General features: G+C 60.0%; 414 protein-coding genes, 2 tRNA genes and 1 riboswitch (1 of these 417 cut by a window edge). Of the genes, 183 read left to right on the top strand and 233 right to left on the bottom strand.

Annotated features, from left to right (window positions below; all coding sequences use genetic code 11):
• Positions 1–142: 142 nt before the first annotated feature.
• Both glnK and BMZ67_RS05080 read left to right on the top strand, forming a co-directional pair.
• Positions 143–481 carry a P-II family nitrogen regulator gene (glnK, locus tag BMZ67_RS05085; RefSeq protein ID WP_092020784.1) on the top strand — a complete coding sequence of 113 codons (339 nt, stop codon included), beginning with the start codon at positions 143–145 and terminating at the stop codon, positions 479–481.
• Between the two features lie 75 nt (positions 482–556).
• Positions 557–1,825: an ammonium transporter gene (locus tag BMZ67_RS05080; protein WP_092020783.1), complete on the top strand. Its 1,269-nt coding sequence runs from the start codon at positions 557–559 to the stop codon at positions 1,823–1,825.
• A gap of 59 nt (positions 1,826–1,884) precedes the next feature.
• Here BMZ67_RS05080 and BMZ67_RS18560 read toward each other — a convergent pair whose 3' ends face one another.
• Together BMZ67_RS18560 and speE are read right to left on the bottom strand one after the other, a co-directional pair.
• Positions 1,885–2,073, bottom strand: coding sequence for a DUF6316 family protein (locus BMZ67_RS18560; RefSeq protein WP_281246586.1), 189 nt, complete (start codon positions 2,071–2,073; stop codon positions 1,885–1,887).
• 229 nt (positions 2,074–2,302) lie between these two features.
• Positions 2,303–3,163 carry a polyamine aminopropyltransferase gene (gene speE, locus BMZ67_RS05070; RefSeq protein WP_092020781.1) on the bottom strand — a complete coding sequence of 287 codons (861 nt, stop codon included), beginning with the start codon at positions 3,161–3,163 and terminating at the stop codon, positions 2,303–2,305.
• Positions 3,164–3,371: 208 nt separating this feature from the next.
• On the opposite strand from speE, the gene speA reads away from it, so the two are divergent.
• The gene (gene speA / locus BMZ67_RS05065) at positions 3,372–5,279 is read left to right on the top strand and encodes a biosynthetic arginine decarboxylase (protein WP_092020952.1); all 1,908 of its coding nucleotides are present in this window, start codon (positions 3,372–3,374) and stop codon (positions 5,277–5,279) included.
• A gap of 30 nt (positions 5,280–5,309) precedes the next feature.
• Here speA and BMZ67_RS05060 read toward each other — a convergent pair whose 3' ends face one another.
• Positions 5,310–6,353, bottom strand: coding sequence for an AraC family transcriptional regulator (locus BMZ67_RS05060; protein WP_092020780.1), 1,044 nt, complete (start codon positions 6,351–6,353; stop codon positions 5,310–5,312).
• A 357-nt stretch (positions 6,354–6,710) separates the two neighbouring features.
• On the opposite strand from BMZ67_RS05060, the gene tcdA reads away from it, so the two are divergent.
• Positions 6,711–7,511, top strand: a complete 801-nt coding sequence (gene tcdA, locus BMZ67_RS05055; RefSeq protein ID WP_175481830.1) for a tRNA cyclic N6-threonylcarbamoyladenosine(37) synthase TcdA — start codon at positions 6,711–6,713, stop codon at positions 7,509–7,511.
• A 44-nt stretch (positions 7,512–7,555) separates the two neighbouring features.
• Positions 7,556–9,418, top strand: coding sequence for a cation:proton antiporter (locus BMZ67_RS05050; protein ID WP_092020778.1), 1,863 nt, complete (start codon positions 7,556–7,558; stop codon positions 9,416–9,418).
• Between the two features lie 9 nt (positions 9,419–9,427).
• Here the strand turns inward: BMZ67_RS05050 and BMZ67_RS05045 are convergent, their stop codons facing one another.
• The 3 genes from BMZ67_RS05045 to BMZ67_RS05035 form a co-directional block, all read right to left on the bottom strand.
• Positions 9,428–10,417 carry an NADP-dependent oxidoreductase gene (locus tag BMZ67_RS05045; protein ID WP_092020951.1) on the bottom strand — a complete coding sequence of 330 codons (990 nt, stop codon included), beginning with the start codon at positions 10,415–10,417 and terminating at the stop codon, positions 9,428–9,430.
• A 64-nt stretch (positions 10,418–10,481) separates the two neighbouring features.
• Positions 10,482–10,961: an acyl-CoA thioesterase gene (locus BMZ67_RS05040; protein ID WP_092020777.1), complete on the bottom strand. Its 480-nt coding sequence runs from the start codon at positions 10,959–10,961 to the stop codon at positions 10,482–10,484.
• Positions 10,958–12,046 carry an SMP-30/gluconolactonase/LRE family protein gene (locus BMZ67_RS05035; protein ID WP_092020776.1) on the bottom strand — a complete coding sequence of 363 codons (1,089 nt, stop codon included), beginning with the start codon at positions 12,044–12,046 and terminating at the stop codon, positions 10,958–10,960. Before BMZ67_RS05035 ends, BMZ67_RS05040 begins: the two co-directional genes overlap by 4 nt.
• Positions 12,047–12,244: 198 nt before the next feature.
• Here BMZ67_RS05035 and BMZ67_RS18555 point away from each other — a divergent pair, with 198 nt between their 5' ends.
• The gene (locus BMZ67_RS18555) at positions 12,245–12,388 is read left to right on the top strand and encodes a hypothetical protein (RefSeq protein ID WP_175481829.1); all 144 of its coding nucleotides are present in this window, start codon (positions 12,245–12,247) and stop codon (positions 12,386–12,388) included.
• 13 nt (positions 12,389–12,401) lie between these two features.
• Here BMZ67_RS18555 and BMZ67_RS05025 read toward each other — a convergent pair whose 3' ends face one another.
• Positions 12,402–13,175: an alpha/beta fold hydrolase gene (locus tag BMZ67_RS05025; protein WP_092020774.1), complete on the bottom strand. Its 774-nt coding sequence runs from the start codon at positions 13,173–13,175 to the stop codon at positions 12,402–12,404.
• A gap of 179 nt (positions 13,176–13,354) precedes the next feature.
• On the opposite strand from BMZ67_RS05025, the gene BMZ67_RS05020 reads away from it, so the two are divergent.
• The 5 genes from BMZ67_RS05020 to BMZ67_RS05000 all read left to right on the top strand — a co-directional run bounded on the left by BMZ67_RS05020 (position 13,355) and on the right by BMZ67_RS05000 (position 17,811).
• Positions 13,355–13,792, top strand: a complete 438-nt coding sequence (locus BMZ67_RS05020) for a hypothetical protein (protein WP_092020773.1) — start codon at positions 13,355–13,357, stop codon at positions 13,790–13,792.
• Between the two features lie 316 nt (positions 13,793–14,108).
• Positions 14,109–15,161 carry an AraC family transcriptional regulator gene (locus BMZ67_RS05015; protein WP_245749875.1) on the top strand — a complete coding sequence of 351 codons (1,053 nt, stop codon included), beginning with the start codon at positions 14,109–14,111 and terminating at the stop codon, positions 15,159–15,161.
• On the top strand, positions 15,158–16,594 hold the full coding sequence (gene cls / locus BMZ67_RS05010; RefSeq protein WP_092020772.1) for a cardiolipin synthase: 1,437 nt from the start codon (positions 15,158–15,160) through the stop codon (positions 16,592–16,594). Before BMZ67_RS05015 ends, cls begins: the two co-directional genes overlap by 4 nt.
• A gap of 154 nt (positions 16,595–16,748) precedes the next feature.
• Positions 16,749–17,432 (top strand): GntR family transcriptional regulator, encoded by a 684-nt coding sequence (locus tag BMZ67_RS05005; protein WP_092020949.1) that lies wholly within the window; start codon positions 16,749–16,751, stop codon positions 17,430–17,432.
• Entirely contained in the window at positions 17,419–17,811 is a 393-nt protein-coding gene (locus tag BMZ67_RS05000) for a hypothetical protein (RefSeq protein ID WP_092020771.1), read from the top strand. Before BMZ67_RS05005 ends, BMZ67_RS05000 begins: the two co-directional genes overlap by 14 nt.
• 22 nt (positions 17,812–17,833) lie before the next feature.
• On the opposite strand, the gene BMZ67_RS04995 is transcribed toward BMZ67_RS05000, so the two are convergent.
• Both BMZ67_RS04995 and BMZ67_RS04990 read right to left on the bottom strand, forming a co-directional pair.
• Entirely contained in the window at positions 17,834–20,065 is a 2,232-nt protein-coding gene (locus BMZ67_RS04995) for a patatin-like phospholipase family protein (RefSeq protein WP_245749874.1), read from the bottom strand.
• Between the two features lie 10 nt (positions 20,066–20,075).
• Positions 20,076–20,669 carry a hypothetical protein gene (locus tag BMZ67_RS04990; protein WP_092020769.1) on the bottom strand — a complete coding sequence of 198 codons (594 nt, stop codon included), beginning with the start codon at positions 20,667–20,669 and terminating at the stop codon, positions 20,076–20,078.
• A 203-nt stretch (positions 20,670–20,872) separates the two neighbouring features.
• On the opposite strand from BMZ67_RS04990, the gene BMZ67_RS04985 reads away from it, so the two are divergent.
• Positions 20,873–21,250, top strand: a complete 378-nt coding sequence (locus BMZ67_RS04985) for a hypothetical protein (protein ID WP_092020768.1) — start codon at positions 20,873–20,875, stop codon at positions 21,248–21,250.
• A gap of 10 nt (positions 21,251–21,260) precedes the next feature.
• Here the strand turns inward: BMZ67_RS04985 and BMZ67_RS04980 are convergent, their stop codons facing one another.
• Positions 21,261–24,026 (bottom strand): transporter substrate-binding domain-containing protein, encoded by a 2,766-nt coding sequence (locus tag BMZ67_RS04980; protein WP_092020948.1) that lies wholly within the window; start codon positions 24,024–24,026, stop codon positions 21,261–21,263.
• An 87-nt stretch (positions 24,027–24,113) separates the two neighbouring features.
• Here BMZ67_RS04980 and BMZ67_RS04975 point away from each other — a divergent pair, with 87 nt between their 5' ends.
• Positions 24,114–24,347, top strand: coding sequence for a DUF2789 domain-containing protein (locus BMZ67_RS04975; RefSeq protein ID WP_092020767.1), 234 nt, complete (start codon positions 24,114–24,116; stop codon positions 24,345–24,347).
• Here BMZ67_RS04975 and BMZ67_RS04970 read toward each other — a convergent pair.
• The 7 genes from BMZ67_RS04970 to BMZ67_RS04945 form a co-directional block, all read right to left on the bottom strand.
• Positions 24,344–26,017: a GGDEF domain-containing protein gene (locus BMZ67_RS04970; protein WP_245749873.1), complete on the bottom strand. Its 1,674-nt coding sequence runs from the start codon at positions 26,015–26,017 to the stop codon at positions 24,344–24,346. The genes BMZ67_RS04975 and BMZ67_RS04970 overlap by 4 nt on opposite strands.
• A gap of 69 nt (positions 26,018–26,086) precedes the next feature.
• Positions 26,087–27,085 (bottom strand): tyrosine recombinase XerC, encoded by a 999-nt coding sequence (gene xerC / locus BMZ67_RS04965; protein WP_092020946.1) that lies wholly within the window; start codon positions 27,083–27,085, stop codon positions 26,087–26,089.
• A 17-nt stretch (positions 27,086–27,102) separates the two neighbouring features.
• Complete coding sequence (locus tag BMZ67_RS04960; protein WP_092020766.1) at positions 27,103–27,849, bottom strand: DUF484 family protein; 747 nt, start codon at positions 27,847–27,849, stop codon at positions 27,103–27,105.
• Between the two features lie 18 nt (positions 27,850–27,867).
• Positions 27,868–28,800 (bottom strand): diaminopimelate epimerase, encoded by a 933-nt coding sequence (gene dapF / locus BMZ67_RS04955; RefSeq protein ID WP_092020765.1) that lies wholly within the window; start codon positions 28,798–28,800, stop codon positions 27,868–27,870.
• 8 nt (positions 28,801–28,808) lie between these two features.
• Positions 28,809–30,059 (bottom strand): diaminopimelate decarboxylase, encoded by a 1,251-nt coding sequence (gene lysA, locus BMZ67_RS04950; protein WP_092020764.1) that lies wholly within the window; start codon positions 30,057–30,059, stop codon positions 28,809–28,811.
• A 44-nt stretch (positions 30,060–30,103) separates the two neighbouring features.
• Positions 30,104–30,295 (bottom strand): LPS translocon maturation chaperone LptM, encoded by a 192-nt coding sequence (gene lptM, locus BMZ67_RS18465; RefSeq protein ID WP_139214328.1) that lies wholly within the window; start codon positions 30,293–30,295, stop codon positions 30,104–30,106.
• Between the two features lie 64 nt (positions 30,296–30,359).
• Complete coding sequence (locus tag BMZ67_RS04945) at positions 30,360–33,215, bottom strand: class I adenylate cyclase (RefSeq protein WP_092020763.1); 2,856 nt, start codon at positions 33,213–33,215, stop codon at positions 30,360–30,362.
• A gap of 142 nt (positions 33,216–33,357) precedes the next feature.
• Here BMZ67_RS04945 and BMZ67_RS04940 point away from each other — a divergent pair, with 142 nt between their 5' ends.
• Positions 33,358–35,790 carry an EAL domain-containing protein gene (locus BMZ67_RS04940; RefSeq protein WP_092020762.1) on the top strand — a complete coding sequence of 811 codons (2,433 nt, stop codon included), beginning with the start codon at positions 33,358–33,360 and terminating at the stop codon, positions 35,788–35,790.
• Here BMZ67_RS04940 and argH read toward each other — a convergent pair.
• Positions 35,787–37,184: an argininosuccinate lyase gene (gene argH, locus BMZ67_RS04935; protein WP_092020761.1), complete on the bottom strand. Its 1,398-nt coding sequence runs from the start codon at positions 37,182–37,184 to the stop codon at positions 35,787–35,789. The genes BMZ67_RS04940 and argH overlap by 4 nt on opposite strands.
• 163 nt (positions 37,185–37,347) lie before the next feature.
• Here argH and BMZ67_RS04930 point away from each other — a divergent pair, with 163 nt between their 5' ends.
• The 6 genes from BMZ67_RS04930 (at position 37,348) to BMZ67_RS04905 (ending at position 43,442) form a co-directional block, all read left to right on the top strand.
• Positions 37,348–38,436 (top strand): sensor histidine kinase, encoded by a 1,089-nt coding sequence (locus tag BMZ67_RS04930; RefSeq protein WP_092020760.1) that lies wholly within the window; start codon positions 37,348–37,350, stop codon positions 38,434–38,436.
• A gap of 23 nt (positions 38,437–38,459) precedes the next feature.
• A complete protein-coding gene (locus BMZ67_RS04925) occupies positions 38,460–39,206 on the top strand; it encodes a LytR/AlgR family response regulator transcription factor (RefSeq protein WP_092020759.1) in 747 nt (248 codons plus the stop codon).
• Between the two features lie 112 nt (positions 39,207–39,318).
• Entirely contained in the window at positions 39,319–40,275 is a 957-nt protein-coding gene (gene hemC, locus BMZ67_RS04920) for a hydroxymethylbilane synthase (protein WP_092020758.1), read from the top strand.
• Positions 40,256–41,086, top strand: coding sequence for a uroporphyrinogen-III synthase (locus BMZ67_RS04915; protein ID WP_092020757.1), 831 nt, complete (start codon positions 40,256–40,258; stop codon positions 41,084–41,086). The genes hemC and BMZ67_RS04915 overlap by 20 nt, the downstream gene beginning before the upstream one ends.
• Before the next feature lie 8 nt (positions 41,087–41,094).
• Positions 41,095–42,207, top strand: a complete 1,113-nt coding sequence (locus BMZ67_RS04910) for a uroporphyrinogen-III C-methyltransferase (protein ID WP_245749872.1) — start codon at positions 41,095–41,097, stop codon at positions 42,205–42,207.
• Positions 42,204–43,442, top strand: a complete 1,239-nt coding sequence (locus BMZ67_RS04905; protein WP_092020756.1) for a heme biosynthesis HemY N-terminal domain-containing protein — start codon at positions 42,204–42,206, stop codon at positions 43,440–43,442. The genes BMZ67_RS04910 and BMZ67_RS04905 overlap by 4 nt, the downstream gene beginning before the upstream one ends.
• Positions 43,443–43,468: 26 nt before the next feature.
• Here BMZ67_RS04905 and BMZ67_RS04900 read toward each other — a convergent pair whose 3' ends face one another.
• From BMZ67_RS04900 to rho, 3 genes are all read right to left on the bottom strand, one after another.
• Positions 43,469–44,479, bottom strand: a complete 1,011-nt coding sequence (locus BMZ67_RS04900) for a 2Fe-2S iron-sulfur cluster-binding protein (protein ID WP_175481828.1) — start codon at positions 44,477–44,479, stop codon at positions 43,469–43,471.
• Positions 44,472–45,998 (bottom strand): 4-hydroxy-3-polyprenylbenzoate decarboxylase, encoded by a 1,527-nt coding sequence (gene ubiD, locus BMZ67_RS04895; RefSeq protein ID WP_092020755.1) that lies wholly within the window; start codon positions 45,996–45,998, stop codon positions 44,472–44,474. The genes BMZ67_RS04900 and ubiD overlap by 8 nt, the downstream gene beginning before the upstream one ends.
• A 295-nt stretch (positions 45,999–46,293) precedes the next feature.
• A complete protein-coding gene (rho, locus tag BMZ67_RS04890; RefSeq protein ID WP_092020754.1) occupies positions 46,294–47,556 on the bottom strand; it encodes a transcription termination factor Rho in 1,263 nt (420 codons plus the stop codon).
• A gap of 373 nt (positions 47,557–47,929) precedes the next feature.
• Between rho and moaB the strand changes: the two genes are divergently transcribed.
• Genes moaB through moaE form a run of 4 tightly spaced genes read left to right on the top strand, consistent with a single transcriptional unit; the run spans position 47,930 to position 50,453 of the window.
• Positions 47,930–48,502, top strand: coding sequence for a molybdenum cofactor biosynthesis protein B (gene moaB / locus BMZ67_RS04885; RefSeq protein ID WP_092020753.1), 573 nt, complete (start codon positions 47,930–47,932; stop codon positions 48,500–48,502).
• Entirely contained in the window at positions 48,502–49,719 is a 1,218-nt protein-coding gene (locus tag BMZ67_RS04880) for a molybdopterin molybdotransferase MoeA (protein ID WP_092020752.1), read from the top strand. Before moaB ends, BMZ67_RS04880 begins: the two co-directional genes overlap by 1 nt.
• A 4-nt stretch (positions 49,720–49,723) precedes the next feature.
• Positions 49,724–49,993 carry a molybdopterin converting factor subunit 1 gene (gene moaD, locus BMZ67_RS04875; RefSeq protein WP_092020751.1) on the top strand — a complete coding sequence of 90 codons (270 nt, stop codon included), beginning with the start codon at positions 49,724–49,726 and terminating at the stop codon, positions 49,991–49,993.
• Position 49,994: 1 nt separating this feature from the next.
• Complete coding sequence (moaE, locus tag BMZ67_RS04870; protein ID WP_092020750.1) at positions 49,995–50,453, top strand: molybdopterin synthase catalytic subunit MoaE; 459 nt, start codon at positions 49,995–49,997, stop codon at positions 50,451–50,453.
• A gap of 4 nt (positions 50,454–50,457) precedes the next feature.
• Here the strand turns inward: moaE and mobA are convergent, their stop codons facing one another.
• Positions 50,458–51,030, bottom strand: coding sequence for a molybdenum cofactor guanylyltransferase (mobA, locus tag BMZ67_RS04865; RefSeq protein ID WP_092020749.1), 573 nt, complete (start codon positions 51,028–51,030; stop codon positions 50,458–50,460).
• Between the two features lie 76 nt (positions 51,031–51,106).
• Entirely contained in the window at positions 51,107–51,433 is a 327-nt protein-coding gene (gene trxA / locus BMZ67_RS04860) for a thioredoxin TrxA (RefSeq protein ID WP_091812847.1), read from the bottom strand.
• Positions 51,434–51,803: 370 nt separating this feature from the next.
• Between trxA and ppx the strand changes: the two genes are divergently transcribed.
• Positions 51,804–53,312: an exopolyphosphatase gene (gene ppx, locus BMZ67_RS04855; RefSeq protein WP_281246583.1), complete on the top strand. Its 1,509-nt coding sequence runs from the start codon at positions 51,804–51,806 to the stop codon at positions 53,310–53,312.
• A gap of 22 nt (positions 53,313–53,334) precedes the next feature.
• On the opposite strand, the gene BMZ67_RS04850 is transcribed toward ppx, so the two are convergent.
• Entirely contained in the window at positions 53,335–55,302 is a 1,968-nt protein-coding gene (locus BMZ67_RS04850) for an ATP-binding cassette domain-containing protein (RefSeq protein WP_092020748.1), read from the bottom strand.
• 121 nt (positions 55,303–55,423) lie between these two features.
• Here BMZ67_RS04850 and BMZ67_RS04845 point away from each other — a divergent pair, with 121 nt between their 5' ends.
• The 3 genes from BMZ67_RS04845 (at position 55,424) to bamJ (ending at position 57,177) form a co-directional block, all read left to right on the top strand.
• A complete protein-coding gene (locus BMZ67_RS04845) occupies positions 55,424–55,951 on the top strand; it encodes a TIGR02444 family protein (RefSeq protein WP_092020747.1) in 528 nt (175 codons plus the stop codon).
• Complete coding sequence (locus tag BMZ67_RS04840) at positions 55,948–56,322, top strand: DUF4124 domain-containing protein (RefSeq protein ID WP_092020746.1); 375 nt, start codon at positions 55,948–55,950, stop codon at positions 56,320–56,322. The genes BMZ67_RS04845 and BMZ67_RS04840 overlap by 4 nt, the downstream gene beginning before the upstream one ends.
• A 147-nt stretch (positions 56,323–56,469) precedes the next feature.
• Positions 56,470–57,177, top strand: coding sequence for a BamJ family beta-barrel-assembly machinery protein (gene bamJ / locus BMZ67_RS04835; RefSeq protein ID WP_092020745.1), 708 nt, complete (start codon positions 56,470–56,472; stop codon positions 57,175–57,177).
• Positions 57,178–57,261: 84 nt separating this feature from the next.
• Here the strand turns inward: bamJ and rsd are convergent, their stop codons facing one another.
• On the bottom strand, positions 57,262–57,744 hold the full coding sequence (gene rsd, locus BMZ67_RS04830; protein ID WP_092020744.1) for a sigma D regulator: 483 nt from the start codon (positions 57,742–57,744) through the stop codon (positions 57,262–57,264).
• 92 nt (positions 57,745–57,836) lie between these two features.
• Positions 57,837–58,331, bottom strand: a complete 495-nt coding sequence (locus BMZ67_RS04825) for a disulfide bond formation protein B (protein WP_092020743.1) — start codon at positions 58,329–58,331, stop codon at positions 57,837–57,839.
• Positions 58,332–58,491: 160 nt separating this feature from the next.
• Between BMZ67_RS04825 and BMZ67_RS04820 the strand changes: the two genes are divergently transcribed.
• Positions 58,492–58,932 (top strand): flagellar basal body-associated FliL family protein, encoded by a 441-nt coding sequence (locus tag BMZ67_RS04820; protein ID WP_092020942.1) that lies wholly within the window; start codon positions 58,492–58,494, stop codon positions 58,930–58,932.
• 41 nt (positions 58,933–58,973) lie between these two features.
• Here BMZ67_RS04820 and rmf read toward each other — a convergent pair whose 3' ends face one another.
• From rmf to BMZ67_RS04800, 4 genes are all read right to left on the bottom strand, one after another.
• A complete protein-coding gene (rmf, locus tag BMZ67_RS04815; protein ID WP_092020742.1) occupies positions 58,974–59,183 on the bottom strand; it encodes a ribosome modulation factor in 210 nt (69 codons plus the stop codon).
• Between the two features lie 152 nt (positions 59,184–59,335).
• A complete protein-coding gene (gene gshA / locus BMZ67_RS04810; protein ID WP_092020741.1) occupies positions 59,336–60,892 on the bottom strand; it encodes a glutamate--cysteine ligase in 1,557 nt (518 codons plus the stop codon).
• A 66-nt stretch (positions 60,893–60,958) separates the two neighbouring features.
• Positions 60,959–63,292, bottom strand: a complete 2,334-nt coding sequence (locus tag BMZ67_RS04805; RefSeq protein ID WP_092020740.1) for a Tex family protein — start codon at positions 63,290–63,292, stop codon at positions 60,959–60,961.
• Positions 63,293–63,390: 98 nt separating this feature from the next.
• The gene (locus tag BMZ67_RS04800) at positions 63,391–65,124 is read right to left on the bottom strand and encodes an EAL domain-containing response regulator (RefSeq protein WP_092020739.1); all 1,734 of its coding nucleotides are present in this window, start codon (positions 65,122–65,124) and stop codon (positions 63,391–63,393) included.
• 129 nt (positions 65,125–65,253) lie between these two features.
• On the opposite strand from BMZ67_RS04800, the gene rep reads away from it, so the two are divergent.
• Positions 65,254–67,272, top strand: coding sequence for a DNA helicase Rep (gene rep, locus BMZ67_RS04795; protein WP_092020738.1), 2,019 nt, complete (start codon positions 65,254–65,256; stop codon positions 67,270–67,272).
• Between the two features lie 59 nt (positions 67,273–67,331).
• On the opposite strand, the gene BMZ67_RS04790 is transcribed toward rep, so the two are convergent.
• Positions 67,332–67,748: a c-type cytochrome gene (locus tag BMZ67_RS04790; RefSeq protein WP_092020737.1), complete on the bottom strand. Its 417-nt coding sequence runs from the start codon at positions 67,746–67,748 to the stop codon at positions 67,332–67,334.
• Positions 67,749–67,848: 100 nt separating this feature from the next.
• On the opposite strand from BMZ67_RS04790, the gene BMZ67_RS04785 reads away from it, so the two are divergent.
• Positions 67,849–68,193: a hypothetical protein gene (locus BMZ67_RS04785; RefSeq protein WP_092020736.1), complete on the top strand. Its 345-nt coding sequence runs from the start codon at positions 67,849–67,851 to the stop codon at positions 68,191–68,193.
• 44 nt (positions 68,194–68,237) lie between these two features.
• On the opposite strand, the gene BMZ67_RS04780 is transcribed toward BMZ67_RS04785, so the two are convergent.
• From BMZ67_RS04780 to pepQ, 4 genes are all read right to left on the bottom strand, one after another.
• A complete protein-coding gene (locus BMZ67_RS04780; RefSeq protein ID WP_092020735.1) occupies positions 68,238–69,590 on the bottom strand; it encodes a phosphohexomutase domain-containing protein in 1,353 nt (450 codons plus the stop codon).
• Positions 69,591–69,763: 173 nt separating this feature from the next.
• The gene (bfr, locus tag BMZ67_RS04775) at positions 69,764–70,240 is read right to left on the bottom strand and encodes a bacterioferritin (RefSeq protein WP_092020734.1); all 477 of its coding nucleotides are present in this window, start codon (positions 70,238–70,240) and stop codon (positions 69,764–69,766) included.
• A 118-nt stretch (positions 70,241–70,358) separates the two neighbouring features.
• The gene (locus BMZ67_RS04770; protein ID WP_092020733.1) at positions 70,359–70,565 is read right to left on the bottom strand and encodes a bacterioferritin-associated ferredoxin; all 207 of its coding nucleotides are present in this window, start codon (positions 70,563–70,565) and stop codon (positions 70,359–70,361) included.
• Between the two features lie 117 nt (positions 70,566–70,682).
• Positions 70,683–71,975 carry a Xaa-Pro dipeptidase gene (pepQ, locus tag BMZ67_RS04765; protein ID WP_092020732.1) on the bottom strand — a complete coding sequence of 431 codons (1,293 nt, stop codon included), beginning with the start codon at positions 71,973–71,975 and terminating at the stop codon, positions 70,683–70,685.
• Between the two features lie 158 nt (positions 71,976–72,133).
• On the opposite strand from pepQ, the gene BMZ67_RS04760 reads away from it, so the two are divergent.
• The 4 genes from BMZ67_RS04760 to BMZ67_RS04745 all read left to right on the top strand — a co-directional run bounded on the left by BMZ67_RS04760 (position 72,134) and on the right by BMZ67_RS04745 (position 78,588).
• Positions 72,134–72,676: a YaeQ family protein gene (locus BMZ67_RS04760; protein WP_092020731.1), complete on the top strand. Its 543-nt coding sequence runs from the start codon at positions 72,134–72,136 to the stop codon at positions 72,674–72,676.
• Positions 72,677–72,758: 82 nt separating this feature from the next.
• Positions 72,759–72,835 (top strand) — tRNA-Arg (locus BMZ67_RS04755).
• Between the two features lie 201 nt (positions 72,836–73,036).
• Positions 73,037–75,679 (top strand): winged helix-turn-helix domain-containing protein, encoded by a 2,643-nt coding sequence (locus tag BMZ67_RS04750; protein WP_092020730.1) that lies wholly within the window; start codon positions 73,037–73,039, stop codon positions 75,677–75,679.
• 155 nt (positions 75,680–75,834) lie between these two features.
• Complete coding sequence (locus BMZ67_RS04745; RefSeq protein ID WP_092020729.1) at positions 75,835–78,588, top strand: peroxidase family protein; 2,754 nt, start codon at positions 75,835–75,837, stop codon at positions 78,586–78,588.
• 56 nt (positions 78,589–78,644) lie between these two features.
• On the opposite strand, the gene BMZ67_RS04740 is transcribed toward BMZ67_RS04745, so the two are convergent.
• Together BMZ67_RS04740 and BMZ67_RS04735 are read right to left on the bottom strand one after the other, a co-directional pair.
• Entirely contained in the window at positions 78,645–79,991 is a 1,347-nt protein-coding gene (locus BMZ67_RS04740) for a wax ester/triacylglycerol synthase family O-acyltransferase (RefSeq protein WP_092020728.1), read from the bottom strand.
• The gene (locus tag BMZ67_RS04735) at positions 79,988–81,376 is read right to left on the bottom strand and encodes a WS/DGAT/MGAT family O-acyltransferase (RefSeq protein ID WP_092020727.1); all 1,389 of its coding nucleotides are present in this window, start codon (positions 81,374–81,376) and stop codon (positions 79,988–79,990) included. The genes BMZ67_RS04740 and BMZ67_RS04735 overlap by 4 nt, the downstream gene beginning before the upstream one ends.
• 255 nt (positions 81,377–81,631) lie before the next feature.
• On the opposite strand from BMZ67_RS04735, the gene BMZ67_RS04730 reads away from it, so the two are divergent.
• The gene (locus BMZ67_RS04730) at positions 81,632–82,693 is read left to right on the top strand and encodes an AraC family transcriptional regulator (protein ID WP_092020726.1); all 1,062 of its coding nucleotides are present in this window, start codon (positions 81,632–81,634) and stop codon (positions 82,691–82,693) included.
• 57 nt (positions 82,694–82,750) lie between these two features.
• On the opposite strand, the gene BMZ67_RS04725 is transcribed toward BMZ67_RS04730, so the two are convergent.
• Positions 82,751–84,451, bottom strand: a complete 1,701-nt coding sequence (locus BMZ67_RS04725) for a carboxypeptidase regulatory-like domain-containing protein (protein WP_092020725.1) — start codon at positions 84,449–84,451, stop codon at positions 82,751–82,753.
• A 272-nt stretch (positions 84,452–84,723) separates the two neighbouring features.
• Between BMZ67_RS04725 and BMZ67_RS04720 the strand changes: the two genes are divergently transcribed.
• The 5 genes from BMZ67_RS04720 (at position 84,724) to BMZ67_RS04700 (ending at position 90,400) form a co-directional block, all read left to right on the top strand.
• A complete protein-coding gene (locus BMZ67_RS04720; RefSeq protein ID WP_092020724.1) occupies positions 84,724–85,743 on the top strand; it encodes an AraC family transcriptional regulator in 1,020 nt (339 codons plus the stop codon).
• Positions 85,744–85,881: 138 nt separating this feature from the next.
• Entirely contained in the window at positions 85,882–86,397 is a 516-nt protein-coding gene (locus BMZ67_RS04715) for a 2,4'-dihydroxyacetophenone dioxygenase family protein (RefSeq protein WP_092020723.1), read from the top strand.
• 98 nt (positions 86,398–86,495) lie between these two features.
• Positions 86,496–88,127 (top strand): AMP-binding protein, encoded by a 1,632-nt coding sequence (locus BMZ67_RS04710; protein ID WP_092020722.1) that lies wholly within the window; start codon positions 86,496–86,498, stop codon positions 88,125–88,127.
• An 84-nt stretch (positions 88,128–88,211) separates the two neighbouring features.
• Entirely contained in the window at positions 88,212–89,234 is a 1,023-nt protein-coding gene (locus tag BMZ67_RS04705) for an NAD-dependent epimerase/dehydratase family protein (RefSeq protein WP_092020721.1), read from the top strand.
• A gap of 83 nt (positions 89,235–89,317) precedes the next feature.
• The gene (locus BMZ67_RS04700) at positions 89,318–90,400 is read left to right on the top strand and encodes a zinc-binding dehydrogenase (protein WP_092020720.1); all 1,083 of its coding nucleotides are present in this window, start codon (positions 89,318–89,320) and stop codon (positions 90,398–90,400) included.
• Between the two features lie 59 nt (positions 90,401–90,459).
• Here BMZ67_RS04700 and BMZ67_RS04695 read toward each other — a convergent pair whose 3' ends face one another.
• A complete protein-coding gene (locus tag BMZ67_RS04695; RefSeq protein ID WP_245749871.1) occupies positions 90,460–91,299 on the bottom strand; it encodes a hypothetical protein in 840 nt (279 codons plus the stop codon).
• A gap of 166 nt (positions 91,300–91,465) precedes the next feature.
• Here BMZ67_RS04695 and BMZ67_RS04690 point away from each other — a divergent pair, with 166 nt between their 5' ends.
• Complete coding sequence (locus BMZ67_RS04690; RefSeq protein WP_092020940.1) at positions 91,466–92,107, top strand: metallophosphatase domain-containing protein; 642 nt, start codon at positions 91,466–91,468, stop codon at positions 92,105–92,107.
• 7 nt (positions 92,108–92,114) lie between these two features.
• On the opposite strand, the gene BMZ67_RS04685 is transcribed toward BMZ67_RS04690, so the two are convergent.
• A complete protein-coding gene (locus BMZ67_RS04685; RefSeq protein WP_092020719.1) occupies positions 92,115–93,014 on the bottom strand; it encodes a DMT family transporter in 900 nt (299 codons plus the stop codon).
• A gap of 133 nt (positions 93,015–93,147) precedes the next feature.
• Between BMZ67_RS04685 and BMZ67_RS04680 the strand changes: the two genes are divergently transcribed.
• Entirely contained in the window at positions 93,148–94,056 is a 909-nt protein-coding gene (locus BMZ67_RS04680) for a LysR family transcriptional regulator (protein ID WP_092020718.1), read from the top strand.
• 91 nt (positions 94,057–94,147) lie between these two features.
• Entirely contained in the window at positions 94,148–94,789 is a 642-nt protein-coding gene (locus tag BMZ67_RS04675) for an NAD(P)H-dependent oxidoreductase (protein ID WP_092020717.1), read from the top strand.
• 6 nt (positions 94,790–94,795) lie between these two features.
• Here the strand turns inward: BMZ67_RS04675 and BMZ67_RS04670 are convergent, their stop codons facing one another.
• From BMZ67_RS04670 to BMZ67_RS04625, 10 genes are all read right to left on the bottom strand, one after another.
• Entirely contained in the window at positions 94,796–95,443 is a 648-nt protein-coding gene (locus BMZ67_RS04670; protein ID WP_092020716.1) for a phosphoribosyltransferase, read from the bottom strand.
• Between the two features lie 78 nt (positions 95,444–95,521).
• Positions 95,522–96,694 (bottom strand): metallophosphoesterase, encoded by a 1,173-nt coding sequence (locus BMZ67_RS04665; protein ID WP_092020715.1) that lies wholly within the window; start codon positions 96,692–96,694, stop codon positions 95,522–95,524.
• A complete protein-coding gene (locus tag BMZ67_RS04660) occupies positions 96,691–98,436 on the bottom strand; it encodes an alkaline phosphatase D family protein (protein ID WP_092020714.1) in 1,746 nt (581 codons plus the stop codon). Before BMZ67_RS04660 ends, BMZ67_RS04665 begins: the two co-directional genes overlap by 4 nt.
• Before the next feature lie 391 nt (positions 98,437–98,827).
• Positions 98,828–100,201 (bottom strand): tetratricopeptide repeat protein, encoded by a 1,374-nt coding sequence (locus BMZ67_RS04655; RefSeq protein ID WP_092020713.1) that lies wholly within the window; start codon positions 100,199–100,201, stop codon positions 98,828–98,830.
• 120 nt (positions 100,202–100,321) lie between these two features.
• A complete protein-coding gene (locus tag BMZ67_RS04650) occupies positions 100,322–100,831 on the bottom strand; it encodes a hypothetical protein (RefSeq protein ID WP_092020712.1) in 510 nt (169 codons plus the stop codon).
• Positions 100,828–101,481, bottom strand: coding sequence for an anti-sigma factor family protein (locus BMZ67_RS04645; RefSeq protein ID WP_139214326.1), 654 nt, complete (start codon positions 101,479–101,481; stop codon positions 100,828–100,830). The genes BMZ67_RS04650 and BMZ67_RS04645 overlap by 4 nt, the downstream gene beginning before the upstream one ends.
• 10 nt (positions 101,482–101,491) lie before the next feature.
• The gene (locus BMZ67_RS04640; RefSeq protein ID WP_245749870.1) at positions 101,492–102,079 is read right to left on the bottom strand and encodes an RNA polymerase sigma factor; all 588 of its coding nucleotides are present in this window, start codon (positions 102,077–102,079) and stop codon (positions 101,492–101,494) included.
• Positions 102,080–102,243: 164 nt separating this feature from the next.
• Positions 102,244–102,486: an HP1242/YdcH family protein gene (locus BMZ67_RS04635; protein ID WP_092020710.1), complete on the bottom strand. Its 243-nt coding sequence runs from the start codon at positions 102,484–102,486 to the stop codon at positions 102,244–102,246.
• Positions 102,487–102,584: 98 nt separating this feature from the next.
• Positions 102,585–103,595 carry a lipase secretion chaperone gene (locus tag BMZ67_RS04630; protein WP_092020709.1) on the bottom strand — a complete coding sequence of 337 codons (1,011 nt, stop codon included), beginning with the start codon at positions 103,593–103,595 and terminating at the stop codon, positions 102,585–102,587.
• On the bottom strand, positions 103,595–104,926 hold the full coding sequence (locus tag BMZ67_RS04625; RefSeq protein ID WP_092020708.1) for a sphingomyelin phosphodiesterase: 1,332 nt from the start codon (positions 104,924–104,926) through the stop codon (positions 103,595–103,597). Before BMZ67_RS04625 ends, BMZ67_RS04630 begins: the two co-directional genes overlap by 1 nt.
• A 335-nt stretch (positions 104,927–105,261) precedes the next feature.
• Here BMZ67_RS04625 and BMZ67_RS04620 point away from each other — a divergent pair, with 335 nt between their 5' ends.
• Complete coding sequence (locus tag BMZ67_RS04620; protein WP_092020707.1) at positions 105,262–107,739, top strand: ExeM/NucH family extracellular endonuclease; 2,478 nt, start codon at positions 105,262–105,264, stop codon at positions 107,737–107,739.
• Between the two features lie 62 nt (positions 107,740–107,801).
• On the opposite strand, the gene BMZ67_RS04615 is transcribed toward BMZ67_RS04620, so the two are convergent.
• On the bottom strand, positions 107,802–109,382 hold the full coding sequence (locus BMZ67_RS04615; protein WP_092020706.1) for a mucoidy inhibitor MuiA family protein: 1,581 nt from the start codon (positions 109,380–109,382) through the stop codon (positions 107,802–107,804).
• A gap of 289 nt (positions 109,383–109,671) precedes the next feature.
• Between BMZ67_RS04615 and nadN the strand changes: the two genes are divergently transcribed.
• Positions 109,672–111,510: an NAD nucleotidase gene (gene nadN, locus BMZ67_RS04610; protein WP_092020705.1), complete on the top strand. Its 1,839-nt coding sequence runs from the start codon at positions 109,672–109,674 to the stop codon at positions 111,508–111,510.
• Positions 111,511–111,532: 22 nt separating this feature from the next.
• Here nadN and BMZ67_RS04605 read toward each other — a convergent pair whose 3' ends face one another.
• The 9 genes from BMZ67_RS04605 to BMZ67_RS04565 all read right to left on the bottom strand — a co-directional run bounded on the left by BMZ67_RS04605 (position 111,533) and on the right by BMZ67_RS04565 (position 124,500).
• Entirely contained in the window at positions 111,533–113,764 is a 2,232-nt protein-coding gene (locus tag BMZ67_RS04605) for a diguanylate cyclase (RefSeq protein ID WP_092020704.1), read from the bottom strand.
• 118 nt (positions 113,765–113,882) lie between these two features.
• A complete protein-coding gene (locus BMZ67_RS04600) occupies positions 113,883–115,235 on the bottom strand; it encodes a sigma-54-dependent transcriptional regulator (protein ID WP_092020703.1) in 1,353 nt (450 codons plus the stop codon).
• Positions 115,232–117,049 (bottom strand): sensor histidine kinase, encoded by a 1,818-nt coding sequence (locus tag BMZ67_RS04595; protein WP_092020702.1) that lies wholly within the window; start codon positions 117,047–117,049, stop codon positions 115,232–115,234. The genes BMZ67_RS04600 and BMZ67_RS04595 overlap by 4 nt, the downstream gene beginning before the upstream one ends.
• Before the next feature lie 105 nt (positions 117,050–117,154).
• A complete protein-coding gene (locus BMZ67_RS04590) occupies positions 117,155–119,326 on the bottom strand; it encodes a TRAP transporter permease (RefSeq protein ID WP_092020701.1) in 2,172 nt (723 codons plus the stop codon).
• Positions 119,327–119,356: 30 nt separating this feature from the next.
• Positions 119,357–120,340: a TAXI family TRAP transporter solute-binding subunit gene (locus BMZ67_RS04585; RefSeq protein WP_092020700.1), complete on the bottom strand. Its 984-nt coding sequence runs from the start codon at positions 120,338–120,340 to the stop codon at positions 119,357–119,359.
• 316 nt (positions 120,341–120,656) lie between these two features.
• A complete protein-coding gene (locus BMZ67_RS04580) occupies positions 120,657–121,514 on the bottom strand; it encodes an ABC transporter permease (RefSeq protein WP_092020699.1) in 858 nt (285 codons plus the stop codon).
• Positions 121,515–121,518: 4 nt separating this feature from the next.
• Positions 121,519–122,379, bottom strand: coding sequence for an ABC transporter permease (locus BMZ67_RS04575; RefSeq protein WP_092020698.1), 861 nt, complete (start codon positions 122,377–122,379; stop codon positions 121,519–121,521).
• Positions 122,376–123,470, bottom strand: coding sequence for an ABC transporter ATP-binding protein (locus BMZ67_RS04570; protein ID WP_092020697.1), 1,095 nt, complete (start codon positions 123,468–123,470; stop codon positions 122,376–122,378). The genes BMZ67_RS04575 and BMZ67_RS04570 overlap by 4 nt, the downstream gene beginning before the upstream one ends.
• A 19-nt stretch (positions 123,471–123,489) precedes the next feature.
• Complete coding sequence (locus BMZ67_RS04565) at positions 123,490–124,500, bottom strand: extracellular solute-binding protein (RefSeq protein ID WP_425434227.1); 1,011 nt, start codon at positions 124,498–124,500, stop codon at positions 123,490–123,492.
• 290 nt (positions 124,501–124,790) lie between these two features.
• Between BMZ67_RS04565 and BMZ67_RS04560 the strand changes: the two genes are divergently transcribed.
• Complete coding sequence (locus tag BMZ67_RS04560) at positions 124,791–125,522, top strand: type 2 periplasmic-binding domain-containing protein (protein ID WP_092020695.1); 732 nt, start codon at positions 124,791–124,793, stop codon at positions 125,520–125,522.
• Here the strand turns inward: BMZ67_RS04560 and BMZ67_RS04555 are convergent.
• From BMZ67_RS04555 to potA, 4 genes are read right to left on the bottom strand one after another with little or no spacing between them, the layout of a single operon-like run.
• Entirely contained in the window at positions 125,519–126,556 is a 1,038-nt protein-coding gene (locus BMZ67_RS04555; RefSeq protein ID WP_092020694.1) for an extracellular solute-binding protein, read from the bottom strand. The two genes, BMZ67_RS04560 and BMZ67_RS04555, sit on opposite strands and share 4 nt — an antisense overlap.
• Positions 126,553–127,323 carry a spermidine/putrescine ABC transporter permease PotC gene (gene potC, locus BMZ67_RS04550; protein ID WP_092020938.1) on the bottom strand — a complete coding sequence of 257 codons (771 nt, stop codon included), beginning with the start codon at positions 127,321–127,323 and terminating at the stop codon, positions 126,553–126,555. The genes BMZ67_RS04555 and potC overlap by 4 nt, the downstream gene beginning before the upstream one ends.
• A gap of 11 nt (positions 127,324–127,334) precedes the next feature.
• Positions 127,335–128,192 (bottom strand): spermidine/putrescine ABC transporter permease PotB, encoded by an 858-nt coding sequence (gene potB, locus BMZ67_RS04545; RefSeq protein ID WP_092020693.1) that lies wholly within the window; start codon positions 128,190–128,192, stop codon positions 127,335–127,337.
• On the bottom strand, positions 128,185–129,327 hold the full coding sequence (gene potA, locus BMZ67_RS04540; RefSeq protein ID WP_092020692.1) for a spermidine/putrescine ABC transporter ATP-binding protein PotA: 1,143 nt from the start codon (positions 129,325–129,327) through the stop codon (positions 128,185–128,187). The genes potB and potA overlap by 8 nt, the downstream gene beginning before the upstream one ends.
• Positions 129,328–129,551: 224 nt before the next feature.
• On the opposite strand from potA, the gene BMZ67_RS04535 reads away from it, so the two are divergent.
• Complete coding sequence (locus BMZ67_RS04535; protein WP_092020691.1) at positions 129,552–132,413, top strand: ATP-binding protein; 2,862 nt, start codon at positions 129,552–129,554, stop codon at positions 132,411–132,413.
• 8 nt (positions 132,414–132,421) lie between these two features.
• On the opposite strand, the gene BMZ67_RS04530 is transcribed toward BMZ67_RS04535, so the two are convergent.
• The 3 genes from BMZ67_RS04530 to BMZ67_RS04520 form a co-directional block, all read right to left on the bottom strand.
• Positions 132,422–133,489, bottom strand: a complete 1,068-nt coding sequence (locus BMZ67_RS04530; RefSeq protein ID WP_092020690.1) for a TRAP transporter substrate-binding protein — start codon at positions 133,487–133,489, stop codon at positions 132,422–132,424.
• 94 nt (positions 133,490–133,583) lie between these two features.
• Positions 133,584–135,500: an ATP-binding protein gene (locus BMZ67_RS04525; RefSeq protein ID WP_092020689.1), complete on the bottom strand. Its 1,917-nt coding sequence runs from the start codon at positions 135,498–135,500 to the stop codon at positions 133,584–133,586.
• 138 nt (positions 135,501–135,638) lie between these two features.
• On the bottom strand, positions 135,639–135,845 hold the full coding sequence (locus BMZ67_RS04520; protein WP_092020688.1) for a DUF3565 domain-containing protein: 207 nt from the start codon (positions 135,843–135,845) through the stop codon (positions 135,639–135,641).
• A 197-nt stretch (positions 135,846–136,042) separates the two neighbouring features.
• Here BMZ67_RS04520 and BMZ67_RS04515 point away from each other — a divergent pair, with 197 nt between their 5' ends.
• The 4 genes from BMZ67_RS04515 to BMZ67_RS04500 are packed head-to-tail and all read left to right on the top strand — an operon-like array spanning position 136,043 to position 141,889.
• Positions 136,043–137,434 (top strand): TackOD1 domain-containing metal-binding protein, encoded by a 1,392-nt coding sequence (locus BMZ67_RS04515; RefSeq protein ID WP_092020687.1) that lies wholly within the window; start codon positions 136,043–136,045, stop codon positions 137,432–137,434.
• Positions 137,434–138,762, top strand: coding sequence for a glycosyltransferase family 2 protein (locus tag BMZ67_RS04510; RefSeq protein WP_092020686.1), 1,329 nt, complete (start codon positions 137,434–137,436; stop codon positions 138,760–138,762). The genes BMZ67_RS04515 and BMZ67_RS04510 overlap by 1 nt, the downstream gene beginning before the upstream one ends.
• Positions 138,762–140,849: a TolC family protein gene (locus BMZ67_RS04505; RefSeq protein WP_092020685.1), complete on the top strand. Its 2,088-nt coding sequence runs from the start codon at positions 138,762–138,764 to the stop codon at positions 140,847–140,849. The genes BMZ67_RS04510 and BMZ67_RS04505 overlap by 1 nt, the downstream gene beginning before the upstream one ends.
• On the top strand, positions 140,846–141,889 hold the full coding sequence (locus tag BMZ67_RS04500) for an HlyD family secretion protein (protein ID WP_139214325.1): 1,044 nt from the start codon (positions 140,846–140,848) through the stop codon (positions 141,887–141,889). The genes BMZ67_RS04505 and BMZ67_RS04500 overlap by 4 nt, the downstream gene beginning before the upstream one ends.
• Before the next feature lie 6 nt (positions 141,890–141,895).
• On the opposite strand, the gene BMZ67_RS04495 is transcribed toward BMZ67_RS04500, so the two are convergent.
• Together BMZ67_RS04495 and BMZ67_RS04490 are read right to left on the bottom strand one after the other, a co-directional pair.
• Positions 141,896–144,100 carry a YgiQ family radical SAM protein gene (locus BMZ67_RS04495; protein ID WP_092020683.1) on the bottom strand — a complete coding sequence of 735 codons (2,205 nt, stop codon included), beginning with the start codon at positions 144,098–144,100 and terminating at the stop codon, positions 141,896–141,898.
• Between the two features lie 151 nt (positions 144,101–144,251).
• Complete coding sequence (locus BMZ67_RS04490) at positions 144,252–144,740, bottom strand: YchJ family protein (protein ID WP_092020682.1); 489 nt, start codon at positions 144,738–144,740, stop codon at positions 144,252–144,254.
• Positions 144,741–144,881: 141 nt separating this feature from the next.
• Here BMZ67_RS04490 and BMZ67_RS04485 point away from each other — a divergent pair, with 141 nt between their 5' ends.
• On the top strand, positions 144,882–146,804 hold the full coding sequence (locus BMZ67_RS04485) for a hypothetical protein (protein WP_092020681.1): 1,923 nt from the start codon (positions 144,882–144,884) through the stop codon (positions 146,802–146,804).
• A 96-nt stretch (positions 146,805–146,900) separates the two neighbouring features.
• Here BMZ67_RS04485 and BMZ67_RS04480 read toward each other — a convergent pair whose 3' ends face one another.
• The 13 genes from BMZ67_RS04480 to BMZ67_RS04420 form a co-directional block, all read right to left on the bottom strand.
• Positions 146,901–147,635 (bottom strand): substrate-binding periplasmic protein, encoded by a 735-nt coding sequence (locus BMZ67_RS04480; RefSeq protein WP_245749868.1) that lies wholly within the window; start codon positions 147,633–147,635, stop codon positions 146,901–146,903.
• Between the two features lie 106 nt (positions 147,636–147,741).
• Positions 147,742–149,796, bottom strand: coding sequence for a diguanylate cyclase (locus tag BMZ67_RS04475; RefSeq protein WP_175481827.1), 2,055 nt, complete (start codon positions 149,794–149,796; stop codon positions 147,742–147,744).
• A gap of 32 nt (positions 149,797–149,828) precedes the next feature.
• Positions 149,829–151,613, bottom strand: coding sequence for a pilus assembly protein TadG-related protein (locus BMZ67_RS04470; protein ID WP_092020679.1), 1,785 nt, complete (start codon positions 151,611–151,613; stop codon positions 149,829–149,831).
• Between the two features lie 13 nt (positions 151,614–151,626).
• Positions 151,627–151,893 (bottom strand): hypothetical protein, encoded by a 267-nt coding sequence (locus tag BMZ67_RS04465; RefSeq protein ID WP_092020678.1) that lies wholly within the window; start codon positions 151,891–151,893, stop codon positions 151,627–151,629.
• Positions 151,894–151,895: 2 nt separating this feature from the next.
• Positions 151,896–152,576, bottom strand: coding sequence for a tetratricopeptide repeat protein (locus BMZ67_RS04460; RefSeq protein ID WP_092020677.1), 681 nt, complete (start codon positions 152,574–152,576; stop codon positions 151,896–151,898).
• 16 nt (positions 152,577–152,592) lie between these two features.
• Positions 152,593–153,462: a type II secretion system F family protein gene (locus BMZ67_RS04455; protein ID WP_092020676.1), complete on the bottom strand. Its 870-nt coding sequence runs from the start codon at positions 153,460–153,462 to the stop codon at positions 152,593–152,595.
• The gene (locus tag BMZ67_RS04450; protein WP_092020675.1) at positions 153,455–154,372 is read right to left on the bottom strand and encodes a type II secretion system F family protein; all 918 of its coding nucleotides are present in this window, start codon (positions 154,370–154,372) and stop codon (positions 153,455–153,457) included. The genes BMZ67_RS04455 and BMZ67_RS04450 overlap by 8 nt, the downstream gene beginning before the upstream one ends.
• Complete coding sequence (locus BMZ67_RS04445; protein WP_217642449.1) at positions 154,350–155,528, bottom strand: TadA family conjugal transfer-associated ATPase; 1,179 nt, start codon at positions 155,526–155,528, stop codon at positions 154,350–154,352. The genes BMZ67_RS04450 and BMZ67_RS04445 overlap by 23 nt, the downstream gene beginning before the upstream one ends.
• Positions 155,529–155,542: 14 nt before the next feature.
• Positions 155,543–156,745, bottom strand: coding sequence for a CpaE/TadZ family protein (locus tag BMZ67_RS04440; protein ID WP_092020674.1), 1,203 nt, complete (start codon positions 156,743–156,745; stop codon positions 155,543–155,545).
• Between the two features lie 3 nt (positions 156,746–156,748).
• Positions 156,749–157,918: a type II and III secretion system protein family protein gene (locus BMZ67_RS04435; protein ID WP_092020673.1), complete on the bottom strand. Its 1,170-nt coding sequence runs from the start codon at positions 157,916–157,918 to the stop codon at positions 156,749–156,751.
• Entirely contained in the window at positions 157,908–158,783 is an 876-nt protein-coding gene (cpaB, locus tag BMZ67_RS04430) for a Flp pilus assembly protein CpaB (protein ID WP_092020672.1), read from the bottom strand. Before cpaB ends, BMZ67_RS04435 begins: the two co-directional genes overlap by 11 nt.
• Positions 158,784–158,840: 57 nt before the next feature.
• Positions 158,841–159,317, bottom strand: coding sequence for a TadE/TadG family type IV pilus assembly protein (locus tag BMZ67_RS04425; protein ID WP_175481826.1), 477 nt, complete (start codon positions 159,315–159,317; stop codon positions 158,841–158,843).
• Between the two features lie 29 nt (positions 159,318–159,346).
• A complete protein-coding gene (locus BMZ67_RS04420; RefSeq protein ID WP_092020670.1) occupies positions 159,347–159,577 on the bottom strand; it encodes a Flp family type IVb pilin in 231 nt (76 codons plus the stop codon).
• 587 nt (positions 159,578–160,164) lie between these two features.
• On the opposite strand from BMZ67_RS04420, the gene BMZ67_RS04415 reads away from it, so the two are divergent.
• On the top strand, positions 160,165–160,788 hold the full coding sequence (locus tag BMZ67_RS04415) for an Npun_F0296 family exosortase-dependent surface protein (protein WP_092020669.1): 624 nt from the start codon (positions 160,165–160,167) through the stop codon (positions 160,786–160,788).
• A 59-nt stretch (positions 160,789–160,847) separates the two neighbouring features.
• Here BMZ67_RS04415 and BMZ67_RS04410 read toward each other — a convergent pair whose 3' ends face one another.
• On the bottom strand, positions 160,848–161,603 hold the full coding sequence (locus BMZ67_RS04410) for a fructosamine kinase family protein (RefSeq protein WP_092020668.1): 756 nt from the start codon (positions 161,601–161,603) through the stop codon (positions 160,848–160,850).
• A 44-nt stretch (positions 161,604–161,647) separates the two neighbouring features.
• Between BMZ67_RS04410 and BMZ67_RS04405 the strand changes: the two genes are divergently transcribed.
• From BMZ67_RS04405 to BMZ67_RS04390, 4 genes are all read left to right on the top strand, one after another.
• Complete coding sequence (locus tag BMZ67_RS04405; RefSeq protein WP_092020667.1) at positions 161,648–162,049, top strand: YkvA family protein; 402 nt, start codon at positions 161,648–161,650, stop codon at positions 162,047–162,049.
• Between the two features lie 65 nt (positions 162,050–162,114).
• Complete coding sequence (pomA, locus tag BMZ67_RS04400) at positions 162,115–162,891, top strand: flagellar motor protein PomA (RefSeq protein WP_092020666.1); 777 nt, start codon at positions 162,115–162,117, stop codon at positions 162,889–162,891.
• 8 nt (positions 162,892–162,899) lie between these two features.
• On the top strand, positions 162,900–163,814 hold the full coding sequence (locus BMZ67_RS04395) for a MotB family protein (protein ID WP_092020665.1): 915 nt from the start codon (positions 162,900–162,902) through the stop codon (positions 163,812–163,814).
• 252 nt (positions 163,815–164,066) lie between these two features.
• Complete coding sequence (locus tag BMZ67_RS04390; RefSeq protein WP_092020664.1) at positions 164,067–165,275, top strand: ammonium transporter; 1,209 nt, start codon at positions 164,067–164,069, stop codon at positions 165,273–165,275.
• Positions 165,276–165,350: 75 nt separating this feature from the next.
• On the opposite strand, the gene BMZ67_RS04385 is transcribed toward BMZ67_RS04390, so the two are convergent.
• A complete protein-coding gene (locus BMZ67_RS04385; RefSeq protein WP_092020663.1) occupies positions 165,351–168,512 on the bottom strand; it encodes an efflux RND transporter permease subunit in 3,162 nt (1,053 codons plus the stop codon).
• Positions 168,505–169,737 carry an efflux RND transporter periplasmic adaptor subunit gene (locus BMZ67_RS04380; protein WP_092020662.1) on the bottom strand — a complete coding sequence of 411 codons (1,233 nt, stop codon included), beginning with the start codon at positions 169,735–169,737 and terminating at the stop codon, positions 168,505–168,507. The genes BMZ67_RS04385 and BMZ67_RS04380 overlap by 8 nt, the downstream gene beginning before the upstream one ends.
• A 108-nt stretch (positions 169,738–169,845) precedes the next feature.
• Here BMZ67_RS04380 and BMZ67_RS04375 point away from each other — a divergent pair, with 108 nt between their 5' ends.
• Together BMZ67_RS04375 and BMZ67_RS04370 are read left to right on the top strand one after the other, a co-directional pair.
• Positions 169,846–170,274 carry a potassium channel family protein gene (locus tag BMZ67_RS04375; protein ID WP_175481825.1) on the top strand — a complete coding sequence of 143 codons (429 nt, stop codon included), beginning with the start codon at positions 169,846–169,848 and terminating at the stop codon, positions 170,272–170,274.
• Positions 170,275–170,411: 137 nt separating this feature from the next.
• Positions 170,412–172,598, top strand: coding sequence for a putative bifunctional diguanylate cyclase/phosphodiesterase (locus tag BMZ67_RS04370; RefSeq protein ID WP_092020661.1), 2,187 nt, complete (start codon positions 170,412–170,414; stop codon positions 172,596–172,598).
• Here the strand turns inward: BMZ67_RS04370 and BMZ67_RS04365 are convergent.
• From BMZ67_RS04365 to BMZ67_RS04345, 5 genes are all read right to left on the bottom strand, one after another.
• Positions 172,543–173,202, bottom strand: a complete 660-nt coding sequence (locus tag BMZ67_RS04365; protein WP_092020660.1) for an energy-coupling factor ABC transporter permease — start codon at positions 173,200–173,202, stop codon at positions 172,543–172,545. The genes BMZ67_RS04370 and BMZ67_RS04365 overlap by 56 nt on opposite strands.
• 95 nt (positions 173,203–173,297) lie before the next feature.
• The gene (locus BMZ67_RS04360) at positions 173,298–173,924 is read right to left on the bottom strand and encodes a tetratricopeptide repeat protein (protein WP_139214324.1); all 627 of its coding nucleotides are present in this window, start codon (positions 173,922–173,924) and stop codon (positions 173,298–173,300) included.
• Positions 173,921–174,697: an SDR family oxidoreductase gene (locus BMZ67_RS04355; protein ID WP_092020659.1), complete on the bottom strand. Its 777-nt coding sequence runs from the start codon at positions 174,695–174,697 to the stop codon at positions 173,921–173,923. Before BMZ67_RS04355 ends, BMZ67_RS04360 begins: the two co-directional genes overlap by 4 nt.
• Positions 174,684–176,915 carry an AMP-binding protein gene (locus tag BMZ67_RS04350; protein WP_092020658.1) on the bottom strand — a complete coding sequence of 744 codons (2,232 nt, stop codon included), beginning with the start codon at positions 176,913–176,915 and terminating at the stop codon, positions 174,684–174,686. The genes BMZ67_RS04355 and BMZ67_RS04350 overlap by 14 nt, the downstream gene beginning before the upstream one ends.
• On the bottom strand, positions 176,899–177,600 hold the full coding sequence (locus tag BMZ67_RS04345; protein WP_092020657.1) for a thermostable hemolysin: 702 nt from the start codon (positions 177,598–177,600) through the stop codon (positions 176,899–176,901). Before BMZ67_RS04345 ends, BMZ67_RS04350 begins: the two co-directional genes overlap by 17 nt.
• A 157-nt stretch (positions 177,601–177,757) precedes the next feature.
• Between BMZ67_RS04345 and BMZ67_RS04340 the strand changes: the two genes are divergently transcribed.
• The 9 genes from BMZ67_RS04340 (at position 177,758) to BMZ67_RS04300 (ending at position 185,565) form a co-directional block, all read left to right on the top strand.
• Positions 177,758–178,441, top strand: coding sequence for a response regulator (locus BMZ67_RS04340; protein WP_092020656.1), 684 nt, complete (start codon positions 177,758–177,760; stop codon positions 178,439–178,441).
• On the top strand, positions 178,441–179,850 hold the full coding sequence (locus tag BMZ67_RS04335) for an ATP-binding protein (protein WP_092020655.1): 1,410 nt from the start codon (positions 178,441–178,443) through the stop codon (positions 179,848–179,850). Before BMZ67_RS04340 ends, BMZ67_RS04335 begins: the two co-directional genes overlap by 1 nt.
• Before the next feature lie 109 nt (positions 179,851–179,959).
• Positions 179,960–180,706 (top strand): glycosyltransferase family 2 protein, encoded by a 747-nt coding sequence (locus BMZ67_RS04330; protein ID WP_092020654.1) that lies wholly within the window; start codon positions 179,960–179,962, stop codon positions 180,704–180,706.
• A 1-nt stretch (position 180,707) separates the two neighbouring features.
• Positions 180,708–181,376, top strand: a complete 669-nt coding sequence (locus tag BMZ67_RS04325) for a TVP38/TMEM64 family protein (protein WP_092020653.1) — start codon at positions 180,708–180,710, stop codon at positions 181,374–181,376.
• 5 nt (positions 181,377–181,381) lie between these two features.
• Entirely contained in the window at positions 181,382–183,139 is a 1,758-nt protein-coding gene (locus tag BMZ67_RS04320) for an ArnT family glycosyltransferase (protein ID WP_092020652.1), read from the top strand.
• Between the two features lie 54 nt (positions 183,140–183,193).
• Positions 183,194–183,967: an adenosylcobinamide-GDP ribazoletransferase gene (cobS, locus tag BMZ67_RS04315; RefSeq protein WP_092020651.1), complete on the top strand. Its 774-nt coding sequence runs from the start codon at positions 183,194–183,196 to the stop codon at positions 183,965–183,967.
• A gap of 106 nt (positions 183,968–184,073) precedes the next feature.
• Positions 184,074–184,652 (top strand): MarR family transcriptional regulator, encoded by a 579-nt coding sequence (locus tag BMZ67_RS04310; protein ID WP_092020650.1) that lies wholly within the window; start codon positions 184,074–184,076, stop codon positions 184,650–184,652.
• 11 nt (positions 184,653–184,663) lie between these two features.
• Positions 184,664–185,083, top strand: coding sequence for a hypothetical protein (locus BMZ67_RS04305; protein ID WP_092020649.1), 420 nt, complete (start codon positions 184,664–184,666; stop codon positions 185,081–185,083).
• 236 nt (positions 185,084–185,319) lie between these two features.
• The gene (locus BMZ67_RS04300) at positions 185,320–185,565 is read left to right on the top strand and encodes a type II toxin-antitoxin system CcdA family antitoxin (protein ID WP_092020648.1); all 246 of its coding nucleotides are present in this window, start codon (positions 185,320–185,322) and stop codon (positions 185,563–185,565) included.
• Between the two features lie 895 nt (positions 185,566–186,460).
• On the opposite strand, the gene BMZ67_RS04295 is transcribed toward BMZ67_RS04300, so the two are convergent.
• The 12 genes from BMZ67_RS04295 to cbiB form a co-directional block, all read right to left on the bottom strand.
• Complete coding sequence (locus tag BMZ67_RS04295; RefSeq protein WP_092020647.1) at positions 186,461–187,096, bottom strand: glutathione S-transferase family protein; 636 nt, start codon at positions 187,094–187,096, stop codon at positions 186,461–186,463.
• A gap of 1 nt (position 187,097) precedes the next feature.
• Entirely contained in the window at positions 187,098–187,340 is a 243-nt protein-coding gene (locus BMZ67_RS04290) for a rhodanese-like domain-containing protein (RefSeq protein WP_092020646.1), read from the bottom strand.
• Between the two features lie 236 nt (positions 187,341–187,576).
• Positions 187,577–189,037: a cobyric acid synthase gene (locus BMZ67_RS04285; protein ID WP_092020645.1), complete on the bottom strand. Its 1,461-nt coding sequence runs from the start codon at positions 189,035–189,037 to the stop codon at positions 187,577–187,579.
• 4 nt (positions 189,038–189,041) lie between these two features.
• Positions 189,042–189,653 carry a cob(I)yrinic acid a,c-diamide adenosyltransferase gene (gene cobO / locus BMZ67_RS04280; RefSeq protein WP_092020644.1) on the bottom strand — a complete coding sequence of 204 codons (612 nt, stop codon included), beginning with the start codon at positions 189,651–189,653 and terminating at the stop codon, positions 189,042–189,044.
• Between the two features lie 38 nt (positions 189,654–189,691).
• Positions 189,692–190,999 carry a cobyrinic acid a,c-diamide synthase CobB gene (locus BMZ67_RS04275; RefSeq protein ID WP_092020643.1) on the bottom strand — a complete coding sequence of 436 codons (1,308 nt, stop codon included), beginning with the start codon at positions 190,997–190,999 and terminating at the stop codon, positions 189,692–189,694.
• A gap of 18 nt (positions 191,000–191,017) precedes the next feature.
• Positions 191,018–191,785, bottom strand: a complete 768-nt coding sequence (locus BMZ67_RS04270) for an ABC transporter ATP-binding protein (RefSeq protein ID WP_092020642.1) — start codon at positions 191,783–191,785, stop codon at positions 191,018–191,020.
• Positions 191,785–192,753: a FecCD family ABC transporter permease gene (locus BMZ67_RS04265; RefSeq protein WP_092020641.1), complete on the bottom strand. Its 969-nt coding sequence runs from the start codon at positions 192,751–192,753 to the stop codon at positions 191,785–191,787. Before BMZ67_RS04265 ends, BMZ67_RS04270 begins: the two co-directional genes overlap by 1 nt.
• A 33-nt stretch (positions 192,754–192,786) precedes the next feature.
• Positions 192,787–193,674: a cobalamin-binding protein gene (locus BMZ67_RS04260; protein ID WP_092020640.1), complete on the bottom strand. Its 888-nt coding sequence runs from the start codon at positions 193,672–193,674 to the stop codon at positions 192,787–192,789.
• Entirely contained in the window at positions 193,659–197,864 is a 4,206-nt protein-coding gene (locus tag BMZ67_RS04255; protein WP_245749867.1) for a cobaltochelatase subunit CobN, read from the bottom strand. Before BMZ67_RS04255 ends, BMZ67_RS04260 begins: the two co-directional genes overlap by 16 nt.
• Positions 197,865–197,870: 6 nt before the next feature.
• Positions 197,871–199,883 carry a TonB-dependent receptor domain-containing protein gene (locus tag BMZ67_RS04250; protein ID WP_245749866.1) on the bottom strand — a complete coding sequence of 671 codons (2,013 nt, stop codon included), beginning with the start codon at positions 199,881–199,883 and terminating at the stop codon, positions 197,871–197,873.
• Positions 199,869–200,078: riboswitch (cobalamin riboswitch) on the bottom strand. Its footprint overlaps the gene before it by 15 nt.
• A gap of 22 nt (positions 200,079–200,100) precedes the next feature.
• Entirely contained in the window at positions 200,101–201,132 is a 1,032-nt protein-coding gene (gene cobD / locus BMZ67_RS04245; protein WP_245749865.1) for a threonine-phosphate decarboxylase CobD, read from the bottom strand.
• Positions 201,129–202,073: an adenosylcobinamide-phosphate synthase CbiB gene (gene cbiB, locus BMZ67_RS04240; RefSeq protein WP_092020931.1), complete on the bottom strand. Its 945-nt coding sequence runs from the start codon at positions 202,071–202,073 to the stop codon at positions 201,129–201,131. Before cbiB ends, cobD begins: the two co-directional genes overlap by 4 nt.
• A 105-nt stretch (positions 202,074–202,178) precedes the next feature.
• Here cbiB and cobT point away from each other — a divergent pair, with 105 nt between their 5' ends.
• Both cobT and BMZ67_RS04230 read left to right on the top strand, forming a co-directional pair.
• Positions 202,179–203,234, top strand: a complete 1,056-nt coding sequence (gene cobT, locus BMZ67_RS04235) for a nicotinate-nucleotide--dimethylbenzimidazole phosphoribosyltransferase (RefSeq protein ID WP_092020638.1) — start codon at positions 202,179–202,181, stop codon at positions 203,232–203,234.
• A gap of 1 nt (position 203,235) precedes the next feature.
• A complete protein-coding gene (locus tag BMZ67_RS04230; protein WP_092020637.1) occupies positions 203,236–203,838 on the top strand; it encodes a histidine phosphatase family protein in 603 nt (200 codons plus the stop codon).
• Between the two features lie 395 nt (positions 203,839–204,233).
• Here the strand turns inward: BMZ67_RS04230 and BMZ67_RS04225 are convergent, their stop codons facing one another.
• Complete coding sequence (locus BMZ67_RS04225) at positions 204,234–206,285, bottom strand: alkyl/aryl-sulfatase (RefSeq protein ID WP_245749864.1); 2,052 nt, start codon at positions 206,283–206,285, stop codon at positions 204,234–204,236.
• A gap of 236 nt (positions 206,286–206,521) precedes the next feature.
• Here BMZ67_RS04225 and BMZ67_RS04220 point away from each other — a divergent pair, with 236 nt between their 5' ends.
• Positions 206,522–207,313: a hypothetical protein gene (locus BMZ67_RS04220; RefSeq protein WP_092020636.1), complete on the top strand. Its 792-nt coding sequence runs from the start codon at positions 206,522–206,524 to the stop codon at positions 207,311–207,313.
• Between the two features lie 31 nt (positions 207,314–207,344).
• Here the strand turns inward: BMZ67_RS04220 and cobU are convergent, their stop codons facing one another.
• Positions 207,345–207,866, bottom strand: a complete 522-nt coding sequence (gene cobU, locus BMZ67_RS04215) for a bifunctional adenosylcobinamide kinase/adenosylcobinamide-phosphate guanylyltransferase (protein ID WP_092020635.1) — start codon at positions 207,864–207,866, stop codon at positions 207,345–207,347.
• A 253-nt stretch (positions 207,867–208,119) separates the two neighbouring features.
• Here cobU and BMZ67_RS04210 point away from each other — a divergent pair, with 253 nt between their 5' ends.
• The 3 genes from BMZ67_RS04210 (at position 208,120) to BMZ67_RS04200 (ending at position 213,327) form a co-directional block, all read left to right on the top strand.
• Positions 208,120–210,603: a membrane dipeptidase gene (locus BMZ67_RS04210; protein WP_092020634.1), complete on the top strand. Its 2,484-nt coding sequence runs from the start codon at positions 208,120–208,122 to the stop codon at positions 210,601–210,603.
• A gap of 110 nt (positions 210,604–210,713) precedes the next feature.
• Entirely contained in the window at positions 210,714–212,606 is a 1,893-nt protein-coding gene (locus BMZ67_RS04205; protein WP_092020633.1) for a putative nucleotidyltransferase substrate binding domain-containing protein, read from the top strand.
• A 1-nt stretch (position 212,607) separates the two neighbouring features.
• Positions 212,608–213,327 (top strand): 3'-5' exonuclease, encoded by a 720-nt coding sequence (locus tag BMZ67_RS04200; RefSeq protein WP_092020632.1) that lies wholly within the window; start codon positions 212,608–212,610, stop codon positions 213,325–213,327.
• Between the two features lie 48 nt (positions 213,328–213,375).
• Here the strand turns inward: BMZ67_RS04200 and BMZ67_RS04195 are convergent, their stop codons facing one another.
• From BMZ67_RS04195 to BMZ67_RS04155, 9 genes are all read right to left on the bottom strand, one after another.
• Positions 213,376–213,828 carry a hypothetical protein gene (locus tag BMZ67_RS04195; protein ID WP_092020631.1) on the bottom strand — a complete coding sequence of 151 codons (453 nt, stop codon included), beginning with the start codon at positions 213,826–213,828 and terminating at the stop codon, positions 213,376–213,378.
• Entirely contained in the window at positions 213,818–214,219 is a 402-nt protein-coding gene (locus BMZ67_RS04190) for a hypothetical protein (RefSeq protein ID WP_092020630.1), read from the bottom strand. The genes BMZ67_RS04195 and BMZ67_RS04190 overlap by 11 nt, the downstream gene beginning before the upstream one ends.
• A 151-nt stretch (positions 214,220–214,370) precedes the next feature.
• Positions 214,371–215,114, bottom strand: a complete 744-nt coding sequence (locus BMZ67_RS04185; RefSeq protein ID WP_175481824.1) for a DUF2071 domain-containing protein — start codon at positions 215,112–215,114, stop codon at positions 214,371–214,373.
• A 101-nt stretch (positions 215,115–215,215) separates the two neighbouring features.
• Entirely contained in the window at positions 215,216–215,452 is a 237-nt protein-coding gene (locus BMZ67_RS04180) for a hypothetical protein (RefSeq protein WP_092020628.1), read from the bottom strand.
• A 12-nt stretch (positions 215,453–215,464) separates the two neighbouring features.
• A complete protein-coding gene (locus BMZ67_RS04175; RefSeq protein ID WP_092020627.1) occupies positions 215,465–215,938 on the bottom strand; it encodes a hypothetical protein in 474 nt (157 codons plus the stop codon).
• A 128-nt stretch (positions 215,939–216,066) separates the two neighbouring features.
• Positions 216,067–217,224 (bottom strand): peptide-methionine (R)-S-oxide reductase MsrB, encoded by a 1,158-nt coding sequence (gene msrB, locus BMZ67_RS04170; RefSeq protein WP_092020626.1) that lies wholly within the window; start codon positions 217,222–217,224, stop codon positions 216,067–216,069.
• Positions 217,225–217,364: 140 nt separating this feature from the next.
• Positions 217,365–218,837: a sensor histidine kinase gene (locus tag BMZ67_RS04165; RefSeq protein ID WP_092020625.1), complete on the bottom strand. Its 1,473-nt coding sequence runs from the start codon at positions 218,835–218,837 to the stop codon at positions 217,365–217,367.
• Positions 218,838–218,839: 2 nt separating this feature from the next.
• Complete coding sequence (locus BMZ67_RS04160) at positions 218,840–219,541, bottom strand: response regulator transcription factor (protein WP_092020624.1); 702 nt, start codon at positions 219,539–219,541, stop codon at positions 218,840–218,842.
• Positions 219,538–219,894: a hypothetical protein gene (locus BMZ67_RS04155; protein WP_139214323.1), complete on the bottom strand. Its 357-nt coding sequence runs from the start codon at positions 219,892–219,894 to the stop codon at positions 219,538–219,540. The genes BMZ67_RS04160 and BMZ67_RS04155 overlap by 4 nt, the downstream gene beginning before the upstream one ends.
• A gap of 243 nt (positions 219,895–220,137) precedes the next feature.
• Here BMZ67_RS04155 and BMZ67_RS04150 point away from each other — a divergent pair, with 243 nt between their 5' ends.
• The gene (locus BMZ67_RS04150; RefSeq protein WP_092020622.1) at positions 220,138–220,722 is read left to right on the top strand and encodes a QsdR family transcriptional regulator; all 585 of its coding nucleotides are present in this window, start codon (positions 220,138–220,140) and stop codon (positions 220,720–220,722) included.
• Between the two features lie 36 nt (positions 220,723–220,758).
• Here the strand turns inward: BMZ67_RS04150 and BMZ67_RS04145 are convergent, their stop codons facing one another.
• From BMZ67_RS04145 to BMZ67_RS04130, 4 genes are all read right to left on the bottom strand, one after another.
• Positions 220,759–222,561, bottom strand: a complete 1,803-nt coding sequence (locus BMZ67_RS04145; protein ID WP_092020621.1) for an acyl-CoA dehydrogenase — start codon at positions 222,559–222,561, stop codon at positions 220,759–220,761.
• 91 nt (positions 222,562–222,652) lie between these two features.
• Entirely contained in the window at positions 222,653–223,837 is a 1,185-nt protein-coding gene (locus BMZ67_RS04140) for an acetyl-CoA C-acyltransferase (protein WP_092020620.1), read from the bottom strand.
• Positions 223,838–223,962: 125 nt separating this feature from the next.
• Positions 223,963–226,056 carry a 3-hydroxyacyl-CoA dehydrogenase NAD-binding domain-containing protein gene (locus BMZ67_RS04135; protein WP_092020619.1) on the bottom strand — a complete coding sequence of 698 codons (2,094 nt, stop codon included), beginning with the start codon at positions 226,054–226,056 and terminating at the stop codon, positions 223,963–223,965.
• 200 nt (positions 226,057–226,256) lie between these two features.
• Positions 226,257–227,090: an IclR family transcriptional regulator gene (locus BMZ67_RS04130; protein ID WP_245749863.1), complete on the bottom strand. Its 834-nt coding sequence runs from the start codon at positions 227,088–227,090 to the stop codon at positions 226,257–226,259.
• Positions 227,091–227,400: 310 nt separating this feature from the next.
• Between BMZ67_RS04130 and BMZ67_RS04125 the strand changes: the two genes are divergently transcribed.
• Positions 227,401–228,330: a 2-hydroxyacid dehydrogenase gene (locus BMZ67_RS04125; RefSeq protein WP_092020618.1), complete on the top strand. Its 930-nt coding sequence runs from the start codon at positions 227,401–227,403 to the stop codon at positions 228,328–228,330.
• A gap of 45 nt (positions 228,331–228,375) precedes the next feature.
• On the opposite strand, the gene BMZ67_RS04120 is transcribed toward BMZ67_RS04125, so the two are convergent.
• Positions 228,376–229,716 carry a hypothetical protein gene (locus BMZ67_RS04120; protein WP_092020617.1) on the bottom strand — a complete coding sequence of 447 codons (1,341 nt, stop codon included), beginning with the start codon at positions 229,714–229,716 and terminating at the stop codon, positions 228,376–228,378.
• A gap of 180 nt (positions 229,717–229,896) precedes the next feature.
• On the opposite strand from BMZ67_RS04120, the gene BMZ67_RS04115 reads away from it, so the two are divergent.
• Positions 229,897–231,102 (top strand): 3-oxoadipyl-CoA thiolase, encoded by a 1,206-nt coding sequence (locus tag BMZ67_RS04115; protein WP_092020616.1) that lies wholly within the window; start codon positions 229,897–229,899, stop codon positions 231,100–231,102.
• A gap of 80 nt (positions 231,103–231,182) precedes the next feature.
• A complete protein-coding gene (locus BMZ67_RS04110; protein WP_092020615.1) occupies positions 231,183–232,352 on the top strand; it encodes an acyl-CoA dehydrogenase in 1,170 nt (389 codons plus the stop codon).
• A 211-nt stretch (positions 232,353–232,563) separates the two neighbouring features.
• Here the strand turns inward: BMZ67_RS04110 and BMZ67_RS04105 are convergent, their stop codons facing one another.
• Complete coding sequence (locus BMZ67_RS04105; RefSeq protein WP_245749862.1) at positions 232,564–233,889, bottom strand: DcaP family trimeric outer membrane transporter; 1,326 nt, start codon at positions 233,887–233,889, stop codon at positions 232,564–232,566.
• Positions 233,890–234,162: 273 nt separating this feature from the next.
• On the opposite strand from BMZ67_RS04105, the gene BMZ67_RS04100 reads away from it, so the two are divergent.
• The 7 genes from BMZ67_RS04100 to cysQ all read left to right on the top strand — a co-directional run bounded on the left by BMZ67_RS04100 (position 234,163) and on the right by cysQ (position 240,049).
• Positions 234,163–235,359, top strand: coding sequence for an acyl-CoA dehydrogenase family protein (locus tag BMZ67_RS04100; RefSeq protein ID WP_092020613.1), 1,197 nt, complete (start codon positions 234,163–234,165; stop codon positions 235,357–235,359).
• A gap of 10 nt (positions 235,360–235,369) precedes the next feature.
• Positions 235,370–236,512 (top strand): acyl-CoA dehydrogenase family protein, encoded by a 1,143-nt coding sequence (locus BMZ67_RS04095; RefSeq protein ID WP_092020612.1) that lies wholly within the window; start codon positions 235,370–235,372, stop codon positions 236,510–236,512.
• 159 nt (positions 236,513–236,671) lie between these two features.
• The gene (locus tag BMZ67_RS04090) at positions 236,672–237,430 is read left to right on the top strand and encodes a class II aldolase/adducin family protein (protein ID WP_092020611.1); all 759 of its coding nucleotides are present in this window, start codon (positions 236,672–236,674) and stop codon (positions 237,428–237,430) included.
• A gap of 33 nt (positions 237,431–237,463) precedes the next feature.
• Positions 237,464–237,925 (top strand): MaoC family dehydratase, encoded by a 462-nt coding sequence (locus tag BMZ67_RS04085; protein ID WP_092020610.1) that lies wholly within the window; start codon positions 237,464–237,466, stop codon positions 237,923–237,925.
• Between the two features lie 53 nt (positions 237,926–237,978).
• Complete coding sequence (locus tag BMZ67_RS04080) at positions 237,979–238,458, top strand: hypothetical protein (RefSeq protein ID WP_092020609.1); 480 nt, start codon at positions 237,979–237,981, stop codon at positions 238,456–238,458.
• A complete protein-coding gene (locus tag BMZ67_RS04075; protein ID WP_245749861.1) occupies positions 238,455–239,213 on the top strand; it encodes a ZIP family metal transporter in 759 nt (252 codons plus the stop codon). The genes BMZ67_RS04080 and BMZ67_RS04075 overlap by 4 nt, the downstream gene beginning before the upstream one ends.
• A 77-nt stretch (positions 239,214–239,290) precedes the next feature.
• Positions 239,291–240,049, top strand: coding sequence for a 3'(2'),5'-bisphosphate nucleotidase CysQ (gene cysQ, locus BMZ67_RS04070; protein WP_092020608.1), 759 nt, complete (start codon positions 239,291–239,293; stop codon positions 240,047–240,049).
• Positions 240,050–240,133: 84 nt separating this feature from the next.
• Here cysQ and BMZ67_RS04065 read toward each other — a convergent pair whose 3' ends face one another.
• From BMZ67_RS04065 to BMZ67_RS04010, 12 genes are all read right to left on the bottom strand, one after another.
• On the bottom strand, positions 240,134–241,279 hold the full coding sequence (locus tag BMZ67_RS04065) for an ABC transporter substrate-binding protein (protein WP_092020607.1): 1,146 nt from the start codon (positions 241,277–241,279) through the stop codon (positions 240,134–240,136).
• 47 nt (positions 241,280–241,326) lie between these two features.
• A complete protein-coding gene (locus tag BMZ67_RS04060; protein ID WP_092020606.1) occupies positions 241,327–242,034 on the bottom strand; it encodes an ABC transporter ATP-binding protein in 708 nt (235 codons plus the stop codon).
• Entirely contained in the window at positions 242,021–242,788 is a 768-nt protein-coding gene (locus BMZ67_RS04055) for an ABC transporter ATP-binding protein (RefSeq protein WP_092020605.1), read from the bottom strand. Before BMZ67_RS04055 ends, BMZ67_RS04060 begins: the two co-directional genes overlap by 14 nt.
• A complete protein-coding gene (locus BMZ67_RS04050; RefSeq protein ID WP_092020604.1) occupies positions 242,781–243,806 on the bottom strand; it encodes a branched-chain amino acid ABC transporter permease in 1,026 nt (341 codons plus the stop codon). Before BMZ67_RS04050 ends, BMZ67_RS04055 begins: the two co-directional genes overlap by 8 nt.
• A 1-nt stretch (position 243,807) precedes the next feature.
• Positions 243,808–244,671 (bottom strand): branched-chain amino acid ABC transporter permease, encoded by an 864-nt coding sequence (locus BMZ67_RS04045; protein ID WP_092020603.1) that lies wholly within the window; start codon positions 244,669–244,671, stop codon positions 243,808–243,810.
• 225 nt (positions 244,672–244,896) lie between these two features.
• Positions 244,897–246,561 carry a long-chain fatty acid--CoA ligase gene (locus BMZ67_RS04040; protein WP_092020602.1) on the bottom strand — a complete coding sequence of 555 codons (1,665 nt, stop codon included), beginning with the start codon at positions 246,559–246,561 and terminating at the stop codon, positions 244,897–244,899.
• 29 nt (positions 246,562–246,590) lie between these two features.
• Positions 246,591–247,382 (bottom strand): 5'/3'-nucleotidase SurE, encoded by a 792-nt coding sequence (gene surE / locus BMZ67_RS04035; RefSeq protein ID WP_092020601.1) that lies wholly within the window; start codon positions 247,380–247,382, stop codon positions 246,591–246,593.
• Positions 247,379–248,449, bottom strand: coding sequence for a phosphotransferase (locus BMZ67_RS04030; protein ID WP_092020927.1), 1,071 nt, complete (start codon positions 248,447–248,449; stop codon positions 247,379–247,381). The genes surE and BMZ67_RS04030 overlap by 4 nt, the downstream gene beginning before the upstream one ends.
• A gap of 7 nt (positions 248,450–248,456) precedes the next feature.
• Complete coding sequence (locus BMZ67_RS04025) at positions 248,457–249,230, bottom strand: SDR family NAD(P)-dependent oxidoreductase (protein WP_092020600.1); 774 nt, start codon at positions 249,228–249,230, stop codon at positions 248,457–248,459.
• A 12-nt stretch (positions 249,231–249,242) separates the two neighbouring features.
• The gene (locus BMZ67_RS04020; protein ID WP_092020599.1) at positions 249,243–250,451 is read right to left on the bottom strand and encodes an acyl-CoA dehydrogenase family protein; all 1,209 of its coding nucleotides are present in this window, start codon (positions 250,449–250,451) and stop codon (positions 249,243–249,245) included.
• A 36-nt stretch (positions 250,452–250,487) separates the two neighbouring features.
• Complete coding sequence (locus BMZ67_RS04015) at positions 250,488–250,934, bottom strand: PaaI family thioesterase (protein ID WP_092020598.1); 447 nt, start codon at positions 250,932–250,934, stop codon at positions 250,488–250,490.
• A complete protein-coding gene (locus tag BMZ67_RS04010; protein ID WP_092020597.1) occupies positions 250,934–251,719 on the bottom strand; it encodes an SDR family NAD(P)-dependent oxidoreductase in 786 nt (261 codons plus the stop codon). The genes BMZ67_RS04015 and BMZ67_RS04010 overlap by 1 nt, the downstream gene beginning before the upstream one ends.
• 146 nt (positions 251,720–251,865) lie before the next feature.
• Here BMZ67_RS04010 and BMZ67_RS04005 point away from each other — a divergent pair, with 146 nt between their 5' ends.
• On the top strand, positions 251,866–253,455 hold the full coding sequence (locus BMZ67_RS04005; protein ID WP_092020596.1) for a class I adenylate-forming enzyme family protein: 1,590 nt from the start codon (positions 251,866–251,868) through the stop codon (positions 253,453–253,455).
• Between the two features lie 9 nt (positions 253,456–253,464).
• Here the strand turns inward: BMZ67_RS04005 and BMZ67_RS04000 are convergent, their stop codons facing one another.
• Entirely contained in the window at positions 253,465–254,202 is a 738-nt protein-coding gene (locus BMZ67_RS04000) for an enoyl-CoA hydratase/isomerase family protein (RefSeq protein WP_092020595.1), read from the bottom strand.
• A 192-nt stretch (positions 254,203–254,394) separates the two neighbouring features.
• Here BMZ67_RS04000 and dctP (BMZ67_RS03995) point away from each other — a divergent pair, with 192 nt between their 5' ends.
• The 5 genes from dctP (BMZ67_RS03995) to BMZ67_RS03975 all read left to right on the top strand — a co-directional run bounded on the left by dctP (BMZ67_RS03995) (position 254,395) and on the right by BMZ67_RS03975 (position 261,975).
• On the top strand, positions 254,395–255,438 hold the full coding sequence (gene dctP, locus BMZ67_RS03995) for a TRAP transporter substrate-binding protein DctP (protein WP_092020594.1): 1,044 nt from the start codon (positions 254,395–254,397) through the stop codon (positions 255,436–255,438).
• Positions 255,439–255,531: 93 nt separating this feature from the next.
• On the top strand, positions 255,532–256,077 hold the full coding sequence (locus BMZ67_RS03990) for a TRAP transporter small permease subunit (protein WP_092020593.1): 546 nt from the start codon (positions 255,532–255,534) through the stop codon (positions 256,075–256,077).
• Positions 256,074–257,384, top strand: a complete 1,311-nt coding sequence (locus tag BMZ67_RS03985; protein WP_092020592.1) for a TRAP transporter large permease — start codon at positions 256,074–256,076, stop codon at positions 257,382–257,384. The genes BMZ67_RS03990 and BMZ67_RS03985 overlap by 4 nt, the downstream gene beginning before the upstream one ends.
• 332 nt (positions 257,385–257,716) lie before the next feature.
• Complete coding sequence (locus tag BMZ67_RS03980) at positions 257,717–259,156, top strand: amidohydrolase family protein (RefSeq protein ID WP_092020591.1); 1,440 nt, start codon at positions 257,717–257,719, stop codon at positions 259,154–259,156.
• A gap of 131 nt (positions 259,157–259,287) precedes the next feature.
• Positions 259,288–261,975, top strand: a complete 2,688-nt coding sequence (locus BMZ67_RS03975) for a site-2 protease family protein (RefSeq protein WP_092020590.1) — start codon at positions 259,288–259,290, stop codon at positions 261,973–261,975.
• A 33-nt stretch (positions 261,976–262,008) separates the two neighbouring features.
• Here the strand turns inward: BMZ67_RS03975 and BMZ67_RS03970 are convergent, their stop codons facing one another.
• On the bottom strand, positions 262,009–262,551 hold the full coding sequence (locus BMZ67_RS03970; RefSeq protein WP_092020589.1) for a hypothetical protein: 543 nt from the start codon (positions 262,549–262,551) through the stop codon (positions 262,009–262,011).
• 237 nt (positions 262,552–262,788) lie between these two features.
• Here BMZ67_RS03970 and BMZ67_RS03965 point away from each other — a divergent pair, with 237 nt between their 5' ends.
• From BMZ67_RS03965 to BMZ67_RS03955, 3 genes are all read left to right on the top strand, one after another.
• Entirely contained in the window at positions 262,789–263,196 is a 408-nt protein-coding gene (locus BMZ67_RS03965) for a VanZ family protein (protein ID WP_092020588.1), read from the top strand.
• Between the two features lie 10 nt (positions 263,197–263,206).
• Complete coding sequence (locus BMZ67_RS03960; RefSeq protein WP_092020587.1) at positions 263,207–263,800, top strand: GNAT family N-acetyltransferase; 594 nt, start codon at positions 263,207–263,209, stop codon at positions 263,798–263,800.
• Positions 263,801–264,366: 566 nt separating this feature from the next.
• Positions 264,367–264,942, top strand: a complete 576-nt coding sequence (locus BMZ67_RS03955) for a hypothetical protein (RefSeq protein ID WP_092020586.1) — start codon at positions 264,367–264,369, stop codon at positions 264,940–264,942.
• A 76-nt stretch (positions 264,943–265,018) separates the two neighbouring features.
• On the opposite strand, the gene BMZ67_RS03950 is transcribed toward BMZ67_RS03955, so the two are convergent.
• The 4 genes from BMZ67_RS03950 to folE all read right to left on the bottom strand — a co-directional run bounded on the left by BMZ67_RS03950 (position 265,019) and on the right by folE (position 269,731).
• Complete coding sequence (locus tag BMZ67_RS03950; RefSeq protein ID WP_092020585.1) at positions 265,019–266,416, bottom strand: sodium-dependent transporter; 1,398 nt, start codon at positions 266,414–266,416, stop codon at positions 265,019–265,021.
• A 33-nt stretch (positions 266,417–266,449) separates the two neighbouring features.
• Positions 266,450–268,027, bottom strand: coding sequence for a methyl-accepting chemotaxis protein (locus BMZ67_RS03945; protein ID WP_092020584.1), 1,578 nt, complete (start codon positions 268,025–268,027; stop codon positions 266,450–266,452).
• A gap of 146 nt (positions 268,028–268,173) precedes the next feature.
• Positions 268,174–269,031, bottom strand: a complete 858-nt coding sequence (locus tag BMZ67_RS03940) for a carboxylate/amino acid/amine transporter (RefSeq protein ID WP_092020583.1) — start codon at positions 269,029–269,031, stop codon at positions 268,174–268,176.
• A gap of 58 nt (positions 269,032–269,089) precedes the next feature.
• Complete coding sequence (gene folE, locus BMZ67_RS03935; RefSeq protein ID WP_092020582.1) at positions 269,090–269,731, bottom strand: GTP cyclohydrolase I FolE; 642 nt, start codon at positions 269,729–269,731, stop codon at positions 269,090–269,092.
• Positions 269,732–269,934: 203 nt separating this feature from the next.
• On the opposite strand from folE, the gene BMZ67_RS03930 reads away from it, so the two are divergent.
• Positions 269,935–271,344 (top strand): MATE family efflux transporter, encoded by a 1,410-nt coding sequence (locus tag BMZ67_RS03930; protein ID WP_092020926.1) that lies wholly within the window; start codon positions 269,935–269,937, stop codon positions 271,342–271,344.
• On the opposite strand, the gene BMZ67_RS03925 is transcribed toward BMZ67_RS03930, so the two are convergent.
• Positions 271,311–272,309, bottom strand: a complete 999-nt coding sequence (locus BMZ67_RS03925) for a GGDEF domain-containing protein (RefSeq protein WP_092020581.1) — start codon at positions 272,307–272,309, stop codon at positions 271,311–271,313. The genes BMZ67_RS03930 and BMZ67_RS03925 overlap by 34 nt on opposite strands.
• Positions 272,310–272,544: 235 nt before the next feature.
• Between BMZ67_RS03925 and BMZ67_RS03920 the strand changes: the two genes are divergently transcribed.
• Positions 272,545–273,678: an HD-GYP domain-containing protein gene (locus tag BMZ67_RS03920; RefSeq protein ID WP_092020580.1), complete on the top strand. Its 1,134-nt coding sequence runs from the start codon at positions 272,545–272,547 to the stop codon at positions 273,676–273,678.
• Here the strand turns inward: BMZ67_RS03920 and BMZ67_RS03915 are convergent.
• The 3 genes from BMZ67_RS03915 to BMZ67_RS03905 form a co-directional block, all read right to left on the bottom strand.
• Complete coding sequence (locus BMZ67_RS03915; protein ID WP_092020579.1) at positions 273,658–273,942, bottom strand: DUF2798 domain-containing protein; 285 nt, start codon at positions 273,940–273,942, stop codon at positions 273,658–273,660. The genes BMZ67_RS03920 and BMZ67_RS03915 overlap by 21 nt on opposite strands.
• A gap of 90 nt (positions 273,943–274,032) precedes the next feature.
• Entirely contained in the window at positions 274,033–274,461 is a 429-nt protein-coding gene (locus tag BMZ67_RS03910; protein WP_092020578.1) for a CBS domain-containing protein, read from the bottom strand.
• Positions 274,462–274,541: 80 nt separating this feature from the next.
• A complete protein-coding gene (locus tag BMZ67_RS03905) occupies positions 274,542–275,456 on the bottom strand; it encodes an alpha/beta fold hydrolase (RefSeq protein ID WP_245749860.1) in 915 nt (304 codons plus the stop codon).
• Positions 275,457–275,654: 198 nt separating this feature from the next.
• On the opposite strand from BMZ67_RS03905, the gene BMZ67_RS03900 reads away from it, so the two are divergent.
• On the top strand, positions 275,655–277,010 hold the full coding sequence (locus BMZ67_RS03900; RefSeq protein WP_092020576.1) for an alanine/glycine:cation symporter family protein: 1,356 nt from the start codon (positions 275,655–275,657) through the stop codon (positions 277,008–277,010).
• 105 nt (positions 277,011–277,115) lie between these two features.
• On the opposite strand, the gene BMZ67_RS03895 is transcribed toward BMZ67_RS03900, so the two are convergent.
• The 3 genes from BMZ67_RS03895 to BMZ67_RS03885 are packed head-to-tail and all read right to left on the bottom strand — an operon-like array spanning position 277,116 to position 279,610.
• Positions 277,116–277,892: a MetQ/NlpA family ABC transporter substrate-binding protein gene (locus BMZ67_RS03895; protein WP_175481843.1), complete on the bottom strand. Its 777-nt coding sequence runs from the start codon at positions 277,890–277,892 to the stop codon at positions 277,116–277,118.
• 45 nt (positions 277,893–277,937) lie between these two features.
• Positions 277,938–278,603: a methionine ABC transporter permease gene (locus tag BMZ67_RS03890; RefSeq protein ID WP_092020574.1), complete on the bottom strand. Its 666-nt coding sequence runs from the start codon at positions 278,601–278,603 to the stop codon at positions 277,938–277,940.
• Complete coding sequence (locus BMZ67_RS03885; protein ID WP_092020573.1) at positions 278,603–279,610, bottom strand: methionine ABC transporter ATP-binding protein; 1,008 nt, start codon at positions 279,608–279,610, stop codon at positions 278,603–278,605. The genes BMZ67_RS03890 and BMZ67_RS03885 overlap by 1 nt, the downstream gene beginning before the upstream one ends.
• A 130-nt stretch (positions 279,611–279,740) precedes the next feature.
• Between BMZ67_RS03885 and BMZ67_RS18550 the strand changes: the two genes are divergently transcribed.
• A complete protein-coding gene (locus BMZ67_RS18550) occupies positions 279,741–279,902 on the top strand; it encodes a hypothetical protein (RefSeq protein ID WP_175481822.1) in 162 nt (53 codons plus the stop codon).
• On the opposite strand, the gene BMZ67_RS03880 is transcribed toward BMZ67_RS18550, so the two are convergent.
• Entirely contained in the window at positions 279,899–280,498 is a 600-nt protein-coding gene (locus tag BMZ67_RS03880) for a hypothetical protein (protein WP_092020572.1), read from the bottom strand. The genes BMZ67_RS18550 and BMZ67_RS03880 overlap by 4 nt on opposite strands.
• Positions 280,499–280,632: 134 nt before the next feature.
• Positions 280,633–282,120, bottom strand: coding sequence for an amidase (locus BMZ67_RS03875; RefSeq protein WP_092020571.1), 1,488 nt, complete (start codon positions 282,118–282,120; stop codon positions 280,633–280,635).
• Positions 282,121–282,282: 162 nt separating this feature from the next.
• On the opposite strand from BMZ67_RS03875, the gene BMZ67_RS03870 reads away from it, so the two are divergent.
• The 8 genes from BMZ67_RS03870 (at position 282,283) to BMZ67_RS03835 (ending at position 288,112) form a co-directional block, all read left to right on the top strand.
• Positions 282,283–283,395 carry a hypothetical protein gene (locus tag BMZ67_RS03870; RefSeq protein ID WP_175481821.1) on the top strand — a complete coding sequence of 371 codons (1,113 nt, stop codon included), beginning with the start codon at positions 282,283–282,285 and terminating at the stop codon, positions 283,393–283,395.
• Positions 283,396–283,413: 18 nt separating this feature from the next.
• Positions 283,414–284,181, top strand: coding sequence for a sulfite exporter TauE/SafE family protein (locus tag BMZ67_RS03865; protein WP_092020570.1), 768 nt, complete (start codon positions 283,414–283,416; stop codon positions 284,179–284,181).
• A 105-nt stretch (positions 284,182–284,286) separates the two neighbouring features.
• Positions 284,287–285,072 carry a MotA/TolQ/ExbB proton channel family protein gene (locus tag BMZ67_RS03860; protein ID WP_092020924.1) on the top strand — a complete coding sequence of 262 codons (786 nt, stop codon included), beginning with the start codon at positions 284,287–284,289 and terminating at the stop codon, positions 285,070–285,072.
• Positions 285,059–285,463: an ExbD/TolR family protein gene (locus BMZ67_RS03855; RefSeq protein WP_092020569.1), complete on the top strand. Its 405-nt coding sequence runs from the start codon at positions 285,059–285,061 to the stop codon at positions 285,461–285,463. Before BMZ67_RS03860 ends, BMZ67_RS03855 begins: the two co-directional genes overlap by 14 nt.
• Positions 285,460–285,870, top strand: a complete 411-nt coding sequence (locus BMZ67_RS03850; protein WP_092020568.1) for an ExbD/TolR family protein — start codon at positions 285,460–285,462, stop codon at positions 285,868–285,870. Before BMZ67_RS03855 ends, BMZ67_RS03850 begins: the two co-directional genes overlap by 4 nt.
• Positions 285,867–286,583: a TonB family protein gene (locus tag BMZ67_RS03845; protein WP_092020567.1), complete on the top strand. Its 717-nt coding sequence runs from the start codon at positions 285,867–285,869 to the stop codon at positions 286,581–286,583. Before BMZ67_RS03850 ends, BMZ67_RS03845 begins: the two co-directional genes overlap by 4 nt.
• A gap of 208 nt (positions 286,584–286,791) precedes the next feature.
• Positions 286,792–287,310 (top strand): Hcp family type VI secretion system effector, encoded by a 519-nt coding sequence (locus tag BMZ67_RS03840; protein ID WP_092020566.1) that lies wholly within the window; start codon positions 286,792–286,794, stop codon positions 287,308–287,310.
• A gap of 106 nt (positions 287,311–287,416) precedes the next feature.
• Positions 287,417–288,112 carry a hypothetical protein gene (locus tag BMZ67_RS03835; RefSeq protein ID WP_092020565.1) on the top strand — a complete coding sequence of 232 codons (696 nt, stop codon included), beginning with the start codon at positions 287,417–287,419 and terminating at the stop codon, positions 288,110–288,112.
• Here the strand turns inward: BMZ67_RS03835 and BMZ67_RS03830 are convergent.
• On the bottom strand, positions 288,109–290,775 hold the full coding sequence (locus tag BMZ67_RS03830) for a nitrate reductase (RefSeq protein ID WP_245749859.1): 2,667 nt from the start codon (positions 290,773–290,775) through the stop codon (positions 288,109–288,111). The genes BMZ67_RS03835 and BMZ67_RS03830 overlap by 4 nt on opposite strands.
• A 406-nt stretch (positions 290,776–291,181) precedes the next feature.
• On the opposite strand from BMZ67_RS03830, the gene BMZ67_RS03825 reads away from it, so the two are divergent.
• The 9 genes from BMZ67_RS03825 (at position 291,182) to BMZ67_RS03785 (ending at position 302,625) form a co-directional block, all read left to right on the top strand.
• Positions 291,182–291,817 carry an ANTAR domain-containing response regulator gene (locus BMZ67_RS03825; RefSeq protein WP_092020563.1) on the top strand — a complete coding sequence of 212 codons (636 nt, stop codon included), beginning with the start codon at positions 291,182–291,184 and terminating at the stop codon, positions 291,815–291,817.
• Positions 291,818–291,832: 15 nt separating this feature from the next.
• Positions 291,833–293,014, top strand: a complete 1,182-nt coding sequence (locus BMZ67_RS03820; protein ID WP_092020562.1) for a CmpA/NrtA family ABC transporter substrate-binding protein — start codon at positions 291,833–291,835, stop codon at positions 293,012–293,014.
• A gap of 271 nt (positions 293,015–293,285) precedes the next feature.
• Complete coding sequence (locus BMZ67_RS03815; RefSeq protein WP_092020561.1) at positions 293,286–294,647, top strand: CmpA/NrtA family ABC transporter substrate-binding protein; 1,362 nt, start codon at positions 293,286–293,288, stop codon at positions 294,645–294,647.
• A gap of 25 nt (positions 294,648–294,672) precedes the next feature.
• The gene (locus BMZ67_RS03810; RefSeq protein ID WP_092020560.1) at positions 294,673–295,668 is read left to right on the top strand and encodes an ABC transporter permease; all 996 of its coding nucleotides are present in this window, start codon (positions 294,673–294,675) and stop codon (positions 295,666–295,668) included.
• A 33-nt stretch (positions 295,669–295,701) separates the two neighbouring features.
• Positions 295,702–296,616 (top strand): ABC transporter ATP-binding protein, encoded by a 915-nt coding sequence (locus BMZ67_RS03805; RefSeq protein WP_092020559.1) that lies wholly within the window; start codon positions 295,702–295,704, stop codon positions 296,614–296,616.
• Positions 296,617–296,914: 298 nt separating this feature from the next.
• The gene (locus tag BMZ67_RS03800) at positions 296,915–298,135 is read left to right on the top strand and encodes an NAD(P)/FAD-dependent oxidoreductase (protein WP_092020558.1); all 1,221 of its coding nucleotides are present in this window, start codon (positions 296,915–296,917) and stop codon (positions 298,133–298,135) included.
• A gap of 31 nt (positions 298,136–298,166) precedes the next feature.
• Positions 298,167–300,671, top strand: coding sequence for a nitrite reductase large subunit NirB (nirB, locus tag BMZ67_RS03795; protein ID WP_092020557.1), 2,505 nt, complete (start codon positions 298,167–298,169; stop codon positions 300,669–300,671).
• Positions 300,672–300,684: 13 nt separating this feature from the next.
• Positions 300,685–301,053, top strand: a complete 369-nt coding sequence (gene nirD / locus BMZ67_RS03790; protein ID WP_092020556.1) for a nitrite reductase small subunit NirD — start codon at positions 300,685–300,687, stop codon at positions 301,051–301,053.
• 201 nt (positions 301,054–301,254) lie between these two features.
• Positions 301,255–302,625, top strand: a complete 1,371-nt coding sequence (locus BMZ67_RS03785) for a WS/DGAT/MGAT family O-acyltransferase (RefSeq protein WP_092020555.1) — start codon at positions 301,255–301,257, stop codon at positions 302,623–302,625.
• Between the two features lie 34 nt (positions 302,626–302,659).
• Here the strand turns inward: BMZ67_RS03785 and BMZ67_RS03780 are convergent, their stop codons facing one another.
• Both BMZ67_RS03780 and BMZ67_RS03775 read right to left on the bottom strand, forming a co-directional pair.
• The gene (locus BMZ67_RS03780) at positions 302,660–303,061 is read right to left on the bottom strand and encodes an NINE protein (RefSeq protein WP_092020554.1); all 402 of its coding nucleotides are present in this window, start codon (positions 303,059–303,061) and stop codon (positions 302,660–302,662) included.
• Positions 303,062–303,127: 66 nt separating this feature from the next.
• Positions 303,128–304,234 (bottom strand): helix-turn-helix domain-containing protein, encoded by a 1,107-nt coding sequence (locus tag BMZ67_RS03775; RefSeq protein WP_092020553.1) that lies wholly within the window; start codon positions 304,232–304,234, stop codon positions 303,128–303,130.
• A gap of 302 nt (positions 304,235–304,536) precedes the next feature.
• Here BMZ67_RS03775 and BMZ67_RS03770 point away from each other — a divergent pair, with 302 nt between their 5' ends.
• On the top strand, positions 304,537–305,424 hold the full coding sequence (locus BMZ67_RS03770) for a metal-dependent hydrolase (RefSeq protein WP_092020552.1): 888 nt from the start codon (positions 304,537–304,539) through the stop codon (positions 305,422–305,424).
• 162 nt (positions 305,425–305,586) lie between these two features.
• Positions 305,587–306,057 (top strand): CZB domain-containing protein, encoded by a 471-nt coding sequence (locus BMZ67_RS03765; RefSeq protein WP_092020551.1) that lies wholly within the window; start codon positions 305,587–305,589, stop codon positions 306,055–306,057.
• Here BMZ67_RS03765 and BMZ67_RS03760 read toward each other — a convergent pair.
• The 3 genes from BMZ67_RS03760 to BMZ67_RS03750 form a co-directional block, all read right to left on the bottom strand.
• Positions 306,042–306,839, bottom strand: coding sequence for a class II glutamine amidotransferase (locus BMZ67_RS03760; protein ID WP_092020550.1), 798 nt, complete (start codon positions 306,837–306,839; stop codon positions 306,042–306,044). The genes BMZ67_RS03765 and BMZ67_RS03760 overlap by 16 nt on opposite strands.
• Positions 306,832–307,950: a GGDEF domain-containing protein gene (locus BMZ67_RS03755; protein ID WP_092020549.1), complete on the bottom strand. Its 1,119-nt coding sequence runs from the start codon at positions 307,948–307,950 to the stop codon at positions 306,832–306,834. Before BMZ67_RS03755 ends, BMZ67_RS03760 begins: the two co-directional genes overlap by 8 nt.
• A gap of 161 nt (positions 307,951–308,111) precedes the next feature.
• Positions 308,112–308,927 (bottom strand): SDR family NAD(P)-dependent oxidoreductase, encoded by an 816-nt coding sequence (locus tag BMZ67_RS03750; protein ID WP_092020548.1) that lies wholly within the window; start codon positions 308,925–308,927, stop codon positions 308,112–308,114.
• Between the two features lie 259 nt (positions 308,928–309,186).
• On the opposite strand from BMZ67_RS03750, the gene BMZ67_RS03745 reads away from it, so the two are divergent.
• On the top strand, positions 309,187–309,648 hold the full coding sequence (locus BMZ67_RS03745) for an NfeD family protein (protein WP_092020547.1): 462 nt from the start codon (positions 309,187–309,189) through the stop codon (positions 309,646–309,648).
• Positions 309,649–309,651: 3 nt separating this feature from the next.
• Positions 309,652–310,689: an SPFH domain-containing protein gene (locus tag BMZ67_RS03740; protein WP_092020546.1), complete on the top strand. Its 1,038-nt coding sequence runs from the start codon at positions 309,652–309,654 to the stop codon at positions 310,687–310,689.
• Positions 310,690–310,718: 29 nt separating this feature from the next.
• On the opposite strand, the gene yfbR is transcribed toward BMZ67_RS03740, so the two are convergent.
• Both yfbR and BMZ67_RS03730 read right to left on the bottom strand, forming a co-directional pair.
• Entirely contained in the window at positions 310,719–311,324 is a 606-nt protein-coding gene (yfbR, locus tag BMZ67_RS03735; RefSeq protein WP_092020545.1) for a 5'-deoxynucleotidase, read from the bottom strand.
• A 14-nt stretch (positions 311,325–311,338) separates the two neighbouring features.
• A complete protein-coding gene (locus BMZ67_RS03730; protein WP_245749858.1) occupies positions 311,339–314,245 on the bottom strand; it encodes a DUF748 domain-containing protein in 2,907 nt (968 codons plus the stop codon).
• A gap of 183 nt (positions 314,246–314,428) precedes the next feature.
• On the opposite strand from BMZ67_RS03730, the gene pdxH reads away from it, so the two are divergent.
• Genes pdxH through BMZ67_RS03715 form a run of 3 tightly spaced genes read left to right on the top strand, consistent with a single transcriptional unit; the run spans position 314,429 to position 316,402 of the window.
• Entirely contained in the window at positions 314,429–315,064 is a 636-nt protein-coding gene (gene pdxH / locus BMZ67_RS03725) for a pyridoxamine 5'-phosphate oxidase (protein WP_092020543.1), read from the top strand.
• Positions 315,033–315,818 carry a 4'-phosphopantetheinyl transferase family protein gene (locus tag BMZ67_RS03720; RefSeq protein ID WP_245749857.1) on the top strand — a complete coding sequence of 262 codons (786 nt, stop codon included), beginning with the start codon at positions 315,033–315,035 and terminating at the stop codon, positions 315,816–315,818. The genes pdxH and BMZ67_RS03720 overlap by 32 nt, the downstream gene beginning before the upstream one ends.
• Complete coding sequence (locus BMZ67_RS03715; RefSeq protein WP_092020542.1) at positions 315,815–316,402, top strand: DNA-3-methyladenine glycosylase I; 588 nt, start codon at positions 315,815–315,817, stop codon at positions 316,400–316,402. The genes BMZ67_RS03720 and BMZ67_RS03715 overlap by 4 nt, the downstream gene beginning before the upstream one ends.
• An 8-nt stretch (positions 316,403–316,410) precedes the next feature.
• On the opposite strand, the gene BMZ67_RS03710 is transcribed toward BMZ67_RS03715, so the two are convergent.
• Positions 316,411–317,424 (bottom strand): PNPOx family protein, encoded by a 1,014-nt coding sequence (locus BMZ67_RS03710; protein WP_092020541.1) that lies wholly within the window; start codon positions 317,422–317,424, stop codon positions 316,411–316,413.
• 111 nt (positions 317,425–317,535) lie between these two features.
• Here BMZ67_RS03710 and BMZ67_RS03705 point away from each other — a divergent pair, with 111 nt between their 5' ends.
• Both BMZ67_RS03705 and BMZ67_RS03700 read left to right on the top strand, forming a co-directional pair.
• Positions 317,536–318,555, top strand: a complete 1,020-nt coding sequence (locus tag BMZ67_RS03705; protein WP_092020540.1) for a helix-turn-helix domain-containing protein — start codon at positions 317,536–317,538, stop codon at positions 318,553–318,555.
• Positions 318,556–318,653: 98 nt separating this feature from the next.
• Positions 318,654–318,851, top strand: a complete 198-nt coding sequence (locus BMZ67_RS03700) for a hypothetical protein (protein ID WP_092020539.1) — start codon at positions 318,654–318,656, stop codon at positions 318,849–318,851.
• Positions 318,852–318,975: 124 nt separating this feature from the next.
• On the opposite strand, the gene BMZ67_RS03695 is transcribed toward BMZ67_RS03700, so the two are convergent.
• From BMZ67_RS03695 to BMZ67_RS03665, 7 genes are all read right to left on the bottom strand, one after another.
• Complete coding sequence (locus tag BMZ67_RS03695; RefSeq protein ID WP_092020538.1) at positions 318,976–320,418, bottom strand: aspartate kinase; 1,443 nt, start codon at positions 320,416–320,418, stop codon at positions 318,976–318,978.
• A 19-nt stretch (positions 320,419–320,437) separates the two neighbouring features.
• Positions 320,438–321,706, bottom strand: a complete 1,269-nt coding sequence (ectB, locus tag BMZ67_RS03690) for a diaminobutyrate--2-oxoglutarate transaminase (RefSeq protein WP_092020537.1) — start codon at positions 321,704–321,706, stop codon at positions 320,438–320,440.
• 82 nt (positions 321,707–321,788) lie between these two features.
• Positions 321,789–322,307: a diaminobutyrate acetyltransferase gene (ectA, locus tag BMZ67_RS03685; RefSeq protein WP_092020536.1), complete on the bottom strand. Its 519-nt coding sequence runs from the start codon at positions 322,305–322,307 to the stop codon at positions 321,789–321,791.
• A gap of 141 nt (positions 322,308–322,448) precedes the next feature.
• Positions 322,449–323,393, bottom strand: coding sequence for a hypothetical protein (locus BMZ67_RS03680; protein ID WP_092020535.1), 945 nt, complete (start codon positions 323,391–323,393; stop codon positions 322,449–322,451).
• A gap of 2 nt (positions 323,394–323,395) precedes the next feature.
• Complete coding sequence (locus BMZ67_RS03675; RefSeq protein ID WP_092020534.1) at positions 323,396–324,805, bottom strand: sodium:solute symporter family transporter; 1,410 nt, start codon at positions 324,803–324,805, stop codon at positions 323,396–323,398.
• A 25-nt stretch (positions 324,806–324,830) separates the two neighbouring features.
• The gene (locus BMZ67_RS03670; RefSeq protein WP_092020533.1) at positions 324,831–325,793 is read right to left on the bottom strand and encodes a radical SAM protein; all 963 of its coding nucleotides are present in this window, start codon (positions 325,791–325,793) and stop codon (positions 324,831–324,833) included.
• Positions 325,794–325,837: 44 nt separating this feature from the next.
• Entirely contained in the window at positions 325,838–328,048 is a 2,211-nt protein-coding gene (locus BMZ67_RS03665; RefSeq protein ID WP_092020532.1) for an FAD-dependent oxidoreductase, read from the bottom strand.
• A gap of 173 nt (positions 328,049–328,221) precedes the next feature.
• On the opposite strand from BMZ67_RS03665, the gene BMZ67_RS03660 reads away from it, so the two are divergent.
• Together BMZ67_RS03660 and BMZ67_RS03655 are read left to right on the top strand one after the other, a co-directional pair.
• Positions 328,222–328,842, top strand: coding sequence for an RNA polymerase sigma factor (locus BMZ67_RS03660; protein ID WP_092020531.1), 621 nt, complete (start codon positions 328,222–328,224; stop codon positions 328,840–328,842).
• Positions 328,836–329,093, top strand: a complete 258-nt coding sequence (locus tag BMZ67_RS03655) for an anti-sigma factor family protein (protein WP_092020530.1) — start codon at positions 328,836–328,838, stop codon at positions 329,091–329,093. The genes BMZ67_RS03660 and BMZ67_RS03655 overlap by 7 nt, the downstream gene beginning before the upstream one ends.
• Positions 329,094–329,104: 11 nt before the next feature.
• Here BMZ67_RS03655 and BMZ67_RS03650 read toward each other — a convergent pair whose 3' ends face one another.
• Together BMZ67_RS03650 and BMZ67_RS03645 are read right to left on the bottom strand one after the other, a co-directional pair.
• Positions 329,105–330,172, bottom strand: coding sequence for a methyltransferase domain-containing protein (locus BMZ67_RS03650; RefSeq protein ID WP_245749856.1), 1,068 nt, complete (start codon positions 330,170–330,172; stop codon positions 329,105–329,107).
• Positions 330,173–330,263: 91 nt separating this feature from the next.
• Complete coding sequence (locus tag BMZ67_RS03645) at positions 330,264–330,887, bottom strand: YbhB/YbcL family Raf kinase inhibitor-like protein (RefSeq protein WP_092020529.1); 624 nt, start codon at positions 330,885–330,887, stop codon at positions 330,264–330,266.
• Positions 330,888–331,150: 263 nt separating this feature from the next.
• Between BMZ67_RS03645 and BMZ67_RS03640 the strand changes: the two genes are divergently transcribed.
• Positions 331,151–332,458, top strand: a complete 1,308-nt coding sequence (locus BMZ67_RS03640) for an NAD(P)/FAD-dependent oxidoreductase (protein ID WP_092020528.1) — start codon at positions 331,151–331,153, stop codon at positions 332,456–332,458.
• A gap of 59 nt (positions 332,459–332,517) precedes the next feature.
• Here the strand turns inward: BMZ67_RS03640 and BMZ67_RS03635 are convergent.
• Positions 332,518–332,591 (bottom strand) — tRNA-Gly (locus tag BMZ67_RS03635).
• A gap of 213 nt (positions 332,592–332,804) precedes the next feature.
• On the opposite strand from BMZ67_RS03635, the gene BMZ67_RS03630 reads away from it, so the two are divergent.
• The 4 genes from BMZ67_RS03630 to BMZ67_RS03615 all read left to right on the top strand — a co-directional run bounded on the left by BMZ67_RS03630 (position 332,805) and on the right by BMZ67_RS03615 (position 338,043).
• A complete protein-coding gene (locus BMZ67_RS03630) occupies positions 332,805–335,189 on the top strand; it encodes a sensor domain-containing diguanylate cyclase (protein ID WP_139214322.1) in 2,385 nt (794 codons plus the stop codon).
• Positions 335,190–336,911, top strand: coding sequence for a potassium/proton antiporter (locus BMZ67_RS03625; RefSeq protein ID WP_092020526.1), 1,722 nt, complete (start codon positions 335,190–335,192; stop codon positions 336,909–336,911).
• 137 nt (positions 336,912–337,048) lie between these two features.
• Positions 337,049–337,528, top strand: a complete 480-nt coding sequence (locus tag BMZ67_RS03620; RefSeq protein WP_245749886.1) for a L,D-transpeptidase family protein — start codon at positions 337,049–337,051, stop codon at positions 337,526–337,528.
• Positions 337,529–337,764: 236 nt separating this feature from the next.
• Positions 337,765–338,043 (top strand): Lpp/OprI family alanine-zipper lipoprotein, encoded by a 279-nt coding sequence (locus BMZ67_RS03615; RefSeq protein ID WP_092020525.1) that lies wholly within the window; start codon positions 337,765–337,767, stop codon positions 338,041–338,043.
• Positions 338,044–338,092: 49 nt separating this feature from the next.
• On the opposite strand, the gene BMZ67_RS03610 is transcribed toward BMZ67_RS03615, so the two are convergent.
• The 7 genes from BMZ67_RS03610 to BMZ67_RS03580 form a co-directional block, all read right to left on the bottom strand.
• Positions 338,093–338,896 carry a slipin family protein gene (locus tag BMZ67_RS03610; protein WP_092020524.1) on the bottom strand — a complete coding sequence of 268 codons (804 nt, stop codon included), beginning with the start codon at positions 338,894–338,896 and terminating at the stop codon, positions 338,093–338,095.
• A gap of 66 nt (positions 338,897–338,962) precedes the next feature.
• A complete protein-coding gene (locus BMZ67_RS03605; RefSeq protein WP_092020523.1) occupies positions 338,963–340,429 on the bottom strand; it encodes an NfeD family protein in 1,467 nt (488 codons plus the stop codon).
• A gap of 56 nt (positions 340,430–340,485) precedes the next feature.
• Complete coding sequence (locus BMZ67_RS03600) at positions 340,486–341,238, bottom strand: SDR family oxidoreductase (protein ID WP_092020522.1); 753 nt, start codon at positions 341,236–341,238, stop codon at positions 340,486–340,488.
• 25 nt (positions 341,239–341,263) lie between these two features.
• A complete protein-coding gene (locus BMZ67_RS03595; protein ID WP_245749885.1) occupies positions 341,264–342,262 on the bottom strand; it encodes a L,D-transpeptidase family protein in 999 nt (332 codons plus the stop codon).
• A 128-nt stretch (positions 342,263–342,390) separates the two neighbouring features.
• On the bottom strand, positions 342,391–342,960 hold the full coding sequence (locus BMZ67_RS03590) for a TMEM165/GDT1 family protein (protein ID WP_092020521.1): 570 nt from the start codon (positions 342,958–342,960) through the stop codon (positions 342,391–342,393).
• Positions 342,961–343,181: 221 nt separating this feature from the next.
• A complete protein-coding gene (locus tag BMZ67_RS03585; RefSeq protein ID WP_092020520.1) occupies positions 343,182–344,573 on the bottom strand; it encodes a DHA2 family efflux MFS transporter permease subunit in 1,392 nt (463 codons plus the stop codon).
• A 33-nt stretch (positions 344,574–344,606) separates the two neighbouring features.
• Entirely contained in the window at positions 344,607–345,032 is a 426-nt protein-coding gene (locus BMZ67_RS03580) for a MarR family transcriptional regulator (protein ID WP_092020519.1), read from the bottom strand.
• A 332-nt stretch (positions 345,033–345,364) separates the two neighbouring features.
• Between BMZ67_RS03580 and BMZ67_RS03575 the strand changes: the two genes are divergently transcribed.
• Positions 345,365–346,264 carry a BrxR family helix-turn-helix transcriptional regulator gene (locus tag BMZ67_RS03575; RefSeq protein WP_092020518.1) on the top strand — a complete coding sequence of 300 codons (900 nt, stop codon included), beginning with the start codon at positions 345,365–345,367 and terminating at the stop codon, positions 346,262–346,264.
• A gap of 16 nt (positions 346,265–346,280) precedes the next feature.
• Here BMZ67_RS03575 and BMZ67_RS03570 read toward each other — a convergent pair whose 3' ends face one another.
• Positions 346,281–346,679: a hypothetical protein gene (locus tag BMZ67_RS03570; RefSeq protein ID WP_092020517.1), complete on the bottom strand. Its 399-nt coding sequence runs from the start codon at positions 346,677–346,679 to the stop codon at positions 346,281–346,283.
• Positions 346,680–346,734: 55 nt separating this feature from the next.
• On the opposite strand from BMZ67_RS03570, the gene BMZ67_RS03565 reads away from it, so the two are divergent.
• The 3 genes from BMZ67_RS03565 to BMZ67_RS03555 all read left to right on the top strand — a co-directional run bounded on the left by BMZ67_RS03565 (position 346,735) and on the right by BMZ67_RS03555 (position 350,702).
• Positions 346,735–348,474 (top strand): ExeM/NucH family extracellular endonuclease, encoded by a 1,740-nt coding sequence (locus BMZ67_RS03565; RefSeq protein ID WP_092020516.1) that lies wholly within the window; start codon positions 346,735–346,737, stop codon positions 348,472–348,474.
• A gap of 110 nt (positions 348,475–348,584) precedes the next feature.
• A complete protein-coding gene (locus BMZ67_RS03560) occupies positions 348,585–349,472 on the top strand; it encodes an alpha/beta fold hydrolase (RefSeq protein WP_092020515.1) in 888 nt (295 codons plus the stop codon).
• Positions 349,473–349,622: 150 nt separating this feature from the next.
• Positions 349,623–350,702: an AraC family transcriptional regulator gene (locus BMZ67_RS03555; RefSeq protein ID WP_092020514.1), complete on the top strand. Its 1,080-nt coding sequence runs from the start codon at positions 349,623–349,625 to the stop codon at positions 350,700–350,702.
• Between the two features lie 7 nt (positions 350,703–350,709).
• On the opposite strand, the gene queE is transcribed toward BMZ67_RS03555, so the two are convergent.
• Positions 350,710–351,366: a 7-carboxy-7-deazaguanine synthase gene (gene queE / locus BMZ67_RS03550; RefSeq protein ID WP_092020513.1), complete on the bottom strand. Its 657-nt coding sequence runs from the start codon at positions 351,364–351,366 to the stop codon at positions 350,710–350,712.
• A complete protein-coding gene (queC, locus tag BMZ67_RS03545; protein ID WP_092020512.1) occupies positions 351,366–352,034 on the bottom strand; it encodes a 7-cyano-7-deazaguanine synthase QueC in 669 nt (222 codons plus the stop codon). Before queC ends, queE begins: the two co-directional genes overlap by 1 nt.
• A 185-nt stretch (positions 352,035–352,219) precedes the next feature.
• Between queC and BMZ67_RS03540 the strand changes: the two genes are divergently transcribed.
• Positions 352,220–352,756, top strand: coding sequence for a 3'-5' exonuclease (locus tag BMZ67_RS03540; protein WP_092020511.1), 537 nt, complete (start codon positions 352,220–352,222; stop codon positions 352,754–352,756).
• Here BMZ67_RS03540 and BMZ67_RS03535 read toward each other — a convergent pair.
• Entirely contained in the window at positions 352,753–353,013 is a 261-nt protein-coding gene (locus tag BMZ67_RS03535; RefSeq protein WP_245749855.1) for a hypothetical protein, read from the bottom strand. The two genes, BMZ67_RS03540 and BMZ67_RS03535, sit on opposite strands and share 4 nt — an antisense overlap.
• Positions 353,014–353,575: 562 nt before the next feature.
• Here BMZ67_RS03535 and BMZ67_RS03530 point away from each other — a divergent pair.
• Positions 353,576–353,848, top strand: a complete 273-nt coding sequence (locus tag BMZ67_RS03530) for a hypothetical protein (protein WP_092020509.1) — start codon at positions 353,576–353,578, stop codon at positions 353,846–353,848.
• Between the two features lie 4 nt (positions 353,849–353,852).
• On the opposite strand, the gene BMZ67_RS03525 is transcribed toward BMZ67_RS03530, so the two are convergent.
• Genes BMZ67_RS03525 through BMZ67_RS03515 form a run of 3 tightly spaced genes read right to left on the bottom strand, consistent with a single transcriptional unit; the run spans position 353,853 to position 358,402 of the window.
• Complete coding sequence (locus BMZ67_RS03525) at positions 353,853–354,272, bottom strand: response regulator (RefSeq protein ID WP_092020508.1); 420 nt, start codon at positions 354,270–354,272, stop codon at positions 353,853–353,855.
• A gap of 40 nt (positions 354,273–354,312) precedes the next feature.
• A complete protein-coding gene (locus BMZ67_RS03520; RefSeq protein WP_245749854.1) occupies positions 354,313–354,858 on the bottom strand; it encodes a hypothetical protein in 546 nt (181 codons plus the stop codon).
• 37 nt (positions 354,859–354,895) lie between these two features.
• Positions 354,896–358,402, bottom strand: coding sequence for a response regulator (locus tag BMZ67_RS03515; RefSeq protein WP_342712914.1), 3,507 nt, complete (start codon positions 358,400–358,402; stop codon positions 354,896–354,898).
• A 140-nt stretch (positions 358,403–358,542) separates the two neighbouring features.
• Here BMZ67_RS03515 and BMZ67_RS03510 point away from each other — a divergent pair, with 140 nt between their 5' ends.
• Positions 358,543–359,583 (top strand): hypothetical protein, encoded by a 1,041-nt coding sequence (locus BMZ67_RS03510; protein ID WP_245749853.1) that lies wholly within the window; start codon positions 358,543–358,545, stop codon positions 359,581–359,583.
• Here the strand turns inward: BMZ67_RS03510 and BMZ67_RS03505 are convergent, their stop codons facing one another.
• Positions 359,584–359,835 carry a hypothetical protein gene (locus BMZ67_RS03505; RefSeq protein ID WP_092020506.1) on the bottom strand — a complete coding sequence of 84 codons (252 nt, stop codon included), beginning with the start codon at positions 359,833–359,835 and terminating at the stop codon, positions 359,584–359,586. It lies immediately after the preceding gene.
• Positions 359,836–360,145: 310 nt separating this feature from the next.
• Between BMZ67_RS03505 and BMZ67_RS03500 the strand changes: the two genes are divergently transcribed.
• Entirely contained in the window at positions 360,146–360,490 is a 345-nt protein-coding gene (locus BMZ67_RS03500; protein WP_092020505.1) for a hypothetical protein, read from the top strand.
• Positions 360,491–360,519: 29 nt separating this feature from the next.
• Here the strand turns inward: BMZ67_RS03500 and BMZ67_RS03495 are convergent, their stop codons facing one another.
• Positions 360,520–361,806 (bottom strand): serine hydrolase domain-containing protein, encoded by a 1,287-nt coding sequence (locus BMZ67_RS03495; protein WP_092020504.1) that lies wholly within the window; start codon positions 361,804–361,806, stop codon positions 360,520–360,522.
• Between the two features lie 154 nt (positions 361,807–361,960).
• Between BMZ67_RS03495 and BMZ67_RS03490 the strand changes: the two genes are divergently transcribed.
• The 5 genes from BMZ67_RS03490 to BMZ67_RS03470 all read left to right on the top strand — a co-directional run bounded on the left by BMZ67_RS03490 (position 361,961) and on the right by BMZ67_RS03470 (position 367,205).
• Positions 361,961–362,788 (top strand): M90 family metallopeptidase, encoded by an 828-nt coding sequence (locus tag BMZ67_RS03490; protein ID WP_092020503.1) that lies wholly within the window; start codon positions 361,961–361,963, stop codon positions 362,786–362,788.
• An 83-nt stretch (positions 362,789–362,871) separates the two neighbouring features.
• Complete coding sequence (locus BMZ67_RS03485) at positions 362,872–363,246, top strand: c-type cytochrome (protein ID WP_245749852.1); 375 nt, start codon at positions 362,872–362,874, stop codon at positions 363,244–363,246.
• Positions 363,247–363,266: 20 nt separating this feature from the next.
• Positions 363,267–364,649, top strand: coding sequence for a D-arabinono-1,4-lactone oxidase (locus tag BMZ67_RS03480; protein ID WP_092020502.1), 1,383 nt, complete (start codon positions 363,267–363,269; stop codon positions 364,647–364,649).
• The gene (locus BMZ67_RS03475; protein ID WP_092020501.1) at positions 364,646–365,962 is read left to right on the top strand and encodes a DSD1 family PLP-dependent enzyme; all 1,317 of its coding nucleotides are present in this window, start codon (positions 364,646–364,648) and stop codon (positions 365,960–365,962) included. Before BMZ67_RS03480 ends, BMZ67_RS03475 begins: the two co-directional genes overlap by 4 nt.
• A gap of 106 nt (positions 365,963–366,068) precedes the next feature.
• Complete coding sequence (locus BMZ67_RS03470; RefSeq protein ID WP_245749851.1) at positions 366,069–367,205, top strand: phospholipase A; 1,137 nt, start codon at positions 366,069–366,071, stop codon at positions 367,203–367,205.
• A gap of 8 nt (positions 367,206–367,213) precedes the next feature.
• Here BMZ67_RS03470 and BMZ67_RS03465 read toward each other — a convergent pair whose 3' ends face one another.
• Complete coding sequence (locus BMZ67_RS03465) at positions 367,214–367,543, bottom strand: potassium channel family protein (RefSeq protein ID WP_092020500.1); 330 nt, start codon at positions 367,541–367,543, stop codon at positions 367,214–367,216.
• A gap of 174 nt (positions 367,544–367,717) precedes the next feature.
• On the opposite strand from BMZ67_RS03465, the gene BMZ67_RS03460 reads away from it, so the two are divergent.
• Positions 367,718–368,524 (top strand): DODA-type extradiol aromatic ring-opening family dioxygenase, encoded by an 807-nt coding sequence (locus BMZ67_RS03460; RefSeq protein ID WP_092020499.1) that lies wholly within the window; start codon positions 367,718–367,720, stop codon positions 368,522–368,524.
• Position 368,525: 1 nt separating this feature from the next.
• Here the strand turns inward: BMZ67_RS03460 and ada are convergent, their stop codons facing one another.
• Positions 368,526–369,371, bottom strand: coding sequence for a bifunctional DNA-binding transcriptional regulator/O6-methylguanine-DNA methyltransferase Ada (ada, locus tag BMZ67_RS03455; RefSeq protein WP_092020498.1), 846 nt, complete (start codon positions 369,369–369,371; stop codon positions 368,526–368,528).
• Positions 369,372–369,521: 150 nt separating this feature from the next.
• Between ada and ybaK the strand changes: the two genes are divergently transcribed.
• Positions 369,522–369,995, top strand: a complete 474-nt coding sequence (gene ybaK, locus BMZ67_RS03450; protein WP_092020497.1) for a Cys-tRNA(Pro) deacylase — start codon at positions 369,522–369,524, stop codon at positions 369,993–369,995.
• A gap of 6 nt (positions 369,996–370,001) precedes the next feature.
• Here the strand turns inward: ybaK and BMZ67_RS03445 are convergent, their stop codons facing one another.
• Entirely contained in the window at positions 370,002–370,460 is a 459-nt protein-coding gene (locus BMZ67_RS03445; RefSeq protein ID WP_175481820.1) for a TIGR02594 family protein, read from the bottom strand.
• Positions 370,461–370,634: 174 nt separating this feature from the next.
• Between BMZ67_RS03445 and BMZ67_RS03440 the strand changes: the two genes are divergently transcribed.
• A complete protein-coding gene (locus BMZ67_RS03440; protein WP_092020495.1) occupies positions 370,635–371,519 on the top strand; it encodes a hypothetical protein in 885 nt (294 codons plus the stop codon).
• Between the two features lie 20 nt (positions 371,520–371,539).
• On the opposite strand, the gene BMZ67_RS03435 is transcribed toward BMZ67_RS03440, so the two are convergent.
• Positions 371,540–372,100 (bottom strand): TetR/AcrR family transcriptional regulator, encoded by a 561-nt coding sequence (locus BMZ67_RS03435; protein ID WP_092020494.1) that lies wholly within the window; start codon positions 372,098–372,100, stop codon positions 371,540–371,542.
• A 125-nt stretch (positions 372,101–372,225) separates the two neighbouring features.
• On the opposite strand from BMZ67_RS03435, the gene BMZ67_RS03430 reads away from it, so the two are divergent.
• Positions 372,226–373,470 (top strand): serine hydrolase domain-containing protein, encoded by a 1,245-nt coding sequence (locus BMZ67_RS03430; protein WP_092020493.1) that lies wholly within the window; start codon positions 372,226–372,228, stop codon positions 373,468–373,470.
• A gap of 68 nt (positions 373,471–373,538) precedes the next feature.
• On the opposite strand, the gene BMZ67_RS03425 is transcribed toward BMZ67_RS03430, so the two are convergent.
• From BMZ67_RS03425 to BMZ67_RS03415, 3 genes are all read right to left on the bottom strand, one after another.
• On the bottom strand, positions 373,539–373,817 hold the full coding sequence (locus BMZ67_RS03425; RefSeq protein ID WP_092020492.1) for a DUF3303 domain-containing protein: 279 nt from the start codon (positions 373,815–373,817) through the stop codon (positions 373,539–373,541).
• 78 nt (positions 373,818–373,895) lie between these two features.
• On the bottom strand, positions 373,896–374,603 hold the full coding sequence (locus BMZ67_RS03420) for a glutathione S-transferase family protein (RefSeq protein ID WP_092020491.1): 708 nt from the start codon (positions 374,601–374,603) through the stop codon (positions 373,896–373,898).
• A gap of 20 nt (positions 374,604–374,623) precedes the next feature.
• Positions 374,624–375,874 carry an ABC transporter substrate-binding protein gene (locus BMZ67_RS03415; protein ID WP_092020490.1) on the bottom strand — a complete coding sequence of 417 codons (1,251 nt, stop codon included), beginning with the start codon at positions 375,872–375,874 and terminating at the stop codon, positions 374,624–374,626.
• Positions 375,875–376,217: 343 nt separating this feature from the next.
• Here BMZ67_RS03415 and BMZ67_RS03410 point away from each other — a divergent pair, with 343 nt between their 5' ends.
• The 4 genes from BMZ67_RS03410 (at position 376,218) to trpB (ending at position 380,062) form a co-directional block, all read left to right on the top strand.
• Positions 376,218–377,036 (top strand): RluA family pseudouridine synthase, encoded by an 819-nt coding sequence (locus BMZ67_RS03410; RefSeq protein ID WP_092020489.1) that lies wholly within the window; start codon positions 376,218–376,220, stop codon positions 377,034–377,036.
• 157 nt (positions 377,037–377,193) lie between these two features.
• On the top strand, positions 377,194–377,829 hold the full coding sequence (locus BMZ67_RS03405; protein ID WP_092020488.1) for a hypothetical protein: 636 nt from the start codon (positions 377,194–377,196) through the stop codon (positions 377,827–377,829).
• Positions 377,820–378,662: a hypothetical protein gene (locus BMZ67_RS03400; RefSeq protein ID WP_092020487.1), complete on the top strand. Its 843-nt coding sequence runs from the start codon at positions 377,820–377,822 to the stop codon at positions 378,660–378,662. The genes BMZ67_RS03405 and BMZ67_RS03400 overlap by 10 nt, the downstream gene beginning before the upstream one ends.
• A gap of 164 nt (positions 378,663–378,826) precedes the next feature.
• The gene (trpB, locus tag BMZ67_RS03395; protein ID WP_217642447.1) at positions 378,827–380,062 is read left to right on the top strand and encodes a tryptophan synthase subunit beta; all 1,236 of its coding nucleotides are present in this window, start codon (positions 378,827–378,829) and stop codon (positions 380,060–380,062) included.
• Here trpB and metE read toward each other — a convergent pair.
• The gene (gene metE, locus BMZ67_RS03390) at positions 380,059–382,338 is read right to left on the bottom strand and encodes a 5-methyltetrahydropteroyltriglutamate--homocysteine S-methyltransferase (protein WP_092020486.1); all 2,280 of its coding nucleotides are present in this window, start codon (positions 382,336–382,338) and stop codon (positions 380,059–380,061) included. The genes trpB and metE overlap by 4 nt on opposite strands.
• 131 nt (positions 382,339–382,469) lie before the next feature.
• Here metE and BMZ67_RS03385 point away from each other — a divergent pair, with 131 nt between their 5' ends.
• Positions 382,470–383,366, top strand: a complete 897-nt coding sequence (locus BMZ67_RS03385; RefSeq protein WP_092020915.1) for a LysR family transcriptional regulator — start codon at positions 382,470–382,472, stop codon at positions 383,364–383,366.
• 15 nt (positions 383,367–383,381) lie between these two features.
• Here BMZ67_RS03385 and BMZ67_RS03380 read toward each other — a convergent pair whose 3' ends face one another.
• A complete protein-coding gene (locus BMZ67_RS03380; protein ID WP_092020485.1) occupies positions 383,382–384,275 on the bottom strand; it encodes an aminotransferase class IV in 894 nt (297 codons plus the stop codon).
• Between the two features lie 193 nt (positions 384,276–384,468).
• On the opposite strand from BMZ67_RS03380, the gene BMZ67_RS03375 reads away from it, so the two are divergent.
• Positions 384,469–385,341 carry a LysR substrate-binding domain-containing protein gene (locus BMZ67_RS03375; protein ID WP_092020484.1) on the top strand — a complete coding sequence of 291 codons (873 nt, stop codon included), beginning with the start codon at positions 384,469–384,471 and terminating at the stop codon, positions 385,339–385,341.
• An 11-nt stretch (positions 385,342–385,352) separates the two neighbouring features.
• Here the strand turns inward: BMZ67_RS03375 and BMZ67_RS03370 are convergent, their stop codons facing one another.
• Positions 385,353–386,411 carry an AraC family transcriptional regulator gene (locus tag BMZ67_RS03370; RefSeq protein WP_217642446.1) on the bottom strand — a complete coding sequence of 353 codons (1,059 nt, stop codon included), beginning with the start codon at positions 386,409–386,411 and terminating at the stop codon, positions 385,353–385,355.
• Between the two features lie 113 nt (positions 386,412–386,524).
• Between BMZ67_RS03370 and BMZ67_RS03365 the strand changes: the two genes are divergently transcribed.
• Positions 386,525–387,394 carry a metal-dependent hydrolase gene (locus tag BMZ67_RS03365; protein ID WP_092020483.1) on the top strand — a complete coding sequence of 290 codons (870 nt, stop codon included), beginning with the start codon at positions 386,525–386,527 and terminating at the stop codon, positions 387,392–387,394.
• 1 nt (position 387,395) lies between these two features.
• Here the strand turns inward: BMZ67_RS03365 and BMZ67_RS03360 are convergent, their stop codons facing one another.
• Entirely contained in the window at positions 387,396–388,004 is a 609-nt protein-coding gene (locus BMZ67_RS03360) for a pyridoxamine 5'-phosphate oxidase family protein (protein WP_092020482.1), read from the bottom strand.
• A gap of 107 nt (positions 388,005–388,111) precedes the next feature.
• On the opposite strand from BMZ67_RS03360, the gene pdxR reads away from it, so the two are divergent.
• Entirely contained in the window at positions 388,112–389,560 is a 1,449-nt protein-coding gene (gene pdxR, locus BMZ67_RS03355; protein WP_092020481.1) for a MocR-like pyridoxine biosynthesis transcription factor PdxR, read from the top strand.
• Positions 389,561–389,600: 40 nt separating this feature from the next.
• On the opposite strand, the gene BMZ67_RS03350 is transcribed toward pdxR, so the two are convergent.
• Positions 389,601–391,124: an arylsulfatase gene (locus BMZ67_RS03350; RefSeq protein WP_092020480.1), complete on the bottom strand. Its 1,524-nt coding sequence runs from the start codon at positions 391,122–391,124 to the stop codon at positions 389,601–389,603.
• A 108-nt stretch (positions 391,125–391,232) separates the two neighbouring features.
• On the bottom strand, positions 391,233–391,967 hold the full coding sequence (locus BMZ67_RS03345; protein WP_092020479.1) for a crotonase/enoyl-CoA hydratase family protein: 735 nt from the start codon (positions 391,965–391,967) through the stop codon (positions 391,233–391,235).
• A gap of 231 nt (positions 391,968–392,198) precedes the next feature.
• Between BMZ67_RS03345 and BMZ67_RS03340 the strand changes: the two genes are divergently transcribed.
• The 3 genes from BMZ67_RS03340 (at position 392,199) to BMZ67_RS03330 (ending at position 398,387) form a co-directional block, all read left to right on the top strand.
• Positions 392,199–395,747 carry a hypothetical protein gene (locus BMZ67_RS03340; RefSeq protein WP_092020478.1) on the top strand — a complete coding sequence of 1,183 codons (3,549 nt, stop codon included), beginning with the start codon at positions 392,199–392,201 and terminating at the stop codon, positions 395,745–395,747.
• A 165-nt stretch (positions 395,748–395,912) separates the two neighbouring features.
• Entirely contained in the window at positions 395,913–397,043 is a 1,131-nt protein-coding gene (locus BMZ67_RS03335; RefSeq protein ID WP_092020477.1) for a sterol desaturase family protein, read from the top strand.
• Positions 397,044–397,130: 87 nt separating this feature from the next.
• Positions 397,131–398,387 (top strand): OmpP1/FadL family transporter, encoded by a 1,257-nt coding sequence (locus BMZ67_RS03330; RefSeq protein WP_092020476.1) that lies wholly within the window; start codon positions 397,131–397,133, stop codon positions 398,385–398,387.
• Positions 398,388–398,469: 82 nt separating this feature from the next.
• Here BMZ67_RS03330 and BMZ67_RS03325 read toward each other — a convergent pair whose 3' ends face one another.
• On the bottom strand, positions 398,470–398,688 hold the full coding sequence (locus BMZ67_RS03325; RefSeq protein ID WP_092020475.1) for a hypothetical protein: 219 nt from the start codon (positions 398,686–398,688) through the stop codon (positions 398,470–398,472).
• Positions 398,689–398,859: 171 nt separating this feature from the next.
• Between BMZ67_RS03325 and BMZ67_RS03320 the strand changes: the two genes are divergently transcribed.
• From BMZ67_RS03320 to BMZ67_RS18810, 3 genes are all read left to right on the top strand, one after another.
• On the top strand, positions 398,860–399,306 hold the full coding sequence (locus BMZ67_RS03320; protein WP_092020474.1) for a hypothetical protein: 447 nt from the start codon (positions 398,860–398,862) through the stop codon (positions 399,304–399,306).
• A gap of 130 nt (positions 399,307–399,436) precedes the next feature.
• Positions 399,437–400,303 (top strand): cupin-like domain-containing protein, encoded by an 867-nt coding sequence (locus BMZ67_RS03315; RefSeq protein WP_092020473.1) that lies wholly within the window; start codon positions 399,437–399,439, stop codon positions 400,301–400,303.
• A 135-nt stretch (positions 400,304–400,438) separates the two neighbouring features.
• A complete protein-coding gene (locus tag BMZ67_RS18810) occupies positions 400,439–400,732 on the top strand; it encodes a DUF6316 family protein (RefSeq protein WP_092020472.1) in 294 nt (97 codons plus the stop codon).
• 43 nt (positions 400,733–400,775) lie between these two features.
• Here the strand turns inward: BMZ67_RS18810 and BMZ67_RS03305 are convergent, their stop codons facing one another.
• From BMZ67_RS03305 to dctP (BMZ67_RS03275), 7 genes are all read right to left on the bottom strand, one after another.
• Positions 400,776–401,234, bottom strand: a complete 459-nt coding sequence (locus BMZ67_RS03305; protein ID WP_175481819.1) for an SRPBCC family protein — start codon at positions 401,232–401,234, stop codon at positions 400,776–400,778.
• Between the two features lie 111 nt (positions 401,235–401,345).
• Complete coding sequence (locus tag BMZ67_RS03300; protein ID WP_092020470.1) at positions 401,346–403,589, bottom strand: NADP-dependent isocitrate dehydrogenase; 2,244 nt, start codon at positions 403,587–403,589, stop codon at positions 401,346–401,348.
• Between the two features lie 349 nt (positions 403,590–403,938).
• Complete coding sequence (locus BMZ67_RS03295; RefSeq protein WP_092020469.1) at positions 403,939–404,847, bottom strand: hydroxymethylglutaryl-CoA lyase; 909 nt, start codon at positions 404,845–404,847, stop codon at positions 403,939–403,941.
• Between the two features lie 7 nt (positions 404,848–404,854).
• A complete protein-coding gene (locus tag BMZ67_RS03290; RefSeq protein ID WP_092020468.1) occupies positions 404,855–406,147 on the bottom strand; it encodes a hydroxymethylglutaryl-CoA reductase, degradative in 1,293 nt (430 codons plus the stop codon).
• The gene (locus BMZ67_RS03285) at positions 406,147–407,469 is read right to left on the bottom strand and encodes a TRAP transporter large permease (protein WP_092020467.1); all 1,323 of its coding nucleotides are present in this window, start codon (positions 407,467–407,469) and stop codon (positions 406,147–406,149) included. Before BMZ67_RS03285 ends, BMZ67_RS03290 begins: the two co-directional genes overlap by 1 nt.
• Positions 407,466–407,996, bottom strand: a complete 531-nt coding sequence (locus tag BMZ67_RS03280; RefSeq protein ID WP_092020466.1) for a TRAP transporter small permease subunit — start codon at positions 407,994–407,996, stop codon at positions 407,466–407,468. Before BMZ67_RS03280 ends, BMZ67_RS03285 begins: the two co-directional genes overlap by 4 nt.
• A gap of 70 nt (positions 407,997–408,066) precedes the next feature.
• Complete coding sequence (dctP, locus tag BMZ67_RS03275) at positions 408,067–409,122, bottom strand: TRAP transporter substrate-binding protein DctP (RefSeq protein ID WP_092020465.1); 1,056 nt, start codon at positions 409,120–409,122, stop codon at positions 408,067–408,069.
• A 224-nt stretch (positions 409,123–409,346) separates the two neighbouring features.
• Here dctP (BMZ67_RS03275) and BMZ67_RS03270 point away from each other — a divergent pair, with 224 nt between their 5' ends.
• Positions 409,347–410,735, top strand: a complete 1,389-nt coding sequence (locus tag BMZ67_RS03270; RefSeq protein ID WP_092020464.1) for an aminotransferase-like domain-containing protein — start codon at positions 409,347–409,349, stop codon at positions 410,733–410,735.
• A 34-nt stretch (positions 410,736–410,769) separates the two neighbouring features.
• On the opposite strand, the gene BMZ67_RS03265 is transcribed toward BMZ67_RS03270, so the two are convergent.
• The 8 genes from BMZ67_RS03265 to BMZ67_RS03230 all read right to left on the bottom strand — a co-directional run bounded on the left by BMZ67_RS03265 (position 410,770) and on the right by BMZ67_RS03230 (position 422,073).
• Complete coding sequence (locus tag BMZ67_RS03265) at positions 410,770–412,761, bottom strand: acetoacetate--CoA ligase (RefSeq protein WP_092020463.1); 1,992 nt, start codon at positions 412,759–412,761, stop codon at positions 410,770–410,772.
• Positions 412,762–412,814: 53 nt separating this feature from the next.
• Positions 412,815–413,594, bottom strand: a complete 780-nt coding sequence (locus tag BMZ67_RS03260; RefSeq protein ID WP_092020462.1) for a 3-hydroxybutyrate dehydrogenase — start codon at positions 413,592–413,594, stop codon at positions 412,815–412,817.
• Between the two features lie 13 nt (positions 413,595–413,607).
• Positions 413,608–414,972 carry a TRAP transporter large permease gene (locus tag BMZ67_RS03255; RefSeq protein ID WP_092020461.1) on the bottom strand — a complete coding sequence of 455 codons (1,365 nt, stop codon included), beginning with the start codon at positions 414,970–414,972 and terminating at the stop codon, positions 413,608–413,610.
• Entirely contained in the window at positions 414,972–415,589 is a 618-nt protein-coding gene (locus BMZ67_RS03250) for a TRAP transporter small permease subunit (protein ID WP_092020460.1), read from the bottom strand. Before BMZ67_RS03250 ends, BMZ67_RS03255 begins: the two co-directional genes overlap by 1 nt.
• A gap of 142 nt (positions 415,590–415,731) precedes the next feature.
• The gene (locus BMZ67_RS03245; protein WP_092020459.1) at positions 415,732–416,784 is read right to left on the bottom strand and encodes a TRAP transporter substrate-binding protein; all 1,053 of its coding nucleotides are present in this window, start codon (positions 416,782–416,784) and stop codon (positions 415,732–415,734) included.
• 329 nt (positions 416,785–417,113) lie between these two features.
• Entirely contained in the window at positions 417,114–418,526 is a 1,413-nt protein-coding gene (locus BMZ67_RS03240) for a sigma-54 interaction domain-containing protein (protein ID WP_092020913.1), read from the bottom strand.
• Between the two features lie 166 nt (positions 418,527–418,692).
• Positions 418,693–419,823, bottom strand: coding sequence for a DcaP family trimeric outer membrane transporter (locus BMZ67_RS03235; protein ID WP_092020458.1), 1,131 nt, complete (start codon positions 419,821–419,823; stop codon positions 418,693–418,695).
• A 123-nt stretch (positions 419,824–419,946) separates the two neighbouring features.
• On the bottom strand, positions 419,947–422,073 hold the full coding sequence (locus BMZ67_RS03230; RefSeq protein WP_245749850.1) for a D-(-)-3-hydroxybutyrate oligomer hydrolase: 2,127 nt from the start codon (positions 422,071–422,073) through the stop codon (positions 419,947–419,949).
• Between the two features lie 470 nt (positions 422,074–422,543).
• Here BMZ67_RS03230 and BMZ67_RS03225 point away from each other — a divergent pair, with 470 nt between their 5' ends.
• Complete coding sequence (locus BMZ67_RS03225) at positions 422,544–423,248, top strand: Crp/Fnr family transcriptional regulator (RefSeq protein WP_092020456.1); 705 nt, start codon at positions 422,544–422,546, stop codon at positions 423,246–423,248.
• On the opposite strand, the gene BMZ67_RS03220 is transcribed toward BMZ67_RS03225, so the two are convergent.
• Positions 423,229–423,852 carry an HPP family protein gene (locus BMZ67_RS03220; RefSeq protein WP_092020455.1) on the bottom strand — a complete coding sequence of 208 codons (624 nt, stop codon included), beginning with the start codon at positions 423,850–423,852 and terminating at the stop codon, positions 423,229–423,231. The genes BMZ67_RS03225 and BMZ67_RS03220 overlap by 20 nt on opposite strands.
• Before the next feature lie 144 nt (positions 423,853–423,996).
• Positions 423,997–424,356 carry a DUF6164 family protein gene (locus BMZ67_RS03215; RefSeq protein WP_092020454.1) on the bottom strand — a complete coding sequence of 120 codons (360 nt, stop codon included), beginning with the start codon at positions 424,354–424,356 and terminating at the stop codon, positions 423,997–423,999.
• Between the two features lie 88 nt (positions 424,357–424,444).
• Between BMZ67_RS03215 and BMZ67_RS03210 the strand changes: the two genes are divergently transcribed.
• From BMZ67_RS03210 to BMZ67_RS03190, 5 genes are all read left to right on the top strand, one after another.
• The gene (locus BMZ67_RS03210) at positions 424,445–425,845 is read left to right on the top strand and encodes a DUF2868 domain-containing protein (RefSeq protein ID WP_092020453.1); all 1,401 of its coding nucleotides are present in this window, start codon (positions 424,445–424,447) and stop codon (positions 425,843–425,845) included.
• Positions 425,842–427,284, top strand: a complete 1,443-nt coding sequence (locus BMZ67_RS03205; protein WP_092020452.1) for a GTPase/DUF3482 domain-containing protein — start codon at positions 425,842–425,844, stop codon at positions 427,282–427,284. The genes BMZ67_RS03210 and BMZ67_RS03205 overlap by 4 nt, the downstream gene beginning before the upstream one ends.
• A gap of 59 nt (positions 427,285–427,343) precedes the next feature.
• The gene (locus BMZ67_RS03200) at positions 427,344–427,730 is read left to right on the top strand and encodes an ectoine synthase (protein ID WP_092020451.1); all 387 of its coding nucleotides are present in this window, start codon (positions 427,344–427,346) and stop codon (positions 427,728–427,730) included.
• 157 nt (positions 427,731–427,887) lie between these two features.
• On the top strand, positions 427,888–428,088 hold the full coding sequence (locus BMZ67_RS03195; protein ID WP_092020450.1) for a putative motility protein: 201 nt from the start codon (positions 427,888–427,890) through the stop codon (positions 428,086–428,088).
• Between the two features lie 81 nt (positions 428,089–428,169).
• Positions 428,170–428,538: a DUF6746 family protein gene (locus BMZ67_RS03190; RefSeq protein ID WP_092020449.1), complete on the top strand. Its 369-nt coding sequence runs from the start codon at positions 428,170–428,172 to the stop codon at positions 428,536–428,538.
• A 24-nt stretch (positions 428,539–428,562) separates the two neighbouring features.
• On the opposite strand, the gene hrpB is transcribed toward BMZ67_RS03190, so the two are convergent.
• The 7 genes from hrpB to BMZ67_RS03155 all read right to left on the bottom strand — a co-directional run bounded on the left by hrpB (position 428,563) and on the right by BMZ67_RS03155 (position 436,418).
• Positions 428,563–431,031: an ATP-dependent helicase HrpB gene (hrpB, locus tag BMZ67_RS03185; protein ID WP_092020448.1), complete on the bottom strand. Its 2,469-nt coding sequence runs from the start codon at positions 431,029–431,031 to the stop codon at positions 428,563–428,565.
• Between the two features lie 20 nt (positions 431,032–431,051).
• Entirely contained in the window at positions 431,052–432,266 is a 1,215-nt protein-coding gene (locus tag BMZ67_RS03180) for a YbfB/YjiJ family MFS transporter (RefSeq protein ID WP_092020447.1), read from the bottom strand.
• A 65-nt stretch (positions 432,267–432,331) separates the two neighbouring features.
• The gene (locus BMZ67_RS03175; RefSeq protein ID WP_092020446.1) at positions 432,332–433,000 is read right to left on the bottom strand and encodes an SCO family protein; all 669 of its coding nucleotides are present in this window, start codon (positions 432,998–433,000) and stop codon (positions 432,332–432,334) included.
• A 33-nt stretch (positions 433,001–433,033) separates the two neighbouring features.
• Positions 433,034–433,936: a heme o synthase gene (cyoE, locus tag BMZ67_RS03170; protein ID WP_092020445.1), complete on the bottom strand. Its 903-nt coding sequence runs from the start codon at positions 433,934–433,936 to the stop codon at positions 433,034–433,036.
• On the bottom strand, positions 433,933–435,027 hold the full coding sequence (locus tag BMZ67_RS03165; protein ID WP_092020444.1) for a COX15/CtaA family protein: 1,095 nt from the start codon (positions 435,025–435,027) through the stop codon (positions 433,933–433,935). Before BMZ67_RS03165 ends, cyoE begins: the two co-directional genes overlap by 4 nt.
• A 4-nt stretch (positions 435,028–435,031) precedes the next feature.
• The gene (locus BMZ67_RS03160; RefSeq protein ID WP_245749849.1) at positions 435,032–435,676 is read right to left on the bottom strand and encodes a hypothetical protein; all 645 of its coding nucleotides are present in this window, start codon (positions 435,674–435,676) and stop codon (positions 435,032–435,034) included.
• Positions 435,657–436,418, bottom strand: coding sequence for an SURF1 family protein (locus BMZ67_RS03155; protein WP_092020442.1), 762 nt, complete (start codon positions 436,416–436,418; stop codon positions 435,657–435,659). Before BMZ67_RS03155 ends, BMZ67_RS03160 begins: the two co-directional genes overlap by 20 nt.
• A gap of 60 nt (positions 436,419–436,478) precedes the next feature.
• Between BMZ67_RS03155 and BMZ67_RS03150 the strand changes: the two genes are divergently transcribed.
• A complete protein-coding gene (locus tag BMZ67_RS03150) occupies positions 436,479–436,688 on the top strand; it encodes a twin transmembrane helix small protein (protein WP_092020441.1) in 210 nt (69 codons plus the stop codon).
• A 21-nt stretch (positions 436,689–436,709) separates the two neighbouring features.
• On the opposite strand, the gene BMZ67_RS03145 is transcribed toward BMZ67_RS03150, so the two are convergent.
• From BMZ67_RS03145 to coxB, 4 genes are read right to left on the bottom strand one after another with little or no spacing between them, the layout of a single operon-like run.
• A complete protein-coding gene (locus BMZ67_RS03145) occupies positions 436,710–437,597 on the bottom strand; it encodes a cytochrome c oxidase subunit 3 (RefSeq protein ID WP_092020440.1) in 888 nt (295 codons plus the stop codon).
• 15 nt (positions 437,598–437,612) lie between these two features.
• Entirely contained in the window at positions 437,613–438,221 is a 609-nt protein-coding gene (locus tag BMZ67_RS03140; RefSeq protein ID WP_092020439.1) for a cytochrome c oxidase assembly protein, read from the bottom strand.
• 12 nt (positions 438,222–438,233) lie between these two features.
• Entirely contained in the window at positions 438,234–439,817 is a 1,584-nt protein-coding gene (gene ctaD, locus BMZ67_RS03135; RefSeq protein ID WP_092020438.1) for a cytochrome c oxidase subunit I, read from the bottom strand.
• Between the two features lie 54 nt (positions 439,818–439,871).
• Positions 439,872–440,996, bottom strand: a complete 1,125-nt coding sequence (gene coxB / locus BMZ67_RS03130; protein ID WP_092020437.1) for a cytochrome c oxidase subunit II — start codon at positions 440,994–440,996, stop codon at positions 439,872–439,874.
• Positions 440,997–441,249: 253 nt separating this feature from the next.
• Between coxB and BMZ67_RS03125 the strand changes: the two genes are divergently transcribed.
• From BMZ67_RS03125 to BMZ67_RS03105, 5 genes are all read left to right on the top strand, one after another.
• Positions 441,250–442,590 (top strand): MATE family efflux transporter, encoded by a 1,341-nt coding sequence (locus tag BMZ67_RS03125; RefSeq protein ID WP_245749848.1) that lies wholly within the window; start codon positions 441,250–441,252, stop codon positions 442,588–442,590.
• 147 nt (positions 442,591–442,737) lie between these two features.
• A complete protein-coding gene (locus BMZ67_RS03120; protein WP_092020435.1) occupies positions 442,738–443,385 on the top strand; it encodes a hypothetical protein in 648 nt (215 codons plus the stop codon).
• Between the two features lie 90 nt (positions 443,386–443,475).
• Positions 443,476–443,862, top strand: a complete 387-nt coding sequence (locus BMZ67_RS03115; protein ID WP_092020434.1) for a DoxX family protein — start codon at positions 443,476–443,478, stop codon at positions 443,860–443,862.
• A 19-nt stretch (positions 443,863–443,881) separates the two neighbouring features.
• Complete coding sequence (locus BMZ67_RS03110; RefSeq protein WP_092020433.1) at positions 443,882–444,109, top strand: DUF1653 domain-containing protein; 228 nt, start codon at positions 443,882–443,884, stop codon at positions 444,107–444,109.
• Positions 444,110–444,217: 108 nt separating this feature from the next.
• Positions 444,218–445,540, top strand: a complete 1,323-nt coding sequence (locus tag BMZ67_RS03105; RefSeq protein WP_092020432.1) for a Na+/H+ antiporter family protein — start codon at positions 444,218–444,220, stop codon at positions 445,538–445,540.
• Between the two features lie 285 nt (positions 445,541–445,825).
• Here the strand turns inward: BMZ67_RS03105 and BMZ67_RS03100 are convergent, their stop codons facing one another.
• Both BMZ67_RS03100 and prlC read right to left on the bottom strand, forming a co-directional pair.
• Positions 445,826–446,071 (bottom strand): YheV family putative zinc ribbon protein, encoded by a 246-nt coding sequence (locus BMZ67_RS03100; RefSeq protein ID WP_092020431.1) that lies wholly within the window; start codon positions 446,069–446,071, stop codon positions 445,826–445,828.
• Positions 446,072–446,145: 74 nt separating this feature from the next.
• The gene (prlC, locus tag BMZ67_RS03095) at positions 446,146–448,191 is read right to left on the bottom strand and encodes an oligopeptidase A (protein WP_092020430.1); all 2,046 of its coding nucleotides are present in this window, start codon (positions 448,189–448,191) and stop codon (positions 446,146–446,148) included.
• Between the two features lie 97 nt (positions 448,192–448,288).
• Here prlC and BMZ67_RS03090 point away from each other — a divergent pair, with 97 nt between their 5' ends.
• On the top strand, positions 448,289–448,825 hold the full coding sequence (locus BMZ67_RS03090) for a gamma carbonic anhydrase family protein (protein WP_092020429.1): 537 nt from the start codon (positions 448,289–448,291) through the stop codon (positions 448,823–448,825).
• A gap of 191 nt (positions 448,826–449,016) precedes the next feature.
• Positions 449,017–449,466, top strand: coding sequence for an Hsp20/alpha crystallin family protein (locus BMZ67_RS03085; protein ID WP_092020428.1), 450 nt, complete (start codon positions 449,017–449,019; stop codon positions 449,464–449,466).
• Positions 449,467–449,507: 41 nt separating this feature from the next.
• On the opposite strand, the gene BMZ67_RS03080 is transcribed toward BMZ67_RS03085, so the two are convergent.
• The 8 genes from BMZ67_RS03080 to BMZ67_RS03045 form a co-directional block, all read right to left on the bottom strand.
• Positions 449,508–449,825, bottom strand: a complete 318-nt coding sequence (locus BMZ67_RS03080) for a PA4642 family protein (protein WP_092020427.1) — start codon at positions 449,823–449,825, stop codon at positions 449,508–449,510.
• A 144-nt stretch (positions 449,826–449,969) separates the two neighbouring features.
• Entirely contained in the window at positions 449,970–450,797 is an 828-nt protein-coding gene (locus BMZ67_RS03075; protein WP_092020426.1) for a flagellar motor protein MotB, read from the bottom strand.
• A 5-nt stretch (positions 450,798–450,802) separates the two neighbouring features.
• Complete coding sequence (locus BMZ67_RS03070) at positions 450,803–451,576, bottom strand: motility protein A (RefSeq protein WP_092020425.1); 774 nt, start codon at positions 451,574–451,576, stop codon at positions 450,803–450,805.
• 80 nt (positions 451,577–451,656) lie between these two features.
• Positions 451,657–452,481 (bottom strand): shikimate dehydrogenase, encoded by an 825-nt coding sequence (aroE, locus tag BMZ67_RS03065; RefSeq protein WP_092020424.1) that lies wholly within the window; start codon positions 452,479–452,481, stop codon positions 451,657–451,659.
• Positions 452,474–453,406 carry an oxygen-dependent coproporphyrinogen oxidase gene (gene hemF, locus BMZ67_RS03060; protein ID WP_092020423.1) on the bottom strand — a complete coding sequence of 311 codons (933 nt, stop codon included), beginning with the start codon at positions 453,404–453,406 and terminating at the stop codon, positions 452,474–452,476. The genes aroE and hemF overlap by 8 nt, the downstream gene beginning before the upstream one ends.
• Before the next feature lie 9 nt (positions 453,407–453,415).
• Positions 453,416–453,994, bottom strand: a complete 579-nt coding sequence (tsaC, locus tag BMZ67_RS03055) for an L-threonylcarbamoyladenylate synthase type 1 TsaC (protein WP_425434225.1) — start codon at positions 453,992–453,994, stop codon at positions 453,416–453,418.
• Positions 453,995–454,018: 24 nt separating this feature from the next.
• On the bottom strand, positions 454,019–455,257 hold the full coding sequence (gene dprA / locus BMZ67_RS03050) for a DNA-processing protein DprA (RefSeq protein WP_175481818.1): 1,239 nt from the start codon (positions 455,255–455,257) through the stop codon (positions 454,019–454,021).
• 159 nt (positions 455,258–455,416) lie between these two features.
• Positions 455,417–456,433, bottom strand: coding sequence for a LysM peptidoglycan-binding domain-containing protein (locus BMZ67_RS03045; protein WP_092020421.1), 1,017 nt, complete (start codon positions 456,431–456,433; stop codon positions 455,417–455,419).
• Positions 456,434–456,824: 391 nt separating this feature from the next.
• Between BMZ67_RS03045 and def the strand changes: the two genes are divergently transcribed.
• From def to glyQ, 5 genes are all read left to right on the top strand, one after another.
• Entirely contained in the window at positions 456,825–457,328 is a 504-nt protein-coding gene (def, locus tag BMZ67_RS03040; protein WP_092020420.1) for a peptide deformylase, read from the top strand.
• A gap of 86 nt (positions 457,329–457,414) precedes the next feature.
• Entirely contained in the window at positions 457,415–458,356 is a 942-nt protein-coding gene (gene fmt, locus BMZ67_RS03035) for a methionyl-tRNA formyltransferase (protein ID WP_092020419.1), read from the top strand.
• A gap of 1 nt (position 458,357) precedes the next feature.
• On the top strand, positions 458,358–459,659 hold the full coding sequence (gene rsmB, locus BMZ67_RS03030) for a 16S rRNA (cytosine(967)-C(5))-methyltransferase RsmB (RefSeq protein WP_092020418.1): 1,302 nt from the start codon (positions 458,358–458,360) through the stop codon (positions 459,657–459,659).
• Between the two features lie 37 nt (positions 459,660–459,696).
• A complete protein-coding gene (gene trkA, locus BMZ67_RS03025; protein WP_092020417.1) occupies positions 459,697–461,070 on the top strand; it encodes a Trk system potassium transporter TrkA in 1,374 nt (457 codons plus the stop codon).
• Positions 461,071–461,228: 158 nt separating this feature from the next.
• Positions 461,229–461,373: the 5' end (the start) of a glycine--tRNA ligase subunit alpha gene (gene glyQ, locus BMZ67_RS03020; protein WP_092020416.1), read on the top strand. Its footprint extends 845 nt past the window's final position; only the first 145 of its 990 coding nucleotides appear in the window; its start codon is at positions 461,229–461,231; the stop codon falls past the right edge of the window.

The following is a 461,373-nucleotide window of genomic DNA, read 5'->3' as shown; positions in this document are numbered from 1 at the left end:
ATGTCTTTTTTGCGTTGGCACACACGATGCTAATAGCCTCGTACGCAATCCGCACAATTGGTGTGCGAGGTAGCAGCATCCCGAGTTCAACACCGACCAGTCAGGGTCCAGTTGTTGAAGCGGCATTACCAAGGAGAAACCCATGAAACTTGTGACAGCAATCATCAAGCCTTTCAAGCTGGATGATGTCCGTGAGGCACTATCCGAGATTGGCGTTCAAGGCGTAACCGTCACTGAAGTCAAAGGCTTCGGACGGCAAAAAGGCCATACCGAGCTGTATCGCGGCGCGGAGTATGTGGTCGACTTTCTGCCCAAAGTAAAAGTCGAAGTGGCCATTGGCGACAGTCTGCTGGACCAGGTCATCGAATCCATCACCAAGGCAGCCAACACCGGCAAGATCGGTGACGGCAAGATCTTCGTGACCGAACTCGAGCAGGCGATTCGTATCCGGACCGGCGAGACCGGAGAAGAAGCGGTCTGAACCGCTCCCCGGATTGATTTCCAGCCAACGCAAAAAATCTTAAATACCTGAAAAGCCTCGTGCGGAGGGCTTCATATGGAAAGCAATATCTTTCACCTGCAGTACGCTATAGATACCTTTTATTTTCTTGTCTGCGGTGCATTAGTCATGTGGATGGCGGCTGGCTTTGCCATGCTCGAATCCGGACTGGTACGCGCCAAGAACACCACCGAAATCCTGACCAAGAACGTCGCGCTGTTTGCGATTGCCTGCACCATGTACCTGGTGTGCGGATACGCCATCATGTACGGCGGCAATGTCTTCCTGTCCGGCATGGGCGAGGTTGATGTCGCAGGCGTTCTGAGTGAATTTCCTGGCCGTGAAGATGGCTTTGAAGGCGGCTCTATCTACTCGGGTGCGTCTGACTTCTTCTTCCAGGTTGTGTTTGTGGCAACCGCCATGTCCATCGTCTCCGGTGCCGTGGCAGAACGCATGAAGCTTTGGGCGTTCCTGCTGTTTGCCGTGGTCATGACCGGCGTTATCTACCCACTGGAAGGTTCCTGGACTTGGGGCAGCGCCTCTGTCTTCGGCATGTACACCCTCGGTGACCTCGGTTTCAGTGACTTTGCCGGCTCCGGTATTGTTCACATGGCCGGTGCCGCTGCGGCCCTCGCAGGTGTCCTGTTGCTGGGTGCCCGTAAAGGCAAGTACGGCCCGAATGGCGAAATCCGCGCCATCCCGGGTGCCAACCTGCCACTGGCCACTCTGGGCACCTTCATCCTGTGGATGGGCTGGTTCGGCTTCAACGGCGGTTCCGTGCTGAAACTGGGCGATATCGCCAGCGCTCACTCCGTCGCCATGGTCTTCCTGAACACCAACGCGGCGGCAGCCGGCGGCGCCATCGCGGCACTGATCACTGCCCGCATCATGTTCGGCAAAGCGGACCTGACCATGCTGCTGAACGGTGCCCTCGCTGGCCTGGTGGTCATCACCGCCGAGCCATCTACCCCGAGCGCCCTGGTTGCAACTCTGTTCGGCGCCCTGGGCGGTGTATTGGTTGTGCTGAGCATCGTGACCATGGACAAGCTGCGGATCGATGATCCGGTCGGTGCCATCTCGGTTCACGGTGTATGCGGTCTGCTGGGCCTGTTGCTGGTACCGGTCACCAATGGTGACTCCAGCTTCTCCGGCCAGATCATCGGGGCCATCACCATCTTCATCTGGGTCTTCGTGGCCAGCCTGGTAACCTGGGGCATTATCAAGGCCGTCATTGGTCTGCGCGTCAGCGAAGAAGATGAGTATGAAGGCGTCGACCTGTCCGAATGCGGCATGGAAGCCTACCCGGAGTTTGTCAGCAGCAAGTAAGACAAACCCAAAACAAAAAAAGCGCCCCTCCGGGCGCTTTTTTTCGTCTGCGGTCAGCGCTAAGCCACGCCGCGAAAAACCGTATCCTCGACATGCCGAAGGTAAAGCAGCAGGTCCATCGCCGCCTCATTCTGGGAATCAAACGGCCCCTCCGTTGTTCCTTCCCGGGTCTGGTAGAAGAATTGACCATTTACGCTCACAAACCGACTGCTCCGGAACCAGCTTTTTGGTTCCTCCCCTTGCCGCATGTCCATACTGCACCTCTCTCATACACCCAATGACTGGCCAACCAGCGCCTGTAGAAAGAGTCTAGGTAACAATTTGAAACATAGCAGGCAAACTCAGATACATTTCACTATGTTTCACAAAACTTACACCCGGGAGGAATAACAAACGCCTGTTTATTCCTGATCCCTAAAAAAGATGCAAAAAAAGCCCGCACCCAAGGGTGCGGGCTTTGATTCGGCTAACCGACGATCAGTCCTCCAGCGCATCCTTCATGAACTGGGGCTGCGCCAATGCGCCACGGTGAATGGCCTCATTGTAGTAGCGAGTCACAAACGGTCGCTCCGCCGCATCCTCTTCGCGGAAATAGTGCAGCGGATTACTCTTGCTGCCCATGGTGCAGCTCCACCACCCGGTGGGGTAAACCGGCTGCGGGAATGGCAACGTGACCACGTGGGCCAACCCGGCTTTTTTCATGTCCTGGTGGATGTCGCGAATGATAGTTTCGGCGTGCAGCAGGGGCGACTCGCTCTGCTGAACCACGATGCCGCCTTCCTTCAGCGCCAGCATGCAGTCACGGTAAAAGTCGAGAGCGAAAAGCCCTTCGGCAGGCCCCACCGGATCGGTGCTGTCGATGATAATCAGATCGACACTGTTAGGCTCAATGTCACGCATCCACTGGACGCCATCACCAAAGAAGAAGTTCGCCCGCGGGTCGCCGTTGGACTCGCACAGCTCCGGGAAGTACTTCTCGGACAACCGGGTCACCCGCTCATCGATCTCGACCTGCCAGGCTTCTTCAACACCCGGATGCTTGAGAACTTCCTTGAGGGTGCCGCAGTCGCCACCGCCAATGATCACCACCTTGCGCGGGTCCTTGTGGGTAAACAGCGCAGGATGCGTCATCATCTCGTGGTAGAGGAAATTGTCCCGGGTGGTCAGCATCACACAGCCATCCAGCACCATCAGGTTACCGAAGGTCTCAGTGTCGTAGATTTCCAGCTTCTGGAACTCGCTCTGTTCTTCATGCAGTTTGCTGCGCACCTTGAGGGAAAATGCCGTTCCCTCATTCTGAAACACTTCCGTAAACCAACCATCGTTCAGCGTGGTCATGCCAGTCTCCAATTCCCAGTGTACGCCCGCCAAACCGGGCCGATAGTTCGCTATTGTATGTGCCTGCCCCGCTTAGCTGAAGCGTTATGTCACCCGATTGACCATGAACTTTTCCGCCACCATCTTTTAGCCATCCCCGGGAAGCCATACAATGGCGCAATCACGCTGGCACCGGGCCAGCCGCTTTCCGATTTGGGTACCACGTACGATGACCGACGCTGCTTCCAGCAATGCCACATTGACCTACAACATCCCCCACTGGAGCGATGGCTATATTGCCGTCAATGGCCAGGGCAATGTCCAGATTCAACCCGACCGCGGTGTCAGTTCCGGCGCCATCGACCTGCCTCACCTGGCGTCTTCGCTGGCAGACCGAGGAGTCCAGCTACCCGTGCTGGTGCGTTTTACCGACATTCTGCATGATCGGGTCAACCGCCTTTGCAGCGCCTTTAACGACGTCGCCACCAAGCAGGGCTACCAGGGCCGTTACACCGCGGTTTACCCCATCAAAGTCAACCAGCAGCGGCGGGTGGTTGAGGAACTGATCCGAACAGAACCTGCCGCCAGCCAGCATCAGATTGGCCTCGAAGCCGGCAGCAAGCCGGAGCTGATGGCGGTGCTGGCGCTGTGCCAACCCGGCTCGGTGATCGTCTGCAACGGTTACAAGGATCGTGAGTACATCCGCCTCGCGCTGATCGGCCAGGCCGTGGGCCACCGGGTCTTCATTGTGGTGGAAAAAAAGTCGGAACTGCCGCTGATCCTGGAGGAGTCCCGCAACCTTAACGTCAAGCCGTTGATTGGTGTGCGTGCTCGCCTAGCCACCATCGGCAAAGGCAACTGGCAGAATACCGGTGGTGAGAAGTCAAAATTCGGTCTGTCCGCCAGCCAGGTGCTGGATCTGACCGACACCCTGGCCAAGGCCGGTGCCCTGGACTCGCTGCAACTGCTGCATTTCCACCTGGGTTCCCAGATCGCCAACATCCGCGACATTCAGACAGGCCTGCGGGAATGCGCCCGTTTCTACAGTGAGCTGCGTCAATTGGGCGCCCCGGTCTCCACTGTGGACATTGGCGGCGGCCTGGGTGTGGACTATGAAGGCACCCGTACCCGCAGTAGCTGTTCGATGAACTACAGTGTGGAAGAGTATGCCTATAACGTCATTCACACCCTGCAGGCAGAGTGCGATCGGGCCGGCATTCCCCACCCGGACCTGATCAGCGAATCCGGCCGGGCATTGACGGCCCACCATGCTGTGCTGATCACCAACGTCATCGACCGGGAACAACCCGAGTCCGGCGAAGTATCACAACCGGATGAGCAAGCCCCATCGCCGCTTCTCGACCTCTGGCGCGACCTCGAAAGCCTTGAGGACCCAACGTCGTCGCGCTCGCGGGTGGAGATTTTCCACGACGTGGTCCATGCCATTACCGATGTCCACGCCCAGTTTGCCCACGGTCTGGTCTCCCTGAAACACCGGGCCGATGCGGAGAAGCTCTACACGGCCTGCTGCCGTTTGCTGCAACAGCAGCTGAACAGCAACAACCGTGGCCACCGGGAAATCCAGGATGAGCTCAACGAGAAGCTGGCGGACAAACTGTTCGTCAATTTCTCGCTGTTCCAGTCACTGCCCGATGTCTGGGGTATCGACCAGATTTTCCCGGTACTGCCCCTCAGCGGCCTCGACCAGCCGCTGACCCGACGGGCCGTGATCCAGGACATCACGTGCGACTCCGATGGCCGTATCGACCTGTATGTGGATGGCCAGGGTGTGGAAAGCACCTTGCCCATTCCGGACTGGACCCGTGACGAGCCCCAGCTGATCGGATTCTTCATGACCGGCGCCTATCAGGAAATCCTCGGGGATATGCACAATCTGTTCGGCGACACCCACTCCGTCGATGTCCGCCGCTCCGGCGACGGCAGCTACGAGATCAGCGAAACCATCGAGGGGGACACCGTGGCCAAGGTACTTCGCTACGTTAATTTCGAGCCCAATGACCTGCTCCAGGCCTACCGCCACAAGTTTGCCCACAGCACACTGTCAGCAGACGCTCAGGAGGCGCTGCTGGCCGAACTGGAAAGCGGTCTTTACGGTTATACCTATTTCGAAGACTAAGACGGCCACAGGGCCGGCCGGTGAACGCCGTTACTCACTGCCGGCCTTGGCGGCCACACGATAGCTGGAAGGTGAAACCCCTTCCCACTTGCGGAAGGCACGCCCGAAGTTCGACGGGTCACTGTAGCCGAGGCGGTCGGCAATTTCGTCAATGCTTAGTGGCGAGGCTTGCAGCAACTGCGCGGCCTTGGCGTGGCGAACCTGGTCGAGGATGGCCTGAAATTTGGTGCCCTCGGCACTGAGCTGGCGGCGCAGTGTCCTGGACGATACCCCCAGGCTGTCGGCAATGGTTTCGAGGTCAGGCAACCGCCCCCAGCGCACCGACTCAAGCTGCCGCTGAACCCGGCTCGTGACGGTCAGGTTAGCCTCAAGGTGGCGCAACTCTTCTTCACACTGCTGCTCGGCAACTCGGCGCGCCACCGGGTTGGACAAGGCAATGGGCAAATCCAGATATTTTTTGCGGAACCGCAGCTGGTTGGTGCCGGAAGAAAAGCTGACCGACGCCCCAAACATGGACGCATAGGCTTTGTCGTGGCCGGGGTTGGGATAGTTGAGACGGCAGGAACCACCTTCCAGCAAGCGGGTGCCAAACAGCAGCAGGTTGACATCCATCAACGAGGCCAGCACCACCTCCACATTGAAAATGTAGAGGTCTTCCAGATTGTGCTGGACCGTCAACTGGATGACCGCATCGTCACCATCGACGAAGAAGTCCAGCTCCATATAGACAAAGCGCACACGAAAATACTTGATCAGCACCTTCAGCGCTTCTTCAATGGTGTCACTGCTGATGGCGGCCTGGGACAACGCACCATGGGTGGTGAATTTGAGCCTGCGACCGTACTCCAGCCCCAGGGCAGGGTCACCACTGTGGCCCAGTGCCGCACGATTCAGGGCCACAAACTGGCTGACCGTGATCAGGTTGTCGGGATGGCTCAGGACCGAAGGGCGGATATCCGCCTCTGCCAGCACGGCACGGCGAGACCCGCCTTTTTCCTCCACCAGCTGGCACAGGATATCGGCGTAGTGTGCCTTGATCACTGGCAAATCCACTGCAAATTCAGACGACACCATCAGCTACCCTGTCCCAAAATCACCAAACCAAGAGTAGCTGCCGAAGCGCCAGTGGGCAATTACCCCATTGCCACAGACGGGCGACATCGCAGTCAGTCCGGACCTGTCCGAAAATGACCGAAACCTGTCAGCTTCTGACCTTCCTAAGATTGACCGCTTCTCAGACAATGAAGCCGTTGATTAGTGTCTCTGAACTAGTCCGGCTCAGCTCTCAGCGAGTTGAGCAATCTTGCTTTTAGCCACGCCTTTGCGTGGCTTTTTTATGTCCGCGCTCCAGCCAGCCCCGTTCATGGATAGTGGCTGCCCGCCCGCTACGTTACAATGCCCCCATCATTCAGACTCACTTTGGGGATCAGCATGACCGCTGATGACTACAGTCACCGCTTTGGCGGTATCGAACGGCTCTACGGCCGCCGTGCGCAAGCTGCCTTTCGTCAGACTCATATTGTGGTTGTCGGGCTCGGCGGTGTTGGTTCCTGGGCGGCCGAAGCCATCGCCCGCACCGGTATCGGCACCATCACTCTGGTGGATATGGATGACATTTGTGTGTCGAACACCAATCGCCAGTCCCACGCGCTGGCGGGCCAGTATGGCCGTACCAAGACCGATGCCCTGGCGGAACGACTGCGGGCCATCAATCCCCATGCCGATATTCGCCCACACTTCGGCTTCCTGACCCCCAACAACGTTGCCGACCTGCTTGGCGATGACGTGACTGGCGTCATTGACGCCATCGACAGCGTCAAATCCAAGGCGGCCCTGATAGCCCACTGTCAGCGCCGAAAGATTCCGCTGGTCTGCGCGGGGGGCGCCGGTGGCCAGATGGACCCGACCCAGATTCAGGTCGCCGACCTTAGCCGAACTACCCAGGACCCACTGCTCGCCAAGGTACGTAACCTGTTGCGTCGGGAGTACGGGTTCTCCCGCAACCCGAAGCGGCGCTTTGGAATCGAGGCGGTGTATTCACTGGAACAATTGACCTACCCCGCAGGCGACGGCGAAGTTTGCCTGCAAAAACCGGATACCGCAGGCCCGGTCCGGCTGGACTGCGCCACCGGATTTGGAGCCGCCAGCCCGGTGACCGCCACATTCGGCTTTGTCGCTGCGTCCCGGTTGATCAACCGCATTGCACGGAAAGCACGCCTTGGCGATAGTTAAGGTGCGTCTATTAATTTTGCCACTTCAACGGATCTGATTCCCCTATGCCCGTAAGCATCGTTATGCTCCTCGCCAGCATTGGCGTAATGTCCCTGTTCTGCCAATGGCTTGCCTGGCGCGTACGAATGCCCGCCATTCTCTTCCTTTTGGCCGGCGGTATCGTTGTCGGCCCACTTCTGGGCTGGCTTGATCCACAACCGCTGTTCGGGGAACTGCTGTTCCCGATGATCTCGCTGGCGGTCGCCATCATTCTGTTCGAAGGCAGCCTGACCCTGCGCTACGATGAGATCAAGGACCATGGCAAGATGGTTCGCAACCTGATTCCCATCGGCTCTATTGTCACCTGCGCCATCGGTACGCTGGCGGCCCACTGGGCACTGGACCTGGCCTGGGAGGTCGCGTTGCTGTTCGGCGCCATCGCCGTCGTTACCGGCCCCACAGTGATTGTGCCCTTGCTGCGGTCGGTGCGCCCCACCTCCAAACTGGCCAATATCCTGCGCTGGGAAGGCATCATCATCGACCCGGTGGGGGCCCTGCTGGCGGTTCTGGTGTTCGAAGGAATTGTGTCCTGGGGCCAGGGCAATGTGTTCAGTCACTCCCTGTTCATTTTCGCCAAGACCCTGCTGGTAGGTTTCCTGATCGGTGCCGTTGCCGGCTGGCTCAATGGGGTTGCCCTGCGCAAGCATTTGCTGCCCCAGTATCTGCACAATGCCGGCACCCTGACCTTCATGCTGGGCGTCTATGCCCTCTCCAACGAGCTGGCCCACGAGTCCGGCCTGCTGACCGTCACCGTGATGGGCATCTGGATGGCCAACATGAAACAGGTCCCCATCGACAACGTCCTGGAGTTCAAGGAGTCACTCAGCGTCCTGCTGATTTCCGGCCTGTTTATTATCCTGGCCGCCCGAATTGAATTTGCCTCCATCGCCGACCTGGGCTGGGGGCTGTTGCTGGTTCTGGGCGCGCTGATCCTGATCGCCCGCCCGTTGAGCATTTTCCTGGCGGCCATTGGCACCAATCTGGACTGGCGGGAAAAGCTGTTCCTCAGCTGGGTCGCACCAAGGGGCATTGTAGCGGCGGCGGTGTCTGCCCTGTTTGCCTTCCAGCTGCAAAAGGTGGGTTACGAAAGCGCCGGTGCGCTGGTGCCGCTGGTGTTCATCCTGATCATCGCCACCGTTACGATTCAGAGCCTGACGGCACGGCCGCTGGCCCGCTTGCTCAAGGTCGCAGAGCCAGCCGATTACGGTTACCTGATCCTTGGCGCCAACCAGGTGGCACGTCAGGTGGCACTGGCGCTGCGTAAATACGATGTGCCGGTCACACTCACCGACACCAACTGGGAAAATATCCGTCTGGCGAGAATGGACAACCTTCAGACCTACTTCGGCAACCCGGTGTCCGAACACGCCACGACACACCTCGATTTCACCGGTCTCGGCAACCTGCTGGTGATGTCCCCGTACAAACAGCTCAATACCCTGGCGACCTACCACTTCCTCGACTGGTTCGGCAAAAACCACGTATTCAGTCTGTCAGAAGGCGACCAGGACCAGCTGGCAAGGCACCAGACGGCAGAGAAAATTCAACGTACCCGGGGGCTGTTCGGCGATGCCAGCTACGCCAAGCTGGCCAGTATGGTGAGCAAGGGCTACACGGTTAAGACGCCGCAGCTAAGCGATGCCTTCACCTTTGACGCATTCCAGACGCAATACGAAGGCCAGGCCCTGGTGCTGTTCACCATCGACAGCCGTGGCCGCATCCAGCCTGTTACCAACGACTCTACCCTGAAGCCGGAAAAAGACTGGACACTGATCTGCCTGGTGCCACCGCAACCCCCCAAAGAGCGGAAAGAGAAAGAGGTCACCAACGAGCCCCAAGGTGCCCCCAAGGGCCAGAAAACCCAGTAAGACGGGACGTTACGGCGCGAGGCAGTCCAGCACCAACTTGCCTCGCACATGCCCCTGCTCCAACAACCGGTGGGCATCCGCGGCCTGGGCCAGGGTGAACACCCGGTCAATGTGTACGCGGACATCACCGTCTTCAATGAGTTCGGCGATTTCCTCCAGGTGGAAAACTTCAGGCCGGACCGTCATGCCATGGGCGCGAAGAGACATGGCTTCGGCCGCTGAAATGATTTCGTCGGCGGTCACGGTGGGTATGGTCACCAGCACGCCATGCTCGCTCAGGGTGTGAAGGGAGCGCTTGCCGACATTGCCCCCCAGCAGATCCAGCACCACATCCAGGCCGTAACACTCATCGACAAAGTCGGTGGTGGTGTAATCGATGACTTCATGCACCCCAAGACCATCCAGGAAATCCTTGTTGCTGGCGGATGCCGTCGCGATGACGTGAGCACCGCGGACCAGCGCGAACTGGATGGCAAAGTGTCCGACCCCGCCAGCTCCGGCGTGGATAAGCACTTTCTGCTCCGGCTCCAGCTTGGCCACTTCGAACAATGCTTGCCAGGCCGTCAGTGCCGCCAGAGGCACCGCCCCGGCACTGACCAGGTCCAGTTCCTCAGGTACGATGGCAAGCTCATCCGCCCTCGCCAGGGCATACTCCGCATAGGCGCCGCCATCTGCCGGAAACCCGACCATCCCCATGACCCGGTCGCCCGGCGCCAGGGTGCGGACATCCGTGGCCACCGAGACCACTTCGCCCGACAGGTCATAGCCGGGAGTCCAGGGCAGTTTTGTTTCGATTTGCTGGGCGGCGAAACCAAGCCCTTTGCGGGTTTTCCAGTCGATGGGGTTGAGGCCGGCGCCGGCAACGCGAATGCAGACCTGCCCGTCACCCGGTTGTGGCACGGCCGCAGGCTCCAGCCTTAGCTGGTCCGCGTCACCAAACCGATCGTACACGATACGGCGCATTTCTCTGGATTCAGGGGGCACGGTCAGGTTCTCCATGGCGATCTCCAGCGCAAACAGGGAAGGCTTCATTCCAGCCTAGCAGATAATTTCCGCTCCGCGCTCAGCCCTGGGGTGGCAGCCCCTGTCCGCCAGCCACCATGGCCGCCGAGAGAATGTCGCCATACTCCGCCGGCACCCGAGAGGGACGCTGGGTTTTCAGATCCACACAGGCATGGGTGGAGCGGGCCCGAACCAGCGTCTTACCATCGGCGGGGCGCACCAGCTGGAACTGTCGGGCAGAACGGAATCGGCCGTCAAACTCCGTGAGCCAAGTGCCCAGGAGCAGCCGGTCTCCGGCGTTGGCCGGCATCAGGTAATCGATTTCGGTACGGGTGATCGCCATTGCCTTTCCGGTGGCTTCATGACGCTCCCAGGTCATGCCCAGGCTTTCAATATGCGCCCAGCTGATGTCCTCCAGCCAGCGCACATAAACCACATTATTGGCATGTCCCAGACGGTCGGTGTCCGCATCGACAACGTCGATCTCCAGGATAAACGGGTTGGGCAGATCCCACGCAATCTGCTCGGCAGTCCGAGTCATCGTCCACTCTCTCCAAGGCCGGGAACAGCCTGCAACGCTAGCCGACCAATACGATCGTTGTGAAGTGAACCAAAGTATAGGTGGCCCCCGCTTGGATTGACCGATGTGATCTCTTGCAGGTGCTGTCCCTGGGTGTCGTGGAGACTGACCAGGGCCCGGCCACGTTCGTCAAACGCGACCACCATGCCATAGGGGCGAGGTTTGGGCTGGAGCCACGCTGGCAGTTTGGCCACCAGCTCCTTAAGCCACGGGTAACGGTGCATGAAGTCGATCTTGTCGTCCCGCAACGACGGAAACGCTACCCAGTATCGTCCCTGGTCGTCGACCGCCAGATTGTCCGGGAACCCGGGCAGGTTGTCGGCAAACACCTCGACCTGCCCCACTTTCGGCCCGCTCAGCCAGTACTTTAATATGCGGTACTTCCAGGTTTCATTCACCAGCAGGTAGTTGCCACCCGGCGATACGGCAACGCCATTGGCGAAGTACAGCCGGTCCAGCAGCGTCTCGGTTCGCCCATTGGCCGGGTTGTATCGCAACAGCCGGCCATGGGGCCGCATCTCCAACAGGTCGAGTTTGTAGTCTGGTTGCTGGAAACGGGAGCTGGCATCGGTAAAGTAGATCCGTCCGTCCGGAGCGATATCCACATCATCGGTAAAATGGAACGGCACGCCGCCGGACTCCCGCGACAATACCCGCAGGTCGCCCTGCGGCGAGATACTCAACAATCCTTTCCAGGCATCGGCAACAATCAGGTTACCCTGACGATCAAAGACCATGCCCAATGGCCGGCCACCGGTGACCACCCACTCCTCCACCCGGCCATCGGGCCAGACCCTGACCACTTTGCCATCCTGGGTGCCGGCGTAGAGACGGCCCTGACTGTCTTCAATGGTGTCTTCCGGACCATAGACCTCGCCAAGTGCCAACAACTCGGCCTGCTGCAATGCCTCATTGGCGGCCAGGACACCGGAAAGCTCCGGTGGTACCGGCGCGCGCCAGGCCTGGCTGTCGATCGGTGTGGGAGCCAGCAAAAAGCCCCCCAAAATCAAGAACACAGCCAGTAAAACCAGCAGAAGCCAACGCATGCAAAGGTTCCTTTTTATTTATGGTTATCAACTACTTGATCAGGCGAATCCTACCTTAACAAAACCTTTCTTCAACAGCCTCAAGCAGGCCAGAACCGTCGACGCTTCGGCGCTTGAAGCTCGGGCAGGGCTCGGGTATAGTCGCTGCTCATTTTTTGAGCGATTCGTCGCAAAACCCACGTTTCCCCGGAGCTAACCATGCTTTATGAACTCACCTCAACCGCGTTCACCTTCGCCGCATTGCTGGTGCTTGGCGGCGTAGTTTACAGCGCCAAGAGCTTCTTTGACCGCAAGATGGCCGACCTCAGCAAGCCAGATTCTTCCTGCGAAGCCGAAGCCTGAGCGAATCTCGCATTCAGTCCAGCAGGAACTGGCGACAGAGCGCAGCCACCGTGTCCGGCTTCTCGGCATGCAACCAGTGGTCGGTGCCGGACACGATTCGCAAAGTGGCATTCGGGAATAGCCGTTCCACGTCGGGCCGGTGTTTTTCCTGGATGTAGGCCGAGTGTTCGCCTTTCAGGAACAGGACCGGTCCTGCAAAGCTGCCCTCCGCCACGGGTGCCGCAGCCAGGTTACTGTAGCAAGCCTCGATGACTGGCAGGTTCAGCCGCCACCGAAAGTTCTCCGCGCCAGGAACCCGCTGAAGATTCTTAAGCAGAAACTGACGGATTTCCGGAGTCTCCACATACTCGGCAAGTGCCCGGTCAGCCTCCTGGCGATTGTCGATGGTTTCCGGCGACAGCGCCGACAAACCTTCCAGAATCGCATCATGCCGCGGCTTGTAGGTGACCGGCGCGATATCCAGCACAATCAACTTGCTCACTCGCTGAGGTGCCGACAACGCCACCTGCATGGCGATTTTCCCGCCCATCGAGTGCCCTAGCAGACAGGCCGTTTCCAAACCCTGCTGATCCATGTAGGCCAGGACGTCAGCCGCCATCGACGGATAATCCATAGTGTCGGCATGGGGCGAACGGCCATGGTTACGATGATCCAGGGCATGGATCTCAAACTGGTCCTGCAGACGCTGGGCAATACCCCCGAGATTTTCCAGCGAACCAAACAGGCCGTGCAGCAGAATCAGGGGTTGCCCACTGCCGCTGATACGATGATTGAGGCTGACCGTCATGCTAACTCCTAACTCTCCCTCCAGGACTGTGACGTAGGTCCCTGTCCTGGCAGCATTTTGTGGATTTCGTCCCGCTAGCGGAAACATTCGCACGATACATTACCACCGAACCGAAGCCATCGACCATTCCACTGGCGCAAGGTTCTCATGCGCCAAACTCAACAAGGAACCCTTGATACATGTATGAAACACAACGGCCGGAACGCCGCAGACTTCGTCGCATGCCCGCTGCAAAACTGGCTCTGGCCTGGCGCCCACGCAAAGGACTGTTCAACCGTTACCAACCTGCCGCTGGCAAGGACTTCAGCCGCAACGGCGTATCGCTGATCGACACCGATAACGCCAGTATCCTCGAAGGCGACAGCATAGAATTGCGCGCCGAGCTGTCAATGGAAGCCGGAAATCTCAGCATCGACAACCTCATTGCTACCGTACGGAACATCCGTGATGTCGAAAACGGCCAACAGGTTCTTGGACTGGAGTTCGACTTTAGCGCCAGCCGGACCATGAAATCCGAGCAAACCCTTGCCCAACTGGAACGTATCGAAAGCATCCTGACCCGCAGCGAAAACCTGCGCCAGCGGATCCAGCCCCAAGACACGCCTGAACCCCACTAGCCCGGCCACCGGACAAAAAAAAGGGCCGGAATCTCCGGCCCCAAGAAGGGTTATGTCTGAAGCGAGTCCTCAGCAGAAATACATGCAGCTCAGATACTCAGCTAATGCCTTACAGTTTTCGCGTTCCACTTCGTTATGAGGGACGAAAATTGTGCTTTCCATACAAACCACCTCCCGCAGATGAATTCAAAACGTCTCTAACCGTATAAGTAATGGTATCGTTATTGGTGTGACAAACCCTTGACAGGCTGTCCCATACGCTTGACATTTCGTAACAACATTTCGGGTATGATCCATCATCCATAGGGCACCAACCGTGGCTACCGGCGATTCAGAAATCAACGACATACCACCACAGGTTGCCGCCTCCAGCACGTTGGCACTGCTCTCGTACCTTCAGCGCAAGGGCCTTGGCGAACGCCAGGTCATCGAGGAAATTCTCGGTACATCACCAGACCAGCTCCAGGGCCCTGACCGGCACATTGATGCAGACCGCTACTACGCGCTCTGGCACTATGCCGAAAGTGTCAGTGACGACCCTGCCATCGGCCTTCATGCAGGTGAGGCGGTCGACCCGGAAAGCATGGGACTGGTCGGTCACGTGTTTTTCAACTGCGACACCCTGGGGGACGCCGTCACCCAGTATGTCCGGTTGCACCGGCTGATCAACGAGTCCGTCCTGCTAGGCCTGGAGCAGACCGAAGAGCAAACCATACTGAGCTGGCTCCCCGACAGCCGACAGCATTATTGCCGCCAGGACATGGACCGGACCCTGGCATCCGCTATGACCCGGACCCGCCATTTCATCCACCCGGACTTTCACGCCGACTGGATCGAAATGGCCCACCCTGAGCCAGACTACGCCAGCGAATACCGCCGCCTGCTGGGCGGGGATATTCGCTTCGATGCCACCGTCACCCGTGTCGCATTCGACAACCGTCACCTGAGCCACCCCATTCCACGGCGTAACCCCTATATCTATTCGGCGGTCCTCCGCCAGGTCAACAGCGTGCTGTCGCGCTGGCAACCGCAAAAGAGTTTCAGCCGCAAAGTCCGGCGTATGATTTCCAGGCAGATGTCCACCGATCGAATCAACGCCGACACCCTCGCCCAGCAGTGCCATATGAGCCGCCAGACCCTCTACCGGCGCCTCAAGAAAGAGGGCATCAGCTTTCACGACATGGTTGAAAGCGTACGCAAGGACAAGGCGTTGAGGTATGTTGCCGGCAACCAGTTTGCGCTGGGGGAAATTGCCTTTTTGCTGGGGTTCTCGGAACTGAGCGCGTTCAGCCGGGCCTTCAAACGCTGGACCGGCATGGCACCGGCCCACTATCGGGCCCAACACCAGCACCAGGAGCCGCCGCCATGACGCAGGATCTGTCATCGCTGATTGCCCTTGGTCTGTTCCTGCTTTACGCACTGGCACTATCGTGCGTCTACCGGGTGCTGCTGACCTACCGTACCGCGCCCGGCGCCATCGCCTGGATCATGGGCCTGATAGGCGCCCCTTACGTTGCCGTGCCACTGTTCCTGCTGTTCGGGCGCAATCGTTTTACCGGCTATGTCCGCGCCCGCCGTACCGGCGACCAGTCACTGCAGCCGCTGTTTGACCGGTTCGAAAGCCAGCCCAACACAGTGCTCTCTCCCGGCGACGGCGAGTTCAGCGATGACCTCAAAGTGTTCAGCAGGCTCGCCCGCCAACCCTTCACCGCGGGCAATCACTGCACCGTGCTCAAGGACGGCGAGGCAACCTTCCAGGCGCTGTTTGACGCCATGGAGAAGGCCAGCCACTACATACTGCTGGAGTTCTATATCATCCGTTCCGACCGGGTCGGTCAGCGCATCAAGAGCATCCTGAAACGAAAGCTGGCCGATGGGGTTAAGGTCTGGTTCCTGTACGATGACATTGGCAGCTTTTCGCTCTCATCCAAGTACCTGAAAGAGCTGGTCGCCGCTGGTGCTCAGGTAGCCTCATTCGGGGACGGCAACGTGCGCCGGCGGCGTTTCCAGATCAATTTCCGCAACCATCGCAAGCTGCTGATCTGCGACGGCACCGTCGGTTTCGTAGGTGGCATCAACCTGGGTGACGAATACCTGGGTACGGCGATGGGCCAGGAACCATGGCGTGATACTCATTGCCAGATTCAGGGGCCCGCCGTGCTCGGCCTCCAGCTGGCCTGGCTGGAAGACTGGAACTGGGCCAGCAATGAACTCCCGCAACTGGACTGGCCCCTGGACGCCCACCCTGCCGGTGACCAGGAGGCACTGATTCTGCCGACTGGACCTGCAGACCCCCATGAAACCTGCACCCTGTTCTTTCTGAACTGCATCAACAACGCCCGTGAGCGAGTCTGGATTGCGTCCCCTTACTTTGTTCCGGACCTGCAGATTATCAACGCGCTTGAACTGGCGGCGTTGCGGGGTGTGGATGTCCGTATTCTTATCCCGGAAAAATCCGACAACCAGCTTATTCGGATGGCAGCTTACTCTTACCTGGTTCAGGCCAGCCGGGCCGGCATTGGTATCTATCAATACCAGCAGGGTTTCATGCACCAGAAAGTCGTGCTGGTGGATGACCGCTACGCAGCCATTGGTACCGCCAACCTGGACAATCGCTCAATGCGGCTGAATTTCGAGATCACCGCCCTGTCCACGGCAGCCGCCTTTGTCCAGGATGTCGATACCATGCTGACCAACGATTTGCAGGAGTGTCGGCTGATGACCGCCAGAGACTATCGTGACCGTTCATTGCTCTTCCGGATCAGTTGCCGTGCGGTGCGGCTGCTGGCACCGTTGCTGTGACCCGCTGCCTTGCCTGCGGCCTCGAGAGCGGCTCTTTGCACGCCCACCAATGAGCAGTGAGAGCCCCGCCGTTTTCCGGGGCTTATGATTGTGAGACCATGGTTGCCCGGCCAGTGCCGCCGAGGTGTATTCCAAATCCGACAAAAGCCCGTTCATGACAGCCTTCAAACCACGAGAAACCCTAACCGAGCAAGTTGCCCGCCATATCGAGTCCCTGATTGTGTTCGGCCAACTGAAATCCGGCGAGCGGATCTATGAAGGCACCATGGCAAAGAAACTGGATGTCAGCCACGGTTCCATCCGGGAAGGGTTGTTGCTGCTGGAAAAGCGCCATATGGTCAGGAACGTGCCGAGAAAAGGCGCTTTCGTTACCGACCTCGACCGTTTTTTCATTCACAGCCTCTACGACACTCTGGCACTCTACCTGAGCCATACAGGACGAAAGCTTGCGCGGGAGTGGCAACCGGCCGATATGGAACGCCTGGAGTCGCTCTACGGCAACATGCAGACCTGCTACCAGAACAACGACTTACTAACGTTTCTGGACCTCGGCATTCAGTACACCCAGGCATCACTGGCCTATGCGGATAACTACTTTATTGTCTCTGCCATTGAAGATCTGTGGCCGTCCGCCAAACGCTGTGCCTTTGCGGCCTTCAAGCACGGTGGCCCCGAGACTCTCAATGGCAACCTGATTTATATGCGCCAATCACTGGACGCGATTGGCCGACACGATGAAGAAGGACTCTGTGACATTATCCAACGCTATGCCACTCATCAGTGTGAAAACGTCATCGCCTGCATCGACGCCAACAAGGCCAACCATGAATCACCCTGAGTTCACCGGTTTCCCAGCGATCCTGCTAACAGCGACACTGCTGAGCGCCTGTGCCACCAGCCCCCAACCGGCGACCCCGTTGCCCAGTGCCACCGAGGCAGGTACTCACCAGACCTCTCCCGAGCCCACGCGCCCTCAGCCACTGTGCGCCTGGAGCCAGATCAGAGGCATTGCAACCTTGCTGTCGACGACAAGCGCCCTGACAGACCCGACCTTCGCCACCTGGCAATTTTTCCCCGGCGACGACATTGTCTTCCATCGCCTGCCACAAGGCGCAAATACCGGGGATGAATATAAGGCACTTTTGCGGCGACCTATGACTGGCCCCTGTCAGCCGGAACTCTATCTGGTTGCCCCCCTGCTCGACACTGAATACTGAGCGCTGGCCTGCAACCAGACGATCAGTCGAACAGGCGCCCCAGGTAGTAGCCTACATTGAGGGTGACGGTCCAATCCTCCTGAGTGCTGTGAGACGTTGACAGCTGAACCGGCCCCAAAAAGCTGTCAATTCCGGCAAACAGGGTCCAGGACTTGAGGGTATTTCCCCAACGGGCGTCGCTGATCGAATCCCAGCCATTGCCAGCTTCAAAGGCGCCACCGGCAAAGAAAGGCACAAAGGGCCCTCCAAACTTTCGGTAGCCCACCAGCGAAACCAGCGCCGCGTCCTGGCCGCTGACCTCACCGTAACTGAAGCCGGTCAGACGGCGGAAGCCGCCTAACAAGATATAATCTTCGTAGCCGGCTTCGCCCTGAGTGACCACGTCCGCATAGATCGATCCAATCAGGTAGTAGTTTTTCCAGCCACCCGCTTTGGAGAGCATCATCGAGACTCGATCATAGTCCCGGTCTGCTCCCAGGCCAGGCCGCTCGAAGCGCCCTTTCAATCCGGCAAAGCTCCCCAGAGACGGTAAAAACGGGTCATCCATGGAGTCATACACCAAGCGCAGCTCCACACTGCCCTGGTCCACCCGTTCGTCCTGGAACACCAAGGCACCCAACAGGTCCTCGGTCTTGGTATAGCCCCGGGCATAGCGAAGCCTGACCTCACCATTGACCCCCAGTTCCAACCCTGCCGACAGATCCACCTGGCGCCGACTGATATCGGCCTCAGACACCCTCTGCCCACCGGGCTCGAACAGGTTGAAACTTTCCCGCTCGTACTGGGCCCCCAGGGTAATAAAACGATTAAAGCCGTAATCCAGAGGCTGAAACCATTCGGAACGGACGTAGGGGTCGGTGCCCAGTTGAACACCGGTCAGCCACTCACCACCGCGACTGTTAAGCCCGGTCATACGCAGTTCTGCCGATGCATTGAAGTGGGTGTCATAACGGAAGTTGTCTTCAAACCCCAACCCAAAACTGAGGTAGTTGGGGCCCCAGCTTTTTTCCTGGGCATCCAGATCGAGCACTGAGCCCATGTCCGAAGACGACAGTCGGTAGCCGACGGTTTCGTGATAGCCAAGGCCGTAGATACGCTTCAGGTCTTCCTCCAGACGGGCCACATCCAGAGGTTCACCGATGGGCTGGCTGATGCGCGCCTCAATGAATTCAGAGGATACCCGTCCACTCCCTTCGGCGACCTCGATCCCCACAATGGGGCCGGACTGGAAATCCCGGACCGACCGCCGCTCCACGTAGCGTTGCCATTCGTTTTCATCGACAGCCAGGGCATGCAGCTCACTGGCATGGGCCCGCGCTGTCGTCGCGCCAATCTCGATCAGCAACGGCGCTTTATAGAAATCCGCCGAGCTCAGGCCTTCCAGGTCCGGCTGCAACAGAACATCCTGATCCCCCAGCAACTGCAACTGGGCCAGGGCATTGGTCCGGGTCAACATTGTGGTGAGCTGGCCGACCACCGAGAACGCTTCTCTCAGGCTCTGGCCATGGGCCAGTGAGTCGGAGATATCCACCGCAATAATGATGTCCGCGCCCATGCCCCGAACTACGCTGATCGGGATGTTATTGGCAATACCGCCATCCACCAGCAGCTTGCCATCCAGCTCCACGGGCGCGTAAACACCGGGAATACTCATGCTGGCACGAATCGCTTTTGCCAGGTCGCCCTGCCCGATCACCACTTCCTCGCCAGTGCCCAGATCTGTCGCTACCGCCCGGAAGGGGATGGGCAACTGGTCAAAATCGCGAACCGTCGCGGCTTCCGCCGTGATGCCGTTGAGGATAAAGCCGAGGTTCTGACCGGAGATCAGGCCTCGCCCCAGGTGAAAGCCATCGGAGCGGACCCCCAGGCCCGGTGACAGCGGATAGCGCCAGGCCTGATCCTTACGGTGAATCGGCTGGTAATGCCGCCCCGGCGTGTCCTGGAAACTGGATTTCCAGTTCATATTGATGAAGCGCTGTTCGATCTCGTCCACCGGCATGCCGAGCGCGTACATCGCAGCAACGGCCGACCCCGCACTGGTACCGGCGATGTAGTCGACCGGCACCCGGATCTCCTCCAGCACCCGAAGCACCCCCACATGCGCCAGGCCTTTGGCACCACCGCCACTCAGCACCAGGCCAATTCTGGGTCGCTGGGGTTCCAGGCCATCCCCCGGTTCCGATTCATTGGCATTGGCCGACGTCCAGGCCAACAACGGGCACAACAGGAGTAAGGGAATAAGTGCGCGGGTCACGGTAATGGAATCAGTCCTTGTGGTTATCGTCTTCTGCCAGGGACAGGTGCGACGTATCCGGCACCAGCGGTGGAGGTAAGTCCCGCTCCACACCGATATCACTGCCGGCGGGTGCCACTGTCCACTCATCCAGGTGTTCAAACATCGGCACTTCAACCTCTTCCGCTTCCGCCAGGGTCACCCCGACCGGATCCAGGGTGAGACCTGAGCCAGAGAGAATACTGTCCACCTTGTCCCCGGCCACCTGCAACCGGTCGCCCGGCTCCACCGCCACCGGATCTGCGGCCGGTGCACTCGCTTGCGGCGCGGCCGGTGCCGGTCGTGGCTCTGGGGCCGACTCAGGGGTTGACGTCGGTGCTGGCGCAGGTGTTGGGGCCGCTGCGACCATAGGCTCGACATGGGCAATCATCCCGTGCTTCTGCAACACCTGGCGGTACTTTTCAGCCTGGGCCTCATCCAGCTTGTTACGAATGACCACCCGCTGGCCACTGAACATCTTGTCGACCTGATCCAGAGAAGCCTTGAACAGTGCCCGGGCATTATTACGGGCCGTATTCAGATCCGTGTTTGGCGTACATTCACCTTTGAAAACAAGCTGAAACATCGGTTGTTCACTCCCTGTTCGACGGTACATTCATCATAGTTGATCCCCCGTTGCCCAGAAAGCGCCAGAGAAACCTGGTTGGTTTTTAACCAAATCGCAAACAATTGAAAAATCCTTCCAAAAATTCAGGAAAGATAACCTGTGATCTGCAACAATCTTTGTAACGATATATTTCCGTTCGTTACACAACGTAGGGTCAGACGATGCGACACTTTCCACGATTCCAGCGCCACCTGCAGTTCGCTCTGCTTCTGGCGGGTCTGTCGGTTTCCATGTCCAGCCAGGCTGAGAATATCGACCTGCTGATGAGTGAAGTTTTCGCCACCGACGAAGCAACCTACATTGGCTTCCAGAGCGTCGAACGGACTGACATTCCCGTCACCGCTGCTGTTGACCGGAAATACCTCATCGTCGACTTCCGCATCGGCCCGGCTACCGGGCAGGAACAACTCCAGGCCAGTGTTCATAAAGCCTGCATGACCCTGCTACACGACCGCGAACTGATCCGCTCGTTATCCGATGCCGGTTACGACATGGTCTCGGTCGCGTTTGACCGCCAAAGCCAGTACGACTGCCTCTGATCACGTCGTTCTAGTCCTCACCCAGTAACCGGGGGAAGCCCTCCAGCTCCGCATTGATGGCATCCAGGTTAAACGCCTCAACGTCGGCCAGCAGTTTCTCCCCGTAGAGGGTCACCGTACGGGAACGGAAACGCTGGCCCCAGGACAGTACGCGGCTGGCAAAGTAACGCATTTGCTCCGGATCCCCGCTTTCCCGCACGGACTTCCACTCGTCGCCGAAATCCTCGGCAAGCTGGTGGCGAAGCCAGCCCCGTTCCTGCATGTTCAATGTTTCCACCAGCGGCTGCTCGGTCGCCTCCGGTACATCTTCACTTTCCACCAGCTCTTCGGATACTTCAACATCTGGCAGCGACACCGTAAAGGTCGAGCCCTGCCCCGGCTCGCTGGTTACGGTCAGCTCCCCGCCCATCATCACGACCAGCTTTCGGCTGATGGCCAAACCGAGACCGGTGCCGCCGTACCTACGGCTGCTCTGGCCTTCCTGCTGCTCGAAGGCATCGAATATCCGCTCCTGCTGGTCTTGCGAAATCCCGATACCGCTGTCGCTGACAGTAATCATCAGGCGGCAGCTCAACGACTCGCCGTCGGCGTGGCACAGGTCAACACCCGCGTTGACGGTTACGCCGCCCTGGTGAGTAAACTTGATGGCATTCCCCACCAGGTTGAACAACACCTGCCGCAAACGGGTCTCATCCAGCATCATCACGGCCGGCATGGCGGGGTCAACCGACACATCGAGACTGATTCCCTGCTCCCGGGCCCGCAGATCGAAAATGTAGCGAACATCATCCAGCAAACGGCGAACCGCCAGTGGGCCAATCTCCAGTCGCATCTTGCCCGCTTCGATGCGGGAGAGGTCAAGGATGTCGTTGATCAGCATCAGCAGGCTGCGACTGCCCGCCCGGATCGCCTCCAGATAGCTGCGCTGGCGGGGGTCGGATACGCTCTTGTCGAGCAGATCGCTGTAACCGATCACCGCGTTCATCGGGGTCCGGATTTCGTGGGACATGTTCGCCAGGAACTCGCTCTTGGCACGGTTGGCGCTCTCGGCTTCCCGGGCCAGGCGTTCGGCTTCCTGCTTGGCCGCCCGCAGCTCATCTTCACTCCGGCGTAACGCCTCCTCGGAACGGATGCGTTCATCCACCTCCCGGGACAGCTTGCGGTTCCAGTACAGGAAGATCAGCACCACAACCAGGGCGATCAGGATGACCCGGCGCACGACGGTGTAGTCCGTTTCCTGTTCGATATCCAGATGAATCCAGCGATTGTAGATTTCTTCGGTTTCAACGCTGCCCAGGCTGCCGAGCGTCTTGTTGATGATCCTTAGCAGCTCTGGCCGGCTTTTATTGACGGCGAAACGCAGCTCATACTGGTAAGGCGTGATACTGGTAATACGAAGGTTAGACAGCCCAAGTCGAGCCACGGTGTAGCTGACCGCCGGAATCTGCGTCACCATAACATCCAGGTCGCCGTTGGAGAGCGCCAGCAAGCCTTCCTCAACGTTGGTAACCGGATACAAGTCCAGATCCGGGTGGTTGATCAGCAGATAATCGAAACCGGCCTGACCTCGGACCACCCCCACCCGTTCCGTGCGAAGTTCCCGCAAGTCGCCGATAAAGCGGCCGTCATCACGAATCACCAGGGAAATGGGGAGTGTCAGGTAAGGGCGGCTAAACAGGAACTTCCCTTCCCGCTGTGGCGTCAGGGACAACGCCGGCAGGATATCCAGTTCACCATTGGCGAGCTGCTGCTCGGCACTGGTGAGGCTTTCGACCTGTTGCTGGGCAAACTTGACCCCCAGCTGCCCTTCAATCCGGCCGACCAGATCAGGTACCAAACCGCGAATCTTGTCGTCCTCCATGAACTCAAACGGCGGCCAGTGATCACGGTAGGCGATCCGCAGATTGGGATTACGCTTGAGCCAGGCCAGCTCAACCTCGGTCAGGTTTACTTCCAGTTGTTCGCCGGCATGGGGAATCGTCAGCGGCAGCCAGGCCTGCCGAATTTCCCGGTGTTCGTTGTGACTGATGGACTCCACAGCACTGTTCAGGACCCGGAACAACTGCTCCTGATCGCTCCGGACTTCCAGCACCACGTCCACCGGAAGGCTATCGAGCAGAACGGCGAGGCCAATCCCGTTGATCATCGCGGACTGGAGGAAATCGGAGACCACCGGAACCGGGCCAATAAACGCATCCGCCTGCCCGGACAACACCGTGCTCACCGCTTCACTGATGTTGGCAACATGAACGGGGTGAAAGCTCTCTACCGGTTCCAGCAACTGAAACTGGTTGCTGTCACTTTCCACCAGGGCGATGCGTCTCCGCTCAAGGTCAGCAAGGGTACGGATGCTGGCATCACCGGCATCCACAAACAGACCATAAGTCAGCGACATCAACGGCGCGGTCACCACCCGCCCCTGCGGCGGCAACTCGCCAAACGGGCGCGTGGCCACCACGGCATCAAGCTCACCCGCGTCAAGCAGACGCTCCAACTCCGGGAGTGAACCATCGACCTGAACCAGAGGCACATCCAGCTTGCGGGCAATGCGATCGAGGTAATCAATGTAGGTCCCGGCCATCTGGCCTTCAGAGGCACGAAAGGCCAAGGGCACCTGGCCACTGCTCACGCCAATGCTCAGGTCATCGAGCTGATCCAGCCAGCGCAGGTCTTCAATACCCAGAACCGGCTGCGGTGACACCAGTGGAGGCTCGGCCGCCACTGGCCAGGACAGCACCGCTGCCAGCCCCACCAGAAATCTAACGATGACACGCACAATCACTGGATATCCCCATCACTTCCACTACATTGAAAAACAGAAAGGCACTCAGAAAAAAGCACCATCGAGACGAAGGACTCCACCATGGATATCAGCAAGCGTTCTTTGGGCACCCTGTTTGAGCAGTTGGGCCTGGCCTCGGATGACGCCAGCATCACTCAGTTTGTCACCCGGTACGGACCGCTTCCCAGGGAGCTCACCCTGGCCGATGCACCTTTCTGGAGCGAGAGCCAGGCCAACTTCCTCCGCGAAGGGTTGGCTGACGACTCGGATTGGGCCGAGCTAATCGACGAACTGGACGCCATGCTGCGCCATTAGGCGCCAGCGTCCACCACGTCAGCACACACCCGGTTGCGCCCTCCGCTCTTGGCGTCATAAAGCACCTTGTCCGCCCGGTCGAAGACCGAGTCCTGGTCATCGCCAGTGCGGAGGTCCGTCAAACCGGCGGAAAAGGTGATCGTAACGGGCTCTCCGCGAAAATGAAATGGCAACTCGGCAACCTGGCCGCGTAGGTCATCCAACACCGCCTTTGCCGTATCAGTCGTGGTTTCAGGCATCATAAGGACAAACTCCTCACCGCCATATCGAGCAATAAAGTCGGTGGCCCGCAATCGCCCCTCCAGGGTTTTCGCCACCAGCTGGATAACCCGGTCCCCCGCCTTGTGGCCGTAAGAGTCATTGATGCGCTTGAAGTGATCAATGTCGAGCACGCCGATGGTCACCGGGTGGCCATAGCGTTCCCAACGCGCCATTTCAAACGACATGCGCTGCTGCCAGGCTTCTCGGTTTGGCAGCTGGGTCAGCACGTCCGTCAACGCCCGGTTTCGCTCTTCCTTCAGGCGTACCTTGATCTGTTCCGAGTGGGCTTCCAGCGCGATCACCTTTTCTTTCATTGCCTGAAGCTGCTCCGACAGGCGCCGCTCCCGTTGGCACTCCTCTTCCCGATAACGGAATACAGCGTCAGAAATAGATTCCAGGTGCTGGCTCACTGAACGTTTCAGTTCGCTCACATCGTTACTGGCATCGACCTCTTCGCCCAGCGCCCGAAGCTCACTGCGCAGGCCCTCATCAAATGCCCGGGCGGCACATTCTGCCCCGGCCAGAATATCGGTCTGGTCGACAAAGTGATCCTGCAAGGCCAGCAACCGCTCATCCAGCCGCTTGAGGAACGCCTCGAACTCCTGTTGCCCCCGTTTGATCGCCAGGATCAACAAATCAGCAACCTCGTTGAGCGATTCCCGCAGCTCCTGCCAGTCATTGCTCTCAGCCAGATGGTTACGCAGGATCTCGGCACGGGCGTGGGCGGAAACATCAAGAGTGAGCTGCGACAGCATCTGCCCGAGCAATTCGGATATTCGCCGGGCAATCTGGATTCGCTGTTCCAGATCCTCAGCGCACGCCCCCGGCCGAGTCTCCGCTCGTTCAGTGGCAGCTGCAGGCCCGGGTTTGCCGTCATTCGACTCATCACGCCCGCTACGAAACAGCCGCCCCAAAAGGCCGGAGCGCTCCGTGACGCCGTTGCCCTCACTCGCCAGGGCCCGGACCATCAGTTCGGCCAGCTCCGTGAACCAAGGAGCCCACTGACTGGACTGGGTCACCGGCTGATGCCAGCGCATCTCAAGCGCCTTCAGACGATCTTTCTCCTCGGCAAACATGGGGTTTGCCTGGGCCACGCCAATCAACTGCTCTACCCGCTCGGCCAGCTTGCCGCGTTGGGCAGCTTGCTCGTCATCAAGCTCGGTTAACTGCAGGTCAATGGCCTCCTGCAGTTTCCGCAAACCGCCCAGGTCAGAAGAACTCTGCCTCAAACCATCCCGCAACTGCGTCAACAGCAAATCCAGCGTCTGACTCTGGCCTTGTGATGCCAGGCTCGTCCGAACCAGCAACCGACCGAGCAGATGGCGCTCCGACTCCCAGGCCTGCTCGCTGATTTCCCGATATTCCTGTTCCTGCAGGTACTTGGCTTTCCAGGAATCTTCTGACGACATGCAACTCCCCTGTGCAGTTGAACTTCCGTTATCTAAAAAGTGATCTTGGCCCGGAGCGTATGCTTATGGTTACGAACTATAGTCGTTTCCCGGTGCTTCATCGAACGGCGTGGACACATCGCGGCTATCGGCCTGGCGTCGTTTGGCCCGGGGGTGGCTTTGATCGTAGATGTGTGCAAGGTGCTGGAAATCCAGGTGCGTATAGACCTGGGTGGTGGAAATATCCGCGTGGCCAAGCAGCTCCTGCACCGCGCGTAAATCGCCACTGGATTCCAGCATGTGACTGGCAAAGGAGTGCCTCAGTAGATGAGGGTAAAGGCGTTGGTCAGCCCCCTTGGCCAGCCCCCAGCGTTTGAGCCTGGCCTGAATGTTACGCACACTGATCCTTTGACCTCTCTGGCTCACAAACAGGGCCGCCTCACGGTCGTCCACCAGGCCCTGGCGAACCGGCAACCACGCCTGAATCGCGGCCAGAGCTTTACGCCCCACTGGCAGCACCCGTTCCTTGTCGCCTTTACCCACCACCCGCAGCTCGCCACTCTGCCGATCCAGATCGTCCATATCGATACCGGCCAGCTCCGACAGTCGCAACCCCGATGAGTAAAACAGCTCGAACATGGCCCGGTCACGAACTTCCAGGGGATCGTCAGGGGCGGCGTCCAGCAAGCCGTTGAGCTGATCAACGTCCACCACCTGGGGCAGTTTTTTCGGTGATTTCGGCGCCCGCACGTCCAACGCCGGATTGTCCGTAGCCAGCCGTTCCCGGATCAGGTAATCAAAAAACCGGCGAGTGGCGGACAGGTGGCGGGCGATGCTGCGCCCGGACAGCCCCTCGTGGCTCAGCACCGCAACATAGCGGCGCAAGCCATGGCCATCAAGGTCTGTCCAGTGGAGGGTATGGCGGGCAAGATAACCCGCCAGGCGCATCAGGTCGCGGCGGTAGTTCAGGCAGGTATGACGGGCCTGACGCCGCTCCGACGCCAGGTGCTGAAGAAAACTCTCAAGGGGACCAACAAGTTCCGCGGTCGGTTCACCGCTTACCGATGCCGGCTCCGCGTCTCTGGGCACACGGCCTCTCGCCACTGTCAGGAGTTCTCCGCCACCACATCCATGACCAGTGGAGGCTCACAGTACCGTTGCATCATCGACGGCAACAGGCGGCTCAGGGTGTCACTGATGTAGGTCAGGAACAGCGACCCCATGTTTTCATCAAAATAGCCGGGCTGACAGCTGCCAATGGCAAACACGCCCCGGACTTCGTTGTCACGCAATGGCACCAGGGCAACCGACGCGATCGGCTCGTCCCGGTCCGGGAACAGGAAGGCCCGCTCACTTTCACGGAACTGCCCACACACAGCACGGTCACCGGCGAGCAGGTCTCCCAGACGCTCATCCGCCTCTTGCGGGCTGACCACCTGCAGCGCACCTTCCGGGCTTTCCGCCAACGGCTGGTCCGTAAACACAATGACCGAGGCGGCATCCAGGCCAAAATCGCCACGGATGCTGTCATCAATGGCAGCCGCCATGTCGTTCAGGTTGTCGGCCTCAATCACATGCAGCAACAACCGTTTGCTCTTTTCGAACAGGCGGTCGTTGTGACGGGCAATGGACACCAGCTCAACCAGCTCCCGCCGCAGCGTATCCCGTTGCTCGCGGAACAAATGAACCTGGCGTTCCACCAGCGAAATGGCCCGGCCGCTGTCATGGGGAAGGGTCAGGCTACGCAACAGTTCGTCCTGACCGAGAAAGAAATCCGGATGCTCCCGCAGGTACTCGGCAACCGCTTCGTGGGTCAGTGTTTCGGCCGTCTCTCGGGCCGTTTGCTCAGTCATCGACTTCTCCTTACCTGTTCAGCCACCGTGCCCTTTCTTTTTGCGCTCGCTGGGCTTTTTGTTTTTCCGGGGACGGGGGGAAGCCCCCTCCGAAGGCAGCCGCAGCTGCCCCTCAAACACCGTTGTAGCAGGGCCTTCCATCATAACAGGGGCCCCTTCCCCCGACCATTCTATGATCAGCCGGCCGCCGGGCAACACCACCTCCACCCGCTCGTCGAGCAGGCCACGCAGGCGTCCCGCCACAACCGCCGCGCAGGCGCCGGTGCCACAGGCCAGAGTCTCCCCAACGCCACGTTCAAACACCCTCAGGCGAGCATGACGACGGTCGACCACTTGAAGAAAACCGATGTTGGCCCGCGCCGGGAATGCCGGGTGGCTTTCCAGCAGCGGCCCAACCGTCTCAACCGGGGCGTCGTCAACGTTGTCCACCACCAGCACCCCGTGCGGATTCCCCATGGAGACTGCACTGAGCTCAAACGACTGATCACCGGCTGCAATCGTATAGGTGGTCTGAGCCGCGTCTGCGTCGAAGGGAATCGCCGCTGGCTCCAACTCCGGAACCCCCATATTCACGGTTACCAGACCTTCACGGCCGATTCTCAGTTCAATCACACCCTTGGCGGTCTGAACCCGGATCACCTTCTTGTTGGTCAGCCGGTTGTCGCGGACAAAACGGGCAAAACAACGGGCTCCGTTGCCACACTGTTCAACCTCGGAGCCATCGGCGTTGAAGATCCGATAACGGAAGTCCACATCCGGCATCCCCGGCGGCTCCACCACCAGCAGTTGATCGAAGCCAATACCGAAGTTCCGGTCCGCCAGCTTGCGGATCAACTCGGGCTGCAACCGGAACGGCTGGCTGATGGCATCGATAACCATGAAATCGTTGCCCAACCCGTGCATCTTGGTAAAGGTCAGCAGTGGCCCCTGGCCACGACGGTTCTGATTCATCGCAACCGTCACTCCGGCAGGCAACTTTCAGGGGCCAGCTGGTCGTCGAGGGTTTCCCGGCGACGAACCACATGGACCTGGTCGCCGTCCACCATCAGTTCCGGCGGGCGGTTGCGGGTGTTGTAGTTGGACGCCATCACAAACCCGTAGGCGCCCGCCGAGCGAACCGCCAGCAAGTCGCCCGGCGCCAGGCTGAGCGCTCTGTCCTTGCCGAGGAAATCACCGGTTTCACACACCGGCCCCACCAGGTCCCAGGCTTTTTCTTCCACATCATCCCGCTGCACCACCGGAACAATTTCCTGCCACGCGCTGTACAGCGCCGGACGAATCAGGTCATTCATAGCAGCATCAATGATGGCAAAATTGCGCTGATCAGTGCACTTCAGGAACTCCACCTTGGTAACCAGGATACCGGCATTGGCTGCAATCGAGCGGCCCGGCTCCAGCACCAGTTTGAGATCCCGGTCACCCAGGCGTTCCGCCAGCTTCGCCACATATTCGGCCGGCTCCGGTGGCTGTTCCTGGTTGTAGCGGACACCCAGCCCGCCGCCCATGTCCAGATGGCGAATACGGATACCCTGTTCGGCCAGCTGGTCAATCAACGCCAGCACCCGGTCCAGAGCATCCAGAAACGGCTCGACCGTGGTCAGCTGGGAGCCGATATGACAGTCAACGCCAATCACCTCAAGGTTGGGCATGGCGTTTGCGCGGGCATAGATGTCCGGCGCCTGACCAATGTCCACGCCAAACTTGTTTTCTTTAAGACCCGTGGAAATGTAAGGGTGGGTACCCGCATCGACGTCCGGGTTGACCCGCAGGGACACCGGCGCCCGCACACCCAGCTCACCGGCAACTTCATTGAGCCGGTCCAGTTCGGTGTCAGACTCCACGTTGAAACAGTGAACGCCCGCTTCCAGCGCCTTACGCATTTCCCAAGGCTGTTTGCCAACACCGGAGAACACTACTTTGGCGGGATCGCCCCCCGCCCGGATCACCCGCTCCAGCTCACCGGCAGACACGATATCAAAGCCCGCACCCAAGCGAGCCAAGACGTTCAGTACCGCCAGGTTGCTGTTGGCCTTGACCGCATAGCAGATCAGCCGGGAGCGGCCAGACAGGGCCTCGTCATAGGCCCGGTAGTGACGCTCCAGGGTCGCCCGGGAATACACATAGGCCGGGGTGCCAAAACGAGCGGCAATATCAGCAACAGGTACGTCTTCGGCAAACAGCTCGCCGCTGCGGTAATTGAAGTAGTCCATTCGTAATCCTGAAATAAATGTGAGAGGGCTAGCGCGTTTGCGGATCAGTGACCGCTGGGGGGCACTCCGGCTCCGGCATTGTCGTTGTCGTCGTCCTCAACCGCAGTCGCCGGCGACACCTCCGACACTGGCACCGCCAGCCCGGCGTCCCGATATAACGGTCCTTTCTGGCCACAGCCGGCCAACAGTACCTGGACGACCATCAGTAAGGTCACACATACCCTGCGATGTGCCATGGACAACTACCCTCTGGTTGCAATAACCGTCGAGTATACCTGACTGCAACGCCAGGGGGCGAGGTCAGCCTTGTTGTCTGAGTGCCCGATTCAGCGCCTGCTCCAACTGCTCGCAATGATGCAAGTACTGCGTTGTCTGCAGGATAGGCTGGTAGGCCTCCGGGTCCAGGTCATGGGGCAGGTGCAAATCTGTCAGGTACACCGGATAGAACTCGCTGGATGTCCGCCGGGCATGAATGTAATGGGCCACCGCCGGGATCAACCGGTCACCGTATTCCTCGGCGCAAAACTCCTGTTCGTCGCAGTAAATATCAAAACAGACCTTGCCCTCGCCATCCCGGACACCCACTGCCTGAACCTGCAATCCGTGCAAGGGAATATCGTCCGCCGAAAAATCACGCCGCTCGGCATACCAGCGGCCGTTTCTGGCCACCAGCTCACAGCATCGAACTTCCGTCGTCGCCAGTGGCCCGTTGAGCGCCTGCCGCAGCTGACGCCGCTCAAGCAGGTTATCCAGAAAGCGAAGCAACGGTGTCAGCAGATAACGACGACCGCTGTACTCCCGCTGCCAGCAATACAGTGACCCGGTCTCATCCAGCACCCACAAATGCGCACGCTTGCCCACCACCTGATAGAACACCTGAACGCAGCCCGGCTCTCCGTTATCAAACACACACCGTAACGGACCATGATCAACCAGGGCATAGCGATCCACCACCACCGGCGCGTACTCTGCCTGGGGCCGGCGCAGGTGATCGAGCAGGCCAGCCACCCCATCCACGACGGTAAATCCGGGATCCTTGCCGACAAACTGGAGAACAAAGTAACGACGATCGACCTCAATCACATAACGCAGGGGGTGAGGCCCGCGGCCGCCCGCAAAGAACTGCCGTACCAGGTCGCCAAACAGTTCCTGCAGACGACGGGCGATACCCTGGCCATGCCCGGGGCTATGGCTGTGCACCACCACTTTCGGCGGAAAGCGTGGGTCTTCGGCCACCGCCGCCAGTACATGTTTCAGGCTCTGGATCAGGGTGTCACCAGCGGCATAGTGCTGCAGACTCACCTCACACCAGGAGTTGAACGTGACCTGATCAATCGTCCGCACAAGGTTCTCGCGACCACCACTGAACCCCAGCGAGTCGTTCCGGCTACTGAGCTTTTGCAAACCTCGCTCGGTGAACCGAGCCTGAGGATCCAGACCGACATTCACCAGCAACAGGATGCGTAGCGGTCGAACCGGCTGTTCCAACGCCTCCCGGCCAGGAGGGCCGATCGGTGACGGCAGGTTGGTGTCGAGCACCTCCAGCAGCTCCCGGGCTTCCGCGACGCTGGCAGCGGTGGTTCCGGAACGGACATTGAGCCGGGTAGAACGATTGAGCAAACCGTTGCACTGGCACCACAACACCAGTTCCGCCAGGCTGCTGGAACGACGGATGACCGGCTGCCAGTAGGCGTCGCCTGGATTCTCCAGATCCCGGTAGAGCAACCAGGCATCGCCGTTCCCACCCTGCTCGGACTGGTGATAGAACGACAGGTTTTCCTCCGCCAGCGACGGCGCCAGGTTGGGGTTGATCAGTTCGACCTTGCCGGCCTTGCGTTGGAACACCGCATACAGTTTGCGCCCCAGCAGGTTCAGGTCACCACGGCTGATTGCGCTGTCCTGGTCGTCGCCCCGGGCGAGACGGGACAACAGCCGGTAACTGTGGGTCAGTTCGCCAACCACGTTGCGCCGCAAGGTGATTACGTCTTCGACCCGCCACCCCTGGCGGTTGTCCAGAAAGCCCAGCGCTGCGCCATCCCAGCCCCAGCCATCCACCAATGCCCGCAACAATCGTCCGCGCCACAATTCACCGGTAAACCCGGCCCGGCTCAGCGGGAAGCCGGCCTTGAGGTAGAGACTTCGTCGTACCAACTCCAGCCGTTCGGGTTCCTCCTGAAGCCAGGTTTCCAAACGGCGGTAAAGTTGCACATAGGGGTCCAGCACGTCGGGGTCGGTTTCCCCGCGGTACACTGCAGCCTTGAAGGTAAGCGCCAACGGCTCCTGGTCCGGGCTTCGGGCATAGCACTCGATCAGCAGCAGCTTCAGGATGGATTTCCAGGGCGAATCAATGCCCTTGTACAACTGCCACACACCCGCCCCGAGAAATTCCGCCGGCGGAATGGCGGGTACCGCTCCGAAGTCAATGTACTCACTGGCCCGGATAAACCGGCACTCCACCAACTGTTTGACACAGTGGTCATAGCGATACTCATCCTCCACCGGCACCAACCACCACAAGGGATAGCTGCCCCCGAGGTGGATGCCGGTGCGGTAGAATTCATCCAGCAGCAGGTAGTGCTGGGCACTGCCACAATTTTCACCCGTGACCTCCGCCCGCTGCCGCCCCTGACGCCAATCGTCCGCGGAAAATACGAAGATATTGAGTTCGACACCAAGCACTGCGGCCCACTCCGACACTTTGTCGGCTTTTCGCTCCAGGAGCCGTACCGCACGGTCCGGCAAATCTGGCCTGTGGCAGAGCCAGACATCCAGATCACTGGCCACTGAATGCCCCAACGACCCGGGACTCCCCATCAGGAACAGCGCCGTCAGGTCCGGTGGGCGTTTGCCCGAGTCCCGGTGGCGGAACGTGCGCGCCAGCCGCTGCGCAGCGCCGAGGGTCTCATCGCAAGGTTGATAGTGGTTGAGGCCAAAGGGGCAGTCGCGCTCGAAATACCCCGGCAGGGACGGATGATTGACGTGGAAAACCAGAGGCAGAATATCCAGCACCACCTGCTGACGGTACGCCAACGCCGAGCGGGCCCGCTCCCAGCGGCAGCGGTTGACCGCCACAAAGCGGTCGCGCAAACGGCGGAGGGTCTTGCGGTCAATGCCGTCATCGAAATCAAAGGCAATGGCAGGGGAATGACGACTCAAGACGACTCCGTGGGAAAGGTTCTTTCTGGGTTGAATATCAGTATGATATCCGGGCAGGGCCTGCCGTTTCTATGAGCCCAGAGTAGCAAAGATAGCACTGTAACACTGGACAGGCTTTACAACCCAGCAGGGACAACAACACGTGAAAGAGTTCTTCATCCGGCGTTACCGTTCTGAAGCGGGCCAGGGCGAAGGCCGGCGTACCCTGGTGCGCGTCGATGACCGAGGCGCGATTACCTACGCCGACAGCAATGCCGAGGCGGTTCTGGGCGTTGATGCCCCACACCTGGTCGACCACCCGATCGCACGCATCCTCGCCACCCGCCAGGACGACCCGTTTGCCAGCAGCCAGCGCCATCGGTTCAAGAGCGGTGAACCGGTACTGATTACGCTTCGCCACAAGGACGGCTATTTCTTTACCGCCGAAGTCACCCTCCGCCTTGAAGAGAAGGACTCAGACCAGCCGGCCAGCGCCCAGATCCTGTTGCGGGACCAACCTTCCCTGGACCCCCGCTTGCTGCAACTGGTGGAGGCCACTGGCGAACTGGGCATCTGGGAACTGGATCTCCAGACCAACCAGGTGAGCTGGACCGAAGGCGTGTACAACCTGATGGAGCTTCGAAGCGGTGCCGATATCACCCCGGAACAGGCCTTGTTCTACTGCCAGACCAAACAGAGCCGGATTCGCGCCCTGTTCCGCCGCTGCATTTCCCGCGGGCAGCCTTTCACCATTACCTTCGAACTGCTGACCACCCGCCAGCGCACCCGGCGAGTACAACTGACCGGGCGTGCGATCAAGTCGGGCAACCGGATCGTCAAACTGGGGGGCACCCTGGTGGATCTGACCCGGGAAATGGAACAGGAAAAGGCCGCCCACAATGCCCGCACCCTGCTGTCAGCCATCGTCGGCGCAACCCCTGACCTGGTGGCTGCTGTAGACACCGACCTCAACCTGCTCTGTTACAACGAGGCCTACAGCCGCCATTTCCAACAGGCGTTTGGCCGCGAGCCCCTCGAAGGCCAAAGCCTCAGTACACAACTTCGCGACTTCCCCAACGAACGTCGGTTGCTGGAGCGACTCTGGCACCGGGCGTTTGAAAGAGACAGTTTCGCGGTTGAGATGCCGCTGACCAGCCAGCAGGACAACGCCCAGGTTTACGAAGTTCACTATCAGAAACTGAACGGCGCCGATGGTGAGCTGATTGGAGCCGTGCACGTGGCCCGGGATATAACGGAGCGCATCCGCACCAGTGGCAGTCGCAATTACCTCAACACCCACGACCCCATCACCGGCTTGCTCAACCGACGCGAACTGATCAAACGGATGGGACGCCTGCTGGATCAGCCAGAGCACCCGGCCAGCGCCCTGCTCTACATCGACCTGGACCACTTTGCGAAGTTCAACGACAACTTTGGCAACGGCACCTGTGACCGTTATCTGCGCGAACTGGCCAGCGCCCTGGGCCTCAAGGTCCGGCAACGGGATGCCCTGGCCCGCCTGGCCGGTGACACCTTCGTGCTGCTATTGGAAAACTGCTCCGAGAGCGAAGCCCGTAAAGTCTCTCAAAACCTGCTCGATCTGGTTCAGGACTTCTCGTTTGAATGGAAAGGCGAAGTACTGAACACCACCGCCAGCGCTGGCCTGTTGGTATTGGAGGAGCGACTCCCTGAAGACCCGGAGCAGCTGCTGGCGCAGGCCGCTGACCTCTGCCACACCGCAAAGGTAGCTGGTCGCAACCGCCTGCACACTGCCAGCGCCGACTCCAAGGCCCTGCAGGAAAGCGAAGCCCGTAAGCTCTTTATTCACATCCAGAACTGTCTCGACAAGGGTGAACTGAAACTTGCGTATCAGGCCCTGAGGCCCGTGGCCAGTGCCACCTGGGGCGACCACATCGAAATTCTGGCGCGCTTTCGCGGCCTCAATGAAGGCGACGAATGGTTAAAACCAGAACGGTTCCTGCCGATCGCCGAACGCTTCGACCTCGCCAGGCGCATCGACCGGGAAGTTATTCGCCAGACTCTGGCCTGGTTAGGCGAACACAAGCTGCTGGAGCCTCGACTGAAGTACTGCGGATTTAACCTGTCGCTGGCCAGCGTCCTGGATGACAGTTTTGGCGATTTCCTTCAGGAATTGCTCGCCGCCAGCAATTTCAGCAACGACAGTTTCTGCATGGAAATTAGTGAAAGCCACGCCAGCCAGTATCCGGATGAGGTGGCGGTACTCTGCGACACCCTCCATGACCTGGGGTGCCAGGTAGCTCTGGATGGAGCTGGCGCCTCGGTGGGCAGCTACACCCTGGCGTCGCGACTACCGGTGGACATTATCAAACTGGATCGCAGCATGATGACCCAGCTGCACCAAGACCCGGTGCAACAGGTGATGGTGGAAGCGATGCACAAGATCGCCGCTTCGGCAGGCAAGCTGACGGTCGCAACGTTCATTGAGAACGACGACACACTGCGCAAAGCCAGAACCCTGGGCCTGCACTTTGGCCAGGGCTACCGCCTGCACAAGCCCCAGCCACTGGAAGCGCTGGCGCCTGTGCAATGGGACGTACCCCAGGCGGGCGCTTAGCCCGCCAGCGCGGCCCGGGCCCGGGCTACAGCAGCACGAACCTGCGCGGGCGCGGTTCCACCCAGGTGGTCACGGGCCTGGACAGACCCTTCCAGGGTCAGCACTCCGAACACGTCATCAGCGATGATGTCCGAGAACTGTTGCAACTCGGCCAGAGTCATCTCTGACAGGTCACGGCGCTCGGCCACCCCAAAAGCAACGGCCTTGCCAACCACTTCATGGGCATCACGGAACGGCATGCCCTTCTTGACCAGGTAGTCCGCGAGGTCGGTGGCTGTGGAGAAACCACGCTTGGCCGCTTCACGCATGTTGTCCACCTTGGCGGTAATGGCCGGCACCATATCGGCATAGGCCTTGAGGCAGCCTTTGACGGTGTCGATGGTATCGAACAGCGGTTCCTTGTCTTCCTGGTTGTCCTTGTTATAGGCCAGCGGCTGACTTTTCATCAGGGTCAGCAGGCTGACCAGATGGCCATTCACACGGCCGGTTTTGCCACGCACCAGCTCAGGCACATCGGGGTTCTTCTTCTGCGGCATGATTGATGAACCCGTGCAGAAGCGATCCGGCAAGTCAATGAAATCGAACTGAGCCGACGTCCACAGCACCAGCTCTTCACTGAAGCGGGACATGTGAGTCATCAACAGCGCGGCAAAGCTGCAGAATTCGATGGCGAAGTCACGGTCACTGACCGAGTCCAGAGAGTTCTCGCTGGGGCGGTCAAAGCCCAGCAGGCGGGCGGTGATGGTTCGGTCGATCGGATAGGTGGTACCGGCCAGGGCCGCGGCACCCAGAGGCATCACGTTGACTCGCTTGCGGCAGTCCTGCAGACGGTCAGCATCACGGACCAGCATCTCGTACCAGGCCAGCAGGTGATGACCAAAGGTCACCGGCTGGGCCGTCTGCAAATGGGTGAAGCCCGGCATGATGGTGTCAGCCTCACGCTCAGCCAGGTCCAGCAGGCCCGCGCGCAGGCGGGTCAGCTCTTCGGCAATCACATCAATTTCGTCACGCAGGTACAGGCGGATATCGGTAGCAACCTGGTCGTTACGGCTGCGCCCGGTGTGCAGTTTCTTACCGGTGATGCCAATACGATCGGTCAGACGGGCCTCAACGTTCATGTGCACGTCTTCCAGGCTGACCGACCACTCAAACTTACCCGCTTCGATATCGGCCTTGACCGCTTCCAGGCCCTCAATGATCTGCAGCTTCTCCTCATCCGTCAGCACACCGACTTCCGCCAGCATAGTGGCATGGGCAATGGAACCGGTGATGTCGTGATGGTACAGGCGCTGGTCAAAGCCTACCGAGGCGGTAAAACGCTCGACAAAAGCGTCCGTGGGTTCGCTGAAGCGGCCACCCCAGGGTTTTTCGGAGGTCTTGCTTGAATCCGTCATGATCTACTCTTTCCTGCTGACAGCCCGGCATCCAGGAGATTGGCTGAGTCTCCCAATTTACGGACATGGGTTTGCGGATATGGGTCAAATCGGGGGATTATAGCACCCTCAGGGGTGGCCACGGCCAGCGGTCACCCAGAGCACAAGGACGACAACCACAACCATGTCAAAACGACCCACGGCTTCCAGACCCGCCGAAGCCCTGAGCAACGACTTTTTTGTGCCGGACCTTTGCCGGGTGCGCGCGGTATTCATGCTCCTGGTGACCAGCGAACTGATGGTTCTGCTGCTGGCCGTCGTCCACTCCCAAAACCAGTGGATCGACTGGAATTACTTCGGCCTGCTGTCGTTGTTCGTGCAGTGGACCGTACTGACCAGCGCGGCACTGATCTGCATCCTGCGCCCCTGGTTCAGCCGCCTGTCGACCGCCCGGGCCACGATCCTGATAACACTGCTGGTGCTGGCCGATGTTTTTGCCTTCAGCCTGTTCGCCGACAACGTACTGAACCCGGAACCGGGCATCACCGGCTGGCTGGCGATCGGCAAGAAACTGCTGGCCGCACTCATCATTACCCTGATGGTATTGCGATATTTCTACCTGCAGTTCCAGTGGCAGCAGCAACGGCAGTCGGAAATGCAGGCACGACTGGCCGCCCTCCAGGCCCGCATCCATCCGCATTTCCTGTTCAACAGCATGAACACCATCGCCAGCCTGATCAGCACTCGCCCGGAACAGGCTGAAGATGCCGTACTGGATCTGTCCGAACTGTTCCGTGCCAGCCTGCGCACCCAGGATCGCCTGATCAGCCTGGATGAAGAGCTGGCCTTGTGCCGCCGTTATCTGATGATTGAGGGATTGCGTCTTGGCGATCGCCTGGAGGTGGACTGGCAGGTCGAAGCGGGCCTCGAACGGCAGGCTATTCCGCCACTGACCCTGCAACCGCTGGTGGAGAATGCGATTTACCACGGCATCCAACCCAACCCCAAAGGCGGAACCGTCCGCATTGTTGGCTATCGGCGGGGTGACTCGGTCTATGTACTGGTGCAGAATCCAAAGCCAACAGACGACCAGCGACGGCATAACGGCAACCGTATGGCCCTGGACAACATCCAGTCACGCCTGTTAGCCCTGTTTGGCGAAACCGCGGTGCTTAAGCAGAGCCACCAGAACGACATCTACACCGTGACCCTGCGATTGCCAAAGCACACAGTGCCCAGCCAGGGCCGGCAAACCCGGCTCAGCCCGCACTAACCGTAACCCAGACAAGTGGCGACATGACCAACAAAAAAGTCCTCATAGCCGATGACGAACCCCTGGCCCGTGAACGAATCCACCGGCTCGTCGATGCGCTGCCGGAGTTTACCGTCTGCGCTGAAGCCAGCGATGGCCACGAGGCGCTGTCACTCACTGCAGAACATGGCCCTGACGTCGTGCTGCTCGACATTCGCATGCCCGGCATGGACGGTCTGGAAGCCGCGGAACGGCTAAGCGCCCTCGAGCAGCCGCCGGCCATCATTTTCTGTACCGCCTACGACCATTACGCCATAACCGCGTTTGAGGTCCAGGCGGTAGCCTACCTGCTCAAACCGGTCCGCCGCGAGGCCTTGGCCGACGCCCTGACCAAAGCGGGCCGGGTCAACCGCCTGCAGCTGCAGTCAATCCAGAGCCGGGATCAGGAAAGCGGCGCCCAACTGGCCATTCGCACCCACCGAGGCACAGAGCTGATCGACCTCGCCCAGGTGTTCTACTGCGAAGCGGATCAGAAGTACGTCACCATCCACCACCACCATGGCGAAAGCGTCACCGATCACACCCTGAAGGAACTCGAAGGTCGCTTTCCCGACGAGCTGCTGCGCATCCACCGACACACTCTGGTGGGGGTACGCCACATCCAGGGCCTGACCCGTAACAACGACGGCCACTGGTTCCTCAACCTGAGTGATCGCAGCACCGCGCTGCCGGTCAGCCGCCGCCATGCCGGCTCGGTCCGGGAGTGGCTGGAAAAGCACCGTCCCCTATAGTGGACAACGCCCAGATCAGGGCGCGCCCGGCAGCGGCCACAACGGGACTTTTTCGCGCTAACGGGTTAACCTTGTCCCTTCAAATTTGAACAACCAGGCCATACGAACGAGCATGTCACAACAGACCCCTTCCCAACGAACACTTCGCATCGCCACACGCAACAGTGCCCTGGCATTGTGGCAGGCGGAATTCATCAAGGCCGAGCTGGAGCGCCTGCACAGCCACATCCGCGTTGAGCTGATTGGCTTCAAGACTCAGGGCGACAAGATCCTTGATGTCCCGCTCGCCAAGATCGGGGGCAAGGGCCTGTTTGTGAAAGAACTCGAAGAAGCCATGCTCGACGGCCGGGCTGACCTCGCTGTGCACTCCATGAAGGATGTCCCGATGGAGTTTCCCGAAGGCCTGGGGCTCGTCGCCATCTGCGAACGGGAAGACCCCACCGACGCCTTCGTCAGCAACCAGTACAGTAATCTCGACGAGCTGCCTCAAGGCGCGGTGGTTGGCACCGCCAGTATGCGCCGGGAAGCCCAGCTTCGGGCCAATCGCCCTGACCTTCAGATCCGTTCGCTACGGGGCAACGTCAACACTCGCCTGGCCAAGCTCGACGCAGGTGAATACGATGCCATCATCCTGGCCAGCTCCGGCCTGAAACGTCTTGGCTTTAACGATCGTATTCGCAGTCAGCTCCCCGACACCCTTTCCCTGCCAGCCGTGGGCCAGGGCGCACTGGGGCTTGAGTGCCGGCTGGACGATCAGGAACTGATTGACCTGCTTGCCCCTCTCAACCACGCCGATTCCTGGGACCGGGTGCGCGCCGAACGCGCCCTGAATCGCCGCCTGGAAGGGGGATGCCAGGTACCTATCGCCGCCTACGCCCTGCTTGAGGATGACAACACCCTGTGGCTCCGAGGCCTGGTTGGTTCGGTGGACGGCAAAGAAATCCTGCGGGTGGAAGGCCGCGCTCCCCGGGCGGAAGGCGAACGCCTTGGCCGAGAGTTGGCTGAAGATCTGCTCGCCTTGGGCGCCGACCGAATTCTCGCCGACATCTATGGCCGCAACGCAGAATAAGCACGGCCCGCTAAGTGGGCGTCGCATCCTCGTGTGCCGCCCCGAGCCCGAAGCCAGCCGCCTGACTGCCAGCCTGGAAGCCGCTGGCGCAGAGGCTCGGGCGCTGCCCCTGCTGGAACGGGCGGCCCTGCCGGACTCCCCGGAACAGCGAACCCTCATCCAGAGCCTCGATCAGTTTCACCACATCATCGCCGTTAGCCCCTACGCCGCCCGTCTGTTGCTAGAGCTGCTGGATACCTGGTGGCCCCAGCCCCCGATGGGCATTCACTGGTATGGCGTGGGTGCCGGTACCGCCTCGGTTCTGTCAGAGGCAGGCCTGGCAACTTCCTGGCCGGAAGGGGGTGTCGACAGCGAAGCGCTGCTGGCCATGCCCTCGCTGAACCAGGTAGACGGAGAGCGAGTGTTACTGGTTCGAGGCGAGACCGGCCGCGAGCTGATACACGACACTCTGCGCCAGCGCGGCGCCGACGTATCCATCCTTCCCCTCTATCGGAGGCAGTGCCCGCCTCAGGCCAAACAACAGCTGCCACGACTACTGGCCAGTTTTGAACCCGACGCGGTGGTGGTACTCTCAGGGGAAACATTGAACAATTTCATCGCACTGGGTCAGAATAGTGACCATACTCTAAACCAACGGTTGATGGTGGTACCGGCGTTACGCATTGCAGAGCAAGCTGCCAACCAGGGCTTCCGGAACACCTGCGTTCCCGACACCCTGACCGATCAGGGCATCATCGCAGCCGTCGCAGAGTATTTCGCAGCTAACCCAGGGGAACTGCCACCCCATGGCCCAGACAAGCCTAGCAAGTAAGGACGCCTGTGACTGAATCTAATGCCCAACTGCCTGCCCCAGTGGCACCGACGACCCCGGCTCCACGCGCCCGGCTCTGGCCACTGTGGCTGCTGGTCATCCTTTCCCTGATTCTTGGCGCAGGCATGGCGCTGTGGAGCTGGCAACAGTGGCAATACCAACAACGCCTTGAGCTGGCATTGACCCACCTGCAAGACGCCAACGAGCAGCTCCAAAGCTCCACCTCCCAAACCGTCAACGAACGTACCGAACGCTTACGCAGTCTGGAACAAAGCCTGTCAGCCCAGCAGGGACGACTAGCCACCCAGCAGCGACAGATCGACCACAATGCCAGGGAACTGCTCGCCGCAGGCAACCGCACCCGGACCGACTGGTTGCTCGCCGAGGCTGAATACCTGATCCGTATTGCCAACCAGCGCCTGCAGATCGAGAAGGATATCATTGGCGCCCTATCGGCCTTGAAAGCCGCCGATGAGGTACTGAAGGACTCCGATGACGTCGGTGTCTACCCGGTTCGCCAGCAGCTGGCCCGGGAAATCCTCAGCCTGAAGGCCATTGAAGGTGTCGACCGGACCGGGCTTTACCTCACCCTGGAAGCAACCATCGAACGCATTCAGCAGCTAACGGACGACAGCCTGAACCAGGCAGCACCACCACAAGCAGAAACACCGGCGACTGATGCCGCACTGGTCCGCGAAGGAGAGCCAAGCCTGTTCCGGGTAGCCTGGGACAAAGTCCTGACCACGCTCAAGGGTGTGGTTGTGGTTCGGCGCCTTGATCAGCCGGTGCAACCGCTGATGTCCCCCGAACAGAGCGCCTATGCCCGCCTCAACATGCAACTCATGCTGGAAGAGGCAGAGATGGCAGTACTGCGTGGTAATCAGACCCTCTACAACCGCGCCCTCGCCAAGGCCGAGAGCGCACTGGCCCAATGGTACGACGGCAGTGACCAGCGGGTGAAAGCTTTGCTTGAGACCCTCACCGAACTGTCCCAGCGACAGGTTGACCCGGAATTGCCCGACATCAGCGAATCCCTCACTCTGCTCAAGGCACGGGTTAACGGCCGCCTGAACACCGAAAGCACGCCGGCTGAGGCGCAAAGCGGAGGCGCCGACGCATGATCCGCCTGCTGCTGATCGTCCTGGTTGCCCTATCTCTCGGCGTCGCCCTGGCCATGGGGGTCCAGTACGACCTCGGCTATATCCGTATTAGCCTCGGCCACTATCTGGTCGAGACCAATTTTTGGGTCGGAGCCGCCTTAATTACCTTGCTGGTTGCTGGCCTCCTGTTTCTGGCAGCAATGGCCCGTCGCCTGACTCGCCGAAGTGGCCTGCTCACCGGCTGGCTGGCCCAGGGCAATCAACGCCGCGCCCGTCGCCGCACCACCCAGGGCCTGCTGGCCCTGGCCGAAGGTAATTGGCCCCGGGCACACAAGCTCCTCGAGGCTTCCGCCAGCAGCGCCGATACGCCGCTGATTAACTACCTGGCGGCCGCACAGGCTGCATTTGAGTGTGGCGAGCACGATCAGGTTGATGAGCTGTTGCGCAAGGCTTACGAAAGCACCCCGGGTTCAGACATGGCGGTGGGCATCACACAGGCCCAGCTGCAGCTGGCGGGAAACCGCTTGGAACAGGCCCTCGCCACGTTGCTTCGGCTGCGCAAGCAGGCACCGCACCACCCGTTTGTCCTCAAGCTGCTTAAAACCACCTACGTAAAGCTGGAAGACTGGCGCGAGCTGTCGCGGCTGCTGCCGGAGCTACGCAAACGCGGCCTGGTCAGCGAGGAAGAACGTACTGAACTGGAACGCACCATCTGGCACAACCTGATGCAAAAGGCCGCTGCGGAGTGCCGACGTCAGTCCGACAGCCCAACGGCCAACCTGGAACCACTGACGCGGTTGTGGGATGAGCTTCCGGGAGTGGTTCGTCGGGATGAGCAAAGCATTCGCGAATATGGCCAGCTATTGGCGGAACTCGGCGACGAGGCTCAGGCAGAAACCTTGCTGCGCAAGGTGCTGCGCAATCACTGGAGCGACGAGCTGGTCAACCTCTATGGTCGCATCAAGGGTAGTCAGCCTGATGAGCAGCTGCTGGCGGCAGAACGCTGGCTGCAGGACCGCCCCAACAATGCCGAGCTGTTGCTGGCACTGGGGCGCTTGAGCTTGCGCAATGAATTGTGGGGAAAAGCGAGGGAGTACTTTGAGACCAGCCTGAAGATGCGCCGCAGTCAGGAAACCCTGGCCGAGCTGAGCCGCCTCAATGCCCACATGGGAGAAGACCAGTCCAGCGTGAAGCTGCTGATGCAGGGGCTGGTTCAGGACAATGGTCTGCCCGACCTGCCCATGCCCAAGGCCTGACCGGGCCTGTCCCGGGTGCTGAGGAATCAGCCCCGGGGTGCGTATTCCAACACGTCAGAAAAGAACGCAGGCTGCGGTAGCCCCGCAGCCAACAACTCATCCATCAGCGTGTAGACCATCGCGGGTGAACCGCTGGCATGGACTTCCACGTTCTGCCAGTCCGCCCCTGAATTCAACACCGCCTGCACCAGCTGTTCGTGGTGCCCGGCCCAGTCATTGTCCTCATCATCGCCCACCACCGGAACAAACCGAAAACCCAACCATTGCTGTTGCCACTGCTCCGCCAGAGAGCGCAGGTACATATCGGCCTGACGCCGAACGCCCCAGAACAGAGTGGTTGGCTGGTCGAAGCGGGTTTCCCGAAGGTAGTCCACCATCCCCTTCATTTGCGCGAAACCGGTGCCTGCGGCCACCATCAGCACTGGCCGATCTGGCGCCGCTGCCAGGCAGGCCTTGCCGTGGGGCAGTTCCAGTTTGATGCTGCTTTCCGTTCTCAGGGCATCGATGATCCGCTGGGCAGACTCCCACTCTGGCGACGCCTGGACGTGAAGCTCGATGTTTTCTGCAAGCGGGCTACTGGCGATGGAGAAGTAACTCGGCTCACTCTCCGGTAGCAGGATGGCCAGGTACTGGCCGGCATGAAACTTCAGCTCCCGCCGTCGCGGCAGGCTGAGTTCCACCCGGTGTACATCGTGGCTGATCGCCTCAATCGCAACGACCCGGGCTTCAAAAATTTTTGCTGGGTTCTGTCCTGGGGACATAACGGCTGGAATCTCCAGTTCGAGGGTGGCCCTGGCCTGGCTTCGACACATCATCAGCCGGGCACCCGGGGCAACCTCCTGTTGGTTTCGGGTATTCACCGCCCGGCCAACAACTAGCCGGGCTTCACAGATTTCGCAGACTCCGTTGCGACAGGCGGCGGGAACAGCAATACCTGCCGCTGCCGCCGCCGAGAGCAAATCCTCATCAGGCCCGCTGGTGAATGACACGTCGGCAGGAGACAGCGTCACCCGGTATGGCACGACGGTATCACTCAACGCCGGGATCGCCGCTGCCGGGGCAATCGGCAACGAGGGGCTTGGGCTGGGGAATATCAATCCCCAACTGATCCCAAAGCTCGTCCACCCGGGTCCGGACCTCGTCGGTCATGGTAATCGGGGTACCCCATTCGCGAGTGGTTTCACCGGGCCATTTGTTGGTAGCATCCAAGCCCATCTTGGACCCCAGCCCCGCCACCGGCGAGGCGAAATCCAGGTAGTCAATCGGGGTATTGTCGACCATCACGGTATCCCGTGACGGGTCCATCCGGGTGGTGATCGCCCAGATCACATCGTTCCAGTCCCGGGCATTCACATCGTCGTCCGTCACGATCACGAACTTGGTGTACATGAACTGCCGCAGGAACGACCATACCCCCATCATCACCCGTTTGGCATGACCCGGGTACTGCTTCTTCATGGTCACCACCGCCAGCCGGTAGGAACACCCTTCCGGCGGCAGGTAGAAATCCACAATCTCCGGGAACTGCTTCTGCAGGATCGGGATAAACACTTCGTTCAGGGCCACCCCAAGAATAGCTGGCTCATCCGGTGGGCGACCGGTGTAGGTGCTGTGGTATATGGGGTTCCTGCGGTGGGTCACACGTTCCACGGTGAAGACCGGGAACTGCTCCACTTCGTTGTAGTAACCAGTGTGATCACCAAAGGGTCCTTCCGGAGCCATGTCCTCTGGATAGATAAACCCTTCCAGTACAATTTCCGCGCTGGCCGGGACCTGAAGATCGCTCAGTCCGGCTTTGACCACCTCGGTACGCCCACCACGCAAAAGGCCAGCGAAGGCATACTCCGACAGGGTATCCGGAACCGGGGTGACCGCACCCAGAATGGTGGCAGGATCAGCACCCAGGGCAACCGCGACCGGGAATGGCTCGCCGGGGTGGGCCTGCTGCCACTCCTGAAAGTCCAGCGCGCCGCCACGATGGCTGAGCCAACGCATGATCAGCCGGTTACGACCAATCAGCTGCTGGCGATAGATACCCAGGTTCTGCCGTTCCTTGTGGGGCCCACGGGTGATCACCAGCGGCCAGGTCACCAACGGTGCGGCGTCGCCTGGCCAGCAGTGTTGGATGGGAATCTGATACAGGTCGACCTGGTCTTTCTCGATGATCACTTCCTGGCAGGGCGCCGAACGCAGCACCTTGGGACTCATCTTCAGTACCTGGCGAAACACCGGCAGCTTTTCGAGGGCGTCACGGAAGCCTTTTGGGGGATCAGGTTCTTTCAGAAATGCCAACAGCTTGCCGACCTCGCGCAGGGCGGTGACGTTGTCCTGCCCCATCCCCATAGCCACCCGCTTCGGGGTTCCGAACAGGTTAGCCAGGACCGGCATGGAGTGCCCCTTGGGGTTCTCGAACAACAACGCCGGGCCGCCAGCCCGCAGGGTGCGGTCACAGATCTCGGTCATTTCAAGGTAGGGATCGACTTCCACGCTGATGCGTTTCAGCTCACCCTGCTTCTCGAGTTGCTCGATAAAGTCACGCAGGTCGCGGTATTTCATGGGAGTTTACGGCCTTGTTCCTGTTCAGGGTGCTGCCGAATACAGGCTTATTAATGACGGAGAAGGACGAGCTGGGATAGTGCTCCCCCACCCCGTTGTATGCTTGGGAGAAGCCCTCGGCAGGCCAACGCATAGTGAGAAGGCACTGCCGGGGAGAACTTCTCCGGACCTTCTGTTGCCAGGGATGGCAACAGAGAGCCTACATGGATGTATTCACGGCGTGTCCGGGGAAGTTCTCCCCGGCAGTGCCAGCCTCCAGACCTGAAGGCCAAAGAGGCTGACAAGGAACAACCAATTAACGACGCTTCATCGACAGGAAGAACTCGTCGTTGGTCTTGGTTTCCCGCAGTTTGTCGAGCAGGAATTCCAGCGCCGCGGTGTCGTCGTCCATGGAGTGGAGCAGCTTGCGCAGAATCCACACCCGCTGGATATCGGCCTCAGCCATCAGCAGGTCTTCACGACGGGTACCGGAGCGACGGATGTTGATCGCCGGGTAGACACGTTTTTCGGCAATACGGCGATCCAGGTGAACCTCCATGTTACCGGTGCCCTTGAACTCCTCGTAGATAACCTCGTCCATCTTGGAACCGGTATCCACCAGAGCCGTAGCCAGGATGGTCAGACTGCCGCCTTCCTCAACGTTACGGGCCGCACCAAAGAAGCGCTTGGGTTTTTCCAGGGCATGGGCATCCACACCACCGGTCAGAACCTTACCGGACGACGGAATCACCGTGTTGTAGGCACGTGCCAGACGGGTAATGGAGTCCAGCAGGATCACCACATCCTTCTTGTGCTCAACCAGGCGCTTGGCCTTCTCGATAACCATCTCGGCAACCTGAACGTGACGGGCAGGCGGCTCATCAAAGGTAGAAGCGATGACTTCACCACGAACCGTACGCTGCATCTCGGTCACTTCTTCCGGACGCTCATCGATCAACAGCACGATCACGTAGCATTCCGGGTTGTTCCGGGTGATCGACTGGGCAATATTCTGCATCAACAGGGTCTTACCGGCCTTCGGCGGAGAAACGATCAGGCCACGCTGGCCCTTACCGATCGGTGCCACCAGGTCCAGAACCCGTGAAGACAGATCCTCGGTACTGCCGTTACCCGCTTCCAGCGCCAGGCGCTCGTCCGGGAACAGCGGTGTCAGGTTCTCAAACAGAATTTTGTTGCGGGCGTTGTCCGGCTTGTCGAAGTTGATTTCGTTGACCTTCAACAGCGCAAAGTAACGCTCGCCGTCCTTCGGAGGACGGATCTTGCCCGAGATGGTATCACCGGTACGGAGGTTAAACCGGCGGATCTGGCTCGGAGACACGTAGATGTCGTCCGGACCGGCCAGGTAGGAGGCATCCGCTGAACGGAGAAAACCGAAACCGTCCTGCAGGATCTCCAGCACACCGTCGCCGTAAATGTCTTCACCGCTCTTGGCATGTTTCTTCAGGATGGAAAAGATAACATCCTGCTTGCGGGAACGAGCCAGGTTGTCGAGCCCCATTTCCTGCGCGATTTCGAGCAGTTCGGGCACGGATTTCTGCTTGAGTTCAGTAAGATTCATAAGTTGTTTGGCATTCAAGAATGGAAATAATCAGGGTTAGATAGGACAGGGGAAAACCTGACAGGCCAACCCGGCCATGTATCAGGGGCCACTATATAAAGTATAGAAAAAGTGAAGCTGGGCCAGAGGCCGAATAGAGTCATCAGCCCGTCAGACAGACTGATCTTTCACCAGTTCATTGTGTAATGTCAAGTACCGGCGACTGAAATTCGCTGATCATTATAGCAACACAGGGGGACAATACCACCCCTTCCAATCCCGCGTCGAGACCGGGATACTTGGAAATTACACCTAAAACAGGTACTAACAAGGGGCAACGCGGCCCCCTGAGCAGAACGCCTACCGCCACCCAACTTTTGGAGCACGACAACGGATGACTACCCACAGCCAGTCTGAATCCCGCTCACTCAATGTGGCCCTGCTGACGGTCTCTGACAGCCGCGGGGAAGACCAGGACACCTCCGGCCAGTACCTTGAGGACCGCATCCTTGAAGCCGACCACCGGCTGATCGCCCGCCGTATTCTGCCAGACGATGTCTATCTGGTGCGTGCGCTGATGTCCGAATGGATCGCTGCACCGGACGTCCACGCCATCATCATAACCGGGGGCACCGGATTCCACGAACGCGACAGCACCCCCGAAGCGGTCATGCCGCTGCTGGACAAGACCATCGACGGTTTTGGCGAAGAATTCCGCCGCCTGTCCCAGGTAGACATCGGCAGCTCCACCGTCCAGTCCCGGGCCTTTGGCGGGCTCGCGAACCATACCGCCATTTTCTGTCTGCCGGGCTCCACCGGCGCTTGCCGCACCGGCTGGGAGGGCATCCTCAGCCACCAACTCAACAGCACCTGCAAGCCCTGCAACTTCAACGCACTGCTGCTGCGTAAGCCAGGCCGCCAGGTCGAGCGCCTGCAGCAGCGCATCGGCAACAAGGCTGAGCGCTGATGAGCCACCACGCCGACCTCACCTCCGTCGATGACGCCCTCACCCACCTGCTGGCCCAGGCAACGCCGCTGGCGCAGATTGAAACCGTTGCCCTGACCGGCGCACTAGGGCGGATACTGGCGGAGGACATTACCGTCCCGCTGGATGTTCCGCCTGCGGACAACAGCGCCGTTGACGGTTACGCCCTGCGTTTCGAAGACCTGACCCCGGGCGCGACCATCCCGGTGTCCGAGCGCATTCCGGCAGGCCATGCGCCGCAGCCACTGACACCCGGCACTGCTGCACGAATCTTTACCGGTTCGGAAGTCCCTGCCGGCGCCGACTTGGTGGTCATGCAGGAGCGGGTCGAGGTTGCCCCCGACGGTATCCGTATCAGTGGTGAGCACACCCCCGGCCAGAACATTCGCCGGCGCGGCCAGGACCTTGCAAAAGGCGGCCTGGCGCTGGCTCGCGGTGCCCGCCTGCGGCCCCAGGAACTGGGACTGCTGGCGTCCATAGGCATCGCTGAAGTCCCGGTCCTGCGGCGCTTCCGGGTGGCGGTCCTGACCACTGGTGATGAACTGGTAGACCCAGGCCAGCCTCTCGCGGCAGGGCAGATCTACAACTCCAACCGGTTTACGCTGCTTGGCCTGCTGGAGCGAGCCGGCTGCGAAGTGGTGCTTTGCGAGAACCTCCGCGACGAACGCTCCGCGACCATCGAGACGCTCCACTCAGCCGCCGATGTGGCCGACCTGGTCATCACCAGCGGAGGCGTGTCCGTCGGCGAGGAAGACCACGTCCGTGCCGTCCTGGAAAGCCAGGGCAAACTGTCCTTGTGGCGACTGGCCATCAAACCGGGCAAACCGCTGGCCTTTGGCCACCTGGGAAAAACCCCGGTGATCGGACTGCCTGGCAACCCGGCAGCTGTGCTGGTGACGTTCCTGGTAGTGGCCCTGCCCTTCATCCGCCGCTGCCAGGGTCAGGATGGTCGTAGCCCTCAAGGGCAACGATTAGCGGCCGCGTTTGCCATCGACAAACCGTCCATCCGCCGTGAGTTTGTCCGGGCACGGAAGGAAATTGTCGACGGTGAAGCACGAGTCACCGCCTACCCGAATCAGAGTTCCGGCATGCTCAGTTCCGCCTGCTGGGCGGATGGCTTGGCAATCATCCCGGAACATGCCGTGGTCAGCCCAGGTGATACCATTACCTATTATTCCTTTAACGACCTGATGGGGTAATGCGATGACTGCAGACACTTCCGCCACCGTGACCGTCCGCTTCTTCGCCCGGCTGCGTGAACACTTGGGCACAGACTCCCTGACCGTCGCCATTCAGCCGCAGACCACCGTTGCCGATTTGCTCGCCACCCTCGCCACTCGCGGTGAGGCCTGGCAGGAACTGACGGGAGACCGCCCGGTGATGGTTGCGATCAACCAGGCCATGGCGAAACCCGGCACCCGCCTGAACCCGGACGACGAGATCGCCTTCTTCCCTCCGGTGACCGGAGGCTGACATGGTTATCATCCAGCAACAGGATTTCGACCTGGCCGAGGAGTACCGAAAGTTACGGGACAGCGGTGACAGCACCGGCGCCATCGCCACCTTTACCGGACTGGTACGTGACTACGGCGACCTCAACGACGTGACCGGACTGTTCCTGGAACACTACCCGGGCATGACGGAACACGTCATTGAGGGGCTGATTGCAGAGGCTGGAAAGCGCTGGGACGTGCGTGCTGCACGGGTCATCCACCGGGTCGGCACCCTGGCCCTGGGCGACCAGATCGTGTTCGTTGGTGTCTGCAGCGCCCACCGGGGGGACGCCTTCGCGGCCTGCCAATTCATCATGGATGCCCTCAAGACCTCAGCGCCGTTCTGGAAGAAGGAGCTGAGCAGGCAGGGCGACCACTGGGTGGAGCAGAAAGACTCCGACCGTGAACAGGCCGAGCAGTGGCGGGAATCGTCGGACTGAGCGGCTAGCGCAGGTCGTCCAACCGGTTGCAGTTGGTGAAGTCTTCCTGGAACGGGTGACAGTCCAGCAGGTGGGCGCCGCAGGCCAGGGCGAACTGGTAGACCCGCCGGTTGCCGGCCAGGAGCTGGCGCTCCAGGGGGGCAGCCAAGGTGACCGGATAAACGCCGTGCAACGGATGCACACGGCCATCAACATCGGCAATGACCGGCCGCCCATCTCCTGCGGCGTAACCATCCAACAGGTGCTGCAACAACCCCGCACTCACCCTCGGTGTATCGCAGGGACACACGAGCACTTCACTGTACCCCAGCTCCCCCGCCCGCCTCATCGCCGTCAACAGGCCCGCCAAGGGGCCCTGCCCACGAAAATGAGGGTCATCAGTGACCAGCTGCGTGGCCAGCTCTGCGTAGTAGGTATCCGGCTTTGCCGTACTGACGATCAGCTCCGGCAACACCGCGCGGAAGGTCGCAGCAATCGAGTCAGCCATCGGCGCCCCCTGCCACAGCTGGCGTCCCTTATCGACACCGCCCATCCGCCGGGCCTCACCGCCGGCCAACAGAATGCCTATCGCATTCATAACACCTCCGCAAAAACAAACAGGCCGCCCGTGAATCGCTTCAGGGGCGGCCTGGGATCAGCCAGCTAAGGCTGGATCAGAGATTGCTGTCCAGGAATGCCGCCAGCTGGGACTTGGACAGGGCGCCAACTTTGGTGGCGTCAACGTTGCCGTTCTTGAACAGCATCAGTGTCGGAATACCGCGGATGTTGAACTTCGGTGGGGTCTGCTCGTTCTCATCGATGTTGAGCTTGCAGACTTTCAGTTTGCCTTCGTACTCTTCGGCAATCTCTTCCAGCACCGGCGCGATCATCTTGCACGGACCACACCACTCAGCCCAGTAATCAACCAGCACGGGGGTGTCAGCCTGCAGCACGTCCTGCTCGAACGACGCATCAGTTACGTTTACGATATTTCCGCTCATTGCCTTTTCCTGATTCCTGCACACCGGCGGTACGAATTACCCATAACCCGTTGCCTGGCGCGCGATTGACTCTGTAGGCGTCAGCCCAATACCGCAGTCTGACGCCACCACATAACGCGATACTTTACGCGATTGCTCCAGCGAATGTGAAGAGGGCTGATCAAGGATTGCCTGCATCCACCCCCTTTCAGGTCCGGGGAAACCGTTACCACTACTGACAGTCTGCCAATAATTCGCTTATAGTTAGCCCATGCCACTGGGGCCGGCATTATCTTCCTGCCTGCGCCTCCCAACAGAAAGGCCAGACTCGTCCCCCTTACCTCAGGACTACTGAGTCAAGATAAGGCCACGCAAGAGGAATTCAAGACTCGTGACGGCCCGAAACACCGCCACTCAGCCCGATGTACTTGCAGCCATCGATATGGGCTCCAACAGCTTTCACATGGTTGTTGCCCGACTGGTCCACGGAGAAATCCGTACGCTGGAAAAAATGGGCGAAAAGGTCCAACTCGGCGCAGGCCTGGATGCCAACAACAACCTGACAGAAGAGGCTCAGCAACGCGCTCTCGACTGCCTGGGCCGCTTTGCCCAGCGCCTCGGCGACATGCCCCCTTCAGCGGTGCAGATCGTCGGCACCAACGCTCTTAGGGTCGCCCGTAATACCAATGATTTCATTCGCCGCGCCGAAGCCGTGCTGGGCTACCCGGTGGAAATCATCGCCGGCAGGGAAGAAGCCCGTCTGATCTACCTCGGCGTCTCTCACACCCTGTCTGATGACAAGGGGCGTCGACTGGTGATTGACATTGGCGGCGGCAGTACTGAATTCATCATCGGCGAACGGTTCGAAGCCCAGGAACTGGAAAGCCTCCACATGGGCTGCGTGTCCTTCCGTAACCGCTATTTCGCTGACGGCCGCATCACCCGCCGCCAGATGGACCGAGCCGTGACCCATGCCAATCAGGAAATTCTGCACATCCGCAACCGGTACCGTCAGCTGGGTTGGAAAGACGCTGTTGGCTCCTCCGGTTCGATCAAGGCCATCTCCAACGTTCTGGCGGCCCTGAAAATCACCGATGGCACCCTCACCTATCAGGGCATGAAGGAGTTACGCCGGCGCCTGGTGGACATGGGCAACATCGACCGGCTCTCGGAAATCGGTGTGCGCACGGAGCGCCACACCATCTTCACCGCTGGCTTCGCCATTCTGATGGGTGCGTTCGAGTCACTGGAAATTGACGAGATGCGCTTTGCCGACGGCGCCCTGCGGGAAGGTCTGCTCTACGACATTGTCGGGCGCATTCAACATGAGGATGTGCGGGAGCGCACCATTCACGCTCTGCAGGAGCGCTATCACGTTGACCAGGCCCATGGCAGGGCTGTTGAGGAAACCGCGATTTCTGCCTGGCAGCAGGTGGCGGACGACTGGGGAATCAACACCGAGTACGACGAAGACATTCTCCGCTGGGCCTGTCGCCTGCATGAGATCGGCCTGACCATTTCCCACAGTCAGTACCACAAACATGGCGCTTATCTGTTGCGCTATTCGGATCTGGCTGGTTTCAGCCAACAGTTCCAACGCGATCTGGCCACCTTGGTTCGCGGTCACCGGCGCAAGTTCTCTGCCGCGGTCTTCGAAGACACCGACCCCAATGACCTCCAGCGCCTTCGCTACCTGTGCACCCTGATCCGGCTGGCAGTCCTGTTGCATCATCCCCGCAACAACGAGCCCCTGCCCGAGTTCCGCCTGACCGCAGGCCCGGACAGGCTGACGCTGGCGTTCCCGGACCAATGGCTGGAAAGCCGCCCGCTGACACTGGCCGACCTGAACAACGAGCAGGAGTACCTGTCCAAGCAGGGGCTGACCCTTTCCATCGAATGACGATGAAGGTCTGGGCGGCGCCTTAGCCCAGACCTGCTTCCATCGTTTCAACGGTTTCGCTGACATCCAGCCATTCGGCTTCGGTCGAATCCAGCTCGCCGCGCTGCTGCGCCTGATGGCCCAGCAGTTCCTTGAGCCGATCTTTACTCGCAGCGTCGTACAGGCTTGGCTCGCCAAGCGCCTGCTCCAGCTCAGCCAGCGACTGCTGCAACTGTTCCATACGCTGTTCCAGTGCCGCCAGCCGCTTGCGAAACGGACTGATCTGCTGCCTCAGGGCGGCTTCCGCTCGTTTGCGAGCCTTACGCTCCTCAGCGCTTTCCCGGGCAACATCCCCGCCAGCAGACCCGTTGCCCTGGCTGCCATCCGCACTCGCCGCAGCCGCACCAGGCTCGACCCGCTGGGGCGCTTCCGCCTCATCACGCCGCCGATCCGCCAGCCAGCGTTCATAGTCTTCCAGGTCGCCGTCGTAGACATCGACAAGGCCACCATGAACCAGCCAGAAGTCATCCACCGTGTTGCGTAGCAGGTGACGGTCGTGGGATACCACCACGATGGCCCCTTCAAAGTTCTGCAAGGCCATGGTCAGAGCCTGGCGCATTTCCAGGTCCAGATGGTTGGTGGGCTCGTCGAGCAGCAGCAGGTTCGGGCGCTGCCAGGCAATGGTTGCCAGGGCGACACGAGCCTTTTCACCACCCGAGAACGACCGCACCGGCGCCAGTGCTTCATCGCCGTGAAAATCAAACCCGCCCAGGAAGTTCCGGATGCTTTGTTCGGAGGCTTTCGGGGCCAGCCGCTGCAGATGCAGGAACGGGCTGGCATCGAGATCAAGTGCCTCCAGCTGATGCTGGGCAAAGTACCCTACGGCGAGGTTTTCTCCGGCTACCCGCTCGCCGTCCATTAACGGCGACGAGCCCCGCAGCGCATCCATCAGGGTGGACTTACCGGCACCGTTCGGACCCAGCAGGCCAATCCGGCTGCCCGGCAACAGGCTCAGATTCAGCCCTCTCAATACAACCTTGTCACCGTAACCCACCGCGCCGTGCCGGATGGATAGCAGTGGGCTGGAGACCTTGTCTGCCACGGGGAATTCAAAGCTGAATGGCGAATCAATGTGCGCCGGCGCAATCTTTTCCATCCGCTCCAGCGCTTTGACCCGGCTTTGAGCCTGGCGAGCTTTACTGGCCTTGGCTTTGAATCGGCTGATAAAGCGCTGAATTTCCTCAATTCTTGCCTGCTGACGCTCGTAACCAGCCTGTTGTTGTGCCAACCGTTCACTGCGCTGGTTTTCAAACGACGAGTAGTTACCGGTGTAGCAATCCAACTTCTTGCTGTAGAAGTGCACCACGTGGGTGGCCACCCGGTCCATAAAGTCACGGTCGTGGGAGATAAACAGCAGGGTTCCCGGGTAACGTCGCAGCCAGTTCTCCAGCCACAGGCAGGCATCCAGGTCCAAGTGGTTGGTGGGCTCGTCCAGCAGCAACAGGTCCGACGGCTGCATCAGTGCCTGGGCGAGATTCAGCCGGATGCGCCAGCCCCCGCTGAACGCAGAGACCGGGCGATCGACATCTGCATCCGCAAAACCCAGCCCCCGGATCAGCGCTTCGGCACGGCGCGGTGCCGACCACGCCTCGTGGAGATCGAGCTCGCCATGAAGCCGTGCCTGGGCATTGTCATCACCGGCTGCTTCAGCCTCTGCCAGCTCCGCCTCAAGCCGGCGCAGCACCTTGTCGCCATCGAGGACGAAATCCCGAGCCGAGCGCTGGGACGCTTCCACCTCCTGAGCCATATGAGCAACACGGCACCCGCCGGGCAGACTGACGTCACCCTGCTCTTGCCCAAGCTCTCCCAACAGGAGTTTGAAAAGGCTGGATTTTCCCGCGCCATTGGCGCCAACAATCGCCACCCTTTCACCACTTTGGATGGTTAGATTGGCGTTTTCTAGCAACCAGACGCCGCCACGTTGTAAACTGAGATCCGATATCGTAAGCATGGCGGCATTCTATCAGGGAACCTTTGTTCACAGTGAGAGTCCCTAGAGCGTGATTGGCTACTTTTTTATGCCACCGATGTAGCTTACAGCTGCAGACACAGGAGCCCAGGTTGGGGGCGCAATGACAGACAACTGGGACAACCTGCCAGCGCCGCTGGAGCTCGACAACCCGCTCTGGCGCTATGCACTGATTGCCTGGAGCTGCCCCAAGGTTGAACAGGCCTGCCTTGAACTTCAGGCCCGGAACTGGAGCGTTACCCGCATCCTGGCGGCTGGCTGGCTCGCGGTCGAGGGGCGTGATTACGAAACGGAAGCGGCCATTGTCCAGCGCTGGCGTGAACAGATGACCAACGCCCTGCGCATGACCAGAAAACAGATTCCCCGGCACCAACCGGCGTTATCATCATTAAGGAAACAGCTGGCCAATGCCGAGCTGGAAGCAGAACGGGTAGAGCTTGCCCTGGCATATGAGTCGCTCAGGCGGCCAGGCAAGGCAGACACTGGCAAACTGACGCAGGCTGAACGGATTCGAGCCAACCTGCGGGCGGTGTCGCCTACCCACAACTTTGACCAGGAAACCGGTCGGCTGCTGGATGCCTTGGTGCACCACCTGCCACAGGATTCTTCATATGGAGCAGACAAGCCATGATAACGCGGTGGCTAATCAGACTTGCCTTTCCCGCCCTCGGCGTACTACTGCTATTGATCTCATTTGGCATCAGCGAACCCGAACCGGTTGCCAGCGCCCCGGAAAGTAAACCGGAAGGCGGCGACATGCCGGCCTTTGAAGGCATGGTACCGAACCCCATCCCTCTTGAAGGCCCTGAGATTGTCTTCAAATGGCAGGACAGCGACGGCGGCTGGCACTATGCCGACCGCCCACCGACGCAAGGCGCCTGGAACGCCCTTGCTATTGAGCCTTCCCGCCCAGGCAGTGGCGCATCGGACAGCCCCTCCGCTCAGGACTGGCGCTCGCCCTACCACGCACCGTTTGCACTCTCTCCGGAAAAAGACAGCTAACGCTTATGCCCAGCCACCCGGGCATTCCGCTCCCAGTCTCTCAACTATCAAACAATTAACGCATGTTCAGTGGCATCTCGCCGCTGAACCAGTTACCTTTTGCTGACCATTATCCAACACCCGCTCAACAAGACTAAGGATGATTCAATGAAGAAGACACTGATCGCCCTGGCGACTGCCGGCATCATTGGAGGCTGTACCTCAACCAACCAGGCAGCCCCAGAACCTGAACTGACCGAAAACAGTCAGAAAGTCAGCTACGGCATGGGCCTGGTCCTCGGCGAGCGGATGCGCAACGACCTGCCAGACCTGCAAATGGATCAGTTTCTCCAAGGCATTGAGCATGGTCACGCCGGCGATGACGCCGCCAAGCGCATGACGCGGGAAGAGATCCAGACGGCATTGATGGAGTACCAGCAGAAGCTGCAGGAAGAGCAGGTTGCCCAGATGGAAAAGCTGGCGGAAGACAACAAAACCGCTGGTGAGACGTTCCTGGCTGAAAACGGTCAGCGCGACGGCGTGGTAACCACCGAGTCCGGACTGCAGTATGAAGTACTGGAAGAAGGCACGGGCGAGAAGCCGACGGCTGACGACGTCGTTAAGGTGCATTACACCGGCGAACTGCTCTCTGGCGAAGTGTTTGACAGCTCCCGCGATCGCGGTGAGCCGGTCACGTTTGGCCTGAACCAGGTCATCGCTGGCTGGACTGAAGGCCTGCAGCTGATGAACGAAGGCAGCCGCGTCAAACTGTTCATTCCTTCTGAGCTGGCTTACGGCCCCGGCGGCAATCGCGGCATCGGCCCCAATGAGACCCTGGTCTTTGACGTAGAACTGCTGGAAATCAACCCAGAGTAATACGCCCTTATCTTCCGGCGTAGAACGCAGTTCTCGCCGGAAGCCACCTGTTCCGGTGGCCCTTGTCGTGCAATACCCCTGCGCTCAAGCCGACGACATGACCTTGTCAGCATGCACGTTGTGCAGATGCTCGATCAGGAAGTCTTCCATTTCAAAGCGGCTCTCCAGGGTTTCACCCAGTTTAGACAGTTCAGCAAACAGCGTACGAATATCCCCGCCCGTTAACTGACCACCGTCCAGGCGGTCATTGAAATTGAGGGCAACCTCCGTGGTTTCCTCAAGCCGAGGGTAAACCTTGGCAGCCAGTTCGACCCCTCCGTCATTAAACTCCTTGGCTTCACGGATCAGTTGCTCAAAGACTTCAAAGTGACCCGCGGACACATAGTCCACCAGGATTTCGCAGAGTCTAACGAATTTGCCCGCCAGCACCTCGGTACTGATGGCGGCATCGGTTCCCGTAAGATCGCAATAGTGAACAATCAGCTCCTGGCGTTCCTTGAGCCAGCGATCGATCAGGTCACTGACCCCACCCCAGCGTTCCTTGGCATTGTGGCAATTTTCAAGCATGACGCCTCCTGACTGACGCGATCTGGTTTATTGTTATCAGTTGCAACCAAATTACCCCAAGGCGGCGCCAACCCGCAACCGGAAACTCCGGGTTATTTGTCGGATGCCGGCGCCCGAAGCAGCAGCACCAAACCGGTGACCACCAGCAGGCTGAAGAACACCGCCGTCCAGCCAGGAATACTCAGCCCCAGGAAGCGCCAGACCACTGCGGCGCAATCGCCGGTGCCGCGAATAGCCGTTGCCAATACCTCGGTCAGCGGGAACACTTCCAGCATGTACTCCACCGATGGGCCGCAGGCGGGCACCTGGTCCGCAGGCAGGCTCTGTAGCCATAACTGCCGCCCGGCCAGCCCCAGACCCAGACCGGAAAACAACGCCAGCAAGAAGCCATAGATCCGCGCACCAACACCCGCGGGATTATGCAGGACGGCCAACAGGCTGACGACAGCCACGGCCATGAAGGCATAACGCTGCAACCAGCATAACGGGCAAGGCTCCAGCCCTTTCACATGCTCCATATAGAACGCAGTGGCCAGCAATGCCACACACACGCCCAGGACAACTCCAAACACCCCTCTTCGATTCAACGGCTTGCTCCCTTGTGTTAACGTCTTCGCATGGCCAACAAACTCACAGGCCCCGCCTTGCCGCTGCAAGGGCGCGCCGGGCCTGCTATCCTGATGGCGTCCGCCAGCATTGACTGGCAATAAACCCTAAACGTTCCCGAACATCAAGCTTATGAACTTTATGTCACTTTTCCGCGTACTCGCCTTGCTCTGTCTGCTCCCGCTGACCACCTCACCCGCCCTGGCCGAGTCACCTGATGACAGCGAGGAGAACAGTACAGCGGAGGAAGCCAGGGTTACCGACTATATCGAGATGGAACCGGACTTTGTCACCAACGTGGGTGCGCCGGACCAGAAGCTCAAATACCTGAAAGCTGCGGTGACACTGCGCGCCTCCAGCCCAACCACCCGGGCGGCGGTAGAGGCTCACATGCCCAGACTCCGCCACGAACTGGTGCTGCTCTTCGGTGAACAAACCGACCTGCACAGGCTGACCAGCAATGAAGGAAAAGAAGCACTGAAGGATGAGGCGGTTCGACGGATCAACGCCGTCTTGGAAGAGCAACAAACCGGGGAACAAATCGATGACGTGGTCTTTACCACGTTTGTGGTACAGCGCTAAGCAAGCCCTGCCTCAGCAGGGCTGCCAGCCTTGAGAAAAGATCAGGCAATACGCGAGAACAGGTCGTCGGCGGCATTTTCCACGGCAACGGCTGCGGCGTCTTCCCAGCCAGCCTCCCAGGCCGCGATGACCACATCCCCGCGATAGGGGCAGCGTTCCCGTGCCATCCCCATCTCTGCAGCCATGTAGCCCTGACGGTAAGCCTTGTTGAGGGCTTCCACATCCCAGCCCAGCTTTACATCCCTAGCCATACCCCCTCCTTGTTACGCTCGTCACGGCATACCGTGTACAGGCAAACGACCTGAACATAATGTAACAAAAGCTAACAGTGGCCAGCCAATATAACAACGAGGCTGTTTATTTTTTGTGCGACAGGTCCGCTTTAATCAGTGTCATGGTGCACTTACTCATCGGCCAGGTAGGCCGCCAGGAACTCGGCAAACGGTTGCGTGTCTCCCGCCTCCATCGCTTCCTGCTCAGCCAACGATTCGGCACTTTGTCGCTCAAATTCAGCCTGAACCTGCGGGGACAAACCTTCCTTACGGAATGCCTGCTGGTGCTCCCGAGACTTGGCCAGCACCCAGTCCCGGTGACCCTGGCCGGCACCGTTCATGGCGTCGATCACCCTGGCCGACGGCAGCAATGAGGGGTCTTCCAGCTTTTGCCGCTGTTGCAGCAACGCCTGACGGTAACGGTCTCCGTCCGACAACCCGTCCAGCTTTGCCGCCAGTGGTTCCAAGCGTTCCAGCAATGCACGGGCAGCGTCCTGAACGTTGGTTGATCCCCCGCCGTCCACCAGACTGAGTTCATGCGACCGGCCACGGTTAACCACATCCTTGAAGTTGTCATCGAGATGGCTGCACTCCTGATCGTCTATCTTTGGGCTGTCTGAAAGCAGGCAGTCGAGCAGGAACAGGTCGAGGAAATCAATCTGGGGTGCAGACATGCCGACCGGTGAGAACGGGTCCAGGTCCAGGCAGCGAACTTCAACATACTCGACCCCACGGGCATCCAGCGCCTGAATGGGTTTCTCGCCGCGGTGGGTGGTCCGCTTGGGACGAATCGCGCTGTAATACTCGTTTTCAATCTGCAGGATGCTGGTGTTGATCTGGATAAACCGGTCGCCCCGGCGGGTTCCGATACGCTCATACTCCGGCCAGGGCGTGTGGATCGCCTGGGCCAGGGTTGAGGTGTAGGTCGACAGTTCGTTGAAGCAGATATTCAGCGATGCCTGGGCATTGTTGTGGTAGCCGAGGTCGCCCATGCGCAATGACGTCGCCTCGGGACCATACCAGGTCGAGCTATCGAGAGGGCTAAGCGTGTGCCGAACGTTGGCAACAAAGCTCCGGTCCAGCGCTGGCGACGCACCGAACAACAGCATCAACAACCAGCTACGACGGCGGAAATTGCGCACCAGCCAGAAATACTGCTGGGACTTGAAGGCCTGCAGCGGCTGCTCATCGGCCAGCGCTGACTGCCACTGGGCCCAGAAGCTGTCGGGCAGCGAAAGGTTGTAGTGGGCACCGGCAATGCTCTGCATCATCCGCCCGTAACGAACCGCCAGTCCCTGCCGATACACGTGCTTGAGTTGGCCAATGTTCGAGCTGCCATATTCTGCAATGGGAATGCTGTCATCGCCATCAAGGCCACAGGGCATGCTGGCCGCCCAGAAAACTTCATCGCCCAGATGCTGGTGCACGAAGTGATGAATGTCGTACAACGACGCCAACACCGCGTCGGTACTGTCGCACACCGGGGTAATCAGCTCCAGCAGCGATTCAGAATAGTCCGTGGTGATGCGAGGATGGGTCAGTGTTGAACCCAGGGCTCGCGGGTGCGGCGTCTGGGCAATGAACCCGTTGCCGTCCACCCGCAGACCTTCCTTTTCGATCCCCTTATGGAAGCCTGCCCATTGGTCGCGGGCAAACTGTTGGAAAAGCTGGTGCCGGGAATCTCCCATGAGCCACTCCTGCTGCGCCGAGGGTACGGCACTGCCCGCCCCTCGCCGGAAATTGGGTAAAGGCCGTTAACGGCCTCCTTTGCGAGCCGATGCCAGGGCCTGAGCCAAGGCTCCGGCCATGGCACCTTGCTGGGCAGGTTGCCCTTGCCCCTGACGGCCCTGACGCTGACCACCGCGAGGTGCGCCCCGGCCCGAACCACGGGAATCGGTCTTGGCTTTCTCTCCGGGCTGGTCATCCATACGCATGGACAGGGCAATACGCTTACGGGGGATATCCACTTCCATCACCTTCACCTTGACGATGTCTCCGGCCTTGACCACTTCCCGCGGATCCTTGACGAACTCATGGGACAACGCGGAGATGTGCACCAGGCCATCCTGATGAACGCCGATATCCACAAAGGCACCAAAATTGGTGACGTTGGTGACGGTGCCTTCGAGAACCATGCCATCTTTAAGGTCGCTCAGGGTTTCCACGCCTTCTTCGAAGGTGGCAAAGCGGAACTCCGGACGCGGGTCCCGGCCCGGCTTTTCGAGCTCGGCAATAATGTCCTTGACCGTTGGCAGACCAAACTGTTCCGTTACGTAGTCTTCCGCCTTAACACTGCGGAGGAACGAACTGTCGCCAATGATGTTGGCCACGTCCCGGCCACTCTTCGCGGCAATTGCCTCGACAACCCCATAGGCTTCGGGGTGAACCGAGGAACGGTCGAGGGGGTTATCCCCGCCCGCAATACGCAGGAAGCCGGCCGCTTGCTCGAAGGTCCGCCCACCAAGGCGTGACACATCCAGCAACTGCTTGCGGTTACGGAATACGCCATTGCGATTGCGGTGGTCGACAATGTTCTGAGCGATCGACTGATTGAGCCCGGACACCCGAGCCAGCAGAGGCACCGATGCGGTGTTGAGGTCCACACCGACACCGTTTACGCAGTCTTCCACCACGGCATCCAGGCTGCGGGCAAGCTGAACCTGGGAGACGTCGTGCTGGTACTGGCCGACACCAATGGACTTGGGCTCAATCTTGACCAGTTCCGCCAACGGGTCCTGCAAACGACGGGCAATGGAAACCGCGCCACGAATTGTCACGTCCAGATCCGGCAGTTCACGGGAGGCAAACTCCGACGCGGAGTAAATGGATGCGCCGGATTCGTTGACCACGATACGGGCCAGGTTCAGCTCCGGGTAACGCTTGATCAGGTCAGACACCAACTTCTCGGTTTCCCGCGACGCTGTGCCGTTACCAATGGCCACCAGCTCAATTTTGTATTCCCGGCACCAGGCCGCGAGCTGTTCGATGGAGATGTCCCACTTGTTCTGGGGCGCGTGGGGAAAGATGGCGCCATGACCAACTACCCCACCGGTACCATCAATTACCGCCACCTTGACGCCGGTTCTCAGGCCGGGGTCGAGGCCAAGGGTCGCCCGGGGGCCGGCCGGAGCCAGCAGCAGCAGGTCCTTGAGGTTGGCAGCAAAGACGTTGATCGCCTCGGATTCGGCTGCTTCCCGCACCTGAGCCATCAGGTCGGTTTCAATCTGGGTGGATAGTTTTACCCGCCAGGTCCAGCGCACCACGTCAGACAGCCATTTGTCCGCCGCCCGGCCCTGGTCACGGATGTTCCAGCGCGCGGCAATGCGCAGCTCGGCCGGATGAGGCTGGCGACGGTCATCCTCGCCATCACCCACCACGATCGCGTAACTCAGCACGCCCTCGTTCCGGCCCCGCAGAATGGCCAGAGCCCGGTGGGACGGTACTTTGTTCAGCGCTTCGACATGGTCGAAGTAATCCCGGAATTTGGCGCCTTCATTCTCCTTGCCTTCAACCACGGTGACCTTGAGCTGACCTTCGCTCCAGATGAAATCACGGAGCTGGCCCAGCAGCTCGGCGTCTTCGGCAAAGCGCTCCATCAAGATGTAGCGAGCGCCATCCAGGGCCGCCTTGCTATCCGCCACACCGGCTTCGGCATTGAGGTAACCTTCGGCAAGGGCTTCCGGATCCAGGGTCGGATCGTTGTAGAGTGCGTCCGCCAACGGCTCCAGGCCTGCCTCACGGGCAATCTGGGCCTTGGTCCGGCGCTTGGGTTTGTAGGGCAGGTAGAGGTCTTCAAGCCGGTTCTTGGTATCGGCGGCATCAATGGCGGTTTTTAGCTCGTCACTGAGTTTGCCCTGCTCATCAATGCTCTTGAGGATGGCCGTACGGCGCTCTTCCAGTTCGCGCAGGTAGCGCAGGCGCTCCTCCAGGGTTCGGAGCTGGCTGTCATCCAGGGATCCGGTGACTTCTTTCCGGTAACGAGCGATAAAGGGAACCGTTGCCCCTTCATCCAACAACGCGACCGTCGCGTCAACCTGTTGCTCACGGACTCCGAGTTCATCGGCAATGCGCCTGGAAATACTGTTCATGCCACCTCTACGATGTTGCGCTCACGGCGCTCCCGACCACTGTCAAAACGGCCCGGGAGCCACCTGGATAGGAACCAAAGCGCAAAAGGTACCGCGCGTCATTGCTCCAGGCAAGCCGCCTGGCTCTGGTTTTCCAGGAAAGTAACCAGGTCGCTCCAGCACATCGGACGGGCAAAGTAGTAGCCCTGGATCTCGTCGCAGTGTTCCTGGCGTAGGAATTCCAGCTGGCTTTCGGTTTCCACACCCTCCGCCACAACGCTGATCTGAAGGCTATGGGCGAGGCTGATGATGGCACGGATGATGTGCTCGGCATCGGCGCTTTGGCCGAGCTCCTGCACAAAGGATTTGTCGATCTTCAGGAGGGAGATGGGCAGGTTCTGCAGGTTGCTGAGAGATGAAAAGCCGGTTCCGAAATCATCCAGGGCAAAGCTGACCCCCAGCTGATTCAGCTCCCGCAGGCACCGGCGAGCATAGTTGAGGTCGTGCATCATGGCACTTTCAGTCAATTCCAGCTCCAGCAGGCTAGTATCGACATTGGCATTGTAGATGATACGGAAGATGGTCTCCGTCATCTTGCGGTCGTGGAACTGGCGGAACGACAGGTTGACGGCAAACACCAGCCCCGGATAACCCAGCTCGGCCGCCTCACGTAAGCGGCTGCAGGCCTGCTCGATCACCCAGTAGCCAATGGGAACGATCAAGCCACTGCGCTCAGCGGCAGGAATGAAATCGTCCGGATTAACCAGTCCCCGCTCGGGGTGGTTCCAGCGAATCAGGCACTCCACGCCCCGAACTTCACCGGTCGCCAGGTCAATACGCGGCTGATAATACAGTTCCAGCTCCTGGCCCCGCAGCGCATTGCGCAGATCGGCTTCCAGGCGTAACTGGTAACCGGCACTGATATGCAGCTGTTGGTCGTAGAATCGGTAGCTGGTTCCGGGATCACGCTTGGCTTCGAACATGGCCCGATTGGCCCGGCGTAACAGGTTCTCCGGCGTGTCCCCGGCTTCCGGATAGGTCGCCACGCCAAGGCTGGCGCTGATCGCCACCCGCTCACCGGAAATGGTCACCGGCTCATCAAGGGCACTGACCACCTTGCGAATAATCTGCGTAATATCGAGGGAATCTTCTACCTTTTCGACGATGATCGCGAATTCATCACCACCAATCCGCATCAACGAGTCGACCCGACGCAAGCGCTCCCGCAGTCGCTCTGCCAGCTTAAGGATAAGCTGGTCCCCGTTCTGGTACCCGATGGATTCATTGATGGTGCGGAAGTCATCGAGGTTGATGTGCAGCAATGCCAGGCGGTGTTTGCCTCGCTCAGCCCGCAGCAGTGCCTGCTGCAGGCGGTCAAAAAACAGGTCACGGTTGATGAAACCACTGGCGACTTCCCGCCGCAACTGACCCTGTTCAACCTCACCCAGCTGTTGGCGATACCAGAGGCAACGTACCGCCCGGCTCAACGACCAGCGATCCAGCTGAGCCTTGCACAGGTAGTCGGCCGCGCCGAGCTCTTTCAGGCCCTGGCCACGCTCATCTGCAGACTCAGAACTCAAAGCCAGGACCGGGCAATCGTGGCCGGAGACTGCAAGATAGCTCAGGAAATCCTGTTCGGAACCGCCATGGAACACGCAGTCCCACACCAATACATCGAAAAGGGCGTTGTTCAGCAGATCGTCGCAATCCACCAGGTCCGGGCACCAGGTCGCATCAACCTTGATTTCGTCATCGGCTTCCAGGAACGCGCGATACCATAGGAAATCAGCATATTCAGGGCTAAGAACCAATACACGGATGTGTTCGCCGGCAGTTTCATGCACTGGATTCATAATGGATTTTCCATTCCCAAGGGCATTTATTCTCCTTTCCTCACTAGGATAGCCGATTGAACAACAAGGTACAGGGTCGTCGGGTAGTGTAGAATAGCCGGTCCCTGATTTCCCCTTGGCAGGTTTCCCGTGTCCAACCTCAACCCCCGCCAGCGCGAAGCCGTGCACTACGTTGACGGCCCCTTGCTGGTGCTTGCCGGTGCCGGCAGTGGCAAAACCAGCGTTATTACCCGCAAAATGGCCTACTTGATTGAACAAGTAGGCATACCGGGTCGCAACATAGCGGCACTGACCTTCACAAACAAGGCCGCCCGCGAAATGAAGGAGCGGGTATCCCGGCTGGTGGACCGCAAATTGGCTCGGGGCCTGACGGTCTCCACGTTCCACAACCTGGGGCTGAACATGATCCGCCAGGAACATGCCCACCTCGGCTACCACCCAGGCTTCTCGCTGTTTGATGCCGAAGATGCCAAAGCCCTGCTGCAGGATCTGATGCTGACCGATGGCAGTGCCGATGCCGGCGATGAGCTGTCAGACATCCAGATGACCATCTCAAACTGGAAAAATGCCATGCGCAGCCCGGGCGAGGCACTCAGCAAGGCCGCCGACGAACGGGAACAGCGGATCGCCATAATTTACAACAAATACAATCAGTACCTGAAGGCCTACAACGCCGTCGACTTTGACGACCTGATCCTGCTGCCGGTGCAGCTGTTTCGTGAGTGCCCCGATATCCTGACCAAATGGCGCCGAAAGATCCGTTACCTGCTGGTGGACGAATATCAGGACACCAACGTCTGTCAGTACGAACTGGTTAAATTGCTGGTAGCCGACCGCGCGGCCTTTACCGTGGTTGGTGATGATGACCAATCGATTTACGCCTGGCGGGGCGCACGCCCGGAGAACCTGGCCCAGCTCAAAGAAGACTTCCCCAGCCTGAAGATCACCAAGCTGGAGCAGAACTACCGCTCCACCAGCCGCATCCTGCGCTGCGCGAACACCGTCATCGCCAACAACCCTCACGTGTTCGAGAAGGCACTGTGGAGTGAGCATACCATCGGCGATGAAATCCGCATTATCCGCTGCCGCAACGAAGATGCCGAATGTGAGCGGGTGGCCTCCGAGATCATCGACCAGAAGCTCAAACAAGGGCTTGAGTTCCGGGACTTCGCCGTGCTTTACCGGGGCAACCACCAGGCCCGGCTGCTGGAAATGAAACTGCAGGCCTACCAGATTCCCTACCGCCTCTCCGGCGGCCAGTCGTTTTTCTCCAAGACCGAGATCAAGGACGCCATGTCCTACCTTCGCCTGCTGATCAACCCGGATGACGATGCCGCCTTCCTGCGGGTGGTCAACGTGCCACGGCGGGAGATTGGCCCACGCACGCTGGAACAGCTCAGTCACTATGCCCGCTCCCGTAACGTCAGCATGTTCCGTGCCCTCAGCGACCTTGGCGCGGAATCTCACGTGACTGAAAAAGGACTGGACCGGTTACGCCGGTTTGCCCATTGGGTAGACAACACCTGCCGGCGGCTACACGAAGAAGACCCCATTCCGGTGATCAAGCAACTGTTCACCGATATCGAATACGAAGAATGGCTGCATCAGCATTCGGGCACGCCAAAGCAGGCGGAACGACGGATGGCCAACATCTGGTACCTGGTGGACTCCGTCCAGCGCATGCTCGACGATGGCAAGGGCACCGCCGATGAGATCGGTATTGAGGACGCCATCAGCAAGCTGATCTTGCGGGATATGATGGAACAGCGGGAAGAAGAGGACGACAGCGACAAGGTTCAGCTGCTGACCCTCCACGCCTCCAAGGGCCTGGAGTTCCCGCACGTGTTCATCATGGGGCTGGAAGAGGAAATCCTGCCCCACCGCACCAGCATTGAGGAAGGCAACATCGAGGAAGAGCGGCGCCTAATGTACGTCGGCATTACCCGCGCCCGGGAAACCCTGAGCCTGACCTACGCCGCCCAGCGCAAGCAGTACGGTGAAAAGATCGAGACCATTCCCAGTCGCTTCCTGGATGAGTTGCCGGAGGAAGACATCCGCTGGGAGGGCCAGGGCGATCTGGATGTCGAAGCCAACCAGAAAAAAGGCAAGGCCACCCTGAGCGCGCTACTGGGTGATCTCGGAGTCTGAATAACAGGCACAAAAAAGGCAGAACCTCGGTTCTGCCTTTTTATCACACAGCGGCAGGCTTACTTGCTCTGCTCGACCATGTGTTCAACAGCGGACTGGATTTCTTCATCCGCACAGCTGGCACAGCCACCCTTGGCAGGCATGGCGTTGAAGCCGTTGAGGGCGTGGTTCATCAGAGTGTCCAGACCCTGGCCAATGCGAGGTGCCCAAGCCGCTGCGTCACCCACTTTCGGGGCGCCAGCGATGCCCATGCCGTGGCAGGCGGCACAAACAGCGTTGTATACTTCCTCACCGGAGCGGGGGCCGGCATTCGCCGCAGCAGCCGGGGCTGCAGCCGCACCACAGGAGTCATCACCCTGCAGGCAAACCTCGCCAACCGGAGCAATCCGATCGCGAATTTCATCTTCTACACTTGCCACCGCGGCACCGGCAAAAAGACCGAAACCGAGCAGTGCAACAGCCAGGACTCTCTTCATCTTCAATGCACCTCGCATTAGAGCGTTTTATAATCTGCGCGCATTATAGCCGCTGCAGCCGGTCAAAAAAACCAACCCAAATCAAATCATGGAGTCAGCAATGCCGATCGACCCTTCCAAGACTGGTCAGAACCCCCACCCCTGGCGCAAACGGCTGCTTGCCGTGGAGTTCATCGCCCTTGCCGTACTGGTGTCGTCCATGGCCATGCTGGGCAACACCAACTCAGCGGAAAACCCGATTAACCCGGGCTGGCTGCTGATTCCAGCCGCCGCCAGTCTGGCGGTGTTCGCCAGCTTTATCGGCCTGATGTACCTGCGCTGGGTTGCGTCCGCCAGCCCGGAACGCCAGGGCCGCCATCGCCTGATCTTTGCGCTCCTTGCCATCACTCTGCTGTCGGTCTGGGGCTACGGCATCGTCAACACCTGGAACAGTCTGGGCAGCTGAATAGTTTAAAAGGCAGGCCCCGCTTCCGGACCTGCCTCGCCGCTTCAGCCGTTCAGGCGTTCCATCTCTGCCAGCAATTCCGCGGTGCGGGCCTCCATCAGGGCCCGGTCACCGCGGGACTCGACGTTCAGGCGCACCACCGGCTCGGTGTTGGACATTCGCAAGTTGAAGCGCCAGTCTTCGAACTCCACACTCAAGCCATCAACATGGCTGACCAATTTGGCGTCGGCACCATAACGCTGCTCAATCGCCGCAATCACTTCCGGCGGGTTGGCAATGGTGCGATTGATCTCACCACTGGCGGGGTACGCCTCGATACGGGCATCAATCAGTGACGACAGGCTCTGCCCGGACTGGCACAGGCGCTCAGCCACCAGCAGCCACGGAATCATACCGCTGTCACAGTAGGCAAAATCGCGGAAATAGTGGTGGGCACTCATTTCACCACCGTAGATGGCATCCTCATCCCGCATCCGCTGCTTGATAAAGGCATGGCCGGTTTTGCTCTCCACAGCTTCACCACCGGCAGCCGCCACCAGATCCAGGGTATTCCAGGTCAGGCGCGGGTCGTGAATGACCTTGCCACCCCCGGCCTTACGCAGGAACTGGTCGGCCAGCAGTCCGACCACGTAATAGCCTTCAATAAAGCGGCCATTCTCATCGAAGAAGAAGCAACGGTCGTAGTCGCCGTCCCAGGCAATACCCATGGCTGCCTGGTGCGCGATCACGGCATCGGCGGTCGCCGCTCGGTTTTCCTCAAGGATCGGGTTGGGGACGCCATTGGGGAAGCTGCCATCAGGCGTGTGATGCACCTTGATGAACTCAAACGGCAGCTGGTCTTCCAACGCGTCCACCACCAGGCCAGCGCCACCGTTACCGGCGTTGACCACGATTTTCATCGGCGTCAGCGTCGCCAGGTCGACGTAGCCCAACAGGTGTTCAATGTAGGCGGGTTGCGCGGATAGGGGCTCACGGCGACCCGCTACCGGTGCATCTTCAAAAGGCTCCAGGACCCGGTCACGGATGTCGTTGAGGCCGTTGTCGGAGCTGATGGGGCGAGACTCCGGCCCCACCATTTTCATGCCATTGTGGTCTTTCGGGTTATGGCTCGCGGTCACCATGATGCCGCCGTCCATGCCAAAATGACTCGTGGCGAAATAAACCTGTTCGGTGCCACACAGGCCAATATCAAACACATCAGCCCCTGCCGCCATCAGGCCCGCAGTCAAGGCTTCGGCAATGTCGGGGCTGGACAGCCGGATGTCGTACCCCACCACCACTTTACGGGCACCAGTCACAGCCACGTAGGCCCGACCGATCAGCTCCGCCAGTTCTGGGTTGAGTTGTTCCGGCACACGGCCGCGCAGGTCATAGGCTTTAAAGCAGGACAAATCCATAGTGGGACACTTCTCCAGGTTAAACATTCCGGGCAACGACGAGCAGCCGCCGGTCACCGTGAGCGGGCATTATACCCACGAGCCGTGACAAGTTCAGGTAGGACGAGAGGACTAAACGGGAAGGTAACAGGAAAACAACGGGGGTCGCGCTGCGGCCACCCCCAACAGCGACATCAGTCGGCGGCGCTGGATTGCAGCTGAACGTAATTCTGGATACCCATCTGTTTGATCAGTTCCATTTGGGTTTCAAGCCAGTCGATGTGCTCTTCCTCGCTATCGAGAATGCTGCGGAACAGCTGACGGCTGGTGTAGTCCTTCACTTCTTCGCAGTAGGTGATGGCTTCAATCAGGTCCTTGTGCGCAACCTGTTCCAGCTTGAGGTCACACGCCAGCATCTCTTCGACGTTCTCACCAATCAGCAGCTTATTGAGGTCTTGCAGGTTCGGCAGTCCTTCCAGGAACAGGACCCGTTCGATAAGCGCATCCGCGTGCTTCATCTCATCGATGGATTCTTCGTATTCCTTGGCCGCCAGCTTGGTAATGCCCCAGTCCTTGTACATCCGTGAGTGGAGGAAGTACTGGTTGATTGCAGTCAGCTCATTGGCCAACACCTTGTTCAGGTACTGGATAACTTTCTTGTCACCTTTCATCAGGGTCTCCTATCTCTGGGGCATGAGAATTAAGCATAGACCGAAAGCATGACGAGAAAAAAGCGCGAAGGAAAACTTCTGTTCTTCAGGAGGTTAGAAAATCTGGTGGTGCGGGAACTCAGGCCGGTTGAGCCAGCATATTGGCCATCGCCATATAATCGCTGGTGCGGACTTCACGAAGAATTTCCCGGGCGGTACAGGCACAACGCCCACACTGGCGACCGACACCCAGCTCCTTGCCCAGCTGACGCATGGAATCAATGCCACTTTCTGCGGCAGCACGGATATCGCGGTCGGTCACTCCATGGCAAAGGCATACGTACATAGGGAAAAGCTCTCGGCGTCACAAAAGTTAGTGATAATTATTGTTATTTGCATCACCGAATGCAAGTCCTTTTTGCACAAAAAACGCCCAGCTTTTCAGCCCCCATCCTTACCGCCCTTACGGCAGGCAGGCACGGGTCAGGTTGTGGCCACCTTCGGCGGTCACCACCACGTTATCTTCAATACGGATTCCACCACAGCCAGAGAGGATATCGATCAGGCCCTGGTTCAGGTGATGCCTCAGTGGCCCGGCCAGCACAGGCGCCAGCAGCGAAGGAATGAAATACAGCCCCGGCTCGATCGTCACCACCATCCCCGGCTCCAGGGTGCGGGTCAGCCGCAGGAAGGGAGCATCTGCGGGAGACGGAACCGGCTTGCCGCCAACGTCATGGACCTGAACCCCCAACAGGTGCCCCAGACCATGGGGGAAAAAGGCACGGGTGATGCCTTCAGCCACCATCGCCTCCTCATCCATGCCCTTGACCACACCGGCAGATGACAGCAACGCTGCCAGTCCCAGATGGGTCTTCCGGTGCAGCGCCACAAAGTCCACCCCCGGCGCCACCGCCTGACACAACCGTTTTTGCAGGGCCTCCAACCCCACCAGCAGTGCCTGGAACTCCCCCTGGCCTGGGCCAGCCCAGGTCCGGGTAATGTCAGAGCCGTAGCCACGGTAACGATAGCCCGCATCAATCAACAGACTCCGAGAGACCTCAGGCGCGACCACATCGTAGAACTGGTAATGCAGGATGCCCGCATGGTCATTAAGCCCGATGATGCTGTGGTACGGGGCTTCGGATTCCCGCTGCTGCGTCGCCTGCTGGTAAGCCAGGCTGATGCCGAACTCACTCTCTCCCGCCAGGAAAGCCGCGCGTGCCGCACGGTGCCCCTCAGCGGCACGGCTGTTGGCCTCGGCCAGACAGGCAATCTCATACTCGGTCTTGTGTATGCGGGTCGCCTCCACCGCAGTCACCAGAGCCGGTGGATTGTGGTCACCGGGTACGCCCGCCAGCGTCAGGGGGTCACCCAGAACCGCCAATTGCGTGCTTAGCACCGGTAAGGGTGGAGCGGTCTCCACCGAGCCCTCAACCGCCAGGTCCCGTGCCCACGCCTCATCCGGCAACGCCGCACTGGCGTGCCAGAAGTCGTCCGGGGTGTGGACCTGCAACCGCGCGCCCTGCCCGGGCTGGATCAGCAACCAACTGTTTTCCAATCCCGTCAGACCGGTCCAGTGCAGGAATGGGCCATAGCCCTGGAAGGGGTAGCCGTGGTCGTCGGCGTAGCGCATGGGCGCGGCACCGGAGCTGATCAACAGGGCGTCGTAGCCAGTCTCCACAAGGGCCTTCGAATAGCGCTGCTGGAGCGTTTCAATATGCTGGCGTTGCAGTTGCTCAAGATCAGGTTCAGGCACGATGTTGCTCCGGTTGGTTCCACAGTTCCGATTCACTGCCCTGAGTCTGATCGGCACACCCGGCAGATTCAAGCGGCGACCGGCTCACCACAACGAGGGGCGACACCCGGCCGGTGATCCGGTGTAAACTGTGCTAACAATTTCACATGGACTCCCCAATGGCGCTCAAATCCACGATTTACAAGGCCACACTCAGCATTGCCGACCTGGACCGGTCCCATTACGCCGACCACCACCTGACTCTCGCCCTGCATCCGTCAGAAACCGAAGAGCGTATGATGCTGCGCCTGGTGGCCTTCGCCCTCAACGCCAGCGACACCCTGGAGTTCACCAAGGGCATCAGCACCGACGACGAGCCAGACCTGTGGCAGAAGAGTCTGAGCGACGAGATCGAGCTGTGGATTGACCTCGGCCTGCCAGAAGAAAGCCGTATCCGCAAAGCCTGCAACCGCGCCCGACAGGTGATTCTCTACACCTATGGTGGCCGTGCCGTCCCCATCTGGTGGGACAAACACCACAACAAGCTGACCCGCTTCGACAACCTCCGCATCGTCAACCTGCCCCAAGACGCCAGCACCGAACTGGCCGCCCTGGCACACCGCTCGATGCAGCTTCAGGTCACCATCCAGGATGGCAGCGTGGGGATCAGCAACGGCGAACAGCACGTCCAGATCGACCCCGAACCCATGGCGTTGCGCTAAAGCCACATTGGGGCTAGACATAACAGGGCTTCGCACGTAACATTGCGGCCTCGAAAATTAACGTATCGCGTTACTTTTCAATGCGCCCGTAGCTCAGCTGGATAGAGCGCTGCCCTCCGGAGGCAGAGGTCAGAGGTTCGAATCCTCTCGGGCGCGCCATTATTCAATGAAAGAGCCCACCTTGTGTGGGCTTTTTTATTGCGCTCCCGTCGCCTAAGCCAACCACCACTGCGTCACTCTCCTCCCGCCACCAATGTTAAGCAATGTGAATTGATCAACCGTCAACCACCTTCAGACGTACTATCCTGAGCACCACAGACTGACTCACCAATCACAGTCACCATAACAAAAACAAAGAGCATGCTGATTGAACCACTGACGGCCAATAGTCTTCCGTCCATCCTGGAACGCAGTGACCTCATACGAAAACTGCATGAGGGTACCACGGGGCGCTTGACCCTAATAACTGCGCCCGCCGGGTATGGCAAAACCACCCTGATCCGGCGCTGGCTTGCCGCGGCCCCGAACGCGGCCACGGCGTTGCTGTCGCTGGATGAGCGGGATGAGAACCAGGCCCGTTTTTTTGGCCGCCTGGGCAACACCCTGCGTGCGGAAGCACCAGCGTTTGACCCCACCGCCTTTACCCCGTTTGATTCGGGCAGCAATGAAGCGCCAGCCGACATTGCCGACGCCCTCCGTCAGGGCATGTTGGCCATCGAACACCCCGTCATTCTGGTGATTGATGATTTCCAGCACCTGGCGAACAACCCGCTGATCATTGAGACCTTTAATCACCTGCTGTCCGACCCGCCCGGCTGCCTTCACCTGCTGATCGCAAGCCGGTCCGAGCCGCCGCTACGGCTAAGCCCACTGCGCCTGCAGCAGCAACTGATCGAGCTGACCAGCGAAGACCTGCGTTTCAATGCCGAAGAAATCCGGCTGCTATGCCAAACCCTCGACAAGACGCCGGTATCGGCAAATACCCTGGATCACCTGTTGCGGCTTACCGAGGGCTGGGTGACCGGACTGCGACTCGCCCTGCTGGCCGCGCGCCGAAACGGCGAGGAAGCGCTGGAATCCTTTGCCGGCCATCAGCCGGATGTGATGGCCTACTTCGGTGATATGGTCTTGCGGGGATTACCGGATTCCCTCTACAGCCTGTGCCTGCAAAGCTCCCTGTTCGACCGGATGACCGGCCCGCTGTGCGATCAGGTGCTCCGGCATTCCGGCAGTGCGCTGATGCTGGAAAAGCTCGCCCGGCAACAACTGTTCCTGATGCCGATGGAACACGACCCCGGTTGGTACCGGTTCCATCCCCTGCTCCGCGGTTTCCTGCAAACCCGCCTGGAGCGCGAGTCACCTGAGCTGGTGCCGGTGTTGCACCGGCGGGCCGCCGCCTGGTTTATGGACACCGGCGACTTCCATCAGGCACTCCAACACGCGGAAGCCAGCAAGGATCCGCAGCTGCTGGGCGACATCCTGGAAACCGCATTCAAGGCCTGGTCCCGGGCCGGCCACTTCTCGCGGATCCTGTTCTGGGATGAACGGCTCTTGGGCAGCGCCCTGCTGATGAGAACCGGGATTGTCCTGCCGTTACAGTGGTCGCTGATCCTCTCCGGACGCTTCCATCAGGCCGGCGCCATCCTCGACAATTTTCGCCAGAGCCGGCCGGAAGATATCTCTGCCGATCATCACCGGGTGCTGGTGAGGTTTCTGGAGCTGTACCTTGAGCTGTTCCAGAACGACACCCAGTTTATTCACCGTGAAGATTACGAAGACCTGGTTCGCCAGAGCCGCCACTATGACGTCTATCCCATGAGCCTGTGCATGGCGGCTTATCATCATTTGCAGAACGCCCGGCCAGAGCAGGCCCTGGACTACGCTGGCAAGAGCCAGGAGGCCCTGAAGCAAGCCGGCTACCATTCCATGGCAGACTACGCCGGATTGATCGTCGCCTTGTGCCACCGCAGCCTGGGCCGCCCCGGCCAGGCCACACGGGACGTTGAGCAGGCCTACCGCGCCATGCCAGCAAACGTTGCCAACCGCGTCCTCCGGGGCACCGCCATGGTGGTCGCGCTCTACGACCAGAACCGGCTGACCGAGGCCTGCGCTCTGTGCAACGAACTGCTGCCCAAGCTCAACAAGACCTCTGCCATCGAGGTCACCGCCACGGTTTACCTCACCTATGCCCGCTGCCTCTTCGCGACCGGCTACACCGACAAGGCCGCCCACTTTCTGGGCAAGCTGAAACACATTCTGGAACTTGGCCATAATCACCGCTTCCTGAGCCACCTGCTGGCGGAGCGTCTGCGTCAGGCGTGGCTTTCTGGCCACAAGGAGCGGGCGGAGCAACTGGCACAACAGGCAGGCCTGCCGTCGAAATTGCAGGCCGGGGAGTGGGACCAGACTCGGCGCTACACCGAGCAACGGGAACGGCTTGGACTGGCGACCTCCTACTGGCTCCGGGCTAGCGGCCGACCCGCCATTGCCGCACGGATTCTGCGGGTTCTGAGCCAGGAACTGGCCAATACCGGCCTGGTGTCCCGGGCACTGGTGATTGATACCAACCGCCTGCTCGTCGAAGGCCCGGCCCCTGAAGACAGCCGAAAAATCGTCAATCGCCTTATGCACGATCACGGCCTGCACAACATGACCCGCAACCTGTTCGACGAAGCCCCGGGGTTTAATACCCTGCTGTCAGCGGCCACCGACCAGGGACTGGAGCTGCCAGACACTTACCGGGCCCTGTACGGCGACCTGCTCAGTCCCAGCCCTGCGAGCACCAACCCCTCCCCCATGGCTCAGCTCACCAGCCGGGAACAAACCATCTATCGCTTGCTGCTCGAAGGCTGCAATAACCGCCAGATCAGCGAACAAACGGGCAATACCGTGTCCACCATCAAGTGGCACCTGAAAAACATCTACGCCAAGCTCGGTGTTGCCAACCGCACCGAAGCCGTCCTTCTCGCCAGCCAGTCTGACCGCTCACGACATGACGTCTGAGACGACCCGAGAAACGCTCAACCGTTCACGTTTTTAAACGTTCCCACCTCGATTACCCGCCACCCCCTCCCCGGGTAGGGGGCATTTTATTGACCGCTCAGTAACCCTAGCTCCCGTTCCAACAATCACAATAACCTGCAACAAGGAGAGGGAACATGAGTACGACACCCTGGGTCACCTGGCCCGCACTCACCAAGTTCGGCACCATCGGCATCTTCGGTGGCTTGCTGGTACTCAGCATGGAACGGACCGAACTGCTCAACAACAACATGTTCGATGTGGAAGACTGGGACCGTCACAATGCCGACATCACCTGTGATGAACGCAGCCTGACCGCCCGCACCGAGGACGGAACCTGTAACATCCTGGACAACCCGGCGGAAGGTTCGGTCTATACCCGTTTTGGCCGTAATGTTCCCCTGGAGCAAACCTACGCCGAAACCGAAAACGATACCCTGCTGGTGCCCAACCCACGGGAAGTCAGTAACGTCCTGATGGCCCGGGGCGACACCATGCAGCCGGCCACCATTGTCAACTTTGCTGCGGCCGCCTGGATTCAGTTCATGGTGCATGACTGGTTTGACCACGGCCCTCGCATGGACGGCAACGATATTGTGTTCCCATTGCCCGCGGGCGACCCGCTAGGTTCCGGCACCATGAGCGTACAGCGCACCCAGCCCGACCCCAGCCGCACCCTGGCCGAAGCCGGCCGCCCGGCGACCTATCAGAACACCAATACCCACTGGTGGGACGGCTCCCAGATCTATGGCAGCGACAAGGAAACCAGCGACCGGGTACGGGCCTTTGTAGACGGCAAACTGAAAGTCGATGCCGACAACACTCTGCCCACCGAATTCCTGAGCGGTAAACCCATCACTGGATTCAATGAGAACTGGTGGGTAGGCCTGAGCATGATGCACCGGCTGTTCACCCAAGAGCACAACGCCATTGCCGAACGCCTGAAACAGAGCTACCCGGACGCCACGGACCAGTGGCTGTACGACAAGGCTCGCCTAATCAACGCCGCCCTGATGGCGAAGATCCATACCGTTGAATGGACCCCCGCCATCCTCGACAACCCCGTTCTCAAACGTGCCATGTACGCCAACTGGTGGGGTGTGGGTGGCGACCAGGAGAACCGCGAGTTCTTCCAGCAGGCCCTGGATGAAATGGCCAATAATATTGAAGGCATCGCCAACCTGTTCACCCTGCTGGGTATCGACGCCGACATCGCCAATATGGAACCGGGGGTGATCGACCATGCCCTGGGTGGCCTGGTAGGCTCCCGTGCCCCCAACAACTACGACGTGCCCTACACCCTGACCGAAGAGTTCGTGTCGGTCTATCGCATGCACCCGCTGATGCGCGATGACATTGAAGTGTACGACGTCGGCAGCAACGTGGTTAGCGAACGCATTGCCATTCCGGACACCCGCGATGGCGACGCCGAAGACGTTCTGGACAGCGTGGGTGCTGACCGGCTGTGGTACTCCTTCGGCATCACCCACCCTGGCGCACTGGTGCTGGAAAACTACCCGGATTTCCTGCGCAACCTGTCCATGCCGCTGATCGGCAACATCGACATGGCGGCCATCGACGTGCTGCGTGACCGCGAGCGTGGCGTTCCCCGCTACAACGACTTCCGCCGGGCGATTGGCCTCAAACCGATCACCCAGTTCGAAGATCTGACCTCGGATCCGGACCTGCTGGCTAACCTCAAGCGCCTCTACAACAACGACATCGAACTGATCGACACCCTGGTCGGCTCCCTGGCGGAAGAAACCCGTCCGGATGGTTTCGGTTTCGGAGAGACGTCATTCCAGATCTTCATTCTGAACGCCTCCCGCCGCCTGATGACCGACCGCTTCTTCACCACCGACTACACCCCCGAGGTCTACACCCCGGAAGGTATGGCGTGGGTCGAAGGCAATACCATGGTCGATGTACTCAAGCGTCACCACCCCGCCCTGAGCGGCGCGCTGGTCGGTATGGACAATGCCTTCAAACCCTGGGGCCTGAACATGCCGGCGGAGTATGAGAGCTGGAGCGCGGAGCAGAAGCAGATGCACCTGTGGGTGAACGGCGCCGTACGCACCGAGTACAGCGACGGTGAGCTGCCCGCACAGCAGGATGTGGACATTGGCGGGCTGATCAGCTCGGTATTGTGGGATAAGGTGAAAGTGGAATCGGATGTGGCCCCGGCGGGTTACGAAAAGCCGATTCATCCGCAAGCTGTAATGGGCCGCGTGCAGTTCAACGCCACCAGCGGCCACGGCTTTACCGGCCTGTTCGAAGGTGCCGGGCATGGCCTGTTGCGACTGTCCATCACGGGTGACCCCGAAGAACGCGGCTTCGCCCCAGGCCTCGCCCTTAAACTGTTTGTCGACGGCCAGCCTTCACGCAACGTGTCTGCGCTGTACACCTTGTCGGGGCAGGACAGCAACTACAACTTCTTCGCCAACGAGCTGTCGAATTACGTCTCGCCGGAAGCCAACGACACCCTGGGTAGCACCGTGCTGTTCTCCATGGTGACCACCAAGCCCACCCGCCTGATGGTGAACGCCTTTGCGGAAGTCCGTGAAAATGGTGACGAGGTGGCCAGCCCGAAAGCCCCCACCCAAATCTACTTTGTGCCAAATTCGGCGCTGACCGCCAGCCTTCCCAGCGAGCCCCATGACTTCCGGGAAAGCCTGATGACACTCACCGAGGGCACCAAGCTCTACGACGTGTACGCCACCGATGTTGCCATCCGGACGTCGATCTTCCCGTCCCTGAACAACCGCCTGGCCAATGAGCGCCGCAACAGCGCCCGCAAGGTTGGCGAACTGACCCTGACCTCGGACCTGATCGCCTCGCAGTTTGGTGACTCCGGCGTGTTCTTCAAGCATCAGCGGTACGAAGACCGATAACACAGTAATGAGGGGATGGAGCGTCTTGCCCCGGCATTAGCCGGGGCTTTTTATTTTCACAGCACCGCTTTTTCCAGCGCCTCAAACGCCGTCGTCAGCCCCACCGCCAGACGTTGGACCCGCGGTACCCTGGCCCGGCAGGCAACAATGCCAAAATTGAGGAAATCACCGTGGCTGGTGCAGGTGAAATTGAGGGGAACTCCGGGCATGATCAGGCTCACCGGATAGACATGCAGCAGTTTCGCCCCGTCCAGGTACCGGGCCTCCCGCTCCCCGGGCACGTTGGACAGCACGGTATTGAAGGCCGGACGGCTGTCACCGGCACGCCCCATCACCACCGCGGCCAGGAATGGCCCTGACGTCATCAACGAGTAAGGCAGCACCGCATTTTTCGGCAGATCCTGAACCAGGGATTTCCCCGCCCGGGTAAACGCCTTGATGTACTCCAGGCGTTCTACCGGATCGGCAACGTTGGTGCCCAGGCTGCCCAGCATGATACTGACCTGGTTGCCGATGCTGTGGTCGCCGCTCTTGCGGGTCGATACCGGCAACGCCGCCGTCAGCGACGCCTCCGGCAGGGCATCGGCCTGGCTCAGGTAATCACGCAGGGCGCCCCCCACCATGGCCATCGCCACATCGTTCACCGTTGATCCACTCGCCTTTGCCAGGGTCTTTATCCGGTCCATCGCGATATGCTGGGTTGCGACCCGGCGGTGGGCGGTCAGGGGGCCGTTGAGGATGGTTTCAGGGGTGGACTTGAAGGTGGTCAGCTGGTCACTCCGTCGGCGTAGTTTAACGAACGCACCAGCCGCAGCCTTGAGGTCACCCAATGTCGGCCATTCCGCCTTGGCGGATTGCAACGCCTCCGCCGGGAGTTCCCTTGCCCACAGCGGCGTGCTGAGCGCGTCCGGGCCGGCCGCCAGGCCCTGGACAACCAGCCGCGTGCCACTGATGCCATCAACCAGGGCATGATGGATTTTTACATAGAGGGCAAACCGATTACCCGCCAGCCCGTCAATGAAGTGGCATTCCCACAACGGCTGTTGCAGGTCCATCGGTTGTTCGTGAATCCAGGCAATCATCTGCCCCAATTCCCGTTCATCGCCCGGAGCCGGCAACGACCAGTGACGCAGGTGGTATTCCAGGTCCAGGTCGTAGACTTCCCGGGTGGCCGGAGTCAGCTGCCAGCGGGTGGGACGGGTCAGCACCTGGTTCCAGGGGTAAAACACCCGGGGCTCCTGGCGCCAGCGGGCAATCAGTTCACTGATGAACCGTTTTCGCTTGGTCGGCGTGCACGATGACGGGTATTCAAAAGTCATCAGCGCCGCCACGTGCATCGGCATGTTGCGGCCTTCCAACTGCAGGGAGGCTGCATCCATCAATGGCATTCGTCGCAGGTTCATAGCGCAGCCTCGACAACGTCCAGTGAACGGGGGTTAGCGTGAGCCTCCAGACCAAGCCCGTGCTCCAGCTCACACAGTGCCTCTTCCATCCCCAGAGCCAGCTTCTGCATGCTCGGTACGGTATCGCGGCAGGCGGTGATCCCTACGTTGAGGGTGCCGGCATGGCTGTAACAGGTGAATGACGTGGCCATGCCAGGGAATACAATGTTGGCAGGGTAGCAGTGCAGCAGCCGGGCGCCACGGAGATATTTGTCGTCCCGCCCGCCCGGCACATTGGAGACCACCGCATTGAACATCGGTTTTTTCTTCCCCGATACGCCCGTCAGCATCCGGGCAATGGCCGGTGCAAAACTGGCAATGGAGTACGGCACCCGCATTTCCGGCTCAAGCCCCAGCACCTGCTGTTTGGCCACATTCGTGGCCTGGCTGATTTTCTTCAGCCGCAAGACCGGGTCCGCCACATTGGTACCGATGATGCTGTAGATCATGCCTACAGAGTTGCCCGGGCTGAGATCCCCTTCCGCACGCAGGGACATGGGAACCGCCGCCGTCAGGCTCTCGGTCGGCAGTGCTGTGATGCCTTGCAGGTATTTGCGAAGCGTTCCACCCACCAGGCACAGCACCACATCGTTGAGGCTCACACCGGCCGTTTTGGCCGTCGCTTTAAGCCGGGTCATGTCGAAGTTCTGGGTGGCGAAACGCCGCTGGGCACCGATGGGGCCGTTGAGCGGCGTTCGTGGAGCCGATCGCAGGGTGGTGAGGGAGTCGCTGCGGCCGAACAGCTTCAGCACGTTGTTTGCCGCCCCCAGCATGGCCGGGACCGAAGGCATTTTGAACGACGCCGGCTGGAACGGCTTTTCCGGCGCCGTTTGTATCCAGAACGGCGACGTCTTGCGGTCTTTGGCGCTGTCAGACAGGCCCTTCATTAGCAGCACACTGGCACTGATGCCATCGACAATGGAGTGATGAAACTTCATGTAGATGGCAAAGCGATTCTCCGCCAGCCCTTCGATGACGTAGCATTCCCACAACAGTTTGCGCATGTCCATGGGCTGGCTGTGCAGACGGGCAACCAGTTGCCCCAGCTCGACCTGCCCGCCAGGCTTGGGCAGTACCAGGTGCCGCAGGTGGTACTCCAGGTCCGGGTCCTGGCAGGTTTTCAGGCAAGGTGCCAGCTGCCAACGGGACGGCGACTCCAGTTTCTGGTTCCAGGGCGCTGCTATGCGGGTTTCCTTACGCCAGTCGCTGACCAGGGTCCGGACAAAGTCAGCACCGCCTTTCGCCGGCGGTTCAAAAATCATCAGCCCGGCAACGTGCATAGGCACGCCGGGGCTTTCCAGCTGCACAAAAGCAGCATCCAGTGGAGTCAGTTTTGTGCGATTCATACAGGATCGTCTCTCTGAGATTGTTATGGTTTTACGTGGCAAGGATCGTTCAAGCTCAAACTCGATGAACAAAATCTGTCCAAAACTATGACCAGTTGACGGCGCCCCTGCCTTAACTTCCCATGTCAAAGTCTTGTCATTTCGAACCACCTTCCAACCCGCAACCGCATGCTATTTTTCATATCACGCCAGCCGCTGATAATTTCCGCCAGCACTTGCTATGGTTTGCCAAACAACAAGAATCCATTGAGCACTATGACTTACACCGATCTATCAAGAGCGTCCTCACTGGCTCGGCTGGATGAGTTCTGCGAGAAGTACCAACTCGACCATCGGGAAATGCTGCGGGAAGTGGGGCTGCCTGAGGACCTGCTGGAGCAGCCCGAGATCCTGATTTCCTACTCGCTGATGGCCCAATTGCTGGAAAACTGTGCCAGGAAGACCGGGTATCCCCTGTTTTCACTGGAATACGGCGTTTTTCAGGGAGCGGCGATGCTTGGGGAGCTGTTCTATCTGATCAAGAATGCGGAGACGGTTGGGGATTCACTGCGGGAGTTGATGTTGTATTACCACCTTCACTCCAGAGGCGGTCAGGTGACCGCAGCCATCGAAAGCGGCATGGTGGTTCTCAGTTACGAACCCAGGCTGCGCGACTGTGTGCCCACCCGACAGGCAGTGGAACTGGCCGTTGGCGTCGGCCAGGCGCTACTCAAGATGTTGCTTGGTGCCAAGTGGCAACCGGCTGGCGTTCATTTTCGCAGCGGCCCCAGCTGTGCGCCACAAGCCTACCAACGAATCTTGGGATTAACGCCCCAGTTCAACAGCACCACCAATGGCTGGGTATTTGATGCCCGCTTACTGGAGGTGCCCCTGAGCAATTCCGATCCGAAGCTCCATACGCTGATGCGGGAGCATATTGAGAAAATGGACGAGCTGGCTGCCAGCGAACTGCCGGCCTATGTCCAGACGCTGATCCGGCATTTTCTGCCCAACGGCCGCGTCACCGTTGATTTCATTGCCAACTATATGACCCTCAGCTCCCGCTCTCTGCAGCGCTACCTGACCGACGAAGGCACCTCTTTCCAGACCCTGCTGGACGAAACCCGCCAGTCGATGGCCGAGCGATACCTGAGCGAATCCGCCATCAGCCTGACCCAGCTTGCCGCCATTCTGGGCTACTCGGGCCTGGCAGCCTTTTCCCGGGCCTTTCAACGGTGGCATGGCCAGAGCCCGCGCCAGTGGCGCAAACAGCACGGCATCACCTACCCGGCCAGAGTGCTGCCACAGCACCGCAGGAAGCCTGCGTGGCTGAAATAGGCATAAAAAAGCCCAGGCCGAAGCCTGGGCAAAGTCAGTGTGATAACAACAACAGGATTACGGGCGGTAATTCGGATCCAGGCACATCAGTACACCGGTGTACTCTTCCAGCGCCTGCACCGGGATCGGGTTATTGCTCATGCATACCCAACCCTCCTCGGTAAAACTGACATCCCGGGTATAGGTGCCTCGCAGGGGCGCTGGGTAGGCGATGAACGCCTCCGTCGCCGGATCAAAACGGTAGATGTGATCGGTCATGGTTTCATTGATCCAGACATCACCGGTTGTCGGGGAGACATTCAGTGAGTACGGACCTGGCCGGGCACCCGGAGCAAACTCCGGCATGTCGTAGACATCGATCGCCATGGTCTTGGTATCAATCCGGGCCAGCTGGCCGTGGCCATAACCGGCCTGCCACAACACCCCATCCTCGGCAAACCGTAAGCGACGTGGACCAAACACCGGTGACTCGATCTCGGTGACTTCCAGGGTTTCCGGATCAATCCGGCCAATCCGGTTGCCCCACAAACGGCTGTACCAGATTGAGCCGTCCAGGGTGCTGACGGCCACCCCGTAGGTGAGTACCGCCGGGGTAATCGCCACCGGGCGCGGCTCCGGCAGGGTAATCAGCGTGATCTCCTGGGTTTCCGGATCCAGGCGGCCGATCTGCTCGGTGCCAACCACGCTGAACCAGAAGATACCGTCCTTATCGACACGAATCGTGTGCGGGTAGGGGGCGTTGCCCGGCAGTGGAATTTTCTGTTCCCAGGTATTGGTCTCGGGATTGAAGACGCCGATCGACGCTGAATAGGAGTTGGTCACGTAGAGCTTGCCATCGTGCCCTTCCGCCAGCGAATGCGGGCCATGACGCACGTTGACCTTATTCATCGCCGGTGGCACGCCAAGCACGGTAAAGATGCCACCCAACGGCATGTCCTGCTCCGGATGGGGAACAAAACGGGTGGTGCCCGCGGCAAGATCGGTCACATACATGCCATCGGCGAACTGGTCCACGGTGTAAACCAGACCATTGCCTGAGTGCACCAGCGCATCATGGGGCACGCCGGAGCTGGGCAACTGATATTCGTAGACCTTGGTGTGCGCCAGCGCTTCATCAAACGGGAACTCCGGGCGCATTTCGGTTGGCTCACCATCAAAGCCCTCCGCAAAAATTTCCGACCGGCGGCGATCCTTATCGGTTATCCCCACGGCGCCCATGTAGGCATGCATTCGCTGTACGGTTTGCTGCCAGGACTCGGCCGGGCGCACTGTCCGCGTAAAAGGATTGCCGAGCTGGTGACAGGACAGGCATTCCAGCTGGAATTTGTCACGGGTGAAGGGCTGGTCTTCCTCGGTATCAAACGGGAGTTCGTTAAAATGGTAGGAGGCCGCCAGACTCTCGGAGATTTCCCGGTCTGTGGTCAGCGCCGTCAGCCCGACGTTTCTGGTGAGGGTCGCATCGTCCCCAGCCAGCGATACCTGCTCTTCCCGGTCGGCAAAGTAATGCGCTCGGAAACGCAGCCGAAGCTCACCGGTCAATCCGGTCTCCAGAACGTAACGGCCACGGGCATCGGTGTACACCGATTCGGACACCCCGGCTCCGACATCCGTCAGGCGGACAATAGCACCGGCGACGGGTTCACCCTCAGCATTGGTCAGCTGGCCGCTGATCACCGACGCAGACACCGGAGCCGCAGCCAACAAGGCGGCCGACAACGCGGTGGTTTTCAAAAGGTATAAACGGTTTGTTGTTGTCATGATGTACTCCGTAGTCTGGCCTTTAAACCGGAGTCACATAATACGAAGCCGCCCCCATCACAATTTAACCCATCACGAAAATTTTTTAACAAATCGCGCCAGAAAGCAGCCAACTGCGCCCTGGCCGAACCCCATCTCGCTCAAATCCCGGGGCTTCGCGTCTGAGCGGTTGAATTTAAAGTGGTGTTCTATAGAGAATAGGGACGTCGGATATGGCAGATGGATAGCCCAAGGACGTTCAAGGCCCGACACATAACTATAAGAGACAAAACATGATCAGCAGCTCCCTGATTCGAGCCAAAGCCCTGACCGCAGTCCCTGACGTCATCCGCGAGTTGGGGGCCGACCCCGGCGCATTTCTCGGCACCTTTCACCTGCACGAGGACATGATCGGTAACCCCAAGCAGATGATCCCTTACCTGAGCCTGATCCAGCTCATGGAGCGGGCGGCCGAACAGTTTGACTGCCAGGACTTTGGCCTGCAGGTTGGCCTGAAGCAGAATCTCAACGTCTTGGGCCCGATTGCCGTAATCGCGCAAAACTCCGCAACTGCGGAAGAAGCACTGGCCCACATCATCAAGTACATCGGCTACCACAGCCCAGCCATCTCCCTGAAGCTGACCACCGGCAGCCATGATCGTTGTCGCGGCATTCACTTTGATATCGGCATGGTCCAGGGTCAGGCCCGCTCGCAGACCGTCGAAATGACCCTGGCGTTTGGGTACGGCATCATGAAGGTGCTGATGGGCCCGGACTTCCGTCCTTCCCAGGTTCATTTCCGCCACGCCCGGATCAGCCCGCTGCCCCGCTATCGGGCGGTATTCCAAGCCCCGGTGCAGTTCGGCAAGCTCACCAACGCCATCTATATTTCCGAATCAGATCTGTGCAAGCCCATCAGCCACAGCGACCCCGCGCTCCTGCAAACCATGGAGGAGTTTGTCGCCCAGACCCTGGCCCAGCACCAGAATTCCCTGAAAGACAACGTTCGCTCCCTGGTGATCTCCCTGCTGCCACTGACCCAGCGCTGTACGGTCTCCAGGATTGCCCGCCATCTGGCGGTCAGCGAGCGCACCCTCCAGCGTGGACTCAAAAAGGAAGGGGTGGTGTTTGAACAACTGGTGGACGACATTCGTTACGAACTCGCGACGGACTACCTGAAGGAACAGGATATGGCTATGAGCCAGGTCGCCGGGCTTCTGGGCTATGGCCAACAGAGCTCGTTCAACCGTGCCTGTATCCGCTGGTTTGGCAAGTCACCCAGCGCCATCCGCGAACAGCTGGCCACGGACTGATCCCCCCAAAAGCGACTATTCCCACCCGGCGTGATGGTCGTAATTGCAAAATCTTTGGCGTGAAAAGAGAAACCCGACCGGCTTTCTCTGGGCCAACATGAACCTTGTCTTGAAAACAACCACAAGAGGAGCAAGATCATGTTTCCACTGACCGTCAAAGATCACAAAAAGCTGCTGACCCTGAATACCAACGATGCGCCGATCTACACCGACATGCTGGTGCCCGGCCTGGACGTGCAGCCGCTGATGCTCGACCCCAATAATGGCCTCTGGTGCCTGCGGGTGTGGTTCCACCCGGGCGTAAGACTGCCGACCCATTACCACACCGGTACCGTACACCTGTGGACCCTGTCCGGTTGCTGGAACTACGTTGAGCACCCCGACCAGCCACAAACCGCTGGTTGCTACCTGTTCGAACCCGGCGGCAGCATCCACACCTTCATGGTGCCTGAAGACAACACCGAAGTGACCGAAACGATCATGATCGTGCAGGGTGCCAACATCAACTTCGATGAAAACGGCGAGTACCACAGCACCATGGATGCCAGCTCCATCGTTGCGATGATTGAACAGGCCATCAAGGAACGTGAACTCGAACCGTCGGTCTATATTAAAGCTCCGTTCCCGGACTATTCTGACAAGGTTTCTCTGTAAGAGACCGATTGTCAGCGGGCGTTTTCCGGCACGGTTTCTGGGAACCCTTCCAGAAAACCGGGAAACGCCCTTAGTCGCACAACAAGAGAGCTCGCACCATGCATCAACCCTGGCTAGAGAACTACCCCAACGGCACTCCCCAGAGCATTGACCCGGACTCCATCGGTTCCGTTACGGAGCTATTTGCCCAGGCGGTCCGGCAATTCCCGGATCATGTCGCCCTGGAATGCTTCGGCATCCAACTGAATTATCGCCAACTGGACCAGTTATCCGATGCCGTCGCCAGTGCGCTGCAGCGCGATTTTGGTGTCCGCAAAGGGGATCGGGTGGCGGTCATGCTGCCGAATCTGTTTGCCTACCCCATTGCGATGCTGGCGATCCTCAAAACCGGCGCGGTTCAGGTCAACGTCAACCCGCTCTACACCCCGCGGGAACTGGCTCACCAGCTGAACGACTCCGGTGCCGAGCATATCTTTATCTATTCCGGTTCAACCGCAGCCCTGGCCGACATCCGGGGCCAGGTTACGGTCCGCAGCGTGATTACCGTTGGCCCCGGGGACGGCTCCGGCCAACCCATCCCCGCCCCGGCCGTTGCCGATAACCTGGGCCAGCACACCCCGCTGACCGAGCTGCTGTCAAAGCACCGTGATGCCCGGCCCGAGCCGGTGGCCATTGGCGGTGATGACATTCTGTTTCTCCAGTACACCGGTGGTACCACAGGGCCGTCCAAGGGCGCGACCCTGACCCATCGCAACCTGATTGCCAACACCCTCCAGTTCAAGGCGTTTGTGCCCAGTGCCAACAGCCCGGGCGAGGAGTGTCTGGTACTGGCGCTGCCGATGTACCACATTTTCGGACTGATGATTTACATCGCCTATGCCGCGATCGGGGCGAAAGCCATCCTGATTCCGAACCCACGGGACATGGACGCCTTTATCGGCGCCATCAAGAATGCCCGCTTCTCCATCATCGGCGGGGTGAATACCCTGTTTGCCGGCATGACCCAGCACCCGGAGTTCGGGAACATCGACTTCTCTGGCTACAAGGTGGCCTTTGGCGGTGGTTCCAAGATTTTTGCCAGCACCTCAGAGCGCTGGCACGCCACAACCGGTGCTCACATCCTGGAAGGCTTTGGCCTCTCGGAAACCGCTCCGATCGTGACGCTGAACCCAATGGGCGGCGACGGTTTCAGCGGTACCGTGGGTTACCCCGTACCCTCGACCGACTGCAAGATCCTCGGCCCGGACGATCAACCGCTACCTCCTGGGGAAGCTGGTGAACTCTGCGCCAAGGGCCCTCAGGTGATGAAAGGTTACTGGGGGCGGGAAGACGCCACCCGCGAAGTGTTCACCAGCGATGGCTATTTCCGCACCGGCGATGTGGCGGTGATGCATCCCGATGGCAAGTTCGAAATCGTTGACCGGAAGAAGGACATGCTGATTGTCTCTGGCTTCAACGTCTACCCGAACGAAATCGAAGGGGTGGTCTGCGAACTGGACAGCGTGGCTGAGGCAGCCTGCATAGGCATACCGGACGCTAAAACCGGCGAACGGGTGAAGCTGTTTGTGTCGCCGTCTGGCAACGGTGAACTGGACATAGACGACGTCATTGAACACTGCCGGGCCAATCTGGCCGCCTACAAGGTACCCCGTGAGGTGGTCGTGCTCGCGGAAATGCCGAAGTCGAACGTGGGCAAGATCCTGCGTAAAGATCTCCGGGAGCCGGCGTAACCGGCCTGGCTACCGCCTGAATCAGCGCCGGGCCAGTGAGCCCGGCAAACCTTCACGACAACAACAACTCTGGACGTGACCAGCATGACAAACAAGATTCCTCCCGTTGGCACTAACGGCCAAACCCCTGACCTGCCCGATACCGTGTTTATCACCGGGGCTAACGGCTTTATCGGCCGCAAGCTTGCCGAACGGTACATCGCCATGGGCTGCAAGGTGAAAGGCATGGACCTCAATGCCGACGAAGCACGAGATGTGGTCGCCGGTGACCTGACCAAGCCTGACACCTGGCAAGACCATGCCAAGGGCTGTGACCTGTTCATCAACACTGCGGCAGTGGTGTCTCTCGCTGCGGACTGGGAAACCTATACCACTGTGTCCCTGGTTGGCGTGCGTAACGCGCTGGATGCCGCCATCCGTGGCGGTGCCAAACGCTTCGTGCACTACTCGTCCATCGCCGCCATGGGCTACAACTACGAGCCCGGTGCCGATGAAACCGCGCCGGTGGTCATTGGCGAGCATTATCGCTATGGCGTTGCCAAAGGTGCTTCCGAGCACACAGTACTGGCCGCTCACGCCGCCGGGGAAATCGATTGCACCATCATCCGGCCCGGCGATGTTTACGGCCCTGGCTCCCGGCCCTGGCTGCTGGAACCGCTGAAGATGGCCAAAGCCGGCCAGCTGATCCTGCCGGATGGCGGCAAAGGCACCTTTACGCCGGTCTACATTGATGACCTCGTCGATGGCACCGTACTCGCCGCGGGTCTGCCTACAGGCAGTGGTCGCATCTTCATCCTCTGGGGTGATGAGCCTATCAGCTGCCGCGATTTCTTCTCCAATCACTGGGCCTGGGCTGGCCGTAAAGGCGCCCCCCCCAGTGTTCCCCTGAGTGCCGCATTGGCCATTACCCAGGGGCTTTGGTGGGTAAACCGCAAACTCAAGCGCCATGACGAGGTCACCCCCGACGCCATGCTGATGTTTGCCCGCAAGGGTGGCTTTTCGATCGAAAACGCCCGCAAGCACCTTGGCTTTGAACCCAAGGTCAAGCTTGAGGAAGGTCTCCGCAGGTCCGAAGAGTGGCTGAAAGAGATTGGTGAGGTTGCCTGACGGCAGCTGAACGCAGGGGAGCGCCGCCCGTCGGTTTGGCCCGCTCCGACTTGTCCCAACAACAAACGTGAAGGAGGCCTATCATGCGTAGCGCTGTTGTCGATAACAACCAACTGAAAATCACTGAACTGCCAGACCCCAAACCCCGGGAAAACGAACTGCTGGTGAAGTCTCTGGTATGCGGTATCTGCGGTTCAGACCTGCACTGCCTGCACCATTCTCACGAACTGGCCAAGAGCAGCGTTGAGATCATGGGCACCGCAATGGTGGACTCCGAGCGTCCCATCCTGCTGGGTCATGAGTTCGTTGGCGAAGTGCTGGAAAGCAACCAGCCCGGCTCGCCGTTCAAGAGCGGCGACCAGGTGGTCTCAATGCCGTTCCTGATGCGGGAAGAGGGCATCGCCTTTATTGGCTTTGGTGGTGAAAACGTCCCTGGCGGCTTTTCCGAGCAACTGCTGGTAGACAGCCGCGTCACCATGAAAGTCCCCAATGGCCTCTCCGCTGAGCAAGCAGCCCTGACCGAACCGATGGCAGTGGCCCTGCATGCGGTCAACCGCGCGGAACCCAACCGCAACCACGTGCCGCTGATCATCGGCTGCGGCCCCATCGGCCTGGCGATTATTGCGGTGCTCAAGATGATGAACATCGGCCCCATCGTAGCTTCGGACTTTTCCCAGGCCCGCCGGGATCTGGCAAAAAAGATGGGCGCTGACGTCGTCGTTAACCCGGCGGAACACTCGCCTTACGACAGCTGGAAAGAAGCCGCTCAAACCTCCGACCCGGAACTGGCCGGTCCGTTCTCACCGATGTTTGGTGGCGCTGACCTCCGCCCATCACTGATCTTTGAGTGTGTTGGCGTGCCCGGGCTGATCCAGCAGATCTGTGCCGGAGCCCCCTACGGTGCCCGTATCCTGGTGGTGGGACTGTGCATGGAGAAAGATGCGCTGGTTCCTGCGTTCCCCATCATGAAGGAGCTGGACATCCGCTTTGCCAGCCTGTACTCGCCAGAGGAATTTGGCCAGACCCTGCACCACTTGGCCAACGGTGAACTGGAAGCCTCCGCTCTGATTTCCGACACGGTGGCGCTGGACGACATTGGCTCGGCGGTGGAGCGTCTGAGCAAGCCGGACAGCGATGTAAAAATCCTGGTCAAGCCCTCAGCCTGAGTCCCCCTCCGGTGACCCATCCGGTGGTGCCCGTCATTATGGCGGGCACCACCGGAGCATTACCTTCCGCCGTCGTCCACAAACACCCAGTTGGTTCCCACATCGTCACAGACCACAACCTGCGCGCCGATGCCCGAGCAGTGTTCAAGGCTTCCCGGCAGACGGTCGGTCAGTCGTGCCGGTACCGCCCTCGTGCGCTTGTCATGCTTTAGCAACTGAAACGTCTGTTCCATACGCTGAGCGTAATCCACGCCGCTGGCACGATGGCGCTGATAGTTATGGTAGAACTCGCTGAAGCTCATGGTCGCGCCGCCCAGGCCAATATCCAGCATTTTGAGAATGTAGTGATCGTAGGCGCTGGCCAGGTATTGCCGTAATGCCGTGTCATTGCTGGCATCGCCACTGAATACCGGCAGCCCCAGGGTGTTGCTGTCAGCCAGGACCCCCTCATCCAAGGCACGATTTGGCAGGTTATTGGCTAACGCATAACGGCGATGGGGGCAACGGATTACAGGGCCCTGTAAAGCGCAGCCTTCCAGCCCCACAGCGACTGGAGCAGGCACCGGTTGAGTCACCGTTTGCGGCGCCACCGGGCGCTCCCGGTTGGCAGGCTCCGGGGAGGAGGCCCCCGCGGCTACCGGCTCACTGTGGTCAGGCATGGGCAATTCAATGCCCAGGCGGGATGCCTGCCGTTTGAGCAGCAAAGCCTGCACCTGGGGGGTGTTACGGCGAAAATCGTCAAACGAAGGCAGGCTGCCTCCCTCCCCCCGGGCAACAATCTCACAATAGACCCGCTCGTAGTCGGTGCCCGGTTGCGGGCAGCTGGCCGCCGTGGCCAGGCCGGATGCCAGCAGCAGGCCACTCAGGCCCCACATCCGAAGGTATCCAGTCACCATCATACAACTCTCATTCAGCCAGGTGATGCGAGGCGTTCTTCGCAAGAAATCCAGAGTGTTACTGTACCGGAATTTCGGAGCGGAAGCCTGTACCTGCAGCCAGCCAGAATCTGTGTTAGCGTTGGGATCGACCTTTTCGTTCCAGGCCTTCAAGGATGAGAATCAACGCATGAAACTCGTTGTCATTTCAGACACCCACGGTATGCACGAGAAAATCCCCCACATCCCGGATGGTGATGTGCTCATCCACGCCGGTGACAGTATGGGCAAAGGCACCCTGGAACAGCTGGAGGCACTCAACGAGTGGCTTGGCCGCCAGCCTCACCGGCACAAGATCCTTGTTGCCGGCAACCATGACTGGTGTTTTCAGGACGACCCCGAGGAAGCCCGGCGCCGGGTCACCAACGCCATCTACCTTGAGGACAGTGGCACCGAGATCGAGGGTATCCGCTTCTGGGGCAGTCCCTGGACGCCGGTGTTCTTTGACTGGGCCTTTAACCTGCCCCGGGGCGATGCGTTGGCCGAACGCTGGGCGGCTATCCCGGACAACACCGACGTGTTGATCACCCATGGGCCACCCATGAACATCCTGGATAAGGTTGGCGAACGTTTTGGCGGTCAGCATGTTGGCTGTGAGGCGCTGGCCGAGCGGCTAACCCAGCTCAAGCTGCGAGCCCACCTGTTCGGCCATATCCACGAAAGCTATGGCCGTGAGGAAATTGGGCGCTGCCTGTATGTAAATGCCAGCACCTGCAACGGCCAGTTCAAGCCAGACAACGAACCGGTCGTGGTGGATGTCGGGGCGGCCTGAACGCCCCTTATTTGCGCCAGTTAGCCAGTAACACGCCGGCCATCAGGACCGCAACGCCGAGCCATACTCCAAGCCCATAGCGTTCCCCAAAGATCAGGAACCCCAACAGCAGGCCAGCAGGAGCCACCACAAAACCTATCTGACTGAGAAAGACCGGGGAAGAGCGCCGCTGCAGCTCAAAGAAAGCCCGGTACGTCACCGCAGACAAGACCGCCTGGGCCAGCAACACCAAGCCAACGTCACCGCTGGGCACTCGCACCTCTGCCAGCGTACCGGTGCCCAGCATGACCACGGCCACCACCAGGGCACCGCCAAGCAGCATGCCTGGCGCCAGCTGTTTCGCGCCCGCCCCCGCCGGCCAGGCCACGGAGCGGTATACATTCCCGATCGCCAGTGACAGCGGAACCAGCAAGCCCAGTAGCAACCAAGGCAGGTTTTCAGTGCTCAGACCGTTGCTGTCCGGCGACATGATCCGGATACAGCCCAGCACTCCGAGCCCAAGCCCGACAACCCGCAAGCCACGAAGCCCCTCTATCCGCACCGTGACAGCCAGGACGTAAGTCATCAGAGAAGGCATTGCGTACAACGTCGAAGTCAGCCCCGGCCCGATTCGTTCCAGCACCAGGAACGCTACAATATTGGGTATGGCAATGGCGGTCAGACCGCTGACCAGGAAATACCTCCCAGTCGTTCGCAGCGGCAGCGCCCCGCGGCTTCGACCGGACCATAACCAGAGCAACCCACCACCTCCCAGCGCCTGCCAGAAAGCATAGGAAAGCGGTGTCATCCCCCCGGCGATTGCGACCTTGGCCAATGGCAGCATCAACGCCACCATGAAACCAACCGCAATCAACAACAGGTAAGCCATTGGGGGAGTCCTGGGCACGATATTTGCGATAACAGACATGGGGCGTTCTCCAGCAGCAGCTAACAGCCGGACATTGTCGTCACCGCCACAGCGCGTATCGCCCTGTATTTTGGAAAAACACTTTTCACTTGTGAGAGACTGGGCGCGAACAGACCAGCATATAGGGGATACCTTGGACCGACTCAAAGGGCTTGAGTACTACAAACGCATCGTCGAACTGGGCTCCTTTACCGCGGTTGCGGAAGAGTTCGACTGCTCAAATGCGGTCATCTCCAAATACGTCAAATACCTCGAAGACTGGACCGGGGCGCGACTCGTCAATCGCAATACCCGCCGTATCAGCATCACTGAGGAAGGCCAGTCTTTCTACGATTACTGTGTCAATGTCCTTGCCAGTACCGATCAGGTTCTTGATGTCATGGCCCAGGACGACAATGCTTCCGGCCAGCTGGTGGTGGCTTGCCCGGTGTCGATGTCGGTAAAGATCCTGGCACCGGTCCTGTTCCGTTTCCAGAAAGCCTACCCGGGACTCACCGTTCGGCTCAGGCTCAGCGACGAAATAACCGATGTCATTAGCGAAGGGGTCGACGTTGCTCTCCGCGGCACCGGAACCCTGACAGATTCCTCCCTCGTCGCGACAGCCATCGGGCATATGGACCGCTGCCTGGTAGCTTCACCGGATTATCTTGAAGCCCAGGGCGTACCGGATCGCATTGAGGCACTCAGTGACCATCAATGCCTGATTTTCAGTCTCAGCCAGGACAGCCTGCAGTGGGAGTTCGGTAATGATAGCCGCCGCAGTGTCCCGGTCAGCGGCCCACTGATCGCCGACAGCTCCCAGATGCTGGTGGAGGGTGCCAAAGCCGGGCTGGGCATCGCACTGGTGCCGAAGGGTTACGTGCTGCCTGAGCTGGAGGCCGGCACCCTGACCGAAATCCACCTTCGCCCCCAGCCAACCCCACGTACCCTTTACGTGGTTTACCCCGGCCGGCAACACATGCCCAAGCGTACCAGGTTGTTCATTGACTTCCTGAAAGCCCACACCGGTGAGCTCGCGGGCCTCCGCCCAGCCAATCCGTAAAAAGAGCTTTTCCAAACTGGCACTCGTTCCCGCCCGCTTGCACGGGCAAAGTGCTCTCTCCAATCAGCAAAGCATGTTAAGGAGAGCACTCATGTTCACAGATGTCCTGAACGCCCTCAACTGGCGTTATGCCACCAAGCGAATGAATGGCCAGAGCATTCCCCAGGCCACCATTGACCGAATAGTCGAGGCGGCTCGGCTGGCCCCTTCGTCCTACGGACTTCAACCCTATACTCTGCTGGTTATTGAAGATCCTGAACTGCGGGCGAAAGTCCAACAACAGGCGGCCCAGCAGCCGCAACTGTCGGAAGGCTCCCACCTGCTGGTATTTGCTACCTGGACCACGCTCGACGAGCACCACGTTGATGAGTTCATCGCCTTGATAGCAAATGAACGGGAGATACCAGTCAGCGAGTTGAACGACTACAGTTCGGCCATCAAAGGCACGCTGGAGACATTGGGAGACACAGCGGCAAAGCAGCAGTGGGCGGCCCGCCAGGCCTATATTGCCTTGGGGCTTACCCTCACTGCAGCGGCCCTCGAGGGGGTGGATGCCACGCCCATGGAAGGCTTCGACCCCAAGGAACTGGACCGACTGTTGGGGCTGCCGGAGAAAAACCTCAACAGCGTGGTGATCGCGGCGCTCGGCTATCGTGACGAGACACGGGACGACACGGCTGGGCAAGCCAAGGTTCGTCGCCCGCTGGCACAGTTCCGACAGCTCCTGGCCTGAACCCGGTTAACCGGCGGGATCGGTTTCCAGCAGCTGGCAAACCTCCTCGTCGGTGACCTGATCGAAACGCTGGTACCAACAGCCCACTGCACCAAAATCGGAGCGTTCCAGAGGGCAGACGACCTTGTCCACCACGGTCCGGAACTCGTCGGCGCTGTCCTGTGCGGCCACCGGCACGGCGACCGTGAGGCGTGCCGGATGCTGTTTCCGAACCGCAAGCACCGCAGCGTGCATGGTCGCCCCGGTTGCCAGGCCGTCGTCCACCAGAATGACATGCCGGCCACTGATCCTGGGCGCGGGACGATCCCCCCGGTAACGTTGGGCTCTTTGCTCAAGCACCTGCTGTTCACGGGCCTGAACCCGGTCCACGTCCGCTTCCGAGACCCCCAGGCTGAGGATCAGGCGGGCATTGAGGTAACGGGAGCCATCTTCAGCAATCGCCCCCATCGCCAGTTCCGGTTGGAACGGTGCCCCCAGTTTGCGAACATTGAGAACATCCAGCTCCAGCCCGAAACGGCGAGCGATTTCCGCCGCCACTGGCACCCCACCCCGAGGCAAGGCCAGAACCAGGGCCTGCTTGCCCAGTTCTGTTTTTGCCAGCGCTGTCGCCAGCTTACGCCCGGCATCGGCGCGGTCGCGATAGGTAGCTGTCATGGCTTCAGGCCTCCCCATAACGGGCAAATGATGCCTTACCACCTATCACTATAGCTCAGCCGCTGAACGGCAACACCGTTAGGCCAGTGCCGGTTCCACCGCTACCGGTTTGTCGAGGGTCTGGCTGTAGGCCAGCTGGTGACCGCTGCCATCCTCAGCGACGGTGTAGAACTCAATCTGCATCTCGGTTTCGGTCAGCCGTACCCACACAAACCCCAAGGCGTTTTCCTGCTGGAACACCGTCGGGTTCCGTTCGGCATCATCAAAGTCGTCGGTCTTGCCGGCCGCGCCAGACACAATGATGTGAGCCGGCCCCATTTCCTCGACGGGCTCAATCCACTGCAGGGAGTGGTCGTGGCCGGTGAACAGCAGGTCTGCCTTATCGGCAAAGCACTCTTCCATGAAGGCCTTATAGCGCAGCCCATCGGCATCCGGGTTGGTAAACATCCAGCGCATACCGGGGTCCAGATTGCCGGCATTGCCGTGCTTGCCGTTGGATTTGTAGGGCACGTGGCTCATGGCGATTTTCCAGTGAGCCCGGGAATCCGCAACGGTCTTTTTCATCCAGCTCTGCTGCGGATAGCCGTAGTTCTGCCAGGTGAAGTTGGAGTCGGTATCGGTATAGAAGCTGGTCAGCGGGTTGGAGTCCACCACAAACAGCTCCAGGAACGGCCGATCATCACCGGCATCACCAAAGACCTGATTGTAGTAGCGTGCCGGCATGCGCCATTTGTTGGAATACCGCTCGGTGCTGTAGTGGTAGTCCACCTGATGGTTGCCACGCTGGTTATCACTACCGCCACCAAAGATGGTGCTGGCGCAGTCGTGGTTGCCCAGACACATGTAGAACGGCAGATCCAGGTTCTGGTAGGGATACTCGAAGCTGTCCAGGAAGCGGGGGTCGTCCACGGAAGTCACCCCATCCTCATAGATGTTATCGCCAGCCCCCAGAACGAAGTCACACCCCTTCACCTTGGCGACCTTCGCCATGGCGGCTGCCACCGAGTACTGCCCCATAGTGCCGGTGCCCATGTCTCCGATGACGATAAAGCTCAGCGCCTCGGTACGCTCCGGTAGGGTCTGGCCCGGATCGGTTGTACCAGTGTCGGTTCCACCCTGGCCACCATTGCCATTACCTGCGGAACTTCCGGCACCGTCCCCACCACCGCCACCACCACAGGCGGTGATCACCGGGACAGTGGCACTCCCTACCAGGAGGTTTCGAATAAACTTACGTCGGTTCATGCTCATACTGCGGACTCCGTGACTGCTTGCTGGGCCGGGGCCAGCAACGGCGGGTTCTGTTTGGGCGCACTGGGAGTGTCCAGCCGTTTAACTCGGTTGGCTCCATCAGTGGTGGCGTAGGCGCGGGCGAACGTTTCCTGGTTACTGGGTTCGCTGACCGTCTCCAGGTGGAACCAGTCGGCCTTGCAGTGCTCGGGCGTGATATCCAATACGATGTAGCCCCGATGGAACAGGTCCACCCATTTCAGGTGCGGGTTAAGCGGAACCAGCGCCAGTGCCGCCAGGTCCGATAAGCCCTTGGTGGGAGCAGCCGGCGAAGTCACCGCAGGGGTGACGAACTCCACCGCCAGTGAGCCTTCCCCGGTGAACGGGTTATAGACCGACAGGTTGCCCGGATCGATACTCAGGTCCATGGCCCAGGAGCTGTGAATGTCGCCGGTCAAGACGACGGTGTTATCCAGGCCCTTTGCCTCGATACGGCCCAGCAGAGCGCGGCGACTGGTTTCATAGCCGTCCCACTGGTCAAAGTTGAGCTGGGCACCTCCGCCCAGGCTCCAGTTCGGCGAATCCGGCAGTGTGCCCAGGGTCAGCGGCGCGATCATCACCTGCTGGCCAATCAGGTGCCAACGGGCACCACGGCTGTGGGAATGATCCAGTTGGTCAAACAGCCAACGCTGCTGGGGCGCACCCAGCAACTGGCGATCAGGGTCACGGGCCTCGCCGGACGTACTTACCTGCTTGTCGCGACCAATGATGCGGGTGTCCAGCATCATCAGCGACATCAACTGACCGAACTCAAAGTGCCGATAGATACGAACCTCATTGTCCGGTGCCACCCGGCGAATCGGCATCCACTCAAAGTAGGCCCGGACGGCAGCGCGTTTGCGTTCGCCATAATCACCTTCACCGTCGTTGTGGTTCTCGGCGCCGTTCATCCAGGCATCGTTGGTGATCTCATGGTCATCCCACACACAGATAAACGGGTGCTGGCGATGGCATTCCTGAAGATCTCCGTCCTGGCGGTAGCAGGCGTAGCGACGACGGTAGTCATCCAGGGTCACGATCTCATGGGGCGGATCAACGGGGCGGTCGGCCGCCACTGCGGCATCGTCGTACTCGCCGGGACCGTATTCATAGATGTAATCCCCCAGGTGCAGCACAGCGTCCAGGTCAGCGCGGAACGCCACCTTGCGATAGGCATTGAAATAGCCATAGGGGTAGTTGGAGCAGGACATGACGGCCAGACGCAGGTGGTCCACGGACTCACTTGGCGCCGGGGTGGTGCGGGTCCGGCCAATGGCCGAATAATGACCCAGGGTCTCGAAGCGGTAGTAGTAGGTCGTTCCCGGCGAAGGCAGCAGGGGGTCAATCTTCACCGTGTAATCGGACTGGGACCGGGCGTAGCCCACCCCTTCGTATACGATGTCGTTGAATTCAGTATCCCGGGCGACCGCGACAATTACCGGAATCTCATCCAGGCCTTCTGCGGTGATCCGGGTCCAGAGAATCACCTGGTAGGCCAGAGGATCTCCGCTGGCAATGCCATGCTGGAACGGGTCTGGCCCGCTATAGGCCGGCATGCGGTCACGAATGGAATCGATGGAACCGCTACTGCCATTGCCGTTTCCGGGTGGGTTGATATCGGGTAGCGCAGGGGCCTCGGCAGAACCACCGCCACCGCAGGCAGACAGCAATCCCAGGGACAATCCGGTGGCACTGCTCTTAATAATAAAGTCGCGTCGTTTCATTACTACTACTCACGTCTGAAAGAAACGTGACAGAGTTTAATGTGACACCGTTAACGCTTTATTACATCCGTTGACTATTGACGCCAACCAGCTTGTCATTTTGAGCCAAGAATTCGCAGGGGAAATATGCGGCTAATCTGCAAAAAGTATGGAACCGGCGACGGATCTTCATCGTGTGATTCAAGGGAGTGTCATTCTGCCAGAGCAAATGGCATTCCCGGTCTCTGCCCGCATGCCTGTGGTTGTGAGTATTGGAACCCTTGCACCCCTGGCAGCTTCTTTAGCAAGTGGAAGCCTGGACAGAGTGTCCCACTGGTTTTCGAAGGCCAAGCCAGTTGGATTATATTGACCCGCTCCACCCCCCTGGAGCGGGTATTTTTTAAGCCTCTGATCAGAAGCTGACCTCAACCCCCAAATCCCCAAACTGGTTACTGTAGTCGTATCGGTCAATATTGCTGGCGTTGCGCTTGTACTGATAGTTCGCAATCAGTGCCCAACCGCTGCCCAGCTGCCACCGTGCGTCCAGCCCAGCCTGCAGGCGGGTATCCGAACGTACAATGACCAGCGTGCCCTCAGGCACGGCGAGACGATGTGGGTCTTGGTATTCGCTGTAGCGGGCGCCAAGACTCAGGCCCAGTTCCAGCTCAGACAGTACTGGGTAGGACACCGCCAACTCCAGTTGATGGCGTTCTGGAGAGAGACTGTAGAACTCCCTTGCGGTCGACAGGTCTTTCCGGTCGTTGAGTTCACCACGATAGTCCAGGCGTCCTTTCCAACGCTGCCAAATGACCTGATAGCGCCCAGCCAAGCGGTAAAGCTGGCCATCGTAGGCTTGGTACTCCGGCTCTGCCACCACCTCGGTCGCGGTGAACCGGATCCGGCAAAACTCAGTCTGGAACCAGCCGAGACAGCCCCCCTGCAGATACTCCAACAGCAATTGGGCATGACGCTCCTGGGCCGAGCCCGCCCGGAACAGCCAACTGCCCCCGGCACCAACACGAACCCTGCCCGGTCCGGCCGCCTGGACCCAACTCACACCAAACTGACCAACATCGCTGTTAAAGTCCTGCTCAGAAATGTAGTGCCGGCCGTAGTAACCGAGATCGGTACGAAGGCCGGCCTCGGCATCACCCCAGAGAAACCCGTTGCCGGCTACGACCGCTTCGGCAAACGCCGCGTCGACTTCGGAGCGGGCACTGTCGGGAAACAGACCAATGTTGGTTTCATAGCCACTGCTGAAGGCGGTATAGCCAAACCAGGATTTTTCAGTGCCGGACACTGGCACAGCTTCGCCCAGACGAGCCAGTTGGCGCTCGGCAAGTGTTGCCAGGTTCTCTGCCGCATCGGCATCCAGTACCGCACGAAACGATGCCCTGGCCGCCGTCGGGTCATCCTGTTTGAGGGCAATAAGCCCAAGGTTATAGCGGGCAAGTGCCTGGCTGTCGGTATCCAGCAACTCGCGGAAGGCTGCCGACGCATCGGTGTAGCGCTCCAGCTGGTAATAGACCACGCCGAGGTTGTAGTAGAGGGATTGGGAGTTCATACCCTGATTGCGGGCATGTTCAAGATAAAGCCGGGCTTCGTCCGGCTGGCCCTGCTGAAACGCTTCGACCCCGTATCGAAACAGGGTATTGGCATCAACCCATTGGGCCGATGCGCCCGTACTCGCCAGGAACATCGCAAGCCCCAGAGCAAGAGGCGTTTTGAACAACTGCAGCAAGAAGGCAACCCCCGGATCCGATACTTCCGGCGGTGTATTCAACACAGCCAAACGTTCACGGTTCTTATACTCGCAGCACTGACATCCGCAGTACCGAGGGGTCTACATTAATGGCAAAAGATGCACATAACAATGAAAAACGGCCAACTCACCATCACTGCCCAATTACAGCTTACCGTCGATCAGCGGGTTATCCAGCAGGTTGCCATCGGTCAGGTTCTCTTCATTGATCAGTGGCAAATCGGGGACTTCGATCACCGGCAAGCCTGGTTCCCCAAGAATGGGGAGATCCAGGCCTGGACCGTCGATCAGCGGCAGGTCCAGCACCGGCGACGTGTCAATGGTCTCACCCGGCAGCTCGACGTCCAGGGCATCCCGTGATTCCCGGTCCTGTTCAGCCAGTGCCTCGCCCACTTCACGGCCGGTGTCCAGCGCATCAACCGCCAGTTCGCGGCCCGGGTAGTCACCGTCAAAACCGAAACTGTCCCGGTCACGCAGGGTATCCGGCAGCTCCAATTGCTGCACGAAGCTCTCTGACAGAGCTTCATCGTCGGTGACCATTCTCATGGTCACGTCCAGTTCATCGTCAGCGCTGACCAACGCTGGCCCCAGCAGTAACAACACGGCACTGCCGAGGGTCAGAAAATACCGCAAAAAACGTCGGGGAAACGTCATGATGCAGGCTCCGCTTCAACTTGAATGGGGGCCCGGAATGTCTTTTGCCTTGACCCATCATCCAGATGAGCCACCAGCTCGCCTTCCGCAGGGAACAGAACCTTCAGCGGAAGGGACAGCACATTGTCCCCCTGCTGCAGACTCACCTGCCAGCTCAGGCGCTGGCGACCTGGGAACGAGGCCAACTCAACATGCGGTGGCAGGTCCAGGGTCAGGGTCACGTCATCCAGGGCGTGATTGGAATGAAAGGCCAGCTTGACGGTTTGTTGTTGTGGTGCGAAAACTTCCGCAGTTGGATCCGCAGTCGCCACCGGAGCGGACTGCGTTGCCGGAGGTGTCTGCTCCTGCAGACCAATGTAGAGCCCAAGGGCCAGCACCGCCGCGACAGCACCACCCAAAACCGGGTGCTGCCAGGCTCGGTGCGCCCCCTGTTTGCCAGTAGCTACCGCCAGCACCCTGGCCTCGAAATCCACACTGGGCGCCGGAACAGCCTGTTGGCGCAAGGCGTCCAGAAACTGCCGCTCGGCGTTCAGGCGATCTGAGCAGGAGGTACATTCAGCCAGGTGTGCTTCCAGCGCACACTCCACCCCTGGCGCCAACTCGCCACGGGCGTATTGCTCCAACTGCTTACTGAACAGATCACATGACATGGCATTCACCTCAATCACTCACACGTTCGCGGCGGCCAAAAGGTTCCACTTCTTTTTGCAAGAGTTCCCGCAGCCTGGCACGACAGCGGTGCAGTCTGGACTTGATGGTTCCGACCGGGACATCAAGTACCTGGGCGATATCATCCTGGCGCCAGCCGTCGGCATCATGCAGCAGCAACAGGGTCCGCTGATCCGGCGACAATTTACCCAGCACCCGTGTCAGGCTTTGCCCCAACTGTTCCTGACTGATGTGGTCAAAGGCATCAGCGGAGTCCGAATCAAAGCTGTCGAGAAACCCAGCCTGGTCCGCCACATCGGTCAGCGTACTCACCGAGACTTCATTTTGCCGGCCTTTCTTGCGGGTAGCATCGATGAACTGACGGTACAGCACCCGGTTCAGCCATGGCCGTAACTGCTCAACCGCTTCAACTTCCTCAAGCCGGGGAAACAGCTTCACCATGACGTCCTGTACCAGGTCCTCAGCATCGTCACGCTGCCCGGTCAGACGATAGGCAAAGGCGTACATGCCTTGCATATGCGGCTGCACTTTCAGCTCAAAGCGCCGGGCTTTGGACATTCGGAAAGGAAGCAGGGTCAAACAACGGCCCTCATGGACGATTCCTGTACGGCATGGTTAGCGGGGAATACAGTGCAGAATTGTACCAGAGTAACACGTCCGCCCAAGGTGCATTCATCGCAAATCGAAAAACGGACACCGCCCGACGCGTCAGGGCGGTGTCCGCACGAACATGACGCCTGTACTCAGGAGTGGTTGGAGAACTGGTGGTAAAGTTTGTCTTTCAGGTGCGCCCGCTCCATTTTCATGTCCCTGAAATGGTCGTCATCGGTGGGCACATCGCGGACTTCCAGACCTCGAATCTTCTTGTCTAACGCGTCGTATTGATCACTGAGTTCACGGAATTGGGGATCGGTTTTGCGGAGTTCCAGGATAGCGTCTTTGTAATCGGGAAAATCAAGATTCAAAGCATGGTCGCTGATGGACATACGTGACTCCCTCCTTTGGCGGTGGCGTTCAGGAGCGGCAGCTCCCCCACTCTTAAAGATAGTCCAACTCCCGCCAAAAGGGAGCCCGTTTGACGGGCTCAGTCAAAGAACCGGCGCCGCAGTTCGGACAGGCGCTGCTGGTATAGCTGCTGCCACTGAGCGTCCGCCATACTGCCCCTGAGGGCAGTCATCTCGTCGTCAAACGCCTGCTTGGCGGTTGCGTAGTCCTGCTGCTGTTGAGCCTGCTCCTCCCGCACCCGTTCCCGCTCGCCAATCAGCGCCGACTGCTCGTCATCGAAGTACTGCGAGCGTAGGGCCTCGCTGATGGCCTCACGTTCTTTGGCATCGGTCACCCCGGCCTGCAGCAGTTCCCGTTCACGCCGGTAACGACCATACACCCCCTCCTGATCTGCCAGGGCTTCGCCATACCCGCCCCAGCGGTCACTGCGTAACTGTTCCAGGCGTTGGAGCCGTTGCTCTGCCGTCAGGTAGGGCGCCTGTTCCAACAGCTCGCCGTAACCAAACTGGTAGCTGGCCCAGGCCCGTTCCTGGCCATACAGCAGTTCGGTCGCAGCATCGCCAAAGTGCTGGACACGCAAGGCATCCAGCTGCTGATAGCGCTGCTCGGGAGGCTGGCTTGTCGGCATGGTCAGGCTCTGCATCTGCGCCTGATACTGGAACTGCTGCTGGAGAATCGTTCTCAGCTGAGCGGCAAAGCCGGCATCCGGGTAGCCCTCAAGCCGATCGTCCAGCAGGGCCTCACACAGATCGGGCTCACCGCCACACTGGGCCAGCAACTCGCGGAAGAACTGTTGCAGGTTGCCGCCGTGGTCCTGATACCCCTGCAGGCGCTCGGCCCAGTAGGCCTGGTCCTGCGCCCGCCGGGCCTGCTGACTGGCCTCACGCTCATCGTCACCATTGGCCGCCGACACCACCGGGCCCCCGGTGGCTGCAACCGCCGCAGGCGTGGCGGCGTCAGGAGACGGTGACGCCAACCGGCTTTCCGTGGCGGCAACAGGCGGCTGGGGGTCGGCATCCCGGCCCATCACCGCCCATACCACCGCAAGGCCTGCAACGACCGCCAGTAGGCCTGTCAGCAGATACCGCATCAGAACTGGAACTCACCCAGAACCGGGAAGTGGTCCGAGTAATCCCAGATACCCCAAAGGTCGTCGGAATCAGAGCGGGGTACCCGGACATCGTTGCGGGACGACACCGGCGTCCGATGAGTGGTGCTGTAGAACACGTAGTCGAGGTACTCCACACCCAGGGACAGGTCACCATCGACGTTCTGGTTGATCGAAGGGTCATAGGTGGCGCCGGCATAGCCGGTAGAGACCGGTGCCGCCGCCACCAGGTTGGTCAGCATTTGCTGATAGTCACCCGGGAACTTCAGTTTGTTGACGTTGAAGTCACCGCCCATGATCACTGCGTCAAAGGCCGCAGGCTGCTTGCTGTCCACCAACGCACGGATCTCCTGGAACTGCTGCTGGCGCTGGGCACGCGCTTCGTTGCTGTCGAACGCCGAGGTATGGGCTGCAGTTACGTGGTAGGCCTTGCCGTCACGAATGATCTCGGCATAGACCACGCCTTTGTCGGCCAGACACTCGGTGCCGTTGCACTGCTCGAAAATGTCGAAATCGGTGCTGGCAATCGGGTAACGGCTAAGGATCACCACCCCACCGTTGAACAGGTTGAAGCCAGGGGCATCCAATACGTCAGTCTGGTATGGGTATTCCGAGGCCAAGGTGTTGAGCATCCCCTCAACATCGGAAGCAAACGCTTCCTGCAGCAGCAGGACATCATAGCCATGCAGTACCGATGGCAGCTCTTCCACCCGGTCACCAATGTTGCTGGCAAGCAATGGCAGGGCCCAGATGTTGTAGGTCAGGACCTTGAGGGCGTCGTCACCGCTGAGTGGCTCCGCCTGGGTCTGGTTATGGATGGTGTAATAGAAGTCATCGTAGCCACCGGTGTACTGGGCCTTGAACCCCACCCGGCTTGCCCGCGCATCGTACTGGCTGTCGTAGCGGTGGATATCACGATCGTCCGCCCACGGCGCCTGGAAGTCGGCACCTTCAGCGCTGTGTTCGATGCGACTGCCATACCAGGTGCCCCGCATTTTTTGTTGCAGGGTGACGGTTGAGCTGGCCCCGGTTACCTGGGTGTCGAAGTAGTAGGTGCGGCCGCTCTTCAAACCCTCATAGCGGTTGAAGGCCAGTACCCGTGCCGTGGCATAGGGCGCAATTTCCTGGGCTTCCCGCTGCCATTCATTCCCCTCGTTCAGGGTGTCGTCACCATAATGGTTGATCTGGACACTCACCGGTTCGGGCGTTGAGTTGGTGATGTACACATAGCTGTCAGCAAGCGCAGGTGCGGAGGTAAAAACCGCCGCCATAGCCAGCAGGCCTGCCCGCAGAGAGTGGTTTCGATGAGGCATCGTTCGTTTCCTTCGTAATCGTTGTTATTGGAATTGTCGAGACACGCAATCCTGAGCCAACGCCAAAATTTCCGACCAAAGAGATGATGACCCATCACGATTGCCACTTTATTAAACAACCAGTGGAAATTGCTGAACAACTGCTCACATTTAAAAACCATGACCACGTCTCACCAACTGTCGTCACCATAACCACTATGGCCCAATATGACACAACCCTATTCCGTCTCCGTTGCGCAACCTCACCGTCATTAAATGCTCACTGAGTCGTCACCTTGTCTGTCCAGACTGGTTAGGCACAGCCATACCCACCCCCAGTTAACAAGGACGGAACCATGAAAGTGACAACGCGTTGGCTGGCGCTCGCCCTGAGCGCCGGTCTGTCTGCCTCCGGCCAAGCCGCCGTGGTGATCAGCGAATACGTAGAAGGCTCCAGCAACAACAAGGCGCTGGAACTCCTCAACACCGGACCGGACAGTGTCAACCTGGCTGCCTGGGAGCTTCAGGTCTACTTTAACGGCAGCCAGACCCCCGGGCTCACCGTGAACCTCGAAGGCGACATCGCCCCCGGCGCCAACTTTGTCTTTGCCCACGCTTCCGCGATCCCGGCCATCCTTGCTGTCGCCGACCAAACCACCACCTCCGGCCTGTTCAATGGCGACGATGCCATCACCCTTCTTAATGGTGGCGCTGTTCACGACAGCATCGGTCAGATCGGTATCGACCCCGGCAGTTACTGGGGCAGTGGCGACATTCGCACCCAGAACGCCACTCTGCGCCGCCGGGATGGCGCCGCCGCCGACACCAACCCGTTCGACAGCTATGACCCCAGTCAGGTATTCGATGGCTTTCCCCAGGACAATATCGACGACCTGGGCGCAGCCAATGACGGCGGCGATGGCTCACAACCACCGGCTGGCCCGGACATGAGTTGTGGCGCGGATGCCACCCCGATCAACGCGATTCAGGGCAGCGGGGATGCCAGCCCACTGGTGGGCCAGACTGTCGTTGTGGAAGCGGTCGTATCCCGGGTTAGCAATGGCAATGGCGAACTGGGCGGTTTCTTCCTGGAGGCCCGGCTGGAGGATCGTGACAACGACCCACGCACGTCTGAAGGCTTGTTTGTCTATGCCCCCAGCACCAGCGCGAGCCCTGGCCAGCTGTTGCGAATTGCCGCCGAGGTCACCGAATTTGGCGGCCTGACCGAACTGGCTCCAGTCTCCGATATCGCTGACTGTGGCAGTGCCGATCTGCCACCGGCTATGGCGGTCACCCTGCCCTGGACCTCTGCCGATGCCGCTGAAGCCTTCGAAGGCATGAGGGTTCAGTTCCCGCAGGCGCTGGTGGTGAATGACAACTACGACCTTGGACGGTATGGCAGCCTGACTCTGGGCAGCGCGCGTGCCTTTATTCCAACCCAGGTGGTCAGCCCTGGCTCCGATGCCGCCCTCCTTGCCGAGATGAACGCCCTCGACCGGCTGATCCTGGATGACGGCAGCAATCGCCAGAACCCCGCCACCATTCCGTACCCCACGCCCGAACTGAGCGCCAGCCAGACCGTTCGCGCCGGCGACACGGTGTCGCAGCTTCAGGGCGTGTTGGATTACCGCTACGGCGAATGGCGCCTGCAGCCCACCGCCGCTCCCGTGTTCCAGCCGAACAACCTGCGCACCCCGGCACCGGAACTGAGTGACCGAGGCAATCTGGTGGTCGCGTCGTTCAATGTGCTCAACTTCTTCAACGGTGACGGCCTGGGCGGCAATTTCCCCACCGCTCGTGGCGCGCATACCGCCGAGGAGCTGGCCCGCCAGACCGACAAACTGGTGAGCGCCATGCAGGCCCTGGATGCCGACATCATCGGCCTGATGGAAATTGAGAACGATGGCTACAGTGAGATCAGCGCCATAGCCGAACTGGCCTCAGCACTGGGTGATGACTGGGCCTTTGTTGACCCGGGATTGTCGCAGCTGGGCAGCGATGCCATCACCGTTGGACTGATCTACCGTGCTGACCGGGTTGCGGTTGTTGGCGATGCCGCCACCTTGTCCACCAGCCCCTTTGATACCCTCAACCGCCAGCCGCTGGCACAGACGTTCCGCCGACTGGATTCCAGCGATGGCGTCACCGTGGTGGTCAACCACTTCAAATCCAAGGGCTGTAACAATGCCGAGGGCGACAATGCCGATCAGGGCGATGGCCAGGGTTGCTGGAACCCCGTTCGTACCCACGCCGCCTCGGCCCTTGCCAGCTGGCTCGCCAACGACGCCACCGGCACTGGCGAATCGGATGTCCTGGTGATTGGCGACCTCAACAGCTACACCCAGGAAGCACCGATCCGCACGCTGGAGGACAGCGGCTATAACAATCTGGTTGCCAGCCTGCTCGGCGACCAGGCCTACACCTACGTCTTCTATGGACAGGCGGGCAGCCTCGACCATGCCCTCGCCAACCAACCCCTGACCCAGAAAGTCGTGGCGGCGGCAGTCTGGTCCATCAACGCGGACGAGCCCCGGGCCCTGGACTACAACATGGAGTTCAAGAGCAGCGAACAACAGGCCAGCCTGTACGCCGCTGACCCGTATCGCGCTTCCGATCACGATCCGGTACTGGTTGCCCTGACGATGGACACGTCCACTCTCGCCGAGCGTGCCGACCTCAATGGCGATGGCCGCATTGATGGTCGTGACGTCGCCCGCTTCATCCTGGCCTACCTGTTTGGCCAGGCGGATGACGTCAGCTACGACATCGACGCCAATGGCCGGGTCGACCTTGACGACCTGGAGGCCCTGTTCCAGGCTCGCCGCCCGGTCTGACTCCACCACAAAAAAAGCCCGCGACTCACGTCGCGGGCTTTCTATTCGCTCACTCATCAAGATCAGGGAATGTAAGGCAGATCCTGCCCCTCGGGCACCCTCACCTCAAACCCGGCACGGAACGTGACCGTCCGGCCCGGCGCCACCACCCGGTCCCAGGCGATAATGCCCGGTTTATCATCCACGCTGTCTTGGTACGGCGTGGTGATGTCCTGATAGGTCACTTTGATGTCGTCATGATGGGACACCGGAAGGCGCTCCATCACCCGCAGGTCAATGGGTATGCTGTGGGCATTGGTGACATCATAACGGGTGACTCGCTCCAGATAGGGCTGGCCACTGATCAGGCCACGCTCACCACGTTGATCGGACTCACGAACTGTCTGCACGGTTACCTTGTCATCAACCCCGAACGACATCGCCAGGGCCTCTCCGGGCTCGATCTGCTCCAGCCAACTCTGGCCAACGAACTGATCATCCTGGTACAGGGTTACTCGGGCAGCCGGCAACGTCGCGTCACCCTCGTAGGTTGCCTCACCAAAGACATAACCCAGGCTGGATAACGCGGGCACCAGATGACGACTGACCTTCGCCGGTAGCTGGTAATCCGCCACCGAGAGGCGTTTGTCCCGGGTACCGTCCACCAGGCTGACCTGGCCAGGGATGCGGTAGCTCTGGGTCAGACCGGTGGTCTCCAAGGTCGCCATCTGGGCCGGGGCCGCCCGACTTTCGTCCTGCATCATTCGGGGAGCCGGTGCCATGGCAACGCCATCCATTTCCAACGCCTTGCCCAGCACCGGTTCAGGTCGCGGCTGCGGGCTGATAATCCAGGGTGACGGGTCAGGCAGGCGCCCACCCACATCCGGATTGGCGGTGGACAGGCTCAAGTTCACATTACCCCAGTCTTCGCCGGTGTTCTGGTAGACCACAGCCTGGTGAACCAGTCCCAATTCGTTTCCTGCGGTATCCAGCCGGGCTTCATAGGCACTGCTCCAGCCGGCATTGCGAGTCTGGTACCGGAGCTGAACCGTCACATCTCCAGTTTGGCCGGCGCTGTAGCCGATGGCCAGGTTCTTCACCTGTCGCGGACTCTGGTTGATGGCAGCCAATTCCCGCTGCAGGCGATCCTGCTCGGCTACAAGGTCGCGTTTTTCCCGCTCGATGGTACGAATGCTACTGAGCGACTTGCTCGCCTGGTCGAACAGGCTGTCCGCCACCGTGCCCACGTTGTCAGGCAGGGTGATCTCGCCATTCCCCTGGGTGTAGCGATCCAGCAATTCCAACCGATAGCGCCACGCGCGAATGGTGTCATCGTGAGCCTGGATGTCGTCTTCGACCGTCTGGAGCGCCGCTCGTAAATCCGTCAGTTTCTGAGCCTGGGCTTCGGTGGTCTGCACAGTGGCCAGGTTCACATCCCGGATCACCGTACCGCTGGCGCCGCTGACCGTCACCCTCAGGGACCGGTCCATCAAGCCTGCCGGCAAATTGAGGATCTCGATCACACCCTCCCCGGCCTGAACCGAAGCTTGCTCTTCCCTGGTCACGGTTGCCTGACCTGGATACAGCGTTACCGCCGTGACCTCTGCCAGCGCGGTTACGGGCAACCACGCGGCCATCAGAACCAACAGCCGTTTCTTATCCATAACAAACCCTTACTTCGTCAACGAGTGTGTCTACCTGCCATTGCCAGGCGTCTCTACAGGCAACATACCGTGGTCGCGGACAGATTTGGATTAAACAATTGTCAGCTCTTGTGGGGAACTTCCCGAGACTGCCGGTCAACCCATCCGATGCTAATGACACCATCCGTGTTCAGCGCCGGGAAGATCTGGCCGCCCCCTGTCGCCAAATCGCCACAGAACCATCACGTCCCTGACATATCCAGATCGGAAGCTCGGTTTTTAAAAAACCAGCAAACCACGGAGTAAGGACATGGTTCGTAAACCCGCTTTGGCACTGATCCCCCTGTTGGCATTGGCCGGCTGCAACGATGATGACAGCTCCCCAGCCAAAGAGAGCTCCCCCCTTGAAATCAACATCCTTCACATCAACGACCACCACTCCCATTTGGAGGCGGGTTCCCTTGGCCTGATGATCGCAGGTCAGGAAACCGAGTTTGCGTCGGGCGGTTTTCCACGGGTCGCCAGCAAGATGATGGAGCGGGAAGCCGCACTGGATAACGTACTGAAGCTCCACGCCGGTGATGCCATCACCGGAACCCTGTACTTCACCTCGTTTGAAGGCGAAGCCGATGCCGAACTGATGAACCTGGTGTGCTTCGATGCCTTTGCCCTGGGTAACCACGAATTCGACCGCAGCGACGAGGGCCTCCAACAGTTCCTCGATCAGCTGGCCAGCGGAAGCTGCAACACACCGGTGCTCGCCGCCAACGTCAAACCGGCCGTCGGCACGCCACTGGCACCGGTCACCGAAAACGACTACATCCAGCCTTACACCGTGAAGGAGATCGACGGCCAGCGCGTGGCTATCATTGGCATCGACATCGCCAACAAGACCCAGGCCAGCTCCAGCCCGTTGGCAAGCACCACCTTCCTGGATGAGACCACCACCGCCCAGGCCATGATCGATGAACTGCAGGCTGACGGCGTTAACAAGATCATCCTGCTAACCCATTACCAGTACCAGAACGACATCGCCCTTGCCGAAGCCCTGTCTGGCGTTGACGTGATTGTCGGTGGTGACTCCCACACCCTGCTGGGTGATTTTGATGCTTATGGCTTGGGCTCGGCGGGCGCTTACCCCACGCAGGCAATCAATGCCGATGGCGATAAGGTCTGCGTAGTCCAGGCCTGGCAGTATGCCCAGGTGGTGGGTGAACTGAACGTGAAATGGGATGCCGAAGGCAAGGTCAGTGAATGCAGCGGTGTGCCCCACCTGCTGTTGGGTGATGCCATGGTTCGGGAAACTGAGGCCGGCGAAGAGTACGAGCCCTCAGGCAACGAGCGTCAGGCCATTCTTGACGCCATTGCCGACGACGCCCAACTCAGCCTCGTTGCAGACGACATCACCGTCGCCGCTGCCCTCAAGGTCTACACCGACCAACTCGATACCTTCCGCAATAAAGTGGTCGGCATGGCCACCGAAGACCTGTGTCTGGAGCGAATTCCCGGCGCCGGTGGCCGTAGCGAAATTCCAGGTTGTGATGACCAGACCAAGGATCGCGGCAGTGACATCTCCAACCTGGTGGCCCAGGCGTTCCTTTACCTGAGCAAGAACGCCGACGTTGCGATCCAGAACGGCGGCGGTGTGCGCACCGACATCGCCCAGGGCGACATCACCATCGGCGATGCCTATACCCTGCTGCCGTTCGCCAACACCCTGACGGACCTGACCATGACCGGCGCGGAGATCCGCCAGGTGCTGAACGAAGCCGTGGATTTTGCCCACGCACCCGGCGGCTCCAGCGGCGCTTACCCCTATGCCGCCGGCCTGCGCTGGGAAGTAGACATGAACCTTGCCGCCGGTGAGCGTCTGTTCAACATCGAAGTGAAGGACCGGGATGGTACCGAATGGCGCCCTTTGACCGACGCAGAGCAGCTGAACGTGGTCACCAACAGCTTTACCGCCGGTGGCAGGGATGGTTATGTCACCTTCGGTACCGTCAGCGATGATGGCCGGGCCGTCGACACCTTCCTCGACTATGCCCAATCATTCGTGGATTACGTTGAAGAAGTGGGCACCCTGAGCAAGCCGGCTCTGGACGATTACTCTACCCAGTCCTACATCCCCCCCGCGCCCGCCGCGATGTAACCCCTGCCGTGTCGGTCGCCGATCAGGCGGCCGACACACAGTTCCGACCATTCTGCTTGGCCCGGTACAGGGCCTGATCCGCCACCTGAAACAGCTGATCAATCGCCTCGGTGGTTTCTGGCCAGGTCGCCACCCCAACCGATATAGTCAGGGTCTCCAGCACCGAGCCGTCATAGTCCAACGTCAGCTCCGACACCGACCGCCGCAACAGTTCCGCACGATCCAGCGTTGGATGATTGGATGAACCCGGCATCAGTACCACGAACTCCTCACCGCCCAGGCGGCACACCACATCACTGTCACGCACGCCGTCCATCAACACCTTGGCCACCGCCTTCAAGGCCGCATCTCCAGCGGGGTGGCCATAACGGTCGTTAAAGCGCTTGAACAGGTCGATGTCGATGATCAACAGGGACAGCGGCAATTCACTGCGACGGGCCGACGCCACTTCGTGGTTGAGAAGCTCCTCAAAAAAGCGCCGATTCTTGAGCCCGGTGAGCGAATCCTCGTAGGACAGCCGCTCCAGTTCTTGCCTCAACCCCAGGGTGGAGAGGGTAATGGAGGTCTTCTGCATGGCCTGCTCCAATGACAGGAACAGCTGCGCCGAGTTGTAGTCCGCATCCCCATCGCCCGGGGCCAACGGTTCCTCCAGCAAAACGAGCCCCGCAACAAAGCGCCCACCGTCCTGGTTGTGGAGGCAAAGGTGAAAGCACCAGGGGTAGTTCAGGGCATCACCCGCCGCGGCCCCCAGTTGCGATGGCGGCGGCACGGAAACCAGGGTTTCCGCGGCCAATGCCATCTCGTCCATGGGGGAGCCCCACTGCGCAATCCGCATAAATCCAGCATCCTGCTCCAGCCTGACGTAGGCCTGGCCGCGCAGGGGACCGCACAGCCTTGGCAGCCGTTTCGCCCATATGGCGTAGCCTTCCTTGAGATTCCGGCAATCCTGGAGTTCGGCAATCAGGTCGTTCAGATAGCCGGTGCGTTCATTTTCCAGCATCAGTTGACGTGAACGCACCTGCTCCTGCCGTGCCAGCTGCTCCAACCGTTCGGTACGCTCACTGACCTTATGTTCCAGCGATTGATTCAGCTGGCGGATGGCTTGCTGGGTGCGACCATAATGCGCCAGGGAGATGGCCACAATGGCCAGCGAGAACGCCAGCGCTCCCAGGTTAACCGGCACCCGCCCCCACGGCAGCAGGCTGTGGGCCACCGCCATATCGATCATCAGCAACACCGCCAGCACGGCGTAACCGGCAATGACCAATCGCTGTTCGGTATTCACGGTTCGCCAGCGCCGAAGCACCGACACAAACAGTATCCCGGTGGTTACCGCAAACATGGCGTCAAACACCGGGAAGGTTTCAGACAGGTTCACTAGCCCTGCCAGCGCTGCACCCAGTGCAGCCAGTACATAGACCAGATGGAGCTTCCAGATCCAGTCCATCACCATCGGGCGGGTATTGGTCAACCACTGGGACAGCAGCAATGCCATCGCCACCGGGATCATGAAATAGGAGCCAGCCGCAATGTAGTCCCAAAACAACGGCGCGTAGAGAATCAGCAACCCGGCCTGGCTTTCGGCCACCAGCATGGCGCCGACACTGAATGAGAACAGGGCGACGGTGGCAAAACTCCTGCGCTCGGACTGGACCAGTGCGAACACCAGGGCCAGCAGCGCAATCAGACCGCTGAAACCGGCGACCACCAAGGATTCAATGGAGTTTTTGATGATGGAGACGTACAGATCCTCACGATCCAGAATCTGGACTTCACCCCAGAGTCCGATATCGCTGTAGTCGGAAAAGACTCGAAAATACAACGGTTGCCCAGCAAAGTTCGGGGGCAGGTCAATGGCGTGCCAGGGCCAGCCTTCAAACTTGCCCTGGCCGTTGGCATCAAAGGTGCCATAGTGATAGATCTGTTCACCCTGAAAGTACACTTCGACGATCAGGTCCACGCTGTAGATGTACAGCACCGGATCGTTCCAGTCGCCACCCGGCAGCGTCACCCGGTACCAGACATTGGTGTAGTCGCCCCGGTCAGGGGGATTGGACGGAAAGCCGATGTCGGCCCAGGCCTGCGGCTGCTGTTCCTCAGCCCAGAGTGGCTTCCCCTGCTCGTTGAAGGGCGAGTCGCCCCAGCGGTACTGCCAGCCGTCCGTCACATCCACCGCCGCAGAATGCGCAGCGGCCATACCGGACAGCAATAACCCAAAAAGAACCCAGATAACAGTAAGGACGGGCTGGCGCATAGCGTTCAGGCCAAACAGTTAGAAATGCGACATTGCTGCCCGAGAGTATAAACAGCAATGGCCTGGCTGTCCCGGTTTCAAAGGCCCTGCCGGCCGATTTTCTGGTATGGCAGGGGCCTCAGTCGCGAAACGCCTCTTTGTTGAGGCCATGCTTCTTCATTTTGTCATACAACGTTTTGCGCGCCACCTTGAGCTGGGCCATGGTGTCCTTGATGCTGCCCCGGTTGGCGTTAAGGGCACTGATAATGGCACTCCGCTCAAAGGCATCCACCATATCCGCCAGGGTGACCTGATCATGGTCTGCGGGTGGCATGGTCACCCCGGACTCCTCAAACGCCAGCACCCCCAGCAATACATATCGCTCAGCCAGGTTCCGCAGCTCACGAACATTGCCCGGCCAGTCGTACTGCATGAGCCGGGCGGCCTGGGCCGCATTCAGGGGAACACTTTCACGGTCGTAGCGAGCAGCCGCAATCAGGGCAAAGTGGTGGAACAGCATGGGAATGTCTTCCTTGCGCTCCCGCAGGGCTGGAATGTCCACCTGGACCACATTCAGGCGGTAGTACAGGTCAGCCCGAAACTCACCGCTGTCGCTGAGCTGTTTGAGGTCGGCCTTGGTCGCCGCAATCACCCGCACATCCACCTCCACCGGGGTGTTGCTGCCCAAGCGTTCCAGTCGGCGCTCTTCCAGCACCCTCAGGATTTTCACCTGTAACGACAGCGGCATGCTTTCCACTTCGTCCAGAAACAGGGTGCCGCCATGGGCATGCTCAAACTTGCCGATACGACGACGCTCGGCGCCGGTAAACGCCCCGGCCTCATGGCCAAACAGCTCACTTTCGATCAGGTTTTCCGGCACCGCGCCACAATTGATAGCCACATAGTTCTGCTGTCGCCGCGGGCTGTTCTCATGGATGTAGCGGGCGATGGCATCCTTGCCAGCGCCAGTCTCGCCCTTCAGCAGGATATTGGCCGAGGTCTCCAGCAGCGGGTCAATGGTCGCAATCACCCGCTGCATGGTCGGTGAATCGCCAAGCAAGCGGGGCCCAGGCTTGGCCAGGTGCTTGAGCTGCGCCTTCAGGCGGCGGTTCTCGAGGGCCAGATGGCGTTTTTCCAGGGCGTGACGCAGCAGCTCCAGCAGTTCATCATGGTCGAAGGGCTTCTCGATGAAATCGTAGGCACCTTTCTGCATCGCCGAAACCGCGGTACTGATGTCGCCCTGCCCGGTCAGGATAATCAGCGGAATGGCGTCGTCGATGGCGCGCACCCGAGCCAGCACCTCCAGACCGTCCATGCCCGGCATGTTGTAGTCACACAACACCACACCCTCATAATCCGGGGTAATCATTGCCAGGGCACTGGCACCATCGCCAACACACTCGGCCGGCATGTCCTCCAGCGCCAGGGTCTGAGCCATAACCCGGCGAATGTCGGCATCGTCGTCCACAAAAATAACAGTGGCTTGGGTCATTCCTTGGTTTCCCGCTTGGTGAGTTCGATAATGAATTCGGCGCCGAAGCCAACGCTCCGGTTACGGCCCGTGAGTTTACCGCCGAGCGCTTCGACGATTTGCCGGGAGATCGACAGGCCAAGGCCCAGTCCCTGGTGCAGGGACTTGGTGGTAAAGAACGGCTCAAACATCTGCTCGCTGTCGCTGGGCAGCCCCGGGCCGTTATCTCGAACAATGCACAGCCAGTTGTCACCACCATCGACAATATCTATTTCCACCGCAGGCGCAGACACTGAAGCTACGGCCTGGGCCGCATTTGCCATCAGGTTCACCATCACCTGTTCCAACCGGATCAGGTCGCCATGACACATCACCGGGTACACAGGCCGGCGCCAACCAAAACGAATACCGGCACAGGCGTCCTGGGTGGCGATAATTTTCATGGCGGCATCGATGGGCAGTCGTAAGTCCACCACCGAGGGCGGACCTTCGGATTTGCGGGCAAACACCTTGAACTGACGGATCAGCTCCGCCATCTTGCGGCACAGGCCGCCAATTTCCGCCAGGTTCTCATCCACCGCGGCCAGCTCCCCGCGCTCGAGGAAGCGGCGACTGTTACCAGCATAGCTCTGGATCGCGGTCAGGGGCTGGTTCATTTCGTGATTCAACCCAGCGGACATCTGCCCCAGCACCGCTAATTTAGCGGCCTGGATCAGCTCCTGCTGGGTTTCCCGCAGCTCATTCTGGGCCCGCTCGCGCTGGCGAACCTCGTCCTGCAGGCGCCGGTTGGAGCTTTCCAGATCGGCGGTGCGTTCGGCCACCCGCTGTTCCAGTTGCACCCCCCGCTCGGCCAGCTCGGCCTCTCGCCGGGACCGCTCGCGCAGATACAACCAGCTCAGGAAGCCGCCGAAAAACAACACCGACCCCACCAACACGAACTGGATGCGGGAAACCAGCACTGGCTGGGTGCCCATAATGACCCGCAGCGACCAGTCCAGTTGCGGCAGCGGCGTAGCTACCACCAGATAGGCCAGCTCGCCTTTGTCCTCGGGAAAGCGAACCAGCGTCGACTGCTCCGATACCCCGAACGGCCGCCCCAGGTCGATTCGGGGCACCGACTGCAGCGCCATGCCCGGGTATCGTTCCTGCAGGTCACGGGGTATCTGTGAGCCGTCGATCTGCTGGCCAAAGCTGCGGTACAACCATTCCGGACGACTGGTCAGGAAGCTGACTCCATCGCCGTCCAGCACCACCATTTCAGCATCGCTAAAGCTCGCCGGGCGCTGCCACTGGCTTTCCAGTTCGGTCACCAGCATCTTTACCGCCAACACCCCGAGCATGTCGCCCCGTGCTGACCACACCGGGTGGGAGAAGTAGAGCCCGCGCTGGCCCGAGGTGATGCCCAGGGCAAAATACAGGGCGGTATCCCGGCCACTCACCGCATCCTGAAAATAGGGTCGGTAATCAAAGCGCCGGCCGATGAAACTGTCGGCCTGGTTGTAGTTATTGTGGGCGATGGTCAGCCCGGACATATCCAGCAGATAGACGTCGGAGGCACCGACAATGTCGGCCATGCGTGCCATCTGGATATTGCTCTGCAACACCAGACCAACATCTTCCGGGTGCTCGAGTACAGCCCGCATGGCCGGGTGCTGGGCCGCCAGCTCCGGAATGGGGCGATAGCGGTTGAGTTCGTTGCCCACCAGCTGTTGGTAACGGAAAGACTCTTTCAGGCTCTCCTCTTCCAGCAGGTAATAGCCATACCAGCCGCCCAGCAACCAGCACAGCGCCGTCGTCAGCAAGTACAACCCAGCAATTGCAAGTCGATACACCATGGCTCAGCCTTAAACAGGAAAGCCCCGGCTACCAGCGAGGGCAACCAGAGGCTTCTACAGTGTATGGCAAGTTCCCGGGCGGTGCGACGCCCGGGAGTTCCGGCCTCAGGCTGCAGCCGCAGCCGTGGTCTCGCCACGGCGCTTCTGCATGACATACGCCACCGCAACCACCACCACACCGGCGAGGTCGGTGATCATGCCACCCTCGATCATCATCAGTGCCGCTGCCAGCAGCAGCAACCGGACAAACCCGGGGGCCGCGGTGCGGACAAACCAGCCCTGTACCGCACTGGACAGCAGGTAGACCCCAAAGGTCGCGGTCACCAGAGCACGAGCGATGTCGAACCAGCCGGCATCCATCAGCAGCGCACCGTTGTAGAAAAACATGAACGGAACGATAAAGGCGGACAGCCCGATGCGGAACGACGCGACCGAGGTTTCCATGGCATTGGCCCCGGAAATACCTGCAGCGGCATAGGACGCCAGCGCCACCGGTGGTGTGATCGCCGATACCACCGCGAAATAGAACACAAAGAAGTGCGCCGTTAGCGGTTCAATCCCCAGCTGCACCAACCCCGGTGCCACCACCGACGCCGCTACCGCGTAGGCGGCCGTTGTCGGCATGCCCATGCCCAGCAACACCGAGATGAACATGGCAAACACCAGCGCCAGCAACTGGCTGGTTTCAGCCACGCCCAGCAACAGGGAGGAGAAACGGGCGCCCACACCGGTCAGCGAGATCACACCAACAATCACCCCGGCGCAGGCACACACCACGATAATCTGGACCGACATGATCCCCGAGAGCTGCAATGCGTTGAGAATCGAACGCAACCCCATCTTGTGAGGCGACAGCCAGCTCACCACTACCGCAGAGACCGTCGCCAGGGTACCGGCACGAATGACCGAGTAGCCCATAAACAACGCCACAATCAGGATCAGGATAGGCACGAACAGGTAGGCCTGACGAGCCAAGCGCTTGAGTGACGGCAGTTCGTCCTCGCGCATGCCACGCATGCCAAGGCGGGCCGCTTCCAGGTCCACCATGAAGTAAACCGAGGCGAAGTACAGGATCGCCGGGATGATGGCCGCAATGGCAATGTCGGTGTAGGGAATACCGGTAATTTCCGCCATGATGAAAGCGCCTGCCCCCATGATCGGCGGCATGATCTGGCCACCGGTAGAAGCCGCGGCTTCAACCGCACCCGCAGTCTGCTTGCTGTAGCCAACCCGCTTCATCAGCGGAATAGTCAGGGAGCCGGTGGACACCACGTTACCGGCACTGGTGCCATTGATCATGCCCATCAGGCCGGATGCGAAGATCGCCACCTTGGCCGGGCCGCCGCGGGTACGCCCGGCAGCCGCAAACGCGAAGTTGACGAAGTAGTCACCCACTTTGGAGGCCTGCAGGAAGGCCGCAAAGATGATGAACAGGATGATGTAGGTTGACGACACCGCCGTGGTGGGACCGAGCACACCGGCATCGGTATATACCTGGCTGAAGAAACGCTGCACCGACAACCCCGGGTAGCCGAGGAAACCGGGCAGGTAGGGACCGGCGAAGACATAACCGAGGAACACCAGGGCGATGATGACCAGCGCAAGGCCAGCCACCCGCCGGGTCATTTCCATGATCAGCGCGCTACCAGCGACCGCCGCAAAGGAAATGCCCACCGGCGCAAATGGCGTACCGGTGCTCATCCGCATCGGTGTGTTGTAGACCACCAGCAGGTAGGCCGCGGTCGCAATGGTCGAGACCACCAGTACCAGATCCGGCAGGCTGAAGGCCGAGCGTTCACGCTTGTGCAACCAGCTCAACACAATGCCAAACCCGGTCGCCGCCAACAACGGCCAGCCGAAGTGCCAGGTCTCCAGCTCAGCCGGCAGCCTCATCGCGCCGTCCTGAACCAGCTGATACATGTGCAGGGTCTGGAACAGCGCATAGCCGGCCGGAACCAGCAGGATCAACGCCGCCCAACTGGTCCAGCGGAACCCGCCGGTGACCGAACCGGGTTCGATAAAACGGGCGCCGGAAAACAGCACATACCCCAGCACCAGGGCACCACAAACGTGGATGATGCGGTACGACCAGGTCTCCAGCGGCGAGATGTTCAGCGCATAGAGATGGAAAACTGCGTAGGCGATGGCCAGAACAGAGACAACGACCAGCAGGCGCCGATCGAACAGGCGGCGGTTACCTTCCACCGGCTCATCGTCGACGCCATGGGCCAGCATGTGGTCATCACTCTCGGTGATGGTTTGGTTATTGGTGGTCATGACAAAAACCCCGGTTAAAAAGCGACCCGATTAACGGGTCTGGCTAACGTCGATGGTGTAACCGTTCTCGTTGAACCAACGTGCGGCGCCTGGGTGCCAGGGGATCACGGTGTTCTTGACGAAGTTCTCAGCAACACTGGTGGTGGCGGCCTTGTGAATGGAGACCATCTTTTCATTGTTCTCCAGGGTCAGGCGGGTCATTTCGTACACCAGGTCTTCGGGCACATCACACCCAGCCACCGCAAAGTTCCACATGGACACGGCCTGGGAATCGTCATTCAGGGAGCTGTAAGTGCTGGCCGGGATGGTGAACGGGGCAACCGGGAACTCAGCCGTGACTTTGGTCAGTTCGTCAGCCGTGAACTCTACAATGCGGATCTCGGACTGAACTTCCAGCTGGCTCACCGCCGGGATCGGAATACCGGCCGCAAACGCCACCACGTCAATCAGGCCATCCTGCAACTGACCACCGAGGTCCGCCCAGCTGCCATTGCGGCGCTCATAGTCCACGCCAAGGGCGGACATCATCTTGGGGAAATAGGTGTCGGAGGTGGAGCCGGCAGGGCCAAAGCCAATGCGCGAACCCGCCGGGATGTCAGCGATGGTAGTGATGCCGGAGCTGGCCAGTACCGTGACGGAGAACGGAGTCTCGTACATCGGGAACATAGCGCAGACGTTATCGAGTTTGAAACCCGGAGCCAGCGGGCTGTTGCCTGCCAGCGCCTCGGCAGCAGGGCCCATGGTGGTCAGGCCGAAGGCCAGCTCACCGGTGTGCACCAGCGCCAGGTTCTGAACCGGCCCGCCGGTGATTTCAGCGCCCCCGGAGATTCCCAGGTTCTCAGCCATGTAGTTGGCCCATCCGGAGCCATAGGCAAAATAGGTTCCGCCCTGGCTGGCGGTACCCACGGTAAAGCTCTCCGGCCAATCGGCCCGGTCGCCGGCAAAGGCGTTGGCAGACAGAACGGTGGCAGAGAGAGTCGCTGCGGTGATCAGCACACGGATGTTATGGCTCATAGGAAACTCCCAGGTTGGCGTATTGCTGTTGTTGTCAGTACCGGCTGCATCCGGTTGTTGTCTCCGCTCAACAGCAACCAACGGGCCAACTCGCCGAAACCCGCACAGCAGAAAGCCTCCGCCGGGTAAGCGCGGATCTGCATGGGTGGAAATTGACCCCTGATCCAAGAGTGCTTGGGTGGAAATCCACCCACGATCTAGTCTGATCGGCAGCGGCTTCCCAGGCCGTTACCCGACCCGATCGAACCAATGAAGCCTGAGAGAAGGTTGAGGCGTGAATGAGGAAGGGTGTAGATGACGTAACACGATAACGAGATCAGGCGGTCTTTGACGAACGCCCCGTCGCCAGCACTGCCAGCGCGGCCGACCCCACCATCAGCAACAGTGCCACCGCATTCAACACCGGTGTGGAGCCTTCCCGCAGCCGATTGAACAGGGCCACCGTGAGCGGGGTATCGCTGCCGGTGAGCATGACCGTGGTGTTGAAATTCTCGAACGACATCAGGAATGCCATCGCAGCAGCGCCCGCGATCGCCGGGCGCAACCACGGCAGGGTCACGGTAAACCAGGCCACCACCGGAGTTGCCCCCAGATTCAGTGCAGCCTCTTCCAGCTGGCGGTCAAACTTGCGCAGGCGGGCGGCAATCACCAGGGTTGAGAGGGTGGTGATAAACGCCACCTGCCCCATCACTACCAGCGGCAAGCCAGGCCTGAACAGATCCAGCTCCAGTTGCCAGCGCATCGACACGGTGTTCGCCATGCCGCTGTAGAACACCAGGATAGACACCCCGAGAATGACGCCGGGAATCACCAGGGGCAGCAGCATCACCAGATACAGCAATTCCTTGCCGCGGAATTCCAGGCGCTCGAACAGTACCGCGTTCAGGCACCCCAGCGACACACTCACCAGGGTCACCCAGAACGCCACCTGAACACTGACCCACAACGCTGACAACAGGCCATCGTCATGGAACAGGCCGGTACGGCCCGCGCTGCCGTCCGCCAGGTACCAGTCCAGGGTAAACCCTTTCCAGGGCAAGGATGGAAACGGCGCATCGTTGAAGGCAAACACCGCCGTCACCAGCAGGGGCAACGCCAGGTAGAGGAAAAAGGCCACCAGGTACAGCAAGTACAAACGGTCGAACCAGCGTGAGCGGGGTACGGAACGAATCATCGGCTCACCCCATGACCTTGCGCAGGGACTGGCCGGTCACCCGCAGGCCCGCCCAGACAATCAGCGATGACAGCAGCAACAGCAGCACCCCGAGGGCCGCGCCCTGCTCCCAGTTAAAGCGGGTGATGAACTGGGTGAAGATCTGCTCGGTAAACCAGGCGCTGTCCTTACCCCCCATCAGGATTGGCGTCAGGTAACTGCCCAGGGTGAGCATGAACACCACGATGCAGCCCGAGACAATCCCCGGCATCGCCCAGGGAATCACCACCTCCCGCAGCACGGTCCAATGCCCGCCCCCGAGGTCGTAACCCGCTTCCACCAGGTTTTCATCGAGGCCATCGAGGGTGGTCACCAGGGGCACCAGCATAAACAGCAGGCCGTTGTAGACCAGCCCGATGATCACCGCGACATCGTTGTAGAGCATCTCTACCGGGCCATCCACCAGGCCCAGCGCCTGAAGGGTGGTACTGAACAACCCACTTTCCCGCAGCAGGATCATCCAGCCGTAGGTACGCACCAGTTCGCTGGCCCAGAACGGCACCAGGCAGGCGAGGAACAACAAACCCTTGGCCCGGCCACTGGCCAGACGGGCGATGTACCAGGCAATGGGGAAGGCAATCAGCAGGGTCAGGGCGGTGGTGAACAGCGACATCACCCCGGTACGAACGAAGGTGCGCCAGTAATAGGACTCTTCAAAGAAGTTCTGGTACTGGGTCAGCCCCCAGGCCAGGGAGTCCCAGCTTTCCCGCACCTGGAACGAAACCCGCAGCATGTCCAGGTGGGGCAGCAACACCAGCAACAGGATCCACAGCAGGAAAGGCGCCATCAGCAGCCACAACGCCAGCCGATTGGCGGATGCCCTCATGGGGTTGCTCCGGCAAACACCCGCGCCAGCGCTGGTGCCCAGCTCAACTGGATCGGGTGACCACCCGCCAGCGAAGTCCATGAGCCGTCCTGGGGCAAACGGGCAAACAGGGTCTGCCCGGCCACCTCCAGCTCGACCCGGCTGTTGGCACCATCAAACAGGGTGGTGACCACACCGGCGGTCAATCGGGACAGCCTCTCCCCCGTCACCGTCGGCTGCAACTGCAGCGCTTCCGGACGGATGAACAAGTCAGCCTGCTGGCCTGGCGTCAGCCCCGGCGAGACCGCCAGCCCGGACACTTGCGCGCCACCAGCCAGGGTCAGCTCAACGGTATCCCCGGAGACCCGGGTCACCTCGCCGCTCAGCCGGTTGTTGTCGCCCACAAACCCCGCCACGAAGGGGGTGGCCGGATGGCGATACAGTTCTTCCGGCGGTGCCACCTGGTCAAAACGACCGTTGCGCATCACCGCCACCTGATCCGACATCACCATGGCCTCGGACTGGTCGTGGGTAATGTAGACAAAGGTGGTGCCAAACGACTTTTGCAGGTGCTTCAGCTCCACCTTCATCTGCTCGCGCAGCTTGAGGTCGAGGGCACCCAGCGGTTCGTCCAGCAACAGCAGGGTTGGCCGTAGTACCAGGCAGCGGGCCAGAGCCACCCGTTGGCGCTGGCCACCACTGAGTTGCTGGGGATTGCGGTCGCTCATGCCCGGCAGTCCGACCTGCTCCAGCACCTCGGCAATGCGCTTGCGGCGCTCCGCTGCCGGGACCTTCTGCCGACGCAGGCCGTAGGCAATGTTCTCGCCCACGGTCATGGTGGGAAACAGCGCCAGATGCTGGAACACCATATTGACCGGGCGCCGGTTGGGGGCGACGTCATTCATCCGCTGGCCACGAATGAAAATGTCGCCGCTGTCAGGCCGGTCAAAGCCCGCCAGCAGCCGCAACAAGGTGGTCTTGCCGCAGCCGGACGGGCCAAGTATGGAGAAAAAGGTGCCGGCAGGTACGTCCAGAGACACCTGATCCACCGCTGTCATATGATCGAAGCGGCGGATCAGCTGATCGCAGCAGAGGTCGGAATCCTTTCCCATAGAATCCATTCCCATGGAGTCAGTTGGCCGCCTGAACGCGGTCCAGCACCTGCCCTTCCATGGCTTCCAGTCCCGGCGGAACCGGCGGATACCACTTGATGTTATTCAGCGCTGCCTCATCGAAGCTCTGGCGGTATGCATCCCGCAGGCTGGCTTCGACATACTCGTCAGCGCCGACGGAAGCGGTGAAGTTACCGGACTGATTAGTGATCTTGGCGGCAATGTCTGGACGCATCACGAAGTTGATCCACTGGTATGCCGCGTCCAGGTTCTCACTGCGACGGGGCAGCGCGAAGGTATCGATCCAGCCCAGCGCACCGGACTCGGGCGCTACGAAACGGATCTCCGGGTTCTCGGCGTTCAGCTTCCAGCCGCCGGCATCCCAGGCCATCGCCGCTTTGACTTCACCGGTGCGCAGCAGCGCCAGCAACTGGTCACCGCCGGTCCAGTAGGTTTTCACGTTGGCCTTACAGTCGATCAGGGCATCCTCCACCTGGGTCAGGATGGACTGGTACTGTTCCGGGTCGCCGTAGGCCGCGAACGGGTCCTGCCCAAGGGCGAAGGCGAAACCAATCAGTGTTGGCCGCTTGAGGCGGTAGCTGACATCACCAGCGACAGCGCTGTCACACAGGTCGGTGTAGTCGGTCACTGTATCCGCCACGTCCTGATGCACGATCAGGCCACTGGTGCCCCACACGGCTGGCACGCCGTAGACCGCACCGTTGAGCGCGGTGGATTCGTTGGTGGCATTGAGCATGGACGGCTGAATCAGGCTGGTATCGAGCCGGCTCAGGTCAATCGGCTGATAGATGTTGAACTGGCGCTGAACGCCAACAATGCGGTCCTGGCTGGGCTGGGCGAGGTCAAAGCCGGCACCGCCGGTGGCCCGCAGCTTGGAAATCATGTCTTCGTTGTTGGACAGCGTCACCTTGACGTCAATCCCGGTCTCTTCCTCAAACTGCGCCACCACTTCATCCGGGGCATAGCCGCCCCAGGTAATCAGGCGCAGTTCTTCGCCCGCCGTTGCCATGGTGGACAATGCTCCCGCCAGAACGGCAGAAACCACCTGGGCGCTGTTACGTTTAGTCCGGTTCTTGCTGGCCATACTCATTCCTTGTTTCCAGTGACAGATTCGGGGCAGAAGTAACCCACGGATATCAGGAAGGTATAGACCAGTTATGACAGATTTGTGAAAGCAAAGTGGAAAATAATCGGGAAAAACAAGGAGAAACGTGACCGGTGACGACTACCGGACGCGTTTATGATGAGGCCAAACACCTGCCTGCTATAATACCGACTGATAATCAGGTATGGATCACGATGGTACGACCGTTCCTCCTCTCATTGGCGCTGTTGAGCGGCAGTTTCCCGATTGTTTCCCTATCGGCTGAGCAACTCACCGTCCTCGCCATTGAATACCCGCCCTATACCTCCGCCAAAGCCTTGGCCGGTGGCACCGCATTCGACCTGCTCAGGGAACAACTGTCTGCTTCGGGGTTGGAGGTCCGGCCCCAGTTTGTACCCCCGGCTCGCGCCAGCTACTACCTGGAGCGGGGCCAGTGGTGCGCCAGTTTCTACCCACCAGCGGTCATGCAAACCAACATCGAAATACACCGACTCAGTGAACAGGGTGTGCGGCTCGGCCTATTCCGCCGGCAACAGCCGGAAGCCTTTAGCTGGCAGCGGCTGGCAGAGCTGGATGGGCGAAGGGTTGCCATACTCCGCCGGTCGGGCACCCATTCCCTGTTGCTGGATCAGTTACGTGAAGCCGGCCTGGTCCCGGTCTTCACGGAATCTGTTCTACAGGGGTTCAGGATGCTGTCAGAAAGGCGGGTGGACCTGGTGTTTGGCGATCAGCTCAGCGGGCAACACGCCATCAGGGAGGCGGGGCTCGACGGCAGCCAGTTTCAGTTTTCTGAAGCGGCCCTGCTAACAGTCCCGCTACAGATCTTCATCAACTCAGACTGCCCCCCAGCCAGGGTGGCCGCCGAACACCTCACTGCGTTCCGGTTATCGGAGCAGGAGACTCCGGCGGCGGGCACAGCGGATTAACGACCGGCTTTCAGCAGTTCCCAGTACTTGTTGTACAGCTGCAGCGCCTCATCGCCCACGTCTTCCTGGAACTCGGCGTTCACCATATCTTCTGGAGTCGGGTAGCTGGTGCGATCATTGGCCACCTCAGCCTCCAGCTGGTTACGGGCTTCCAGATTCGGTGTCGCGTAGCCGATTTCCTCACTGATCAGGGCGGAAATATCCGGGCGCATTACGAAGCTGATGAACTGGTGGGCCGCCTCGATGTTCTTGGCGTTCTTGGGAATGACGAAGCTGTCGAGCCAGACAATCACGCCTTCCTCAGGGTAAACAAACTCCAGCGACGGCATGTCTTCCTTGCCCATCACCGCTTCGCCGTTCCAGATCATGCCAATGTCGGTTTCCCCTTCCAGGTAGGGCATCCGCGGGGCATCGGAGTTGAAGGTACGCACGGCCGGCATCAGATCTGCCAGTTTTTCGTAGGCGGCTTCAATTTCTTCCGGGTTGGTGCTGTTGCCGGAGTAACCCAGTACCCGCAGGCCAACATGGAACACTTCGCGCATGTCGTTGGTCAGCACGATACGGCCCTGGTAAGCCTCATCCCAGAGGTCGGCCCAGGCCGCTGGCTCGCCTTCGACGTCGTCGGCATCGTAGGCCAGGCCGGTGGTTCCCCACAGGAACGGCACACTGTAGGCATTGTCCGGATCGATGTTGAGGTTAATCAGCTCCGGGTCCATGTTGTTGAAGCCTGTCAGCTGACTGTGGTCGATCGGCGCCAGCAGGCCTTCCTTACGCATCTTGTTGACGTAGTAGGTCGAAGGCACCGCCAGGTCGTACTGGGCACTGTCGTCCAGCAGTTTGAGGCGAGCGTACATGGCCTCGTTGCTGTCGTAGGTGGTGTAGATCACCTGAACGCCGGTCTCTTCCTGGAATCGATCCAGAACTTCCTGAGGCATGTATTCGGACCAGTTGTACAGGTTCAGTACCTGCGGTTCGCTGGAGCCACAACCCACCAGGGTCACGGCCATCAGGCCTGTCAGTGCCAGTTTCTTCATCGTTTGCTCCTCATCAGTATCCATTGCGACAACATCAGCATGACCAGGGAAAACACCAACAGCAGGGTGCCCAGGGCATTCACTTCCGGTTTCAGACCCACACGCACCATCGAATAGATGCGCAGGGGCAGGATTTCATAGCTCGGGCCGCTGACAAACGTACTCACCACCACATCATCGAGCGACAGGGTAAAGCCTAGCAGCCAGCCCGCCATCAGTGCTGGCATGATCACCGGGATCAACACCGTCCGGGTCATGGTGAAATCGCTGGCACCCAGGTCGCGGGCGGCCTCTGGCAAGCGTTCGTCGAAGCCACTGAGCCGTGCCATAACCGTAATAACCACAAACGGCAGGCAGAAGGTGACATGGGCCAGCAGCAGCGACATAAAGCCCAGTTGCATACCAATCAGCAGAAACAGCGCCAGCAACGAGATCGCCAGCACAATTTCCGGCGACATCATCACCACGAACAGCATGCCATTCAGCATCCGCTTGCCACGGAAGCGGTAGCGGTGCAGCGCCAGTGCGGTCAGTGCGCCGATCACCGTGGACACGGTGGCTGCCACCAGCGCCAGCCACAGGGAATTCCACATCGCCTTGACCATGGCGCGGTTGTTGAACAGTGACTCATACCAATGCAGGCTCAGACCGTCCCATTGATAGCCGGTACGGGAGGCATTGAAGGAAAACACCACCAGCACCAGTATCGGCAGATACAGCAGAACATAGACGAGGGTCAGGTAGGTGCGCGGCAGCCAGCGCGCGATGACACGCTCCATTATCCCCCCTCCTCACCAAGCCGGCGACGGCTGAGCCGATGCGCGAACAGCAACACCGCCATGGCAACGGTCAGCAAGACGCTGGCGGCGGCGCCAAAGGGCCAGTCGCGGGCATCGAGGAACTGATTCTTGATCACGTTGCCCACCAGCAGGTTGCGGGAGCCGCCCAGGACATCAGCCACGTAGAACATGCCCATGGCCGGCAGCAGCACCAGCAACACCCCCGCCAGCACGCCCGGCAGGGTCAGCGGCACCACCACATGCACAAACGTTGACCAACGCCCTGCCCCCAGGTCATGGGACGCCAGCAGCAACTCGTCACGCAGGTCATCGAACACGCTGTACAGGGGCAGAATCATAAACGGCAACAGCAGATAGACCAGCCCGATGATCACCGCCAATTCGGTGTACAGCAGGGTCAGCGGCTCGTCGATCACCCCGATGGCCAGCAGGGCGTTGTTGATCAGACCATTGGTGGCCAGCAGCAGTTTGAGGGCATAAGTGCGTACCAGGGAGTTGGTCCAGAACGGTACAATCAGCAGAAACACCAGCAGGGTCTGTCGGCGCTTACTAACCCGGGACAACGCCCAGGCAAACGGGTAGCCGATGATCAGACAACAGATCGTGGTCACCGCCGCCATGTACAGCGAGTGCAGGAACACATCCAGATAGAGCGGGTCCATCAGGCGGATGTAATTATCGAGGGTGAACGGCAGCCGGATGAACTCGGCCGGATCACGACTCAGCACACTGGTTCCCACCACCAGCAGGTTGGGGGCCAGCACCAGCATCAGCAACCAGCCCCAGACCAGAATAAGTACCGCCGTCCGGAACGGCTGTCGGGCGCCCTTAGTCATCACCCGCCGGTGCCTCCGCGTTGAGGTCATCGCTCAGCACTTCCGCCTCGTTCAGCTCTTCCGGCAGCAGCCATTCCCAGCCATCCACCCAGCTCACCCGCACCGGTTCACCCAGGCGGTAGTCGAAGGTAGGGTCGTCTTCATCGAAGAATTCACTGGCCAGCACTTCCTGACCACTGTCCAGACGGATCAGCGAATCCAGGGTGCTGCCCTTGTAGTTACGCTCGATGACCTTGCCAGTGAAACCGTGGTCAGCGGTTGGCTCAAGCACTCGGATGTCCTCCGGTCGCAGCAGCACATGCACCGGCTGGCCAACCCTGACGTCAAACGTCGGCTTGCGCAGGTGACGGAGCAGGCCCTGCACGTCGACGGCAATGTGTTCGTCGTCGATACGGGAGACCACGCCCGGGAAGAAATTGGTCTCCCCAACAAAGCGCGCGGTGAACAGGTTGGCCGGGCGCTCATAGATTTCCCGTGGGGTCCCCAATTGCTGAACCTTGCCGTCCTTGAGCACCACCACCCGATCCGACATCGACAGGGCTTCTTCCTGGTCGTGGGTAACAAAGACAAAGGTAATGCCCAGCTCCCGCTGCAGTCGCTTGAGTTCGATCTGCATGGTTCGCCGCAGTTTGTAATCCAGCGCCGACAGGGGCTCATCCAGTAACAGCAGCTTGGGCCGCTTGACCACCGCTCGCGCTATGGCCACCCGTTGCTGCTGGCCACCGGAAAGCTGGTGGGGCTTGCGGCGGGCAAAATCGTCGAGCTGAACCAGGGCCAGGGCCTCGCTGACACGCTGACGGATCTCATCCGCCGGTCGTTTCTCCATCTTGAGGCCGTAGGCGACGTTGTCGAACACGGTCATATGGGGAAACAGCGCGTAATGCTGGAAGACGGTATTGAGTGGCCGGTGTTCCGGTGGCTTGGCGGTAATGTCCTCGCCAGACAGCACCAGGGTGCCGCTGTCCGGGTGCTCGAAACCGCCCAACAGGCGCAGCAAGGTGGTCTTGCCACAGCCGGATGGTCCGAGCAGGGTCAGAAATTCTCCGTCCTGGATATCCAGATCCAGTGCATCCAGCACCGTTTTTCCGTCAAACTGTTTGCTGACGTTACGCAGGGAAAGCAAGGTCTGTGTCATCGGTGCCAGGCCCCATGGAAACTCCCGAAATTTTGAACGCGCTATTTTTCCAAAAATGGCCGGGCGTGTCAGCCCATTACCACGGAATATCGTCCCCCGAACCACGGAAGACCGATGATTGCGCCAACAGTGTCTATGCTTGGCTTTATGCGAAGCGTCTTGCCGTTCGTTGTGATGCGCGGCAAGCTACGTGGCTAAGGCTAACCCAACAATAAGTATTGACCATGACTGGAAGCACCACCAGAGTAGGCAGTAAAGGCCAACGCCTGATCCTGACCCTGTTATTGGTAGCCATCGCGCCGCTGCTGAACCTGACCCACATTCCGCTGCTGTTCGATGTCTACCTGATCTTTGGCTCCATCGCCACCATGACCGCCGTTATGCTGCTGGGCACACCGGCCGCGGTACTGGTGGCGGTATCCGGCAGTCTGGTCACCCTGTTTTTGTGGGGACACCCCTATGCCCTGCTGATTTTCTCGCTGGAAGCCCTCTGTGTCGGCCTCTGCCACCGCTACTGGAACCTCAACTTGGTGCTCGCGGACATGCTGTACTGGGTGGTCGCCGGCATGCCGCTGGTGGGCATCTTCTATTACTTCGGACTGGACAATGACTCGGCCACCACGGCACTGATCGCCCTGAAGCAGCCACTGAACGGCGTCTTGAACGCCTTGCTGGCAGTGATACTGGTGCTGGCCCTGGAAGCCCTGGCACGATCCGGCACCATGCGCCCCCTACGTTCATCACGGTTTGAGTTTTCCGAGGTGCTGTTCATTTCCCTGCTCCTGGGGATTGCCCTCGCCGGCACCCTGCCGATCGTGGTTGAAGGCGCCCGTGACCAGGTGATCCACGAGCAGTTCACCGCCAGGCAGCTTCAGGAACATGCCCGTACCGTCACCCATTTATTGGAGCAAGAGCCGGAGCAGTCTGAAGCACCACTGACACGCAAGCTGGCCATCGCCCAAACCAGCCCCGACTTTGGCATTGCCCTGCTGGGTAATCAGGGGCAGGTGATCGCCAGCATCGGCGCCATTCGCAGCTTGGCCGAAGAAGGCGGCGACATCGCCACACGCGCCAATGGACTCAGCCTGTGGCAGCCGTATCAGGAAAGACACGCCTTGAAGCAGTGGCAGCAGGGCAGCTACCTCACAACCGCTACGGTTCAGAACGTACCCGGCGTTGACCAGGTACTGGTGGAGTACCCGGCCGCCCCGGTGGTTGAGCAACTCCGGACCAACCAGCTGCAATTGCTGGCCATCCTGTTTGTCATCATCATGCTGGGTGTCCCTGCCGCCTACCTGTTCAGTTTTTTGCTGACCCGCCCCCTGGCCAAGCTGACCCGCAGCAGCCACGGGCTCACCCGCCAGATCACTTCCGGCGAACTGCCGCAGCTGCCTGACAGCATGCTGGCGGAATACAACGAGCTGTCGCACACCCTGTCAGAAGTCACTCGCGCCCTGACCAACGCATTTCGGGAAATCAATCGCAGCCAGGACACCCTGCGCCAGACCGTGGCGGAAAAAACCACGGAGCTCAGTCATGCCAATACCCTGCTCAACAGTGTGCTGGACTCGGCCACCGAGATTTCGATTATCGCCACCGACACCCGCGGCACGATTTCCGTTTTTAACCACGGCGCCGAACGCCTGTTGGGCTATCACGCCGATGAACTGGTGGGAAAATGCACGCCACTGGCGTTCCACGATGCCGACGAGGTCACTGCCCGGGCACAGGAATTGGGGCAGCGACTCAACAAGCCTATCGAGGATTTCACCGCGCTCATCGGCGTAACGGCGGACGGCGGTGCTGAGATCAGGAACTGGACCTACATCCACAAAAATGGTCAGCGTATACCGGTGTCGCTCATGGTGACCGCCATTCGCGATGGCAACAACGAGCTGACCGGTTACCTGGGCATCGCCCTCGACATCTCCGAGCGCCAGCGTATGGACACCCTCAAGGACGAGTTCATTTCCACGGTCAGCCACGAATTGCGCACCCCACTGACGTCGATTTCCGGCGCCCTGGCATTGGTCCGCAACGGCACCCTTGGCCATGTTCCGGACTCCATGAGGCAGATGCTGAACATTGCGGAAAACAACGCCAAGCGGCTGATCCTGCTGGTCAACGACCTGTTAGATATCCAGAAGATCGCTTCCGGGCACCTGCATTTTCACGTCGAAACCTGCGCACTCCCGCCACTGCTGGACGAGGCCATCGAGCAGAACCAGCCCTATGGCCGGAAACGGGGCGTCACGGTCGAGCTGATGGGCCCCATCCCTGACATCGACGTCAGCGTGGACCGTGTCCGGTTGATCCAGGCCCTGTCCAACCTGCTGTCCAATGCCATCAAATTTTCCCCGGACGATTGTCCGGTCGAGGTTCGGGCAGAACAGGACGGTGACGAGTTGACCATCGCGGTGATTGACCAGGGCGCAGGTATTCCCGACCATTTCCACCATCGGATATTCCAGAAGTTCGCCCAGGCCGACAGCTCCGATGCTCGCCAGAAAGGCGGCACCGGCCTGGGCCTGGCCATTACCCGTGAGCTGATTGAACAGATGGGGGGGTGGGTCACCTTTGAGACGTCGCCGACCGCGGGTACCCGGTTCTATATCCGCCTTCCGTTGGCCACCGGGGCTAGTGCCACAACGTCTATCCCAGCACCCACCGAACCGGCACCCCGTCAGGTATTAGCGCCTGCCACCATCGACACGTCGCCAACACGCCCGTTGGTCCTGCATGTCGAAGATGACGCTGACCTTATTGATGTGATGCGGGTGGCGGCGGGCAACCGTTTCGAGTTGCACTTTGCCACCAGCCTTGCAGCCGCACGGGAGCAGTTGCAGCACCCGCGCCGGTATCAACTCGTATTGCTGGATATCGGGCTACCCGACGGCAGTGGCTGGCAGTTGCTACCGGAGATCTACCGACAGCAACCCCAGGCCAACGTGGTCATTCTGTCCGGACAACACCTGTCCCGTCAGGAGCTGGACCTGGTGGAGGCAACCTTCACCAAGTCCCAGGCCTCCATCGACATACTGCTGTCCACACTGGAAACCCTGACGTCCCATCCCAGCGACCGTTAACAACGGCGTTACTCGCTGGGCGCAACCGTGTTCAGGTAAGCCCGGTCGGAGATGTTGGTCCATGGCCGGACCTGCTGAAGATAGGCCTGCTGGGAGCGAACAATTTCCTGGGCCAGCGGGTCATTTTCCGACGCTTCCAGCAGCAGGCGATCCGTGGTCTGACGCAACGCATCGATCACTTCTGGCGGGAACGTGCGATGCTGAACGTTGGGGTACTCTTCCTGCATCCGGCTCCAGGCCAGACCACTGGCATGGGTGCTCTGGATATACATATCGTAAGCCGCCGTGCGCATGGCCACCCGCAGGATCTCCTGAAGGTCAGCCGGTAGACGCTCCCAAACACGCTGGTTGATGAGGAACTGAACTTCCGCACCGGGTTCCTGCCAGCCTGAGTAGTAATAGTCGGCAATCTGATGAAAGCCCATGCTGAAATCCAGGGCTGGCCCCACCCACTCCAGGGCGTCAATGGTGCCGCGTTCCAGAGAGGTATACAGCTCACCGGGCGGGATATTGGTCACGGCTACGCCGAGTTCCGCCATCACTTCACCGGCAAAACCAGGGGTCCGCATTTTCAGCCCCTGGAGGTCCTCCAGCGAGTTGATCTCCTCGCGGAACCAGCCGCCCATCTGGTTTCCGGTATTACCGCCGGGAAAGGACAACAGGCCATGGGGTGCGTAAACCTTTTCCATCAACGCCATACCGTCGCCGAAATAGAACCAGGCGTACTGCTCCGGGGCGATCATGCCAAAGGGCACGGTGGTGAAGTACATGGCGTTGGGGATCTTGCCCTTATAGTAATAAGAGGCGGTATGTCCCATGTCGTACTGGCCGGCCTTGACCATATCGAAAATACCGAAGGGGGCCTTGTGCCGGTTGGAGGAATCAATCCGGATCTGCAGACGGCCGCCGGACATGGCTTCGGCCATCGCCGCCATGTTACGGGTGGCATCACCCAGGATGGGGTAGTTGGGCCCCCAGGTCTCGGCCAGTCGGAGAACGTGGGTTTGCTCTGCCTGGGTAACCAGGCTGGCGGCAAACAGCAGCGCGGCCGTTGCCAGGAGTCGGATTTTTCTCATGGATCCCTCGGGTATTATTGTTGAACCAATCAGGTGCGGCGCCAATCATACCGGGGTTAGAGGGCGATCCCAAACGCTGGCAAGCACACTCCGGTCAGTCCGCCCGAGGCAGGGTCACGTAGAAACAGGTCCCCTTACCCGGCTCGGAATCAAACCGGATACTGCCGTTCATGTGGAGCAACAACCCCCGTGAGATGGCCAGCCCCAGCCCGGTGCCGCCTTTGACCCGACGATCCGAGCCGTCGGCCTGGGCAAATTTCTCGAACACCCGACTATGAAACGACTCTGGAATGCCATCGCCCTGATCACAGACTGAAATCTGGACCTGCCCATCCAGCAGCTCGCTGCTTACCCGCACGGTGCCGCCCGCCGGAGAAAACTTGATGGCATTGGACACCAGGTTATCCATCACCTGCAGGAACCGCAGATCATCCGCCAACACCGAACAGCGGCTGGACTGGTTGCTGTACTCCAGCACGACGTCGTGATTGTGGGCGTAGACCTCCAGGTTCTCCAGGCTGGTTTTCATCATCGGCGCCAGGGCCAGCGGACGAATATTGAACCCCAGCTTGCCGGAGACCAGCTTGTCCATATCCAGCAGGTCATTGATCAGCTGCGCCAGTCGTTCGCTGTTTTTCAGGGCAATTCCGACCATTTCCCGGGCTTTGTCGGGCAGTTCTCCCACCATGCCTTCGGAGGTCAGTTTGAGCGCCCCCGAAATCGACGTCAGTGGCGTGCGCAATTCGTGGCTGACCGTGGAGATGAATTCATTCTTCATCTGTTCCACTCGTTTCTGCTCGGAAATGTCCTGCAAGGCCAGCCAGACCAATTCGCGATTGCGCGCTTCCTGCACCCGGGCACCCGCCAGCAGAATCGGCATACTGTGCCCATCGGCACTCAGGCACAGGCTTTCTAGCGGACCAAAACGCGGCTCACCCCCCAAATCGGCCCAGGGCAAGGGCGGTGGAAGGATACGACTCACGGTCACCGCATGAAGCTGACCAACATCCATTGCCGTCATGGCACACAGGGAGGCATTGACGCTCAGGAAGCGGCCGCTCTGGGCGTCCACCAGCGCCATCCCCAGGGGCGACAATTCAAACAGGGACTGCAGCCGTCGCTGGCTCTTGCGCTCACGCTGGATCGACAAGGCCATACCCAGCCCCGGCAGCAGGATCAGGGCTGCGGCGGCGAACAGCAGGCCACGAAATGAGACCACATCGGGAGGAAGGGGCCGCCACCCATCAGCAGGCACGGCCGCCAACTGCCAGCTGCCACCGCCAACCGCAACCGGCATGGTCACCGGTGCCTGGCCGAACAGTTCGTCGCTACCGTAGAAAACAGCGCCGGGCTGACCATCCGACTCCACTTTGCGCAGAGCAATCAAGAGATCGGAAACATCGTAGATCCCGGCTTCCTGATACAGGGCATCGACGTCAATCACCGCTGACACCAGGCCCCACAAATAACGCCCATCGCCATTCAGGCGATGACTGAACACCGGAACCCGACCGATAAACCCACGTCCGCCCTGAACCAGGGTCAGCGGGCCATCGAGCACCAGCTCCCCACTTTCAGCGGCCTGGCGGACCTTCGGCCACTGATGGGCATTGGCGCGGTAATCCAGCCCCAGGGCCGCCTCATTGCCGGTCAACGGGTAGATCATCCGGATCACCATATCCGGTGCTGCGCCGATATTCCGGAGCTGTTGTTTCTGCGCCAGAATCTCGCTGGCGATGGCGCCAAAGCGTTGCTGGGTAATGGACGGGTCTGCCGAAACCACCGCCACCAGCCCCTGCACCACCTGAAGATTCTTACCAACGGTCCCTTCAAGCTGCGCTCGCAGGATCGCCAGCTGCTGGGTCACATCCGCCCGCCGTTCCTGGTGATAACGCTCACGGTATTGCTGATCCAGAGTGTACCCGCCAAGCGTGGTCACCAAAGCCACACAAACCCAGCCGCCCCAGAGCAAGACGCGAACCCACGATTCCCGGTTTAAATTTCTGAGCATGTGACCTTTAACCGTCTTAGCAATGCCAACGTCCTACTGCCTCCAGTCATCGGGTTTTGAATTCGCCAATCCACTTAACATAGCCAATCCCGGGCGGGCAGGCCATTAACAATCAAGGGGATTTTGCCCGGCAACGACTCACCAACGGTCGCGGGGTTCGCCCCGGTCACATTTAACGCAGTTCAGCGGAGTACCGAGGCGCTGCTTGCGGCCCTCGGCGGTGATCACCCAGGGCCGGTTGATCCAGGGTGGGTCGTGACGCACATGCTGGCCGTGTCCACAGGCCAGCTCGGCAACCCAGTGTTGCTCGTCGTCCCGATGAAAGCCCACGATGGACTGCTGCATACCACCCTCTCAACGTCCCAAAAAATTAATCCAGATCAACGAAAGTGAAATGTAATATTATGTTTTACATTGTTACAGCATTCACCACTGTGAAACGCCCTGACTCCCTGATACATTGGCGCTGCGCTCAAAATATGACCAAATTTTAGTCATTAATACCGCGTATTGTTATCACCGAAGTACGGCAGACACGCGTTATGACGAATTCCCCCAACATCGCTTTCCTGGCACCGCACACCACCGATTTCCAGATCCCTGACGGCTGGCAGCGATACGAAACCGTTGCGCAGCTCACCCAGGCAAACAGCGATGTTATTGTGATCGACCTGCCGCAGGAAGGCCTGGAACGGGCCATTATCGAACTCCGCAAATCGATCTATCCGCTGAACCTGATTTTTTCCGCAAGGCCTGCCAATGGCCCGCTGTTCGAGCAGCTGGGCGATGGCATGCTACCTGAGGCAACGGATGCTGTCCTGCCGTTGTACAGGCTTTGGCAGCAACGCCTGCACAGCTTTAACCGTGGCCAGCCATCCACCACAACCGAAGAGCGTGTGCTGGCCTGGTTGTGGAGCCGGCCCCGCAGCGCGCTGGTTCCGGTCCGCGCGCCTCGTCAGGCCATTCCCTACTACTACCCTCTGGTGGATGTCCTCACCGAGGACGACACCATCAATGCGTTCAGCTGGCTGCAACTGATGCAGCAACAAGGCCTGTTTGCGGAAGGTGAACTTCTGGACCGGCTGCGGCAGTGCCGGGAATGCTCCTCGACTCGTCTGAACTACATCGACGTGTGCCCGGACTGCCAGACCATCGATATCACCCGCCAGCCATCGCTGCATTGTTTTACCTGTGGCCATGTTGCACCTCAGGAAAGCTTTCTGAAGAACGGCACCCTGGAATGCCCGAACTGCCTGACCCGACTGCGGCACATTGGCAGCGATTACGACCGGCCCCTGGAAAACCTGCGCTGCCGCAGTTGCAATGCGTTTTTCGAAGAGCCGCTGGTGGAAGCGCACTGTCTGGACTGCCAGCACATCAATGCACCGGAAGACCTCAAGGTTCGGGAGATCCGGCGCTACAGCCTGACCGAACTTGGTCGTCTGAAGTGCCGCCAGGGCCTGACCTCCAGCCTCCGGGACGATCATTTTGATCAGCTCAACCTGATCAACAACGGCGCCTTCAGGACACTCCTGAACTGGCAGATCCAACTGACCCACCGGTACAAGTCTCACGCCACCTCACTGATGGCCATCAAGTTTGAGAACCTGGAGGCCGCCATGGAACAGGTGGGTGAAGCTGGTGGCATCGCCGCCATCGACACTCTGGTCAGCCGCATCCGCGAAGCCATTCGCGAAACCGATCGCTGCACCCGCTCGAAGGAAAACCTGCTCTGGCTGTTGTTACCCAACACCGACATTGAGGGCCGTGAAGCCCTGCGGAACCGGATACTGGAACTGGCTCAACTCCTGCCGATCGCCGAACACAGTGGTTTCCGCGTCGTGGTCGATGGCTACACCCTGCCAATGGAGATGCTGCCCCAGGAGGACGCTGAACTGATCATGGCCAGACTGTCCGGTAAGCTGGGGGCGTAGTGGAAACGATCGTACAAGCCGCATCACAGATTGCCGGTGAGATTTTCGGTAACGGTGGCCTGTCCGAATGGCTGCTGCGGCTGTTTCCTTTCTTTATTCTGCTGGAACTCCCGGTGTACCTGCTGATCTTTGTGGGCGTACTGCGCTGGAAGCTGCGAGAACGGCACAGAATCCCACCGAGCAGGCTCTACACCCCCAAAGTCTCGTGCATTGTGACCTGTTACAGCGAAGGGGCCGAGACCGTCATTACCCTGAAGAGCCTGTGCGAACAGCTCTACCCGGGGGTTCTGGAAATCATCCCGGTGGTCGATGGCGCCAGCATTAACCGTGAGACCCTGGCCGCGATTGAAGGTTTCCGCGTCGACCCGCATTTGCACCCGCGCCGCACCATCCGACCGCTGGCCAAGTGGCAGCGCGGTGGCCGGGTGTCATCGCTGAATGCAGGCCTTCACCATGCCACGGGCGACATCGTGCTGGCGCTGGACGGCGATACCTCGTTCGATAACGACATGGTCAGCCAGATCGTGCAGCACTTTGCCGACCCCAACGTTCCGGCTGTTTCCGGTAACCTGCGGGTGCGCAACCGCAATGACTCCCTGGTCGCCAGAATCCAGGCCCTGGAATACCTGCTGTCGATCCAGATGTCCAAGATCGGTCTTGGGGAGTGGAATACCATCAACAACATTTCCGGGGCCTTTGGTGCATTCCGGCGGAAGCTGCTGACCCGTATTGGTGGCTGGGACACCCATACCGCGGAAGATCTCGACATTACCCTGCGGATCAAGAGCTACTACGGTCGCCACCACTTCCGGATTCCGTTCGAACCCAGGGCCATCGGTCATACCGACGTTCCCACGACGTTTCGCCAGTTCCTGATGCAGAGATTGCGCTGGGATGGTGACCTGTACTTCCTGTTTGTGCGCAAACACCAGCGCAACCTGTCACCTCGCCTGATGGGCTGGCCCGACTTCCTGATGACTCTGGTCACCGGCCTGTTCTTTCAGCTGGTGATGCCGTTCCTGATTGTCAGCTACCTGGTGGTCGGCTTCATCCTGATGCCGTTATCAACCATCGCCTTCGTGGCCGTGCTGATCTACTCGGTCTACTTCGCGATCACTCTGACGCTCTACCTGGCCTGCCTGCTACTGGTCTCCGAGCGCCCACGGGAAGACCTGAAGCTACTGCCCCTGGTGCCTTTGTTCCCGGTGTTTATGCTGGTTATCCGCTGCTGGGGTGTGGTCTGCACACTGAACGAAGCCCTGCGTCGGGGCCACGAAGAAAGCAGCATGGCGCCCTGGTGGGTCATCAAACGGGGGAAGAAATTCTGATGCGTACCCGAAAGCTCCTGGTCGCCGGTTTGCTCATCCTGGCCGCCCTTCCTGTCAGGGCCATCACCCTGACCGAACTGCTCCAGCTGGCGTCGGATACACCCACCGTTAATGCCCTGAATGCCCGTATCCAGCAGCAGGGTGCCGAAACCCGTGAGCTTGCCGGCAGCGGCGGCTGGCGTGCCATTGCCGGAGCCGATGCTGGCTATTTCAACGAACTGGACGGGCCACGGGGACTCGACAAGTACACCGGCTATGGCGGCTACATCGGTCTGAGCCATCCATTGTTTGGCTCCCACCGCAACAACAGCGAAGCCGAAGCCTTCAGTGAGCTGACCAGTGTCCAGCTTGAGCATGAACGAACCCTTCTCGGCCATGAGCATCGCCGCCAAATTCGTACCAGCTATTACGACTGGTGGTACTGGACGGCGCTTGCCACTACCTGCCAGGACCTGAGCCGACAGTCCCGCGCAATCACCAACACCATCGACGAGCGCTACCGGGCCGGCGACCTGAGGGAATCCCAGCGCCAGCTCCTGCAAAACCGGTGGACTGGCCTGGAGCGCCACTGTACCCGGGCGGGGCGTACCCAGCACCAGGTTCGCCAAAGGCTGGCCCGCCTGGCCGGTCTGAACACTAGAGACGTCGACCGGGCCGAACCGCCGGCCCTGCCGGAACTGGCCGACCCTGTGGACTGGGGCTCGCTGCTGGAAAGCCACCCGGCGATGAGTCGTGCCCGCGCCGAAGTTTCCCTCACCCGGGACACCGCCGACAGCAGCTGGTATGACGACCTCGAAGCCGGGTTTGAAGTCACCAACCATTTCAATCGTCGCGACGACAACTCCGATACCGGCTACAGCCTGGTGGCCGGTATTCGCCTGGAAATGCCACTGACCAGTTTCTCCGGCAGCACCCGCGGCGACGCCCGCAAGCACCGCTATTACTCCGCCCAGGAACAGCTCCAGGCTACCCGCTACCAACTGTTGGACAATGTCGAACACGAGGTCATGACCTACCAGGAACTGCGGGATGAGATTGATTACCGCCAGGACCGCCGCAGTCAGCACCTGCGGGAGTACCGGGAAACCCTTGCCCGCCAGCCCATCACCGGAGACCGCACTTTTTTCGGGATTGAATCGGCGCGCCTGGACCTGATCGAGAGTTACTTTGAGCTTTATGATCGCTGGCGCGCGCTGGCGGCCCAGTCCGCCACCATGGTGGCGATCCAGGAAGATACCGGCGCTCCCTGGGATAGCGTCTTTACCGCCAAAGCGATAACCATACCAACACCGCTCACCGCCACTGCGCCACCGACCGCCTGGCAGCAACGGGTATACCTCTGGAACAGCCGCGAACTGCTGGCCCCCGCCAGCCGCGCCAGGGTACTGGACCAGTTGGTCGCGCTCGGTTTCAACCATGTCTATCTCGGACTCGACGCCGCCCAGGTGAACGCCGCCGAGACCTCGTCCCGGCTACGGCAACTGTTGTCCGAAGCCCACCGCAGCAATTTAAGGGTTAGCCTGTTACTGGGTGATCCGGACTGGATCAGCGAGCAAGGCCGCCCCCGGCTGGTAGACCTGGTCAGGCGTTTCGATTCCCTGCCCTTCGACGGCCTCCACCTGGACCTGGAAGTGGAGCAATTGGGCTGGCCGGTGCCCCAACAGCGGCTCGAAGCCTGGCTCGCAACACTGCAAGCGGTGTCCGAATCGACCGATCTGCCCCTGTCCATTGCCAGCCACTACCGCTGGTTCGAGCCGCAAACTGACGGGACAACCTGCATCCCCTGCCGGCTCCCGGCCCTGGGTATCAAGCAGGTGTCGCTGATGATCTACACCACCAACCTGACCCGGCGTGCACAACTGGTGCAGTCCATCACCACCGCCTGGCCGGACATGCAGTTCAGCCTGGCACAGAGTGCCGAGCCAACACTGAGCCCGGTTGAAAGCTGGCAGGGCCGCTCTGCCCGCGAGTTATCCGCGCTTTCCCGGCAATGGCAGGGAGAGCTGCAGCAACAGGGCCTGTGGGCACTGGAATGGCAGGACTGGTCATCCATCACCACGACCGACCCCATGGGAGTGACAGAGTGAAGGTTCGTTTCAAAAATACCAGACGGGATGAACCCGCATCAGACGGCGGTATGCGGGTACTCTACGCCCCCGCCAAGCGCACCGCCTACCGTCTGCGCTGGTACCTGATCCTGGCCCTGGTGGCCAGTCCGTTCCTGTGGTTCCTGGGGCGGGTGTTCCTGGAGACCATCCGGCTCGACGCCCCCGCCCAGGTGTCGTTGCCCCGGGTGGAAATACGGGCACCGGAAAGCGCCCAGGTTGACCGGATCGTGGTCGGCACTAACGAGACGGTGAGTCTCGGACAGCCACTGATCGCACTGGATAACCCGGCCTATCGTTCGATGCTGTCGGAAACCGGCGCCATCAACCTCACCAGCGAAGGCTCGCGTTCCCTCAGCGGACAGCAACGCCAGATCCTCGCGCAGTTATTGAACCGGGCCGAAAACCGGGTGAACCGGCTGCGCCAGTTGGTCGCCGCCGGTGCCGCAACCCGGGGCGAACTGTTGGCAGCGGAAAACCTGCGGGATAAGGCGGAGCTGGACCTGTTGGATTTCGACCGCACCCAGGCAAGTGCCAACCAGCTATCACCTGGCCTGCAACAACAACTGGCCCAGGCCAGCCAGGCCCGCAAAGTGGCCGAAGAACGGTTAGCCCGGTTGGGCATCAACGCTCCCCGGAACGGCCGGGTGCTGTCTATTGACGTGGTAGAGGGGGAGAACGTTGGTCCGGGAACCCTGATGATGACACTGACCACCGACGGCACGCCCACCATTGAGCTGTTCCTGGAGCCCAAGTACAGCGACCTGGCTCAACCCGGGCAACCGCTGCAGCTGCACCTGCCAGACGGCCAGTGGCTGGACGCAGCGATTTCCGGTGAACCCTCTCAGGTGCGGCCGCTACCGCCCGCCATGCGTTCGTCGTTCAAGCCCAACCAGGTCACCCTGGTGCTGCAGGTGCATCTGGCCGAGCCGCTACCCGCGAAGTGGCACATCAACGCCCTGCCGCTTACCGCGCGCTTCCCGAATCCGATCAGCCGCTGGTGGCAGCAACTGATCGACTGACCCGCATCAACGGGCGGTACGTTTCACCGGGCGCCGCTTGGCGCTCTTGCCAGCGCCACTGCCATTGTCACGGGGCGGCAGACCGGTGTGCTGGGTCAGCAGTGGCCGGCCCGACTTGCGGCTGCCAGCCGGCGTGGAGTTCTTGCGACGGGCGCTCTTGTAGCCATCGGTTTTGGGCTGGGTTTTCGGAATCAGCTGGTGCTTGCCCGGCCCGATCAGGTCGGCCCGGCCCATGCGCATCAGGGCATCCCGCAGCAACGACCAGTTGTTGGGATCGTGGTAGCGCAGGAACGCCTTGTGCAAACGGCGCTGCACCGGGTCCTTCACCGTACCGACCTTCTCGGTCTTGTAGGTCACCCGGCTCAATGGGTTACGGGCGGTGTGGTACATGGTGGTCGCCGTGGCCATGGGTGACGGGTAGAACGCCTGCACCTGGTCGGCGCGGAAGCCGTTGCGCTTCAGCCACAATGCCAGGTTGAGCATGTCCTCGTCGGTGGTGCCGGGGTGTGCGGCAATGAAGTACGGGATCAGGTACTGCTCTTTGCCCGCTTCCTTCGAGAACTTCTCAAACATCCGCTTGAAGCGGTCGTAGGTGCCAATCCCCGGCTTCATCATCTTGCTGAGGGGGCCTTCCTCGGTGTGCTCCGGCGCGATCTTCAGGTAACCGCCAACGTGGTGGGTCACCAGCTCGCGAACATACTCGGGGGACTCCACCGCCAGGTCGTAGCGCAGACCGGAGGCAATCAACACCTTCTTCACCCCTTTCAGTTCACGGGCCTTGCGATACAGCTCGATCAAAGAGGAATGGTCGGTATTGAGGTTGGAGCAAATGCCCGGATAGACGCAGGAGGGCTTGCGGCAGGCAGCTTCAATCTCCGGCGATTTACAGGCAATGCGGTACATGTTGGCGGTCGGCCCGCCCAGGTCCGAGACCACACCGGTAAAGCCCGGCACGTCCCGCATGGCTTCGATTTCACGGATGATGGAATCGTGTGAACGGTTCTGGATGATGCGCCCTTCATGCTCGGTGATCGAACAGAAGGTGCAGCCACCGAAACAGCCGCGCATGATGTTCACCGAGAAGCGGATCATTTCATACGCCGGGATTCGAGCGCCGCCGTAGCTCGGGTGAGGCACCCGGGCAAACGGCTGGTCGAAGACGTAGTCCATCTCTTCGGTGGTCAGCGGGATCGCCGGTGGGTTGAACCAGATGTCGTGACCACCGTGTTTCTGCACCAGTGCCCGGGCATTACCGGGGTTGGTTTCCTGGTGCAAAACCCGGTTGGCATGGGCGTAGAGCACCGGATCATTGCGAACTTTCTCGTAGGACGGCAAGCGAATCACCGTCTTGTCACGTTCAATGCGGGAGCTGGGCAGCAGGTCGACCACAACGGTGGTATCGCTGGCCGCGTCTTCACCGTTTTCCTGGGTGGTGGCGCAGCTCTGCAACTCCTGGGTGTTCACATAGGGACTGAGGATCTTGTCGACCCGGCCAGGCCGGTCCACCCGGGTGGAGTCCAGCTCGAAGTAGCCATCGGCTTCGTCGTTACGGACAAACGCGGTGCCGCGGATATCGGTCAGGCTTTCAATGGCGTCGCCACAGGACAGCCGGAAGGCCACTTCGGCAATGGCCCGCTCGGCGTTGCCGTACAGCAGGATGTCAGCGCCGGAATCGATCAGGATCGACTTGCGAACCTTGTCCTGCCAGTAATCGTAATGGGCGATTCGACGCAGGGAGGCTTCGATACCACCAAGCACGATGGGCACATCGTCATAGGCTTCACGACAACGGTGACTGTAGATCAGGCTGGCGCGATCGGGCCGCTTGCCGCCTTCGCCGCCGGGAGTATAGGCATCATCCGAGCGAACCTTACGGTCAGCGGTGTAACGGTTGATCATCGAGTCCATGTTGCCCGCCGCGACCCCAAAGAACAGGTTGGGTTTGCCGAGCTTCATGAAATCGTCTTTCGAGTTCCAGTCCGGCTGGGCAATGATGCCGACCCGGAACCCCTGCCCTTCCAGCAGCCGGCCAATCACCGCCATGCCAAACGATGGGTGATCGACGTAGGCATCACCGGTCACAATAATGATGTCGCAGGAATCCCAGCCGAGCTGATCCATTTCCTCCCGGCACATCGGCAGAAACGGCGACGGACCAAAACACTCGGCCCAGTATTTGGGGTGATCGAACAGGGGCTTGGCAGCTTGCATGGGGGTAACCGGAAATCCTGATGATGGCTGGTACAGCAGATAAAACGCTATTGTACGCGAGCCCGTTTGATATTTCTCAAAAAGGGCGCGGACAATAGCACGTTTTTTGATCAAAACCTATGCGTAAATCCCTCGCCCTCGTCCTCCGGGATCAGCAACAGCATGCCTTGTACTTCTTACCACTGCCACAGGGGCAGGGTTCATTCCGGCCAGGTTTCAGCGTGCCTTCGCGGGTGTCGCCGGCCACATAGAACCAGCGCCCCTGCTCACGGGCAAAATCGGAGTTCTCCTCCAGATAACCAAAGCCGCTGCCGGTCCGGTAAATAGCGCGGAAATGGACCTGGCCTTTGTCGCTCTCTGTATTCCTTCCTCTATTGTCCCCTTCGTTGGCCGACAAAACCTGGAGGGACACCCACTCGGGGCTGTCATCCAGGGCCAACTCCGCTGGCCGGGTGGCGGGGTGCCAGGTCTCGCGCAGATAATCAGCCAGGCCAACAACAAAGGCCGTATAGCGGGAACGCATCAGCGCCTCTGGCGTTGGCGCAGGCTGGCCCTGGTGCCACGGTTGGCAACATGCCCGGTATAGGCGTTCGCTGCCACAGGGGCAGGGCTGGCTGGGATCGATTGGGGGGCAGCTCATGGTATGGTTCCTTTGGTGGTGCAGGCAGGACAAATCTTAACTGCTATTTTGCATTATTTTTCAAAAAGCTCTGATCGCTGTCACGTTTTCACGTTAGACTTCTGCGTTTTCAGATCTACCTATTATTTAAGGAAAGCGAGCATGGCATTTGAGTACGGTGCCCAGAAACTCAACATACGCAACCCGTTCCGGTTTGAGGGGCTAGTGCGTTCCATTCGTGGCCTGATCGTTACCGCGATTGGCGTATATCTGTTGCTGCAGATTCAATCCCTGCTGAGCACCGACAAGACCAGCGCCTGGGTTAGCCTGGCTCTGGGCGGACTGTTTGTTGGCGCCGGGCTGAAAGCCCTGGGCGGCGGCCTGTTCCAGATGATGCGCTTCTTTGTGGGCCGTGCCGCCCCGGCCTCCCTGACCCAGAACGTGGCCCGCGAAGCGGTGGCTGAGCATGAGCCCAGCCTCTACACCGCCAAAACCCTCCACAACATGCTGATGAGCAAGTCGAACCCGACCTTTGTTGAGCCCAAGACCTGGTTCGCCCGCGCGGTTCATTCGGTGTTCCCTAACCTGATCGTCACCCCCTGGCCCATTCGCAATATGGCCCAGGTGATTGCGATGAAGCTGACCAAGAGCCTGGTGGCCATTGCCGCTTTCCTGGTGGCCAGCCTGGTCATGTACATGGCGTTTTCCGGCAGCACCGGGGGCGAAGTCGGCTCCACCGTTGTGTCGTTGTTGATGCAAACCGCCCTGTTTATCTACCTTGGCCTGGTTTGGGTCAAACTGGGCAATCCGCTGTCCCGTAACAACATGACCAAGCTGCATAGCTTCAACAGTGGCGGACTGGCACTGGTGGTGGTCGGTGCGATTGCCATCCCAGTGCTGTTTGCCCAGGGTTGGGGGTTCTTCTGGGACAGCATGTCGTCCCGCGACCAGGCCGGGCTGGCTGAAGGGCTGCCTTTGGTGGAGCCGATGTTCAACACCGGCGCCCTGCTGACCCTGGCGATTTTTGGCGCCCTGATCACCGCAGTGCTGGCTGCAGTGATGGTGAAAGCCCGTATTGGTATGGTACGCATCAACACCTCCAGCTCCGAGCTCAACAACAGCTGGCGCTTTGATCTGCACCCCCGCCAGATTTTCACCACCCTTCGCGATCTGGTACTGATGCAGAAGCGCCAGCTGGAACTGCCGAACCGGGTCTATCTGGACAAGAACGATACCGGTGAAGCCAACCGTGAAAACGAGCAGTTCAATGGCGACCTGATTGCCGAAATCCAGCCCACCGTCGAAGATATCCCTGAGCCGCAGGTTCTGCGCTGGGCACGCATCGGCGGCACCGTGGCCGGTCAGGTATTAATGCTCATCGGCGCACTGCTGCTGTGGCTGGGCGTCGAGCGCGTGCTCGATCACCTCAGCGTGACGCAGCAGTTCGGGGGCAAGGGCTCCGGCAGCTCAACCGCCTTCATCGAGCAGGTACTGGTGCCGGCGGGCGGAACGTTTGCCATTATCCTGGCGGCGTTGCTGCTGCTGGGCTTTGGCCGCTCCATCGCGCGCATCTGCCATCTGTTCTGGTCGGAGATCTTTTTCAAGTCGAACCTGTTCGACCTGCACTGCGAAGGCACCGTCATGCGGGCCACCCATTTCCGCGGTGCCGACCGTCACAGCGCTTCGTCCGAACAGGACGTTTTCAGCTTCGACGCCACCTACTTTGCCCTGGCGACTGAAGCGGTCAGTTCGACCTTTGCGGTATCCGGCCAGTACAACCTGGAGCAACCTCGTTACCTGCTGTCTCTGAACAACTGCGATGGTTTCATCAACAGCGTGGTGGGCGACCTGGAAAACCAGTTCCGCCTGCGTAATGACGAGCTGCGGGAAGAAAAGCGGGCCGACCGGGAGGAACGTCTGGACTATATCCGTCAGGAGCAGGAAGCCCGACGCACCGGCGATATGGTTGCCCAAGGGCTGACCAGGGATCCCCAGGGAACGCTGCCCAATCAGGACCAGGGCGTCCTGCAACAGCCCCAGGATCGCGAGCAGGTTTCCCGTTGGGAAGGTAACAGCAACGACTGATCCTGCCCGGGGCCGGATCTTTCCGGCCCCGTTTCTTCTCCCCTAGTCGCCCCTCATTTCCAGCACTCTCTGCTCACCGTCAACACCAGCGCCACCTCATTCCTCATCCGTGGTTCGCTGCAGGTATTCGAGCAACAGCCCGTCATAGATCCGCTGGGTCTGGATATCGGCCATGCTCTGCCGGATCGCCTCCTGGTAATGCATCAACGCTGATTTCCGGGAAACCGCAATCCATGAACGTTCGCCGGGCACAAAAAAGGGCGACACTTGCGCCTCCACATTTTCCTGACGCAGGGTGTACAGCCCAACCAGTTCTGGTGCGATAACCACATCCACATAATCCCGGTCCAGCATCCGCACCAGGTTCTCGTAGCGAATGCCGGCTTCCTTGATCAGTCCGGTGTCGTCATCAAATGCGGGAAAATAGTGGCTACCCCGCAGCACCCCAATCCGCTTCTGCCGCAGGTCATGATAGGAAAGAATCTCGTTCTCTGGACGCTGATAGAAAAACAGCCGGCGCTCAGGCGGAAAAGCGTCTACCAAATACTCCATGTAGCGTTCCCGCTCGGCGGTCCGCAGTGGGCCAAGCATGACATCCACTTCCCCACTTTCCATCAGCCGAAGAATCCGGCGAAACGGCGCTTCGACGTACTGCACCTCCCAATCCATGCGATGGGCGATCGCTTCAAACACCTCAACATAGAAGCCGCTGATCTGGTCACCATCAACAACCCGGTAGGGCGGCGCATGGTTAATCCCCACCCGAACCGTTTCCCCAGCCAGGCACAGGGAAACCATCAGCGACCCCAAAATCAGAATCAGACCACGCATTGCACTCTCCCTGTCCGGTCCGGGCTTTCGTGTCTATCCGCTGTTCGGAAAACTGCCCTGGGTTTTGGAGTATAGGCGCTCTCAGGCGGGAAGGCAGGCAAGGCGATCAGGCCGATACCCTGATCTGGTTACGGCCTTCGTCCTTCGCCTGATAGAGCGCGGTATCCGCTCGCTTGACCAGTTCCTGCAGGTCATCACCGGGCAGAAACGCCGATACCCCGGCACTGACGGTCACAGAGCCTCCGGGTATTGGAAACGTCTGTTCGGCAATGTGCAGACGCAGGTTCTCCGCCACCGCACCACCCTCATCGAGGTCGGTTTCCGGCAGGATCACCAGAAACTCCTCCCCGCCCCAGCGCCCGACAAAGTCCGCCGAGCGCACGTTTGTACTCAGCTGGGATGCCACTTCCACCAGCACATCATCGCCGGCATTGTGCCCGAAACGATCGTTCACCAGTTTGAAATGGTCTACATCGAACAGGATTAACGAGAAGGTATTGCCGTAGCGGGACGATCGCACGATTTCCTGCGTCAGCCGGTCCTCGGTCTTGCCCCGGTTATAGAGCCCGGTCAGGCGATCGTGCAGCGCCTGATGGGTCAGTTCCTGTAACAGTGACTGCCGGGTCAGGGCGCTGCCGAGCAGAGCGGCAACCGGTGTGACGGTATTGATGTCAAAGGCCTGCCAGTGGTGTTTGTCTTCGCGACTGCAGAACACCAGCAAACCGGAAACTTGATCACTCTGAATAATGGGCGCGATCAGGCAGCTTCCCGCGTTTTGCCCCGGCATCAACAGGTCGATCAGCTCATCACCGTCGTCACTCTCGTCGTAACGGATCACGCCATAACCCTGTTCCCGAATCTCCGACAGGGCTTCCTCCAGCTCATCCCGGGTCAGTGCGAGGCGCTCTTCGTCTTCATCGCACGGCAGCTCCGGCCAGGCATGCGCGACTTCAAACAGGCTGCCCTCCTGGGTTCCCTGCAACACCAGGCATTGATCCACCGACAGGTACTCACGCAGGAACTTCAGCACCGACCGAACGCCCCGTGCAGTCGCCGCCGGGTCCATGGTCTGCAGGGTCACACTGATCTCGCGAATGGTTTTCTCCGCAGCCACCATTCGTTGCAGGCGATCCCGGGCCTGGTAACGCTCAATGGCCAGGCTGGCCAGATAAAGCGGACCGGTCAGTGCTTCGATGTCCGGCTCCCCCGGTGTCCAGGGGTTGTCGTGGTAAACCGCGAACGTTCCCAGTACCTTGCCGTCGCTGCCCAACACCGGTTCCGACCAGCAGGAAGCCACCCCCGCCGCATGCCCCGCATCGCGATACCGTTCCCAGCGATCATCCTTGTCGATATCCTCCGTCACCACCCGCCCCTGAATCGACGCCGCCGTGCCACAGGTAGCGGCTCCGTAGCGAACCGGCAGGTTGTCCAGCGCCTCATTAAAAGGCGGGGCGAAAACGGGCCGATTGCCCCAGCCCAAGGTCCGGGTGTTCTCATCAAGGATCATGATGGCGCATCGGGCGTTGGGCGAGGTGAACTGGTACATCGCCACGATCAGGTCGAGACTGGCGGCCAACGGCCGGTCACCGGTCATTGCCAGCATGGCCCGGTTACGAAGCCAGTCCGTTGATTCGGCAATCTTGCGGACGCTGATGTTGACCCCGGTAAACATCAGCGTCTGCTTGCCCTCATAAGGTAGGGAAACCAGGGTGGCGTCCAGCCAAACCGGCAAGCCGGTCTGGTTGAGAAGTTTCCATTCAAAACGCTGCATACCCAGGCGGCTGGCTTTCTCCAGCCAGGCCTCAAAGTCCGCCAGCCCATAGGGCGAGCCCGACCAGGCATCGGGCCGCTGCATAACATCATTGGTGAGGGCTGCCATGGAATCGACCCCGAACATCTCCAGGGCCAGGTCGTTGGCATACAGGACAGTGCGGTCAAAACGGTCGAACAGCATCACCGAGATGGCGGAATGGTCAAACAGCCCCCGCAGTTCCCGGCTACTGTCCTTGAATCGACGTTGGGCGTCACCGAGCTCCTGGAGCAGCCCCAGGTTTTCCATCCGCAGCCGCCGTATCCGCCATTCCCGATAGGCCAGCAAAACTCCCAGAACGGCCACCAGGGCGCCTGCGGCCAACGGGATCAGGGATGAAGCCTCAGTCATCATTGTTACCCATATGGCCCGTCCAGGTGGTCCTATAGCGGCTCGCCTTCATTGGCCAGCCGTACGTTTTCAATCAGTTGAGTATAGCTCTGATCTCCAGCAGTCACCGTCACATTGATGCCACCAACCCCGACACCCAGCACCTCCAGCAACGGATTCACTAACACCGTGGTCAGACTTTGGGTAACGTCGTACAGGAGGTCCGATACCAGGGGGGTAACCAGGCCGACCAGTGGCGTCAGGTCTACCGCGCCCAACTGCGTCTCCAGCAGCGCCAGGCGGGTCACATCCACATCGAGATCCAGGCCGGATAGCCCCGCACCGGGATCTTCATAAGTTCGGCGGCTGCAGCCATCCTGCGGCGAACAGTACAGTGGGTAATCGGGTTCAAGCATCACCGATGCCGACTCCCCTGGCAGACCACCGGAGATTTCGGCTTCCAGATTCAATAACGAGTCGATAGTCAACAGCCCAGCCAGCAGGCTTACTTTGCCAATATTGGCATCAATCGGCTGGATCACCACATCACCGGTGTCAGGGTCGATAGTGCCAGTTCCCAACTCCAGCAGCTGGCGTTCGAGTTCCATGCCAAACTGCACCTCATTGCTCACCCCCCGGGCACACATCGCCGACGACAGGTAACCACTGCCGCCACCCAGGTCCACCGCCAACGGGATGGTCAGGTCGGCCAGCTCCAGCTTCACTAGCCCAAGCAGGTCTAGCGGCGGGATACCCGCCTGAACAATCACTTCGAGACTGATATCCGGGGCGTAGAACACCCCTTCCCATTCCCCGTCCAGGTTCTTCCGGGCCGGCACATCGAAAATGTACTTGGGGGCCCGGTTTACGTACAGGTTCACTTCCAGGCTGTTACCGTCAATGGCGGAAATCAGGGGCAGCGCCCCCAGGTTCGTCAGCGCCAGCGCAGCCCCATTCAGCAGCTGTTGTTCACGGATGACATTGAGCAGCAGACTGTTCACCAGCCCCAGCAACTCAACCGGGTTGTTATCGGGAACCCGGGTATCCCCCAGCGCGGTCAGTATGTCGGAAATCTGCAACGTGGAAATCCCGGCTGCGCCCACCAGATCATCCAGCAGCTCGCCGGCCGGCGTGGCGTTGCCGGCAATTTCCCGTAACGCTGCTGCCAGTTCGTCCGCGCCCAGGGGCAAAGCGTCTTCCAGGTTATCAACACCCAGCAACGACAATACCTCACCCAGTTCGACAAAGGTGTTCTCCAGACTACTCAGACTGGTTGGATCCAGGGTGTACGATGGATCCTGGAACACCGCGCCCAGCAGTCCCCCCAGCACACCCTGATGGACAGCAAGGGTCGATCCGGCAGCACTGAGAGAAGCCCTGACTTCCTTACGCACCGCTGTCGAAGCCGACAGGGTGATCGAGCCCAACACGGATTCAGGCAGCAGTCGGGAGATCGATTCTTCCCGGCTCAGCAGGACCCGCACCGCATTACTCGCGGCAATGTCGTTAACCTCCTGGAACAGCAGCTGACTCGGGCTGTCCGGATCTGGTACCAGCACACCCACTCGCAGATCCAGGTCTTCCGCCGCCCCGGAGAAGCCCTGGGCCTGGGCCGCAGCCAGCGCCCGGGATTTCATTGCAGCGACACTGACATTCACGCCACCACAGGCCTGGGTCGCCTCGGCACCCGCTGATGCCGCGGCATTCGCCTGATTTTGCAGGTCATTGCGGACGCCGTAGATACGGGCACCGTCCACCGCCATCACCGTAAACAGGACGATGAGGGTCAGGATCACCGGGGTGATGAAAATGAACGCCCCACGTTGCCGCTGCAACATTGCGCTTCTCCTGTTACTCGTCCTTGGTATTCAGGTCCGCCATACGTTCGGGCACCGGGCGACGGAAGGTTTCCGAAATCCGCTCCTGGGTATCGACATAGACCTGGGTGGACAACTCGCCCTGCTCTGGCGGCCCGGAGTCGCGCTGACGCTGCAGTGCCTGCTCGGTCTGGGTCCGGGGTTTCGCTTCGATTACCGTGTCCGACAACCCATGGGGGTATCCGCCAGCCTGGCCAACCAGGGGTAGCGCCAGCATGATCAGTCCGTAGCGATACTTCATGTTTACCTCCTGAGGGTTCCGGCCAGCCGCTGGGCATGGGCGATTTCATCCACCCCAAACCCATAGCGTTCTGTGAGCAGCCGCAGGCCATCGTCGTTGTTGGTCAGCAGATAGGCCGCTGCTAGGTTCTGGCGCACGGGTCCCTCACCGTCCAGCAGTTCAAGCGCCGTGCGCAGTTCATAAGCGGCCTGCTCATAGTCGCCGTTCAGCAGGAGCGCATAGCCGTAATCGTTGCGAATGTTGCCCGATGACGGCGCCTCGGCGCGGGCGATGCGCAGCTGGGTCACCCCCGCTTCGGTACGCCAGCTCTTCAGCAGGACCATCCCCAGGCCATGAAAGGCTTCTGCGGTGTCGCACTCTTCCGCCAGTGCCCGGAACAGGTTTTCGGCGGCCTGCAGTTGCTGGGTGGATGCCAGCAAGCGCCCCTTGCGAACCCAGTGATCCGGAGTCGACAACGACTCGCTCTCCAGCTGCGCCAGCGCCGCATAGGGTTTGCCAGCGTCCGCCAGACGGTCCACCAGATCCAGGTGTACCTGAGCTTCCGGCTGAATATTGGCGTTGCAACGAACGGCCAGCGGTTCCGAAGCAGGCTCCCGGGGCTCTACCGGCGTGGTGGCACACCCGGACATCATCACCCCCAACAGGGAGAGGGTGGCCAGGCGCCGTAAGCAGTTTCGTTGCATGTGGACTTCCTTTTTCTTATCGGGACAGGGTTTCGGCGATCGATATGACCGCCGGACCACCAATCAAAGTAAACAGAGCGGGCAGCATGAACACCATCATGATGATCGTCATCTTGGCGCCAATCCGGTTGGTGTCTTCCTTCAGCCGGCTGCGCTCCGCATGCTGGGCTTCCTGGATCACCTGATCCAGGCTGTGGGACACCCCCGCCCCCAGTTTGCTGCTCTGTTTCATCAGGGCGACGTAATTTCTCAACACCACGATGCGCTTGTTCCGGCCGAGCTCATCCAACGCCAGGGAGCGGTCGGCACCCGCCTCCATCATCCGGTTGAACCGGTCCAGGCGTATCGACAGCCTTGGCATTACGGGTCTGGCCTGGGCCGCAATCAGCCGCAGTGACCGCTCAATGGACAGTCCTGCCTCCATCAACATCCGGGTCATGTGGCACAATTCAATGGCTTCCAGGTTCTGCGCCTTCTCAGCGGTCACCGCCATGGAGCGGATAATTCGCCTTGGCAACAGAAATCCCCCAACAGCCACCAGGCTGCCCCAGACAACTCCGGAGAAGGCAAACCCGGCAATAATGGCAACCGCAGGCATGCCCCAGCACATCAACAGGTAATCGATGCGGGCCTTTTCCTCCGTGCGCCCGGTGATTTCCAGCGCTTCGCCCATTTCTTCATAATCTCCCCGGATCGCCGGGTGGGCGGTGAAACGCTCCGCCAGCGAACTCAGCCAACTGTCGGCCACCTCATCATTGCGGACCCCGCGGAAACGCAGGCGGGCCAGTACCCGGGATCTCAATCGCCACTCAGGGACTTTGACCAGGGCAATCCAGACCGACGCCAAGGCCAACAACAGCGACAGGGAAAACAGCAGGTTATTCACGGCCCACCCCCTGGATCATGCGCCAGATCAGCACCACACCCAGCAACTGCAGCACCCCGGCCACGATCAACATGGTGTGGCCGGTCGCAGTCTCCAGCAGCACCCGCGAATACTGGTCGTTGATGGTGACCATATACAGTGCAAGCCCTGGCGGCAGGATCGCAAAGGTCACGGCGGTAAAGCGGGTTTCCGCCGTGGCCGCCAGGAACTCCCGACGCATCTCCTGCTGGGAACGGAGGGACGAAGCCACCTGCTGCAACACCGGACGAATGGACGAACCAAAGCGGGACGCCGTCCGCAACGATATCGACACCATAATCAACGCCGGAATGTGGTAGATGGCCGCAAAATCTTCAAACAACCGGGTATAGTCCCGGCCGGCCTCTACGGCACTGCGCAGCCGGAACACCAACGGTTCAAAAACCGGCGAGGCATCCTCAAAGGCATGGATCAAACCGTGTTCCAATGACCGCCCTGCATCCATGCTCCGCAGCACCGAATCAACGATTCCGGGCAACTCTTCATGGATAATCCGGCGCTGCTTCTGGAACCGGACCTTCCAGTACATGACACAGACCGAGACCAGGAAAAACACGGTGACCAGCGTGACAACGGCACCCTTAAACACTGCGACCAGGAACACCGCGATCAGCGTTACCAGTACAACCATCAGCGCTTTACGGGGAGACAGGTTGATGTCGGCCTGAACCAGAAACTTTTCCAGCGGCCCCAGCCTTACCCGGGCAACGTTGCTCGTTCCCAGTTCCTGGGTCGGCGTCAACCGGCCCTGTACCCGCTGCGCCAGCGCCCGCCGCGACTGCAGCCAGTGCCATAGCATCTGCCCACCCAACAGCAACAAAGCAGTCAGGGCGGCCAGCAACGCCAGCTTATACCAGCCCAGACTGCTCATTGAGGTCGCTCCGGTACAGGTATTCCATATCGCAGGGATTATCCGGGGTTGGCTTCATGGCCACCACTTCACTGATGTAGCGGCGGCCATTGGGCAACCGGACCAACTGGACGATGAGGTCGAGGGAGGAACCGATCAGCCGCCCGATGGCCCGCTCCCCAGCGTCGTAACCGTTGACCGCCAGCAGCGTCTCAATACGGATGATGGCATCCCGGGCGGTATTGGAGTGGATGGTACTCATCGACCCCTCATGGCCGGTGTTCATGGCCTGGAGCAATTCAATAATTTCACCGGAACGAACCTCGCCCAGAACGATCCGGTCCGGACGCATCCGCAGTGCATTGATAACCAGCTCCCGGGCACTGATCCGGCCGCTGCCTTCGGTGTTCGCCGGACGGGTTTCCAGGCGCACCACATGGGGGTGGTTGAGGGCCAGTTCGGCGGAATCCTCAATGGTCACCACCCGTTCATCACGAGGAACGTATTGGCTGAGCAGGTTAAGGATGGTGGTTTTACCGGTACCGGTACCGCCACTGACCAGGATATTTCGCCGCGATTCCACCGCCTTGATCAGCAAAGACAGGCATTCCGGCGTCATCGACCCACTGTTGACCAGGTCATTGGCGGTCAGGTGGTTCTGGGTGAACTTCCGGATACTGATGGAGGGTCCGTCCAATGCAATGGGCGGGATGATGGCGTTGACCCGCGAACCGTCCGGCAGCCGGGCATCCACCATCGGACTCGCTTCGTCCAGCCGTCGCCCGAGGGGCGATATGATTCGGCGGATCACCCGAGTCACATGGTCATCATCAATAAAACGGGTATTGGCGCGCTGCAGGACACCGGAAATCTCGACAAAGACGTCTTCCGGGCCGTTCACCAGAATATCGTTGACCCGTTCGTCGGCCAGCAACGGCTCCAACGGGCCAAACCCGGTTACTTCATCAAACAGCTCCCGAACCAGGCTGGTAAGGTCGTTGGTGGACAAAGGCACCCGGTGCAGACTGATAAACCCGGTGATGTTGGTCTCGACAAAATCGAACAGCGCGTCGCGATGGATCTTGCCAACCTCAATGCCTTCTTCATCCAGCCGCTCCACCAGAAAATAGTGGACGCGCTTTTTCAGTTCCTGAAATTCCGGGTCAATTCGAGCCAACGGTCATCCCTCCCTCAGGCCCGCCCCTGGGCTTCTTTCGAACGTGTCTGCTTGCGCTGCGCCGCTCGCTGTTCATCCGCCCGTTTCAACAGGCTTTCAAACTTGCGGTTGAAGGCCGAGCGCCGTGGCAGGGTGTGCACCGGGATACCCGCGTTCATCGCCAACAGACGGTTGGCCCAGTCCAGAGGCAGGGCGCCCAGAGACGGCACGCCGACGGCGCTTTCCAGCTGGTCGAGCCCGGGGGGCACCTTGTCCTCATAGCCATCCACCAGCAACAGCCGGTTACACCGCTCCGACAGTTCCGCGTCCCAGGACTGGAGTTTTTCCCGGGCCAGGTGCGCCTGCTCCACCACCGGATGAATGGTCATAACCAGGTTGGAGACCTGCAACCCGATGACCTTGATCCAGAAGTCCGCCAGCAGCGGGTCAACGTTGATCACAATGGAGTCAAACATCTGCATCAACTGGCTGAACGCGATGAACAGATCGGTGCTCCGCTCTTCGGTCAGACTTTTCAGTGGCAGGTTGCCGGCCAGCATCCGTAACCCTGGCACATACTCTTCCAGGGCGGTATCCACCAGGGTTTCATCGAGGGTATCGGAGCTCACCAGCAGATCATTCAGGGTCAGCCGGTTGTTGGAATCCAGGTAGAACACGTGGCGTTCCGTCGCCGCGGTGTCAATCGCCAGGATCCGTTTGCCGGGATGACGTTTGGCCGCAGCAAAGGCGTAGCTTTGGGTCACAAAGCGGGTGTCGACGGTTGAACTGACACCGGTCAACAGGTTCACTACCGCACGGTGACTGGGGGCGCTGGCCTTGCCCTGACTGGCGGCCGGTGCTTTCTCGCGGGTCAGCAGGGCCTTGACCTGGGCGCGCATTTCCTCGGTGTCGCTGTCGGACAGGAAGCAATCCCGGGCGCCCGCCCGCATGGATTTCAGTAACTGTTCCTGAGTCACCCGTTTGGCCAGGGTGACCACGTTCAGGCTGGGGTAGGATTTGACCAGCGCACTGATCACCCGCAGCGACCGGTCCGGCTGGGCCTCGTCGAAGGTCACAAAGACCAGGCAGCTGTGGGTAGCCTCCACCATTTTGATGACCCGGTTCAGGTCGGAACTGGCAACGAATTCGATGGGCCAAGCGCCATCCAGCGTCCGCTCCAGCCAGACCCGAAGCCCCAGGTCGTCGGCAACACAAACGATAATGTCCTGGTTTTCCATAGCTTACCAACTCAGTCCGTGCTTGACCGGCTCGGAGCCACTGGCTGAGCCAGTCGCCATATCAAGCCACCTGATACTGCTGTTGTGATACTCCGCACCGATGTTGGCCGGGGCCTGCTGGTCGGCTCCGAAGGGCGACACGATGTGCGGTGTCACCACCATAATCAGCTCTTTATCTTCCTGGGCGATGCGGTCTGAGCGGAACAGGGCACCAAGAATGGGAATGTTACCCAGCCCCGGGATGCGATCACTGTTGTTGATGGTATTGCGGCTCACCAGACCACTGATAATGAAGGTCTCGCCGGGGCCCATCGACACCGTGGTTTCGGTTCGCCGAACCCGCAGACCAGGTACTGCGACACCACCAGTTTCAACGCCGCTACTGAAGTCGAGCTCGCTGACTTCCGGTGCCACCCTGACGATGATCTGCTGCTCACTGACCACCGTTGGGGTCAGGCTTAGGCTGATACCGAAGTCCTTGAATTCGATTTTGACGGAGTCGTTGTCATTGGCCACTGGAACCGGGAACTCGCCCCCGGACAGGAACGTTGCCGACTGACCACTGAGGCTGGTCAACGATGGCTGGGCCAGGGTGTAGGCAAAACCACCCGACTCCAGTGCATTGATGATCGTCAGCGAGTTGGCGCCGAGGCTGAACAGGTTGAAGCCATCGCTGGACAGCGGCGCCAGCGCGGCACCCGGTCCGGGGAAGCCGCGGAAGCCCTGGCCTGGCGGAGCCACACCGACCGCCGAGTTACCACCATCAAACAGACGAGCATAATAGAAGCCGAGGGAATTCAACCGGCTACGGTTGACTTCGACAATACGGATATCGGTCTGAACCTGGGTGCCGAACGGCATGGTGTCACCAAGAGTCGGCGCAATGACTACCGGCGCACGCAGCGGCTGGTCGCTGCCGCGCTGCCAGACCGACAACACCGCAACACCTTCCTCAAGGGCCGTTACAATCAGTTCACGGTCCCCGGATACCGAGACCGCAGCTGTCGCAGGATCGGACATCGCCACCTTGGTCAGTGGCTGGGGGAATGACAGCACTTTCTGCTCACCCTTGCTCAGGGCCAACGGGGCGCCCTCGCTGATCGCCTGGGCTGCTGCGCACCAACACAACAGGACTACGACCGACAACACACGGCCAATGGCGTTAGCGTACATAGACACTCCTTTGCTCAGCCCCTTCAAACACCTGAACGCGACTGCCGGCCGGCCGGCTTGGCGCCGCTCGCGGCGGCGGAGGGGGCGTCGGGAACAGATCGTTGAGGTAGGTGGGATCGGGGTTATTCGCATCGACGATGGCCTGGGCCGTCGCCGGTTGGGCGTCGCTCTCCGCCCCGGCCAGGGCAGCCAGGCGAACATCACCTTCGTTGGACGCCAGCAACAGTGCCGCGACATGATCATCCGGCACCGCCAGCACAACCGAGGCATTACGACGTCGCTCGTCCTCACTGACCCCTTCGCCGGAATAGGCGACGCCTTTAACGGCGATGACCACGACGTTCCGCAACACCGTCAACGCAGCCGGTTCATTTTTGTCTGAACGATCGAAGGAGGCATAGACGTTGACCTCGTCACCCGGCTTCAGCAAACCGCCCACGCCAGACACATCATTCACCGGTATCGCAATCGCCTGGGTCCCGGGCTTGAGCAGCGACCGCACCAGGCTGCTGGGCTCCATCTGTTCCTGGCGCAACAGCTCCCCGGCCTGAATCATCGCCGCCAAGGGCTGACCAAACGTCACAGCATCCGCGGGAATGGCACCCTCGATCGGCGTGTCTGAACTGATGCTCTGGAAATGCTCGGCATCCAGCTCATCGCCTGGGGACATGGCCACCGTCGCCACCAGGTATTCGTGACGGGGCGGTGCAGCGGGCTGTGGCTCCGCCGGAGCGGCCACGGGTGATAAACCGGAGCCGGGACTGGATACTGGCGCCGGGGCTCGCATGAAACCAATGATGGCCAGAACGACCGCTATCAACGCAAGGGCCAGCGCCGGCAACGCGAACAACAACCTGGAATTCATACTTGTCACTGCTCCCTGCAATCAACGTCTAAGACCAGACAGAGACGGCCTGTGCCGTCAGATGGCAATCACCGATTGGACACTCAGCGTATCCGGGAGTGGTGGAAACGCCCCCAGGAAGCCAAAACTCAGGGTCGGTACAATCGGGTGCTCGCCACTGTTTACCGTGATACGGCACTGCAGCAGGTCAACCCCGCCACTGGCCACCATCCCACACTGGGTCGTACTGCTATCCACGCCCGCCGCCACACCCTCAGGCAGGCCATCGATCATGGTCGCCAGTGTAGCGGAGGACAAGGTCACAACGGCATTGCCCAAGTCCGCGCTGGAGTAGGCCCTGCGGTCAATCGTCATGGCACTGGTCACCGCCTGGTCCACCGCATCCTGCATCCGATACTTGCTGAAAAACAGCACACCGTAGGTTGCAGCGGCATAGAGCATCGCCACCACCAGCGGGAACAGCATCAGGAATTCCAGGGCAACAGCCCCCCGCTGGCGATTTTGCTGAGAAACTGCCACTTTCCAACCAGTCATCATCGACAACCTACTGCCTTGAAAGGGGCTTACTGGCCTGCGTTTTCGGCGCTATCAAACAAGCCGGTGAAGGCGTCTGACATTGCAGTTTTGAGCCCACCAGCGTCACTAGCCAGCACACCCACGACAATGATAATGGCCGCTGCCAGCACAATGTACTCCAGCGCAGTCGCGCCTTTCTGTTGCTTCGGAGAAGTCATCGCCAGTTGCGCTTTAACAAAGGCCTTGGTTGTCGCATTACGAACACTTGTCAATTTCATCGTCAGTCACCTTTTTTGTACATCTGTACTCGTTCATCCATATATCGCAACTATGCCCCCCGAGCGGTAGCCGCGCAAACCCTTTAAAGACAGTGATTTGTAATAAATTGTCATCCTTTGAATCCATTGAATGACATTGTTGCGCCAGCGTTTTCACATCCTCAGCGTTTGTTACCAACCACCGACATCAGGGGCACCTCCTTCAACTCAGGTGACACAATGTTACTTCTCCTCCATGTTCCCGTTATGTAAAACTTTCGACCCACACAGCCACTCAAACATGGCCTGGCACTGCGCAACTGTACCGGTCAATTATTCAACCGAAACCTAATCTGTATTGGCCACGAATCACCAGAATGTAAAATTTGTTAAACAGTTGATTGCCATATCTGTCCAAATTTTTTACGAAGTTTTGATTAGCACCACCAATTTCGTCAGCATTCTTTACAGTCAAGAGAGAATGCCCCGCCGACGTCAAAGCGCCATCCTAATGATTACTAACAACAATCAAGCGTTGGCACTCATCCTGCAGTTCCTTCTGAAGAAACCCGGCCCAACGAACACAGCATCTGGATGAGGAATTACCGATGAAGCGATTCAGCCAATGGATGACCGCCCTATCCCTGACCCTGGCCTTTACCGGCGCGCAAGCGACGGTGATCACCCACTCAGACCCCGGCGAAATGCATACGGATATTGCCGGCGCGACTGAAATCGATTTCGGCAACGGCTGCGGCTATGCCAGTTGCAGTGGTGACTTCCAGATTGTGACCGGAGACCTGAGCGGCCGTTATGCGGCACCCGCAGGCACCGAAAGCGACAACCCCTACCTGAGCGTCCCCAACCCCGTCAGCAGCGGCACGGCCGTTCTTGAACTGGGCGAGACCGCCAACTACTTCGGCCTGTATTGGGGCTCCATCGACAGCTACAACACCATTTCATTCTTCCTGGCGGGCGTGCTGGTGGACACCTTCACCGGTAACGATGTCAGCGTGGCAGCCGATGGCAACCAACTGGCCTCGGCCACCAACCGTTTCATCAACTTCTTCTTTGGTGACCTGCGGTTTGATGAGGTTCAGCTTGGCAGCGACGGCTACGCCTTTGAGAGCGACAACCACGCCTACGCCACTGTGTCTGAGCCCGGTACCCTGGCGCTGCTGGGTATTGCCCTCGCCGGCCTGGTGATGGCGCGTCGTCGCAAGCAGCACTGATCGCCAAGTTCATTGTCCACCCCCCGGCCTCGCCGGGGGCTTTTTCTGCCCCCACCGGTCTACAGGCTTTCAATCACCTTCAGGTGACGGCGACAGGCCGGCAGATAGCTAATGCCAAACAGGTTGTAGTGATTGAGGGTGTGATAGAGGTTATAGATCGACTTCTTGGTCGGGTAGGCGCGACTGCGTGGCAGGCCTTCATCATAGCCCTGATAAAAAGCCTCACTAAAGCCGCCGAACAATTCGGTCATGGCCAGATCCACTTCGCGATCACCGTAATAGACCGCCGGGTCAATCAGCCAGACCTCAGACTCCCCAAACAGCACATTGCCAGACCACAAGTCGCCGTGCACCAGGCTCGGGTAGTCACAGTGACGGTTCAGGAATGCCGCAAGGCGGCCTTTCTGGCGGGCCAGGATCTCGGCGAATCCCGACCGCACGGCATCATCGGCAATCAACCCGACCTGGTAATCCAGCCTCGACTCGACGAAGAATTCGCCCCAGTTTCCACTCAGCCGGTTCAGCTGGCGCGACAGCCCGATACAGTTGTCGTAGTCGAGACCGTATCGCGTCTGCTCCATCCGGTGCAGGCACGCCAGCCCCCGGCCAAGGCCGGACATCAGCGCAGGCGTTGGCGCGATCGCCTCGACCTGCTCCATCGCCAGCTCCTGTTCCGAGACCGACTCAACCCGTGGAACCCGCACCTCGCTCACACCTGCGTCTGCGAGCCCCTGAGCCAGCAAGGCCAGCCCTTTCGCCTCCAGGATCAGCGAATCCGGGTAGGGTGACCCATTGATTTTGCGGTAAAGTGCCATAGAAAGAGTCATAGTGAAGAGTATAGACCTGAAGGCAACCGCCCATGGCAAAGATCAGCCCCAAACAAGCCCGTGCCGCCCTGGACCAGGAGTCCGACAACGTTCGCCCGGACACGATGGAAACGTTGCTGGCCGAGCAAGCGCGTATTGAACAGAAGGTAAAGAGCGGTGGCAGACTGTCCCGCTTCAGCACCGACATCCGCCTGATGATGGACATGGTGGGGGACTACTGGCGCGGTGATTACCGGGCGGTACCCTGGAAGTCCATTGCGGCCGTTGCAGGTGCCCTGCTCTATGTCCTCAACCCCATGGATCTTATTCCCGACCTGATTCTTGGCTTCGGCCTGATTGACGATGCTGGCGTGGTCGCCGCCTGTCTCACCCTGGTGGAGGCCGACCTGCACCGCTACGCCGCGTGGAAAGCCACCCACCTCAACCGCAGCTGAGCATTGCGCCCCCACCGTGGGGACTTTATGCTGTTGTCTCTTTTGTCCTGTTCACTGGAGTCGCTGTGGATTTTGCCACCCTGATTGGCCTGGTGGGGGCCATCGTTCTCATTGCCTCATCCATCATCCTTGGCGTTTCACCGGATGTTTTCCTCAACATGCCTTCGCTGATGATCGTGCTCGGCGGCAGTATGCTGGTGGTGTTGGCGAAGTTCAGTTTCGGCCAGTTTTTCGGCGCCTTCAAAGTCGCCGTCCGGGCCTTCAAATTCAAACTCCCCGATACCGAAGCCAGCATTGACGAAATTATCGAAATTGCCCAGATCGCCCGCAAGGATGGCGTACTTGGCCTGGAAGGTCGGGAAGCCAGCTCACCGTTCCTGCAGCAGGGCATCCAGATGCTGGTGGATGGCCAGAACGCGGACACCATCAAGGAACTGTTGTCCAAGGAACGGTTGATGACCCTCGACCACAACCGCTCCGGCGCCAAGGTCTTTACCGCGTTTGCCGATGTCGGTCCGGCCATGGGCATGATCGGTACCCTGGTCGGCCTGGTGCAGATGCTCTCCAACATGGAAGACCCGAAGTCGATCGGACCGGCTATGGCGGTCGCACTGTTGACCACCCTGTACGGAGCCATGCTGGCCACCATGATCGCCGGCCCACTGGCCGACAAGCTGACCCTGCGAATGACCGAGGAAGCCCGCATGCAGTCGCTGTACATTGATGCCCTGGTGGCCATCCAGGAAGGCAAAAACCCCCGCATCATTGAGCAGCTGCTGACCAGCTACCTGCCCCCCAATAAACGCGACAGAAACGGCAACGCCGAACAGGCAGCCGGGTAACCACAGGTATGGACGAGCTACCGGAAGAGGAAAAGCCGGGTATTCCCGCCTGGGTGGTGACCTTCGCCGACCTGATGTCGCTGCTGATGTGCTTCTTTGTTCTGCTGTTGTCGTTCTCCGAGATTGACGCCCAGAAGTTCAAACAGATCGCTGGCGAGCTGTCCCAGGCATTTGGCGTCCAGCGGGAAGTGCCCGCATTGGAAATTCCCATGGGCACCAGCCCGGTCTTCGACCAGTTTTCACCGGCGCCTCCCGAACCCAGCCTGGTCAACGAAGTTCGCCAGTCCACCACGGAGCAGGCCCCGGAACTGGAAACCCTGCGCACCACCACGGAAGTCCAGATCCAGCAGCAGCTGGAGCGGCAGATGCAGCAAACCACGGCCAAGGTGGAGCAGGTGCTGGATGAGGCCATCCGTGATGGCCGGGTACAGCTGGCTGAGGACGAACACCGGATTGTCATCCGTATCGAAGAACGGGGTTCCTTCCCCTCGGGCTCTGCGGACGTGACCTGGGAGTTTGAAGGCCTGTTGCTGGACATGGCCGAAGTGTTTGCCGACATCCCCGGAAAGCTCACCATCGAAGGCCACACCGACAACATCCCGATTCGCAGTGACCGCTTCAAAAGCAATTGGGATCTGTCAGCGGTTCGGGCCTCGTCGGTGGCCAATGTGTTGCTCGAAAGCGGTGCCGTTGAGCCCCAGCGACTGGTGGTCAAAGGCCTGGCCGATACCCGCCCTAGAGCCAGCAACGACACTGAAGACTCTCGCGCCCTGAACCGCCGGGTTGAGATCATCGTCGACCTCAGTGGTCCGATGGCTGAAGAAGAGGCCCGCCTGCGGGAGCTGGTTGAGTCCCATCAGGGTCAGCCACTGGCACCCGACCTGGAACGCCAGACCACCCCCGCACCCAATCTGCAGTGGTAAGGCCATAACGAGGCCGTCACTGCACCATTTGAGCGCCCAAATACCCTGCCACCCCTCATTACGCCCCATTTTGGGGCGAAGTGATCCCGCGATCTCGGGGGCGCTCCCTGCCCCGCCCCAAAAAACGGCACCTGAAGCCCGTAAACACTGACCACGCTCCAATCTGGAACAGGGTTTGCTTATTACCCTTCGTTCTCATGCACAACCCGCCCCGACAACCACCGGGCGGACAATAACCAGGAGCGACAACCCGTGGATATCACGAGTGCAGTACACACGCTGACCCAAAGTGCCAACACCCTCTTCATCCTTCTGGGCGCGATCATGGTTCTGGCCATGCACGCCGGCTTCGCATTCCTTGAAGTGGGCACCGTCCGCCACAAGAACCAGGTCAATGCGCTGGTCAAGATCATGACCGATTTCGGCGTTTCCGCCGTGGTCTATTTCTTCTTCGGTTACTACATCGCTTACGGCAATCACTTCATGGCCAGCGCCAGTGAACTGACCGCCAACAGCGGCTACGAGCTGGTCAAATTCTTCTTCCTGATGACCTTTGCCGCCGCCATTCCCGCCATCGTCTCCGGCGGCATTGCCGAGCGTGCCCGCTTCTACCCGATGCTGATTGCCTCCGGCCTGATTGTTGGCGTGGTCTACCCGTTCTTCGAAGGCATCATCTGGAACGGCAACTACGGCTTCCAGGGCTGGCTGGAGAACCAGTTTGGTGCAAGCTTCCATGACTTTGCCGGCTCTGTCGTGGTGCACGCCGTTGGGGGCTGGGTTGCACTGGCCGCCATCCTGCTGCTGGGCGCCCGTAAAGGTCGTTACCGCAATGGCAAGGTCGTTGCCTTCGCCCCTTCCAACATTCCGTTCCTGGCGCTGGGCGCCTGGATCCTGACGGTGGGCTGGTTCGGCTTCAACGTCATGTCAGCACAAACCCTGGACGGCATCAGCGGCCTGGTGGCGGTCAACAGCCTGATGGCCATGGTCGGTGGTGTGCTGGTCTCCATGGTGCTGGGCCGCAAAGACCCCGGCTTTATCCACAACGGTCCCCTGGCCGGGCTGGTCGCGGTGTGTGCCGGCTCTGACCTTATGCACCCGGTCGGTGCGCTGATCACCGGAGGCATCGCCGGCGCCATCTTCGTTTACCTGTTTGAATGGGCCCAGGCCAAGATCGAGCGCCTGGACGATGTACTCGGGGTATGGCCACTGCACGGTGTGTGCGGTGTGTGGGGCGGACTCGCTGCCGGTATCTTCGGCCAGGAAGCTCTGGGAGGCCTGGGTGGCGTCAGCCTGATGGCACAGATCATAGGTTCCGTGGCGGGCATTGTGATCGCGTTTGTTGGCGGCCTTCTGGTCTACGGCATCATCAACGCCGTCACCGGCCTGCGCCTGAGCGAAGAAGAAGAGTTCAATGGCGCCGACCTTGCCATCCACCGGATCGGTGCCACCGCCATCGAGTAATGCTGAACCTCAAACCCGGGGATCAATCCCTGAACAGCCATGACCTGCGCCCGGCTCTGCCGGGCGCAGCTGTGTTTACACCGAGGGCTCGCTCAACTCGCCGTTCGGGGCAACCGCTCCCGGCGTATCACCCCGGGTTTTGTAGCGTTCCCGGAATCCTTCCAGGTACGACAACAACGCCGGAATAACCACCAGCACTAGCATGGTCGATAGGCCCAGGCCAAAGGCAATCGACGTCGCCATCGGAATCAGGAATTGCGCCTGCAACGAGGTCTCGAACAGCAGCGGCAGCAGCCCACCGATGGTGGTCAGCGACGTCAGCAACACCGCCCGTACCCGCTGTACCACGGCCTCATTCAGCGCCGCTTCGATGGACAGGCCTTTGGCCCGCTGCTGGTTATAGAACGCCACCAGAATAATCGCGTTGTTGACCACGATCCCTGACAACCCGAACAGACCAAACAGCGACAGGATCGTCAGCTGCAGCCCCATCAACCAGTGCCCCAGTAACGCTCCTACCAGAGCAAAGGGAATGATGGCCATGACAATCAGCGGCAGACTCCAGGACGCAAACACCCAGACCAGCACCACGTACATTAAGCCGAGCCCGATGACGAGGCCCGTTCTCATGTCCGCCATGGTCTCCCGTTGATCCGCCGAACGCCCTTCGAAACTGTAGTGCAGGTTGTAACGACGGCTCAGGTCAGGAAGCACCGAGGCCTCCAGGCTCTCCAGTGCCCGGTCGGCGGTGATCACCGACGTATTCAGCGCCGCGCTGACATCCACCGCAAGCTCGCTGTCGGCGTGGCGGAGGGTCTGGAAGCCCTGGCGGTGGTCCAGCGTCATGACCTGGTCCAGGGGGACAAAGCGACCGTCCGGAACCCGCACCGTCAACCGGGACAGGATACCCAGTTGTTCACGCTGGTCACGGGGCAGCTGTACCCGTACCTCAATCTCATCGCGGCCATCCTGGTAGACCTGGGCGATACGACCATCAAACGCCGCCCGTAACTGCCGCCCCAGGCTTTCAGTGGTTAGTCCGAGGGCATCGCCAAAGGCATTAACGCCATAGATCAGCTGTTCACGCCCCCACGGCATATTGTCGGTGGTATCCAGGGCACCCGGCAGCGAGCCGATCGCCTCGGCGAGTTCATCGGCCGCCTGACGCAGGCTGAGGGCGTCGGTGCCACTGAGACGGATATTGACGTCCTTGCCCGGCGGCCCGCCCCGACGTTCATCAATCGCCAGGGTTTCAAGGCCGGGTGGCAGTGTCAGCCGGTCCCGCCACGCGGAGAGGAATTCAGGGTTACGCACGTCCCGCTGGTCCGGCCCGACCAGCTCCACCATGATCGCCCCCACCTCATCGCCAGTCCGGGATGGGCCATCCGGCACCAGGGTTCGACCATGGTTGGTGACCGCATGGAGGATCAGCCCCCCGCCCAGCGCCTCGTCGGCGTCGTTCAGAGCCTGCTCCATCTCACCAAGAAAAGCGGCCACGGTGTCTTCGTGGGTGCCCGCCACAAAGCTGACATTGGCGTAAAACACCGACGGTTCGGGGGTTGGAAAGAAGTTGAACTCCAGCCGCCCACCGGCCAGCAAGCCAGCGGTAACCAGGCTCAGGGCCAGGGCGGCGCTGAGGGTGATGCCCCGGTGGCGAAGGGTGGTCAGCGACAGACGACGAAACCAGCCCTCCCGAAAACGGTCGAAACCGACCTCAAAGCGCTGGCGGAAGCGTTCAATCATGCCGCCGCTTCCGGTCGCCTTGGGTTTCACCACAAAGGCATGACGCAGGTGTGCCGGCAAGACGATAAAGCATTCCAGCAGGGACGCCGCCAGCACACAGATCATCACCACCGGAATGTCCTTGAGAATGTTGCCGATAATGCCACCCACCACCAGAAGGGGCATGAAGGCAGCCACGGTGGTCAGGGACGATGCCAGCACCGGCCACACCATGCGCTTGGCCGCGCCCTCCGACGCATGCATGGAGGGTTCGCCCATGCGGAAATGCGCATCAGCGTCCTCACCCACCACAATGGCGTCGTCGACGATCACCCCCAAGGCCATGATCAGCGCGAACAGCGACACCATATTGATGGACCCACCGATGCCCCACAGGACCGCCATCGCCGCCAGGAACGCCGTGGGGATACCCAGCGCCACCCACCAGGCCACCCGGCCCGGTAGAAACAAGTACAGCACCAGCACCACCAGCACCAGCCCACCCAGGCCGTTGTTGATCAGCAGAGATATACGTTCATCAATGAGCTGCCAGTTCTCGTCGTACACCTCCAGCTGAACCGACGGCGGCAACGAGGGCCGGGTGTCCTCCAGCCAGCGATCCAGCGCTTCGGCGGCATGGAGCGAGTGCCCGTTCTCCGAGCGACTGAGTTGAAGCTCGATGGCCGGATAGCCGTCGCGGCTGAGGGTGGCCTGACTGGCCCGGGATTCCTGGCGAATCACCGCCACATCCCCCAGGTTAATCCTGACCCGGTCGCTGCTTACCAGCGGGATGGAGGCAAAGGCCTGCGGGCTGCGGCGTTGTTCCACCGCACGCAGTTCGCGGGTAGCGTCCTGATGCCCCAGCAACCCCGCCGGCAAGTCACGGGATACCGAGCGCACCCGGTCGGCAATCTCGTCGAGCGACAGTTGCAGGGCGTCCAGTCGCTCCACCGGCACTTCAATACTGATCTGCTGCTCCGGCAGGCCATTGATGGTGACCCGGTCGATGCCGCCCTGCAGCAGTTCGTTTTCAAACTGATAGGCCAGCATCCTCAGCTCATCCTGGCGCAGGTCGCCGTAAACCAGCAGCCGGGCCACCGGTTCATAGCGTTCCACCCGGGACACCAGCGGTTCTTCCGCATCCAGCGGCAGGTTGTCGAACTCGTCGACCTGTTGACGCACATCGTCCAGGGCCTGGATCGGATCGGTGCCTTCCTCAAATTCCAGCGATATCCGCGACAATCCCTGGGCGGACGTCGAGGTCATCTTCTTCAGGCCGTCAATGTTCCGCAGCCGCTGCTCCAGCGGCACCGTCAGGCCCTGCTCAACGTCCTCGGCCGAGGCGCCGCTCCACACCACCTGCACCGTTGCCCGGTCCAGCGCGAAGGTGGGGAAGAACTGGATGTTCATGCGGTTCAGTGCCAGAAACCCGCCCAGCAGCATAACCAGCATCACCAGATTGGCCGCCACCCGGTGATGGACAAAAAAGCCGATCACCCCCTGGCGCTTACGCATCTGCGGCCTCCGCGATCTCAACCTTGAGTCCTTCAATCGCATTGGGTAGGTGAGTCACAATCAGTTTTAGGCCGTCCACCAGCTCGGGCCCGGCAATCAGCGCCCAGCGCTCACCATTGCCCTGAAGCAGCTCACCACGCTGTTCGACCTGTAACCGCCGCATGCGCTGATCGTCAGAAACCACATAGACGCCGTTGTTGCCGTACAAGGCACTGTAGGGAACGGCCAGCACCCCGGCCAGTTCCGGGCGTTGCAACACCACCGGAACCATGGCGCCGGGCCTTAATGCGCCGGCGTCGCTGACCAGCCGGAAGATGGCCTCGGTACCGGCAGGGTCGCTCTCTCCGGCGAAACGTTGCATCTCAAACTCATGGGCGCTCTGGGTCGACAGCGCCAACGGGCGCCGGCCCTGCACCAGGGCTTCGGCCAGCTCGTCACGGTAGGCGTTGGGAACCTGGGCCCGCAGCTCCAGCCCGTCAATCGGGTACACCGCCAACAGCGACTGGTACTTGCTCACCTGATCCCCGGGAGCCACCCCAATGCGGGTAACCACACCATTAAACGGGGCCACCACCTCGCTACGACGCAGATCCCGCCGGGTTGCCTCCAGCCGGGCTTCGGCCCGGGCCAAGCGGGCCTGAAGACTTTGCCGGCGGGCTCCATGTTCATCGAGCGCGCGCTGCCGTGCCGTCAGGGTCAGGCGGGCTTTCGCCAACACATCAACCGCGCTTTCCAGCTGATCCTGGGAGGCCAGGTTACGGTTCACCAGGGTGCGGGTACGTTCCAGCTGGCGCTCGGCATTCGCCACGATGGCCTGCTCGTTCTCTAGCGCCTTGAGGTCGTTGTTATTGCGGATGTTTTCAGAGCGCAGTTGGGCGTTCAGGTCCAGCACATCGGCTTCGGCCTCCGCCAACAGTGGCTCCAGGTCTTCCGCTTCCAGCGCCACCAACAGGTCACCCTCAGCCACCCACTGGCCATCGTGCACCGGGCGTTCGGCCACCCTGGCCGCAACCGGCGCCGCCAAGGTCATCAGTTCCGGTGCCTGGACCTCGCCATACAAGGCCAGCTCAGGCCGATAGGCACGAAGGTTCACGGTTAGCGTATCAACCCGCCAGCTCCGTTCGACCGGCGCCACCATCTGGGGGGCGGGGCGGGTGGCCTTGAGCAGGAGGAATCCGGCGATACCGATGGCCAGTATCACCACCGGCAGTAATCGTTTGCGCATTTTTGTCATCGTTATGAGCGTCCGACGGGCGGGTTATATCGATATAGCTTTCAACTGGCTACAAACTATAAGTTACACTGATTCCTCCTGAAAACCCGGAACTGTCTCGTGACCCAGATAATTTTGGTTAACACCGTTGTGGTTTTGCTGGTGGTAGGCCTTCACTACGAGTTCCTGCGTAACCTGAGCGATATCATGTCCCGTTTTGGCCAGCGCCTTCACCGCGCCCGCATACTCCTGGCGGTCGTTGGCGCCCTGATCGCCAACGCCGTGGAAGTCTGGATCTTCGCCATTGCCTACTACCTGATGAACAACAGCGAAGGCTGGGGCCATCTGGAAGGCAACTTCAGCGGTTCCATGCTGGACTGCGTTTACTACTCCTTCACTACCTTCACCACTCTGGGGTTTGGGGACATCGAGCCGTTTGGTGCCATTCGTTACCTGACGGGCATTGAGGCCCTCACCGGCCTGATCCTGATCACCTGGAGTGCCTCGTTCCTGTTTGTTGAAATGCAGCGCTACTGGCCAACCCGCTGACACTAAGGTAGTGCAGTGATGTGACGCCCAATTGACCCTTGTCAAAGCGCGGAGCGTTAGTGCTAACCACAACGTTTTTTCGGCAACAAGTGTCTATATAATGCACACGCCTATCCACATGCCATTGCGATTACACCATGCCATCCCCTGCAAACCCGCCCGCTTCGGCGCCCCCCGTAGCAAACTGCCTTGCGCCGCTTGCAAGCTATACCCGAAACGCCGTTCTGGTCACCAACCCCCAAGGCCAGATTCAGTGGGTGAACAACGGTTTCGTTGAGCGGATTGGGATACCGGCAGAAGACATCATCGGTCGCGACCTGCAATCACTGTTGCAGCAGTCCCCCAACCAGCCGCTGTCAGCCAGCCGCATCGACGAGGGGCTTTCCGGGGGCACCGGTTTTGATGGCGAGGTGATGATCTACAGCCAGTCTGGCCAGCCGCTGTGGTTTAACATCAATTGCAGCCCGCTCAAGGAAGCGGAGTCGGGCTACGACGGTTTCGTCGCCATCCTCAACGACATCACCCGGTTGATGCTGTCCCGACAACAACTGCGAATTTCCGCCAGCGTGTTCGAACGCAGTCACGACGCCATCATGATTACCGATCAGGACAACCTGATCATCGACGTCAACCCGGCGTTCAGCCGCATTACTGGCTACAGCAAAGATGAGGTGATCGGACGCTCCCCCAGGGTTCTGAGCTCTGACGTCCACTCCAGGACGTTCTACAAGAACATGTGGAATTCGATTGAGGAAACGCAGTTCTGGCGGGGCGAAATCACCAACCGTCGCAAGAACGGCGAGCTGTTCACCGAATTACTGTCGATTACCCGGGTCCATATCGATGGCCCGGCCCAACGTCACCACGTGGCGGTGTTCTCGGACATCACTGAGCTGAAAAACCACGCCGAGCAGCTCAACCGGGTCAGTTACTATGACGACCTGACCGGTCTCCCCAACCTGCAACTGCTGCTGAAGCGGTTGAACCGCGACATTGCCCGTGCCGATAGCCAAAACCTCACCCTGGTGCATATTGATCTCGACGAATTCCGTCTGATCAACAGCCATTTTGGCCACAGTGCCGGCGACCATGTCCTGAACGAAGTCGGCCGACGGCTGAATGCCGCCGTCCGCGAGAACGACACCGTGGCTCGCCTCACCGGCGATGAGTTCCTGCTGCTGCTTCCAGAATGCCGCCAGGGCGAGATCGGACAACGGCTGCTCACGCTGCTGCACGAACCCATTGTGGTCGGTCCGACCAGCGTTCGTCTCAATGCCAGCCTGGGCATCGCCCACTACCCGCAGGATGCCAGCGACCCCCATCAGTTGCTGCGCCATGCCGGCCAGGCCATGCACCTGGTCAAGGACAGTGGCGGCAACGCTTACCACCGTTTCGATCCCAGCATGCTGCGCTACCGGGAAAAGCGCCGGGAACGGCTGCGGGAACTGCACTCCGCCATCGCCCGCGATGAGTTTGTGCTGCATTACCAGCCCCAACTCAACATGGCCACCGGCGAGATCATTGGCGCCGAGGCGCTGATCCGTTGGCAGCACCCCCAGCAAGGCCTGCTCTCCCCCGCCGAGTTCCTGCCCGTGGTCACCGGCTCCGATCTGGAGGCCCCGATGGGCCGCTGGGTGGTCCGCGAGGCGTTCCGGCAGTGCTCGCAATGGCACCAGGCGGGCCTGAACCTCAAGGTCAGCGTCAACATCAGCGCCCACCATCTGATGACACCGGACTTCCCGGAATTCCTCGCGGCGGAACTGGCAACCCATCCCGGGCTGTCACCCCAGAGCATCACGCTGGAAGTCCTGGAATCCACCGCCCTGGACGACACCCGGCGGGCCGGCAACGTCATTGAGGCCTGCCGCGCCATGGGCTTCGAGATCGCCCTGGACGACTTCGGGACCGGCTATTCATCGCTGGCCTACTTCCGCTCACTGCCGATCGACCTGATCAAGATCGACAAGAGCTTTGTCCGCAACCTGCTGGATAACGACAACGACCGGGCCATCGTCGAGAGCGTGGTGTTCCTCGCCAAGCGTTTTAACCGACCGGTGCTGGCCGAAGGGGTGGAAACCGCCGCTCACGCCCGTTTGCTGAAGGACATTGGCTGCGACTACATCCAGGGCTATGGCGTTGCCCGCCCCATGGCGCCGGGCAGGTTTACCCAGTGGCTTGCCCAATGGCACAAGAATCCACAACGGCAAACCCGGCCACTGTTGTGGGAGCCCCCCTGCGCGCCACCCAGCGACTTCGAAGGTGAGGAACCTAGCGATACCGCCGTGGATCCAGCGTCAGCAGCCGCTCAGGATGGAACACCATAAACCCGGTCACGACGGTGCCATTGACGAAGGCTTCCGGCAGCATGATCAGCGGCAGGTAACGCAGGTATTCGTGGACCAGGTCGTACCAGCTGTAGGTACCGGAACTCCACAACATCAGCACCATGCTGACGCCAGCAACCGCAACCGAGATGGCCGCGCCAAAGAAACCGCAGAAGAAGATGTAGGCAAAGAAATTACGGAAGCTGCGTCGGCGCTCCCAGCGCATGATGGCGTGGCTGACCAGTGCCGGCACCATGACGGTGATCAGGCTGTTGGCGGCGAATAACTGCCACGGCTCGCGGCCAGTCACCACCACCGCCAACGACGCCATCAGTCCGGCAAAGACCGCCAGTTCCCACCCCAGCATCAGGGTGACCGCCGTCATCCCAAAAATGTGAATCGTCAGCCCAGGCGACAGTCCCGCCCGAATCTGCCATAAAACCCCCAGCACCACGGCAGCTCCGAACAGGGTGTGCTGCAGCGCCTGATCCCGCTTCAGACGTTGCCAGTCCACCCGTCCGGCCGCCAGCCACAGGATGACCAGAAACAACCCTGTGGTGATCACCCACTGGGAAGAAGACAGGAGATTGAGGGTCATTCCCATGACGAAACCTTGCTGATCAACGGGCAGGCGGGGAGCCTGCCATTGCCGCCATGATAGCGGCAATTGTCAGCAAGGTCGCCAGCAGGCACGCCGGGTCAGTGCATCTCGGCAAGCAGGCCCCGGATCTCGGCCCTGCGGCCCTGGTCAGCAAGCGGCCGCTCCGGTCTCGGTGGCGCCGTCAGCGCTTTATTGAGGTAGACCCTGGCCCGCTCCGTTTCCCCCTGCTGCATCAGGAACTCACCAAAGAAATAGTTGGGGTCGATCCCTTCAGGGTTAATCCTCAGGGCCGCCTGCAGATGGCGCTTGGCTTCGTCATCGTTACCGAAGGACAACGGCCATCCGGGCACCTGATAGTAGAGACTGCCCAGTGACGTATGGGCAGAGCCCTCCAGAGCCGTCTCATCCAGAGCCAGTGCCGTTTCCAGCGAGCTACGCGCCTGCTTGACCAGGGACAGCGCACCAAGGCCGCCCTTGGCCCCGGCATACGTGCTCAGCACAATGCCTTGCCAGATCAGCGCTTCCGCCCGTTCCGGGTTGCTCTCCACCAGCCCGGCGGTCTGCTCCGCCAGAGCCTCAAAGGCATCCTCCCGCTGGTCTGCTGGCAGCTGGTACTGGATCTGCGCCCAGCGGTGCTGGACCACCAGTAGCTGGTCATCAAAGCTGTCACTCCAGGCCTGGGAAGCCAGGAGCATAAAGATGGTCGCCAGAGTGAATGATTTCATTGTGAGGCTCCTGACAAGAACCGGCGAACCACCGGCAGCTGTTTCAACATGGCTTTATCCACCAGCCGGGGCAGCAGGCTGTTCAGTACCACAAAGAACCGTTCCGGCCAGCCCAGGTAACGGCGGCGCTGATCGCTTTTCATCGCGGCAATGATCTGGCCAGCCACATTGGCCGGATCATCCATCTGGTTACCCAGCGCCTCGTTGAGGGCGTTGACCCGTTCCGGGTTCATGTCGGTTCGAGTAGCCCGGGGCGCGACATAGAGCACCTGGATAGGAGTATCCGCCAGCTCACGTCGCAACGCTTCGGTAAATCCACGCAGGCCGAACTTGCTCGCGCAATAGGCGCTGTAGCCTGGGAAACCGATGCTGCCAAAGGTCGAGCCCACAAACACCAGGTCCCCCCGCCCCATCGCGCTGAACCGGGGCACAAAATGCCTGGCCACCAGCAGGGCGCTACGCAGGTTGACCCGGAGCAGGTCATCCAGCTCGGCCGGGTCCAGCTGATCAATCGCCGAAAACTGGTTCTGGCCCGCGCAATGGATCACGCCATCAAGCTGCGGGTACAGGCTACTGATCGACGCCAGCTGTTCGGGCAAATCATCCGCCGCCAGGTCCAGCCGTACCCGGTCGACACCATCATCGTTGATTTTCTCGGGCGTTCGGCTGGCGACCACGACCCTGGCTCCGGTGTCCAGCAATGGCTGGACCAGGGCCTGGCCGATGCCACCGGTCCCGCCCAACAACAGGAAGGTTCGATCACGCAGCTGCATGGCTCACCTCCCCGTCACCCTGCTGGCCGGAAGCCGCCGGCAGCGGGATGGCGTGCAGCATGTCGCCGTACAGGCGGTAGCACACCTTCGCAGTATCAATAATGGCTTGCTGGTCGTCGGGGTCTGTGACCTGGTCCATCAGCTCGCGGAAAAACTCAAAGTGATCCTGATCGAGCTCACCATGAGAGTACAGGTAGCTGAAGGCCTTGTTCGGCAATCCCAGAGTCTGTTGGATGTCTTTGCCCATGGGGGTCGCCAAATCGATGCTGGTGCCTTCCAGGACCTGCACCATGCCGAACAGACCCATCGGGTTGCCCCGGTTAATCAGGTCATAGAGGTACGACACCATCAGTTTGATCGGCAGGTCCGGCTCACCGTAACGGACGGTGTCCTTGTCTTCACCACAGGCGGCCAGGTCGTTCAGTATCCACTCGTGGTGGCCGTATTCCTCCTCGATGTACTCCACCAGTGCCTTGCGGACGAACTCCAGACGTTCCGGAATGCGGGCACCACAGGCCATCATCAGCGGCGATGTGTGCTTGACGTGGTGGTACGCCTGGGACAGGAAATACCGGTAGCTGCCAAGGTCAAAGCGGCCCTTGGGGATAGCGCTCATGACCGGTGCTTCGGTCACATGGCGCCGGGCTTGTGCGGTTTCGTTCTGCAGAGTGTCAAAGAATGCCATGGGACGTTTCCCTCGTTGTGATTCATCGTTGTGATTCGTAGGTTCCAGTAACGCGGCCGGCGTTTCATGCCGGCCCTGGGAGCAGCTGGCGAACTCGGCGTTTGCCAGCAGTTTCGGAAGATCATTCATCAGGTTGGCGCGGACCGGGCGGCCGTTGGCGGTCAAGTAGCCTTCGGCGCGGGTAAACGGTGTCCGGCGCACATAAATTCGATGCAGGCGGGCATAGTCCGGCAAGGTCTCATTGAGCTTGCCGATGGCCTCACGCAGTTGCTCCGGCGACCGGTCATCGGTCACCACCAGCGCCGACGGGTTGGGCTCACCGTCGCCGAAGACCAAGGCCTGACGAACGCCCAAACGTTGTTGCAGCTCGCTTTCCAGCCACTCGGGGCTGATGTTGCGACCAAAACTGGTGATCAGCAGGTTCTTGCGTCGGCCACTGACACGGAGGAAGCCGTCGTCATCGAATGCCCCCAGGTCACCGGTGTCCAGGCGGGGCTCCGTCACGGTCTCATCCCCCAGATAGCCCAGGAAGGTGTTGCCGCTGACCCGAATGTCGCCGTCAGCACCGACGACAATATCGACATGACCCAGTGGCTGCCCCACTGTGCCGGCCCGTTCGGCGCCGGGAACGTTCAGCGCCACCACCGACCCGCACTCCGACAGCCCGTATCCTTCGTAAAGCGGCAGCCCCAAGGCTCTCGCCCGCTGCAGCAGCGCCGGTGACACCCGCGCACCGCCCACGGCCACAAAGCGGAAGCTGTCGGTTGCCAGCAATCCGAGCTCCATGGCCCGCACCAGCGCGGCAGCCAGCTCCGGCACCAGAATCATGGAATCTGGCCGGGTGTCCTGAAGCACCGTAAGCAGGCGCCCCAGATCCAGCTCGCTGCTGCCCTTGAAGCCTAGCTCTGCCAGCGGCCACAGCATCACCGTCGCCCCCAGCGTCAGTGGCAGGTAAACCCCCGCAACGTTCTCCAGCAACGTCGCCAGTGGCAACACGCACAAGTGGCGCTGCAGCGTCACCAGCGCCAACCGCTGGGCCAGGGCATTGACCGTGGCATCCAGATGCCGGTGCGCCAAGCACACGCCCTTGGGGGTACCGGTGCTGCCGGATGTGAAGGTAATCTTGCCAGTCTGGTCGGGCATGGCTAACGCACCGGGGGTGGCCGGTAAGGGCTGTAACGCCACCTGTTCGTCCAGCCGGTAACGGCTGTCAGCTTCGGTCACCGGCATCAGCAGTGCATCCAGACCCGCCCGGGCCATCAGGTGCTCAACCTGGGCCTGGGAGAAGAACCCGGGAATGGGCACACAGACCCGGTCGGCGAGCCGGCAGGCCAGGTCCGCCAGTACCCAGGCAATGGAGTTATCACCCATCAGCCCGAAACGGGTAAAACCCGAATCACGCAGGCGTTGCGCCAGCACATTGACCGTACGCCACAGCTCGCCGTAGGTAACGGCCTGGGACGGCGATTGCAGTGCCACCACTGTCGGCTGTTGATCGGCATGGCGGGCCAGGGTTTCAGGCAATGTGACCATAGTGGTCCTCCTCTGCCTGCACCTGTGGGCCGTAGGGATGAATCCGGTTCAGAAACCCGGACGCCTTGATCGCCACATAGGCTTCCTCCACGTTGGCCACCATGACCATCGGATGGCTGTCGTAATACCGGCCCCAACCACGGCCGCCATCCGCCAGACGGGCGGGATCGGCATCGGCAATGGCACGGATCTGGATACCCATGCGCTGGAAGCTGTTGCGCAGCTGATCGGTGCCGGTAAACGCCACCCACTGGTATCCCTGCGCCTTCAGCCACACCGTCAATGCCGGAAAAAGGAAGCGGGAGACTCCGGCCTCCACTCCCGCCAGGTGGGCAATTTCTGCGATCTGGTGGCGCTCAGGCTGGCTAATGGCAGGAATCAGCTGTTCGACCGGCTGGTCGATATAGTCTTCAAGAAACAGCGCCTCTGCCTGCGCATTGCGTACCCCGACCGCGGCCAGCAGCGAGCCGTGCCGGGTGGTCAGCGCCAGCAGCCGGGGAATCCGCAGGGTCGGCAGGGCATCGTAGGCCTGTCGAAAACGGCGGCGGATAAAGTCAGCCACTGCGCCGGCGACCGGAGATCCCGGCTCAACTTCACACAGCAGGCGCCCGGCACAACTCAGGCTGGGATAGACCTGGCCGGACTCCGGAATGCACGATGTGGACAATACGATGGGCTCAAACATCACCATCTCTCCTGATTGAAATCAGGATCAGGTTACGAAGTGAGGCTTAATCGGAACTTAATAACGAAGTGCAGAATTCTTAAGTCGGGGTTAAGGTTTCTATGACAGGCTTACCGCTGCCTTACTTTTTAGACGTACCTTTGCCAAGGACACCCCCATGCGCATCCTGCTTGTTGAAGACGATCACCTGCTGGCCAACACCATGCTCGGCATGCTTCGTGATGATCACAACACCGTTGACTGGCTCGACGACGGCCAGCAGGCGCTAACCGCCATTACGGATGAACATTTTGACCTGGCGATACTGGACCTCACCCTGCCCCGGGTGGATGGCCTCGACATTCTCAAGCACGCCCGCCGGCAGAACGTCGCAACGCCGATCATTATCCTCACCGCCCGCTCAGACCTGGCCGAGAAACTGCAGGGACTGGATTCCGGCGCCGACGACTACCTCACCAAGCCATTCGCCATGGCCGAACTGAAAGCCCGCATTCGTGCCGTCACCCGGCGCGCCAGTGGCCAGGCCGACACCGGCATTAAGGTAGGTTCTCTGACCATTGATCCCGAGCATTGCCAGTTGCGGCTGGGGGACGATCCACTGACGCTGCCCCGCAGTGAATTCCAGATCCTGCACTACCTGATGCGACACCCCGACCAGGTCGCCACCCGGCGGCGCCTTGAAGAACAGCTCTACGGCTGGGACCATGGCGCCGAAAGCAATGCGCTGGAGGTTCACATTCACCACCTGCGAAAACGCATCGGAAAGTCTGTCATTCGTACCGTGCGGGGCGTCGGTTACCTGCTCGACAGCCGTGAAGCCGAGCAGGTGGGCCAACCCTGATGCATTCACAGCGTTCCCCTTCACTGACCCGCACCGTCACCCTGTTGGTTGCGGTCACCGTACTGTCCACCGCCACCCTGGCGGGGATTTTCAGCTACGCACAGAGCAACCACCAGCTTGAGGAAGTGTTCGATGCCGAGCTGGCTCAAAGCACCCGCATCGTTCAGGGCCTGGTTCGCCACCTCACCCGCAGCCAGTCCCTGCAGGAGCTGACCCGCACCCTCAGCGAAACCCTGACGCTCCCAGCCCCGGCACAGGAAGAGGGCGAAGGCAGCGAGATCCTGCCAGATGGCGCCGGGCACAAGTACGAGAAGAAGATCGCCTTCCAGATCTGGTCCCCTAAAGGGGAGCTGTTGCTGAGTACCCGGTTACGCAACCAGCTGTTCGACCCTACCCCCGGCTACCGCTGGGTTGATTACCAGGGGTTTTCCTGGCGCACCTACAACCTGCAGGACCCGGCGACGGGCCTGTGGATACAGACCGCACAGCGGGAAGACGTCCGTGGCGAACTGAGCCAGCAACTGGCCCTGGGCAACACCCTGCCGCTGTTGCTGGTACTGCCGCTGTTAGGGGTTGCCATTGCCGTTGCCATTCACTGGGGATTTGCGCCCTTGCGGCGACTGGAAGCCCCGGTCCGCGACATGGCGCCCCAGGCCATCCACCCTCTGGACGATCAGGCCGCGCCCAAGGAAGTCCGGGGTCTGGTGTTGGCCATCAACGGCCTGCTCCAGCGCCTTGATGACGCCCTTGGCCGGGAACGCCGGTTCTCCGCCGATGCCGCCCATGAACTGCGCACACCGCTGGCCGCCCTGCGGCTGAACCTGGAACGCATCTGCGACGAGAACCCCGGCCGCTACGACGGCCTGATCCAGGCGGTGGACCGCATGTCGCACCTGGTGGAACAGATGCTGCTGCTCAGCCGTGTGGACAGTGGCCTGGACTTCAAGCCGGATTACCACAACCTGTCCCAGATCCTCGCCCAGAGCATTGCCGATGTCGCCCCGTTGGCCTTGAAAAAAGGCATCGAGCCGGAACTGCTGGACGACACCAGCCAAGCCATCATCCTGTGCAACAGCGCGCTGGTGAGCACCATGGTGCGTTCCCTGCTGGCCAATGCCATTCAGTACAGCCCGTCAGGCACCGTGGTCTCCACCCACCTGGAGGCTACGCAGGACGGCTACCGTATCAGCGTCTGTGACCAGGGGCCGGGCATCGCAGCTGAGGACCGGGAGCGGGCGGCAGGGCGGTTCGTCCGGCTGGATCAGCGCCAGGGTTCCGGAGCGGGCCTGGGCCTGGCCATCGCACGGCGGGTAGCCGAGCTGCATGGCGGCTCCCTAAGCCTTACCGACCGCGAGGATGGCCATTCAGGCCTGTGCGTGGTGCTGGTGCTGCCCACTAAATCAGCATAGCGGAGCGCCCTTGGAGTTATCGCAAACATACATCATTAAGGTTAGCTTAAGCATATAGGCTGAGACTGAGCGGACTTCATCGTCATGTTCCGTATCAGGGCCTGCTTTCATGGAAACCACCCATTCGCTGTCAGTCGTCATTCCCGCCAAAGATGAACAGGACAACATCGGTCAGCTGATCAATGAGATCTACCATGTGCTCCGGGATTACCCTCACTTTGAGGTGGTCGTCGTTGACGACGGTAGCCGCGACCAGACCCTGAGTACCGCGGTTGCAACCGCACGTACCCTGGGCTGCCCGATCCAGGCGATCCGCCACGGCCAGAGTATCGGCCAGAGTGGAGCCCTGCTGACCGGCATCCGCCAGGCCCGCGGCAACCTGATCGTCACCATGGATGGTGATGGCCAGAACGACCCTGCCGATATCCCCGCGCTGCTGCAAAGAGCCGCCACTCATCAAAACCGGGACTTTTGCATTGCCGGATACCGGCGCAAGCGCAAGGACACCGCCTGGAAGCGTTTCCAGTCCCGGCTGGCCAATCGCATCCGCGGCGCCCTGCTGCGGGATGGGGTGCCAGACACGGGCTGTGGCCTCAAACTGTTCCCCCGTGCCACCTTCCTGAAGCTGCCCTGGTTCAACCACGGCCACCGGTTCATCCCGGCGCTGGTACGCGGGATTGGCGGCGACATTGATGTGGTGGAGGTCAACCACCGTGACCGCACCCTGGGCACATCCAAGTACAACGCCTGGAACCGGGCCTGGGCCGGTATCCTCGACCTTGCCGGCGTCATGTGGCTGCTGCACCGGACCCGGGTGGCCCAGGTCACTGAACATCACCAGACGGAGCCCGGTTGACATGCAACACTGGTTTCGCTGGGTTCTGTTTGCCGGTATCGGTACGCTATCCCTGATGGCCGTACGACAAGGCTGGCTGTCATTCCTGACCGATGAACACCAGGTCGCCACCTATCTGAATACCCATGGCCTGATGGGCCTGTTGATCGTGACCGCCTCCGGCACGTTTTACACCGCTGTTGGCGGCCCGAGGCAACTGCTGGCGTTTGTGCTCGGTTTCGCGACGGACTCGGTGTACGGCACCCTGCTCTCCACCCTGATTACCCTGTTCGGCGCCGCCACCTGCTTCTACTCCGCCCGTTTACTGCTCCGGCACAGCCTGAGTGAGCGCTTCGGCCATCGCATGTCCCGCTTCAACCGATTGTTCCAGCATCACACCACTACCAAGGTGCTGATGGTGCGGCTGCTGCCGGTGGGCAGCAACCTGATCACCAACCTGCTGGCGGGCTGTTCCAGCATCCGCTTCCCGGCGTTCGCCTTGGGCAGTGGTCTTGGTTACCTTCCACAAATGCTGATTTTCGCCCTCGCCGGCGCAGGCATTGGCCATGCTAACCAAAACCAGTTCCTCGTAAGCGTCGCGCTGTTCATCATCGCCTCGCTGCTGGGCGGATACCTCTATCACCAGCAGCGCACCCAGGCGCTGTCGTCTGCCCTGTCCGAGGACAGCTGAGACCCATGACAACCCAAACACTCTCCCGAAGTCTCTACGACAGTCTGCAAGCCCTGCCGCGGCAACGCCTGATGCTGCTGTTGCTGGCGTTTGCCGCCGCAATGATCTTCGCCGGCATCGGCCTGCGCTCGCCCTGGCCTGCCGACGAACCCCGCTTTGCGGAAATTGCCCGTGAAATGGTGGACTCTGGCCAATGGCTGATTCCCATGCGCGGTGGTGAGTTCTACCCGGACAAGCCGCCGGTCTTCATGTGGACTATCGCCTTTTTTTACTGGCTGACCGGCAACCTCAAACTGGCGTTCCTGCTGCCCAACGCCCTCTGCGGTCTGCTTACCCTGGCGGCGGTATACGACCTGGGCTGTCGGCTATGGAACCAGCGCACCGGGCTGACGGCCGCGTTCTTGCTGCTGCTGGCTCCCCAGTTCCTGATGCAGGCCAAGCTGGCCCAGATCGATGCCATGGTGACCTGCTGGATTACCCTCGGCTGCTATGGCCTGCTGCGGCACTTCTTTGCGGGCCCCGCCTGGAGCTGGTACTTTGCCGCCTGGGGTTTCATGGGGCTGGGGATCATCACCAAGGGGGTGGGGTTCCTGCCGGTACTGATGTTGCCCCCACTGCTGTGGTTACACTGGCGGGATCGCGAGCGGTTTCCTCAGTCCATGCGCTGGCCCGCCGCCCTCGGCCCGCTGATTATGCTGGCCGTCGCTGCAGCCTGGCTGGTCCCAATGGTGCTGTACGTAGACGCTATCCACACCCCGGAGGCACTGGCCTACCGGGATAACATCCTGTTCAAGCAGACCGGCGAGCGCTACGCCAATTCCTGGGGACACATCCAGCCCTGGTACTACTTCCTCGTCAATGTCATTCCCGGCTTGTGGTTCCCCCTGCCGTTGCTGTTACTGGCGCTGCTGAAACCCGCCCGTGACGCCCTCCGGCGGCAGCCCGAAGTGCTGGTCCTGCTGGTGTGGGTGGCCCTGGTGATCACCTTCTTCAGCCTGAGCCCGGGCAAACGGGGGGTGTACGTGCTACCTGCCCTGCCCATGCTGGCCCTGGCCATCGCCCACATCGGTACAGATCGCGCGCCGGCGCGCTGGTTTGCGCCCCTGATCAGCACCCTCCAGTTGCTGGCGGCCATCGCGCTGATCGCGGTCGGTATACTGGCCTGGACCGACCACCCCAAACTGGCCAGCAAAGTGGCCCGCTACAGCCAGGACCCATCGGCCCTTCACGCCGCAGGCACCTTTGTCCTGGTGATCGGCCTGGTGTGGGCCACCGCGCTCCTTGCCCTGTGGCGACGTGGCGCATTGCTGCGTCTGTTCATCGCCCTGATGGCAACCTGGCTACTTTATAGCACCTGGGGCTACAGCCTGATGGAACCGCTGCGAACCCCACGGAATGTGCTCGCCGCCGCCGAAGCCTCGGTGCCCGCCAACGCCACCTTCGGCATCATCGATTTCAGCGAGCAGTTCATCCTGTTCTCCCGTCGTGATGTCACCCACTTCGGCTTCGGCGCCAGCCTGCAACAGGATGAACGCAATGCCTGGCAGTGGATGGGGGAAGGCAGCAACCGCTTCGTACTGGTGGCCGATCGCCATGAGCTTGAGTGTTTCCTGAAAGAAGGCGCAGCCGACCTGGGGGTCGCCCACCGTGAACGCTGGCTACTGATGGGCCCGGCACAACGTGCCGCCCATTGTCCGGCCCCGGCACAACGGCAGCAGTTCCATACCGCTGCGCCAGGCCGCTGGTTGCCATCCGGTCACTGATTCGGGCGCCATTTCCCTTTAGAATGCCTCCACTAACCTGTTGGGGGCATCAACTTGGATAACCACAAAAACTTCCTGAACCGGGAATGGCAGGCCTTTTGGCTGGCACTCGGGTTCCTGACCCGCATTCCCATGCTGGTGCGCATCGACTACAGCCCGCAACTGATGAACGAGAGCAGCGTCTATTTCCCGCTGGTGGGCCTGCTGCTCGGTGCGCTGTACTCGGCCCTTTACCTCGTCCTGATGCTGGTCTGGAGCCCCGCCATCAGCATCGGTCTGGTGATCGCCCTCCACCTGTGGCTGACCGGTGCCTTTCACGAAGACGGTTTGGCCGACTGCGCCGACGCCCTGGGTGGCGGGCTCACGGTCAGTGACAAACTGCGGATCATGAAAGACAGCCGCATTGGCACCTACGGCACCGTCGCCCTGGTGATGGCCCTCGGGCTGAAGGCGGCACTGCTGCTGGATGTACCCTCCACCGCCTTCGCCCTGTTGCTGGCGCCCTGCCTGGCAAGGCTGACCCCGCTCCTGCTGATGCGCTACCTCCGTTATGTCTCTGATCCGGACAAGAGCAAAAGCAAACCGGTGGCCCAGTCGTTCTCCGCCGACCGGCTGTTGGCCGCTACCGTATTCGTCGTCACCGTGGGTCTGGTGGCCAGCCTGTGGTCCGGGTTGATTTTGCTGTGGGCGACTGTTGCCATCGCTGGTACGGCGGTCGTCTGGGGGAAACTGCTGCAAGGTCAGTTGGGCGGGTATACCGGCGACGCCCTCGGCGCCAGCGTGGTTATCTCGGAGCTGGTTCTACTGGCAGGACTGGCGGCACAGTAATAAAAATCCCCAATAAGGGACTCTTAAGCCCCATATTGGGGTTTAAAATCCCCGAATTGAGGCCTATAGTACCCACAATGGGTCTTCAACCAGGGAGTTACCGACCATGCCTGCCACCAGTATCGGCGATGCACTCTTTACCAAAACACAGCAACGCCTGCTGGCCCTGCTGTATGGTCACCCGGACCAAAGCCTGTACCTCAACGAGCTGGTAAGGCTGGCCCAGGTTGGCCGTGGTGCCGTCAGCCGTGAGCTGGCCAAGCTCACCGACGCCGGACTGGTGACCGTGACCCGCCAGGGCAACCAGCATCATTACCAGGCCAATGCCAATAATCCGGTATTCCAGGAACTCTCACAGCTGGTCCAGAAAACCTTCGGGATCGCTGACCTGATCCAGGTGGCTCTCACACCACTAGCGGACCAGCTGGAACAGGCGTTTATTTACGGGTCGGTGGCCAAAGGCGAGGCCCATGCCGCCAGCGACGTTGACCTGATGTTGGTGGGTAACGACCTGAGCTACAGCGACATCATGGAGCTGCTGGCTCCCGTGGAAACCCAGCTTCAACGCACCATCAATCCCACGTTATACTCCCCGGACGACTTCGCCAAACGCCTGGCCGAAGGGCAGAGCTTTATCACCCGGGTACTGGAACAGCCCCGGATCAACCTCACTTTTGAGCACTGACAGCACGCCGCATGGACGCCCTCAACAACCTGGTCAAGATTCGCAAACTGAAGCCCGAACCGCCGGACGCCAATGAGTTCGCCGGCATGCTACGGGCGGCCCAAACCAAGCTGAAAGACGCCAGCATCGAGGGCTTGTCGGAAGACAGCCGCTTTTCACTCGCCTACGGCGCGGCCCACGCCCTCTCGCTCGCCGCCCTCCGCTGGCACGGCTACCGTTCGGAAAGCCGCTACATCGTCTTCCAGTGTTTGCAGCACACCCTCGGGCTCCCGAATGCCAAGTGGCGTGTACTCGACAAATGCCACTCGGCCCGCAACCTGGCCGAATACGAAGGCCATATGGACGTTAACCCACAGCTGCTGAAGGAACTGATTGAGATTGCCCAGGAACTCCAGAAGCTGGTCACCGCCCTGCCACCGATCAAAGGGTAAGGCCCTGGTGATGCGCCGCTTGCTGGCCGTAGCTAGAACGTGATCCGGACGGAGGCCGCGCTTCGATATTGTTACAGCCGGGGGCCAGAAAGAAGCCACGTAGTAATCGGGATGGTTAGCTTTTTGGTGTACACAGAATGCCAGCACAGGTGCATCCAACAACAACCGTTATTAGCCACATCCTTGGTGTGCGCATAGACTGAGATCACGCATTAAACCGTCACCTGGAGGCCCTAATGGCCGAACTCTACAACGCCGCCGCACCCCATAGGGCCACCAACCTTTCAATCAATAGCGATCTGCTGCGTAAGGCCCGTGACCTGAACCTTAACTTGTCTGCGACGCTGGAACGAGCCCGAGAAGAAGAGCTCTCCAAACGCCAAGCCGAACAATGGGTTGCCGAGAATCGCGCTGCGATAAAAAGTTACAACGATTTTGTCGAACAACATGGATGCTTCGGCGACGAATTCAGGGAGTTTTGATGGCGCAGTTCGATGTGAGTCCTCTACGCTGCTGGTAAAATTCAAATTCTTGGTAAAAAGCTCCAGTCAATTCATTACCTTAATCATCATTAATCAGAAGATCCCACTGATATAGCAGGTTCTGTCCTACGTTAGCCCAGTGCTTCCATGTGGGAACGCGTCGGCATTGTGCATTTCTAACACCGATATTGGTCCAGTATTCCACTAACTCTCGACACTCACTCTGTGAATGCGCGCTGCCTGCAAGCAGATACTCTTCAAGAGCATGCTCTTCAGATACCAAAAAATAGTACTGATTTGTGAACATCGCTGTATAACCTGCCCAGATCACACCCCCCCAAAACGTGCAAACAATACAGAGCGACAGTATTATTGAAAACCAGCTATCTTCCTGACGATTGATCATTATTCGGCCATATAAATTAACTAAGAAAGCATAGTACGAAATCCCTATCCTTCCTGATTCGAAGAACTCTTTGTACCTACCAAGCGCACTTGCGACCTTTTAGGATCAAACCCTCCAAACGCGTTTACTTGAGATGCCACCACATTCCTCATCCCTAGATGAATCGCATAGAGTCACATACCTGCGGCATTTCCGTTATAGCCAGAAGCCTCGGCGGCAACTACCACCGCAGGAGTCTGCGTAAGAACGTATCTAGGTTTGCCATCAATCAATATGATATCAGGGGGAGTAAAGTTGAATTCCCGCGTCAAATTAAACTTTTCGTTTATGGCCCAAGACTCTCCTACTTCCTCTCCATGGATATTGGTTTCGCTCCAATAGCCGTGGGTAACAATATCTTCGCAAACCGCCTCAAACCCTTGATTGGGACTCTGTCCAAAAACTATGGGGTCATACCTGGAATGCTGAGCAACCCTGGTGGACCGCCGACTACGTGCGCTTCTCGTCAGCCAGCTCGAAATGCTCCAGCTGGTCCGCATAGGCTTTCTTGAACGCCGGACGGCTAGTGGCTCGGGTTACGTAGGCTTCTGTAGCCGGTCGGTTGCCGAAAGCGCGTACCTTCGGCACACGCAGCACGTCAGCCATCAGCAAATCCGCAACGGTGAAGCGATCAGCGACAAGCCAATCTCGCTGACACAAAACATCCTCAAGTTGATCAAGACGCTTGCCCATCCATCCGGCGAGTCCATTATTGGCATCACCAGAGATGGCGAGAAACCACCAGGGTACGCTGACCATTTCAATTGAGTTGAGTGCGGCAATAACCCATTGCTGTGTATGCGCGCGACCAACGGCATCGGGCGGCATCAACGTGTCGGATTTGCAGGCAAGGTGCAAAAGACCAGCGCCACTTTCGAACAGCTGCAGCTCTCCGTCACTCAACAACGGAACCTGTCCAAACGGTTGGCGCTCCAGGTGATTGGTTTCGCGGCCATCAAACGGGATCGTTTGCACCGTGTAGGTAAGCCCGGCTTCCTCGCAGGCCCATCTCAATCTCAGGTCGCGTACAAACCCACGTGGCCCTTCGGGCACCCAGTCGTAGGTCCAGATCGTCAATTCGTTCATGTCACTCCCTTTCCTTGGAAAGCCGCCCGCCGTCGTAAACGGCGACGTTTTTTGCGCCTGGAATGCGGACCCGCTTAAACCCACGCCTACCGCTCTTAACATGTGGAAACGGCCAGAGCTTCACCTGCACGGTTGCGTCTACCACGCGCAGGTCGGAATCATCCAGGTGTTCCTCCAGCCAGGCCGACTCAACGAGCGGATGGGGTGTGCCGGTTTCGGGTATGCGCTTTTCGGACTCACTCATGGCTACCTCCCGGTGGTTCCGTACAGGTGCCATAACAAAAGCTTAGTCCACTTTCTATGGGATCACTATGTAATCGCTGGCTGCCACCCGCTACGGCGATTGCTGATCGCCTTTCAAGCGACGGGTTCGTAAAACGGCGGTCACCGGCCAGGGTGACCAAGGCGATGCCGAAAGTGAAGAAACTTGATATCGCTACCCTCCGGCAAGGCTATGACGAAGGGTCGCTGGGCGTTTGCTCAAATTCCCAGCAGCGCCTTTAACCAACCCGTGTCCAGACACTGCTCCACCGAGTCTGCCAGCCGATCGAGCTGGCGCTCCCGGTGGGCTGCGTAATCCACCGCTTTACCCTGGTCCCGCAGGCCCCAGTGGGCCAGCAGCGATGCGCAGGCGGCCGGGTCGTCGAACACGCCGTGGAGGTAGGTGCCCATCACCCGGCCATCGGTGCTGATGGCGCCATCCACCTTATCCCCCAGGTTAACCAGGGGCCGTTCCAGCCCTGGGCCCGTGGTGACGCCGTTGTGGATTTCGTAGCCGGACACCGTTGATGCCTCCCCGGTGCCCGGCGCGCTCAGGGTGCCGCTTACCCGGGTCAGTTGCTTGCCCGCCACCATGCGGGTGTCGATGTCCAGCCAACCCAGACCGGGAGAGCTGCCGGGCTGGCCTTCCAGGCCGTCAGGATCGCTGACGGTTTGCCCCAGCATCTGGAAGCCGCCGCAAATGCCGAAGACGTGGCCACCGTAGCGCAGGTGGCGCTCAATCACCGAATCCCAACCGTTCGCCCGCATCCATTCGAGGTCACTGCGGGTGTGTTTGCTGCCGGGCAGGATGATCACGTCTGCCGGAGGCGGGGTCTGGTCCGGGCCGACAAAGGTCAGTTCGACACCGGGGTGAAGCCGCAGCGGGTCGAAGTCGTTGTGGTTGCTGATGCGCGGCAGCACCGGCACCACCACTTTCAGGGCGCCCGCTTCGTGCTCGCTGGAGGTGCCCACGCTGTCTTCAGCGTCGAGCACCAGGCCATGCAGGTAGGGCAACACCCCGTTCACCGGTTTGCCGGTGCGCTCGGCGAGCCAATCCAGACCCGGCTCCAGCAGGGCAATGTCGCCACGGAACCGGTTGATGATGAAGCCCTTGGTGCGCGCCTGCTCGGATTCGGAAATCAGTTCCAGGGTGCCCACCAACTGAGCGAATACGCCACCCCGGTCGATGTCGCCGACCAGCAGCACCGGGCAGTCCACCATTTCGGCGAAGCCCATGTTGGCAATGTCGTTGGCCCGCAGGTTGATCTCGGCGGGACTACCCGCGCCTTCGGCAATGATGACGTCGTAGCGAGCACTCAACGCCTGCCATGCGGCCAGCACCGACTTGCGGGCCTCGGCCTTGTAGGCGTGGTAATCGACGGCGTTCATATTGCCGTACACCTGCCCCCGCAGGATCACCTGAGCACCGCAATCGGTTTGCGGTTTGAGCAGCACCGGGTTCATGTCGCTGTGGGGTTCCAGGCCGCAGGCCAGGGCCTGCAGGGCAGTGGAGCGACCAATCTCGCCACCGTCCACGGTCACCGCGCTGTTAAGAGCCATGTTCTGGGGCTTGAACGGTGCCACCGACACGCCCTGGCGATGCAGCCAGCGGCACAACGCCGCCACCACCGTGCTCTTGCCGGCATCCGAGGTGGTGCCCTGGATCATTAGGGTGGTCATGAGGTTAGAGTTCTACCCCTTTTTGGGCCTTGATGCCCTGATCCTTGAAGGCGTGCTTGACCACTTTCATCTCAGTCACGGTGTCCGCCAGTTCGATCAGTTCCTTGGGTGCATAGCGCCCTGTCACCGTTACGTGCTGCATCTCCGGGCGGTTGAACAGGTCGTCCAGCACCCGGTCGAGGTCCAGGTACTCGTAGCGCAGGGCGATGTTGAGTTCGTCCAGGAGCACCATGTCGTAACTGGGGTCTTTCAGCATGTTGCTGGCGATTTCCCAGGCGGCTTCGGCGGCCTGGACGTCCTTTTGCCGATCCTGGGTGTCCCAGGTATAGCCATCGCCCATCACGTGATAATCCACATTGGGCAGATCCCGGAAGAAAGTGTCTTCGCCGGTGGTGAACTTGCCCTTGATGAACTGCACCACGCCGACTTTCATGCCATGGCCGAGAGCCCGGGCCACCATGCCGAAGCCGGAACTGCTCTTGCCCTTGCCGGGGCCGGTCAACACCAGCAACACGCCTTTCTCATTCTGGGCGCGGGCAATACGGTCCTGCATAACCTTCTGTTTGGCCGCCATGCGGCGGGCGTGGCGTTCGGGGTCTTTAGCATTCTCGCGCATGTCAGGCTCCTGATTGCACTGGATTATGTTGTACTGGATTAATAGGCAGATAGCGGCTGGCCACGGAACAGGGCTGTCACCAGCGCCGGTGCCGAGGGGAAGTAGCCATGGAAATAGGTGGCGGTCAGGCTGCCAACATGGAACACAGGTTCGGCCTCAGTGCCCGCCAGTTTGCGGGTGCGGGCCAGGGGCGGCAGCTCGGTGTCGAGACGGGAATGGTGGTAGGTGTGGCCACGCAGCTCGCCTTCGTCGGCCCGCAGGCTTTGCAGCCCGAGCCCTTGCAGCCGACTCTCCATCACCGCAGTTCCGGGCAGCAGCCCCAGCATTGAGTGGCGGTCACCCGCCTTATCCACCAAAGCCTCGGCACAGGCCATCAGGCCGCCGCACTCCGCCAGGATGGGCTTGCCGGCGCGATGGAACTCGCGGATCGTTGACAGCAGCCCGGTATTGGCCGCCAGGGTAGCAGCGTGAAGTTCAGGGTAGCCCCCCGGCAGCCACAACGCGTCGGCGTTGGGAAGAGCGGCATCCGCCAGCGGAGAAAAATAAACCAGCTCCGCTCCCAGCGCCTCCAACAGGTCGATGTTGGCGCGGTAAATAAAGGCGAAGGCGGCGTCCCGGGCGATGGCAATCCGCACACCCGCCAGGGTCTGCTCCGGTGCCGCTGGCCGGTGCGCACTCAGGCTGACGGTCGCGGGCAGGCGGTCCAGTCCGGCCTTGGCCAGCACTGCAGCGGCGGCGTCGAGCTGGCGATCCAGATCGGCAATTTCAGAGGCCTGGACCAGTCCCAGATGGCGGTCCGGAATGGCCATGGCCTCGTCACGGGGGATCGCGCCTAGCAGGTCGATACCGTCCGGCAGGCTGTCCGCCAGCATTTCACCATGGCGGGGACTGCCAATGCGGTTGGCAATGACCTCATGAATCTGCACATTGGGGCGAAAACTGGCCAGCCCCAGCGCCACGGCACCAAAGGTCTGCGCCATACCGCGGGCATCAATCACCGGCAGCACCGGCAAGCCCGCCAGGGCCGCCAGATCCGCGCTGGACGGGTCGCCATCGAACAGCCCCATCGCGCCTTCCACCAACACCAGGTCAGCGTCCCGGGCGGCTTCGGCCAGGCGCCAGCGACACTCGTCCTCGCCGGTCATCCAGGGGTGCAACTGGTACACCGGCTGGCCCGATGCAACCTCAAGCACCATCGGGTCGAGGTAATCCGGCCCATGCTTGAATACCCGCACCTTGCGGCCGGCATTACGATGCAGTCGCGCCAACGCCGCGGTAACAATGGATTTGCCCTGGCCGGAGCCGGGGGCGGTAATCAGGGCGGCCGGTACCTGGCCGGTGATCATGTCAGTCACAGGGTCTCCTCAGCGCACCGGTACAAACACCGGGGCACCATCCAGTTCAGTCGTGGCCAGTCGTTGGCCATAGAGGCTTTCCAGTGCCTCGGGCACCAGCATCTGCTGTGCTGGTCCCCAGCAGGCTTCGCCATCGGGGTACAGCAACAGCACGTGGTTACACCAGCGGGCAGCAAGGTTGAGGTCGTGCAGGCACATGAATACCGCCCGGCCGTTGACCGCTTCTTCCGTCAGCAACTCCATCACTGCAATCTGGTGATGGAGGTCAAGGTGATTGGTGGGTTCATCCGCCAGCCAGATCGCCGGTGACTGGGTCAGCACGGTCGCAATGGCAACTCGCTGGCGCTCGCCCCCCGACAGGGTGCTGACCAGCCGGTCCGCCAGGTGCGCCACATCCAGGCGGGTCAGCGCCCGCCGCGCCAATGCGAGATCATCGGCAGACTCCATCTGCCAGCTCGACAGGAACGGGTGACGGCCAATGAGTGCAGTTTCCAGTACCGTGGCCGGGAAACCGTCCTGACGTTCCTGGAACACCAGCCCCAAATGGCGGGCAATCTGCCGGCGCTTCAGCGCCAGCAGTGGCTGACCATCCAGCAGCACCTCGCCAGAGCGGGGTGCCCGCAGGCCCGCCAGCGTATGCATCAGGGTGGTCTTGCCAGCGCCATTTGGCCCAAGCACGCCCCAGACCTGGCCTGGTTCGATGTTCAGGCTCAGGGGCCGGCCATCGTCGCGGCCGGGGACATCAATGATCAGCTCGGTGGTCTGTAACCGGGTCATCAGCGGCTCCGGTACAACAGCAACAGGAACGTGGGTACCCCCAACAGAGCGGTGATCACCCCGACGGGTAACTGTTCCGGGGCAATGATGGTTCGCGCCAGGGTATCCGCCAGCACCAGCAGGATGCCTCCGGCCAGGGCACAGGCCGGCAGGATCAGGCGCTGGTCGTTCCCCAACACCAGCCGCAACATATGGGGCACCACCAGCCCGACAAACCCGATACTGCCGGCGGTGGTCACCGCGACGGCGGTCAGCAGGCTGGCCACCACATAGATCCCCCATTCGAGGGGCCGGACCGCGACCCCCAGGGCTGCCGCCTGCATGGGGCCACGCGCCAGTACGTTCAGGCTGCGGCCAAGGGGCAGGACCAGCAGGCAGGCCACCACCAGTACCGTGATCGCCAGCCAGGGCGTACCGGCGTAGGACAGGTCTCCCATCAGCCAGTACAGCATTCCCGGCAGGCGCTGGGCCGGGCTAATGGCCAGCATCAGGGTGATAATCGCGCCCCAGCCCGCTGCCACCACCACACCGGTCAATAACAGACGGGACGGCGTCCAGCTTCCGGTGCCGTGGGCCAGCCCGAACACCAGCACGGTCGCGATCATCGCCCCGGCGAACGCCGAACCAGACACCACCAGGCCACCAAGCCCCGCCAACATGGCCAGCAACGCCCCCACCGCTGCACCGCCGGAAAGCCCCAGCACATAGGGGTCAGCCAGGGGGTTTCGCAACAGCACCTGCATCAGCGCGCCCGCGACCGCCAGCAGGCCACCAGTGGCCAGGGCGGCAAGGGTTCGCGGCACCCGCAATTCAAGGATCAGGGTCCGCTGCAGCTCCGTGCCCTGCCCGGTCAGCACCGCCCACACATCCGCTGGCGCAACCGAGGCACTGCCAACGGTCACCGACAGCAGAAACGACATGGCCGCGGCAACGGCCAGCAAGGTCAGCGGGAGCCAGTATCCCCTCATGCCCGGGACGCTCGTTGGCGTAAACGGGCTGGATTAACGGCGGCCACGGGCAATCTCCAGCTTTTCACAGAACAGTTCGCTGCCCTGCAACATTCGCGGGGTGGGCCGCTGGATCAGCGAGGGCGGCACAAAGAACAGGTTACCGGCCCGGGTCGCACTCAGGCTGGAATACTGTTCCCAGCGGGTTAACCAATCCCGGTTTTCCTCACCCATGCCACCGGCCAGGATGGCTTCGGGGTTGGCTTCCAGAACCGCCTCGTCGCCAATCCGGGGAACCAGTCGCGGCAATTCGCCAAACACATTGCGCCCACCACACAGGGTGATGACCTTACCAATCAGGTGTTGGTCATTCACTGTCATCAGGGGTTCATCCCAGACCTGGTAGAACACCGGTACCGGTGCCCGCTGGCTGTAGCGCGCCGACAACTCTGCCATGCCCCGGCGGAACCGCTCGGCCTCGGCCCAGCCCTGTTCTTCCGTGCCGGCCAGGGTGGCCAGCCGCTCGATGACCGACGACACCGCGTCAAAGTCACGGGGCTCAATGGAAAACACCGGTATGCCCAAGGCACGGATGGTGCTGATCTGCTCCTGGGGGTTGCCGGTCACCCAGGCAATCACCAGATCCGGGCGCAGCGACACCAGTTTTTCCAGGTCCAGGCGGGTATGGCTGCCAACCGACGGCACAGTTTTCGCCTCTGGCGGGTAGTCACTCCAGGCGACCACCGCCACCACCTGGTCGCCGGCACCGGCAGACCACAACAGCTCCGATGCCCCCGGCGACAGCCCGGCGATGCGCTGGGCCGGTGACGGCAGGCAAACCTGTTCGCCGATATCGTCGGTGGCACAGACCTCGGCCCGGGCTGGCAGGGTCGCCACCAGCAGCAGGGCCACAAGGGCGTGTTTGATCAGTTTGCTTGGCATAGGTCGAGTCGGTTTCCAGTTTGCCTGCACAGTTGCGATTGCAGTGGCTCAGTGCCCAGGGGCGCGCCGCCCTGACGGGCATTGTCGAAAGCTTCCCTCTGGGCCGGTTCCAGCTGGTCGGCCACCCAGTCCATCAGGGGGTGGTCCGGCCGGGTGTGTCCGTCGCCGGGCAGGCCATGGTCAATGATGTTCTGGGCAAAGTCCCGAACCAGCGGTTCCAGGGTCAGCCAGCTGGCGTCCCAGTAGCCACGCTTGGCTGCGAGCAGTGCCGTTGCCTGCATATGGGTCTTGACGTGCACATTGTTGCCCTGGGACAGGAAATCATCCAGTCCAATGTTGTGACGGTCCTGGAAGTACACCTGGTTGACCTCATCCCACACCCAGGACTTCACCACCTGGGGACTGGTGATCTGCCACCCCCACAGGTTGTCCAGGAAATCGCTGCCCATGGTGCGGGCACCGGCGTAGTCGTGGTCCATCAACGGCCGGATCCACTGGGGGTTGAGGTTACGGGACTGCAATTCCAGCAGCAACGCCCGCTGCAGGCTTTGTACCTTGGGGTTGTCCGGGTTGGCGTACTGCAACACCCGGTTCTCCGGCGCCTGGCCACTGACCTGTTCGATGGCGTTGGACAGTCCACCCTGATAGTCAAAGCCATCGTCGTTGTCGATCAGACCGTACAGGTGACTGGCCCGGCCCAGGTAGGTGCGGTCAACCCGCGCCAGCATCCGGTCAAAGGCCTGGTGTTCCGCTTCGCCCAGACGGTTGCTGCCATAGGCATGGCCCATCCGCCGGCGGTAGGCATTGGCCAGCTCGTCGCGGCTGCTCCAGGCTCCAGTACGGGTGGCCAGCCGGTTCACCCCGGCGCCATAGGCACCGGGCGCGGTTCCAAACACCCGCAGCGCCGCCAATGCCCCTGCCTCACCGGCGGCAACACCGTTTGCCAGCATCGCGCGGGTGTCCTCCACCCACCGCGCCGCCACCCGGTTGATCGCCAGCGGCTCAGCATCGGTGCTGTCCATGCCCTCCGGCAATGTGGCCAGGGTCTGGGTCAGCGCCGTATCCAGCTCGGGATAGTGACGGCGGATGGTGTCGGCGGAACCGGCCAGGGCCAGCAACACCGCCTGGTCGAGCCATTGCAGCTGGTTGCCGTACAGGTCGCGGAACAGGCCGGAGGTGGTGAACAGGACGTCACGGCGTTCGCCACGGACCTGCCCTTGCCCTACCGGGAGGCGTTCCAGCCCCTTGACGATACCGCGGCTGTTCCAGACCGGCTGGACCCCCAGCAGGTGCAAACCAAAGGCCACCATCACCCCTTCGTCACGAACTGTGTCGGACGCCCAAAGCACCAGGGCCTCGCTGCCGTCATCGGCGGCCTGGTCCTGGCTTCGGGCCTCATTGGCCAGTTCTTCCGCCAGGGTCCAGGCCACCCGTGTTGGGATCAGGTCGCCGGAGAGTGCGTGGAAGTTACGGCCGGTGGGCAGCACTGCCGGGGTGCGCAAGGGATCGTTGCCCTGCCCCGGTGCGACAAAACGGCCCTCCAGCCCCGCCAGGAAACTGGCCTTTTCCGACGCGGGCGACGCCGCCAGTCCAGCTTGCCATTGCTCTGGAACGGTACCGGCGTCGCCCGCCATTGAAGCCAGCATGGTATCGATGGCCTGCGCATCCCAGTCGCGGCCAAACACATGCAGCCCCAGGGGCATGAACTGCTCCTGAACGTCGGTGACGTAGTGGCCGGCTTCATGGACCAGGATGTCTTCGGAAATGGTGTCCAGCGACACTTCGTCCTCGGCCAGTCCGGCTTCGCTGGCGATGGTCTGTTCAATGGTTTCCGCCAGGTTGAGCTGACGGATTTTCTGTCTCAGCAGCTCCACCGCCCGGCGACTGGTCGGGCTGTCCGGGGATACCGCGGCTTCGTGGGTTTCCACCAGCTGACGGATCTCCAACAGCTCGTCGTAAAGCTCGGTGGCGGCCAGCGGGGGCGTCAGGTGGCTGATCATCACGGCCAGCGCCCGGCGCTTGGCCTGAATGCCCTCGCCAACACCATCCACGATATAGGGGTAGATCAGCGGCAGGTTGCCGCTTAGCAGCTCCGGATAATCGTCGTTGGTCAACCCCGCCCGCCGCCTGGGCAGGAATTCACGGGTGGAGTGGCGACCGATATAGACCAGCGCGTCAGCCTGGAACTGACTCCGCAGCCAGTGATAGAAGGCCACGTACTGGTGTGTCGGCGGGAAGGTGGTGTTGGCGTGCAGCAGTTCTTCATTCACTTCCCAGCCTCTGGGTGGCTGGGGACCAATAAAGACATTGCCAAAACGCAGTCCGGGAAAGATCAGGGCGTCGTCCACCACCATCGACTGACCCGGCGCACGGCCCCAGCCAGACAACCCGGGGAAGCCACTTGCCAGCAAGGCGTCCCTGGCTGCTTCTACCTCAGCCCGGCTGCCGCCTTCATTCAGCCGCTGCAACCATCGGCTCTGGTAGTCGTCCAGCCGGCTCACCGCCAGCGGGCGGGCCGGATGGTCCAGGTTTTCCAGCAGGTGACGAAGATCCCGCACGCCCCGATCCAGCAGGGCCAGGGCGATGTCGTGCTCGCCGGCTTCAAAGGCCTGCTGCAGACGCTGATGCAGGTAGCCCACCGGGCCGTTTTCCATTTCCGCCTGCACCACCTCCGGCAGGGTATTGAAATAACCCTGGTAGGCGTCTGCGGTCATGGATGCCGCACGGGGAGCCATCTCCCGCAGTGCCCGGGGGTCATCCGGCAGGCTCACGCCCTGTTGCTGGATCATGTCCAGCAGGGCTTGTGGAGACTCCGGCAGGGGGCCGGTACGGTAGCCCTCGGCTTGCAGCCAGTGCAGCATTTCCCACAGGGTGGCCGGAACATCCAGGCTGTCGGCACCGATGTTCTGACGTCCGGGCGGGTGGTTGTAGTAAATCAGGGCCACCCGTTTGTCGGCATTGGCCTGGGTTTGCAGGCGCTGCCATTTGCCCAGGCGCTCTGCTAAGGCCGTGACCCGCTCCGCCACCGGCACGGTCAGGGTAAGCCGTACACCAGTTTGTTCATCGATGACCGGTGGTCGTGCCACCGCCAGCGCCATCGGCTGGCTGATGCCCTGAAGTTCCGGCATCGCCAGCTGGTAATGGATCGAGTCAGACGGCAAGCCATCCACCGACAGCCGCCACTGGCTTTCGGTCCGGTCTGGCAGGCGAATGCCCTTGATCACCGGCACATCCAGCTGGGTCAGGGCGGCGGTTACCGCTTCCCGGCCATCGCCACCACCGACGACAAAGTCCTGCAGGCTGACCAGTCCCGCCAAGGTCGCTGGGCCAATGGCCCGGGGCAATTCTTCGACCGCCTGCAAGCTGGCACCGCCCCAGCGGGCGAGGACGCCAAAGCACTGGATGCGCCGCTTCTCCAGTTCCCAGCAAGCCTGGTTGAGCAATTCACGGTCACCGGGGCGATCGCCGCTGTCCAGATCCAGCAAGGCAACCACCGGACCGGGGTTGAGGCCCAGGTCTCCGCTCGACACCACGGTCTTGCCCTGTCGGTAATACCGTATCGCTGCACGAGGGCTCGGAGCTGCCACGGTCAGCGATTCCCCGGCCTGCACCAGCAACCAGGTCATCAGGTTGGCCAGGTGCTCCGGGGTACGGCCCTGGTAGTAGGCCCGTCCTTCCAACCATTGCGCCTGGTCCGCAAAGGCGGCCTGCTGCTGGCGCAGGTGATCCAGCGGCGCAACGTTGGCGGCGGGTGCCGCCACCACGGCATCAAACTGTGGTTTGTCCAGCGTTGCCAGTGGCCACTGACCATTCAGGTGGGACAGCTTGACCAGCCGCCGGTCGCTGTTGATTGCCAGCACCGGCACGGCACCGGTAGCCACCCGGCTGCGTATCCGGCGTTCCAGGCGTTCGACCTGGTCACCGAACACCGCCGCCAGCAACAACGCATCGGCCCCGGCCAGCAGCTGGTCGAGATCGTGGTCGGTCAACAGGGCGAGCTGGTCCGGGGTGCGCAGCAGCACCCGGTGATCCGGGTGCTGCTCAACGAAAGCATGGGCGCCCGCGGCCAGTTCCGCCGCCGAACGGTCAGAGACCACGCCCACAAGGGTGGCGGCACTGGCCCACACGGGCACCAGTACCAGCAACAGAGCCAGGACGCCGGCTAACCCGCCGGCAGGGAATCGGCGCACCACGACTTACTGGAAGTCGTAACGGACGGACAGCATGCCGGTACGGCCGGCGGCGATGTACTTCGCACCGCTGAAACGCTGCGCAGTGGCATATTCACGATCAAACACGTTGGCCACGGTCAGGCGGGTTGACCAGTTGCGGGCAAATGCCCAGCTGGCACGAAGATCCAGGGTGGCATAACCCGCCAGCTTCTTGGTGTTGGCCGCATCATCGTAACGTTCGCCCTGGACGTGGTAGGTGGTGCCCACGGACCAGTTGGTAAAGTCATGATCGAGGTCGACCCGCATGGAACGGTCACTGCGGCGACGCAGGCGGTTGTCGGTCTCGGTATCACGAGGGTCGGTGTACGCCAGCGCTGTTGCCAGCCGCCAGCCATCAACGTTCAAACCAGCCGCCAGTTCGGCACCACGAATCCGGGCCTTGCTGACATTGGCCGGGGACAGTGTCAGGGTCGGTACATCGAAGTGCAGTTCAATCAGGTTGTCGACGTCCATCTGGTAGAGCGCCAGGTCCCAGAACCAGTTCAGGTAGCTACCGCCAACCCCAATTTCATAGGCATCGGACTCCTCGGGCTTGAGGTCCGGGTTGCCGGAATAGGCACTGCCGTCGTTATACACTTCGGTCGGGTAGTACAGATCGTTAAACGTGGGCCCCCGGAACGCGGTGCCATAGCTGGCTCGTACCCGGTGGTAACGGTCGATGGAGTGGCCCAGGGCAATGCCGCCGGTCTCGTTCTTGCCGTAGGCTTCGTTATCATCGCCACGCAGACTCAGCTGGACGTCGGTGGGACCGAAATGCAGGCGCAACTGGCTAAACAGGGCGGAGTTTGAGCGGCTGTTTTCGTCAAACGCGGTGGTACTTTCCACCGACTCATCCTGCAACTCTGCACCCAGCACCCATTCGTGGACATTCATGGTCAGGGTGTTTTCCCAGCGCCCGGTGCGGGTTTGGGTATTGAAGGTAGAAGCGCCGTAACTGGTGACGTTGTCCTGTTCATCCCGCGCTTCGGAAAACTGGATTGATGAACGCCAGTAATCGCTGACCGGGGTATCCAGGCGGAAGCCTGCTGTGCGGATGGTGAAGTCGGTTTCACCGCCTTCAAATTCAGTGTTCCCCGTGGACTCCATAAAGACCAGCGCGGCTTCGCCACCGTTGTCGAATTCATGGGTCATACGGGCAACGCCCGCGGAGTTACGGTAGCCCTGATCTTCCCCTCCCTCGACCAACGGTGCTCCGTCCGATTCCTTGTGCAGTCCGTTCAGGCTGAGACGGGTACGGCCAGTGCTGACGGCAACCCCGGCGTTGACCCGCTGGGTATCGAAATTGCCGGCAGCCCCCTCGATCCAGCCGTGCTGGCCTGGCCGGGGATCGACGGTGAATGCCTGAACCACACCACCCACCGCATCCGCACCGTACAGGGAGCTGCGCGGCCCGCGGACGATTTCAATCCGCTCCACCAGCTCCACCGGCACGAACTGCCAGGGGGCCCCGCCACTGGTGGCGGAACGCAGACGAATGCCATCAATCATAAAGACCGTGGAGTCGCTGCCGGTACCACGGGTGTAAACGCTGGTGTTCTTGCCAAACGAGCCGTTGGAGACGATGTCGATCCCCGGTTGCCCCCGCAGCAGGTCCTGCAGCTCAGCCGGGTTCTGGGCCTTGATGTCTTCTTCGCGGATCACTGTGACCGAGGACAGGCTTTCACCGATGGTCATTGGCCCGGCGGTGCCGGTCACCACGATGGTTTCCATTTCAGATACCGGGGCGTCGGCACCTTCGGCCATGGCAGGGGCCGTGAACAAAAGCAGGGAGGAGGAACAGCCGGTCAGGGCAAGGACCGGAAACTTCTTGGGAAAACGCATAATCAACAGCTCGCTGGCATCCCGTGCGCACCCGCACGGAGAGTCTTCTGGTGCTGCGATGAAACGGACGGGAGGTGGGCTGACAATGCGGACTTGGGGAAAACACTGGCCGGATTTACCCACCACCGCTGCCCACCGCAACGTCTGGTGTGTCATCAGGCCGGTCTCCGGGCTTATGAGCAGAACCCTGAGGGGTTCGGGGCTGACCGCCTTCCCATACCGTGGGGTACAGTGGCGCGTTCGATCAACCTTGACTCAATTACCGTTGCGGGGGCAGCGCCGGATTGTCACCGGCTTCCCGTTTCACTTCCGGATGGCTTATCCGGGAGCACCTGAAAACGCGCGGCAAGGCTACCAACTGATGATTAATTGGTCAACGATCTTTGCCGCCCAGACTGCAGTCTGCCAGCGCCTGGGCAAGGCGCTGCCATTCCGCTTCTGATCCGGGCAACCCAATCCTCAGTGCCGGTGGGTGTTCAAACTCACGCACCAGGATGCCTTGGCGGGCCAACTGTTCGGCAAGGTCGGCCGCTTGCTCAGTCACCACATAGCGAAACAGCAGGGTGCCGCCGGTGGGGGTTAACCCGGCATCGCTCAGCAGGGTATGCAAGCGCCCACTTTGGCTGGCAAGCCGCTCCGCCATGGCTGTTCGCCAGGACTCGTCCGACACCGCCCGCGCCATCACATAGCGGGCAGGGCCACTCACCGCCCAGGGCCCGACTGCGGCTGCTAGCGGCTCTGCAACGCTCCGCTCCGCAAGCACAACCCCGGCCCGCAACCCAGCCAGGCCATAGAACTTACCCAGGGATTTCAGTACCACCAACCCGGCGCGATCGGTGTAGGCTGCAACACTGATACCCGGCACCCCTTCGGCGAAGGCCTCGTCCACCACCAACCAGCCGCCGTCAGCCGCCAACCTCTGATGCCAGGCCAGCAGGCGTTCAACGGGAACGCTCTGACCGGTTGGGTTGTTGGGCTGAATCCACACCAGTACGTCGAGCTCGTCCAGCCAGTCGTCGCCACCTTCGACCATCGCGGAGGTTACCCCAACCACTTCGTGACCAGCCGAACGCCAGCCATGGCCATGCTCCCGGTAACCGGGCATCGCCACTCCGACACGACCAGGGCGACGCAGCCGCGGCAGGGTCTGGATCGCACACTGGCTCCCCGGGACCGGGACACATTCCGCCAGGGCCGGTGCCCCGGTCCAGCGGCGAAGCTCGGTGTCCAGGCCATCATCGTCTTCCGGCAAACGCTGCCAAACCGAGAGCGGCAGCGTCGGAACCGGCCAGCTCTCAGGATTGATCCCGGTGGACAGATCCAGCCACTGGTCACGGGGAATGCCCCAGGTGCGGGCCGCTTCGTTCAGCCGGCCACCGTGGAAAGGGCGCGCAGGTTCTGTCACTGCCAACCTCCTGCGGCCAAGGCCAACAGCGCAACCAGCACCAACACCGCCAGCCATAGCGCAACGCCACGGCGCACCAGTGCGATGGCACGGTAAACCGTGGCCGCACCGGGCTTTGGCCCCTGCCCCAGGTGCGGCCGTTCCTTAATTCCGCCGGCATAGGGCGCGGGGCCACCGAGGGTAACCGCCAGGGCTCCGGCACCGGCCGCCATCACCGGGCCAGCGTTGGGGCTGTCCCAGACCCGCCCCTGACGCTGCCAGCACTGCCAGGCCAGACGGGTGTTACCCAGCAGGGCATAGGTCAGCGCCGTCAGCCGGGCCGGTATCCAGTTCATGGCGTCATCAACCCGGGCAGCCACTCGTCCAAACTTCAGGAAACGTTGATTGCGATACCCCCACATGGCATCCAGGGTGTTGACCATTCGGTGCAACACCACGCCGGGAATGCCCGCCACCAGGAACCAGAACAAGCTAGCAAAGACCGCATCAGCGCCATTTTCCAGCATCGATTCACTGGCCGCCGCCGCGACCCCGGCTTCATCCAGCGCTGAGGCCTGGCGGCTGACAATACGGCCAACCTGCTCTCGCGCCAGCTCAAGGTCACCCGCCGCCAACGGGGCAGCAACAGCCTCACCGTGCTCCGCCAGCCCTCGTAAAGACATCGCCAGCCACAACACCACGGCTCCAACCACCATCAGCCAGGGCTGGGGCAACAGGGCGTCCACCACCACCGCCAACACCAGTGGCAGGATCACCACGACCACAAAGGCCAACAAGCCCCGACCGACCGTCGAGCCATCGCGGCGGTTCAGCCTTGCTTCCACCCGGGAGACCATCGCCCCGAAACCCACCAGCGGGTGCCAGCGGCTCGGTTCACCCAGTAGCCGGTCCAGCACCACCGCGACCACGCAGGCCAATACGGAATAACCTAATCCTTCCAACGTCACATCTGCCCTTACCAGTTCGGCGCCCAGTCTACTCGACCTTGACACGGTTTTGACCAGGCACCACCATCGTGACCACTTTTCCCTGCCTGGAACCCAACCATGACGCTGCCCACGAGCTGGACCTCTCCCCCACCCCTGCCGGATGACCGTTTCCGCAACGAAGCGCTGGAGCGCCAAGCGGTGCTCACCAAACCTCCGGGCTCACTGGGCCGACTCGAAGAGGTTGCGGTTGAGCTCGCAGGCCAGCAAGGCAGCGGGCGGCCCTCGGTCGATCAGGTTCATATCGCCATTTTCGCCGGTGACCACGGCGTCTGTGCCGAAGGCATTTCCGCCTTTCCCCAGGAAGTGACCGGCCAGATGATTGCCAACTTCGCCCATGGTGGCGCCGCCATCAGTGTCATGGCCCGCCATCTGGATGCCACCCTGGAAGTGATCAACCTGGGCACGGTGACGCCGGTCCCGGATCTGCAGGGCGTAAACCAGCTGCAGATCGCACCAGGCACCGCCAACCTGGCCGTTGAACCGGCCATGACCCCACACCAGGTCAGCGCCGCACTGCAGGCCGGCGACGATGTGGCGGAGCGAGCCGCAGCAGCCGGTGCCCAGCTGTTTATCGGTGGCGACATGGGCATCGGCAACACCACCACCGCCGCCGCGCTGGCCTGCGCTCTGCTGGATGCCTCCGCCAGCGACCTCGCCGGGCCGGGCACCGGTCTCGATGCCCAGGGCGTCAGCCACAAGGCCGAGGTCATTGGCCGGGCCCTGACCCGCCATGGCGATAACCGCGACCCACTGGCCGTTCTCGGATCGCTGGGTGGCCTGGAGATTGCGGCGCTCACCGGTGCCATTCTCGGCTGTGCCGCCCGCCGGATTCCGGTGCTGGTGGATGGGTTTATCGTCTCGGTCGCCGCCCTGGTGGCGGTTCGCCAGCAGCCAGTGGCGCGGCAGTGGCTGCACTTCTCCCACCGCTCCGGTGAGCCGGGGCACAACCGCGTGCTTGCGGCGATGGAAGCACAACCGTTACTGGACCTGGGCATGCGTCTGGGGGAAGGCAGTGGCGCTGCCGTTGCCCTGCCGCTGTTGCGCTCCGCCTGTGCCCTGCACAACGACATGGCCAGTTTCGCCGGTGCCGGTGTCAGCAACAAGGAAGCGTGAGATGAACCACCAGACCACAACCATTGACCTGATTCGCCATGGCGAACCGGAAGGCGGTCCCAAGTTCCGGGGCAGCCAGGACGACCCCCTGAGCGTGCTCGGCTGGCAGCAGATGCGATCGGCCATTCAGGACGAAGACCAGTGGGATGTCATTGTGACGTCGCCACTGCTGCGGTGCATCGAATTTGCCACCGAAGTGGCAAAACAGCGCAATGTGCCCCTGCATGTCGAAGACCGGCTGCGGGAAGTGAATTTTGGCGCCTGGGAAGGCAAGACCACCGCCGAGGTGATCGCTGCCGAAGGCAACAAGCTGTCCCGGTTCTGGGAAGATCCGGTCGCCAACACCCCACCCGGCGGCGAGACCATCATCGACTTCAATCAACGGGTTGTTGAGGGCTGGCAACACTGGCGCGACCAATTGGCGGGCCAGCGGGCGCTGGTAGTCTGCCATGGTGGGGTCATTCGCATGATCCTGGCGGACGTCATGGGCATTCCGCTGCAGAAGTCCTTTGGTGCGGTTTCCGTGCCGTTTGCCTGTCGCAGCCGTATCCGGGTTGATCAGTCCGACTTCGGTACGCTGACCAGTTTGCATAGTCACGGATAGCAGACTGTAGCCTGAGAGGTTCGGAGTAAACGGTCAGGAGGAACGCTTGTTCCACTCTCCTCTAAGGTACATCCATGTACCTGTCGGAGACCGCGACATCCATGCCGCTGTTCCACAAGCGCTCCTCCTGACCGCAGCCCGAGCACTTCCGATATCGCAAGATGCCGTTCCAGACGCCTGTGAGATATCTCCATTTCCTATGGGTGTCTGGTGGTGGGGCTTTCGTAGCAGCGGCATGGATGCCGCGCAGCCCGGCAGGCACATGGATGTGCCTTAGAGGGCGGCGGAGAAAGCCCCACCACCAGACACTTGCTCCAATCTGACAGGCTGCCAACAAAAAACCGCATCGCCCAAATCAGCACGATGCGGTTTTCGACAAGACCAAAGGCCCTACATCATGAGGTTTTCGGGGTAACCAGCGGCCACCAGAACTCGAAGGAATCCAGCAGCGACAGGAACTCGTCGAACTTGCCGCTGTCGCCTTCGAGCTCAGCGTCCCCCGACTCAACCAGGTCGGTCAGTTTTGAGGTGCCCAGGATCACCTCATTGAACTTGGCCCGATCCACGGTGAACGACACGTCCGCGTCACCGAAGGTCTCGCTGTAGTAGTTCAACACGCCGTTTTCGATGGCCACTCCGTAATCTTCGTCAATGTCCGGCAAGGTGATGTTCATCCGGATGACCTTGCCTGCGGCTTTCGGCCCATTGAGTTTGATGGCCATGAAATCGAGGAACATATCCATCGTCATCGATTGGACAATGTCTGGTGCCGCGGTGTTCGGAACCGGCAACTCCTGAATGCCGTTTCTCAGTTCCTGGGCGCCACTCAGGTAGAAGTTACGCCAGGGGCCGCTTTCCGCCTGGTAGCCCATCTGTTCGAGGGCGTCCGCCAGCAGGTAGCGGGCTGACTGGTTGTCCGGCTCCGCCATCACCACCTGGTCCATCACCTGGGCCACCCAACGATAGTTGCCTTCGTCGAAGTCCTTCTGCGCCATTTCGATGACCCGGTCGGCGCCGCCCATGTATTCAACGAGCTTTATACCTGCGTCTACCGGCGGCAATGGATGCAGGCGCGACGGGTTGCCGTCGAACCAGCCCAGGTAGAAATTCCAGACCGCTTTTACGTCATGGTTCACCGATCCGTAGTAACCCCGGTTCGGCCAGAAGTTGGCCAGCTCATCCGGTAATTCGATCATTTCAGCGGCTTCCACCATGTTGTAGCCCTGGTTGGCCAGGCGCAGGGTCTGGTCGTTCAGGTACTTGTACATGTCTCGCTGCTTCTTGAGCAGTTCCAGCACCCGGTCATTGCCCCAGGTTGGCCAATGGTGTGGCGCGTACAGCACCTCCACGTCGTCCCCCCAACGCTCGATGGTTTCATGCAGGTAGCCAGACCAGGCAGCGGCGTTACGGACCTTTGCCCCCCGCAAGGTGTAGAGGTTGTGGAGGGTATGGGTGGCATTCTCTGCAGCCGTCAGCGCTTTCAGCTCGGGAATGTAGAAATGCATCTCCGCGGGTGCTTCCGTGCCCGGAGCCAGCAGGAATTCGAAGGTCAGCCCATCAATGTCCAGAGTCTGGCCCGTTTCGGTGATGAAATCGGTGGGTGTAATCAGGGTTGGTTCCCCGGTCGAGGTACCCAGCCCGAGGCCCGTACCCATACTGCCCTGTGGGCCTTTTTCCAGCAGGTTGCCATACATGTAGCTGGCACGACGGCTCATGTGGTTACCGGCGTAGACGTTCTCGCTCACTGCCTCTTCGACGAAGTGTTCAGGGGCAATGATCCTGACCTTGCCGGACTGCACGTCGGCTTCATCCACCACCCCGCGGACGCCGCCGAAATGGTCAATATGGCTATGGGTATGAATGACCGCAACCACCGGCCGCTCCCCCCGGTGCTCCCAATAGAGGTCCAGGGCCGCCCTGGCCGTTTCCCTGGAAATGCAGGGATCAATCACGGTGATGCCAGCCTCGCCTTCAATGAAGGTAATGGTGGACAGGTCGGCCCCCTGCACCTGATAGATTTCCGGCGTCACTTCAAACAGGCCGCCTTTGGTCAGCAGCTGGGCCTGGCGCCAGAGGCTCGGGTTGACAGTGTCGGGCGCATCCTGCCCCTGAACAAACTGATAGGCCGACAAGTCCCATACCGTGCGGCCATCCTCCGCCTGGATCACACCGTTGTTTGGCAGCGGGGCAATGAAACCGCGGTCGGTATCCTCGAAATCCCTGGTGTCATCAAATGGCAGGGTATTCAGCAGCGCCGCATTGGCCGCCCGCGTCACTTCCGAGGCGGGCTTGGGCTCAGCCGTCAACGCGGTTTGTGGGGTCTGGGTCTGGGTCGTTGCCGTGGCTTGCTCAGCACTGTCGGATTCCGACGTGCAGGCCGACGTCGAAACAAGCAGACAGGACATGATGGCCGCAGCCAGCCGTCCACGGGGGTGAGTCAGTCGCATTTGTAATACTCCCTGATAAGGTCGGCATTCCCTGAAAAGCGACAACTACCTGATTGTTATAACCACCTCTGAACTGCGAGCGTCAGCAATGAGCATGGACCACAATTTTCGGAACGGCAAGAGCAGGCATCATCCCGGTCAGACTTGCTAAAACGCTGGTCAGGAGCTTTGTTATTCAATGGGGAAACAAATGGGGAGCGCATTCATTGGCAATGCACCTATTAGGGAGGATGGACATGAGCAGGGTTCTTCACTCGTTGGTACTGGCACTCACCCTTGGCCTGACAACGACAGCAGCACACGCACAGGACAGCGGCAACAATGCGGCCGCCCAAGCCAACAATCCGCTGGCGAACACAACCGCGTTCAACATCCAGAATTACTACATTGATGAACTCACCGGCACCAATGAGGATGCCAACCAGCTCATCCTGCGCTACGCCAAGCCAATGACCCTGGGCGATGCCAACTGGGTGATGCGGGCTTCACTACCGTTCAACTCCTACCCGGTGGGGGTTAACGGTGCCCATGAGGCTGGCATGGGGGATTTCGACATTTTTGCCGCCTACCTTATTGATACCGGCAACCCCGCCATCAGCTTCGGCGTTGGTCCCCAGGTCGTAGCACCAACCGCGTCTGAAGATGCCGTCGGTAGCGAGCAGTGGCAGGCAGGGCTGGCCAATGTCTACTTCAACGCGACGTCGGCCCAGTTCCAGTACGGCTACCTGCTGATCTACCGGGGCGGCGTGGGTGACACCAACGGCCGCCAACGGGTCAACCTGGTGGCGCTGCAGCCCTTTGGGTTCCTCCAGCTTGGCGAGGGCTGGTACACTGGAACCGCCCCGCTCTGGAACTATGATCTGACCTCCGACAACTACGGCGTGCCCGTTGGTCTGCGCCTGGGCAAGGTGTTTCCCACCCCTAAGGTGGTTTACAACACCTTCATCGAGCCCCAGTTTTCCATCGCCGACCGTGGCCCGGGCCAACCGGAGTTCCAGTTGTTCATGGCCCTCAACATGCAGTTTTGAGGTTACCCTGAACCGCTGAGGTACGCAGGCCTTAGCCCTTGAGCACCAGGGGCAGGCCCGCCACGCTCATGACCACCCGGTCGCAACGCTCGGCCAGCGCCTGGTTCAGCCAGCCCAGCTGGTCACAGAAGCGCCGGGTCAGCGGGTCCATCCCTATGGTGCCCAGCCCCACCTCATTACTGACTATGACCAACGCGCCCGGGAAGTTCGCAACGGCCTCAAGGAACGCGGACTTTTCCCCGGCCAGCACATCGTCGCCGGCGTGAAGCAAGTTGCTGACCCACAGGCTCATGCAGTCCACCAGCAGGCAGGGCGCCGGGGTCATACCGGCCGCCTCGGCCAGCACCGACGCCAGCTCAACGGGCGCTTCCCGCAGCCCCCAGTTGTCAGGGCGCGCCTGCTGATGACGGCGAATCCGGTCCGCCATTTCAGCGTCCCCCGCCGTCGCCGTGGCCACATAAACCACATCGCCGGGGTGTTCCGCTGCCATCCGTTCTGCCATCCCGGTTTTACCGGAACGGATCCCCCCCAACACCAAGGTACGTGCGCTCAATTCGTCTTACTCCCGTGCATGGTTCCTCACCGGAACCGGACAAACCGCACCAGGCCATAAATTGGCCTTTTGTGATGCAGTTCACACTTAAATATTATGTTACAACCTGTCACGTCTTGTGGGCGCGCGATCAATGCTTGGCCCGCACGACAAAAATCCAACCAATAAAAAAGGAACCTTGTGAGAGGTTCTCACGTTTTAGGAACCAGACCTCAGACTTCCTAAGCCCGACAACAACAAAAACGAGGCAACAATGACACACTCTATCCAGCCCTGTTTCAAGGCGTGGCTGCTTGGCAGCACCCTTCTGCTCTCAGCCTGTGGTGGTGGCGGAGACGCCGATACTCCACAACCGGCCAACGCGCCCGATCCGGTTCTAACCGCGCCAGACGCCTCTCAAGGCGGCCAGGTCGCCGGCGAGACCATCCAGCAACCGGCCGCAATCACTCGCTACCAGTTTGCCAATGGCTGCTACCAACTCCAACAGGGTGACCATTACCTGGCGACAACAGCCGCCGAAGACCAGTACTCCATCACCAGCGATCCCGCCCAAGCGACCGAATTCTACTTCAAACCCACGTCCCTCGGGCGTTACCTGCTGCTTTCAGACTACCAGCGCGGTGCCGGTCAACAAGGCAGCAAGGCCCTGCTGGGCATCAGCGACCCCGTGGGGGAATTCCTCGACGGCTCCGGCAACTTCATTGGTGAAGTCAGCTACCTCGTCGCCGGCCTGGGCGACATGGCCAACTTCCTTCTGGACCCGATTTCTCCTCTGGGAGACGCCATTCGTGACCTCGGTGAAAGCCTGGAGCTCGGCGGCGACCGCATCGGCGATATTAACGTGAACCCACAGCTTGGCCTGGTCACGGAGGCCAGTGACCTGACCGTTTGGGAACTTCTCCCCACCGGCGATGACCGCTTCCAGCTTTCCTCCCAGGTCACCGGGCTGCTGCTGACCGCGTCCGACGAGGGCACCGGACTGGTCTCCCCGTCTCTGGCCGGTGAGACCAGCAAATTCAGCCTGGTGCCTGCAAACAGCTGCGCGAGCTATCCGGAGGCGGAACTCAATGCCTTCATCCCGGACAAGCCACCGGCCATCTACCTCCGGGAGGTTGACCGTTTCCGGGGAACTCCCGGCATCGATAACGACGACATCTATGGGTTCGTGGATGCCCACAGCCATATCACCGCCTACGAGTTCATTGGTGGCCGGGTGAATTACGGCGACCCGTTCCACAAATTCGGCGTGGATCATGCGCTGGACGATTGTGCCGTGAATCACGGCCCCGAGGGTCTCACCGGTCTCATAGAACACGTCACCAGTACCCTGGGGCCCCATGAAACCCAGGGCTGGCCAACGTTCAACTACTGGCCCAGAAACAACTCGCTTCAGCACCACCAGAGCTATTACCGCTGGATTGAGCGCACCCACCTGGCTGGCATGAAAGTGCTGGTCAACCATCTGGTGCACAACGAAATCCTCTGCCAACTCAACCCGCAGAAGCAGAACGACTGCGACACCATGCCCGCCTTGGAACTCCAGGCTCAGCGCATGCATGAGATGCAGGATTACATTGATGCCCAGAACGGCGGTCCCGGCAAGGGTTGGTTCCGTCTCGTGACCAGTCCCGCGCAGGCCCGCGAGGTGATTGCCGATGGCAAGCTTGCCGTGGTGCTCGGGGTAGAAACCTCCAAGGTGTTCAATTGCGGTGAGTTCCAGGGCATCGCTGAATGCACCAGGGACCAGATCATCGAACGCCTGGACCGGCTTTACGCCATGGGTGTCCGAAACCTGTTCCCGGTGCACAAGTTCGACAACGCCTTCGCCGGGCATTTGCCGGACCTGAGTGAAGGCGTGGGTATTGGTCCTGTGCTGTATGCCGGCAACCTGGCGGAAACCGGCCACCCTATCGAGTTTGAAACCTGCCCGGCGGAGGCTGACGAATACAGCGGACTGGAGCCGGATCAGAATCCCAACCCTCTTGGCCCCCTCGGGCTGATGGAACAGCTGCTGTTCCAGCTCGACTACCTGGGTGACCGGTTCCCGGAAAGCCCGGAGGAGTTTGCCGAGTACGACCCCCGTGCGGGCACAGACCACCTGTGTAACCGCCGTGGCCTGAGTGATCTGGGTGAGTTCCTTGTTCAGGAACTGATGCGTCGCGGCATGATGATCGAAACCGATCACATCAGCCGCAAGGCCGCCGCCCGCATCCTCGAAATGACTGGCAACTTCAACTACCCGGTGATCAACAGCCATGGCGGCTGGGGCGGCACCGAGCGCCTGCGCGACCGGATTGCGGCCCAGGGCGGGGTGACCAGCTCCTTTGCCAGTGTCCGGGAACATTGGGTTCAGCAATTGAACCGGGATGGTGGCCGGGTGCGCGATGAAGCATTCATGGTCGGCCCCTATGGTGGCGCTGGCATGGCCTCGGACGTTAACGGCATCGCCGCCCTGGCAGGTAATCCTGGCAGCCCGGAGCAGGCCGAGGAGCTCTACCCGTTCGCCTCCGTTGACGGCCGGGTAATTTTCCAGCCCCAGCGTACCGGCGACCACGAGTTCCGGCTCTATGACGGCCGCGGCGTCGCCCATTACGGCCTCTATCCGGATCAGATTGAAGACATGATCCGCTTCAGCGACAGCCCCCGCGAGCAGGTGAACGAGGCGGTGAACCAGCTGTTTACCTCCGCCGAAGCCTACCTGCGCATGTGGGAACGGGCGGAACAGGCCGCGCGCTGACGATTGCGACAGGGCCATGGGGGGATACCCCCATGGCCCTTCCTGCAAGTTGGCTGCTATATTGCCTGTGACATCAAACACATCCACAGGTGCACAAACCGGGGCAAGGCATGCAGGCCGAACTGATCGAAATCCGCAACCATCTGAGCCAGCACCCACCGTTCGATGAACTTCCCGAGCCGCTACTGGACCTGGTGGCCCGTAATGTCGACGTCGCCTACTACAGGGCAGGCAGCTCCATCAGCCGTTTCGGTGACCCCAGTACCCACCTTTACTACCTGCGCAGTGGCGCGGTAGAGATTTACCGGCGTTCCGGGGAGCTATACAACCGGCTTGAAGAAGGCGAGTTCTTTGGCCAGTTCGGGCTGATGATGAACAAAACCGTGCGCTTTCCCGCCAATGCCCTGGAAGACAGCCTGCTGTACCTGATTCCCTCGGCGGTGTTCCAGACCCTGTGGGAAAGTGACGACAACTTTGCCGATTACGTGGAAATTGAGGATCGCACCCGGCTGCGTTCGGCCATCTCCAACCGGGAGCAGGGCAACGACCTGATGACCGCCAAGGTCAGCCGGCTGATAGGCCGCCCCCCGGTCACCGCCCCTACCACCGTTCGGCTGCAGGAAGCCGCCCGGATCATGACGGAGCAAGGGGTGTCATCCCTGCTGCTGATGGACGAGAGCCAGACACCACCGGCCATGGCCGGCATTGTCACCGACCGCGACCTGCGTACCCGCGCCCTGGTAGACGCACTGCCTTCGGAGACCCCCATTCAGGACATCATGTCCGCAGACCTGATCACCATCCGCACCGATGAGTACATCTTCGAAGCCATGCTGACCATGCTCCACAACAACGTCCATCACCTGCCGGTGGTGGACAAAGGGGAGCCCCGGGGGGTGATTTCCCTGAGCGATGTGATCAAGTACGAGTCCCAGAACAGCCTCTACCTGGTCAGCAATATTTTCCACCAGAACAGCGTCAAGGCCCTGAAGAAAGTCAGCAAGGACGTCCGCGCCAGCTTTGTCCGCATGGTCAACGAAGACGCCAACTCGCACATGATCGGCAGTGCCATGGCCGGTATCGGCCGGAGCTTTACCCAGCGGCTGCTGGAACTTGGCGAAGAGCAGTTGGGGCCACCGCCAGTGCCTTACTGTTTCATGGCGCTGGGGTCCATGGCCCGGGACGAACAGCTGGTGGTCACCGACCAGGACAACGCCATGATCCTGGACGACAGCTTTGACCCAGCCCTGCACGACGACTACTTCCTGGCCCTTGCCCGCTTTGTCAGCGACGGGCTGGCCGAATGCGGCTACAGCTACTGCACTGGCGACATCATGGCCACCAACCAGAAATGGCGGCAACCGCTGCGGGTGTGGAAAGACTACTTCAGTGACTGGATCGATAACCCCAAGGCCGAAGCCCTGCTCAACAGCAACATCTTCTTCGACCTGGACGGCATCTATGGCCGGATCGACATGGCCGAGGAGCTGAAGGTACTGATCGCCGACAAGGCCGGCGAGAGCCCGCGCTTCCTGGCATTTCTTGCCCGCAACGCCCTCAACCGGACGCCACCACTGGGCTTCTTCCGCACCTTTGTGATGGAGCAGGACGGCAAGCAGAACAACACTTTCAACCTCAAACGCCGTGGTACCGCACCGTTGTCTGACCTGATTCGCATCCATGCCCTTGCCGTTGGCTCCCGGGCACAAAATTCCTTCGAGCGCCTCAAAGACATCGGCACCACCCAGTTGCTGCCAGAAGGGGGGGTGGAGAACCTGCGGGATGCCCTGGAGTTCATCTCCATCGTCCGCATACGCCACCAGGCCCTGGCCATTGAGGATGACCGCGAACCCGACAACAACGTCAAACCGGAAGACCTGTCCACGTTCGAGCGCAACCACCTCAAAGACGCCTTCCAGGTGGTCAGCAACGCCCAGAAATTCCTGCGGTACCGCTATCAGGCGTCGTCCGGCCGTCCCAGATCCAACGAGCGGCGGCCGTGACATGAGCCAGCCAATAAGTTGCGACCACACTCCAGCCTGGCCCCAACAGCTGGCGCAACGGGCCAGCACCGCCAGTGACCCCCGGCTGAAACGCTACTTCGAAGCGGGTTGCCCGGACGGCCACACCCCCATCGCCGATGTACCGATGGTGGCCGTCGATTTTGAAACCACCGGCCTCAATCCTGACGAGCACTCGATCGTCAGCATTGGGCTGGTGCAGTTCGACTACCACCGGATCCAGGGGCACAGCGCCCGCCACTGGCTGGTGCATCCGCTGCAGCCCCTGCACCGCCAGTCGGTTGAAATTCACGGCATTACCCATTCCGACATCGGCGATGCGCCGGACCTGGAAGTGGTCCTTGAAGAGCTGCTGGACAGTATGGCCGGCCGGGTGGCTGTGGTGCACTATCAGGCCATTGAGCGGCCATTTATTGATGTGGCGGTAAAGCACCGCCTGGGGGAAGGCATCACCTTTCCGGTGATCGACACCATGGCTATCGAAGCGCACTTGCACCCCAACCGCCGCCTCAGCTGGTGGCAGAAATTACGGGGCGACAAACCGATCTCCATTCGCCTGGCCGACAGCCGAACCCGCTACCACCTGCCTCACTACCCACCCCACCATGCCCTGACAGACGCGCTGGCTACCGCAGAGCTGTTACAGGCCCAATTGCAGCATCACTTCAGCCCGGAAACCCCGCTGGGTGACCTGTGGCTTTGATCGGATAAGGCTCTAGCGTATAGGCTGGGAGTTCCCGTCAGGTAACCGTTAAAACCTGGGGTAAGCTGCGGCATCGTCCATGGCCAGTTTCCGGCGTTTGTCCGCAGACCGGCCCGCCAGCATCAGCAACAACCCGAGGCCAATCGCCACTGACATAACCGAGAAACCAGCCAGGTAATCACTGAAACTGTCCACACCACGGGTGTCTACCGTCCCCGCGATCTCGGGAGATGCCTTGATTGAAAACATGGCAATCACAACGAATACGTTCAGGACCGAACCACCGATCAGCGTGATGCCGGTTGCCGTTTGCCAGCTCCCCCCCCGATAGAGCAACAGACCAATCAGGTGCGACACCACCGCCGGGATACAGAAGACCCCCATGATCCCGGCTTTATCGGCCCCGTTCGCGGAGAAATCGAAGAAGGCCATCAGGCCCACCATGTAGACAAAAAAGCCGGAAACGATAAAACAGAGAATACCGAAGATATTACGAACCACTCACTGCCCCTCCCTGGTGTTGTGAAAAAAATTCGTTCGCCTTGGGCCGGAACAGGAAGAAGAGGATAACGACCAGGAAGACCAGCCCAGGCACCAGCGTCAGCTTTGCCGGTGTCGTCAGCAGCCCAACCACCATCGACACCAGGGCCCAGCCAACGTAGACCATCCGGCCCAACGACTTGCCTTTAAGCATCAGTACACCACACCCCAACGATACAACCACCCCCACAACGTTCAGGGTGTATTGCAGCCAGAGCCGCATGGCATTCATTTCCATCAGCTTGACAACGTCGGGATTGTTGTAGACCACAGCAAACGTCACCACAGACAGGGCCGAGGTAATAATCAGAAACCAACTGATGATGGTGATGGAGCGAGGACGAACGTTCATTGGCTTTCCTTGAGAATGAAGTCTTTGATTCGGGGCCGCTGTTCAGCCTTCCAGGCCAGGGCCGCCGCCCGCATTATAGATAACACCACCGCAGTCACGATAGGCCTGTAGCACCAGAGCCACCGTCGATACCTGCGGTTGCCGCGGGCGGTTAACCCGCCATCAGGCGTTCACTGATCACCTCAAACCCAACTTCCGGCACCGAGAACGCAAATACCGGAGCCCCTTCAATCACCTCACCCAGCCATGCGCTCTTCAGCTCATCCACCTGCAACCCAACCAGCGTGTCCAGCCCGATGGGTAAGTCAATCTCAGCCTGGCACAAGCAACCGGCATCGGGCACATCGGTGATCGCCGAATGCTGGAGGCAAAGGTACGCCAAGGCCTGATCCCGAGTTCCAAAATGGTCCAGCACGCTCGCCGGTATGGCGATCTCAGGCGCACGGTGAAGCAGGCTTACCAGGTCGGGGCTACTCCCGCCAGCAGGAGCTATCGCGGTGTAAACCTGACCATTGTTGGTTTCATGGGTGAATGAGTCGGCATAGTGGGTCAGCATCGAATCACTCGCCAGCCGGGTACCACAAACAAACAGCTTGCTGTTCATGATGTTCTTGAGAAACAGCACCGTGCCCTGCACTTCCTGACCGCTAATTGCATCCACGTACAGCCGCCAGTTGCTCTGGAGGGGGCTGGGAAACAACCGGCGCAGCGGGCCAAGGAGGGACGGGCCGAAGTGGCCATGACGGTAGGTCAGCACTGAGAGCAGGGTTTTGCCATTGAAGGTCATCACCGTAACCCCCTCCGGCACCAGATGCTTGACCTTGTCGAGATCAACCACCCAGTTCAGATACACCACGTCCCGGACATCACTGCTTAAACGCAGGAACGGGAGCAACCGGAACAGCCTCCTTCGCACCCGCCGTAGAACAACGGAGTTGCACAGAGCCTCAAACAACCGCGGGAAAACGCCCGTTGAGGGGTGAGTGTAGGTGTTGTTCAAAGCCCTTCTTGCGCCCGTAAAATGGCTGCCTCGATAGCCGCCTTGGCTTGTGGGCTGTTTTTCCAGCACGTGGTTTTCAGCATTGAGGCCACCCTTTCCGCGATGTCATCCGCCTGGTAAGTGGCCAAATCAGAAAACGTATCTATTCCAATTTCCTCAAACCTTTTCACGACAGTAGCGCCAACGCCCTTAACCGACAACAGAGCGTCTCCTTCCAAATCCGAAAATGCCACACGGCCTCCTTGCTACAAGTTTGTGCGGACGTAGTCTTCCACATCAAAGCTCTTCCCATTCGCCTGGTAGTGCCCATCCAGGCGGTAGGCCATTTTTTCCAGCGGGGCGTCGTTGTACCCATGGGCCTGAATTTCATCGAGATAACGCGTGATGAACCCCAGTGGTTGAAGCTGTCTCCACTGCACAACATGAACCAGCTCGTGGAAGTGCAAGCGCAGCTCGTTGGCGACAGACCGCTGAACGTAATAGGTGTCATCGTACGTGATGCCGGCCACGTCCATATCGATAAAATCACCCAACCCGGCAGCACGGAGCCCGGGAAGATCGGGTTTTGGGATCTGGTCGACAACAACGAAATACGCTGAGTTCAGGAATCCGGGCGAATAAAAACCGCTGAAAGGCTCTTCGAAACGCGAGCAGGATTGCCGCTGCGGTGCATGGGACTGATTAACCTGACGAATCCATTCTTCGATCTGCTTGAGCACTGTTTATCCTGTTCCTAACACAACGAGTGACCGCGCCATGATTACACAGTTTCATGGCGCGCACACCGGGCAGAAAAAAGCCCGAGCCGTTGTGCAACGGTCCGGGCGGGTGCTGCCGGTGGGGCACGTTACATCTCGGTCGCCTTCGGACTGACTCGGTCCAGATAGGCACCATAGCCTTCCGCTTCCATGCGCTCCCTTGGGATAAACCGCAGGGCGGCGGAGTTCATGCAATAGCGCAGGCCAGTGGGCAGCGGGCCGTCTTCGAAGACATGGCCGAGGTGGGAGTCGGCGTAGTGGCTGCGTATTTCCACCCGGGTCATGAACAGGCTGTGGTCTTCCCGTTCGACCACCACACCCGGTTCAATGGGACGGGTGAAGCTGGGCCAGCCGGTACCGGATTTGTATTTGTCGTCGGAGGAGAACAACGGCTCGCCGGACACCACATCCACGTACAGGCCAGCCCGCTTTTCATCCCAGTAGGTGTTGCTGAAGGCCCGTTCGGTGCCATCGTCCTGGGTGACGTCATACTGCAGCGGGGTCAGACGCTGCTTCAGCTCGTCATCGCTGGGTTTGGTGAAGGTGGCCGGGTCAAAGCCGACGGCGCCAGCGGCGGGTGCCGGATGAAACTGGCTGAAGTCGAGGTACCGGTCATCGCCCCAGACCTCGTCGACAAACTGGTAGCGGCCGGAGTTAAAGGTGTAGAACTTGTAACGAATTGGGTTCTTCTTGTAGTAGTCCTGATGGTAGTCCTCGGCGTCGTAGAACACCTCAAACGGCGTAACCTCAATGACTACCGGGGCGTCGTAACGGCCAGAGGCCTGCAAGGCCTGCTTGGCGGCTTCCGCCAGCTCACGCTGTTCGTCGTTGTGGTAGAAGATGCCAGGGCGGTACTGAAGGCCACGGTCAACGAACTGGCCGTTGGCATCGGTCGGGTTCATCATGCGCCAAAGCCCCTGCAACAGCCCTTCATAGGTAATGATGGTAGGGTCGTAGTAGACCTGTACGGCCTCGGTGTGACCGGTACTGCCAGTGCCTACCTGCTGATAAGTGGGGTTGGCCACATCGCCACCGGTGTAGCCGGAAACCGCTTCCACCACGCCCGGTATCTTTTCAAACCCGGCTTCCACGCACCAGAAGCAGCCACCGGCAAACGTGGCCACAGCAAGGCTGGGGTTATCCGGTGCATAGCGGGACGGTTCCGCCATGGTGTCATCACTGGCCAGGCTCCAGCCCAGGACGACCAGGCCCAGCATCAATACCAAACTGACTGCGTAACGTTTCATGTTATTTACCTCTCTGGCCTACCCTGGGCCTGTCTGTTGTCTTCAGACTCCAGCATGCGGCTGTCACTTCACACCCTGATGGGCAAATTCTCACAATTCCATAACATCCGACGATAGGGCCATCGGTCACCCAGCGCCCTTCAACCGGCCTTGGGCAACCACATCGAAAACTCCGCCCCAGAAGGGCGCCGGTTGGCCACTTCAATCTGGCCGTTTTGCAGGCTCATGATGCGCTTGGCAATGGCCAGCCCGAGCCCGGCATGACCAACCACCGTGCCTGAACTTCCGCGGTAGAAGGCATCAAAGATGTGGGGCAGGTCCGCGTCCGGGATACCCGGCCCGTTGTCCTGCACTCGCACCTGGACCCCGTGATCCCGCGAGGCCATGGTGAGCACAACCTCTGCACCTGCCGGGCTGTAGGCAATGGCATTGCCAATCAGGTTGTCCAGAACCCGTTCGGTCATGGCCAGATCACCAAAGGCCAGTGGCAGCGCCGGCGAGCCTTCCACCCTCACGGTAATACCAGAGGCAGCGGCCTTGGGCGCGTGCTTCTGGGCCACGTCATGAAGCAGCTCCGGCAGTGGGAAGGGTTCTGGCCGAGGCTGTTTCTCCTGCGCCTCCAGGGCGGCAAGTTCAAACAGCTCGTCCACCAGCTGGCTGAGACGACGGCACTCCGCCAGGGCGACATCGAGAAACTGTTGCTGCTCGGCTTCACTGAGGCTGGCCCGCTTCATTCTCAGGCTTTCCACATAACCCTGTATCGACGCCAGGGGCGTGCGCAGGTCGTGGGACACCTGGGCCACCAGCCGCCGGCGCAGGGCGTCTTTGTCCTGAAGCTGCTCAATCTGGCTGGCGATGCGCTCAGCCATACGATCAAAGGCAACCCCCAGGTAATCGATTTCGTCCCGCACCACCGGTCGCCGCTGTTGCCAGGTCTGACGATCCGGGGGGGCCATATCGTTGGTCTCAAACTGTTCCACCAGATCCGTCAGTTCACTCAAGCGACGGGTCAACAGACGGAACAGCCACAGTCCTGCGAGCAGGCCACCCACCAGGCTGACCGCCACAGCCCAGGCACTCATCTCGATAAAGCGGCCATCCCGCGCCATCATCTCGGCATTGTCGAACTCCTCTCCGCGCAGCACCACATAGAGGTAGCCTTCCGGGTGTTCGGCAGAGGGAACCGGAGTCACCGAGAAGATTTTCTGGCGCTCGTGACTGCGAGGATCATCCCCCAGGACCGGATAGGCATCCATGTCGCTGAGCAGCGTGCGGATCGGCGCCAGTGATACCGAATTGCGTTTGATTTTGTCGGGGTCGGCGGAGTAGGCCAGGATCTTGCCATCGCCATCCAGCAGGTAGATTTCAATGCTGGGGTTGATGGTCATATAGAGGGCAAACAGTTCCTTCAGCGCGGTTTCATCCAGGTGGCCCTGATCCACCAGGTTACGGTCCTGCACCAGCCGACTCGCCAGCCCCCGATAGAGCTCCTGGTTCACCGAGGCATTGTACTCCCGCAGTGAATACAGGCTGATAAACGAATACAGCAGGCCGACCGCCACCAGCAGCAGGCACAGGCCGAGGGCCAGGCGTGTGTACAGGGTATTCAGCATGGTCAGTCCCCGAATCGGTAGCCCACGCCCCACACCGTCTGGATGAAACGGGGGTTGGCCGGATCGGCCTCGATCTTGTTGCGGAGGCGGTTGATGTGCGTGTTGACGGTATGTTCGTAGCCTTCATGGTTGTAGCCCCAGACCGCATCCAGCAGCTGGGTGCGGCTGAACACCCGTCCAGGGTTGCGGGCAAAATGCAGCAACAGGTCGAACTCCCGCGCGGTCAGGTCCACATCCCCGCCCTCAACATTCACCTTGCGCCGGGCAGGATCAATGGTCAGGTCCTGGCTGTGGATCACCGTGTCCTCATCATTGCCAACCGCTGGCCCAGCCATGGCATCAACCCGCCGGAACAGGGCCTTGATGCGGGCCGCCAGCTCCGCCACGCTGAAAGGCTTGGTGAGGTAATCATCCGCACCCATTTCCAGCCCCAGCACCCGGTCCAGCTCGGTGGTTTTAGCCGTCAGCATCAGCACCGGCACATAGCCCGGACCGCTGCGAATCTCCCGGCACACCGACAGGCCATCCAGCCCCGGCAGCATCAGGTCCAGAACCACCAGGTCGATACCACCCTGGCGATAGCGTTCCAGCCCGGTATCACCACGGTCCCGGTGGACGGCCGTCATGCCCAGGTCTTCCACGTGCATACGCACCAGCTGGGCAATCCCCGGGTTATCCTCGATTATCAGTACCGTTCGCGTCATTGGTTCGCGGGTTCACCCATCATCGTTTTGCTGTCATCCATCATCGGGGCGGCCATGCTGTCGCCCATCCCGTCGTCGCTGCTTTTCATACCATCGCCCATGTCGCCGGCCATGTCATCTGCCATTTTACCCTCGGCCATGCCATCAGCCGCCATGGGAGGGTGGCCCATGCCAGCACTTCCCATGCCCATGCTGTGGCTACCGGACTCCATGGTGCTGTCGTCCATCATTCCACCGTTATCGGCCATGTCACCGGCCTGCACCAGACCAGCCATCATGGCGATCGGCATCACCATCGCCGCCAGCCAGGACGAGTTACGATGTGTTTGAGTACGTTTCTTGGTGATCGTCATTGTGCGTTTCCCCATCGGAGCACCTGCAAACCGTTTGCAGGTTTCAGGGCCCAGAGTGCACCCGGGCCTTCACGGCCCGTTAACGGGGTATAAAACACTCTATAAAGTAAAGTTCACAATTCCATCACGGCGCATGCCAAGACCATGAACCGTGCCCTGCACCACCCAGAGAAACCAACGTCGGATTGTGTATAGGACAAAGTATTGTGTATAGAATGGAATGGCTGCCAATTCGAGGTTTCAGTGGATAACAACAATACAACTCTAAAAGCGACGCCCGCCGAAGCCCTGCGACGAGCCCGTCGTCACTGGCTCAAGGGTGAACGAATTCATTTGGCATCACTTGCCGCAGAATTGAATATTGGTCGTGCGACGCTGTTTCGCTGGGTAGGCAACAAGGACCTGCTGTTGGGCGAGGTCATGTGGTCGCTGTATGAGCCACTGCGAATGCAGGCCCTGCAGGAAATCCCCGGCGATGGGGTGGATTTTGTCGTCGGCGTATACCGTCACGTCAATTCGGTGTTGCTGCACTTTGAACCGTTGCGACGTTTCATTCATGAGGATTCGGAATATGCCCTCCGGATCCTGACGTCGACACACTCAACGGTCCATGCCCGCACGGTTGAGGCCAACTCCCGCACTCTGCGTGACCAGGTGCAACGGGGAAAAATCGATCCGCCCCTGAGCATCGACAGCCTGTCTTATTTCATGGTGAGACTGGCCGAGTCCTGCCTGTACAGCGACATCATCTGCGGTCGAGAACCGCAAGAGGCCGAACTGGAAGACGCCTGTACAGCGGTTCGGGTGATGCTTGGAGGCAAACCCTGAGGTGACCCGCCCCTTCCGCCTGGGCGGGCAGGTCCATTAGAACTCCGCGTCACTCATTGCCAACGCGGTGGTGTCCACCGACTGCAACAGCTCACTCAGGCTCCGCACCCGTGGCAGTTCATAGCGGGCAAAGTATTCACAGGCCTTGAGCTTGCCTTCATAGAAATCACCCGACTGGGCGCCATGTCCGGCCAGGCCTGCCGCTGCCTTCAGCCCCTGACGCAACCAGAGCCAGCCCACCACCAGGTGGCCAAAGGCTTCCAGGTACAACGACGCATTTGCCAGTGCCGGTTCCACCTCGCCACGGGCCTTCGCCGAGTTGACGACTCCGGTGGCCCGATCCAATGTCTGGAGCGCATCCGCAAGTTGTTCCGCACAAGGCGCGAGACGGGTATCCGCCCGCCCCTCGGCGATACAGTCCTCAATACGGCCAAGCAGTGCCTGATAGAACCGGCCGTCCGCCATGGACACCTTGCGGCCCAGCAGGTCCAGGCCCTGGATACCGTGGGTGCCCTCATGGATCGGATTAAGCCGGTTGTCCCGGTAGAACTGCTCAACCGGATATTCCCGGGTGTAGCCATAGCCGCCATGGACCTGGATCGCCAGGCTATTGGCCTCCAGGCAGAACTGCGACGGCCACGACTTGATGACCGGGGTCAGCAGGTCCAGCAGGCCAGCGGCCAGTTCGCGCGCTTCGGACGTCCCGGCGTGTTTTTTCTGATCCACCAGCATCGCGCCTTCCAGGCACAGCGCCAGGCCGCCTTCCACATAAGCCTTCTGGGCCAGCAACATGCGGCGGATGTCGGCGTGGCGGATCAATGGGACCTGGGGCGACGCCGGATCTTTCTCCCCCATGGGCCTGCCCTGGCGACGATCGCGGGCGTAATCGAGCGCGTGCAGATAGCCGGTATAGCCCAGCATCACCGCCCCCAGGCCCACGCCGATGCGGGCCTCGTTCATCATATGGAACATAGCCGCCAGCCCCTGGTGCGGCTTACCCACCAGGTAACCGACCGCGCCCTGTTGTTCGCCAAAGTTCAGCATGGTGGAGGTGGTGCCACGGTAGCCCATCTTGTGGATCAACCCGGCAAGGGCCACGTCATTGCGCTCGCCGAGGCTACCATCGTCACTGACCAGGAACTTGGGCACCAGGAACAGGGAAATGCCTTTGACCCCGGCGGGCGCATCGGGCAGACGGGCCAGGACCATATGGATGATGTTGTCGCTGAGCTCATGGTCGCCAGCGGAAATAAAGATCTTGTTGCCAAACAGACGGTAACTGCCGTCGTCAGCAGGCTCTGCCCGGGTACGCAGGTCCCCGAGTGAGGAGCCGGAATGGGGTTCCGTCAGGCACATGGTGCCGAAGAAACGGCCCGCCATCATCGGCTCGGCGTAGCGTTGCTGCTGCTCTTCCGAGCCCTGCACCATAATCAGGTTGGCGGCGGCAATGGTCAGCCCGGCATAGGCCTGGGTGCCCACATTGGCGCCCTTGAGCAGGCCAACACACATCTGCGCCACGGCGGCAGGCAGTTGCATCCCTCCACGTTCGTAGTCCTGACCGGCGGCCATCAACCCGGTGCCCCGCAGCACATCCAGAGCCTGTTTAACTTCTGGACGCATCTCCACCCGACCGTTCTGGTAGGTCGGTTCTTCTTCATCCACCAGCCTCGCATGGGGCGCAAACTCCTCCGCCGCCACTTTCAACGCCACATCGAGGGCGGCCTGTAGCGTCTCCCGGCTGTGGTCGCCGTAACGCTCGAACTGCAACACCTGCTCTACCTGGTGAAACTCAAACAGTTGAAAATCCAGGTCCTGGGTATTGATGATCTTCTGCTGCACGGTTCGTTGCCTCTGTTGGTGGCTGTGACAAATGGGGAGCAATCTTCCGCCTAAAGAAAAGGGGCGAACCTGCGTTCGCCCCTCACCGGTTTTACACCACTTCGAACAGGCCGGCGGCGCCCTGACCGCCGCCGATACACATGGTGACCACCACATACTTGGCGCCACGACGCTTACCCTCAATCAACGCATGGCCGGTAAGCCGTGAGCCGGTAACCCCGTAGGGGTGGCCAACCGCAATGGAGCCGCCGTTGACGTTAAGGTTCTCCATCGGAATACCGAGACGGTCCCGGCAGTACACCACCTGGGAGGCGAAGGCTTCATTCAATTCCCACAGGCCGATGTCGTCCATGGTCAGGCCGTTCCGCTCCAGCAGGCGCGGAATGGCGAACACCGGACCGATGCCCATTTCATCCGGCTCGCAGCCGGCCACGGCAAAGCCACGGAAAATACCCATTGGCTCAATGTTGTTCTTCTCGGCGTAAACGCTGTCCATCACCGTGCATACCGACGCACCATCCGAAAGCTGGCTGGCGTTACCGGCAGTGATGAACTGATCGGGGCCACGCACTGGCTCCAGGCCAGCCAGTCCTTCGAGAGTCGTGGTGGGACGATTACACTCATCGCGGTCGATGGTGGTCTGTTGCTCACTGACCTCGCCGGTTTCCTTGTCCTTCACCAGCATGGTGACGTCCATCGGCACGATCTCGTCATCGAATTTGCCCGCTTGCTGGGCCGCTGCCGTGCGCTGCTGGCTGGCCAGGGCGTATTCATCCTGGGATTCCCGGCTGACGTTGTAACGCTGGGCAACGATGTCGGCGGTTTCGATCATCGACAGGTACAGTTCCGGTTTGTGCTGCATCAGCCAGTCATTGGTGGCACGGAACTGGTTGATCTTGTCGTTCTGGCACAGGGAGATGGACTCGACGCCACCAGCGACGATGGCCGGTATCTTCTCGGAAACCACCCGCTGGGCAGCCAGGGCAATGGCCTGCAGACCGGAGCTGCAGAACCGGTTGATGGACATGCCTGCGGTGGTCACCGGCAGGCCGCCACGAATCGCCGCCAGGCGAGCCATGTTCTTGCCCTGGGCACCTTCGTGGAAGGTGGCACCGAGGATGACGTCCTCAACGATGGCCGGATCGATGCCCGCCCGCTGAACCGCGTGTTGGATCACATGGCCTGCCAGGTCCACACTGTGGGTGTTGTTGAGGGAGCCGCGATAGGATTTGCCCAGGCCGGTACGGGCCGTGGAAACGATAACTGCATCAGACATGGAAATGTCCTCCGGAAAAGTGCGCGGTTACGCATGGAGTGAGAAGCCCGAACGCCGGGCCAGCGGGGGTGAGGGGGAACCCCGCCAGCCCGGCCCCGGGCAATTCAGGTGGTCAGACCAGCCAGTTACAGATCACCGAAGGCTTTGCCTTCGTTAACCAGCTTGTCGAGCAATGCTGATGGCTGCCACTGCTCGCCACCGATGCTGTCGTGGTATTTCTTCACCGCGGAGAGGATGGTGTCGAGACCTACCTGGTCGGCCCAGAACATCGGGCCACCACGATAGGCGGGGAAGCCATAGCCATAGATCCACACCACGTCGATATCGAGGGCGCGGTCGGCGATGCCTTCTTCCAGGATCTTGGCACCCTCATTGATCATCACGTACATGCAACGTTCGAGGATTTCCTGATCGCTGATTTCCCGGGGGGTAATGCCCTGTTCGGTCCGGAAATCGGCAATGATCTGGTCAACCGCAGGGTCAACCACCGGAGCACGGCTACCGTCTTCGTACTTGTAGACACCGGCCTGGGTCTTCTGGCCCAAACGGCCCTGCTCGGCCAGCTTGTCCATCCAGCTGGCTTCCACATCCTCGCCGGCTTTGCGGCGCTCTTCACGGATACGGTAGCCGACATCGATGCCCGCCAGATCGGACATGGCAAACTGCCCCATCGGGTAACCCAGATCGGTCAGCACCTTGTCCACCTGTTGAGGCGTAGCGCCCTCGTTGACCAGGGCCATAGCTTCGGCACCGCGCTTGTGCAGCATACGGTTGCCGACGAAGCCGTGGCAGTTGCCCACCAGTACACCCACTTTCTTGATGGTCTTGGCCACGGCCATGACGGTCGCCTTTACCTCGTCGGACGTCTTGCTGCCGCGAACGTTTTCCAGCAGTTTCATAACGTTGGCCGGACTGAAGAAGTGCATACCCACCACATCTTCCGGGCGCTTGGTGGCGGATGCGATCTCATCGATATCCAAAGTGGAGGTGTTGGACGCGAGGATGGCGCCGGGCTTACAGACCTCATCCAGCTTGGCGAAGATCTCTTTCTTGATGGCCATGTTTTCGAACACAGCCTCGATCACCAGGTCGACGTCCTTGAAGTCGTCGTAGCTCAGACTGGTCTTGATCAGCGCCATGCGCTCTTCCACCTGGGCCTGGGTGACGCGACCTTTCTTGGCGCTGTTCTCATAATTACGCCGAATGATGGCCAGGCCCCGATCCAAGGCCTCTTGCTGGACTTCCACGATGGTGACGGGGATACCAACGTTGGCAAAGTTCATCGCGATGCCGCCACCCATGGTGCCGGCGCCGATGATACCGACAGACTTGACGTCACGTACCGGAGTGTCTGCAGCAAGACCCGGTACCTTGGACACTTCCCGCTCGGAGAAGAAGGCATGGATCAGGCCAGCACGTTGAGGGGATTCCATGCACTCCATGAACAATTCGCGCTCGCGCGTCATACCGTCATCAAATGGCAGGTTAAAGGCGGCTTCGACGGCATCCACACATTTAAACGGCGAGAACAGACCCCGAGCCTTCTTCTGCAACCCGGCACGGAACTGATCGAAGATGGCACTGCCCTTGTCGGCCTCAACCTTGTCGGTCAGATCGCGGACCCGGCGCACCGGTTTGCCCTCGTCGGCAATGCTCTGGGCAAAGGCCAAGCCCGCGGCCTTCGCATCCTTGCCATCATCCAACGCATCCACGATACCCAGCTCCAGAGCCTGAGGCGCTGCCACAAAGTCTCCGGTTGTGATCATTTCCAGGGCCTTCTGGGCACCCGTCAGTCGCGGCAACCGCTGGGTACCGCCAGCGCCGGGCAACAAGCCCAGTTTGACTTCCGGCAGTCCCACCTTGGCGCTGGTCAGGGCAATGCGATAGTGGCAACCGAGGGCAGTTTCCAGACCGCCACCCAGTGCGGTGCCGTGAATCGCCGCTACGACCGGCTTGCGGCAGTTTTCGAAGGCGTCAATCACCTGCGGCAATCCTGGCTCTTGCATGGGCTTGCCAAATTCACGGATGTCGGCGCCGGCCATAAAGGTACGACCTTCGCACACCAGCAGGAGAACCTGGGCTTCACCATCGGCCTGCCCCTGTTCCACCGCCGCCAGCAACCCGGACCGGACAGCGTGGCCCAATGCATTGACGGGCGGGTAGTTTACGGTGATCACACCAATGGCGCCTTCGCGGCTGTAGGTAACGACCTCAGACATATTGCCTCCTGAATAACACGGAATCATGTTTTAATATGCGAAACAGCTGGGTCGATTTAATACAAGTTGGGATCAATTTTCAACCATTCAATACGCACCAAATACAAAATTCACTCTTTTCAGGCACAAAAAAACCGCACCTGAAGGGTGCGGCTTTCAGCATAGTCAAGCTCTCAAAACCGGCAAGCGGCCTGCCGCCATCAAACGCCGAGTGATTCGATATCACTCGCCAGCATAGCCAGCTGATGTGCGATGGAGTCGCGCAGTTTCTCACCGGAAATCAGATAGGAAGGTGCCGCACAGGTCAGCACCATGATGGTCCCGTCTTCCAGGCGAACCGGCACCCCGGCGGAGTTGATGTTGCGGTCCCATTCACCGAGGGACAGGCAGAAGCCGCTGGTCTTGTACTCCTCCATGGCCCGGTCGAGACCTTCTTTCTTCTCCGGCCACTGGTCGCCGTACTTCTTCGCCATGCCGTCCATCAGGATCTTGCGGGCGCCGTCACTGACCGCGGCGCAATAGGCACGGCCAGCAGCGGTGGTGGCCATCGGCAGGCGCAAGCCGATTTCCATCCGCAGCAGGGTGGCTTCCGGTGGCATCCGGTTTTCCACATAGATCATATGCAGGCGGTCATGGCAGGTCAGCCCCACCGACATGTTGGTGCGACGGGCAAATTCGTCCATGTAAGGTTTGGCCAGCTGGCGAACCTTGAGGTTGGAAACATACGCATACCCCAGGGCCAGAACGCCGGAACTGAGCTGGTACTTTTCCAGAATCGGGTTATAGCTGAGGTAACCCAGCTTGGTCAGGGTATAAGTCATGCGCGAAACAGTCGGCTTCGGCAAACCGGTGATACGGGCAATGTCCTGATTCCCCAGGATCACAGATCCCTGGCTGAAGGCACGCAACACATCCAATCCCCGGGACAGGGCTTCTACAAACTTTCGGTCTTTTTCCGGTTTGACGGGCACTTCATTGTTGACCGACAGGTCCGCCTTTTTTGCACGGGTTTTCTTGGTTGCTTCAGTTGCCATAGAACTGGCGTCCTCCAGATAATTCAATCGTTGCAGACACAGACCTCGCCATGGCGCTTCGCAGTGCGCAGCTGTGACAGGATTCTGCTCTTTGAAATTTCCCTGTATTTTAGATCGTCAATCAACCCAGCACCACTTGAATAGATCAATTTATGAATCAAATATGAAACACTACTTCGTTTTGTTTCATTATCTGTTCTGATTAGTGACACCAAATTCCGATTTTGATAGCTTCTTGCGATATTCGATTTCTACAAGCGGAACAAAAAGCTTCGCATTCACAACAAACAGCCAATAATCGAGGTGCTTCATGAAAGTACTCTTCGTTGCCGGAGACCCCAAACCCGAACGCTGGACCATCCCGATCCAGAGCCTGTTGCCAGAGGCCGAGGTCTACGCCTGGGATCCCGCAGGTGAGGCTGTCAATGCGGACTACGCCATCGTCTGGCAACCCCCTCAGGCGCTGTTCGAGCGCGAGAAACATCTGAAGGCCATTTTCAATCTGGGGGCTGGCATCGACGGCTTGCTCAAGGTCCCCAACCTGCCGGCGGGGGTACCTGTGGTACGCCTGGAGGATGCAGGCATGTCGGTGCAGATGGCCGAACACGTCGTCCACCAACTGGTGGATATCACCCGGGATATGCAGATCTACCGAGATCAGCAGGCCGCCGGCACCTGGAAAATTCACCGCCCGATTCGGCGCAAGGACTGGCCGATTGGGGTGATGGGCCTGGGCCATATCGGCAAGCGTGTGGCCCGGACCATTGCCAACCTGGACTACAAGGTCAGTGGCTGGGCCCGCAGCCAGCACCAACTGGACGGAGTGACCTGCTATGCCGGCCCGGACCAGTTCGATGAATTCCTGGGCCAAACCCGGGTCTTGATCAACACACTCCCCCTGACCGACGATACTCGCGGCATTATCAACGCCACCACACTGGCAAAGTTGCACCCCCAGGCTGTGGTGATCAACGTTGGCCGCGGTGAGCACCTCGTGGAAGAAGACTTGCTGGCCGCTATTGAGGCCGGTTCAGTCAAGCACGCCTCCCTGGATGTCTTTACGTCCGAGCCATTACCGGACGACCACCCGTTCTGGTCATGCCCCGAGATCACCATCACACCTCATGTCTCTGCCCGCACCCAGCGCGACGACACGCTGGAGCAGATCACCACCAAGATCCGTGCCCACAACCAAGGCCAGCCGATAACTGGCGTGGCGAACGTCAACCAGGGATATTGACCCCCGGTTTGCCCCTTCCGGCCCGGGGCACCCTCGGGCCGGCCGTTACATCAGCCAGTACCACCCCCCCAGCAAGGCCACCAGCAGGGGCAGCAGGATCAGCACAAACAATCCGTTCCAACCGAAGGCCACCAGCCAGCGGGACACCTGCCCGAACCTGGACAGCAACATCACCGAAGGCCCAAACGGCGACAACATCATCGCCAGCGCAAACCCAATCACCAACCCCACGGCCAGCAACAACGGGTTCATTCCCATCGCTGCCAGGGGCGGCAACAACCCGGCAATGACACTGAGAGTGGTGATGGGTATGACACCCAGTGCCGCCAACAGGGGCAAGAGCAGCAATCCGGCCACCGCCAACAGGTAGGGGCTGATGTCATACCCGGTCACCAGGCTCACCAGGCCTTCAGGCACCTGGGCAATCAACACCACCCCAAAAGCCGCCGAAGCAGCAAAAATGGCCATTTCGTTAGCCATGGCATTTACGTTGTCAGCAGCCTCATCAAGCACGCTCCGTGGCGAGCGGTCCTGCCACAGCATCACCAACAGGGTGACCAGAGGCACAGCCAGCATGGCGGCCCGGGACACGTTGAGGGGCGTGGTCGCCACCAACATCCCCATCACCACCAGGACGGCAACAACGACCAGGCACAGCAGACCGCTGCCAGGTGGCCAACCGGACAAGTTGACCCGCTGTTCACTGACCAACCTGAAACGGCGGTGCTCCAGCACCCAGCCAACCACGACCATCAGCAACGCAGCCACCAGTCCATATGGCAACAGTTGGGACCAGGTCAGCGAGGGCATTTCCCGGGTGATGATGGCGACCGCTACTGACGTCGGAGCAACCAACGGCACCAAGGCGAACCCACGCAACACACTGATGAGGACACTGCGAATCCAACCCAGCCGGGCCTGGCCGGTAATCCCGCGCTGGGACAGCGTTTGCGACAAACTGCCACACAGCAGGTTCATCATGCCGAAACTTAGTACCGACGCCACCAGGCAGCTGGTGACTGCGTACTTGGGGTAGAGCAGGACCGGCGGCCCTCCCAGCAGTACATCATGGATACGCCGCAAAACTTCGAACCGCCGCACCAGGCACTGCATGGTTCCGAGACTGCCCAGAAACGCCGCATAGAAGGCGGCACTGGACGCCGCATCCAACAGTTCTGCAGACCCCAGCCGACCGGCAGCAAGCAGCCCGACGGACACCAGCAGTGTGATTATCACCAGCCAGCGGGTATATCTCTGCATAGCTGTTAGCGTCGCCAGGAAATACACCAGCAGCACACAGCCGGATACCACGCTGAACTTCGTCTCTCCCGTACACAGGGTCACCAGCTCTAGTACCACCGCCAGCGGGAGCAGGTATCGAATCATATTGGCACCACCTTGGACCCATGGGTGACTTGCAATTACTTTGAGCGAATATTAGTCTTCCCAAACACAAATTACAAAATACAGTTTCGCATATCGAAACATTTAATGCATTTTGTGTTTCCATGAGCTCAAATTCGGCAGTAACATCACCCACCACCCTATTACCGATCAGGAGGTGTCATGAGTGCCTATATCTACGATGGTCTGAGAACCCCTTTCGGGCGCCACGCTGGCGCTCTCGCCAAGGTCCGCCCCGATGATCTGCTCGCCGCAGTCATCCAGGCACTGGTCGCTCGCAACCCCTTCGATCCCGCCAGTTACGAAGACGTCATTGCCGGCTGCACCAATCAGGCCGGCGAAGACGCCCGCAACCTGGCTCGTCATGCCGGCTTGATGGCGGGACTGCCGATTGAAACCGGTGGCCTCACCGTCAACCGCCTGTGCGGGTCCGGCCTCGCCGCGATCATCGATGCTGCGCGGGCGGTCAAGTGCGGCGAAGGCGAGCTGTTTGTCGCCGGTGGTGCTGAGAGTATGAGCCGGGCACCTTTTGTGATGGCCAAAAGTGAAACCCCCTATAGTCGGGATTTTCGTGCCTTTGACAGCACCATTGGAGCGCGCTTCCCCAACCCCAGAATCGAACACGCGTTCGGCGCCGATACCATGCCGGAAACCGCCGATAACATCGCCCGTGAACTGGGCTTGGACCGGGACACCGTCGACCGTTTTGCGGCACAGAGCCAGGCTCGTTACGATGCCGCAATGAACGCAGGGTTCTATGATGAAGAGATCCTCGCTATCAACGTGCCCCAGGGACGCAAGAAGCCGGCGATCGCGGTCGACCGGGATGAGCACCCCCGCCCTCAGTCCACGCTTGATGCACTGTCGGGGCTACGGCCGCTGTTTGACGGAGGCGTAGTGACCGCCGGTAACGCATCAGGCGTCAATGACGGCGCGGCCGCACTGCTGATTGGCTCCCGCGAAGCGGGCGACAAAGCCGGTATCCGACCAAGGGCCCGCATCGTGTCAGCCGCCATCGCCGGTGTCGCGCCCAGGGTTATGGGCTATGGCCCAGTACCCGCCAGCGAGAAAGCCCTGGCACGGGCCGGATTGACCATCAACGATATGGACGTGATCGAAATTAACGAAGCGTTTGCAGCCCAGGTACTGGGCTGCGCCGCAAAGATGGGTATCGCCGGCGACGACCCGCGCCTGAACCCGAACGGCGGAGCTATTGCTGTCGGTCACCCGCTGGGCGCCTCCGGGGCCCGTCTGGCGCTGACAGCCACACGCCAGCTCGAACGCATTTCTGGCCGTTACGCACTCCTCAGCATGTGCATTGGCGTTGGCCAGGGCATCGCTGCCGTGATCGAGCGTGTCACCGACTGATTGAACCCCGGCCCTGTCGGCCGGTCACATAACACTGGCGGTGACACCTCACCGCCTCCTTGCCTAACAGGAGAAACTGCATGGCTTCCGCTCCGTGGGATGACCTGCTGCAATTCGACAAGCAGCTGGACGAAACCGAACGCCAGGTTCGCGACAGTATTCGCGCTTTCTGCGACCAACGCCTGATGCCAGGTATTACCGAAGCAAACCGTCACGAGAAATTTGACCGTAACATTTTCAACGAGATGGGCGAGCTGGGCATGCTGGGCGCCACCCTGCCAGAGGAGTACGGCGGTCCTGGCCTGAACCACGTGTGTTACGGCCTGATTGCCCGGGAAGTGGAGCGGGTCGACTCAGCCTACCGTTCTGCCCTGTCGGTACAATCGTCCCTGGTGATGTACCCGATCTATTCCTATGGCAAGGAAGCCCTCAAGAAGCGAATTCTGCCCAAGCTGGCCTCCGGTGAAATGGTGGGTTGTTTTGGCCTCACCGAACCCAACCACGGCTCCGACCCTGGCGGCATGGAAACCCGGGCCAAGAAGGTGGATGGCGGTTACCTGCTCAGCGGTTCCAAGATGTGGATCACCAACTCACCGATCGCCGATGTCTGTGTAGTGTGGGCCAAGCTGGACGGCGCGGTCCACGGCTTCGTCATCGAACGCGAAGGCGCCAAGGGCCTGGACACCCCGAAAATCGAAGGCAAGTTCTCACTGCGGGCATCAGACACCGGCTCCATCTTTATGGATGAGGTCTTTGTACCGGAGGAAAACCACCTGGAAGTCGAGGGACTGAAAGGCCCGCTGAGCTGCCTCACCAAGGCCCGCTTCGGCATCAGCTGGGGCGCACTGGGTGCGGCCGAGTTCTGCTGGCACGCCGCGCGTAATTACACGCTGGAACGTCAACAGTTTGGCCGACCACTGGCTGCCAACCAGCTGATCCAGAAGAAGCTGGTCGACATGCAGACCGAGATCACCTTGGGCCTGCAGGCGGTATTGCAGCTGGGCCGGATGATGGACGCCGGCGAAGCCACCCCGGATTCCGTGTCACTGCTCAAGCGAAACAACTGCGGCAAAGCCCTGGATATCGCCCGGGTTGCCCGCGACATGCATGGCGGCAACGGCATCTCTGACGAGTACCACGTTATACGTCATGTCATGAACCTTGAAGCCGTCAACACCTATGAGGGCACCCATGATGTCCACGCTCTGATCCTTGGTCGCGGTCAGACTGGCATTCAAGCCTTCAGCTAAGGCCATCATCCTTATATGGCAGGACTACGGTCCTGCCTTTTTTTTGCCCAACGCCCTGACCTTCTCGCCCCGAGTGTTCGTACAGCGGTTTTCCATACAGGCACAAAAAACCCCGGAGATTCGACGTGGAAGCTCCGGGGCAAGAGGGCGTCATGCCTGGGTATCCTTTGCTAACTCTCGCCAAGCCCCGAGACGCTCGGGGTCAGCAGGCTCAGAAGGTCATCTTGGCGGATGCCATCACCTGCTCGTACTGGTTGCTGCTGGCTGAACCGATCACTCCAAAATCCCAGTAAGCGTATTCCAGACCCAACGTCAGGTTCTTGTGGGCCGACCACAACAGGTTGGCGTGCACTGACGAGGAGGAGTCGAAGTAGCTGAGGGTGCCGTTGGCCACTGGCGTTGCCACCGGGTTGGTCAGGTCACTGACGATTTCGGTATGAGATACGGTCAGACTGCTACGCCAGCTTGGCGTCCAGAAGTGACGGTAAGCCGCTGTCACACCGTAGGATTCGAGAGCTTCCACCTTTCCTGCAGCCTGGGCTGCCAGGTCGACATCGGGGTAGGTGTACAGCCCCATATAACGGCCAAGTGCACCATAGTTGTACTGCAGGCGCAGATCATCCTTGCCGTAGGTGGGAATGCGCGCACTAAAGCCCACAGCGCCCGTCAGCTCAGTGTCGTTGGACGCGTCGTCTTCCAGGTTGCGGACGATACCGGACACCGAGTACACACCATAGTGGCCACGGAACTGATAGCGGGCTGTCAGGTCCGGGTAGGATTGGTCGTCATAGGAAACAGAACCAAAGCCATCCTCCGGGTTCTCCAGCGCCACCATGAATGAACCGCCGGGTGCTGAGGTGGTGTAACGCAGCTGCGGCTGAGTTACATAGATAAAGCCCGCCATCTTGCCCTGATCCAGGATTTCAGGCATTGCCGCAAGGTCACTGAAGGTGGTGTAGGTCTGACCAAAGCTCCACCCGTTCCAGTTGCCGTAAGCCTGACGCAGACGCGGTGAATAACTGTTGGACACAATCTCGTTACCGTCGGAATCCGCCGCCTGGTTGAAGTCCATTTCCAGATAGGTTCTCAGGGTGTGGCCAGCCACATCGTCGGTTTCTGTACCAATGCTGAAGCGGGTTTCCCGCGCTGTAAAACCGACCTTCCAGTCATTATCAGTAGCGGCTGCAGACGCAAACGAGCGGGGCAAGCCAATGGAATAACCGTTTTTGTGACCATTGCCGTTGGAGCCGTAAATGACGTCCGCCTTGATAAAGCCACCGAAAGACAGCGTGGTGTCACCAATTTTCAGACCGTCGCCTTCGCGAAGGATATAGGGGTTCTCTTCCGTAAGTTCTGGTGCCGTTGACACCGCCCCCGCCAACCGGGACTCCAGCTGATCAACCCGTTGCCGCAACTGTTCCAATTCAGAGTCCTGAGCCTGAGCGACCGATGCCCCCAACGCAACTAACGGCAGCGCAGCCAACGCAACGGCATTGGCCAAGGGGTGTGCTCTGAAGGACTTTGTTGTTTTTGTCATCACAAACCTCGTATTGGTTACTCACTCTTGTTCCGCAATGCGGTATTTAAATCGAATCCAGTTCCGCCTAGCAGTACCAGGTTCTGTGTTACGGACTATATACATAGATTTTTTATACAACAAGTTTTCGGAATCAATTTTTGACAAAAGTAGAAGTTGCAGAGCGTTTTATAGTTCTGCAGACGTTGACAAACACAAAAGCAGTACGAGATCATGGAACGATTCTGCTATGCGGTATATCTTTTCGCTATCAAGCATCGAGAGGTAGGAACAATGAACATTAACTACACGGCCGAAGAACTCGCCTTCCGCGATGAAGTGCGCGCCTTCCTGGACGAGAAGCTGCCGACCGACATTGCAGAGAAGGTCAAAGGCTTCCGGAAACTGTCAAAAGAAGATCATCTACGCTGGCAGAAAATACTCACTGCCCAGGGTTGGTACGCCACACACTGGCCGGAGCAATACGGTGGTGTTGAATGGTCAGCGGTGCAGAAGCACATCTGGGACGAAGAGTCCTGCCGTTATGGGGTTCCCCGTACCATCCCGTTCGGGGTGAACATGGTCGCTCCGGTCATCATCAAATTCGGTAACGAAGCGCAGAAACAGCAGTACCTCCCGCGCATTCTCAGTGGCGAAGACTGGTGGTGCCAGGGCTATTCCGAGCCCGGTGCCGGTTCCGACCTTGCCTCCGTGAAAACCCGCGCCGTCCGCGACGGTGACCATTACATAGTCAACGGCCAGAAGACCTGGACCACCCTGGGGCAGCACGCCAACATGATCTTCTGTCTGGTGCGCACCAACACCGAGGTGAAGGCCCAGGAAGGTATCTCATTCCTGCTCATCGACATGAACACACCGGGCATTACCGTGCGCCCGATCATCACCCTCGATGGCGAACACGAGGTCAACGAGGTGTTCTTCGAGGACGTCAAGGTCCCGGTGGAAAACCTGGTGGGCGAAGAAGACAAAGGCTGGACCTACGCCAAATACCTGCTCACCTATGAGCGCACCGGTATCGCCGGTATCGGCATTTCCAAGGCCGCCCTCTCGCACCTGAAAGCTTTGGCCAGTCGGCGCCTGAAAAACGGACGCCCGCTGATCGAAGACCCGGGGTTCAGCCAGCGCATCGCTCAGGTTGAAATCGACCTGATGGCGGCTGCCATCAGTAACCTGCGAATTATCGCTGCGGTAGAAGGCGGCGGGGTGCCTGGTGCGGAAAGCTCCATGCTCAAGGTACGTGGCACAGAGATTCGTCAGGCGATCAACGACCTGGCCCGTCGCGCTCTGGGGCCCTACGCCATTCCGTTTGTGGAAGAGGAATTCCAGCTGGATTACGACGGCGAATACCTTTCCGATGAGTTCGCCGCGCCACTCAGCGCCAGTTACTTCAACAACCGCAAACTGTCGATCTTCGGTGGGTCTAACGAGATCCAGAAGAATATCGTGTCCAAAATGATTCTCGGCCTGTGAGGAGACGACCATGGATTTCAAACTGAATGAAGAGCAGCAAATGCTGCAAGACACCGTGGCACGTCTGGTTCGCGGTGAGTACAGCTTCGAGAAACGCCTGGAGTTCAGTGAGAGCGAAGCCGGGTTCAGCGTCGACTTCTGGAAGCAGCTGGCCGAATTGGGGCTGACAGCCGTGCCGTTCTCTGAGGAACTGGGTGGCTTCGGTGGTACCGGGGTGGAAGTGCAGATGGTGATGACCGAGCTCGGTCGTGGTCTGTGTCTGGAGCCCTACCTGCAGTCGGTCGTACTCGGCGGTGGTCTGATCAGTCAGGCTGGTAACGACGCCCAGAAGGAACGGTGGCTGCCGGGAGTCGCCAGCGGCGAGCTCCAGGTTGCCGTGGGTCTGCAGGAGCCCCAAAGCTTCTACAACCTGAACCAGGTTGACACCCGTGCCGAGAAGACCAGCGACGGGTACGTCCTGAACGGGCGCAAGGCGGTTGTGATTGGCGGCAACACTGCCGGCCTGCTGGTTGTGTCCGCACGAACCGCCGGCGATGCCTGCGATGACAAGGGCATCAGCCTGTTCGCTATTGATCCCAACGCCGTCGGCGTCGAGCGTCGAGTATACCCGACCATGGATGGCACCAAAGGCTGCGACATCACCCTGAACAATGTCCAGGTGTCCGCTGATGCCCTGCTGGGGGCGGAGGGACAAGCAGCCGACGTCATTGAGTACCAGGCAGGGCGTGCCATCGCCGCGCTGTGCGCAGAAGCCGTTGGGGTGATGGAAACAGCCACCGAACTGACCCTGGAATACCTCAAGACCCGCAAGCAGTTCGGCGTGCCCATTGGCCGGTTCCAGGTTCTGCAACACCGCATGGTCGACATGATGTCCGAACTGGAACAGGCCCGTTCCATGGTCATCCTGGCGGCGAATGTGGCCGATGAGCCACAGAGTGATGATCGCCGTCGCACCCTGGCCGCAGCCAAGAACGTGATTGGCCGCGCCGGGCAGTTTATTTCCGAGAAGGCTATCCAGTCCCACGGCGGGATTGGCATGACCTGGGAGTACAACTTTGCCCACTACGCCAAACGCCTCGTCATGATCAACCATCAGCTCGGCGACGACGACTTCCATCTGGAACAGTACGCCACCCTGCTTCAGGCCAGCTGATTGCACCCAGTGTGAGTCCAGGGGTTCCTGAATGCCTGCAAACTTTCTCAGTCGGTTTCGCAGGCCTTCACACTCTCCAGTCGGGAACCTCTCCTTCGGGTGGCCTCTTGGCCACCCTTTTTTGTCTCAGGCCCTTCGGCCTTGCCAATGGAGAACATCATGAGCGGCACCACTGACAACAACACCAACGCCCTCGCCAAGGCAGAGTGGCAGGTTCGTACAGAGCTGGCAGCAGCCTACCGCCTGGTCGCCCATTTCGGCTGGGATGACCTGGTCTTTACACATCTGTCAGCGAGGGTGCCAGGCCCTGAGCACCATTTCCTGATCAACCCCTATGGCCTGCTCTTCCACGAGATCACGGCCTCATCCCTCGTGAAGGTGGATAGAGAGGGTCAGGTGATAGACGCCGGTGGAGTCAGCCGGGTGAACCCGGCCGGCTTCACCATCCACAGTGCCGTGCACATGGGCCGCGAGGACGCTGCTGCTGTGATGCATCTGCACGCGCCTGACGGGGTCGCGGTTTCTGCTCACCGGGAGGGTCTGCTGCCGCTGAGCCAGACAGCCATGCTCTGTCTCGATCACCTGTGCTATCACGACTACGAAGGCGTAGCACTCAACCTCGATGAGCGTGAACGCCTGATCCGTGACCTTGGCAGCAAGTCCATGATGATGCTCCGCAATCACGGCGTGCTGACCGTCGGGAGGACCGTGCCCGAATGTTTCACCTACCTGTATTTCCTGATGAAAGCCTGCGAAATTCAGGTTCGGGCGCTGGCCTGCGGCCCCACCTATCAGCCATCGCCGGAAGCCATTCAGACCACGGCAGAACAATCCCAGTCCCTGGGTAAAGCCGCGGCCTTGACCTGGCCTGCGGTGCTCCGACTGCTGGACAGTCGCAATCCGGGCTACGCGGTGTAGCCCCCTCATTTTTCAGGCAAGGACACAACGACAATGCTAACCATCGCCTTGAATGTTCTGACCGACTACACCGGTGTCACCCTGGGTTGCAGCCCTTGGACAAGCATTACTCAGGAGCGGGTGAATACCTTTGCCGATGCAACCGGCGATCATCAATGGATTCATGTGGATGTGGACCGGGCCACACAGGAGTCACCGTGGAAAAGCCCGGTCGCTCATGGCTTCCTGACCTTGTCGATGCTGCCAGCGCTAAACCAGCAGGTATTTACCATTACCGGTACTGCCGCGAGCATCAACTACGGTATGAACAAGGTGCGATTCCCGTCAGCCGTTAAAGTTGGCGCCAAGGTCCGTAGCAACGTCGAGCTGCTCAGCGCCGAGCCTCAGGACGCAAGCCGTGTACTGGCCTGCTACCGCACAACCGTGGAAATCCTTGGTGAAGACCGGCCCGCCTGCGTCGTGGAAAGCCTGGTGATGTACGTGAGCGAAGAGTAACCACACAACAATGGTGTATGATCGACCGCTTGAGGAAAGGGGCAACATACATCATGGCAAATACAGCGCTCAGAACCATAGGCTATCTGCTCGTAGGGGCGATCATCCTGGCCGCAGGCACTGCGGTCTGGTTTGGCATCAACGCTTCACGAAACACCGATATCGCCCAACCGTACTTTGAAGAACAACTGCCGGTGATTGTTGGTTGGGATTACCAGAAGCTGGAGCCACTCTTATCGTCTTCGTTGAAGGCGGCATTTCGCTCACACGAGGGCCAGCAGGCTTTCCAGCAGTTCAGCCAACTTGGCCAGTTTGAGTCGTTTGAACAGTTGCAGTACGTCGGTGCCGACTCCCAGGTGGCCATCGGAGACGGCGTCTACGACCTGCTGAGGTTCTCGCTGCTCGGCCACTTTCGTGAAGGTGACGCCAGGGTTCTGATCACCCTGGCGCAGACCGAAACCTCGTTCCTGGTCCATGGTTTGAGTCTTCGTTCCGACGTGCTGGCCGCACCGGAGGCGGAGTCACAACGGTGATCAACCTGCCCCCAGAGTTAATGGCCGCCCTGTGGGGTGGTATCTCCGGTCTTGCCCTGGTGCTTGGCGCTCTGGTTGGCTATTTCCTCAACCTGCCCCACCGCGCCGTTGCCAGCGTCATGGCCTTTGGCACCGGCGTGCTGATATCGGCTCTGTCCATCGAATTGATGGAGTCCTCCGTTGCGGTAGGTGGGCTGCCCGCGGCGGCCGCAGGGTTCCTGTTTGGCGTAGTCCTTTACACCGGCGCCAATGCCATACTCTCGCTGTATGGCGCCCGGCACCGTAAACGCTCACGGGCACCGGTGGTATCAAAGGACCAGGCAGCAGGTGTGGCCATTGCGCTCGGCGCACTGCTCGATGGGTTACCGGAGTCAGCGGCGATCGGGGTCAGTCTGCTGGATGGCAATGGGGTGGCTCTGGTCACCGTGTTTGCCATTTTCATCTCCAACGTGCCCGAAGGGTTGTCCAGTTCGGCCGGTATGCGGCGGGCCGGACGCGGGCCCGGCTACATTTTCGGCCTCTGGCTGAGTATTGCGATGCTGTCCGCATTCGCAGCCTGGATCGGGTATGCCTTCCTGGGCGAACTCGGACCAACCTACATCGCCTTCGCCACCGCGACAGCCGCCGGGGCCATACTGGTGATGATCATCCAGACCATGATTCCCGAAGCCTTTGAGGAAATGCACGGTTTTACCGGCCCGGTTGCCGCCATCGGATTCCTGACCGCCTTTTCCGCCAGCCAGTTGTTTGGCTAGCGGCGTCAATCCGGCCGGAATTACGCTACACTCACGATTCTTCCAATACAGACTCCCCGGAACAGGATGCCCGCCCGATGCACTACCGCGATCTCCTTCCTGACGTTCTGAGCATTGCCGACGCCGCCAGCGAGAAAGTGCTCAACATCTACTTGACCGATTTCAAGGTTGACTACAAGGCCGACCAGTCACCAATCACCGCCGCTGATATCGCGTCACACCGGATCATTGTTGAGGGGCTGCGGCAATTGAGCCACGACATTCCCATTCTCTCTGAAGAAGGTGCTGACGAGCCTTGGTCACAGCGCCGGCGCTGGCACCGGTTCTGGCTGGTCGACCCGATCGACGGCACCAAGGAGTTCACCAAACGCACCGGTGAGTTTACCGTTAACATCGCCCTCATCGAACACGGTGTCCCGGTCCTGGGGGTGGTGACAGCTCCCGCCCTGAAAGAGGCGTTCTGGGGCGCAAAGGGAGACGGTGCCTGGAAGCGCGACCGTACCGGGCGGATTCACCGCATCAGTGTGGTGGTGCCCAAAGCGGTAACACGGGTGGTGGCCAGCAAGAGCCACCTCAACGATGAGACCCGCCAGTTCATCGACAACCTCGGCGAACACGAACTGGTTCAGGCCGGCAGCTCGCTGAAGTTCTGCCGCATTGCCGAAGGCCATGCTGACATCTACCCCAGGCTTGGCCCCACTTGTGAATGGGACACCGGTGCCGCCCATGCCGTTCTGCTGGCCGCCGGCGGCAAGGTCAATACGCTGGATGGCGAGCCGCTCCGCTACGGTAAGGAAAACGTGCTGAACCCGCACTTTGTGGCCTCATCCAAGTGAACGGCCAGGCCGCACTCTCAAGCGACAAAAAAAGGAGCGGATAACCGCTCCTTTTTCATTTGGACGTGTCCGGATAGCAGGGTGTTATTCGATTTCTTTCCGAACAATCTCGCCGTTCTCCACCACTGCCAGGGTGGTCACGGTCACAAAACCACCGTTTTCGGTAACGCTGTGGACCTCATACGGGTTCTTGCTGCTGTCCATACTTAGCAGGGCCTCACCAATGGCAGCGCGAACCGTGGTCGGATCCGTCGACTCGGTCATGTCCATCGCTTCGACCAGAGCGTGCAGCGCCAGGTAGTTGTAGGCAGCTTCAGACCCCGGCACCTTGCCGTAGTTGGCCTGGTAACGCTCGATGAAGCCGGTCGCCGCCTCCGTCTCGTAGACAGACAGCGGCACGACGCCCACCGCACCTTCCACCATGTCCATGCCGCCAGCAACCTGAGCCACTTCATCAATCTTGGCCTGATCCATCACAATGAACCCACCCTGGAAACCCAGCTGACGAGCCTGCTGGATAACCAGTCCGGTTGGCTCCGAGGCGCCACCAACGAACATTACATCCGGGTTCTCAGCAATAACCCGGCTGACTCCGGTGTAGAAATCGGCGGACTTGTTGTAATCCATCGGGTTGTCGGCCACGACCGTGCCGCCCCGTGCTTCCCAGGTCTGCTGGATCATTTCATCCCAGATCTTCGCGTATTCGTGCGTTGCACCAGCCATACCCAGGGTTGTACCCAGGTTGTTCATTGCATAATCGGTAAAGGCGCGAACATAGCCGTCAAACGTCGGCGGAATGCGCAGGGTCAGGGTATTCCCCTTTTCCGTCACCGTCGGCACGCTGGTGTAAGCCATGACCAGGAAATCGTCTTTCTCATTGAAATCCTGCAACGCAAAAACGCCGCCAGAGTGAGGAACGAAGATGGCAGACACCCCGTTGTCCTGTTTCAGGCGTTTTGCGTTGGTGGCCGCCTGGGCAGGAGAGTAACGATCATCCAGAGCTACCAGGTTAATGGTCACCTGCTCACCATTCAGGTCAAAGCCACCTGCCGCATTGATCTCCTCGGCCGCCATGCGCAACCCGGACAGTGTATTTTCGCCATAAAGTGCAGCCCCACCGCTAAGCGGGCCGGTGAAGCCGATATTGATACTCTCTGCCATGGCGGAGGTTGCCACCAGACCCAAGGAGGTAGCGGTAATCACAGCTTTAAGCGTGTTTTTCGGTGTCATTGCGTTCTCCAACTATTGTCATTATTGCTTTGTCGAATGAATGCTCATCAGGCGCCGATGTAGGCCCGACGAACCTGCTCGTTACCGAGCATGGTTTCCTGATCGCCTTCCATGACCAGCTGGCCGTTTTCCATGACGTAGGCACGGTCGGCAATCTTCAGGGCGGCAAAGGCGTTCTGTTCCGCCAGCAACACGGTGGTGCCGAGGCTGTTGATCTGCTTGATGATTTCGAACATCTGCTTGACCACCAGCGGTGCCAGTCCCAGCGAAGGTTCATCCAGCATCAGCAATCGGGGGCGGCTCATCATGGCCCTGCCGATAGCCACCATTTGCTGCTGTCCACCGGACAGCGAACCGGCTGGCTGCTGGGCTTTGTCTTCGAGAATGGGGAACAGCTCCAGCACTTCGTTGAGACGCTGCTTATTCCCGGCCCGGTCACGACGATGGACGTAGGCGCCGAGCATCAGGTTCTGCAGCACGCTCATGTGCGGGAACAATTTGCGGCCCTCGGCGCACTGGACGACGCCGCCGCTGACGATGGCATTGGGCTTAAGGCCATTAAGACGACGGTCTTCAAACTCGACATCGCCGGCACTGGGCTTGTTCAGGCCACTGATGGCGTTGAACAGGCTGGATTTTCCGGCACCGTTGGCGCCCAGCAGTACCACCAGCTCCCCGGTGTCCACGGTCATCGAAATGTTGTTGAGTGCCTTGAAGCTGCCGTAGCAGACATCCACGTTCTTAAGCTGCAGCATCTTCGTCACTCCCCAGGTACGCTTCGATCACCACTGGATTGCTCTTGATTTCCGCCGGAGTGCCTTCTGCGATCTTTTCGCCGTGGTCCAGCACCATGATCTTGTCGGCCATGCCCATGATCATGTCCATCTTGTGTTCGATCAGGCACACCGTCAGACCGTTGGCCACCATCTTTTTCATGAGCTCGGCCAGGCCATCGGTTTCTTCCGGGTTGACTCCGGCAGCAGGCTCATCCAGCAGCACCAGTTTGGGGTCCGTCGCCAACGCCAGGGCAAAGGCCACCCGCTTGCGCTCTTCCTGGGTGATGTCGGCAATGTACTGGTTCTCGACATGGGACAAACCCACGAAATCCAGTGCTTCCCGAGCCTTGTCCCGACTGGCCTTTTCCTCCGCCTGCAAGCGCCGGGAATTGATCAGCACATCCCACAGCCCGGAACGGGTCCGCAGGCGGTGGCCGACGATCAGGTTGTCCAGCACCGTGGCCTGCTCAAACAGGTTGGTGGTCTGAAAGGTTCGGCCCACGCCCAGTTGAGCCACCTTGTCACAACGCATCTGGGTAACGTCAACACCGTCCAGCAGGATGCGCCCGGAGGTTGGCTGATGCAGCCCGGACACCAGGTTAAAGAAGGTGCTTTTGCCGGCCCCGTTAGGCCCGATGATGGCGTTAATCTTGTTGGCTTCGAATACAACGGACACGTCATTGACGGCAGCCAGACCGCCAAACATCTTGGTCAGGTGTTCGATCTTAAGCATTGCTCTCCACCTCCGTTGCGGCAGTGGCCTTGGAAGCCTGGCGCTTGGCCGTCGCTTGCGGTTGCTGGCGTTTGTGGTGCATCCAGCCGAGGAAAGACCCGGTGATGCCGCGGGGGAAGAAAATCACCAGCAGCACCAGAAGCGGGCCGAAGATGATCATCCGGTACTCTTCGAGGAACTGCAGCGACTGGGTGATCCAGACAATGCCGACAGTGCCCAGCAATGGGCCGGTGATGGTACCGATGCCACCCACCAGCAGGTAGGTGATCATGTCGAAGGTGTGGTTAATGTTGGCTTCTTCCGGGCCAATGAACCGCACCATGCCAGCGTACAGCGCACCCGCCAGACCGGCGTAAGTCGTGGACAACACAAATGCCAGTATTTTGTTGCGCATCAGGTTGATGCCCAGGGACTCCGCCAGCTCATCGCCGTTGCGGATGGCAATGAAGGTACGCCCCAGCAGGGACCGGGACAGCCGGCCCATGAACCAGATCGCAAACACCAGGAACGCCAGCACCAGGTAATAGAACGGAACGGTATTGGTGAAGTCCACCAGGCCAAACCCATACGGCGCAGCAATGTCACGGACGCCAATGGGGCCGTGGGTCAGTTCTTCCCACTTATCCATCAGCAGGTAGATGATGAAACCGACACAGAGGGTGAAGATGGCAAAGTAGTGCTCTTTCAGCCGCAGCGACACCACCCCCACCAGGAAACCCAGCCCTGCCGTCATCACCAGCGCTGCTACAAACGCTGGCCAGAAGCTCCAACCATAGTCTGAGCTGAGCAGGCCCAGGGTATAGGCGCCGATGGCGAAGAAGCCACCATGGGCCAGGTTCAGCTGACCACAGAAGCCGGTGATGATGTTCAGGCCGTAGACCGCAATCGCCCAGACAAAAGCGGATGCCATCACGTACACCTGGTACTCGTTTTTAGCGAGCAAAGGGAACACCAGGGCGAAGGCCAGCATCAGATACTTGGCCATGGGTGTCATCAGGAAAGATCCGAACTTGAACATGTCAGTGCGCTCCTTTGGCAAACAGGCCCTGCGGACGAACAGACAGAATCACAACCAATAGCCCGAACGCGATGATGTCTTTGTAAGCCGTGGAGATATAGAAGCCGCCAAAGGCCTCGGCGAAGCCAATGATCATGCCGCCGGCGATGGCCCCGGGGATGCTGCCCATACCGCCAAGGATGATGATGACGAAGGCCTTCATGATCACCAGGTGGCCCATCGCCGGGTACACCAGGTTGATCGGTGCATAGAGCGTGGCTGCAATGGCCGCCAGCACCCCAGAGATGGCAAAGGTCATCATCGCCACACGGTTGGCATCGATACCCACCAGGAAGGCACCGTCACGACTCTGGGCCATGGCGATGATGGTGGCTCCGATCATGGTCTTGCGCAGGAATAGCTGCAGCGCAGCCACCAGCACAAATGCACCAACGATGATCAGCAACCGCTGTTCCGGGATGATCAGACCGTCGAAGTTGAGAATGCCAGTGAACGGAGAGCTCAGGCGGCGGAAGTCCGCACCCCAGAACATCTGGACCAGAGCTTCCAGGAACAACAGGATGCCGATGGCGGCAATCTTGTCGTGGATGGGTGGCGAGTTACGCAGTGGGTGGAAGACCAGGCGCTCACAGAGCACCGCCAGGATGGCCACTATCGCAGCAGAACCCGCCATAGCCACCCAGTAATGCACCCCCAGGTCCATCATCAGGAAGTAGGACATGAAAGCACCCACCATATAGAGGGCGCCATGGGCGAAGTTGGGAATATGCAGGATGCCGTACACCAGGGTCAGCCCCAGGGCTACCAGCCCGTAGATGCTGCCTAACGTCAGGCCGTTAATGATCTGTTGGAAGAATAGGTTCAATTCTGCCCCTCCGCTGTTGTTGTTGTCGGTCGTTGTGAGGCCACAAACGCAGTAAAAGTCTTTTCCGCATCGTGTCGTGAAACAATTACATCAATCGTCTAACGTGTCAATATAATAAAATGTTGTTTCGCTATGCGTACATATAGGCAAAAATAAACCCGGATTATCGGCATTTTTACTTAGAAAAATGAAATAACCCGGGTTTTCACTCTCAGGTGCGGAATGTTAGCCCTGCGCCTGCCACTCCGCTTCCTGCAGGGCTCGCCACATCAGCTTACCGGTGGGGGACTTGGGCAATTCATCAACGAACTGCACGATGGCAGGGACCTTGTAGGCGGCCATCTCTTCCTTGCACCAGGCGATGATGTCTTCCTCGCTGGTTGCCCCCTCCGAATCCGGTGACAGCACGATCACCGCCTTGACGGTTTCCCCCCGTTTCTCATGAGGAGAGGAAATGATGCAGACCTCGTGAATCGCCGGATGACGGTACATCAGGCCTTCCACCTCGGACGGCCACACTTTGAAACCGGAGGCATTGATCATCCGTTTGACCCGGTCGACCATGAAGAAGTAGCCATCCTCGTCGTAGTAAGCCAGATCACCAGTACGGAAGAAGCGCTTGCCATCGATTTCAATGAAGGCCGCCTCGGTATCGGCAGGACGGTTCCAGTAACCCACAGTGACCTGTGGGCCATGGCTGACAATTTCCCCCACTTCCCCCGGCCCTTTCTCTTCCAGGGTTTCGACGTCGATGATACGACTGTCGACGTCGAAGACCGGGATGCCAAGACACTGGGCCTTGGGTTGGCCAGTTGGGTTGATATGGGTGGCGGCCATGGTTTCCGACAACCCATAGCCCTCAATGTAATCGAGCCCTGTGAGAGTTTTGAGCTTGGCGGCAATCGCCTCGGGCATTGCCGCCCCACCGCCACCGATGGTGTTCAGGCTGCTGAGGTCATATTGGCCAAGGTCGGGGTTGGACAGGAAGTCGACCGCCATAGTGACGATGTTGGTCCAGCCCGTCACTTGGTAGCGTTCAATTAGCCGTGCTGCCGTGGTGCGGTCCCAGCGGGTCATGATGACGGCAGTGGAACCACTGTAGATGGGGCTGTTCATCGAACTGGTCATGCCGGTGACGTGGAAAAATGGCAATGTGGCCAGTTGTACGGTATCCGCGGTGCTAAGGTTCCAGAACGCCCGATGCACAGCGGTCGCCATCACGGATCGATGGGTGTGCATACAGCCTTTCGGCGCGCCGGTGGTGCCGGAGCTGTAGGGGAACACCGCCAGGTCGTCGGGCCCGGCGGTATGGGCTGATGGTGAGATATTCAGCGCCAGCGCGGCCTCCCAGGCCACACAGCCCGGCTGGGAGATCGGGGCCGGAGATGCCGCAACTTCAGCCGGCAGTTCCAGGTCTGTTGGCTTCCGCAGATAACTGCTGTACGCCGCGATGACCACCGTGTCCAGGTTGGTGTTCGCCACCAGCGGGGTGATAAAGCTAGCCAGCTCCTGGCCGGCAAGACATACCTGGGCACCGGTATCGGCGATATAGTGCTCCAGCTCCGCAGCCCGGTTCATCGGGTTCACCGGGATCACCACCGCATCAGCCCGCAGGATGGCGTAATAGCTGATGACGTACTGCGGTGAGTTCTGCATGTACAACAGCACCCGGTCGCCTTTCTTCACCCCCTTTTCCTGGAGGTAACCGGCCATGGCCTCCACATCCGCCAGCAGTTCCCGATAAGTAAAGGCCGTGTCGTAGTAGATGATGGCGTTATGGTCCGGATAGCGCTGGGCGGTAATGGCCAGGTTGGTGAACAGACTGGTCTGTGGCAGCGTCATGGTCTTGGGCAGGTCCTTCGGCCATACCTTGTAGTGCCTGGTAAACATGATTGCTGATCTCCAAGTAAATAGTGTTGTTATCGTGAAGGACCGCCGAGGTCTGGCGCGTCAAGGCTGAACGTATCAGGGCCACCAGGCAGAGGGTCGCTGCTGCGCAGTGGGGTTATGGCAATGTTTTTTTCCCGCAGCACCGTCACATCCAGGTCTGGCGCCACAATATGACGGGAGCTGCGCTCAAACGTCAGCCACCAGTACGGCAGGCTGCGCCCGTCCTGACCAGGACGCAGGTGAGCACGGCGAATGGAGCCCGAGGAATGCCGGCACCAACTCGCCCGATCAATCTCATCCGCACGACAGGCAGGGAAATTCACGTTCCAGCACAGGGCAGTATCTGGTTGCCAGAGCCTCCGAATCACGCTTTCACCGTGTGTTTCCACCGCCGACCAATCCATGCTTTCGCGGCTGAAATAGGCCTGACTCAACGCAATGGCCGGCACTCCCATGTGCTGGGCGGTCAGCACCGCCCCTACCGTTCCGGAGTACTGAACCGAATCACTGATGTTGGCACCGCAATTGACGCCGGATAACACGAGGTCTGGCGGAGAATCCCCGAACAGCTCCCCCAGTGCGTAGAACACGCAGTCTGCCGGGGTACCAGACAAGGCATAACGCCGCTCACCAGCCTGGTATGCCCGCAACGGGGAATGAATGGATATGCTCTGGCCCGCGCCACTGCGATCGTGCTCCGGAGCCACCACCCAGACTTCCTCCGCCAGCCGCCGGGCAATCCGTTCAAGGACCACCAGCCCCGGGGCATTGATGCCGTCGTCGTTGGTGATCAGGATACGGCGTACCATGGGTCCGCTCATAACACGCCTCCTTCTCCCCGTTGGGCGATGCGCCAACCAGCCTCTGCCAACAGGCTGGCTCGCTTGCCCACCTCCAGGGCATCGGCATTACTGGCATTACCCTGCAGCGCCCGGGCGTAGACGCCCTGGACTATGGCGGCCAGACGGAACAGGGAAAATGCCAGGTACACATGCCAATCCTCAATCGCCGCCCTACCGGTCTGACGGCAGTAGCGACGGATGGTTTCCTCCTCATCGGGAATACCCAGTGCTTCAAGGTCGTCGCCCTTTAATCCACGCATACCGTCAAGATCTGAAGGCAGGTGATACGGCAGGCAGTAGTAGGCCAGGTCGGCCAGCGGATGCCCCAGGGTCGACAGCTCCCAGTCCAGTATCCCAATCACCTCGGGCTTATCCGGTGCCAGCATCAGGTTGCCGAACCGATAATCACCATGGGCAATGGCGGTTTCATCCGTGGCTGGAAGGTTCTCCGGCAACCATGCCATCAGCCGGTCCATCGCGGGCAATTCATCGGTCTTTGACGCCAGGTACTGCTTTGTCCAGCGGGCAACCTGCCGCGCCACATAACCTTGCGGGCGGCCAAAATCACCGAGCCCGACCGCGTTGACGTCCACTGAGTGCAGCTTCGCCAGTGCATCAATAGCCGCCTGGTGGGCTGGCAACCGTTCCTGGCGACCGAGTGCCCGCAGGGCCGGATGGCTGACGATACGTCCGGGCATGAACTCCATCAGGTAGAAGGGTGTTCCAATCACACTGCTGTCTTCGCACAGCGCCTGGGCCCGCGGCACCGGCACTTCAGTGTGTTCGGCCAACGCTCGGATGACCCGGTATTCCCGCTCCACCATGTGGGCAGATGGCAGGACCTTTCCCGGTGGCTTCTTGCGCAGCACATAACGGCCGCTGTCGGCCTCTAACAGGAACGTGGGGTTAGATTGACCACCTTGGAACTGCTGCACAGACAGATTGCTGCCAAACTCCGGCAACACGCCCTGCAACCAAGTCAACAGCGCTTTTTCATCGAAGCGGTGGGCGTCCAGGACGTCCACCAGCTGGGGGGCAATACTCATGGCAACCTCAGCAAATGGTCTCGCCGCCATCGGCGACAATCACCTGACCAGTAATGTAGGCGCTGGCTGGCGTCGAGAGGAATACCGCCAGACCGGCAATGTCCACCGGTTCGCCGATACGCCGCAGGGGAGTTTTCTCCTCTGCTTGTTTGACCCGCACCGGGTCTTCCCACAATGCCTTGGCAAAGTCGGTCTTGATCAGCCCCGGTGCAATGGAATTGATGCGTATGCCTTTCGGCCCCCACTCCACCGCCAGGTTGCGGGCCAGAGCCGCTTCTGCGGCCTTAGACACACCGTAAGTGCCGATGGTGGTGTTACCTCGGATACCCGCGATGCTGGACAACAGCACCACAGCGCCTTCGCCACGCCCGGCCATATGCGGCAGCACCATGTTCGTCAGCCAGAAAGTGCCCTTGACGTTGGTGTCCATGATCTTGTCCCAGGCGTCATCGGTCATCTCACTGGTTGGCCCATAGACCGGATTGGTGGCCGCATTGCATACCAGAACATCAATCTGCCCCCAGGTGGCCAGGGTCTGATCGACCAGGTATTGCAGGTCGTCTTTTTTGCCCACATGGCAGGGCACCGCAATGGCGTCGTACCCCTGCTCCGTCAGCTCCGCTGCCACTGCCTCACAGGCGTCGGCCTTACGGCTGGATATCACCACCCGGGCACCACAGCGGGCCATTTCCTCGGCGATGGAGCGGCCGATTCCCTTGGTTGAGCCGGTGATCAGCGCCACCTTGCCGGTCAGGTCAAACAGTCGGTTCGAATTGGTCATGACAGTCTCCTGTTACTGGTCGCGGTACTGGCGCAGTTCGAGTTTGGCGACGGCGTCCAGGTGGACTTCATCCGGGCCGTCCGCCAGTCGCAGGGTACGGACCTTGGCCCAGGCCTCAGCAAGGAAGGTGTCCTGGCTGACGCCGGCGCCGCCGTGCACCTGAATGGCGCGGTCGATCACCTTCAAGGCCATGCTCGGGGCAATAACCTTGATCATGGCGATTTCCTGGCGGGCCACCTTGTTGCCGACGGTATCCATCATCTGGGCCGCCTTGAGCGTCATCAGTCGCGCCTGTTCGATCTCAATACGGCTGCGGGCAATGTCTTTGCGGATGGAGTCAAAAGAAGACAGTGGCTTACCGAAGGCCTCACGGGCATTGGCGCGTTTGCACATGGCTTCCAGTGCCCGCTCGGCGACCCCGATGGTACGCATGCAGTGATGGATGCGACCTGGTCCCAGGCGGCCCTGGGCAATTTCAAAACCCCGACCCTCACCCAGCAGGATGTTGGTCACCGGCACCCGTACGTTGTCGTAGTGAATCTCGGCGTGCCCATGGGGGGCATGGTCATAGCCGAATACCGTAAGCGGACGGACCATTTTTACGCCCGGGCTGTCCAGCGGCACCAGGATCATCGACTGCTGCTGGTGTTTCGGGGCATTGGGGTCGGTCTTGCCCATCACAATGGCGATTTTGCTGGTGGTGGTCATCGCGCCGGAGGACCACCACTTACGGCCGTTGATCACGTACTCGTCGCCTTCACGGCGAATCTCACAGGCAATGTTAGTGGCATCGGATGAGGCCACGTCCGGCTCGGTCATGGAGAAACAGGAACGGATTTCACCGGCCAGCAGCGGCTTGAGCCACTGCTCCTGCTGATCGGCGTTGCCATAACGGGCAATGGTTTCCATGTTACCGGTGTCCGGGGCTGCACAGTTGAACACCTCCGGCGCCATGTGTGAGCGCCCCATGATCTCGCACAGGTGGGCATACTCAACGTTGGTCAGCCCGGCACCAAACTCACTTTCCGGCAGGAACAGGTTCCACAGCCCGGCCGCTTTGGCCCTGGCTTTCAGTTCTTCCATGATTGGCAGTGGCGCCCAGCGGTTTTCCGCCTGTTCCAATTGCTGGTGGTGCACATGCTCATTGGGGTAGATGTGCTGATCCATGAAATCGATCAGTTGATCACGCAGGCGCTGCGCTTTATCGGAAAGTTCAAACATGGTTTTGTGCCTCTGTTTGTTTTTGTCGGGCCAGCATCAGATGGGCTCGCCCTCAGGATGTTCGCTGCTAGATCGGATACGGAAGGTACCTTCACCTATGGCCAGCAGGTTGCCATCGGCGTCGTGAACCTCACCGGTACTGTTGAAAATACGGCGTCCACCGGCACGCTTGCGCCCGGTGGCACGGATAAGGCCAGCGGAACATTGACCGGTAAACGTTACCGTCATCGACAGGGTGATGGCCTTGCGCATGCGATTGGGATAGGGGCAGTAGGTACCGGCCTGGGCCATGGCGATATCCAGTAGCGATGACAAAACCCCACCGTGGACAACGCCTCCCAAGTTCAGGTGTTGCGGCGTCAGTTCCAGTTCAATGACCGCGCAATCTTCATCCCAGGATGCCTGGCGATACCCCAGGATCGAGTGAAATCCGCCCAGTTCACTGGCATCAGTTACCAGCTCCAACTCAGTAGATTCAGACATCAGACTTTCATCCCTGGTAAGTTGAGTGAAGCGGTATTGCCGCCATCAACGGCCAGAGCCTGACCGGTGATGTAACTGGCGTCATTACTGGCCAGGAACAGGATCGCCGCTGCAATCTCTTCAGGCACACCATACCGGCGCAACTCGCAACGGGAACCGAGCTTGTGGGCCTTCTCCTGCTCGCGGGCGTAGTCAAAGATCCTCTGGGTCATGCCGGTTTCCACCAGCCCTGGGCACACCGCATTGACCCGCACATTGTCACCACCGAGATCGCAGGCCGCGGTTTGAGTCAGGTTGATCACCCCCGCCTTGGAGGCACTGTAGGCATTGCCGCCTGCACCGGACCGAATGCCGGCCACCGAGGCGGTGTTAACGATGGCACCTTGCTTGCGGACCTGCATGTAGGGCGCAACATGCTTGATAAACAGCATGGAGCCGATCAGGTTAACGTCGAGAATTTTTCGCCATTCCGCTACATCCTGCTCGGTAATCGGCGGATGGGAGCCCGAAATGCCAGCGTTGTTACACAGCACATCGATTTGCCCGAAGGTTGAGATCACAGCGTCAACCAACTCAGCGACGGCTGTCTCGTCCGCCACGTCCATCACCCGGCGCATAACCGGGGTGCCTTCAGGCATCAGACTTTCCGTGCCAGCCAGCCCGACATCGGACCAATCCACCAACACCACGCTGGCGCCCTCCTGGGCGAACCGGACAGCCGAGGCCTGACCAATCCCACTGCCAGCGCCGGTCACTATGGCGACCCGGCCTTTGAAACGTTTCATCTGCCGCTCCCTCATGTTGTCTTTGGTGACGCAAATGGCGCGTCATTTTTCGGAAAGCGGATTTAATTTGTCACGAAATTGAGTTTTGAGTCAATATATCGGAAATCTATTTCGCCAGATAAAACAAAACTACAGGAAATTGCGACATGGTAGATATCCGACAGAACATGCCTAACCTCGCGCCGGTCAACGCTGACGAACAGCTTGATGCCATTGGTCATCACATTCAGGAGCACCTCAGCCAGCAGCCCAACAAGACCGCAGTCATCGATGGTGATCGTTCGCTGACCTGGGCCGAACTGCTCAGTCGGGCCAACCGTATTGCCAACCGGCTCCGTGAACGGGGACTGCAACCCGGTGATACCGTGGCGGGCTTGTCGGAAAACAGTGCGGACTATGTCGCCCTCTATCTGGCGGTGCTGATTGCCGGCGGCTGTATGGTGCCGCTGTCCGGCATGGCAAATGGTGAAACCCTGGCCCTGATGATCAACGATTGCGACACCCGCTGGCTGTTCGTCTCGAGCCGCAATGACAGTCTGCTGACGGAAGTCACTGGCCAACTCGACCGTGTCACCAGCGAGCATTGCATCGGCCTCGATTACCACCCCGACGCCAGCGGCCTCAGCCTGGATGACTGGCTTGCGGGCGCCAATGACCAGCCCGCCCCCGCCGACGTCAGCCTGGACTCACCCTTCAACCTGATCTACAGCTCCGGCACCACCGGTACCCCCAAGGGCATTCTCCATGACTACCGGTTCCGCTCCCGGCAGATCCGGCGCATGGCCAGCTACGGCCTGGACGGGGACGCCATCAACCTGGTCTCGACGCCGCTGTATTCCAACACCACCCTGGTTTCTGCCCTGCCAACGCTGCACTACGGTGGCACTCTGGTTCTGATGGCAAAGTTTGATGCCCGTGGATTCCTCGAACTGGCACAACAACACCGGGTCAGCCACGCCATGCTGGTACCGGTGCAGTACCAGCGTATTCTGGCGGTACCGGACTTCGACACCTTCGACCTGTCCAGTTTCCGGCTAAAGCTCTCCACCAGCGCCCCACTGCGCAGTGATGTCATCGCCGAGGTGGTGAAACGCTGGCCTGGCGGGCTTCGGGAAGTCTATGGCCTGACCGAAGGCGGCATATCCACCAGCCTCGACTGTATCGCCTTTCCGGATAAATGGGACTCGGTAGGCCAGCCCACCGAGGGCTCGGTGGTGCGGATTCTTGATGACAATGGACAGCAACTGCCCCAGGGGGAGATTGGCGAGATCGTCGGTCGCGCCGGCGCGATGATGCGCGGTTATTATCACCGCGACGAACAAACCCGGGAGATGTTATGGACCAGCCCCGAGGGTGAAACCTTCTTCCGCAGTGGCGACATGGGCCGTATCGACGAGGATGGTTTCCTTCACATTCTCGATCGGCGCAAGGACATGATCATTTCTGGCGGCTTCAACATCTACGCGGTCGATCTGGAAAAGGTGCTGCTGGAACATCCGGCGGTTACTGATGCGGCGGTGATCGGCATTCCCAGCGATCAGTGGGGCGAAACACCGTTGGGCCTGGTGGTCTGTAACGGCTCACACCCTGCCAGCGCAGAGACATTGCTGACCTGGGCCAATGAACGGCTGGGCAAGAGCCAGCGCCTGAACGCGGTCGAGCTGCGGGAGGAACTGCCGCGCTCGACCATTGGCAAGGTACTGAAACGGGAATTGAAAGCGCCTTACTGGGACTAAGCCCCGGCACTACTTTCCGAGTTTTGCCAGCGCCCGATGGCAGTCGTCAGACCGAAGCCGCTCGGCAAACACCGCCCGCTCGCGTTCCAAGGCCTCCTGCGCTATGCCGAGCCAGGGCGCTTTGAGCAACCGTTTGGTCGCCCTCAAGGCCTCCCGTGGCTGTGAAGTCAGCTTCCGGGCCTTGGCCAGGGCCGCCTCGGTGGCCTGCCCATCGGCCACCAATTCGCTGACCAAACCACACGCCAGCGCCTGCTCGCCACTCAGGATGTCGCCAAACAACAGAAGGTCGGCCGCCCGCCTGGCCCCCAGGTGCAGAGGCATGGTAACCGTCGAGGCGGCCTCCGGCACCAGCCCAAGACCGACAAACGCTGTCTTGAAACGGGCGCTGGGCGTGGCAATAACCGCATCGCAGTGCAGCAGCAGGGTTGTGCCAATACCAATCGCCAGACCCTCCACGGCCGCAACGACCGGCGTCTGACAATGCATCAGCACTTCGATGAAGGCCAGTCCCGCTGAAGGCTGTGGCGAAGGGTCGGTGGCCCGGGCACGGAAGTCATCGAGATCATTGCCTGCCGTAAAGACCCCACCCTCACCACTGATCACAATGGCGTGTACGGTTTCGTCCGAGTCCGCCTGAATCACAGAAGCCGACAGCGTCTGGTACATTTCCCGGCTCAGGGCATTCTTTTTGTCCGGCCGGGCAATAACAAGGTGAACCACTCCTTCAAACGATTGCGTTCTGATCATGACCTATCCTCATGGTAAAGACGATGGAGCAACGCGTGGCCATATCGAAAGTTTCATCCGACTAGCCATCTAGCCTATTGCAAATCGCCATTCTTGTGTTAGATTCAGCTTACAGCTTTCATTCTGCAATTGCGAATTCCGCACTGCAGAATGATAAAGACAAACACAACAATGTTTCCCTGAGGCTGAACAATGAAGACATTTACCTCCCTACGGAAAAAACTGACCGTTTTGGCATCCACCATTACCCTAGGCCTGTCGGTCACCCTGGCAGGGAATGCCCAGGCGGAAGAAACCTTTACCTGGAAAGTACAGTCCCACTGGCCCGGTGCCAGCAGCTCCTACACCGACAGCCTGGAGCGCATCAAACGACTGCTGGAAGAACGCTCTGACGGACGTCTGCAGTTGCAGCTGTATGAGTCTGGCGCTTTGTTCAAGCCGAAAGATACCTTTAATGCGGTCAGTCGCGGCATTCTGGAAATGGGCACCATTTCGCCGTCCTATGCCCAGGACAAAATGACCCTGGCGGGCATCGCCTCCGGGCTGCCGTTTGCGTTCCGCAATGTTTGGGAAGCCGCCTACTTCCACCAGGGCCTGGGCTTTGAGCAAATGCTGCAGGACGAAGCCGCGCAATTTGGCGTCTACTGGGCAACAGATAAGGTCTTCCCTACGGAAATGGTGGTCAGTCGTCCCATCAATAGCTGGGAGGACTTTGAGAGTCTGAAGATTCGCTCTTCCGGCGTGTTGCAGAAATTCCTTACCGAAGCCGGCGCTGCAGCATCCTACCTCCCGGGCGGCGAACTCTACTCAGCACTGGACTCCGGCATTGTTGACGGCGCCCATTGGGGCGCGGCCCAGGGTGCCGCCAGCATGGGGCTCTATGAAGTGGCCAAATACCACGTTCAGCCTGCCCTGAACATTGCCGGCACCGACGTCATCATTGTCAGCCAGAAAGCGCTGGATGAATTGCCCCAGGACCTGCAGGACATCGTCAAACAGACTCTGGATGAGCAATTCTGGTTCCGCACCAACGAGTACCAATATAAGGAGCGAGTCGCGCTGGCCAACGTCATTGCCAATGACGGTGTCCAAGTCAACGTGCTGCCCGATGAGGTTCAGGCGCGCCTGGTGCAAACCGCCCAATCCATGTGGGATGCCGAAGGTGAACGTAGCGAACGGGCCCAGCAAGCGCTGGACCTGCTCAAAGGCTACCTGGCCGAACTCGGCTACCTGTAACAGCCACTGATCAACCTGTCATAACCGGGGGCGTCACCCTTGAGGCTCCCGGTTTCGTTGTCTGACCCTGAACACGCATTTCCGGAGAGTGCCATGAAAGCCCTGACTGCGTTCATGAACGGCATCACTCGTCTCAATGATTTCATTGGACGATGGATCGCCCTGCTGGTCTTCGCCATGTTTGCCTTCCTGCTACTGGAAGTCGGCTTCCGTTACCTGCTCAATTCCCCCACCGTATGGACCAATGAGCTGACCCAGATGCTATTCGGAATCTACGCGGTTATGTCCGGCGGTTACATCATGGCACACCGTGGCCACGTCAACGTCGACCTCCTGCACGCGAAACTTCCCCCTCGGGGCCGTGCGGTCGTGGATATCCTGAGCTCTTCGGTATTTTTCATATTTATGCTGGCCCTACTGTATTTCGGCTATGACATGGCCCAGGAATCCATTTCCAGCTGGGAAACGTCATTCTCTGCCTGGAACCCTCCGATCTGGCCGGTCAAGCTGGCCATCCCGGTCGCAACAGCGCTACTGACCCTGCAGGGCATCGTGAAACTTCTGCAGGACATCGCCATCGCCTGCAATCTCAGCTACTACAAGCCACAGGACGAGGCATCTGAAGGAGAGATGTTGTGAGTATTGAAATCCTGACGCTGCTGTTCTTCGGCTCACTGTTGTTCTTCCTGCTGCTGGGCCTGCCGCTGGCCTTTGTGCTCGGTGGCGTTTCAGTCGTGTTCCTTTACTTCACCTGGGGCTTTGACTCCTTCTATATGGTGTCATCCCAGATCTGGGGCACCATGGGCAGCTTTACCCTGGTGGCGATTCCGCTATTCGTGTTCATGGCGATGATCCTCGAACGCACCGGCGTTGCCAGGGATCTCTATCGGATGATGCACCTCTGGTGCGGCGGGCTGAAAGGCGGGTTGGCCCTTGGAACCCTGGGCATCTGCGCCGTGTTTGCTGCCATGGTCGGTATCAGTGGTGCGGCGGTCGTAGCCATGGGCACCATTGCCCTGCCATCAATGCTGGAACGCGGGTACGACAAGAATATGGCCCTTGGTGTCATCAACACCGGGGGTGGCTGGGGTATCCTGATTCCCCCCAGCATCCTGATGATCCTCTATGCCCTGATCACCGGCGTATCGGTAGGCAAGATGTTTGCTGCCGGAATCCTGCCCGGAATCCTGCTGATGGTGCTCACCGCCATCTATATTCTGGTGCGTAGCCATCTGCAGCCGGAACTGGCACCGGCGCTGCCGAAAGAGGAACGCGGTACCTGGCCGGAAAAATTCCGCGCCCTGCGCGCGGTACTGCTGCCCATCGGGGTGGTCGTCATGGTTCTTGGCTCGATTATTGGCGGCATCACCACACCGACTGAAGCCGCCGCGATGGGCGTGCTGGGTGCGTTGCTTTCCGCTGCAGTCTACCGCCAACTGAAGTGGGAAATTCTCAGGGAAGCCTCCGTCCGCACGTTCAAGCTCACCGGTATGATCATGTGGATCCTGTTCGCAGCTCACGCCTTCAGCGCAGCCTATCAAAGCATGGGCGCCCAGGCTTTGATCGAGAACCTGATACAAATGATCCCCGGCGGGCCATGGGGCATTATCATCGCCATGATGCTGATTACCTTCCTGCTGGCGATGGTACTCGACCCAGTCGGCATCATGCTGATCACACTGCCAGTGTTCATCCCCATTGTTGAAAGCCTGGGGTTCGATCCCATCTGGTTTGGAATCCTCTTCGTGATCAACATGGAAATCGGCTACATGACGCCACCCTTTGGCTTCAACCTGTTCTACCTCAAAGGTGTGGTGCCACCGGATATCACCATGCGTGATATCTACAGGTCGATCATACCGTTCGTGGTGGTGGAAATTGTGGGATTGGCCTTGATCATGGCATTCCCTGAGATTGCCACCTACCTGCCAGACCTGTTCTTCTGAATGGGTGCCATGGGGCCTGCTCAATAACGCGGGCCCCACTGGCTTCCCCTCCCTTTTACCTCGCACCACGCGCCCTTCAGCAACAACCTACCCAACGTTGCAGTGGCTGACCGGCCGGAAAACATCCCGGCGCCATGTCACATATCCATCCTCGCTGTCGTCTAGTTGACTGAAAGCCTCTCCCCATCAGTTAACAACCAGGAACGAGACATGGAGAAAAAACCGGACATCATCTGCAAAAAACAGCACGAGGCCCGCAGGGACAAGACCCAGAGTTCCGCCAGGCCCATACTTGCGATGGCTGCGAGTTCACAACCAAGGAAGGCATCACAATGAAGAAGACCGTCGTATCCGCTTTGGCCCTTGTTGTCGTGGTTCTGGCCCTGGCCGGAACCCTTGGCTTCTACCAGGTGCGGGCTACCGTCAATGCACCAGCCGATCTGGTCACCACCTGGTCGTCGTCCGGCGAACGGCTGCGAATCACGTCCGTTGCGGTGTTTGATGACCACTCAGGACAACTGCGTCAGGCCGAGGCAGTAGACATCGAAGAGGGTCTTATTGCCAGGGTTTACTGGGCGGGCGACGAGGTGCCTGCCAGCCAGGTCGAAACCCTGCGCGGGGAAGGCCGTACCCTGTTACCCGGCCTGACCGACTTTCACGTTCACCTGGGTTCCTCGGATGGCCGCCCTCCCTGGGCGCTGGACGGCATCGACATGATCTCGGTAGCAGGCCAGCGTGAAGCGTTCCTCTACAGCGGCGTCACCTCCGTGGTGGAAGGTTCACCCAACGCACTGGCGTCCCTTGACCAGGCGCTGGCGCCATCCCCCGCGATCTATCAGGCAACGCGCATGATCACCGCCGAAGACGGTCACCCCATCCCCATGTTCCGTGAATTCGTGCCCTGGCCCATGACCGAAATGGCGATCAACGAACAGGTCTTGCCCATTGGCTCGGCCGCCGCCAGTTCGGATGCACTCGACGCCCTGGTCAACGGGCCTGGTCACCACGTCAAGCTGGTGCTGGACGGCGCTATCCCGTGGGACTCGCCACGACTGGCGGAGGCCGACGTACGTGCGGTGGTTGAACGGGCTCACGCCGCTGGCAAGCCGGTATACACTCACGTAGGCAGCGCCCAGGATGCCGTCATTGCAGCCCGGGCAGGCTCGGATGTGCTCATGCACACGCCTTATGTGGACCTGCTGAGCGACGACGACCTGGCTGAGCTCAAGGCCTCCGGGGTGGTGGTGGTGACAACCGCCCAGATCTGGGAGTGGTTCGAGCGCGGTCTGGACAAACAGCCGCCGCTGACCCCGCTGGAACAGGAGCTGGCGTCACCGGGCCTGCTGACGGCCTGGGGGCATGACTGGCACCAGGCCACCGCCGATTACCACTCCACAACCTTCTCCCAGGACTACCTCTCGCGGCTGTCAGGATTCAACGCCAACCTGGCTGAAAACGTGAAGCGGCTCTACCAGGCCGGGGTTCCCCAGGTCATTGGTACCGACACCGGCATCCCCGGGCTGACTCCCGGTGCATCAACCATCCGCGAGCTGCAGTTGCTGCAATCCTACGGGTTTGAGCCCACCGACCTGCTGAGAATGGCGACCGTTGCCCCTGGCGCCCTGCTGGGTAACAGCGGCCTGGGCCGGATTCAGCCTGGCAGCCCAGCCGACTTGCTGCTGGTGGATGGCGACCCAACCCAGGACATTGCCGAACTGGCCAAACTCGCCTTTGTGATTCGCGAAGGCGTGGTTTACCAGCGCCACCGCTAGTGCCTACCAGGATCAGGCCGCCTCACAAAAAACTACAAACGGTGACAGAGCAGGCGGCCAATTCCAGCAGGTAACGGCTACTATATCCGAACGATCAATCACCAATTGCACTCAGGGAAGGGTCACCGGGTATGCAGTTCCTGTTTGGGTTCCTGATATTTATCGTTGCTGTCTACGGTGTGATGGTCGGCTCAGCGGTGATCAAGCTACGCACATTGCGCTGGACTCAGCGCACCTACTACACCCCAGCCCGGGCCGACGACGTGCCCGCCATAACGGTTCGGTTGTTGCAGGATACGACCGACAATCTACAGGCCCTGGGGTTTGAGCCCGGAGCCTGGTATCGGGTGCACGAACCCTACAACCAGAACGGACAGGCCAGCTTTGTCCGCAGCCTCTACCATCAGGGCACTCGCAGTCATGCCCAGGTCTCCCTGCACCCACTGCCAGAGTCAGGCCACGGTGTCACTGTAGAGTTCCTTAATGTCGCCCAGGACGGGAGCAACTGCTACACCACGAACGGCACATGGCACCTGGTCGGCATGGCCATTCCAGGCTACGACTGGGAAGACCCGGACAGCCCCACCCTGGCTGAGCACTGGGCCTACCACCGCCAGCGGCTTGATCAACAGATGTGTGACTGGCGTGAGCTCTCCGTGGCTGAGCTTGCCGATTGGGGCAACCGTTTCCTCGAACAGTACCGACAGGCTTTACTCGCGCAAGGTGACCTCAAAGCCATCAGCGACACCTGTTATCGCTTTACTCTTGGCGGCTGCTGGCGGGCAATACGACGGACGCAAAAGCGCCAACATCCGACGCCAGACCCTACTCCGGCAGCCGAGCTCAGCACCGATGCGGAAGTGCTGGCCCATCTGCGTCAGGAAGCCATACTTGGCAAACCCTCCCGCTCTACTGCGGGTAAGACCCTCCTGCTGGCAGGATCGGTCATCCTGTTCATGGTCAGCTTTGGCTATCGGATGGATCTCGACAGCCTGTTTATTCTGCTCGCCGTGTTGCTGTTCCACGAGTTGGGCCACATCGCCGCCATGGCCCTGTTTGGCTATCGTGACCTGCAGATCCTCTTTATTCCATTCCTCGGCGCGGTGGCCACCGGCCGAAAACAGCAGGTTCGCCCCTGGCAAAGTGCCGTTATCTACCTCGCCGGGCCAGTCCCCGGACTGATACTGGCCCTCGCCCTTTGGCAAATGGGGCTGGTCAACGCGACAGACTGGATGCCCGTGCTGATCGCCATGCTGTTCTTCATCAATTTTTTCAACCTGCTCCCGATCCAGCCGCTGGACGGCGGCCAGCTGGCCAATGTCCTGCTGTTCCAGCGCTGGCCCAGGCTGCAGGGCGTCTTTCACGGCCTCAGTGTGTTGATGTTCCTGGCTCTGGCCTGGGCCCTGGACACGCCCCTGCTGGCGGGCATTGGTTTCCTGCTGGGCTTTGGTTTGCTGTACCAGTACCGGGAAGCCCGGGTTCTCAGCCACCTGCGACAAACCAGCACCACGCTGAACACCGCCGCCAGGGCCAACCAGATGGCGGCCATTTACCAGGCCATTCGCGACCTGAAGTTGCCCTGGAATTTCTGCACCCGCCAGCAGGCCACCCGCAATATCCTGCAACGTCTTGGCAGCCCCCTGCCACGCCTGTGGGAAACGACAGCCGGGCTGACCTTCTATCTGCTGATCCTGCTTGCCACCCCCGCCACACTGATGGCCTGGGATTACTACCCGATCTACTCCCTGCTGGACCGTGCCGGCTACCAGGAGCCGGACTGGGAGGCACAACTGGCCAGTACCGAAGATCCGCAGGAACGTCTGGAGATCCTCACTCACGCCGCTTACGACCGGTTCTATAACGAGCAGGCAGACGAGGCCCTCGCCTACAATCGCCAGGCCATGGCGTTACTGAACGAGCAGGGTCTGCAGGATACGCTGGAGATGGCGGCGGTTTTGTCGTTGCGGGCGCGCATCCGTCTGGAATACGGCGATGTGGCAGCCCCAAAAGTAGCCAAGCAGGTACACAATGATCTCGACGAGGTAATACAGATTTACCAGTTGCAGATACAGGGTCCAGACACGGCCTATTTCCTCGCTGAAGCCCACGAATTGAAAGCGGCGGTGGACGAAAGGAGAGGCGAACAGGAGGCTGCGTTGCAGCACTGGCAGCATTCGGCAGACTATCGCCAGCAGTATCCAGGCGAGCAGGGCTGGTTCCTGGCCGACAATTTCCAGGCTCAGGCCAAGCTTTACCTTGTGCTCAACGATCTGCCGCAAGCAGAACACCAATACATCGAGAGCCTGCGCTGGGCTAACCGTGCAGATGACATCTACACCCTCGACCAGGCGCTAACCGCACTGGTGGGTTTCTACCTGGACCAGCAGCAATATCAGCAGGCGCTGGATAGCATCGAGGCCAACCCTTATCCCGACGAGGAAGGTTACGACTACTACCGGACTCATCTGCATGAGATGGCGGGGTGGGCCCACTTCAAGCTGTCTCAGCCCGCCGAAGCGGCCCGCCGTTTTGAGGCGGCTATCGAGCTGATCAACCAGCGCAATGCCCAGTACCAATCACCATCACGGGGATACGATAAGGCCGACAACATCTCGCGGCTGTTGCTGGTCCAACACGGTGGAACAAGCCTTGCCCGGCTCCTGCAAGAGCTGGACAGCATTGACCGGAGCGTGGCGGATTACAAACGGCACCTGGAGTGCGAATGCAACCGCCACGCTGGTGGTTACCGACTGGAGCAGAGTGAACAGCTACGGGACCTCATTGACCAGTATCTACCGGATACCGTGCAATCCCTGTAGCCGGGGCTATGCGCCAAGCCAAACCACCTTACATCAGGCCGTAACCGTGCGCTTGCGACGGGGCAGGTAGCGAAAGCCAATTTCCTGCAACACCGTCAGCGGCATCTGCTTCCGTTCGGCCCAATAGAACCACCAGTGCTGACGGCCATTGGCGGTGTCCACCATACCCTGATAGCACACGTTAGGGATAACCCGGCTGTGGGTCCGATACACCTTCTCGATCCGGGTTCCGGCGAGGATATAGTTCTGTCCTGAGCGCCAGCACTCCAGAGCAATGATCAGCCCGGCCAGGGAACAATGGAACGGAGACTTCTCGGTCAGGAAATAGCAGGTGATTTCCACCACTTCCGACAGGCTGAACGGCAACTGGGCACACTGCTGCCCCAGCATCGCGGCATATCGCAGCTGCGGTCCGTTGTTCAGTACGAATCCGCCGATCATCTTGCCTTTGCGATACAGGCCAAAGACCCGGGCACCGTAAAGGTAATCCATCGACACCGAGTTACCGGACGCTTGCTCAAACCCCTCTTTGAACGACGTCAGCTGTGCGTCAGCAATTAACTGTTTGTAGTACATCGCAAATTCTCCTTTGCTTTTTACTTGGATAAGAACGCCTTATGGCGCAGGGAGCCTATGACTGGCCCTTTAGCTATGGAGAACTGCGTGACTGGACGCAAGCATTTTTGGTTATTCTTTAGGCGTAAAGGGTGTCCCAACCGCTAAAAAGGCCACAATTCATCACATTTCCTCACCGGGAGTGCCACTTCCCTCCGTCATCCTTCCAGCCACCATGCCTTTGTGACGGAAACCGCTATGTATCGACTGGTCTGCATACTTGCCGCAACGCTCTTCCTGTTTATGCTTTGGATCATCTACCTTGCCGACAGTGGCAACAGCAGCCTGTTCTTTTACCTGGTCCAACAGTGGCCCTACGGCGATAAGGCCTGCCACCTGCTGCTGTACGGTTTGCTGACGCTACTGGTGAACCTGGCCCTGGAGCTGAAGACGATTGCCGTTACGAAAAGGGTGAAGGTCTATGTCGGCACCCTGGCGGTTACCGTGTTCGCCGTGGCAGAGGAACTCAGCCAGGCCTGGATCCCCAGCCGAACCCTGGACAGCCTCGACCTGGCAGCAGATGCGATCGGCATTGCCCTGTTCAGCTTGGCCAGCTACGGTATCGGGCAGTGGTACCGCCCCAAGGCAATCCACACCGATTACTAAAGGAATGCCTATGCCAGAGCAGCGTCACAACCGCCCGCCTCAATCATTGCAGACGCCCCGCCTGTTACTGCGCCAGTGGCGGCCGGAGGATCGAGCACCGTTCGCGGAACTCAATGCCGACCCCGATGTGATGGCGTACTTCCCTTATTGTCTGACCCGATCGCAAAGCAACACCCTGGCGGCACGCTGCGAGGAGATGATTGCCGGTGATGGCTGGGGGTTCTGGGCGGTGGAACACAGGGGCAGTGGCGCTTTTTTGGGGTTTGTGGGCTTGCACCGGATTGACGACGGCTTACCGTTTGCCCCCTGTGTCGAAGTCGGCTGGCGCCTGGCGGCCCGATACTGGGGGCAGGGCTATGCCACGGAAGCGGCACAGGCCGCCCTGTCGTTCGCTTTCAACGAACTGCAGCTGGCTGAGGTTGTATCGTTTACCACCGTCAACAACCGCCGGTCACGCGCCGTGATGGAACGGCTTGGTATGTCGGCAACGCCAGATACCTTCGAGCACCCGGCGCTGCCGCCGGACAGCCCCCTGCGCCAGCATTGCCTGTATCGGATGACCGCGCAGCAATGGGCCGTTTCCGGCCAATGCCCAGGGCACTAGTGTCCCGTCTGGCTAATTCCTTAACCTACTGAGCTTCTGAAAAGCCGAAGAGCTAGGCGTGCTGGTGAAGATTTGGTGGTTCCAAATCGAGACAGCAGAACGACGCCATTCGGCTTTTCAGAAACTCCCGAAGGGCTTGCCTCTGAGGACTCTGAGCCTGTGTTGCCAGTCCTTGATGTGGAACCACCACACCTGCAGACTGGCGCCTTGGTCAGTGTCCTCAGAGGCAAGCAGTAGGTTAAGGAATTAGCCAGACGGGACACTAGACTAAAGTCTAACTTTTTTGGAACCCAAACCGGGCCTCTGACGTTTAGCTTTTGCACGAATCAAAAAACAACGACACGTGGCAAAACAACAACACTAATCGACATCCACTGTGTGTCCCAAAACACCGGCGTTATCGCCTACCTGGCCACCAGCAGGCCGGATAACAACAAACGGGCACACAGTCATTTCCCCTCCTTCCCCAGACAACACTTGCTCCCGGCCCTCGTCAGCTCTATGTTGTAGGCGGACCGAAACCGGCATTGACCTGCCGGCGGCTTAACTGACTAGGGAGAGTGCATATGTACCATTTTCGAAAAGCAGGGCTGGCCCTGCTGACCATGCTGTTGCTGTCGGCCGGCAGCGCGTTTGCCGATTCACTGACGGAGCAGGACGTCAAAAATTTCATCAGCAGTCTGACAGAGCTGGACTCCATGGAAGGAGAGCTGGCCGACCTCACCGATGAAATGAACAACGACTACGATAGCAATAATCCATCCATGCCTGACCTCGAACATCTGTTCTCTGACGCCGTTGGGCGCATGGAGGGGCACCCTCAGTTTGAGCGATTCGAAGAGGTGGTTGAGGACAACGGTTTCAGCAGTGCCGCTGACTGGGGAGCTACCGGAGACCGGGTATTCCGGGCCTGGATGGCCATCGAAATGCAGGGCCAAAGCTCGGCTTCACGGCAGGAAATGGCCAAGGCCATGGCGGAAATTGACAACAATCCCAATATGAGCGCCGAGCAGAAAGCCCAGATGAGGCAAATGATGCAGGGCGCCATCTCGATGATGGAGCAGGTAAGTCAGGCGCCCGAGGCGGATATCCGCGCTCTGCGCCCGCACCTGGACGAACTTCGCCGGGTAACCAACGACTGATTACCGCTTGTGAGTAGAGCTTGAAGGCTGGCTGCCCAACCTGCAGGGTTTCCCCGGGGGCTGGGCAGCCGCGGCATCAGCTCATCAGGTTGTAGATGAACACCACCAGCACGGCAAACGGGGTTACGTAGCGCAGCAGGTTTGTCCAGACCGAGAACATCACTGGCGACAGCGATACATCCTTGGCCAGGGACTCCTTAGCCACAAACCAGCCCACGAAGATGGCGGTCAACAATCCAGACAGCGGCAACATCACGTTGGCGGTGAAGTAATCCAGCAAATCAAAGATGGTTTTGCCTTCAAAGCGCTCGAACATCGCCAGTGGGGTCACGTCCGACCACACATTGAGGGAAAGAATTGAAGCAATCCCCAGCAACCAGCAGGCCAGGCCAACCAGCAGGGTGCTTCCGCCACGACCAATCAGGACCTTCTCCTCAACCCATTCCACAACCGGCTCAAGCAGGGAAATGGCCGACGTCCAGGCGGCAAACACCAGCAACACGAAGAACAGGGTGCCAAACAGCGCGCCCAGCGGCATCTGGCCAAACGCCAGGGGCAGGGTCTGGAAAATCAATCCGGGACCAGCGCCCGCTTCCAGGCCATTGGCAAACACCACCGGGAAAATGGCCAGACCCGCCAGCAGGGCTACCATGGTGTCCATCAGCGACACCACCACCGCGGTGCGCCCAATCGACACGTCATTCCCCAGGTAGGAGCCATAGGCCATCATGATGGCCATACCCAGGCTCAGGGTGAAGAACGCATGACCCAGGGCGATCAGCACACCGTCCATGGTCAACGCAGAAAAATTCGGTGAGAACAGGAAGCTCGCCGCTTCGCCGAAATGACCGGTGGTAGTCGCATAGCCCACCGCCATCAACAGCAACACGAACAGCGCCGGCATCAAAATGTTGACGGCCCGCTCCAGCCCGGACTTCAGGCCCTGTGCGACTACGATGACCACCAGCAACATAAAGACCGAGTGCCACAGCAGCAGTTTTTCGGGGCTGGCCAACAGGTTGCCGAAGATCGAACCGACCACTTCGGCATCCTGACCGGTGAAGTCACCCATGGCTGAATGGCCAATGTAGGACGCCGCCCACCCGCCAATCACCGAGTAGAACGACAGAATCACAAAGGCCGCAATCACACCAATGACAGCGGACACCCGCCAACCACTGCTGCAGCCGTTACGTTCCGCCACAAGGCGCATACTGGCAATGGGGTTATGGCGACCGGCACGACCGATATAGACTTCGGCCATCATGATGGGGATACCGATGATGGCAATACACGCCAGGTACACCAGCACAAAGGCGCCCCCGCCGTTTTCGCCAGTGATGTAGGGAAATTTCCAGACATTGCCAAGACCGACAGCGGATCCGGTGGCTGCCAGGATGAACGCCAGCCTTGATGACCACAGACCTCGGGCCGCGGTGTGGTTCTGTCCGGCAGTGGTTGGAGATTGGGGCATAGGGTATTCCTGTAAATCTTTCTGTGAATTTGTTTATTGCTTCAGTTTGCTATTGAACCGGGCGACAAGGTCTTTCAGACCCGCCGACATATCTCGCAACTGGTCACTGAACGACTTCGCCGACTCGGCTTTCTCATTGCTGTGATCCGCCAGCTCTGCGATGTTCACCACTTGCTGGTTGATCTCTTCCGACACCTGACTCTGTTCCTCAAACGCCGCCGACATGCTGATAAAGCTGTCTGAAATTCGGGCAATGGAGGTCACGATGTCCTGCAGTGCCTGCTCCGCCGAGCGTACTTTATCCAGCCCTTGGCCAGCCATGGCCTCCCCCTCATTGGTGGCGTGGATCGCTTGGGCCACCTGGGCCTGGAAGTCACCGATCACCTCCTGGATACCAATCGTCGACTCTCGGGTCCGCGCCGCCAGCGAGCGAACCTCATCCGCCACTACCGCAAACCCTCGCCCTTGCTCACCGGCCCGGGCGGCTTCGATCGCGGCATTCAGCGCCAACAGGTTGGTCTGGTCGGCAATGTCGGATATCAGCCGGGTGGCCTCACCGATACTTTCGGTCGACTCACCCAATTTGCCGATCGCGCTGCCGATTGCACCAACCCGACTGACCAGCTGTTCGATGGCCTCAAGTGCCTCGGAACTGAGGTGTCCACCGGTCGCGGCATGTTCGTTGGCCTCCTCCGCCACGCGGGCGTTGTCGGCCACAGTCTCGGCCACTTCCTGGATCGACACCGTCATTTCGTTGATCGCAGAGGCAATCAGATCTGTCTCGGCCCGCTGGCGGGCAATCGCCTCGGCACCTTCGGAAATCAGTCGATTGCTGTACTCGGCGTTTTCCACCAACTGCTCGGACTGGTCCTCAATCCGGGTCAGCGCGGTGTTGATGCGGGCACCTTCACTGACCAACATCAGCGAGAGCTGGGCAAACAGCCCGCTTTCATCCGAATAAGTGCGCGCCACCAGCGGGTCCCGGAAGGTGTCGGGACGAATGTCCATCAGCCGTCGTAAACGCCCGGTCATCGAACGCAACAACAGTGCTGCGCCAGCAACATGGCCACCCACGATCAGGGCGATGGCCAATGCTTTCTGGTCCAGTTCCAGCGCGAGCACGGACAATACCAGAGACAGCAGGAAAGGCCAGCCGGTTTTCAGCACGGAGGCCAGCCGACCGATCAACCCAGACCATGATTTACCGGCATTCACCTCACGGTAGAGTTTCTCAGCCCGCCGCACCTCGTCACGGGTTGGGTTCACTCGTACCGACTCAAAGCCAACAGCCTTGCCATGCTCCAGAATCGGCGTTACATAGGCGCTGACCCAGTAATGGTCACCGTTCTTGGCCCGATTCTTGACAATACCCATCCAGGGCTTACCAGCCGAAATGGTGTCCCACATGGCCTTGAAGACCGGTGGTGGCATATCCGGGTGGCGAATAATGTTATGGGCCTGCCCAACCAGTTCGTCCCTGGTAAAGCCACTGATCTCAACAAAGTCGTCGTTGCAGTAGGTAATGACACCTTTGAGGTTGGTCGTCGTAATAAGACGGCTTCCCTCTGTCATTAGCACTTCACGCTGAGTGACAGGTAAGTTTTTGCGCATTAGGTTGGATTCCTGACGGAAATGTTGCAGGGAATAAAACGCATCTGTTGCAATTAACAACGTTCTAAGAGTGTAGCAAAGGCCACCAAAACTTCTTTCCAATGCCACTCAAAGGCAGGCAGGGACACAGGCGGGGGCACCCTGTATCAGTTTGGGCGGGTCCGGTATCGTGCGTTTAGCCAAAGGGACAGGGCAATGACTCCGCCACCAACCGCCAAACGTACCAAATCCGCATCGCGGTTCCATATAAGGAGATTAACCAACAAGCCTGCGGGCACCAGGGCATTATTCATCACCGCCAGGGTTCCGGCATCGACCTGACAAGCCCCGCGATTCCACAGGAAAAAGCCCAATCCGGACGCCACCAGTCCCAGCCAGGCCAACACCCCCCACTGTATTGGCGTCACGGGCAATCGCTCAGCGTTTCCGAACACCAGGAACGAGGGCAGCGCCACCAGCAATGCCCCCAGGAAGAAATAGCCAAACGTGCGTCGCGCTGCGGTGTGGCCGGCGTAGTGCCGCATCAGGTGTTTGTAGCCGACCTGGCCGGCCGCAAAGGTGATATTGGCCAGCTGCAGGAGCAGAAAACCCACCACAAAGTCCTGGCTGAGACCATCGTAACGAATAATGCCCGCGCCCAGGGTGGCGACGGCCGCAGCGAGCAGGGCAACAGGGGTGAAGTGCCGTTTGAAGGCATCATCGATCAAGGTGATGTAAAGCGGCGTAAAAATGGTAAACAGCAGGACTTCCGGCACTGTCAGATAGGAAAAGGAGCGATAAAGGCACAGGTAGGTGATGCCAAACTGCAGTGCACCAACCGCCACGGTCCCGGCTTTCAGTCCCAGCGGTACACCACGCCAGCGCAGGAACGGCAGGAACACCAATCCACCCAGCAGGACCCGGCTGAGCACCGCAAAATCGCTGTCGACCTGTCCGGCCAGAAACTCACCGATCAGACTGAACGAAAACGCCCACAGAATGGTGACCAACACCAGCAGGACCATACAGCCACTTCCCCCACGTTATCCGGGCGCCACTTTACCACGACAGGGCACCGCTGGATTAACCCGCCAGAAATTCCTGCCTGCGACATTGGTCGGATCTGAATACGCCGCCCAGCGCCACGGTTTCTGTCGATGAGCCGCTATCCATAACGCCTCGGGCCTTGACGCAATAATGGGTAGCGCGGATCTGGACCGCGACATCGTCAACGTCCAGCAGGGTCTGCAGTGCAACCAGCACCTGGTGGGTCAGCCGTTCCTGCACCTGAGGGCGCTGGGCAAAGAACCGCACAATGCGGTTGATCTTGGACAGGCCAATCACCCGGTCGCGGGGGATATAGGCCACCCGGGCGGTGCCATCAATGGTGATGAAGTGGTGCTCGCAAGTACTGAGCACCTCGATATCCCGAACACGGATCATGTCGTCCACCCCCATCTTGTTCTCGATCTGGGTGATCTTGGGGAACTGGCGATAGTCGAGGCCGGAGAAAATTTCGTCGACGTACATGCGGGCAATGCGGGAAGGCGTATCCGCGAGGCTGTCATCGTTGAGGTCAAGACCCAGGGTGGCCACCACCTGCGCCATCAGATCGGTGATGCGCTCCACTTTCTGGTCTCGATCGAGCACATTCTCTTTCAGCGGGGTTTCCAGTCCACGCTCGATCAGTGCGGCCTGCACGGCCAGGGCTTCAGGGCTCAGCATGTTGGTTTCCGGTAGTTGCAACGGCGCCTGACACAACAAAAGCAGGGAGGGACGACCCAAGCCTCCGACTCATGTCAGAACAATGACAAACCGGGTATTATCCACAAGCATCTTCCCTTATGCACGTATGTATCCACCACAGGTTACTATTCGCCGTTACTCTTCAACCTTCTGAATCATTCGGATTGGACACTGTGCACGCCCTGGACGAGAACCACCAACCCATTCCTCAAGCACGCCAGCCACTGCTTCAGCGTACCCTCAGCGAATGGAAAACCCTGTCACTGCTGGGCGCGCCGATCCTCGTTGCCCAGCTTGCCCAGATGGCCAATGGCGTCATCGACACCGTCATGGCCGGCCACGCCAGCGCCGAAGACCTGGCCGCCGTTGGCATTGGCAGTAGCCTGTGGATGCCGCTGTTCCTGTTGTTCATGGGAGTATTGCAGGCGCTGCAACCCATCATTTCCGGCTACCGGGGCAGCCAGCAACTCGGCCGCATCATGCCGGTGACCTGGCAGGGGCTTTACATCGGTGCCGGCGCAGCAGTGATCATGATCCTGCTGCTGACCAATGTGCATCCGGTACTGGCCATGCTGGAGCTGGACCCCCACACCGCGTCAATTACTCAGGGCTACCTCGACGCCTTCGCCTGGGGCGTACCGGCACTGCTGTTGATGACCGCCCTGCGAGGCCTGACCGACGGGCTCGGCCATACCCATGTGATCATGGCGTTTTCACTGCTCAGCACCCTGTTCAACCTGCCGCTCAACTACATCTTCATCTATGGCAAGCTGGGGCTGCCGGCCATGGGCGGCGTAGGTTGTGGCTGGGCGACAGCCCTGTCCAACGGCATCGCGGCCTTGGCGCTGCTGGTGTACCTCAACCGCAGCAAGGCCTACCGCCAGTTCCACCTGATTGCCGACTGGTGCCGACCCGACCCGGCAGACATCCGCTATATCCTGAAACTTGGCCTGCCGATCGGTTTCACCATTTTTGTCGAGGCGAGTATGTTTTCCATCATCGCCCTGTTCCTGGCGCCGCTGGGGCCGGTGGTGGTGGCCGGGCACCAGATTGCCCTGAATGCGGTCTCACTGATGTTCATGCTGCCCCTGAGTCTGGGTATGGCCTTGACCCTGCGAGTGAGTTTTCTGCTGGGTGCCGGGGCACCGGACACCGCCCGTCTGATTTCCCGCAGTTCGCTGATCCTGGCTGTGGCCATTGCCTGCGTGTACGCGACCCTGCTGGTCCTCAACGCCAACGGCATTGCCCGTCTCTACACCGGGGATGTGGACGTTCAGAACGTCACCATCAGCCTGCTCATCTACGCCGCCATGTTCCAGATTGCGGACGTCATCCAGGTGACCTGCATCAGCGCCTTGCGTGGCTATAAGGACACCCGCATCCCGATGATGATCATGCTGTTTTCGTTCTGGGGGGTGGGCATGCCACTGGGCTATGCCCTGACCTTTACCGACTGGCTGGTTCCGGCCATGGGAGCCGCCGGCTTTTGGGTGGGGCTGACCGGAGGTCTCGCCTCCGCCAGTATCCTGCTTGGCATTCGCCTGTTCTGGTTTTCGCCTCAGCCGGAGGCCACCGCCGAAAGGTCTGCGTAAATGATGCAATCGCGACCACTGGCCTTGGCCCGATAGAGGGCATCGTCGGCCCGCGCCATCCAGCTGGCGGCGCTTTCCCCGTCCTGCAGCAATGCAATGCCAAGGGAAGCTGTCACAGCCTGACCGCCAGGACTTTTCAGTGAGCGCCGCAGGCTGTGCTGGAGGTTGTTCATGACCACGTCGAGGCCGCGTTCATCGACCCCTGGCATCAGCAGCACAAACTCCTCACCGCCAAAGCGGAACAGCTGATCGGACTTGCGGATGTGGGTGACCAGCAGGTCAACGAATTCCACCAGCACGGTATCGCCCACGCTGTGTCCGAATTCATCGTTGATGCGTTTGAAGTGGTCGAGATCCAGCACCACCAACGCATAGGACACGCCATTGCGTTGGCTCGCCAGCACCGCCGCTGCCAGCTCCTGATCCATTGAGCGGCGATTTTTTACACCGGTCAGGGGGTCCAGCGTCGCCAGGTGTTCAAGGCGCTCCCGCTGGCTGTCATTGCGCAACGCGAAGACATAGGCGCAACAGCTGACCACGATGGCGGTCGTCACAAACGACCACATCTGCTCCTGAGAGGAAAACGCCGTACCCTCTGCCAGCAAGAAGCCCAGAGCGCCAAAATTCACCAGCACCGCGATCAGCGCAGAGGTCAGGAAAAAACTGGTAATCAGGGAAGGGAAGAGCCAGAACAGCCCCACTTCACCCAGCAGTGTAGCGACCGTGGCACCACCGCCTACCGCCACCAGTGCCAGCACAAACCCGGCGCGGTCAGTATCACCCGTCCGCCAGGCATAGACCACCGCCATACAGATGCTGAGCAGGATTCCGGTGTCGGCAAACCCGGCAGGCAAGTTGCCCTGCCAGAACCGGTAGACGGCAAATGGCGTAATACCCAGAACGGCACTGGCACCGAGAAGGGTAATGATGGAAAGGCGAAAGTTATTCCTTAATCGGTAATACATTACCGGAGCATCCATTCTTATTATTTGTTCTTGGGTCTCGAACAATCCACGCGAGGCACAACCGGCCGGTACCGCAAATTATCGCTGTAGCTTAGCCCAAAAATCAGGCAAAAAAATGGCCTGTAACACAAAATGACAGATTGTCTTGTTGAACACCGGGATCGGCCCGCCCCGCCTCTACCCCGACCCCCTTGCCATCAGGTAAAGTGGTGGAAAAATCCAGCACAATCAAACTATGTCCACATCCAACCTTGTTCGTGTCGCCCCCGGTGCTTTGGTCATTGGCAAACCCCTGCCGTGGACTGTCTATGACGCCGATGGCAAGGTGCTGCTGCGACAGGGCTACGTTATCCAGAACGAGACCCAGCTGGAACAGCTATTCGAGCGTGGACTGTTCGAGCCACGCAAGCGGGACCAGGCCGAACCTGCAGAAGAAGCCTTTGACGACGCCCGTGAACGCAATCCGTTCACCGACTACCCAACCCTGCTGCGCACCCTCGAAACCACCCTCGCGGCCATTTCCTCGCAAGAGGACAGCGCCCTGCAACGACTGCTGGGCCTGAGCCGGTTACTGGACAGGGTCTGCCGCGAAGCGCCGGACCCCTGCCTGGCCCTCGTCCATCTCTATTCGGTGGAGCCCACCGCCTACGAACAAACCCTGTTCTACGCCATCATCTGCCATTTCGTGGCGATGGAAGCTGGCCTCGACGATAACCGCACCTCGGTACTGGTGGCGGCAGCATTGACCGCCAACATCGCCTTGCTGCCGTTCCTGGACAAGCTCAATGCCTCACCTCGGCTGCTGACTGACGAGCAGCGCACGGTGATCCACAAACACCCCGAACGCAGTGCCCAGGCCCTGAAAAAAGCCGGTATCGACAACCCCCTGCTGATCGACATTGTTCTGCAGCACCACGAACACAGCGACGGTAGCGGATACCCTCGCGGACTCAGCCGCAGCGATATCCTTCCAGAGGCACAGATTCTGTCCTATGCCGAACGCTATATTGCCATGATTACCTGGCGCGCCTACCGCGAACGCTGCAGCATCAGCGATGCTCAGAAAGCCATTCTTGAGCAGAGCAGGGAAGACTTCCGGCCTTACATTGGAAGGGCCTTGCTTGAGGCTCTGACGCCCTACCCACCCGGTAGTCTGGTCCGGTTGGCCAACAATGAGGTTGCGGTGGTCACCCGGCGACCGGTGCGACTGACCGGCCCCTTTGCACAGGCCATACTGGGCCCGGCCGGAGATCGCTACCCCGGCAGCTTCCAGCGTGACTGCAGTGAACTGGATTTCAACATCCGCGCCCTGGAAATGCCCGACGTCATGCCGTCGATGGATTTCGGGCTATTGTGGGGGTTCCGTTGACACAGGCTGGACATCTGAGGGCACCGGATTTCCCAGAACCAGGTCGGTCAGTCGGCGAGCTAGAGGAGCAATCAGCGATACCAAAGGGAACGCCACTGCCCAGGCCACGACAAAAGCGTGCATCCAGCGCAGCAGGTAACCTGACGCAAAGCCAGTGTTGATGAAGGTGATAACACCGGACATGAGCAGAGACATCAAGCCCGACATGAAAAATGCAAACACCAGGTGACGGACCCTGGGATTTGCTCTCAAGGGTTTGGACATAACCTTAGACCATGTTCAAAAACCCTTGTTTTAGCATGAACCCGGCGTCGTCGGGGGTAGCACAAACACCTACTCACCGGGCATCAGCCCTTACTCAGCATCCGCATAGCGGGGCAGCTCCACGCCACAACCAGAACTGGCCAATTGTTTCAGGATAGCTGTGCGGGTCACGATGCCGACCAAGCGGTCATGGTCCACCACGGGGTAGACCTTGGGCTTGCCCGCCCCCAGGTTCTGGGCCAGATCCACCACCGCCATCTCCGGACTCACGGTCACCGGGGTCTGGTACATGACATCATCCACAGTCGGTTCCCCTTCACAGTGGTAATTGCTGACCAAAAGTGCATGGATGCAGTCCTGTTCCGACACAAATCCCAGTACTTTTCGATGGTCATCCACCACAGGCAATCCGGTGACGTGATTGCTGAGCAAGACCTTGACCACCGTGGTCAGGGGCGTACCACACCGAATGGGCTCGATATGATTCCACATAACATCCGACACTTTCAGCGAGCGCATCTTGGGCAACCTCCTATGGCCATCTGCCTTTCCTTAAACATAGGCAAAAGCCACCAAAACAGAAAGTTCTAATTGGCCAGTCAGCGCAACACACCCGGGTGAGCATCCATCGCCATTCCCCATTGAGCAAACTGCGGCAATAAAGGCTCAGGCAAGTCATGTCCCATACCGTCCACCAGTTCCAGGCGCGCATGGGGCAGCAAGTGCTTCAGCTGTTTTGCCGCAGCCGGGCGAACCAGCGGGTCAGCGTTACCGTGCACAATGGTGGTTGGCACCTCAATGCGCCGGGTCAGCGACGACAGGCTTCCGGTGGCCAGGATAGCCCGGGTTTGCCGCAGGATACCGGCCGGGTGATAGCTGCGCCGAAAATCCCGGGTAAGGCGCTCGCGAACCAGCACGTCACTCACAGGGTAGGCCGGGCTTTGGATGGCTCGCCAGAAGTCAGTCCCGCGCGCTACCACCGACGCTTCATCGTGGCCTTTGGCACCGATACCGGCCAGACGCACGATCAGGTTCGGCTTAGGTAATGGCAGCCGAGGGCTGTTGGTGGAGGTCATGATCAACATCAGCGAACGTACCTGCCGTGGCCGGGTCGCCGCCAGCAGTTGAGCAATCATTCCCCCCATCGACACGCCGACCACGTGGGCACTGTTGATGCCCAACGCCGCCATCAGTGACTGCACATCGGCCGCCATATCATAGAGCGAGTAGGGGCCAGTGACCGGCAAACCCAGGCGGTGCCGCGCCATAATGGCCAACGGGTGCCCGGTTAACGACTCCCGCAGGTGACTGGACAGGCCGATATCCCGGTTATCAAAGCGGATCACCCGGTACCCGGCATGGGCATAAGCATCCAGCAGGGTTTCCGGCCACAGGGTCATCTGCGCCGCCAACCCCATGATGAAGATCACCGGCTCCCCCTCCGGATTCCCTCGGGTTTCAACACAAAACGACAGCCCATTGGCATTGACGGTGGACACTTCCGGTGCGGTCATAACGGTTCTCATACGAATGCTTGAATGACCCTTTCAGCTTACGCCACTACGGGAAAAATCCAATCACCCTCGGACGGCCCCCGCCGTCACTTCGGCAAATAGCGGTTTACAAACAACTTTTTCCTCCTAGACTCAGAGAAGACATCGTTTACGACCCCCAAGGTTACGTATTCACTTACCGCCATTCAGGAGGGACTCATGGAAGTCATCAAAACCATCGTTGGGCAGATCAACGCGCTCGCCTGGGGCCCCCCCATGCTGATCCTCATCCTCGGCGTCGGCCTGTTCCTGAGTATCGGCCTCAAATTCATGCCCATCCTTCGCCTGGGCGAAGGCTTCAGGCTGATGTGGAAAGGCCGCTCCGGCGCTGCCGACGACGGCGAGATTCCCCCGTTCCAGGCCCTGATGACGGCGCTTTCTGCCACGGTGGGGACCGGTAATATTGCTGGCGTTGCCACCGCAGTGTTCCTTGGCGGCCCTGGTGCGCTGTTCTGGATGTGGCTGACGGCTCTGGTCGGGATGGCCACCAAGTATGCCGAGGCGGTACTGGCGGTTCGCTACCGGGAGGTGGACAAACGCGGCGCCCATGTCGGCGGGCCAATGTATTACATTCGCAACGGCCTGGGGCCCAAATGGGCCTGGCTCGGTGTGCTGTTCGCGATCTTCGGTGCCATTGCCGGCTTTGGTATTGGCAACACCGTGCAAGCCAACTCCGTCGCGGACGTTCTGGCCACCAATTTTGACGTAGCGCACTGGGTCAGCGGCGTGGCGCTGATGGTTCTGGTAGGGCTGGTGCTGATTGGCGGCATCCGGCGCATCGGCCAGGTTGCCAGCGCCCTGGTTCCGTTCATGGCGATTTCCTACCTGATTGCTGGCCTGGTGGTGCTGGCCATCAACGCTGCCGAACTGCCAGCGGCGCTGGTGATGGTATTCGAACACGCCTTCAGCCCCATCGCCGCCCAAGGCGGTTTTGCCGGTGCGGCTATCTGGGCAGCGATCCGCTTTGGTGTCGCCCGGGGCATCTTTTCCAACGAGGCCGGTCTCGGTTCAGCGCCCATCGCCCATGCCGCGGCCCAAACCCGCAATCCGGTCAAGCAGGGTATGGTGGCAATGCTGGGGACCTTTATCGACACCATCATCATCTGCTCCATCACCGGCCTGGTGATCATCACCTCCGGCACCTGGACCTCTGGCGCCGAGGGAGCTTCTCTCACCTCCATGGCGTTTGCGGATGCCCTGCCGGGGGTCGGCAATTACATCGTTGCCATTGCCCTGGCGATTTTTGCCTTCACCACCATTCTTGGCTGGTCGTTCTACGGCGAACGTTGCGTCGAATTCCTGTTTGGCGTCAAAGCGATCGTGCCGTATCGGGTGCTTTGGGTGGTTGCCATTTTCTTTGGCGCCACGTCGGACCTTGGCTTTATCTGGCTGTTGGCCGACACCCTCAATGCGCTGATGGCGCTGCCCAACCTGATTGCACTGGTCCTGTTGAGCCCGGTGGTCTTCAAGCTCACCCGGGAACATTTTGAGCGTCAGCGGCAGGTTGGCGCTTAAAGAAATAGGCGGGGAAAGAAAAGGCCAATAAAAAGGGCGCCGACGGATACCGCCGGCGCCCTCAGTTCTAGCCGTTACCTGTTCAACCAGGCACCGGATTCCGCATTAGAATGCAGGAACAACCGCACCTTCGTACTTCTCGTTGATGAAGTCGCGAACGGCCTCGGAGGTCAGCGCGGCAGCCAGCTTTTGCATGGCTTCAGAGTCCTTGTTGTCTTCCCGTGATACCAGGATGTTGACGTACGGAGACTCGGCGCCCTCGATCACCAGCGCATCTTCCGCCGGGTTCAGGCCAGCTTCCAGGGCGTAGTTGGTGTTGATCAGCGCAACATCAACCTGATCCAGCACCCGCGGCAGGGTAGCGGCTTCCAGCTCGAAGAAGTCCAGGTTCTTCGGGTTCTCGGCGATATCCCGTGGTGTTGCGGTGATCTTGCTGCTGTCTTCCAGGGTAATCAGCCCGGCTTTCTGAAGCAGCAGCAGCGCACGGCCACCGTTGGTTGGGTCGTTGGGAATCGCAACCTTGGCGCCATCTTCCAGAGCGTCCAGGGAGTCGATTTTGCGGGAGTAGGCGCCGAACGGCTCAACGTGCACGCCCACCACACTCACCAGGCTGGTGCCCCGGCCGGCGTTGAACTCATCCAGGTACGGCTGGTGCTGGAAGAAGTTGGCATCCATACGGTCCTGGGCCACCTGGATGTTGGGCTGAACGTAGTCAGTGAAGACCTTGATCTCAAGTTCGACACCCTCTTCCATCAACTGGGGTTTAACGAACTCCAGAATTTCAGCGTGCGGCACCGCCGTCGCGGCAATGCTCAGTTCCTCAGCAGCCTGCGCGGATGAGAAAGCGGCAACGGCGGTCAGGGCCGCCAGCAGGTTTTTCAGTTTCATGTCCTAACCTCTTGTTGTGGTTTCCCGAATCCGTCGCTCTCAGCGACGGCTGAAATACAGCACCAGCCGGTCTCCGGCCATCTGCAGTAACTGAACAAAAATGACCAATAAGGCAACGGTAATCACCATAACGTCGGTCTGGAATCGTTGATAACCGAAGCGAATGGCCAGGTCACCCAAACCACCGCCGCCCACCACGCCCGACATGGCCGCGTAGGAAACCAGCGTAATGGCGGTCACGGTGACCGCGGCAATAATGCCCGGCAAGGCCTCAGGTAACAACGCACCAAAGATGATTTGGCGGATGTTCGCCCCCATCGCCTGGGTGGCTTCGATAATGCCCCGGTCCACCTCCCGCAACGAGGTTTCCACCAGCCGTGCAAAGAAAGGCGCCCCTCCAGCGACCAGCGGCGGAATCGCACCCGCCACCCCCAGTGAGGTGCCGATGATCATCACCGTCACCGGGATCATCACAATCAGCAGGATGATGAACGGCACCGACCGCAGCACGTTCACCAGGAACGACAGCACCGAGTACACCGCTGGCTGTTCCAGCAACTGGCGTTTTCCGGTGAGGAACAACAACACGCCCAGCGGCAGTCCGATCAGCACGCTGAACAACAGCGACAACCCGACCATCACCAGGGTATCCCAGCTGGCCCAGCCGATTTCCACCCAGTCTACGTTGATCAACAGGTCTTCCATCAGCGCAATACCTCCACATGAACGTCTGCGGCTTCCAGCGCTGACATCGCCACTCCGAGATCGCCACCCACCAGCGACAGCGTCAACTGGCCGTACGGCGTGTCTTTGATATGGTCAATCCGGCCCGAGAGGATGGAGAAGTCCACACCGGAATCCCGTGCCACCTGACCAAGCAGTGGTTTATAGGTCGCATCACCGCGGAAGGTCAGGCGCAGAATCCGCCCGGAGGCCTGATCCAGGTCTTCCTGCATCTCATTGCGGTCAATATTCTCGCTCTCGAACACAAAGTCGCGGGTGGTCGGGTGCTGAGGGTGCAGGAACACGTCGCTGACCGCCCCCATTTCCACCACACGGCCAGCATCCATCACCGCCACCCGATCACAAACCCGGCGCACCACGTCCATTTCATGGGTAATCAGCACGATGGTCAGCCCCAGCTCCCGATTGATATCGGCCAACAGTTGCAGGACGGACTGGGTGGTTTGGGGATCAAGAGCACTGGTGGCTTCATCACACAACAGGATGGCAGGGCGGCAGGCCAGCGCACGGGCAATACCCACCCGCTGTTTCTGGCCACCGGAGAGCTGGGACGGGTATTTGCTGGCGTGGTCGCTCAACCCCACCCGTGCCAGCAACTCTGCAACCCGGACACTGATTTCCTTGCTGCTGTAGTTGCCCGCGAGCTTCATCGGGAAGGCAATGTTGTCGGCCACAGTCTTGGATGACAGCAGGTTAAAGTGCTGGAAAATCATCCCGACCTTGCGACGCAGCGCGCGCAGCTGCTCGGCGCTGTAATCGGTGATGTTCTCGCCATCAATGAGAATGCGCCCATCGGTGGGGCGTTCGAGAAGGTTGATCAGGCGAACCAGCGTGGACTTTCCGGCACCGGAGTGACCGACGATTCCAAACACCTCACCCGCCTGGATCGTCATACTGGTGGCGTGCAGTGCGGGGATCGCCCGACCGCCCACCTGGTACGACTTCTGGACCTGGTCAAATTCAATCACGGAGCAGCCTTGTGAGTGCAACGGTTAAAAGCGCAGCATTATACGTTCTATCCCGAATGTTTGCTGTTGTTAAATGCCACTATAGGACACACAGACATTCCCACCACTTGGACTGGTCAGGGAAGGGGCGATGCTTCGTTTCCTGCTGCTGTCTTGGGGATGCCAGAGCCGGCTCGGGATCTATGCTGCGACTGAGGAGGGGGCGTTGCGGGCGACAACAGGGGCGGGGCCGGTGCCCCGGGGCAGCAAATACCCCGAGGTGTTCCACAACACCAGGCTCCGGCGAATTTAGTGCAACGCTCGCATCTGACGGGGGTAGAGGGCTGCACTGACTTCCGAGTCCTCGTCCAGCAACAGGGCAAGCTCGCGATCCACCTCGCTTTCCTCGCCCTCGCAGGGCAGCGGCTCGAACAGAGTGGTCAGCCATTCCGTGGTCTTGGGCTCGCGTCCCCGTTCGTAATCGGAGGACAATGCACCAATACCGCGGAATCCAATGATGCGCTGATGACGGGGATCACGGATTTGCTCGAAGCCACGCCAGTATATGCGCTCGCGGGTGTGGAGCTGAACGAACAGGGTATCAATCGGGTCAGCGGTATCCGCCTGGGCTGCTTCTTCTGACGCCTCTGAGGGCGCACCCGGTTTACGGCGGATGGTGGTCCAGGCCGGATACAGCAGGGCTACCGCATCCGCCTCTACGTGCTCGCGGGCGGCTCTAAGGATCAGTCCCCAGCGGGCCTTGTCGGCATCAGTCTCCAATGAGTTGATAGGAAGGTCATAGCTTTGGTCGCCGGACAGCACTATGGCCATCATCGGAGCATCCAGCTCTCCCATGGCCTCAGCCTGCGCAACGGACACCAGCTCTTCGATTGCCATCGGTTGGTTCATCGCTCACTCGCCTCCTCGATGCCGTCTGGTCGGTCAGGAGTTCGCACACTCCCTGTTCCCAGCATAGCCTGTTCCCAAAGCAAAGATAAACGGCTATCCACCACCTTATTGAAAAACCGCCGTTTGACAGGAGGTTAGACCAACCCCTCCAGGCGTTCATACTGACTGAACCAGGGCGAGGCTTCTTCGAGCTGGGCCGCCACCTGGAACAGAGTGGCCTCGTCACCATGAGGCGCACCAAACTGGACCCCCACGGGCAGGCCGGTACTGGTCCAGGACAGCGGTACTGACATCGCCGGGGTACCGGTCAGGTTCGCCAACTGGGTAAACGGTGTGCGGGCCAGGCTTTCCATCGCCAGATGTTCGACCTGGCCACTGCGGTGGACCAGGCGGCCGGCTTTCAGCAACAGCATCAAGCGGGCAACCAGTTGCAGGTGGCCCGGCGTTGCCAGCTCACCAATTTTTGCCGGAAGTTGGCCCGCTGTTGGGCAGAGGTAAAGGTCGTACTGACCAAAAAACCGGCCCAACGCCCGGGCAAAGTCGTTCCAACGCTGGCGCATACGGACGTAGTCTGGCACCGGCAAACTCCGGCCAAGCATGCCCAGCAGACGGGTCTCCAGCTCGAAATCGCTGTCTTTGGCCCCCCACTGCTCGGCCGCCCGGTCCATAGCGGCGGACACTTCGCCAAAATAGAGCCCGAGGTAACTGCGAGCCAGCGCAGGGCCATCAAACTCGGGCTCGGCGTATTCGACCGTATGCCCGAGACTTTCCAGGAGGCGGGCGGTGGTTTCAACGGCCTCAACACAGGCGGGATCAACGTCGGTGCCGTAAGGTGACGTGGTAAACATCGCAATTCTCAGCGGACGCGGTGTCTGCTGCAGCACATCCGCGTAGGGGACCTCCGGAGCCGGAATCCGGAACGGGTCTCCCGCTGCCGGCCCTGCCAGTACGTCCAGCATGGCTGCGCTGTCCCGCACGGTGCGACTGACCACGTGATCGATGGAGGCCCCGGTCCAGGATTCCCCGGCATGAGGCCCCACCGACACCCGCCCGCGTGACGGCTTCAAACCAAACAGCCCGTTATAGGCTGCGGGGATACGGATAGAGCCACCACCATCATTGGCGCCGGCCATGGGCACGATACCTGCCGCAACGGCCGCCCCGGAACCGCCGCTGGACCCACCCGGCGTCAGCCCGCGGTTCCAGGGGTTACGGGTTGGTCCCCACAGCCGTGATTCGGTGATGGCTTTCAGACCCAGCTCCGGTGTCGCGGTCCGGCCCAGGAACACCAGTCCACTGTCGCGGCTGCGGCGGACGAATTCCGAATCCTGGTCGGCAATGTTGCCACGAAACCCCTGACTGCCGTAGGAACACCATTCTCCCTGCTGCTCCTGAGCCAGGTCTTTGAGCAGGAAGGGGACGCCGGAAAACGGCTGATCGGCGACCGGCGCCTGAGCCCTTGCCTTGTCGTACTGAGGCTGGCAAATGGCGTTGATCACCCCATTGACCGATTCCGCGCGACGAATCGCGGTTTCACAGACTTCCTGTTGAGACACTTCTCCACGACGAATCAGATCGGCGAGGGCGATGGCGTCATAGCGCAGGTATTCGGTTTCTTTCATGTCACTGGTTCCGGGCGGTTCTTTTCGTAATAATCGGAAAGAATACCGCAACTCACGGATTAGAAAAGGATTCATCAGGCCTTTGGCAATATCGGGGCGTGGACGGCAGCGCCGACTCTGGCTAGGATGCTGTCGATGGTGCGAATGTTCAGGGAACCCTCAATGAGCCCACGTATCCGAAGCTTTCTCCCCAGCCTGCTGCTCTGGCTGTCCCTGCCGCTGGCTGCAGACCCGGCGGCCAGTCCCGGCTGGATGTCGGTAGTCCGGGACACGCCCTACTGGGAAAGCCAGGGGGTCTACAACAACATCGTCACAGTCCGCCGGTGGGTACTGACCGAATCCGGCTTCTGTTCCGAGTCCAATCGTCACATCCTGTTTGGTCGCCGGGGCCAGTTCCTTGGCTACATCGACAACGGGGTGTCCCGTGTCGGCACCCAACACCGCCTCAACGAAGCCCGAGCGTCGATGGCTGCCAGAGACAAAGTCGAAACCTGGATCGCTGGCGACGCCGACACCACGGGCTACCCCTTTGCCCTGGCGTGCGATCAGCCGCATGTCGACCTCAACGAGGCCATGGGGCGCTACCTGGGTACTTCAGAAAGCGACCGGATCTGGGGAAGCTGGGACGACATACGCTATCGCAGCCGCGACAACCCGGGGCCACTGCACGATGCGCTCGTACTGGTCCACCAGACCCGAACCTCCCAGCAACGCCTGCAGCTACCGGCTGAGTTGCCCCGTTATCTCGCAGGACAACTGCTGATCGAAAGCGGCGGTCAGGCCCAGGCCCATTCAACCGCCAACGCCCGGGGTATCCTGCAATTGTCGACCTCAGCCCTGAGTGACTGCGGCATCAGCCCGAGCAACCATTGGCACCGCCTGGCTCAGCTGGACTGCGCCCTCAAGCTGATGAACCAGAACGCCCGTAACCTGAGACCAGCCTTTGAAGAACGCTTTGGGAACCTGCCTGACGACAAAAAGCAGAGGCTGTTCACGCTGTTGCTGATCCAGGCCTACCATGGTGGAGCAGGGCGGGTTCAGGCGCTGCTGACCAGTGACGAACTGTCGGCGCCGGCGGATTACTTCGCCCGTCATCACGACCGTTTCACCGCCGGCGACATCGCTTTTGGCATGGTCTACCACAACCTCGGTCGCGACCGCCTGGGCCTGGCCTCGCTGTACTACGTCGCCGATGTCCAGCTCGCCACCGAAGCCCTGTGCAATACCCGCCAGCTTCGTAACGACGCTTTTTGCAACAGCCCCGGCGATCAATAAGCCAGCCAAGGAGCCCACGTGGATTTCGCCCTGCTTCCTGACGCCCTGACCCCAACCACGGCGCTGATCCTGCTGTTTTGCTCAGCGTTAACGTCGATGATCACCGCCAGCCTGGGAGCCGGCGGTGGCGTCCTGCTGCTGGTGCTGATGGCCATGTGGATACCGCCCGCCGCCATTATTCCGGTTCATGGCCTGGTCCAGCTCGGCTCCAACGGTGGCCGGGCCGCCATGACCTGGAAGAAGGTGGACTGGCGGGTCATCGCCGCCTTTGCCCCAGGCGTGGTGGTGGGCGCCGCCCTTGGCGCCTGGCTGCTGGTTGACCTCCCGGAGCAGGTCTGGCAACTGACCATTGCGCTGTTTGTCCTCTACCTATGCTGGGGGCCGGATCTGCCGGGCATGGCCTTCGGAAAACCGGGAATCTTCATGGCCTCGGCACTGACCAGCTTTATCAGCCTGTTTGTCGGCGCAACCGGCCCGCTCGTGGCCGCGTTTATCAAACAGATCCACCGGGACCGATTCACCACCATTGCCACCTTTGCCACCGCTATGACCCTTCAGCATGCGCCCAAGGCCCTGGTGTTTGGTGTAGCGGGCTTTGTCTTCCCACAATGGCTGGGGTTTATCCTGGCAATGATTGTGTTTGGCCTGGCCGGTACCTGGCTTGGCCTGCATGTCCTGAAACGTCTCAGTAACCGACGCTTCAATCAGGTATTCAACCTCCTGCTGACGGCACTGGCTTTGCGGCTGCTTTGGCAGGCCGCCGCCTCCTCCGGCTGGCTGGGCTAACCTCATCCAACCCTCTTTTCCAGGCGCTCGTTCACTTTTTATTTGATAATGGTTATCATTGGCAATTCATTTATCACTTGCCACCAATCACTGGACGGGATCACCATGGCCAATTCGGCAGATGTCTACGCCACCCCCTTACAGCAGCTGATCGACATGGGCGGACCCGTCATTGTGGTCTTGCTGGTGTTGGCCCTGGTTGGCCTGATCGCCTTTTTCTACCTGTTGCTGACCGCCGCCGTTTTCGCTCCCCGGCTATCCCGACCACTCAAAAAGGCCCTGGCGAGCTGGCAAGAGAAGCCCACCCCGGACGGCCTCCATCAACTGGATTGTCAGAGCTCCTGGCTGAGCCGCCAGAATCCCCTGCAGGCGATGATGACCACGGCCATGTCCGGGCGCCTGGCCCAACGTTCACCAGACACCCTGAGGGAGGCTCTGAGCCGAGACGCCCGCGCTGCCCTGGAACCGTTTGATGCGCCACTGAAAGTGTTGGAAGTGGTTGCAGCCCTGGCCCCTCTGCTGGGCCTGCTCGGGACCGTTCTGGGAATGATGGCGTCGTTCAGCGCGATGGCAACCAGCGAGGGCCAGGCCAGCGCCAGCCAGCTCAGTGGAGGCATCTACGAGGCCTTGACCACCACGGCCGCTGGCCTGGTCCTGGCGATTCCGTTCGCGGCCCTGGCCGCTTGGGCCGAGTTCCGCCTGCGACGACTGAACAGCATGGTTAACGCCACCCTGGTGAGCGTGCTGACCCCTGAATTACCAGAGCAATCCGAAGAGTCCGCCACCACAGCCAGTGAGCGCGGGGATTCCGCGAATGACCAGCCCCAGCGCAGCACTCCCCAGCCAGAGCCTATGACCTGTGAGACGCCGTTCGCCCATGCAGCTGGTTGACCCCAGGCCACCGAGGCCCTTACCGATACGAATAACGCCACTGATCGACGTGGTGTTTATCTTGCTCGTGTTCTTCATGGTCACCAGTCATTTGCTACCGACTGGCATGATCGAGCTGGATAACCGCAGCAACGGCGGCACCGCCCACTCCGGTGAGCCGTTACCCCGTATACACCTTGATGAGACTGGGCAGCTTTGGTGGCAGGACCGCCCCTGGCCGTTGGATACACTGATCAGGGAAGTCCAGCGGCAGGGCGTTGAGGCCATCACCCTGGACACCGCCGACAGCGTACCGTTGACGGAGTTCACTCAGACCCTGAGCACCCTGGACCGCGCTGGCATCAGCGCCCACTGGCGCCGGGAACCGACAGCAGAGGGTGGTCAGCCATGATCTCCCTGCAACCCGACCAGCCCAGAAGCCAGAAATCCCTGCTCGACCGAGTGGAAGACAGCCTGTTGCCGCTGATCAACCTGGTGTTCCTGCTGCTAATGTTCTTCATCGTGTCTGGCAAGCTTGCCGAAACACCGCTGCCGGAGCTGCCGACAGCCACCAGCGAGCAACCGCACCAGCCCCCCATCGCTGACCTCGTTGTCCACGCCGACGGCCGCTGGCTCGTCAACGGTCAGCCAGTTACCACAGAGGCCCTGGGGCAAGCACTGCCAGAGGTGCAGGAAGGACAAGCGTTGCGGATTGCCGCGGAAGGGCAACTGACGATGGCGGCCCTCGACCAACTTCTGCGGCAGCTTGAGCAGCTGGGTTACGACGAGGTGATCCTGCTGACGGAGCCAACGTCATGACCGGCACCCAACGTTACCTGGTGCTGCTGGTGGCCATCGCCATGTCAATCACCACCCTGGCCCTGGCGTTGCCCCACGCCACCGTTCAGAACCCCCTGACCCTCGAATCAGGCGAGGTGGAAACCGCGGCCACCCCCCTCCGAATCGCACTGGCGGCTCCCGAGCCGGTTATCGCCGAAACCGTTCCGACGCCGCAGCCGCAACCAACGCCCCCGCCCAAAGCGGCACCACAACCACCCGCCCCGATTCCTGAACCGGCAGAAGCCCCGCGCCCGGAGCCGCCCCCCCAGCCCAAGCTGGAGCCAGAGCCAGAGACGCAGCTCACGCCCCCCGTCCCGACACCGGCCGACACGCCCGTAGCGTCAGCGCCCCCTGTGGCCCCGGCGCCACCAGCCCCGACCGAACTCCAATCTGGCCAGTCCGACACCGTCGATGACTACCTCAGCCAACTGGCACGCCATCTGGGCCGTCACTTTGCATACCCCCGCAGGGCCGAGCGGTTAGGCCAGGAGGGGACTCCAGTCATCCGATTCACCTTCGATCGCAGTGGCACATTGCTCAACTGGCGACTGGAGCAAGGCTCCAATCATGTGCTGCTGGATCAGGCCGCGCTGGACCTGTTGAAAGCCGCGGAACCGTTACCCAGGGTTCCCGACACCATGAACGGCCGCCAATTCAGTTTCACCCTGCCGGTCCGGTTCCGATTGCGCTGAGGCCTGGGCAATAAGTTGCCCGGCCAGCAAACTCTCGCCCAACCACTCGCAAGTTATTGCTCAAACAAAGCTGGCAAGCTCGCAACAAAAAACGTAACTCATTAATAAAGTTGAACTTTCAAGAACTGGCACAGTGATCGCTATAGGACTGGTCGTCCAGGGAGAACCCAAAGGACATTTCCAATTCATCACAGTCATGGAGCAGACTATGCCAACTCCTTGTTATATCAGCATTGAAGGCCAAACCCAGGGCAACATCACCGCCGGTGCCTTTACTTCCGACTCCGTCGGCAACATCTACGTGGAAGGCCACGAAAACGAAGTACTGGTTCAGGAATTCAGCCACGTTGTGACCGTACCGACTGATCCTCAGTCCGGTCAGCCTTCTGGTCAGCGTGTGCACAAGCCGTTCAAGTTCACTGCCGCCCTGAACAAAGCCACGCCGCTGATGTACAACGCCCTGGCGTCCGGCGAAATGCTGCCGACGGTTGAGCTGAAGTGGTACCGCACCTCTGTAGAGGGCAAGCAGGAGCACTTCTTCTCCACCATCCTGGAAGATGCCACCATCATCAACATCGACTGCAACATGCCCCACTGCCAGGACCCGGCCAAAGCCGAGTTCACCCAGCTGGTGGAAGTTTCCCTGGCCTACCGTAAGGTCACCTGGGAACACGCTGTTGCCGGCACCTCTGGTGCTGACGACTGGCGCGCGCCGATCGAAGCCTGATTTCCAGGATTCGAGACAAGGGCGCCCTTCGGGGCGCCTTTTTTGTTGGCCACTTCGCCGCTATCATGGGCGCACGAATCCGTTGTCCATGGTAACCGGCTGCCCCATGTTAAGTTCGTCCCTCCATCGCCCACTCGGCGAATTACTCTGTGATGCCACTGAGCAAATTCTCTGGCCGCTCGCCTCGGGCCGCAGCCGGGGCAAACTGCATTGCCGGGTGGGCCATGGGCAGGCCACCTATCACCGCTATGATCCACGCCAGGGCCTGCACCAGATTACCTATGGGGTTCGGATGGTCGAGGCCAAGCAGCAGGCAGAATCCGCCGCCGCCTGGCTGTCCACACGGGAGATTACCCGGCGCCGCTACTTTGGCGGCACCGTATCCCCGCTGAACCTGCTCGCTCACACCTGTTGCCATGAGTTCGCGCACCTGCTGCAACAACAGGATGGCAAGCGCTACCACGGCTCCGTCCACAACGGCCACTTCTATCAGATCCTCGACAATCTGCATGCCCAGGGTCAGGGCAACAGGGTACAGGGGTTCCTGGCAGAGCAGGCACAAAGGCGGGGGTTGCCCTTGTCGGATCAGCCGTTACGGCTGCCGGACCCGACCTCCGCCCGAGCGCAGTGGCGGGTGGGCGACAAAGTCTTCTTTGGCGAAGGCCAAAGCCACCGGGTCGGACACATCCTGCGGGTGAATCGCAAGACCTGTACGGTGGCCTGCCCGGCCCTGCGCGGAGAACTGCGCTACCGGGTTCCCCTGTCCCTGCTGCGCCGAGAGGAAGCTGCGCTCACCGCCTAGGGCTCGACGGCCTCGCCCAGTGTTTCCACCAGGGCCTTCAGTTCCGGAATGCAGGACCCACAGTTGCTGCCACACCTCAGTTGCTGGCCCAACGCAGCCACCGACGAGGCGCCATCCGCGATGGCTGCTTCAATCTGGTTCTGGCCTACCTGAAAACAACTGCAGACGATGGCACCAATGTCTTCCGCTTCGCTGTCCCGGGCCGCCAGCAGCGCCCTCCGGTCCCGTTCACTCAGAGCGTCCTGGCTAAAACAGGCTTCCAGCCAGGCCGATTCGGGCAACCGGCTGACCTCCCGATCCACCAGAATGATGGCCTCCAGACGCCCATCAACAATCCGCGCCGCCCGATACCGGCCTTGGCCCGGATCGCTCATCACCAGTTGCGGAACACCACCCAGCCAATAGTCGGCCTGGCCAACCCAGTCCATCTCCGTTTCGCTCGCCAGCCACCAGCTGTCACAGTGGTCCAGGGGCACATAACTCCAATAGTCCGCTTTCCAGCGACGAGGTCGGCCAGTCCGACACAACAAGCGGGCATGCCAGCGGGCGGGGAAGGGCCTCAAGGCAGCAAGGCCATACTTCGATTCAGGCTGCCCCGAAAACGGGTCGGTGATCCGTTCGGTCAGGGCGGAAGCCAGGCCGGCGCCGGTGTAGCATTGATTCCAGTGTATCGGTACGAACACTTCGCCCGGCCGCTGGCCTTCGGCCCGACGCACCCGTCCGATATAGCGCTGCCCCCGGTTTTCCAGCACCGCCAGTCCCTGATCAGCCACACCGAACCGTTGCAGGTCGTGGGGGTGAACGTCGATAAACGGTTCCGCCCGATGCTGCAGCAACCGGGCCGACTTGGCCGTGCGTGTCATGGTATGCCACTGATCCCGCACCCGGCCGGTGTTGACCACCAGTGGGCGCTGGGCATCCGGCTGGCTGACCGGCAGCACCGTGCGAATGGGCACCAGGCGGGCCCGCCCATCGGGGTGACAGAACACCCCGTCGGCAAACAGTCGCGGGGTGCCTGTAACTATCCCAGCGGCGGTGTCCAGCACCGGCCACTGGATCGGCGCCAGGGTGTCATAGGCATCATCACCCAGGGTCGCCAAGCCCGCCAGGTTGAACACCCGCTGACCGTCGTTGCCAAACGCCGATAACGCTGCGTGTTCCCGGAAAACATCGGCCGGCGCCTGATAATCGAAGGCCTTGCCATAGCCAAGCTGTCGCGCGACCGCGCTGATGATCCACCAATCGGGGCGAGCCTCCCCCGCCGGGGGCAGGAAACCGCGCTGACGGGAAATCCGTCGTTCCGAATTGGTGACGGTGCCATCTTTCTCGCCCCAACCGGTCGCCGGGAGCAGGATATCGGCGTAGGCGGTGGTGTCAGTATCGGCCATACAATCGGAGACAATCACGGTGGGGCATCGTTTCAGCGCCTCCCTTACCCGCACGGTATCCGGCAGGCTGACCGCCGGGTTGGTGGCCATCACCCACAGCACCTTGATCTCCCCGCGATGGATAGCATCAAACATATCCACGGCTTTCAGGCCGGGGCCATCGGCCAACTGGCGGCTCCCCCAAAACTCGGTGACCAGGGCCTTATCGGCCTCGCTCTGGTAGTCCATGTGGGCGGCCAGGGTATTGGCCAGGCCACCCACCTCACGGCCACCCATGGCATTGGGCTGACCAGTCAGGGAAAACGGGCTGGCGCCCGGTCGTCCAACCCGCCCTGTCGCCAGATGGCAATTGATGATGGCATTGCCCTTGTCGGTGCCGGCCACCGACTGGTTGGCCCCCTGGGAAAAACCGGTCACCGTGCGGGGGGTTTCCAGGAACCAGCGATAGAAGGTCTCAACCTCTGCCTCAGCCAAATCACATTGGCGGGCCACACTGCCCAGGTCCGGGGCCGCGTCACGGGCGGCCGCCAATGCCAGCTCATAGCCGTCGCAGTGGCGGGACAGGTAATCCTGGTCGACGCCCTGATGATCCGCCAGCCAGACCAGCAAGCCATTAAACAGCACGGTGTCGGTACCGGGGCGCAACGACAGGTGCAAATCGGCCAGTTCGGAAGTCGCGGTGCGGCGGGGGTCAATCACCACCACCCGTCGCCCGTCCCGGGCCGCCGCTTTCATTCGCTGATACAGCACTGGATGGTTCCAGGCCGCATTACTGCCCACCAGAACCAGCAAGTCCGCCAGCTCAAGGTCGTCGTAGCAGCCAGGAACGGCATCCGCGCCAAACGCCCGCTTGTGGGCGGCCACTGCCGACGACATACACAACCGCGAGTTGGTATCGACATGGGGCGTGCCGATAAAGCCCTTGGCCAGCTTGTTGGCAACGTAGTAATCCTCGGTCAGCAACTGGCCAGACAGGTAGAACGCCACCGAGCCGGGGCCATGCTCGGCCACGGCTTGGCGAATGGCCTCGGAGGTTGCGGTGAGGGCATCCGGCCATGACACCCGGCGCCCCGCCACTTTTGGCGCCAGTAAACGGCCACCATGACCGGTGGTTTCATGCAGGTTCGCACCCTTGACGCACAGCCGGCCAGCATTGGCGGGGTGGGCCGGGTCACCGGCGACCGAAGGCGTCGTACCGCCCTGCGCCAAGACACCGCAGCCAACACCGCAATAAGGGCAGGTGGTTCGACACGAGTCCGTGGAAGTCACTGTCACGGGTTCTCCTGATATTGGGGCCGGCCATAAAAAAAGTCCGGTGTTTCGACAGGCCCCGGACAACCGGAGACACCGCGAAGCATCGGACTTCATTGCCAGACAACTATTCGCATTGATAAACGTACCCGTGTGCCTAAGCAATAACAGGGCCACCCTCTGCATAACAGCCACTTAGCGCCAATTGACCGGGCGCCCCAGCGGTTTTACCGCTCAATTTGGTGCAGCGTGCACCACATTCGCACACCCCAGGGACCACTGGCACCAACGGAAAGATGCTGAGCTGGCTGGAAAATGACTGAAGGCATCAACAGTTACGAGGAAAACGAACGATTGGCAAAAATATTGCTGAGGAACCAGGGAAAGGCGCAACGCGCTCGCACAGCCCAGTTTTCAGAGGAAGACCACCATGACTTCAACCGACCCTCTCCGCATACTCCTGATCGACAAGGACAGCGAACGCGCCAACCTGGTCAAGCAGGCGCTTGAGCAGGAGGGCCACGATGTGATCAGCCAGCGTCCCGACGCAACCGGGCTGACCGCTGCGGTCGCCAGGGACGAACCGGACATGGTCATTATCGATATGGACCTGCCCGACCGGGATACCCTGGAAAACATGAGCACCCTGAACGCACATGCGCCTCGCCCCATCGTGTTCTGCGCCAACGAACCGGCCGATCGTGCCACCATCAAAGCCGCCCTCCATGCCGGCGTCAGCGCCTATGTCATGGATGGTCTGCAGCCAGACCGGGTGCGCTCCATCATCGACTCCGCCGTGGTGCAGTTTGAGTCTTTCCAGGCACTGCGCACTGAACTGGCAGAAACCCGCTCCGCACTGGAAGACCGCAAACTGATCGAACGGGCCAAAGGGCTGATCATGAAGCGGGAAGGCTGCGACGAAGATGCCGCTTACCAGGTGCTGCGTAAATCCGCCATGGATCATAGCGAACGCCTCGCCACCATCGCCCAGCGGGTCATTGAGATCCTGGGGGATGAGCAAACGGGTATCGCACCCGTTCGTCGAGGCCTGAAACACGCATCCTGAGGGAGACGCGCTGCGATGACCCAGCCAACACCGGCAGCACCCACCCCGCTGCATAAGCACCCCGCCTTCCAGATTCGTCTGGGCTTTGTTCCCCTGCTCGACAGCGCACCTTTGATCATGGCCCAGGAACTGGGCCTGTTCGACACCGAAGGCCTGCATGTGGAGCTGGTTCGTGAGGGATCGTGGGCCTCGGTGAGGGACAAAGTCAGTTTTGGCCTGCTGGACGGCGCCCAGATGCTTGCCCCCATGCCATTGACCATGTCCCTCGGTCAGGGCCAGCCAGCGACACCGGTGGTGACCGGCATGGTGCTGAGCCGGAATGGCAATGGCATCACTCTGACCACCCGGCTCTACGATGAATTGATGGCGAAAGGTGCCAGCGAAGACAGCCCGCTGGCTTCGGCCCGCCAGCTCATTCAGCTGGCCCGCGATCGCGGCCGGCCGATCCGACTGGCATCGGTGGCCCCCTGGTCCAGCCACGACCTCCAGCTGCGGGACTGGCTGAACTCCGCAGGCCCGGTCAGCCCGGACGATGTCCAGATCATTCCGGTGTCACCGGTGCAGATGGTCGATGCCTTCCGCGCCGGTGCCGTTGAGGGCTGCTGTGTGGGTGAACCCTGGAACAGTGTGCTGGAACTCCGGGGTCTGGGACGTATCCTTCACTCCGGGCACCAGATCTGGCAGAACGCGCCAGAAAAGGTTTTGGGAATGCGTGCGGACTGGTCAGAGCAGCACCCGGCGATCCACCTTCGACTGATTCGCGCGCTGCTCGGCGCCTGCCGTTGGTTGGACAACCCGGCCAACCATGGCGAGCTGCGTGCGGTACTGGCACGGCCGGACTACCTGGGCAGCCAGATCGACAACCTTGATCACCACCCTTTCAGCCTGTTTCACCCGCACCTGCACCAGCACTTTTTCCGCAATTCCGCCAATTTTCCCTGGCTGTCCCAGGCTCATTGGCTGGCTACCCGGCTGGCGTGCCATGGCCAGCTCGGCCCGGTTGAGATCGAAACTGTCAAGGCGATCGTACGACCGGATTTCTATCGCCAGGCGGCCGATACCTTCGGCATTGATGCGCCACTGATTGATGGCAAGACCGAAGGCCGCCATCGTCTGCCATTCACCCTGAGCGGCCGCCATGGTCCGGTCAACGTCGCCAGCGACAGCCTGCTCGGTGAGCAACTGCACGAGTGGTAGACCGCTCTGCCGTGCCCATTGATGAGGCGTCGGAGTCAAAGTTGTGCACCGGCGCCTGTCCATTTTCCCCCGTCCCTCCCGAAAAATTCTTTAACTAACTGTTTTTAATATAAATAAAAACCTGGCACGGAGTCTGCAAAACTCTCATCAAACGACCCGTCAACGGACCGGTCAGTACATAGACAACTCGTACCAGCTTTGGCATAGGCGCCCGTCTTCCCTTCCGGAAGGCCGGCGCTTTTTTGTTTCAAGACCCTCAAGGGAGAGCGTGATGAGTAAGAAGCCTTTAACCGCATTAACCCTGGTATGCGCCAGTTGGCTGGCAGCACCTGCATTGGCCGAACTGGCACCGGCGGAGAAACCAGACCTCAAACTCGGCTTTATCAAACTGACCGACATGGCGCCGCTGGCCGTCGCCTGGGAGCAGGGCTATTTCCTTGATGAAGGGTTGTTTGTGGAGCTGGAAGCCCAGGCCAACTGGAAAGTTCTGCTCGACCGGGTGATCACCGGCGAACTGGACGGCGCCCACATGCTGGCAGGTCAGCCCCTCGGCGCGACCATCGGCTACGGCACCCAGGCCGACATTATCACCGCGTTCAGCATGGACCTGAACGGCAACGGCATCACGGTGTCCAACGATGTCTGGGAAGACATGAAGGCACACATTCCGACCCAGGCCGACGGCAACCCCGAGCACCCGATCAGTGCGGCGGCATTGAAACCCGTAGTGGATGCCTACGCCGAACGCGGCGAGCGCTTCCCCATGGGCATGGTGTTCCCGGTTTCGACCCACAACTATGAGCTGCGTTACTGGCTGGCCGCCGGCGGCCTCAACCCCGGTTACTACGCCCCCCAGAGCGGCGACACCAGCGGAACCCTGCAGGCCGACGTCCAGCTTTCAGTCACACCACCGCCGCAAATGCCTGCCACCCTGGAAGCCGGCACCATCAAGGGCTATTGCGTGGGTGAGCCGTGGAACCAGCAGGCGGTGGCCAAAGGCATTGGTGTCCCCGTCATCACCGACTACGAAATCTGGCCCAACAACCCGGAAAAGGTCTTCGGTGTTAACGAAGAGTGGGCCGAGAAATACCCCAACACCCACCTGCACCTGTTGCGTGCACTGATCCGGGCTGCCTACTGGCTGGACGAGAACAACAACGCCAACCGGGAAGAAGCGGTGCAGATCCTGTCCCGCCCCAACTATGTCGGCGCCGATGCCCAGGTCATCGCCAACTCCATGACCGGCACCTTCGAGTATGAAAAAGGCGACGTGCGCTCAGTGCCGGATTTCAACGTGTTCTTCCGTTACTACGCCACCTATCCGTATCCGTCTGATGCCATCTGGTACCTGACCCAGATGCGCCGCTGGGGTCAGATTCCGGAAGCCAAGCCGGACGACTGGTACATGGAAACCGCTCGTAAGGTCTATCGCGCCGACATCTACGAAGCAGCGGCACAGTCGCTGATCGATGATGGCCTGATGAGTGCCGAGGACTTCCCCGAGCTGGGCGCAGAGAATTTCGAACGTCCGCAACAGGGTGAACTGATCGATGGCGTGGCCTTCACGCCCCGTGAGCCGAATGCCTACATCGACAGCTTCGCCATTGGCCTGAAGGGCCAGGAAACACCTTAATCCGAGACATGACCGGAGGCTTGAGATGAGCACCATCACCCAGTCACAAAACCCATCGGCGGTATCACGCTGGCTGAACGCCCTGGCAGAGCGCCTGTCCCCGCAGGCACTGACCCAGACAGTCCGCAACCTGTTGCTGCCAGCCATCGGTATTGGCCTGTTCCTGGCGTTCTGGCAATTGTCCGCCCCCCAGGTCGAGACCTCACTGGGAAGCTTTCCGGCACCCTCGGATGTCTGGGAACAAGCCGGGCAGCTCTGGCAGGAACACAGCAGTGAACGGGAGCGGGCAACGCGTTTCGTTGAGATGCAGGAAGCACGTAACGCCCGCATCCTGGCGGACAACCCGGATGCCAACGTGTCCATTCGCCCTTACCCCGGGGCTCCCACCTTCTTTGACCAGATAGGCACCAGCCTGGTCACCGTGCTGTCGGGATTTCTCCTGGCCACGGTGATCGCAGTGCCCCTGGGCGTTGTGGTTGGTCTCAACCGCCACTTCGCAGCGGCGGTCAACCCGCTGATCCAGGTGTTTAAGCCGGTGTCCCCACTAGCCTGGCTGCCCCTGGTCACCATGGTGGTATCCGCCACTTACGTCAGCGACGACCCGATGTTTGAGAAGGCGTTCCTGACGTCCATGATCACCGTCACCCTGTGCAGCCTGTGGCCAACCCTGATCAACACCAGTTTCGGGGTGGCCGCGGTCGACCCGGACCTGATCAACGTGTCGCGGGTACTGCGCCTGTCCTTCTGGACCCACACCCGCAAGGTGGTCCTACCTTCGTCCGTGCCGATGATCTTCACCGGCCTGCGGGTTTCGCTGGGGATCGCCTGGATGGTGCTGATTGCCGCCGAGATGCTGGCCCAGAACCCCGGCCTCGGCAAGTTCGTGTGGGATGAATTCCAGAACGGCAGCAGTCAGTCCCTGAGCCGGATCATGGTCGCGGTCCTGACCATCGGCTTTATCGGCTTCCTGCTGGATCGGGTCATGCTGGTGATCCAGAAGAAAGTCGCCTGGAACGAATAAGCCATTGCCTGACGCACATGCGAGGAATTCATTATGACGAAACCACACCTTGAATTGACCGGCGTCCACATGGCCTTTGACACCCCCAAAGGGGAGTTCCTGGCTCTGGACAACGTTAACCTGAAAATCCGTAAGGGCGAATTCGTGTCGCTGATCGGACATTCCGGTTGCGGCAAGTCCACGGTACTGAATATTGTCGCCGGATTGCTGCAAGCCACCCAAGGCGGCTGTGTCCTCGATGGTCACGAGGTCAACACACCGGGTCCCGAGCGGGCCGTGGTGTTCCAGCACCATGCCCTGATGCCCTGGCTGACGGTGTATGAAAACGTTGAACTGGCAGTGAACCAGGTGTTCCGCAAGACCATGAGCAAAGCCGAAAAACGCGAGTGGATTATGCACAACCTGGCCCTGGTCAACATGCAACACGCCATCGACAAACGCCCCGGTGAAATCTCCGGGGGCATGGCACAACGGGTCGGCATCGCCCGCGCCCTGTCGATGAAACCCAGCGTACTGTTGATGGACGAACCCTTCGGGGCTCTCGATGCACTGACCCGGGCACACCTGCAGGATGCCCTGATGAGCATTCAGCAGGAGCTCAACAGCACTGTGATCATGATCACCCATGACGTTGACGAGGCGGTGCTGCTGTCTGACCGCATCGTGATGATGACCAATGGTCCGGCGGCCACCGTTGGTGAGGAACTCACGGTTGAACTGCCGCGCCCGCGAAACCGGGTAACCCTGGCTGACGACGCCACCTACGTCCACTGCCGGCAGGCGGTGCTGTCGTTCCTTTACGAAAAACAGTCGTTTCCGGCCAAGTCTCAGCCCACCAGGGCCGAACCTGACGCCGATACCACCGGGCCAACCTCTTCACCGGCCCTCCCGGAAACATCCGCCGACCACGCTGTGGAAGAGGTCACGAAAGAACGGGCAATGGCCTGAGCCGTTCCGCCCCGGAACCGGCCTTCCGCAACGCCCCACGCTGGTGCAACTGAACCAGTGCGGGGCAGCCGGTTTCCGGGAATCTTTTTTGCACTTATACCAACCCTTTGTTTTCAATGAAAAATACAGGTTGGCACGGTTCTCGCTGTAACTGAATCAGGATGGAGTCACCCGACCGGAGCCGGACGGGCCATCCAATCTTCGTTGTTGGCAATGTTGCCGGACTACCAGCCCCTTCCCTGAAAGGGCCGGTACTCCGGCTTTTTTTGTTGGATTCAGGACCAGGCAGGTAAAAGCGATGACAAACACCTTGGTAATCTGCGGTCACGGCATGGTCGGCCAGCGTCTGCTGGAGCGGCTGTGCGAGGAGCACGCGTCGTCGTTTTCACGGGTTGTCGTTTTCAGCGGAGAGCCAACCCCCGCCTACAACCGGATTCTGTTGTCATCGCTACTGGCTGGAGAGGCCAGCGAAGACAGCCTGACACTCAAGCCCGACGACTGGTTTCAGCAGCGCGGGATCGAATGCCGTAGCGGCGATCCGGTGACCCGCATCGACCGCGGCGCCCGTGAAGTCATCACCGCCAGCGGCCACCGGGAACGCTATAGCAAACTGGTGATCGCCACCGGATCCCGATCCGCCAGCCTCGGTCTGCCCGGAGAGGGACTCCGTGGTGTGGTCGGTTTTCGCGACCTGCGCGATACCCAGACCCTGATTGAGCTCAGCCAGAAACATCGCCGGGCGGTGGTCATCGGTGGCGGCTTCCTCGGCCTGGAAGCGGCCGAGGGTCTGCGCTGCCGGGGTATGTCGGTCACCGTCCTGCACCGCAGCCGCCATCTGCTGAACCGCCAACTCGACCGGGTGGGCGGCACACTGCTGGCCGAGGCACTGCAACAGCGGGGACTCACCGTCCGTACCGGTACCACCCCCATTGCGCTGTTGGGCAACCAGCAACTCCGCGCCGTCCAGCTGGATGATGAAACCCTGATCAGCACCGATCTGGTCGTTGTTGCCGCGGGAATTACACCCAACGCCGAGCTGGCCCGTGAGGCCGGCCTGGCCTGCGACCGCGGCATCCTGGTCAACCACCAGATGCAAACCAGCGACCCCGACATCTATGCCCTCGGCGAATGCTGCCAACTGGGCCGGGAGACCTTTGGTCTTGTCGAACCCGGCTATGAGCAGGCTGAGGTACTGGCCCGGATTCTCAGTGGCCAGGACACCCACGCCCGGTTTGAGCCGTCCGTCATTGCGACCCGGCTCAAGATCAGTGGCATCCCCATTTTTTCCAGCGGCCAGACTGAGGCGGACGACAACACCGAATCCGTGGTCTGGCAGGACTACGAAACCAACCGTTATTGCCGGCTGATGATCCGTGATCAGCGCCTCACCGGAGCCGTCCTGTTCGGCGAAACAAGTGATGGCCCCTGGTACCACGACCGCATCCGCCACGCTGATGACATTACGGAATACCGGGCCAACCTGGCATTCGGGAAAGATTACTGCAACGCGGCAGCATGAACCGAGCCCGGAATTGATGAGAGGAAACACCATGAGCAAGAAAAATCTGATAGTGGTTGGTAACGGCATGGTCGGCCACCACTTCCTTGAACAGTTCGTCGACTCCGACGCTGCCGCCGGTTTCAATGTTGTGGTCTTCGGCGAGGAGCCCCAGCTGGCCTACGACCGGGTTCACCTGTCCGAGTACTTCACCGGTTCCACCCACGCCGACCTGGCGATGGGCACCGCCCAGTGGTACGCCGATAAGGGCATTGATCTGCACCTGGACGAGCAGGTCACCGAGATCGACCGTGACAACAAGCAGGTCATCACCCCCAAAGGCAGCTACAGCTATGATGAGCTGGTACTGTCCACCGGTTCTTTCCCGTTCGTTCCGCCAATCCAGGGTAACGACAACCCCCACTGCCTGGTGTACCGCACCCTGGAAGATCTCGACCAGATCCGTGCCAGCGCCGAAGGCGGCAAGGTTGGTGTGGTCGTGGGTGGCGGACTGCTCGGTCTGGAAGCGGCCAACGCCCTCAAGAGCCTGGGCCTGGAAGCTCATGTGGTCGAGTTTGCGCCACGGTTGATGCCGGTTCAGCTGGATGCCGATGGCGGCGCCTTGCTGCGCAAAAAAATTGAAGACTTGGGCGTACAGGTCCACACCGAAAAAGCCACCTCGGCCATCGTGGAAGGTGAAGACCACCGCCTGCGCATGAACTTCAGTGACGACAGTCACCTCGAAACCGACCTGATCGTCTTCTCCGCCGGTATCCGGCCCCAGGACGCCCTGGCCCGCAGCTCCGGCCTGGAGATCGGTGAGCGCGGCGGTATCGTGATCAACAACCAGTGCACCACCTCCGATGCCAATATCCACGCCATCGGCGAGTGTGCCCTGTGGGATCAGCGAATCTTTGGTCTGGTTGCCCCGGGCTACACCATGGCCCGCACCCTGGCCGGCGCCCTTAACGGCGACAGCGAGGCCGCCTTTACCGGTGCTGACATGAGCACCAAACTGAAACTGCTGGGTGTGGATGTCGGCTCGATCGGCGATGCCCATGGCCAGACGCCGGGCGCCCGTAACATCCAGTTCAATGACGGCGCCAACGGCGTATATCGCCGCATGGTCATCAGCGAAGACGGCAAGAAACTGCTGGGCGCCATCCTGGTGGGCGACAACGGTCCCTATGACACCCTGCTGCAATACGCACTCAACAGCATCGACCTGCCGGCCAGCCCGGAAGTGCTGATCCTGCCGGAATCCGAAGGCGGCGCCCCCACCCTCGGCCCCGATGCTCTCCCGGACACCGCCTCCATCTGTTCCTGCCACAACGTCACCAAGGGCGACATCTGCGGTGCCATTGACGCTGGCTGCTGCGACCTTGGCAGCGTCAAGGGTGAAACCAAAGCCAGCACCGGGTGTGGTGGTTGCGCCGCACTGTTGAAGAACGTGGTGGACTGTGAGCTGGAGAAGCGCGGTGTCGAAGTCAGCAAAGACATCTGCGAGCACTTCCCGTACAGCCGCCAGGAGCTGTTCCACCTGGTCAAGATCAACGGCATCCGGACCTTCCACCAGCTGATCCATGACCACGGCAAGGGCCACGGTTGCGATATCTGTAAGCCTGCGGTGGCCTCTATTCTGGCAACCGTGTGGAACGAGCATATCCTCGCCACCGACCACGTTGCCCTGCAGGACACCAACGACACCTTCATGGCCAACATGCAGAAGAACGGCACCTATTCCATCGTCCCGAGGGTACCGGGTGGTGAAATCACCCCAGACAAGCTGATCGTGCTGGGTGAAGTGGCCAAGGAATACAACCTGTACACCAAGATCACCGGGGGCCAGCGCATCGACCTGTTCGGCGCCACCCTGAGTGAACTGCCGGAGATCTGGGAGAAGCTGATCGCCGCCGGGTTCGAAACCGGCCACGCCTACGGCAAGTCGCTGCGGACCGTGAAATCCTGCGTCGGCAGCACCTGGTGCCGCTACGGCGTGCAGGACAGCGTCGGCATGGCGATCCTGTTGGAGGATCGCTACAAAGGGCTGCGTTCACCCCACAAACTTAAAATGGCGGTCTCCGGCTGTACCCGTGAGTGTGCCGAAGCCCAGAGCAAGGACATTGGCGTCATAGCCACCGACAAAGGCTGGAACCTGTACGTGTGCGGGAACGGCGGTATGCGCCCGCGCCACGCCGACCTGTTTGCCACCGACCTCAGCGACGAGGAACTGATCCGCGCCATTGACCGGGTACTGATGTTCTACGTTCGCACCGCCGACCGCCTGCAACGCACCAGTGTGTGGATGGAAAACCTGGAAGGTGGGCTCGACTACCTCAAGCAGGTGGTGCTGGAAGACAGCCTGGGTATTGGTGAAGAACTCGATGCCCACATGCAGACAGTGATTGGCACTTACCAGTGCGAATGGAAGACCGCCGTGGAAGATCCCGAGAAACGCAAACGCTTCCGCGAGTTCGTCAACGACGAACGCAAGGACCCGGTACAACAATGGACCCAGGAGCGTGGCCAGCGTCGTCCTGTCGTCGAAACCGCCTGAAGAGGAGAAAGCGATGAGTAACAAGACCCAATGGCAGAGTGTTTGCCACATCGATGACCTGGTTCCGGATTCCGGCATTGCCGTCTGGACCGAGGATGGCCCCGTAGCGGTGTTCTACCTGCCCAACCGGATACCCTGCCTGTTCGCCATCAGCCACACCGACCCGTTCAGCGGCGCCAACGTGCTGGCCCGGGGCATTACCGGCGACCTCAAGGGTCAGCCAGTGGTCGCGTCACCGCTGTACAAGCAGCACTTCAACCTGGAAACCGGCGCCTGCCTGGAGGACACCTCCATCAAGGTGACCATCTACCCGGTTCTGCTCGACGGCGACGAGGTGGTTCTGGAAGTGCCTATCAAGGCTCACGACCAGGCGGTGGCCTGATCACCAGGTCCACCTGCCAGCGGGGTGGCCGGCTCCGGCCACCCTGCGTGTCTTTCGCCCATGCGGCTCATGGAGCCCCCGGCGTCACGCCCCACTGACCCTACCGGCAACCCGCCAGGTCGATATGACCACTTCCGTTGTATCGCAATTGCAGTACCATCAGGGACAACAAAACCATAACAAGCGAAAAAGGACTCCCCCTTGAAACTGCTCAGCCCGGCAGATCAGCTGTTCCTGTGGCTCGAGAAACGCCAGCAACCCATGCATGTCGGCGGACTCCAGCTGTTTTCCTTTCCCGACGATGCACCTGATGACTACGTCGCTCAGCTGGCCGAGCAGCTGCGCCAGCACACCACACTCACCGCGCCGTTCAACCAGCGGCTGACCAGTCGTATGGGCCAGAGTTACTGGACTGAAGACCACCAGTTCGACCTGGAACACCACTTCCGCTTCGAGGCCCTGCCCACACCGGGGCGCATCCGCGAGCTGCTCGCCTTTGTATCGGCAGAACACAGCCACCTGATGGACCGAGAGCGGCCGTTGTGGGAATTCCATTTGATCGAGGGTCTGCAAGACCGCCGTTTTGCCATCTACACCAAGGTCCATCACGCCCTGGTGGACGGGGTGTCCGCCATGCGCATGATGAAACGGATGCTGTCCGCAGACCCTAACGAGCGCGATATGCCGCCAGTGTGGAGCCTCCCGCCAAGGCAGCGGAACCAGGACAGCTCAAGGCCGTCGCTGCTGAACAGCCTGTCCCACTTGCTGGGGGAATCCGGTAAGCAGATTGGCACAGTACCCACCGTCGCCCGGGAGTTACTACGAACCATCAACGAAGCCCGCCGGAATCCGGAGTACGACTCCATATTCCATGCCCCCAACAGCATCCTCAACCGCAAGGTCACCGGTTCCCGGCGCTTTGCCGCCCAGTCTTACAGCCTGAGCCGGATCAAGGCGGTGGGCACTGCCTTCGGGGCCACTGTCAACGACGTGGTGATGGCCATGTGCGCCAGCGCATTGCGCAGCTATCTGCTGAGTCAGGACGCCCTGCCGGAAAAATCCCTGGTGGCCATGGTTCCAGTGTCACTGCATCGGGATGACAGCACCGAGGGCAATCAGGTGGGGATGATTCTCGCCGCCCTGGGGACCCATTTGAGCGATGGTGCCGAGCGTCTGCGGCATATCCACCAGGAGGTCAGGGATGCCAAGGAGCGTTACGCCAGCATGTCCGCGGAGGAAATCGTCAACTACACCGCGCTGACCCTGTCACCGGCCTGTTTCCATCTGCTAACCGGCCTGGCCCCCAAGTGGCAGACCTTCAACGTGGTGATTTCCAACGTACCCGGCCCCCAGGAGCCAGGCTACTGGAACGGCGCCAAGCTGGAAGGGATGTACCCGGTGTCCATTGTTATGGATCGCCTGGCGTTGAACATGACGCTGACCAGCTACTGTGATCAGATTGAGTTCGGGCTCATCGGCTGCCGCCGTACCCTGCCAAGCCTGCAGCGGCTGCTGGACTATCTGGAGGAGGGCCTGGCGGAACTGGAGCAGGCGGTGGGACTGGCACCCTGAGCGGGTTAACGCCCAGGGTCGGGGAGACGGATACTCAGTACCCGGAACGCTCGCTGTTCTTGATGGACACCTGGTCATTCAGCGTCCAGAAATCGTAGAGAATACCGATCAGGAACAGCCCGCCGGTCAGCAGGTAAAGGATTCCGGTAAGCCACTTGCCCATATACATGCGATGAACACCGAACACACCCAGGAACGTCAGTAGCAGCCAAGCAAGGTTGTAACTGGTATCACCGGAACGGAAACGTTTGTCAGCCTCACGGTCCATCGATGGGATCAGGAAAAAATCGATGATCCAGCCGATAAAGAACAGCCCCAAGGTGAAGAACCAGATGGTTCCGGTCACCGGCTTGCCGTAGTAAAACCGATGGGCACCAAGAAAACCGAAGATCCAGAGCAGGTAACCAAAAACCTTGCTGTGGGTATCCTGTTGCATATCCCTATCTCCTTGTGAAAACCGCAGTGTAGCGCTAAATCCCTGGCAAAGCAGGAGGCTTACCCATCACGGCCCCATTTCCGGGGCAGGGTCGGCGCCACCCTCACGGAATTCACTGGCCGATTTCCCGGTCCATTTGCGAAAAGCCCGGCTGAAGTTGGACAGGTCCGCATAACCAAGCTCGTAGGCAATCTCGCTCACCGACTGGTTGGTGTAACGCAACAGCTGGATGGCCCGGTCTTTCAGAACCTGCTCGACAATTTCCCGGTAGGTAGTGTCTTTTTCCGCCAGTCGCCGTTTCAGGGTCCGTGACGAGACACAGAAGCGCTCGGCCATGGCCTCCAGCGATGGCAGCGGCCCAGGCATGATGTGCAGCATGTTGCGAATGGCGTAGGTGATGTCGCCCTGATCCTTGAGCGCTTTCTGCAACTCGAATTCACACTGGTCCCGCGCCATCTTCGACGCGTCGGCATCGGCCAGACGCATTCGGGCCTCCAGCAGCTTCTTGGGGAAGATAAGCATCTCTTCCCGTTGCTGGTACAGGAATTCTGCGGGTAGATGATCGGCAAACTGTCTGAAGTAAGCCGGTTCAGGACCCGTCAGGTGCACCTTGATGCCAGGAATCTTACCGTCGGTCAGCGGAAAGCCCAGCTCCTCGGCACTGGAGCGGTCGATCAGCTGATCCGTCAGCATCAGCAGCGTGGTCCCCACGGTTTCTGCGAGGAAATGATAAAGCCCGGGCACATCAAATTCCGCCCGCAGGGTGACCAGCACCCGATCACCGCCATCATTGATGTTCATGGCCAGGAACGGTACCCGCAGCTGCAGGTATCGACGTACCGAGTCGATGGCTTCACCCATGGTTGGGCTGGTCAGCGCCGCCAATCCCAGGGTGCCGTGAATGGTGACCCGCAGCTCCCTTGCCAGCATCAGGCTCAAGCCCTGATCCCCGGCAAGCTTCAACGCCCGCTCGGCCATCACAATGGCGTCGGTCACGAAAATACGGCTGTCGTTGGCCTTCAGGTCCTCCGCGCAGAAACTCAGGCCTTCGAAAAGCTGGCGCTCGTTATGCCCCAGCTTGCCCACGGTTTCCGCCAGAACCCGCAGGTACACACCGGGCACCAGAAACAGTCCCAACATCTGCCGTTCTTTTTCAGGGCCTGCATTTGCCATCGTCAATCCTTCATCAGTGATGAGTCGTCGCCCTTGCCTGACAGCGCTTCATCAAAAAAATAAACCAGCGCTTGCCGCACCGATGCTATCACGAAGTCCCACCCACCCGTGTAGTGGCGAACCCGCCCGTGAAAAACGTCACCCGGGCCAACCAAGCATTTGCTTGGCCCAATCTCCACGGCCAACGTCCTAAATTCGCCTGTTTTGTCGCCAGCAACCTCTCCACACTGGAACCATGACCACAGCGCGCAGATCCATTCTCTAAAAAACCAACAAATGCGCCAAAGGACAGGAGTACCAACATGCTGACAACAAGCCGCACCGAAGCCGCCAAAACACGTACCCCGGACAACGTCACCATCAAGCCGCAACGCATGGGGTTCGAGTTCGGCGAACAAAATCCCCGCTACTGGCTCGACAACAGCTACATCCTCAGTCACACCATGAACGCCCTGTCCGTACTCTTTCCCCAGGGCGAACAGTTCTTTGTGGATTCGGTTCGCTACTTCCGCGACCAGATCACCGATCCAAAGATGAAGGAAGAAGTCCGAGGATTCATTGGCCAGGAAGCCATGCATTCACTGGAACACATTGCCATGAACCAGCACGTTCGTGATCAGGGCATGCCAGTGGAGGAACTGGAAAAGCAGCTCAGCGTGATTCTGGGCATTGCCAAGAAGCTGCCCAAACGTCATCAGCTGGCCATTACCTGCGGTCTGGAACACCTGACGGCGATGATGGCGGACATGCTGCTTGAGCGGAATGACATTCGCGAAGATATGCACGAATCCATGCGCACCATCTGGGTCTGGCACGCGATTGAGGAAACCGAGCACAAAGCCGTCACCTACGACGTCTTCCAGCAGGTCGGGGGCACCTACGCCGAGCGCACCTTCTACCTGGCGTTTTCCACAGCGATGCTGGGTGTTGTGGCCAGCGCTTTCACCGCCCAGATGATGCTGAAGGATCCGAAGCAGTTCAGCCTGAAGGACACGGCCAAGGGGCTATGGCGGATGTGGGGCAAGAACGGTGCCTTCTCCAGCCTGATTCCGACCTGGCTGGAATACTTTAAACCGGGCTTCCACCCCTGGGATCACGACAACAGCGAACTGATTGAGCGATTCAAGGCGCAGATCAGCGACAAGATTGCCCCCCAGTTCAAGAGTGGCAATCGCCGTACCCTGCAGTAACGCCTTCTCCGATGGCTCCCGGATGGCATTTGTTACATCAGACGGGAATTAAGTGACACTTTGTCATCTAGGAGCCAGACTCGCTTGCCTTAACCTGTTTCCAGCAGCAGACTGCCGTTTCTTGCCACTTAACCCTTTGGGCTAACAACAAAAGACGTCGGTATGACTCAGAAAACAAACATAATTCAGGAACTACGCTCTGCCAAGCAGGGACACGTAAGATGGGTGAGGTATGCCAGTGCACTGATTGAGGGCCTTGAAATGCTCAAGGACCACGTCCCAGTGCTGGGGACAGACTGCAAGTTCGGGAAGTGGTATTACGGGCCGGGGCAGGCACTGAATTCGCTCCCGTCCTACCGCAAAATCGAACAGCCTCACATCGACCTGCACGATACCTATCTCAAGATCTTCAAGCTGCTGTTCGACGAAGACAGCAACGCATCCGGCGGCCTGCTTTCCCGCCTGCTCGGCAAGAAGAAGAGCAAGGATGCCAATATCGAGCAGGCACGAACCCTGTTTCAGGAACTGGACGCCCTCTCCAAAGTCATCCTGAAACACCTGGATGCCCTTGAGGCGGAGGTCATCGCCCTGGATGACGCCCAGCTTGACAAGCTTTACTACGTACCAAGCTGAGTCTGCACTGGAACGGAGCCCTTCATCACCACTTCACCGGCCTGCCACAATCGCCATTCGCCGGGCTGATAAACGTCCCACTGTTCGTCCGTGGTCAAGGGCTCCGTCACCACCACGCTGACCACGTCATTAGGCGTGGTCTCGGCTTCGAAATCCACTGTGACATCGGCATCCTTGAGCCGGGCCGGGCCAAAGGGCGCCCGCCGGGTAATGCTGGCCATCTTGGTGGTACAGAAGGTGAACAGCCAGTCGCCGTTACTCAGCAGCAGATTGAACACGCCGCGAGCAGCGTAGCTGGACGACAACCGCACCAGCATCTGAACCATATCAGCCAGCGGAAGGTCTCGTCCGCCGCCCGCCCGTAGGTGATTGAGCATGTCACAGAACAGGGTTTCACTGTCGGTATCGCCTACCGGTTCATAGAATCCCGGTTCAGCGGAAAACCCGGTGAGTTGGCCATTATGGGCAAACACCCAGTACTGCCCCCACAGCTCACGGATGAAAGGGTGCGTGTTGGCCAGGCACACCGAACCGACATTGGCCTGGCGGATGTGGCAGATCGCCACTTCGCTCTTGATGGGGTGGGTCTGCACGACCTCGGCAATACGCGAGCTGGCGCAGGCTCCGGACTCATGGAAGGCCCGCACAGCTTTGCCCTCGTAAAAAGCAACGCCCCAGCCGTCACGGTGGGGGCCGGTATCGCCACCCCGCCGTGTCAGCCCGGTGAAGCTGAAGCAAAGATCCGTCGGGGTGTTGGCGCTCATCGCCAGCAATTCACACATCAGTGCCCTTCCTGGTCCTTGGGGGAGTAGTGGTCAGCTCATCATTGGATGGTTCGTCATGACTCTCCACCACATTGCGTCCTCCCCGTTTGCCCTGGTAGAGCCGACGATCAGCTGTGCGAAACAGGGCATCGGCCTGATGACCATCGCGACTCGAATGGGCAATGCCGAACGAAGCGGTCACCGATATGTCCTGGCCCCGATAGCGCAGTTGGGTATCGGCAATGCGCTCACGTACCTGCTCGATCAGTTGGGTGGTGTCGTCACAGGACACATCCCGCAGCAACAGGCCGAACTCCTCACCACCCAGGCGCCCCACTGTGTCGGTGCCACGCAAGCGTTCAATCAGGGTCTGTCCAACCAGTTTGAGAAGTCGGTCCCCGGCCTCATGGCCAAAGGTATCGTTGACCTGCTTGAAGCGATCCAGATCCAGCACCACCAGGGCGTAGGGGCTGTTGCTACGCTGACTTTCGGCAATTGTGCGAGCCAGCAGCTCCTGGAAGCGGTTGCGGTTTGCCAGCCCGGTCAGCGAGTCGGTCTGGGCCAGGTTGATCAACCTCTGCTCGGCCTCCTCACGACGCTGCTCATAGACATGGATGAACAGCAGCATCAGGGTTCCACCGACCACCAGATTGAGAAAATCAATCACACTCCGTGCGCTGTCGATGTTCTCCAGGAAGTACAGGTAACCGATACTTCCGGCCACCATGAACGGCAGGCAGAGAATCATCCCCTCGCGCTTACCCAGGAGCAGATACGACAGCACCGGCATCATCAGCACCCACACCGAGGCAGAAATGGATGCCTCCGGCACGATGATGATGACGTTAAAGAAAATAAACAGCGGGATCAGGTAGCCATAGATCCAACGCTGAAGGTGCGGGCTGCGTGCCACCCGCAGATAACCGGTAAACAGCAGTACCGAAGCCACCAGTTCGGCGCCGGCCAGGATTACATGCCCACTGACAATCTGGAGCACGGCAAAGGGAATCAGCGACACTCCGGTGACAGCATACAACCAGCGCGCCAGGACACGGCGGTGACGGTTACTCAGACCGGAACGGGTATCCGGGGTCTGGAAAGGGGGGGTGGGCTGGTGAGATGAGGTCATGACGGTTCGGTCCAGGCAATGATGCCAGTATAAGTACTTGGACCAGAGAGTAAAACAGTCCCATGGAACAATAGCACCCTCACCGTTAACCACGCCCAAAGCCTGCCCCGGAGCCATTGCCGGGGCCAGCTTTTTGCCCCCGTTAGCAGGGGCGGGCGCAATTACACGTACAGATTCTTGCGGGAGAAACGCGCCACCAATGGCTGGTATGCAGCACCGAGCAAGCGGTTGAGGGCATCAATTCCCCACGCATCCGGACCAACCAGAATACGTGACTCGTCGCGCAGGATACCTTTGACAATGGTTTCAGCCGCCTTTTCCGGGGTAGTCATCGCCAGTTTGTCAAAACCCTTGCGCTGGGCATCGGCGTTCTCCGATTTGCCCATGCGGGCGGCATTGGCGATGTTGGTACGAATGCCGCCGGGGTGAACACAACTCACCGCCACTGGCTGGCCTTCCACCTGCATTTCCTGACGCAGCGCTTCGGTAAAGCCACGCACCGCAAATTTCGCCGCGTTGTAAGCGCTCTGCTTCGGCACCCCGATCAGGCCAAACACGCTGGAGACGTTCACCACATGACCGTCGCCGGACGCGATAAGGTGGGGCAGGAAGGCCCGGGTACCGTGGGCAACACCCCAGAAATCGATATCCATGACCCATTTGAAGTCGTCATCGGTCATTTCCCGCACCGATGCCGACAGCGCAACGCCCGCGTTATTGATGATCAGGTTGACCTGACCAAAGTCCTTGGCCACCTGATCCGCGTGGGCATAAATGGCATCACGGTCGGAAACGTCCAGCAGGTAGGTACGGACCTCCTTGGCGCCACAGGATTCCGCGGTTTCCTTCAGTCCGACTTCGTTAACATCCGACAGCGCCAGTCGGCAGCCGCGGGCCGCCAGTAGCTTTGCCAATGCACGACCAATACCGGAGCCTGCACCGGTAACCACCGCAACCTTGTTGTTCAACTCTTTCATAGACCGTGACCTCGTGTTGTTCTGCTTGATTGTGGCGCTCAGGGAAACCACCACGACCCCGTGCTCCCCTCGCATTAAAGCAATTGCTCTAATTTTCATTCACTGTATCACCTCGACTTGGTCGGCCTATGGCAGGAATGGTTATCACCACCGGACGTTTCGGTCAGTTCACGGCCGCCAGGTTTTCACAGGACGCCGGCAATCCCTTTGGTTACAATCGGTTTTTCGTTGTTTCCACGAATCTGGACGGAACTGTCTTATGGAATGGAGCCTTACCCATCTGTGGTTAATACTCGCGCTGGTGCTGAGCCTGGCAGAACTGGCATCGGGCGTCCTGCTCCTGCTGGCCTTGGGTATCGCCGCCGCACTCACCGCCCTGGTGGCTTACCTGGGAGCCTCTTTTGAGTGGCAGCTGGTCGCCATGGGCGTGTTCTCCGGCATTCTGGTACCGGTAGCCATCCGCTGGATCAAACCCCGCTTTTCCCCGAAAGGGGTGGCCTACGGCACCACCGGTACCGGTGTGGAAAAAGGCCAGCGCTACCGAACGATCAAGCGCGACTTTGATGGCGCCAGTGGCGTCAAGATCAACGGCGATTTCTATCGTCTGAGAGTCACCCCCGACAACGCCACTGAGCTGCCGGAAGGCACCGAGGTGGTTTTTGAGCACTTCGATGGCACCACTGCAGTCGTCCACTGCACCCATCCAAACAAGGAGCATTAACGTATGGAATCCCTGTTCAGTCCAAGCCTGATCCTCAGCCTGATTTTCCTGGCGGTGGGCGTATTCATCATCGCCAAGGGTCTGGTCATTGTGCGCCAGTCCGAAGTGATGGTGATCGAGCGCCTGGGGTCATTCAACCGGGTGCTGGAAAGCGGCATCAACATCATCATTCCGTTCATCGAACGCCCGCGTCCCATTACCATCATCCGCTACGTCAAAATGGGCCAGGAATACCACCCGGTGGCCAGCGATGAAGTGCGCATCGACCGCCGCGAAACGGTGATGGACTTCCCCGGCCAGCCGGTGGTCACCACCGATAACGTCACCGTGTCCATCAACGGCGCACTTTACTACCAGATTATCGACCCCCGCCGTGCGGTCTACGAAGTGGCCAACATGAGCCAGGCCGTCGAGGTTCTGGCCAAGACCACCCTGCGTTCGGTGGTGGGCAAAATGGAGCTGGATAAACTGTTTGAGTCCCGCAGTGAGGTCAACAACGCGATCCAGTCCGAAATGGAAGAACCCGCCTCCAAGTGGGGGGTCAAACTGACCCGGGTGGAAGTCCAGGACATCAGCATGCCAGAGGAAGTTGAGGAGGCTATGCGCCTGCAGATGGCCGCCGAGCGTAAGCGCCGGGCCACCGTGACCGAGGCTGAAGGTGAGAAAGCCGCCGCTATTGCCATGGCCCAGGGGCAACGTGAGTCTGCCATCCTCAATGCCCAGGGTGACAAGGAATCCGCCATCTTGCGGGCACAGGGTGAACAGGAGTCCATCCGTCTGGTACTCAGTGCCATGGGCGATTCGCAAGAGAACAAACAGGCGGTTATCGGCTACCTGCTCGGCCAGAGTTACATCAAGGCCCTGCCCACCATGGCCAAAGACGGCGAACGGGTTTTCGTACCGTACGAGTCGTCCGCCCTGCTGGGTTCCATGGGCATGTTCCGGGAACTGGCAGGCAGCCCGGAAGACGCCGCGCGCCACCTGCTGCGCAAGGACGGTCTGCGCGGCGGCCTGGTAGGCGGATCGGCCTCCGGCGCCTGATCCTGCCGCCACCTGCTGGCCACCAGCTGTTACAACGGCTGTTCCAGCAGGTGATCCAGTGGCTGCTGATAGCCTGGAGCAAACACCTCCAGAAAGTACTGAACCTCCGGCAGGTTTTCCTGCTGGAGGCGCTGGTAGATCTGCTTTGCTGCCGGCTCAAACTCCCCGTTACCGGCCTGAATCTCTGCTCGGCACTTGAGTAACGCCGACAGGCGATCCGCCGCCTTGACCAGCTCCTGGGTGTCATCACACCAGCGGGCTTCGCTCAGGTACGGCGCGAAATCGTCCCGTAATGCTTCCGGCAACAGCCCCAGCAACTCGTCCTGGGCCTTGTGCTCGATATCCCCGAACACCTCCCGCATCACCCGTGAGTGGTACTTCACCGGCGTTGGCATGTCACCGGTAATGACCTCGGTGGCATCGTGATAGAGCGCCGCCGCGGCAACACGGTCCGCATCCACCGAGCCACCGAAATGGCGGTTACGAATCAACGCCAGGGCATGGGCGAGGGTGGCCACCTCCCAGGAGTGGGTGGCGACGTTCTCCTCGATGGCATTCCGCATCAAGCCCCAACGCTTGATCCAACGCAGCCGGGAAATATAGGCAAAAAAATGGCTGAGTGGCCTTTGCGCCATGGCTGATCTCCTGCTTACCGTACGTCCAGGGTGAATTCCACCGCCACCTGGCGGTCGTCGTTGTTTGAGGCGTTCAGCTGCGGGTCCCTCAGGAACAGCTGGCCAGACGGAATTTCATATTGATCAAGCAACTGGCGCTGCAACCACTGACCCCGCGCCACCGCCAGGTTGCCCAGGGCTTCGGGCGGCAGTGTGATGTCCGCCGTCAACGCCTTCAGCAACGCAATTTCCCAGGTTTGCGGATCGCCACCCTGTTCCCCTCGCAATACCTCAAGTGCCTCATTGCCATTGTCCCGGCGGTAGGCCTGCTCCAGCCGCTCCAGGCGCTGCTCAGTGCTGAGGTCATCCGCCAGACCAATGCGTCGAGCCAGCCGCTGCTGCTTCAGGGCCAGGCCATCGAGCTCCTGAGAAACCGCGCCACGCACGTTCAGCAGCAGGTTACTGCGATCTTTCAGCGCCTGGGCCAGAACATCCAGTTTCTGGGCTTCGTCACCATCCAGGGCCGGGCTGCCCGGGTCAAAATAGACGGTGCCCAGCTCTTCACCGGACAGACCAGCGAGCTCGGCCACCGAGCCCAGCATGCTGAATGGCGAGGCGGCCGCCTTGACCAGCAGGTTCACAAAGGCCCGGGTGACAATCCGGCCAACCCGGAACTCAGGATCGTCCAGGTTGCCCTCTACCGGCAGATCGACTTCGATGATGCCGTCACGATCCCGCAGCAATGCCAGTCCCAGCTCAATGGGGGCATTGACCGCGTCTTCACTGTCCACTTCCTCACCCAGCTCCAGCTGGTCAAGAATCACCAGGTTATCTGCCTTCAGGTGACTGCCGGCGATCTCATAGGTGAGGTCCAGTTTGAGTTTGCCGCTGTCGAGGTTGTACCCCAGGTAGCGGCCGGAGTACGGGCTCAGGGTCGGCAGCGAGAGCTGGGTCAGGTCCAGTTTGAGCCGGGTGGTATCCTCACCACCAATGGCCCCGAGTGATCCACTGAAATCGACCCGTCCAAGCTCGCCAACACGTCCCTGAATGGCAACGCTGCCCTGTTGCGGCGCAATGTTGCTGAGACCGGCCACAGTACCGTTCAGCTCATGCATGCGGGTTACGAACGTCGGCGAGATGCTACGGTCGGTATAGGACAGACCACCGTCCTGCAGGACCAGTTCGCCGATGCGGAAAATCATACCGGCGTCGGCCGCGTCACCCCCGGCCTGGGATTCCGGCTGGTCCGAGGCTTTGGCGATCTGGGTAACATTTTCCTGGCCGTCGGCGGACCGGGTGACATTGATCCTTGGCGTGGCCAGGGTGACCGTACCAATTTCCAGCCGTGCCGGGGCGAGGTTGTATTCAATCGGTGCCAGCTGCAGGGTCTGCCAGCCAAGCAGGGGCTCTTCATCACCCACCAGACCAAGATCAAGGGTTTTGAGTTCACCGTTGCCGCTGAAGGTTCCGGTCATCGGGTCCTTCTGCCCATCCAGGTCCAAGTTACCGTCCACCGTCAGGCTGCCGTCCCGGATAGCCAGGTTGGTCGCGGACTGGACGTAGGGCTCAAACTGAGCCAGGGCAACGGCACTGGCCGACAAGCCGGTTTCCAGGGTAAAGGGCACCAGGGTCGCCTGACCACGAGCGTGCAGATTACCGCCGCCAGCCAGGGCCGCCGCCAACTCATAGGGCACCGGTTCTTCCAGTTGCTGGCTGAGCTTGCCGATGGTCAGCTCAATACCCTGCAACGCCAGATTCGCCGGGGTGTCGAGTTGCTCATCCCGCCACTGAACCTGACTGTTGCTGAGCTTGATCTCATCCACCGACCAGCGGAAACCACCGTCAGTGCCGGCCGTCTCCGCAGGTTCCTGGGCTTCGCCCTCGCCAGAGCCGGCCAAGGGCGCCAGCCAGTTCAACTGGCCATCAGCCGCCTTGACCGCCGACAGCTGCAAGCCATCCACCGATACCGTACCGACCGAGGCAAACTGTTCAACCAGGCTGGAACTGACGCCATCGACGCTGATATCGCCAATACTCAACTCGGGCTCACCACTGTCACCGGAAACCGCCACAGCCAGCGACTTGATGCCCAGGGTGCCGTTGCTGGTCACCATGGAAAAACGCTCGCCGCCAGCCAGTTCATAGTCGGATTCCACACTGAAAGCGCCGTCAGCCAGGTTGTAAGGCAGAACCCCACGAACAAAGTGGGCAATGGTCTCCGAGTCGACATTACCAATACGCAAGTGACCCTTGGAGTGGAGCGGCACCACATTCAGGCTGCCTTCCCAGGAAAAAGTGGTTTCCCCGCCCAAGGCGCCATCCAGGGTGTAACTGGTATTACCCCCCTCGCGGGAGTAGGTCGCCAGGTCATTGAGTTCCAGATCAAGGGGCGAAATGCTGAAGGATTCCGGCTGGGCACTGCTGAAGTCCCGGAACAGCAACTCGCCACCGGCAATGCTGAACCGGCCGAGATAGAGTTTGGGCGGGGCGGATGGCTCCACGGCGGCTTCGTCAACCGGCGCCTCTGTCGCCACCGCAGGGTTATGGGTCTGCCAGTCGCGGGCGAAGTTGATGTTGTAATCTTCCAGAAGATCCAGGCGGATGTTGGGCTCCACCAGTTCGATGGTGTCGAACGCCAGCACGCCGGTCAGCAGGCGCCAGAAGCCCAGGTCAACGTAGAAACGGTCAAAGGCCACCACCGGCTCATCATTGGCATCCTGAGCCGCCAGCCCGGTCACCTCCAGGGTCATGGCAAACGGGTTGACCGAGACATTCTCTACCGACGTTTGCCAGCCCATGTACTGGCTGGTCTGCTTGGGCAACGTTCGCTCCAACCACCAGGGCAGACCGACAAACCCAGCCAGGGCATACAGCAGAACAACCACTGCCCCCCAGAACCATGCCCGTTTATACACCGCTTTTCCTTCGCCTTGCTTAGCCACAGCTGACTCCCCTGATACTGCTTTTGTCCATGGTCGACCCACCGCTGGCAAGAGTCCATAGCCCATGCGGAGGATTCCGGGTCCCATCAACCCCCTGAAAGAATATACAATCGTACTATGTACGGGCACTCAGAATCAGTCCGTAACGTCCCCGACCAGACCGATTCCAATAGGACCGAATCTATGGATATAGGCGATATGCGCCGTGATTTCGAGAGCGAAGGCCTGGACCGAGACCATCTCGATGCCAGTCCCTTCCGCCAGTTCGAGCACTGGTTCCAGGACGCTCGCAACGCTGGCCTGCTGGAGCCCAATGCCATGTCCCTGGCCACCGCCGGCGAGGATGGCCAACCCGATCTGCGTACCGTACTGCTGAAATATTTCGACGATAAGGGCTTCGTGTTTTACACCAACTACGGCAGCCGCAAAGCCCGGGAGTTGGCAGAAAATCCCAAGGCGGCGCTGTTGTTCCCCTGGATTGCCCTGAATCGTCAGGTGATTGTCCAGGGCCCGGTGGAAAAGGTCAGCAAGGCCGAATCGCTGCGTTATTTTTCCTCCCGCCCCCGTGGCAGCCAGATCGGTGCCTGGGTATCAGAACAGAGCAAGGTAATTACCTCCCGAGGGCTGCTTGAGCAGAAAGTGGCCGAAATCAAACAACGTTTCAGCCAGGGAGAAGTTCCCTTACCAAGCTTTTGGGGAGGCTACCGGGTCGTACCGGAGCGCATCGAATTCTGGCAAGGCCGGCCAAGCCGCCTGCATGACCGGTTTGAATACCTGAGGCAAGGCGATGACTGGCTCATCCAACGACTGCAACCCTGACCCATCCATTGGCGTCTGGTTCAGTCATACCGGAGGCGCTGCCTGTGAATCGATGCCAGCCTGGCTCAGCCCCAGTGAGCGTGCCCGCGCCGAGCGTTTTCACCAAACCAGCCGGGCCGACTTTATCCACAGTCGCTGGCTGATCCGCCAGACCCTCGCCGCAGCAACCGGCCACCCGGTGGAGTATTGCCGCCCGGTCGCTGACCGCCCAGTGGCTTCCAGCTCGCCGCCAGGCTGGTCGTTGTCCCTCAGCCACAGCCATGGCCTTGTCGCCTGCGTCGCTTCCACGGCCAGCGGCGTCGGCATCGACATTGAGCCCCACAGCCGTCACCGGCAGTGGCACAAGGTAGTCAGGCGCTGGTTCAGCGACCGTGAGCAACAGTGGTTGCTGGCTAACGATCGGGTTGAGGATTTCCTGTATGCCTGGACCCTCAAGGAAGCTTGGCTCAAGGCGACCGGACGTGGCATTGCCGGCAACCTGCAGACACTGGAGGTGCTGGGAGATGGCCAGTTGCTGGGAGACCAGCCCGACCGTGACTGGCAGGCCAGCGTGGGGACATTTGATGGCTTTACCGTTGCCGCAGTCTTTCACGCCGACCACCCGGAGCCGCCCACCTCAGCCCTGCTTGAACCGGCGCAGGGCTGTGAATCGCTGGCCTCACGGTCCCTTGCCGCCAATCCGGTCCGTTGGCACGTTCACCGGGCCATTCGCCATTCAGACCACCTTATTCAGACCAGGGAAGGACGCTCATGACCGACACAGACCATAGCCGCTGCCCGTGGTGCGGTACTGACCCGCTCTACGTCGATTACCACGACACGGTGTGGGGACGGCCCACCTACGACGACCACGACCTGTTTGAAAAACTGTGCCTGGACGGCCAGCAGGCCGGCCTGAGCTGGATCACCATCCTGCGCAAACAGCACAGCTACCGCGAGGCCTATGATGGCTTCGATGCGGAGAAGATTGTCAGCTATGACGATCAGAAAAAGGCCGAGCTCCTTGCCAACCCGGGCATCATCCGCAACCACCTCAAAGTCGACTCGATCATCCGCAATGCCCGGGGGTTTCTCGAATTCCAGGAACGGGGCGAATCGTTCAACGAGTTCCTCTGGTCCTTTGTCGGTGGTCGCCGGATCCATAATCAGTGGCGCACCCCGGCCGAGGTTCCGGTGACCACACCAGAAGCCGAAGCGATGTCCAAGGCCCTGAAAAAGGCCGGTTTCAACTTTGTCGGCCCAACCATTGTGTATGCCTTCATGCAGGCCACCGGCATGGTCAACGACCATCTGGTTGACTGCCCAGCACACGAGGCCTGCCGGGCATTGGGTCGCTGACGACCGGTTTAATACAAATGCTTCATATCATGCCTGACCACCGCCTTGACCACCTGGCCCGTCGCTTTACCCAGTAGCCCGGTACCATTCATGTGCTCAGCCAGCGCCTTTGGAAAAGGGGTCAGCTTGTTTTTATCCACATGGTCACGAATGTCCCAGAGACTCCGGTGCAAAAGCACGTCCGATGTATCAATGCGCCATTCCACGTCGCTGAAGATAATACCTAACTTTGGGCGTTTTCCCTGCTCAATGCTGCCATCGAGCAACGCTGCCTCATCAGACACCCACGCCCGACCGGATATCTGGCAGATGTGCGGAGAGCCGGCAATAAAACCCAGCAGGCCGGCCCGGCCGGTGGCCAGGATGTTCCGCAGGCTCTTGGCAATCTTGTTGCCCGGGCGTTCGGGCAGAAACAGCTGCTGGCCGCCGATTGTTCGCACAAAGCCCGGCGCATCTCCCCGGGGGGAAATTTCGGTGTGCCCTTGGCCATCTTCTGTCTTGAGCAAGACATAGGGTGAGGCCGCCAGGAACCCGGACAGCGTTCTAGGTGGATCATTGCGCCAATCGGCAGACGGCTCCACGGCTTGCCACAGCTTTGCCCGGGCTATGGCGCGGGCACAGTGAAGATAGGCCTGCTGAACCCGGAAGGAGAGGCTACCAGGGTAGCCGGAATATTCCGCCATGCCGTTAACCCGCAAGGCATGGCCGACACCGGGCACGACGAACAGCAAGCTGGCTTCCGCGGCTTGGCCGGGTAGCAACAGATCCGACAGGGCTGGTCCGTCTCGATCATCCAGCGTAAAGGTGAGAGCATCCGCTTGGACCCTCAGCCGCTGGTCATCAGCAGCAAGTACATGAAAGCAGAACCTGACACCCGCCACAGCCAGGATCGCGATCTGGCTATAGCGGATAAACTCCATGCAATGGCTATCCAAAAATGAAAGAATCCGTTTATCCAGCATCTTCGGGTAATCCGGGACCCGTTTTCTCAGCTGGCTCTCTGTAGAAATAATCGATGTCATCAGCGGAACTCCTTTAGGCAACGAGTCCAGCTTAGATTTAATGGGGGCGGTCTCTCAGGTGTATGGTTTCAGGACAATGGATTCTGGTTTCATAATCTCCAGGGGCCGGAAATGAACACGGTACCAACAGGGGATACGGTCTCCGCAGTCGCCGTTCTGGACCTCATCGGTGAACTCATCGATCGCGGGCTTCTGCAGCCGGAAGATCTGTCCAGGCACTCTCTGCAACTTCACCTCAGCCACCAGCAGGGCTTTGATGCTCCCCCCGGGCCCTCGCCAATACAGGAGCAACGCATTCAGGAGCACCACTTCATCTGGCTGTGGCAAACCCTGGAACGTACGGCCTCGCCCGAACTGAAGGTACGCCACGCGCTAGCCATCGGCTCAACCATCAAACCCCAGGCCACCGGACTGTTAGCAAACTGGATCAGCCATTGCGGGTCGGTGGGCGAAGCCCTCGCGACGTTTGTCGAGAACATCCGCTTGATGAACCCATCCGAGCAGTGGCTAGTTTCAGAGACCGCCGGAGAACTCGTCATCGACATCGGTTTCAGGGTTGGCAAGGGCTATCCCGCTATCGCCATGCTCAGAAGCGCGGCAGCCCTGCTGAGCTGGGTCCGTTTCCTGTCCGATAAAGCGGTATCACCCCAACGCCTTTTGGTTCCTGGGGTCTTTCAACAACAACTGGCTGAGCTTGAGCGTCATTTTTCAGCACAGATATCGACTCAGGGCGATCGCCTGCGCCTGTACTTTGACCGGCGAATACTGGCCTTACCACTGAGTTCCTCCAACCCCTACCTGAAGGATCTGCTTCGGGAGAAAGCCGGTAACCTGACCAAGGCGCTGTCAACGAACGGCAGTGTCCGGTCCCAGGTGGAAGCCCTGCTGAACCAGAATCTGCCCGCCTACACCACTATCCAGACGTGCTGTCACGCCGTGAACATGAGCCGGACCACGCTGTTTCGGCGGCTCCGACAGGAAAACACCACCTTTACCGAGCTCCTCGAGCAAGTTCGCAGGGAACAGTACCGGGCCCTTAAAGCCAAGGGGTATAGCGTACTGGAGCTGTCCGATGCGCTGGGTTTCGGTGACAGCAGTGCGTTCTATCGGTTCGTCAGGAAGTTAGGGTAAAACGGATACCCCCCATTTGGGGGTTTTGGCCACTCAGGGCCGACACTAGCATTAGTTGTGAAACCGGACAGGTCATTTACGATTAATCAGGAGAGCGCATGCGTCTATCCAACAAGAAATCCCTCATTCTTTTTTTTCTTGCCTCACTATTTATGATCAGCGGCGCGGTCTATGCGGCTTGTGACGTGACGGCCTGGCAAAACTGCAACGCAAGCTGCCTTGGCAGCAGCGATGTCGGAGCCTGCCAGCAACGCTGCAACAGCCTGATCAGCGAATGCTCCTACATCCCCCAGTAAGCACTAGCAATGCCTATAGAGGCGACCAATGAACAAGGGCGACTGGCAGAAGGGTAAAACGGGGATTTGATAGAAGTGGGCCGGCCACACCTGTGGCTACAGGAGGGCCGGTCCAGAAGCACAGTTACGCCGCGACGATGGCGTACTCGTGGTTGTGGGGTTCAATCAACGCCGCGTGCAGGGCCGCGATGGAACGGTCGTAGACGTCTTCGTCGACCACGAACTGAATGTCCACCTGGCGCATGCACTGGTGCACGGCGAGCACATTGATTTCCTCATCGGCCAGAGCCTTGACCGAGCGGGACAGCAAGCCCGGTACTTTCATGTCGCTGCCGATGGCCGATACCAAAGCCACCTTGCGGGTGTTGATGTCGGCATTGGGGAACTCGACTTCCAAGGCATTCACCACCCGTTTGACGTGTTTCAGCGTGCTGTCCACGTAGTGAGTGATGGTGTTGGCATTGGTGTCCTTGGACACAAACCGCACCTTGAAACGGCTGAGGATATCCAGGATACGGCGATCGGATCCTGGCTCGCCCTGCATGTCCTGATCGAACACTTCGATGGCGAATACGCCTTTGTGACCAGCAATGATTTCCACCTGGGACTTCTCACTGACGTAATCACCCGTGATCAGCGTACCGGTGTGGTCCGGCTCGAAGGTATTCATCACCCTCAGTGGGATCTCGTTCTGTCTCAGTCCCTTACCGGCACGGGGATGAATCGCCTCCATGCCGAGGTTGGCCAGCTGATCAGCGACATCGTAATTGGTGCGCCCCAGGGGTACCACCTTGTCTTCGCCCACGACTTTCGGGTCGGCGGAGCTGAGGTGGTATTCCTTGTGGATAACCGCCTCACGGGCACCGGTCATCACCGCCACCCGGCTGAAGGTCATCTCGCTGTATCCCCGGTCGAAGGTCCGCATCAAACCTTCCTTGCACTGGGCGTAGCCGGTGACAATCGGCAGCTCCCGGCTCAGGTCAATGTTTTCGAAGGCCCTCGCCAGCTTTTCATCCAACGGCAACAGCTCGCTATCACGCCAGCCCGTCAGATCGACGAAACGGGCGTTGATGCCCTCCTGCTGTAGCTTCAGTGCGGTGTTAAAGGCACTGTGGGCTTCACCGATACCCGCCAGCATTTCCCTTACTGTCAGCAGGTGTTCCTCAAGCTGGAACTGGCCGTAAGAGCACAACCGCTGGAGGTCGATCAGGCATCCACGAACGCCTTCGATGCGGTCGGTGATGAACTGGTCGGCCTGATTGCGCTGCATAGGCTCGTCAAACAGTTCCGCATTGAGGTCAGTCAGATACTTCACCAACTTGCTGAGGTCATCGCCCCAGGCCCAGTCCGACTCCGCATCGGCAAACAGGGCATAAACTCCCGGTTCACCGGTTTTCTTGTGCTCCAGCAGCTCATTGGTGACGCCGCCATAGGCCGACACCACGAAAATACGCTGGTACAGCTCGTCCTTGTTACGGCCACCCAGAATGATGTTGTCCCGGACAGCCTCGTAGTTACTCATCGACGTGCCGCCGATCTTCTCCACGGTATGTTGTTGACTCATCATTACTCCCATTCCTTTGGCCTCAGGACGCCTTACTCAGACGCTCACCCAGCACCTCGGCAAAGCACTCAGCCAGGATGGCGGTTCCTTTTTTCAGGTCGGCTTCGCTGGTGGTCAACGGCATCAGGCACTTGATGACTTCGCCGTCGGGGCCACTGGTCTCAATGATGAGACCTTTCTCAAATGCCAGGGTGGTGATCCGGTCCGCCAGCTCGCCGTCCGGGCAGGCAATACCGCGCATCAGGCCCCGGCCCTTGAGGTAGAAATCACTGCCGTATTTGTCGGCAATGGCCTTCAGGCCAGCCTCAAGCACCTGGCTCTTGGCTTTGATTTCATTGGCAAACGCATCGTCGCTCCAGTAGGTCTCGACGGCCGCGCGGGCAGTGATAAAAGCCATGTTGTTACCACGGAAGGTGCCGTTGTGCTCACCGGGGTTCCAGATATCCAACTCCGGCTTGAACAACACAACCGCCATGGGCAGGCCATAGCCACTGAGGGACTTGGAGGCAGTGACGATGTCCGGTTTGATACCGGCAAACTCAAAGCTGAAGAACTCACCGGTACGACCGTTGCCCGCCTGGATGTCATCCAGGATCAGCAAGATGTCGTGCTTACGGCACAGCGTTTCCAGCCCTTGCAGCCACTCAGCACTGGCGGCATTCAGACCACCTTCACCCTGAACCGCTTCGACAATCACCGCTGCCGGCAGGTCTACGCCGGATGAGTTGTCGCTCAGCAGCTTGTCCATCATGGCCAGGGTATCAACGTTGTCACCGTAGTAGCCGTCGAAGGGCATGAACGTGACGTTATTCAGGGGCTGGCCAGCACCGCCACGATGACCTTTGTTACCGGTCGCGGCAACCGCGCCCAGGGACACACCGTGGAAACCATTCGTGAACGAAATAATGCCAGTGCGACCTTTCACCTTTCGAGCCAGCTTCATCGCGGCTTCCACACAGTTGGTGCCAGTCGGGCCGGTAAACTGCATTTTGTAGTCCAGACCGCGAGGATCGAGAATGCGCTTCTTGTAGCTCTCGATGAATTCCTGTTTGGCGGTGGTGAACAGGTCCAGCCCCTGGCTGATGCCATCGCTCTCCACATAGTCGATCAGGGCTTTCTTCAGGATATCGTTGTTGTGGCCGTAGTTCAGGGACCCGGCACCGGCCAGGAAATCCAGGTACTCCTTGCCATCTTTGCTATACAAATGGGCGTTCTTGGCGCGATTGAACACCATTGGGAACGCGCGTGAGTAAACACGTACTTCGGATTCGGTTGATTTGAAAATGTCCATGATTTTGCCTCTTAGCATGTCAGGTTCGAGGTGATGGTTTGAAGTCTCGATGGCAGCCCGACCTCATCGAGCTGCCGGCTTCTTAGGTAATGGGGGGAGGAAAGGGCCCGATTCGCAGCAGGAATTCGGAAGCGTGGAGGCCGCCGAAATGGGCCTCTTGCTCAAAGTATTCGTGGTGATTGAGTTCAGCGCCCAGGTCTCGGGCAAAGGAGCGGAACAGCGCCCAAGACGCTTCGTTGTCTGGCGTAATGGTGGTTTCCAGATGATTCACGTTCCGACAGACCTCGCGAGATACGAGGTCCTTCAGCATCCGTTTGGCCAGACCCTGGCCACGCCCTTTCTCATGGACCGCGACCTGCCAGACGAACAGGGTGTCAGGCTGCTGGGGCGGAATGTAACCGGAGATAAAACCCACCAGTTCACCATCCAGCTCGGCGGCGACGCAGGTTTCGGCGAAGTGAGTACACTGCAGCAGATTGCAGTACATGGAATTAGGGTCCAGCGGGGGGCACTGGGCCACCAGCTGGTGGAGCCGGAAGCCATCACTCTTGGACGCTTTGCGCAGGGTGATGGCGGTGGTAGTCGAACCTTCTATGGTCATTACGTTCTTGACTTCGCCTTGAAAAGTTAGTGTTGAATTATATTGAACACAAAATATATATCAAGGCTAGCCCAGCCCCAAAACAGGGCGAACGCTCAAAAACCGAACAACGTTAGGGCGTTATGGCCGGTTAAATTTTGTTTACAGGTGAATCATCTCCGCCGCCAGGGAGGTGCCATGAATCATTCTGTGGCGATAGGAAACAGCCGCATCAGATCCCGCCGGCCATAGCTGGTCAAACACCCCAAGCCACGCCTCCAGATCAAAGCTTACCGGCACCAGAGAGACCTCCACGGCACCGACGACCGCTCGCGCAAAACCAGTACAACCAGCTGTTTTAAATGACAATCTTGTGACCATTCCGGACGAATCCCCAGCCACGCTGGCCATGCCCGCCGAGCCGTTATTAGCCACCAGGCAACGACGCCCCTTGAGCTCACCAGACCACAACAGGGGCAGGCAGGTGTGGCTACAGAGAATAACATCAACGCCCGTCTGATCGAACCAGGTCGTCAGCGCCTCCTGATTACCGGCCTCAAACGCCTCCCGGGACAGCCCCCAGCCCGCCAGGGACTCCACATCACCGTGCACAATCAGAACCTTTAGTCCACCAAATATACCGGTTCGCCAGCGCTTCAGACCCGCCAGCTGCTGACCCACGTCGGGAGCCCCCTTAGCCTGCTGTTGCAGCCGGACCATCATGCGATTTGAACGCTCAACCACACCCTGCTTGACAAAATCAGGATACCCACAGCCACAGCCGGCGGCCTCACTGGGGTTTGCCAGTTCATACTCGACATTCCCCAGCATGGCATCGTGGCGCAGCACCCGCCGGTTGATGTCATGGAACAGGTCTTCGCGGGCGTTAAACCAGTTAAAGTCGCCATTAAACAACAGCCGAACCCGACGACCCTGCGCGCGCTCAGCCGCAACCATGGCCTCAATGGCATCCAGCGCGAACGGGTTCCCGTAAAGCCCTCCTGCCACGTAGAGCACGTCCTCTGACCAGTCCTCCGGCTCCTCCCCCAACTGTTCCGGCCGGTACCGGTAAGCCAGCGGGCAGCTTCGTCCCGGCTGTTCAGCCATGGTCAGTTCACCGACTGCGAAGGCTGAGGCTCCCGACCGAGCAATCTGCGGGTCAGGAGCGGCAGGAAGAAACCGGCACTGCACAGCAGGAACCCGTAGGCGTTCACCCCCAACAGCAGGGCATACTTGCCGTCACCGATGGCCCAGGACGCCGGAACCAGCCCCGCCGCCAGCATCACCCCGAGGCCAATACCGGTCCAGAAACTCAGGTGGAAGCTCCAGGGCGACCAGCGGGTAAAGCCATAGAACAGGAACACCGGCGCCAACCCCATCACCATGGTGCCGGAGATCGTGGTGGCCTTGAGGATATCGGTGCCGGCAAACATGGGTATGTTGCCAAGTAGGGCGAACACCACCATCACCGCCGATCCGACCTTGAGGCTCGGCAAACGCTCAGCCGCGTTGCGGGCCAACCGTGGCAGGTCCACCGCCAGCGACTTCGCCAGCGACGTAAACGTTGAGTCCAGGGTTGAACCCGCCGAGGTCATCATCACCACGCTCATAAAGAACAGCGCCGTCAGCCCCAGGGACTGGCCAACGGCCGCGGGGGCATTGCCCATGGACTCAATGCCGTTGAGCTGGGCATGGACACCCACCAGGCTGAACACGAACACCGCAACAAACCCCAACAAGCCCGCCACCACGAAGCTCTTGAGCATGGTTTTTTCATTGTTGACGAAGCCCCGATCGGTCAGCACGGGGTCATGGAAGGGGTAGCTGAAGATCTGCAGCCCCGCCACCAGCAGCAGGTCCATGCCTGCGCCCAGGCGGAACTCGCCGGTGCTGACCAGGGTGCCCACATCGTTGGTGGGCAGGATCAGGAACAGCACGGCGCCAACAAAGAACACGAACACCACGGCCTGGATCACGTCCGTAAAGATCGAGCTGCGAAGCCCGCCCTTGAGACTGTAGGCCAGGGTGAAGAAGGTGAACAGCATGGCCGCACCATAGTAGGACCACTGCCCGGGCTGGCCGAAGTAGCCGCCTACCACAGCGGTATTGCTCCAGACTTCGTTATACAGTCGAATCAGGATGGCCGCCGCGAAACTCAACGCCGCCAGGCGGCCAAACCGGGACGTGAGGAAATCCTGCAGGCTGTTCGCTCCGGTCTGGGTGCGGATCAGGTAGATCACGTAACCCGCCACCGGAATCGACAGCCAGTAGGTGGCGTAGGCAAGACCACCAACCACACCGTAGGCCGCCCCCAGGTTAGCCGCGTTGGTAACGGACTTGGCAAAGATCCAGCTAATGAAGATGCTCGCTGTCAGTGACCACTGACTGACCGGATTGCCTTTGTCATCAGCGCCCCGATAGAACGAGGCCGCATTGGTACTGCGGGGTGAGAGCCAGTACATGAGGGCCCCGTATACCAACAGGAACCCCCAGAACAGGCTGGCTTCAGTGATCGACATGGTGCCTTACCTCCGGTATCGGGTTTCAGGTTGGCTCAGCGCAGCTCGCGCCAAAGCGGTAGCAGGCGAAACAGCGATGGTGACGAAGCATGATGCGAGGGTCCAGGCTCTCTTTCAGGGTCTCACCAAGATCGTAGTCCGGGTCGTCATCCACCAGGGTGCAGGCGTAGACCCGAACCTGGTCCCCCTTCTTCACCAGCATACGGCTGTAGCTGCACATAAAGTGGGCGCGACTTTCCTTGGTCGGGTACTTTTCCATGCAGGTTTCAGTGATTTCCGGGCTGCCGTCTTCCGAGCCGGGCGTTCCCAGGTCCGGAAACGAGGTAAATGGCAGGTCGTCAGGTACGTTGTGAATCCGGAAGATGTCACGGAAGCTCGCCTCAACGGCCCCGGCGTCTTCACCCTCATCGGTTTGACGGGCCACCGAGACCACAAAACCCTGTTCCCGGAGCCAGCGGATGCCCTCCAGGGCCTTGGCAAAACTGCCGTCTCCACGGCCGGCGTCATGGCGGGCTTCGTCTGGATAATCCAGGCTGACCCGGAAGTGGATGGGGTAGGCGTTATCCTTGAGCGGCAACAACTGTTCACACCGTTTCAGCAACGGTTCCGTGGCGTTAGTCAGTACGAAACAGGGCCTGCGCTGGCTGGCATAGTCGAGAATATGGACGAAGTCCCGGATCACAAAAGGCTCGCCGCCGGTAAACGAGAACTGGCCAATGCCCAACTCCACCGCTTCGTCGATAAACGGCGTCACATCGGCCAGTTTCATGGCCGCCAGCCGGTTGTCGCCAGGATGGGAGCCTTCCAGGCAGAAAGGACAGGCCAGGTTGCAGGCAGTACCGGTGTGGATCCACAACTCCTTCAGCTGGTCCGAATCGATATAGCCCCGGGGTTCACCGGCCCGGGTGTGGGTCCAACTGTCGACCACCCGTGGGGAGATAATCTCCACCGCCGGGATGCGTCGGGCACTGCTATCACTGAAAGGCATACAAACTCCCGATTGTCTTGCTGTTACGACGCTCTATCGCACGACTAATCCGCGCTTGGCTCACGCTGTACCGTCGCAGTCTTTGATTCCCGGTTTTCCCCCGACCCGCCGCGACGCCAGCGATGGAGCTTTTCGAGGAGGTTAAGAACCGCGCTGGGGGCATGAGCCCGCTTCCATTCACCGGCGGCATACTTGGCGGCTTCGTTCCAGGTCGGATAGGGGTGAATGGTCCCCAGGATCTTGTTCAGGCCAAGGCCGTGCTTCATCGCCAGGGTAAACTCCGCCAGGATCTCTCCGCCTCGCGAGCCCACCACAACGGCACCAAGGATCCGGTCCTTACCCGGAGGGGTCAGCACCTTGATGAAGCCGTGGTTCTCGCTTTCGGCGATGGCCCGGTCCAGGTCATCAAGGCCATACCGGGTTACTTCGTAGGGCACCCCCTGCGCCCGCGCTTCGGTCTCACTCAGCCCCACCCGAGCCACTTCCGGCGCGGTAAACGTCACCCAGGGCATCACCCGGTAATCCACCCGGAACCGTTTGAACTGACCGAACAGACCATTAACCGCGGCGTACCAGGCCTGATGCGACGCTGCATGGGTAAACTGATAGGGGCCGGCGACGTCGCCGCAGGCAAACACGTTGGGATAGCCAACACTCAGGTCCTCAGCCACAGTCACAGTGCCGTTGGCCGCAGGCTCAATACCCAGCGCCGCCAGATTCAGACTCGCCGTGTTGCCCTGGCGGCCCACCGCCACCAGTACCCGATCAAAGGGCAGGCGGACCCGCTCGCCGTGATGATCGCAGTACAGCACCCGCTCTCCACCTTCCTCGACAAACTCCACCGGAGTATGTTCCAGCCGCAGGTCTACGCCTTCGCTGAGGAACTGTTGCTGAATCAGCTCGGCCACATCCTCGTCTTCCTTCGGCAACAGACGTGGTCCTCGCTGGATCTGGGTCACCGCGATGCCAAGCCGGTTAAACGCCTGGGAAAGTTCGCAACCAATCGGACCGCCACCAATGATCAGCAGACGCCCGGGTTGCTCCTCCAGCTGCCATAAGGTGTCGGAGGTCAACGGATCCATTGCGTCAATGCCCGGTATTGTTGGCATCATGGGGCGCCCACCGGTGGCAATAATGATGCTGCGGGCCGTAAGCCGTTGCCGGCTACCATCACCGCCCAGAACCTCCACCTCCCAGGGTGAGACAAACCGGGCTTCCCCCTGCAAACAGTCCACCCCCAGCGTTCGGTAACGCTCTGGCGAATCGTGAGGCTCTACCTCGGCAATGATGCGCTTCACCCGCGCCATGATGTTGGTGAATGACCCCTTGACCGGCACCGACTCCAGACCATAGCGGTCGGCATGGCGCAAGGTATCGGCGGCCCGGGCACTCTTGATCAACGCCTTGGACGGTACACAGCCGGTATTCAGGCAGTCCCCACCCATTTTGTCCCGCTCAATCAGCACCACCTTGGCCTTCACCGCCGCTGCGATATAGGCCGACACCAGCCCGGCTGAACCACCACCGATAACCACCAGGTTGTAATCGAAGCGATCCGGCTTGCTGAAACCACGATAGACCCGGCGCCGGCGAATGACGTCAATCACGAACTTGGCCACCAGCGGGAACAGCCCAAGCAGGGCGAACGCGCCCAACACATCGGCGGAGACGATATCCCCCAGAGCCTCGATTTGCGCCAGCTGGGTGCCGGCGTTCACGTACACGAAGGTGCCGGGCAACATGGTCAGCCAGCTCACCGCGACGTACGTTCGCAGTTTCATGCCGGTCAGCCCCATGGCAAGGTTGATCAGGAAGAACGGAAACACCGGCACCAGACGCAAAGTCGCCAGATAGAACCCGCCATCTTTTTCGATGCCCTGGTCCATCCGCCGGATGGTGTCGGCGTAGCGTTCCCTCAAGGTGTCACGAAACAGGAAGCGGGCAGCCAGGAACGCCAGCGATGCGCCTACGGTGGACGCCAATGACACCGCCGCCAGACCATAAAGGTTGCCGAAGAAAGCGCCCCCGGCCAGCGTCAGGATCGCAGCCCCAGGCAATGACAAGGCAGTCACTGCGATGTAGATCAGTACAAAGCTGCTTAACGCCAGAACCCGGTGGGCCAGAATCCATTGCTGCAGGCCCTGCTGGTGTTGCTGCAGGTTTTCCAGTGACAGGACGTTATGGCCGTCAAACGCGATAAACAGCCCCACCAGAGAGGCGATAACTGCTATCAGGATCAGTTTCTTTCTATTCATGGTGCCGTCCGAACTCTTGTCACTGGGGAAACTTGCAGCATAGACACTGTTGAACCTTGAATGTTACAACCCGGTTTTCAAAAATTTATAACGTTTCCCTTAACAATCCGGAACTTTTGCAGCCAAATGCCCACTGATACGCAAGATTCAAGGCATTTTCAGGAGCAGGATGAATGAGCAGCAGCGACCCTATGGGTGGTGACGCGGCACTGGTCCATCGCATGCAGTCCGGTGATGCGGACGCCTATCGGGACGCTGTCCGCCGCTACACCCCGGGCATGCTGGCCGTGGCCCGCTACTACACCGACGCTAGCAACGCGGAAGACATCGTGCAGGATTGCTGGGCCACAGTGGTAACCGCCATCCACGGCTTTGAAGGCCGGGCCAACCTGAAAACCTGGCTACACCGCATCGTCGCCAACCGTGCCAAGAATGTCCTTCGCGCCCGCCACAGGGAACAAACCACCGACTTCAGCGACATGCTTGATCCGGATCTGGCCAATCGTTTCAAGCCCAACGGGCGCTGGGCTATACCTCCCAAATTGACAACAAACGAATCTGCAGAAAAGCTACTTGAGAACGGTGCCCTGAGCGATTGCCTCGACAAACACCTGTCTCGTCTGCCGGAAACCCAGCGGTCGGCCCTGGTGCTGTATGAGGCCCACCAACGTCAATCCGAAGACGTGTGTAACATTCTGGATGTCAGTGCATCCAACCTACGGGTTATGTTGCACCGGGCCCGACAGAAAATTTTCCTTATGGTGGAACACTTTCAGGAGTCTGGCGAATGTTGATGTGTCGTGAGCTGGCCACTATCGCCAGCGACTATCTGGATGGCAGGCTGGGCCCCGGCAAACGGATATCGGTGAAGGTCCACCTGATGATGTGCCGGCACTGCCGTGCGTTTGTCAGCAACTTACGCCACACGGTCGTGCTGATGAAGGCGCACTCCAGCCAGACCCCGGCCCCGGATTACCTGCTACGCCTCGATGACGAAATCGCACGGGTACTGGCCGATCAGGAGCAAAGCCCCTCTGATCGGTAACCCGTCCTTATTTAGCAGCAACCGCCACCGCCATCAGTCTGACCACCCTCACTTCCGGAGCCAGCACCATCGAACGGCATCGCTGATCCACAGCCTTCGAACAGGCCGTAGTGGATCTGGCCATCACCGATGAATTCGAAGTGATCACGGAAACGGGTGTCGTGGAGCATCCGCCAGGTGTTGCCACAGACCGGGAAGACCTTGCCGGTGGGGATGTGGTGATGCTTGTCCAGGTCAAAGCCGTGGGCATGATGGGGTACGGTTCCGCGGTAGATCACCGCCTGGCCATAATCCTCGCAGGCTGGCTCCAGCCCCTCCAGTTTGAACAGCCGGTAGGTGGCCGAGAAAAACCGGATAGGCCCAACCTTGGCGGCCTGGGCTGCATTGTTGATGGTGATCGGGCTGTCTTCCACCAGGCGGGGGTCGGTAAAACCGGCCGACCTTGCCAGGTTCTCGAAATCATTCCAGTACAAGGCGCCGCTCAGGCACTCACCATACAGGACCGGATCATTGGCAAGGGCTTCCGGTATACGGCGATCGGCATAGACATCGGAAAAGTACAGTTCACCGCCGGGCTTGAGCAGGCGGAAGGCCTCCCGCAGTACCGCCGGTTTGTCCGGGCTGAGGTTGATCACACAGTTGGACACGATGATGTCGAAGCTGCCCGGCTCCAGGTCCAGTTCGTCGAGTTTCTCGATGTAGCCTTTGAGGAAGCGAACGTTGGGCGCCGAGTAGCCAAACACCTCAGCGTGATAGTCAACATGGCGACGAGCAACGTCCAACTGCTCGTCGGTCATGTCCACACCGACCACCTCACCGGATTCACCCACCAGGGCGGACAGGGCGTACACATCACGACCCGAGCCGCTGCCCAGGTCGAGGATACGCATTCCTTCTAGCTGTTGGGGCGAAACCAAACCACAGCCGTAATAGCGGGTGAGCACTTCATCGTGGATCTGGCCAACCACCCGCTTGAGGTAATCGGGCATGCTGGCGTCGGTGCAGCAGGCGTTGGTCTGCAAATCGTCGGATTTTTGCAGCACCTTGCCGTAGTAGTCTTGTACCTGGTCGTGTATCACGTCTTTCCTCACAGTCTGGATACGCCGCCACCGAGACAACGGTGGCGGTTAAGGTCTATCGCAATAAGGATGGGGTCATCGTGGCAGGTGGTTAACGCAGATCCGGGTTGAGGGTGTAGGTGCCTGTCACCCGGGCGCTGGCGAGGACATGACCTTTCATGGCCTCACGCACGGCGACACCATCAAACTCTCCATCAAGCCCGAGGGACTCCACATCAAGGGCGTAAACCTCGAAATGGTAATGATGCAGCAGCTCATCGTTCCACGGCGGGCAGGGGCCGTCATAACCGCCATAGGTACCAGCCATGTCCGGGTTGCCAGCCAGGAACTGGGTATAGTTATTCACACCGCGCCGGCCAATCGAACCGGCATCGACCGCTTTACCCTTGGGCATAACACCGTCAGAATCTTCGCCTTCCGGAATGCGGCGCATGTCCGCCGGAATGTCCACCAGCAACCAGTGGAAAAAGTCCACCCGTGGCAGATCACGGGATACCGTCTTGCCTTCCTGGTTGACGTTGTCAGCCACGCTCGGCACATCCGGGTCAAACATCACAATCGCAAAACTGCGGGTACCTTCCGGCACCTCATCCCAGGCAATTTCCGGGCTGCGGTTGGGACCAAAACTCATGCGGTCTTCGGCATTAAACACACCGAACGCAAAACGGTCCGGTATGGGTTGGCCCTCGATAATCCCTGAAACTTGGATTTTCACGGTATTCTCCTTCAATGACCTGCGCAGCAGGTTGTAACAACGGGGACCGACTATTGTCCAGCAACACGCTGAACAACTCCCAGATTAGCAGATCCCGGGGCGGTTCAGCACCGGGCAAAAGCGGGTCAGAGGTCCCTAAGTTCAATTGTCTCTCACGCCCATCCCCGTTAGCATACGTGCCCAATACGGAAAGTAAGTGAAGAAAGCGAAGGGCTTTGCCACCACCAGTGCCCTTCGCTGTCTTTACTTTTAAGGGAAATACCATGGATAACCTGCACCACATTGTCGTCGTTGGTGGCGGCGCCGGAGGCCTCGAACTCGTTACACGCCTGGGAAACAAACTCGGCAAGAAGAAAAAAGCGCGGATCACCCTGATTGATGCGGTGCTGACGCACGTCTGGAAACCGCTGTTGCACGAAGTGGCGGCGGGTTCGCTGGATGCCAGCACCAACGAGATCAACTTCCGCGCCCACGCCCGCAAGCACCATTACGAGTTCCAGCTGGGCCGCATGAGCGGACTGGACCGGGCCTCCAAGCGCATCACCCTGGAGCCGTTCTACGACAATGACGGACTGGAAGTCGTTCCCGAACGGGAAGTGTCCTATGACACCCTGGTGATTGCCGTGGGCAGTACCGCCAACGATTTCGGCACGCCCGGCGCCCAGGACCACTGCCTGTTCCTGGACAGTCTGGCCCAGGCCCGCAAGTTCCATAACCTGATGCTCAATGCGTTCCTGCGCACCAACCACGAGGCCAGTCACGGCCAGCCGGCGCAGTTGCCAATCACCATCATCGGGGCTGGCGCAACCGGGGTTGAACTGGCCGCAGAGCTACGACTGGCCTCCCGTGAGTTACCGGTCTATGGCATGAACGCTCTGAAGTCTAACGACGTCAGCATTTCAGTGATTGAAGCCGCCGACCGCATTCTGCCGGCACTGCCGGGACGTCTGTCTGCAGCCGCCACCCGCGAACTGGAGCGACAGAAAGTCCGGGTACTGACCGGGCAACCGGTCAGCGAAGTGAAAGCTGATCGCATCGTGATGAAGGACGGCACGGAACTGGAATCCGCCATGACCATCTGGGCGGCAGGTATCAAGGCACCGGCTTTCCTGACCCAGCTCGACGGCCTGGAAACCAACCGGGGCAACCAGCTGGTGGTCACCCAGACCCTACGCACCTCAGACAACAACATCTTCGCCTTTGGCGACTGCGCCGCCTGCCCGCAGCCAGACTCCGACCGCCCGGTTCCACCGCGGGCCCAGGCCGCTCACCAGCAGGCTGACACCCTGTATGAAACATTGCTGAACCGTCTCAACGGCGGTGAGGAAGTGGCGTTTGTCTATAAGGACCATGGCTCGCTGATCAACTTCAGCCGCTATACCACGGTTGGCAACCTGATGGGTAACCTGTCCGGTCGCAGCATGTATATCGAGGGCAAGGTCGCCAGGCTGTTCTACGTATCCCTGTACCGAATGCACCAGGTGGCTCTGCACGGCTTCCTGCGAACTGGCATGATCTGGCTCATGGACAAGATCAGCCGGGCCATGCATCCCCGTCTGAAACTGCACTGATAGAAACACAGGGATCAGGAGGCCCCCACGGATTGGGGGTCGAACAACCGCTGGGAAAGTGGAGCGGGTGAAGGGAATCGAACCCTCGTATGCAGCTTGGGAAGCTGCCGTTCTACCATTGAACTACACCCGCCAGTTGTGTCTCGGCCAGACTATAAGAGCCTTGGGGAAAACTGGCAAGCCTGTCGTCCATCCATTTGCCGCCTCAGGTTAGGGGGCTTCCGTCCAGTTGTGCAATACTTTCAACAGGTCAGAGTTCTGAGGCACCCCATTGCACAGTCACCGTTTGTTCAGCCGGGATACCTTTTTCTACGGGTGGCCCGCTGTCATAGTCTTCACCTTGGGCATGATGCTTACGCTGTTTCTGGCGCATCGCCTGGAACAGTCTGAAGCAAAATTGGCACAGGCCCGGTTTGCCCAGGTCGCGCACCATCATATGCAGCTGGTGGAGGAGATGCTCTATGGCCAGCTCCGCGAGCTGGGTGCACTGGCACGCTATATCGAACTGGAAGCTCATCTCGACCGCAGCCGCTTTCAACAGATGGCAGCGACCACCAACCGTTTTGACGTCGCCGCAGGCTGGGTACAAAATGTTCCCCGCTCCCAGCTCGACAACTACCTGGCCGCCATGCATGCGACCTACGGGCCGAGTTTCCGGCTGCACCACCCTCCCGATTCGGTCAACATCCCCCTGGCAACAGAAGTGCGGCTGTACCCAGTCACCTATCTGACCGCCAATTTGCCCAACGGATTCGAACTGGGCGCCGACGTACGCCTGCTGCCGGAGCGCAGACAGGCCTTTAACCGCGCCCTGGCGACGCGCCAGACCGCACTGCTGCCACTGACGTCCGACCTGGGCACCGTGGAAGGCGCTGGTTTGCTTCTGATTGAGCCGGTCTTTCGGGCGGGCACGGGCGAGGGCGTCACCGAACGCCATTTCGGCAACCTGCGGGGTTTTGTTTACCTGCATGTTGATCTCGGCGGGCTGATCAAGGCCGCCATGACGTCGCCGCTGGCGATCGATGATCTGCCCACCCGGGAAATCCCGGACATTCAGCTGCAGCTGCTCGATATTGGTATCGAACAGACCCCGCTTGAGCTCTACCGCAACGACTCAGCCGTCCCACCATCCCCTGGCCCCATTCGCTACAGCCGGGAGATTCCAGTGGCAGACCACCTGTTCCGGTTAACCGCGTTTCCGGAAAACCCGCAAAGCTGGATGACGGGGTCCAACCGCCAGGTGGCCCTGGTGAGTGGCACCCTGATGTCGGTGTTCGCAGCACTCAGCGTTTTCATGGTATTGCAGCAACGCCAGCGCGCAGAGCGCAGGGTGGAGCACCGTACCCGGGAGCTCCAGGTTGCCAATGCTTACCGGTCCGGCTTACTGGCATCCGCCGTGGATGTCGCAGTGATTGCTACGGATGCCGAAGGGCTCATCACGCTCTTCAGTACCGGCGCCGAGAACATGCTTGGTTACCGGGCCGAGCAGTTGGTCGGTCAGGCCCGCCCCCAGATCCTGCACCAGGCCGAAGACTTCAGTCTGTGGCAGCAAAAGCTGAGCGACCAGCTGGGGCACCCTGTACCGGCAAATGAGGTTTACGCCGCAGCTATTGAGGCCCGGCATCACAAGTCCCAGCATTGGGTTTACCAGCACCGGAACGGGGAACCCAGGCAGGTACAATTAACCCTGTCCACCATTCGTAGCGAAACGGACGACGTTCTGGGGTACCTGAGCATCGGGATAGACCTGACCGACTATGTCCGGGCCATTGAGGCACTCGAGCACAGTGATCAACTGCTGAAGGACCTGTCAGCAGAAGTCCCTGGCATGCTCTATCAGTTCCTGATGCGTCCCAACGGCAGTAGCTGCTACACCTTCGTCAGTGATGGTGTGGAAAAGGTGTTCGAGGTGACGCCGGTGGAGGCACGTAACAGCGTCAAAGCCCTCTACGACCGGGTCCACCCCGATGACAAGAGCTCGCTGTTCAAGGACCTGGATGTTGCCCGAGTAGAGCTCACCCCTTGGGTCAGCGAGTTCCGGGTTCAGCTACCATCCAAGGGGATCCGCTGGTTACGGGGAGAAGCCCACCACCGCACCCTGGCGGACGGCACCCTGGTCTCCAACGGCTATATCAGCGACATTACCAACATCAAACAACTGGAGTTACGGTTGCGCGAACAGGCCACCATCGATCCGCTGACCAAAACCTTCAACCGCCGCCACCTCAATGCCCAATGGCCTCAAGCCGTTGCCCGCTACCGTCGTACCGGGCTGCCGGTGTCATTGATTATGCTCGACATAGATCACTTCAAAGCAATCAATGACACTTATGGCCATAGTACCGGGGATGATGTGCTGGTTCGCTTGAGCTGGTTGCTCAACCAAGCCATTCGCAGCACCGACCTGCTGTACCGGTTTGGGGGAGAAGAATTCCTGATTGTGTGTGAAGATACCGACCTGGACGGCGCCAAGACACTGGCCCGGGCCCTGCAGGAGCAACTCCGTACCAGTCAGATGCCCCACCAGGAACACGTCACCGCCAGCTTTGGGGTGACCGAGGTGGTTCCGGGCGAGACCATGGAAACAGCACTCAAGCGCCTGGATGATTTACTGTATCGGGCCAAACGCAACGGTCGGGACCAGATTGCCAGCTCTCATCCACCGGACGGCACAGCGACCTGGCCCAGGCTACCCACCTCAACTTCAACCCGTCCAACCAACGGAGACTGAATGGACTTTACTCTCATTCTGATTGGCGCGCTGATGCTGGTGATCAGCATTGTTCTCAGCCCCCTGTCCAGCCGCCTGGGAATGCCGGTACTCCTGATATTTCTCGCTGTTGGCATGCTCATGGGCCAGGACGGCGCCGGTGGTATCCGCTTCGACAACTTTGAGCTGGCGTTTCTCGTTGGCAACCTGGCACTCGCGGTCATTCTGCTTGATGGCGGCATGCGTACCCGCGCCGATACGTTCCGGGTCGGTCTGAAGCCGGCCTTGATGCTGGCAACCATCGGGGTATTTGTGACCGCCACTGGTGCCGCCCTCATTGCTCACTGGGTCTTTGACCTTCACTGGATGACCGCGTTCCTGCTCGGCGCGATCATCTCCTCAACCGATGCTGCCGCGGTGTTTTCTCTGTTACAGGGCCGTGGGCTGCACCTCAACGAGCGGGTCAGTGCAACCCTGGAAATCGAATCCGGCAGTAACGACCCCATGGCCATTTTCCTGACCATGATGCTGGTTACCATGGTCGAAACCCGGGAAGCCAGTGCTGGCTGGCAGGTCATCTCCATCCTGGTGCAGCAGTTTGGCATTGGTGCGCTTCTTGGGGTGGCCGGCGGTTACCTGGTGGTCGCGCTGGTCAACCGGATTCCGCTGACTCCGTCGCTTTACCCGCTGCTGGTGGTTGCCTCTGGACTGGCTGTCTTTGCCGCCACCAACGCCCTGCAGGGCAGCGGCTTTCTGGCGATTTACCTGGCCGGCGTGATCATCGGTAATCGCCATGTGCGGATGCTGCCAATGATCCTTCAGGTTCATGATGGACTGGCGTGGCTGGCGCAGCTCTGCCTGTTCCTGATCCTCGGCCTGCTGGTTAACCCTTCGGAGCTGTTACCGCTGACCGGCGGCGCCCTGCTGCTGGCCTCCGCGCTGATCTTTGTAATACGCCCGCTGGCGGTGATCAGCACCCTCTGGCCATTTGGCTTTACCCGTCAGGAGCTTGGGTTTATCAGTTGGGTGGGCCTGCGGGGCGCCGTACCGATTGTGCTGGCGCTGTTTCCAGTCATGGCCAACCTGCCGGAAGCCCGGCTGCTGTTCCACATTGCCTTCTTTATTGTGCTGGTTTCGCTGCTGGTCCAAGGTGCGACGATGGCACCCCTGGCCCGGAAGCTGAAACTGGAGGTTCCCGCCAGCGAAGATCCTTACCGAAGGATGCCGTTGGATGTAGCGGCTGCCGGTGACCATGAACTGATGTTGTTTCCCCTCAGGGGCGACTCCTGGCAGGACAGCCGCCCCCTCAAGCAACTGCAGCTGCCCGCCAATACCGCCGTCGCCGGTGTCTTCCGGCACCAGGTGTGCCTGCAACCAGGCCCGGAGTTAATGGTCAGCCGTGGCGATGTCGTCGCCATCTTCGCGGTGCCTGACCAGTTGACGGCCCTCGGCAAGTCCCTCAGCGGCCGACAACCACCCCAACACCTGGCAGAACGGGCCTTTTTTGGGGACTTTGTGCTCAATGGCGATGCTCTATTGGGAGATGTGGAGCAGGTCTATGGTATTGAGTTTGATGAATTGCCGCCCGAATTGTCGCTGGCAGACTGCTTCGCCAAGCGCACCCGCGGCCACCCGGTGGTGGGTGACAAGGTCTTGCTGGGGCCGGTCACCCTGGTGGCACGGGCAACCGATGCCGACCGCGTCACACAGGTCGGTCTGAAAATGACCGGGCAAGAAACGTAACAAATTCACGACACGGCGTTATTCGTACCGGCGACCACCTATGCTATAAAAAGTTCCAATGCCGGATTAATGATTAGTAAGGATTGGTTTTGCGCCCGCTGCACCTTTTGCTGTTGTCCACTGCCCTGTTGCCGACTCTGACGCCACACGCTCTGGCATCAGAGATGGCCGCCAGCGCCTTGGGGGAAATTCCCGCCATCAGCCAGGTACTTGTCCGCAAGGAAGAGCGGCGCCTTTATCTGATGGCCGGTGAAGATGTCATCCGCAGCTACCGCATTTCCCTCGGCGACAACCCGGTAGGGCATAAACTCTACGAAGGCGATGAGCGCACCCCAGAGGGCCAGTACACCCTGGACTGGCGCAACGCCAACAGCGACTTTTACAAATCGATCCACATTTCCTACCCCAATGACCGCGACCGCGAGCTGGCCAGTTCCTGGGGCCTGGACCCCGGCGGCAGCATCATGATTCACGGCCTGCCCAACAACGCCGGCGACCTCGCCTTTGCCTTTCTCGGCCTGGACTGGACCGACGGCTGCATTGCCGTGAGCAACGAAGAAATGGAAGAAATCTGGCAGCTGGTGGCCGACGGCACCCCCATTCAGATCGTACCCTGACCCCTCGGATTTTCCTAAAAAGCCGGAAAGCTTGACGACGCTAGCCGTTACCGTTTATTAAGTTGTTGTCATCGCGTGAAAACTTTTGTCTATACTGAGTTAACATTGTCGCTGAATGTGATTTACACTAATTCACGATTCCGGTTGTAGAGGCCACCCGCGCACGAAATAACTGGATGTTGGCTTTATGGACATTGGTCCACAGGAAGTAAATCGACTTTAAAAGAGGATTGGATATGCGTAAGTTGACCATCGCTGGAATTGCATTGGCCACTGCTATGACCGCTGGCTGTGCCACCAACCAGGCCGCTCTGGACGAAGCAAACGCCAACGCAGCGTCTGCTGAGCAAACTGCCAGCAACGCCATGGAAACTGCTAACCAGGCTGTCAGCGCTGCTCGCTCTGCCCAGCAGACTGCTGAAGAAGCACTGGCTGCAGCTCAGGCCGCTCAGCGTTCCGCTGACGAAGCCAACGAGCGCGCTCGTCGTATGCTGGAGCAAGCCAGCCAGAAGTAATAGGCCTCGTGCTTCATTACTGAGAAACCGGTCTTTTGGACCGGTTTTTTTATGCCTGCCGTTCGTCGGTAGGGCTCGCCTCTCCACTCTTTTTGCTGTCTGACGCCAGGTGGCGGAATGCCTCCAGCAGGTCCAGCGGCAACGGGAACACAATGGTCGACGAGTTATTGGTACTCATATCGGACAGCGTCTGCATGTAACGCAGCTGCATAGCGCCAGAGTTCGATGACATCACCTCGGCAGCTTCAACCAGCTTCCTGGAGGCTTGCAGTTCCCCTTCCGCATGAATCACCTTGGCCCGCCGCTCCCGTTCTGCCTCGGCCTGACGTGCAATCGCCCGAATCATCGACTCGTTCAGATCGACGTGCTTGATCTCCACATTGGCCACCTTGATACCCCACTCCTCCGTCTGGGCATCGATGATGTCCTGGATATCCGAGTTCATCTTGTCCCGTTCCGCCAGCATTTCATCCAGGTCATGCTTGCCCAACACCGACCTCAGGGTAGTCTGGGCCAGCTGACTGGTCGCTGAGGTAAAGTTCTCCACCCGTATGATGGCCCTTTCCGGGTCCACCACCCGGAAGTACAGCACCGCATTCACCCTTACGGTGACGTTATCCCGGGAGATCACGTCCTGGCTCGGTACATCCATGGTAATCACCCGCAAATCCACTCTCACCATTTGCTGGATTCCCGGAATAATGATGATCAGGCCCGGCCCTTTCACGCCCTGAAAACGACCGAGAAAGAACACCACGCCCCGTTCGTATTCCGGCAGGATCTTGATGGCCGATCCAATGATCAGCAGTAGCACCACGGTCGGTGCCGCGTAGGGAATCAGGTCGCCAATCATAAGGCCTCCTACCCCGTGTGGGGTTCACTCACGTTGTTTTGCGTAACCCATATTGCTTTGTCTATCTCACAAGTTGGCTGGCTCATCGTCGGCCGCCGGGGTACACCGAACCCGGACCGTGAGACCGTCAACGCCCAACACCCGAAGTAATTGGCCGGCCTGTACCGGTGTGGCACTCACCGCGTTCCAGCGCTCACCACTCAGGCGTACATGGCCCCGATACTCACCTTGCGATGGTGCAAACTGATCCAGGGCCTGCGCCTCTTCAAAGTCCATCTGTTCACGCCCACTGACCGGGTGACGTCGCCGCAGGCTCATCAGCCGTAACAGGGTCCAAAGGATGAAACCGGCGGCAACCACGGCGATACCGCCGATGGTAGGAATGGAAATTTCGCTGTGGCTGCCATCCATCAGAATGATAGAGCCTGTAACAAATGCGATGATGCCGCCTATACCGAGCATGCCGAAGCTCGGCATGAAGGCTTCGCCAACAATGAATGCCAGGCCAAGAAGAATCAGCGCCAGGCCGGCATAATTAACCGACAGCACCTGAAAGGCGAACAGTGCGAGTATCAGACAAATGGCCCCAATCACACCCGGGACGATGGCGCCGGGGTTCGACAGCTCGAAGATGATGCCGTAGAAGCCAATGATCATCAGGAAGTAGGCAACGTTGGGATCGGTGATGACCGCCAGCAGCCGGGTACGCCAGCCGGCTTCCACCGGCACCAGCGCGAGATTTTCGGTTTGCAGGGTGCGTTCGCCCGCCGCCAGCTGAACCACCCGGCCATCCAGCTGGCTCACCAGGTCGTCCAGGTTGATCGCAACCAGGTCGATCACGTTCTGCTCCAGGGCCTCTTCGGCACCGAGGTTCACCGCGTCCCGCACGGCCTTTTCCGCCCAGTCCGCATTGCGTCCATGACGGTCGGCCAGGCCACGGATGTAGCTGACCGCATCTTCCAGAACTTTGCGCTCCATGGCCGAATTACCCCGGCGCACCTCTTCCTGCGCCGGCGCGTCCACAGCCTCACCGTCATCATTGGCGGGTTCTTTTTGAGGATCGGATTCCGGCTCACCGGAACCCGGGAAGCCCCCCATCTGCACCGGCGTTGCTGACCCAAGATGGGTCGCTGGCGCCATGGCGGCAACATGGCTGCCATAGAGGATGTAGGTGCCCGCACTGGCAGCTCGGGCACCGGCAGGGGACACATAGGAAACAACGGGAATGTCAGCAGCGAGGATCGCCTTGATGATGACCCTCATGGATTCCATCAGGCCACCCGGGGTGTCGATCTGAAGCACCAGAAGCTCGGCACCTTCGTCTTCAGCGCGCTCGATACCACGCACCACGTAGTCCATGGTCGCCGGGCCAATGGCACCATCGATGGTGAGTACCAGACCGGTACGACGGTCAGGTTCAGCGGAAAGGGCACCGAGCCCGGTGAACAGCAGCGCCAACATCAAAGTCAGCGCCAAGACCTGCAGCGCGGGCCGGCAGAAAGGGTTGAATCGTCTGGGACCGGTCTCCAACATGCCACCTCCCCGGATCGTTTCCCGGTGAGCCTGGCTGTGACCGTCGGCTTGACCCGCTAGAACAGGCGGGCCAGCACTCCCACGGGCAACCGCTTGAGGACAAAGCCCAGCGGCGTCCATGGCCAGCCCGGCACATACAGCTCAGGCTTTTCCGATTCGATGGCCTTGACCATGGCCGCACAGCCGGTCTTGGCATCGACAATAAACGGTGTGTTCTTCACTTTTTCATTGATAGCAGTACGAATATAGCCCGGATACAGGGTCGTTACCCGTATGGGTGAGCGTTTTTTCGCCAGCTCCACCCGCAGACCTTCCGACAGCGCAGCAATACCCGCCTTGGTGGCCGCATAAGTCGTCACGTTACCGGGCATGCCCCTGACCGCCGTTACCGACGACACCACCACCAAATGGCCACGGTTCTGGTCACGGAAAATTTCCATCGCCGCTTCCATCTGCGCCAGCGCCGCCACAAAATTGGTTTCCGCGGTTTGCAGGTTGGCCCGGAACTTCCCGGAACCCAGAGGCTGGCCCTTGCCAATCCCTGCGTTCACAATGATGCGGTCAAGAACGCCGAAATCGTTGCGAAAATCCTCAAAAACCTCAAAGACCTGGTCGTGATTGTTCACATCCAGGGCCCGCACTTTCACAGTGAGACCGGGATAACTGCGTTCCAGTTCCTCACGCAGCTCCTCAAGTCGCTCAGTGCGCCGGGCGCACAGCGCCAGGTTACAACCCTTGCGGGCAAATTCCCGGGCCATGCCTTCACCGAGGCCCGAGCTTGCACCGGTGATCAGTACTGTCTGGGTCATAAGATACTCCTGTCCTGCCGCTAGCTCAGAACCACAGCTGCAGGAAGTTATTGTTATTCTGATCAGAGCTCGCCGCCGCGTCGGCCTCGCTGCCATCGGCCGCCAGCCGGGCAACGTGTTCACCAATCAGTCGGGGAATACCGTCGGCCTGATCCACCGCCAGCTCCACGGCCTCACGCTGGATTTCCACGCCAGGCATTTCCTCGCGCAGCTGCTCCAGGCGCTCAGACACCTGCTGCCACAGGACACTGCGGTCCTGTTCGGAGTACTCTTCCTCCCCGCGGTGAACCTCCAGCCAGATTTCGCCATCGTTCAGCCCCAACTTGACGGGCTGATCAACCACCTGAACCGATGTGCCTTTGGCCACTGAAAACGCCAAGCCGGCGATATCCGCGTTGTACATACGGAAGCAGCCATGGCTGACCTGCATGCCGACGCCGAACCCCTTATTGGTTCCGTGAATCAGGTAACCCGCCTCGCTTAGAGCCAGGGCGTGGGTACCCAGCGGATTCTCGGGGCCAGGTGGAATCATCCGCGGCAGGTATTCCCCCCTGGCGGTATACTCCGCGCGGATACTCGCGGGCGGATACCAGGCGGGCGATTCCAGACGCATGGTCACTTCAGCGTCGGTCAGCGGTGACGGGTTATCATCAGTACCGACCCCAACCGGATAGACTTCGACACCGCCGTCGCGGAAGTAGTACAGCCGATACTCCGCGAGATTGACGACAATGCCCTCACGCCGGGTTTCGGGCATGACATACTGACGGGGGAGGGTGATCAAGGTCCCTTCCCCCGGCAGCCAAGGGTCAATCCCGGGATTGGCCTTGACCAACTCCAGGTAACCCAGGCTCAGACGGCTGCCAATCTGGGCAAAGGTATCGTCATAGCTGGTATGGAGCACCGCCAGATCACCCGCAACGTCACCAGTGATGGGCAGCAGGGGCACTCTGGGAGCTTGGTCGGCAAGCTCTCCCGGAGCCTCCGGCGGCAATTCCGGCTCAGCACCGGCAAAGCCCACCATTGATGTCATCAGCAGCGCGCTGGCGGTCAGCCAACGCCAGCCAGTCACCAGGTTGTTCACAGTCATAGCATTCATCCAGCGGTTCATCCGCTACCAGCTTGTTCAATCCCGGGGTATCACCCCCACACTCAGGCCGATGCCCAAACACTCCAAAGCGTCACTACCGCGAGCACCAGGAAAAGCACACTGGCGCCGATGCGGGCAGTTGCCATAGGCATACGATCCATCAACCATTTACCTGCCATGATAACCGGCACGTTGGCTGCTAGCATACCAACCGTTGTGCCGACAATCACCCACCAGGTCTCGGTGAAGCGCGCCGCCAATACCACTGTCGCAATCTGGGTCTTGTCGCCGATCTCCGCCAGGAAGAACAGGATGGTGGTGGCAGCAAACGCCCCCAACCCCAGGAAGCCAGAGTCTTCGCTGTCGTCCTTATCCGGCACCAGCAGCCAGAGCGCTATGGCAATAAAGCTTCCAGCCAGTAGCCACGGCAGCCAGGCTTCCGGAATCCACTGGGCCACCCAGGCGCCAAGCCAGGCCGACAGGGCATGGTTGACCAGGGTAGCCACCAGGATACCGAGAATAATGGGTGTACGCTGGGAAAACCGGCTGATAAGGAACAGTGAAAGCAACTGGGTCTTGTCACCGATTTCAGCAATGAATACGGCAACAGAAGAGGCTAGAAAGGCATCCATTAAACGATCTCCAGGGCGGATTTTTGACATGAGACAGTGCCATCCTCCGCCCACGGGAGATGGTACTGTCCCAGGTCTTGCCAATCCCCGTCAATGACGGTGGGACGTGATGGCCATGGAGATGAGCTCCAAGTGTGTTGACCACCACTCACCAGTGAACCTGGTGAAGGCTACTCCCCCGAGAGTGGCGCCATTATACCCAGAGCCTGGGCCATCCTCAATCATTCCCGCATACGTAATATCGGCACCGTCGCAACCAACACCAGCGCAGCGACCAACCACCAGGCATGGTGGAAAGCCGACAGGGTCGGTACATCACCGGCGTGCTCCCCAAACTCCAGGGTCAGGGCCACCAGGTTGATGCCAAACGCACCACCCAACTGGCGAGAAAAATTGATGATGCCCGATCCGGCGCTCAGTTCTTCGACTTCCAGCGGGTTAAGAGCCGCGGTGGAAAGTGCCGGTAGCATGAAACCGAGACCAATCCGCCCAATGACCGCCCAGGTGGCCAGCCAAATAAAGCCCAGGGTCAGATCAGACACAGCAAACAGCATGGCCGACAATGCAAAGGCGACGATACCGTAGAGTGTCAGTGAACGGGCGCTGTAGCGATCCGCCAGGCGCCCGGCAATCGGGAAGGTGATCCCCAGGGCAATGCCCGCCGGCAACATCAGCAGGCCAGCCTCGGACGCCGAGTAATGAAGCGCCGCCTGGACAAACAAGGGAATCAGATAGGTGGAGCCGAACAACGCCAATCCCAGGGCCAGGGCTCCCAGATTTGCGTACAGGAATGAAGATCGCCGCATCAGCCGCAGCCGGAGCAGGGGGTTTGGGAGGCGACGCTGGCGACGAACGAACAATACGACAATCACCACTGCACCCAGCATTTCGGCCGCAACCATGGCCCATTCCCCGGCAACGGACTGCAGTCGGTTGAGGGCGTCCAGGCTCAGCGCCAGAGCGGCGCCAAGGGACACCAGGCCGGGCAAGTCGAAGGGGTAGGGAGATGGCCGCGATACCGGGACTGGCAGGAACTTCCAGGCCATGAAGACCCCAATCAGGGTGACCGGGGCCGGCGCATACATGACGTAACGCCAGTCGAAATGATCAACCAGGAAGCCACCCAGGACCGGCCCCAGCGCAGGCGCCAGGATGACCCCCATGCCATAGATCCCCATGGCCTGCCCCCGACGTTCGCGGGGGAAAATCCGGAAGATCAGGTACATCGCCATGGGCTGCATCAGCCCGGCGATGGCCCCTTGGGCAATCCGCGCCGCAATCAGCATTTCAGGTGAACTGCTGAAGCCGCCCAGAACCGAAATCACCGAGAATACCAGCATGGCGCATCCCAGCGCCTTGCGAACACCGAGATGATCCAGCAACCAGGTCGACGCCAGCATGGTGGTGGTCATGGCCGCAATGTAACCGGTGGCCAGCCAGTGAGCCGTGCCCTGGCGAATACCGAACTCGGCCATGATGTCAGGCAGTGCCACGTTGATGACGGTGGCACTCAATACCGTCGCCATGGTCCCGAGCATGACGGTAGTGACTGCCAGCCAGCGCCAGCGGTCACCATACCTTTCCCTCAAGTCCCCGACGGTATTTCGAGTCAATGTCGTTCCTTGGCGTTCCCCGATAGCAGTAACTTACTTCTGGCTATCACCATTGACCATGATCTTCTGGAACACCTTGAGGGCGCAGGCGACCTCCTCGTCGGTGACGCCTTCCAGCATTTCATCCCGCAATTCCACCGCACGGGCGTTCAGGTCATCCATAAAACGCTCACCGTTCTCGGTCAGGAACAACCGTCTGGCCCGGCGGTCGTTCTGACACGGGCGACGCTCAATCAAACTCTGCTCTTCCAGACTGTCCAGCAAGCGAACCAGCGTCGGGTTCTCAATCGCCATCAGGCTGGCAAGCTCCCGTTGGGTAAGTCCCTCACCGCCTTTCTGCAGATATACCATGGTGGTCCAGCGGGCCTGGGTGACACCGAGATCCTTCAGGCGCTCATCCAGCAGCTTACGCCACCGCCGGGTAACACGCGCTACGGCAAAAGGAAACTGGTCTCTCATTATCTCGTACTCCATAACACCAGGAACCATCGGTTCCCATTCAGTGGACCTCAAATAAGCGATGGCCACTCAGAGGCTCGTAACAGCTAATAATAAGCTACTGACTGATTTGAACCTAGAATCAGAAGGTGTATTCCCTATCCGTGGATACCGAAAGACGACAGGTTGTAGCGTGCTCTCAGGCCATGGACCACGGGTCAATTGACATTGTTTTACATTAAGGTGACGTAACACACGACGCTCAGGCAAAGCTGCTACCATGGCCGAAAACCCGGGGCTTACCCACTCCGGTACCGCTTAAACGAAGAGCAGAGCAAGAAGAGCAAAGCAACATGAAAAAAACGGAGTGGCCCATTCGCTGGGACTTGCTGCTACGCTACCGCCTGATTGAAATCATTGCGCTTTGGGAAGGTCGGCTGACCACCAATCATATCTGCCACAGTTTCGGCATCGGGCGCCAGCAGGCCTCCAAGGACATCAACACCTATCTGCGAGAGCTTGCGCCCAACAACCTGGTCTATGACCGCCACCTCAAGGGTTATATCCCGGCAGACGGATTCAAACCGGTGGTCACACAGGGCCTGGCCAGTGAATACCTTGATCTGGTCAGCCGTCACCAGAACCTGAGTCAAACCTTCGAAAGCCTCGACATCGGCCTCCCCAACAGCCACCTGCTCCGGCAGCCGCAACCCCTGGCCCGGCCGGAACTGGTGCGCCCGCTGATCGCCGCCATTCGTCAGGGGCGCCAGCTCAGTGCCGTCTATATGTCCCTGGACACACCCAACCCGGAACACGGTATTCTGGAGCCCCACACACTGGTCTGCAGTGACCGGGGCTGGCATGTTCGTGGCTGGTGTCACAACCGCCAGGACTACCGGGATTTCCTGGTCACCCGCTTCCGCGCCCCCATGGCCTTGTTGGCCGAACGCAGCGAACACACCCAACAGCGCGATGAGCAATGGAATCGGCGGGTCACGCTCGTGCTGCAGCCTAACCAACGGCTGGACAGCCACCAGCGCGCACTGATTGCGCACGATTACGGGATGCCGACAGATCAGCTCAGACTGGACGTTCGTGCCGCACTGGTTCCCCACTTGCTGCGGCAGATGGGCCTCGGCCCGGAAAGCGCATCCAGCAACCCCCTGTTACACCCACTGGAAGTGGCCACCGAAATCACCGCACCACAGGTTACCGACAAGGCCTATCACTCAACTCCCGAGGCTTGCTACTGAAGGCGCTTGGCAAACGTCAGCGGTAGCGGGCGCGCCATTGCTCAATCTCCTGGGCCCAGGCACGGGCTCGATCGCCCCGCTGATTCAGCGCCAGCCCGATACGCTGGACATCGGGGTGATCGAACGTCAGAACCACCGTGTAGCGGTGGCGATTGGCCTCCAATTCCTGTTCAGTCACCTCCACGCCGACCAAGGCTGTGGCGTCAACCGTGGTATAGCGCTGAGGCCAGACGATTGCTAGCTGGCCCTTGCCATCATCCGCTACCACCAGGACGTTTGAACGCCACTGCCGGGAGACTTCAAAGCCGCTTTCGGTGAGGGCCTGCAACGTACGGTCAGTGCGGGTTTTCTGATACCAGATCAGGCCGACCGCGATAACTACCACCACCAACACAACCCATAATCCGTTGCCCATCGGTTACTATGCTCCTTCCGGGTTCACTTGTTCAGCAAAGAAAGACTGTAACACCATGACTCCGTTCGCCAACAGCTGGGCCTGTGCCCTTCTTGCGCTTGCCTTTACCCTGCCAACCCACGCCTGCGATGGGCAGGCCCAGACTATTTCAGCCATTCAGGGGTCGGGCCGATCCTCGCCCCAGATCGGCGAACGAGTCACGGTGAACGGTGTCATCACCTATGACGGCCGCGGGCCAGGGGGCCTTGGCGGCTTTTTCCTGCAGCAGCCTGGACACCAGTCCGACCAGCATCCTGGCTCCCGGGCACTGTTTGTCTACACCCGGCGGACGGCAGGCCAACCTGGTCAACGGGTTCAGGTTACTGGTACGGTCGCAGAATATTATGGTCTGACCGAACTGACCCAGGTTGAACAGGTTTCAGTCTGTGGCCCGGGCCAGCTGCCGCCACCGGTGACCGTTCAGCTCCCGCTGTCCGACGACCAGCGGGAGGCGCTGGAGGGTATGCGCATCACCCTCAACCACCCTTTGGAGGTCATCAGCCTCGACCACCTCGCCGACTACGGATCGGTCACCCTGGCACCAGGGCAGCAGCCCACGCCAACCCAGATCCTGCCGCCCGGGCCGGACGCCCAAGCCCTGGCACGACGCCAGGAACAGCAGCGGCTGATTCTCGATGACGGCAGTCACCAGCGGGGGCCCACGCCGACGCCCTATCCTGAAGGCGGCCTGAGCATGGATAACAGCCTTCGGGCCGGGTCCCGCGTCACCCAGCTCGACGGTATCCTTGACTACCGTTACCAGCAGTGGCGTCTACAGCCACTGACGACGCCCAGCTTCGAAGCGAGTAACCCACGGCCCGCGCCACCGGAAAGGGCAACGACCACCAACCTGCGACTGCTGACCCTGAACCTCGCCAACTACTTCAACGGAGACCAAGGCGACTACAGAACCAGTCGGGGTGCCCGCAACCCGGATCAGTGGCGGCGCCAGACCCAACGACTGGCCGCGACCATCCATCAGAGCCAGGCCGACGTGCTGGCCGCCAGCGAACTTGAGAACGATGGCTACGGGGCCAGCAGCGCCATCGCCGCCCTGGCTCAGGCCCTTGGCGGCGACTGGCGTTACGTTGTTCCAGCGGACCAGGATTCCAATGACGCCATCAGCGTTGGCTTGCTGTACCGGTCAAGCCGGGTTCAAACGGTTGGTCCCGCATTGCGGCCCTCTCCACAACAGTGGTCAGGGTTAGGCCGGCGGCCCTTGATGCAGCAATTCCAGGCGCGCGCCAGCGGACAGTCGGTGCGGATAGCCGTTGTCCACTTCAAGTCCAAACGCTGCCAACATGCTCAGGGCGCTGACCGGGATCAGGACGATGGTCAGGGCTGTTTCGCCCACCGGCGCCGAAGGCAGGCCGAAGCCCTGGTCAGCTGGCTGAACAACGCGGTTCCAGAGAGGCTGGCCGGTACCTTGATTACCGGAGACCTGAACAGCTATGCCCGCGAATGGCCTCTTGAGAACCTCCGGGCCGCCGGTTTTGTTGACCTGCTCAACCAGCATTCAGGGTCGCTCCAGTCCGCCTCCACCTACCGCTATCAGGGCCGCCAGGGCACCCTTGATTACAGCCTAGCCAACGGTCTGCTGACGCCCTCGGTGGTTGCCGCCCATGTCTGGGCCATCAACGCCGATGAACCTCGCGCCCTGAGTTACAAGGACGCCCATAGCAACGCTGCAACTACTGTCTCCGTACCTTGGCGCAGCTCAGACCATGACCCGCTGATCACCGACTTTCAGCTCTGAACAGGTGCCTGCTGTTACCCCCGCCGCCGCATGGGCCAGGGCGGGGAAGCCAACGCCTGACGGCGACAGGGCGGTACACTGAAGGGGTGAATGATTGATGAGGCTGTATCATGCAAGTACCTACCCCAGACCTGTGGCCCATGGCCCGCATTGGCCATCGTTGGCTGCAGCAGGCCCGACGCCGCGAGACCACGGTCGATAACCACCGATTGGTATGGCTGGAGCGGGGCAAGCCCGGAGCTGGGCGCCCTACGGTGGTGTTACTGCATGGTTTTGCGTCCATGAAAGAGAACTGGGGGCTATGGCTTCCCTTGCTGCCCCGTGACTGGCATCTGCTGGTACCGGATCTCCCCGGTTTCGGCGAAAGCCAGTACCATGGCAACGCCAGCTACCGCTATGAGACCCAGGCATCCCGCCTGCGAAACTGGCTCAGCGGCCTGCACCTCGACAACGTTCACCTGGTTGGTAGCTCCATGGGCGGAGCAATTGCCTCGATCCTTGCAGACCGATTGGAGCCGGCAGCCCGGTCACTGACCCTGCTCAATAGCGCCGGTATTCCTGAGCATGCCGATGTGGATGTCGAAGCGCCTTTTACCTCAGACCGGGATAGCGTTCTGGTGCCGACCTCCCTGGCAGAAGTTCACCGGATGTTCACCTCAGTGGGCAATGGCCGCACGAATCCCGGCGCCCTTGCCATCACCGGCCTTCTCGGTCCCGGCCTGGTCCGGCGCGAACAGGCCCACCGTCACATTTTTGCCGATATGGTCGCCGACGGTCTGGCTCCTGCCCGCTATCTGGATCGCCAGACAACCCCGCTCCAGGTTCAGTGGGGCGACCGCGACGTCATTACCCCCACCCGGTGCGTTGACTACTTCCACCGTGCCCGGCCTGACGCAGACATTCATCTGTTCCGGGGTGTCGGGCACCTGCCGATGCTGGAAACCCCCAGGCGCTCCGCATCAGCACTGATTCGTTTTGTCCGTGCACAGCACACATAAAGGAATATTCAAGCAGGCCATCAACGCCAATTGGCCTGCATATCCCTAGCCCCCGTCAGCGAAGTCATGGGGCCGGACAATTGATCAAGTCATAATCAATCGTCCCTAAAGTAACGAAACAATAAGAACAGACCAAACGAGGAAACAGACATGCGAGCCTCCGCATCCCAGGCCCAGGACCTCGGTTTGCCAGCCATTTATCTACACTTGCTGGCTGAATTGCTGCACAACCTGAATGTTGATGAACATGCGCTGCTGTTAAGGGTAGGGCTCGATCCAGCACGACTGAAATCCACCGAACTGCGCGTCAGCCAATCGCAGGCCAGTGAGTTCGTCACCAGGGCCATCATTGAGAGTGGCGAACCCGGCCTCGGCATCATGCTGGCCAGGGAAATGAAGCTACCATTGCACGGCGCGCTGGGCATCGCGGTCATGAGCAGCGAAACCCTCGGCGAAGCCCTGGAGCTAGTCACCCGCTACCTGACCCTGCGCGCCCCCCATATCCGCGTGCACCAGCAACGCGAAGGCGACCGCGCCGTGTTCCGCCTGGTATGTGACATCGACCTTGGCCCCCTGCAGAGCTTTATTCTGGACGCCATGCTGTTTGGCTGTGTGACCATGGGCTACCAGCTGCTGGGCACCCCAATCAAAGGCGCGGAGATCCGCCGCATGGGGCCCGAGCCAGGCTACTTCCAGCGTTTCCGCCAACAGATTCTGGTACCGGTCACCTACGGTAGTCGTGAAGATGCCTTTGTCCTGCCGACAAGCGTTCTTGATTTGCCAATCCAGTTCAGCGATGAGGAACTCGCCGCGTCCTCCCGCGCCCAGTGTGAAGAGTCGTTGCGACAGCTCACCGAGGACGCCGGCTTTGGTTGCCGGGTGCGACGGGTCATTGAAACCAGCCACCCGTTTCCCCCCAAGCTCGCCCAAGTCGCCAACACCCTGTTTGTGTCCGAACGCACCCTGAAGCGCCGATTGCAGGAAGAGGAACGCAGTTTTCAGCACCTGGTAGATGATGTGCGGCTGGAACGCGCTGGAGAACTGCTGGAAAACACCACCATGAACCTGAGTCAGATTGCCGACTCCCTGGGTTACGCGGACGCCGCCAACTTTACCCGCGCGTTCAAGCGCTGGACCGGCGTCAGCCCCAGCCAGTTCCGCAACGAATACCGGGAAGCCGCGGAGAAGGCCAGGCAGGACGCCGAGTCAATGGTGCCAGCAACGGCCTGAGGCCAACTCAGTCGATACCGACGATTTTGTGCATCTGCAGGGTCAGGCGCCAGCGTGGGTGTTTCAGGCAGTAGTCCGTTGCCTTGCGGGTATTGCTTTGTTTGACCGGGTCCAGACCACCCTCGAGTAAGGATGGGGACGCCATGGGTGACAGGAAGTAGTGCTCAGCCTGGATGTCGGTAAAGCGCTCAGGAAGCGCCAGAGGCTGAGGGTACACCAGCTTGACCTCGTTACACTCGCGGATCACCACCTCCGCATCCGCTTTGGGACTGACGCACAGCCAATCGATACCCGCGGGCGCCGGCAGGGTGCCATTGGTTTCCACGCCAACCTCAAACCCGGCCTGATGAAACGCTGCGATCAGGGCCTCATCGAGTTGCAACAGCGGTTCGCCACCAGTGCAGACCACGTAGGGCCGCCCTTCGCCCGCTGGCCAGAGCTGACGGATATGGTTCGCCAATGCGTCAGCCGTCTCAAAACGACCACCATTCTGGCCATCGGTGCCGACGAAATCGGTATCACAGAAATTGCAGACGGCGGCCGCCCGATCCTGCTCCCGGCCATTCCAAAGATTGCATTTGCTGAAACGGCAAAACACCGCAGCCCGCCCAGACTGGGCGCCTTCGCCCTGCAGGGTATAAAACGCTTCCTTGACCCGATACATCAGCGAACTCCATCCTCGTAGCTCAACGGGTCCGGCAACTGGTTGCTGGCGAACGCCTCCAGCCGTTCCACGCAGGAGCCACATCGGCCACAGGCTTTGTCACGACCGTTGTAACAGGTCCAGGTCTGGCTGTAATCAAGTCCCAGAGCCAGTCCTTCCGCCAGAATTTCGCTCTTGTCGGCACGAATATACGGCGCGGCAATGGCCACCGGGTGGTAGTTAGCGACCCGGCAAACCGCATCCATCTTCTCCATGAACTCCGGCCGACAATCCGGGTAAATGGCGTGATCACCGCCGTGGGCGCCAAACCATACCGCCTGTGCCTCAACCGTCACCGCATAACCGGTTGCCAGCGACAGCAGGATCATGTTTCGGTTGGGCACCACCGTGGTCTTCATGTTCTCTTCCTGGTAATGCCCTTCGGGCACCTCCACCTCGCCGGTCAGGGCCGATCCGGCCATCACTTCGCTGAGCGAGCGGATATCAATCACCCGGTGGGGAATACCCAGCTGCTCACACACCGCGCGGGCACAATCCAATTCGCGGACGTGGCGCTGGCCATAATTGAAGGACAGGGCATGGACGTCATAACCTTCAGCCCGGGCCTTGTGCAACAGGGTGAAGGAGTCCATTCCCCCGGAATAGATGACGACTACGGTTTCTTTCATGGAAGACCCACTTTACGGAACGGTTGAGCTGCCAACGTGCAGCCGATGAAGCGATCAGTGCGCATATTGTAACAGTGCTGTGGCAGGATTCAGGTCCTAGAGAAAAACCGCATAGGATTCGCGTCTCTTTGACAGGACGGTTACACTCTGTGGACGGCTCCACAACAAATAAAAAAACTTACGGAATGACTACCGAACATAGCCCGGCATTTATCGACTTCGAAGCATCCAGCCTGGATCTGATTGCAAGCTACCCGATAGAGGTTGGGCTGTGCCTGCCGGATGGTACCCTGCATAGCTGGCTGATTCGCCCCCACGTGCTTTGGAAAGACTGGTCGGAAAGCGCTGAGCGCATCCACGGCATTAGCCGGGAAACCCTCGAGCGGGAGGGCGTCGTGGTCACCGAGGTTGCCACCCAGCTCAACACCCTGCTGGACGGCCATGTGTTCTGTGATGCCTGGACCTTTGACAGCTTCTGGTTACACCGGCTCTTCCGGGCAGCGAACCTCCAGCCCGCCTTCCAGCTCGAATCCATTTCCCTGCTGCTGACGTCGGCAGAGGTCAAAGCCTGGTCTGCCACACGGCAGCAGGTTATCCAGCGATTGTCTCTGCCGGTTCACCGCGCGGCCAACGACGCACTGATCCTGCGGGAAACCTGGTGTGAACTCACCGTCCCACCTCTCGGTGGCAACAGTGAGTCAAACCACAGCCAACCGGCCTAAACGACCCGGCGACGAACCCGGGCTGCAACCCACTCCAGCCCATCTCGGGCTGTTGCCAGCGTCCAGCAGGTCCAAACCGCAATAATGGCTGCGCCTACCACGGTCATGTTGAGGTTCTCGCCCACGCTGTGGCTTTCTGCCGCCAGGAAATAGCCCAGCATCACCAGAAACAGGACGGCCTCAATTAACAGGTCTTTACGGAATTTGCGAAATTTACTGACGGAACCCCGCTCACTTTCCATTTTTTTCGGTTTCAACCTCAATCGTCGATTAATGAATCAAGTGATCACATTATCGCCATTCGAGCTGCCAATGGATGTAGTCAGTAGCCGTTACGGGAAACCCGAGACAAAAAAAAACGCAACCAGGCGGCTGCGTTACAAAAGGAGAGATCCATTCGACGCCTTGCGGAGAGCATCGAGGATTGCACAACGTAAAACACGTGACAGGACGAATTATGGTCATTCCCCGAAAGCAGGTCTGTACGGGTTTGCCGCTACGGAAAAACCGATGCCATCAGCGTGCGTACAACTGCCCACTTGCAAACCAACGTGCAAGCGATACACTGCCGGATCAACTGAACGCTATTTTTGCCAGACGTCCAACGAGAGACCAATGCCAACAGTTTTAAACCATCCAGTCATCGCCCAGAACGAGCTCTGCCCCAACCGGCAGATTGTTCGTGCCATGGTGCTGGAAAACTAGCGGCTTTCGGTCAATCCCGGGAGCCGTCGAGCAACCGGGTCAAGCTTCTCCCTGTTAAGCCCCGGTTGTAAACGCACGGGGATATTTGCAGCAGCAAACAACAAGGAGAACGCCATGAGAAGACAACCTACCAAGCGCACCACCGGCACAACGGTTAGTCAGCGCCAGGCACCGATTCGCCGCCCCAACAAGCTGCCGCTGCTGGACGCCATCTGTGGAAAACTCAATCAGCGAGTCAACCTCGATGACGAGCAACGGGTGCTCGGCGTGTACGAGCGGGGCTGGATTTTCAAGGGCGTGCTCAGCGGACTGGACGGTGACGAAGCACGCTACGTCCGGGCCCTGGCCACCCGATACAACTCCTGGATTGCACGCCAGGTCGCCTGACCCCTTAATGCTTCCGGTTCAGACCAGCCGGAATACCGATGCCATGATCCCCGCCGTGGATCATGGCATAGTTGTTGATTACATCGTGGATCTTTTCCTGAGAGTAGGGTTTCACCACGTAGCCATTGGCACCGGCACTGATGGCTTTTTGAATACTTTCAATAGAGTCGTCGGCGGTCACCAGCACCACATGCTGCCCCGGATTAACAGCTTTGAACTCCTTCATCAGTTCATGGCCATCACCATCCGGTAGGCCAAGATCGAGCATCACAATCTGATAGCTGTCTGCCTTAAAGACCTCACGCGCGCCCTGTACATCCTCGCTTTCCACAACCCGGCAGGCGCCGGCCTGGTAGAGCATGTCCCGAAGCATCTCCCGCATGACCGGTTCATCCTCAACCACCATCACTTTCAAATTATGCATAAAACCTACCTCTGTCTTGTTTTTTTCCCTGCCGGACCACTCAGACCCCATCGCTGTTGTTTCGGCGGGGAATGGATAGCGGCTCGTGGACGACGGCATGGGTGGCAGGGGTTGGAGCATTGCCTTGGTCAGGCATAGCTCCAGGAACCTCTTTATCCTTAGTCAGCATGTTACTGATGCTGATTGCCGTCGTGTAGAGCGAAATGGAAACAATCAGTAACACCGGCTGGAGGAACGCCACAAACCCTGGAACATCAGTGCCACCAACGATGCTGAGAAGAAGAATGATCGCCGGCCCCATGACCACGAACAGGGTCAGGGCGATGAAGAAAACAATGCGTTCCTTATAGCGCCCCAAGCTCCGCTCGGTGACCAGCCCGAGGACGAACTTACCGATGGCCAGCCCGCCCAGAATGGCTGCAGCTATACTCAGGTCCGGGCGGAGCAAGACATCCTGCACTTCGCCGTCCCACAACCGCTGCATGACAATGACCAGAAACGGAAACAGCACGAACAGCACGTCAGCGTAAGTACCATACATCATGCTCAGCGACTGCCCGTCCTGGCGAGGGTGATTCTCTGTCATACTCTGCCTTCCTTTTATCCTATCCTGTCGTTACGGTTCACGCCCTGGTAGCACCAGATTTCAGGGCCTGATCGATCATTCCGCTGAGCACCACCAACTGTTCACCGACCTCGTCCCAGTCCACATGCTCGGATTTTAGGCGCTGCTCCAACGCGCCGGCCTGGCGAGTCATCGCCGGATACCCCATGGCCCCAGCGGTACCCTTGATCTGATGGGACTCACGCTGAAGCGCTTGCTTATCCTTGGCCGCCAACGCGGCCTGCATCACCGCCTCACGCTCACCCAACCCGGCGAGAAACTGCTCCACCAGACGCTGAATGCCCTCGTCGCAGGCGTCATCAACCGGAGCCACGGCCTGCTGCGACAAGTAGCGGTCAAGGATGGCCACCAGACGCCGCTGGTCTATGGGCTTGGTCAGCACACCTTCGCAGCCGGCCTGAACCAGCTCATCAATTTCCCGTTCATCACCAGCACTGAAGGCAATGATCGGTCGACGGAAGCCCGCCTGCCGCATCAGGCGAGTTGCCGCCACACCATCCATACCCGGCATATGGCGATCCATCAGGACCAGTTTGACCGGCTTCGCCAGCGCTGTCTTGACCGCCTCATCCCCAGCAGCAACTGACAAAACCTCCAGCCCTAGCCGGGTCAGCAAGCGTGTCACCAGGGCACGATTGTCATTGTTGTCTTCCGCCACCAGCACCAGGCCCTGATAATGGCGGTCGGACGGGTGACCATTTTCAATGGCCACCCTCAGGTAACGGGACAACAGTTCGTAGAAACGGCGCTTGTCGATTGGCTTGGCCAGGTGTGCGTTGAACCCGGCCTTGCGATAGTCTTCGATATCCTCAGCCATGACGTTCGCGGTCAAGGCGATGATTGGCACACTGACCCCAGCCTCCCGCAGGGCCACGGTAGCATCACGGCCGTTAAGCACTGGCATCTGGATGTCCATCAGGATCAGGTCAAAGCGCTCGTTGAGAGCCGCATCCAGCACCTCCACGCCGTTGCCAACATGCACCAGTTCAACCCCGGTCCGCTCCAACAACAGGCTCACCAGCTTGCGGTTCACCTCATTGTCCTCGGCACAGAGCACCCGGCCGGCCAGTTTTGGCGCCGCCACCAGTGACAACTGCCGGCGTTGGCTCAATTCTGAAGAATTACGGAGGAAGTTCACATCCTCAAGCGGGCCAGTCGCTATGTTGACTTCAAAATCACTGCCCTGACCGTAGGTGCTGTCGGCCACGATGGAGCCGCCCAACAACTCCGCCAAACGCCGGGAAATGCTCAGGCCCAGGCCGGTACCGCCATACTGGCGGGAGATCGCAGCGCTGCCCTGGGCGAAGGGGTCAAACAGCCGCTGCATCTGCTCCGGCTTCATGCCAATGCCGGTATCCACCACCCGGACATACAGCTTCCTGGCCTCGCGCTCACAGCGAACCGCCAGGGAAATAGAACCTTTTTCCGTAAATTTAAGCGCATTTCCACACAAGTTAATGACAATTTGGCGAAATCTTGTCGGGTCTGTATGGATCGTTTCGGGCAACGGGAATTCGCAGGTAATGCTGAATTCCAAGCCTTTTTCCTGGGCTCTGGGCTCAAAGAAGGCGCGAAGTTCATCCAGCAGCTCCGGCAGGTTCACGGTCACCACATCCACCGCCAGTTTGTTCGCATCAATCTTGGAGTGATCAAGAATGTCATTCACCAGCTCCAGAAGGTGATGGCCACTACGTACCACGGTTTCAGCGCTGTTACGCTTTTCCTCGTCGCTCAATTCCGGGTCCAGCAAGGTTTCGCCATAGCCGATGATGGCCGCCAGCGGCGTTCGGATCTCGTGACTCATATTGGCCAGGAACTGGCTTTTAGCAGCGGCGGAATTTCGGGCCAGCTCTTTTTCCAGACGCTCCTGTTCCCGTTCCTTCTCAATCTTCTGGCGATGGTGGCGTTCGGTGGCGTCGATGCAGGTGCCTTCCAGACAGACCGGCTCACCGTCTTCGTTATACAGCGTATGCAGGGAAATGGTTGCCCAGCGCTCCTCACCCTGGCAGGTGATATAGCGGGCCTCAACACCCTTTACACCCCCCGTTGCCTGCAGTTGATCCACAATCTGCCGACGCAGTGTTTCGTCAACAAAACAGGTATCCAGTACATCCGGGTTGGCGGCCAACAGCTGCGCACTGCTGGCGTAGCCGAGCAGGTCCGCCATGGCGGCATTGGCGGTCAAAAACCGCCGTCCAATGGACATCTGGAACAGGCCTTCGGCTGCGTTGTCGAACAGCGAGCGGTATTGCCGCAGGTTGGCTACCGCCCGCTGGTTCCAGTTCAGCGCCTCGCCCTGAACCAGCTTGATCCGGTCAGCCAGGGAAAATGAAAACAGGATAATCTGGCCTGCCAACCCGATCTGGCTGCTATGGGCGGTAAAGATATTGAGTGGCAGAAAGCCCATCACGGTGAAGGCGTAGATGCAGAACCCGGTGAGCGCGACAGTCCAGGCATAGAAGTAGGATTTTGCCGCCGGGTTGTAATGACGCCAGGACAGGAAACTGACGATGATCATCACCACACTGAGCGCGATGGACATCAGGACCGTCCATTGCATGGCGGTGTGGTAGGGCACAACCAATGCCAGCAGGAAACTTGCCACCACGGTGTACATACACACCCGGATCACCTGGTCCAGATCCGGGGATCGCCGCTCGGTTTCCAGCAGGGAGCGAGCCATCAGCAACCCGAAGAACCAGGTCGCGATGATTTGCAGGTGGAGGTATTGCTTGTCCAGGAACCAGGGGCGCTCGCCAAACAACTGGAGCCCGTGAACCTGCTCGGTCATGATGAAGGTAACGGCGATCAGCAGATAGAGTACATAGTAGATATTGCTGCGTTCGCGGGCGGACACTGCCACAAACAGGTTGTAGGCTAGTATGCCTATGATGGTACCTAACAGGATGCCCCGGAAAGCCTCCTCAACCGCCACTTTTTCCAGGTAACGGGCAGGGTGCCAGACAGTAATTGGCAGCCGAAAAGTATTCTTGCTGAATACCCGGAGATAGACCCGAGTCTCCACATCCCGCTCGAGCTCCAGCACAAAGCCCGGGTTCGGCACCGCCAGTGCCCGCTGTTTCAGGTCCGTCGCATACCCTGCCTGTTGCCGGTCAACCACCACACCGTCACGAACGACGTAGAGCTCAACGTTGTCCACTAGCGGCAGGGCCAGCTCCAGCACCCACTCGTCTGCGCTACTGGAACCCCGCCTCAGCAGGTCGTAGCGGACCCAATAGGCCGATTCGGTATAGCCGAAGTTCAGCACACTGCCTTCGTGGAGGGTAAACGGGTGTTGCTGCTCGTCACGGACATCGGCGAGGGTCAGGGATTGCCCCGGATCCTCCAGGTACCAGACACAGTGACTCAGGTTATAGGACGCATCACGGTCGGACAGCACCAGTGGTCGGCTGGAACAGTTTTCGCCAGCAACAGCTGTTGTCACGAACAGGGACAGCAATAACATCAGCCACGACAAGCCAGCGGGGAAGGCCCGATAATGCAAAATGTGATCTCCGCGCGGGAAGATACCCGATTATTTCTCTAGGGTTACGGATAGCAACCGGGCGCCTGTTATTATGATTCATCACGCCCTTCACCACTTTAGCGCGTAATTGGTGCCTGCGCACCTCAGGGATGCCTTGAATGAGAATTTCCCCACTGTTTTTGAGCCTTCCCATCGTCATTGCCCTGACCCCCGGCTGTGGCGGCAGCGATGGTGGTGAGTCGGCCTTCAACCCGGCCACCAACGTGGACCTGGTGTTCTCCACCTTCGACATCGAAGACACCGCAGGGAAACCTGCCAACCTTGAGCATACCCGGTTCTATGATGTCTACCGGGCACTGGAACCGGCTGACGGTGCCGACACCACCAGCAAGGATCTGGCAACCGCACTGCGGGACCATATTGACCATTTTCTGGGCCACACCCGCAACGCCAGTGACGACGGTTTCAAGCGGGTACGCAACCCGCTGGATCTGATGAACCAGGTGATTGCTTCCCGGGAAGTCGAAAACTTCAACGTCGGACGCCAGCACATTGAAGACCTGATCGACGCGACCGTACCCGGCACTTACAACACCCGCGCCAACGGTGCAGCCATTCGCTTTGCCGACCAGGCCGCCACCAATACCGGCGAACCGCTCGCCAACCGTCAGTGGATTTATGACACCCTTTACTGGAACTACACGCCGAGCGACGCCAACGGCGCGGCAGGTTATGAGAAAGTGTTCCGGGTGATCCAGTATGTGGCGCGAAACAACGACGGGGACGATCTGGCCAGCACCCAGGAATTGACCAGCCTGACCTCCAGCAGCCAGTTCGACGCGCTGCAGTTCAGCAGCCTCGGCTACAATGCCCCGGAGTACACCATCGTCAGTTTCGCCAGCCGCACCCTGGGTGATATGGAACTGCGTCAAGATCTGGTGATGGACAAGACCGACACCCTGTTCCTCAAGGACAGCGGCATCATCCTGGATACCGAATCGCTGGACTGCATCCGCGTCGAGCTGGATTACCCCCTCTCGGAAGTACGCATCTATATCTCCAACGGCGAGCCCAACCAATACGATGACGATGCAAACCCTGACACGGATGACGTGGATAACCCAGCCTATTGCGGTCGTCTCCAGGCGGGTGACGAGGCCTACCGCTATGACGCCATCACCCTGGCGGAACGTCAGTAGTCAGTTGAGACTTCCGGAATCCAGGCTTTGAATGAAGCCCTTCTTGCGGTCAATCATGCGCTCATAGGCGGAAATCATGATGGCGGTGTGGGGGGCTTTGGTCAGCCGTAAAGTTTCGATGCGGCGTTCCAGCCGGTCCACCTCATCATTCAGGCGGCGGTGAACATGGGAGCGAACGCTCTCATGCTGGCCAAGCTCAACGGCTCGGTCGCTTTGCTCTCTTTGCAGAGTCTTGTTCTCGTTATGCTTCATCGGTCTCATCCATTGAGTCATCAGTCAGGTCAGGGGAACACCATTTCCCAAACCGGATCATCACCCGGTCCCATCAGGAACCGTACATCCGGCACCTCTTCGCACAAGCATTTTCAGTATAGCAGCTACAGCTATTGCAACACGGCTGCGCTGCAATTCTGCCTATTTTTCATGCGCCCGGCAACAAAAGTGAACAACCTTTCAGTATCTTACAGGCGGCACCACCACATCTGCTGCTATAGTCCTAACTGACGGTCACGACCGTTGGCAAGGATCACCCTTAATACCGATTTTCCCTGGAGCCCAGTTGATGAACCAGACGTCTGTCGCCGATACCCTTCGGGAATACCTGTCACTGATTGAACTGCTGGACGATGCCTACTGGGAAGCCGGCAGTATTGCCCACAAGGACATGATCTACGACATCATCAGCATCTTTCATCAGGAAGTGGCTGAACTGAACAAGCTCAGCATCATGGACCACCACTATCCCTATGAGGTGATTACCGAGGGCATCCGCCGGGTGGTCCCCAAGCTGGAACAGCTGGATGACGAACGGGCCAGCGTGATCCAGCGTACCCAGACCCTGACCGATTTCCGGGATGTGGTGTCTTCGGTGCTGGGCATCCTGGAAGCCCAGCTAACCGCCGTCTGAGCTTCCTCCAGCGCTGGCCCCGAGTCGATTCAGGCCAAGACCAGGGGCCGTTCACCTTCAGGAATCAGCGGGAACTCCCGGCAGACAGTCTGGACAAAGCCCATCAGCGCGGGGACGTGGTGGGCAACGATGGGCAGGCCGGTATTGAGCAGGCTGACTGAAATATCCCGGGCGGCATCGGCCCAGCACAGTTTGTTGATCAGCCCCAGGTGACCGAACGCATAGCGACTCTTGGGCCCCCAGATGCCAATCGGGTTGCCACCCAGCATCAAGCCGGCACTGAAACGCATGGGCACCAGCATGGTCCGGTCGATCTGCAGCGAGCCAAATTGCTGGATGGCCCGGCGCACCGTCACTTCCTCACAAATTCGTTTGCCATTCCAGAGACCACCGTTCAGCATCATCTGGAAAAACCGGCCCATTTCCTCGGCGGTACCACACAGGTTACCGGCAGGAATCACCGCCGCTTGGAAGCGGGGATCATTCACCACCTCTTCGATGGTCTTGATATCCCCCCCCAACGCCCGCTTCACCACCCAAGATACCGGGAACGTGGGGCGAGGGCCGGTGGCATAGGTCGACGACAGCTCATCGAGTCGCGCCGGTTCAATGCCGTAGGTGAACCAGTTCATGCCCATCGGTTGACGCAGGTGGCGGTCGAGGTAGGCGTCAATACTGTCCCCCGTCACGGTTTCCAGTACCCGTTGCAACACAAAGCCACCGGTGATGGCGTGGTAGGCCACCTTGGCACCATCCACTTCCACTGGCCGTGCCTCACACAACAGGCGCCAGATTTCGTCCTTGTCCCACAGCACATCGATGGGGGTGTCCTTGGGAATGGCCGGAATGCCACCACGATGTGACAGAACCTGGTGGACGGTGATGGTGCGCTTGCCATTCTGCGCAAATTCCGGGCAGTAGTAGGCCACCGGATCCATCAGGTTAACCAGCCCCTGTTCCGCCAGCATATGCATCAGCAGCGCGGTCACCGCTTTGGAGGCAGAGAAGTAGCACACCGGGGTATTCGTGGTCATCGCCACTTTCGGGGTGTCTGCCTTGTCCCCCGGACCATTGCCCCGCGCATGGCCGATGGCCCGGTGCAACACCTGCTCACCCCGGTGGCGGACAGACAGCTGGATACCCGGGTGAACGCCGGTCCGGTACAACCGCTCAACGCTGCGCCAGATTGCTTCCACCGAGTCCTGACGAACACCAACGGCTGCCGGGTTCTCTCCGGCCTGGTCGCGATAGGTGACTGTCTCCAGGTTTTTGGGGATCGCACAGGTGTGAAGCGCATGCCGGGCAAGTTGTTTCATTCAGATAACCTTGTTTGTTGCAGCTGTTATTGGTTTATTTCTGATTTATCGTATTCAAAGGCTACCTAATCATTCTAGTTGACCGCCGCGGTTGCATTGGCCGAACCGCCCTCCAGATTAACGGCAACTGCCTCAACGACTGACAGGATTCCCCATGCTCGGCTACGGACTAGCGCTCATCGCCATTGTTGTGTTTGCCTTTTACTGGCTGTTCATCCGCCCCAGGCGGCGCCTGGAAAGCCTGGCCCGCATCCCGGTGCCGATGGACTGGATTGAACAGTTACGGTCGGAGATGGCGCTCTACCGGCGCCTGCCACCGATCACCCGCACCCGCCTCCATACCCACATGCGGGTGCTGCTTGAGCAGGTTGACTTCTATGGCTGCGCCGGCCTGGAGCTGACCGAGCCGATGAAGGTGCTCATCGCCGCCCATGGAGCTCTGCTGATCAACCAGCTGTCACCAGACTACTACCACAAACTGCAGTCGATTCTGGTCTACCCCGGAGCCTACCGGGTCAACCAGACACAACAGGATGGCCCGGTACTCCACGACCATGACCAGGCCCGCCTTGGCGAGTCCTGGCAAACCGGCAAACTGGTGCTCGCCTGGGACACCCTGGTGCGAGAAGCCGCAGACGACAACAGCCGCAGCAATGTCGCGCTGCACGAATTCGCCCATCAGCTCGACCAGGTAGATGGCGCCTCCGATGGTGCCCCACCACTGGCGTCAGGAGAAATAGCCCGGCACTGGCAGGACGTGTTTTCCGACGCCTGGCAGCGCCGCCGTCAACGACACGGCGGCAACAGCATCATCGACGAATACGGCGCCACCTCGCCGGCGGAATTTTTTGCCGTGGCCACCGAAGCCTTCTTTCTCCACCCTGGTCTGCTCGCCAAACAGGAGCCCGACCTCTATGACTGCCTGGCCGGGTTCTACCGGCTTGACCCGGGGACCTGGAGCGACCTCGTCTCGACCACCTGATATTGGCCTTCCAGCCGTCTTGACTTTCAAAACGTGATACTAAATCATGTTTTGCATTAAACGATCACAATGGGAAGCCCGACGTGAGGACCAAGACGTTGCTCAAACACCTGCTGTTACCGGCTCTGCTGATACTCACCCTGGCCGGCTGTCAGCAGGGGCCGGACCGTGCCGCCCTGGAGCAATACGCCAGCACCGCCATGCCAGCAGACACCGAGTTGGCCGACATCTACCAGCGGTCCTGCCAGGCCTGCCACAGTCGTGGCAGCACCGGTGCCCCGCTGACCGGCGACGAAGCGGCCTGGGAACCTAGGCTGGAGCAGGGCATGGACACCCTGCTGAGCCATGTTGTCGACGGCTTTGGCGGTATGCCGCCCTACGGCCTGTGCATGGACTGCTCCGCCAGCGAGTTTGAGCACTTGATTGCCTTCATGTCGCACTACCCAGAAGCCCCTTGAGTACTGCAGGATTGCCAACTATGCCGAACCGTCGGGATTTCCTGAAAAGTCTGGTGGCCGTGGCCGCCTCCACCTATCTCCCCATGGAAAACGTGTTTGCCGGCACCGGCGAGTTAACCGCCCGCTCCGATCGCCTGCCCTGGAAGAACTGGTCTGGCAGCCAGATCAGCTACCCGGTCAACCGACTGGCACCAGCGTCGGTGGCAGAGCTACAGGAACAGGTACGCAACGCCACCGGGGTGATCCGCGCGGTCGGTTCCGGCCATTCATTCTCAGCCCTGGTGCCCACAGACGACACCCTGATTTCCCTGAACAGGCTCAGTGGCATACTCAGCCATGACGACACCCGTCTGCAGGCCACCATTGCTGCCGGTACCCGTCTGGGACAGATCGGGCAGCCACTGGAAGCGCTCAACCAGGCGTTGATCAACATGCCCGACATTGACCAACAAACCCTGGCCGGTTCACTCGCCACCGCCACACACGGCACCGGCGCCAATCTGCAGTGTCTGTCTGCCAGCATCGAGGCTTTGTCACTGGTCACCGCCAGCGGCGACCAGGTCCGCTGCAGCCGCGACCACAACCGCGAATTGTTTGATGCCGCCCGCGTTGGCCTCGGCAGCCTCGGCGTCGTGACGGACGTGACCTTGCAGAATACCCGACCCTATCGGCTCAAACGGGTCTCCGAGTGGCAGCCCATCGAGGACATCCTCGCCAGCGCCCAGGACACTGCTGACCGCCATCGAAATTTCGAATTTTTCTACATCCCGTTCTCCGGGATGGGCCTGTTCGACACCCAGGAAATCACCGACGAGCCGGTATCCAGCACCGAGAAATTCGACCAGAACGACGGTGCCCGCGACCTGCAGAACATCCGTGACATGCTGAGCTGGTCGACCACCCTGCGCCAGATGGTGCTCAAGGGCATCCTCAAGTCCATCGACCGTGAAGTGAAGGTGGCATCGTCCTGGCAGAACTACACCAGCGACCGCAACGTGCGTTTCAATGAGATGGAATACCACCTGCCGCGGGAGGATGGCCTCAAGGCCCTGGCGGAAATCCGCGACGTGGTGGAAAACAATTTCCCGGAGGTGTTCTTCCCGTTCGAGGTTCGTTTCGTCAAAGGGGACGACATCTGGCTCAGCCCGTTCTACCAGCGCGACACCATCTCCATTGCCGTGCACCGCTTCTTCGAAGAGGATTACCAGCCGCTGTTCCAGGCGGTGGAGCCGATTTTCCGTAAATACGGTGGCCGTCCGCATTGGGGCAAACTCAACACCCTGAACGGCCAAGATTTTGCTGCTCTTTACCCACACTGGGGCGATTTCAAGGCGGTCAGGCAGGAAATGGACCCGGACGGCCGCTTCCTTAACCCCTACCTGCAAGGACTGTTTACCGGATGAGCCAGAGCGACGCCTTTTCCCGCAGCCGCCGCCGTCTGTTACTGGGGGGTAGCGCCCTGGCCCTGGCCGGAGGCGCCGGTTGGTTGCGACCGGCCAGGGCCAATGGTCAGCACTCCGCCTATTTCCAGGGGCTCAATGAGACGCTGCGCCATCAAGACCGCTACCAGCCGTTACTGGTCATCGACCGGCAACGACTGCTGACCAACATCGACACCCTGAGCCAGCAGCTGGCGGGGCAATACCACTACCGCATCGTGGCCAAATCGCTGCCGTCGATCCCGCTGCTCAAGCTGGTGATGGCTCGGGCCAACACCCGTCGACTGATGGTGTTCCACCAGCCTTTCCTCAATCAGGTGGCCACCGACATTCCCGAGGCCGATGTACTGATGGGCAAGCCCATGCCGGTGCAGGCCGCCCGACGGTTCTATCGGGAGCAATCAAGAGTCGAGGGTCACCCAGGCTTTGACCCGGCCCGCCAACTGCAATGGCTGGTCGATACGCCCCAGCGGCTGGCGCAGTATGACCAGCTCGCCCGGGAGTTGGACCAGTCGTTGCAAATCAACATTGAGATCGACATTGGTCTGCACCGGGGTGGCGTTCAGGCGCTCGCCGAGCTGGATCAGATGCTTCGCCGGATCGAGCAGTCGCCCCGGTTACAGTTCTCGGGGTTCATGGGTTACGAACCCCATATCGTAAAAGCACCAGGCGCCAACGACTGGCTGCGGGATCAGGCCATGGCCCGTTACCAGGCGTTTGTCGACCAGGCCGAACAGACCCTGGGCCGTTCCATCCGCGACCTCACCCTGAACACCGGCGGTAGCACCACATACCCACTTTACCGCGACCTGCAGGATCACATTGCCCCCAACGAGATAGCCGCAGGGTCGGTGCTGGTCAAACCCACGGATTTCGACCTGCCAACCTTATCGCACCACGAACCGGCCGCCTTTATTGCCACGCCCGTGCTCAAGGTACTCGACCGCACTGAAATTCCGGGCGCTCCCGGGCTTGGCCGGGTAATGGGGTGGTGGAACCCTAACCGGGAAAAAGCGATTTTTATTTACGGGGGATACTGGAAGGCACATCCGGAATCGCCGTCGGGGCTGACGACCAACCCGGTTTACGGTCGTTCCACCAACCAGGAAATGCTCAATGCCGGTGCCAACTTCGCACTGGTACCCGACGACTGGGTGTTTCTACGCCCAACCCAGAGCGAGCAGGTGTTTCTGGAGTTTAACGGAATCGAAGCTTACGACAGTGCCCGTCACCAGCTCGCCGGGCATTGGCCGGTTTTGCGACAGCACTCGGTTTAGGCGCGCGCCTGACGCTTTCGTCATTCGGTTTACACCCGGTTGGTGGTAACCTCCCCGCCAGGAATGACAAACGACCGGGGGCAAAAGTATGACGGGGGCGGCCGCAGTGGGCACAGAACACAGGTATCGCAGAGTAGGGCTAGTCATCGCCGCAGCCTTGGTACTGCCAGGCCTGACCATGGCGGAAACCGAGGGCGACCTGAACCTGTCAGAGCCCGAACCCCAGCAACCTGAAACACCTCTATCGGTGGAAAGCTGTGCCCTGATCGAAAATGGCGCCAAACGTCTGGCCTGTTTTGATAGTGCCATCGGCAGCGATGAGCGGGCAGCGAATGCCACCCCGGAGCAGCGCCAGCGCATCGAACAGGCCACCACGCTGCTGGCCCCGAAAACCGGTGGCAATGTGGGCGTCACTGAAGAAGACGGCATGGCCGAAGCCTTGGTCAGCCGCCACCTTGCTTCCGAAGATGCCTTCCTGTCGCTGTCCGGTAATTTCCTGCCCCACAAGCAGACCTACCTGATGCCGTACTCCTACGTCTCAACGCCGAATCAGCGGCCCTACAGTCCCTCCCTGGGCTTTACCGACTACGACTACGACGTCCACGACCATGAGGCCAAATTCCAGATCAGCTTCAAGGTCCCCCTGCTGTCGGGCATTTTCGATAAACGCTCCACCTTGTGGTTTGGCTACACCCAGCTCAGTTTCTGGCAGGTGTATAACACCGATGATTCCGCGCCATTCCGGGAAACCAACTACGAACCGGAGCTGTTCTTTCGCTACGATGCCCGGCTGGACCTCGGGCCAGGCCGCCTGGATATCGTGACCCTGGGTCTCAGCCATCAATCCAATGGCCAAACCGAGCCACAATCCCGCAGCTGGAACCGCCTTACCGCCAACCTGGTCTATGGCGTCGACCGCTGGCTGTTCATTGCCAATCCCTGGTACCGCCTTCCAGAGAGCAGCCGCGACGACAACAATCCCGACATCGACCGTTACGTGGGCTATGGCGATTACTGGGCCATCTTCAAGTTCGATGAAGCCCGTTCAATGTCGCTCCGGCTGCGTAACAACTTCCGCACCAGTGACAATAAAACCAGCGTCGAGCTTGGTTACAGCTTCCCCCTGAGTAAAACCACCAAGGGGTATATTCAGTACTTCAATGGCTATGGCGAGAGTCTGGTGGATTACAACGAACGCATTCACCGCATTGGCGTCGGCATCATGATTCACGACTGGCTGTAGCCGCACCATCACATCAGCAGGTCCGCCATGGACTGTCCGGCGTTCACGGCAAGGGCCACCACAAGGCCGCTGAACACCAGCCCGACCATGGCGATCACTAATGACAGCAGGCGGGATCCCCCGCGCTTGGGACGAATGTCACCGTAGCCTACCGTGGTCGCCGTAATGCCCGCCCAATACAGGCTGTCCTGCCAGCGCCACCCTTCGCGACGCCCAACCCATAGGCCGAGCAGGGCAATGATCACCATCAGGAACACCAGGATCGGCCAGGCAATCAGCAGGCGCTCCCAAAGTTCAGACAGAAAAATCAGTGAAGGGCGAAGTATGTCTCGGATCATGTCGGTCTACAGTGGTTGGCTGAAAGGTTGATGCGCACATTATAGGTCAGGGAAACCACACTCCGCCCACCTTCAGTAATACTGACCGTGTTAATCACAAGGTTCCGCTATCCACACCCGAGCGGAACCGCCATGATGAAGAGTGATACTGGCAACCCTTGAGGAAGATGTTCCATGGCAAACAGCCACCAGGCCCCGATTCTGTTTCTGCCCCATGGCGGTGGCCCGCTGCCGCTACTCGGTGACCCGGGCCACCGGGAATTGACTGAGTTCCTGCGAGCCATCCCCGAACAACTCGGAACGCCCGAGGCTATCGTGGTGTTTAGCGCCCACTGGGAGACTGACACCGTGTCTGTCACCAGCGCCCCCAACCCGGCGCTGATCTACGACTATTACGGTTTTCCCGATGAAAGTTATACCCTCAGCTACCCGGCACCGGGAGCACCTGAACTGGCCCAAGCGTTGATTCAGCAGCTCCGCGAAGCCGGTATAGACGCCGCCGAAGAACCGCAACGGGGCTTCGATCACGGTGTATTCGTTCCACTCAAGCTGATGTACCCGGCGGCCAACATACCCTGTATCCAACTATCCCTGAGCAACAGCCTGGATCCAGCGCAACACCTCGCCATTGGCCAGGCGCTGGCGCCCTTGCGCAGCCGCAACATCCTCTTCATCGGCTCTGGACTGTCGTTCCACAACATGCAGTTGTTCCGGAGTGGAGACAACCGCTACGAGGGCGATATTAACCACTTCCACGACTGGTTGCTGGACACCTGCACCAACCCCGAACTGGATGCCGAAGCCCGGAGCCAGCGCCTGCAGCACTGGGATCAAGCGCCCGGGGCCCGTCTGTGCCATCCGCGGGAGGAGCATCTGTTGCCACTGCACCTGTGTGCCGGCGTTGCCAGCAGTCAGGCCGCCGAGGTGGTCTTCGATGGGCCGGTCCTGGGTCATCGCGCCGTTGGACTGCTCTGGCGATAGGCTAGGGAGCCTCCCGCATCAGCAGGGCCCGTTTTCGCGCCACGCCCCAGCGGTAACCGGACAGGCCACCGTCGGTGCGAACGACCCGGTGGCAGGGAATGGCCACGGCCAGCCGGTTGGCGGCACACGCCCCCGCCACCGCCCGCACCGCACTGGGCGCGCCGATCTTGCAGGCCAGGTCACGGTAGCTGACGGTCTGTCCTGGCGGGATGGTGCGCAGCGCTTGCCAGACCCGCTGCTGGAAAGCGGTGCCACGAATATCGAGCGGCAGGTCATGGCCCAACCGGGGCTGCTCCACCAGACCAACCACAGCGGCCACCTGCTGCTCAAAATCAGCGTCGCCTCCGATCAGCTCGGCCTGTCGGAACTGGCCCTGAAGCTCGTCCAGCAAGACCTGGGGGTCATCTCCCAGGGCAATGGCACAGATACCCTTGTTACTGGCGGCCACCAAAATGGCCCCCAGGGAGCACTGGCCAACCGCAAATCGTATAACCACGTTGGCGCCCTCACGCTGATAGTTCTTCGGGTTCATGCCCAACGCCTGACCGGCTTCGCGGTAGAACTGGCTGCTGGATTCGTAACCGGCGGCATAGGCCGCGTCGGTGACGGAGCCATGCCCACGTAACGCCTGTGACAAGCGCTGGTGGCGGTGGCTCCGGGCATACGCCGCCGGGCTGATACCGGTCACTGATTTGAACACCCGCTGCAGGTGATAACGGCTCATACCGGCCTCTGCGGCCAGTTCAGCCAACGTCGGTGGCGTTTCCGCCTGCTCGATCACGCGGCACAAGCCTGCCACCAGCTCCAGGTGGCGCGGTTCGCCGCCAGATGCCCCCTGTATCCCCACGTTTCGCTCCCGACCGACCGGTTCTGCCTTGTTGACGCTTCACTGTATCGCCATCGACCAACCAAAACATCCCCATTGTTGCGGCCTTTACCGGGTGGATTCATGGTAGATTACTGGCAGGTTCAATGTTCACCGTAGCAAGGACACCCCATGACCCCAGGCATCGATACTGCCCGCAAGGCCAAGGTTAGCCACTCCATCCACGAATACAGCCACGACCCCTCCAGCGAGTCCTACGGCTCTGAAGCCGCAGAAAAGATGGGCGTGGACCCCCGTCGGGTCTTCAAGACCCTGGTGGTCTCGATCGATGGGAAGAAACTGGCAGTAGGGGTGGTGCCGGTGACCGCCATGCTGAGTATGAAACGAATTGCCAAAGCCGCCGGAGGCAAGAAAGCCACCATGGCGGACCCGGCGGAAGTCCAGCGCACCACCGGTTATGTGCTTGGAGGCGTGAGTCCACTGGGGCAAAAAAAGCGCCTGAAGACGTTCATAGATGAATCAGCTGCCGGGTTCGACACGCTGTTTGTCAGCGCCGGGCGGCGGGGCCTTGAGATCGAGCTTGCGCCTGCTGACCTGCAAAAGCTCACCGGCGCCCGACTGGCCGCCCTGACCCAGGAGGAGTGACGGTCGTCAACGTAACCGGCGAATACCCAACACCCGGCTTTTCGCATAACGCGCGATACTGACGGTATCGCCCTGATTGCCCCCCAAGACCAGCACATCGCTTCCTTCTGATCCGGCAAAGAACCCCACATGACCAGGCGCGTCGATTACGTCCGGGCCCGGCTGGGTGCCTTTTCCCCGTTTCAGGATGACAACATCAAAGCCGGCCCTTGCCTTGTCGAGTTCGATGACTTCGCCCACCAGCAGCCAGGAACGTGCCCGCAGGCTCTTCGAGCGGGGCAACCGCAGCAGCCAGGTAATATAATTGGTGAACGCCGAACACCAGGGCACCGAGTCATCCTCCGGCCATTTGTTGTCCAGCCGCAACATCGCCAGCACCTGAGGGTTCGAAGTAGTGCCCGGCACCTCGCTGACGCCAACGAAGCGCTGCGCCAGTTCGTAAGCCGAAATCTCTAGCTTGTTCATGGTCTGCATCCTCCTCATCCACTGTCCGGGCCAAGTCCTGCACTCGCTCCTGCGCTCACCTCTCTACTAACCATAGTCGCTGGCGCCCGGACTGGCCCCAAGGTTCTGGGGGAAACTTGCGCCTGTAGCACCACCGCCTAAAATGTCGGTTTGTCCCCAACACTCAGGAGCCCCATGCCATTCCCCCCACCAGGCAGTCGCCGCCATTCCCGCTCGCACCCCGTGCTCAATGCCCTCGGAACGCTGTTGCTCATGGCCGGTTTTATTGCCCTGTTCATGCCGTCACTCGTTCTACAGGTCTTGCCCGCGGGACTCGCTGAACTGCTCGTTGCCCAGGCCAAGGTACTGATCGGAGTGGGAATCGGATGCCAGGTACTGGCCGTTATCACCCGCGCCAAAAAGGCCAGGGTGGAGGCCGAGCGGGTGACCGCTCTGCAACAGGCTCCTCCCGACGCGCCGCAAAACGGGGATACCCCCACCAACATAGACTGGACTCCTTTGAAGGGGGGTGGCGCCAACTTCAGAACCCACCACCTGGTCGTGGCCAATCCCCACCGGCTGGAGGTACGGACCAGTGTGCAGATGATCCTGTTCTGTGGTTTGTTCATCGCCCTGGGTGCCGGGGTCGGTGGCGTGTTCATTGTCTCCGGTCTGCGGAGCGGTGACCTGGTGCAGGCTTTGATGCCGGGACTGATTGGCTTGGTCTTCGTGTTGACCGGAGCCCTGCTGCTCCGATCCGCCAGCAAGCGTCGTGTGTTCGACCGTACGCTGGGAGGCTACTGGCGGGGCTCCGGCAAGCTGAGCAACCCTCAGGCACTGGCAGCCCAAGCCGAATGGGCCTGGCTCCAGGACATCAAGGCACTGCAACTGCTGCAGGAGCGGATCACCAGCCGCAGTAGCAGTGGCGGCAGCCGCTCTTACTGGAGTTACGAGTTGAACCTGGTGCTGAGCGATGGCCGCCGTCTCAATGTCATGGACCATGGCAACTACGACCGGCTGCGGCAGGACGCCGACGCCATCGCGCAGTTCCTTGGCGTGGCGGTATTGGAGCGGGGTTAGGGGATTGGAGGGCAGGCGGCTCAGCGCCTTGCCCAACTCACCAGCACCTCGGCGATTTCGGCATTGCGCGCTTCGCCAAACCCCAATTTCTTGGCCCAGTCATGGCCAATGACCGTGCACATCAGGGTATAAGCAATACGTTCGGGGTTATCGACACCAGCACAACCGAGGTACTCGGTGATTTGCTGGAGGAAGTGCTGATACAGCCCTGTCAGCTTGGCGCTGGTGGATTCGTTGTGCCCCCCCTGGGCGATCAACGCGAAGAACACCCCATTTCGCTCGCTGACCTGGTGAAATTCCGTCGAACACAGGAAACTCACCAAGCGCTCCAGGGACGGCACGTCTGACCCTTGCAGGAACTCAAGCAGGGCAGAGGTGTAACGCTCGACCACCCGTTCCAGCAATGCATCCAGCAGTGCCTCGCCACCGGAGAAATAGTGGTGAATCATCGGCTGGTTCATCCCCGCCTCGCGCGCAATCTTCCGCTGTGAGGCTGCGGCGTACCCGTCACGCAAGACCACCCGTTCAAAGGCGTCGAGAATTTGCCGTCGTCGCTCGTCCGATTTGCTCTGCCGCGCCATGGGCCTGCCTACTCCACTGAAAATCCGGCTGCCGATTATAGACAGTATCGGATTCGGCCGATATGATCCAAAATATATCGATCGATAAATATAAAAACACACATGGAAAGTATCAGGAAGCCCTTATGAAGCGAAAGCTGCTCTACCTCACCTGTTCCCTGTTGGCCGTCGCCCTGGTGGCAGCCGCGATTAATGCCCAGACTCTGCGCCGCCTCTACCACACCGTCACACTGTTTGATGACGACGTTATCGTTGGCAACTTCTCCAATATGGACCAGCTGTTCGACGCCGTCACCATAGATGCCAGCGCCCCGGTTACGGTTTTTGGCCATTCACCGCAACCGCTGCCCAGCGAGTTCCAGCATGACGGCACACCCCGCGTTACCCGGGATTTCCTCGCCGATACCAACACCACCGCACTGCTGGTACTGAAAGATAACGACATCACCTTCGAGGAGTATTACCGGGGCACCAATGCCGGGGACCGCCGGATTTCTTGGTCAGTTGCCAAGTCCTTCCTGTCTGCTCTGTTTGGCGTTGCCGTCGCCGAGGGCAGCATTGGCAGCCTGGACACCCCGGTCAGTGACTATGTCCCCAGCCTCAAAGGCACCGGCTACGACGGCGTTGCCATCAAAGATGTACTGCAGATGTCCAGCGGAGTTCGCTTTGACGAAGATTATGCCCGCTTCAATTCAGACATTAACCGCTTTGGCCGTCTGATGGCCCTCGGTGGGTCACTGGATGAATTCGCCACCACCCTTGAACGGGAGCGGCAACCCGGCACCTACCTGCACTACGTCAGCATCGACACTCACGTTCTGGGCATGGTGTTGCGGGCCGCCACCGGACGGGAAATCACGGACTATTTCAACGATAAACTCTGGTCCCGCCTGGGGGCTGAAGACAGCACCCTGTACCTGGTCGACGCCGTTGGCGAACCGATGGTCCTGGGCGGACTGAATATGAGAACCCGGGACTTCGCCCGTTTTGGCAGCGTTTACCTGAACAATGGCTTCTGGAACGGACAGCAGATCGTCACCCCGGAGTGGGTGGCCGCCTCGGTCACACCCGATGCCCCGCACCTGATGCCCGGAGAGCGGGACACCTCCGACCTGAGCCTGGGCTACGGTTACCAGTGGTGGATTCCGGAAGATGCCGACCAGGAATTCATGGCCATCGGCATCTATGACCAGTTTATCTACGTCAACCAAAAGGCCGGTGTGGTGATCGTCAAAAACTCAGCCAACACCCACTTCACGGAAGACAACTTCAGCTCCATGCGGGAAACGGTGTCGATGTTCCGGGCCATCGCGGACTCAGTGGCCACAAGCGGCGACCAAGACACATCCCTGGCAGCAGCTCAGCAATGACCCTGCAACGTTGGACTGGCCGGCCTCTGTTGCGCCAGCCAGTCCAACGCGGCCTTACACCCCCACGATCAGTGACTGACCGCAGCGGCCATTAGTGGTCCTGCCTGCTCGTCCGTCAGGGCGGGGCTGATTTCCATATGCAGCAGGTCATTCCATTCCAGGGCAAACTGCTGTAATGCGACGGGACTGTCCGATTCCAGAACCGCAAAGCCAGCGCTCTGTCCGGCGATAAACCAACGCCCCAGAAGGGCGACACCTTCGGGAGGTTTGCCACCAGTTTCCAGGAAGCGCTTGATGGCCTCGTTTCGGTCTTCGGAATTCAGGGTCCATTGACAGATGAATAACATAAGCCACCCCCAATGTTCGGCTGGCACGCCTCGAAACCCTTACTGTAAGTCTAGTACAGCCCGCCAACCGCTGCCGCCTCAAAGGGCGCAAGGCTGGGGTGCCAGTAGCATGTCCATACGCTGAAGGTAATCGGCAAATACCGGGTGATTCAGGGCGTGACGCCGGATGGGAGTATCCTGGGGAACCCGCAACAGGTTAAACAGAAAGGCGTAGACGGTGGCGTCGTACTCAGTTGGCGCCCCGCCCACTGCAAACGGGTGGCGACCCAACGCCCAGGCCAGAGCGTCCAGATCTGCCGCCGCACGGGCATAGACTTCCGGCGTCGGGCAGCGGCCAAAACCCTGCCCCTTCAGGGCCGCAATCACCCCACGACGGGCAACATGGGGCACCAGACTGCTGACGCCCGGCGGCAGGCTCTGGAAGAACTCGACACGGGTTTCCGCCCAGTAGGCATCGTCCATCCAACGTGAGTAGAGCATGGAAAAATACAGACTCTCCTCACACAGCTGGCGCAACAGGTGCCCGGTGGTGATCTGCTCGTCGGTCAGAGGACTGCCAAGGGGGTAATCCCGCCGTAGGCCAAGGTACGCCAGGATTTCCCGGCTATCGGCAATGGTGCGACCGTCATCAACAATATACGGCAGCTTGCCCCTCGGCGCCTTGAACGGCGGTGTTGGACAGAGCCGGTAATCAATCCCGGCCAGCCGGCAATAGGTTTCTACCTTGAGGCAGAAAGGGCTGGCATTCACTCCCCAGGCCAATGGGAATTGGTGAAGATCGATCACGGCGCCACATCCTCATGGTGCTACAACGTCGGTGGTTTACCCGCCTCCCGGCGCCGTGCAACCCATTCCTCCCGAGTTTGCACAGCCTCATCACCGGACAGCGAAGCGATGATGCTAAAGTAACCTGAACCATAAGGGTCCGCCATTACCGTTTCTCGGGAGTTGATCCGCACCACATAAACAGTCTGAACATTCTGGTGATCGAAATCACGCCAATATTGCTCGTCTTTCAGCAGGCTGTAACGATGCCCCTCCAGCGCCCGTGTCACCGCACGGGTATCCGTGCTGCGCGCCCGCTCCACCGCATCCCGGTACTGGTAGACAATGCTATAGGCCGACGCTGCAGCGGATGACGGACGCATGTCGTAGCGCTCGGAGAAGGCTTCAACGAATGCCACCCCGCGCTCATAATTATGTTCATAAGGCAGGTTCCACACCCACGGCGCGCCTCCGACAACCCCCTCCATAATCGTTGGGCCAACCTGGCGAACCATGCCCAGGGTAAGGTTGGGCACCACCACCTGCATGGTCTCGGTCAGCCCCAGTTCATGAGCCAGGTTCACCGCCCGCACCATGTCGTCGCCAAACAGCACCAGTACCAACACCTTCGCATTGGAGGCCTGCGCCTGTTCCAGGGCACCACGGAAATCACTGGTCAGCGCCCGGGGGAACGGTGTACGGACACCCGGATGCTGAGCCGTATCGGTGGTGTTCGAGAAGGCCCGCAGCGACTCTTCCACCGACCAGCCCCAGGTGTAATCAGCCGTCACGTAGAAGTAGTCATCATCAGCGTGGTTGACGTTGAGGTACTGGCCCAGGGCCCGCGCCGTCATCCAGGCATTGTAGGGCTCACGAAACATGTGCCGGTGGCCTTCACTACCAGTGGTGGCATTGGAATAGGTGAGGGTACCGAAATAGAGCCGATCCCGTTCGCGGGCAGCCTGTCCCGAGGCGATGGCGACCGCACTGGAAACACCGCCGAAAACCATCTCCACACCCTCGCGATCGATCAACTCAGCGGTGTTGTCCGCTCCCTGATCCGGCTCGCCCCGGGTGTTGCGAATGACCAGTTCCAAAGGGCGGCCCATTACCCCCCCCGCCTGGTTGATTTCTTCCACAGCAAGAAATGCCCCCAGCCGTTGTTGCAGGCCCTGGTCTTTGTAGCGACCAGTTTGAGGATAATTGAAGCCTATCTTGAGGGGCTCGGCGGTCACACCGGTGCTGGTCATCACCAGCAGACAAACCGTTAAGAGCAGCTTTCTAAAATACATGTTGGCAGGTCTCCAGTTGGCAACAACGACTGACCACCCGCTCCTGCACCTCTCAGCCGGCCAAAGTTGTCAGCATTTATAGTTCCTTATTCGATCGATTAGTGTCAGCACCCGGTAGCGAACCAACAATGGGACTTAGGTGGAAGATTGGGTAACAGATCGAAAGCGGCGGTAAGGATGTGTTTCACCCGCACCAGAGGCATTGATCTGGCTCAACAATTGGAAAACTATCTACCCCGGTACGCGCTTTTATCGCCATGACCGGCGCGAAGACAAGATCATTGCCCACAAACCCGCCCAATACGCTTAAAATGGTCGGCCCTAATCAAACCCGGCCCGAGCCATGCGACAAACCTTCGAACTTACCGTCACCGAGCCCCAGACCGCCGCCGACGCTTTGGCAGAACACACTGGCCTGTCCAAGGGGCGAATCAAGGACGCGATGACCAAAGGCGCCTGCTGGTGGACCTATAAAGGGAAACAGCTGCGACTGAGGCGGGCGACCAAGGCGATGCAGCCCGGTATCCGGATGACCCTCTACTACGATGACAAGGTGCTGGCACTGAAGCCCTCGCCCGCTGAATGCCTGCTCGACAACAAGCGTTACAGCGTCTGGTACAAACCCCACGGCATGCTCGCCCAGGGCTCCCAGTGGGGCGATCACTGCAGCCTGCTGCGCTGGGCTGAACAGAAAACCGGCCGCGACTGCTTTCTGGTACACCGGCTGGATGCCGATGCCGCCGGTCTGATGGTCATCGCCCACGACCCCAAGGCCGCCGGAGAACTGTCCAAGCTGTTTCAGGGCCGCACCATCCGCAAGGTCTACCAGGCCTGGGTCTGTGGACAACTTGCGGCAGACGATCGGCTGATTGAGGCGCCGGTTGAGGGTAAAGCCGCGGTGAGCCGAGTAAGCACCCTGAGCCAGGCCGACAACCAAACCCTGGTTTCCGTCACCATCGAAACCGGACGCAAGCATCAGATTCGCCGTCACCTTGCCGGCATTGGCCACCCGATTGTGAGCGACCGGTTGTATGGCCAGGGCACACCACAGCCCCTGCAGCTGGTTGCCGTTGAACTGGAATTCCAGTGCCCGCTAAGGCACCGGCCGGTCCGTATAACGCTGCCGGAACAGCTGCAACTGGCCCCACAGGCAGAGACCTGAACGGCCGCCGCCAATGCCGCTTGCCAACCAGGCTGATATTTAACAATTTAGCATTTGTAACCTTTAGCATGATCCGCTAATTTCCCAGCTTATTTTCCAGGACGCTGACCGTACAACCACCGGTTCAGGGATTCGTTTAACTCAGAAGGGATAGGCAATGGGCGCGTTACGTTTTATAGCAGGTGGGTTGGCACTGACCCTGACGATGGTGGCCAGTGCCGATGAAGTGATCGTCGATGACCTCATCGTCCAAAGCAGCATGTGCGTGGGAGCGGACTGTGTCGATGGCGAAGACTTCGACTTCGATACGCTGCGACTGAAATCACCCACCCCGCAAATCCACTTCTGGGATACCAGCAATTCTGCCAGTTTTCCCTCGGAAGACTGGAGCATGGGCATCACCGACGGCGGCATGGCATCACGGACCTCGTTCTTTATTCGCAGTGAAACGGCCAGCCAGGACGTCCTGGTGATCTCGCCGGACGGCGATGTCGCCCTGGGCACTGGTGCCGAACTGGTTGAAGGCGCTGTTTCGGTGGGTAACCTGGGCAGTGAACGGCGTGTCAGCCACGTCGCGGATGCCGTCAACGACACCGACGCGGTCAACCTGCGCCAGTTCGAGGCATTCCAGACAACCGCCGAGGCAGCGACACAACAGGACATTGAGGCACTGAACAACCGCCTGGACGGTTTTGAGGCCCGGATGGCCGCGTTGCTGGATCGCCTGGATCGTGTTGCGGATAAAGTCGCACAGACACAGGCCATCGACCAGGACGGTGACCCATGGCACTGACACGCACCCTGGCGGTAACGATGGTGCTGGCGCTTGGCGCCCCAGCTTCCGCAGACGTGATCAAGGCTGACGATGTTGTGGTACAGGGCAACCAGTGCCTTGGCATTGACTGCGTAAACGGCGAAGCCTTCACCGACCACAGCCTGGTGCTCAAGGAAAACAACCTGCGCATTCGCTGGCTGGATACTTCCGCCACCACCGAGACCGTTCGCCACGACCGGGAAAATGGCTACCTCGACGGCGAGCTGGGCAATTCCTGGCGCGTTGATGCTAACGAGTCGGCCAATGGTGGTGATAGCCGGTTCTACATCCAGCTCTATGGCACCGAAAAAGTGGCGGTCATCAGTGACGGCACCGCGCCGGATTACGATTGCAGTGACCCATTTAACCCCGTTGTCGTCGGAACCATCCCGGCCGGGCAGCAGGCGGAAGCCGCAAATTGCGCTCCCTTGACCGATTACGCCCGGCTCACCGGCGTCGAACTGTCCAGTACCGCCAACGGGGGCGTGTCCATTGGGGGTGACAGCGAGCTGGCGGATGGCGAAGTCAGCGTCGGCAGCAACACGGTCCTGCGTCGCCTGGCCCAGATCGCTAACGCCATCGCCCAGACCGATGTGGTCATCAAGTCCCAGATGGAAGCCAGCCTGATCACCGAACAGCAGGCCACGGCCGATGATATTGAATCAATGCTGGACGACATCGAATCCCAGGTCGCAGCACTCGAACGTCAGGCGTTTGCCCCCCATAGAACCAATAATGGCGGCGGCGGAGCAGGCCACTGGCTGGTCCTCGGCCTGCTGCCACTGTTGTGGTTCCGCAAACGGCGCCGGTAGCCCTTTCCCAGGGCTGTCCGGGACCTGTCCCACGCACAGGCCCAACACCTGCTTTGCGCAATCCGATATACTGTTGAGCCCTCGGCCCTGATCTTCGGGCCGAGGGCAGTCAACGCCGGAACGAACAACAAACCGGGCAACGGGCCACTTTTCAGGAGCGCGCAATGAGCGACACCATCACCAATACCTTTCACCACACTCTCCCCAACGCCGATGGCTACTTTGGCGAGTACGGTGGCAGCTTTATTCCAGACCAGCTCAAGGCGGTGATGGACGAGATCACCGAGGCCTACCTGGAGATCCGTGAAGACCCTGAATTCCGCCGCGAACTGGCTGAGCTCTACAGCCATTACGTTGGCCGTCCCAGCCCGGTGTTCCACGCCAAGAACCTCAGCCGCAAGTTCGGTGCCGACATTTTCCTCAAGCGGGAAGATCTGAACCACACCGGTGCCCACAAGATCAACCACTGCCTGGGTGAAGCCCTGCTCGCCAAGAAGATGGGCAAGAAGAAGTTAATTGCCGAAACCGGTGCCGGTCAGCATGGTGTGGCACTGGCGACCGCCGCTGCGCTGGTGGGCCTGGAGTGCGATATCTACATGGGTGAAGTGGATATCAAAAAAGAGCACCCCAATGTGGTGCGTATGGCGATCCTCGGCGCCAAGGTCATTCCCGCCACTCATGGCCGCAAGACGCTTAAAGAAGCCGTCGATGCGGCGTTCGAAGCCTACCTGAAAGACCCCATTACCCAACTCTACGCCATCGGTTCCGTGGTCGGGCCCCATCCGTTCCCAATGATGGTGCGGGATTTCCAGTCCATCATCGGTAACGAAGCCCGTACCCAGATGCAGACACAGACCGGCAAACTGCCGGATAACGTGGTGGCCTGTGTCGGTGGCGGCTCCAATGCCATGGGCATTTTCTCCGCATTCCTTGATGATCCGTCCGTCAAGCTTTGGGGCGTTGAACCCGCTGGCCGGGATCTGAACACCGAGGGTGAACACGCGGCCACCATGACCAAAGGCGAGCCGGGCATCATGCATGGCTTTAAGTCGTACATGCTGAAAGATGCCGACGGCGAACCGCAGGAAGTCTACTCCGTGGCCAGTGGCCTGGACTACCCCTCCGTCGGGCCCCAGCACAGCTTCCTCAAGGACAGTGGCCGGGTCAGCTACGACGCCATCAACGACCAGGAAGCCATCGACGCGTTCTTCGAGCTGTCCCGCTCCGAGGGCATCATCCCGGCCATCGAGTCGTCACACGCGGTCGCCTACGCCCTGAAACTGGCCAAGGCTCACCCGGGTGAAAGCATCCTGGTGAACCTGTCCGGACGTGGCGACAAGGACATCGACTTCGTGGTCGAGCACTACGGCGACGCCTATGGCGTCAACCTCGCCAACTAAACCGCGGCTTCACGCAGGGTGCGGGCGGCCGCCACCATGTTCTCCAGGGCTGGTACCACTTCCTGCCAGCCCCGGGTTTTCAGGCCGCAATCCGGGTTGATCCACAGCCGTTCCGCGGGAATCCGCTGGGCGGCCTTGGTCATCAACCCGACAATCTCATCGTGGCTGGGGATGTTCGGCGAATGGATGTCGTACACCCCTGGCCCGATGTCATTGGGATACTGGAAGCGGTCGAATGCCGCCAGCAGCTCCATATCCGACCGTGACGTTTCGATGGTAATGACGTCTGCATCCATCCGGGTAATGGCCTCGATGATGTCATTGAACTCCGAATAACACATGTGGGTGTGGATCTGGGTCGTATCCGCCACACCATTGGCCGCCAGACGGAAGGCATCCACCGCCCAGTCCAGGTAGTCCTGCCACTGCGACCGCTTCAACGGCAAACCTTCCCGCAAGGCGGCCTCGTCGATCTGGATGATGTTCACCCCGGCCCGTTCCAGGTCCAGCACTTCATCACGGATCGCCAGGGCGAGCTGGATACAGGTGACCGAGCGTGGCTGGTCATCGCGGACAAAGGACCAGTTGAGCATGGTGACCGGACCGGTGAGCATGCCCTTGACTGGCTTGTCGGTGAGCGCCTGTGCATAACGAATCCAGTCCACGGTCATCGCATTCGGGCGCTGAATATCACCATACAGGATCGGCGGCTTGACGCAGCGGGAGCCGTAGGACTGGACCCAGCCAAACTGGCTGAAGGCATAGCCGTCCAGCTGTTCGCCAAAGTACTCCACCATGTCGTTTCGTTCCGCCTCACCATGGACCAGTACGTCCAGCCCCAGCGCTTCCTGCTCGCGGATACAGCGGGCAATCTCGTGCTGGATGCAGGCCTGGTAGCGGCGCTCGTCCAGCTCGTCCTGACGGTAGCGGCGACGAATCTGACGGATATCACCGGTCTGAGGGAAGGAACCGATGGTGGTGGTTGGGTATGGCGGCAGGCTGAGCCGATCCTGCTGCAGGCGGATACGCTCGGAAAACACACTCTGCCGTTGACCCCAGCGCCCATCCACCGACTGCAAACGGGCCTTGACCGCCGCCCGGTTGACCCGGTCCGACTCACGGCGGCTACGCAGCGCCTCGGCGTTGGCCGCCAACACTTCCTGCACCGCGTCCCGGCCCTGGTTCAGCGCCGTCGCCAGCGTCGTTAACTCATCCAGCTTCTGGCGGGCGAAGGCCAGCCATTGCCGGATCTCCGGATCGATCCGTTGTTCCGAATCGAGATCCACCGGTACGTGCAGCAGGGAACAGGTGGGGGCCAGCCACAATCGGTCACCCAGCTTTTGTTGCAGCGGCTCCAGCTGATTGAGCAGGGCATTGAGATCACTCTTCCAGATGTTACGACCGTTGATCACCCCCAGCGACAGCACCCGTTCGTCCGGGAGTTGATTAGCCAGGCGCTCAACGTGGTCGAGGTTGGCCAAGGCGTCCAGGTGCAAACCGTCGACCGACAGGGTCCGGGCCAGTTCAAGGTTATCCGCCAAGCGGCCGAAGTAGGTGGTCAGCAGCTTCTTCGGCCCCACCCCGGCAAGAGCCTTGTAGGCCAGGTGGAAGGCCCGCTGCCAGGCTTCCGGCAGTTCGGTGACCAGAATCGGTTCGTCCACCTGCACCCACTCCACACCCGCCTGGCCGATTGCCTGGAGCAAGTCCGCATACACCGGCAGCAGGTTATCCAGCAGCGCTAATGGATCACTGCCATCCTTGGCCTTACCCAGCCAAAGATAGGTAAGCGGCCCAATAATCACCGGCTTGACCGGTACATCCTGCTTCTGGGCCTCTTCAATCTGGGCCAGCAGACGTGCCGGATTGAGGGTGAAGGTGGTGTCGGCGGAGAACTCTGGCACGATGTAGTGGTAGTTGGTATCGAACCACTTGGTCAGCTCGCCGGCAGCCACCACCCGCTCACTGGAATCTGCCGGAGCCCGGCCGCGGGCGGTACGGAAATAGGCGGTCAGTTCATCGCCGCCCAGCTCCCGCACCCGAGGCGGCAGGTTGCCCAGGGTCACGCTCATATCGAGGATCTGATCGTACAGCGAGAAATCCCCCACTGGCTGCCAGTCCAGGCCGGCCTGCAACTGCCAGTGGTCTTTCCGCAGGCCGCCAGCCAGCGTCAGTAGCTCATCGGCAGACAGACCGCCGCGCCAATGGTCTTCCAGTGCAAATTTCAGCTCTCGCCGCGCGCCAATGCGCGGGAAACCCAGGTTGTGTGTAATTGCCATGATCCATCCATCCCGTTGAAAAGGGGTTATTGAAGATGGAAATCAGGTTAGGGTTTTTAATCGATGAAAAATAATGGTAATTAGTCATCAATCAATGAATAAAATTCATCGGAATGGAGGCCTGGCACCCGATGCTGGAACGATCTCACCTGGCAATCCTCAGGGAAGTGGACCGCTGTGGCACACTGACAGACGCCGCCGAACGACTGTGCCTGACCCAGTCCGCCCTCAGCCACGCCATCAAGAAACTGGAACAGCAGCTGGGCACAACAGTGTGGGTGAAGGAGGGGCGGCAGCTACGGCTCACCCGCGCCGGCCACTACCTGCTGGGACTGGCCAACCGGCTGCTGCCCCAGTTCGAGCATGCCGAGGTGCTGATGCAGCAGTACGCCGCCGGCCAGCGCGGTACCCTGCGCATCGGGATGGAATGCCACCCCTGCTACCAGTGGCTGTTGAAAACGGTCACTCCGTTCCTGGCGGCCTGGCCGGATGTGGACGTGGATGTGAAGCAGGCCTTCCAGTTTGGCGGCATGGCGGCGCTGTTTGGCTACGACATTGATGTACTGATCACCCCGGACCCGCTGTTCAAGGACGGCATTGCCTTCACCCCGGTGTTTGACTACGAACAGGTGCTGGTGGTGGGCAACGGCCACCCGTTGGCCTCAAAAGGCCGGGTGCTGCCTGAGCAACTGGCCTCGGAAACCCTGATCAGCTACCCGGTCGAGATCGACCGGCTGGACGTCTTCAACCAGTTCCTGCTGCCGGCCGGATGCAGCCCGAAACAGCACAAGACCCTGGAAACCACCGACATCATCATGCAGATGGTGGCGGCGGGCCGCGGCGTGGCCGCGTTCCCCAACTGGCTGGTGGATGAATACCGGCACAAAGTGCCGGTCACCCCCCTGCGCCTGGGCGCACAGGGCATCCAGAAGCAGATTCATGTTGGCGTCCGCGCCGACGACAATGACCTGGATTTTATCCAGGGGTTCATCGAGATCGCCCATCAGAGCAACAACCTACGCGCCTGAGCCGTCGTGCCGGAATCAGCCGCAGGCTTTGGCGATGAGTGCCTGAAAGGCCCCGCTCACCCGCAGGTAGACATCGCCTGGGCAGGTTGCCAGCGTCCGGCCATCGATCGCTCTGACCGGAATCAACCGGGCCCCGCTCCCGCACAGGAAGCACTCCCGGGCGTTGTAGAGGTCGTAGCCGGTCAGTGACTGCTCACGACAGGGAATGCCTTCCGCCACCGCCAGCTCCATCACCGTTTCCCGGGTAATGCCGCCCAGCGCCCCGTCTTGCAGGGGAGGCGTCAGCAAGTGCGTGCCATCAAAGATAAACAGGTTTTCGGCACTGCATTCGGCCACCTGGCCAAACTGGTTGAGCAGGATCGCTTCATCCACCTTTGCCGCATTGGCCTCGGCCCGGGCGAGGATGGAGTGCAGGTAATTGAGCGTCTTCACCCGCGGGTCCAGGCCAGAGCCCACCATTCGTTTGATGCTGCTGGTGATCAGGGTAATGCCCTGCTGGCGCGCCTCGTCACTGACCAGGGCCAACGGCGAGGCCAGGATGAACACGCTCGGCGACCGACAGTTGGCCGGGTTCAGCCCCAGATCCCCTTCGCCCCGGGTCACCAGGATGCGCAGGTAGCCCTGATCCTGGCCGGAATGGTCGATGCAATCGGCCACCGCTTGCGCCAGGTCGTCCTCGCTGTAGGGAATGTCGATGGCCAACGCCCGCAGTGACCGGCGCAGGCGCTGCAGGTGGCGGTCCAGACGGAAGGGACGACGACCATAGAAGCGCAGGCCCTCGAAGCAGCCATCCCCATAGAGCAGCCCATGGTCAAACACCGACACCACGGCATCAGCCGTACCGACCATCTGGCCGTTTTTCCAGTAAGGAGTGGGGGAAGGGCTGCGGGTTTGTGCTGGTGCGTCCATGGTTGCCTGCCTCGAGTTGGGGAATGAGAGTGAGTGCAATAGAGTACGCCGCGACCTGAGGCAGGCCGAGCGAGAAAGTCTCAGTCAGGGGTGAGAAAAACTCACGTACAGGCCAGGCCCCGTGGAATGGGGTAATCTATCCATCCACACGCTCTATCCACACCATCCAGACACTCGGGAGACGGATCGGCCCATGCGCATTCCTGTTCCACTCAACGCCCTGCGCGCTTTCGAGGCGGCGTCACGACACCTGTCCATCAAGGGCGCGGCGGAAGAACTCGGTGTCACGCCATCGGCGGTGAGTCACCAGATCCGGTCGCTGGAAGATACCCTGGGGGTGGAACTGCTGCGGCGCGTCGGGGCCGGGCTGCAGATGACCGAAGCCGGCCGGCAACTGGCACCGTCGCTCAACCAGGGCTTCCAGCGCATTGCTGAAGGCGTCGCCCAGATGCGGGATCAGCGCCAGTCCGGCCCATTGCGGCTGAACATGTTACCGGCCTTCGCCACCAATTGGCTGTCCCCCAGGCTTCACCGCTACCCATTCGAGCGAGAAGGCTTTTCCCTCGATATCTCCACCACCCAGGACGACGTCGACCTCGCAGCAGGCGCAGCAGATGCCGGCATTTGGTATGGCACCGGACAATGGCCCGGGCTGAATGCCGAGTTGCTGTTCGAGGCCCAAATCGACCTCTACGCCAAACCCGGTTTCGCCACGGGCAGCCACGCTGAACGGGTTGCCAGGATCCAGTCCGCCAATCTGTTTATCTCCCGCCATTGCCTGAACTGGCGACAATGGTTACACAACCTGCCTGGCGGTCCCGTCGAACCGGGCATGATCACTACGGTGGATTCCGGCGGCCTCACCCTGCAAGCGGCGGCCGATGGAGTTGGCGTCACGATTGCGGTATGCGAGCTGGCCCACAGTGCGGTACGGGCCGAACGACTGGAATCGGTGTTCAACAACCCGGTCAATGACGGCGCGGGGTTTTACCTGGTGTACCCGGACGGGCTACGGGAAGACCGACGCTTGGAATTGCTGCGCAAGTGGCTGCACTCGCAGGTATAGCGACACTCCTTTCACAACCGTTGTGCCCGCCATTCACTGGGTGTCACCCCCATCCAGGACTTGAAGGCACGGGTGAAGTTTGCCGGGTCGTTGTAGCCCAGTAATTCACTGATGCGCTGGATTTCCAAGTCGGGATTAGCCAGCAGCTGGCAGCCATCACGGCAGCGAGCTTCTTCCAGCATATCCCGGTAGCTTTGACCCTGATCCTGCAAACGTCGGCGCAGGGTGCGCGGCGTCAGGTGCAACTTGTCCGCCAACTGTTCCGGCGTCGGGTAGCCACCCCCCTCTAACGAAAGCGCCGCGCGGGTCTGCCGGACCACATCGTCCACCGCATCAAGCAGGGCGTTTTCCCGCTCACACTGAGCGATGGCCTGGGCCAGGGCTTCGGGGTTGGCGGTCGGGAGCGGCTGGTCCAGCCAACTGCGGTCGCCCTGTAACACGATCCCTGCCCGAGGCATGTCAAAATGAACGGCCGGCAGTTGCGGTTGCCAACGCTGGAAACCGGCCGGCTCTGCTCCCTGCAGCCAGATTTCGCTGCTGGCCGGCAGCATTGGGAGCACGAACTGCATTCCTCTATACATACTGGTCAACATGGAACTGAACGCCAGGTCCCGAAGCGCTGACGGCATGGGCAATTCCGGCACCAGCTCAAAGAACGGGGCATCATTGGTTTCGGACACCATCAGCAATACGCCTCGGCCCCGAACGTGCCAGAACCGCTCCAAGATGGTGAGTGCCTCCCGAGCTGTCGACGCGCACATCAGGGCATAACCCAAACTGCCGTGGGCAGTCAGGGGCAACCGTAAACCATTCTGGAACCCCAGGGTCGGATCGCCGGTCAGGCAGAGGCTGGCCAGGAGAACCTTCCAGGTTTCCAGCAGAGACAAACGACCGGCGGGGTCATCCAGGATATTGGCGGGGAGGCCCGCGTACCTGAGCACCTGTTCCCGGCTCACGCCATAATCCTGCGCCACCTCCACAAACATGCGGGGATAGGTCACAGGTTGGTTTACCTGGTGCATCCAGGGAGGCTGGACGTCCAGGCCATTCAAGACGTCCAATTCAGACACACTGGCCACCAATGACAAGAGCTTTGTCCACGCAGCATCTCACGCACCAGAAGGACCTACCAGTACTGTAGGGGCCAGACTACAAAAAATGTGAGATTCTCAGGAGTCCTGTCATGAACGCCATCGCAACGATTGCCCGTGCCGCCGGTTCCCGTCTGAAGTCCGCCACACCTGTCGGTATGATTCCCCAGATCCGACGCCCGGAATTCGACTTTTCCAGCGACATGCCCAAATACTGGTGGGACAACAACCCCGCTAAAACACTGCTGCTGGCCGCTCTGTCCTCGGGCTTCCCACCGGGTGAACGGTTCTTTATCGACTCCGTGCGCCATTATCAGGACCGCATCACCGACCCCGAACTGCAACAGGCCATCCGGGGCTTTATCGGCCAGGAGGCCCACCACTCGAAAGAGCACAAGGCGCTGAACGGGTACCTGCAGGAGCAGGGGATCAACCTGCAACGCCTGGAGCGCGAGATCCAGGACTTCATGGACTGGATGCGGGAAAAGTTCACGCCGGAACGTCAGCTGGCCCACACCGTGGCCGTTGAACACTTCACCGCGTTAATGGCCGAGGAGTTCCTCCTCAAGTACGACGCCCTTGACGAGATGGACCCACGCATCGCGCCAATCTGGGCCTGGCATGCCATTGAGGAATCGGAGCACAAGGCGGTCGCCTTTGACGTCTACAAATCCATTGGCGGCAGCGAATGGGTACGTCTGTCGGAAATGCTTGTGGTCAGCGTGGTGTTTCCGGTGTTCACCAGTATTCACCTGACGCAGCTGATGAGAGAAGACGGCCAGCTTTACAACCTGAAAGCCTGGAGCAGCCTGCTGAACTACCTGTGGGGCAAGCCCGGTGTGTTCCGCAAACTGCTGCCGTCTTATTTCAAGTACTACAGCCCCAGCTTCCACCCCTGGAACCATGACGCCCGGGGGCTGGTGGAGAAAGCCAAGAGACGGTGGCTTAGCAAGCTGAACTGAATCAGATCTCCAGTGCTGCCGGCCGGGTTCCGTGCCACACCGGCAGCGCCATGTCTTCCGGCTCCTCGTTGGGGCCGCCGGTTCGGCTCTTGAAAGCACCTTCCTCAATGGGGATCCGATAGAGTGCGGTCGCCTTGCGCTCTTTGGTGTTGGGTTCCCGTACCTGATCCCAGCGACCGGGTTCCAGCTGGTTGATGATCGCTTTGAAGGCCTCATCAAACTCCCCGTTATCCACAACCCGAGCCGCCTGACCGAACAACACCAGGGACTGGTAGTTGGCACTGTGATGGAAGGCCGACTTGCTCATCACCCATTCCTCAGTCACCGCAAAGGAAATGCACAGCTGGTCACCGGCATCCAGTCGTTGCGATAGCCGCCCACCGTTGAGGGTGTGCAAGTAAAGGGTGTCGTCCCGCCGCCATACCGTCATGGGGATGATTCTGGGCTCCCCATCCTCAACGAAGGCCACATGTCCCGTCTTCAGACGGTCTATCAGAGCATAGGCCGGTTCACGCTCATAACTGGCCCGCTTGGCTGCCCGCTTGACCCGACTGCGGGGGCAGCAACTCAATGGCGATGAGGTCTTCGGGATCGTTTCCATGGCTGTCATCAGATACTCCTTGTCGATGTGGGATAGCTCTATTAGAAGCAACATCTGATACCATCGGAAGATCCAGATTATGAATAACCATGGGACCAGTTGGTGGAGCATGCCCGATGATCGACGACATCCGTTTTGAGGGCAGCGCGCCCCTGCAACAACAGCTCTACCAGCAGCTGAGTGCCCGCATCCTTCACCAGCGCTTTCCGCCGGGAAGTCGCTTGCCCGCCAGCCGTCTCCTGGCCGCAGACCTTGGCATCAGCCGCAACACCGTCAATGCGGTTTACGACCAGCTCAAGGCCGAAGGTTTCCTGCAAAGCCGGGCAGGCAAGGGCATCTTTGTCCACGAAGACATCAACCATCGACGCCTGTTTGAGCAACAGGCCGACACCAGCCCCATCGCCAGCGCCGCCCTGCCGCCGTTGCCCGACCCCCGCCTTGGTGCTCCCGCTGGTACACTACGTGCCGATGGTAAAGCCTGCCTGCCGTTCTCGCCTGGGCTTCCGGACCTGGAGGCCTTTCCCATTCGGGCCTGGAACCGGGTCTTGCATCATCAGGAAAGCCGGTTAGCCCTGCGGGGATACGGCGACTTTCAGGGCTATCGCCCCTTGCGCCAGGCAATTGCCAGCTACCTCAGATCGTCCCGCGGCCTGCGTTGCGGCGAACACCAAGTCATTATCACCAATGGCGCCCAGCAGGGGCTGTCCCTGATTGCCGATGTGTTCCTGCAGCCGGGTGACCGGGTGCTGAGCGAAAACCCTGGCTATCGCGGAGCCCGTTATGCCCTTGAACGCCATGGCAGCACCCTGATTCCGGTGCCCCTGAAGCAGCAGGTGCTCGATGTCGAGGCGCTCACCCGCCTCGGACCCGCCAAGCTGTTGTACTGCACCCCAACGCACCAGTACCCCATGGGCGGCATCCTGGATATTTCCCAGCGCATGGCCCTCGTGCAATGGGCCATGCGCAATCAGACCTGGATCATTGAGGACGACTACGACAGTGAGTTCCACTTCTACAATAAGCCCTTTGCTGCCATCCAGGGTATGTTCGACAACGCGCCGGTGCTGTACGTCGGCAGTTTCAGCAAAACCCTGCTACCGGGCTTGCGGGTGGGGTACCTGGTCGTGCCGGAGGCGTTGGTGGAAGCGTTTGTCTGGCATAAACGGATCAGTGGCGGCGAAACCCCGTTGCTGAGCCAGGCGACCATTGCCGAGTTCATGGACAGCGGTCAGTTCAGCCGACACCTGCGGCGAATGCGCCAGCTTTACCGGGACAAATGGTCCCATTTCCAGGCACGGGTTACGGAACACCTCAGCGGACTGGTCACGCCGGTGGCGGAAAGCGCCGGCATGCATCTGGTGCTGGAGGGCGCCTTCGACGATGCCGAGGTCAGCAGCAAGCTGCGCAATCTGGGCTATGGCAGTACCCCGCTCAGTGCTCATTTCATTGGCACCGCTAGCCGCCAGGGATTGGTCATGGGGTTTGCCAGCGCCAACGCGGCGCAAATCGACGGCTGCGTTGAGGCGCTGGCATCAGTGCTTTCGGCAGGCCAGGGCCGCGCCTGAGCGGCAGCCCTGGGGGGTTGCATCAGTCAGAAAGTATCGATCAGCGGGTACCGTTCGCCATCATGTCCTGCACGATTTGCTCAGTATTGAAGTCGACACTTCGCTGCCGCGGGGGGAACTCCTCAAACGATTTGAAAAAGCTCTGTACCACCGCCATGGCCGGTGTCAGCGCCCAGGAGCGGTTTTCCTGCCATTCATCAAAGCCCCGGGCGTCATGGAAGCGCTCGAACGGGTCCAGGTCGAGCCGGGTGATTAACGGGCTGGTCAACCGGTTCTGTACCCCGTTAAACCACTGGTCCTGCTCGGTGAACAAGAACTTCCACTCGCCATAGCGTAATCCATGGAAAGTGGTTTCCGTGAAGAAGAAAAACTCCAGGCGATTGCTCGGTCCGCTTTGGGTCAGGATGGGGGTCTGGTCGTAGCCATCAAGGTGTACCCTGTACTCGGTATCACCGATGTCCAGCCCCTCCAGCAGGTCCTCCTTGAGATCCGGTTGGCCAAGCTGGGCCATGATGGTGGGCACCCAGTCTTCCATGGTCATGAGTTCACCGGTGGTGGTATCCGCCGGAATCAGTCCCGGCCACCTCACCAGCATCGGCACCTTGAAGCCACCTTCGTAACCTCCCACGCCTTTCTCACCCCGGAACGGATGATTTCCGCCGTCAGGCCAGCTATTCGAAGCAGCCCCGTTGTCGGTAGAGAACATAACGACGGTGTTATCGTCCACCCCCAGTTCTTCCAGCAGGTTCAGCAGCTCCCCAACATCGTCGTCCATTTCCTTCATGCCATCGGCATAGAGGCCAAGGCCGGTGACACCGTCGTAATCCTCGTTGAGGTTGGTGCGGTAGTGCATGCGAGTGGTGTTGTGCCAGACAAAGAAGGGCTTGTCCGCAGCCACCGCTTCGCGGATGAAGCGTTCCGACTGCTCCAACACCTCCTGGTCGAGGTTACGCTGGCGCTCACGACCAAAGCCCCCCAAGTCCTCAATCTCCTGACCACCATCTCCGGTGGCACGGGCATGAATCACTCCGCGCTGGCCAAGACCCGCCTTCGCCATGGCCTCTGTAGGGTAGTCCTCCTGTTCTTCGTACTCACCGGCATTCAGGTGGTAGAGGATACCGAAGAATTCATCGAAACCATGGTTGGTCGGCAGGTGTTCGTCGCGGTCACCCAGGTGGTTCTTGCCAAACTGGCCGGTCGCGTAGCCCAGCGGTTTGAGCATTTCAGCCAGTGTCGGGTCCTCTTCCTGAAGACCAATGTCCGAGCCCGGAAGGCCAACTGTCGACAAACCCAACCGCAGCGGGTACTGGCCGGTGATGAAGGCCCCACGGCCAGCAGTACAGGATGCCTGGGCGTAGTGGTCCATAAAGGTCATACCACCAGCAGCAATGCGGTCAATGTTGGGGGTTTCGCCCCCCATCATGCCCCGGTGGTAGGCACTGATGTTCCACATGCCGACATCATCACCCCAGATAATCAGAATGTTCGGCCGCTCTGCGGCCTGAGCCAGACTTGCGCCCAGGGTCAGGGTGGCCAATAGCAGTGTCTTCCATATTTGAGTCATCACACCCATCCTTGATTTCGGATTCAAGAACTAGCAAGTATAGTCCATAGCCACCAAACGCAATTCAAATCAAAAGGTTGACGGCCGACGGCAGGTCTCCCCGTACGCCTAGCGGCTGACCAGCTTGCCGGCGTAGCGCTTGGCTCCAGCCCATAGAAAATCCCCGGTATCGCTGAGCGAGGCTTTTCTCATGGCCCGGAGGGTTTGTCCCCGGCTGCGCAGCTTACTCTGGTGGTGAGCCGTCATATCCAGTTTGGCCAAGGCCTCCGCCGCCTCGAAGGCCGCCGTGTGCACGTCTTCCGGCGCCACCACCTGGTCCAGGAAGCCGGCAGCAACAGCGGACTCCGGGGTGAAGGTTTCGGCCAACAGAACCGCACGGGTGAAATGCGCCGGGTTCAGCCGTTGCTGGCAGATCGCCACGGCGGCTTTTGGCATGGTCATGCCGATGGCCACTTCGTTGGTGGCAACTTTGAAGTCACCAGCCACCCCGATCCTGTAGTCGCTGGAGAGCAGCACAAACGCCCCCATCGCCATCGCATGGCCCGTGCAGGCCACCACCACCGGGGTAGGGAACGACATCAACCGAAGCGCCAGGTCAAAGCCACCCCGCAGCATGGCGATCGCATCTGTTCCACCTCGCTTGAGTACCTTGAGGTCGAAACCGGCGCTGAAGATCCCCTCACGTCCCTGCAGCAGAACTACCGCCTGCTCCTGTTCAGCTCGGTCCAACGCCTCGCTGAGCGCGGTTAACATAACCGGGGACAAGGCATTGGATTTGCCATCGTCCAGTGTAATAACCGCGACTGAGCCTTTCCGCTCATAATTCACAGGCTTGTTCGTCATTCACCCCCCTTATCGGCACCAAATCCACAGATCCACCATTGAGTAGTCATAATGGCTGGCGTTGGCCCTCCAGTCCAACTTAGTAGACAAAGTGACCAGTTAGCTTTTCAATCTATTTGATTTCAATTGGTTACAGGGATTTCCAGCTCCAGACAACATGGGCACAATGGCACCATTTTGGGGCGCCAATCACCGCCTGCCCACCATGGACATCTGGAGCAAGACGTACCAATGGACCAGTTCGACAAAGCCAAGATCATTCACTTCGATCGCCACAATACCGACAGCATCCGCCAGGCGCTGCAGCATTACCAGCAACTGCTGGACGACGAGCAGGCCTTCGCCGGCGACGAGTTCTATCGCCATTTCGACGTGGCCTTCATGGACACCAGCGGTGGTGAGCCGGTTTTGCTGAAGCCGAATGAAGTCCGTTATGGCGAATTGGTGGTCGACGCCGTCAGCCTGACCCCGGACGGCCCGTTCACCATGGACGAGCTCTGTTCACGGGACGACTACTACCTGTCCGAGCCGGTCCTGTTTGCCCTGGCGCTGGAACACGACTGCCTTAAAGACGACGTACGCAACACCGCCCAGGCCATCGTCAACCACGCCCGCCGCTGCAACGACACCAACGATATGTGGCTGGACGACATGCGGGTGTTCGGTGCCGAAGCGTTGTATGTGATGGCCCGTCTGGACAGCCCCGATGCGGTCTACCTGGCCCAGTTCTTCATTCCTTACTGGGACGATGAGCACTGCACGGGCTACGAAAACATGCTGTTTTCGCTGATCAGGCACTACGGCTGGTGCGACGACATGATCAAGGCCTTTGTCTGGTGCGACAGCGAGGCCTTCCGCTTTGGTTTCTACGGCTGCTCCTGGGAAAGCTCAAAGGCTCAGTACCAACCCCTCGGCGACTATCTGAAGGCCAACCCGGACGTCTACCCTCGGTTCCAGCAACTCATTCGCGAACGCTTTGCCGCCCAACCGATGCTGGCGCAATACGACGACGAGGATGATCTGGAGAAGGCCAACCCGGTACTGTGGATTTACCGCACCCTGTTCCCGGAGTTCGCCAATCCCGACGAGGCCGATGAAGAAGCCCTGCTGGGTCAGCTCTTCATCCACGACACCCTCGAGAACGAGGCGATGGACCTGCAAGACCTGGTGCAAGGCGCCCTGGGCAGACCGCTGATGACGATCTCGGAAAAGGCCCGTCGCAAGCAGGCGGAGTACGAGGCCTACGAAGACCGTCAACTCAAGCTGCAACGCTTCCTGGGCGGCATCAACATGGTCAACGAATTCCTCCGCAGTTTTGAGGAAGGCCAGGCCCTGATCCACTACACCCGCACCGGCGAAGGGCGCGATGTGTTGGAACGCCTGCCGGACATCAACTTGTGGTCCTACAGCAAGACCCACGCGCCCACCCTGTACGATGTCATCGACAGTGCCTGCTGGAACCGAGGCAGTCACGACAACCTGCTGGAGAACCTGCACGAGGTGCTGGAATACCCCGCCCACGACCTGTTGCACAAGGGCGAGTACCTGGAGACCGAGTTTGAGAACGGCATGATTTCCCGGGTCCGGGTTATCCCCGACCAGGACCGCGTACGCGACGTGATCAACGCCGGTATCATGGTGCGGATCGTGGAGATCTTCCACCACCTGCTGGGAAAGCAACCGCTGTCGGAGGAAGTCTGCGCACTGCTCACCGAGCACGAGGATTACCACCCCGTCCTTACCCGGGAAGGCTTCCTCGCTCGCTTTGATCCCGACGGTAATGTGCCGGCCCAGGAGGATTCCAGCCTCAGTCGCCGCGAACAGCGCCAGCTTGCCGAGGCCCTCGGCGAGTTCGAAGATATGGACGAGCACATCCACCGGGACCTGCTGGAACAGGTCAACGCCAGTTTCACCCGCCGCGAGCTGATCGACTTCAACTATTGGCCGGAACCCAGCCTGGGCACCGATTGTCTTGCCGCCTACCTGCTCTACAAAGACTTCCACAACCGTGTCGGCGATGCTCATACCCAGGCCCTGCACAGCCGCCTGCAGGACGGTGTATTCCAGCGCGCCCTGACACTGATGCTGCGACGGGCAGAAGTTCCGGGAGAAGGCCGAGACGAGTCAGTGGGCTTCAGCCCGGAGGACATGGTGCAGATCCGCAACTACTTCACCGAGGCAGAAGCCGAGCTGGACCAGGCAGCGATGATTGCCCTGCTGAACCAGCACCTGCACCGGGACGATGTTTGCCGTCGTGCCGACCGCTATTTCCCCAAACTGGGCGAACAGCAGATCAGCTATCACTTCCTGTGTGACTTCGATGACGACTACCAGCGGGTAGTGTTGATCTGTTTCTGGTTGAAGCAGCTGCCTCTGCCGGAGGGACCGATTGCCGGACGACTGTGGCAGATGCTGGTGGCTATGGCGCCCACCAAGGTGATCCGCCACCTCAGCCGACTCTACAGCATCGACGACTACCGCGTGGAATTCGAAGACGTGCTGCAGGAAATCGAATTCTACGAACTGATGAACCGTCACGGCATCGACCAGGCCTACACCGATGCTTTTCAGGTTGAGCGGCTGCGCTACAACAGCGAACGGATCGGCGCCTACCACGGCCTGGTGGAACGTATCGGCGACCTCGCCAACGACGACCGCAGTATGTTCGGGGCCGCCGACCGTCGCCGCGCAGAGGCATTACTGCGGGGCATCGAGCACATTCCGGAGTCTATCCGAATCGACTACCTCAACCATGGCGCCCTGTTGTTCCCGGAACAGGGCTTCCTCGGCGAGCAGCATTTCCGCCGGGCGCTGGACATTTTCATCCAGCTCAACAGCCATGGCCGGGAAGAGGTGCTGGCCCAGCACTTCAGATCCGCGTTGCTGTACAAAGGCACCCGCGAACCGCTGCCTAAAAGCCTCCAGTTACCTGTCAGACTGGCCGGCCCCGAGGCCTTGCAGCTGTTCAGTTGCGAGGACTTTGACTGGATCGATGCGACCCTGCTGCAAAGACAAGGGGATGAACTGGTGCTGCTGCGTGGCGAGTGGCAGGACGTGCCGACCGCGGAGCAGTTGGGGCAGTCCGGACACCTGATCGTGTTCGATGACAGCATCGAGGGTGCCACCCTGCTGGAATCCCTGGACTCGCTACCGCCTCGTCAGGAACGGGATCAACGGCTCAGCAATGACCTGTGGGCCTATCTGAACGGTGACATGAGCTACGATGACATTGCCGTGCGGTTCCATGCCTGTCTGTCACCCGAGCTGGACCCGGACCTGGACGAGTTCCGCACTTACACACTGGCCCAGTTCCTCTGGTGTATCGACGCCGAACGTCGTGAACGCCTGGTGCGTCTGCTGGCCAACCACAGTTACAGCGGCTACAAGGTAATCCACGGGGAAGTGAAGGCAGGCTACCTGGACCAGCAGGTGCGGGAGGGCAAGATGGACCTGATGGCCCGCCTCGACGAAAGCGAGGACGACCACGAGTCCGCCGCCTTCAACTGGTTGATGAGCTGGTTGAGGGAACTGCCCATCAACCGCTTGCACCTGGTTCTGTTCGCCATCGACTACCCCTATTGGGAGACGGAGCGGTTCCTGGAAGACATGGCCAACTCCGGTGAACTCAAACCGTTGCTGGCACAGATCAACGCCGATAAACGGGCGACGCTGGTGGATATTCTGGGTAGACGCTCGCTGTCTGGTCATTTGTTGGCGGTGTTCGACAACGACCGGTCACGGCAAGTGAAGGATCGGGTGAAGGCGGTGCGGGGGTATTAATTGCCCCCGACGCTGCACCACCTCCAGGTATCATTTATTAATACCATGAGCACCTGCAGATGCGACTTTTAAGCGACTGCTGGGTAAAAGGCTCACCCTGTGCTTGAATGGACCTGCCGACAACGGCACGGTCCAGACACACACCCAAGGAAAGGCCCCTGACCCATGAGCAAGACGCTAAGGACACATTACGAAAACGTGGACCTGACCCCAGGCCAGGGTAAGGGCAGTGCCGCGCTGTCCATTGGCATCGGCTTTCTGTCGCTGCTGGGAGCATTCTGCTTCCTGTGGCCAGAGCTCTTCACCACCCCGGAGTTTCGTGGCTTCTACGACAGCCAGGCCCTGACACTGATTCTTCAGGCCAGCATCGCCATCAGCTTCGGCTTTGGTTTTTATTCCATCATGCGGCATCAGTCGATGGGGTTCGGGCTGACCGGCATGTTGCTGGCGACCGGCGCTGCGCTGGTGGGGTCCGGGCAGATCGAAGCCCCCGGCATCGACACCCGTAACCTGTATGTGGGCCTGGATTACTTCATCCTTACCCTGGTGATCCTGGCGCTGGTGTTCATCCCGCTTGAGCGAGCCTTCCCCAAAGACCCGCAGCAGAAGGTCCTGCGCAAGGGCTGGGTCACCGACCTCAAATACTTTATGGTCAGCCACCTGGGTATCCAGCTGATCAGTTTCTTCACCATCATCCCGATCCAGGTCTACCTGCACCAGGCGTCCGAGTGGGAGCTACAACAATGGGTTTCTGCCCAGCCGATCTGGCTGCAGTTCATTGCAATCCTGCTGGTGGTGGATTTCGGCACCTACTGGATTCACCGGGCCATGCACGAGATTCCGGCGTTGTGGAAAATTCATGCGGTGCACCATTCCACCGAACAGATGGACTGGCTGGCGTCGTCCCGACTGCACATCTTCGAAATCCTGGCCAACCGGTTCGCAGGTTATCTGCCGATCTTTATCCTCGGGTTCGCGCCGTCGGCGGTCTACGCCTACCTGGTGTTTGTGTCGTTCCATGCGATCTTCATTCACGCCAATGTTCGCTTCCGCTTTCCGGTCCTGCGTTGGATCCTGGCCACACCAGAGTTCCACCACTGGCACCATTCCTCTGAGGACGAAGCCGTCGACAAGAACTACGCTGGGTTCCTGCCGGTTTACGACGTGCTGTTCCGGACCTCGTATATGCCATCAACCGTTGCCAGTCGCTACGGCACCCGCTCAAACGATGTGCCGGAAGGGCTTGTTGGCCAGTTTCTGTACCCTTTCCGTCAATGGAAGAGCAAAATGGAATAAATATATCGAAATATATTCCTTTTGGTGATAACCCCTTTTCGGTATAAGGTCGCGCCAGACGACTAAAAATATGAACAGGGGTTCACGATGTTCCAGCGACACCTTCTTGCCTTTGGTCTTTTGGCCATAACGCCTGTGTCAGCACTGGCCACCAACGGTTATTTCCAGCACGGCTATGGCACCATCAGCGCAGGTATGGGGGGAACCGGCACGGCCTTTTCCCAAGACAGCATCGCTGCCGCCACCAACCCGGCAGGCATGGCATTTGTGGGAAGCCGGCTCGACGGCGGCCTCGAAGTGTTCTCCCCTCGCCGGGAATACAGTGTGGAGGGCAGTAACCCCACCCCGCCAGCAGGAACGCTGTACCTGCAGCCAGGCACCTATGAAAGTCACCGTAACGGCTTCCTGATTCCCCACTTCGGGTACAACCGGCAAGTCTCCGACACCGTCGCTCTTGGCCTCACTATCTACGCCAATGGCGGCATGAATACCGAGTATCCCGACACCAATGGCGGCCCTTTCTACGACGGCCATACCGGCGTCAACCTGGAGCAGGTGTTTATTGCGCCCACCTGGTCCTGGAAGTTTGCCGACAATCAGGCGATCGGTTTCTCGCCCGTCATTGCCTATCAACGGTTCGAGGCCAAGGGGCTCGGTAATTTCGCCGCGTTCTCTTCCGACCCCACAGCGCTGACAGATCGCGGCGTGGACGATGCCTGGGGCTACGGTTTCCAGATCGGCTGGCAGGGCGAACTGACAGATACCCTGCGGGCCGGCGCGAGCTGGCGCTCAATCTTGGAGATGGACACCTTCGACAAGTACAAGGGACTGTTCGCTGAGCAGGGGGCTTTCGACATTCCCCAGCTGTTCAATGCCGGAATCGCCTGGTCAGGTCTCAAGAACCAGTGGTGGCTGCTGGAAGTTCAGCACCTCCGCTTTGATGAGATTAACAGCGTTGGCAATCCGCTCCTGCCCAACCTGATGACGGCTCCGCTGGGAGACGAGAACGGCGCAGGGTTTGGCTGGGACGCCTCAACCGTTGTCAAACTTGGCTGGCAATGGCAGCAAAACGAGGCCCAGGCATGGCGAGCGGGCGCCAGTTATGGCAAACAGCCGATTCCGGATTCCGAAGTTCTGTTCAACATTCTCGCCCCAGGCGTCCAGGAGTGGCACTTCACCGCCGGCTTTACTCGCCAGGTGAGCACACAGCTGGACCTGTCCGGCACCCTGTTCTATTCACCACCCAAGCACGTCAAAGGTCCCAACCCGCTGGGCCCCGGTCAGGAAATCGAACTGACTATGTACCAGTTGGGCGCCATGGCCTCTCTGGGCTGGTCTTTCTGACAGAGACCGGCATACCGAGACACTGTCCCAGCCGGCAACGAACCATCCCACCGGCTGGGACAGAGCACACCAACAGCACAAGCTACTGTTCACGCACCCCCAGCCTGTCCAGGTAATGGCGAAGTTCCACCTCGCCGATATCGATGTACTCCTGCACACGCCCATAAACCATCGCTGACGGCACCGAACGGCCACCCAATTCTTTCTGGGCTTCACTGAGCACGTAGAGGATGATTCTCTCGGTGCGGGTCAGGCCGTCGCGTACATCCGGTATGGTGTCGAGCATGACTCTTGGATCCATAAACGCTGCTACCCTATCGACTCTGTGTGTCGCATCTTATTGGACCGGATCAGCAACACGTGCATCAACACCATACCAATAAATAGTGTTTCCGGCCGGAAACAACCATCATGTAACGACAGAAAACGCCCGGCGAATGATCATTCAACTCCCAGGGACAAGGGCCCAGCCATGATCCACCACTACTCCATCCCCGTTGCCGACACTGTACACGTGGCCGAGGTCATGGCACACCTGTTCAACGGTACCATCACCCGGTTCGGGCCTTACCACGACTCCTACATCGTCTGGTTTGGTGACGAACACGGTTCTGCCATTGAGCTCTACCCCGCCGGTACCGAAATGGTTCCCGGGGGTGAGGGCAGCCAGGCAGACTTTGTCCACAATACGACGCATACCGGGTTCACAAGTACCCACGCCGCGATATCGATCCAGAGGTCAAGGCAGGAAATCTTCGAGGTGGCCCGTCAGGAAGGATGGCGGGCTCTGGAGCTGCCACGGGGTGGCTTTAACGTTATCGAGTTCTGGATCGAGAACAAAGTCATGATTGAGTTGCTGACGCCCGATATGGCCAACGACTATCTGGCCATAACCCGGAAATTCAGGACCAAACCCTAACCATTAGCGGAACGGCTACCGGGCTGACCCGCATGATAGGGGACAATTGCTTTTTGCAACGATACACTGACACCCGTTCTGGCAAGATCACGAAGACCAAAGGAATACACGACGTTCGCAGGAAGCCTTTATGAAGGGAGTTTTTTCGGAAGGAATCGATGTTAACAAGCTGGACACATCGCCGTTCAAGGTTCGACATTCACTTCTGGGGCATCAGGCCCTTGAGCTGGAATCCCTGACAGAAACGCTTCTGCGACTTCCCCGGAGCCATGTCAGGTATTCAAACCGCCAACTGAAGACCGCCGATAACTTTGAAGCGACCTTCAGGAAGGATCACGGCAACTGCTCGCTGGAGACCACCCTGCGAGACATGCTCTTCTCCGACTCGCTGATTATGGTGAACTCTCCGGAAATTGACCCCGCGTTCAAACCTCTATACGAGGAAATCATCGAGAGTGTGGCTGGGCTGGTTTCGGAGAAAGACCGCAAGAAACGGATTCTCATGCCCACGCTGTATCTGTTTATTGCATCGCCAAACAGCGTCACGCCGTTCCATATTGACCGCTATTCCACCTTTCTCTTCCAGTTCAGGGGTTCGAAAGAGGTGGGAGTGGCAAAGCCCTGGGATACGCGGGTTGTCTCAGGCCCGGATTGTGAGGCTTACGTATCCTACGCCAACACCAAACTGCCCTGGAGCGACGACCGCAAAGAGCTGTTTGAACGCTACCAGTTCAGCCCGGGCGAGGCGCTGCACATTCCTTTCGTATCCGGTCATTTTGTCAAGAACGGCCCGGAAGACATCTCGATCTCCATGTCCATTATTTTCAACACGGAAACCACCATGATGTGGCGCCGGGCCCTCAACTTTAACCACCGGGCCAGGAAGCTGTTAAAGCCTTTGAACCTGACCCCCGCACCCGTAGGGCTGAACCGCTTCAGGGACCAGAGCAAGGCCCTGTTATGGCAATCGTGGTTGCGGGCCAGGGGAAATGCGTGAAGGTAGGCTGAACCTCCTTGACCGTGACCCCCGTCACATTTGCCAATGCCTGAACGGATGCATAAGACTAGTGTTGCTAGCAGACACCGCCAGCCACGGGCCGGAAACCAAAATAACTATAAGAAGTAACCAGAGATGACGGTCGACGCGCTTCCCCTAAGTCACAACAGCAACCGCTTTTTGAAAACCATCGTTGGGTGGTATGCCCTGACTCGTGAGCCTTATGACCTGGGCCCATTTCCCACCCGTCGCGAAGCTGATGAGGCCCTGGTCCGGCACATCAGAGTCCACCGGGGAATCAACACGCGATCAGCGATCCCCGGCAACCCAGAAGTGTACGTGCACGATTCCACAAGCTGTGCCAAACAAAACTGTGGCCGGTGCGCCGAGGTTCTAGGCCTGTTCCTGTGGCCGCCACAAGCTTGCTGAAGAGTCAGAAAGCCAGACAGGTCGCCGGTTGACAACCCGACATCTACGCCCGGGCCTCCAAATGCGCTTTCAGATTGCGGAGGGCCAATAGGGACATCGCTTTCATCCGCGACTTGAGAAACGGGGCAAAGAGCCGGTTAGCACCCTGGGCCTCGTAAGTCAGGGTCCGGATAAACCGTACGCCGGTCTCAGACGGCTCGAACCGGTAATCGATCTGCAACCAGCCCCCGGACATTTCCCCCTCCACCAGCCAATGGTGACCAGGTTCCACCGTTACCACCTTATAGTGGGTTTTTCGACGCAAGGTCAGTGGCAGGGGCGACAGCGGCTGCAGCTCAATGACTTCATCAAAGCAATCCCCCTCAGACAGCGTCTCAACCACAGCCTTGGCCGATTTCGAGTTGGGATGCCACTCATGCCATAGCCAGGGCTGGGTGACATAGCCAAACAACTCGGCGGGGGTACAGGCGATTTCGATGTCATTACGGATTTCGTCTTTCACAGGTGCACGCTCCTCCCATGAGGTCATTGTTATTGTTAGGCACAAAAAAACCCGAACAGCCTTTCAGTCATTCGGGTTTTATCGGTCAGCAATCAAATGCTGTCAATACATTCACTCAACAGAAGCGCGAGCTCCTGCAAGGATGGCATTGAAAGTTTCGCTCGGCTGCATGACGGAGCTCACCAGCTGCTCTGGCGCGTGGTAGTAGCCGCCGATTTCTGCCGGGTGACCCTGGATAACACTCATTTCGTCCAGGATCTTGTCCTTGTTGGCTTCAACCTGCTCGGAAATCTTGGCGAAGTAGGCCTTCAGTTCCGCATCTTCGTCCTGCTTGGCCAGTGCCTCGGCCCAGTAACGCGCCAGGTGGAAGTGGCTGCCACGGTTGTCGAGCTCACCGGTTACACGGGATGGGGACTGGTTGTTCTCCAGCAGACGCTCGGTGGCCTTGTCCAGAGTCTGGCCGAGCAGACGGGCGCGGGCGTTGTTTTCTTTCTCGCCCAGTTCGTCCAGGGAAACCGCAATGGCCAGGAATTCACCCAGGGAGTCCCAACGCAGGTGGTTCTCTTCCAGCAACTGCTGGACGTGCTTGGGCGCAGAACCGCCCGCACCGGTTTCGTACAGGCCACCACCGGCCAGCAGCGGAACGATGGAAAGCATCTTGGCGCTGGTGCCCAGTTCCAGGATCGGGAACAGGTCGGTGAGGTAGTCACGCAGAACGTTTCCGGTCACGGAAATGGTATCGAGACCGCGAATCAGACGCTCCATGGTCCAGCGAATGGCGCGCACCGGGCTCTTGATCAGGATATCCAGGCCTTCGGTGTCATGATCCTTCAGGTACAGTTCCACCTTCTGGATCAACTGGGCATCGTGGGCACGTTCGTCGTCCAGCCAGAACAGAGCCGGCATGCCACTGGCGCGGGCGCGATTAACCGCCAGTTTGACCCAGTCACGGATCGGCTCGTCTTTGGTCTGGCAAGCGCGCCAAATGTCGCCTTCCTCAACCTTATGCTCGGTCAGTACACGACCATCGGCATCGACAACGCGCATGACGCCGTCTTCGGTCATCTCGAAAGTCTTGTCGTGGGAGCCGTACTCTTCAGCCTTCTGGGCCATCAGGCCAACGTTGGGAACGGTACCCATGGTGGTCGGGTCGAAGGCGCCGTGGGTCTTACAGAAGTTGATGACTTCCTGATAGATGGTGGCGTAGGTGGACTCTGGCATCACCGCTTTGGTGTCCTTGAGCTTGCCGTCACGGGCCCACATCTTGCCGGAGTTACGGATCATCGCCGGCATGGAGGCATCGACAATCACGTCACTCGGTACGTGCAGGTTGGTGATGCCTTTAACGGAATCCACCATCGCGATTTCAGGGCGGTGCTCGTAGCAGGCATGCAGGTCTTCGTTGATTTGCTCCTGCTTGGACTCCGGCAACAGCTTGATCTTTTCCATGACGCTGGACAGACCGTTGTTCGGGTTCACGCCGATTTCGTCAAACAGGTCGCCGTACTTGTCGAACAGTTCCTTGTAGAAAATTTTCACCGCGTGACCGAACACGATCGGGTGGGAAATCTTCATCATGGTGGCCTTGACGTGCAGGGAGAACATCACGCCGGTCTTTTCGCAGTCGGCAATGACGTCCTCGAAGAACTGGCACAGGGCCTTCTTGCTCATGAACATGGCGTCGAGAACTTCGCCTTCCAGCAACGGCAGGTCCGCCTTCAGGACGGTCTTCTCGCCCTTGGTGTTCTCAAACACGATCTGGGCATTGGTGGCCTTGTCCAGGGTCAGCGACTGCTCACTGGAATAGAAATCGCCACCACGCATGTGGGCAACGTGGGTGCGGGAGGCCGGGCTCCACTCACCCATGGAATGAGGGTGTTTGCGGGCAAATGCCTTCACCGCCGCCGGGGCCCGGCGATCGGAGTTACCTTCCCGCAGGACCGGGTTGACCGCACTGCCCAGTACCTTGGCGTAACGGGCTTTGGCTTCGGCCTCTTTGTCGGTTTCAGGGTGCTCGAGGTACTCAGGCAGGGCATAGCCCTGAGACTGCAATTCCTTGATCGCGGCACGCAGCTGGGGGATGGACGCGCTGATGTTCGGCAGCTTGATGATATTGGCCTGCGGGTCCTTGGTGTACTCGCCCAGTTCAGCCAGGGCATCCGGCACCCGTTGCTCTTCTGTCAGGTAATCCGGGAAGGTCGCCAGGATACGGGCCGCCAGCGAGATATCGCTGGTTTCGAATTCAATGCCGGCCGGCTTGGCGTAAGTTTCCAGGATAGGAAGCAGGGAGTGCGTGGCTAGGGCGGGAGCCTCGTCGGTGAGGGTATACACGATCTTGGATTTTGATGCGGTCATTTTCGTCCTCTGGCTTAATGTTGGAGTTCAGGACGGTCAGGGCCAGACCGGGTGTCTTATGAACGCTCGGCCGGGACAAAGACTGAGTACGAACTTTTCGTGGGCGTATTAAGATACCAGTTTTTACATAAAAAAGACTTAGAAATTAGTATAACAACCTACTTATTGTCCCAAATGGGAGTGACAATCCGGTTAAATCGCCGATTTTTACGAAACTTTCGGAATATTTACGAAAAGGCGGGAACAGTCCCCGCACCAATACCAAGCATAGGCACTGGTACGGGGCATGTCATGCTCAGGAAGAGGGCAGCAGTCTGACTGCAGACAGAGCCTCGCGGATCTGGCACCTTCAATAGTTACCAACATCGGCCATCGCCAACCCTACCCGGGACTGGTTTTGCCGACCCAGAGCCTGGCAAATCCAGTGGCCGGTCTGCGCCAGCGCTTCTAGGTCTACCCCCGTTTGGATCCCCAGCCCCTGCAGAAGATACAACACGTCCTCCGTCGCCACATTACCCGCTGCCCCCCGAGCGTAGGGACAGCCGCCCAGGCCGGCCACCGAGCTGTCGATAATGGAAACACCCTGCTGCATCACCGCATACAGGTTCGCCAGAGCCTGGCCGTAGGTATCGTGGAAATGGGCGGCAAGCGCCTCAACCGGCACCCGCTTCGCCACCACGTCCACCATCTTGGCCGCCCGCAGTGGCGTTCCCACTCCGATGGTATCCCCCAACGATATTTCATAACAGCCCAGGTCGTAGAGGGCTCCAGCCATCTCTGCCACCGCCTCTGGAGCCACCTCACCGTCATACGGACAGCCCAGAACACAGGACACGTACCCCCTCACCCGAAGACCGTGAGAACGGGCGGCGGTCAGCACCCCAGCAAACCGGTCCATGCTCTCCGCCACAGAGCAGTTGATGTTTCGCTGCGAGAAACTTTCCGAGGCCGCGCCAAAAACCGCAATCTCTTCCGCGCCCGCCTCCAGCGCCTGCTCCAGCCCTTTCAAGTTCGGTACCAGCACAGGAAAGCGGACTCCTTTTGGCTTCCGAATGCCGGCCAGCACTTCTGCGCTTCCGGCCATCTGAGGCACCCATTTGGGGGAAACGAATGCACCCGATTCAACGCGGCTCAGGCCGCAGGCCGCCAGCCGGTCAATCAACGAGATCCGGGTCTCAACCGAAAGCACCCCACGCTCGTTCTGGAGCCCGTCTCTGGGCCCCATCTCGACAATCGTCACCTGGTCTGGAAATGACATACCCTGGTCACGCCCTCATCTGCTGGAGGCACTCTTCGGCGATGTCCACCCGGACTTTGCCCCGGGCAATCAGCTCACGGGCAACCGCCTCAATCTCAGCCCCGACCGCCCCGGCCATCACCGCGATATTTTTCGCATGCAACGCCATATGGCCCTTCTGGATGCCGGTGGTCGCCAGCGCTTTCAGGGCCGAAAAGTTCTGGGCCAGCCCAACCGCGGCAAACACCCTGGCCAGCTGGTCAGCACTGTCCACGCCCAGAATGTCCAGCACCACCTGGGCGGTGGGGTGTGACTTGGTCGCACCACCCACCAGGCCCACCGCCAGGGGCATTTCGATGGTGCCTACCAGGTTGCCGTCCCGATCCACCTCAAAATGGGTCAGCGAACGGTACTGTCCGGACCGGGCCGCGTAGGCGTGAGCCCCGGCTTCCACCGCCCGGGTATCATTGCCAGATGCCAACACCACCGCGCTGACTCCATTCATTATGCCTTTGTTATGGGTGGCCGCCCGATAGGGATCAATGTGGGCAAATTCGTAGGCAGAGATGATGCCGTCACGCACCGCTTCGCCCCCGATGGCGTCCAGAGTCCAGGTCGCCCTGGCCCGTGCGAGCCGGCGGTCCGCCAGATTCGACAGGATACGCAGGTAAGGGCGGCCACCGGTCCATTGCGCGATCAAGGGAGCAACGGCCTCAGCCATGGAGTTCACCGCGTTGGCCCCCATGGCATCACGGGTATCCACGATCAGATGGGTCACCACCATCGCTCCGCCCCGCGCTTCGTTGAGCACCCGCACCTCAAGATCCCGGAAACCACCACCGTGCTTGAGCAACACTGGGTCGGTGTCATCGCACACCTGCTGTATCTGTGCCTTTTGCTCCAGGATCCGTAGCCGCGCAAATTCCGGGTCGGGTACCTGGGTCAGCTGAATTTGGGCAATCATCAACGAGCCCGACATCGACGTCACAAACCCGCCCGAATCCCGGCACTGCCTGGCCGCGTTACACACCGCGGCCACCACCGACGATTCTTCCGTCGCCATCGGGATCAGGACGTCGCGGCCGTCCACGATCATATTAGTGGCAACTCCCAAGGGGATGTTCATGGTGCCAATGGCATTCTCAATCATGGAGTCGGCGATGGCGGCTTCCAGATTACCGGTATTGGCGAGATGCTCCGCCGCATCCGGGGTCAGTCCGGAAATGTCCACCAGCTTTGCCAGCCGGTCAGCCATCGGCAGATTGTGGAATCCCGAAATACGGGAGCTGTGGGTTTGCATAATGTGGTCTCCAGAAAACATCAGTGGGTCAGCCGCTGGGACAGCTGGTCAGGCAACCAGGTCACCAGATCGGGGAACAGGAGGAACAGAACAAGCGCGCTAATCTGCAGGCCGAGGAAGGGAAGAATGGCCCGATACACCGTGCCCATCCCAATCCCCTCAGGAAGCACGCCCTTGATATAGAACAGCGTGTAACCAAACGGCGGGGTGATGTAGGCCATCTGGGCGGTGATCAGAAACAGCACGCCAAACCAGATCGGGTCGAAGCCAAAGGCATGGATGATGGGCATGAAGACCGGTACGCACAGCAATATGATGCCGATTTCGTCCAGAAACAGCCCCAGGAACACCAGAATGCTCATCATCGCCAGCAACACCAGCCAACGGTTGACCTCCAGGTTGTCGATGAAGGACAACAGCGAATCGGCTCCGCCCGTGCCGGTGAAAATGGACACAAAGATTTTAGCCCCGATGGTGATCCACATGATCATAGTGGTCACCCGGAGTGTGTCCATCGCCGCCGCCCCCAGGTTGGCCGGAGTGCAGGTGCCCTGCAGGGCCGCCGAAACGAGAGCCCCCAGAACCCCCACTGCCGCTGCCTCGGTGGGCGTCGCAATACCGGTGTAGATGCTGCCGAGAACGCTGAACACAATCAGAGTGGGCAGAATCAACGACTTGAGGGACGCAAGCCGCTCCATCAGCGACACCTCGTCGGACGCCGCCCTCGGCGCAAGGTCCGGGTTGAGCATGGCCCGAATGACGATGTACGACATGTACAGCCCCGCCAGCACCATACCGGGCACAATGCCAGCGGCGAACATCTTACCCACCGACACCTGCGCCGTTGCGGCGTACACAATCGTGATGATCGAGGGCGGAATGAGGATTCCCAGCGTGCCACCGGCGCAGATCGTGCCCAGCGCCAGCTTCTCGTCATACCCCCGGCGCAACATGGAGGGCAACGCCAGAATGCCCATGGCCGCCACAGCGGCCCCGACAATGCCGGTCATCGCGGCCATGACCGTGCAGATGGCCACGGTGCCGACGGCCAGACCACCGGGCAGCCGCCGGAACCAGAGCTCCATGGCCCGATACAAGGCATCAATGATGCCTGATCGTTGCAGCACGCTAGCCATAAGAACGTACAGAGGGATCGCCAGCAACACATCCGAGGTCATCACGTCGTAGGTCTGCAGGACTGACAGCACCAGGGCATCGGATCCCCAAAGCACAACGGTGAACACCACCGCCAGGGTAATCAGCACAAACGCCAGTGGCATCCCACTCAACAGCAACAGCAGGAGGGAGGCAAACATCAGGGACAGAACCAAGCCTGAACTCATGACAGCGCCTCCGTGCCGGCGTCTGGCCCGGACTTCAGGCCTCGCTGAATAGCCCCCCAGGTTTCCGCCAGCGCTTGTAACAGCAACAACAGGAACGCCACGGGGATCAAAACCTTCACAGGCCAGACCGGAGGGTTCCAGGCCGAAAAAGAGGTTTCCCTGGACTCCAGGGCATTCATCGCCACCGGAATGCTCTGATCTATGACAATCACACAAATCACCGCGATTAGCGGATAGATCACCGCATCCACCCAGCCCGCCAACCGGGCAGGGAGCTTGCTGTGCAGAATATCAACGTTAACGTGGCCAGCCGTATGCAGCAGGTGGGGGCCCGCCAGCATGAAGTAGGGGCCCAGCAACAGCGTCGACAATTCCAGCGCCCACACCGTAGGCGCATCAAAGAAATACCTGGCCACCACTTCATAGGCGATGGCACCGACCATGACAAATACCAGGAGCGAAGCAGCCACCGCCAACCAATGGTTCAGGCAGGTCACCGCCCGGCAGTAACCGTGAAGAATAAACATCGGAAGTCCTCAATCGGGATGAGTCGCCCGGCAGGATTGCCGGGCATCAGTCGAGCGTCCGGGTCAGGCGTCAGTCAAGAAGCCCCAGCTCTTGCATGAACGCGACCTGGCTCTGCAACACCCGCTTGGCCAGCTCATTGTCACCGGCCGCCTGTCTCCAGGCGTCGACCGCCTCGCGGCGCCCTTCGGTAATCACCTCCGGCTCCAGATGAATGACGTTCACACCCCGCTCCTCAAAGGCTTCCAGGGCCACGGCATCCTGCGCCACTATGTGCTGCCGGAGCGACACCGAGATTTCCCGGGCAGCGGTCTCAAGCGCCGCCTTGTAAGCATCCGGCAACCGGTCGTACGCACGCTGGTTTGCAACGTAGCTGGTTGCGGTGGTTGGCTGATGGAAGCCCGGGACAATGACGTAGTTCGCCACTTCATCCAGTCCGGCTTCCAGGTTGGCCGTCAGGTCTCCCCGGTCAGCGAAATCAATCACGCCCTTTTCCAGGGCCTGATAGACCTCTGCCGTTGGCAATGGCGTTGTGGAAACACCAAACGCGCCCATGACCGCACTGGACAGCCCCACAAACCGACCTTTCTTACCCTTGATGTCGTCCAGACTATGGATCGGGAACGTGGCATGAATGGGCTCCTGGCCATAAACCGTTGGCGCTATGTAGAACAGCCCGGCCTGGGCATAGGCTTCCCGAGCCATATCCAGGCCACCGCGCTCATAAAACCAGGCTTCGTACTGGTCTGACTCCGGAAACCCGAACGGCACCGTGCTGGTGAATGCAAAGGCGGGAATTGCGCCGGCTTCGTAGCCATCGAAGGTTTTCATCAATTCAAAGGCGCCACCTCGCACCGCCTCAAAGGCACCGGAGGAAGGGACCAACTGGCCGCCACCAAACAGGCGGATGGTGAACTTACCATCGGTCAGTTCGGCCACCCGGGCCACAAATTTCTGTTCGAATTCATAGGGTGTGGTTCCCGCATCCCATAGGGCCTGCATGCGCCAGCTGACCTCAGGGTTTTCCTGGGCATGGGCATTAACGGACAGGGCCATGGTGGCGGCAAGGGCAAGCGCAGGAACGTGCCGGACACAATCCGACAGGCGCTGAATCAGCGGCAGCTTCATTATTTTTCTCCATCTTCATGTTGGCGCCCGGCATCGTCATGATGGTTCGGGCAGCGGCTTATTCTTGTTAGTCACAGAACATCAGATATTGAATTCTTATGGTACAAAGCACACAGTGAAATTAGGACAGTTGTATAAAATGAACAAGTGACACTTATGGCATCTGTACCACGGACTGTACCAGTCATAAAGCTGGTACACTTCCCAGAAAAGGAGAAAAGACGATGGCGGGGCAAACGTCCAAAGCGCAGCAAATTGCAAACGCACTGATCGCCCAGATCGAATCCGGACAGCTACCCCCCGGCGCCCGCCTGCCATCCATTCGGGTCGCCGCACAAAGCCATGGGGTGTCAAAAAATACCGCCACCGACGCCTATGACAGGCTCGTCGCGACCGGTTACATCAGCCCCCGTCGTGGTTCCGGCTTCTATGTGCAGTCCGCCGCCCCGAGCCAACCGCTGCCCCTCACCGGGCACGTCTCGGAAGCGATTGATCTGGTGTCCCTGCTACGGGAACAGCTGAACCAACATTACAAAGTCCGGGCCGGGGACGGCCGGCTGCCCACCGCCTGGATGGAAAGTTCGGAAATGGCTCGCTACCTCAAGCACTCGACGAGCAGCAGCGATGATAGCGACGACTTTGAATACGGTCGCCCGCAGGGGCTGCTGGTACTCCGGGAAGACATCTCCCGGGCGCTGACCGACCGCGCCATACTCGCCAATCCCGACCAGATCCTGATGACCTTCGGCGCCAACCACGCCCTGGACCTGATCGTCAGACATTTCGTTCAGCCCAACGACACTGTGCTGGTGGAAACCCCTGGTTATTACCCCATGTTCGGCAAGCTAAAGCTCCAGAAAGCACAGGTAGTAGGCATTGACCGACTCAGCGATGGACCGGATCTGGATATGCTCGAGATGATGGTTCGTCAGCATCGCCCGAAACTGTTCTTCGTGCAGCCCATGGCGCACAACCCCACGGGCACATCGATGTCGCTCCAGAAAATGCATCGGTTGCTCACGCTGGCGGAGAAATACGACCTGGTGATTATTGAAGACGACCCGTTCGCCGATATTCTGCCGACGGGAACGCCACATCTGGCTTCGTTGGATGCCCTGAACCGGGTGATCTATATTGGCACTTTTTCCAAAACCCTGTCGGCCAGCCTTCGTTGCGGCTACATCGCTGCCAACGCCGCCCTCATTGCCTCGTTGACCGACATCAAAATGCTGACCGTCGTCAGCACCTCAGGAACCACTGAGCGCCTGGTTCACGAAATGATCGTCCGCGGCCGCTACCGGCGCCACCTGAAACGCCTGAGGGACCGGGTCGCCAATGCCAGTACAGACGCCTTGGCCGCGCTCAGAGAGATCGGGTTCGACAACATCGAACCCTCAACCGGGGGGTATTACCTTTGGTGCCCGTTGCCCCAAGGGGTGGACAGCATCGAGCTGGCTCACACCGCCGCCAGAGAAGGGATCTTTTTGGCGCCGAGCAGCTTGTTTGAGTTGTCCGAAAACCGACGTCCATCGGCCCTGAGAATCAACATCGCCCACGCCAACAACCACATCCTGCTGAATTTCCTTCAGCGGGTTCTGGCACGGGCCCGTTAATCCGGGCCCCGAAGGTTCCGGGGCCCGGCAGGCATCAACTCCGGGGCAGAAGCTCTGCCAACGCCAGCTGCTCGCGGATCTGGTCCAGAGCGTCGGGGTTGGCCAGGGCATCTCGGTTGTCGCTGCGGGCCGCACCGTTGATCAGCCGGGCCACGGCCAGTTCCACCTTTTTACCGCTGCGGGTGTAGGGAATATCCGCCACCGGCACAATATGCCTGGGCACATGCCGCGGACTGGCGCCTTCCCGGATACGCTTGCGCAGCCGCGCCACCAGTTCTTCATCAACGGAGCAGCCATCGGCGGCCACCACCAGCAGCACGACTTCCACATCGCCATCGATCTGGCGGCCAACAACGAGGCTGTCTTTGATCGCCGGTTCGGTTTCCACCTGACGGTAGATTTCTGCCGTACCGATACGTACACCGCCTGGATTGAGGGTGGCGTCAGAACGGCCATAGATAATAGCGCCGCCGTGCTCGGTGAATTCAATGAAGTCGCCGTGCGCCCAGACCCCGGGGTAGGTGTCAAAATAGGCGTCGTGGTAGCGGCTGCCATCGGCATCATTCCAGAACGACACCGGCATGGATGGAAGGGGCTGCCGACATACCAGCTCGCCCCGGCCCTCACTCACCGGTTCACCGTTGTCACCATACGCCACCGCATCCACGCCCAGGAAACGGCACTGGATTTCCCCGCGACGTACCGGCAGCAGCGGTGTGGCACCAACAAAACAGCCACAGATGTCGGTTCCGCCGGCAATCGATCCCAGCAAGGCGGTCGGCGCACCGTCGCTGTAGATCCAGTCGTAGTCCTCCGGCAACAGCGGCGAGCCGGTGGAAAACACCACCCGCAGGGCACTTTGATCCAACTCCCGGGCCGGGGCCAGGTCGGCTTTGCGACAACCGGCAATGAAGCGGGCACTGGTACCAAAGTGCGTCACCTTCTCATCAGCCACGGTCTGCCACAGGAAGTCCAGGCTGGGGTAACCGGGCGAGCCATCCACAGTGATCACGGTAGCGCCGGTTAACAGGGCGGATGCCTGCCAGTTCCACATCATCCAGCCACAGGTGGTGAAGTAAAGGAAACGGTCCTCAGGCCCCACGTCACCGTGCAGCATCAATTCCTTGGCATGGTTGACCAGCAGGCCGGCGTTGCCATGGACGATGCACTTGGGCTTTCCGGTGGTGCCAGATGAGTAGAGGATGTACACCGGGTGCTCAGGCGGCATTGGAGTAAACGAAGGCGCCTGTCCCTCACCAAAGGCCAGGGCCTCCTCCCAGGGGGTGACTTTCTCACCCTGAAGGTGATGCTGGTCTGGCAGCTGCTGGACGCTGATCACCGCCTTCAGGCTGGGCAGGCTCGCTGCCAGCCCTTCAAAATCGGCCTGGCGGGCAAATACCTTGCCGCCGTAGCCGTAACCGTTCACCACAATCAGTGCCGACGGCTCAATCTGGCCAAAACGGTCCTGGATCGCGCCGATACCAAAATCCGGTGACGCCGAACTCCAGACCGCGCCCAGGCTGGTTGTCGCGAGCATTCCCACCAGCGCCTCATAACCATTGGTCACCACACCGGCTACCCGGTCACCGGCACCGATTCCCCGGGCGCGAAGGAAGGCTTCGAGGGCACCGCAATCCCGTTTCAGGTCCGCGTAGCTGCGACGCAGTACCGGCCGGGTTTCACAATAGGCGACCACCGCCTCCTTGTCCGCGTGTTCGCCCTCGGCCAATCGCAGCAGGTTGGCCGCAAAGTTCAGCCGCATGCCCGGAAACCATTCCGCCCCCGGCATATCCCGCTTGCCCAGAACCCGCTCAGCCGGGGTATCACAACGCAGACCACAGAAGTCCCACACCGCCTGCCAGAAGCTTTCCAGGTTGTCGATCGACCACTGGTGCAAGGCATGGTAATCAGCAAACGGGCCATGCCCCTGGCCTTCCAGTGAATGTTTGAATCGGGCCATCTGGCTGTTCGCCAGCACCTCGCTGGAGGGTGTCCACACCACCGGCGACTGTTCGGTATTGCTCATTCCTTTCTCCTGCGTAATGCCTGTCCTGCTCAGGCTCTTGTTCGGTAACCGGACTACTGCATGTGCCAGCCGTGACTGACCACCACCGACTGTCCGGTCAGGGCAGCGGATGGGAAGGCCGCCAGATGAACCGCCAGTTCGGCCACGTCATCAACGGTGGTGAACTGGCCGTTCACCGTATTCTTCAGCATAACCCGGCTGATCACCTCCTCTTCGGAGATACCCAGTTCCCGGGCCTGTTCCGGAATCTGCTTGTCCACCAATGGCGTACGGACAAAGCCCGGGCAGATGATGTTACTGCGCACTCCGTGTTCCGCGCCTTCTTTGGCCACCGCGCGGCAAAGGCCCAGCATACCGTGCTTGGCCGACACGTAGGGAGCTTTCAGCGGCGAAGCCTCCAGGGAATGCACCGACCCCATGTACAACATGGTGCCGCCGCCATTGGCATACATCTGCTGCAAAGCGGCACGGGTGACCAGGAACGCCCCACCCAGATGCACATCGATCACTTTCTGCCAGTCGGCATAGGCCAGTTTGTCCACCGGGTCGATATGTTGGATACCGGCGTTGGCCAGGGCAATATCAAGTTTGCCCCACTCCCGCACAATCGCCGCGACACCATCATTGACGGCTTCCTCGTTGGTAACGTCCATCGCCAGCGCCATGGCGGTTCCACCGTCGGCTTCAATAGCACGGGCGGCGCTCTGTGCGGCCTCGCCATCCAGGTCGGCGACGGCCACCCAGGCCCCTTCACGGGCATAATGTTCGGCAATGGCGCGGCCAATGCCGCGAGCGCCCCCGGTAATCAGGGCACACTGATTCTTCAAACGCATATTGTTGTTCTCCTTAATCGTACGCCACGCTTGGCAGCCAAGTCGCAATCTCCGGCACCAGGAAAACAATCACCAGGGCCACAAGCTGGATGAGAATGTAGGGCATCACACCCCGGTAGATGTCGCTTACCTTGATCTCCGGGGGCACCACGCCCTTGATGTAGAACAGGGCAAAGCCCACCGGCGGTGTCAGGAACGAGGTCTGCAGGCACATGGCGAACAGGATGGTGAACCACACCAGATCGAAACCCAGCTGCTGCACCACCGGCGCCACCAACGGCAGCACGATGAGGGTGATTTCGACCCAGTCGAGGAAGAAGCCCAGCAGGAACACCCCCAGCAGGATGGTCAGCACCACACCGTAAGGCCCGAAAGGCAGGCCAAGCAGCGCACCTTCAATCACCTCATCGCCGCCCAGCCCCCGGAGTACCACCGAGAAAGCCGTCGCTCCAAGGAAGATAGCGAAAATGAACGAAGCGGTTCGGGTCGTCTGATACAGCGACGATTTCACCACACCCAGCTTCAGGTTGCCGGCGGCAAACGCCAGCACCATCGCACCCAGGGCGCCAACCCCTGAGGCCTCCGTCGGCGTCGCTACTCCGGCGAAAATGGAACCAAGCACTCCAAGGATCAGCGCCGCAGTCGGAATCACCGCCTTGAACACGTCCCACAACGCCGCCAGGTTGACCTTCTCCATGCCCTCCGGCACAGGAGCGATATGGGGCTGGAACAGCGGTCGGATCATGGCGTAACCCACGTACATGGCCCCCAGCAGCAGGCCAGGCATAAAGGCCCCCATGAACAGGTCACCAACCGACGCCTCTGGCATGGCCAGCCGGTCCGCCATCAGCACCAGCATGATGGAAGGGGGAATCAGGATACCCAGGGTTCCGGTGGCACAGGCGGTACCGACAGCGAAGCCCTTGTCGTATTTGCTCTCCATCATCGCTGGCAGCGACAGCATGCCCAGCAGCACCACCGATGCGCCGATAATACCGGTGGTGGCCGCCAGCAGCACCCCGATGACGATAACCGTGACGGCATAGCCACCGCGCACCGCCCCGAACAGCCTAACCATACTTTTCATCAGACGCTCGGCAATGCCGGACTGGTCCAGCATGATGCCCATGAAGATGAACATGGGGAGGGCAACCAGGGTTTCGTTATCGACTATTCCCCAGATCCGTTCCGGCGCGAGCCCCATGGACGATGAGTAATCGAACCAGAGGTTGGCGCCAAACTGCTCCACTGACACCACGCCGATCACGGTCCAGATTACCGCGGTCCCACCAAGCACCCAGGCTACCGGGTACCCGGACATCAACAACGCTCCAAACGTCAGGAACATTCCGATTACATATAGGGTTTCCAACTCCATCAGACAGCCTCCCCGGACTGATTATCTGTCTTGGTGCGCCGGATCGGGCGCGGGAAGCCGAACAGCAGGGCGGTGACCTTGAGCAGGCGTGACACCGCCGCCAGGGCGATCAGCGAAAACGAAATGGCGAGGATGGCCTTAAGAATCCAGCGGTGGGACAACCCTGCCGGTGCCGGGCTGGTTTCACTCACGTTGTAGGCACTCACCGCGTAGGGGATCATCTCGTAGATGGCAATCACCAGGAACGGCAGCAGCAACAGCAGGATGCCAAACAGCTCAATCCAGCCCTGGGCTTTAAGCCCCAACCGTTCATGGATCACGTCCACCCGGACATGGTCATCAACCACCAGGGTGTAGGCCAGGCCCAGCAGCCAGCCTACGCCAGCCAGGTGCCACTGCAATTCTTCCAGCATCACCGATCCCTGGCCAAAGACGTAGCGGCTAACCACCGCATAGATAATGATCAGAGTCACCACGATCCACATCCACGACGCCAGTTTGCCGATGCCGGTCAACAGGCCGTCGACCCACCGGCTCAGGCGGGTATCGGGTAATTCGGTGTGGTGATGGATAAGTTCATCGGCGTCGGACACAGACGCATGCTCGGGCACGGTCATGGAATCAATCCTCTCTCGGAACCCAGGTACGGCAGGTTCCGGTTACTATCCGGTTACGACAAGGTGTGGATGGCGACAGCCACCATCCACACGGGGTGAGGTGCACCGGAATGACCCGGTGCGACGGTGTTGATATCCGCGATCAGAGGTCGCTCGGCAGATACGCTCGGCTATCCCACACCTGATAGGTTTCCATGAACTCCTGCTGGCTCTGGTAGACCCGGGCAAAGTCAGCATCTCTTTCCGCTTCTTCCTCAAGCACCTGCTGGGTAACTTCCTTCAGCTGCTCCAGTACTTCCCGGGGAATCTGGTCAGCGTGAACCCCTTCATCCTGGAAGCCGGCCAGAACCGCGCCGTTCAGGTACTCGCCCTCGGCCAGGCCACGGGTGGTGGCTGCAGTACAGGATGCCTCGACCAACGCCTTCTGGGCGGCCGTGGTGTTTTCCCACTCATCGCCATTGATCAGCAGGTACTGGGCGGTGAACTGCTGGTGCCAGCCGGGGAACAGGTTGTACTTGACCACCTGCTGGAAGCCCAGGATCTGGTCAATGGCCGGCATGGAGAACTCGGTCGCATCAATGGTGCCCTTCTCCAGGGCCTGGTAGAGCTCGCCACCGGGCATCATGGTGACGGAGGCACCCAGGTGCTCCAGTACCTTGCCGCCAAGACCGGCAAAGCGGATTTTCATGCCCTCGTAGTCGTCCAGGGATTCGATCCTGTCGGAGTACCAACCGGCGGTTTCAGGCCCGATGATGCCGCAAAGCTGGGCATGCACATTGAAGTCCTTGTTGGCATAGACTTCCTGCAGCATTTCGTGGCCACCGCCGTAGTAGTACCAGCCGATGTAGGCCCACGGCTTCATGCCGAAGGGAACCGCGGCGAACAGGGGTACCGCCGGGACTTTGCCCTGGTCGTAACCAATCCAGGTGTAGCCAGTCGGCACCTTGCCGTCAGACACTGACTGAAGAATATCGAAAGGGGGAACCAGCTCGCCGGGCTCGTAGACACGCACCTGGATGCTGCCATCGGAGGCCGTGGTCAGGTTCTCGGCAACCCAGGCTGCGGGCGACCCCAGACCGGGCAGGTTGGTGGCAAAGGCGACAGGCATTTTCCAGCGCAGGTTATCGGCGTAGGCGGTACCAGTGGACAGGGCGACCGCAACAGCAACCCCGGTGATGGCCTTGGCAAGTTTCATCGATAAGTCTCCTAACATTGTTCTTGTATGTTGCCAGCCGGTTCGAGAATCCCGACGGGCCTGGACTGAGTGTAGTCAGCCAACAGAGGAAACAAAAAAGACGGAAAGGAGATAATCCTGGGTTTGGCGCCGTTTATTGTTTTCTTCGTTGTACTGACGTCCTGCACACCGACAAATGCAGGGGCTGTGCCATTCAACGAAAAACAAACAAAAACAATGCGTTATATAAATATTGAAATCTTATTCAGTAACCGCTTGTCTGGCTCACCGGACAGCCTTAGACACTAGTCGTAATGAGCTGTACGGATTCCCGGACATCTGTCCGGAATTCAGGGCATCTTCGCCAGCTTTTCATAGAGCACCGACCGGGAGATGCCCAACAGTTTGGCGGCACGGGTACGATTACCACGACTGGCCACCAGGGCGTCTTCAATGGCCTGGGCTTCGGCTTCCGCCAGGGTCTGGGCCAGCGGCCGAATCGGGCGGGGTACCGCCGAGGGAACCTTTCGAGCACCGTTGCGGGGTAGCACCTTGAAGATGGCATCGGCATCCAGCAAGCCGTTGTCCTCCCCCATGGTCAGGGCCCTTTCCAGAACGTTACGCAACTCCCGGATATTACCCGGCCAGTCATACCCGCTCAGGGCCGCGACCGCAGCGTCGGTAATCTCACCCCGCAGCTCATGGCCCTGGCACAGGTCTTCAAGAATCGCTTCACACAGAACCCCCAGGTCCGGGATCCGGTCTCTCAGCGGGGGGATGGCAATTTCCAGTACGTTAAGGCGGTAATACAGGTCCGAGCGGAAGCTGCCCTCGGCCATCATCGATTCAAGGTTGCGACTGGTAGCGGCGATCACCCGCACATCCACGGACACCACCTTATTGGACCCCAGAGGTTCAATCTCGCCTTCCTGCAGGGCACGCAACAGCTTCGCCTGCAACGCCAGCGGCATATCACCCACTTCGTCGAGGAACAGGGTACCGCCATTGGCGAGCTGGAACTTGCCGTCACGGTTGCGACGATCGGCACCGGTATAGGCGCCCGGCGTAACACCGAAAAACTCCGCTTCCAGCAGGTTTTCCGGAATGGCCGCCACGTTGACCCCGACGAACGGCTTGTCGGCCCGGCCAGACATGGCATGGATGGATTGCGCCAACACTTCCTTGCCGGTTCCGGTTTCTCCCAGCAGCAGCACGGGCATGTCACGGCCCGCCGCCAGGCGGGCACGACGTTTGACTTCCAGCGCCGCCGGACTGGCTCCAACGAAGTCACCCAGACTGTAACGGGTGCCCCGGGTCTTGCGGGCCAGTGCCTTGCGGGCAGCAAGGAGGTCCTGATAGAGACGACGGTATTTGCTGACCAGTGGCGTCAGTGGTTGCAAGTCATCGTAGAGCACAAAGGCGACGGCTCCGAGGATCGCTCCCTGCTCGTCGAAATAGGGCAGCCGGGTCACCACCAGCTGCTGACTGTCATGCTCCATGATGTCGAGCAGCAGGGGCTGGCCGGTTTTGACCACCTCGTGCATGCGGGTTTGGGGAATCACCCCACGCACGTCCTTGCCAATCGCCGCCTGCGGGTTCTTCAGCCCAAGCAACGAGGCATAGCTGGCGTTAATCCAGGTGATACGGCTGTCACTGTCGACAGCAATGGCCCCGGCACTGGCCTGCTCGAACAGTGGGAACAGGGCCTCGATTAAATCTCGCGTCGGCCCGATGTTATTGTTATCGATAAACGATTTGGGCATGAATTGGCTGCGGTCTGGAATAAAGTCGGTCATGTTGGCAAACCTGCCGTATCAGTTGTCCGGAAACACTGACACTGTCCAGAGAGTATATGGGGGAAGTGGGGTTGGCAATCGCAACCCGCCCCCACTTTAGTGGAGGGGCGGGTGCGGTTTCACAGTGGCCGGATCAGAAGTTGTACTGGCCGGCAAACATGATTCGGCTGGCATCGCCATCGTCGCCGTTGACGTTTTCACGCTTGAAGTAAGCGTATTCCACGCCCATCATCACGTTCTTCACCGGGCTCCACAGGTAGTTGGCCATCAGGTTCTGGTTGGTTTCGCTCTTGCCACCGACAGCAACCCCATCGGCCTCGGCGTCATCCCAGTCCACGGTCACCAGACCATAGCCAATGTTGGCCTTATTGCCGCCGCCCAGATCCAGACCCACGCCGACAGAACCGCCATAACCGGCAATGCTCTCCAGGTCGCCACCGAGCACATAGGCATCCTCGGCACCAAAGTTTTCGCCGGAACGGTACAGGTAGGAGTTGGCGCCGTCGGTGTAGGACACGGTCCCCTGCAGGGTCATCATGTCACCGAGCGCCATTTTGGCAGCCGCAAAGGCGGCGTAGCCGATGATGCTGTCGTCGGCAGTCCCGGTGTCATAGCCGACTTCCTGGACCAGCGCTGCCGCAGAATAGGAAAGCCCGCCCGCAGAATCTTCAAAGCGTGCGGTCAGGGTGGGCAGGCCCTGCTTGCCGCCAGAGGTGACACCTGCACCGTCAATAAAGTTGGTGATCGGCTCTTCGGCGGAGATCGACAGGGCGCCGGTGGTGTAGCGGGCCTGGGCGATGCGGCCCTGAAGCCCGGCGAGACCGGCCAGGGAGTCGAAGTCCAGAGTGGTAGTGTTACCCACAAAGCTGTTGTAGTTGGACCAGGTCTGACCCAGCAACACACCCTTGTACTCACCAAAACCATGGCGCAGGCGCAGGGTGCCGGGACGGAAGTCCCCTTCCACCACTACTTTTACCCCTTCCGGCGAGGTTGCCCGCAGTCCCAGGCGGGTCTGTACGGCGTCAGCGCCAAAATGGCCGGTCACTTCATTGTCTTCGGCCGCACCGGTGTTAATGGCTGAGAAAGCACCAGCCCGGGTGGAGATGCCAATGTCTTCGTCGATATCGTAGGTTGCGTTGAAGCGGGCATAGCCGTACAGCTCTGCCTTGTAGTCACCGGCACTGAGTTCGATCGCTCCGGCCTGGCTGGCAATCGCCAGAGCCAACAGGGATACAGAGCTACGCACGATATTTTTGTTTCGCATTCGAGTTTTCCTTTCTTGTTGGTAATGCCGGTGGCGACCACCAGCCGGTCAGGACGGGCCCCGCCGCGGCCCGTCCTCTCTGTCCTGCCTGTGCGGCAGGGGGGTGCGGCGGCACCGGGTGAATCAGTCTGGAATTCGAACCTGGTTGTCGACGAACTGGATGCGGTCAGACTCCTCCGGCTCCGCCAGCACCGGCGGTAGGTTGGTCGCGGTCAGCGCAGGTGCGCCAGCCCCCCGGGGCACGGTGCGAACCACCTGACTGGGCGGCAGGGCGACACCGTCCTTGAGGTGCGACCACATCAGATCGAGGGCCTGGATGTAGTAGTGATGAAGAGGCACGTAACGCTCATTGAAGCCGGGGAACGCATTGAACGCATCCAGGTGATGGGCATTCAGTACCTCGTAGTAACGCAGGCCGGAGTCGCCCCCTTCCACTCGCTGGTTCAAGCCCACATAGGGGCGGGAGGTATGGTTAATGGGCAGGATGGCGTCGGCACGACCAGTCACAAACACCGCGGGTTTGCCCTGCAAGTCACCACTGGCACGGATACCTTCGATGCCATCGGCAATGGCCTGGGCCTGTGCAGCGGCCGTCCCGGTCAATACCTCACCGCTGACCGCGTCGGTCCCGGCTGCCAGGCTGCGCAGGCACAACAACGCATCCAGGCCAAAATCCGCCAGGCCACTGCTGTTGGACACCGCCTGCTTGAGGTTGGTGGCGCCACCACTGGCGTCGTCATAGACCTGGTTAACCCCAGCGGTAGGAGGAATACCGTTGCTGGCAGAGAACAGCGCCGCCTCCTGCGCGGCTCCCAGCGGCGTAACCAGGCCGCTGCCATCGGTCGCCGCCAGGCTCAGGCCACAAAGCCGGTCGGTGACCGCAAATCCGCCATAGGCGTTGGCGTAGGTCATGGCAATGCTCTGGGCCACCGAGGCGCCGAAATGGCTGGGTGCCACCAGGTTCTGCTCCGGCTGGACGCCAAAATCGTCATTCAGGATGCGAAGGGCATCCGTTGCCTGCTCATCCAGGGTTGCACCAGTCACCAGCCCCTTGGCGGCCAGGGCCGTACAGATGTTTTCATTGACCGTGACGTCATTCAGGATGGCATTGAACGGCGCCAGGTCACGGATTGCCGGGGCCCGGTTGGCACAGCCCTGATACACCGCCAACGCGGTGGTGTAATCCAGCAGACTGCGGCTATGGTCGCTGATCACCGCACCGTTGCCCTGGCGAATGGTAAAGCCGGCATCAACCAGTGGGTTGACGTTGGGCTCGGACACCGCCACACCATCAATCAACCCTTTCTCGTCCTGCTCCGCCGCCCGAACCGAGGCACCACCGCCGTTGGAGACACTGGAGGCGATCACCAAGGTGTTGTTCGGTTTGATGGTCACCACCCGCTGGCCGTTACCGGTTTCCTGACCGTGCAGCTCATTGAGCACGTAAAATCCGACTTCGATGGACTGCAGTACATTCAGCCCCCAGTCCGCTTCCGGATTGGCGCCGGAATGCGCATGCTTGAAAGCCATGCGATCCGGGTAGGCGGCGTTGAAGGCATCCCGGCCGGCATCATCCAGCCGGACCCGGTACTGGACCGGCTCATCGCCACTGGCGGTCAGGGTGCCATCCAGGCGCTGGGCGGTACCCGTCTCCAGGTTATAGCTGCCCGTGCCCGTGCCCTTATCGGTATAGACAACCGCACAGCCCTTTTTCAGCCCCCACTCACCGGCGGTACCGATAGCCCCATAGACGCCTCGGGACCCGGAAGACGGAGCAGTGACCATACAGGGCTGGTCGGGGTCAAAGCTGTCGGGAACCTGAACCATGACCGTCACCGGGGCGAGTTCATCGCCGGAGTCGATGAAGGCGAGGTACTCGTCACCTGCGATCAACCCCTCACCCTCAGCACCAACCTGAGGACCGAACCAGGTGCCATAGCCACCACCGGGCGCTGTATCGACCAGGGCACGGTAGTTGTTGTAAATGGCCATACGGCGGAGTTCAATCGGGGTTGGGTTGAGGCTGTCGGCAAACGCCGGCGGTACCGCACTGGCCAATCCGCTCGCTCCCAGCCCAGCGGTCAGCAGGTCATCGGTGACACCATCGTAGTGTTGCTGGCTGATGGTTCCGGTCAGGAACCCTGGCTTGTGATTGAAGGCCGCTCCGGGAATATCCTCTTGCTTGCAGCCATTGAGGGAGAGTGCGACAACGAGTCCCGCCGGTACGGCGAGCAGTGCGCGAATAGTCATGGTCGTTTCCTTACAGTCTTTATTGTTGTTAAAAAGGCGCACCGGAAAAAGGAAGACGCGAAAAACACCGGGCGCTGCCGGGCTTATGCGCATCCCATGCCAATTTTTAATTCACAACAAAAACAATAGGTTAGAGTTTTTCTCCAAAGACCTATGAGCCCCTTGTCCGGGATCTCGGACACCCGGAGTAGCCAACCGGCGCTTGACCATGGCTTAGCAAAGGCCCGAACGCCGGGGCTTACCGGGAATCAACAAAGAACGTCTGGAAAACCGGACTGTGTCCGGTATATCGGACAGACCACCGGAACAGGGGCATTGAAAGGAAAGGAAATTGGGGCTTAAATCGATTCTGTCGATTGATAATAATCAAACAAAACGTTTTTTGGTGTTACGAAAAGGTGGCATAGTATCGAAGATAAACAGTACCGGAGATACACGTTACCGGTGATTATTCAGACAGGTTGCTTGCTATGACAGACGCAATCGACAGCGACATCGTATCCCTGTCTTCCTCCCCCTGCCTGCTGACACAGCAGGACCCGGAACTGGCACAGCTTCAGCCAGCCGCCCAACAGCAAACCGTGATGCACAGCCTGTGCCGGGTGTTTGGCGTTCGCCCACCGGATGGCACACTGAATGGCGACCATCTCTTGCTGACCCAGCTTTGTACCTTGTTCCAGAAGGACGTGATGGACGCCGACACCGAGCTTGAGCGCCACCAACGCCCCTGGTCCCGGGTTTACCTGGTCCAACACGGTGTACTGCGTCTATTCCGCGAATCACCTTCGGGTAAGGTCTCCATCCACCACTTTTTTGCCGAGGGCGACATTGCCTGGCCGGTCTTTGGCCGCAGCCGCACCGTGCGCAATACCTTGTGCCTGTCCACCGTGACCCCCTGCACCCTGTGGGTGGCGGACTTCCATGCATTTCGTGATGTGCTGCGAAACCACTGTGAAGGCAAGTGGGCGCGCTTCGCCCTGGCATTGACTGAAGAATTGGCAGAGCTGGCCACCAAGCGGGAGTTCCACCGCCAGACCCTGTCTGCCAGGGAGCGCTACGACCAGATGGTGACAGACTATCCCGAGCTGATGGCGAGGGTGCCTGATTTTCAGCTGGCGTCCTGGCTTGGCGTAGTGCCAGCCACCTTTTCCCGGCTCAAGAAGGGACGCTGCTGACCACCCCTTCGTCCTGCGAGCGACGCCAGACCGGGTAGGGAATACCCGCCAGCCGGTTAATGACAAACGCCTGAGCCACCAACAAGGATACCCCCGCCATCAAGACCGGCAGCTGGGCCGGATGAGGCATCAAGCCCAGGGAAACGATCAGCGCGGTCGCACCCGCCGGTGGGTGAGGAATCCGCAGCAGCACCATCAGGCACCCCGTCAATCCCAGCGACACTGCCGCCGCTCCAACCCGGGCCAGATCCACGCCGGAGGCCAGGGCCGAAGGCGCGTCATGCAGGCCAAACAGGTACAGGCTGAACAGGCCCGTCAGGGCCCCAACCAGGTGGCCACACATGGTATTACGGGGAGAGGCTGGTTCGGCCAGCGGAACATGGAACAGGATGAAGGCGGTGGCCCCCAGGGACGGAAAGATGAACGCCTGCTGGGTCATCAGCGCCACCAGTGAAATCAACGCAATACTGATCCCGCCATTGATCAGGTTGAATCCCGCCAACACGGTCTGGCGACTGTAGCGCTCGGACAGCCGCTCCAGATGCAAAGTTCGCAGTACGCCGCTGACCAATTGCCAACGAACGCGATCGTTTTGGACGCCCATGCCCAGCCACTCTGTATGCACAAAAAAAGGGCGCTCATGCTAGGGCAAGATTCCGCCAACCCGCAACCCGACACCGCCTTCGGCACTTGATCTTAATCAAGTCGGTGTGGCGACCAACAATGGCAGGGCAGAGCCGGACTAGGCTCAGAGACGGATGAACGGCATCAGGCTCAAAAAGATGATGGCGGCAATCGCCAGGCTGGCAGCGACCGTCGTTACCGGTTTTTGCCGCAAGCGATACCAGATTCCCCCGGCATTGCCCTGGATCAGGTCCTGGCGGTAACGTTCGCGCTGCTTGATCTGACGCTGCAGCTGATATTCCTCCAGCAGCGCCCGTGCCCGCGCCGCCTCATCGTCGTCATGAACCCAGAACCCGCCCATACTGATGCCCCAGCGGCTGGGTGGAGTCTCGTAGTAGGACACCTCGTTTCGCTCGAACAGCTCGCGGATTTCATCGGCTTCGTCATCGGGAACATGACGCAGGTTCATCAGGTGATGTGGCATGACAACTATGGCATCGGTAGCGGAGATCCTTATATTCTAGAGGAAAACCCGGCCATTGGCCGGTCTGAACATCGGCAAAGGATACCGAATGCCCAACCAAGCCCTGACGCTGCTGCTGGAGTTTGATGACCAGGTACGTCGCGACCACCACCAACCACCGGCGTTCCTGCACCGGCGTGATCGCCGCTTTGCCCTGGAGGCCACCGAACCTCATACCCCCAGAGCCTGGCTCGACCATATCCAGCGTCTCAGTGGTGGACACACCAACGCAGCGCTGAAGCCCTTGCGCCGCTGGCGTCGCATCACCCTCGGCTTCGCCGTGACTGGCACCGTGCTTGGCATCGTTACCATGCTGGGGCTGCTCTACTACGACGGCAGTGGACGAATAAATGTCACCGTGATGCTGGGGTTCATGCTGCTGCAGCTGATGCTGGCCCTGGCGACCTCATTACAGGCCCTGGTTGGCTGGCGTCCTTGGGGCTGGCTGATCGAGCGCTACCTGCACCCAGCCGAAGAATCCGCCATGGCGATCAATCGCCTGCAACCCCAGCTGATGGCTCGGGCCGCGCACTGCGGCGGCCTGATGTTTGCGCTTGCCGGCTTGCTCACCCTGCTAACCCTGGTGGTGGTTCGGGACCTCGCCTTTGGCTGGAGCACCACCCTCAGCACCGGCGCCGACAGCTACTACCGGTTCGTCGCTACCCTGGCGTGGCCGTGGCATACGCTGTGGCCGGCAGCGGTTCCGGACCTGGAGTTGGTCAGCCAGACCCGGTTCTTCCGTATCGAAGCCGACACAGCAGTAACTGCAGGTCGCTGGGGTGAGTGGTGGCCGTTTGTCACCCTGGCCTGGTGCTGCTACGTCATCCTGCCGCGGTTGATCCTGACCGCTCTCAGCAGCCTCCACCTCAGGCTTCGCGCAAGGCACGTGCTAACCAGCCACCCGGGACTGCTGGCGCTGCGCTACCGCATGGAAACCCCGGAAGTGGACACCGGACACCAGAACACGGATGTCAACGTAACCCCGGAACTTGCGGTTAATGCCCGACTGCACCCGCTGCCAGACAGCCCGGTGGTGGTGCGCTGGGCCGGCGCGGGCGAGGCGTCTGTTCCGGCCCAATTCCAGGGTCACCAGCAGCGGCTGGTGGTTGAGGCCGGGGGCGCCGCAAGTCTGGCCCAGGACCAGACGGCCATCGCCGAGGCCGGTCGGCACCTGAGCGATGACAGCCGTCATTCGGTTACGCTCCTGGCGCGGGCCTGGGAGCCGCCGACGGCGGAACTGGAAGATTTCATCACCGATGCCCGGTCCCACTGGCCAGCCAACACCCGCATAACCCTGGTGCCACTGGCCACCGATCCGAACCAGCCAGCGTCTGATCAGCAGCTGGCGCCATGGCTGCGCTTCTGCGAGCGATTGGCGGACAAGCGCCTGTACGTTGCGCGATACTCCAACGTGGATGCGACCACGGGTAATGGGGAGGCGCTGTCATGACCACCAAGACTCGTCCTGCACCCACCTTTGCCGTGGTCGGGCACCCCAACAAGGGCAAGTCCAGCGTGGTCTCCACTTTGTCCCAGAACGACAGCATTGCCGTTGCTTTGGAGCCCGGCACCACCCGCCACAGCCAGGCCTATCCCCTGACCGTGGACGGTGAGGTTCAGTACACCCTGATAGACACCCCCGGCTTTCAGCGTCCGCGGCAGGTTCTGGCCTGGCTGGAGGCCCACAGTCTATCGGCGTCTGACCGCGCCGAAACCGTCGCCGCCTTTGTTCACCAGCACCGCAGCGACCCCCGCTTCCATGACGAATGCGAGCTGCTGACGCCGTTGATTGAAGGTGCCGGCATCATCTACGTCGTTGACGGTTCGGTCCCCTACAGCGCCGAGAACGAGAGTGAGATGGAAATCCTGCGCTGGACTGGCCGGCCCAGCCTGGCACTGATCAACAGCATTGGGGCGGACGACTACAGCGAACGTTGGCACTCAGCCCTTGGCCAGTTTTTCCAGGTGGTTCGTAAATTCAACGCAGTCAAAGCCCCGTTCAACCAACACCTCAGTCTGCTCAAGGCCTTTGGCCAGCTGGAGCCTGCCTGGGAACAGGTGCTCGACGCGGCGGTCATGCACCTGTCCGATCAGCGCGCCGAACGCAAGTCCCAGGCTGCGCGCCTGATCGCCTCGGCCTTGGAGGACATGATGGGGTGGCAGGAAAGACGCACCCTGACCCCCGGGCAACTCGAAGCACAGTCCCGGCAGGCCCTGGCCGACCAACTGAGAGAGCGCTGGTACCAGCATCAGCGCCAACGGGAGCAGTCCCTGCGTATCGAGGTTGAGACGCTGTATCAGCACCACCGGGTCCAGCGCCAGGAAGCCGAGCTGAGCTGGCACAGCGAACACGACCTGTTTAGCGAGAACAGCCGGCAAATCTGGGGGGTCAGCCGGGCCTACCTCGCCACCGCCGGTTTCGGTGCCGGCGCTGTGGGTGGGGCAGGGATCGATGCCGTCACTCTGGGCTCCTCCCTCGGTACCGGGGCTTTGATCGGTGGTCTGATTGGCGCCGCCGGCAGCTATTTCTATGGTGACCGGCTGGTTTTGCCGGTGCTGCGCATCGGGGCCCTGCAACAGGGACTGCAAACCGTCAGCTTCGGGCCGGTCCAGGACAGCCAGTTCGGCTATGTGGTTCTGGGCCGGGCGGTGGATCACTGGTGGCACATCGCCCACCGCAACCACGCCGGTCGCCTGCCACTGAACCTCGAACCCTCCGACAGCCACTGGCTGGCCGACCTCGACAGCCAAGCCCGCCACCTTATCCAGAGTGCCCTGAACCGCTGCCGCAAACAGCGTTCACTGAGCGACGACCAGCGCCTTCAATTGGCCAGCGCCATTGAAGCGGCACTGGATCGTTACCACCAGTGGCGTCTGGCCAGCGGTTGAATCCCACCACCCTTGGATGTTTATACTGTGGCCCGATTCCAACCAACATGAGGACAACCATGAAGATTGTACGAGTACAGGACATCATCGGAACCGAACGTGAAGTGGAAGGGCCGGGCTGGACCAGCCGTCGCCTGCTTCTGAAAAAGGATGGTATGGGCTTCTCGTTTCACGAGACCATTATTCCAGCCGGAGCCGAGTTGAACCTGTGGTACAAAAACCACCTGGAAGCGGTTTATTGTGTTGCCGGCAATGGCTCCATCACCGACCTGGCCACTGGCGAAACCCATGAAATTACCGACGGCACCCTGTATGCGCTCGACCAGCACGACCGCCATGTTCTTCGCGGTGGCTCCGAGGACATGCGCCTGATCTGTTCCTTCAACCCACCGGTCACCGGCCGCGAAACCCACGACGAAGACGGTTCCTATAACCTGGCAGACTGACACCACCGTATGGCTGTCGCTCAGCGCCTGTAAGCCGCTGTAACAGTTTGCAAGGTTTGGCGTCCGGGGCTTTCCCCTGACGCCAGACTGGTGATATTTTGATCACCCAGTTCGACAAAGCCTTGCCACCGCCACCCGCGCAACACAGGTTAATCCAATGGACGTTACCGCTCTCGCCAGTTACAGCACCCAGCTCAGCCAGGCACAGGTTCAGCAGCAGGCCCAGCTCAGCGTGCTGAAAACTGCCCAGGATCTGGCGGCAGCCGGGGCCCTGCAGCTGTTGGAGGCCATCCCGTCGCCTCAGCCAGTCGCCGCCGGCGATAGCCGCATCGGCTCCCTGATTGATATTCACGTCTGACGGTCCTTTGCGATAAATCAAGGACGCTTTCCAATCCTTAAATGATAATAATTCCCGTTATCAACTTTTAAGGATCACCTCATGAAACATCAGATCAGGACCGCCGCCCTTGCCCTGCTGATCGTCACCGGCACGGCCACTGCCAACGACTCGCCCGATCATTTTGACGGCATACCGTCCAACTCGCTGCCACAGGCCCTCGAACACCTTGAGGCGTACAACACCCAGCTGGCCAGCTTGCTGGCGCAACCCATGGATGTCGCTACCATGGCAGAGATCCACCAGCTGACGTATACCCTGGAAAATGCGCTGGAACGAATGCAGGAAGCGCTCGAGCAACTGTCAGAAACCCTGGAGTCGGTGCATAAAGATTCAGAGTATGCCGCCGCCGACACACTGCCCGGCCATGCCCACCAGTATCTGGAGGATGCCCGCCCCTGGACCGAGTAACCGGCTCGGGCTAGGCCCGGCCTGCTAGTGCCCCTGCTTCTTGGTGCCCTGTTTGGCCTCGGCGGTCAGGGGGTCTTCCGGCCATGGGTGTTTGGGGTAGCGACCGCGCATGTCCTTGCGCACGTCGACGTAACCATGACGCCAGAAACTGGACAGGTCGCTGGTAACCGCCAGCGGGCGCTGGGCCGGCGACAGCAAATGGATCACCACGGCCACCTGGCCGCGGGCGATCCGCGGGGTTTCGGTCCAGCCAAACAGTGCCTGTAACTTGGCGGCCAGTACCGGACCGTTGTCGGCGTTGTAATCGAGCCGGACCGACTGGCCGGTGGGGATGGTCAGCGCTGCGGGCGCCAACTCCGGCAACTGGGCCTGTAGGCCGTAGTCCAGGGCACTGGTCAGCGCCATCGACAGGTCAACTTTCTGCAGTTCAGCCCAACGGCTCACTGACACCAGGAATGGCGCCAGCCACTGCTCCAGTCCGGCCAACAGGGTTTCGTCGTCCACCGCTGGCCAGGTCTCCGGCCACAACCGGTGCAGCAACGCCAACCGGCCACGGAGCTGGCGGGCACTGTCATCCCAGGGCAGGCTGTCCAAGCCTTTCTGGCGCACCGCCGCCAGCAACCCTGCCAATACTTGGGCCGCATCCGGGTTGGGCAGAACCGCTTCCGCCAGCACCAGTTGGCCGAGGCGTGTCTGCCGCCGCGCCACCACCCGTCCACGCTGGTCATCCCACAGGCACTCATCATAGCCGGAGATGTGTTCGGCCAGGTCCTGCTCCAGCAGACTGAGGCTCACCGGCGCCGCCAGGTAGATACGCGATTCCCGCGCCTGGCCATCCAGATCCGCCGCCACCAGCCACTCCTCCCGCGCCAGCGGATCATCGTCTTGCAGAACGGCACCACGACCATTACTGAGCTGATAGCGAGGGGCCGCCCCGGGGCGTTTGCGGCCAATGCGATCCGGGTAGGCCAGCGCCAGCAGACGACCGATATCGTGATGACCCGGCCGACCGTTGTCGTCGGCATCAGCCAGCCGTTGCACCGATCGCTTCAGCGCCTGCAGCCGTTGACTGTCCACTCTGGGGTCGCGGGCTTCGCCCCGCAACAACTGCCAGCGAAGGTAAAGGTCCGCCCCGGCGCGGGGGCCCAGCAGATCCCGTTCTTCCAGTAACACGGCGAGCTCCGCCGCCAGCCGGGGCAGGCCTGACGCCCGTCCCCGCAACACCATATGAGCCAGGCGGGGGTGAAGCCCCAGCCGCCGTGCGGCCTTTCCGTGGTCGCTGATACTGCCATCGCCATGGAGCAGGTCCAGCCACTGCAGCAAGGTGGTTGCCTGCTGCCAGTGCGCGGCAGGTGGCGGGTCAATCCATTCCAGGTCAGCCGGGGAACGGGCACCCCATTGGGCCAGCTCCAATACCAACGGTGCCAGGTCAGCCTCAGCGATTTCCGGCGGGGAAAAATCGGCCAGGCCATACTGGTCCGACTCGCTCCACAGGCGGTAGCAGACCCCCGGTTCCACACGCCCGGCGCGGCCACGACGCTGCTCCGCCGAGGCCTTGGACAAACGACCGGTCACCAGCCGGGACATACCGCTGTTGGGATCAAAGACCGCCCGCCGTTGCTGGCCGCTGTCCACCACCACGCGAATGCCTTCGATGGTCAGGCTGGTTTCAGCAATCGCCGTGGCCAGCACCACCTTACGTTCCCCCGCTGGAGCCGGGGCAATGGCCTTGTCCTGATCGTCATTGCGCAGGTTGCCGTACAGCGGTGCCAGCCGGACGCCTGCCGGAAGCTGCGCTCTCAACGCGGATTCCACCCGGCGGATTTCACCAGCACCGGGCAGGAACACCAGCAGGGAGCCGTCCTGCTCGGCCAGGGCCTCACGGATCACCGCCACCACCTGATCCACCAGCCGGGCTTCCCGGGGCAGCGGCCGGTAGACGGTCTCCACCGGATACGATCGTCCTTCGCTGGTCAGCACCGGAACCTCACCCAGCACCCTGGCGATGGGGGCCGTATCCAGGGTCGCCGACATCACCACCAGGCGCAGGTCTTCCCGCAGAGCCTGCTGGGACTCTCGCATCAAGGCCAGGCCCAGGTCAGCCTGCAACGACCGTTCGTGGAATTCGTCAAACAGTACCGCGGCATACTCACTCAGCTCAGGGTCGTCCTGAATCAGGCGGGTGAGAATGCCTTCGGTGACCACTTCAATTCGGGTCTGGCGCGATACCCGGGTATCCAGGCGGGTACGGTAGCCCACGGTCTCGCCAGCCTTCTCACCAAGCTGGCCAGCCATGTAACGGGCGGCAGAGCGGGCGGCCAGGCGACGGGGCTCAAGCATCAGGATTTTGCGGCCCTGACGCCAGGGCGCCTCCATCAGCGCCAGCGGTACCCGGGTGGTTTTACCCGCACCCGGGGGCGCCTGTAACAGTACCGTGGTCTGGGTCGTCAGGGTCTGTTGCAGGTCCGGGAGGAGAGCGTCGATGGGCAGCATCGGATTGGACCAGTTCGCGGCTATCGGGACTGGCGGTTATGCCAGGCCTCGGGGTTGGGCACCAGACAGGCAAACAGCAATCCCCAGACCAGGGCTGCAACGCCGATCCAGAAGGCGCTGTCGAGTGTTCCCCCCAGCTCCAGCCATTGCTTGGTCAGCCAAGGGCCAACCATCTGAGTGAAGCCATACAGTGCCACCAGGGCGGCCGATATCCGTGGACCCTGATGCGGGTGCAGCGCGCGGCCAATGCGCTGGGTCAACAGTACGGTGCCAAGGAACGTTGTGCCAACCAGAATGCCACACAACACCAAACCAACCGGACCGGGCCAGATAACAGCGGCCAGTACCCCCAGAAGCTGTATCACGTAGTTCAGTCGAATAGCGGGGAGATCGCCGATTTTCGCGCCAAGATGATTCCAGATATAGGCCGCAGGCAAGGTCGCCAGGGCCACGATCAGCCAGCTGCCATCCAGCAGCCAGTGGCCATCAGGCAACTGCAGCTTGGCCAGCAGCGGCAGGAAGGTCATGGGCAGGATATAGCCCAGACCAGCGCCGGCGTAGGACAGGAACAAGGGCACACTGGCCCGGTCCAGCAGCCGGCCTTTCTGGGTAGCGCCGTCTCCAGACTGTTCCGGGCGCACCGGAACATCCAGTGACAGCAGACGGGCGGTGCCCCACCAAGCCAGCGGAATCGACAGGATCGCCGCCGGCCACCAACGGTCCGCGCCGCTCAGCCAATCCGCAGTCAGCGTGACCAGGGCGCTGGACACCAGCAGGCCAATACCCACCCCCAGATAAACCAGACCACTCAGGCTGGCACGATTACGCCGGACCAGCCACTCCAGAATCAGCGCCGGCGCCTGGACAAACACCACACCGTTAGCAACGCCGTTGATCCAGCGAGACGCGGACACCAGGGTGACCTGGTCAAGCTGGGTCTGGGCGAGGCTGGTAAGCACATGCACAGTGAGGGACAACGGCAGCAACAGCCGGATGTGATCAATTCGGTGCCAACGGATCGCAACCATGGCCCCCATCAGGTAGCCCAGATAATTCCAGGTTGCTACCGCGGCCCCCTGCTGGGCATCGATCTGGCCGTCTGCCACCAGATAGGGCAGCAACGGGGTATAGATAAAACGCCCGAGGGTATGGACTACCAGCAACAGAGTCGCGCCGGCAGCCAATACCGACAAGAGTTCACGGGGGGAGGTGCAATGTTGCTGGTTAGCAGGCATGGAGGGGTCACCGGGAAAAATGGCCGGTCAGTCTACGGCCTTCCCGGCGGCTTGCAAAGACGACCTTAGGGCGAAACGGCCCGCTCACGGTTCTGCCGCGCCCACTGATAGATACGACCAAAGGCTTCGGCGACCGCCTCCGGCTTGTGGGGTGGCTGGATCACGGCGGCCAGCTCTCCTTCCGGGTTGATCAGAGCCAGGTGAGCACTGTGATCCACCAGTTTGAGGTCGCCCTCCTGACGGTGGATGAACACTGCATTCAGGCTTTTCGCCAGGTTACGCAAGGTATCAAGGTCACCGGTAATGCCCTGGAAGTCTTCGCCGAAAAACGCCAGGTATTCCCGCAAGCGCTCTGGCGTGTCCCGCTCCGGATCGGCGGAGATCAGCAGGTAGCTGGGGCGCGGCAACTCTGCCGGAATCAGCTGATTGGCGCGACGAAGGTTGGACAGTGTCGCAGGGCACACATCCGGGCAGAACGTATAACCGACGAAGGCAAAGGTCCAGTGGCCCTTGAGGTCCTCCTGGGTGACCGCCTCGCCCTGTTCATTCACCAACTGGTAAGCGGCAACCGGCCGTCCCTGATCGTATACGAAGGTGTTGAGTTCACTCAGCTCCGGTGCTGGCAATGGTGCCTGGCTGTCCCCCAGGAACACCTGGCGGCCCACCACGAGCCCAAACACCAGAACCACCGCCAACAGCAGGACAACAACGGTATTGCGAACGGATCGATCCATGGCTGGATTAGGTCTCCCTGCGATTGATGAGTGTCAGAAGCGCAGGTAGTGGTCGACCAGCAAGACCACGAACAAAACCATCAGGTAGGTGATGGAATACTTGAAGGTCGCCAAAGCCACACGCCGGTCGTCGCCCCTGAGCAATAGCACCGCATAGTGCAGGAAACGCACCCCAAGTACCAGTGCGCCCACCAGATACAGATGACCGGACATGCCGGTCACAAACGGCAGCAGGCTGACCGCCAGCAACATCAGGGTATACAGTAGGATATGCAGTTCGGTGTAACGATTGCCGTGGGTGACCGGCAGCATGGGAATACCGGCCTTGGCATACTCCTCCTTGCGGTGGATAGCCAGGGCCCAGAAATGGGGCGGCGTCCAGGCAAAGATAATCAGCACCAGCAACAGCGCATGGCCATCCACCTGGCCAGTAACCGAGGTCCAACCAAGCAACGGTGGCATGGCACCGGCCAGGCCACCAATCACAATGTTCTGGGGCGTCGCCCGTTTCAGGAACAGGGTATAGACACCGGCATAGCCCACCAGTGATGCCAGCGTCAGCCAGGCGGTCAGGCTGTTGACCTGCCACACCAGTACCAGTAGCCCGGCCAGGGCAAGGCTGGTGGCAAACAATAGTGCATCCAGCGGGGCAATCCGCCCGGTAGCCACCGGACGTTTGCGGGTTCGCGCCATCACCGTGTCGATGCGCTGGTCAACCACATGGTTGATCACGGCGGCCGCACCAGCCAACAGCGCAATTCCGAGGTTACCAAACAGCAGCACCTGCCAGCCCGGTAGCTGGGGAGTCGCCAGCAACATCCCGATCACCGACGTCAGGATCATCAGCGCTACCACCCGGGGTTTGGTCAGCTCCAGGAAATCCCGCCAGGTGGCGTGGCTGGCTTTGTCGAACAGAGTCTTGGCATGTTGGCTCATGCGGCAACCTCCCGCTTGATCAGGTTGGATGAAGTGGACAGAACGGGCTGATAACAGTGATGCAGACGCCAGATCAGGTGAATAACGGTCAACAACAAGCCGGCGCCCATGGCGTTATGGATCACCGCTACCGGCAGCGGTATATGGAACGCGACATTGGCCAGCCCCAGAGCAATCTGTGCCAGCAGCACCACGCCGACCAGCGCCGTCGCCTGGCGAATCAACGGCGAGCCACCGCAACGCCACAGCTGTGCCAGCAAAATGAGCCAATATGCCAGCACCAATACAGCGCCCAAGCGGTGGCTGACATGGATCGCCACCCGCCCGGCGGCGGTCAGCTGCCCGCCCAAGTAGTTGGGACCCACGTGCTGGGTAATGTCGAAACCGTGCTGGAAATCCATCTCCGGCCACCATTCACCCTGACAGGTCGGCAGGTCGGTACAGGCAACCGCCGCGTAGTTGGCAGCAGTCCAGGCACCCAGGGCAATCTGCATCACCACCAACATCAACCCGCCATAGAGCCAGGGCCGCAAGCGGGCCAGCCGGTGACCGGCTTCGTTGTCCACCCGAGCTGGCCGGGTACGCAGCCGAAGGGTCAGCAAGGTCAGTAGGCTCAAGGTGGTAAAGCCGCCCAGCAGATGCAGGGCCACGACCTGAGGCCACAGTTTCAGGGTGACCGTCCACATGCCAAACGCCCCCTGCAACACAATGAAACCGGCAATAAACAAGGGCAGCTTGACCGGGACACCAGCACGGCGATGGCGAATGGCGGCGACGGCCAACCCAAAAACCAAAAGCCCCAGGGTGCCCGCGGCGTAGCGGTGGATCATCTCGGGCCAGCCCTTGGCGGTATCAACCGGCACTTCCGGGAAGCGCGCCTCGGCGATGGCGATCTGGTCTGCGCTGCCGGGGACAGTCAGGAAGCCGTAGCAGCCCGGCCAGTCCGGACAGCCCAGGCCGGCATGCACGAGCCGGGTCCAGGCGCCCAGCATCACCACCACCACCGCCAACAGGGTGGCGAGCAGGGCCCAGCGTCCCAGGGTGCGATATAAGGTGCGATGGATTGAGGCGGATTGCGACATGGCGGTCATGGCATCACCCCAGCTGGGACAGTTTGAGCAGGCGTTTCAGGTCCTTGAGCATGTCTTCGCCACTGTTGGCGGTGGTGTACTGCATCATCACGTTGCCCAACGGATCGACCAGCAAGATCCTCGGCGCGGTGGCCGGGTCGGCGCCGGTTGGCCAGATCGGTTCCCTGGCACCTGGACTCAGCAGTTCCATCGTTCCGTACTCAGCAGCCACCTGGTTACGTTGGCCTTGGGCTATGCCAGCCAGGAAAGCCGCCCGCATCACCCGGTCGGCGTCTTTGCCAAGGGCAATGTTGACCTGCCGGGCCAGGTACAGCAGCGATTCGCAGTCGGCGTCGCAGCCTTCTGCGGCCACCAGCATCAGCCACTGGCGAGGGGCGGTAGGCGAGGTGAAACGGTCGGCCAGGCGGCGGCCGTCGTCACCCACCAGGTTGAGTTGGCTGATGGGTACCAGCGGCTGGATGAGGTCACCGTGGTTGGCCTGCCCGGTCGGGTTCAACCATCCGGTGAAATACATCACGGTGGCCAGCAACATCGGGCCGAAACCGATGGCAAACAGCGCCAGGGCAATACGCCGGCCACGGCGGGCCTGCTCCGCAGTGCGAGGGTTGATGTCGTTATCAGTCATGGAATCAGCCATTGTCGTTGTCATTATTGGCTCCTGTCTTGCGGTAGCTGGCAACGATGGTCAGTACCACCAACACCAGCGCGAGTGAAAACCATTGCACGGCATAGCCGTAGTGGGTCTGGGGTCCCATGTAATCCGGCTGCCAGTCAACCCGGAAAGCCCCGGGCTCATCGCTGCCCCTGAGCCGGAGCACCTTGCTGACCACCGTGCTTGCCTCAGCCGCTGCATCAGCTTGGTGAAGCGCCTGAACCCGTCGCGGCCACCCTTGGGCACCGTCGCTCTGTGCCAGCACCGGCGGTTCCGGATAGTCGGCAAGGCGGCCACGAATCGTTACCTCGCCGCCCGGAGAGGGAAACACCGGCAGCACATCACGGCTGGCAGGCGCTCTCAGCCAGCCACGGTTAACCACCAGTGCTGGCCCCTGGTCTGGCTGGAACAGGGTCAGCACTTCGTACCCCGCCACGCCGTCCCGGGTGCGGTTATCCAGCAGCCAGCTGCGTTCGTCATAGTGGCCGGTCAGGGTCACCGGCTGCCCGCTCTCCAGTCCATTCTCCTGCTCATTTCCCAGGCCCGGGCCAGCCAGCTCCTGCCAGCTCAGGGTCACCGCCTGTCGCTGCCACTGCTGCAATAACGCTTCCTTCTCGGCCGCCCGTTGCACCTGCCATACGCCCAGCGCCAACAGTAGGGGCAGCAGGCTGGCACTGAAAATCAGCAGCCTGGGATTGAACTGCCAGTGCCGACGGGGCAACACCATGGACTCGCTCATGCTCTGCTATATTGACTCCAGCCGTGCCCGAAGTTGCGGTTCAACCAAAGGGGGTCTGCCATGCTGAAAGTGGTCATTGTTGTACTTCTGCTTGCTGTGATCGCCAGTCTGTTTACCAGCCTGGTGTTCCTGATCCGCGATGGCGGAAAAACCAATCGCGTGGTGAATTCCCTCGCTGTCCGGGTTGGGCTCAGCCTGACACTCCTCGCACTGATTCTGATTGCCCTATGGCACGGCGACCTTTCCATGCATCCGACGCCGTACCATTAGCGAACCTGCCACCGCGGTGGCCTAGAGGATGTAGACGAAAACAAACAGCCCCAGCCACACCACATCCACAAAGTGCCAGTACCAACTGGCCGCCTCGAAACCAAAGTGCTTGTCCGCCGAGAAGTGTCCCTTGAAGATGCGAACCAGCATGATGGAGAGCATCAGCGTTCCCAGCAGCACGTGGGCACCGTGGAACCCGGTCAGCATGAAGAACGTACTGCCATAGATGCCCGACTGCAGGGTCAGGTCCAGCTCGGTGTAAGCATGGACATACTCTTCAGCCTGTAACGCCAGGAATCCCAGTGCCAGCAGGATGGTCGCGGCCAGCCAGATCTTCACCTTGGTGCGGTTGTTCTGCTTCAAGCCGTGATGGGCAACGGTGACGGTAAACGAGGACGTCACCAGCAGGATGGTGTTTACCAGCGGTAGCCCCCAGGGGCCAATGACTTCTTTCGCCGGGGGAAACGCCTCCGGGTCCGGGGTATTGATCAATGGCCAGGTGGCCTGGAAGCCCTCCCACAGCATGTTGCTGCTGGCACGGTCGCCTTCGCCACCCAGCCAGGGCACGGCAAACACCCGGGCATAGAACAGGGCACCAAAGAACGCGGCAAAGAACATCACTTCCGAGAAGATGAACCAGCTCATCCCCCAACGGAAGGAGCGATCCATCTGCGGGCTGTACAGACCCGCCCGGCTCTCCCGGATGACGTTGCCGAACCAGCCAAACAACATGTAGGCCATGATCAGCGCGCCAATGAAAAACACCGTCCAGGCACTTCCGGTGTCTTCGCCCTGGGAGCCATTCACCATGATGGATGCCACCCCATACAAGGTAGTGCCGAGTCCCACCGTAGCAATGATCGGCCACTTGCTCTGTGCCGGAACGTAGTACGTCTGATCTGTCGCCATGCCAGCCTCCGACGGTTATCCGTTATTGGTGCTTGTTGTTGTCGCTCGTTCGCTCGTGACCGCGGACACCGTCTCCGGTTCGCCCTGGTCGTACAGGGTGTAAGACAGGGTCAGTTTGGTGATGTGCTCCGGCAAGGCCGTGTCCACAATAAACACCAGCGGCATCTCGGTGATTTCTCCGGCGGCCAGGGCCTGCCGGTTGAAGCAGAAACATTCGGTCTTGTGGAAATACAGTGTGCCTTCCGACGGCGCCAGACTCGGTATCGCCTGGGCCACCATCGCTGCACCGGTCGGGTTCTCAGCGTAGAAGGCAACCTGGGTCGGCTCACCCGGGTGCACCTTGATGCTGTGAACCATAGGCCGGAACACCCACGGCATCTCGGGCCCGTTCTGGGCAATAAACTGAACCTCTACCGTGCGGTTCAGGTCGGTCTGCATGGCCTCGCTGGCCTCATAACGGCCCCCGGTTTTGCCATTGATACCCGTGATTTCACAGAACACGTTGTACAAAGGCACCAGGGCGAAGCCGAAAGCAAACATGCCCACCACCCCAACCAGACACCACCCAATGACACGGGCGTTGGAGCGGGGCGGCTGGGGATTGGATTCCGGTAACTCCGCCATAGCTCAGCTCCCTTATTTCACTTCCGGTGGCGTAGAGAAGGTGTGGTACGGCGCCGGAGAGGGCAACGTCCACTCAAGGCCTTCGGCCCCTTCCCACGGTTTCGCCGGTGCCTTCTCACCACCACGGACACACTTGATCACGATGAACAGGAACAGCAGCTGGGTTGCGCCAAACATGAAGGCACCGATGCTGGAGACCATGTTGAAGTCGGCAAACTGCAGCGCATAGTCCGGAATCCGCCGGGGCATGCCCGCCAGCCCAAGAAAGTGCATGGGGAAGAAGGCCAGGTTCATGCCGACGAACGACAGCCAGAAGTGGGTCTTGGCCAGGGACTCGTCGTACATGTGGCCGGTCCATTTCGGCAACCAGAAATAGGCCGAGGCAAAGATGCCGAAAATGGCACCCGGCACCAGCACATAATGGAAGTGAGCCACCACAAAGTAGGTATCGTGGTACTGGAAATCCGCCGGGGCGATAGCCAGCATCAGGCCGGAGAAGCCACCAATGGTGAACAGGATGACGAAGGCCACCGCAAACAGCATCGGTGCCTCAAAGGTCATCGAACCACGGAACATGGTCGCCACCCAGTTGAACACCTTCACCCCGGTGGGTACCGCAATCAGCATGGTGGCGTACATGAAGAACAGTTCGCCGGCCAGCGGCACACCCACGGTGAACATATGGTGCGCCCAGACCACGAACGACAGCAGCGCGATGGCACCGACCGCATACACCATCGAGGCGTAGCCAAACAGCGGTTTGCGGGCAAACGCCGGAATGATGTGAGACACCGCCCCAAACGCTGGCAGGATCATGATGTACACCTCGGGGTGCCCGAAGAACCAGAACACGTGCTGGAACAGCACCGGGTCACCACCACCGGCGGCGTTGAAGAAACTGGTGCCAAAGTTGATGTCCATCAGCATCATGGTGACCACACCCGCCAGCACCGGCATAACCGCAATCAGCAGGAAGGCCGTGATCAGCCAGGTCCAGACGAACAGCGGCATTTTCATCATGGTCATGCCTGGCGCCCGCAAATTGAGAATGGTGGCGATGACGTTGATCGCCCCCATGATCGACGAGATCCCCATGATGTGGACGGCGAAAATGAAGAAGGTGGTGCTCGGCGGCCCGTAGGTGGTCGATAGCGGTGCGTAGAATGTCCAGCCGAAGTTGGGAGCGCCACCGGCCATGAACAGGGTGGACACCAGGATCAGGAAGGCGCAGGGCAGTAGCCAGAAACTCCAGTTGTTCATGCGTGGCAAGGCCATGTCAGGCGCCCCGATCATCATCGGCAGCATCCAATTGGCCAAGCCTACAAACGCTGGCATAACCGCACCAAACACCATAATCAGGCCGTGCATGGTGGTCATCTGGTTGAAGAATTCCGGCTCCACAATCTGCAAGCCGGGCTGGAACAATTCGGCACGAATCACCATCGCCATGGTGCCGCCCAGCAGGAACATGGCGAAGCTGAACACCAGGTACATGGTGCCGATGTCTTTGTGGTTGGTGGTGTACAGCCACCGGGTAATGCCCTTGGCGGGACCGTGGTGATGATCCTGGGCGTGGGTATCAATAACCGCGCTCATTGCTAACCCCCTATAGCCACCGGCCCATCGCCGGCGGCACGATCAGACGTCGGATTACTGCTGGCTTTTGAACTCGAAGACCTGCATGGGTGTCACCATTTCACCGGTGTTGTTACCCCAGGCGTTCCGTTCGTAGGTGATGACCGCTGCGAGATCGACCTCGCTGAGCTGCGGCCCGAACGCCTGCATGGCCGTGCCGGCGACACCATTGATGACCCGGTCGAGGTGAGCGGGCATATCCTCGGTTACGATGGCGCTGCCCTTGAGTGCCGGGAAGGCCGGTGGCACACCGGTCCCATCCGGCTGGTGACAGGCGGCACAGGCGGTGTTGTATACCTGCTCGCCGCGAACCATCAGCTCATCAAGCGTCCAGTCCTTCTGGGTCAACTGACGCTCAGCTTCCGCAGCCGCCACCTGCTCAACCACCCAGGCGTCGTATTCCTCCTGAGGCACCACCTTGACCACCACCGGCATAAAGCCGTGGTTTCGACCGCACAGCTCGGTGCACTGGCCACGGTAAATGCCGGGCTCGTCGACCCGGGTCCAGGTTTCGTTGATAAAACCGGGGATGGCGTCTTTCTTGACCCCGAACTCCGGCACCCACCAGGAGTGGATCACGTCGTTAGCGGTCAGCAGCAGCCGTACTTTCTTGCCGGCGGGAATCACCAGGGGGTTATCCACTTCCAACAGATAGTGCTCGCCCTTGTCGGCACGGTTATAGATTTGGTCCAAGGGCGTGGTCAGGTTAGAGAAGTAGCCGAAGTCGTCATTGATATAGTCGTAGCGCCATTTCCACTGGTAGCCGGTCACCCGGATATCCAGGTCGGACTCTTCGGTGTCGTACATATCAATGAGAGTGGCCGTAGCCGGGATTGCCATCGCCACCAGAATCACAAATGGCACGATGGTCCAGAGAATCTCGACCGTGGTGTTTTCATGGAAATGGGCCGGTTCGTGCCCCTCCGATTTCCGGTGGGCCAGGATCGACCAGAACATCACCCCGAACACCACGATGCCAATGGCAACGCAGATCCAGAGAATCGTCATGTGGAGGCTGAATATATCCTGACTGGTGCCGGTTACCCCAGGCGGCATGTTTACCGCCCAGTCAGCCATCGACCAGGCAGGCAATAACAAGCCGCCCGTGAGGACACCAGCCCTCATCGTGTGCACGCCCATATGTGTATCTCCGTAGAGTTTTATTCTTGTTGAACTTGTTACTGCTTCCTAAACACCTGATGCGTTATGGCCGTCTATCGCGGCATCTACACCTGACAAAGAGAAAGTCTGCTCACGGATTAACCACTTATGAGTATAGACAGGGGTTAGTGAATTGCTAAAAATTGAGTAAACGATAACCGACTATTAACATCGATTTTTTATAACGGTATCGTCTATAGCGATTTCCTTCGCCACCGAGACTCCCCATCCCATGCCCAGGTCCGGCTCGCCCACGCCGTTTTTTAACGTTATCGACCGTCGCCTGTGGGCATTGGCGTGGCCGCTGATGCTCACCAACCTGACGGTTCCCCTGCTGGGGCTGGTGGACACCGCGGTGCTCGGCCACCTGAGCCAGCCGGAATACCTTGGCGCCGTGGCCATTGGTGCCAACCTGTTTACCTTGCTGTACTGGACCTTTGGCTTCATGCGTATGGGCACCACCGGCCTGGCAGCCCAGTCCTATGGACGACGAGATGGCTTTGGTCAGACCGCACTGCTGGTACGCTCGCTGCTGCTGGCCGTGGTTATTGGCATTCTCCTGATCCTCGTTCACCGGCCCCTGGTGACCATCGGCCTGGCACTGATGAACCCCAGCCCCGAGGTAGCGAGCCTCGCCGCGGAGTACGCCAGCATCCGTATCTGGAGCGCCCCGGCGGTCCTGTGCCAATACACCCTCGTTGGCTGGCTCATCGGCACCCAGTTTCCCCGCGGCCCCATGCTAATGCTGCTGGTTGCCAACGGCCTGAACATCCTGCTGGATGTGTGGTTCGTCACGGTGATGGGTTGGAACAGCCGCGGCGTCGCCGTGGCCACCGTAATCGCCGAATATGCGGCAACCGCCCTGGGCCTTTGGCTGGTACTGGGCCGCATTCCCGCAGGCCAACACCTCAGCCGGGCGCTACTGGGAACCCTCGCGGACTACCGCCGCATCCTGTCGGTGAACCGCTTCCTGATGGTTCGTACGGTGACCCTGTTGTTGGTGTTGGCGTTCTTCACCGCCCAGGGTGCTCGTCAGGGGGATGTGATTCTGGCCGCCAATGCAGTGCTGATCACGTTTCTGATGGTGATTTCCAATGGCCTTGATGGTTTTGCCAATGCCGCCGAAGCCATGGTGGGGGAGGCCGTCGGCCAGGGCGACCGCGCCTACTTCCGCTCGGTGTGCCTGTCGGCCCTGCGCTGGTCGGTCTGGGGCGCTCTGCTGTTCACCGCCGCGTTCGTGCTGGCCGGTGCCGAGCTCATTGCCTTGCTGACCAGTATCACCGACGTCCGCCAAACCGCCTGGCAGTACCTGCCCTGGTTATGGCTGCTCCCGGTCACGGCCGCCGGGGGCTTTCTGCTTGACGGCATCTTTATCGGTGCCACCCGTACCCGTGACATGCAGAACACCATGCTGTTTGCGGCCCTGTTGGTGTTCCTGCCGTTGTGGTGGCTCTCGACCGGCTGGGGCAACCATGGCCTCTGGTTTTCCCTTATTGGCCTGATGGTTGCGCGAGCCGCCAGCATGGGCTGGCTCTTTGTAAAACATTCTAAAAATGACACCTGGTTCACGTAGCCGCGTGACCACGAGCACGTTGGCAAATCTAAACTACACTTCTGTTCAAGAGCGGTAGAAATTCGAAGCACAGTGCTTTGTTCACCCTACCTCAGCACCGGAGGCATCTTGGGACCATTTTCAGTTCAACAAACGGCATCTCCCGATATGACACCAGCAGTCGTGCTTAACATCATCGATCATGCGCGCCGGCAGGAAGCACGTTCCGGAGAGTTTCTCCGGCAGATGCAGGAACGGGCCGCCTCGCTGCCCGCCAGCATTACCGTGGATGGCTATCAGCCCGCCACCTGCCTGTTCCAGTTCGCGGTCGAATACATCGAGATGGCACCACGCCTGATCGAATGCGTCGATGCCTGCGCACGGGAAGCCGACTGCACGACGCTGTTTGCGCCGTTCATCGAGGCCGCCACCTTTTACTTCACCCAGCCGTCGATGATTCTGGCCCGTTACGAAGGGCTCGACGGCCTCCTCAACCGGGCCTACATGTGCCATCGGCTGATGGAAGAAATGTGTGAAAACAACCGCTCCATCCGCACCGCCCAGCTGGTGGATGTGGAAGCGACCCTGGCCAACCTGTTGATCCACCAGCTGATCGGCGAGCCGTTCTCCAACGAGCTGGACGAGGCCGTGTCTCGCAGCGTCATGCAGATCGCCGGGTCACCTGATTATTACGAACTGGACCTGAACCCGTTTGTACAACAGGCCAAGCACGCCGCCTGGGGCTGGATGCGAAACTACTGGGAGAACCTGCTGGTTCGCAACCACATCTACTTCACCCTGAATACCCGACTATAATCCCTGTATTGACGACACCATTCACGACACTGGGAAGCCAGTTCCATTCACGCTAAGCTACGTAACCGCTTACGCAAACAGGAGAAACCCGTGCTCGACAACGCTGACCTGGGAAAACTGATTATCCGTCTCACCTTGGGGGGACTGATGCTTTTCCATGGCATATCGAAACTGATCAACGGCATTGGTTTCATTGAAGGTCAGCTCGCCAGCCACGGCATGCCGGCATTCTTCGCCTATGGCGTCTATATCGGTGAAATTATTGCGCCGCTGATGGTGCTGCTTGGTTATCAGACCCGTATTGGTGCCATCATCATCGTGTTCAACATGCTCGTCGCCATCGCACTGGTTCATGGTCACCAGTTGCTGACTCTCGGCGGCAATGGCGGCTGGGCACTGGAACTTCAGGGCTTCTTCCTGTTTACCGCCCTGGCGCTGATATTCCTCGGCCCCGGCAAATACAAACTCAAGAACTGATGCCACCGGAGCACTCGTCATGACCAAAGACCTGCCCACCGGCCGTTATCGCCATTACAAGGGCAAAGACTATGAAGTGATTGGTCTGGCCCGGCACAGTGAAACCGAAGAACCGCTGGTGGTTTACCGGTGCCTGTACGGCGATCACAGCCTCTGGGTTCGGCCACTGGCAATGTTCTGCGAATCGGTCGATGTGGCCGGGGAGCTGGTACCCCGGTTCGCCTTCCTTGGCGACGGGGATTGCTAGTCGCCGCAGACGCATCCCCCCTAGGTACAATCCCGCTTTGACGGCACCGATCCGGCTTGGCAGAGTGTCGCCTTTTTTGTCTTTTCCACGTAGAAACCGGAGTTAGCCATGAATGCCGTCGTTGCCGCGGTCGCCATCATGCTCGTGCTGAGCCTGTGCCGAATTCACGTTGTCGTCGCCCTGATTGTTGGCGCCCTTGCCGGTGGCCTGGTCAGCGGCATGTCCCTCGAAGCTACCATTAATGCCTTTAACAGCGGCCTCGGTGGCGGTGCGACCGTCGCCTTGTCCTATGCGGTTCTCGGCGCCTTTGCCGTGGCCATCGGCAAATCCGGGTTGGCCCACGCACTGGCGGACAAGGCCCTGGCTCTTGTCGGACGCCAGGACGACCACGCAGCAGCCAATGGCATCCGGCTGCTGATCGTCGGTGTGCTCATCGCCATTGCCATGTCCTCGCAGAACATCCTGCCCATCCACATCGCCTTTATTCCGCTGGTGGTACCACCGCTGCTCTATGTCATGGCCAAGCTGAAGATGGACCGTCGCCTGGTGGCCTGTGTGCTCACCTTCGGGCTGATTACCCCATACATGTTTCTGCCGGTGGGCTTTGGGGGGATTTACCTCAATGAAATCCTGCTGGCCAACGTATCCAACAACGGCATCAGCACCGACGGCCTTAACGTCATGACCGCCATGGCGTTGCCGGCACTGGGCATGCTTACCGGCCTGCTGGTGGCGGTTTTCATCAGTTATCGGGGCGACCGCAGCTACAACCTGGAAGCCATCTCCCGCACCGAACGAGTCACCGTGAGCTACAACGGCTTAACTCTGGTTATGGCGCTGATCGCCATTGTTGCGGCTTTTGTTGTCCAGCTGTGGCTGGATTCAATGATCCTCGGCGCACTCACCGGCTTTGTGCTGTTCAATCTGTCCGGCGTAGTCAAGTGGAAGGAAGCCGACGACCTGTTTACCGAAGGCATGAAGATGCTGGCGATGATTGGCTTCATCATGATCGCCGCCTCAGGGTTTGCAGAAGTTATGCGGGAAACCGGCGAAATTCAGTCGCTGGTTGAGAGTTCCGTTGCCGCTATCGGTGACAACCGGGCGCTTGCGGCCCTGTTGATGCTGGTGGTGGGGCTGCTGATCACCATGGGTATCGGCTCATCGTTCTCCACCATTCCCATTATCGCCGCACTGTACGTTCCATTGGCCCTGCAGATGGGCTTCAGCCCTCTGGCGATTGTTGCCCTGGTTGGCACCGCCGGTGCCCTGGGGGATGCGGGATCACCCGCCTCTGATTCGACCCTCGGCCCCACCGCTGGCCTGAACGTCGACGGTCAGCACAACCACATCTGGGATACCGTGGTGCCCACCTTCCTGCACTACAACCTGCCACTACTGGTGTTTGGCTGGGTTGCTGCGATGGTGCTTTGACGGATTGCTTTAGGCTCACTGGCGGTGTTGCGGGGATGGTAGAGGGATTCAAAACGAGAAACGTGGTTTCTCTGATTGTTTTGAACCCCTCTACCACCCCCACGCCGGACTCCCCAGATGGAACCCGTTAACTCTTGGATTTATTAACCAGTCCAAACCCAAGAGCTAAAAAAAGGGAGTCGGGACACCTTCCAAAACAATCAGAGAAACCACGTTTCTCGTTTTGGAAGGTGTCCCGACTCCCTTTCTACTCCCTCTGAACAGCAGGCGCCCACTCCGAACAAACTACTCCTCAGAACCCGCCTTAAAAAACACCACCTGCTTTACGGTGTGATCATCCTCGTTCTTCTTGCTATTCACCCGGGTATCCAACTCCGCCACCTCAGGTTCGGCATCTCCCTGCCGGTCTTTATAGCCACAGGCCACACACTCACGGAACTGGCCTTCCTCGGTGGCATACATCACGATCTTGTCCATCTCCGCACAACGTGGGCAGACGGCACCGGCGATAAAACGTTTGGGACTCGCCATGACTCAACTCTCATTAATGGCTTTATCAATTGAGCCGTGAGGAGCACAGGCTCCCCAAGGCCCAAACAGGGTGTTTAAGCGGCGTGGTCGGTAATACCCGACTGCCGCAACAGCGCATCCACTTCTGGCTCACGGCCACGGAACGCTTTAAACAGCTCCATTGGTTCCTGTGACCCGCCTTTCTCCAGAATGTTCGCCAGGAACGAGTGGCCGGTCTCCGGATCGAAGATCCCGTGCTCCTCAAACAACGAAAACGCATCCGCCGCCAGCACTTCCGCCCACTTGTAGCTGTAATAGCCCGCCGCATAACCACCGGCAAAGATGTGGGAGAAGCTGTTAGGGAAACGGTTGAATTCCGGAGCCCTGATCACCGCAATCTCATCCCGGACCTGGCGATGAACCTCCAGCGGGTTGGCGGGCGCGTCAGGGTTGTACTCCGCATGGAGGCGGAAATCAAACAACGAGAACTCCAGCTGCCGGACCATCTGCATACCGGACTGGAAATTCTTCGCCGCCAGCAACTTGTTGAGCAGGTCTTCCGGCAATGGCTCCCCGGTTTCGTGGTGGGCGGCGATCAACGCCAGCGACTCTTCGTGCCAGCACCAATTCTCCAGGAACTGACTGGGCAGCTCCACCGCGTCCCAGGCGACACCGTTGATGCCGGATACATCCGCCACCTCCACCTGGGTCAGCATGTGGTGGAGTCCATGACCAAACTCATGGAACAGGGTGGTGACCTCATCGTGGGTCAGCAACGACGGCTTGCCGTTGACCGGCGGGGTGAAGTTGCAGGTCAGAAACGCCACTGGCAACTGCAGGTGGCCATCGAGATTACGCCAGCGCACCTTGCAATCCGCCATCCACGCGCCCCCCCGTTTACCTTGCCGGGCAAACAGGTCAAGGTAGAACCAGGCAATGGTCTGGCCATTGCGGCGGATACGATAGGCCTTGGCATCCGCCTGCCAGGTGGCCACCTCCGGCGTCGCCTCAATCTGGATACCAAACAATTTTTCCGCCACAGCAAACAGGCCGGGCACGACCTTATCCACAGGGAACCATGGCCGCAGGGTTTCCGGCGAAATATCGTAGCGCTGCTGTCGCAGTTTCTCGCTGTAATAGCCAATATCCCACGCCTCCAGCTCGTCCACCCCATAGGTTTCCTTCACAAAGGCGTGCAGCTCGGAGATCTCCTGTTCGGCCACCGGTTTGGACTTGGCCGCCAGCTCAGTCAGGAAATGCATAACGTCGTCGACATTACGGGCCATCTTGGTAGCCAGTGACCGCTCCGCATAACTGGCAAAACCCAGCAGCCGGGCGAGGGCATGACGGCGCTGGAGAATATTCGCCATGACGTCGGAGTTATCCCATTGGCCAGCATCGGGCCCCTTGTCCGACGCCCGCGTCACAAAGGCTTCGTAAACTTCCCGCCGCAGCTCACGATTATCGCAGTAGGTCATGACCGGGTAGAAGCTGGGGAAATCCAGGGTAATGACATACCCCTCCAGGCTTCGCTGCTCCGCCACGTGACGGGCACCCTCCAAGGCGCTTTCTGGAAGACCGGCAAGCTCGCTCACATCGGTCACCTGGCGGAACCAGTGCTGGGTTGCATCAAGGACGTTGTCGCTAAACTTACTGGACAACTCCGCCAGTTCACGGGTCAGCTCGGCATACTGCTTTTTCTGCTCGGGCGGCAGATCCACACCACCGAGGTGAAAGTCCCGCAGGGTGTTGCTCACCGATTTGCGCTGGGGTTCGCTGAGTTCGGAAAAGTCATCGCGCTCTGCAAGCGCCTTGTAGGCGGCACACAGCTCCGCATTCTGGCTGACTTCCGTGCTGTACTGGGTCAGTTTTTCCAGGCAACGCTTGTAGACATCCCGCAGTTCATCATTGTTCATGACACCGTTCAGGTGCGAAATCACCGACCAGGCACTGTTGAGCCGGTCATCCAGGGCCTGCATGGGCTGCGCCAGGGTATCCCAGGTTGGCGCGTCCTGCCTGGCCAGCTGCTCGATCTGTGCCCGGTTGTCGCTGAGAATCTGGTCAATGGCCGGCTCCATGTGCTCGGTACGAATTTGGCCAAACGCGGGCAGCAGGTCATCGGTCAGCAGTGGGTTAGTCATAGGTCCCCTTCTCAGTCGGTGTCATGTCGTGTAAGTTGAAGCAGCCGTTCCCCCTAAGCCGGGGCGGCTGATTCAAACACATATAGAGGTATATGTAATGGCGAATGTTCGTTCTCACAAGGGTACCACGCCACATTTCGGCGAGCGCACCTGGGTTGACCCCAGTGCGGTAGTGATTGGGGATGTGACACTGGGGGACGACTGTTCAGTCTGGCCGATGACGGTGATTCGCGGTGACATGCACCACATTCGTATTGGCAGCCGCTGCAGCATTCAGGATGGCTCGGTGCTTCATATCACCCACGCCAGCGACTACAACCCCGACGGCTGGCCGCTGATCCTCGGCGACGATGTTACCGTTGGTCACAAAGCCCTGCTTCATGGCTGCACCATCGGTAGCCGGGTCCTGGTGGGCATGGGCGCTACCGTCATGGACGGGGCGGTGGTGGAAGATGAAGTCATCATCGGCGCCGGCTGCCTGGTACCGCCGGGCAAACGACTTGAATCCGGCTACCTTTATGTCGGCTCCCCCTGCAAGCAGGCCAGGGCGTTAAGCGAGAAGGAACGCACGTTCTTTACATACACCGCGGCGAACTATGTGAAGCTGAAGGATGAGTACCTGGCTGAATGTTGACACTGGTCAAAAAAACACCGTTGAAAAACTCATGCCGCGTTCCTATAAACCGAATTAGAAGCAGTTCACGGAGAACCGTCCAGTAGGCGCCACTGTGATGGAGCTGTTCCGAGAACGGAGCTGATCTCAAACCCAACTGGGGCTGCCCATGCAGCCTCGCCGGATTTCAGGTTCGTAGGAGGAGTTTCGTTATGAGCAATCTGACACGCTGGAACCCCATGGGGGAATTTGAAGACATGTTCAACCGGTACAATCGTTACTTTGGCCTCAACCGGGGTAATGGCGAACGGGAAGGGCTGTTGAGCAGGAGTGACTGGGCCCCCGCAGTAGACATCAAGGAAACCGACTCATCCTTTACCATCGAAGCCGAGTTACCCGGTATGAACCGGGAAGACGTCAAGGTGACGGTCCATGATGGCGTTCTGACCATTCAGGGGGAGCGCAAGAAGGAGGACGAAAGCGGCGACAAGAAACATCATCGCATCGAACGGTTCTATGGCAGTTTCACTCGCCGCTTTACGCTGCCGGATAACGTTAACCAGACCGATATCGGCGCTTCGTTCAAAGATGGCCTGTTGACCCTGACCCTCAACAAGCAGGAGCCTCAGGAGCCCAAGGCCATTGAGGTCGAGGTCCGCTAACCGGACGCCTGACCCCAACTACCGTGGCAAGCCGTTCACCCTCAGTGGGCGGCTTGCTCCGATTTGCCAGCTCCGGCGCTAACCAGGCACGGCACATACTCTGCGCTGCGACCGTGCTCGGAAATGTGATCAAGGATAGTCTGGCCATCGTTACTGAGCGCATTGAGATCACGCCCCGCCTCTTTGAAAAAGCCGACAAAACGCTCAAAGTCGCCAGCACGCAGCGACTGATAGGCCCGAATCAGGACAAAATAGTCAGGATTGTCGTCAGCACTATAAGGACGGAGGTTCAGGAAGTCCTTGATGCGCTCGTCGTTCAGCTCTTCACCAATGACTTTGGGCTTTTCGGGTCCGCTCATGGTCTCTCTCAACGTTTAAAAGTCAGAATTTCAGAAGGGCGACAGTATAACGGCCTAATCGGGTGCTGGTTATATGAATTGCCTATGAGCAACTGTCTCCAGGTCATAAGCAACTCAAAAGTCAGTTAAAACCATCCACTCCCCTCAGGGCAGGATTTCCACTGGCGGTTCGGGCTCGGGATCAAAGGCATCACATTGCGGGTCACGGACGGAGATTTCCACGCGCCGGTTTCGCGCTCGGTTAAGCGCAGAATCATTGGGGGCCAGAGGGTGAGTTTCCGCCCGACCAGCCGCGGTGACCCGCTCAGCCGGCAGTTTCCGGTTCAGCACCAGTTCATGGACCACCGATACCGCCCGTGCCGCCGACAGGTCCCAGTTGGAACGGTAGCGGCTGCTGACAATCGGCCGGTCATCGGTATACCCCGCCACCAGGACATCGCCACTGCAGGCGGCCAGCACATCCACGACCCGGTCAATAATAGGTACCGTCTCAGGCTTGATGGCCGCTTCGCCAGAACGGAACGTGGCTTCCTCAGAGAACCGGATCACCACCTGCTCAGTATCGTAACTGACCGTCAGCGCCTCCGATCGTACCTGCGGCTCCAGCTCCTGAATCAGCCGGGACGCCATCTCGATGATACCGGCCGGCACCTGGGTTGGCGCCCCGGATGGCGAGCGCTCGTCGATCAGCTCCGGCGTCTCGGCTTCGGTGGGCTCTGGCAGGGAGACTGTGTCGGACTCGATCATGGTCAGCGGGGAGCCGCCAACGCCATCCGCCAGAACATTACTGCTGCCAAAGGCCACCGCCATCGACTGGGCCATCATGCGGTATTTGGCCGCATCCAGTTCGGCAAAGGACAACAGCAGGATAAAAAAAGTCAGCAGCAACGTCGCCAGGTCGGCAAAGGTCACGATCCACGCCGGGGAGCTGTTGCCTTTGGGCTTCCTGGGAGCAGGTTTGGGTAACGGCACCGGGATCAGGCCTCCCGCTCAGCCACCAGTCCCTTGCGTTGCTCGGGATGCACGAATGACGACAGCAGCTCGGCCATCACCCGGGGGTTCTCGCCACGCATGATGTTGCGGATGCTGGTGGCAATCAGCAACTGATTGCGCTGTTCATCCTCGGCCTTGAGCTGGAGTTTGTCCGCCAGCGGCAGGGCCATTAACTGGGCAATGAAGGCGCCGTACAAGGTGGTCAACAGGGCGATGGCCATCGCCGGTCCGATGGACGAAGGGTCGTCCAGGGTGTTGAGCATCTGCACCAACCCCACCAGCGTCCCCAACATCCCAATGGCAGGCGCCGAATCCCCGATGCCACGGAACACCCGCTCCGACACCTCATAACGCTCGGCGGTTTGCTGGATTTCCTGGGCCAGAGCTTCTTCCACCAGTTCTGGAGAATGGCCATCCACGCACAGGTTCACCGCCTTGCGCAGGAACGGGTTGCTGGTTTCATGACTCTCCAGCCCCAGAATGCCTTCTTTACGCACGAGCCGGGCCAGATCGCTCACCTCGCGAACCAGGCTGGCAGGCGGTTCCACCCGGTCAGTAAAGGTGGCAGAGAACGCCAGCCGGAAGGCACTCATCACCGAGCTCATGCGAAACTTGATCAGGGTAACGGCAAAGGTCCCCCCGACCACAATCGCCAGGCCGGGCAGGTTCAGGAATGTCAGTAAGGTCGCATTGGCCAGCATGGCCATGATGACGATCAGGATGCCTGCAACCAGGCCAACGAGGGTAAGAATGTCCATGAGGAGCCTTTTGACAAAACTGTGACGCGGAAACAGTCACTTACCGGTCAAGCATAGTGCAAAAATACGCCGCTGGCTGTCTACTCCCTCAGGGTTTTGATCACCGCGTCCGTCTGAGGAGACACCCCCCGCCAGATCCGGAAGGATTCAGCCGCCTGTTCCACCAGCATGCCCAGACCATCAATGGCGCGGCTCGCGCCCTGATCCAGGGCCCACTGATTGAAGGTGGTTGTGGTGGCCGAATACATCATGTCGTAGACCACCGTATCGCTGCCAATCACCGACGGCGCCAAAGGTGGCAGGTCGCCCTTCAGGCTGGCACTGGTACCGTTGATGATCAGGTCAAACGGCTGTGTTGGCTGCTCAAACCCGCAGGCTGCCAACTCGGTGTCTCCGGCCTCATCGGCAAACAACGCCACCAACGCGTCGGCCTTGGCCACTGTGCGATTGGCAATCACCAGCCGCGCCGGTCGCCGGGAGAGAATAGGCCCCAGCACCCCACGAACCGCCCCGCCAGCGCCCAGCACCAGAATGTTCAAGCCCGCCAGATCCAAACCGTGGTTGGCCGTCAGGTCGCTCACCAGGCCCTGACCATCGGTGTTGTCAGCAACCAGTTGACCGTCGCTGTCCCGATACAGGGTGTTGGCCGCACCCGCTTTCTCTGCCCGCGCGGCGCGTCGATCGGCCATCGCCCAGGCCTGTTCCTTGAACGGCACGGTCACGTTGAGCCCCTTACCACCACGGGCAAAGAACTCGCTCACCGTCTCGCGGAAGCCATCCTCTGGCGCCTGAATGGCGGTATAGTCCACCGCCTCACCGGTCTGACTGGCAAACAAGCTGTGGATTTTCGGCGACTTGCTATGGCTGATGGGATTGCCCACCACCGCGTACAGATCGTCACTCATCATTCAACTCCAGCCAATCACGCCCGGTCAGGAAGTAGTCGGTAAGCCGGGCTTCCTCGGTGCCGGGTTCGGCCACCCGACTGTAATCCCAGCGCACCAGAGGCGGCAGCGACATCAGGATGGACTCGGTACGGCCACCGGACTGCAGGCCAAACAGGGTGCCCCGGTCATACACCAGGTTGAACTCAACATAACGGCCACGCCGGTACAGCTGGAAGTCCCGTTCACGGTCGCCGAACGGCAGGTCTTTGCGGCGCTCAACAATCGGCGCGTAGGCTTCCAGGTAGCTGTCACCGACCGCCTGCATCAGCGCAAAGTCGCGACCAAAATCACCGCTGTTGTGGTCATCGAAAAACAACCCGCCGATTCCCCGCGGCTCATTGCGGTGTTTGAGGAAAAAGTACTCATCGCACCAACGTTTGTAATCACTATAGACCTGATCACCAAACGGTTCACACGCCTGCCTGGCCACCTGGTGCCAGTGCACGCAGTCCTCATCAAAGCCGTAATAAGGGGTCAGGTCGTAGCCACCGCCAAACCAGTACACCGGATCGCCGTTTTCCGGCGTCGCAACAAACACCCGAACGTTGGCATGGGAGGTTGGCACATAGGGGTTGTTGGGGTGAATCACCAGGGATACCCCCATGGCCTGCCAGGGTGCACCGGCCAGGTGAGGGCGGTGCGCGGTGGCGGAGGGTGGCATGGTGTCGCCCATCACGTGGGAGAAATTGACGCCCCCTTTCTCGAACACTGCACCTTCGGCAATCACCCGGCTGATGCCACCGCCGCCTTCCGGTCGGTCCCAGGCATCGGTGGCAAATGTTGCCTGACCATCGATCTCAGATAACCGCGTACAGATACGTTGCTGAAGATCCAGCAGGTACTGGCGAACGGCTGCGACATCGGGGATGGTAGATTGCGTCATGATTTCCTCCTAACGAAGACGGCGGCCGGTGGCCAGGTCGAGAATTTTACTGGGCTGCTGGGCACCACCAAGGGCGCCCGGGACCAGCCAATCAATCCCTCCGCCAAAATACCGGCGAACCTGCAACGCCGAGCGGGCCGGCTGACGACCGGCCGGATTACAGGATGTGGATACCAAGGGCATACCCGAAGCCAGGCACAACGACTGAACCACCGGGTGCGCGCTGACCCGGACCGCCACGGTGTCGTGCTGACCGCGAACCCAACGGGGCACTTGGCCATACACATCCGGAATCAGGCAGGTCACCGGCCCCGGCCAGTGAGCCTTGGCCTGCGCCTGTAACGACTCCGGCAAGGGGTCCAGAAGGAAACGGACCTGGTCAATGGTCGCCGCCACCAGAATCAGCCCCTTGTGCTCTGGACGCTGTTTCAGCTCGAGGATCTGCTCAACGGCCGACGGGTTCCAGGGATCACACCCCAGCCCCCAGACAGCCTCGGTGGGGTAGGCGATCACGCCGCCATGATGAACGGTATGGCTGGCCATTCGGCGTTGCCAGGAATTCAGGGACATCGCTAACTCGTATCTCATGTTGACCGCTGCTGGGGTTAGCCTTCAGGACAGCCGCACATAGCCTCCGGGAACGTCGCCAACCAATCCCTGCATCTCCAGCAACATAAGCGATTGCAGTAACTGATCCGCTGACAGGCCGGTGCCTTGGCACAGCTCATCGGTTGACTGCGGATCATACCCTAAAGCCTCCAGCACCGCGATTTCCCGAGCATCCAGCCCGGCCGGGAGGAGGGCTTCGGCAGGTTTATCCACAGCAGCTTCCGCACGGGGGGCCGAATGCTTGGCCGCTGGCGTTGACGACCTGGTTTGTGGCTTGCGTTGTGGCATTAGTGGCGACGGCAATGACCACCAGGCACCCAGCTCTTCTTCAATGTCCTCGACCGTCTCCACCAGCCGTGCCCCCTGACGAATCAAGGCATGGCAACCGCGAACCTGGGGGTTATGCACAGATCCGGGGATGGCAAACACTTCACGCCCCTGCTCCAGGGCCAGTCGGGCAGTGATCAGCGAGCCACTACGAAGACTGGCCTCAACCACGAGAACCCCGCGGCTCAGGCCACTGATGATGCGGTTGCGCTGGGGAAAATGGGCCGCCCTGGGCTGGCTGCCCGGCGGTAATTCGGACACCAGCAGCCCCTGCTCGATCACCCGTTCGGTCAAGGCCCGGTGCTGGCTGGGGTAGATCACATCCACCCCGGTACCGATCACCGCGACGGTGGCATTACCCGCATCCAGGGCTCCGGCATGGGCACTGCCATCAATACCCAGGGCCAGACCGCTGGTCACCAGGTAGCCCTTGTCGCTCAGTGCACGGGCAAATTGGCGGGCATGATCCAGCCCGGCGCGACTGGCGTTGCGGCTACCGATGATTGCGATTTGTTCCCGCGTCAGCAGAGCGCGGTTCCCCCGCAGGTAAAGCACCAGGGGCGCATCATGAATGTGCCGCAGGGGCTCGGGATAATCGCTGTCACCCCAGGTCATCAGGTCAATATCACGATCGCGGCAGGTTTCCAGGTAGCGGTTCAACCGCTGCAGGTGGGGGTGGCCCAGGTCACGCTGCTGCCAGGCCTCGATCACCGCTCTTGCGGTCGCCGGAAAGCCCGCCTGCTTCAGTGCCGCTGGCGGCGCTGCCAATACCGCCAGGGGGCCATCGCTATAGTCAAGCAGGGCCAGCCGGCGTTTCGGCCCCATACCGGGAAGGTGAGCCAGCACCAACCAGGGCGCTGCCGATTCAGTAAACAGGAGGGAGCTACCGGCTACCTCTGCGCCAGGTATTGTCATGGGAATTCCTTTTCTGAAACATCGGCCATCCTGGCCAACGAAGATCAACACTACCGGCGCCCAGGGGCCGGCATCCGGGCAAAAAAAGAGCCGGGGGTTACCCGGCTCCTTTACGAGAGTGCATTGCCAGGACCCAATTGCCGCCCTGGCTGGCAGTGATCAGGGGTTCTGAACCCGATCACCCAGGGCCAGCGGGCGAAGAGCCTGCAGGACCACACCGTAACTCATCTTCTCGTAGGTCTGGAAAATCATCAGCAAACCGGCGCGCTCGTCCGGCAGCTTGACGGCTTCGTTGGTGACCGGGTCACGGACAACGTTGCCGGCCTTGAGAACCGCCAGGACGTTACCCGGTACCAGGCCTTCACGCTGGCCGCGGTTGATGGCAACCACATCGTACTGGCCGATGTTGTTGACGCCGTCTTCCACGGAAATCATTTCACCGGAAATCTCGGTGGCCGGTGAGCTGGGCACAAAGCTGGTGTTGATGCGGCGGTCTTCGCTCACCAGCAAGCGGTCAGCAATGCGTACTTCCTCATTGGAGCTCCTGAGCTCAACCGTCAGTACATCACCGTTCTCAGCGGTCACGTCTCCACGGGCAATGGCGCGGGCCTCCAGACCGAGGAATTCGCCGGTTTCAGGGTCAACGAAGCTCTTGCTGCGACGGAACACCCCAACGCTGTCGGCCGGTTTCTCGCCACGGGCATAAACCCGGTCACCAGCACCGGTGATGATACGGCCACCTTCACCTTCGAGCACATAGGGCGCGCCCTCAAGCTCCTCGATGCTGACAATACGGGTATCGGACAGGAAACTGCCAATGGCATCCAGCGGAATCGCCGGAATCGGGGTATCAATCGGCTCGGAGCGGATAGACGGCGACAGCCTGACCACGTCGCTGCTACCCACTTTGGTGACCCGTGCCTGACCGTCAATATAGACGAGCGCCAGAACGTCGCCCGGATAAATCAGGTGAGGGTTGGCCACTTGCGGGTTAACGTGCCAGATTTCCGGCCAGTACCAGGGGTTGTTCAGGAAGCGCGAGGAAATGTCCCACAGCGTATCTCCTTTCACAACGGTGTAACGCTCGGGATGATCGGTCCTCAGGTCAGGCGCCGCCTGTGCCCAGGAAGTTAACAGCAGCATCGACGCTGCCAGAGCGTACAGCAGTTTCCTCATTGTGTAAGTCCTTGATCGCGTGCCTTAATCGATGGTTTTTATCGCAGGTCTTCCGACCGACTGGTAGTTGCTTGTTCCCATACTATAGAAGAACTCTAGCAAATTGTGATGTTATCTTTTGTTCTTCCAGTAAATTCTATTTGCAAACAGGGCTTGAGCCCCGGCACTCAACGCTGGATCGCGGTGCCTGGTCAGTTTGTACTCAGCACTGAAGTTAAGGGATAATAGCGCCGTCAGGCCCCGGATTCATTTGAATCCTGAACGGTTATACCCAGATCATAATAGACGGTGCTGCATTAATGCGCAGTACGCGGTCGCATTTCTGGCATCCCGATCACACCGTCATTGGGGTTTATTTTTCGCTAGCAAACGGCAGACGAAACCACAGACCATGATTTTAGAGATTCTGGAGTACCCGGACCCGCGGCTGCGCACGATCGCCAAGCCGGTCACCGAAGTGACCGACGAGACCCGCAAGCTGATCGACGACATGTTTGAGACCATGTACGATGCCCCCGGCATCGGTCTTGCGGCCACCCAGGTGGATGTCCACAAGCAGATTATCGTCATGGACCTGTCGGAAGATCACAACGAGCCGCTGGTGCTGATCAACCCTGAGGTTGAGGTGTTGGATGGCGATGCCGAGAAAATGCAGGAAGGTTGCCTGTCGGTGCCCGGCTTCTACGAGGACGTCGAACGTATCGAGCACGTCCGGGTCAAGGCCCTGGATCGCAATGGCGAGGCCTTTGAACTCGAAGCCACCGGTCTGCTGGCAGTGTGCATACAGCATGAGATGGACCACCTCAACGGCAAGCTGTTCGTTGACTACCTCAGCTCGCTGAAGCGCAACCGGATTCGCAAGAAGCTGGAGAAACAACACAAAGTCCGTGCCTGATTGGCAGGACGGAGCCAGAGCAGATTAACAAGACCGGGTTGCAGGCCCGGTCTTTTCGTATTCACTGACGCAGAGATCCATCATCCGTGCGCATCGTATTTGCAGGAACTCCCGATTTTGCCGCCGTTGCCCTCAAGGCACTGCTGCAGACCGACCACCAGATCGTCGGCGTGTACTCCCAGCCCGACCGTCCCGCTGGCCGCGGGCGCAAGCTGACGCCGAGCCCGGTCAAGCAGGTTGCACTCGACGCCGGTATCCCGGTGTTCCAGCCGCTGAACTTCAAAGACCAGGAAGCCCGCGATGAACTGGCGGCTCTGGCACCCGATGTGATGATTGTCGCCGCTTACGGGCTGATCCTGCCCAAAGCCGTACTGGATACTCCCCGCCACGGCTGCCTTAATATCCACGCCTCTCTGCTGCCTCGCTGGCGGGGCGCCGCGCCGATCCAGCGAGCCATTGCCGCTGGCGACAGCGAGACCGGTATTACCATCATGCAGATGGATGTTGGGCTGGACACCGGCGCTATGTTGCTGAAATCCGCCACACCGATCAGCAGCCAAGACACCGGCGGCAGCCTCCACGACCGCCTCGCCGACATGGGCGGGGAAGCCATTGTGACCGCACTTGATCAGCTGACTCAGGGTACCCTCGACCCGGAACCCCAGGATGACGCCCAGGCCAACTACGCCCACAAACTGAGCAAGGAAGAGGGCCACATCGACTGGTCCCGCCCGGCGCAGCAGATCGACCAGCAGATCCGCGCCTTTTTCCCCTGGCCTGGCAGCTACACCGATACCAGCGATGATCAGCGCATCCGGGTCCATCAGGTAGAAGTGCTTACCGGTGATAGCCCCGAGGCGGCACCGGGTACCATCGTCCATCGCGACCGTGATGGCATCGACGTCCGCTGCGGCGAAGGCAGCCTGCGTATCCTGCAACTGCAACTGCCCGGTGCCCGGGCGCAATCGGTCAATGACCTGATCAATGGCGGCAAGGCGCTGCTATTGGTCGGCCAGGAGCTGCACTGATATGACACTCCATACCCAGCCACTAAGGGCCGTTGCCGCCCAGGTGATACTGGCCGTCGAAGACGGTCAGTCACTGTCCCAGGCATTGCCACCGGCACTGCAGCGGGTGGCCGACAACGAGCGCTCGGAACTTCAGGCGCTGTGTTATGGCACCTGCCGCTGGTTCCACAAGCTGGATGCGGAGCTGGAGCAACGCCTGAAGAAGCCCCTGCGCAAACAGGACCGGGTCATTCACCACCTGATGCTGGTGGCGCTGTTCCAGCTGCGCTTCAGCCAGCAAGCCAATTATGCGGTACTCAATGAAGCCGTCGAGGCCTGTCGCGCGCTGGCCAAGCCCCATCTCACCGGCCTGGTCAACGGGGTGTTGCGCAGCGCCGAACGGCAGGGGTCCCCAGAATTCACCGACCCCGGCGCCGAGCTCAGTCACCCCCAATGGATGGTGGACAAGCTCCGTCACAACTGGCCCGACGACTGGGAATCGATCCTGGCGGCCAACAATGTCCAGGCACCCATGACCCTGCGGGTCAACATCCGTCAGATCAGCCGTGACGACTACCTCCAACGCCTGGCCGATGTCGGTATCGAAGGCACCGCCACCGCCTTCGCCCCCCATGGCATTCAGCTGGCACGACCGCTGCCAGTGGACAGCCTGCCGGGCTTTGCCGACGGCACCGTCAGTGTCCAGGATGAAGCCGCCCAGCTGTGCACCACCTTGCTTGACCTGGAGCCGGGTCAGCGGGTACTGGATGCCTGTGCCGCCCCCGGGGGCAAGACCTGCGCGATTCTCGAAAGCTGCGAGGGTCTGGCGGAAGTGGTCGCCATTGACCAATCGGAAGAGCGTCTTCCCCGGGTGGCAGAGAACCTGGACCGGCTCGGCCTGGATGCCACCCTCAAGGCGGCCGATGCCGGCGCCACCGAACAATGGTGGGATGGCCAGCCATTCGACCGAATTCTTCTGGACGTACCCTGCAGCGCCAGCGGCGTGATCCGCCGTCACCCCGACATCAAGCTGCTGCGGCGGGAAGGGGACATTACCCCCCTGGCCAGCATCCAGATCGGGTTGCTGGAAGCCATGTGGGGCATCCTGAAACCCGGCGGGCGACTGGTGTACGCCACCTGTTCTGTCTTCCCCCAGGAAAACCACCGTATAATTCAACGATTCCTCAAGCAGCAGGCGGATGCCCAGCTGTTGGCACCGGATGTTGCCTGGGGACGGGATATGGGCGCTGGCCGGCAGTTATTGCCGGACCCTGACAGCCATGATGGCTTTTTCTACGCGGTACTGACCAAAAGCGACTCGTGAACAGCGGCCGGACAGGGCCCGAGCAGGAATCCGATCCATGAAAATCATCATTCTCGGTGCCGGCCAGGTTGGTGGCACCCTGGCAGAAAACCTGGCGAACGAAGCCAACGACATCACGGTCATCGATTCCGACAGCACACGGCTACGTGAGCTTCAGGACCGGCTCGATATCCGCACCGTGCAGGGGCGCGGCTCCTATCCCACCATTCTTCGCCAGGCCGGAGCCGACGACGCCGACATGCTGATCGCCGTGACCAACAGCGATGAAGTCAACATGGTGGCCTGCCAAGTTGCCGGGGTGCTGTTCAAGACCCCAACCAAGATCAGCCGGGTGCGGGCCAATGCCTACCTCGCCCGCAAGGAACTGTTCGCCGAGCAGGGCTTTCCGGTGGACGTACTGATCAGCCCGGAACACCTGGTCACCCGCCATATCACCCGTCTGATTGAATACCCCGGTGCCTTGCAGGTGCTGGAGTTTTCCAAAGGCCTGGTGCGGTTGGTCGCGTTAAGGGCCACCAAGGGCGGGCCGCTGGTGGGCCATGAACTGTCCTACCTGCGCACCCACATGCCCCGAATCGACACCCGGGTTGCCGCCATTTTCCGCCGAGACCGCCCGATCATGCCCCAGGGCGATACCGTGATCGAAGACGGGGATGAGGTGTTTTTCATCGCCGGCACTGACCACATTCGCTCGGTGATGAGCGAACTGCAGCCGCTATCCAAGCCTTACAAACGAATCTTTATCTGTGGCGGTGGCAACATTGGCCAGCGTCTCGCTCACACCCTGGAGGGCCGCTATCAAGTCAAACTGCTTGAGCGCGACCGCGAGCGTTGTGTGATGCTGTCCGAAAGCCTGCGCAAGACCGTGGTGCTGGAAGGCAATGCCGCCAACAAGGACATCCTGCTGGAAGAGAATATCGAGAACACCGACGTGTTCTGCGCGGTCACCAACGATGACGAAGCCAACATCATGGCCTCGTTGCTGGCCAAGCGCCTGGGCGCCCGCAAGGTGCTTACCCTGATCAACAACCCGGATTACGTCGACCTGATCCAGGGCGGTGACATCGACGTCGCGATCTCTCCCCAGCAGACCACCATTGGCAGCCTGCTCACCCACGTGCGCCGTGGCGACGTAGTGAATGTTCACTCACTTCGCAGAGGAGCTGCCGAGGCCATCGAAGCGATCGCCCATGGCGATCACCGGTCCTCCAAAGTGGTGGGTAAACGGCTTGACGAGATCAACCTTCCGGAAGGGACCACCATTGGCGCCATTGTCCGCCATAACGAGGTTCTCATCGCCCACGACCACCTTCGCGTGCAACCGGATGACCATGTCATCCTGTTCCTTGTGGACAAATCCCGTATTCGTGATGTCGAGCGACTGTTCCAGGTGGGTCTGACCTTTTTCTGATGCGGTTCCCAATTTATATTAAAGGTTATCCACAGGTTACATACCCGACTTAGAAAACCTTGCAGGGGCAGCGTATAATGCCCCTCTTTTCATTCAATGTTCGCCGGCTTCTTGCAGGCCTGGCGCACAAAACTTATACCGATTAGCAGGCAATCGTCGTGACAGACAAGGCAACTCTCAATGCATCCCAGGACGTCAAGACCTTCCAAGGCCTGATCCTGGCACTGCAGAACTTCTGGGCGCAGCACGGCTGCGTAGTCCTCCAGCCACTGGATATGGAAGTCGGCGCCGGTACCTTCCACC

It is taken from the genome of Marinobacter zhejiangensis (assembly GCF_900114775.1).
GTDB classification, from domain to species: domain Bacteria; phylum Pseudomonadota; class Gammaproteobacteria; order Pseudomonadales; family Oleiphilaceae; genus Marinobacter; species Marinobacter zhejiangensis.
Note: the sequence above shows the minus strand (reverse complement) of the source record. Positions and strands in the feature narration are given on the sequence as shown.

What these genes read in the sequence shown, in the direction of transcription:
- BMZ67_RS04125 (WP_092020618.1), top strand. Translation starts at nt 227,401, where the DNA reads ATGAAAGTACTCTTCGTTGCCGGAGACCCCAAACCCGAACGCTGGACC.
- BMZ67_RS04205 (WP_092020633.1), top strand. Translation starts at nt 210,714, where the DNA reads ATGCAGGCCGAACTGATCGAAATCCGCAACCATCTGAGCCAGCACCCA.
- BMZ67_RS03610 (WP_092020524.1), bottom strand. Translation starts at nt 338,896, where the DNA reads ATGATTGGCGACCTGATTCCCTACGCGGCACCGACCGTGGTGCTACTG.
- dapF (WP_092020765.1), bottom strand. Translation starts at nt 28,800, where the DNA reads ATGAATCAGAACCGTCGTGGCCAGGGGCCACTGCTGACCTTTACCAAG.
- BMZ67_RS03700 (WP_092020539.1), top strand. Translation starts at nt 318,654, where the DNA reads ATGCGTCTATCCAACAAGAAATCCCTCATTCTTTTTTTTCTTGCCTCA.
- BMZ67_RS03775 (WP_092020553.1), bottom strand. Translation starts at nt 304,234, where the DNA reads ATGGCAAATGCAGGCCCTGAAAAAGAACGGCAGATGTTGGGACTGTTT.
- hemF (WP_092020423.1), bottom strand. Translation starts at nt 453,406, where the DNA reads ATGACGCAATCTACCATCCCCGATGTCGCAGCCGTTCGCCAGTACCTG.
- BMZ67_RS03160 (WP_245749849.1), bottom strand. Translation starts at nt 435,676, where the DNA reads ATGACAACGACAATGGCTGATTCCATGACTGATAACGACATCAACCCT.
- metE (WP_092020486.1), bottom strand. Translation starts at nt 382,338, where the DNA reads ATGGCAATTACACACAACCTGGGTTTCCCGCGCATTGGCGCGCGGCGA.
- BMZ67_RS04660 (WP_092020714.1), bottom strand. Translation starts at nt 98,436, where the DNA reads ATGAAACGACGCGACTTTATTATTAAGAGCAGTGCCACCGGATTGTCC.
- BMZ67_RS03695 (WP_092020538.1), bottom strand. Translation starts at nt 320,418, where the DNA reads ATGATGAGTCAACAACATACCGTGGAGAAGATCGGCGGCACGTCGATG.
- BMZ67_RS04135 (WP_092020619.1), bottom strand. Translation starts at nt 226,056, where the DNA reads ATGTCTGAGGTCGTTACCTACAGCCGCGAAGGCGCCATTGGTGTGATC.
- BMZ67_RS03530 (WP_092020509.1), top strand. Translation starts at nt 353,576, where the DNA reads ATGAGAAGACAACCTACCAAGCGCACCACCGGCACAACGGTTAGTCAG.
- BMZ67_RS05080 (WP_092020783.1), top strand. Translation starts at nt 557, where the DNA reads ATGGAAAGCAATATCTTTCACCTGCAGTACGCTATAGATACCTTTTAT.
- BMZ67_RS03750 (WP_092020548.1), bottom strand. Translation starts at nt 308,927, where the DNA reads ATGAAAGAGTTGAACAACAAGGTTGCGGTGGTTACCGGTGCAGGCTCC.
- BMZ67_RS04285 (WP_092020645.1), bottom strand. Translation starts at nt 189,037, where the DNA reads ATGACCACCCTAATGATCCAGGGCACCACCTCGGATGCCGGCAAGAGC.
- BMZ67_RS04000 (WP_092020595.1), bottom strand. Translation starts at nt 254,202, where the DNA reads ATGATCAGAACGCAATCGTTTGAAGGAGTGGTTCACCTTGTTATTGCC.
- BMZ67_RS04805 (WP_092020740.1), bottom strand. Translation starts at nt 63,292, where the DNA reads ATGAACAGTATTTCCAGGCGCATTGCCGATGAACTCGGAGTCCGTGAG.
- BMZ67_RS04490 (WP_092020682.1), bottom strand. Translation starts at nt 144,740, where the DNA reads ATGAGCTGCCCCCCAATCGATCCCAGCCAGCCCTGCCCCTGTGGCAGC.
- hemC (WP_092020758.1), top strand. Translation starts at nt 39,319, where the DNA reads ATGTCACAACAGACCCCTTCCCAACGAACACTTCGCATCGCCACACGC.
- BMZ67_RS04745 (WP_092020729.1), top strand. Translation starts at nt 75,835, where the DNA reads ATGAGTACGACACCCTGGGTCACCTGGCCCGCACTCACCAAGTTCGGC.
- BMZ67_RS03815 (WP_092020561.1), top strand. Translation starts at nt 293,286, where the DNA reads ATGAGTAAGAAGCCTTTAACCGCATTAACCCTGGTATGCGCCAGTTGG.
- BMZ67_RS04030 (WP_092020927.1), bottom strand. Translation starts at nt 248,449, where the DNA reads ATGAGTATTGCCCCCCAGCTGGTGGACGTCCTGGACGCCCACCGCTTC.
- BMZ67_RS03385 (WP_092020915.1), top strand. Translation starts at nt 382,470, where the DNA reads ATGCTGGAACGATCTCACCTGGCAATCCTCAGGGAAGTGGACCGCTGT.
- pdxH (WP_092020543.1), top strand. Translation starts at nt 314,429, where the DNA reads ATGGATATAGGCGATATGCGCCGTGATTTCGAGAGCGAAGGCCTGGAC.
- BMZ67_RS03085 (WP_092020428.1), top strand. Translation starts at nt 449,017, where the DNA reads ATGAGCAATCTGACACGCTGGAACCCCATGGGGGAATTTGAAGACATG.
- BMZ67_RS03625 (WP_092020526.1), top strand. Translation starts at nt 335,190, where the DNA reads ATGGACTTTACTCTCATTCTGATTGGCGCGCTGATGCTGGTGATCAGC.
- BMZ67_RS03990 (WP_092020593.1), top strand. Translation starts at nt 255,532, where the DNA reads ATGAAAGCCCTGACTGCGTTCATGAACGGCATCACTCGTCTCAATGAT.
- BMZ67_RS04470 (WP_092020679.1), bottom strand. Translation starts at nt 151,613, where the DNA reads ATGTTGCAGCGGCAACGTGGGGCGTTCATTTTCATCACCCCGGTGATC.
- BMZ67_RS04960 (WP_092020766.1), bottom strand. Translation starts at nt 27,849, where the DNA reads ATGACTGAGCAAACGGCCCGAGAGACGGCCGAAACACTGACCCACGAA.
- BMZ67_RS03200 (WP_092020451.1), top strand. Translation starts at nt 427,344, where the DNA reads ATGAAGATTGTACGAGTACAGGACATCATCGGAACCGAACGTGAAGTG.
- BMZ67_RS03350 (WP_092020480.1), bottom strand. Translation starts at nt 391,124, where the DNA reads ATGACTCAAATATGGAAGACACTGCTATTGGCCACCCTGACCCTGGGC.
- BMZ67_RS03780 (WP_092020554.1), bottom strand. Translation starts at nt 303,061, where the DNA reads ATGCAACAGGATACCCACAGCAAGGTTTTTGGTTACCTGCTCTGGATC.
- BMZ67_RS04750 (WP_092020730.1), top strand. Translation starts at nt 73,037, where the DNA reads ATGCTGATTGAACCACTGACGGCCAATAGTCTTCCGTCCATCCTGGAA.
- BMZ67_RS04520 (WP_092020688.1), bottom strand. Translation starts at nt 135,845, where the DNA reads ATGCAGCAGTCCATCGTGGGCTTTCATCGGGACGACGAGCAACACTGG.
- BMZ67_RS03820 (WP_092020562.1), top strand. Translation starts at nt 291,833, where the DNA reads ATGACCCAGCCAACACCGGCAGCACCCACCCCGCTGCATAAGCACCCC.
- BMZ67_RS03940 (WP_092020583.1), bottom strand. Translation starts at nt 269,031, where the DNA reads ATGGTCCTGCTGGTGTTGGTCACCATTCTGTGGGCGTTTTCGTTCAGT.
- moaE (WP_092020750.1), top strand. Translation starts at nt 49,995, where the DNA reads ATGGTTATCATCCAGCAACAGGATTTCGACCTGGCCGAGGAGTACCGA.
- cpaB (WP_092020672.1), bottom strand. Translation starts at nt 158,783, where the DNA reads ATGAATTCCAGGTTGTTGTTCGCGTTGCCGGCGCTGGCCCTTGCGTTG.
- BMZ67_RS03880 (WP_092020572.1), bottom strand. Translation starts at nt 280,498, where the DNA reads ATGAACCAACCGATGGCAATCGAAGAGCTGGTGTCCGTTGCGCAGGCT.
- BMZ67_RS04990 (WP_092020769.1), bottom strand. Translation starts at nt 20,669, where the DNA reads ATGTTTCAGCTTGTTTTCAAAGGTGAATGTACGCCAAACACGGATCTG.
- BMZ67_RS03215 (WP_092020454.1), bottom strand. Translation starts at nt 424,356, where the DNA reads ATGCCACATCACCTGATGAACCTGCGTCATGTTCCCGATGACGAAGCC.
- BMZ67_RS03910 (WP_092020578.1), bottom strand. Translation starts at nt 274,461, where the DNA reads ATGCGCTCGCTGAAAGTGTCGGATGTTATGTGGAATCATATCGAGCCC.
- BMZ67_RS04800 (WP_092020739.1), bottom strand. Translation starts at nt 65,124, where the DNA reads ATGAATCCAGTGCATGAAACTGCCGGCGAACACATCCGTGTATTGGTT.
- BMZ67_RS03445 (WP_175481820.1), bottom strand. Translation starts at nt 370,460, where the DNA reads ATGAACAAGCTAGAGATTTCGGCTTACGAACTGGCGCAGCGCTTCGTT.
- bfr (WP_092020734.1), bottom strand. Translation starts at nt 70,240, where the DNA reads ATGAAAGGTGACAAGAAAGTTATCCAGTACCTGAACAAGGTGTTGGCC.
- BMZ67_RS04160 (WP_092020624.1), bottom strand. Translation starts at nt 219,541, where the DNA reads ATGACGCGAACGGTACTGATAATCGAGGATAACCCGGGGATTGCCCAG.
- BMZ67_RS04480 (WP_245749868.1), bottom strand. Translation starts at nt 147,635, where the DNA reads ATGCGTGGTCTGATTCTGATTTTGGGGTCGCTGATGGTTTCCCTGTGC.
- msrB (WP_092020626.1), bottom strand. Translation starts at nt 217,224, where the DNA reads ATGAAACGTTACGCAGTCAGTTTGGTATTGATGCTGGGCCTGGTCGTC.
- BMZ67_RS05060 (WP_092020780.1), bottom strand. Translation starts at nt 6,353, where the DNA reads ATGGTGTCGTCTGAATTTGCAGTGGATTTGCCAGTGATCAAGGCACAC.
- BMZ67_RS03320 (WP_092020474.1), top strand. Translation starts at nt 398,860, where the DNA reads ATGATCCACCACTACTCCATCCCCGTTGCCGACACTGTACACGTGGCC.
- BMZ67_RS03950 (WP_092020585.1), bottom strand. Translation starts at nt 266,416, where the DNA reads ATGCCCCAATCTCCAACCACTGCCGGACAGAACCACACCGCGGCCCGA.
- moaD (WP_092020751.1), top strand. Translation starts at nt 49,724, where the DNA reads ATGACTGCAGACACTTCCGCCACCGTGACCGTCCGCTTCTTCGCCCGG.
- BMZ67_RS04260 (WP_092020640.1), bottom strand. Translation starts at nt 193,674, where the DNA reads ATGCCAAGCAAACTGATCAAACACGCCCTTGTGGCCCTGCTGCTGGTG.
- queC (WP_092020512.1), bottom strand. Translation starts at nt 352,034, where the DNA reads ATGAAAGAAACCGTAGTCGTCATCTATTCCGGGGGAATGGACTCCTTC.
- BMZ67_RS04360 (WP_139214324.1), bottom strand. Translation starts at nt 173,924, where the DNA reads ATGAAATCATTCACTCTGGCGACCATCTTTATGCTCCTGGCTTCCCAG.
- ubiD (WP_092020755.1), bottom strand. Translation starts at nt 45,998, where the DNA reads ATGAAATACCGCGACCTGCGTGACTTTATCGAGCAACTCGAGAAGCAG.
- BMZ67_RS04600 (WP_092020703.1), bottom strand. Translation starts at nt 115,235, where the DNA reads ATGACCCAAGCCACTGTTATTTTTGTGGACGACGATGCCGACATTCGC.
- BMZ67_RS04065 (WP_092020607.1), bottom strand. Translation starts at nt 241,279, where the DNA reads ATGACACCGAAAAACACGCTTAAAGCTGTGATTACCGCTACCTCCTTG.
- BMZ67_RS04580 (WP_092020699.1), bottom strand. Translation starts at nt 121,514, where the DNA reads ATGATTCGTTCCGTACCCCGCTCACGCTGGTTCGACCGTTTGTACTTG.
- BMZ67_RS04625 (WP_092020708.1), bottom strand. Translation starts at nt 104,926, where the DNA reads ATGCCTCATCGAAACCACTCTCTGCGGGCAGGCCTGCTGGCTATGGCG.
- glnK (WP_092020784.1), top strand. Translation starts at nt 143, where the DNA reads ATGAAACTTGTGACAGCAATCATCAAGCCTTTCAAGCTGGATGATGTC.
- BMZ67_RS03575 (WP_092020518.1), top strand. Translation starts at nt 345,365, where the DNA reads ATGAAAAAAACGGAGTGGCCCATTCGCTGGGACTTGCTGCTACGCTAC.
- BMZ67_RS04230 (WP_092020637.1), top strand. Translation starts at nt 203,236, where the DNA reads ATGAACCACCAGACCACAACCATTGACCTGATTCGCCATGGCGAACCG.
- BMZ67_RS04845 (WP_092020747.1), top strand. Translation starts at nt 55,424, where the DNA reads ATGACAGACAACTGGGACAACCTGCCAGCGCCGCTGGAGCTCGACAAC.
- BMZ67_RS03080 (WP_092020427.1), bottom strand. Translation starts at nt 449,825, where the DNA reads ATGAGCGGACCCGAAAAGCCCAAAGTCATTGGTGAAGAGCTGAACGAC.
- BMZ67_RS04040 (WP_092020602.1), bottom strand. Translation starts at nt 246,561, where the DNA reads ATGTTTACCAGGCACTACAAGGTATGGCCGAAGGACCTGCCCAAGACC.
- BMZ67_RS03720 (WP_245749857.1), top strand. Translation starts at nt 315,033, where the DNA reads ATGACTGGCTCATCCAACGACTGCAACCCTGACCCATCCATTGGCGTC.
- rsmB (WP_092020418.1), top strand. Translation starts at nt 458,358, where the DNA reads ATGACACTCCATACCCAGCCACTAAGGGCCGTTGCCGCCCAGGTGATA.
- trkA (WP_092020417.1), top strand. Translation starts at nt 459,697, where the DNA reads ATGAAAATCATCATTCTCGGTGCCGGCCAGGTTGGTGGCACCCTGGCA.
- BMZ67_RS18810 (WP_092020472.1), top strand. Translation starts at nt 400,439, where the DNA reads ATGACGGTCGACGCGCTTCCCCTAAGTCACAACAGCAACCGCTTTTTG.
- BMZ67_RS04675 (WP_092020717.1), top strand. Translation starts at nt 94,148, where the DNA reads ATGTTCACAGATGTCCTGAACGCCCTCAACTGGCGTTATGCCACCAAG.
- BMZ67_RS03810 (WP_092020560.1), top strand. Translation starts at nt 294,673, where the DNA reads ATGAGCACCATCACCCAGTCACAAAACCCATCGGCGGTATCACGCTGG.
- BMZ67_RS04460 (WP_092020677.1), bottom strand. Translation starts at nt 152,576, where the DNA reads ATGCAACGAAACTGCTTACGGCGCCTGGCCACCCTCTCCCTGTTGGGG.
- BMZ67_RS04355 (WP_092020659.1), bottom strand. Translation starts at nt 174,697, where the DNA reads ATGCAGCTGCGTGATCGAACCTTCCTGTTGTTGGGCGGGACCGGTGGC.
- BMZ67_RS04630 (WP_092020709.1), bottom strand. Translation starts at nt 103,595, where the DNA reads ATGCGGTATCTGCTGACAGGCCTACTGGCGGTCGTTGCAGGCCTTGCG.
- BMZ67_RS04365 (WP_092020660.1), bottom strand. Translation starts at nt 173,202, where the DNA reads ATGGGAATGACCCTCAATCTCCTGTCTTCTTCCCAGTGGGTGATCACC.
- BMZ67_RS03345 (WP_092020479.1), bottom strand. Translation starts at nt 391,967, where the DNA reads ATGACGAACAAGCCTGTGAATTATGAGCGGAAAGGCTCAGTCGCGGTT.
- def (WP_092020420.1), top strand. Translation starts at nt 456,825, where the DNA reads ATGATTTTAGAGATTCTGGAGTACCCGGACCCGCGGCTGCGCACGATC.
- BMZ67_RS03900 (WP_092020576.1), top strand. Translation starts at nt 275,655, where the DNA reads ATGGAAGTCATCAAAACCATCGTTGGGCAGATCAACGCGCTCGCCTGG.
- potA (WP_092020692.1), bottom strand. Translation starts at nt 129,327, where the DNA reads ATGACACAGACCTTGCTTTCCCTGCGTAACGTCAGCAAACAGTTTGAC.
- BMZ67_RS03440 (WP_092020495.1), top strand. Translation starts at nt 370,635, where the DNA reads ATGCCATTCCCCCCACCAGGCAGTCGCCGCCATTCCCGCTCGCACCCC.
- BMZ67_RS03630 (WP_139214322.1), top strand. Translation starts at nt 332,805, where the DNA reads ATGATGCTTACGCTGTTTCTGGCGCATCGCCTGGAACAGTCTGAAGCA.
- BMZ67_RS03840 (WP_092020566.1), top strand. Translation starts at nt 286,792, where the DNA reads ATGCCAACTCCTTGTTATATCAGCATTGAAGGCCAAACCCAGGGCAAC.
- BMZ67_RS03375 (WP_092020484.1), top strand. Translation starts at nt 384,469, where the DNA reads ATGCGCATTCCTGTTCCACTCAACGCCCTGCGCGCTTTCGAGGCGGCG.
- BMZ67_RS04220 (WP_092020636.1), top strand. Translation starts at nt 206,522, where the DNA reads ATGAGCAGGGTTCTTCACTCGTTGGTACTGGCACTCACCCTTGGCCTG.
- BMZ67_RS03235 (WP_092020458.1), bottom strand. Translation starts at nt 419,823, where the DNA reads ATGCGAAACAAAAATATCGTGCGTAGCTCTGTATCCCTGTTGGCTCTG.
- BMZ67_RS04820 (WP_092020942.1), top strand. Translation starts at nt 58,492, where the DNA reads ATGTCACTTTTCCGCGTACTCGCCTTGCTCTGTCTGCTCCCGCTGACC.
- BMZ67_RS03240 (WP_092020913.1), bottom strand. Translation starts at nt 418,526, where the DNA reads ATGCCCAAATCGTTTATCGATAACAATAACATCGGGCCGACGCGAGAT.
- BMZ67_RS04790 (WP_092020737.1), bottom strand. Translation starts at nt 67,748, where the DNA reads ATGAAGAGAGTCCTGGCTGTTGCACTGCTCGGTTTCGGTCTTTTTGCC.
- BMZ67_RS04575 (WP_092020698.1), bottom strand. Translation starts at nt 122,379, where the DNA reads ATGAGGGCATCCGCCAATCGGCTGGCGTTGTGGCTGCTGATGGCGCCT.
- BMZ67_RS03805 (WP_092020559.1), top strand. Translation starts at nt 295,702, where the DNA reads ATGACGAAACCACACCTTGAATTGACCGGCGTCCACATGGCCTTTGAC.
- BMZ67_RS04720 (WP_092020724.1), top strand. Translation starts at nt 84,724, where the DNA reads ATGATCAGCAGCTCCCTGATTCGAGCCAAAGCCCTGACCGCAGTCCCT.
- BMZ67_RS03705 (WP_092020540.1), top strand. Translation starts at nt 317,536, where the DNA reads ATGAACACGGTACCAACAGGGGATACGGTCTCCGCAGTCGCCGTTCTG.
- BMZ67_RS03165 (WP_092020444.1), bottom strand. Translation starts at nt 435,027, where the DNA reads ATGACCGCCATGTCGCAATCCGCCTCAATCCATCGCACCTTATATCGC.
- BMZ67_RS03710 (WP_092020541.1), bottom strand. Translation starts at nt 317,424, where the DNA reads ATGACATCGATTATTTCTACAGAGAGCCAGCTGAGAAAACGGGTCCCG.
- BMZ67_RS04405 (WP_092020667.1), top strand. Translation starts at nt 161,648, where the DNA reads ATGGCAAAGATCAGCCCCAAACAAGCCCGTGCCGCCCTGGACCAGGAG.
- BMZ67_RS05040 (WP_092020777.1), bottom strand. Translation starts at nt 10,961, where the DNA reads ATGACTCGGACTGCCGAGCAGATTGCGTGGGATCTGCCCAACCCGTTT.
- BMZ67_RS04415 (WP_092020669.1), top strand. Translation starts at nt 160,165, where the DNA reads ATGAAGCGATTCAGCCAATGGATGACCGCCCTATCCCTGACCCTGGCC.
- BMZ67_RS03975 (WP_092020590.1), top strand. Translation starts at nt 259,288, where the DNA reads ATGCAGTTCCTGTTTGGGTTCCTGATATTTATCGTTGCTGTCTACGGT.
- nirB (WP_092020557.1), top strand. Translation starts at nt 298,167, where the DNA reads ATGAGCAAGAAAAATCTGATAGTGGTTGGTAACGGCATGGTCGGCCAC.
- BMZ67_RS05020 (WP_092020773.1), top strand. Translation starts at nt 13,355, where the DNA reads ATGTATGAAACACAACGGCCGGAACGCCGCAGACTTCGTCGCATGCCC.
- BMZ67_RS04330 (WP_092020654.1), top strand. Translation starts at nt 179,960, where the DNA reads ATGGAAACCACCCATTCGCTGTCAGTCGTCATTCCCGCCAAAGATGAA.
- BMZ67_RS04670 (WP_092020716.1), bottom strand. Translation starts at nt 95,443, where the DNA reads ATGACAGCTACCTATCGCGACCGCGCCGATGCCGGGCGTAAGCTGGCG.
- BMZ67_RS04685 (WP_092020719.1), bottom strand. Translation starts at nt 93,014, where the DNA reads ATGTCTGTTATCGCAAATATCGTGCCCAGGACTCCCCCAATGGCTTAC.
- BMZ67_RS03520 (WP_245749854.1), bottom strand. Translation starts at nt 354,858, where the DNA reads ATGACAGAGAATCACCCTCGCCAGGACGGGCAGTCGCTGAGCATGATG.
- BMZ67_RS04010 (WP_092020597.1), bottom strand. Translation starts at nt 251,719, where the DNA reads ATGAAACGTTTCAAAGGCCGGGTCGCCATAGTGACCGGCGCTGGCAGT.
- BMZ67_RS03570 (WP_092020517.1), bottom strand. Translation starts at nt 346,679, where the DNA reads ATGGGCAACGGATTATGGGTTGTGTTGGTGGTGGTAGTTATCGCGGTC.
- BMZ67_RS03660 (WP_092020531.1), top strand. Translation starts at nt 328,222, where the DNA reads ATGAGCAGCAGCGACCCTATGGGTGGTGACGCGGCACTGGTCCATCGC.
- BMZ67_RS03425 (WP_092020492.1), bottom strand. Translation starts at nt 373,817, where the DNA reads ATGTTATTCATCTGTCAATGGACCCTGAATTCCGAAGACCGAAACGAG.
- BMZ67_RS03850 (WP_092020568.1), top strand. Translation starts at nt 285,460, where the DNA reads ATGATCTCCCTGCAACCCGACCAGCCCAGAAGCCAGAAATCCCTGCTC.
- tsaC (WP_425434225.1), bottom strand. Translation starts at nt 453,994, where the DNA reads ATGAGATACGAGTTAGCGATGTCCCTGAATTCCTGGCAACGCCGAATG.
- BMZ67_RS03960 (WP_092020587.1), top strand. Translation starts at nt 263,207, where the DNA reads ATGCCAGAGCAGCGTCACAACCGCCCGCCTCAATCATTGCAGACGCCC.
- BMZ67_RS05005 (WP_092020949.1), top strand. Translation starts at nt 16,749, where the DNA reads ATGACAGCCTTCAAACCACGAGAAACCCTAACCGAGCAAGTTGCCCGC.
- cyoE (WP_092020445.1), bottom strand. Translation starts at nt 433,936, where the DNA reads ATGAGCCAACATGCCAAGACTCTGTTCGACAAAGCCAGCCACGCCACC.
- BMZ67_RS03365 (WP_092020483.1), top strand. Translation starts at nt 386,525, where the DNA reads ATGAACGCCATCGCAACGATTGCCCGTGCCGCCGGTTCCCGTCTGAAG.
- BMZ67_RS03825 (WP_092020563.1), top strand. Translation starts at nt 291,182, where the DNA reads ATGACTTCAACCGACCCTCTCCGCATACTCCTGATCGACAAGGACAGC.
- dctP (WP_092020594.1), top strand. Translation starts at nt 254,395, where the DNA reads ATGAAGACATTTACCTCCCTACGGAAAAAACTGACCGTTTTGGCATCC.
- BMZ67_RS03765 (WP_092020551.1), top strand. Translation starts at nt 305,587, where the DNA reads ATGACTCAGAAAACAAACATAATTCAGGAACTACGCTCTGCCAAGCAG.
- BMZ67_RS04335 (WP_092020655.1), top strand. Translation starts at nt 178,441, where the DNA reads ATGCATTCACAGCGTTCCCCTTCACTGACCCGCACCGTCACCCTGTTG.
- BMZ67_RS03965 (WP_092020588.1), top strand. Translation starts at nt 262,789, where the DNA reads ATGTATCGACTGGTCTGCATACTTGCCGCAACGCTCTTCCTGTTTATG.
- BMZ67_RS04695 (WP_245749871.1), bottom strand. Translation starts at nt 91,299, where the DNA reads ATGATGGTGACTGGATACCTTCGGATGTGGGGCCTGAGTGGCCTGCTG.
- BMZ67_RS04290 (WP_092020646.1), bottom strand. Translation starts at nt 187,340, where the DNA reads ATGAGTGAGTCCGAAAAGCGCATACCCGAAACCGGCACACCCCATCCG.
- BMZ67_RS03070 (WP_092020425.1), bottom strand. Translation starts at nt 451,576, where the DNA reads ATGGACATTCTTACCCTCGTTGGCCTGGTTGCAGGCATCCTGATCGTC.
- BMZ67_RS03295 (WP_092020469.1), bottom strand. Translation starts at nt 404,847, where the DNA reads ATGTCATTTCCAGACCAGGTGACGATTGTCGAGATGGGGCCCAGAGAC.
- BMZ67_RS04395 (WP_092020665.1), top strand. Translation starts at nt 162,900, where the DNA reads ATGGACGAGCTACCGGAAGAGGAAAAGCCGGGTATTCCCGCCTGGGTG.
- BMZ67_RS04700 (WP_092020720.1), top strand. Translation starts at nt 89,318, where the DNA reads ATGCGTAGCGCTGTTGTCGATAACAACCAACTGAAAATCACTGAACTG.
- BMZ67_RS04130 (WP_245749863.1), bottom strand. Translation starts at nt 227,090, where the DNA reads ATGGCAACTGAAGCAACCAAGAAAACCCGTGCAAAAAAGGCGGACCTG.
- BMZ67_RS04930 (WP_092020760.1), top strand. Translation starts at nt 37,348, where the DNA reads ATGTCAAAACGACCCACGGCTTCCAGACCCGCCGAAGCCCTGAGCAAC.
- BMZ67_RS04740 (WP_092020728.1), bottom strand. Translation starts at nt 79,991, where the DNA reads ATGAACCTGCGACGAATGCCATTGATGGATGCAGCCTCCCTGCAGTTG.
- BMZ67_RS04465 (WP_092020678.1), bottom strand. Translation starts at nt 151,893, where the DNA reads ATGAAGTATCGCTACGGACTGATCATGCTGGCGCTACCCCTGGTTGGC.
- BMZ67_RS04880 (WP_092020752.1), top strand. Translation starts at nt 48,502, where the DNA reads ATGAGCCACCACGCCGACCTCACCTCCGTCGATGACGCCCTCACCCAC.
- BMZ67_RS04560 (WP_092020695.1), top strand. Translation starts at nt 124,791, where the DNA reads ATGGTACGACCGTTCCTCCTCTCATTGGCGCTGTTGAGCGGCAGTTTC.
- BMZ67_RS04350 (WP_092020658.1), bottom strand. Translation starts at nt 176,915, where the DNA reads ATGGTCACATTGCCTGAAACCCTGGCCCGCCATGCCGATCAACAGCCG.
- surE (WP_092020601.1), bottom strand. Translation starts at nt 247,382, where the DNA reads ATGAGCGGACCCATGGTACGCCGTATCCTGATCACCAACGACGACGGC.
- yfbR (WP_092020545.1), bottom strand. Translation starts at nt 311,324, where the DNA reads ATGGCGCAAAGGCCACTCAGCCATTTTTTTGCCTATATTTCCCGGCTG.
- BMZ67_RS03860 (WP_092020924.1), top strand. Translation starts at nt 284,287, where the DNA reads ATGGCCAATTCGGCAGATGTCTACGCCACCCCCTTACAGCAGCTGATC.
- rsd (WP_092020744.1), bottom strand. Translation starts at nt 57,744, where the DNA reads ATGCTTGAAAATTGCCACAATGCCAAGGAACGCTGGGGTGGGGTCAGT.
- BMZ67_RS03600 (WP_092020522.1), bottom strand. Translation starts at nt 341,238, where the DNA reads ATGACCCAGACAGTACTGATCACCGGTGCAAGCTCGGGCCTCGGTGAA.
- BMZ67_RS03890 (WP_092020574.1), bottom strand. Translation starts at nt 278,603, where the DNA reads ATGGAAGACCTGTTGATCAACGTAGACTGGGTGGAAATCGGCTGGGCC.
- dprA (WP_175481818.1), bottom strand. Translation starts at nt 455,257, where the DNA reads ATGACAATACCTGGCGCAGAGGTAGCCGGTAGCTCCCTCCTGTTTACT.
- BMZ67_RS18550 (WP_175481822.1), top strand. Translation starts at nt 279,741, where the DNA reads ATGCTTCGTTTCCTGCTGCTGTCTTGGGGATGCCAGAGCCGGCTCGGG.
- BMZ67_RS04300 (WP_092020648.1), top strand. Translation starts at nt 185,320, where the DNA reads ATGGCCGAACTCTACAACGCCGCCGCACCCCATAGGGCCACCAACCTT.
- BMZ67_RS04005 (WP_092020596.1), top strand. Translation starts at nt 251,866, where the DNA reads ATGGTAGATATCCGACAGAACATGCCTAACCTCGCGCCGGTCAACGCT.
- ybaK (WP_092020497.1), top strand. Translation starts at nt 369,522, where the DNA reads ATGACCCCAGGCATCGATACTGCCCGCAAGGCCAAGGTTAGCCACTCC.
- BMZ67_RS04665 (WP_092020715.1), bottom strand. Translation starts at nt 96,694, where the DNA reads ATGAGCATGAACCGACGTAAGTTTATTCGAAACCTCCTGGTAGGGAGT.
- BMZ67_RS03340 (WP_092020478.1), top strand. Translation starts at nt 392,199, where the DNA reads ATGGACCAGTTCGACAAAGCCAAGATCATTCACTTCGATCGCCACAAT.
- BMZ67_RS03300 (WP_092020470.1), bottom strand. Translation starts at nt 403,589, where the DNA reads ATGACCGCATCAAAATCCAAGATCGTGTATACCCTCACCGACGAGGCT.
- BMZ67_RS03665 (WP_092020532.1), bottom strand. Translation starts at nt 328,048, where the DNA reads ATGAATAGAAAGAAACTGATCCTGATAGCAGTTATCGCCTCTCTGGTG.
- BMZ67_RS03760 (WP_092020550.1), bottom strand. Translation starts at nt 306,839, where the DNA reads ATGTGTGAATTGCTGGCGATGAGCGCCAACACCCCGACGGATCTTTGC.
- queE (WP_092020513.1), bottom strand. Translation starts at nt 351,366, where the DNA reads ATGTATCGGGTCAAGGAAGCGTTTTATACCCTGCAGGGCGAAGGCGCC.
- BMZ67_RS03110 (WP_092020433.1), top strand. Translation starts at nt 443,882, where the DNA reads ATGACCAAAGACCTGCCCACCGGCCGTTATCGCCATTACAAGGGCAAA.
- BMZ67_RS04725 (WP_092020725.1), bottom strand. Translation starts at nt 84,451, where the DNA reads ATGACAACAACAAACCGTTTATACCTTTTGAAAACCACCGCGTTGTCG.
- trxA (WP_091812847.1), bottom strand. Translation starts at nt 51,433, where the DNA reads ATGAGCGGAAATATCGTAAACGTAACTGATGCGTCGTTCGAGCAGGAC.
- BMZ67_RS04410 (WP_092020668.1), bottom strand. Translation starts at nt 161,603, where the DNA reads ATGGCACTTTACCGCAAAATCAATGGGTCACCCTACCCGGATTCGCTG.
- BMZ67_RS04915 (WP_092020757.1), top strand. Translation starts at nt 40,256, where the DNA reads ATGGCCGCAACGCAGAATAAGCACGGCCCGCTAAGTGGGCGTCGCATC.
- BMZ67_RS04270 (WP_092020642.1), bottom strand. Translation starts at nt 191,785, where the DNA reads ATGACCCGGTTACAGACCACCGAGCTGATCATTGATGTCCCCGGCCGC.
- BMZ67_RS03580 (WP_092020519.1), bottom strand. Translation starts at nt 345,032, where the DNA reads ATGAGAGACCAGTTTCCTTTTGCCGTAGCGCGTGTTACCCGGCGGTGG.
- BMZ67_RS03430 (WP_092020493.1), top strand. Translation starts at nt 372,226, where the DNA reads ATGAAGCGAAAGCTGCTCTACCTCACCTGTTCCCTGTTGGCCGTCGCC.
- BMZ67_RS04605 (WP_092020704.1), bottom strand. Translation starts at nt 113,764, where the DNA reads ATGCGCCAGCCCGTCCTTACTGTTATCTGGGTTCTTTTTGGGTTATTG.
- BMZ67_RS03180 (WP_092020447.1), bottom strand. Translation starts at nt 432,266, where the DNA reads ATGCCTGCTAACCAGCAACATTGCACCTCCCCCCGTGAACTCTTGTCG.
- BMZ67_RS03955 (WP_092020586.1), top strand. Translation starts at nt 264,367, where the DNA reads ATGTACCATTTTCGAAAAGCAGGGCTGGCCCTGCTGACCATGCTGTTG.
- BMZ67_RS04595 (WP_092020702.1), bottom strand. Translation starts at nt 117,049, where the DNA reads ATGGTGTATCGACTTGCAATTGCTGGGTTGTACTTGCTGACGACGGCG.
- BMZ67_RS03945 (WP_092020584.1), bottom strand. Translation starts at nt 268,027, where the DNA reads ATGCGCAAAAACTTACCTGTCACTCAGCGTGAAGTGCTAATGACAGAG.
- BMZ67_RS03770 (WP_092020552.1), top strand. Translation starts at nt 304,537, where the DNA reads ATGCTGACAACAAGCCGCACCGAAGCCGCCAAAACACGTACCCCGGAC.
- BMZ67_RS04565 (WP_425434227.1), bottom strand. Translation starts at nt 124,500, where the DNA reads ATGGCAACGGCGGGCGAAGAACTGCGCCTGATTACCTGGGGCGGCTAT.
- BMZ67_RS03190 (WP_092020449.1), top strand. Translation starts at nt 428,170, where the DNA reads ATGAAACATCAGATCAGGACCGCCGCCCTTGCCCTGCTGATCGTCACC.
- BMZ67_RS03330 (WP_092020476.1), top strand. Translation starts at nt 397,131, where the DNA reads ATGTTCCAGCGACACCTTCTTGCCTTTGGTCTTTTGGCCATAACGCCT.
- BMZ67_RS04760 (WP_092020731.1), top strand. Translation starts at nt 72,134, where the DNA reads ATGGCGCTCAAATCCACGATTTACAAGGCCACACTCAGCATTGCCGAC.
- BMZ67_RS03540 (WP_092020511.1), top strand. Translation starts at nt 352,220, where the DNA reads ATGACTACCGAACATAGCCCGGCATTTATCGACTTCGAAGCATCCAGC.
- lysA (WP_092020764.1), bottom strand. Translation starts at nt 30,059, where the DNA reads ATGGACTACTTCAATTACCGCAGCGGCGAGCTGTTTGCCGAAGACGTA.
- BMZ67_RS04840 (WP_092020746.1), top strand. Translation starts at nt 55,948, where the DNA reads ATGATAACGCGGTGGCTAATCAGACTTGCCTTTCCCGCCCTCGGCGTA.
- speE (WP_092020781.1), bottom strand. Translation starts at nt 3,163, where the DNA reads ATGACCACGCTGAACGATGGTTGGTTTACGGAAGTGTTTCAGAATGAG.
- BMZ67_RS03510 (WP_245749853.1), top strand. Translation starts at nt 358,543, where the DNA reads ATGAGAATTTCCCCACTGTTTTTGAGCCTTCCCATCGTCATTGCCCTG.
- BMZ67_RS04650 (WP_092020712.1), bottom strand. Translation starts at nt 100,831, where the DNA reads ATGACGTTTCCCCGACGTTTTTTGCGGTATTTTCTGACCCTCGGCAGT.
- BMZ67_RS04155 (WP_139214323.1), bottom strand. Translation starts at nt 219,894, where the DNA reads ATGACGATCACCAAGAAACGTACTCAAACACATCGTAACTCGTCCTGG.
- BMZ67_RS04585 (WP_092020700.1), bottom strand. Translation starts at nt 120,340, where the DNA reads ATGAGCCATAACATCCGTGTGCTGATCACCGCAGCGACTCTCTCTGCC.
- BMZ67_RS04495 (WP_092020683.1), bottom strand. Translation starts at nt 144,100, where the DNA reads ATGCAAGCTGCCAAGCCCCTGTTCGATCACCCCAAATACTGGGCCGAG.
- BMZ67_RS03335 (WP_092020477.1), top strand. Translation starts at nt 395,913, where the DNA reads ATGAGCAAGACGCTAAGGACACATTACGAAAACGTGGACCTGACCCCA.
- lptM (WP_139214328.1), bottom strand. Translation starts at nt 30,295, where the DNA reads ATGGCACATCGCAGGGTATGTGTGACCTTACTGATGGTCGTCCAGGTA.
- BMZ67_RS04050 (WP_092020604.1), bottom strand. Translation starts at nt 243,806, where the DNA reads ATGTTCAAGTTCGGATCTTTCCTGATGACACCCATGGCCAAGTATCTG.
- BMZ67_RS04435 (WP_092020673.1), bottom strand. Translation starts at nt 157,918, where the DNA reads ATGTACGCTAACGCCATTGGCCGTGTGTTGTCGGTCGTAGTCCTGTTG.
- cls (WP_092020772.1), top strand. Translation starts at nt 15,158, where the DNA reads ATGACGCAGGATCTGTCATCGCTGATTGCCCTTGGTCTGTTCCTGCTT.
- BMZ67_RS04905 (WP_092020756.1), top strand. Translation starts at nt 42,204, where the DNA reads ATGATCCGCCTGCTGCTGATCGTCCTGGTTGCCCTATCTCTCGGCGTC.
- BMZ67_RS04710 (WP_092020722.1), top strand. Translation starts at nt 86,496, where the DNA reads ATGCATCAACCCTGGCTAGAGAACTACCCCAACGGCACTCCCCAGAGC.
- BMZ67_RS03285 (WP_092020467.1), bottom strand. Translation starts at nt 407,469, where the DNA reads ATGAGTTCAGGCTTGGTTCTGTCCCTGATGTTTGCCTCCCTCCTGCTG.
- BMZ67_RS03460 (WP_092020499.1), top strand. Translation starts at nt 367,718, where the DNA reads ATGGCAAACAGCCACCAGGCCCCGATTCTGTTTCTGCCCCATGGCGGT.
- rho (WP_092020754.1), bottom strand. Translation starts at nt 47,556, where the DNA reads ATGAATCTTACTGAACTCAAGCAGAAATCCGTGCCCGAACTGCTCGAA.
- BMZ67_RS03405 (WP_092020488.1), top strand. Translation starts at nt 377,194, where the DNA reads ATGGGCGCGTTACGTTTTATAGCAGGTGGGTTGGCACTGACCCTGACG.
- BMZ67_RS04225 (WP_245749864.1), bottom strand. Translation starts at nt 206,285, where the DNA reads ATGCGACTGACTCACCCCCGTGGACGGCTGGCTGCGGCCATCATGTCC.
- BMZ67_RS03495 (WP_092020504.1), bottom strand. Translation starts at nt 361,806, where the DNA reads ATGAAACAACTTGCCCGGCATGCGCTTCACACCTGTGCGATCCCCAAA.
- BMZ67_RS03870 (WP_175481821.1), top strand. Translation starts at nt 282,283, where the DNA reads ATGAGCCCACGTATCCGAAGCTTTCTCCCCAGCCTGCTGCTCTGGCTG.
- BMZ67_RS03210 (WP_092020453.1), top strand. Translation starts at nt 424,445, where the DNA reads ATGCCCAACCAAGCCCTGACGCTGCTGCTGGAGTTTGATGACCAGGTA.
- BMZ67_RS03925 (WP_092020581.1), bottom strand. Translation starts at nt 272,309, where the DNA reads ATGTATTACCGATTAAGGAATAACTTTCGCCTTTCCATCATTACCCTT.
- tcdA (WP_175481830.1), top strand. Translation starts at nt 6,711, where the DNA reads ATGACCGCTGATGACTACAGTCACCGCTTTGGCGGTATCGAACGGCTC.
- BMZ67_RS04190 (WP_092020630.1), bottom strand. Translation starts at nt 214,219, where the DNA reads ATGAACGTTCGTCCTCGCTCCATCACCATCATCAGTTGGTTTCTGATT.
- BMZ67_RS03505 (WP_092020506.1), bottom strand. Translation starts at nt 359,835, where the DNA reads ATGAAGCATAACGAGAACAAGACTCTGCAAAGAGAGCAAAGCGACCGA.
- BMZ67_RS18555 (WP_175481829.1), top strand. Translation starts at nt 12,245, where the DNA reads ATGCTTTATGAACTCACCTCAACCGCGTTCACCTTCGCCGCATTGCTG.
- BMZ67_RS03590 (WP_092020521.1), bottom strand. Translation starts at nt 342,960, where the DNA reads ATGGATGCCTTTCTAGCCTCTTCTGTTGCCGTATTCATTGCTGAAATC.
- BMZ67_RS04095 (WP_092020612.1), top strand. Translation starts at nt 235,370, where the DNA reads ATGGATTTCAAACTGAATGAAGAGCAGCAAATGCTGCAAGACACCGTG.
- BMZ67_RS03755 (WP_092020549.1), bottom strand. Translation starts at nt 307,950, where the DNA reads ATGACCTCATCTCACCAGCCCACCCCCCCTTTCCAGACCCCGGATACC.
- BMZ67_RS04110 (WP_092020615.1), top strand. Translation starts at nt 231,183, where the DNA reads ATGGCTTCCGCTCCGTGGGATGACCTGCTGCAATTCGACAAGCAGCTG.
- BMZ67_RS03380 (WP_092020485.1), bottom strand. Translation starts at nt 384,275, where the DNA reads ATGGACGCACCAGCACAAACCCGCAGCCCTTCCCCCACTCCTTACTGG.
- BMZ67_RS04620 (WP_092020707.1), top strand. Translation starts at nt 105,262, where the DNA reads ATGAAAGTGACAACGCGTTGGCTGGCGCTCGCCCTGAGCGCCGGTCTG.
- BMZ67_RS04635 (WP_092020710.1), bottom strand. Translation starts at nt 102,486, where the DNA reads ATGTCCATCAGCGACCATGCTTTGAATCTTGATTTTCCCGATTACAAA.
- BMZ67_RS04120 (WP_092020617.1), bottom strand. Translation starts at nt 229,716, where the DNA reads ATGATTCGATACCTGCTCCCGCTGGCGGTGGTACTAGAGCTGGTGACC.
- BMZ67_RS03640 (WP_092020528.1), top strand. Translation starts at nt 331,151, where the DNA reads ATGGATAACCTGCACCACATTGTCGTCGTTGGTGGCGGCGCCGGAGGC.
- BMZ67_RS03835 (WP_092020565.1), top strand. Translation starts at nt 287,417, where the DNA reads ATGTTAAGTTCGTCCCTCCATCGCCCACTCGGCGAATTACTCTGTGAT.
- BMZ67_RS04590 (WP_092020701.1), bottom strand. Translation starts at nt 119,326, where the DNA reads ATGACCACCAATAACCAAACCATCACCGAGAGTGATGACCACATGCTG.
- BMZ67_RS04780 (WP_092020735.1), bottom strand. Translation starts at nt 69,590, where the DNA reads ATGGATTTGTCCTGCTTTAAAGCCTATGACCTGCGCGGCCGTGTGCCG.
- BMZ67_RS03845 (WP_092020567.1), top strand. Translation starts at nt 285,867, where the DNA reads ATGACCGGCACCCAACGTTACCTGGTGCTGCTGGTGGCCATCGCCATG.
- BMZ67_RS03090 (WP_092020429.1), top strand. Translation starts at nt 448,289, where the DNA reads ATGGCGAATGTTCGTTCTCACAAGGGTACCACGCCACATTTCGGCGAG.
- BMZ67_RS04925 (WP_092020759.1), top strand. Translation starts at nt 38,460, where the DNA reads ATGACCAACAAAAAAGTCCTCATAGCCGATGACGAACCCCTGGCCCGT.
- BMZ67_RS05050 (WP_092020778.1), top strand. Translation starts at nt 7,556, where the DNA reads ATGCCCGTAAGCATCGTTATGCTCCTCGCCAGCATTGGCGTAATGTCC.
- cobO (WP_092020644.1), bottom strand. Translation starts at nt 189,653, where the DNA reads ATGCGCGAGAATGCTAAAGACCCCGAACGCCACGCCCGCCGCATGGCG.
- dctP (WP_092020465.1), bottom strand. Translation starts at nt 409,122, where the DNA reads ATGAAGCTGCCGCTGATTCAGCGCCTGTCGGATTGTGTCCGGCACGTT.
- BMZ67_RS03250 (WP_092020460.1), bottom strand. Translation starts at nt 415,589, where the DNA reads ATGACCGTGCCCGAGCATGCGTCTGTGTCCGACGCCGATGAACTTATC.
- BMZ67_RS04055 (WP_092020605.1), bottom strand. Translation starts at nt 242,788, where the DNA reads ATGCTTAAGATCGAACACCTGACCAAGATGTTTGGCGGTCTGGCTGCC.
- rmf (WP_092020742.1), bottom strand. Translation starts at nt 59,183, where the DNA reads ATGGCTAGGGATGTAAAGCTGGGCTGGGATGTGGAAGCCCTCAACAAG.
- BMZ67_RS18560 (WP_281246586.1), bottom strand. Translation starts at nt 2,073, where the DNA reads ATGCGGCAAGGGGAGGAACCAAAAAGCTGGTTCCGGAGCAGTCGGTTT.
- BMZ67_RS03605 (WP_092020523.1), bottom strand. Translation starts at nt 340,429, where the DNA reads ATGTTGGAGACCGGTCCCAGACGATTCAACCCTTTCTGCCGGCCCGCG.
- potB (WP_092020693.1), bottom strand. Translation starts at nt 128,192, where the DNA reads ATGACTAAGGGCGCCCGACAGCCGTTCCGGACGGCGGTACTTATTCTG.
- BMZ67_RS04645 (WP_139214326.1), bottom strand. Translation starts at nt 101,481, where the DNA reads ATGTCATGTGATCTGTTCAGTAAGCAGTTGGAGCAATACGCCCGTGGC.
- BMZ67_RS03905 (WP_245749860.1), bottom strand. Translation starts at nt 275,456, where the DNA reads ATGACCGCACCGGAAGTGTCCACCGTCAATGCCAATGGGCTGTCGTTT.
- BMZ67_RS03555 (WP_092020514.1), top strand. Translation starts at nt 349,623, where the DNA reads ATGCGAGCCTCCGCATCCCAGGCCCAGGACCTCGGTTTGCCAGCCATT.
- BMZ67_RS04295 (WP_092020647.1), bottom strand. Translation starts at nt 187,096, where the DNA reads ATGAACGAATTGACGATCTGGACCTACGACTGGGTGCCCGAAGGGCCA.
- BMZ67_RS03265 (WP_092020463.1), bottom strand. Translation starts at nt 412,761, where the DNA reads ATGAGCAATACCGAACAGTCGCCGGTGGTGTGGACACCCTCCAGCGAG.
- BMZ67_RS04440 (WP_092020674.1), bottom strand. Translation starts at nt 156,745, where the DNA reads ATGGAAAACCAGGACATTATCGTTTGTGTTGCCGACGACCTGGGGCTT.
- BMZ67_RS03195 (WP_092020450.1), top strand. Translation starts at nt 427,888, where the DNA reads ATGGACGTTACCGCTCTCGCCAGTTACAGCACCCAGCTCAGCCAGGCA.
- BMZ67_RS04475 (WP_175481827.1), bottom strand. Translation starts at nt 149,796, where the DNA reads ATGACTGAGGCTTCATCCCTGATCCCGTTGGCCGCAGGCGCCCTGGTG.
- BMZ67_RS04770 (WP_092020733.1), bottom strand. Translation starts at nt 70,565, where the DNA reads ATGTACGTATGCCTTTGCCATGGAGTGACCGACCGCGATATCCGTGCT.
- BMZ67_RS03140 (WP_092020439.1), bottom strand. Translation starts at nt 438,221, where the DNA reads ATGGCGGAGTTACCGGAATCCAATCCCCAGCCGCCCCGCTCCAACGCC.
- BMZ67_RS04250 (WP_245749866.1), bottom strand. Translation starts at nt 199,883, where the DNA reads ATGACACACCAGACGTTGCGGTGGGCAGCGGTGGTGGGTAAATCCGGC.
- BMZ67_RS04975 (WP_092020767.1), top strand. Translation starts at nt 24,114, where the DNA reads ATGGATATCAGCAAGCGTTCTTTGGGCACCCTGTTTGAGCAGTTGGGC.
- BMZ67_RS04505 (WP_092020685.1), top strand. Translation starts at nt 138,762, where the DNA reads ATGCGTACCCGAAAGCTCCTGGTCGCCGGTTTGCTCATCCTGGCCGCC.
- BMZ67_RS05035 (WP_092020776.1), bottom strand. Translation starts at nt 12,046, where the DNA reads ATGCGTTGGCTTCTGCTGGTTTTACTGGCTGTGTTCTTGATTTTGGGG.
- BMZ67_RS03475 (WP_092020501.1), top strand. Translation starts at nt 364,646, where the DNA reads ATGAGCCAGAGCGACGCCTTTTCCCGCAGCCGCCGCCGTCTGTTACTG.
- coxB (WP_092020437.1), bottom strand. Translation starts at nt 440,996, where the DNA reads ATGGGCGTGCACACGATGAGGGCTGGTGTCCTCACGGGCGGCTTGTTA.
- BMZ67_RS04785 (WP_092020736.1), top strand. Translation starts at nt 67,849, where the DNA reads ATGCCGATCGACCCTTCCAAGACTGGTCAGAACCCCCACCCCTGGCGC.
- BMZ67_RS03260 (WP_092020462.1), bottom strand. Translation starts at nt 413,594, where the DNA reads ATGCGTTTGAAGAATCAGTGTGCCCTGATTACCGGGGGCGCTCGCGGC.
- BMZ67_RS03525 (WP_092020508.1), bottom strand. Translation starts at nt 354,272, where the DNA reads ATGCATAATTTGAAAGTGATGGTGGTTGAGGATGAACCGGTCATGCGG.
- BMZ67_RS03410 (WP_092020489.1), top strand. Translation starts at nt 376,218, where the DNA reads ATGCGACAAACCTTCGAACTTACCGTCACCGAGCCCCAGACCGCCGCC.
- BMZ67_RS03145 (WP_092020440.1), bottom strand. Translation starts at nt 437,597, where the DNA reads ATGGCGACAGATCAGACGTACTACGTTCCGGCACAGAGCAAGTGGCCG.
- ectA (WP_092020536.1), bottom strand. Translation starts at nt 322,307, where the DNA reads ATGACCATAGAAGGTTCGACTACCACCGCCATCACCCTGCGCAAAGCG.
- BMZ67_RS03970 (WP_092020589.1), bottom strand. Translation starts at nt 262,551, where the DNA reads ATGTACTACAAACAGTTAATTGCTGACGCACAGCTGACGTCGTTCAAA.
- gshA (WP_092020741.1), bottom strand. Translation starts at nt 60,892, where the DNA reads ATGGGAGATTCCCGGCACCAGCTTTTCCAACAGTTTGCCCGCGACCAA.
- BMZ67_RS03740 (WP_092020546.1), top strand. Translation starts at nt 309,652, where the DNA reads ATGGAATCCCTGTTCAGTCCAAGCCTGATCCTCAGCCTGATTTTCCTG.
- BMZ67_RS04015 (WP_092020598.1), bottom strand. Translation starts at nt 250,934, where the DNA reads ATGTCTGAATCTACTGAGTTGGAGCTGGTAACTGATGCCAGTGAACTG.
- BMZ67_RS03280 (WP_092020466.1), bottom strand. Translation starts at nt 407,996, where the DNA reads ATGTTTATTCTTCACGGTTACTGCCGGGCGGTGACCTGCCTGAACCAT.
- BMZ67_RS03125 (WP_245749848.1), top strand. Translation starts at nt 441,250, where the DNA reads ATGCCCAGGTCCGGCTCGCCCACGCCGTTTTTTAACGTTATCGACCGT.
- BMZ67_RS04515 (WP_092020687.1), top strand. Translation starts at nt 136,043, where the DNA reads ATGACGAATTCCCCCAACATCGCTTTCCTGGCACCGCACACCACCGAT.
- BMZ67_RS04705 (WP_092020721.1), top strand. Translation starts at nt 88,212, where the DNA reads ATGACAAACAAGATTCCTCCCGTTGGCACTAACGGCCAAACCCCTGAC.
- cysQ (WP_092020608.1), top strand. Translation starts at nt 239,291, where the DNA reads ATGCACTACCGCGATCTCCTTCCTGACGTTCTGAGCATTGCCGACGCC.
- prlC (WP_092020430.1), bottom strand. Translation starts at nt 448,191, where the DNA reads ATGACTAACCCACTGCTGACCGATGACCTGCTGCCCGCGTTTGGCCAA.
- BMZ67_RS03500 (WP_092020505.1), top strand. Translation starts at nt 360,146, where the DNA reads ATGAACCAGACGTCTGTCGCCGATACCCTTCGGGAATACCTGTCACTG.
- BMZ67_RS04165 (WP_092020625.1), bottom strand. Translation starts at nt 218,837, where the DNA reads ATGCTGAATACCCTGTACACACGCCTGGCCCTCGGCCTGTGCCTGCTG.
- ctaD (WP_092020438.1), bottom strand. Translation starts at nt 439,817, where the DNA reads ATGAGCGCGGTTATTGATACCCACGCCCAGGATCATCACCACGGTCCC.
- BMZ67_RS04485 (WP_092020681.1), top strand. Translation starts at nt 144,882, where the DNA reads ATGGCATTTGAGTACGGTGCCCAGAAACTCAACATACGCAACCCGTTC.
- moaB (WP_092020753.1), top strand. Translation starts at nt 47,930, where the DNA reads ATGACTACCCACAGCCAGTCTGAATCCCGCTCACTCAATGTGGCCCTG.
- hrpB (WP_092020448.1), bottom strand. Translation starts at nt 431,031, where the DNA reads ATGCTGCCCATCGACGCTCTCCTCCCGGACCTGCAACAGACCCTGACG.
- BMZ67_RS04340 (WP_092020656.1), top strand. Translation starts at nt 177,758, where the DNA reads ATGCGCATCCTGCTTGTTGAAGACGATCACCTGCTGGCCAACACCATG.
- nadN (WP_092020705.1), top strand. Translation starts at nt 109,672, where the DNA reads ATGGTTCGTAAACCCGCTTTGGCACTGATCCCCCTGTTGGCATTGGCC.
- BMZ67_RS04380 (WP_092020662.1), bottom strand. Translation starts at nt 169,737, where the DNA reads ATGCGCAAACGATTACTGCCGGTGGTGATACTGGCCATCGGTATCGCC.
- BMZ67_RS03615 (WP_092020525.1), top strand. Translation starts at nt 337,765, where the DNA reads ATGCGTAAGTTGACCATCGCTGGAATTGCATTGGCCACTGCTATGACC.
- argH (WP_092020761.1), bottom strand. Translation starts at nt 37,184, where the DNA reads ATGACGGATTCAAGCAAGACCTCCGAAAAACCCTGGGGTGGCCGCTTC.
- BMZ67_RS03290 (WP_092020468.1), bottom strand. Translation starts at nt 406,147, where the DNA reads ATGTTTTCTGGAGACCACATTATGCAAACCCACAGCTCCCGTATTTCG.
- BMZ67_RS04530 (WP_092020690.1), bottom strand. Translation starts at nt 133,489, where the DNA reads ATGAGAAAAATCCGACTCCTGGCAACGGCCGCGCTGCTGTTTGCCGCC.
- BMZ67_RS03465 (WP_092020500.1), bottom strand. Translation starts at nt 367,543, where the DNA reads ATGATCCGAGACATACTTCGCCCTTCACTGATTTTTCTGTCTGAACTT.
- BMZ67_RS03715 (WP_092020542.1), top strand. Translation starts at nt 315,815, where the DNA reads ATGACCGACACAGACCATAGCCGCTGCCCGTGGTGCGGTACTGACCCG.
- BMZ67_RS04140 (WP_092020620.1), bottom strand. Translation starts at nt 223,837, where the DNA reads ATGTCTGATGCAGTTATCGTTTCCACGGCCCGTACCGGCCTGGGCAAA.
- BMZ67_RS03565 (WP_092020516.1), top strand. Translation starts at nt 346,735, where the DNA reads ATGACTCCGTTCGCCAACAGCTGGGCCTGTGCCCTTCTTGCGCTTGCC.
- BMZ67_RS04265 (WP_092020641.1), bottom strand. Translation starts at nt 192,753, where the DNA reads ATGAGGGGATACTGGCTCCCGCTGACCTTGCTGGCCGTTGCCGCGGCC.
- pdxR (WP_092020481.1), top strand. Translation starts at nt 388,112, where the DNA reads ATGATCGACGACATCCGTTTTGAGGGCAGCGCGCCCCTGCAACAACAG.
- BMZ67_RS04370 (WP_092020661.1), top strand. Translation starts at nt 170,412, where the DNA reads ATGCCATCCCCTGCAAACCCGCCCGCTTCGGCGCCCCCCGTAGCAAAC.
- BMZ67_RS04090 (WP_092020611.1), top strand. Translation starts at nt 236,672, where the DNA reads ATGAGCGGCACCACTGACAACAACACCAACGCCCTCGCCAAGGCAGAG.
- BMZ67_RS04425 (WP_175481826.1), bottom strand. Translation starts at nt 159,317, where the DNA reads ATGACTGGTTGGAAAGTGGCAGTTTCTCAGCAAAATCGCCAGCGGGGG.
- BMZ67_RS03490 (WP_092020503.1), top strand. Translation starts at nt 361,961, where the DNA reads ATGCTCGGCTACGGACTAGCGCTCATCGCCATTGTTGTGTTTGCCTTT.
- BMZ67_RS04320 (WP_092020652.1), top strand. Translation starts at nt 181,382, where the DNA reads ATGACAACCCAAACACTCTCCCGAAGTCTCTACGACAGTCTGCAAGCC.
- BMZ67_RS03255 (WP_092020461.1), bottom strand. Translation starts at nt 414,972, where the DNA reads ATGGAGTTGGAAACCCTATATGTAATCGGAATGTTCCTGACGTTTGGA.
- BMZ67_RS03655 (WP_092020530.1), top strand. Translation starts at nt 328,836, where the DNA reads ATGTTGATGTGTCGTGAGCTGGCCACTATCGCCAGCGACTATCTGGAT.
- bamJ (WP_092020745.1), top strand. Translation starts at nt 56,470, where the DNA reads ATGAAGAAGACACTGATCGCCCTGGCGACTGCCGGCATCATTGGAGGC.
- BMZ67_RS03105 (WP_092020432.1), top strand. Translation starts at nt 444,218, where the DNA reads ATGAATGCCGTCGTTGCCGCGGTCGCCATCATGCTCGTGCTGAGCCTG.
- BMZ67_RS04275 (WP_092020643.1), bottom strand. Translation starts at nt 190,999, where the DNA reads ATGATCACCGGCCAGGTACCGGCCGCCCTGATTACCGCCCCCGGCTCC.
- BMZ67_RS03315 (WP_092020473.1), top strand. Translation starts at nt 399,437, where the DNA reads ATGAAGGGAGTTTTTTCGGAAGGAATCGATGTTAACAAGCTGGACACA.
- BMZ67_RS04850 (WP_092020748.1), bottom strand. Translation starts at nt 55,302, where the DNA reads ATGCTTACGATATCGGATCTCAGTTTACAACGTGGCGGCGTCTGGTTG.
- BMZ67_RS04730 (WP_092020726.1), top strand. Translation starts at nt 81,632, where the DNA reads ATGACTTACACCGATCTATCAAGAGCGTCCTCACTGGCTCGGCTGGAT.
- BMZ67_RS05045 (WP_092020951.1), bottom strand. Translation starts at nt 10,417, where the DNA reads ATGGAGAACCTGACCGTGCCCCCTGAATCCAGAGAAATGCGCCGTATC.
- BMZ67_RS03415 (WP_092020490.1), bottom strand. Translation starts at nt 375,874, where the DNA reads ATGTATTTTAGAAAGCTGCTCTTAACGGTTTGTCTGCTGGTGATGACC.
- BMZ67_RS03745 (WP_092020547.1), top strand. Translation starts at nt 309,187, where the DNA reads ATGGAATGGAGCCTTACCCATCTGTGGTTAATACTCGCGCTGGTGCTG.
- BMZ67_RS04025 (WP_092020600.1), bottom strand. Translation starts at nt 249,230, where the DNA reads ATGACCAATTCGAACCGACTGTTTGACCTGACCGGCAAGGTGGCGCTG.
- ectB (WP_092020537.1), bottom strand. Translation starts at nt 321,706, where the DNA reads ATGGACATTTTCAAATCAACCGAATCCGAAGTACGTGTTTACTCACGC.
- BMZ67_RS04080 (WP_092020609.1), top strand. Translation starts at nt 237,979, where the DNA reads ATGGCAAATACAGCGCTCAGAACCATAGGCTATCTGCTCGTAGGGGCG.
- BMZ67_RS03400 (WP_092020487.1), top strand. Translation starts at nt 377,820, where the DNA reads ATGGCACTGACACGCACCCTGGCGGTAACGATGGTGCTGGCGCTTGGC.
- BMZ67_RS03120 (WP_092020435.1), top strand. Translation starts at nt 442,738, where the DNA reads ATGACACCAGCAGTCGTGCTTAACATCATCGATCATGCGCGCCGGCAG.
- BMZ67_RS04200 (WP_092020632.1), top strand. Translation starts at nt 212,608, where the DNA reads ATGAGCCAGCCAATAAGTTGCGACCACACTCCAGCCTGGCCCCAACAG.
- BMZ67_RS05000 (WP_092020771.1), top strand. Translation starts at nt 17,419, where the DNA reads ATGAATCACCCTGAGTTCACCGGTTTCCCAGCGATCCTGCTAACAGCG.
- BMZ67_RS03230 (WP_245749850.1), bottom strand. Translation starts at nt 422,073, where the DNA reads ATGACTATTCGCGCACTGCTCGCCGTACCGGCGGGACTCGTTGTCGCA.
- BMZ67_RS04210 (WP_092020634.1), top strand. Translation starts at nt 208,120, where the DNA reads ATGACACACTCTATCCAGCCCTGTTTCAAGGCGTGGCTGCTTGGCAGC.
- BMZ67_RS03245 (WP_092020459.1), bottom strand. Translation starts at nt 416,784, where the DNA reads ATGAAACTTGCCAAGGCCATCACCGGGGTTGCTGTTGCGGTCGCCCTG.
- folE (WP_092020582.1), bottom strand. Translation starts at nt 269,731, where the DNA reads ATGCTGAGCCCTGAAGCCCTGGCCGTGCAGGCCGCACTGATCGAGCGT.
- BMZ67_RS03560 (WP_092020515.1), top strand. Translation starts at nt 348,585, where the DNA reads ATGCAAGTACCTACCCCAGACCTGTGGCCCATGGCCCGCATTGGCCAT.
- BMZ67_RS04555 (WP_092020694.1), bottom strand. Translation starts at nt 126,556, where the DNA reads ATGAAGAAACTGGCACTGACAGGCCTGATGGCCGTGACCCTGGTGGGT.
- BMZ67_RS03680 (WP_092020535.1), bottom strand. Translation starts at nt 323,393, where the DNA reads ATGGCTGAACAGCCGGGACGAAGCTGCCCGCTGGCTTACCGGTACCGG.
- BMZ67_RS03480 (WP_092020502.1), top strand. Translation starts at nt 363,267, where the DNA reads ATGCCGAACCGTCGGGATTTCCTGAAAAGTCTGGTGGCCGTGGCCGCC.
- BMZ67_RS04385 (WP_092020663.1), bottom strand. Translation starts at nt 168,512, where the DNA reads ATGCGTAAGCGCCAGGGGGTGATCGGCTTTTTTGTCCATCACCGGGTG.
- BMZ67_RS04985 (WP_092020768.1), top strand. Translation starts at nt 20,873, where the DNA reads ATGCGACACTTTCCACGATTCCAGCGCCACCTGCAGTTCGCTCTGCTT.
- BMZ67_RS04690 (WP_092020940.1), top strand. Translation starts at nt 91,466, where the DNA reads ATGAAACTCGTTGTCATTTCAGACACCCACGGTATGCACGAGAAAATC.
- BMZ67_RS04115 (WP_092020616.1), top strand. Translation starts at nt 229,897, where the DNA reads ATGAGTGCCTATATCTACGATGGTCTGAGAACCCCTTTCGGGCGCCAC.
- BMZ67_RS04100 (WP_092020613.1), top strand. Translation starts at nt 234,163, where the DNA reads ATGAACATTAACTACACGGCCGAAGAACTCGCCTTCCGCGATGAAGTG.
- BMZ67_RS05025 (WP_092020774.1), bottom strand. Translation starts at nt 13,175, where the DNA reads ATGACGGTCAGCCTCAATCATCGTATCAGCGGCAGTGGGCAACCCCTG.
- BMZ67_RS03915 (WP_092020579.1), bottom strand. Translation starts at nt 273,942, where the DNA reads ATGTCCAAACCCTTGAGAGCAAATCCCAGGGTCCGTCACCTGGTGTTT.
- BMZ67_RS03980 (WP_092020591.1), top strand. Translation starts at nt 257,717, where the DNA reads ATGAAGAAGACCGTCGTATCCGCTTTGGCCCTTGTTGTCGTGGTTCTG.
- BMZ67_RS03675 (WP_092020534.1), bottom strand. Translation starts at nt 324,805, where the DNA reads ATGTCGATCACTGAAGCCAGCCTGTTCTGGGGGTTCCTGTTGGTATAC.
- aroE (WP_092020424.1), bottom strand. Translation starts at nt 452,481, where the DNA reads ATGAGTGACGATCTGTACGCGGTGGTGGGCAATCCCATCAGCCATAGC.
- BMZ67_RS03045 (WP_092020421.1), bottom strand. Translation starts at nt 456,433, where the DNA reads ATGAGGAAACTGCTGTACGCTCTGGCAGCGTCGATGCTGCTGTTAACT.
- cobT (WP_092020638.1), top strand. Translation starts at nt 202,179, where the DNA reads ATGACGCTGCCCACGAGCTGGACCTCTCCCCCACCCCTGCCGGATGAC.
- BMZ67_RS03100 (WP_092020431.1), bottom strand. Translation starts at nt 446,071, where the DNA reads ATGGCGAGTCCCAAACGTTTTATCGCCGGTGCCGTCTGCCCACGTTGT.
- BMZ67_RS03875 (WP_092020571.1), bottom strand. Translation starts at nt 282,120, where the DNA reads ATGAAAGAAACCGAATACCTGCGCTATGACGCCATCGCCCTCGCCGAT.
- BMZ67_RS03670 (WP_092020533.1), bottom strand. Translation starts at nt 325,793, where the DNA reads ATGCCTTTCAGTGATAGCAGTGCCCGACGCATCCCGGCGGTGGAGATT.
- BMZ67_RS04020 (WP_092020599.1), bottom strand. Translation starts at nt 250,451, where the DNA reads ATGTTTGAACTTTCCGATAAAGCGCAGCGCCTGCGTGATCAACTGATC.
- nirD (WP_092020556.1), top strand. Translation starts at nt 300,685, where the DNA reads ATGAGTAACAAGACCCAATGGCAGAGTGTTTGCCACATCGATGACCTG.
- BMZ67_RS04060 (WP_092020606.1), bottom strand. Translation starts at nt 242,034, where the DNA reads ATGCTGCAGCTTAAGAACGTGGATGTCTGCTACGGCAGCTTCAAGGCA.
- BMZ67_RS03225 (WP_092020456.1), top strand. Translation starts at nt 422,544, where the DNA reads ATGACAGACGCAATCGACAGCGACATCGTATCCCTGTCTTCCTCCCCC.
- BMZ67_RS03220 (WP_092020455.1), bottom strand. Translation starts at nt 423,852, where the DNA reads ATGGGCGTCCAAAACGATCGCGTTCGTTGGCAATTGGTCAGCGGCGTA.
- BMZ67_RS04325 (WP_092020653.1), top strand. Translation starts at nt 180,708, where the DNA reads ATGCAACACTGGTTTCGCTGGGTTCTGTTTGCCGGTATCGGTACGCTA.
- BMZ67_RS04525 (WP_092020689.1), bottom strand. Translation starts at nt 135,500, where the DNA reads ATGCTCAGAAATTTAAACCGGGAATCGTGGGTTCGCGTCTTGCTCTGG.
- BMZ67_RS04615 (WP_092020706.1), bottom strand. Translation starts at nt 109,382, where the DNA reads ATGGATAAGAAACGGCTGTTGGTTCTGATGGCCGCGTGGTTGCCCGTA.
- BMZ67_RS03800 (WP_092020558.1), top strand. Translation starts at nt 296,915, where the DNA reads ATGACAAACACCTTGGTAATCTGCGGTCACGGCATGGTCGGCCAGCGT.
- BMZ67_RS03175 (WP_092020446.1), bottom strand. Translation starts at nt 433,000, where the DNA reads ATGGATCGATCCGTTCGCAATACCGTTGTTGTCCTGCTGTTGGCGGTG.
- BMZ67_RS04345 (WP_092020657.1), bottom strand. Translation starts at nt 177,600, where the DNA reads ATGTTTGAGCCCATCGTATTGTCCACATCGTGCATTCCGGAGTCCGGC.
- BMZ67_RS03595 (WP_245749885.1), bottom strand. Translation starts at nt 342,262, where the DNA reads ATGGTGGGCTTTGCCGGTGCTGAGCCGGAATTGCCGCCGGAGGCTCCG.
- BMZ67_RS03920 (WP_092020580.1), top strand. Translation starts at nt 272,545, where the DNA reads ATGTCCACATCCAACCTTGTTCGTGTCGCCCCCGGTGCTTTGGTCATT.
- trpB (WP_217642447.1), top strand. Translation starts at nt 378,827, where the DNA reads ATGAGCGACACCATCACCAATACCTTTCACCACACTCTCCCCAACGCC.
- BMZ67_RS03360 (WP_092020482.1), bottom strand. Translation starts at nt 388,004, where the DNA reads ATGACAGCCATGGAAACGATCCCGAAGACCTCATCGCCATTGAGTTGC.
- BMZ67_RS03270 (WP_092020464.1), top strand. Translation starts at nt 409,347, where the DNA reads ATGGCGGGGCAAACGTCCAAAGCGCAGCAAATTGCAAACGCACTGATC.
- BMZ67_RS04715 (WP_092020723.1), top strand. Translation starts at nt 85,882, where the DNA reads ATGTTTCCACTGACCGTCAAAGATCACAAAAAGCTGCTGACCCTGAAT.
- BMZ67_RS03150 (WP_092020441.1), top strand. Translation starts at nt 436,479, where the DNA reads ATGCTGAAAGTGGTCATTGTTGTACTTCTGCTTGCTGTGATCGCCAGT.
- BMZ67_RS04450 (WP_092020675.1), bottom strand. Translation starts at nt 154,372, where the DNA reads ATGAGCAGTCTGGGCTGGTATAAGCTGGCGTTGCTGGCCGCCCTGACT.
- BMZ67_RS04085 (WP_092020610.1), top strand. Translation starts at nt 237,464, where the DNA reads ATGCTAACCATCGCCTTGAATGTTCTGACCGACTACACCGGTGTCACC.
- BMZ67_RS04570 (WP_092020697.1), bottom strand. Translation starts at nt 123,470, where the DNA reads ATGGGAAAGGATTCCGACCTCTGCTGCGATCAGCTGATCCGCCGCTTC.
- BMZ67_RS04970 (WP_245749873.1), bottom strand. Translation starts at nt 26,017, where the DNA reads ATGTCGTCAGAAGATTCCTGGAAAGCCAAGTACCTGCAGGAACAGGAA.
- BMZ67_RS04105 (WP_245749862.1), bottom strand. Translation starts at nt 233,889, where the DNA reads ATGACAAAAACAACAAAGTCCTTCAGAGCACACCCCTTGGCCAATGCC.
- BMZ67_RS04305 (WP_092020649.1), top strand. Translation starts at nt 184,664, where the DNA reads ATGGACGCCCTCAACAACCTGGTCAAGATTCGCAAACTGAAGCCCGAA.
- BMZ67_RS04535 (WP_092020691.1), top strand. Translation starts at nt 129,552, where the DNA reads ATGACTGGAAGCACCACCAGAGTAGGCAGTAAAGGCCAACGCCTGATC.
- BMZ67_RS03325 (WP_092020475.1), bottom strand. Translation starts at nt 398,688, where the DNA reads ATGGATCCAAGAGTCATGCTCGACACCATACCGGATGTACGCGACGGC.
- BMZ67_RS04310 (WP_092020650.1), top strand. Translation starts at nt 184,074, where the DNA reads ATGCCTGCCACCAGTATCGGCGATGCACTCTTTACCAAAACACAGCAA.
- BMZ67_RS04420 (WP_092020670.1), bottom strand. Translation starts at nt 159,577, where the DNA reads ATGAAATTGACAAGTGTTCGTAATGCGACAACCAAGGCCTTTGTTAAA.
- speA (WP_092020952.1), top strand. Translation starts at nt 3,372, where the DNA reads ATGACCGACGCTGCTTCCAGCAATGCCACATTGACCTACAACATCCCC.
- BMZ67_RS04735 (WP_092020727.1), bottom strand. Translation starts at nt 81,376, where the DNA reads ATGAATCGCACAAAACTGACTCCACTGGATGCTGCTTTTGTGCAGCTG.
- BMZ67_RS03855 (WP_092020569.1), top strand. Translation starts at nt 285,059, where the DNA reads ATGCAGCTGGTTGACCCCAGGCCACCGAGGCCCTTACCGATACGAATA.
- BMZ67_RS03155 (WP_092020442.1), bottom strand. Translation starts at nt 436,418, where the DNA reads ATGAGCGAGTCCATGGTGTTGCCCCGTCGGCACTGGCAGTTCAATCCC.
- BMZ67_RS03205 (WP_092020452.1), top strand. Translation starts at nt 425,842, where the DNA reads ATGACCACCAAGACTCGTCCTGCACCCACCTTTGCCGTGGTCGGGCAC.
- mobA (WP_092020749.1), bottom strand. Translation starts at nt 51,030, where the DNA reads ATGAATGCGATAGGCATTCTGTTGGCCGGCGGTGAGGCCCGGCGGATG.
- BMZ67_RS03435 (WP_092020494.1), bottom strand. Translation starts at nt 372,100, where the DNA reads ATGGCGCGGCAGAGCAAATCGGACGAGCGACGACGGCAAATTCTCGAC.